This is a genomic window from Exiguobacterium sp. s166 (assembly GCF_018618855.1).
Taxonomy (GTDB): domain Bacteria; phylum Bacillota; class Bacilli; order Exiguobacteriales; family Exiguobacteriaceae; genus Exiguobacterium_A.
Genome location: NZ_JACSMU010000001.1, coordinates 346,029 through 807,401, shown reverse-complemented (window position 1 = coordinate 807,401; position 461,373 = coordinate 346,029). Strand labels below are relative to the sequence as shown.

The 461,373-nt window shown below is 47.4% G+C and carries 438 protein-coding genes, 2 tRNA genes, 1 other RNA gene, 3 pseudogenes, 4 riboswitches and 4 other annotated features (2 of these 452 running past the window's edge); of the genes and pseudogenes, 336 read left to right on the top strand and 108 right to left on the bottom strand.

The genetic code is table 11. The features are described from left to right. The 4 genes in view from kdpA to KNP93_RS03970 are tightly spaced (at most 17 nt apart) and all read left to right on the top strand, a layout consistent with a single transcriptional unit that may run on beyond the window. On the top strand, window positions 1-1,174 hold the 3' portion of the coding sequence (kdpA, locus tag KNP93_RS03985; protein WP_214853287.1) for a potassium-transporting ATPase subunit KdpA. 467 nt of this gene lie to the left of the window's left edge; 1,174 of the gene's 1,641 nt are visible here — the last part of the coding sequence; the start codon falls outside the window, past its left edge; its stop codon occupies window positions 1,172-1,174. A gap of 17 nt (window positions 1,175-1,191) precedes the next feature. Further along, window positions 1,192-3,255, top strand: coding sequence for a potassium-transporting ATPase subunit KdpB (kdpB, locus tag KNP93_RS03980; RefSeq protein WP_214853285.1), 2,064 nt, complete (start codon window positions 1,192-1,194; stop codon window positions 3,253-3,255). Window positions 3,256-3,268: 13 nt separating this feature from the next. Continuing rightward, window positions 3,269-3,790 (top strand): potassium-transporting ATPase subunit C, encoded by a 522-nt coding sequence (locus KNP93_RS03975; protein WP_214853283.1) that lies wholly within the window; start codon window positions 3,269-3,271, stop codon window positions 3,788-3,790. Then, complete coding sequence (locus KNP93_RS03970; protein WP_214853281.1) at window positions 3,787-4,872, top strand: universal stress protein; 1,086 nt, start codon at window positions 3,787-3,789, stop codon at window positions 4,870-4,872. Before KNP93_RS03975 ends, KNP93_RS03970 begins: the two co-directional genes overlap by 4 nt. 121 nt (window positions 4,873-4,993) lie before the next feature. Here the strand turns inward: KNP93_RS03970 and KNP93_RS03965 are convergent, their stop codons facing one another. Together KNP93_RS03965 and KNP93_RS03960 are read right to left on the bottom strand one after the other, a co-directional pair. Beyond that, window positions 4,994-8,578, bottom strand: coding sequence for an SH3 domain-containing protein (locus tag KNP93_RS03965; protein WP_214853279.1), 3,585 nt, complete (start codon window positions 8,576-8,578; stop codon window positions 4,994-4,996). Window positions 8,579-8,776: 198 nt separating this feature from the next. After that, window positions 8,777-10,810, bottom strand: coding sequence for a thioredoxin domain-containing protein (locus tag KNP93_RS03960; RefSeq protein ID WP_214853277.1), 2,034 nt, complete (start codon window positions 10,808-10,810; stop codon window positions 8,777-8,779). Between the two features lie 761 nt (window positions 10,811-11,571). Between KNP93_RS03960 and KNP93_RS03955 the strand changes: the two genes are divergently transcribed. Next, window positions 11,572-14,319, top strand: coding sequence for a chitobiase/beta-hexosaminidase C-terminal domain-containing protein (locus tag KNP93_RS03955; protein ID WP_214849678.1), 2,748 nt, complete (start codon window positions 11,572-11,574; stop codon window positions 14,317-14,319). Window positions 14,320-14,343: 24 nt separating this feature from the next. Here the strand turns inward: KNP93_RS03955 and KNP93_RS03950 are convergent, their stop codons facing one another. Further along, window positions 14,344-14,700, bottom strand: coding sequence for a hypothetical protein (locus KNP93_RS03950; protein ID WP_131502300.1), 357 nt, complete (start codon window positions 14,698-14,700; stop codon window positions 14,344-14,346). A gap of 358 nt (window positions 14,701-15,058) precedes the next feature. Between KNP93_RS03950 and KNP93_RS03945 the strand changes: the two genes are divergently transcribed. Beyond that, window positions 15,059-15,937 (top strand): CAP domain-containing protein, encoded by an 879-nt coding sequence (locus tag KNP93_RS03945; RefSeq protein WP_214853274.1) that lies wholly within the window; start codon window positions 15,059-15,061, stop codon window positions 15,935-15,937. A gap of 285 nt (window positions 15,938-16,222) precedes the next feature. On the opposite strand, the gene KNP93_RS03940 is transcribed toward KNP93_RS03945, so the two are convergent. From KNP93_RS03940 to KNP93_RS03925, 4 genes are all read right to left on the bottom strand, one after another. After that, window positions 16,223-17,038, bottom strand: coding sequence for a MetQ/NlpA family ABC transporter substrate-binding protein (locus KNP93_RS03940; RefSeq protein WP_214853272.1), 816 nt, complete (start codon window positions 17,036-17,038; stop codon window positions 16,223-16,225). Between the two features lie 34 nt (window positions 17,039-17,072). Next, window positions 17,073-17,738, bottom strand: coding sequence for a methionine ABC transporter permease (locus KNP93_RS03935; protein ID WP_214853269.1), 666 nt, complete (start codon window positions 17,736-17,738; stop codon window positions 17,073-17,075). Continuing rightward, on the bottom strand, window positions 17,728-18,741 hold the full coding sequence (locus KNP93_RS03930; RefSeq protein ID WP_131972256.1) for a methionine ABC transporter ATP-binding protein: 1,014 nt from the start codon (window positions 18,739-18,741) through the stop codon (window positions 17,728-17,730). Before KNP93_RS03930 ends, KNP93_RS03935 begins: the two co-directional genes overlap by 11 nt. Window positions 18,742-18,824: 83 nt before the next feature. Further along, a riboswitch (SAM riboswitch) is annotated at window positions 18,825-18,928 on the bottom strand. A 62-nt stretch (window positions 18,929-18,990) separates the two neighbouring features. After that, the gene (locus tag KNP93_RS03925; protein ID WP_131972257.1) at window positions 18,991-20,178 is read right to left on the bottom strand and encodes an aminotransferase class I/II-fold pyridoxal phosphate-dependent enzyme; all 1,188 of its coding nucleotides are present in this window, start codon (window positions 20,176-20,178) and stop codon (window positions 18,991-18,993) included. Window positions 20,179-20,341: 163 nt separating this feature from the next. Here KNP93_RS03925 and KNP93_RS03920 point away from each other — a divergent pair, with 163 nt between their 5' ends. Further along, a complete protein-coding gene (locus KNP93_RS03920; RefSeq protein WP_214767466.1) occupies window positions 20,342-21,952 on the top strand; it encodes an alpha-glucosidase in 1,611 nt (536 codons plus the stop codon). A 101-nt stretch (window positions 21,953-22,053) separates the two neighbouring features. Here KNP93_RS03920 and KNP93_RS03915 read toward each other — a convergent pair whose 3' ends face one another. From KNP93_RS03915 to KNP93_RS03900, 4 genes are all read right to left on the bottom strand, one after another. Next, entirely contained in the window at window positions 22,054-22,782 is a 729-nt protein-coding gene (locus tag KNP93_RS03915; protein WP_188004712.1) for an MBL fold metallo-hydrolase, read from the bottom strand. Window positions 22,783-22,884: 102 nt separating this feature from the next. Continuing rightward, window positions 22,885-23,688, bottom strand: a complete 804-nt coding sequence (locus tag KNP93_RS03910; RefSeq protein ID WP_214767472.1) for an SMP-30/gluconolactonase/LRE family protein — start codon at window positions 23,686-23,688, stop codon at window positions 22,885-22,887. A 36-nt stretch (window positions 23,689-23,724) separates the two neighbouring features. Further along, a complete protein-coding gene (locus KNP93_RS03905) occupies window positions 23,725-24,249 on the bottom strand; it encodes a YceI family protein (protein WP_131502291.1) in 525 nt (174 codons plus the stop codon). A 148-nt stretch (window positions 24,250-24,397) separates the two neighbouring features. Further along, window positions 24,398-24,661 carry a metal-sensitive transcriptional regulator gene (locus KNP93_RS03900; RefSeq protein ID WP_012371399.1) on the bottom strand — a complete coding sequence of 88 codons (264 nt, stop codon included), beginning with the start codon at window positions 24,659-24,661 and terminating at the stop codon, window positions 24,398-24,400. Window positions 24,662-24,890: 229 nt separating this feature from the next. On the opposite strand from KNP93_RS03900, the gene KNP93_RS03895 reads away from it, so the two are divergent. The 3 genes from KNP93_RS03895 (at window position 24,891) to KNP93_RS03885 (ending at window position 28,433) form a co-directional block, all read left to right on the top strand. Further along, entirely contained in the window at window positions 24,891-25,436 is a 546-nt protein-coding gene (locus KNP93_RS03895; protein WP_012371398.1) for an RNA polymerase sigma factor, read from the top strand. Beyond that, window positions 25,436-26,194, top strand: a complete 759-nt coding sequence (locus tag KNP93_RS03890) for an anti-sigma factor (protein WP_214853266.1) — start codon at window positions 25,436-25,438, stop codon at window positions 26,192-26,194. The genes KNP93_RS03895 and KNP93_RS03890 overlap by 1 nt, the downstream gene beginning before the upstream one ends. A gap of 196 nt (window positions 26,195-26,390) precedes the next feature. After that, window positions 26,391-28,433 carry a putative bifunctional diguanylate cyclase/phosphodiesterase gene (locus KNP93_RS03885; protein WP_214853264.1) on the top strand — a complete coding sequence of 681 codons (2,043 nt, stop codon included), beginning with the start codon at window positions 26,391-26,393 and terminating at the stop codon, window positions 28,431-28,433. Window positions 28,434-28,690: 257 nt separating this feature from the next. Here KNP93_RS03885 and KNP93_RS03880 read toward each other — a convergent pair whose 3' ends face one another. From KNP93_RS03880 to KNP93_RS03870, 3 genes are read right to left on the bottom strand one after another with little or no spacing between them, the layout of a single operon-like run. Next, a complete protein-coding gene (locus KNP93_RS03880; RefSeq protein ID WP_214853261.1) occupies window positions 28,691-29,038 on the bottom strand; it encodes an iron-sulfur cluster biosynthesis family protein in 348 nt (115 codons plus the stop codon). 51 nt (window positions 29,039-29,089) lie between these two features. Beyond that, window positions 29,090-29,818 carry a TspO/MBR family protein gene (locus KNP93_RS03875; RefSeq protein WP_012371394.1) on the bottom strand — a complete coding sequence of 243 codons (729 nt, stop codon included), beginning with the start codon at window positions 29,816-29,818 and terminating at the stop codon, window positions 29,090-29,092. Between the two features lie 59 nt (window positions 29,819-29,877). After that, on the bottom strand, window positions 29,878-30,723 hold the full coding sequence (locus KNP93_RS03870) for a DegV family protein (protein WP_214853258.1): 846 nt from the start codon (window positions 30,721-30,723) through the stop codon (window positions 29,878-29,880). Window positions 30,724-30,909: 186 nt separating this feature from the next. On the opposite strand from KNP93_RS03870, the gene KNP93_RS03865 reads away from it, so the two are divergent. From KNP93_RS03865 to KNP93_RS03840, 6 genes are all read left to right on the top strand, one after another. Beyond that, window positions 30,910-31,455: a helix-turn-helix domain-containing protein gene (locus tag KNP93_RS03865; protein ID WP_131502285.1), complete on the top strand. Its 546-nt coding sequence runs from the start codon at window positions 30,910-30,912 to the stop codon at window positions 31,453-31,455. Window positions 31,456-31,468: 13 nt separating this feature from the next. Continuing rightward, window positions 31,469-32,566 carry an ABC transporter ATP-binding protein gene (locus tag KNP93_RS03860; RefSeq protein WP_131502284.1) on the top strand — a complete coding sequence of 366 codons (1,098 nt, stop codon included), beginning with the start codon at window positions 31,469-31,471 and terminating at the stop codon, window positions 32,564-32,566. Next, the gene (locus KNP93_RS03855) at window positions 32,566-33,372 is read left to right on the top strand and encodes an ABC transporter permease (RefSeq protein WP_131502283.1); all 807 of its coding nucleotides are present in this window, start codon (window positions 32,566-32,568) and stop codon (window positions 33,370-33,372) included. Before KNP93_RS03860 ends, KNP93_RS03855 begins: the two co-directional genes overlap by 1 nt. Beyond that, window positions 33,369-34,172, top strand: a complete 804-nt coding sequence (locus KNP93_RS03850; protein ID WP_131502282.1) for an ABC transporter permease — start codon at window positions 33,369-33,371, stop codon at window positions 34,170-34,172. Before KNP93_RS03855 ends, KNP93_RS03850 begins: the two co-directional genes overlap by 4 nt. Window positions 34,173-34,175: 3 nt before the next feature. Then, window positions 34,176-35,249 carry an ABC transporter substrate-binding protein gene (locus tag KNP93_RS03845; protein WP_214853255.1) on the top strand — a complete coding sequence of 358 codons (1,074 nt, stop codon included), beginning with the start codon at window positions 34,176-34,178 and terminating at the stop codon, window positions 35,247-35,249. 134 nt (window positions 35,250-35,383) lie between these two features. After that, complete coding sequence (locus KNP93_RS03840; protein WP_214853252.1) at window positions 35,384-35,893, top strand: hypothetical protein; 510 nt, start codon at window positions 35,384-35,386, stop codon at window positions 35,891-35,893. Between the two features lie 32 nt (window positions 35,894-35,925). Here KNP93_RS03840 and KNP93_RS03835 read toward each other — a convergent pair whose 3' ends face one another. Next, complete coding sequence (locus tag KNP93_RS03835) at window positions 35,926-36,534, bottom strand: YktB family protein (RefSeq protein WP_214853250.1); 609 nt, start codon at window positions 36,532-36,534, stop codon at window positions 35,926-35,928. A 128-nt stretch (window positions 36,535-36,662) separates the two neighbouring features. On the opposite strand from KNP93_RS03835, the gene KNP93_RS03830 reads away from it, so the two are divergent. Beyond that, window positions 36,663-38,360 carry a GGDEF domain-containing protein gene (locus KNP93_RS03830; protein ID WP_214853248.1) on the top strand — a complete coding sequence of 566 codons (1,698 nt, stop codon included), beginning with the start codon at window positions 36,663-36,665 and terminating at the stop codon, window positions 38,358-38,360. Window positions 38,361-38,580: 220 nt separating this feature from the next. Here KNP93_RS03830 and KNP93_RS03825 read toward each other — a convergent pair whose 3' ends face one another. The 4 genes from KNP93_RS03825 to KNP93_RS03810 form a co-directional block, all read right to left on the bottom strand. Continuing rightward, window positions 38,581-39,231 (bottom strand): homing endonuclease associated repeat-containing protein, encoded by a 651-nt coding sequence (locus KNP93_RS03825; protein WP_114595023.1) that lies wholly within the window; start codon window positions 39,229-39,231, stop codon window positions 38,581-38,583. 269 nt (window positions 39,232-39,500) lie between these two features. After that, window positions 39,501-41,150: a peptide ABC transporter substrate-binding protein gene (locus tag KNP93_RS03820; RefSeq protein WP_214767499.1), complete on the bottom strand. Its 1,650-nt coding sequence runs from the start codon at window positions 41,148-41,150 to the stop codon at window positions 39,501-39,503. A gap of 326 nt (window positions 41,151-41,476) precedes the next feature. Then, entirely contained in the window at window positions 41,477-41,926 is a 450-nt protein-coding gene (gene bcp, locus KNP93_RS03815; RefSeq protein ID WP_012371382.1) for a thioredoxin-dependent thiol peroxidase, read from the bottom strand. A 12-nt stretch (window positions 41,927-41,938) separates the two neighbouring features. Continuing rightward, entirely contained in the window at window positions 41,939-42,781 is an 843-nt protein-coding gene (locus tag KNP93_RS03810; protein WP_214853246.1) for a hypothetical protein, read from the bottom strand. 128 nt (window positions 42,782-42,909) lie between these two features. Between KNP93_RS03810 and KNP93_RS03805 the strand changes: the two genes are divergently transcribed. From KNP93_RS03805 to rlmD, 9 genes are all read left to right on the top strand, one after another. Next, window positions 42,910-43,197, top strand: coding sequence for a HesB/YadR/YfhF family protein (locus KNP93_RS03805; RefSeq protein WP_012371380.1), 288 nt, complete (start codon window positions 42,910-42,912; stop codon window positions 43,195-43,197). A gap of 127 nt (window positions 43,198-43,324) precedes the next feature. Then, a complete protein-coding gene (pruA, locus tag KNP93_RS03800; protein WP_012371379.1) occupies window positions 43,325-44,869 on the top strand; it encodes an L-glutamate gamma-semialdehyde dehydrogenase in 1,545 nt (514 codons plus the stop codon). Between the two features lie 73 nt (window positions 44,870-44,942). Next, complete coding sequence (gene putP / locus KNP93_RS03795) at window positions 44,943-46,454, top strand: sodium/proline symporter PutP (protein ID WP_305798030.1); 1,512 nt, start codon at window positions 44,943-44,945, stop codon at window positions 46,452-46,454. 151 nt (window positions 46,455-46,605) lie between these two features. Next, the gene (locus KNP93_RS03790) at window positions 46,606-47,826 is read left to right on the top strand and encodes an Nramp family divalent metal transporter (RefSeq protein WP_131972272.1); all 1,221 of its coding nucleotides are present in this window, start codon (window positions 46,606-46,608) and stop codon (window positions 47,824-47,826) included. 201 nt (window positions 47,827-48,027) lie between these two features. Next, a complete protein-coding gene (gene gatC / locus KNP93_RS03785; protein ID WP_026827487.1) occupies window positions 48,028-48,318 on the top strand; it encodes an Asp-tRNA(Asn)/Glu-tRNA(Gln) amidotransferase subunit GatC in 291 nt (96 codons plus the stop codon). A gap of 16 nt (window positions 48,319-48,334) precedes the next feature. After that, complete coding sequence (gatA, locus tag KNP93_RS03780; RefSeq protein ID WP_214853244.1) at window positions 48,335-49,777, top strand: Asp-tRNA(Asn)/Glu-tRNA(Gln) amidotransferase subunit GatA; 1,443 nt, start codon at window positions 48,335-48,337, stop codon at window positions 49,775-49,777. A 13-nt stretch (window positions 49,778-49,790) separates the two neighbouring features. Continuing rightward, the gene (gene gatB / locus KNP93_RS03775; protein WP_012371374.1) at window positions 49,791-51,224 is read left to right on the top strand and encodes an Asp-tRNA(Asn)/Glu-tRNA(Gln) amidotransferase subunit GatB; all 1,434 of its coding nucleotides are present in this window, start codon (window positions 49,791-49,793) and stop codon (window positions 51,222-51,224) included. 146 nt (window positions 51,225-51,370) lie between these two features. Further along, entirely contained in the window at window positions 51,371-52,339 is a 969-nt protein-coding gene (locus tag KNP93_RS03770) for a diacylglycerol kinase (protein WP_012371373.1), read from the top strand. A 29-nt stretch (window positions 52,340-52,368) separates the two neighbouring features. Further along, window positions 52,369-53,733, top strand: coding sequence for a 23S rRNA (uracil(1939)-C(5))-methyltransferase RlmD (gene rlmD / locus KNP93_RS03765; RefSeq protein ID WP_114595032.1), 1,365 nt, complete (start codon window positions 52,369-52,371; stop codon window positions 53,731-53,733). A gap of 81 nt (window positions 53,734-53,814) precedes the next feature. Here the strand turns inward: rlmD and KNP93_RS03760 are convergent, their stop codons facing one another. The 3 genes from KNP93_RS03760 to KNP93_RS03750 all read right to left on the bottom strand — a co-directional run bounded on the left by KNP93_RS03760 (window position 53,815) and on the right by KNP93_RS03750 (window position 58,585). Further along, window positions 53,815-55,008, bottom strand: a complete 1,194-nt coding sequence (locus KNP93_RS03760) for a CDP-glycerol glycerophosphotransferase family protein (protein ID WP_214853227.1) — start codon at window positions 55,006-55,008, stop codon at window positions 53,815-53,817. An 11-nt stretch (window positions 55,009-55,019) separates the two neighbouring features. Next, window positions 55,020-56,174, bottom strand: a complete 1,155-nt coding sequence (locus tag KNP93_RS15840) for a helix-turn-helix domain-containing protein (protein ID WP_131502266.1) — start codon at window positions 56,172-56,174, stop codon at window positions 55,020-55,022. A 164-nt stretch (window positions 56,175-56,338) separates the two neighbouring features. Continuing rightward, window positions 56,339-58,585: a methyl-accepting chemotaxis protein gene (locus KNP93_RS03750; RefSeq protein WP_214853224.1), complete on the bottom strand. Its 2,247-nt coding sequence runs from the start codon at window positions 58,583-58,585 to the stop codon at window positions 56,339-56,341. Window positions 58,586-58,761: 176 nt separating this feature from the next. On the opposite strand from KNP93_RS03750, the gene KNP93_RS03745 reads away from it, so the two are divergent. Together KNP93_RS03745 and KNP93_RS03740 are read left to right on the top strand one after the other, a co-directional pair. Beyond that, complete coding sequence (locus KNP93_RS03745) at window positions 58,762-59,184, top strand: CBS domain-containing protein (RefSeq protein WP_012371366.1); 423 nt, start codon at window positions 58,762-58,764, stop codon at window positions 59,182-59,184. A gap of 128 nt (window positions 59,185-59,312) precedes the next feature. Beyond that, the gene (locus tag KNP93_RS03740; protein ID WP_214853222.1) at window positions 59,313-62,114 is read left to right on the top strand and encodes a putative bifunctional diguanylate cyclase/phosphodiesterase; all 2,802 of its coding nucleotides are present in this window, start codon (window positions 59,313-59,315) and stop codon (window positions 62,112-62,114) included. 106 nt (window positions 62,115-62,220) lie between these two features. Here KNP93_RS03740 and KNP93_RS03735 read toward each other — a convergent pair whose 3' ends face one another. Then, the gene (locus KNP93_RS03735; protein WP_131502263.1) at window positions 62,221-63,927 is read right to left on the bottom strand and encodes a M3 family oligoendopeptidase; all 1,707 of its coding nucleotides are present in this window, start codon (window positions 63,925-63,927) and stop codon (window positions 62,221-62,223) included. Between the two features lie 174 nt (window positions 63,928-64,101). On the opposite strand from KNP93_RS03735, the gene KNP93_RS03730 reads away from it, so the two are divergent. The 8 genes from KNP93_RS03730 (at window position 64,102) to KNP93_RS03695 (ending at window position 72,505) form a co-directional block, all read left to right on the top strand. Continuing rightward, entirely contained in the window at window positions 64,102-64,605 is a 504-nt protein-coding gene (locus tag KNP93_RS03730) for a PTS sugar transporter subunit IIA (protein ID WP_026827496.1), read from the top strand. Between the two features lie 165 nt (window positions 64,606-64,770). Continuing rightward, a complete protein-coding gene (locus tag KNP93_RS03725; RefSeq protein ID WP_131502262.1) occupies window positions 64,771-65,532 on the top strand; it encodes an ABC transporter ATP-binding protein in 762 nt (253 codons plus the stop codon). Continuing rightward, on the top strand, window positions 65,519-67,435 hold the full coding sequence (locus KNP93_RS03720) for an FtsX-like permease family protein (protein WP_131502261.1): 1,917 nt from the start codon (window positions 65,519-65,521) through the stop codon (window positions 67,433-67,435). The genes KNP93_RS03725 and KNP93_RS03720 overlap by 14 nt, the downstream gene beginning before the upstream one ends. An 82-nt stretch (window positions 67,436-67,517) precedes the next feature. After that, the gene (locus KNP93_RS03715) at window positions 67,518-68,204 is read left to right on the top strand and encodes a response regulator transcription factor (RefSeq protein ID WP_131502260.1); all 687 of its coding nucleotides are present in this window, start codon (window positions 67,518-67,520) and stop codon (window positions 68,202-68,204) included. After that, window positions 68,201-69,193, top strand: a complete 993-nt coding sequence (locus KNP93_RS03710) for a sensor histidine kinase (RefSeq protein ID WP_131502259.1) — start codon at window positions 68,201-68,203, stop codon at window positions 69,191-69,193. Before KNP93_RS03715 ends, KNP93_RS03710 begins: the two co-directional genes overlap by 4 nt. Continuing rightward, on the top strand, window positions 69,186-69,950 hold the full coding sequence (locus KNP93_RS03705; protein ID WP_131502258.1) for an ABC transporter ATP-binding protein: 765 nt from the start codon (window positions 69,186-69,188) through the stop codon (window positions 69,948-69,950). The genes KNP93_RS03710 and KNP93_RS03705 overlap by 8 nt, the downstream gene beginning before the upstream one ends. After that, on the top strand, window positions 69,916-71,850 hold the full coding sequence (locus KNP93_RS03700; RefSeq protein ID WP_131972278.1) for an ABC transporter permease: 1,935 nt from the start codon (window positions 69,916-69,918) through the stop codon (window positions 71,848-71,850). The genes KNP93_RS03705 and KNP93_RS03700 overlap by 35 nt, the downstream gene beginning before the upstream one ends. A 25-nt stretch (window positions 71,851-71,875) precedes the next feature. Next, a complete protein-coding gene (locus tag KNP93_RS03695) occupies window positions 71,876-72,505 on the top strand; it encodes a helix-turn-helix domain-containing protein (protein ID WP_131502256.1) in 630 nt (209 codons plus the stop codon). 103 nt (window positions 72,506-72,608) lie between these two features. Here KNP93_RS03695 and KNP93_RS03690 read toward each other — a convergent pair whose 3' ends face one another. The 3 genes from KNP93_RS03690 to KNP93_RS03680 all read right to left on the bottom strand — a co-directional run bounded on the left by KNP93_RS03690 (window position 72,609) and on the right by KNP93_RS03680 (window position 75,192). Further along, on the bottom strand, window positions 72,609-73,040 hold the full coding sequence (locus KNP93_RS03690; protein WP_131972279.1) for a hypothetical protein: 432 nt from the start codon (window positions 73,038-73,040) through the stop codon (window positions 72,609-72,611). Between the two features lie 66 nt (window positions 73,041-73,106). Further along, window positions 73,107-74,309: an ABC transporter permease gene (locus tag KNP93_RS03685; RefSeq protein WP_214853220.1), complete on the bottom strand. Its 1,203-nt coding sequence runs from the start codon at window positions 74,307-74,309 to the stop codon at window positions 73,107-73,109. Next, window positions 74,299-75,192 carry an ABC transporter ATP-binding protein gene (locus KNP93_RS03680; protein ID WP_012371353.1) on the bottom strand — a complete coding sequence of 298 codons (894 nt, stop codon included), beginning with the start codon at window positions 75,190-75,192 and terminating at the stop codon, window positions 74,299-74,301. The genes KNP93_RS03685 and KNP93_RS03680 overlap by 11 nt, the downstream gene beginning before the upstream one ends. Before the next feature lie 178 nt (window positions 75,193-75,370). Between KNP93_RS03680 and KNP93_RS03675 the strand changes: the two genes are divergently transcribed. Further along, window positions 75,371-76,309 carry a VOC family protein gene (locus tag KNP93_RS03675; protein ID WP_214853216.1) on the top strand — a complete coding sequence of 313 codons (939 nt, stop codon included), beginning with the start codon at window positions 75,371-75,373 and terminating at the stop codon, window positions 76,307-76,309. Next, the gene (locus KNP93_RS03670; RefSeq protein WP_131502252.1) at window positions 76,306-76,905 is read left to right on the top strand and encodes an alpha/beta hydrolase; all 600 of its coding nucleotides are present in this window, start codon (window positions 76,306-76,308) and stop codon (window positions 76,903-76,905) included. Before KNP93_RS03675 ends, KNP93_RS03670 begins: the two co-directional genes overlap by 4 nt. A 63-nt stretch (window positions 76,906-76,968) precedes the next feature. On the opposite strand, the gene KNP93_RS03665 is transcribed toward KNP93_RS03670, so the two are convergent. Continuing rightward, complete coding sequence (locus KNP93_RS03665) at window positions 76,969-77,442, bottom strand: hypothetical protein (RefSeq protein ID WP_131502251.1); 474 nt, start codon at window positions 77,440-77,442, stop codon at window positions 76,969-76,971. Between the two features lie 363 nt (window positions 77,443-77,805). Next, on the bottom strand, window positions 77,806-78,546 hold the full coding sequence (locus KNP93_RS03660) for an SGNH/GDSL hydrolase family protein (protein WP_131502250.1): 741 nt from the start codon (window positions 78,544-78,546) through the stop codon (window positions 77,806-77,808). A 43-nt stretch (window positions 78,547-78,589) separates the two neighbouring features. Between KNP93_RS03660 and KNP93_RS03655 the strand changes: the two genes are divergently transcribed. Both KNP93_RS03655 and KNP93_RS03650 read left to right on the top strand, forming a co-directional pair. After that, the gene (locus tag KNP93_RS03655) at window positions 78,590-79,657 is read left to right on the top strand and encodes an acyltransferase family protein (protein WP_131502249.1); all 1,068 of its coding nucleotides are present in this window, start codon (window positions 78,590-78,592) and stop codon (window positions 79,655-79,657) included. 51 nt (window positions 79,658-79,708) lie between these two features. Then, the gene (locus KNP93_RS03650; protein ID WP_233494498.1) at window positions 79,709-80,041 is read left to right on the top strand and encodes an Asp23/Gls24 family envelope stress response protein; all 333 of its coding nucleotides are present in this window, start codon (window positions 79,709-79,711) and stop codon (window positions 80,039-80,041) included. 50 nt (window positions 80,042-80,091) lie between these two features. On the opposite strand, the gene KNP93_RS03645 is transcribed toward KNP93_RS03650, so the two are convergent. Both KNP93_RS03645 and secA (KNP93_RS03640) read right to left on the bottom strand, forming a co-directional pair. Continuing rightward, on the bottom strand, window positions 80,092-80,850 hold the full coding sequence (locus tag KNP93_RS03645; RefSeq protein ID WP_214853203.1) for an SLAP domain-containing protein: 759 nt from the start codon (window positions 80,848-80,850) through the stop codon (window positions 80,092-80,094). Then, on the bottom strand, window positions 80,834-83,194 hold the full coding sequence (gene secA, locus KNP93_RS03640) for a preprotein translocase subunit SecA (protein WP_214853192.1): 2,361 nt from the start codon (window positions 83,192-83,194) through the stop codon (window positions 80,834-80,836). Before secA (KNP93_RS03640) ends, KNP93_RS03645 begins: the two co-directional genes overlap by 17 nt. A 276-nt stretch (window positions 83,195-83,470) precedes the next feature. On the opposite strand from secA (KNP93_RS03640), the gene pgmB reads away from it, so the two are divergent. After that, complete coding sequence (pgmB, locus tag KNP93_RS03635) at window positions 83,471-84,133, top strand: beta-phosphoglucomutase (protein WP_114595055.1); 663 nt, start codon at window positions 83,471-83,473, stop codon at window positions 84,131-84,133. A 147-nt stretch (window positions 84,134-84,280) separates the two neighbouring features. On the opposite strand, the gene KNP93_RS03630 is transcribed toward pgmB, so the two are convergent. After that, window positions 84,281-85,762, bottom strand: a complete 1,482-nt coding sequence (locus KNP93_RS03630) for an N-acetylmuramoyl-L-alanine amidase family protein (RefSeq protein WP_131972284.1) — start codon at window positions 85,760-85,762, stop codon at window positions 84,281-84,283. Between the two features lie 292 nt (window positions 85,763-86,054). Here KNP93_RS03630 and KNP93_RS03625 point away from each other — a divergent pair, with 292 nt between their 5' ends. The 4 genes from KNP93_RS03625 to chrA are packed head-to-tail and all read left to right on the top strand — an operon-like array spanning window position 86,055 to window position 89,946. Next, on the top strand, window positions 86,055-86,456 hold the full coding sequence (locus KNP93_RS03625; RefSeq protein WP_131502245.1) for a Rok-like winged helix domain-containing protein: 402 nt from the start codon (window positions 86,055-86,057) through the stop codon (window positions 86,454-86,456). Window positions 86,457-86,513: 57 nt separating this feature from the next. Beyond that, entirely contained in the window at window positions 86,514-87,557 is a 1,044-nt protein-coding gene (locus KNP93_RS03620) for a glycosyltransferase family 4 protein (protein ID WP_214853190.1), read from the top strand. 55 nt (window positions 87,558-87,612) lie between these two features. Then, window positions 87,613-88,734 carry a DUF418 domain-containing protein gene (locus KNP93_RS03615; protein WP_131502243.1) on the top strand — a complete coding sequence of 374 codons (1,122 nt, stop codon included), beginning with the start codon at window positions 87,613-87,615 and terminating at the stop codon, window positions 88,732-88,734. A gap of 54 nt (window positions 88,735-88,788) precedes the next feature. After that, the gene (gene chrA / locus KNP93_RS03610) at window positions 88,789-89,946 is read left to right on the top strand and encodes a chromate efflux transporter (RefSeq protein ID WP_214853188.1); all 1,158 of its coding nucleotides are present in this window, start codon (window positions 88,789-88,791) and stop codon (window positions 89,944-89,946) included. Between the two features lie 89 nt (window positions 89,947-90,035). Here chrA and KNP93_RS03605 read toward each other — a convergent pair whose 3' ends face one another. The 3 genes from KNP93_RS03605 to KNP93_RS03595 form a co-directional block, all read right to left on the bottom strand. After that, window positions 90,036-90,467 (bottom strand): GNAT family N-acetyltransferase, encoded by a 432-nt coding sequence (locus KNP93_RS03605; RefSeq protein ID WP_131502241.1) that lies wholly within the window; start codon window positions 90,465-90,467, stop codon window positions 90,036-90,038. Continuing rightward, entirely contained in the window at window positions 90,442-91,473 is a 1,032-nt protein-coding gene (locus KNP93_RS03600; RefSeq protein ID WP_131502240.1) for an LCP family protein, read from the bottom strand. Before KNP93_RS03600 ends, KNP93_RS03605 begins: the two co-directional genes overlap by 26 nt. Window positions 91,474-91,541: 68 nt before the next feature. Then, window positions 91,542-92,183 (bottom strand): YigZ family protein, encoded by a 642-nt coding sequence (locus KNP93_RS03595; protein WP_188005462.1) that lies wholly within the window; start codon window positions 92,181-92,183, stop codon window positions 91,542-91,544. Window positions 92,184-92,281: 98 nt separating this feature from the next. On the opposite strand from KNP93_RS03595, the gene KNP93_RS03590 reads away from it, so the two are divergent. From KNP93_RS03590 to KNP93_RS03530, 14 genes are all read left to right on the top strand, one after another. Continuing rightward, the gene (locus KNP93_RS03590; protein WP_131502238.1) at window positions 92,282-93,454 is read left to right on the top strand and encodes a sensor histidine kinase; all 1,173 of its coding nucleotides are present in this window, start codon (window positions 92,282-92,284) and stop codon (window positions 93,452-93,454) included. Next, window positions 93,451-94,146 (top strand): response regulator, encoded by a 696-nt coding sequence (locus KNP93_RS03585; protein ID WP_012371334.1) that lies wholly within the window; start codon window positions 93,451-93,453, stop codon window positions 94,144-94,146. The genes KNP93_RS03590 and KNP93_RS03585 overlap by 4 nt, the downstream gene beginning before the upstream one ends. Before the next feature lie 134 nt (window positions 94,147-94,280). Then, window positions 94,281-95,126: a DegV family protein gene (locus tag KNP93_RS03580; RefSeq protein WP_114595065.1), complete on the top strand. Its 846-nt coding sequence runs from the start codon at window positions 94,281-94,283 to the stop codon at window positions 95,124-95,126. Between the two features lie 159 nt (window positions 95,127-95,285). Beyond that, window positions 95,286-96,500 carry a helicase-related protein gene (locus KNP93_RS03575; RefSeq protein ID WP_131972289.1) on the top strand — a complete coding sequence of 405 codons (1,215 nt, stop codon included), beginning with the start codon at window positions 95,286-95,288 and terminating at the stop codon, window positions 96,498-96,500. Window positions 96,501-96,627: 127 nt separating this feature from the next. Next, complete coding sequence (locus tag KNP93_RS15765; RefSeq protein WP_255508362.1) at window positions 96,628-96,753, top strand: hypothetical protein; 126 nt, start codon at window positions 96,628-96,630, stop codon at window positions 96,751-96,753. After that, window positions 96,740-97,144 (top strand): ComF family protein, encoded by a 405-nt coding sequence (locus KNP93_RS15610; protein ID WP_251138602.1) that lies wholly within the window; start codon window positions 96,740-96,742, stop codon window positions 97,142-97,144. The genes KNP93_RS15765 and KNP93_RS15610 overlap by 14 nt, the downstream gene beginning before the upstream one ends. 459 nt (window positions 97,145-97,603) lie before the next feature. Then, entirely contained in the window at window positions 97,604-97,852 is a 249-nt protein-coding gene (gene flgM, locus KNP93_RS03565; protein WP_012371329.1) for a flagellar biosynthesis anti-sigma factor FlgM, read from the top strand. 95 nt (window positions 97,853-97,947) lie between these two features. Next, window positions 97,948-98,355 (top strand): flagellar protein FlgN, encoded by a 408-nt coding sequence (locus KNP93_RS03560; protein ID WP_131502235.1) that lies wholly within the window; start codon window positions 97,948-97,950, stop codon window positions 98,353-98,355. Window positions 98,356-98,367: 12 nt separating this feature from the next. Then, window positions 98,368-99,897: a flagellar hook-associated protein FlgK gene (gene flgK, locus KNP93_RS03555; RefSeq protein ID WP_131502234.1), complete on the top strand. Its 1,530-nt coding sequence runs from the start codon at window positions 98,368-98,370 to the stop codon at window positions 99,895-99,897. 7 nt (window positions 99,898-99,904) lie between these two features. Continuing rightward, the gene (gene flgL / locus KNP93_RS03550) at window positions 99,905-100,864 is read left to right on the top strand and encodes a flagellar hook-associated protein FlgL (protein WP_131502233.1); all 960 of its coding nucleotides are present in this window, start codon (window positions 99,905-99,907) and stop codon (window positions 100,862-100,864) included. Between the two features lie 17 nt (window positions 100,865-100,881). Then, on the top strand, window positions 100,882-101,460 hold the full coding sequence (locus tag KNP93_RS03545; protein ID WP_214853175.1) for a DUF6470 family protein: 579 nt from the start codon (window positions 100,882-100,884) through the stop codon (window positions 101,458-101,460). A gap of 4 nt (window positions 101,461-101,464) precedes the next feature. Continuing rightward, window positions 101,465-101,905 (top strand): flagellar assembly protein FliW, encoded by a 441-nt coding sequence (fliW, locus tag KNP93_RS03540; RefSeq protein WP_251138601.1) that lies wholly within the window; start codon window positions 101,465-101,467, stop codon window positions 101,903-101,905. Continuing rightward, window positions 101,905-102,132, top strand: a complete 228-nt coding sequence (gene csrA, locus KNP93_RS03535; RefSeq protein WP_026827533.1) for a carbon storage regulator CsrA — start codon at window positions 101,905-101,907, stop codon at window positions 102,130-102,132. Before fliW ends, csrA begins: the two co-directional genes overlap by 1 nt. A 127-nt stretch (window positions 102,133-102,259) precedes the next feature. Continuing rightward, entirely contained in the window at window positions 102,260-103,084 is an 825-nt protein-coding gene (locus KNP93_RS03530) for a squalene/phytoene synthase family protein (protein ID WP_131502230.1), read from the top strand. A 47-nt stretch (window positions 103,085-103,131) separates the two neighbouring features. Here KNP93_RS03530 and KNP93_RS03525 read toward each other — a convergent pair whose 3' ends face one another. The 4 genes from KNP93_RS03525 to KNP93_RS03510 all read right to left on the bottom strand — a co-directional run bounded on the left by KNP93_RS03525 (window position 103,132) and on the right by KNP93_RS03510 (window position 109,462). Further along, window positions 103,132-104,034, bottom strand: a complete 903-nt coding sequence (locus tag KNP93_RS03525; protein ID WP_131972292.1) for an alpha/beta hydrolase — start codon at window positions 104,032-104,034, stop codon at window positions 103,132-103,134. A 30-nt stretch (window positions 104,035-104,064) separates the two neighbouring features. Then, window positions 104,065-104,946 carry a YitT family protein gene (locus KNP93_RS03520; RefSeq protein WP_214853172.1) on the bottom strand — a complete coding sequence of 294 codons (882 nt, stop codon included), beginning with the start codon at window positions 104,944-104,946 and terminating at the stop codon, window positions 104,065-104,067. A gap of 81 nt (window positions 104,947-105,027) precedes the next feature. Continuing rightward, the gene (locus KNP93_RS03515) at window positions 105,028-107,853 is read right to left on the bottom strand and encodes a sensor domain-containing protein (protein ID WP_214853167.1); all 2,826 of its coding nucleotides are present in this window, start codon (window positions 107,851-107,853) and stop codon (window positions 105,028-105,030) included. Between the two features lie 478 nt (window positions 107,854-108,331). Further along, window positions 108,332-109,462 (bottom strand): hypothetical protein, encoded by a 1,131-nt coding sequence (locus KNP93_RS03510; RefSeq protein WP_214853165.1) that lies wholly within the window; start codon window positions 109,460-109,462, stop codon window positions 108,332-108,334. Between the two features lie 129 nt (window positions 109,463-109,591). Here KNP93_RS03510 and KNP93_RS03505 point away from each other — a divergent pair, with 129 nt between their 5' ends. Beyond that, window positions 109,592-110,251: a response regulator transcription factor gene (locus tag KNP93_RS03505; RefSeq protein WP_214853163.1), complete on the top strand. Its 660-nt coding sequence runs from the start codon at window positions 109,592-109,594 to the stop codon at window positions 110,249-110,251. Beyond that, complete coding sequence (locus tag KNP93_RS03500) at window positions 110,248-111,513, top strand: HAMP domain-containing sensor histidine kinase (protein WP_214853152.1); 1,266 nt, start codon at window positions 110,248-110,250, stop codon at window positions 111,511-111,513. Before KNP93_RS03505 ends, KNP93_RS03500 begins: the two co-directional genes overlap by 4 nt. Before the next feature lie 54 nt (window positions 111,514-111,567). On the opposite strand, the gene KNP93_RS03495 is transcribed toward KNP93_RS03500, so the two are convergent. Next, window positions 111,568-112,071, bottom strand: a complete 504-nt coding sequence (locus KNP93_RS03495) for a hypothetical protein (RefSeq protein WP_114595083.1) — start codon at window positions 112,069-112,071, stop codon at window positions 111,568-111,570. 137 nt (window positions 112,072-112,208) lie between these two features. On the opposite strand from KNP93_RS03495, the gene KNP93_RS03490 reads away from it, so the two are divergent. The 4 genes from KNP93_RS03490 (at window position 112,209) to KNP93_RS03475 (ending at window position 116,257) form a co-directional block, all read left to right on the top strand. Beyond that, window positions 112,209-112,691, top strand: coding sequence for a hypothetical protein (locus KNP93_RS03490; protein ID WP_214853150.1), 483 nt, complete (start codon window positions 112,209-112,211; stop codon window positions 112,689-112,691). Between the two features lie 77 nt (window positions 112,692-112,768). Next, window positions 112,769-113,599 (top strand): GNAT family N-acetyltransferase, encoded by an 831-nt coding sequence (locus KNP93_RS03485; RefSeq protein WP_131502222.1) that lies wholly within the window; start codon window positions 112,769-112,771, stop codon window positions 113,597-113,599. Between the two features lie 353 nt (window positions 113,600-113,952). Further along, window positions 113,953-114,348, top strand: coding sequence for a hypothetical protein (locus tag KNP93_RS03480; protein WP_131502221.1), 396 nt, complete (start codon window positions 113,953-113,955; stop codon window positions 114,346-114,348). A gap of 62 nt (window positions 114,349-114,410) precedes the next feature. Then, window positions 114,411-114,646, top strand: a binding site (T-box leader). A gap of 96 nt (window positions 114,647-114,742) precedes the next feature. Beyond that, window positions 114,743-116,257, top strand: a complete 1,515-nt coding sequence (locus tag KNP93_RS03475; RefSeq protein WP_214853148.1) for a peptide ABC transporter substrate-binding protein — start codon at window positions 114,743-114,745, stop codon at window positions 116,255-116,257. A gap of 71 nt (window positions 116,258-116,328) precedes the next feature. On the opposite strand, the gene tnpB is transcribed toward KNP93_RS03475, so the two are convergent. After that, window positions 116,329-117,501 (bottom strand): IS200/IS605 family element RNA-guided endonuclease TnpB, encoded by a 1,173-nt coding sequence (tnpB, locus tag KNP93_RS03470; RefSeq protein WP_214853469.1) that lies wholly within the window; start codon window positions 117,499-117,501, stop codon window positions 116,329-116,331. A gap of 321 nt (window positions 117,502-117,822) precedes the next feature. Here tnpB and KNP93_RS03465 point away from each other — a divergent pair, with 321 nt between their 5' ends. The 7 genes from KNP93_RS03465 (at window position 117,823) to KNP93_RS03435 (ending at window position 123,439) form a co-directional block, all read left to right on the top strand. Then, window positions 117,823-119,106: a methyl-accepting chemotaxis protein gene (locus tag KNP93_RS03465; protein WP_214853146.1), complete on the top strand. Its 1,284-nt coding sequence runs from the start codon at window positions 117,823-117,825 to the stop codon at window positions 119,104-119,106. Between the two features lie 222 nt (window positions 119,107-119,328). Continuing rightward, complete coding sequence (locus KNP93_RS03460; protein WP_214853144.1) at window positions 119,329-120,423, top strand: flagellin N-terminal helical domain-containing protein; 1,095 nt, start codon at window positions 119,329-119,331, stop codon at window positions 120,421-120,423. 137 nt (window positions 120,424-120,560) lie between these two features. Continuing rightward, window positions 120,561-120,917, top strand: coding sequence for a flagellar protein FlaG (locus tag KNP93_RS03455; RefSeq protein ID WP_214853142.1), 357 nt, complete (start codon window positions 120,561-120,563; stop codon window positions 120,915-120,917). 18 nt (window positions 120,918-120,935) lie between these two features. Beyond that, window positions 120,936-122,498, top strand: coding sequence for a flagellar filament capping protein FliD (fliD, locus tag KNP93_RS03450; protein WP_214853138.1), 1,563 nt, complete (start codon window positions 120,936-120,938; stop codon window positions 122,496-122,498). A 12-nt stretch (window positions 122,499-122,510) separates the two neighbouring features. After that, window positions 122,511-122,882, top strand: a complete 372-nt coding sequence (fliS, locus tag KNP93_RS03445) for a flagellar export chaperone FliS (protein ID WP_214853135.1) — start codon at window positions 122,511-122,513, stop codon at window positions 122,880-122,882. After that, complete coding sequence (locus tag KNP93_RS03440; RefSeq protein ID WP_233494501.1) at window positions 122,846-123,232, top strand: hypothetical protein; 387 nt, start codon at window positions 122,846-122,848, stop codon at window positions 123,230-123,232. Before fliS ends, KNP93_RS03440 begins: the two co-directional genes overlap by 37 nt. 27 nt (window positions 123,233-123,259) lie before the next feature. Continuing rightward, window positions 123,260-123,439: a hypothetical protein gene (locus KNP93_RS03435; protein ID WP_026827549.1), complete on the top strand. Its 180-nt coding sequence runs from the start codon at window positions 123,260-123,262 to the stop codon at window positions 123,437-123,439. Window positions 123,440-123,472: 33 nt separating this feature from the next. Here the strand turns inward: KNP93_RS03435 and KNP93_RS03430 are convergent, their stop codons facing one another. The 8 genes from KNP93_RS03430 to KNP93_RS03395 all read right to left on the bottom strand — a co-directional run bounded on the left by KNP93_RS03430 (window position 123,473) and on the right by KNP93_RS03395 (window position 130,522). After that, complete coding sequence (locus tag KNP93_RS03430; RefSeq protein WP_214853131.1) at window positions 123,473-125,176, bottom strand: diguanylate cyclase domain-containing protein; 1,704 nt, start codon at window positions 125,174-125,176, stop codon at window positions 123,473-123,475. Between the two features lie 101 nt (window positions 125,177-125,277). Next, complete coding sequence (locus KNP93_RS03425) at window positions 125,278-125,946, bottom strand: DUF2225 domain-containing protein (protein WP_131502212.1); 669 nt, start codon at window positions 125,944-125,946, stop codon at window positions 125,278-125,280. Between the two features lie 23 nt (window positions 125,947-125,969). Next, window positions 125,970-126,410, bottom strand: coding sequence for a YaaR family protein (locus KNP93_RS03420; RefSeq protein WP_131502211.1), 441 nt, complete (start codon window positions 126,408-126,410; stop codon window positions 125,970-125,972). Between the two features lie 18 nt (window positions 126,411-126,428). Next, window positions 126,429-127,322 carry a flagellin N-terminal helical domain-containing protein gene (locus KNP93_RS03415; RefSeq protein WP_131972305.1) on the bottom strand — a complete coding sequence of 298 codons (894 nt, stop codon included), beginning with the start codon at window positions 127,320-127,322 and terminating at the stop codon, window positions 126,429-126,431. Beyond that, a complete protein-coding gene (locus KNP93_RS03410; protein ID WP_131972306.1) occupies window positions 127,322-127,714 on the bottom strand; it encodes a flagellar protein FliS in 393 nt (130 codons plus the stop codon). Before KNP93_RS03410 ends, KNP93_RS03415 begins: the two co-directional genes overlap by 1 nt. Next, a complete protein-coding gene (locus KNP93_RS03405) occupies window positions 127,711-128,001 on the bottom strand; it encodes an EscU/YscU/HrcU family type III secretion system export apparatus switch protein (protein WP_012371297.1) in 291 nt (96 codons plus the stop codon). Before KNP93_RS03405 ends, KNP93_RS03410 begins: the two co-directional genes overlap by 4 nt. 9 nt (window positions 128,002-128,010) lie before the next feature. Further along, the gene (locus KNP93_RS03400; RefSeq protein WP_214853121.1) at window positions 128,011-129,921 is read right to left on the bottom strand and encodes a hypothetical protein; all 1,911 of its coding nucleotides are present in this window, start codon (window positions 129,919-129,921) and stop codon (window positions 128,011-128,013) included. 94 nt (window positions 129,922-130,015) lie between these two features. Next, the gene (locus KNP93_RS03395) at window positions 130,016-130,522 is read right to left on the bottom strand and encodes a competence protein ComK (RefSeq protein WP_026827557.1); all 507 of its coding nucleotides are present in this window, start codon (window positions 130,520-130,522) and stop codon (window positions 130,016-130,018) included. Window positions 130,523-130,772: 250 nt separating this feature from the next. Here KNP93_RS03395 and KNP93_RS03390 point away from each other — a divergent pair, with 250 nt between their 5' ends. The 15 genes from KNP93_RS03390 (at window position 130,773) to KNP93_RS03320 (ending at window position 149,824) form a co-directional block, all read left to right on the top strand. Further along, a complete protein-coding gene (locus KNP93_RS03390) occupies window positions 130,773-130,973 on the top strand; it encodes a cold shock domain-containing protein (protein WP_026827558.1) in 201 nt (66 codons plus the stop codon). A 282-nt stretch (window positions 130,974-131,255) separates the two neighbouring features. Further along, complete coding sequence (hpf, locus tag KNP93_RS03385) at window positions 131,256-131,819, top strand: ribosome hibernation-promoting factor, HPF/YfiA family (protein WP_026827559.1); 564 nt, start codon at window positions 131,256-131,258, stop codon at window positions 131,817-131,819. Window positions 131,820-132,036: 217 nt separating this feature from the next. Further along, a complete protein-coding gene (gene secA / locus KNP93_RS03380; RefSeq protein ID WP_214853120.1) occupies window positions 132,037-134,556 on the top strand; it encodes a preprotein translocase subunit SecA in 2,520 nt (839 codons plus the stop codon). 67 nt (window positions 134,557-134,623) lie between these two features. Continuing rightward, on the top strand, window positions 134,624-135,724 hold the full coding sequence (prfB, locus tag KNP93_RS03375) for a peptide chain release factor 2 (protein WP_131502206.1): 1,101 nt from the start codon (window positions 134,624-134,626) through the stop codon (window positions 135,722-135,724). 66 nt (window positions 135,725-135,790) lie between these two features. Continuing rightward, the gene (locus tag KNP93_RS03370) at window positions 135,791-136,294 is read left to right on the top strand and encodes a GNAT family N-acetyltransferase (RefSeq protein ID WP_114595101.1); all 504 of its coding nucleotides are present in this window, start codon (window positions 135,791-135,793) and stop codon (window positions 136,292-136,294) included. Between the two features lie 101 nt (window positions 136,295-136,395). Further along, a complete protein-coding gene (locus KNP93_RS03365) occupies window positions 136,396-137,265 on the top strand; it encodes a YitT family protein (RefSeq protein ID WP_131502204.1) in 870 nt (289 codons plus the stop codon). 110 nt (window positions 137,266-137,375) lie between these two features. After that, window positions 137,376-137,738 carry a cytochrome c551 gene (gene cccB, locus KNP93_RS03360; RefSeq protein WP_188004677.1) on the top strand — a complete coding sequence of 121 codons (363 nt, stop codon included), beginning with the start codon at window positions 137,376-137,378 and terminating at the stop codon, window positions 137,736-137,738. Window positions 137,739-137,932: 194 nt separating this feature from the next. Further along, entirely contained in the window at window positions 137,933-138,619 is a 687-nt protein-coding gene (ftsE, locus tag KNP93_RS03355; protein ID WP_014971187.1) for a cell division ATP-binding protein FtsE, read from the top strand. Then, window positions 138,609-139,508 (top strand): permease-like cell division protein FtsX, encoded by a 900-nt coding sequence (ftsX, locus tag KNP93_RS03350; RefSeq protein ID WP_012371286.1) that lies wholly within the window; start codon window positions 138,609-138,611, stop codon window positions 139,506-139,508. Before ftsE ends, ftsX begins: the two co-directional genes overlap by 11 nt. Window positions 139,509-139,549: 41 nt before the next feature. Next, on the top strand, window positions 139,550-140,920 hold the full coding sequence (locus KNP93_RS03345) for a murein hydrolase activator EnvC family protein (RefSeq protein ID WP_214853118.1): 1,371 nt from the start codon (window positions 139,550-139,552) through the stop codon (window positions 140,918-140,920). 95 nt (window positions 140,921-141,015) lie between these two features. Continuing rightward, window positions 141,016-142,437: a S41 family peptidase gene (locus tag KNP93_RS03340; protein ID WP_131502201.1), complete on the top strand. Its 1,422-nt coding sequence runs from the start codon at window positions 141,016-141,018 to the stop codon at window positions 142,435-142,437. A gap of 19 nt (window positions 142,438-142,456) precedes the next feature. Next, complete coding sequence (locus KNP93_RS03335) at window positions 142,457-143,620, top strand: PDZ domain-containing protein (RefSeq protein ID WP_214853115.1); 1,164 nt, start codon at window positions 142,457-142,459, stop codon at window positions 143,618-143,620. Between the two features lie 167 nt (window positions 143,621-143,787). Then, window positions 143,788-145,755: an excinuclease ABC subunit UvrB gene (uvrB, locus tag KNP93_RS03330; protein ID WP_370528945.1), complete on the top strand. Its 1,968-nt coding sequence runs from the start codon at window positions 143,788-143,790 to the stop codon at window positions 145,753-145,755. Window position 145,756: 1 nt separating this feature from the next. Further along, complete coding sequence (gene uvrA, locus KNP93_RS03325) at window positions 145,757-148,612, top strand: excinuclease ABC subunit UvrA (RefSeq protein ID WP_131502199.1); 2,856 nt, start codon at window positions 145,757-145,759, stop codon at window positions 148,610-148,612. 108 nt (window positions 148,613-148,720) lie between these two features. Further along, a complete protein-coding gene (locus KNP93_RS03320; RefSeq protein ID WP_131972311.1) occupies window positions 148,721-149,824 on the top strand; it encodes a DUF4097 family beta strand repeat-containing protein in 1,104 nt (367 codons plus the stop codon). A 106-nt stretch (window positions 149,825-149,930) separates the two neighbouring features. Here the strand turns inward: KNP93_RS03320 and KNP93_RS03315 are convergent, their stop codons facing one another. Further along, the gene (locus tag KNP93_RS03315) at window positions 149,931-150,323 is read right to left on the bottom strand and encodes a hypothetical protein (RefSeq protein ID WP_131502197.1); all 393 of its coding nucleotides are present in this window, start codon (window positions 150,321-150,323) and stop codon (window positions 149,931-149,933) included. A gap of 119 nt (window positions 150,324-150,442) precedes the next feature. Here KNP93_RS03315 and hprK point away from each other — a divergent pair, with 119 nt between their 5' ends. The 11 genes from hprK (at window position 150,443) to KNP93_RS03260 (ending at window position 159,603) form a co-directional block, all read left to right on the top strand. Beyond that, on the top strand, window positions 150,443-151,378 hold the full coding sequence (gene hprK / locus KNP93_RS03310; protein ID WP_012371278.1) for an HPr(Ser) kinase/phosphatase: 936 nt from the start codon (window positions 150,443-150,445) through the stop codon (window positions 151,376-151,378). Continuing rightward, window positions 151,378-152,211 carry a prolipoprotein diacylglyceryl transferase gene (gene lgt / locus KNP93_RS03305; protein ID WP_131502196.1) on the top strand — a complete coding sequence of 278 codons (834 nt, stop codon included), beginning with the start codon at window positions 151,378-151,380 and terminating at the stop codon, window positions 152,209-152,211. The genes hprK and lgt overlap by 1 nt, the downstream gene beginning before the upstream one ends. A 4-nt stretch (window positions 152,212-152,215) precedes the next feature. Further along, on the top strand, window positions 152,216-152,872 hold the full coding sequence (gene ppaX, locus KNP93_RS03300) for a pyrophosphatase PpaX (RefSeq protein ID WP_214853113.1): 657 nt from the start codon (window positions 152,216-152,218) through the stop codon (window positions 152,870-152,872). Beyond that, window positions 152,856-153,338, top strand: a complete 483-nt coding sequence (locus KNP93_RS03295; RefSeq protein ID WP_131972312.1) for an acyltransferase — start codon at window positions 152,856-152,858, stop codon at window positions 153,336-153,338. The genes ppaX and KNP93_RS03295 overlap by 17 nt, the downstream gene beginning before the upstream one ends. A gap of 29 nt (window positions 153,339-153,367) precedes the next feature. Then, window positions 153,368-153,748, top strand: coding sequence for a sporulation phosphorelay system protein KapB (gene kapB, locus KNP93_RS03290; RefSeq protein WP_131972313.1), 381 nt, complete (start codon window positions 153,368-153,370; stop codon window positions 153,746-153,748). A 96-nt stretch (window positions 153,749-153,844) separates the two neighbouring features. After that, on the top strand, window positions 153,845-155,329 hold the full coding sequence (locus tag KNP93_RS03285; protein WP_131502192.1) for a tetratricopeptide repeat protein: 1,485 nt from the start codon (window positions 153,845-153,847) through the stop codon (window positions 155,327-155,329). 60 nt (window positions 155,330-155,389) lie between these two features. Further along, on the top strand, window positions 155,390-156,352 hold the full coding sequence (trxB, locus tag KNP93_RS03280) for a thioredoxin-disulfide reductase (RefSeq protein WP_214853110.1): 963 nt from the start codon (window positions 155,390-155,392) through the stop codon (window positions 156,350-156,352). A 112-nt stretch (window positions 156,353-156,464) separates the two neighbouring features. Next, window positions 156,465-157,334, top strand: coding sequence for an RNase adapter RapZ (rapZ, locus tag KNP93_RS03275; protein ID WP_131502190.1), 870 nt, complete (start codon window positions 156,465-156,467; stop codon window positions 157,332-157,334). Next, window positions 157,334-158,332 carry a gluconeogenesis factor YvcK family protein gene (locus KNP93_RS03270; protein ID WP_114595117.1) on the top strand — a complete coding sequence of 333 codons (999 nt, stop codon included), beginning with the start codon at window positions 157,334-157,336 and terminating at the stop codon, window positions 158,330-158,332. The genes rapZ and KNP93_RS03270 overlap by 1 nt, the downstream gene beginning before the upstream one ends. Further along, on the top strand, window positions 158,329-159,285 hold the full coding sequence (gene whiA / locus KNP93_RS03265; RefSeq protein ID WP_131502189.1) for a DNA-binding protein WhiA: 957 nt from the start codon (window positions 158,329-158,331) through the stop codon (window positions 159,283-159,285). The genes KNP93_RS03270 and whiA overlap by 4 nt, the downstream gene beginning before the upstream one ends. An 81-nt stretch (window positions 159,286-159,366) precedes the next feature. Next, the gene (locus KNP93_RS03260) at window positions 159,367-159,603 is read left to right on the top strand and encodes a hypothetical protein (RefSeq protein WP_012371268.1); all 237 of its coding nucleotides are present in this window, start codon (window positions 159,367-159,369) and stop codon (window positions 159,601-159,603) included. Window positions 159,604-159,718: 115 nt separating this feature from the next. On the opposite strand, the gene clpP is transcribed toward KNP93_RS03260, so the two are convergent. After that, window positions 159,719-160,330 carry an ATP-dependent Clp endopeptidase proteolytic subunit ClpP gene (gene clpP, locus KNP93_RS03255; protein ID WP_255412930.1) on the bottom strand — a complete coding sequence of 204 codons (612 nt, stop codon included), beginning with the start codon at window positions 160,328-160,330 and terminating at the stop codon, window positions 159,719-159,721. A 153-nt stretch (window positions 160,331-160,483) separates the two neighbouring features. Then, window positions 160,484-160,559, bottom strand: a tRNA-Arg gene (locus KNP93_RS03250). A gap of 165 nt (window positions 160,560-160,724) precedes the next feature. Here KNP93_RS03250 and KNP93_RS03245 point away from each other — a divergent pair. The 11 genes from KNP93_RS03245 (at window position 160,725) to KNP93_RS03195 (ending at window position 171,842) form a co-directional block, all read left to right on the top strand. Then, window positions 160,725-161,876 (top strand): RNA polymerase factor sigma-54, encoded by a 1,152-nt coding sequence (locus KNP93_RS03245; RefSeq protein ID WP_214853107.1) that lies wholly within the window; start codon window positions 160,725-160,727, stop codon window positions 161,874-161,876. Further along, window positions 161,873-162,136 carry a glutaredoxin family protein gene (locus KNP93_RS03240; RefSeq protein ID WP_114595120.1) on the top strand — a complete coding sequence of 88 codons (264 nt, stop codon included), beginning with the start codon at window positions 161,873-161,875 and terminating at the stop codon, window positions 162,134-162,136. Before KNP93_RS03245 ends, KNP93_RS03240 begins: the two co-directional genes overlap by 4 nt. A gap of 114 nt (window positions 162,137-162,250) precedes the next feature. After that, entirely contained in the window at window positions 162,251-163,279 is a 1,029-nt protein-coding gene (locus tag KNP93_RS03235; RefSeq protein WP_131972316.1) for a sugar-binding transcriptional regulator, read from the top strand. Window positions 163,280-163,332: 53 nt separating this feature from the next. Then, window positions 163,333-164,340, top strand: coding sequence for a type I glyceraldehyde-3-phosphate dehydrogenase (gene gap, locus KNP93_RS03230; RefSeq protein WP_114595122.1), 1,008 nt, complete (start codon window positions 163,333-163,335; stop codon window positions 164,338-164,340). A 124-nt stretch (window positions 164,341-164,464) separates the two neighbouring features. Continuing rightward, the gene (locus tag KNP93_RS03225; RefSeq protein WP_214853104.1) at window positions 164,465-165,649 is read left to right on the top strand and encodes a phosphoglycerate kinase; all 1,185 of its coding nucleotides are present in this window, start codon (window positions 164,465-164,467) and stop codon (window positions 165,647-165,649) included. Window positions 165,650-165,676: 27 nt separating this feature from the next. Then, the gene (gene tpiA, locus KNP93_RS03220; RefSeq protein ID WP_026827585.1) at window positions 165,677-166,429 is read left to right on the top strand and encodes a triose-phosphate isomerase; all 753 of its coding nucleotides are present in this window, start codon (window positions 165,677-165,679) and stop codon (window positions 166,427-166,429) included. Further along, on the top strand, window positions 166,430-167,977 hold the full coding sequence (gpmI, locus tag KNP93_RS03215) for a 2,3-bisphosphoglycerate-independent phosphoglycerate mutase (protein ID WP_114595124.1): 1,548 nt from the start codon (window positions 166,430-166,432) through the stop codon (window positions 167,975-167,977). Between the two features lie 73 nt (window positions 167,978-168,050). Then, a complete protein-coding gene (eno, locus tag KNP93_RS03210; RefSeq protein WP_114595125.1) occupies window positions 168,051-169,343 on the top strand; it encodes a phosphopyruvate hydratase in 1,293 nt (430 codons plus the stop codon). 352 nt (window positions 169,344-169,695) lie between these two features. Then, window positions 169,696-170,598: an acyl-ACP desaturase gene (locus tag KNP93_RS03205; RefSeq protein WP_012371258.1), complete on the top strand. Its 903-nt coding sequence runs from the start codon at window positions 169,696-169,698 to the stop codon at window positions 170,596-170,598. Between the two features lie 19 nt (window positions 170,599-170,617). Then, a complete protein-coding gene (locus KNP93_RS03200) occupies window positions 170,618-170,866 on the top strand; it encodes a hypothetical protein (protein ID WP_028105779.1) in 249 nt (82 codons plus the stop codon). A gap of 454 nt (window positions 170,867-171,320) precedes the next feature. After that, window positions 171,321-171,842, top strand: a complete 522-nt coding sequence (locus KNP93_RS03195; protein ID WP_214853101.1) for a DUF1643 domain-containing protein — start codon at window positions 171,321-171,323, stop codon at window positions 171,840-171,842. 393 nt (window positions 171,843-172,235) lie between these two features. On the opposite strand, the gene KNP93_RS03190 is transcribed toward KNP93_RS03195, so the two are convergent. Further along, the gene (locus KNP93_RS03190; protein WP_131972318.1) at window positions 172,236-172,556 is read right to left on the bottom strand and encodes a hypothetical protein; all 321 of its coding nucleotides are present in this window, start codon (window positions 172,554-172,556) and stop codon (window positions 172,236-172,238) included. 151 nt (window positions 172,557-172,707) lie between these two features. On the opposite strand from KNP93_RS03190, the gene KNP93_RS03185 reads away from it, so the two are divergent. From KNP93_RS03185 to KNP93_RS03125, 13 genes are all read left to right on the top strand, one after another. Next, window positions 172,708-173,052 (top strand): hypothetical protein, encoded by a 345-nt coding sequence (locus KNP93_RS03185; protein ID WP_214853100.1) that lies wholly within the window; start codon window positions 172,708-172,710, stop codon window positions 173,050-173,052. Window positions 173,053-173,199: 147 nt separating this feature from the next. After that, window positions 173,200-174,180 (top strand): LacI family DNA-binding transcriptional regulator, encoded by a 981-nt coding sequence (locus KNP93_RS03180; protein WP_114595129.1) that lies wholly within the window; start codon window positions 173,200-173,202, stop codon window positions 174,178-174,180. Continuing rightward, a complete protein-coding gene (rbsK, locus tag KNP93_RS03175) occupies window positions 174,177-175,055 on the top strand; it encodes a ribokinase (protein WP_214853097.1) in 879 nt (292 codons plus the stop codon). Before KNP93_RS03180 ends, rbsK begins: the two co-directional genes overlap by 4 nt. Continuing rightward, window positions 175,052-175,441, top strand: a complete 390-nt coding sequence (gene rbsD / locus KNP93_RS03170; RefSeq protein ID WP_214853094.1) for a D-ribose pyranase — start codon at window positions 175,052-175,054, stop codon at window positions 175,439-175,441. The genes rbsK and rbsD overlap by 4 nt, the downstream gene beginning before the upstream one ends. Window positions 175,442-175,455: 14 nt before the next feature. Then, window positions 175,456-176,934 (top strand): sugar ABC transporter ATP-binding protein, encoded by a 1,479-nt coding sequence (locus KNP93_RS03165; protein ID WP_214853091.1) that lies wholly within the window; start codon window positions 175,456-175,458, stop codon window positions 176,932-176,934. Window position 176,935: 1 nt separating this feature from the next. Next, window positions 176,936-177,904, top strand: coding sequence for an ABC transporter permease subunit (locus KNP93_RS03160; protein ID WP_051525117.1), 969 nt, complete (start codon window positions 176,936-176,938; stop codon window positions 177,902-177,904). A gap of 27 nt (window positions 177,905-177,931) precedes the next feature. After that, window positions 177,932-178,846: a ribose ABC transporter substrate-binding protein RbsB gene (rbsB, locus tag KNP93_RS03155; protein WP_214853088.1), complete on the top strand. Its 915-nt coding sequence runs from the start codon at window positions 177,932-177,934 to the stop codon at window positions 178,844-178,846. A gap of 142 nt (window positions 178,847-178,988) precedes the next feature. Continuing rightward, window positions 178,989-179,222 (top strand): preprotein translocase subunit SecG, encoded by a 234-nt coding sequence (secG, locus tag KNP93_RS03150; RefSeq protein WP_012371248.1) that lies wholly within the window; start codon window positions 178,989-178,991, stop codon window positions 179,220-179,222. 100 nt (window positions 179,223-179,322) lie between these two features. Continuing rightward, window positions 179,323-180,063, top strand: coding sequence for an alpha/beta hydrolase (locus KNP93_RS03145; RefSeq protein WP_214853081.1), 741 nt, complete (start codon window positions 179,323-179,325; stop codon window positions 180,061-180,063). 14 nt (window positions 180,064-180,077) lie between these two features. After that, the gene (gene rnr / locus KNP93_RS03140; protein WP_214853078.1) at window positions 180,078-182,435 is read left to right on the top strand and encodes a ribonuclease R; all 2,358 of its coding nucleotides are present in this window, start codon (window positions 180,078-180,080) and stop codon (window positions 182,433-182,435) included. 32 nt (window positions 182,436-182,467) lie between these two features. Continuing rightward, window positions 182,468-182,938, top strand: a complete 471-nt coding sequence (smpB, locus tag KNP93_RS03135) for an SsrA-binding protein SmpB (protein WP_014971147.1) — start codon at window positions 182,468-182,470, stop codon at window positions 182,936-182,938. A gap of 58 nt (window positions 182,939-182,996) precedes the next feature. Further along, window positions 182,997-183,355, top strand: a transfer-messenger RNA (tmRNA) gene (gene ssrA / locus KNP93_RS03130). A 234-nt stretch (window positions 183,356-183,589) separates the two neighbouring features. Next, window positions 183,590-184,597, top strand: a complete 1,008-nt coding sequence (locus KNP93_RS03125; RefSeq protein WP_251138599.1) for a YcjF family protein — start codon at window positions 183,590-183,592, stop codon at window positions 184,595-184,597. Between the two features lie 124 nt (window positions 184,598-184,721). Here KNP93_RS03125 and KNP93_RS15920 read toward each other — a convergent pair. Next, window positions 184,722-185,362 (bottom strand): annotated as a pseudogene (locus KNP93_RS15920) (transposase). A gap of 288 nt (window positions 185,363-185,650) precedes the next feature. Between KNP93_RS15920 and KNP93_RS03115 the strand changes: the two are divergent. The 3 genes from KNP93_RS03115 (at window position 185,651) to KNP93_RS03105 (ending at window position 191,283) form a co-directional block, all read left to right on the top strand. After that, the gene (locus tag KNP93_RS03115; RefSeq protein WP_214853070.1) at window positions 185,651-188,197 is read left to right on the top strand and encodes a P-loop NTPase family protein; all 2,547 of its coding nucleotides are present in this window, start codon (window positions 185,651-185,653) and stop codon (window positions 188,195-188,197) included. 17 nt (window positions 188,198-188,214) lie between these two features. Beyond that, a complete protein-coding gene (locus KNP93_RS03110) occupies window positions 188,215-190,677 on the top strand; it encodes an amidohydrolase family protein (RefSeq protein WP_214853068.1) in 2,463 nt (820 codons plus the stop codon). Window positions 190,678-190,773: 96 nt separating this feature from the next. After that, on the top strand, window positions 190,774-191,283 hold the full coding sequence (locus KNP93_RS03105; RefSeq protein ID WP_214853067.1) for a GNAT family N-acetyltransferase: 510 nt from the start codon (window positions 190,774-190,776) through the stop codon (window positions 191,281-191,283). A gap of 56 nt (window positions 191,284-191,339) precedes the next feature. On the opposite strand, the gene KNP93_RS03100 is transcribed toward KNP93_RS03105, so the two are convergent. Next, window positions 191,340-191,705, bottom strand: a complete 366-nt coding sequence (locus KNP93_RS03100; protein ID WP_147510502.1) for a winged helix-turn-helix transcriptional regulator — start codon at window positions 191,703-191,705, stop codon at window positions 191,340-191,342. A gap of 204 nt (window positions 191,706-191,909) precedes the next feature. Between KNP93_RS03100 and hxlA the strand changes: the two genes are divergently transcribed. From hxlA to KNP93_RS03085, 3 genes are all read left to right on the top strand, one after another. Beyond that, the gene (gene hxlA, locus KNP93_RS03095) at window positions 191,910-192,545 is read left to right on the top strand and encodes a 3-hexulose-6-phosphate synthase (protein WP_026827605.1); all 636 of its coding nucleotides are present in this window, start codon (window positions 191,910-191,912) and stop codon (window positions 192,543-192,545) included. Then, a complete protein-coding gene (gene hxlB / locus KNP93_RS03090) occupies window positions 192,546-193,094 on the top strand; it encodes a 6-phospho-3-hexuloisomerase (protein ID WP_214853064.1) in 549 nt (182 codons plus the stop codon). 158 nt (window positions 193,095-193,252) lie between these two features. Continuing rightward, window positions 193,253-194,020 (top strand): hypothetical protein, encoded by a 768-nt coding sequence (locus tag KNP93_RS03085; protein WP_214853051.1) that lies wholly within the window; start codon window positions 193,253-193,255, stop codon window positions 194,018-194,020. A 74-nt stretch (window positions 194,021-194,094) separates the two neighbouring features. Here KNP93_RS03085 and hisJ read toward each other — a convergent pair whose 3' ends face one another. After that, window positions 194,095-194,889, bottom strand: a complete 795-nt coding sequence (gene hisJ / locus KNP93_RS03080; protein ID WP_214853049.1) for a histidinol-phosphatase HisJ — start codon at window positions 194,887-194,889, stop codon at window positions 194,095-194,097. Between the two features lie 131 nt (window positions 194,890-195,020). On the opposite strand from hisJ, the gene KNP93_RS03075 reads away from it, so the two are divergent. The 13 genes and pseudogenes from KNP93_RS03075 (at window position 195,021) to KNP93_RS03015 (ending at window position 205,422) form a co-directional block, all read left to right on the top strand. Then, complete coding sequence (locus tag KNP93_RS03075; protein ID WP_026827608.1) at window positions 195,021-195,842, top strand: ATP phosphoribosyltransferase regulatory subunit; 822 nt, start codon at window positions 195,021-195,023, stop codon at window positions 195,840-195,842. Then, entirely contained in the window at window positions 195,843-196,451 is a 609-nt protein-coding gene (gene hisG, locus KNP93_RS03070) for an ATP phosphoribosyltransferase (protein ID WP_012371233.1), read from the top strand. Continuing rightward, window positions 196,451-197,668, top strand: coding sequence for a histidinol dehydrogenase (gene hisD / locus KNP93_RS03065; RefSeq protein WP_214853047.1), 1,218 nt, complete (start codon window positions 196,451-196,453; stop codon window positions 197,666-197,668). Before hisG ends, hisD begins: the two co-directional genes overlap by 1 nt. Continuing rightward, on the top strand, window positions 197,668-198,639 hold the full coding sequence (locus KNP93_RS03060) for a pyridoxal phosphate-dependent aminotransferase (protein ID WP_214853044.1): 972 nt from the start codon (window positions 197,668-197,670) through the stop codon (window positions 198,637-198,639). Before hisD ends, KNP93_RS03060 begins: the two co-directional genes overlap by 1 nt. Continuing rightward, entirely contained in the window at window positions 198,612-199,193 is a 582-nt protein-coding gene (gene hisB, locus KNP93_RS03055; RefSeq protein ID WP_214853042.1) for an imidazoleglycerol-phosphate dehydratase HisB, read from the top strand. The genes KNP93_RS03060 and hisB overlap by 28 nt, the downstream gene beginning before the upstream one ends. Further along, window positions 199,190-199,777 (top strand): imidazole glycerol phosphate synthase subunit HisH, encoded by a 588-nt coding sequence (gene hisH, locus KNP93_RS03050; protein WP_028105794.1) that lies wholly within the window; start codon window positions 199,190-199,192, stop codon window positions 199,775-199,777. Before hisB ends, hisH begins: the two co-directional genes overlap by 4 nt. Continuing rightward, window positions 199,750-200,454, top strand: a complete 705-nt coding sequence (gene hisA / locus KNP93_RS03045) for a 1-(5-phosphoribosyl)-5-[(5-phosphoribosylamino)methylideneamino]imidazole-4-carboxamide isomerase (protein ID WP_214853038.1) — start codon at window positions 199,750-199,752, stop codon at window positions 200,452-200,454. The genes hisH and hisA overlap by 28 nt, the downstream gene beginning before the upstream one ends. After that, the gene (gene hisF / locus KNP93_RS03040) at window positions 200,448-201,197 is read left to right on the top strand and encodes an imidazole glycerol phosphate synthase subunit HisF (RefSeq protein ID WP_026827613.1); all 750 of its coding nucleotides are present in this window, start codon (window positions 200,448-200,450) and stop codon (window positions 201,195-201,197) included. Before hisA ends, hisF begins: the two co-directional genes overlap by 7 nt. Next, a pseudogene (gene hisIE, locus KNP93_RS15835) lies at window positions 201,194-201,809 on the top strand (bifunctional phosphoribosyl-AMP cyclohydrolase/phosphoribosyl-ATP diphosphatase HisIE). Before hisF ends, hisIE begins: the two are co-directional and overlap by 4 nt. A gap of 223 nt (window positions 201,810-202,032) precedes the next feature. Beyond that, window positions 202,033-202,698 carry a PAQR family membrane homeostasis protein TrhA gene (gene trhA, locus KNP93_RS03030; protein ID WP_214853464.1) on the top strand — a complete coding sequence of 222 codons (666 nt, stop codon included), beginning with the start codon at window positions 202,033-202,035 and terminating at the stop codon, window positions 202,696-202,698. Next, window positions 202,695-203,369, top strand: a complete 675-nt coding sequence (locus KNP93_RS03025) for a TVP38/TMEM64 family protein (RefSeq protein WP_214853035.1) — start codon at window positions 202,695-202,697, stop codon at window positions 203,367-203,369. The genes trhA and KNP93_RS03025 overlap by 4 nt, the downstream gene beginning before the upstream one ends. A gap of 84 nt (window positions 203,370-203,453) precedes the next feature. Then, window positions 203,454-204,371: a proline dehydrogenase family protein gene (locus tag KNP93_RS03020; RefSeq protein ID WP_026827616.1), complete on the top strand. Its 918-nt coding sequence runs from the start codon at window positions 203,454-203,456 to the stop codon at window positions 204,369-204,371. A gap of 229 nt (window positions 204,372-204,600) precedes the next feature. Then, the gene (locus KNP93_RS03015; protein ID WP_214853033.1) at window positions 204,601-205,422 is read left to right on the top strand and encodes a DUF2785 domain-containing protein; all 822 of its coding nucleotides are present in this window, start codon (window positions 204,601-204,603) and stop codon (window positions 205,420-205,422) included. Between the two features lie 177 nt (window positions 205,423-205,599). Here the strand turns inward: KNP93_RS03015 and KNP93_RS03010 are convergent, their stop codons facing one another. Next, the gene (locus KNP93_RS03010) at window positions 205,600-206,232 is read right to left on the bottom strand and encodes a class I SAM-dependent methyltransferase (protein ID WP_214853029.1); all 633 of its coding nucleotides are present in this window, start codon (window positions 206,230-206,232) and stop codon (window positions 205,600-205,602) included. A 185-nt stretch (window positions 206,233-206,417) separates the two neighbouring features. Here KNP93_RS03010 and KNP93_RS03005 point away from each other — a divergent pair, with 185 nt between their 5' ends. The 26 genes from KNP93_RS03005 to KNP93_RS02880 all read left to right on the top strand — a co-directional run bounded on the left by KNP93_RS03005 (window position 206,418) and on the right by KNP93_RS02880 (window position 231,710). Then, a complete protein-coding gene (locus tag KNP93_RS03005; protein WP_214853016.1) occupies window positions 206,418-208,835 on the top strand; it encodes a 3-hydroxyacyl-CoA dehydrogenase/enoyl-CoA hydratase family protein in 2,418 nt (805 codons plus the stop codon). Between the two features lie 17 nt (window positions 208,836-208,852). Beyond that, window positions 208,853-210,043 carry an acetyl-CoA C-acetyltransferase gene (locus KNP93_RS03000; protein WP_214853013.1) on the top strand — a complete coding sequence of 397 codons (1,191 nt, stop codon included), beginning with the start codon at window positions 208,853-208,855 and terminating at the stop codon, window positions 210,041-210,043. Continuing rightward, complete coding sequence (locus tag KNP93_RS02995) at window positions 210,040-211,824, top strand: acyl-CoA dehydrogenase family protein (protein ID WP_214853010.1); 1,785 nt, start codon at window positions 210,040-210,042, stop codon at window positions 211,822-211,824. The genes KNP93_RS03000 and KNP93_RS02995 overlap by 4 nt, the downstream gene beginning before the upstream one ends. 77 nt (window positions 211,825-211,901) lie before the next feature. After that, window positions 211,902-212,357, top strand: a complete 456-nt coding sequence (locus KNP93_RS02990) for a DinB family protein (protein WP_214853007.1) — start codon at window positions 211,902-211,904, stop codon at window positions 212,355-212,357. Between the two features lie 36 nt (window positions 212,358-212,393). Further along, complete coding sequence (locus KNP93_RS02985; RefSeq protein ID WP_214853004.1) at window positions 212,394-212,747, top strand: arsenate reductase family protein; 354 nt, start codon at window positions 212,394-212,396, stop codon at window positions 212,745-212,747. A gap of 64 nt (window positions 212,748-212,811) precedes the next feature. Continuing rightward, the gene (gene gcvH / locus KNP93_RS02980) at window positions 212,812-213,195 is read left to right on the top strand and encodes a glycine cleavage system protein GcvH (RefSeq protein WP_114595154.1); all 384 of its coding nucleotides are present in this window, start codon (window positions 212,812-212,814) and stop codon (window positions 213,193-213,195) included. Between the two features lie 101 nt (window positions 213,196-213,296). Further along, window positions 213,297-213,575, top strand: coding sequence for a thioredoxin family protein (locus KNP93_RS02975; protein ID WP_131972339.1), 279 nt, complete (start codon window positions 213,297-213,299; stop codon window positions 213,573-213,575). Between the two features lie 549 nt (window positions 213,576-214,124). Next, window positions 214,125-214,763: a class I SAM-dependent methyltransferase gene (locus KNP93_RS02970; protein WP_131972340.1), complete on the top strand. Its 639-nt coding sequence runs from the start codon at window positions 214,125-214,127 to the stop codon at window positions 214,761-214,763. Between the two features lie 3 nt (window positions 214,764-214,766). Beyond that, on the top strand, window positions 214,767-215,231 hold the full coding sequence (locus tag KNP93_RS02965; RefSeq protein WP_114595157.1) for an S-ribosylhomocysteine lyase: 465 nt from the start codon (window positions 214,767-214,769) through the stop codon (window positions 215,229-215,231). Continuing rightward, window positions 215,228-216,151 carry a PLP-dependent cysteine synthase family protein gene (locus KNP93_RS02960; protein WP_131972341.1) on the top strand — a complete coding sequence of 308 codons (924 nt, stop codon included), beginning with the start codon at window positions 215,228-215,230 and terminating at the stop codon, window positions 216,149-216,151. Before KNP93_RS02965 ends, KNP93_RS02960 begins: the two co-directional genes overlap by 4 nt. Next, a complete protein-coding gene (locus KNP93_RS02955; RefSeq protein ID WP_026827628.1) occupies window positions 216,144-217,310 on the top strand; it encodes a bifunctional cystathionine gamma-lyase/homocysteine desulfhydrase in 1,167 nt (388 codons plus the stop codon). The genes KNP93_RS02960 and KNP93_RS02955 overlap by 8 nt, the downstream gene beginning before the upstream one ends. Before the next feature lie 59 nt (window positions 217,311-217,369). Beyond that, window positions 217,370-217,475: riboswitch (SAM riboswitch) on the top strand. Window positions 217,476-217,555: 80 nt separating this feature from the next. Beyond that, a complete protein-coding gene (locus KNP93_RS02950) occupies window positions 217,556-218,578 on the top strand; it encodes a methionine ABC transporter ATP-binding protein (protein ID WP_131972343.1) in 1,023 nt (340 codons plus the stop codon). Continuing rightward, window positions 218,575-219,240, top strand: coding sequence for a methionine ABC transporter permease (locus KNP93_RS02945; RefSeq protein WP_214853001.1), 666 nt, complete (start codon window positions 218,575-218,577; stop codon window positions 219,238-219,240). Before KNP93_RS02950 ends, KNP93_RS02945 begins: the two co-directional genes overlap by 4 nt. Before the next feature lie 33 nt (window positions 219,241-219,273). Beyond that, the gene (locus KNP93_RS02940) at window positions 219,274-220,110 is read left to right on the top strand and encodes a MetQ/NlpA family ABC transporter substrate-binding protein (protein WP_214852998.1); all 837 of its coding nucleotides are present in this window, start codon (window positions 219,274-219,276) and stop codon (window positions 220,108-220,110) included. 73 nt (window positions 220,111-220,183) lie between these two features. After that, window positions 220,184-221,410 carry an MDR family MFS transporter gene (locus tag KNP93_RS02935; RefSeq protein WP_214852996.1) on the top strand — a complete coding sequence of 409 codons (1,227 nt, stop codon included), beginning with the start codon at window positions 220,184-220,186 and terminating at the stop codon, window positions 221,408-221,410. A gap of 156 nt (window positions 221,411-221,566) precedes the next feature. Next, the gene (gene sufC, locus KNP93_RS02930) at window positions 221,567-222,352 is read left to right on the top strand and encodes a Fe-S cluster assembly ATPase SufC (protein ID WP_012371204.1); all 786 of its coding nucleotides are present in this window, start codon (window positions 221,567-221,569) and stop codon (window positions 222,350-222,352) included. Between the two features lie 18 nt (window positions 222,353-222,370). Then, complete coding sequence (sufD, locus tag KNP93_RS02925) at window positions 222,371-223,648, top strand: Fe-S cluster assembly protein SufD (protein WP_214852994.1); 1,278 nt, start codon at window positions 222,371-222,373, stop codon at window positions 223,646-223,648. Window position 223,649: 1 nt separating this feature from the next. Further along, complete coding sequence (locus KNP93_RS02920) at window positions 223,650-224,873, top strand: cysteine desulfurase (RefSeq protein WP_214852991.1); 1,224 nt, start codon at window positions 223,650-223,652, stop codon at window positions 224,871-224,873. Next, the gene (gene sufU / locus KNP93_RS02915) at window positions 224,863-225,297 is read left to right on the top strand and encodes a Fe-S cluster assembly sulfur transfer protein SufU (RefSeq protein ID WP_188004633.1); all 435 of its coding nucleotides are present in this window, start codon (window positions 224,863-224,865) and stop codon (window positions 225,295-225,297) included. Before KNP93_RS02920 ends, sufU begins: the two co-directional genes overlap by 11 nt. A 33-nt stretch (window positions 225,298-225,330) precedes the next feature. After that, on the top strand, window positions 225,331-226,728 hold the full coding sequence (gene sufB / locus KNP93_RS02910; RefSeq protein ID WP_026832227.1) for a Fe-S cluster assembly protein SufB: 1,398 nt from the start codon (window positions 225,331-225,333) through the stop codon (window positions 226,726-226,728). Between the two features lie 88 nt (window positions 226,729-226,816). After that, on the top strand, window positions 226,817-227,377 hold the full coding sequence (locus KNP93_RS02905; protein WP_214852988.1) for a dihydrofolate reductase family protein: 561 nt from the start codon (window positions 226,817-226,819) through the stop codon (window positions 227,375-227,377). A 189-nt stretch (window positions 227,378-227,566) separates the two neighbouring features. Continuing rightward, on the top strand, window positions 227,567-228,412 hold the full coding sequence (locus KNP93_RS02900) for a DUF72 domain-containing protein (RefSeq protein WP_131502154.1): 846 nt from the start codon (window positions 227,567-227,569) through the stop codon (window positions 228,410-228,412). 20 nt (window positions 228,413-228,432) lie between these two features. Next, entirely contained in the window at window positions 228,433-229,728 is a 1,296-nt protein-coding gene (locus tag KNP93_RS15830) for a bifunctional metallophosphatase/5'-nucleotidase (RefSeq protein WP_214852986.1), read from the top strand. Between the two features lie 63 nt (window positions 229,729-229,791). Beyond that, on the top strand, window positions 229,792-230,691 hold the full coding sequence (lipA, locus tag KNP93_RS02890; protein ID WP_131502152.1) for a lipoyl synthase: 900 nt from the start codon (window positions 229,792-229,794) through the stop codon (window positions 230,689-230,691). Window positions 230,692-230,795: 104 nt separating this feature from the next. After that, window positions 230,796-231,176, top strand: a complete 381-nt coding sequence (locus tag KNP93_RS02885; RefSeq protein WP_131502151.1) for a YutD family protein — start codon at window positions 230,796-230,798, stop codon at window positions 231,174-231,176. 84 nt (window positions 231,177-231,260) lie between these two features. Further along, complete coding sequence (locus tag KNP93_RS02880; protein WP_214852984.1) at window positions 231,261-231,710, top strand: general stress protein; 450 nt, start codon at window positions 231,261-231,263, stop codon at window positions 231,708-231,710. Window positions 231,711-231,755: 45 nt separating this feature from the next. Here the strand turns inward: KNP93_RS02880 and KNP93_RS02875 are convergent, their stop codons facing one another. Together KNP93_RS02875 and glpX are read right to left on the bottom strand one after the other, a co-directional pair. Beyond that, entirely contained in the window at window positions 231,756-232,031 is a 276-nt protein-coding gene (locus KNP93_RS02875) for a DUF3055 domain-containing protein (protein WP_131502149.1), read from the bottom strand. A gap of 36 nt (window positions 232,032-232,067) precedes the next feature. Continuing rightward, a complete protein-coding gene (gene glpX, locus KNP93_RS02870) occupies window positions 232,068-233,048 on the bottom strand; it encodes a class II fructose-bisphosphatase (RefSeq protein ID WP_188004629.1) in 981 nt (326 codons plus the stop codon). A gap of 154 nt (window positions 233,049-233,202) precedes the next feature. On the opposite strand from glpX, the gene KNP93_RS02865 reads away from it, so the two are divergent. Both KNP93_RS02865 and KNP93_RS02860 read left to right on the top strand, forming a co-directional pair. Continuing rightward, on the top strand, window positions 233,203-233,646 hold the full coding sequence (locus tag KNP93_RS02865; protein WP_214852981.1) for a DUF86 domain-containing protein: 444 nt from the start codon (window positions 233,203-233,205) through the stop codon (window positions 233,644-233,646). 6 nt (window positions 233,647-233,652) lie between these two features. Next, window positions 233,653-234,417, top strand: coding sequence for a TIGR01457 family HAD-type hydrolase (locus KNP93_RS02860; RefSeq protein ID WP_131502146.1), 765 nt, complete (start codon window positions 233,653-233,655; stop codon window positions 234,415-234,417). Between the two features lie 44 nt (window positions 234,418-234,461). Here KNP93_RS02860 and KNP93_RS02855 read toward each other — a convergent pair whose 3' ends face one another. Continuing rightward, window positions 234,462-234,689: a NifU family protein gene (locus tag KNP93_RS02855; RefSeq protein WP_012371190.1), complete on the bottom strand. Its 228-nt coding sequence runs from the start codon at window positions 234,687-234,689 to the stop codon at window positions 234,462-234,464. A 111-nt stretch (window positions 234,690-234,800) separates the two neighbouring features. Between KNP93_RS02855 and KNP93_RS02850 the strand changes: the two genes are divergently transcribed. After that, window positions 234,801-235,106: a DUF1462 family protein gene (locus KNP93_RS02850; protein WP_131502145.1), complete on the top strand. Its 306-nt coding sequence runs from the start codon at window positions 234,801-234,803 to the stop codon at window positions 235,104-235,106. Between the two features lie 15 nt (window positions 235,107-235,121). Here the strand turns inward: KNP93_RS02850 and KNP93_RS02845 are convergent, their stop codons facing one another. Beyond that, the gene (locus tag KNP93_RS02845; protein WP_131502144.1) at window positions 235,122-236,174 is read right to left on the bottom strand and encodes an NAD(P)/FAD-dependent oxidoreductase; all 1,053 of its coding nucleotides are present in this window, start codon (window positions 236,172-236,174) and stop codon (window positions 235,122-235,124) included. A 92-nt stretch (window positions 236,175-236,266) separates the two neighbouring features. Here KNP93_RS02845 and KNP93_RS02840 point away from each other — a divergent pair, with 92 nt between their 5' ends. Then, window positions 236,267-236,500, top strand: coding sequence for a YuzB family protein (locus KNP93_RS02840; protein ID WP_012371187.1), 234 nt, complete (start codon window positions 236,267-236,269; stop codon window positions 236,498-236,500). 63 nt (window positions 236,501-236,563) lie between these two features. On the opposite strand, the gene KNP93_RS02835 is transcribed toward KNP93_RS02840, so the two are convergent. Beyond that, window positions 236,564-237,130 (bottom strand): ECF transporter S component, encoded by a 567-nt coding sequence (locus KNP93_RS02835; protein WP_131502143.1) that lies wholly within the window; start codon window positions 237,128-237,130, stop codon window positions 236,564-236,566. A gap of 155 nt (window positions 237,131-237,285) precedes the next feature. After that, window positions 237,286-237,426, bottom strand: a riboswitch (FMN riboswitch). Between the two features lie 117 nt (window positions 237,427-237,543). Here KNP93_RS02835 and KNP93_RS02830 point away from each other — a divergent pair. From KNP93_RS02830 to KNP93_RS02815, 4 genes are all read left to right on the top strand, one after another. Further along, window positions 237,544-237,894 (top strand): HesB/IscA family protein, encoded by a 351-nt coding sequence (locus KNP93_RS02830; RefSeq protein ID WP_012371185.1) that lies wholly within the window; start codon window positions 237,544-237,546, stop codon window positions 237,892-237,894. A 132-nt stretch (window positions 237,895-238,026) separates the two neighbouring features. Further along, window positions 238,027-238,893, top strand: a complete 867-nt coding sequence (locus KNP93_RS02825; RefSeq protein ID WP_188004628.1) for an NAD-dependent epimerase/dehydratase family protein — start codon at window positions 238,027-238,029, stop codon at window positions 238,891-238,893. After that, window positions 238,890-239,396: a GNAT family N-acetyltransferase gene (locus KNP93_RS02820; RefSeq protein ID WP_214852978.1), complete on the top strand. Its 507-nt coding sequence runs from the start codon at window positions 238,890-238,892 to the stop codon at window positions 239,394-239,396. Before KNP93_RS02825 ends, KNP93_RS02820 begins: the two co-directional genes overlap by 4 nt. Then, window positions 239,393-239,914, top strand: coding sequence for a GNAT family N-acetyltransferase (locus KNP93_RS02815; RefSeq protein ID WP_214852974.1), 522 nt, complete (start codon window positions 239,393-239,395; stop codon window positions 239,912-239,914). The genes KNP93_RS02820 and KNP93_RS02815 overlap by 4 nt, the downstream gene beginning before the upstream one ends. A 61-nt stretch (window positions 239,915-239,975) precedes the next feature. Here the strand turns inward: KNP93_RS02815 and KNP93_RS02810 are convergent, their stop codons facing one another. After that, window positions 239,976-240,971 carry an NAD(P)/FAD-dependent oxidoreductase gene (locus KNP93_RS02810; RefSeq protein ID WP_131972356.1) on the bottom strand — a complete coding sequence of 332 codons (996 nt, stop codon included), beginning with the start codon at window positions 240,969-240,971 and terminating at the stop codon, window positions 239,976-239,978. Between the two features lie 241 nt (window positions 240,972-241,212). Here KNP93_RS02810 and KNP93_RS02805 point away from each other — a divergent pair, with 241 nt between their 5' ends. The 6 genes and pseudogenes from KNP93_RS02805 to KNP93_RS02780 all read left to right on the top strand — a co-directional run bounded on the left by KNP93_RS02805 (window position 241,213) and on the right by KNP93_RS02780 (window position 249,414). Further along, entirely contained in the window at window positions 241,213-242,424 is a 1,212-nt protein-coding gene (locus KNP93_RS02805) for an NAD(P)/FAD-dependent oxidoreductase (protein WP_214852971.1), read from the top strand. Window positions 242,425-242,505: 81 nt separating this feature from the next. Then, window positions 242,506-242,823, top strand: coding sequence for a YuiB family protein (locus KNP93_RS02800; RefSeq protein ID WP_012371179.1), 318 nt, complete (start codon window positions 242,506-242,508; stop codon window positions 242,821-242,823). A gap of 101 nt (window positions 242,824-242,924) precedes the next feature. Beyond that, window positions 242,925-243,782, top strand: a complete 858-nt coding sequence (gene glcT, locus KNP93_RS02795; RefSeq protein ID WP_214852968.1) for a glucose PTS transporter transcription antiterminator GlcT — start codon at window positions 242,925-242,927, stop codon at window positions 243,780-243,782. A gap of 220 nt (window positions 243,783-244,002) precedes the next feature. Then, a pseudogene (gene ptsG / locus KNP93_RS02790) lies at window positions 244,003-245,505 on the top strand (glucose-specific PTS transporter subunit IIBC); the annotation flags it as partial. A 153-nt stretch (window positions 245,506-245,658) separates the two neighbouring features. After that, window positions 245,659-247,752, top strand: a complete 2,094-nt coding sequence (gene ptsG, locus KNP93_RS02785) for a glucose-specific PTS transporter subunit IIBC (RefSeq protein WP_131502135.1) — start codon at window positions 245,659-245,661, stop codon at window positions 247,750-247,752. 150 nt (window positions 247,753-247,902) lie between these two features. After that, window positions 247,903-249,414 carry an MDR family MFS transporter gene (locus KNP93_RS02780; protein WP_188004625.1) on the top strand — a complete coding sequence of 504 codons (1,512 nt, stop codon included), beginning with the start codon at window positions 247,903-247,905 and terminating at the stop codon, window positions 249,412-249,414. A gap of 336 nt (window positions 249,415-249,750) precedes the next feature. On the opposite strand, the gene ptsP is transcribed toward KNP93_RS02780, so the two are convergent. After that, window positions 249,751-251,475, bottom strand: coding sequence for a phosphoenolpyruvate--protein phosphotransferase (gene ptsP / locus KNP93_RS02775; RefSeq protein ID WP_188004624.1), 1,725 nt, complete (start codon window positions 251,473-251,475; stop codon window positions 249,751-249,753). 354 nt (window positions 251,476-251,829) lie between these two features. On the opposite strand from ptsP, the gene KNP93_RS02770 reads away from it, so the two are divergent. Genes KNP93_RS02770 through KNP93_RS02760 form a run of 3 tightly spaced genes read left to right on the top strand, consistent with a single transcriptional unit; the run spans window position 251,830 to window position 254,079 of the window. Continuing rightward, a complete protein-coding gene (locus tag KNP93_RS02770) occupies window positions 251,830-253,263 on the top strand; it encodes a leucyl aminopeptidase (RefSeq protein WP_214852965.1) in 1,434 nt (477 codons plus the stop codon). After that, window positions 253,263-253,430: a hypothetical protein gene (locus KNP93_RS02765; protein ID WP_214852962.1), complete on the top strand. Its 168-nt coding sequence runs from the start codon at window positions 253,263-253,265 to the stop codon at window positions 253,428-253,430. The genes KNP93_RS02770 and KNP93_RS02765 overlap by 1 nt, the downstream gene beginning before the upstream one ends. Further along, window positions 253,411-254,079, top strand: coding sequence for a DUF429 domain-containing protein (locus KNP93_RS02760; RefSeq protein ID WP_214852959.1), 669 nt, complete (start codon window positions 253,411-253,413; stop codon window positions 254,077-254,079). The genes KNP93_RS02765 and KNP93_RS02760 overlap by 20 nt, the downstream gene beginning before the upstream one ends. On the opposite strand, the gene ytvI is transcribed toward KNP93_RS02760, so the two are convergent. After that, the gene (ytvI, locus tag KNP93_RS02755; protein WP_214852956.1) at window positions 254,063-255,187 is read right to left on the bottom strand and encodes a sporulation integral membrane protein YtvI; all 1,125 of its coding nucleotides are present in this window, start codon (window positions 255,185-255,187) and stop codon (window positions 254,063-254,065) included. The genes KNP93_RS02760 and ytvI overlap by 17 nt on opposite strands. Before the next feature lie 86 nt (window positions 255,188-255,273). Between ytvI and KNP93_RS02750 the strand changes: the two genes are divergently transcribed. Both KNP93_RS02750 and KNP93_RS02745 read left to right on the top strand, forming a co-directional pair. Then, entirely contained in the window at window positions 255,274-255,459 is a 186-nt protein-coding gene (locus KNP93_RS02750; protein ID WP_131502129.1) for a hypothetical protein, read from the top strand. Then, entirely contained in the window at window positions 255,425-256,315 is an 891-nt protein-coding gene (locus tag KNP93_RS02745) for a MazG nucleotide pyrophosphohydrolase domain-containing protein (protein WP_251138598.1), read from the top strand. Before KNP93_RS02750 ends, KNP93_RS02745 begins: the two co-directional genes overlap by 35 nt. Window positions 256,316-256,581: 266 nt before the next feature. On the opposite strand, the gene KNP93_RS02740 is transcribed toward KNP93_RS02745, so the two are convergent. Genes KNP93_RS02740 through KNP93_RS02720 form a run of 5 tightly spaced genes read right to left on the bottom strand, consistent with a single transcriptional unit; the run spans window position 256,582 to window position 259,611 of the window. Next, entirely contained in the window at window positions 256,582-257,772 is a 1,191-nt protein-coding gene (locus tag KNP93_RS02740) for an aminotransferase (RefSeq protein WP_131502128.1), read from the bottom strand. Continuing rightward, window positions 257,769-258,272 (bottom strand): Lrp/AsnC family transcriptional regulator, encoded by a 504-nt coding sequence (locus KNP93_RS02735; protein WP_131502127.1) that lies wholly within the window; start codon window positions 258,270-258,272, stop codon window positions 257,769-257,771. The genes KNP93_RS02740 and KNP93_RS02735 overlap by 4 nt, the downstream gene beginning before the upstream one ends. Beyond that, on the bottom strand, window positions 258,272-259,066 hold the full coding sequence (locus KNP93_RS02730) for a glycosyltransferase family 2 protein (RefSeq protein WP_131502126.1): 795 nt from the start codon (window positions 259,064-259,066) through the stop codon (window positions 258,272-258,274). Before KNP93_RS02730 ends, KNP93_RS02735 begins: the two co-directional genes overlap by 1 nt. Before the next feature lie 58 nt (window positions 259,067-259,124). Beyond that, window positions 259,125-259,364, bottom strand: a complete 240-nt coding sequence (locus KNP93_RS02725; RefSeq protein WP_026827667.1) for a NifU N-terminal domain-containing protein — start codon at window positions 259,362-259,364, stop codon at window positions 259,125-259,127. A 13-nt stretch (window positions 259,365-259,377) separates the two neighbouring features. Continuing rightward, entirely contained in the window at window positions 259,378-259,611 is a 234-nt protein-coding gene (locus KNP93_RS02720) for a DUF1871 family protein (protein ID WP_114595187.1), read from the bottom strand. A 317-nt stretch (window positions 259,612-259,928) separates the two neighbouring features. On the opposite strand from KNP93_RS02720, the gene KNP93_RS02715 reads away from it, so the two are divergent. From KNP93_RS02715 to KNP93_RS02675, 9 genes are all read left to right on the top strand, one after another. Next, window positions 259,929-262,154: a ribonucleoside-diphosphate reductase subunit alpha gene (locus tag KNP93_RS02715; RefSeq protein WP_251138642.1), complete on the top strand. Its 2,226-nt coding sequence runs from the start codon at window positions 259,929-259,931 to the stop codon at window positions 262,152-262,154. Between the two features lie 18 nt (window positions 262,155-262,172). Beyond that, window positions 262,173-262,661, top strand: a complete 489-nt coding sequence (locus KNP93_RS02710) for a flavodoxin domain-containing protein (protein ID WP_114595189.1) — start codon at window positions 262,173-262,175, stop codon at window positions 262,659-262,661. Then, entirely contained in the window at window positions 262,630-263,673 is a 1,044-nt protein-coding gene (locus tag KNP93_RS02705; RefSeq protein WP_214852952.1) for a ribonucleotide-diphosphate reductase subunit beta, read from the top strand. Before KNP93_RS02710 ends, KNP93_RS02705 begins: the two co-directional genes overlap by 32 nt. A 378-nt stretch (window positions 263,674-264,051) precedes the next feature. Then, window positions 264,052-264,444, top strand: coding sequence for a S1 domain-containing post-transcriptional regulator GSP13 (yugI, locus tag KNP93_RS02700; protein ID WP_014971071.1), 393 nt, complete (start codon window positions 264,052-264,054; stop codon window positions 264,442-264,444). 125 nt (window positions 264,445-264,569) lie between these two features. Beyond that, entirely contained in the window at window positions 264,570-265,736 is a 1,167-nt protein-coding gene (locus KNP93_RS02695; protein WP_131972364.1) for an iron-containing alcohol dehydrogenase, read from the top strand. Between the two features lie 112 nt (window positions 265,737-265,848). Then, on the top strand, window positions 265,849-267,198 hold the full coding sequence (locus KNP93_RS02690) for a glucose-6-phosphate isomerase (protein WP_188004621.1): 1,350 nt from the start codon (window positions 265,849-265,851) through the stop codon (window positions 267,196-267,198). A gap of 131 nt (window positions 267,199-267,329) precedes the next feature. Continuing rightward, a complete protein-coding gene (ytkD, locus tag KNP93_RS02685) occupies window positions 267,330-267,803 on the top strand; it encodes an RNA deprotection pyrophosphohydrolase (RefSeq protein ID WP_114595193.1) in 474 nt (157 codons plus the stop codon). Continuing rightward, window positions 267,775-268,518: an alpha/beta hydrolase family protein gene (locus KNP93_RS02680; RefSeq protein ID WP_131502120.1), complete on the top strand. Its 744-nt coding sequence runs from the start codon at window positions 267,775-267,777 to the stop codon at window positions 268,516-268,518. Before ytkD ends, KNP93_RS02680 begins: the two co-directional genes overlap by 29 nt. Window positions 268,519-268,685: 167 nt before the next feature. Then, complete coding sequence (locus KNP93_RS02675; RefSeq protein ID WP_214852949.1) at window positions 268,686-269,939, top strand: EAL and HDOD domain-containing protein; 1,254 nt, start codon at window positions 268,686-268,688, stop codon at window positions 269,937-269,939. 57 nt (window positions 269,940-269,996) lie between these two features. Here KNP93_RS02675 and pckA read toward each other — a convergent pair whose 3' ends face one another. Next, window positions 269,997-271,565 (bottom strand): phosphoenolpyruvate carboxykinase (ATP), encoded by a 1,569-nt coding sequence (gene pckA / locus KNP93_RS02670; protein WP_188004618.1) that lies wholly within the window; start codon window positions 271,563-271,565, stop codon window positions 269,997-269,999. 232 nt (window positions 271,566-271,797) lie between these two features. Then, window positions 271,798-271,924: riboswitch (SAM riboswitch) on the top strand. 127 nt (window positions 271,925-272,051) lie between these two features. Here pckA and metK point away from each other — a divergent pair. The 3 genes from metK (at window position 272,052) to KNP93_RS02655 (ending at window position 274,671) form a co-directional block, all read left to right on the top strand. Further along, the gene (gene metK, locus KNP93_RS02665; protein WP_114595196.1) at window positions 272,052-273,260 is read left to right on the top strand and encodes a methionine adenosyltransferase; all 1,209 of its coding nucleotides are present in this window, start codon (window positions 272,052-272,054) and stop codon (window positions 273,258-273,260) included. 137 nt (window positions 273,261-273,397) lie between these two features. Continuing rightward, complete coding sequence (locus KNP93_RS02660) at window positions 273,398-273,883, top strand: GNAT family N-acetyltransferase (RefSeq protein ID WP_114595197.1); 486 nt, start codon at window positions 273,398-273,400, stop codon at window positions 273,881-273,883. 83 nt (window positions 273,884-273,966) lie between these two features. Beyond that, complete coding sequence (locus tag KNP93_RS02655) at window positions 273,967-274,671, top strand: alpha/beta fold hydrolase (protein WP_131972368.1); 705 nt, start codon at window positions 273,967-273,969, stop codon at window positions 274,669-274,671. A 51-nt stretch (window positions 274,672-274,722) separates the two neighbouring features. On the opposite strand, the gene mnmM is transcribed toward KNP93_RS02655, so the two are convergent. Beyond that, window positions 274,723-275,313 carry a tRNA 5-(aminomethyl)-2-thiouridylate-methyltransferase MnmM gene (gene mnmM, locus KNP93_RS02650; RefSeq protein WP_131502117.1) on the bottom strand — a complete coding sequence of 197 codons (591 nt, stop codon included), beginning with the start codon at window positions 275,311-275,313 and terminating at the stop codon, window positions 274,723-274,725. A gap of 178 nt (window positions 275,314-275,491) precedes the next feature. Between mnmM and KNP93_RS02645 the strand changes: the two genes are divergently transcribed. From KNP93_RS02645 to KNP93_RS02625, 5 genes are all read left to right on the top strand, one after another. Then, window positions 275,492-276,673: an MDR family MFS transporter gene (locus KNP93_RS02645; protein WP_214852947.1), complete on the top strand. Its 1,182-nt coding sequence runs from the start codon at window positions 275,492-275,494 to the stop codon at window positions 276,671-276,673. 162 nt (window positions 276,674-276,835) lie between these two features. Then, the gene (locus tag KNP93_RS02640; protein ID WP_131502115.1) at window positions 276,836-277,867 is read left to right on the top strand and encodes a peptidoglycan bridge formation glycyltransferase FemA/FemB family protein; all 1,032 of its coding nucleotides are present in this window, start codon (window positions 276,836-276,838) and stop codon (window positions 277,865-277,867) included. Window positions 277,868-277,929: 62 nt separating this feature from the next. Continuing rightward, window positions 277,930-278,574 (top strand): HAD family hydrolase, encoded by a 645-nt coding sequence (locus KNP93_RS02635; protein WP_131502114.1) that lies wholly within the window; start codon window positions 277,930-277,932, stop codon window positions 278,572-278,574. A gap of 39 nt (window positions 278,575-278,613) precedes the next feature. After that, window positions 278,614-278,835: a binding site (T-box leader), on the top strand. A 47-nt stretch (window positions 278,836-278,882) separates the two neighbouring features. Continuing rightward, window positions 278,883-281,288: a leucine--tRNA ligase gene (gene leuS, locus KNP93_RS02630; protein WP_131502113.1), complete on the top strand. Its 2,406-nt coding sequence runs from the start codon at window positions 278,883-278,885 to the stop codon at window positions 281,286-281,288. A 130-nt stretch (window positions 281,289-281,418) separates the two neighbouring features. Further along, window positions 281,419-282,399, top strand: coding sequence for a hypothetical protein (locus KNP93_RS02625; protein ID WP_131502112.1), 981 nt, complete (start codon window positions 281,419-281,421; stop codon window positions 282,397-282,399). Between the two features lie 33 nt (window positions 282,400-282,432). On the opposite strand, the gene KNP93_RS02620 is transcribed toward KNP93_RS02625, so the two are convergent. Beyond that, window positions 282,433-283,692 (bottom strand): BaiN/RdsA family NAD(P)/FAD-dependent oxidoreductase, encoded by a 1,260-nt coding sequence (locus KNP93_RS02620; RefSeq protein ID WP_188004614.1) that lies wholly within the window; start codon window positions 283,690-283,692, stop codon window positions 282,433-282,435. 184 nt (window positions 283,693-283,876) lie between these two features. Between KNP93_RS02620 and KNP93_RS02615 the strand changes: the two genes are divergently transcribed. Together KNP93_RS02615 and KNP93_RS02610 are read left to right on the top strand one after the other, a co-directional pair. Beyond that, window positions 283,877-285,541, top strand: coding sequence for a putative polysaccharide biosynthesis protein (locus KNP93_RS02615; RefSeq protein WP_131972371.1), 1,665 nt, complete (start codon window positions 283,877-283,879; stop codon window positions 285,539-285,541). After that, window positions 285,528-286,247, top strand: a complete 720-nt coding sequence (locus tag KNP93_RS02610; protein ID WP_131502109.1) for a pseudouridine synthase — start codon at window positions 285,528-285,530, stop codon at window positions 286,245-286,247. Before KNP93_RS02615 ends, KNP93_RS02610 begins: the two co-directional genes overlap by 14 nt. 79 nt (window positions 286,248-286,326) lie before the next feature. Here the strand turns inward: KNP93_RS02610 and KNP93_RS02605 are convergent, their stop codons facing one another. Continuing rightward, window positions 286,327-286,959: an SDR family oxidoreductase gene (locus KNP93_RS02605; protein ID WP_131502108.1), complete on the bottom strand. Its 633-nt coding sequence runs from the start codon at window positions 286,957-286,959 to the stop codon at window positions 286,327-286,329. Window positions 286,960-287,069: 110 nt separating this feature from the next. Next, window positions 287,070-287,288 (bottom strand): DeoR family transcriptional regulator, encoded by a 219-nt coding sequence (locus tag KNP93_RS02600; RefSeq protein WP_012371138.1) that lies wholly within the window; start codon window positions 287,286-287,288, stop codon window positions 287,070-287,072. Between the two features lie 306 nt (window positions 287,289-287,594). Between KNP93_RS02600 and pepV the strand changes: the two genes are divergently transcribed. From pepV to KNP93_RS02570, 6 genes are all read left to right on the top strand, one after another. Then, on the top strand, window positions 287,595-288,992 hold the full coding sequence (pepV, locus tag KNP93_RS02595) for a dipeptidase PepV (protein WP_214852943.1): 1,398 nt from the start codon (window positions 287,595-287,597) through the stop codon (window positions 288,990-288,992). A gap of 90 nt (window positions 288,993-289,082) precedes the next feature. Beyond that, window positions 289,083-290,228 carry an MFS transporter gene (locus KNP93_RS02590; protein ID WP_188004609.1) on the top strand — a complete coding sequence of 382 codons (1,146 nt, stop codon included), beginning with the start codon at window positions 289,083-289,085 and terminating at the stop codon, window positions 290,226-290,228. 5 nt (window positions 290,229-290,233) lie between these two features. Beyond that, window positions 290,234-290,746: an RNA 2',3'-cyclic phosphodiesterase gene (gene thpR, locus KNP93_RS02585; RefSeq protein ID WP_131502105.1), complete on the top strand. Its 513-nt coding sequence runs from the start codon at window positions 290,234-290,236 to the stop codon at window positions 290,744-290,746. Window positions 290,747-290,759: 13 nt separating this feature from the next. Next, the gene (locus tag KNP93_RS02580) at window positions 290,760-291,626 is read left to right on the top strand and encodes a hypothetical protein (RefSeq protein ID WP_131502104.1); all 867 of its coding nucleotides are present in this window, start codon (window positions 290,760-290,762) and stop codon (window positions 291,624-291,626) included. Between the two features lie 24 nt (window positions 291,627-291,650). Then, window positions 291,651-293,825: a type I pullulanase gene (gene pulA / locus KNP93_RS02575; protein ID WP_251138596.1), complete on the top strand. Its 2,175-nt coding sequence runs from the start codon at window positions 291,651-291,653 to the stop codon at window positions 293,823-293,825. A gap of 51 nt (window positions 293,826-293,876) precedes the next feature. After that, window positions 293,877-294,680 (top strand): phosphotransferase family protein, encoded by an 804-nt coding sequence (locus KNP93_RS02570; protein WP_131502102.1) that lies wholly within the window; start codon window positions 293,877-293,879, stop codon window positions 294,678-294,680. 86 nt (window positions 294,681-294,766) lie between these two features. On the opposite strand, the gene budA is transcribed toward KNP93_RS02570, so the two are convergent. The 3 genes from budA to KNP93_RS15915 all read right to left on the bottom strand — a co-directional run bounded on the left by budA (window position 294,767) and on the right by KNP93_RS15915 (window position 297,456). Beyond that, window positions 294,767-295,480 carry an acetolactate decarboxylase gene (gene budA / locus KNP93_RS02565; RefSeq protein ID WP_214852940.1) on the bottom strand — a complete coding sequence of 238 codons (714 nt, stop codon included), beginning with the start codon at window positions 295,478-295,480 and terminating at the stop codon, window positions 294,767-294,769. 16 nt (window positions 295,481-295,496) lie between these two features. Further along, window positions 295,497-297,191: an acetolactate synthase AlsS gene (alsS, locus tag KNP93_RS02560; protein ID WP_214852936.1), complete on the bottom strand. Its 1,695-nt coding sequence runs from the start codon at window positions 297,189-297,191 to the stop codon at window positions 295,497-295,499. 163 nt (window positions 297,192-297,354) lie between these two features. Further along, window positions 297,355-297,456 (bottom strand): cytochrome bd oxidase small subunit CydS family protein, encoded by a 102-nt coding sequence (locus KNP93_RS15915; protein ID WP_426353925.1) that lies wholly within the window; start codon window positions 297,454-297,456, stop codon window positions 297,355-297,357. Between the two features lie 175 nt (window positions 297,457-297,631). Here KNP93_RS15915 and trmB point away from each other — a divergent pair, with 175 nt between their 5' ends. Both trmB and KNP93_RS02550 read left to right on the top strand, forming a co-directional pair. Next, a complete protein-coding gene (gene trmB, locus KNP93_RS02555; RefSeq protein ID WP_114595216.1) occupies window positions 297,632-298,273 on the top strand; it encodes a tRNA (guanosine(46)-N7)-methyltransferase TrmB in 642 nt (213 codons plus the stop codon). A gap of 115 nt (window positions 298,274-298,388) precedes the next feature. Then, on the top strand, window positions 298,389-298,904 hold the full coding sequence (locus KNP93_RS02550) for a hypothetical protein (protein WP_131502099.1): 516 nt from the start codon (window positions 298,389-298,391) through the stop codon (window positions 298,902-298,904). Window positions 298,905-298,969: 65 nt separating this feature from the next. Here the strand turns inward: KNP93_RS02550 and KNP93_RS02545 are convergent, their stop codons facing one another. Both KNP93_RS02545 and KNP93_RS02540 read right to left on the bottom strand, forming a co-directional pair. Beyond that, window positions 298,970-299,326 (bottom strand): DUF1304 domain-containing protein, encoded by a 357-nt coding sequence (locus KNP93_RS02545; protein ID WP_188004604.1) that lies wholly within the window; start codon window positions 299,324-299,326, stop codon window positions 298,970-298,972. Window positions 299,327-299,384: 58 nt separating this feature from the next. Then, window positions 299,385-299,687: a PepSY domain-containing protein gene (locus KNP93_RS02540; protein WP_012371126.1), complete on the bottom strand. Its 303-nt coding sequence runs from the start codon at window positions 299,685-299,687 to the stop codon at window positions 299,385-299,387. A 120-nt stretch (window positions 299,688-299,807) separates the two neighbouring features. Between KNP93_RS02540 and KNP93_RS02535 the strand changes: the two genes are divergently transcribed. Then, on the top strand, window positions 299,808-300,878 hold the full coding sequence (locus KNP93_RS02535; RefSeq protein WP_131502097.1) for a M42 family metallopeptidase: 1,071 nt from the start codon (window positions 299,808-299,810) through the stop codon (window positions 300,876-300,878). A gap of 131 nt (window positions 300,879-301,009) precedes the next feature. Next, entirely contained in the window at window positions 301,010-302,023 is a 1,014-nt protein-coding gene (locus KNP93_RS02530; protein WP_214852932.1) for a PTS sugar transporter subunit IIC, read from the top strand. A 99-nt stretch (window positions 302,024-302,122) separates the two neighbouring features. On the opposite strand, the gene KNP93_RS02525 is transcribed toward KNP93_RS02530, so the two are convergent. After that, the gene (locus KNP93_RS02525; protein ID WP_026827701.1) at window positions 302,123-302,413 is read right to left on the bottom strand and encodes a hypothetical protein; all 291 of its coding nucleotides are present in this window, start codon (window positions 302,411-302,413) and stop codon (window positions 302,123-302,125) included. Window positions 302,414-302,537: 124 nt separating this feature from the next. Here KNP93_RS02525 and KNP93_RS02520 point away from each other — a divergent pair, with 124 nt between their 5' ends. The 7 genes from KNP93_RS02520 to KNP93_RS02490 all read left to right on the top strand — a co-directional run bounded on the left by KNP93_RS02520 (window position 302,538) and on the right by KNP93_RS02490 (window position 307,917). Further along, complete coding sequence (locus KNP93_RS02520; RefSeq protein WP_131972375.1) at window positions 302,538-302,846, top strand: thioredoxin family protein; 309 nt, start codon at window positions 302,538-302,540, stop codon at window positions 302,844-302,846. 54 nt (window positions 302,847-302,900) lie between these two features. After that, a complete protein-coding gene (locus tag KNP93_RS02515) occupies window positions 302,901-303,698 on the top strand; it encodes a DUF1444 domain-containing protein (protein ID WP_214852929.1) in 798 nt (265 codons plus the stop codon). A gap of 53 nt (window positions 303,699-303,751) precedes the next feature. Next, the gene (gene ytpR, locus KNP93_RS02510; protein WP_214852926.1) at window positions 303,752-304,360 is read left to right on the top strand and encodes a YtpR family tRNA-binding protein; all 609 of its coding nucleotides are present in this window, start codon (window positions 303,752-303,754) and stop codon (window positions 304,358-304,360) included. Window positions 304,361-304,397: 37 nt separating this feature from the next. Then, window positions 304,398-305,297: a hypothetical protein gene (locus tag KNP93_RS02505; RefSeq protein ID WP_131502092.1), complete on the top strand. Its 900-nt coding sequence runs from the start codon at window positions 304,398-304,400 to the stop codon at window positions 305,295-305,297. An 81-nt stretch (window positions 305,298-305,378) separates the two neighbouring features. Then, a complete protein-coding gene (gene murC, locus KNP93_RS02500) occupies window positions 305,379-306,674 on the top strand; it encodes a UDP-N-acetylmuramate--L-alanine ligase (protein ID WP_131502091.1) in 1,296 nt (431 codons plus the stop codon). 171 nt (window positions 306,675-306,845) lie between these two features. Further along, window positions 306,846-307,361: a DUF2179 domain-containing protein gene (locus KNP93_RS02495; RefSeq protein WP_026827707.1), complete on the top strand. Its 516-nt coding sequence runs from the start codon at window positions 306,846-306,848 to the stop codon at window positions 307,359-307,361. Window positions 307,362-307,476: 115 nt separating this feature from the next. Beyond that, entirely contained in the window at window positions 307,477-307,917 is a 441-nt protein-coding gene (locus KNP93_RS02490) for a Dps family protein (protein ID WP_026827708.1), read from the top strand. A 53-nt stretch (window positions 307,918-307,970) separates the two neighbouring features. Here the strand turns inward: KNP93_RS02490 and KNP93_RS02485 are convergent, their stop codons facing one another. Further along, window positions 307,971-309,083: an aminopeptidase gene (locus tag KNP93_RS02485; protein ID WP_131502090.1), complete on the bottom strand. Its 1,113-nt coding sequence runs from the start codon at window positions 309,081-309,083 to the stop codon at window positions 307,971-307,973. Window positions 309,084-309,223: 140 nt separating this feature from the next. Here KNP93_RS02485 and KNP93_RS02480 point away from each other — a divergent pair, with 140 nt between their 5' ends. From KNP93_RS02480 to ccpA, 4 genes are all read left to right on the top strand, one after another. Next, on the top strand, window positions 309,224-309,793 hold the full coding sequence (locus KNP93_RS02480) for a DUF948 domain-containing protein (RefSeq protein ID WP_114595229.1): 570 nt from the start codon (window positions 309,224-309,226) through the stop codon (window positions 309,791-309,793). Continuing rightward, on the top strand, window positions 309,793-310,359 hold the full coding sequence (locus tag KNP93_RS02475; RefSeq protein ID WP_214852923.1) for a YtxH domain-containing protein: 567 nt from the start codon (window positions 309,793-309,795) through the stop codon (window positions 310,357-310,359). Before KNP93_RS02480 ends, KNP93_RS02475 begins: the two co-directional genes overlap by 1 nt. 125 nt (window positions 310,360-310,484) lie before the next feature. Then, window positions 310,485-311,570 (top strand): bifunctional 3-deoxy-7-phosphoheptulonate synthase/chorismate mutase, encoded by a 1,086-nt coding sequence (locus tag KNP93_RS02470; protein WP_131502087.1) that lies wholly within the window; start codon window positions 310,485-310,487, stop codon window positions 311,568-311,570. 157 nt (window positions 311,571-311,727) lie between these two features. After that, entirely contained in the window at window positions 311,728-312,738 is a 1,011-nt protein-coding gene (gene ccpA / locus KNP93_RS02465; RefSeq protein ID WP_131502086.1) for a catabolite control protein A, read from the top strand. Window positions 312,739-312,788: 50 nt separating this feature from the next. Here the strand turns inward: ccpA and KNP93_RS02460 are convergent, their stop codons facing one another. From KNP93_RS02460 to KNP93_RS02445, 4 genes are all read right to left on the bottom strand, one after another. Then, window positions 312,789-313,553 carry a FixH family protein gene (locus KNP93_RS02460; RefSeq protein ID WP_214852920.1) on the bottom strand — a complete coding sequence of 255 codons (765 nt, stop codon included), beginning with the start codon at window positions 313,551-313,553 and terminating at the stop codon, window positions 312,789-312,791. A 106-nt stretch (window positions 313,554-313,659) separates the two neighbouring features. After that, window positions 313,660-314,853, bottom strand: coding sequence for an acetoin utilization protein AcuC (locus KNP93_RS02455; RefSeq protein ID WP_131502084.1), 1,194 nt, complete (start codon window positions 314,851-314,853; stop codon window positions 313,660-313,662). Beyond that, a complete protein-coding gene (locus KNP93_RS02450) occupies window positions 314,850-315,482 on the bottom strand; it encodes an acetoin utilization AcuB family protein (protein ID WP_214852917.1) in 633 nt (210 codons plus the stop codon). Before KNP93_RS02450 ends, KNP93_RS02455 begins: the two co-directional genes overlap by 4 nt. A gap of 11 nt (window positions 315,483-315,493) precedes the next feature. Then, a complete protein-coding gene (locus KNP93_RS02445; protein ID WP_131502082.1) occupies window positions 315,494-316,126 on the bottom strand; it encodes a GNAT family N-acetyltransferase in 633 nt (210 codons plus the stop codon). A gap of 146 nt (window positions 316,127-316,272) precedes the next feature. Here KNP93_RS02445 and acsA point away from each other — a divergent pair, with 146 nt between their 5' ends. Further along, window positions 316,273-317,976 carry an acetate--CoA ligase gene (gene acsA, locus KNP93_RS02440; protein ID WP_188004601.1) on the top strand — a complete coding sequence of 568 codons (1,704 nt, stop codon included), beginning with the start codon at window positions 316,273-316,275 and terminating at the stop codon, window positions 317,974-317,976. Window positions 317,977-318,107: 131 nt separating this feature from the next. Here acsA and KNP93_RS02435 read toward each other — a convergent pair whose 3' ends face one another. Then, entirely contained in the window at window positions 318,108-320,684 is a 2,577-nt protein-coding gene (locus KNP93_RS02435; protein ID WP_214852914.1) for a transglycosylase domain-containing protein, read from the bottom strand. 150 nt (window positions 320,685-320,834) lie between these two features. Continuing rightward, window positions 320,835-321,036 (top strand) — a binding site (T-box leader). A gap of 48 nt (window positions 321,037-321,084) precedes the next feature. Between KNP93_RS02435 and tyrS the strand changes: the two genes are divergently transcribed. Then, entirely contained in the window at window positions 321,085-322,332 is a 1,248-nt protein-coding gene (tyrS, locus tag KNP93_RS02430; RefSeq protein WP_131502806.1) for a tyrosine--tRNA ligase, read from the top strand. A gap of 49 nt (window positions 322,333-322,381) precedes the next feature. On the opposite strand, the gene KNP93_RS02425 is transcribed toward tyrS, so the two are convergent. From KNP93_RS02425 to KNP93_RS02415, 3 genes are all read right to left on the bottom strand, one after another. Further along, window positions 322,382-322,909: a biotin transporter BioY gene (locus KNP93_RS02425; protein ID WP_131502805.1), complete on the bottom strand. Its 528-nt coding sequence runs from the start codon at window positions 322,907-322,909 to the stop codon at window positions 322,382-322,384. Window positions 322,910-323,024: 115 nt separating this feature from the next. Further along, window positions 323,025-323,624, bottom strand: coding sequence for a 30S ribosomal protein S4 (rpsD, locus tag KNP93_RS02420; protein ID WP_012371102.1), 600 nt, complete (start codon window positions 323,622-323,624; stop codon window positions 323,025-323,027). 225 nt (window positions 323,625-323,849) lie between these two features. Beyond that, complete coding sequence (locus KNP93_RS02415; RefSeq protein ID WP_114595241.1) at window positions 323,850-324,335, bottom strand: GAF domain-containing protein; 486 nt, start codon at window positions 324,333-324,335, stop codon at window positions 323,850-323,852. A gap of 219 nt (window positions 324,336-324,554) precedes the next feature. Between KNP93_RS02415 and ezrA the strand changes: the two genes are divergently transcribed. Continuing rightward, the gene (ezrA, locus tag KNP93_RS02410; protein ID WP_214852911.1) at window positions 324,555-326,261 is read left to right on the top strand and encodes a septation ring formation regulator EzrA; all 1,707 of its coding nucleotides are present in this window, start codon (window positions 324,555-324,557) and stop codon (window positions 326,259-326,261) included. 67 nt (window positions 326,262-326,328) lie between these two features. Then, window positions 326,329-327,888: an amidohydrolase gene (locus KNP93_RS02405; RefSeq protein ID WP_131972387.1), complete on the top strand. Its 1,560-nt coding sequence runs from the start codon at window positions 326,329-326,331 to the stop codon at window positions 327,886-327,888. A gap of 34 nt (window positions 327,889-327,922) precedes the next feature. On the opposite strand, the gene KNP93_RS02400 is transcribed toward KNP93_RS02405, so the two are convergent. Beyond that, the gene (locus KNP93_RS02400; protein ID WP_026827725.1) at window positions 327,923-328,738 is read right to left on the bottom strand and encodes an NAD kinase; all 816 of its coding nucleotides are present in this window, start codon (window positions 328,736-328,738) and stop codon (window positions 327,923-327,925) included. A gap of 164 nt (window positions 328,739-328,902) precedes the next feature. On the opposite strand from KNP93_RS02400, the gene tpx reads away from it, so the two are divergent. The 4 genes from tpx to KNP93_RS02380 all read left to right on the top strand — a co-directional run bounded on the left by tpx (window position 328,903) and on the right by KNP93_RS02380 (window position 332,699). Then, window positions 328,903-329,409, top strand: a complete 507-nt coding sequence (tpx, locus tag KNP93_RS02395; RefSeq protein ID WP_131502814.1) for a thiol peroxidase — start codon at window positions 328,903-328,905, stop codon at window positions 329,407-329,409. Window positions 329,410-329,512: 103 nt separating this feature from the next. Continuing rightward, on the top strand, window positions 329,513-330,421 hold the full coding sequence (locus KNP93_RS02390) for a class I SAM-dependent methyltransferase (RefSeq protein WP_114595244.1): 909 nt from the start codon (window positions 329,513-329,515) through the stop codon (window positions 330,419-330,421). Window positions 330,422-330,541: 120 nt separating this feature from the next. Further along, window positions 330,542-331,753 carry an acetate kinase gene (locus KNP93_RS02385; protein WP_114595245.1) on the top strand — a complete coding sequence of 404 codons (1,212 nt, stop codon included), beginning with the start codon at window positions 330,542-330,544 and terminating at the stop codon, window positions 331,751-331,753. Between the two features lie 340 nt (window positions 331,754-332,093). Next, window positions 332,094-332,699, top strand: a complete 606-nt coding sequence (locus KNP93_RS02380; RefSeq protein WP_251138593.1) for a 3D domain-containing protein — start codon at window positions 332,094-332,096, stop codon at window positions 332,697-332,699. Window positions 332,700-332,792: 93 nt separating this feature from the next. Here KNP93_RS02380 and KNP93_RS02375 read toward each other — a convergent pair whose 3' ends face one another. After that, window positions 332,793-333,230, bottom strand: a complete 438-nt coding sequence (locus KNP93_RS02375; protein ID WP_026827730.1) for a universal stress protein — start codon at window positions 333,228-333,230, stop codon at window positions 332,793-332,795. Window positions 333,231-333,382: 152 nt separating this feature from the next. Between KNP93_RS02375 and KNP93_RS02370 the strand changes: the two genes are divergently transcribed. After that, window positions 333,383-334,108 carry an SDR family oxidoreductase gene (locus KNP93_RS02370; protein ID WP_131502801.1) on the top strand — a complete coding sequence of 242 codons (726 nt, stop codon included), beginning with the start codon at window positions 333,383-333,385 and terminating at the stop codon, window positions 334,106-334,108. A gap of 109 nt (window positions 334,109-334,217) precedes the next feature. Here KNP93_RS02370 and KNP93_RS02365 read toward each other — a convergent pair whose 3' ends face one another. Then, window positions 334,218-335,330: a M24 family metallopeptidase gene (locus tag KNP93_RS02365; protein ID WP_131972390.1), complete on the bottom strand. Its 1,113-nt coding sequence runs from the start codon at window positions 335,328-335,330 to the stop codon at window positions 334,218-334,220. A 156-nt stretch (window positions 335,331-335,486) separates the two neighbouring features. Between KNP93_RS02365 and KNP93_RS02360 the strand changes: the two genes are divergently transcribed. Beyond that, entirely contained in the window at window positions 335,487-336,797 is a 1,311-nt protein-coding gene (locus tag KNP93_RS02360) for a DRTGG domain-containing protein (RefSeq protein WP_026827733.1), read from the top strand. A 41-nt stretch (window positions 336,798-336,838) separates the two neighbouring features. On the opposite strand, the gene KNP93_RS02355 is transcribed toward KNP93_RS02360, so the two are convergent. Then, window positions 336,839-337,156 (bottom strand): YtpI family protein, encoded by a 318-nt coding sequence (locus KNP93_RS02355; protein ID WP_131502799.1) that lies wholly within the window; start codon window positions 337,154-337,156, stop codon window positions 336,839-336,841. A gap of 66 nt (window positions 337,157-337,222) precedes the next feature. On the opposite strand from KNP93_RS02355, the gene KNP93_RS02350 reads away from it, so the two are divergent. Next, window positions 337,223-338,158, top strand: a complete 936-nt coding sequence (locus tag KNP93_RS02350) for a DHH family phosphoesterase (RefSeq protein ID WP_131972391.1) — start codon at window positions 337,223-337,225, stop codon at window positions 338,156-338,158. Window positions 338,159-338,219: 61 nt separating this feature from the next. Here the strand turns inward: KNP93_RS02350 and KNP93_RS02345 are convergent, their stop codons facing one another. Continuing rightward, a complete protein-coding gene (locus KNP93_RS02345) occupies window positions 338,220-338,414 on the bottom strand; it encodes a YtzJ family protein (protein ID WP_114595250.1) in 195 nt (64 codons plus the stop codon). Window positions 338,415-338,568: 154 nt separating this feature from the next. On the opposite strand from KNP93_RS02345, the gene dnaE reads away from it, so the two are divergent. The 11 genes from dnaE to KNP93_RS02290 all read left to right on the top strand — a co-directional run bounded on the left by dnaE (window position 338,569) and on the right by KNP93_RS02290 (window position 352,569). Then, window positions 338,569-341,736: a DNA polymerase III subunit alpha gene (dnaE, locus tag KNP93_RS02340; RefSeq protein WP_214852908.1), complete on the top strand. Its 3,168-nt coding sequence runs from the start codon at window positions 338,569-338,571 to the stop codon at window positions 341,734-341,736. A 74-nt stretch (window positions 341,737-341,810) separates the two neighbouring features. Continuing rightward, on the top strand, window positions 341,811-342,356 hold the full coding sequence (locus tag KNP93_RS02335) for a FadR/GntR family transcriptional regulator (RefSeq protein ID WP_233494506.1): 546 nt from the start codon (window positions 341,811-341,813) through the stop codon (window positions 342,354-342,356). Between the two features lie 21 nt (window positions 342,357-342,377). Beyond that, the gene (accD, locus tag KNP93_RS02330) at window positions 342,378-343,238 is read left to right on the top strand and encodes an acetyl-CoA carboxylase, carboxyltransferase subunit beta (RefSeq protein ID WP_131972393.1); all 861 of its coding nucleotides are present in this window, start codon (window positions 342,378-342,380) and stop codon (window positions 343,236-343,238) included. Continuing rightward, window positions 343,225-344,160, top strand: coding sequence for an acetyl-CoA carboxylase carboxyltransferase subunit alpha (locus KNP93_RS02325; protein ID WP_131502795.1), 936 nt, complete (start codon window positions 343,225-343,227; stop codon window positions 344,158-344,160). The genes accD and KNP93_RS02325 overlap by 14 nt, the downstream gene beginning before the upstream one ends. 153 nt (window positions 344,161-344,313) lie before the next feature. Then, window positions 344,314-345,276 carry a 6-phosphofructokinase gene (pfkA, locus tag KNP93_RS02320; RefSeq protein WP_256442161.1) on the top strand — a complete coding sequence of 321 codons (963 nt, stop codon included), beginning with the start codon at window positions 344,314-344,316 and terminating at the stop codon, window positions 345,274-345,276. 83 nt (window positions 345,277-345,359) lie between these two features. Then, window positions 345,360-347,108, top strand: coding sequence for a pyruvate kinase (gene pyk / locus KNP93_RS02315; RefSeq protein WP_131502794.1), 1,749 nt, complete (start codon window positions 345,360-345,362; stop codon window positions 347,106-347,108). A gap of 51 nt (window positions 347,109-347,159) precedes the next feature. Further along, on the top strand, window positions 347,160-347,636 hold the full coding sequence (locus tag KNP93_RS02310) for a DUF441 domain-containing protein (RefSeq protein WP_165871641.1): 477 nt from the start codon (window positions 347,160-347,162) through the stop codon (window positions 347,634-347,636). 217 nt (window positions 347,637-347,853) lie between these two features. After that, window positions 347,854-348,966 carry a citrate synthase gene (citZ, locus tag KNP93_RS02305; RefSeq protein ID WP_131972395.1) on the top strand — a complete coding sequence of 371 codons (1,113 nt, stop codon included), beginning with the start codon at window positions 347,854-347,856 and terminating at the stop codon, window positions 348,964-348,966. A gap of 70 nt (window positions 348,967-349,036) precedes the next feature. After that, complete coding sequence (gene icd, locus KNP93_RS02300) at window positions 349,037-350,311, top strand: NADP-dependent isocitrate dehydrogenase (protein ID WP_026827743.1); 1,275 nt, start codon at window positions 349,037-349,039, stop codon at window positions 350,309-350,311. Window positions 350,312-350,333: 22 nt separating this feature from the next. After that, window positions 350,334-351,266 (top strand): malate dehydrogenase, encoded by a 933-nt coding sequence (mdh, locus tag KNP93_RS02295; RefSeq protein WP_214852905.1) that lies wholly within the window; start codon window positions 350,334-350,336, stop codon window positions 351,264-351,266. A 163-nt stretch (window positions 351,267-351,429) separates the two neighbouring features. Then, window positions 351,430-352,569, top strand: a complete 1,140-nt coding sequence (locus KNP93_RS02290; protein WP_131502790.1) for a zinc-dependent alcohol dehydrogenase — start codon at window positions 351,430-351,432, stop codon at window positions 352,567-352,569. Between the two features lie 86 nt (window positions 352,570-352,655). Here KNP93_RS02290 and KNP93_RS02285 read toward each other — a convergent pair whose 3' ends face one another. Beyond that, the gene (locus KNP93_RS02285; protein WP_369835016.1) at window positions 352,656-353,087 is read right to left on the bottom strand and encodes a divergent PAP2 family protein; all 432 of its coding nucleotides are present in this window, start codon (window positions 353,085-353,087) and stop codon (window positions 352,656-352,658) included. 215 nt (window positions 353,088-353,302) lie between these two features. Between KNP93_RS02285 and KNP93_RS02280 the strand changes: the two genes are divergently transcribed. The 13 genes from KNP93_RS02280 (at window position 353,303) to KNP93_RS02220 (ending at window position 368,736) form a co-directional block, all read left to right on the top strand. Continuing rightward, window positions 353,303-354,010: a response regulator transcription factor gene (locus KNP93_RS02280; protein WP_131502789.1), complete on the top strand. Its 708-nt coding sequence runs from the start codon at window positions 353,303-353,305 to the stop codon at window positions 354,008-354,010. Beyond that, window positions 354,007-355,740 carry a two-component system histidine kinase PnpS gene (gene pnpS, locus KNP93_RS02275; RefSeq protein ID WP_131502788.1) on the top strand — a complete coding sequence of 578 codons (1,734 nt, stop codon included), beginning with the start codon at window positions 354,007-354,009 and terminating at the stop codon, window positions 355,738-355,740. The genes KNP93_RS02280 and pnpS overlap by 4 nt, the downstream gene beginning before the upstream one ends. Window positions 355,741-355,942: 202 nt before the next feature. Beyond that, window positions 355,943-358,540, top strand: a complete 2,598-nt coding sequence (gene polA / locus KNP93_RS02270) for a DNA polymerase I (RefSeq protein WP_188004591.1) — start codon at window positions 355,943-355,945, stop codon at window positions 358,538-358,540. A 24-nt stretch (window positions 358,541-358,564) separates the two neighbouring features. After that, window positions 358,565-359,395, top strand: coding sequence for a DNA-formamidopyrimidine glycosylase (mutM, locus tag KNP93_RS02265; protein WP_131502786.1), 831 nt, complete (start codon window positions 358,565-358,567; stop codon window positions 359,393-359,395). Next, a complete protein-coding gene (gene coaE / locus KNP93_RS02260) occupies window positions 359,392-359,979 on the top strand; it encodes a dephospho-CoA kinase (protein WP_131972398.1) in 588 nt (195 codons plus the stop codon). The genes mutM and coaE overlap by 4 nt, the downstream gene beginning before the upstream one ends. Before the next feature lie 176 nt (window positions 359,980-360,155). After that, on the top strand, window positions 360,156-361,199 hold the full coding sequence (locus KNP93_RS02255; RefSeq protein WP_114595263.1) for a glyceraldehyde-3-phosphate dehydrogenase: 1,044 nt from the start codon (window positions 360,156-360,158) through the stop codon (window positions 361,197-361,199). Window positions 361,200-361,457: 258 nt separating this feature from the next. Continuing rightward, complete coding sequence (gene speD, locus KNP93_RS02250; protein ID WP_214852902.1) at window positions 361,458-361,844, top strand: adenosylmethionine decarboxylase; 387 nt, start codon at window positions 361,458-361,460, stop codon at window positions 361,842-361,844. A gap of 107 nt (window positions 361,845-361,951) precedes the next feature. Then, the gene (locus KNP93_RS02245; protein ID WP_131502784.1) at window positions 361,952-362,320 is read left to right on the top strand and encodes a hypothetical protein; all 369 of its coding nucleotides are present in this window, start codon (window positions 361,952-361,954) and stop codon (window positions 362,318-362,320) included. A gap of 13 nt (window positions 362,321-362,333) precedes the next feature. Then, entirely contained in the window at window positions 362,334-362,816 is a 483-nt protein-coding gene (gene nrdR / locus KNP93_RS02240; protein ID WP_114595266.1) for a transcriptional regulator NrdR, read from the top strand. Between the two features lie 67 nt (window positions 362,817-362,883). Further along, a complete protein-coding gene (locus tag KNP93_RS02235) occupies window positions 362,884-364,239 on the top strand; it encodes a replication initiation and membrane attachment family protein (protein ID WP_026827756.1) in 1,356 nt (451 codons plus the stop codon). A 12-nt stretch (window positions 364,240-364,251) separates the two neighbouring features. After that, the gene (dnaI, locus tag KNP93_RS02230) at window positions 364,252-365,169 is read left to right on the top strand and encodes a primosomal protein DnaI (protein ID WP_131502783.1); all 918 of its coding nucleotides are present in this window, start codon (window positions 364,252-364,254) and stop codon (window positions 365,167-365,169) included. Between the two features lie 321 nt (window positions 365,170-365,490). Continuing rightward, complete coding sequence (thrS, locus tag KNP93_RS02225) at window positions 365,491-367,431, top strand: threonine--tRNA ligase (protein WP_131502782.1); 1,941 nt, start codon at window positions 365,491-365,493, stop codon at window positions 367,429-367,431. A gap of 108 nt (window positions 367,432-367,539) precedes the next feature. Continuing rightward, window positions 367,540-368,736: a glycoside hydrolase family protein gene (locus KNP93_RS02220; protein WP_214852894.1), complete on the top strand. Its 1,197-nt coding sequence runs from the start codon at window positions 367,540-367,542 to the stop codon at window positions 368,734-368,736. Window positions 368,737-368,781: 45 nt separating this feature from the next. Here KNP93_RS02220 and KNP93_RS02215 read toward each other — a convergent pair whose 3' ends face one another. After that, complete coding sequence (locus KNP93_RS02215; RefSeq protein WP_214852891.1) at window positions 368,782-370,251, bottom strand: catalase; 1,470 nt, start codon at window positions 370,249-370,251, stop codon at window positions 368,782-368,784. Window positions 370,252-370,684: 433 nt separating this feature from the next. On the opposite strand from KNP93_RS02215, the gene infC reads away from it, so the two are divergent. The 8 genes from infC (at window position 370,685) to pheT (ending at window position 378,028) form a co-directional block, all read left to right on the top strand. After that, window positions 370,685-371,215 (top strand): translation initiation factor IF-3, encoded by a 531-nt coding sequence (infC, locus tag KNP93_RS02210; RefSeq protein WP_012371059.1) that lies wholly within the window; start codon window positions 370,685-370,687, stop codon window positions 371,213-371,215. 27 nt (window positions 371,216-371,242) lie between these two features. Then, window positions 371,243-371,437, top strand: coding sequence for a 50S ribosomal protein L35 (rpmI, locus tag KNP93_RS02205; RefSeq protein ID WP_012371058.1), 195 nt, complete (start codon window positions 371,243-371,245; stop codon window positions 371,435-371,437). Window positions 371,438-371,474: 37 nt separating this feature from the next. Further along, window positions 371,475-371,834, top strand: a complete 360-nt coding sequence (gene rplT, locus KNP93_RS02200) for a 50S ribosomal protein L20 (RefSeq protein ID WP_012371057.1) — start codon at window positions 371,475-371,477, stop codon at window positions 371,832-371,834. 116 nt (window positions 371,835-371,950) lie between these two features. Beyond that, complete coding sequence (locus KNP93_RS02195) at window positions 371,951-372,433, top strand: dUTP diphosphatase (protein WP_071500229.1); 483 nt, start codon at window positions 371,951-371,953, stop codon at window positions 372,431-372,433. Window positions 372,434-372,445: 12 nt separating this feature from the next. Next, window positions 372,446-373,528 carry a M42 family metallopeptidase gene (locus tag KNP93_RS02190; RefSeq protein ID WP_012371055.1) on the top strand — a complete coding sequence of 361 codons (1,083 nt, stop codon included), beginning with the start codon at window positions 372,446-372,448 and terminating at the stop codon, window positions 373,526-373,528. A 3-nt stretch (window positions 373,529-373,531) separates the two neighbouring features. Next, window positions 373,532-374,287, top strand: a complete 756-nt coding sequence (locus tag KNP93_RS02185; RefSeq protein WP_026827761.1) for a TrmH family RNA methyltransferase — start codon at window positions 373,532-373,534, stop codon at window positions 374,285-374,287. A gap of 309 nt (window positions 374,288-374,596) precedes the next feature. Then, window positions 374,597-375,619 carry a phenylalanine--tRNA ligase subunit alpha gene (gene pheS, locus KNP93_RS02180; protein ID WP_026827762.1) on the top strand — a complete coding sequence of 341 codons (1,023 nt, stop codon included), beginning with the start codon at window positions 374,597-374,599 and terminating at the stop codon, window positions 375,617-375,619. A 12-nt stretch (window positions 375,620-375,631) separates the two neighbouring features. Then, complete coding sequence (pheT, locus tag KNP93_RS02175) at window positions 375,632-378,028, top strand: phenylalanine--tRNA ligase subunit beta (RefSeq protein WP_214852889.1); 2,397 nt, start codon at window positions 375,632-375,634, stop codon at window positions 378,026-378,028. Between the two features lie 102 nt (window positions 378,029-378,130). Here the strand turns inward: pheT and KNP93_RS02170 are convergent, their stop codons facing one another. Further along, window positions 378,131-379,315, bottom strand: coding sequence for an MFS transporter (locus KNP93_RS02170; protein WP_214852887.1), 1,185 nt, complete (start codon window positions 379,313-379,315; stop codon window positions 378,131-378,133). Next, window positions 379,312-379,749: a MarR family winged helix-turn-helix transcriptional regulator gene (locus tag KNP93_RS02165; RefSeq protein ID WP_214852885.1), complete on the bottom strand. Its 438-nt coding sequence runs from the start codon at window positions 379,747-379,749 to the stop codon at window positions 379,312-379,314. Before KNP93_RS02165 ends, KNP93_RS02170 begins: the two co-directional genes overlap by 4 nt. A gap of 544 nt (window positions 379,750-380,293) precedes the next feature. Here KNP93_RS02165 and KNP93_RS02160 point away from each other — a divergent pair. After that, the gene (locus KNP93_RS02160; RefSeq protein ID WP_214852883.1) at window positions 380,294-381,763 is read left to right on the top strand and encodes a UDP-N-acetylmuramoyl-L-alanyl-D-glutamate--2,6-diaminopimelate ligase; all 1,470 of its coding nucleotides are present in this window, start codon (window positions 380,294-380,296) and stop codon (window positions 381,761-381,763) included. A gap of 18 nt (window positions 381,764-381,781) precedes the next feature. On the opposite strand, the gene rnhC is transcribed toward KNP93_RS02160, so the two are convergent. Beyond that, window positions 381,782-382,702 (bottom strand): ribonuclease HIII, encoded by a 921-nt coding sequence (gene rnhC, locus KNP93_RS02155; RefSeq protein WP_131502775.1) that lies wholly within the window; start codon window positions 382,700-382,702, stop codon window positions 381,782-381,784. Window positions 382,703-382,821: 119 nt separating this feature from the next. Between rnhC and zapA the strand changes: the two genes are divergently transcribed. The 11 genes from zapA to trxA all read left to right on the top strand — a co-directional run bounded on the left by zapA (window position 382,822) and on the right by trxA (window position 394,042). Beyond that, entirely contained in the window at window positions 382,822-383,058 is a 237-nt protein-coding gene (zapA, locus tag KNP93_RS02150; RefSeq protein WP_012371043.1) for a cell division protein ZapA, read from the top strand. A gap of 2 nt (window positions 383,059-383,060) precedes the next feature. Continuing rightward, on the top strand, window positions 383,061-383,609 hold the full coding sequence (locus KNP93_RS02145) for a CvpA family protein (RefSeq protein ID WP_114595277.1): 549 nt from the start codon (window positions 383,061-383,063) through the stop codon (window positions 383,607-383,609). A gap of 45 nt (window positions 383,610-383,654) precedes the next feature. Next, on the top strand, window positions 383,655-385,370 hold the full coding sequence (gene polX / locus KNP93_RS02140; protein WP_214852881.1) for a DNA polymerase/3'-5' exonuclease PolX: 1,716 nt from the start codon (window positions 383,655-383,657) through the stop codon (window positions 385,368-385,370). After that, window positions 385,371-387,737, top strand: a complete 2,367-nt coding sequence (locus KNP93_RS02135; protein ID WP_188004584.1) for an endonuclease MutS2 — start codon at window positions 385,371-385,373, stop codon at window positions 387,735-387,737. 11 nt (window positions 387,738-387,748) lie between these two features. After that, window positions 387,749-388,156, top strand: coding sequence for a DUF350 domain-containing protein (locus KNP93_RS02130; RefSeq protein WP_188004583.1), 408 nt, complete (start codon window positions 387,749-387,751; stop codon window positions 388,154-388,156). Between the two features lie 184 nt (window positions 388,157-388,340). Continuing rightward, window positions 388,341-389,234, top strand: a complete 894-nt coding sequence (locus KNP93_RS02125; RefSeq protein ID WP_114595280.1) for a YitT family protein — start codon at window positions 388,341-388,343, stop codon at window positions 389,232-389,234. Window positions 389,235-389,406: 172 nt separating this feature from the next. After that, complete coding sequence (locus KNP93_RS02120; RefSeq protein WP_214852879.1) at window positions 389,407-391,080, top strand: AMP-binding protein; 1,674 nt, start codon at window positions 389,407-389,409, stop codon at window positions 391,078-391,080. Window positions 391,081-391,151: 71 nt separating this feature from the next. Then, window positions 391,152-391,730: a fatty acid metabolism transcriptional regulator FadR gene (locus tag KNP93_RS02115; protein WP_012371036.1), complete on the top strand. Its 579-nt coding sequence runs from the start codon at window positions 391,152-391,154 to the stop codon at window positions 391,728-391,730. Window positions 391,731-391,811: 81 nt separating this feature from the next. Then, window positions 391,812-392,585, top strand: coding sequence for an electron transfer flavoprotein subunit beta/FixA family protein (locus KNP93_RS02110; protein ID WP_114595283.1), 774 nt, complete (start codon window positions 391,812-391,814; stop codon window positions 392,583-392,585). Between the two features lie 15 nt (window positions 392,586-392,600). Continuing rightward, a complete protein-coding gene (locus tag KNP93_RS02105; RefSeq protein ID WP_214852877.1) occupies window positions 392,601-393,563 on the top strand; it encodes an electron transfer flavoprotein subunit alpha/FixB family protein in 963 nt (320 codons plus the stop codon). 116 nt (window positions 393,564-393,679) lie between these two features. Beyond that, the gene (trxA, locus tag KNP93_RS02100) at window positions 393,680-394,042 is read left to right on the top strand and encodes a thioredoxin (RefSeq protein ID WP_081776614.1); all 363 of its coding nucleotides are present in this window, start codon (window positions 393,680-393,682) and stop codon (window positions 394,040-394,042) included. A 60-nt stretch (window positions 394,043-394,102) separates the two neighbouring features. Here trxA and KNP93_RS02095 read toward each other — a convergent pair whose 3' ends face one another. Beyond that, window positions 394,103-394,480 (bottom strand): VOC family protein, encoded by a 378-nt coding sequence (locus KNP93_RS02095; RefSeq protein ID WP_114595285.1) that lies wholly within the window; start codon window positions 394,478-394,480, stop codon window positions 394,103-394,105. A gap of 22 nt (window positions 394,481-394,502) precedes the next feature. Beyond that, window positions 394,503-395,825 carry a dihydrolipoyl dehydrogenase family protein gene (locus KNP93_RS02090; protein WP_131502766.1) on the bottom strand — a complete coding sequence of 441 codons (1,323 nt, stop codon included), beginning with the start codon at window positions 395,823-395,825 and terminating at the stop codon, window positions 394,503-394,505. A gap of 82 nt (window positions 395,826-395,907) precedes the next feature. Here KNP93_RS02090 and uvrC point away from each other — a divergent pair, with 82 nt between their 5' ends. Next, window positions 395,908-397,692 carry an excinuclease ABC subunit UvrC gene (uvrC, locus tag KNP93_RS02085; protein ID WP_131972411.1) on the top strand — a complete coding sequence of 595 codons (1,785 nt, stop codon included), beginning with the start codon at window positions 395,908-395,910 and terminating at the stop codon, window positions 397,690-397,692. A 101-nt stretch (window positions 397,693-397,793) separates the two neighbouring features. Here uvrC and KNP93_RS02080 read toward each other — a convergent pair whose 3' ends face one another. Together KNP93_RS02080 and KNP93_RS02075 are read right to left on the bottom strand one after the other, a co-directional pair. Then, window positions 397,794-398,408, bottom strand: a complete 615-nt coding sequence (locus tag KNP93_RS02080) for a PH domain-containing protein (protein WP_012371029.1) — start codon at window positions 398,406-398,408, stop codon at window positions 397,794-397,796. A gap of 109 nt (window positions 398,409-398,517) precedes the next feature. Then, window positions 398,518-398,937 carry a DUF2507 domain-containing protein gene (locus tag KNP93_RS02075; protein ID WP_131502764.1) on the bottom strand — a complete coding sequence of 140 codons (420 nt, stop codon included), beginning with the start codon at window positions 398,935-398,937 and terminating at the stop codon, window positions 398,518-398,520. Between the two features lie 224 nt (window positions 398,938-399,161). Between KNP93_RS02075 and KNP93_RS02070 the strand changes: the two genes are divergently transcribed. From KNP93_RS02070 to KNP93_RS01925, 30 genes are all read left to right on the top strand, one after another. Further along, window positions 399,162-399,779: a succinate dehydrogenase cytochrome b558 subunit gene (locus tag KNP93_RS02070; protein ID WP_114595289.1), complete on the top strand. Its 618-nt coding sequence runs from the start codon at window positions 399,162-399,164 to the stop codon at window positions 399,777-399,779. Between the two features lie 19 nt (window positions 399,780-399,798). Next, entirely contained in the window at window positions 399,799-401,562 is a 1,764-nt protein-coding gene (gene sdhA / locus KNP93_RS02065) for a succinate dehydrogenase flavoprotein subunit (RefSeq protein ID WP_214852873.1), read from the top strand. Then, window positions 401,562-402,368 carry a succinate dehydrogenase iron-sulfur subunit gene (gene sdhB / locus KNP93_RS02060; RefSeq protein ID WP_114595290.1) on the top strand — a complete coding sequence of 269 codons (807 nt, stop codon included), beginning with the start codon at window positions 401,562-401,564 and terminating at the stop codon, window positions 402,366-402,368. Before sdhA ends, sdhB begins: the two co-directional genes overlap by 1 nt. Before the next feature lie 66 nt (window positions 402,369-402,434). After that, entirely contained in the window at window positions 402,435-402,890 is a 456-nt protein-coding gene (locus KNP93_RS02055; RefSeq protein ID WP_131502762.1) for an acyl-CoA thioesterase, read from the top strand. Window positions 402,891-402,955: 65 nt separating this feature from the next. Next, window positions 402,956-403,219, top strand: a complete 264-nt coding sequence (locus KNP93_RS02050) for a phosphocarrier protein HPr (RefSeq protein ID WP_012371023.1) — start codon at window positions 402,956-402,958, stop codon at window positions 403,217-403,219. Window positions 403,220-403,306: 87 nt separating this feature from the next. Beyond that, entirely contained in the window at window positions 403,307-404,122 is an 816-nt protein-coding gene (gene racE / locus KNP93_RS02045) for a glutamate racemase (protein ID WP_188004578.1), read from the top strand. Then, window positions 404,113-404,865: a ribonuclease PH gene (gene rph, locus KNP93_RS02040; protein WP_188004577.1), complete on the top strand. Its 753-nt coding sequence runs from the start codon at window positions 404,113-404,115 to the stop codon at window positions 404,863-404,865. Before racE ends, rph begins: the two co-directional genes overlap by 10 nt. Next, window positions 404,862-405,458: an XTP/dITP diphosphatase gene (locus KNP93_RS02035; protein ID WP_214852870.1), complete on the top strand. Its 597-nt coding sequence runs from the start codon at window positions 404,862-404,864 to the stop codon at window positions 405,456-405,458. The genes rph and KNP93_RS02035 overlap by 4 nt, the downstream gene beginning before the upstream one ends. A 6-nt stretch (window positions 405,459-405,464) precedes the next feature. Then, the gene (locus KNP93_RS02030) at window positions 405,465-405,971 is read left to right on the top strand and encodes a metallophosphoesterase family protein (protein ID WP_131502758.1); all 507 of its coding nucleotides are present in this window, start codon (window positions 405,465-405,467) and stop codon (window positions 405,969-405,971) included. Between the two features lie 66 nt (window positions 405,972-406,037). Then, window positions 406,038-406,111 (top strand) — tRNA-Arg (locus KNP93_RS02025). A 114-nt stretch (window positions 406,112-406,225) separates the two neighbouring features. After that, window positions 406,226-406,738 (top strand): hypothetical protein, encoded by a 513-nt coding sequence (locus tag KNP93_RS02020; protein ID WP_251138592.1) that lies wholly within the window; start codon window positions 406,226-406,228, stop codon window positions 406,736-406,738. A gap of 21 nt (window positions 406,739-406,759) precedes the next feature. Beyond that, window positions 406,760-407,782: a hypothetical protein gene (locus KNP93_RS02015; protein ID WP_214852867.1), complete on the top strand. Its 1,023-nt coding sequence runs from the start codon at window positions 406,760-406,762 to the stop codon at window positions 407,780-407,782. Between the two features lie 108 nt (window positions 407,783-407,890). Next, window positions 407,891-409,183, top strand: a complete 1,293-nt coding sequence (gene tig / locus KNP93_RS02010) for a trigger factor (RefSeq protein WP_012371016.1) — start codon at window positions 407,891-407,893, stop codon at window positions 409,181-409,183. 233 nt (window positions 409,184-409,416) lie between these two features. Continuing rightward, window positions 409,417-410,682: an ATP-dependent protease ATP-binding subunit ClpX gene (clpX, locus tag KNP93_RS02005; protein WP_026827787.1), complete on the top strand. Its 1,266-nt coding sequence runs from the start codon at window positions 409,417-409,419 to the stop codon at window positions 410,680-410,682. A gap of 71 nt (window positions 410,683-410,753) precedes the next feature. Continuing rightward, window positions 410,754-413,063: an endopeptidase La gene (lon, locus tag KNP93_RS02000; protein WP_214852864.1), complete on the top strand. Its 2,310-nt coding sequence runs from the start codon at window positions 410,754-410,756 to the stop codon at window positions 413,061-413,063. A 1-nt stretch (window position 413,064) separates the two neighbouring features. Next, window positions 413,065-413,646 carry a ribosome biogenesis GTP-binding protein YihA/YsxC gene (gene yihA / locus KNP93_RS01995; RefSeq protein ID WP_131502754.1) on the top strand — a complete coding sequence of 194 codons (582 nt, stop codon included), beginning with the start codon at window positions 413,065-413,067 and terminating at the stop codon, window positions 413,644-413,646. Between the two features lie 152 nt (window positions 413,647-413,798). Then, window positions 413,799-416,846 carry a hypothetical protein gene (locus KNP93_RS01990; RefSeq protein ID WP_214852861.1) on the top strand — a complete coding sequence of 1,016 codons (3,048 nt, stop codon included), beginning with the start codon at window positions 413,799-413,801 and terminating at the stop codon, window positions 416,844-416,846. Continuing rightward, window positions 416,847-417,599, top strand: coding sequence for a response regulator (locus tag KNP93_RS01985; RefSeq protein ID WP_131502752.1), 753 nt, complete (start codon window positions 416,847-416,849; stop codon window positions 417,597-417,599). It begins immediately after the preceding gene. Further along, window positions 417,596-418,618, top strand: coding sequence for a HEAT repeat domain-containing protein (locus KNP93_RS01980; RefSeq protein WP_131502751.1), 1,023 nt, complete (start codon window positions 417,596-417,598; stop codon window positions 418,616-418,618). The genes KNP93_RS01985 and KNP93_RS01980 overlap by 4 nt, the downstream gene beginning before the upstream one ends. Then, window positions 418,605-420,053 (top strand): glycosyltransferase family 2 protein, encoded by a 1,449-nt coding sequence (locus KNP93_RS01975; protein WP_214852858.1) that lies wholly within the window; start codon window positions 418,605-418,607, stop codon window positions 420,051-420,053. Before KNP93_RS01980 ends, KNP93_RS01975 begins: the two co-directional genes overlap by 14 nt. 25 nt (window positions 420,054-420,078) lie before the next feature. After that, window positions 420,079-421,227, top strand: a complete 1,149-nt coding sequence (locus KNP93_RS01970; RefSeq protein ID WP_131972418.1) for an AI-2E family transporter — start codon at window positions 420,079-420,081, stop codon at window positions 421,225-421,227. 203 nt (window positions 421,228-421,430) lie between these two features. Beyond that, window positions 421,431-422,771, top strand: coding sequence for a glutamyl-tRNA reductase (hemA, locus tag KNP93_RS01965; protein WP_026827794.1), 1,341 nt, complete (start codon window positions 421,431-421,433; stop codon window positions 422,769-422,771). A gap of 82 nt (window positions 422,772-422,853) precedes the next feature. After that, on the top strand, window positions 422,854-423,780 hold the full coding sequence (gene hemC / locus KNP93_RS01960) for a hydroxymethylbilane synthase (protein ID WP_131972419.1): 927 nt from the start codon (window positions 422,854-422,856) through the stop codon (window positions 423,778-423,780). After that, window positions 423,746-424,456, top strand: coding sequence for a uroporphyrinogen-III synthase (locus KNP93_RS01955; protein WP_371819857.1), 711 nt, complete (start codon window positions 423,746-423,748; stop codon window positions 424,454-424,456). The genes hemC and KNP93_RS01955 overlap by 35 nt, the downstream gene beginning before the upstream one ends. Then, on the top strand, window positions 424,453-425,442 hold the full coding sequence (hemB, locus tag KNP93_RS01950; protein ID WP_131972420.1) for a porphobilinogen synthase: 990 nt from the start codon (window positions 424,453-424,455) through the stop codon (window positions 425,440-425,442). The genes KNP93_RS01955 and hemB overlap by 4 nt, the downstream gene beginning before the upstream one ends. Next, on the top strand, window positions 425,439-426,749 hold the full coding sequence (gene hemL, locus KNP93_RS01945; protein ID WP_214852855.1) for a glutamate-1-semialdehyde 2,1-aminomutase: 1,311 nt from the start codon (window positions 425,439-425,441) through the stop codon (window positions 426,747-426,749). The genes hemB and hemL overlap by 4 nt, the downstream gene beginning before the upstream one ends. Before the next feature lie 327 nt (window positions 426,750-427,076). Then, window positions 427,077-429,719: a valine--tRNA ligase gene (locus KNP93_RS01940; RefSeq protein ID WP_214853457.1), complete on the top strand. Its 2,643-nt coding sequence runs from the start codon at window positions 427,077-427,079 to the stop codon at window positions 429,717-429,719. Window positions 429,720-429,775: 56 nt separating this feature from the next. Next, the gene (locus KNP93_RS01935; RefSeq protein WP_214852852.1) at window positions 429,776-431,026 is read left to right on the top strand and encodes a bifunctional folylpolyglutamate synthase/dihydrofolate synthase; all 1,251 of its coding nucleotides are present in this window, start codon (window positions 429,776-429,778) and stop codon (window positions 431,024-431,026) included. Window positions 431,027-431,098: 72 nt separating this feature from the next. Beyond that, window positions 431,099-434,680 (top strand): GEVED domain-containing protein, encoded by a 3,582-nt coding sequence (locus KNP93_RS01930; RefSeq protein ID WP_214852838.1) that lies wholly within the window; start codon window positions 431,099-431,101, stop codon window positions 434,678-434,680. Between the two features lie 15 nt (window positions 434,681-434,695). Next, window positions 434,696-435,385, top strand: a complete 690-nt coding sequence (locus tag KNP93_RS01925; protein ID WP_131502742.1) for an ankyrin repeat domain-containing protein — start codon at window positions 434,696-434,698, stop codon at window positions 435,383-435,385. A gap of 46 nt (window positions 435,386-435,431) precedes the next feature. Here the strand turns inward: KNP93_RS01925 and KNP93_RS01920 are convergent, their stop codons facing one another. From KNP93_RS01920 to KNP93_RS01910, 3 genes are read right to left on the bottom strand one after another with little or no spacing between them, the layout of a single operon-like run. Then, window positions 435,432-437,000: a type II secretion system protein gene (locus tag KNP93_RS01920; RefSeq protein ID WP_214852835.1), complete on the bottom strand. Its 1,569-nt coding sequence runs from the start codon at window positions 436,998-437,000 to the stop codon at window positions 435,432-435,434. A gap of 17 nt (window positions 437,001-437,017) precedes the next feature. Further along, window positions 437,018-437,623 carry a PulJ/GspJ family protein gene (locus KNP93_RS01915; RefSeq protein ID WP_131502740.1) on the bottom strand — a complete coding sequence of 202 codons (606 nt, stop codon included), beginning with the start codon at window positions 437,621-437,623 and terminating at the stop codon, window positions 437,018-437,020. Then, window positions 437,586-438,110, bottom strand: coding sequence for a type IV pilus modification PilV family protein (locus tag KNP93_RS01910; protein WP_131502739.1), 525 nt, complete (start codon window positions 438,108-438,110; stop codon window positions 437,586-437,588). The genes KNP93_RS01915 and KNP93_RS01910 overlap by 38 nt, the downstream gene beginning before the upstream one ends. Window positions 438,111-438,285: 175 nt before the next feature. Between KNP93_RS01910 and KNP93_RS01905 the strand changes: the two genes are divergently transcribed. From KNP93_RS01905 to KNP93_RS01795, 23 genes are all read left to right on the top strand, one after another. Further along, window positions 438,286-439,647, top strand: coding sequence for a G5 domain-containing protein (locus KNP93_RS01905; protein ID WP_251138590.1), 1,362 nt, complete (start codon window positions 438,286-438,288; stop codon window positions 439,645-439,647). 27 nt (window positions 439,648-439,674) lie between these two features. Continuing rightward, window positions 439,675-439,989: a hypothetical protein gene (locus KNP93_RS01900; protein WP_131502737.1), complete on the top strand. Its 315-nt coding sequence runs from the start codon at window positions 439,675-439,677 to the stop codon at window positions 439,987-439,989. Window positions 439,990-439,997: 8 nt separating this feature from the next. Continuing rightward, entirely contained in the window at window positions 439,998-441,662 is a 1,665-nt protein-coding gene (locus KNP93_RS01895; RefSeq protein WP_131502736.1) for a GspE/PulE family protein, read from the top strand. Further along, on the top strand, window positions 441,659-442,702 hold the full coding sequence (locus tag KNP93_RS01890) for a type IV pilus twitching motility protein PilT (protein ID WP_131502735.1): 1,044 nt from the start codon (window positions 441,659-441,661) through the stop codon (window positions 442,700-442,702). The genes KNP93_RS01895 and KNP93_RS01890 overlap by 4 nt, the downstream gene beginning before the upstream one ends. 4 nt (window positions 442,703-442,706) lie before the next feature. After that, window positions 442,707-443,924 carry a type II secretion system F family protein gene (locus KNP93_RS01885; protein WP_131502734.1) on the top strand — a complete coding sequence of 406 codons (1,218 nt, stop codon included), beginning with the start codon at window positions 442,707-442,709 and terminating at the stop codon, window positions 443,922-443,924. A gap of 138 nt (window positions 443,925-444,062) precedes the next feature. Further along, on the top strand, window positions 444,063-444,587 hold the full coding sequence (locus KNP93_RS01880; RefSeq protein ID WP_214852832.1) for a type II secretion system protein: 525 nt from the start codon (window positions 444,063-444,065) through the stop codon (window positions 444,585-444,587). Between the two features lie 56 nt (window positions 444,588-444,643). Next, window positions 444,644-445,402 (top strand): prepilin peptidase, encoded by a 759-nt coding sequence (locus tag KNP93_RS01875; RefSeq protein WP_214852829.1) that lies wholly within the window; start codon window positions 444,644-444,646, stop codon window positions 445,400-445,402. An 18-nt stretch (window positions 445,403-445,420) separates the two neighbouring features. Next, complete coding sequence (locus tag KNP93_RS01870) at window positions 445,421-447,166, top strand: type IV pilus biogenesis protein PilM (protein ID WP_214852826.1); 1,746 nt, start codon at window positions 445,421-445,423, stop codon at window positions 447,164-447,166. Then, window positions 447,163-447,894: a hypothetical protein gene (locus KNP93_RS01865; protein WP_131502730.1), complete on the top strand. Its 732-nt coding sequence runs from the start codon at window positions 447,163-447,165 to the stop codon at window positions 447,892-447,894. The genes KNP93_RS01870 and KNP93_RS01865 overlap by 4 nt, the downstream gene beginning before the upstream one ends. Window positions 447,895-448,001: 107 nt before the next feature. Then, complete coding sequence (locus KNP93_RS01860; protein ID WP_131972924.1) at window positions 448,002-448,580, top strand: Maf family protein; 579 nt, start codon at window positions 448,002-448,004, stop codon at window positions 448,578-448,580. 47 nt (window positions 448,581-448,627) lie between these two features. After that, the gene (gene radC / locus KNP93_RS01855) at window positions 448,628-449,260 is read left to right on the top strand and encodes a RadC family protein (RefSeq protein WP_214853450.1); all 633 of its coding nucleotides are present in this window, start codon (window positions 448,628-448,630) and stop codon (window positions 449,258-449,260) included. Window positions 449,261-449,421: 161 nt separating this feature from the next. Beyond that, window positions 449,422-450,456 (top strand): rod shape-determining protein, encoded by a 1,035-nt coding sequence (locus tag KNP93_RS01850; RefSeq protein WP_012370984.1) that lies wholly within the window; start codon window positions 449,422-449,424, stop codon window positions 450,454-450,456. Window positions 450,457-450,470: 14 nt separating this feature from the next. Next, window positions 450,471-451,355, top strand: coding sequence for a rod shape-determining protein MreC (gene mreC, locus KNP93_RS01845; RefSeq protein ID WP_131502729.1), 885 nt, complete (start codon window positions 450,471-450,473; stop codon window positions 451,353-451,355). After that, on the top strand, window positions 451,348-451,851 hold the full coding sequence (gene mreD, locus KNP93_RS01840; RefSeq protein ID WP_131502728.1) for a rod shape-determining protein MreD: 504 nt from the start codon (window positions 451,348-451,350) through the stop codon (window positions 451,849-451,851). The genes mreC and mreD overlap by 8 nt, the downstream gene beginning before the upstream one ends. A gap of 3 nt (window positions 451,852-451,854) precedes the next feature. Then, window positions 451,855-452,529: a septum site-determining protein MinC gene (locus KNP93_RS01835; RefSeq protein WP_131502727.1), complete on the top strand. Its 675-nt coding sequence runs from the start codon at window positions 451,855-451,857 to the stop codon at window positions 452,527-452,529. 50 nt (window positions 452,530-452,579) lie between these two features. After that, a complete protein-coding gene (minD, locus tag KNP93_RS01830) occupies window positions 452,580-453,383 on the top strand; it encodes a septum site-determining protein MinD (protein ID WP_188005451.1) in 804 nt (267 codons plus the stop codon). Window positions 453,384-453,446: 63 nt separating this feature from the next. Then, window positions 453,447-454,784, top strand: coding sequence for a ribonuclease E/G (locus KNP93_RS01825; RefSeq protein ID WP_214852824.1), 1,338 nt, complete (start codon window positions 453,447-453,449; stop codon window positions 454,782-454,784). A 77-nt stretch (window positions 454,785-454,861) separates the two neighbouring features. Further along, window positions 454,862-454,932: a sequence feature (ribosomal protein L21 leader region), on the top strand. Window positions 454,933-454,947: 15 nt separating this feature from the next. After that, complete coding sequence (gene rplU, locus KNP93_RS01820; RefSeq protein WP_012370978.1) at window positions 454,948-455,256, top strand: 50S ribosomal protein L21; 309 nt, start codon at window positions 454,948-454,950, stop codon at window positions 455,254-455,256. 3 nt (window positions 455,257-455,259) lie between these two features. After that, the gene (locus tag KNP93_RS01815) at window positions 455,260-455,598 is read left to right on the top strand and encodes a ribosomal-processing cysteine protease Prp (protein WP_026827819.1); all 339 of its coding nucleotides are present in this window, start codon (window positions 455,260-455,262) and stop codon (window positions 455,596-455,598) included. Window positions 455,599-455,612: 14 nt separating this feature from the next. Next, entirely contained in the window at window positions 455,613-455,891 is a 279-nt protein-coding gene (gene rpmA / locus KNP93_RS01810) for a 50S ribosomal protein L27 (RefSeq protein WP_012370976.1), read from the top strand. A 70-nt stretch (window positions 455,892-455,961) separates the two neighbouring features. Then, complete coding sequence (locus KNP93_RS01805) at window positions 455,962-456,447, top strand: Spo0B domain-containing protein (RefSeq protein ID WP_131502725.1); 486 nt, start codon at window positions 455,962-455,964, stop codon at window positions 456,445-456,447. Window positions 456,448-456,462: 15 nt separating this feature from the next. Continuing rightward, window positions 456,463-457,758 carry a GTPase ObgE gene (obgE, locus tag KNP93_RS01800; RefSeq protein WP_026827820.1) on the top strand — a complete coding sequence of 432 codons (1,296 nt, stop codon included), beginning with the start codon at window positions 456,463-456,465 and terminating at the stop codon, window positions 457,756-457,758. A 41-nt stretch (window positions 457,759-457,799) separates the two neighbouring features. Further along, entirely contained in the window at window positions 457,800-459,083 is a 1,284-nt protein-coding gene (locus tag KNP93_RS01795; RefSeq protein ID WP_131502724.1) for a hemolysin family protein, read from the top strand. An 86-nt stretch (window positions 459,084-459,169) separates the two neighbouring features. Here KNP93_RS01795 and KNP93_RS01790 read toward each other — a convergent pair whose 3' ends face one another. Beyond that, on the bottom strand, window positions 459,170-459,712 hold the full coding sequence (locus KNP93_RS01790; RefSeq protein WP_131972432.1) for a transcription repressor NadR: 543 nt from the start codon (window positions 459,710-459,712) through the stop codon (window positions 459,170-459,172). An 8-nt stretch (window positions 459,713-459,720) separates the two neighbouring features. Further along, on the bottom strand, window positions 459,721-460,824 hold the full coding sequence (locus KNP93_RS01785) for a cysteine desulfurase family protein (protein WP_131972433.1): 1,104 nt from the start codon (window positions 460,822-460,824) through the stop codon (window positions 459,721-459,723). Window positions 460,825-460,921: 97 nt separating this feature from the next. Here KNP93_RS01785 and KNP93_RS01780 point away from each other — a divergent pair, with 97 nt between their 5' ends. Further along, window positions 460,922-461,373, top strand: partial view of an L-aspartate oxidase gene (locus KNP93_RS01780; RefSeq protein WP_214852821.1) — the start only. Its footprint extends 979 nt past the window's final position; the window shows 452 of its 1,431 coding nt (coding positions 1-452); it begins with the start codon at window positions 460,922-460,924; its stop codon lies off the right edge, out of view.

Genomic DNA, 461,373 nt, shown 5'->3' with positions numbered 1-461,373 from the left:
TCGCGGATTGGCGAATCAGCCGCTCGGAAATTTTTATGCGGATTTCGTTCGTTTTATTCTCCGGATCTTAATTCCGGTGTCCTTCCTGTTTGGATTGTTGCTGATTTTACTCGGCGTTCCGCAGACGTTTGGCGGAGCGGTGACCGTGACGACACTCGAAGGCGCCAAACAGTTGATTTACCGCGGACCGGTCGCTGCGTTTGAAGTCATCAAACAGCTTGGGAACAACGGCGCCGGATTCTTCGGAGCAAACGGAGCGCATCCGTTTGAGAACCCGAACCAGTACGTTAACTTCATTCAGATGTTTTTGATGTTGCTGATTCCGATGTCACTTCCGGTCGCTTACGGAAAAATGATCGGTTCAGCGAAGCAGGGCCGTCTGTTCCTCGGCGTGATGACGCTCCTGTTTATCATGATGACGTTCGGCATGGCCGGCAGTCTCCTCGCAAATCCGACCGCACATGGTCAAGAGCTTCGCTTCGGACAGATTGGGACAGCATTATACAGCTCGATTACGACAGCGGCCGAAACCGGTGCGGTCAATGCGATGCATGATTCGCTTCATCCGCTTGCCGGACTGATTCAGCTGGGCAACATGATGCTGAACGTCGTTTACGGCGGAACAGGAGCCGGTTTCCTGAACGTGTTGTTGTATGCATTTGTCGCCGTCTTCCTGACCGGATTGCTGATCGGCCGGACACCGACCTTCCTCGGCAAGAAACTCGAGACGTTTGAAGTCAAGCTGATGGCGATTACCTTACTCGTTCCGCCGTTTCTGATTCTGGTCGGAACAGCAGTTTCAATGTACGTGGCACCGGGTGTCGGAGCGATTTCAAATCCCGGCTACCATGGTCTGTCACAAGTCTTGTATGAGTTCACTTCAGCTACCGCCAACAATGGTTCCGGTTTTGAAGGGCTCGGTGACGCGAATGTCTACTGGAATGTCGCGACGTCATTTACCTTATTCTTTGGTCGTTACATTCCGTTGATTCTGATGCTTGCGATTGCAGGATCACTGAAAGCAAAACCAGCCGTTCCGCAAGATGAATTTTCGTTTAAAACAGATACCCCACTATTCGGTACAGTTTTCCTCGGTACGGTCGTACTCGTCGGTGCATTGACATTCCTGCCAGTGCTTGTACTTGGACCTATCGCGGATTGGCTGACGATGTGAACAGGAGATAATGAAAGATGATGGAACCAATCAAAGATCAACCTACTGGGCAGGAACCGAACGTTCCGGAAAAAGCGTCAACATCAGCCGTTAATCCGTCAATTGCAAAACAAGCGACACTGGATGCCTTTAAAAAATTAAATCCGGCGCATATGGTCAAACAACCGATTATGTTCGTCGTCTGGATCGGTTGTCTGTTGGCAATCGGTTATACGATTTTCATCGACGAGATGCGTGGTTTTAACTTAGCCGTCAGCATCATCCTGTTCCTGACCGTTCTGTTCGCGAATTTCGCTGAATCAATCGCCGAAGGACGTGGGAAAGCCCAGGCAGATTCTTTAAAAGCCTCAAAAGCGGATGTCATGGCGCGCAAACGGGTCGGGCAGATGATCGAGAGTGTCTCCTCGGCGACACTGCGGAAGGGTGACATCGTTTTCGTCCGGACCGGTGAATATGTACCGGGGGACGGCGAAATCATTAAAGGTCTCGCTTCGATCGATGAGTCGGCGATCACCGGAGAATCAGCACCGGTCATCAAGGAAGCCGGGGGTGACTTCTCATCTGTCATCGGCGGCACGTTAGTCGTCAGTGACGAAATTGAAGTCCGGATTACGAGTAACCCGGGCGAATCGTTCCTCGACCAGATGATTGCGCTCGTCGAAGGAGCAAGCCGGCAAAAAACACCAAATGAGTTGGCACTTTCGACGTTACTAACAAGCTTGACACTGATCTTTTTACTCGTCGTCATGACACTGCCTGTCTTTACGAATTATTTAGGCTTTGATTTGTCCGGTCCGATTCTGATCGCCTTGCTGGTCTGTCTGATTCCGACGACGATCGGCGGATTGTTATCGGCGATCGGGATTGCCGGGATGGACCGCGTGACCCGCTTTAACGTCATTGCGATGAGCGGGAAAGCGGTCGAAGCAGCGGGAGACATTCAAACGATCATTCTTGATAAGACGGGTACGATTACGTTCGGGAACCGGATGGCGTCCGACATTTTGCCGGTCGGTGCTGCGACGACGGAAACTGTCTTTTCCGGTGCGACACTCTCGTCACTCGCAGATGAGACACCGGAAGGCCGTTCGGTTCTGGAACTGGCTGAACTGCGAAACATGCCGATTGAACAAAAACAGTTGGACGGGGCGGAAATCATTCCGTTTCGGGCGGAAACGCGGATGTCGGGTCTTGATTTAGCCGACGGCCGCCGGGTCCGAAAAGGAGCCGGACAAGCGATTCAACAGTGGGTCGCGGACCAAGGGGGAGAGATTCCTAGCAATCTGCAGGAAACAGTCGATCAGATTTCACGGCTCGGCGGGACACCACTCGTCGTCGCCATCGATACGGAAATCTTAGGTGTCATTTATCTGAAGGATACGGTTAAGCCCGGCATGCGAGAACGATTTGACCGCCTGCGGGAGATGGGGATCAAAACGGTCATGTGTACCGGCGACAATCCATTGACGGCAGCAACGATTGCCCACGAAGCCGGAGTCGACGATTTCGTCGCCGAATGTACGCCGGAAGATAAAATCCGTGTCATCAAACGTGAGCAGGACGCCGGACACCTGGTTGCGATGACAGGCGACGGAACAAACGATGCACCGGCGCTTGCCCAGGCCGATGTCGGTCTTGCGATGAACAGCGGAACGCAGGCGGCAAAAGAAGCAGCCAACATGATTGATCTCGACTCCAATCCGACGAAAATCATCGAAGTCGTTGAAATCGGGAAACAGTTGCTGATGACACGCGGCGCATTAACGACGTTCTCGATTGCCAATGATGTCGCAAAATACTTTGCGATCATTCCGGCAATCTTCATGGTCGCGATTCCGCAAATGGAACTGCTGAACATCATGCGTCTCGATTCCCCGACGACGGCCATCCTGTCGGCACTGATCTTTAACGCGATCATCATTCCGATGCTGATTCCACTGGCGATGAAAGGTGTCTCGTATAAACCGATGACAGCGGATCAACTGCTCGGCCGGAATTTACTCATCTACGGTGTTGGCGGCGTCATCGTCCCGTTCATCGGCATTAAAATCATTGATGTCTTGCTCGCAAGCATCCTATAAGGAGAACAGAATCATGAAACAGGCCATTCGTGTGACGGTCTTCGTCACTGCGTTGTGCGGGATTGTTTTTCCCGCTTTGCTGACCTTGTTCGGTCAATTACTTGTTCCGGACAAAGCAGCCGGTTCACTGGTGCAGGAAAACGGAAAATTCATCGGATCGGAATTGATTGCGCAACCTTTCACGTCAAAACAATATTTCCACGGACGTCCGTCAGCAGTCGATCAATTAGCGGGATCATCTGCTGGGGATAACCTGGCCGCTTCGAACCCGGAGCTTGGCAAGAAGATGGCGGAATTCGTGAAACAGAATCAAGTGGACGGCGCTTCGCTTCCGGACGATGCCCGCGTGACGTCCGGTTCTGGCTTCGATCCGCACATCTCGCTCGACTATGCGCGGGCACAGGTCAAACGGATTGCAACCGAACGAAATCTCTCGCGTGATGCGGTTCGGCGATTAATCGATCAGGAAGCAGGGAATAATCAATATGTGAACGTTTTGATGTTGAATCTGAAACTTGATCGGAGTCCATCATGACACGCGGAAAGCTGAAGCTGTATATCGGCTCGGCTCCCGGTGTCGGGAAGACGTATAAGATGCTGGCGGATGCCCATGCGTTGGTCCGGGAAGGCAAGGATGTCGTCATCGGTTTGATCGAGACGCACGACCGTCGGGATACGGCAGAGATGATTGGGCGGCTCGAACAGGTGCCATTACTTGAAGTCCACTATAAAGAGAAAGTGTTTCTTGAAGTGAACGTCGAAGCGATCATTGCCCGCAAACCGGACATCGTGTTAATAGACGAACTGGCACATACGAATGCGCCGGGATCGGTTCGAAAAAAACGGTATCAGGATGTCTCTGTCCTGCTTGAAGCGGGAATCAATGTCTATTCGGCTGTCAACATCCAGCATTTCGAAAGCCTGCTGTTTAAGGTGAAAGAAATGACAGGGGTCGAAGTCCGGGAGCGGATTCCGGATCCCTTCCTCGGGGAGGCGGATGAGATTCTACTCGTGGACGTGACGCCGCAAACCTTGCGTGAGCGACTGGAACACGGAAAAATCTATAAAAAAGAGAAGATTGAACAGAGCTTAAATTCTTTTTTCTCCTTGCAAAACTTAGCGAGCTTACGGGAGTTATCGCTCCGGCAGGTCGCAGATGAAGTCGACGATCAAGTGTACCAAGCACGTCTCTTGATCGAAAAAGATCCGACCTTATTACAGGAACGAATTTTAGTCTGTGTCCAGTTGAATGAAAATGCGCGAAAGTTGATCTATCGTGGATTTCGGATGGCGAGCCGGATGAAAGCCGATCTTTACATTTTGACGATTCTACCCAAACCGGAAAACCAGTTGACGGCATCGCAAAAAGAAGTACTGGCGATGTTACGCGAAAGTGGAGCCCTGTTTGACGCAGAAGTCTTAATTCGGATTCAAGGGGAACGTTCGATTGCGGAAACCATCACGGCAGCCGCAAAACATCATCGCATCACACAAATCGTGCTCGGTCAATCCGCACGGACCCGGTGGCAGGAAATCCGGCGCGGTTCGATCGTCAATCAAATCATGCGCCAAAACCGGGGCATTGATTTGCAAATCGTCGCTGATGATCAAGTCTGACAGGGTGTCTCTTCCGCGTAAATGCAGGAGACGTCTTCCGTCAGATGGTGGCGGTCAAAGCACACAAAAAAAATCCAGACCACGAATCGATGGATTCAAGGTCTGGATTTTTTTGTAGTTCTTAACGCGTAAAGACTGGAATATCAAAGACAGCCGTATAGCTATCCATCTGTTCATAGAGCTTGTAGATTTGGGTGGTTTGTTTGACCGCCCAGCCCATATCCGTCGCGTACTGGTGAACACCCGGACGCATCGGACTCCAACGCATTTTGTAGAGCGTGTTTTGATCGTAAGCATTGTGGATGTATGTCGTACTGATGAATTCCGCACCACCGACGATGGCGGCTTCCGGTGTGAACCATCCTTTGCTGTACGCATACGCAGCACCTGTATTGATGGCATCGTAGTCATACGCACCGATTCCGTACATGTTGTAGACTGTTCGTCCGTTCCAGATGACACCTGTCGCAAGTTTCGACGTCCCGTTCCCTGTCTCGAGTAAAGCATGTGAGATCAGGTACGCTTCGTTGACCGAATACTTCGCGCCGGCATCGATGAAAGCTTGACCGCAACTGCCTGTCGTACATTTACCGAAGATACCTTTTGTCGCGAGGATGTTGTTCAACGTCGCCGCTGAAGCACCTGTTGATTTGGATAAATCAAGGAACTGGTAATAGGCAGACGATTGACGATCAACTTTGAGCGGATCCGCCGCATTCCGGACATCGGCTTCGAGTGCGTTCAACCAGTAAATCGTTGAATACTTTGTCGTCGTTGTGTAGACGCGCGGATACGTCGTGTAGAAGCCGCTGACGTTTTGATAGACCTTGATCATCGTTTGCGGTTTGAACTGACCATAGACGTGACTGGCCGTCGTCGCACCGGAGCGGATGTTCAGTGGTGTCGTTGCCGTGACCGTGGCAATCGTTCCATTGACCGGATCGAGGGCACCGCCGAGGCGAACGTAGTCCGCACTGACGTACATCAGTTTTGAAGCATACAAATCGGTTTGTGGGGGAGGATTCAGTTTCATTTGGGCACTGATGAAGCTGTCAAACGTATACGGTGTTGCGACCGAATTATAGACGTTCAGCTTGGCTGATGTCATGACCATTGTCCCGTTATACGCATAAAGCGTCTTCCCTTCATAAGAAACTTCATACCAGCTGCCGATTTTTCCGGTGACCGGTAAAACCGTATTCACAGGAACGGAAGCGACGAGTTGATACGCATCCCCGACATAAGACCGGAGCGAAGTCGTGCCGGTTGCCCGGACAAACGATTTTTCGATCGGCTCATAAGCGATGGGTGAAGTCGGTTGACCAAGCTTGATATAACCTGTTTTTCCGTTGACCGTGACTTGATGCCACTGACCATTGGCAGATGTCGCCACAAGCGTTTTCGTCGTGTAGACATTACCTTTGTTTAAGTTGGCGATGGTTGTTGCCGTATCTTTCGCATCACTTTTGACAGCAACCGGGGCGTCGAGCAGGAAGCGGGCTTCCGCAATCGTCGTCGTCTCCGAAAACTCCGTCAAAGTAGACGCTGCTGCATAACCGCTCTTACCGGCATAGGTGATCTTCACCCAGTTGCCGATTCGTCCTGTCACCGTGATGACCGTTTTGTTTGGAATCGTCGTGACGGGAGCGTAAGATGGTCCGGCATAAGACCGGAGCGGTGTTGCCGCTGACGTTTTGTATTTTGTTGCCGGTAGGGCCTCGTAGGCAATCGATGTTCCTTGGTTGACGCGGACGTAACCGGTTTTTCCATCGATCGTCATCCGGTGCCACTGTTCCGCACGACCGTTCGTGATGACTTGTGTCGTATAGTAGACGTCATTTACCGAGAGTGTCGTCAACGTATCGGCTGTCGAGTGGTGCGATTTCTTTACGTCGACTGACTTCGATAAGACGAATCGTGAAGCCGGCAGTGTTTTTTTCGTAATCAATTCAGTCATCGTATCCGCAACAACATAACCGGTTTTCCCGTTAGCCGATACTTTATACCAATCTTGAATTTTTCCGATGACCTGAACGTTCGTACCTGTCGCGATGGTTGCGACAGTCGCATATGAATTTCCTGCATATGTACGCAGTACAGTCGTTTCTGTCGCTTTCATTGCCATGTTCTCTGAACTGTAATCGACAGGTGTCCCTTGATCGACCGGGATGTATCCTGTCTGACCGTCTTTTATGACACGATGCCATTTAGACGAACCATTCGTGACGAGTTGATTCGTTTGATAGATATCTTTTGCCTTGAACATCGTGACGGTCGCAGCGTTGGCTTTCGGTGCTGCTTTCATCGCGACATCCGTTTCAAGTTGGATATCGGTCGCCGGAATCGGTTGTGTCGTCACATAATCCGTAAAGGTCGTACCGGCTGCGTAACCTGATTTTCCGTCATAAGAGACTTTATACCAGTTGCCGATCTGTCCTTGGATTTTGACGACGGTCCCGTTTGGAATCGTTTTAATGACACCGTACGAAGGACCGGCATACGAGTGCAAGGCCGTTGCTGTCGTTGTCTTTAGAGAAAGATCATGGACCGTATAATACTTGATCGTTTTTCCCTGATTGACTTTGACATAACCGGTTTTGCCGTCTTTTGAGACTTTATGCCATTGCTCGCCAAGCGGATTTGTCACAAGTTGCGTCGTGTAGTAGACGTTTCCTGTTTGCAGGCTGGCAAGTGTCGCAGCGGAAGAAACCGGTGTAGCTTTGATTTCAACCGAATTCGACAACAGGAAGCGTGACGAGGCTAACTTGACCTTCGTCGTGTACTCTTTCAAAGCAGCAGTCAAAACGTAACCCGTTTTCCCGTCATACGTGACACGATGGTAGAGACCCGAAACTGCAGTCGATTTAACGATTGCTCCTTTTGGAAGCGTGACGAGCGGTCGTTTTGTTCCGTCCGTCGTGTCGTACAGGACAAGAGCCGATTTCGTTTGGAACGCCGTTTCCGGAATCGTCGTCACTTCTTGTTTAGAAGAGCCGGCGAACGCACCTTTATGCATATAACCTGACTTACCTGCATAAGTGACGTTGTACCAGTCACCGATTCGTCCGGTCGTTTGCAGGGAAGTCCCTGTTGGAACGACAATCTGCCGCGGATAGGCTGTACCGGCATATTGACGGAGGATGTAACCGTCTGTCGTTTTTAAAGCAGTCTTCGACATTTTCATGTAGGCAATCGGTGTCGCGTTTAAGGCACGGGCATAAACCGTCTTGCCGTCATATTTGACACGATAAAAGATTTCGCCAACCGAATTCGTGATTTTTTGTGAACTGTAGTACGCATCCTGTTCATTTAAAGTAGCGATGACAGGAGCTGTCGCCGACGCTGATGTATAAAGGGGCGTCTTTTTCGAAACGAGGAACCGTTGTCCTTTAATCGTTTCTTTCTGATCAAATGCTGTTAGATATTTTGACGCGACATATCCCGTTTTTCCGCCGTATGCTACTCTTCTGAAATAGCCAGAAGACGACTCATACGTGGATGAAACGATAGTTCCGGTCTTGATCGTCAACAAGCGTTTCCGTGAAGATGTCGTCTTGTCATACAGATAAGTATCGGCAGACAGACGGTAGGTCGTTGCTTTGGTCGTCGCAGCTTCGAGTGAAGGGCTGTAAGAAACAAATATGCCGAGGACCAGGATAAAGCTGACCAGCATCTTCAAGGGTTTCGTGAATAGTGTCGTGTTCAAAGATCGTATCCTCCTAGTTAGAATTCGTCCGAAGACGTTTCGGGCTCTAGGATGTCAATTCTAAGATGTGAAATTAATTTGCCTATACTTACTATCGACAATAAAACATTTATCTACAGTATATTTAGAATTTTTTTGAAAAAAGGGGTTTAGTTTTTTAAAAAACCCTTCTGTTTTAGGAAACAGAAGGGAATTAAGTCATATCATGATTTTTTGAAAAAGTTCCGACAGATTAGTCGTCGGTCGGTCGCATTGAAAATCATGACAAAGATAGGCTGTCGCCTGTCGAGTCGGAGCATCGTACGTGGCAAGGAATGGAGCGATTTCGAGCAAGTCCGTTTTTGAACCGACGAGCAGTGAAAGTTCAGGCAGGCGGCGCTGATGGAGCTGCCTAAGAAACGAGGCGACGTCCGTGTAAGATTCCGTCAACACGATTAATTCCTTTGGTTCCATCAACGTCCGCGTGTAGACACTCAGAAGACTGGCGAAACCTGTCGGTTGAGATTTAATTTCGGAAGCAAGCGTCGAGAAGTTCCGCTGGGCCTGATCCCGGTAGTCGGTCCGGCCTGTCAGCTGTGATAAACGAAGCAGATTCGAGACAGCGGTGCTGTTACCGGCCGGTTTGACGCCGTCATAAACATCTTTCGGCCGCATGAGTAACGTGTCGTCCTCAAATGAAGTAAATAAAAAGCTGCCGTCTTCGTCAGAGAAGTCCCCGATCATCCGTTCCGTCAGCCTGATTGCCTGCTTGAGATAGGGGATGTGCTGTGTCGTTTGATGCAGCTCGAGATAAGCTTCCGTCAAGAAACTGTAGTCATCGAGATAACCGTTTCCTTGAATATGACCTTGACGGTACCGGACGTGTAACCGGTCGTTATCCATCAAATGGGTCTCAAGGAACTTCAAAGCCTGTCGGGCACGCTCTGTATACCGCTCATCGTTAAAAACACGTCCTGCTTTCGCATAGGCAGAAATCATCAAGGCGTTCCAAGACGTCAAGACCTTATCGTCACGGAACGGACGGGTCCTTTGACTACGGAAGAGCAACAAGGTCCGGCGCTCCTGCTCGAGTTGGATCAGGATATCTTGGACAGCGGTATTTCGATCAGCCGAGAGTTGCTGAATCGATTGACCGGTCCGCCGAAAAACAATCCGCCCTTCGAAGTTTCCTTGAGGCGTGGCTTGATAGAGGAGCGGGAAAACGGCGTCTTGTCCGAGTAAATCCGTCAGTTCATCGAATGTGAACGTATAAAAAAGACCTTCGCGACCTTCGCTGTCCGCATCTTCTGCCGAATAAAACGCACCGTCCGGAGAGGACAAATCGCGTTCGATGTACGCAAAAATTTCTTCCGCATATTGTTTAAACCGTTCTCTGCCCGATACTTGATACGTTTCGATACATAATGTCGCAAATAAGGCATTGTCATACAACATTTTTTCAAAATGCGGGATTTCCCAGCGTTCATCGACCGTATACCGGTAAAGACCGAATCCAACGTGATCGGTGATTCCGCCATCCCGCATCGCGGTTAAGGTCCGCATGACCATTTGCAAGGCGGTCTCATCTTCTGCGAACCGGTAATAATCGAGCAGGAAAGTCAGCAACGAAGGCGATGGGAACTTAGGAGCTGTGCCAAACCCGCCGTTCTCCACATCAAACTGACGCATCGCCTGATCAAATGTCTCGTGGACCAATGCCTCATCCAGTGGATCCTCTGAGTCGAAGGTCGTGACCGCCGTTAACGCCTGAATGATTTCTTGTCCGACCCGTTTGATTTTGCCCGGATCGGTCCGGTAGTGTTCACTGAGTTGCAAAAGAACTTGCCGGAAGCTCGGGCGGTTGAACTGCGGTGTCTTCGGAAAATAGGTACCGATGTAAAAAGGTGTCTGATCCGGGGACATGAAGACGCTGAGCGGCCAGCCGCCCTGTCCGTTCATCAGTTGGGCCGCCGTCATATAAATCTGATCGATATCCGGTCGTTCTTCCCGGTCGACTTTGATCGAGATGAACCGGTCATTCAGCATCCGAGCCGTTTCTTCGTCTTCGAAGCTTTCGTGTGCCAAAACATGGCACCAATGACAGGTCGAATAGCCAATCGACAGGAAAATCGGTTTGTTCGCCGAACGGGCAGCGGCAAACGCTTCTTCCCCCCATGGATACCAATCAACCGGATTGGTGGCGTGTTGGAGTAAATAAGGACTTTTTTCATTGATCAGTCGATTCGTCGCCATCTCTAAAACCTCGTTTCTTCTATAGTAATAGTCAGTCGTCTTTTGATAACCTTAACGATACCGGTGTTCGGGAGATGAATCAACAAAAGGACCCGTATCCAAAATAGAAGTTTCTTTAAAAAGATTGACTTTATAAAATAAAACGTGGTATATTAAATTTTGTCATGAATCGGGGATGATCACTCATGTGAGAATCCATCACAAAAATACACAATTTAATAATCAGGTCAGGATTTTTAGACCTTACTGACAAATGAGTCAGACATAAGTCATCGCTTTTATTTTGTCCTTCTTCTGTTGAACGAGAAGAAGTTGACCCAGCAAGATAAACCTTCCATTCGATACTTTTCAGCTCATTTCCGAGCGAAATTCTAAAAATCCCAGTAAATACGCAACCCAACGCGTAACTTGATTCTTGCTAAAACGCTTGATTCAGCTGGCGCGGCCAAGGAGCCGTAACAACGAAAGAGAGGTAGGGCTTTCGTCGTTTCAGGTGTTTTGATCACCTGTATCCTCGATTCCCATGACACCTAAAAAAAACAGACACGCTGAAAAGGCGTTTTTTTTATGCCTTTTTTTAAAATTAATATACAAATGAATCTTAACATTCTTTACGTAAAGACGAATGATTATTTTTTGTAAGCGTTAACAATTAATTCTTTTACGAATATTAGTGTCTTTTTTTACATAAAATATACACTATTCATGAATTAATCTGATAATATAAAGAAGTGTCAGAAAATTCATAGGGGGTCAACATCATGAAGAACGTCAGTACGTTTGGGAAGTGGGCATTGGTCGGAGCATTAACAGCAGGAATTCTTCCACAAGCAGGCATTACGGTCGGGGCAGAAGGCGAAGGCGTCATCTTGTCCGAGTACATAGAGGGGTCAAGCAACAACAAAGCGATTGAAATTTATAATGGTTCGGGTCAAATCATCAATCTTTCAGATTACACGCTTGTTCAATATACGAATGGTGGACCGACAGAGTCAAAAATTACCCTGTCCGGAACGCTTGAGCCGGGGAAAACATTTGTCATCGCCAATTCAAGTGCAAACGCAGACATTAAAGGAAAAGCCCAACAAACAACAGGTTCACTCAACTTTAACGGAAACGATCCGGTTGCCTTGAAAAAGGGTGATGTCGTCCTTGATATCATCGGTCCGGTCGGCTCCAGTGCTGATTTCGCGAAAGATACGACACTTGTCCGGAACTCAAACGTAACAGCCGGTTCGAAAACATACGAACCGTCACAATGGACAAGCTTCCCGGTCGACACGTTAACAAATCTCGGGACGCACGCTGCTGAAGCCGGAGACATTTTAGTCGCACCGACGGCATCACCGGTCGGAGAAGTCGATCGCGGCGATCAAGTGACGTTAAACGGAGAAGGTACGATCCATTATACCGTTGACGGATCAACACCGACTGCTGAAAGTCCGGTTTATTCTGGTCCGATTACAATTAATGAAGAAATGACGATTCAGGCAGTAGCTGTCAAAGACGGAAAAACGTCTGCTGTTTCGACATTCAAATACTACATCGCACCTCCAATCACGAAAATCAGCAGCATTCAAGGAATCGCGCATACATCACCATACGCGGATCAACTTGTCCGGACGACGGGTGTCGTCACCTATGTCGTCGATGCGAATAACTTCTACATGCAGGATCCAAATCCGGATAACAACAGTAAAACGTCTGAAGGAATTTTAGTGTATGCGAAGAACCACGGCGCAGCCGTCGGACAGACCGTTGCAACGACAGGATACGTCAAGGAATGGTTGCTTGGCGGATACAGCGACAAGTTTGATACGGATCTCGCGGTGACGGAAATCAGTACCGTCAATCTTGTGAAGGGCGCATTGAACTCAGGATTGCCGGCAAGTATCGTTCTCGGGGAAAACGGTGTCTTGATTCCGACGAAAGTCATCGACAACGATTCATTTGCTGAATTTGATCCGGCTGAAGATGCGATTGATCTATACGAAAGTGTGGAGGGGATGCGTGTCGCACTTCCGAATGCCATCGTTACGGGACCACAGGCCAACCGGACGATTCCAGTTCGTACGCAAACAGCAGATAAAATCTATACGAAACGCGGTACACCAATCCTGACAGAAGATAATGCCAATCCGGAGCGACTGTTCGTTGAAATGGGCAGCAGCTCGTACCGTGCGAAATCAGGGGACCGTTTCGAAGGAACAATCGAAGGGGTCATGAGCTATAACTATTCGGCGTATAAAGTACTCGCGAAAGCAGCGGATCTGCCGAAGCTGATTACGAGTGAAGTCGATCGTCAACCGACGAACATTGAAACGGGCGATTCGCGTCTGACAGTTGCTTCATACAACGTGGAAAACTTTGCTTCGACGGCAGATGCCGGAAAAGTCGATCGTGTATCGGAAGGTATCGCGACATTCCTGAAAACACCAGATATCGTCGGTTTGACAGAAATGCAGGATAACGATGGTGCGACAGACAGCGGTACGGTCGATGCATCGAAATCGTTTGAGACATTGATTGCCGCAATCGAAGCGAAAACAGGTGTCCGCTATGCGTATACGGATATCGCACCGGAAGATAAAAAAGACGGTGGACAACCGGGCGGAAACATCCGTGTCGGCTTCCTCTACAATCCGGCGCGCGTCTCACTTGCACCAGGCGTAAAAGGAACAGCGACACAAGCCGTTGCCGTCGAAAACGGTAAGCTGACGAACAACCCGGGTCGGATTCAGCCGAACGATCCAAACTTCGACAGCTCACGTAAACCACTCGTCGGAGAATTCATCTTCAAAGGCGAATCGTATCATGTCATCGTCAACCACTTTAACTCTAAAGGCGGCGATGGAGCAGACTTTGGTAAAAATCAGCCGGTCGTTCGTAAGAGTGAAGTACAGCGTCATGCGATTGCCGGAATCGTCCAAAACTTCGTTAATGAACTGGAAACAGAAGTCAAAGATTCAAATGTCGTCGTACTCGGTGACTTGAATGACTTCCAGTTCTCGAAAACACTGGATATCTTAAAAGGCGACAACCTTTGGAATACAGTGGATGATCTTCCGAAATCGGAACGTTATTCTTACGTCTATAACGGAAACGCACAGGTTCTCGACCATGTTCTGATTTCAAAAAACCTGAAGCCGTATACGTCTTCTGATATCGTCAACATCAACTCGGATTATATGGAAGCAGACGGCAGCGCGAGTGACCACGATCCAGCCATCATTTCGATTCAAGGGATGGAAAGTGCTGTCGCCGTTAACGGAAAAGCGGAAATCGGAAAATGGCGTGCCGTTCAAAAAGGGAACCATATCTTCATCGAACGTAAACTAGCCGGGAAATGGGACAAAGCGAGCGAAACACATGCCGATCAACAAGGTGATTTACTTGAACTCCGTGTTTCTCAAGGACGTCCGTATATCCAGGTAAAAACGAAAAAAGGCAAAACGATTTGGCTTGAACTGTCGAATGGTTATAAATTAAAAGAAACAACGAAATACTAAGCGATTGTATTAAAAAAAGCGGACTTAATTGTCCGCTTTTTTGTGTATTCGGATAAAGAGTGAGAAAAAGGACAGCAGACTGATCGAGAAGGTAAGTAATAACGCGAGGTGTAACGGGACGACCCGGAACATGTACGTAAAATGAATGATGATCAATAACAGGATGATGGCAAGACCGGGAAGAAACTGTTTGCGTAACAGATGACCGACACCCGGAACAAGGAGTTCGAAACCGAATCGTTGACTGATATGGACTTCTTCATGGGCATTAGCGAGACTGAATGAGACAGTCAACAACACTAAAATGAGCCATCCGGAAAACAGATACTGTTGAATCGGTAAAAACGTAATCGATTCATAGATAAAATAAAGTAGAATCATGGCATACTCCTTTGGAAGTAGAGGTTATATAGAATTTCCTTATTTTTTCCTTACGAGTTCTAATGATAGCGAGGGTTTTCAGGAACGGCAACAACATTTAAAGGGAATAAAAATAAAAGAATGTTCACACATTTTAACAACAGGGAAAGAATAGTTTATTTTATGTATGATAATGGTGTGAGAATGTGATGAATAAAGACGTCAGACCTCTTTTACACAAAAAGTCTGAGATGTGTCAAAACTGTGAAGCAGAACAGGGAATCGTGTGATTTCACTTGAAACGACAGCTTAGACTGTTCGAACGGACGCATTTCTTTTAAAATTAGGGTAATGGAACACATGAGGAGGCGAAAGGTACATGAAAAAGTGGTTAGTACTCGGAGTAGCAGCGGTCGCTTTCTTCAGTTATGAAAATACCCCGATGGAACAAGCAGAAGCGGATTACCCGAAAAGCGGCGGAACGCTGATTGATCGATATACAAGTGAATACCCGGGTTATGACTGGGAAGTCAGGCGGACAGCAACAGAGGAGTTCGTGGCGTTGACGAAAGACGGAAAGGATTACGGAAAGTACCGTTCGAAAAACGGTGTGACGACGCAAGGGGCCGTCTTAAATAAAGACACGGAAACTACCCTTGCGAAAAAAGGCTGGAAAGCCGTCAAGTCGTACCGGAAAGGCAATACGAATTATTTGTTGAACCTCGATCATGCCGCCGTCTATGAAAAAAAGGACCGGTATGTGACCTACTTCTTTGATCAGCACGATGGCAACAAAGTCAAAGCGACACTCGCGATACCGAAAGAGGTCGAAGCGAAGAAGAGTGGATTTTACGGCAAGGCGTCCAGTGCATTGCGGACAACGGACGAGAAGTTGATGTTGCGTCTGATGAACTGGGACCGGGCTGATTATAAACTCGGAGCGCTGACACCATATAATGCCTTGAAACCCGTCACGCGGGCACACAGCGAGAATATGGCAAAAAATAATTTCTTTTCCCATACTGATCCGGAAGGACGAGATCCGTTTGATCGGATGAAAGAAAACGGGATCCGCTTCTCGGCAGCCGGAGAAAACTTATCGATGGGTTATCCGAATGTCTTTGCGGCACACTGGGGTTTGATGAACTCGAAAGGGCACCGGGATAACATCATGAACAAGACCTTCAAACAGGCGGATACCGGTGTTGCGTTCCGTGACAATTCACCGTACTTTACGATTAATTTTCGGACACCCTGAAGCAACATTTAAAACGAAAGTGTACGTATCACCCCGATTTTGCGAAAGCAGAATTGGGGTTCTTTTGTGTGGATCAATTTGTAGATGGATGACGCACCATCTAGATTTGAATCCTATCTTGAAAAATGAGAGCAGGCTTTTGATTGACGAAGCCTTGTCTTCTCCAAGAGTTATCATTCAATGGAAAACCCCTGAAACCGTTCCACCTCCTTTTTGTAAGGGGAGGCAGCTGTTTCAGGGGTTTTATATCATCTTTAGATGAACTAAGAGACAAAAAGAGTTATGTCAGTTTGTCCACTCGGGTTTACTGAAGCCTTTAAAGGACTTTTCGATGACAGCGTTAAAGTCATCTGATTTGACGACAGCCGTCAAGTCTTTCGCAAGTTGTTTATCTTCATTAGAAGTTTTGATAGCGACCAGATTCCGGTACTGCTCGTCCATTTTTTCGAGTGCCAGTGCATCCAGCAAATCAAATTTTGCGGCTAACGCAAAGTTTCCCGGAACGGCAGAAATATCGACACTGTCAATGGCACGGGGTAATTGGGCAGCCTCGAGTGGCTTGATGACCAGTTTCTTCGGATTCTTGACGATATCTTTTTCAGAGACCGTCAGTGGATCGGTGTCGGCTTTCAGTTCAATCCAGCCTTGGTCAGCAAGCAGGTTCAGTGCCCGGGCCTGATTCGTCGGATCGTTTGGTGTCGCGACTTCCGCTCCCGTCTTGACGTCATCCAGCGATTTATAGGATTTGCTGTATAAACCCATCGGCGCCGTTGGGACAGTAATCAGTCCTTTAAGGTCGAGGTTCTTTTCCTTCGCAAATGTCTTCAGGTAGATCGAGTGTTGGAACAGGTTGGCGTCGATGTCGCCACTGCCGAGCGCGATGTTCGGTTGAATATAATCCCCGAACTCGACGATTTCGACGTCGTAGCCTTTCTTTTCAAGCCCGGGTTGGATCGCTTCTTTGACCATGTCGCTGTAAGGCCCGCTCGTTGCACCGATCTTAATCGACTTGTTGTCTTCTTTGGCGCTGCTGTCACCGCAACCGGCAAGAATTCCGGCTCCGAGTAGTCCTGTTGCTAAAAAGGCATAACGTTTTTTCATATTCATTCTCTCCCTTACGATTCTCTATTTTTGGTTAACGTTTATCAGCACGACGGGCCAGAACATTGCCAAGCCCTTGAATACTTTGAACAATGATGACGAGGACGACAATTGTCACGATCATGACGACATTATCGTACCGGTAATAGCCAAAGCGGATGGCCAGGTCACCGACGCCGCCACCACCGACGATACCGGCCATGGCGGAAAACCCGATCAGGCTGATGGTCGTCAAAGTGACGGCTTGAATGATGCCGGGAAGGGCTTCCGGTAAGAGTGCACTGATGATGATCCGAAACGGTGTCGCACCACAGGCTTCTGCTGCTTCGATTAATCCCGGTGGAATCTCACGGAGCGATGTCTCGACCAGTCGGGCGAGAAACGGAATGGCGGCGACACTCAGGCTGACGGAAGCAGCAGTCGGTCCAATTGTATTATCGAGTAACAGTTGTGTCAGCGGAATCAACGCGACGAGCAGGATGATGAACGGTAACGAACGGACGATATTAACGAAAAAGTCCAAGATGCTGCGGACGGCGACGTTCTGGAAAAACAATCCCCGGTCCGTGATGAACAGTAAGATCCCGAGTGGAATCCCGATGATGAGGGCGAAGCCGAGTGAGATTCCGACCATCAAAGCCGTTTCCGCTAACGCTTTCGCAAGATCCGGTAACATGGTTTCAATCCGTTCAAGCCACATCCTGGATCACCTCAAGCGTGTGAAGTTGTTCTTCGAGCCACGTCAAGGAGCGGTTCACGTGAAGGGTCGGACCGGTCAAACTGACAATCAGCACTCCGAAAGCGACGTTCTGGATATAGTCGACCTTACCGTGGAGGATGCTGACGGAAATATCAAACTGTTTAATTGCTTCCGATAACGTACTTTCACCGGTCTTTTCACCTGTGAATTGCAGGCGGATAATTTTTCCCGGTGTCGTTCGCAAGATCCGTTCCGGTAACTCGATCTGGAGTGCCGTATCGACATAATGTTTCGTGACATCATGTGCCGGCTGACTGAACAGGTCGTATGTACGGGCGACTTCAACGACTTCACCTTGCGCCATGACGGCAACCCGGTGACAAATCTGTTTGACGACATCGATTTCATGGGTAATGAGAATGATCGTCAGGCCAAGCCGTTCATTCAAGTCTTTCAGCAGTTCGAGAATTTGCAGCGTCGTGACCGGATCAAGAGCGGACGTCGCTTCGTCACATAACAGGACACTCGGATTATTCGCAAGGGCGCGGGCAATCCCGACCCGTTGCTTTTGACCGCCGCTGAGCTGACTCGGGAAATTCGTCTCGAAGCCTTCGAGTCCGACCAGGGAGACGAGCTCTTTGATCCGTTGGGGGAAGTCAGTCCGTTTGACGCCGGCAGCCTTTAAGGCGAAGGCGATATTATCGGCGACGTTCCGGGATTGAATCAATTGGAAGTGTTGAAAGATCATCCCGATGTTCAAACGCAGTTCGCGTAAGCTGCCTTTGGAGAGGCCGGACAGATTAGTGCCCGATACTTTAACCGTTCCTTGTGTCGGTGTCTCCAGTCCGTTGATCAGACGGAGCAGGGTGCTTTTTCCGGCACCGGATTCACCGATGATGCCAAAGATTTCACCTTGCTGAATCGTTAAATTGACGTCACGTAAGGCAAAAATGGGTGTCCGGTCACGAACGAACCGTTTAGTGATCCCTTTAAATTCAATCATCTGTCGTTTCCTCCCTATACAAAAAAATCGCCTTTTTCCAGTTAAGAGCAACCAGAAAAAAGCGACGAAGTGTAAGATTTCGTAACTTATCTCTCAGAATGAAACATTCTGTAGGATGTGGCACCGTTCCTTAAAGGTGGTTGCCGGACGTCGTTGGGCCTAATCCCTCGGTCGCTCTCGATAAGTAGATATGCTGTTGGGACTTACTGTAACGGAAATCATTCCCATTTGTCAAACATTTTTTCAGAATTATTCCGCAACGGTCTGGCGAAACAGATTCAATTGACCAATCCGTTCAGCTGCTTCGACGAGTCGTTCGGCGTCAGCAATCAGGCTGATCCGGACGTAACCTTCCCCGTATTCGCCGAAGAAATGTCCCGGTGTAACGGCGACATGCGCTTCGTCGAGCAGGTGATCGGTAAAGCTTTGGGACGTGTAGCCGGACGGGACCGGCAACCAGACGAAGAACGAACCGCCCGGGATCGGTCCGTCCCAACTGATTTCCTGTAACTTGCCGAACAAGGCATCACGCCGCGCTTCATACAGAGCGCTCAGTTCGCGGACACACGTCTGATCGCTTGAAAGAGCGACGGTTGCTGCCTGTTGAATCGGTGTGAAAGCACTGACGTATAAGTGTTCCTGGTACGTCTCGATACTTGCGATGACGGACGGATTCCCGATGGCGAAGGCGATTCGGAAACCGGACATGTTAAAACGTTTCGATAATGAAAACAGTTCGATTCCGACGTCTTTTGCGCCTTCCGTCTGGAGGAAACTGCGGGTCGGACCGTCGAAGCTGATTCCGCCGTAGGCGAGGTCGTGGACGACGCAAATGTCGTTCGCATCAGCGAAGGAAACCGTTTGCTCGAAGGCTTCCGCTGTTGCCGTCGCCCCGGTCGGATTGCTCGGGTAGTTGAGGAACAACATCCGGGCCCGTTCGACATCTGTCGTATCAAGTAACGTGTAGTCAGGTAAAAAGGCATTTTCCGCAAGGAGCGGCAATGTGATCGGGTAAGCTCCGGCAAGGGCGGCGCCGGATAAGTAATCCGGGTATCCGGGATCAGGAACAATGACACCTTCACCGGGATTGACGATCGTTTGCGGTAAAGCGACGATACCGGCTTTGCTGCCGAGCAAAATGGCGACTTCAGAGGCCGGATCGATGTTTACGCCAAACTCTGACTGATAAAAATCCGCGACAGCCTGTTTGAGGAAATCGTGTCCGCGAAATGGCGGGTACTGGAGGTTTGAAGCGTCATTGATTGCTTCTTTCAAGGCATCCAGAATATGTACGGGTGTCGTCTGATCCGGTGTTCCCTGACCAAGCGTGATGACGTCATGACCGGCAGCCTTGACGGCACCGATCCGCTGGGCGAGCTCGGCGAAGACCGGAGCGGGTAACCGATCAATCGCAATCGATGGGGCGAAATGTTTCATCTGTCTTCCTCCTTGTTGGGTATTGTCGTCAAGGATAACGAATTTTCAGAAAAAAGAAAAGAGTTTTTTAATAATTGCTGATAATTGGGAAAAAGAACCGATGGCTTTCGTGTTTTTGATACACTGAACTAGAATACGATTGAATCACAAAGGAGATGATGGGATGAATCGGGCCTGGTGGAAAGAAGCCGTTGTCTATCAAGTGTATTGGCGCAGTTTTAAAGATTCGAACGGAGACGGGATGGGCGATTTACGCGGAGTAATTGAAAAACTCGATTACATCGCTTCCCTTGGTGTCGATGTCATCTGGTTAAATCCCTGTTATACATCACCGGATGTCGATAACGGATACGACATTTCGGATTATTACTCGATTATGCCGAAGGCGGGAACGATGTCGGATCTGGAAGAACTGATTGCGTCCGCCCATGAACGGGGACTGAAACTGATTCTTGATTTGGTCGTCAATCATACGAGTGATCAACACACGTGGTTTAAAGAATCCCGCAGCAGTCGGACAAACGAGAAAGCCGATTGGTACATTTGGCGGGACGGGGTCAAAGGAACACCGCCGAACAATTGGCGGTCGTATTTTGCGCCGAGCCCTTGGACGTGGGATGAGACACGCCAGCAGTATTACTTCCATTCCTTTGCATCGGAGCAACCGGACTTGAACTGGGAACATCCTGCAGTCCGGCAGGCTGTGTATACGATGATGCGGTGGTGGGCCGAGAAAGGAATCGACGGCTTTAGGATGGATGTCATCAACCTGATCAAGAAACGGGCGACGTATGATGATGTCGCAGATCCTCTGAATTTATCCTACTTAGGGAACCAGCCGGGCATTCATGAATTCTTGCAGGAGATGCACCAGGAAGTACTGGCGGGAACCGATCTCTTTACCGTCGGTGAGATTCCGTTCGTCGGCCCGGAAGACGGGTTACTGTATGTCGGTGAGGAACGGAATGAGTTGCGGACGCTGTTTCACTTCGAAGTCGCGGATGACATGGAGACGATGGATTTACCGCGCTTCAAACAAATCCAGAAGCGTTGGTACGAAGCGCTTTATCCGAGCGGAGTCGCGTCACAGTTTTTGAATAACCATGACCACACCCGTCAGGTGACCCGGTTCGGAAGCGAACGGTATCGTGTCGAAAGTGCCAAGCTACTGGGCTTGATGCTGCACACGTTACCGGGCATCCCGTACATTTATCAGGGTGAAGAAATCGGCATGACCGGCATTCGTTTTTCTGATCCCGAGTCTTATCAGGACGTCGCATTTCGGAATCAATACGCCGAACGGATTGCCGCCGGCGAATCACCCGGAACCGTCCTGTCCTCGATGCAGTTGCGGGCGCGAGATAATTCACGGACACCGATGCAGTGGAATACCGGCAAAGCAGCCGGATTCACCGCAGCGACGCCATGGATGACGGTCAATCCGAACTACCGTGACATCAACGTCGAAACAGCGGAACAGGATCCGCATTCCGTGCTGGTGTTTTACCGGCAACTGATTGATTTACGGAAGACTCATCCGGTCATGGTTTACGGAGGTTATCGTGATCTGGCGATTCAGGATCCGTACCTGTATGTCTATGAACGGGTCCTGGGCGGAGTGGTTTGGCGGATCGTCTTGAACGTCCATGATGAACCGGTGACGACGACGTTTGGTTTACCGGAAGAACAGTTGATTCTGACGAATTATGAGACCGCGGACATCAATCGATTGGCACCGTACGAAGCCCGATTGTACCAATATGAGATGCCTTAACTGGCGGCGACGGTCAACAGAAAAAATCCGGACATCTTCTACTCTTCATTTCTAAATGAGGAGCAGGAAATGTCCGGATTTTTTTGAACCAGCTGATTTTTTTACGTATAGCCGTTGCGCTTTTTCGAGGATAAGAGCTGTTCGAACCGGTCGACTGCCTGGCGCATATCGAAGCTTGGTGCGACGACGAGCGGTCCGTGACCGACTGCCAGGACGTCCGGTGTCAATTCCGTCAACTGATGTGCCGATTGGAGGGCGACTTCCTTATCCCAGGTCGCAAGTGACGGGAAGGGGAACTGCCAACGCGTGTCCCCCGAAACCGCCAGACCACCCTGAGTTTGGAAAGCGTCACCGGCAATCAACGTCCGACTGCCTTCATGCCACAGGGAGATGGAACCCGGTGTGTGTCCCGGAGAAGCAATGACACTTAAACTGCCGATCTGTTGACCGCTTTCGAGCAACCGGTCCGGACGGGTTTTGATGTTTTTTGGAATGCCGCCTTTCAGCGGTGTCGTCTCGCCTTCGCGCAACGACTCATCCCCGCTGAGGAGAGCCGCATCCCGGTAACTGATCGAGACTTCGGCAAGCGGGAAAGCACTTGCTAAAAAATCAAGGGATCCGACGTGATCGGCATGTGCATGAGTCAGGATGATGGACTGTAACGGTTTGTCAAACGACTTGATGACGGAATAAATCGCTTTGGCATTCAGTGAAATCCCCGTATCAATCAGGGTGAGGCTGTCCGCTTCTTCAAATAAGTAACAGTTGACCGGGAAGAAGGACGGCGTTGTTTGCAGTTGATGAAGTCGTTCGATCGTCGAAATATGCATCCGATTACACTCCCTCGTCATAATATACACTTCTGTTTTAGTATCGCCTGTTTTAGTACAGACGTCTACAAAAAAACTCCCTCTCGTGAGGGAGCAAATGTGTTAATACGTCACTTCGAAAACGGCTCCGGCATGTTCGGAATCGTCCCCGTCTGCTGCTGTCGTGACCAGTAGACGGTCTTCGTACAGAATCGGACAAGTCGGGTTCGAAACCGGGAAATCAATCTGGGCGAGTTTTTCACCGGTTTCAAGATTCCAGCGTGTTAAGCATGATCCGGCATAATGGGCGATGAAGACATGACCTTCCGTGTCTTTGGTCATACCATCCGGGAAACCGTCTTCGTCCTCTAAGTCGATGGCCACCCGGCGGTTTGTCAACGGTTGATCCGCAGCATAGTCGAAGGCATAGACTTTTTTCGTCGGCGTATCGATGTGATAGAGTGTCTTACCGTCCTCGGACCAAACGAGTCCGTTCGAGTTCGTTAAGTTTTCGAGGAGGACATCGACGGAACCGTCATGACGCAGACGATAGAGGGAAGCGGTCTCGCCGTCCTCTTCATTGATACTTCCGGCCACATACTGACCCGATGGATCAAGTTTCCCGTCATTCATCCGGTCGGAGTCAGGAAGCGTCAATTGGGTTTCCAGTGAGAGGTGTCCTTCCTTTAAATCAAACGTTCCGAAACCATGTGCCGACGTGACACGAAGGAAATCCGGCGCATCCGTCAAAGCGATCGAGGTGATGGCACTTGGTACTTGGTACGGTTTTAAAGCCTCTGTCGTTAAATCATATGAAAAAAGAAGCTTGCCCGGAATATCGACGAAATAAAATCGTTTTGTTTTAGCGTCATAGACGGGCGACTCCCCGGTCTTACATGCAACATCAATAAAAAGTGAAACTGTCATCTGATTTCCCCCTACATCTACTATGATCTCTAATAATTACCCGTGAATGAACTCGAGGTGCAATTGGAACTTCACATCACTGCCGACCAGAACACCTCCGGCTTCGAGCGCGACGTTCCAGGTGAGATTGTAGTCTTCCCGTTTGATCTTCCCGTCGACTTCAAAACCGGAACGTGTATTACCCCAAGGATCAACACCGCTGCCTTCATACTCGACCTTAAACGTTTCTGTCCGCGTAACATCCTTAATCGTCAAATCACCGGTCACTTCATATTCGTCACCGGAGTGTTTTTTAAACGAAGTCACACGGTAAGTAATGTTCGGATACTGCTCGACATCGAAGAAATCAGCTGATTTCAAATGTGTATCGCGGTCCGCACTGCGTGTGTCTATCGTAGCGACCGGAATCGTTACGACAGCAGAAGCGTTTTCCAAATCATGTGCTTCTCCACTGACATCGAAGGTAAAGTCACGAAACTCTCCTTTAACCTTTGAAATCATCATGTGTTTGACTGAGAATGTGATGGAGCTGTGGTCCTGATCGAGTTGATACGTAGCCATATTCGGTTCCTCCTCATGTTCAAGTCACTTTTCGTCATGCCTTTTATTGTTCCTTTTTATCTCGATTCCAAAACATACAGCGGAAACAAAAATAAGTCTTGCACCGCATCCAAGCAGAGCAAGACTATCAACGATTCCAAGGAATCGATTAGCGGCTTTTTACCAGCAAGTTAACGGCTTCCTTAACCAATTCCTCCGTCTGTCCTTCGCCGGATTGTTCGGCTTCTTTGACACACTCGATCAGATTGGAGCTGACGACGACACCAATCGTCCGGTCAATGGCGGAGCGGGCAGCCGACAGTTGCGTGATGACATCACGGCAATCCTGTCCTTCTTCCATCATTCGCAAGATACCGCGAAGTTGTCCTTCGATCCGGCTGACCCGGTTCTTCATTTTACGATCGTAATCCATTCATTTTCCTCCATTCTAAGATGCAATCCGTCTGTTCGATACCTTTATGCTATGCCCATCACGGTATTGCTGTCAATCTAACCGCTTTTTTCAGCTATATTTTTTAGCGGAATAGGGAATATGGATGTGGTGGACAAAAAAATGAAATAAAGTGAAAAAACTAAAACGATTTTGCGTCAGCTTGCGTATACTATATGATAAGGCTGACTGATCACCAAGGAGGAGAAGGATGCATACTCAATCCGATGAATCGCTTTATCATCAGATGCGCAGTGGAGATGAACAAGCTCTCGAAGTACTGTATGACAAGTATGAAAGACTGTTGTTCTCATTCGCTCATCGCTTTACGAACAATGATCGTTTATCAGAAGAAGTCATCCAGGAAGTCTGGATGAAGATTTGGAACGGACGGGTCGATTTTAATACCGATAAAGGAAAGTTCTCCTCTTGGATATTAACGATTACCCGCAATGCAGCGCTCGACTGTCTGAGACGCGAGAAACGCCAACCGACGATTGAAGTCGAGGAGCGGGACGGCGGATATGATGAACCGGTCGAACGGACGGTCATGCAGCGGGAAACGGCGACGGAAGTCCGCGATGCCGTCAATGAACTGAAACCCGATCAACAAGAGTTAATTGAACTCGTTTATTTTAAAGGCCTGACACAACAACAAATTTCAGATCAGCTTAATTTACCGCTTGGAACGGTGAAAACCAGAATAAGGAGTGCTATCCAGGCACTCCGAAAATTACTAGACGGGAGGGAACGTTGATGGAAGAACGTTGTCATGATTTAATCGATTACTTCAACGGAACATTATCAGCTGCCGATCGCGACGCGTTCGAGGCACACTTGGCGACTTGTGATGACTGCAAACAGGCGCTCCAAGAGATGCAAGACTTGATGCTGCCCATCGCGGAATCACTTCCGGAACGACCGATACCAAACGGCATGAAGTCAAGAATTCTCGGTGAAGTCCTTGGATCGACGAAACAAGGACAAAAACCGGTGCAAGCAGCAGTTGAAAAACCGGCTGTAGAGGAGACGCACTTGTCTGACCTCGACGCAGTACGATCGAAGAAAGAGAAAAAACGGTCTGTGCCGCTCGGATGGTTGATGAGTATCGCAGCCGCCTTGATCCTGTCACTTGGTGCCAACGCCTACTTCTTGTCGCAAGACGAGTCTTCTCCGGCGGAAGAGTTTGCGATGGACGAAGTCAAAGGAATGGGCAACTTTGAAAGTACGGCCTCAATTAAGGGGTCAAGCATGATTTTTACAAAAGATGATCAGGAATTCATGCTTGTCCAACTGAAAGATTTACCGCCGCTGAAGAAGGGTGAGTTGTATCAACTTTGGACGATTCAAGGTGATACGCCTCGTGCGAACGGGGTCATCGAACAGGACGGGGAAGCGGCAGCTGTCTTCCCGATCAAAGGAGACGGAACAATTGATGCGGTCGCCATCACAGTCGAACCTGAACCGGATTTAGAAAAACCGACCGGCGAAGTCGTGGCTTCCGTCGCGTTATAACAATCAGTGAATGAGAGATAACAGTAAGGGGATGCGATATCAACAGCATCCCTTTTTTTGTTCGTTTTTCGAGTATATCCGCCTCTTTTAGAAAAAAGTACACGCATTCTAATGAAATTTCTTCAGAAGACTGAAAAAATACCGGTAAGCAGACGATACTAATAGGAATGTCAGTCAAAAAAGAGAGGCACTTATCATGAATGAATGGATCACCTTAACGAAACATTACGAAGAGACATTGGTCATCCTATCGGTCATCGTGGCCATTGTCGGATCCTATGCCTCACTTGAATTAAATCGCCGGTTGGCAAAAGCCGTATCTTTAAAGAAAAGAGCATTGTTCGTCTCTTCCTTGACGATGGGATTATCCATTTGGGGTATGCACTTCGTTGGCATGGGGGCATTTGAGTTGGCGGTACCGGTCAAATACGACTGGGTGCTGATGTTCCTGTCAATCGTCCCCGCCGTGACGGCTGCCTGGATTGCCTTTTATCTCTTATATTATTCGGAGCTGACACGGAAAAAAGTCATCATTGCCGGAACGTTAATGGGGATGGGAATCGCCATGATGCATTATCTTGGTATGGTTGCGATGCAGTTCGATGGGGATGTCCGCTATGATGCGGCGTTATTCACGTTATCGATTGTGATTGCCATCACGGTCGCTTATGTCGCCCTCCTGTTGCTGTATATGACACGGCATGTCGATAAAAAACGAATTTTGATTCCCGTTGCCATCTTAATGGGGTTTGGTATTTCAACGATGCACTATGTCGGAATGCTCGGGACGACGTTTTGTGTTCCCGGTGCTTCGGGAGTGGACGTCTCAGCCAGCCCCGTCACATCAAATATCTTAAGCGACGTGGCAGTTCCGGTCTTTTTAATCGTTCTGTTGATCGTCGGACTGTATATTCATCTTGAACGGCGGGCCTTACAGATGATGGCGTATACGGATCATTTGACAGGATTGCATAACCGTCGTTGGCTGGATCATCATATGGCAAAAGTCGACGGACAATACAGCCGGACGAAAAAGCGGATGACGATGGCGTTGCTCGATCTGGACGGGTACAAATGGATCAATGATACATTCGGCTTTGATCAGGGAGACATCGTCATTCGGCAATTCTCGGACCGGATCAAAGCGTTACTTCAAGAAGATGAAGCTTGTATCCGTTACAATGGAACCCAATTTTTCCTGATTCAAAACATCCATCCCGATCTGCTCGAAGAGGCCTTCACGGATGTCCTGGAAGCAATCCGGCAACCGATTTTTCTCGACGGGCAGGAGATTCATTTGACTGCGACCATCGGCATCATCGTTCCGAATATTACGGATACACTGGAAATGCGGATTGGTCAGATGGAAAGCGCCCTGCGTGCAGGGAAAAATGAAGGACGGGACCGTTTTGTCATCTACGATGAACTGCTCCATTCGGATCGCCGGGAACAACAAATCGTCGGTTCCCTCCGTCGGGCCATGACGGACTTTAAAGAGTTTAATCTCGTCTATCAACCGAAAATTGCGCTGGCAACAGGCAAGGTCGAGCAGGCAGAAGTCCTGATTCGCTGGAATCATCCGAAATTCGGTTTCATTTCACCGGCGGAATTCATTCCACTCGCTGAAAAGTACAGTCTGATCCATCGGCTGACCCAGTGGGTACTGCAGGAAACTGTCAAGCAAATGGAAGTCTGGCGGGAAGAGGATCACTTCATCCGTCAAGTCTCCGTCAACCTGTCAGCGATGCATTTCCGGTCGGAATCGCATAATCTGATGATCAAGGAAATCGTTCATCATTCGTTGAAGAACGGCGGAGAATTGCAACTTCAACTGGAAATTACGGAGACATCCGTCATGGAAAATCTCGAACGGGCCTTGTTGATGCTCGGAGAGTTGAAGCAATTGAGTTTGACGATTGCACTCGATGACTTCGGAACGGGTCTGTCTTCTTTGACTCACTTAAAGCATCTGCCAATCGATATCTTAAAGATTGATAAATCATTCATTGATGAAGTACCGCATGACGAGCGGGGAACAGCGATTACCGAAATGATTATCCAGCTGGCGAAAAGTCTTGGGATTGAAGTGGTGGCGGAAGGCGTCGAGACGCTGGAACAGCATGAATTCCTGAAACGGCTCGGATGTGACTACGGGCAGGGTTATTATTACAGCCGTCCGGTCAAGGTCAAGGATCTCGACCAGCAGACGATTGAACGAACTGTCCTGGATGTGGGCTGACAGCACATCCGTTCAATCCAATCCGTGTCTTTTTACGTATACTGGATAAGCACACGAGGACTATGTGTGCGATCATGGGGGACGCAATGGCTTCTTGAACGGATTCCGGGCAGGAATTTGTTCGACTTGTGCAAGATGCAGACAGAATCGCCGTACATTTCGATGGTTGCTCAGCTCTCTACTCAATCCAGTACCTGTCTGTCCATCACATTACAAAGGCAGCTTTCCACGAGGGAAGCTGCCTTTTTTTTGTCGTCTTACCGGTTGGCTGTCAGCTGGCAGCCGGTCTGATCGGTAACGAGGACGTTCGTATTGAAGTATTGACCATCACTTTTTAAGATCAACGATTTTTTCTCGGAATTATAATCAAGCGTCATTTCCTGATCGAGGAAATGACTTGACCACCGTTTGACAAGGACAGGTCCGACATTCGAATCAATTGTCATATCTTCATCCGTTGCGGCGGAGACAAGACGAATACTGAAGATACCTGAGTTCCCGCAACCGCATCCTTCTGTATCGTAATAAAGATGCAATTGACCTTCCGTATCACCGCGTAATTGATCGATCCGATTAAGAGCGGCTTCTGTAAATGTGATATGCATGACATTCACTCCTTTGACTTCATTATACGCCGAACCGGGCAGAAAATAACGTTAGTTGCTCACGCGCATTTGCCGGCGCATCCGGACGAGCAGGAAGACATATCCGGCAAGCAGGACGACGACACTTCCGAGAACAACTGTATCAACAAGCCCGTTATCCGACTGGAAGTTGATTGCAATGTAAGCCCAGACGAAGACGAGCGGATAAATCGGATCGCGGTTAAAGAACATGAACAACAAGGCGAGAACTACACCAACACCAAGCATGATCATCGTCCAACCGGCATCGCCGATTCCAAGCCATGAGTTGATGTTTTCGGTATCGATGGTCAAGAAGATATTGGCAATCGTCGCAACCGATACCCAACCGAGGTAAAGCGAGAACGGCAATTTAAAGCGTAAGGCTTTTGTCTCGCGGTCGATTTTTGAGTAAATCACGATCAGTGAAACGAGAAGACCGACGATGACGACGACCGACAGCGGGAATAACTTGTATGAGAACGTAACAATCCAACCGGCATTGAACAGACAACTGATCAAGAACCACGGTCCGATTTTTTTTGCGATATCATGTTCCTTGAATTTCGGAATCGTCTGCATGATCAACCAGACGAGCAAAACAAGATAGATAAGTCCCCAAATTGAGAAAGCATAACCTGCGGGTTTGAAATAGGTCATGATCGTGTCCGAAATCCGTCCTGTCTTTCCACCGTCAAGCGCATTGACAGCGATCGTAAAAACAAAACCAAGCCAGTTGAGCCAAATCCATTTGTTTTTCAATACAAAAACCTCCTTTAATCTCTAAAGGAGGTTTACCCGGATATTTGACTCTTTAGACATCAGCGTCGGCTCGTCGGATTTAAGAACGACATGCCGATGGCCGGATTACCGGTATGTGAACCGAGAACAGGCGTTAAGTTATCGATGCGAACTGTGACATCGAACCGCTTTTCGAGATTCGTTTTCCACTCGAACGCCAAATCGTAGGCAGTTGCATGGAATAATGAAACATCAGTGACCGTTCCGCTCTCAAGCATTTCAACGAGATGGTCATAAATCTTCCTATGCGCTTTCTTGAACGTTCGAACCGTCTGATACGGTACGATTTTCCCTTCTTCGAAATGAAACAGAGGCCGCAATTGAAGTAAGTTACCGACAAACGCCTTCGTCGAGGAAATGCGTCCGCCTGCCTGCAACTGATCAAGGTTCGCGACCGTGAACTCGATATGATGGTCGAAGCGGCGCTCGAGAATATACTGCTCGATCTCTTCGACTGACATCCCGTCTGCTGCCAGTTGCATCGCTTCCGCCAGCAATTGACCTGCCGGATAGATGCCGCAACGGGAATCGATCGCAATCAACCGGAATCCGGCAATTTCAGCACCTTGAACAGAAGCGTTATACGTCCCGCTCAATTCACTTGAAAGATGGATGGCAAAGCCGACATCATACTGCTCTTTTAACCGTTCATAGTGTTCCGTGAACGTACCGATCGACGGTTGGCTGGTCGTGACCTTGTGCTTCGCACCAATCCATTCATAGACGGTCTCGGCCTGGACATCGACGCCGTCCGTAAAACTTTCACCGTCTTTCATGACGAGAAGAGGGACGACGGTCAAGTCTTCGTGCCGAGAAATCGAATCGGGCAAAATCGTCGTGCTATCTGTAATCCATGCAATCTTCATGCGGTTACCTCCTTATTTTAGTACCTGGTATTAATTGTAGTTGTAAGCGTTATCGCTGTCAAATCAACCTTTAAAAATTTTAAAGATTTTAGTTGATTAACTGGCACAATACGCTATAATCGGTACGTGATTAGTAAACTTGAAGTCGTCTTATACTAAACTGTTATTTGGAAAGGAGGGCGTGGATTGCGGACGATCGGAAACAAAATCAAAAATCTGCGTCTTCAAAAAGGCTTGACGCAAGAGGAGCTTGGCGAACGGACGGATTTAAGTAAAGGATACATTTCGCAAATCGAACGTGAAATCAGTTCACCGTCGATTGAGACGCTGTTCAGTCTTCTGGAAGTACTCGGCATCTCGGCGAAGGATTTCTTTGATGAGGATACATTAAACCAAAAGGTCGTTTATTCGCAAAAAGATGTCACGCGTTATGAGGACCCGGAACAAGGGTACCATGTGACATGGTTGATTCCGGAATCGAACGAAAAGGAAATGGAGCCGGTCTTGTTACACCTGGCACCAGGCGGACATTTCAAAGCATACGAACCGTCCGGATCAGAAACGTTCGTGTATGTGCTCGAAGGATCGGTCACATTACAGCTTGGTCGGGAATCATTCGTCGCAACGCAAGGCGAGACACTTTATTATAAAGCTTCAGAAATTCATCAATTACGAAATGATTCAGAGGCGGAAACGAAAGTACTCGTGACGGCCACGGATTCGTACTTATAAGGAGGAGTAAGATTTGGCAGACAACAATACGATCATTCAATTTACAGACGTGACAAAACGTTTTGACGATCAGACGGTTCTCGAACGCGTCAGTTTTGAAATCGAACGCGGGAAATTTTATACGTTGCTCGGACCATCCGGTTGCGGGAAGACGACAGTCTTACGGCTGATTGCCGGATTCACCGAGGCGACAGAAGGCGATATTCTGTTTAACGGAAAACGGATCAACGATGTCCCGGCTAACAAACGGCAAGTCAATACCGTTTTTCAAGATTATGCCTTGTTTCCGCACCTCAACGTTTTTGAAAACATCGCCTTCGGATTGCGAATCAAAAAGATGAAGGAAGCGGAAATCAAGACGCGTGTGCTTGATGCGTTGAAGTTCGTCAACTTATCAGGATACGAGAATCGGGAAATTACGGAGATGTCAGGCGGACAACGCCAACGGGTCGCGATTGCCCGTGCCATCGTTAACGAACCGGAAGTCATCCTGCTGGATGAACCGTTATCGGCACTTGATTTAAAGCTGCGGACAGAAATGCAGTATGAGCTCCGTGATTTACAACGGCGTCTCGGCATCACGTTCATCTTCGTCACTCATGATCAAGAGGAAGCGCTCGCGATGTCAGATGAAATCTTCGTCCTCAATCATGGTCTGATCCAACAATCCGGGACACCGACGGATATTTATGACGAACCGATCAACCGCTTCGTCGCTGATTTCATCGGTGAGTCAAATATCATTCCGGGACGAATGGTGATGGATTACCGCGTCTCATTCGCCGAACAGGAATTTGATTGTGTCGACCGTGGTCTCGAATTAAATGAACCGGTCGAAATCGTCATCCGTCCGGAAGACTTGGAAATCACGAGTGTCGCGCAAGGTAAGTTACGTGTGACGGTCGATTCGCAGTTGTTCCGCGGCGTCCATTATGAGATTGCCTGCATGGATGAAGTCGGAAACGAATGGCTTGTCCACAGTACGAAAAAAGCAACGGTCGGTGAACAGATCGGCTTGACGTTTGATCCGGAAGCGATTCATGTCATGCGTCTGAATGAGACGGAAGAGGAATTCGATAAACGACTTGAATCATATGACGGGGTGTTGTGATGCAGAAGACACGCAACTGGTATCTGATTCCGTATAGTTTTTGGATTGCGTTGTTCGTCATCGCACCGATTATCCTCGTCGTCTATTATTCGTTCCTCGACCTGGAAGGACATTTTTCACTCGTCAACTATCAGAAATTCTTTACATCAACCTATCTGACGATGACGCTCAGCTCATTTTGGTATGCCTTTTTGATCACACTGTTTTCACTTGCCATCGGTTATCCGACCGCCTACCTGTTGACGAAAACGAAGCATAAACAATTGTGGTTACTATTAATCATCCTGCCGACCTGGATCAACTTGTTATTAAAAGCGTATGCGTTCATCGGTTTATTCAGCACTTATGGATGGGCAAACCAGACGCTTGAAGCAATCGGCATCGGCCGGAAACAGATTTTGTTCACGGACTTCAGTTTCGTGTTCGTTTCCGTCTATATCTTTATTCCGTTCATGATCTTACCGATCTTTAATGCGATTGAAAAACTGAACCCGTCGCTTGTCTTTGCGGCCCGCGATCTCGGGGCTTCAAACTTCATGACGTTCCGCCGTGTCGTCTTTCCGTTGACGCTTGACGGCGTAAAATCGGGCTGTCAACTGGTCTTCATTCCAGCGCTGTCGTTATTCATGATCACGCGTCTGATTGCCGGTAACCGGGTCATCACACTCGGAACAGCGATTGAACAACAATTTCTGGTCACGCAGAACTGGGGCATGGGCGCGACGATTGCCGTCTTCCTGATTATTGCGATGGCAATCATTTTAGCGTTGACGAGTACGAAACGGAAGAAAGGGGCGACGACATGATGAAACGATTAAAATTAGCAAATCTGTACTTGATCGGGGTCTTCATCATCTTGTACGCACCGATTCTTTATCTGGCTTTCTACTCGTTCAACAGTGCCGATAACATGACGAATTTTGATTCCTTCACGTGGGATTGGTATAAGGAAGTCTTTCAGGATTCCCGTCTCTTGATCATCGTCTTAAATACGCTGGTCATCGCGCTCCTGTCCGCTGCAATCTCGACGATCATCGGTGTCCTCGGGGCCATCGGGATTCAAGCGGTCCGCAAAAAACGGGTCGAGACCTCTCTGTTGACGCTGAACAGCATCCTGATCGTCAGTCCCGACGTCATCATCGGTGCGTCGTTCCTGATCTTTTTCACGATGCTCGGCATTCAACTCGGCTTCACCTCGGTCCTGTTGTCACATATCGCGTTTTCCGTCCCGATTGTCGTCATTTTAGTCCTGCCGAAACTGCAGGAAATGAGTCCGACACTCGTCGATGCGGCACGTGACTTGGGAGCGAGCCGACTCGATGTTCTGACGAAAGTCATCTTGCCGTACATCACACCCGGCATCTTCGCCGGCTTCTTCACAGCATTGACGTATTCACTGGATGATTTTGCGGTGACGTTTTTCGTCACGGGGAATGGATTTACGACGTTGTCCGTTGAAATCTATTCGCTTGCCCGCCAAGGAATTTCGATGAAAATCAATGCCTTGTCGACCGTGATTTTCCTGTTTACGTTCTTACTCGTCATCGGCTACTACTTCCTGAACCAACGTTCTGCCATGAAGCTGTCCCGACCGGAGGTGAAATAATCGATGAAAAAACTCATTCAATTGTTTGTCGCGATTTTCTTGATTTCCGGTATCATCCTGTTTGCGTTGAACCGGTTGAACGCGACGCAAGGTTATTCGGGCAAAAATGTCCTGAACATCTATAACTGGGGCGATTATATCGATCCGGAACTGATTGATCAGTTCGAAAAGGAATCCGGTATCAAAGTCGTCTATCAGACGTTTGATTCAAACGAAGCGATGCTGACGAAAATCGAACAAGGCGGAACGACTTACGATATCGCTGTGCCGTCCGATTATGCGATCGCAAAGATGATCGAAGAGGATTTAGTGTTACCGATCGATCAACAAAAGATTCCCAATCTGAAGAACATCGATCCACGGTTCCTCGATTTATCGTTTGATCCAGGCAACAAGTATTCGATTCCTTATTTTTGGGGAACGGTTGGGATCGTCTACAATCAAAAACTGATTGACGGAAAAAAACCGACCAGCTGGAAAGATCTCTGGGATCCGGCATTGAAAAATCAAATCCTTCTCGCAGACGGAGCACGTGAAGTGATGGGGATGAGTCTGAACAGTCTTGGCTATTCCTTGAACGAGACCGATGAAACGAAACTGCAGGAAGCCAAAGCCAACTTGATGGATTTGACACCGAACGTCAAAGCGATCGTCGGGGATGAAATTAAGCTTTTGCTTGCCAATGAAGAAGCAGGAATCGGTGTCGTCTGGTCCGGTGATGCCAATGAGATCATGAGTGAAAATGAGAATTTGAACTATGTGATTCCAAAGGAAGGATCAAATGTCTGGTTCGATAACGTCGTCATTCCGAAAACGGCTAAAAACGTCAAAGGTGCCCATGAATTCATCAATTTCATGCTGGACCCGAAAAATGCCGCTAAAAATGCGGACTATGTCGGATACTCGACGCCAAACAAAGCAGCGTTGAAATTGCTCGATCGGGACGTACGGGAAGACAAACGTTTTTATCCCGATAAAGAGGTCACGGATACACTTGAAGTATATGAAAACTTAGGGAAAGAAATGCTCGCTCATTATAATGAACTATTTTTAGAGTTCAAAATGCATAAGAAATAACAGGAAAAGTTGTTGCCCAATCCGGGTAACAACTTTTTTAAAAATATTTTTTAAAGAAATGTATGTAAAGTGAATATTATTTCGAAAATGGGGGAATGAGATATTTATCAAAGCATTTCAAGGGGGAGCACATCATGAAACAAATTTTTGGTCTTATCTTAACTGCCGCACTTACCATGAGCCTCGTCTCAGGTCCTTCATATAACCAGTCTGCCGAAGCTGCGAAGCCGACGGATATCGATTGGTTGAAACAAGTTAAAACGACAGCGTCAAAAGCCAAATCCGTCGATGGAAAAGTGACATTGGAAAAAACGACGTTAGCCCAGGTACATAGCGCGTACAAAGGGGAAAAAAACTCGACGTGGTGCCAAAGCGGTAAAGGATTGGTCGCTCCGAACAAAGCAGTTCACTACTGCTCGACATTCGGTGTGCCTGACCGCAAAGCGAAAGTCTCAGCCATCGTCTACAATCCAAAAGTGATCGGCCGGACAATTACCGTCAAAGAAGTCAAAAAAGCGTACTCAACGGCAAAACTCGACAAAACATTCAACCTGATGACCGTTTCAACAAAAGAGGTCAACATTTATCTAAATTTAAATTCTGACCGTACACAAGTCATGTCAATTCTAGTAAAATATAACTAACGAACAAAGGATGACCTTTTGGGCCATCCTTTTTATTGAATTTTTTTATAGATTGGCACGAGTTGTTCATAGGTATTTCGAATCAATTTTACTAGATCTTCGTGCGACATCGCACTGACTTCTTCGGCAGAGACATGACGGCCGACCAAAAATTCCGCTTTCTTGACATCACGGAATCGTACCAGTCCTTGTTCCAGACCGGTCTCGTCAATCTGTTGTGCCTCTTTCTTCATATGATCGTAAGAAACAACGAAATCAGACGGAAGAGCGTGCAACAGTTCCTGATGATTCAGGAGTTTTGTCGCGTACTGTGATTTATTCGGAAGTTCGTAAATGTAAGCGAGCCAGATGAACAGATGATCATCAAATAAGCCGACTTGGAAATGCGGATGCTTTTTGTAGCCGCGTTTGTTTGGGGAAAAAGCCATCCATGTGTCCTTCGGGGGATTTACTTTCCGGCGGGCATGCTGTGCAATATGCACATACATATCTTCTGCCAGGTTGACCGTTAAATCGGGTGAGACTTCCTGTCCGATTTGTTTGAAAACGGGTTGAATCCGTTCCCGAATCGCGTGCATCCGTTGTTCCAGTCCTTCAATCTCAAATGTATCAAATGCTTCTTTGGTAAATTGTGTAGTCACTGATTTATCACCTCTATTGCTAGTGTAACAAATCAAAGCGTGAAGAATAGACCTCAATGCTCAAATGAGTGATAATCAGATTGTTTTTTTCATATATACACAAAATGTGTTAGGAAGGGGAAGTCAACATGCGTCGCTTTCAACAATATCTCCTTCGAAGCTGGATTGTATTTTTTCTTGTCGTCATCGGAATCGATTTACTGGCGAAATCAAGAGATTACAACCTGAGCATCGACTTTTTTACTTTTACGCTTGTTGTTGCACTCTCCACCATCTTTGTTATTGATCCGGTGCGCAGAAGACATATGAGCTTTACGTTTCATTTCGGATTCGTCCTGTTTACGTTTTTAACGTATGGACTCCTGTCTGCCATCTGTGTTGGACAATTGACGATGTTGATTTACCAATTGCGGACGTTCCATACCGCAATCGGCCGCCGGCGTATGCTACATAATTACCCGTTTAATGTCACGCTCGAGCTGTTATTGATTTTACCTGCCGGACTGGCTTACAATGCGCTCGGCGGGACGCACGGAAAAGATTTTTTATTAATTGAAAACGTCGGACCGTTGCTCGTCATGGTCTTGATTTTATGGATCGTCTTACTGTTCCAGTATAAATTGTCGAACTTTTTACTTGGTGAAAACATCCCGAACAGTGTCATGCTACCGTTGCTTCGGTTTGAGGCAGTTGTCATTGCCGCCGAATTGCTGTTTGGAATTTTCAGTACATTGATGGTTCAAAACAACGGCAACAGCGGTCTTGTCATGACAGCTTTTGCGCTGTTCATCATCAAACGGTCGCTTGGCAGTTCCGTCCATGCCAGTGACCGGATCGAGCACTGGGAACAGATTGAACGATTGAAGGAAGCAGCCTGGAAAGACGGCGATGCCCAGTTCATCATCGAACGGTATTTACGCCAATTGAACCATTTCGTTCGTCCGGATATCGCCTGGATTAAGTTTGATTTCGGTGAAGGCGAGTCGATTTATTATTCGTTAAAGGACGGTCGGAAATTAAAAGCGGATCATGTCCACGGCATCATCATTGAAGATATCATTGACGAAAAAGAAGAAGTGTTGCTGTACGGTATGCAACAGGAATGGGATATCCGCCTGTATGATTGTGTCCCGGAAGAAACGCAATCGATTCTGTTTATTCAGCCGGAAGCAACCGAAAAAATCAATTGCTCTTTATTTTTAGCATCTGAAGCGAGCGGCGAGTTCACAAAAGACTTTGGTTATGAATTGTACCGCGCGTTACGTGTCCTCTCCTGGGCAGTTGAACGGGCACAGGAGCGGGAACGTCTGTTGACGGACAGCCGGACGGACGCGATGACGAAATTACCGAACTACCGGGCGTTGCAGGAGTGGGGCGATCGCCGGATTCGGCAACGTGATCTATATCCATTCTCTGCCTTGATGATCGATTTGGATCATTTTAAACAAATCAATGATACGTATGGACATGAGGTCGGGGATGTCGTCCTGTTTGAAGTCGCTAAACTGTTGATGCAGGCGACACGGATCACCGATCTCGTGGCCCGGTATGGTGGTGAGGAATTCGTCGTCTTGTTACCGAACACGGATCTGGAATCAGCCCAAATCGTAGCAGAGCGGATTCGCGAGACGTTACATGCGAATCCTATTCAAGTGGGAGCGGATTCATTAACGATTACGGCAAGTATCGGTGTCGATACGTTAAACGAGTTGGGCGATTTAGCAAGTCTGATCCGCAACGCCGACCGCGCGATGTATATCGGTGCGAAGTTCCAAGGACGTGACCGTGTCGCATCCTACCAAGAATGGAAAGAACGTGTTGTCTAACTTTCACTGCAAGAACCGTTGACGTTGTCAGCGGTTTTTTTTGACGCCTTAGCGACTGATAGAGCGTGTCGAGAGTATTTTGAATACAGTGGAGGAGGGCGCTGGCGAAAAGCTGTCTGAGGCGTCAAATCGTACGAAAAAAAAGCCTCGTTCTGCAAGAGAAGGAGGCTCGGCTATAACGTATAAGGGATGGAATATAAGAAAAAAGATGAAGGCTGGATTACTGGGCCTGTTGGTTGCTGATGCGGATTTCACTTTCGATGGCATGAATGGCAGCAGACCAGGAACCGTAACGGTGTAACAAGGCTTTCGTCGATGGTTTATTGTTTCGTTTCGCCCACTCGCGGTACGCTTCAAATGAAAGCGAGAAACCGACTTCCTCGATGGCTTGACGGAGTGAAGCGGCAAGTTCTGCTTTGGAATACGTGACACTGGCTTCTAATCCGGCGGCTGTACAGGCATCATGCCAAGATCCGAACATCTTTACGATATGATAATGACTCGGAGCATGATGAACCGATTTTCGCCAGATTTGATATTTTTTTAAGGTGATGGTTGATCCAACATCCTGGGCATACCGGTGAAACGACTTCAGGATTTCATCTTTGGTATATTTCGGAGCGCGCTCGAGTTCTTCCGGCTGCTGATCGATATGCCACTCGTAACCGGCTGCTGATAAAGCTTCCGGCCAAGATCCGAACTGACGAATGATGGTTTCCGGTTGCGGCCAACCATGTTCGATGGCATAACGACGATAAATCGTCCGGCGGGGACGATCCTGGATGAGTTCGCCTAAAGCTTGGATGGCTTGAATCATTTCAAGTTGTTCTTCCGTCCATGTTTGCTGACTCGTAAGTACACGTTGTTTCAAGGGTGAGTCCTCCTTCCTAGTAAATCGTAATAGTTGAGGCAAAAGTCCTCTGTATAGAATATATCGGCACTTTTCCATTAATTATGAATAATTACCGTGAAATATTGTAAATAAAGTGAAAATCATTCTTCTGCTAAGTATAAATGGAAGTAATCCAAATGAAAACAGAATGTTACCAATTTTTAATGAACCGGATAAAAACAGTACATTTGTCTCATATGGAAAAAAAGACCAGACCCGCATGGAGCGAGACTGGTCTTAGGTCATACTTATTTTCCTTCGATATACGTCCATTTGAACGAAGTATCCGCACCGACTTTATGGTTGACGATTCCTTTAACGTACGGTTTACGTAAGAGGGAAGCACCGCGTTGGTACATGACTGAGATCGCTTGATCGTCTTCAAGTAAGACTTTCTCCGCATCTTTCAGTGACTGCCAACGTTTTGCTGCATCTGTTTCTTTCATCGCCGACTTGATGAGTGAATCGTACTTGTCGCTTGTGTACTTACCGCGGTTGTACGGTCCATCTGTCATCCACATGTCGAGGAATGTCATTGGATCCTGGTAGTCAGGGCCCCATCCTGCGAATGAAAGTTCGAACTGACCTTTAGACTCGAGGTCCAATTTGTTTTTGAACGGTTGCTGTTTGATTGTAACTTCAAGACCTGGAAGGTTTTTCTCCCACTCGCCTTTGAGGTATTCGGAGATTTTCTTCGAGTTGTCGTCATCGTATGAAAGAAGCTCAAGCTTGACGGATTTCTTACCGATATCCTTCAGACCTTTTTCGAACGAAGCTTTAGCCGATGAAGCATCGAATGATCCGAAACCTTCGTTGCCGTCACGGAAGTCTTTTCCGTCCGGACCTTTAGCGAATTCTTTTGGTACATAGTAGTAAGCAGGGATCGATCCGTTGTTTAAGAGGACTTTCGCCATCTGCTCTTTATCGTAACCAGAGTCGATTGCTTTACGGATGTCTTTGTTTTTGAGCAATTCGTTTTTGAAGTTCATTTGGATGTAGTACATCGACGCGTCAAGACGTGTATCGAAGTCTTCGCTATCTTTGTACTGATCAACGAACTCACTTGTCAGACCAACTGTATCGATATCACCTTTTTCGTACAGGTTGACGGCTGTTGATACTTCTTTAACGACTTTATAGTTGACTTCTTCGAGTTTGACCGTATCTGCATCCCAATACTGATCGTTTTTCTTGTAGCTCCAGCCGACTTCTGTTTTCCAGTCCGTCAGTTGGAACGGTCCGTTGTAAAGGAAGTTCTCCGGGTTCGTCGCGAAGTCTTTGCCTTTTTCTTCAACAAATTCCTGTTTGAGTGGCATGAATGAACCGAAGCCAGTCAATGCTTTGAAGTATTCAGCCGGTTGTGTCAGTTTGACTTCGAGTGTCTTGTCGTCAACCGCTTTAACACCAACGTCAGCCGGTTTTCCTTTTCCTGTGTTGTAGGCTTCAGCGCCATCGATGATATACATGATGTACGCATATTGCGATCCGCTTTTCGGATCAAGAACACGTTTCCACGCATATTCGAAGTCTTTTGCCGTGACGTCACTGCCGTCCGACCATTTAGAATCACGTAATTTAAATGTGTATGTAAGACCATCTTCAGAGACGTCTACACTTTCCGCAACACCAGGTGTCGGCTCTTGTTTTTCGTCGAGACGGAAGAGACCTTCCTGGACGTTGTTTAAGACTGTGAATGAAACTGAGTCTGTCGCAACGGTCGGGCTGAGTGCCGGGATGTCTGAACCGCTTGTCAGGTTAAGAACCTGTTTGTCCGACGCCTTTTTCGTATCAGTCGAACCTGAAGTATCTTTTGAATCATCTGTCGATGTACAAGCAGCGAGGCTTGATCCGGCGATGGCTAAAGCACCAACAAGTGCAAGTGTTTTTTTCGTTTTCATAATAATAAGTTCCCTCCCAAGAATGAATATATATGATTGAAAAATGAGTACCGATTAGAATAGCGATCCGGTGTCCTATTAAAAAAATAAGAGGGGTCATCGCCTTTTATTTTGTTGAAGGAAAGCACCGGATCAACTTGTTACCAATAATAAATACAATATTCAGAAAAATCAATAGTTTATTTTCAGATTATTTCAAATTGATTAAAATTTCGTGTAATATCAACGGTATTTTTGTAAAAATAATTTTTCATAAGGATAATATTGGGAGGTAAAAATGATTCCAAAATTAAAACACGCACATCAAATGGCGTGTTTTAATCCGGTCAGTTCAGTTGTTCGAGGAAGGAAAGTGCTTCTGTGACGTGGTCTTTGACTTTAACGGAACGCCATTCCTGAATCAATTCGCCGGATTCATTGATTAAAAAAGTAGAACGAACGATTCCATAATATTCCTTCCCGTAATTTTTCTTCAGTTGCCAGACTCCATACTGCTCACAAACAGTATGGTCGACATCGGACAATAATTCGAATGGAAGTTCGTATTTTGAAATAAAATTCTGGTGACGTTTTTGACTGTCTGCCGAAATGCCGAGAATGACCGTGTTCTTTGCGGCAAAGGCTTCCGAAGCATCACGGAAGTCACACGCCTCCGTCGTACACCCAGGTGTCGAATCTTTCGGATAAAAGTAGACGATGACTTTTTTTCCGCGGAAATCACTTAGTGAAATCATCTCTCCCTGCGCATTCGGCAATGTAAAATCGACTGTATTCATGAATGGTCCTCCTCAACCCAGTTCCATATTCAACTGGTCAGCGTATTTTTCGAGTTTCTTTTGCAGACTTTCCTTTAACGGATCGAGCGCAATCAAATACTTTTCAAAGTCAGTGCCGGCTTTTGCCGTCTTCAGTAACAAGGCTTGTTCCTCCCGGTACCAGTCGGCATAATCCTCATAGTAATGGACAAGGGTCTCCGGGTTTCCCTTGTTCCCAAGAGCCGGACCGTAAATCATCAGGATGTTACTGTTCATTTCAAGCGCCATGTAGTCCGTCTGGGCATTGACCCGGGTAAAGACTTCATCCTGCTCGTCTTCCTTCGTATTCCCGACCGCTTCCGCCGCTTTCGCGTTGACCCCATATTCATCGGCGTTAAAGGACTCGAACAGGGAGGCGAGCGTCGTAAAGACTTCGGGACTGAATTTCGTCGGGACGATGACGACTTTCCATTCGCCGTCCTGTTTTAAAAACAGTTTCGAAGCGCGGTTCGGTAAAGGCGATCCATCCTCATCGTTGAACTCGTGAATGATGTAGGCGACATTACCTTCCTGAAAACTTTTAACGACTTTACCCGGTTTGATCTTTAAATTCTTGGCGCCGAGTGTCGCGGCCCGCAACAACTTTTGATCCCCCGTATACTCAATCGCGGCAAGTGCTTCAGCATCAGCTGTACCGGACTGACCAACAGTTTGTTGATACGTCTTGTAGACATCAAGAACGTCTTGACTTGCCTGTTTCGTTTGTTTCGTTTCCGTCGACTTCGGGGATTCAGTATCAGTAGACGGAGCGGAATCGTTTCCGCATCCGGCGAGGATGATTCCCGTTGATACGAGTACCGTCAATAATCGTTTCATATTTCAGTTCCTCCTATATGAACAACATCTTTTATGAACAACATCTTTCATTATGTCTTCACCATACAGGAAATTCGCTTTTTTGAGTAGGGAATAGGTACACTAGCATAAAGGAGAGTGGGTTCACCATGAAAATTCACGTAACAGACGAAGCACTACAATATTTCAAAGAAGAGATGGAAGCAAAGGAAGGCGATACGATCCGCTTTTTCGCCAAGTACGGCGGCTCTACCGATTTAACGCAAGGGTTCTCAGTCGGAGTCCACATGGAGACCGTTGACCGGGCAGCGGTTGAAGAAACCGTCGACGGGATTCATTTCGTCGTTTCCGATCAGGATGACTGGTTGTTCCAGGGACAGGATGTCGAAGTATCTGTTCAAAATGAAGAGATCGTCTTTTCACAGGCTAAGCAATGAATATGAAATGAAGAGGACCTCCACGGTCTTCTTCATTTTTTTGTCTAGAATAATTGTAAGCGGCGACATGCTTCTGTACAATGGAGAATGTAAGCGATTAAAAGCAAGTATAAAAGGGGGAATAGAGATGATTCCGTACAAACACGAACCATTCACGGACTTCTCACAGGAAGCAAACAAGAAAGCGTTCGAAGAGGCGCTTGAACTTGTATCGAAAGAGCTTGGGAAAGATTATCCACTCGTCATCGGGGGAGAACGTGTGACGACAGAGGACAAAATCGTTTCTGTCAATCCGGCAAACAAAGAAGAAATCGTCGGACGCGTTTCGAAAGCGACACAAGCACACGCTGAAGATGCCATGCAAGCTGCAGTCAAAGCATTTGAAACGTGGAAATTCGTCAATCCGAGTGTTCGTGCGGACGTCTTATTCAAAGCCGCAAACATCATCCGGAAACGCAAACATGAATTCTCGGCTTACCTCGTCAAAGAAGCAGGTAAACCATGGAACGAAGCAGATGCGGATACAGCGGAAGCAATCGACTTCCTCGAATACTATGCGCGTCAGATGCTCGTACTAAAAGAAGGCAAGAAAGTCGAGAGCCGTCCGGGCGAATATAACCGGTACGACTACATTCCACTCGGTGTCGGTGTCATCATCTCACCATGGAACTTCCCGCTTGCCATCATGGCAGGAACAGCGGTTGCTGCGATCGTGGCAGGTAACCCGATCCTCTTGAAACCAGCATCGACGACACCGGTTGTCGCTGCTAAATTCGTTGAAGTCATGGAACAGGCGGGTCTTCCGGCCGGTGTCTTGAACTTCATTCCGGGACCAGGTGCGGAAGTCGGCGATTACCTCGTCGATCACCCGAAAACACGTTTCATCAGCTTCACGGGTTCACGTGATGTCGGACTCCGCATTAACGAACGCGCTTCGAAATTAAACGACGGTCAAATCTGGCTCAAACGCGTCATCGCGGAAATGGGCGGAAAAGACACGATGGTCATCGATGAGTCGGCTGATCTCGATTACGCGGCAGACATGATCACAAAAGCGGCATTCGGTTTCTCGGGACAAAAATGTTCAGCTTGTTCACGTGTCGTCGCACTGGATTCGGTTTATGACGAATTGCTCGCGAAAGTCGTCGAAAACACAAACAAACTCAGTATCGGTAACCCGGTCGACGTAACAAACAACGTCGGACCTGTCATCGATGCAGCAGCGTTCAAGAAAATCACATCGTACTTCGATGTCGCAAAACAAGAAGGCCGGATTGCAGCAGGTGGTACAGCGGATGATTCGACAGGATACTTCGTCGCACCAACAATCGTCGCTGACGTCCAACCGACGGACCGTCTGATGCAGGAAGAAATCTTCGGACCGGTCGTTGCGTTCACAAAAGCAAAAGACTTCAAAGAAGCAATCGACATCGCCAACAACACGGAGTATGGTTTGACAGGTGCCGTCATCACTCAAGATCGTACGAACCAGGAATACGCACGTGCGAACTTCCATGTCGGTAACTTGTACTTCAACCGCGGTTGCACAGGTGCAATCGTTGGGTACCAACCGTTTGGCGGATTCAACATGTCAGGAACGGATTCAAAAGCAGGCGGACCGGATTACTTGACTTTACATCTTCAAGCAAAAACTACTTCTGAAATGTTCTAAAATGATGTTTAATAGATGAAACGGGTATGCAACCTGCATACCCGTTTTTTTTTTAGAAAAGGGGGAGCACGAGATGAACGGAATGTGGTTCGCGATTTTGTTGTATCTGGGTTTGATGGTCACACTGGGTGTCGTGGCGTATTATCGGACAAAAAACATGAACGATTATATGCTGGGAGGACGAACAATCGGACCTGTCGTCACAGCGCTCTCAGCAGGAGCCAGTGATATGAGTGGGTGGCTGTTGATGGGATTACCGGGTGCCATGTTTGCAACTGGTCTGTCCAGTGGTTGGATCGTCATCGGGTTATTGCTCGGTGCCTATGCCAACTGGCTGCTCGTCGCACCACGTTTACGTGCGTATACAGCGCATGCCGGGGATGCCATCACGATTCCCGACTACTTTGAAAAGCGGTTCCACGATAAAAGTGGTGTCCTGCGTACAGTTTCGGCCGGAGTTATCTTAATATTCTTTATAATGTACGCTTCAAGTGGTTTTGTTGCCGGTGGTCGTTTGTTTGAATCGGTCTTCGGACTCGAATATACAACCGGCTTATGGATTTTGGCGGGGGTCGTCATTGCGTATGTCTTCCTCGGCGGATTCCTTGCCGTCAGTTGGACGGACGTCGTACAGGGCATGATCATGGTCATCGCCTTGCTGATTGTTCCGGCTGTCACGCTGGCACTCAGCGGCGGAATCAATGAAACGCTTGAGACGATCCGTTCAACGGACGGTTCGAAACTCGAGCTGTTCAAAGGGCAGACCGTGATCGGCATCGTTTCCCTGCTTGCTTGGGGACTTGGATACTTTGGTCAGCCGCACATCATCGTCCGTTTTATGGCGATTCGTAACCTGCACGAAATGAAATCGGCGCGTCGGGTCGGAATGATCTGGATGACGTTTTCGATTGTCGGGGCAATGGTGACGGGATTATTCGGATACGCCTACTTCACACAACAAGGCGGAACACTCGATAATCCGGAGAACGTCTTCATTCAACTGTCACGTGATTTGTTCCCAGGTTTCATCACGGGATTATTACTCGCAGCATTGCTCGCGGCGATCATGTCGACGATTTCGACGCAACTGCTCGTCTCGTCGAGTGCTGCAACCAATGATTTCTATCAGCGTTTCCTGAAACGGAATGCGTCAGATAAAGAGTTGATGGTTATGGGACGGATCATGGTTCTCGTCGTTGCACTGCTTGCGATCGCCTTATCATTCGGTGCGCAAAAGTCCATCCTGACGTTGGTCGGTTATGCGTGGGCCGGATTCGGTGCTGCCTTTGGACCGGTCGTCCTGTTCAGCCTACTCTGGCGCCGGATGAACAAACATGGTGCCCTTGCTTCGATGATTACGGGATCGGTCGTCGTCATCGCCTGGATTTTAGTGAAGATGTACGTCAAAGATCTTCCGTTTTACATCTCGGAGATGTATGAAATGATTCCTGCATTCATTGCGTCCACCGTCGCACTTGTTGTCGGCAGTCTCTTGACGAAGGCACCAAGCCAAGCGATGTATGATGAATTCGATGAAGTACAGGCTCAACTTAAAGGAGCGGAGCAACAACGGAAAGTAGTTTGATGTTAGCAGAGAGAATGTCCGGTGCTTTGTGCGCCGGACATTCTTTTTCTATAGAAGAAACTAACTTGGTGAACATATCTTTACATAAAACATATATGTTGCCTATACGCAAAAAAAGCGTATACTAACAACTAAAGAGAGGTGAGGCAAAGTGGTAAGTCAACCGATCGTTCCAGTGGAGCGTTTGAAAAAAAGACACTATATCGGACCGGCTTTTGTCGCCGCCGTCGCTTACCTCGATCCGGGGAATTTTGCGACGAACATGACGGCAGGAGCCCAGTACGGATTTTTACTGCTCTGGGTAATTGTTGCCGCCAACCTGATGGCCGTGATGATTCAGACACTATCGGCCAAACTGGGGCTGGTCAGCAATACGAGCCTTGCGGAAGTCATTCGGGATGAACTGTCGCCGGTCATGCGAATTCTTTATTGGGCGCAGGCCGAACTCGTCGCGATGGCAACGGATTTAGCGGAGTTCGTCGGGGCGGCACTCGGTTTTAACCTGCTGTTCGGCATCGATTTGAAAATCGCCGCCTTGCTGACAGCGGTTGCTTCGTTCGTCATCCTTGGATTTGAACGGAAAGGGTTACGTCATTTTGAAGCTGTCATCGGAGCGTTAGTCCTCGTCATCGCTCTCGCGTTTGCGATTCAGGTCATTGAAGTTAAACCGGTCCTGCGCGATGTCGCCGGCGGATTGATTCCCGGATTTTCCGGAACGTCGAGCATTGTCCTCGCAGCAGGGATGCTCGGGGCAACGGTCATGCCGCATGCGATTTATCTCCATTCCGATTTAACGAAACGCCGGATGGGAACAATCGCGGATAAAAAAGGGTTGTTACGGATTCAAAAGATGGATATTTGGGCTGCGATGCTGATTGCGGGGGCAGTCAACGGCGCAATGCTTGTCATTGCCGCGACGGTCTTCTTCGGAACGAGCCAACAGGCAGAGACACTGGAAAGTATTTTTCACGGACTCGGGACGTCGCTCGGCGGCGCGGCACCTTATCTGTTTGGCGGAGCGTTACTGATTTCCGGACTTGCCTCGTCGAGTGTCGGGACGATGTCCGGGGATGCCATCATGCGCGGATTCCTGAAGATGGAGATTCCGATTTTCCTCCGGCGCAGTGTGACGATGTTACCGGCGATCATCTTACTGTTATCCGGCTTTGACCCGACCCGTGCGTTGATTTGGAGTCAGGTCGCCTTATCGTTCGGAATTCCGTTTGCGTTAATCCCGTTGATCCGTGCCACATCCAGTGAACGGATCATGGGTAAATATAAAAATCAGCCGTTGACGAAAGGGATTGCCTGGACGATCGTCAGTATCGTCATCGTCTTCAATGTCTATTTACTGGGTGATCTTTTATTTTGAATAATCAGATTTTTTGTTTTGCTTACCGACAGCACGGGTAATTCATTACTAGAAGCTTTCTGCCCGGAAGCTTTGCTACCCCTATAAGGACGATGGTGCGGACCTCCCCCCGATGCACCATCGTCTTTTTTGTCTGGACAAAAAGTGCTATGATTAAAAATAGTGTAAAATATATTGAAAAAGTTCCGGAGGTGGAATCAGATGGCAAAGATTAATGAAGAACAAGTCCGCCATGTGGCGCATTTAGCACGTCTCGCCGTAACAGATGAAGAAGTCCAACAATTTACCGTTCAACTTGAGAAGATTCTCGGGTTCGCTGAACAATTAAATGAGCTTGATACGACAGGCGTCGAACCGACGACACACGTCCTCGATCTCAAAAACGTCTTGCGTAAAGACGAAGTCCGCCCGTCGCTACCGCGCACGGAAGTAGAACGACTCTCACCTGATTGGGAAGACGGACAAGTCCGTGTCCCGGCAGTATTTGAATAAGGAGGAGACCACCGATATGTCACTTTTTGAACATGGTGTAAAGAACTTACACACACTCGTCAAAGACGGAGAAGTCAAAGTATCCGAACTTGTCCAGGAATCCTTTGACCGGATTGACCGTGTCGACGGAAAGATCGGCGCATTTTTATCATTAAACGAAGATGCTTTCGAACAGGCAAAACGGATGGACGAGATTGCGAAACACGAAGCAAACCCGTTATTCGGTTTACCGATTGGTGTCAAAGACAATATCGTCACGAAAGGGATGACGACGACGTGCGGTTCGAAGTTCCTCGAAAACTTCGTCCCGGCACACGATGCGACAGTCGTCGAGCGTCTGCATGAAGCAGGAGCCGTCACAATCGGGAAATTGAACATGGACGAGTTCGCGATGGGCTCATCAAATGAAAACTCGGCCTACAAGCCGGTCCGTAATCCGTGGAATACGAAACACGTCCCGGGCGGTTCGTCAGGCGGATCAGCAGCTGCTGTCGCGGCTGGAGAAGTCCTGTTCAGCCTCGGTTCGGATACGGGTGGTTCCATCCGTCAACCGGCCGCTTACTGTGGTGTCGTCGGATTGAAACCGACTTACGGTCTCGTCTCGCGTTACGGTCTCGTCGCCTTTGCGTCGTCACTTGACCAAATCGGTCCCTTGACACGGACAGTCGAAGACAATGCGTACTTATTAAGTGCGATTGCCGGACACTGTGACATGGATTCGACGTCAGCGAACGTCAACCCGACCGATTACACGCAAGCATTGACAGGTGATATCAAAGGTCTCAAGATTGCCGTCCCGAAAGAGTACTTCGGCGAAGGAATCAGTGAAGGCGTTAAAGAAAATATCCGTGCCGCGATCAAGAAACTTGAATCGCTTGGCGCGACAGTCGACGAAGTCTCGCTTCCGAACTCAAAATATGCGCTCGCAACGTATTACCTGCTTGCTTCTTCAGAAGCTTCCTCGAACCTCGCACGGTTCGACGGAATCCGTTATGGTGTCCGTGCCGAAGCCGATGCACTCGAAGATGTCTTCAAGTATTCACGCGCTCAAGGTTTCGGTGACGAGGTCAAACGCCGGATCATGCTCGGCACATATGCCCTCAGCTCAGGTTACTACGATGCCTATTATAAAAAAGCACAACAAGCGCGGACGTTGATCAAACAGGACTTCGACCAAGTCCTTGCCAACTACGACGTCATCATCGGACCAACTGCTCCGACACCTGCGTTCGAACTCGGTGCCCAAAACGACGATCCGGTCACGATGTATGCCAACGATATCCTGACGATTCCAATCAACCTGGCAGGTGTTCCGGCAATTTCGGTCCCAGCCGGTCTTGTCGACGGATTACCGGTCGGTCTGCAAATCATCGGAAAACACTTTGACGAGGCGACGATTTATCGTGCGGCGCATGCATTTGAGCTTGCGACCGGCGGATTCGCGCTTCCGAAGTTATAAAGGAGAATGCCTTATGAACTTTGAAACGGTCATCGGTATTGAGGTCCATGCCGAATTAAATACAAATACAAAGATGTTTTGCGGCTGTGCCCGGGAATACGGCGCAGAAACGAACACGAAGACGTGCCCAATCTGTCTCGGTCATCCCGGCGTGCTGCCGAAAATCAACGAAAAAGCGGTTGAACTCGCGGTTCGTGCTGCGATGGCGTTAAACTGTCATGTCGCCGATCAAACGAAATTCGACCGGAAAAACTATTTTTACCCGGATACACCGAAAGCCTATCAAATTTCGCAGTTTGATCAGCCGATCGGTTTTGACGGCTACATCGATGCTGAGGTCGACGGCGAAACAAAACGTTTCCGAATTGAACGCGTCCACCTCGAAGAAGATGCCGGGAAGATGAACCATACCGGTGCCAACCATTCGGTCGTCGACTTCAACCGGACCGGTGCCCCGTTGATCGAGATCGTCAGTGAAGCGGACATGCGCTCACCAAAAGAAGCAGTCGCTTACCTCGAACGACTCAAGGAAGTCCTGCAATACGCCGGTGTCTCGGACGTCAAAATGGAAGAAGGTTCGTTACGTTGCGACTGTAACATCTCCGTCCGTCCATACGGTCAAGAGAAGTTCGGAACGAAAACCGAGTTGAAGAACTTGAACTCGTTCGGAAACGTCTTAAAAGGGCTTGAGTTTGAAGAAGACCGTCACCGTAAGCTGTTGTTATCCGGCGGCGTCATGCGCCAGGAAACACTCCGCTTTGACGAAACGAAAAAACAAACCGTCCTGATGCGGGTCAAAGAAGGTGCGTCCGATTACCGTTACTTCCCGGAACCGGATCTCGTCAAGCTGGTCCTCGACCACGACTGGAAAGAAGCAATCCGCGCCGGTATTCCGGAATTACCGGATGCCCGTCGTGTCCGCTACCAGGAAGCGCTTGGTCTGTCGGCGTATGATGCGAAACAATTGACGGTCACACGTGAGATGGCCGAGTATTTCGAAGCGACGATTGCAGCCGGTGCGGAACCGAAAGCCGCTGCCAACTGGACGGTTGGGGAAGTCCAAGGTCACTTGAACAAATCGACGGAAACGTTCGACACGATCAAGCTCACACCGGCCCGTCTTGCTGAAATGATCGAACTGATTGCCGGTGGAACGATTTCATCGAAAATCGCGAAACAAGTCTTTACGGCAGTCATCGAACAAGGCGTCGAACCACGCGCTTACGTCGAAGAACAAGGACTCGCGCAAATCTCGGACGAAGGACTGCTTCGCGGACTGGTCGTCGAGATGTTCGAAGCCAACCCGGCAGTCGTTGAAGAACTGGTCAACGGCCGCGATCGGAAAAAAGGGTTTGTCATCGGTCAAATCATGAAAAAAACAAAAGGAATGGCGAATCCGGCACTGCTCGATCAGCTGTTCTACGAAGAACTCGAAAAATTAAAATAAGCCCTGCTGAAGCACTGCTCTCCTTTCTTAAACCAAGGGAAGGAAGCGGTGCTTCTTTTTTTGCCTTTGTAATGTGCCGGTACTTCATGTAAAATAAAACAGTTATGTATCAAATGGATCGGTTGAGTAAAAAAGGAGAAAATCTTATGAGACCTAGAGCGCGAGTGATTTATAACCCGACTTCCGGGAAAGAGATGGTAAAGCGAAATCTGCCGTATATCTTAGACCGGCTGGAAGCAGCGGGTTATGAGACTTCCGTCTATTCGACGAAAGCGGTCGGTGACGCGACATATGAAGCAGCACGGGCCTGTGAAGCCGAATTTGACCTTGTCGTTGCTGCAGGTGGAGATGGCACGTTAAACGAAGTGATCAGTGGCATGGCATCGTATCCGGTGCGTCCGAAACTCGGTGTCTTACCGGTCGGAACGACGAATGACTTTGGCCGGGCGATGCGGATTCCTTTGACGATTGAAGGGGCGATGGATGTCATCTGTACCGGGTACACGATGCCCGTCGACATCGGAAAGATCGAAGGGACGACAGGCACCCACTACTTCATCAACATCGCAGGTGGTGGCATCATGACGGAACTCTCGTATGAAGTTCCATCAAAACTGAAGACGGCACTCGGACAGTTGGCGTATTACGTCAAAGGGATGGAAAAACTCCCGCAAATCCGTCCGACCTATGTCGAGCTCGAACACGAACGCGGGATTTTTAAAGGCGAAGTCATGTTGTTTTTGACTTCGAACACCAATTCTGTAGGCGGTTTTGAAAAACTTTCACCGAATGCTTCCCTCAATGATGGACGCTTTGATTTATTCATTTTGAAAAAATGTAATCTCGTTGAGTTAATCCGCGTCATGCGGTTGGCGTTAAAGGGAGACCACTTCTCTGATCCATGTATTGAACATGTGACGACGTCATTCGTCCGGATGCGAAACACATCCGAGATGAGCTTGAACATCGATGGCGAGTTTGGCGGAATTTGTGAAGGGGAGATGACGAATCTTCAATCGCATTTCGACGTCATGACGCCGAAGTTCCGGATCGACGAGATGGAAACGATCAATTTACAGCTACAGGCACAAGAACAGGAAACGAATCTCGCGTAAGACGCGGGATTTTCTAGGAGGAAAACAATATGATTCCAGTACAAAAAAACGATGAGCACGTCGTCGATATCGTCGACTTGACGCACGACGGTTCAGGAGTTGCCCGGATTGACGGCTACACGGTCTTCATTCCCGGTGCTTTGCCGACGGAACAAGTCAAAATCAGAATTACGAAAACGACGAAATCATACGGTTTCGGACGGATCATCCGTCAAAAAACGAAGAGTGTCGATCGTGTCGAGCCACCTTGCCCGGTCTATAACCAGTGCGGCGGTTGCCAGTTGCAGCACCTCTCGTATGAGGCGGAACTGAAATTCAAACACAACCGTGTCCGTGATGCGTTCGCGCGTCTTGCCGGTCTTGAGATTCCGGTCCACGAAACGATGGGCATGGAAGATCCATGGGGTTACCGCAACAAGGCACAAGTCCCGGTCGCGTTCCAATCCAACAAGTTAATGGCTGGTTTTTATCAAAAACGCAGTCACCGGATCATCGATATGGATTACTGTCTGATCCAAAATAAAGAGAACGACGATGCCATCCAAGCTGTCCGCAAAGTACTGGCTGACCTGAAGGTTCCAGCTTACGATGAAAAGAAAAACAGCGGTGTCATCCGTCACATCATGGCACGCCACGGGTACCACACAAACGAATTGATGATCGTCCTCGTGACGAAGGTCAAACAATTGCGCGGTGCTGATAAAATCGTCGAAGGCATCTTAAAAGCTGTCCCGAACGTTACATCGATCCAGCAAAATATCAATCCGGATGAGACGAACGTCATCTTAGGAAAACGTAACATCGTCTTACACGGACCATCTGTCATCCGCGATCAAATTGCCGGATTGACGTATGAAATTTCACCGCATTCGTTCTTCCAGGTCAACCCGTTACAAACGGAAAAACTGTACGGAAAAGCGCTTGAATACGCTCAGTTAACTGGCGATGAAATCGTTGTCGATGCGTATTGCGGTATCGGTTCGATTTCATTGTCGCTTGCGCAACAGGCGAAACACGTCTACGGCATCGAGATGGTACCACAAGCGATTGACGATGCACGCCGGAATGCAAAAGCAAACGGCATCGATAACGTATCGTTCGAATACGGAACTGCAGAAACGGTCATGCCGGCACTCGTGAAAGGCGGCATCAAGCCTGACGTCATCGTCGTTGACCCGCCGCGTAAAGGCTGTGACGAAGAATTCCTCCGTGCTGCTGCTGAAGTCGCGCCAAAGCGGATTGTCTACGTCTCTTGTAACGCTTCAACACAAGCACGGGACGCCAAGCTTTTGGCTGAACTCGGCTACAAGCTGATGGAAGTGACACCTGTTGATATGTTCCCGCATACGACACACGTCGAGAGCGTTGCTTTGTTCGTACGTGAAGAAAACTAAAAATCTCTATACTAACAAAAAAACGAGAATCACTTACCGCAAGAACGGTGAAGTGATTCTCGTTTTTTTTATGCGTAATGTTTACTGGCTATTAGAAGCGAATAGCGCATCCACCGCGCGTTGACTGGCTTTCCCGTCGTCCAAACTGCAAAAGCGTTCCTGGAATGCCGTGTATTTATCTGCGTATTTTCTGGAGTGTGCCTCGATGTCTGCGATATAGTCGATTACCTGGTCACTTTCTTTTAACAAGGGACCGGGAACGACTGCTTCAAAATCAAAATAGAATCCTCGGAGAACAGAAGCATATTTCTCTAAATCATACGTAAAGAACAACATCGGACGGTTCAGGTGGGCATAGTCAAAGAAAACGGACGAATAATCGGTAATCAGCAGATCGCTGATCAGATACAGTTCTGCGATGTCGCCGTAAGAGGAAACGTCGTAAGCGAAGTCCGCCTGTGCGCTGAGATCGAGATGTTCCGCAATCAAGTAGTGCATTCGTAACAGAACGATATAGTCATCACCTAACCGGGCTTGCATCTGTTCCAGATCCAGCTTGAGATTGAAACGGTATTGTCCCTTCGTCACGAACTCGTCGTCACGCCAAGTCGGTGCATATAAGATGACTTTTTTGTCAGGCGGTAATTGTAATGACTGTTTGATCTGTTCGGCTTGTTGCTGACGATTCGGGGCATACAACAGATCATTTCGCGGATAACCGGTTTCGAGAAGTTGTCCCCGGAAATCAAACGCCCGTTTAAAAATCTCACTGGAATAGACATTGGGTGAAAGCAGGTAATTCCATTCCTGTGCCTGTGACGAAAAGTTTTTTTTATATTGTTCGGTATTCGTACCCGGCATATGAACTTCGTCCATATCGAGTCCCAACCGTTTTAAGGGTGTCCCGTGCCAGGTCTGTAAATACAGCGTCTCCCGCCGTTTCTTTAAGCTGAGCGGCTGACGCGTGTTGAAAATCCAGTACTTGGCCCGGGCCATCTGATAATAGTATTTCGGGCTATTCCGCAATACCCAGTTCGGACAAGCTGCCTTGACTGTAGCGGTCGGTTCTTTGGCAAAAATCCAGACGAGTTGCAGTTCCGGATTCTGTTTTTGAAGCGTCAGGTAGAGCGCCTTCGGATTGTCCGAATAACCGCGTCCTAAAAAACTTTCAAACAGGACAAGATTCTGTTGAACCGGAAGCTTTTGAAACAGTCGATAGAGAAGTAATCCTTTATGGATTTTCTTGCGACGGATTTTCGTAAATAGCTGTGTCATGTCATGCTCCTTTAAAAATGATGTTGTCTGTAATGAGTCGGCGTCTCGCCCGTCGTCTGTTTGAACGCTTGACTGAAATGACTTTGACTCGAAAAATGTAACTTGTTCGAGATGGTCAGTAAGGAATCATCCGTCGAACGCAATAACCTTTTCGCTTCACGGATCCGTTCACGAATGACATAGCGTGCGAGTGGAAGACCCGTTTCTTCCTTGAACAGGACGGATAAATAATTCGCCGAGACATGAATGGCCTGGCTGATTGACGAGACCGATAGAGGATCATACAGATGCTGCTGGATATAACGGATCGCGGCAAGTACGTGCGGCGAATGGCGTAACTCCTGGATCTGTTTGACGGCTTCTGCAAAACTGACCGTAATCCGGACATGACGGTTTCGCAGTTCGGAAATACTGGTTGCCGCCTCAATCGATTCAATCATCCGGTCACTGAGCATAAAGGCTTCATCCGGTTCCAACCCGCCATTGATGGCAGCCCGGGCGCTCAATAAAACGGTACCGAGCAGAAGATTTTTTTCTGCCCGTAATGGTTGATGACGTGCCAATGATCCGAACTCACCGTAAGCGGGGAGAGAGTAGGTCGTCGCTAAGCGTTCGCTTTGTCCGGAAGAAATCCATTCAATGATCTGTTGTTCCCGCTCCCATGCTTTGATGTAGGCGGTTGTGGCCGTATGGGGAGAAACGTCGGCAATCAACGGGATTTCCTGCTCCTCGCTTTCCGATACAGTCCGGATGTCCCGTTTGGCGAGTTGCTGGCCGGTCAATAAGCGGTGGACCAGATGAGCACAGTCAATCAGCCGGTTTTCCGTCGTTCGGGTCAAGGATTTATAAAATTGATGGAACGCTTCATCCTGGATATGCGCACGGAACAAGGCGGACTGCAGTAAGACAGGACCGATCCGGTACTGCCCTTGTTCATGGACAGGAATGAACAGATAGGCCGTCCCGTCTTTTAATGTATACAGGAGCGGTGTCTGATCCGGTGCAGGCCACTCCTGTTCGATCGATAAACGGCTTGGATGGGAGGGAGCAACAGGACTGATGTCCAGTTCTTCACCGGTCAGGGACTGGTACGAAACAAAAAAACCAGTCGTCCCGTAAAGACTTTCCGCGATCTGAATTAAATCTTCTGTTGATAAGGGTGACACTGGAAATCCTCCTTTCTTCTAAACGTGTTGTTTTCAGTTTACGTCGTGTCCAGGCGATTGTATAGCAAGAATCGCCTGGACACGGGGGACGCCGAAAAATCAAAAGACATCAACGGCCTGCGTGCTCAGGCTGTTGATGTCTGTTTGGTCTTAAGTGAAATCGATTAACGATGCGCGTCGTCAAAGGAGTCTGAGTCGACCGGATCAATTGATTCGATATCAGTTGATACGTCCTCGGTTTCAGGCAGCGCATCGAGTGAGGTCGCTGCTACTTGATCGTAAGATGTGTCATTAACAACCGGTTCAGATACTTCGGCAGGCGGCAAAAGGTCGTCCCCGCCAATCGGTTCATCCACTTGGAAATCGACGGTCAGGGCATGAAGTTCCGTTGCGATTTGCGCGAGATGGGCCGCTGCTGTCGTAACCGCTTCGATTGTCGCATTCGTTTCCTGGATGCTTGCGGCACTCGTCTCGATCCCGGCAGCATTTTCTTCCGTCAAGGCAAGAATCGTTCCCATCGCGTCAGAGACTTCTTCGGTAGCCGTCGTCAGCGCACTGATGTCACCCGTTAAGGATTCTGTCCGTTTCGAGACATGCTGGACGGATCCGGCGATCTGTTCGAAATCGACACCGGTCGTCTTGACCGATTCGAGCGATTGCTTTAAGTCATCCATGACGCCGTTCATCGCGCCCATCGCCGTCTGTGTTTCATGTTGGATGTTATCGAGCAGCTGTTTGATTTGTTTCGCGGACTGATCACTTTCCTCGGCAAGTTTCCGTACTTCGCTTGCGACGACGGCGAACCCGCGTCCCTGTTCTCCGACCCGCGCCGCTTCGATGGCCGCGTTTAAGGCCAACAGGTTGGTTTGACTCGAGATGGCCTGTAACGTTCCGAGGATTTTACCGATCTCTTCCGAACGATTGCTGAGGAAATCGGATGTATTCTGGATTTCCTGCTCCAGCGAGTCGGAATGCTGTAATAAATCGGTGATGGTTTGTTTCGTTAAGCTGCTGCCGCGTGCCGCTGCAGTTGCAACGGAAGCGACTTCATTCAGTGTTTGGGTAGCCGATGCCTGCATTGCGACAGACCGTTCCTTGACGCCATATACCGCCTGGGAAGATCGTTCCGCTTGCTTGGTTTGGGTCTCACCGGCGGAAGCGATTTCTTCCATCGTCTGTCCGATTTGAACCGATGCATTTTGAACGTGGGTCGCATTTGATGACAAATCTTGCGAAGCATCCCGGACGGTTCCGGCTGACTGAGTCATCGCGGTAATCGTTTGACGAAGCTTTTGGCGCATCGCGTCAAAGTTTTCGCCAAGATCAGACAGTTCATCGCGGATCCATCGTTTCGGACGGGTCGTTGATCGCAAATCGCCGCTCGCAATCGCTAACGCTTCATTACGCAGTCCGGCTAACGGGCGATTGATGGACCGGCCGATGAGCCAGGCGATCAATGTCGCTAAGGCAATCGCAATGACGAAATTGATTAACGATTGTTTCAGCATCGCATCCTTCGGCGCATACAACGAGGCGTAGTCGAGAACGACGGCTAATTTAAAGCCGGTCTTCGAGGACAACTGCCAGATGACGACCGATTTTTTTCCGCCGACATCCATGATCGTCGAACCGGATTCCTGGTTGATCATTTGTTTCGGTGCTTCAAAGTATGCTTTTCCACCTTCACGTAACTGATCGACTTTTTTGAAGAAATAATTTTTATTCGGGTGCGTGACGACTTTACCGTCTTTCGTATAACTGAAGACGAATCCTTGTTGACCGATTTCAATCCGTTTCATGTCTTCCGATAACCGGTCGACACTCTTGTAGACGGATAAGACTCCTTTGATGTTCGCCTGATCATCGAGCGCTGCTTTTGAAAAACCGATGACGGAAAGCTTGGTCGCCTGATCATAGTAGGGTTCGCTCATTGCGACCGTACTTGAATTTTCTAATGCCTGTTTGTACCAAACGTCCTGACGGGGATCATAACCCGACGTTGCTTCCTGTTTCGGCCAGTTTAAATAACCGCCTTTGACATCGGCATACTGAACAAAGGAATTTTCGATTTTAGATGAACCATATTTCTCAAGGACACTGTAGATATCTTTTGCTTTTTGAGAAGGCAGTTCCGCACCAATCTCCGGAGTATTGCGTATGTAATTCGGTAGTTGTCCGTTCGTCCGGTTGAACGGAAGACCGGCTAACAGGGTGGTATCTTTTTTAGTATCATCGATGATGCGGGAAAAGGATTGTTCGAGTTGTTTTAAGGCCGTTTGAGAAGTCGAATCGACCAGTCGCTCGACGGTCTGACTCGTCTGATCGTAGGAAAACCAGGTCGAGACCCCTAACGTGAGGGCAGGTAATAGAATCAACCCGATGAAAAGACGGCGTGTTATCGGAAGACGCATATGTAATTCTCCTATCTTTTGAAATAGTCTATAAAATCTGTCTATTCTGATTATCGGAAGGGTAGTACTAAATATGAAGGAATTGTGGGGAGATTTTCATGATTTGGGAACTGAACGTAACCGGAGTTCATGATAAAATAGAAGGGGTGTCACAGAGTGGCTAGGGAGGAACAGAAATGAATATTGCTTTTTTCTTATTACCAAAAGACGAAGTCAAATACTTAGATCCGGAATCAACGGTCAGACAAGCACTCGAAAAGATGAAACATCATCGATTCACGTCGGTCCCACTCGTTGATGACAAGGGAAAATATGCAGGAACCCTGACGGAAGGGGATGTCTTGTGGGCACTTGAAAAAAATCTTGAACATGCGGATTATGATCATGTCCTGCAAACCCGTTTAACGGATATTAAGCAACGTGTCCGGTACAAACCGGTTTCCATCACAGCGCAGATGGAAGAGATGATTGAAGTCATCACCGATCAAAATTTCGTACCGGTCATCGATGATGGAAAACACTTCATCGGGATCATTCGTCGACGCGATATCATTGACTACTTTGCTAAAAAAGTAGCGCGGGAAAACGTTCAATACTGAAATCCAGTAAAAAAAGCACTGATTTTCACGAAAAGTGAAGAGAAGTGCTTTTTATTGACCCGTTTTCACTTCAAGAACCGGTTGTGTTGGACGATATAGAAACATAATGACAAGTTAGGGAGGACGATGTGTTGCGACGTTTATCACCAGTCTCCATCGTAGAAGCATTCCGAAAACGCTCCTACTACAAAACGTTCTCATGGATGATTTCAGTTATTGGTCTGTTAGCGTTACTAATCGCGATGCAACAACTGGCTAAAAATCTTGAAGACGGGTATCAGTTCAAACGATCAAGTGATAGGATGGATATTTTTGAACAACTCAATCAGGTCGAACGGGATTTGACGAATGAGTATTACCTCACCTTAAGTGAAACAACGAGAGATGCCGTTCCGGCACGGACCGATACGTGGCAACAAACGAAAACTGAACTGACAGCATTGAGTCAACAGATTAAAAAAATACAGATGGAAGGACCTGCTCAAAAGGATCTCCTAGCTGAAATTAACCGTCTGCAGACCGGAGGATATCAGTCGGATCATCAATTCTTTCGGGTAGCGACTGCGTATAAAAGTGAAGTCTTGTTTAACCAACTGTACTTAAGCGGAGAGACCGGCACCTATTATTCGTTCTTCTCAAATCTTTTTTTAATGCAGGAAGAGTTCGGAAGGGCGGGACAGTTCTTAGTCAGTGTCACTAAAGAGGACCAATTGAATTCGATTGATTTGTTGCGCCTTCGGCAGATACGCCAGGAGCTGAATTCGCGGAACAATGCATTAATCCAGTCCCTCTATGCGACGATGCGACCGGAATATGAAGATCGTCGCCGTGATATTTCCGTCATGAGCAACCAGATGTACGCTTACTTACGAATGATTGATGCGACAATCAATCAACCGGAACTCCAGCAATATGGAACGATTGATGACGTGGCAGGGCGGTATCAGGCAAGTATGTACCGTTCGTTCGATCAAGGGATTGCTAATGTTCAGACTGAAATGACTGAACACGGGACAACACTTATCCAAAATGCCTGGTTAATGTTCGTCGCGACGTGTTGTGTCATTCTATTGCTGCTTTTGTTGACGTTATCCTTATTACGGGCATTCCGAAAAGACTTACATATTCTGCAGGCAGAAGCAGACTTTTTTGCGGAAGGTCCGAAGCAGTCGCATCATCAGGTGCCGGAATCAAATGACTTCCATCCGGTCGTCGAAGCCTTCCGGACGATGACGACAATCATTTCCGGATTGTTGGATTATAACGATAAAAAAACAAGGGAAATCAAACAGAAGAAGGCGGAAATCGAGTCCTTATTTTCTCAAAATACGAATCCAATCGTCGCGCTGTCGTCTGATTTTCAATTGCTTAGCAGTAACGACCGTTTCAAGCATCTGGCCCAATCCTCTGAATTGATGACGATTGAAGAACTGATTCACCCGGCGGATTTAAATCGGTTTCGCCGGGCACTCAATCGGGCAATCGAGGGATACAGTCAGACAATCCGTTGCCAAATGATTTTCAAACAAGACATCCGGAACATGTTCGTCAATATCATTCATGTCCCGTCGAAAAATGACAATGGGACAGCACTTTATTTAACCTGTCATGACGAGACGGATCAATTCAAACGGGAAGAACGAATCACACAATTGGCATTGTATGATGTGCTGACCTCCTTGTTGAACCGGAACGGGTTTGAACAAAAAATGGCAGAAGCCATCGCTGCACCGCAACCGGGAGAATTGGTCACGATCGGTGTACGTCAGTTCAGACGGATCAACGATATTTACGGACACAGTGCCGGTGACCAAATCTTAAAGGAAATGGCGAATCGTTTACGGCATCATTTCATCGGGACAGGTTCGGCAGCCCGGATCGGCGGCGATGAGTTTGCCGTCCTGATTTTCCAACAGGACATTGTCGATTACCGCGATCTGAAAACGATTTTGGAACGTCCTTACCGAATCGATGGTGAAAAAATTGATGTCAACATCAGTATGAGTATGGTCCGTTATCCGGATGACGCGGTCGCGGTGACCTCGTTGTTGTCTTCAGTCGATATCGCGATGCAACATGCGAAACGGGAACAAACGGGTGGACCCATCTGGTTTGAGTCCTGGATGAGTGAAGAATACCGCGAATCGGTCGTCTTAGAAGCAGAGTTACGGGAAGCGATTGCCCGAAACGAACTGCAACTGTTTTATCAGCCTCAAATCAATCTGAAGACAAAAACGGTCGATGGATGCGAAGCCCTGCTCCGCTGGTTCCATCCAGAGCGTGGCATGATCAGTCCGGCCGTCTTTATTCCGATTGCCGAACGATCGATGTTGATCGAAGAAATCGGGATGTGGGTCGTCCAGGAATCCGTCAATCAGGTCAGACGATGGGAAGGGACACCGCTTGCGTCGCTTCGTGTGTCTGCCAATCTATCCGTCAAAGAGTTGGTCTCGGGACGAATCGTCGAGTTGTTAACGGATGTCAGGGACCGTTATCCCGGGATTGAACAACGGATGGAACTTGAAATTACAGAATCATTTGGTGTCTTTTCCGATACACGCGTATTCGATGCGTTGCAGACGTTGCATCAGCTCGGTTACCGACTGGCGATCGACGACTTTGGGACCGGCTATTCCTCGCTGTCGTATTTAAGCCGTCTTCCGATTCAGCGTCTGAAGATTGACCGGTCGTTTATCAGCGGGACCGATGCCTGTTCAAACGCACCGTTGATCGAGACGATCATCCGACTCGCCCACACGTTAAAATATGATGTCGTGGCGGAAGGAATCGAACAAGCCGAACAGGGAGAGAATTTACGAAAACTGGACTGTGAATATGGTCAAGGTTTCTATTACTCCCGTCCGGTTCCAGCCGATGAATTTGAAATCTGGTATGACCGGTATCAAGAGGATATTAAACTGTCGGGATGATGACCGGCTCGATGATACAAAATGACCGCTTCCCGTCTGATGGTGGGAAGCGGTCATTTTTCGTTTGAACGGAACTTTCTTTCGATTCTTCTCGTGAAACAACCAATCAAACACGGTCGAGTGCGAGATCATCCGTTTCTGATAAATAAGCTTTGATCGGTTCGACGGCTGCACCGACCGTACCAGGAGCGAATGGTGATTTCAGTCCGGCGCGTTCGACGAGTGTCAGGAAGCTTTCCGATCCACCGGCTTTACAGAGCTCGAGATACGATTTCCAAGCGGCTTCCCGGTCTTGTTCCATCCAGGCATAGAACTGGAAGGCACAGACTTGTGCGAGCGTATAATCGATATAATAGAACGGGCTGCCGAAGACGTGACCCTGCTGGTGCCACCAGGCACCTGAATCGAGATAATCATTTTCTTCATAGTTCCGGTGTGGCAGATATTTCTTCTCAATATCACGCCATGCCGTCCGGCGTTCTGCCGGTGTCAGTTCCGGTTGATTGTAGATGACATGCTGGAATTCATCGATTGCGACGCCGTATGGTAAGAATGTGACGCCACCGGCAAGGTGACTGAACTTATACTTCGCCGTCTGATCGCCGAAGAATTCTTCCATCCACGGGTAAGCGAAGTATTCCATCGACATGGAGTGGATTTCACACGCTTCGTACGTCGGGAATCCATATTCCGGCACCGTGAAATGACGGCTCTCATAGACTTGGAAGGCGTGTCCGACTTCGTGTGTCAGAACATCGATGTCGCCGGCCGTTCCGTTAAAGTTCGAGAAGATGAACGGCAGTTTTTCATCAGCGATATACGTACAATAACCGCCGCCGGCTTTCCCCGGTTTGGCCGTCAAGTCGAGTGCGCCGCGTTCGAGCATATACTCGAAGAACTCGTTTGTCTCCGGTGACATGTCGCGGTACATTTTCTTTCCGCCTTCGATGATGAACGCTTCTTCGCCTTGTGGTGTCGCATTTCCGGATTTGAAAGCAAATCCTTCATCGTAATAATAAAGAGAATCGACACCAATCCGGCGTTGCTGGCGTTCTTTGAGGGATGTTGCAATCGGAACGATCGTCTCGAGAATCTGTTCCCGGTAGTTTTCGACCATCGATTGATCGTAATCGACACGCAACATCCGGGCGTAACCGAGTTCAACGAATGACGGGAAACCAAGTGTCTTCGCGATATCGGTCCGGACATGAACAAGTTTGTCGTAAATCGTATCAATCGCGTCGCCGTGCTCTTTTAAGTAGCCGTAACGTGCTTCAGAAGCGGCTTTTCGGACAGTCCGGTCGGCCGACTGAAGATATGGACCAAACTGGGACAAGTTCAATGTCTTGCCGTCGAATTCAATTTGCGCCGCCGACATCAGCTTCGTATATTCACTTGCCAGACGATTTTCTTCCTGGAGTTTTGGAATGATGGCGTCAGAAAATGTTTTTAAGCTGGCTTCCGCCAGTAAGAAAAGTTGTTTCCCCCATGTGGATTCAAGTGAAGAGCGGAGGGGATGCGTCGTCAACGTTTGATAATAACTCGAGACATATCCTTGATAAACCGGACCGGCTTCGTCAAAGAAACCTTGCTCCGTTTCATAGAAACCATCGCGTGTATCGATCGTGTGACGAATCTCCACGAGTTGACTGGCTGTTTCAAATTGATTTCTAAGGGTATTAATCTCAGAGATGGCATTGTTTGCTGTGTCTACCTCAGTTGCTTCACGCAAACGAGCGATTGCAGCATGCATGGAAGTTTCAAGGACGTTCAGGTCAGGACGGACATATGTAAGTTCTGAAAATGTTAACATGTAAGCGCCTCCTTGTGATTTCTAACTATTATCACACAAAAATACTTGCAAAACCAGAGTTACAAACGTATGCTTTTTGTGAGAACGTGAGCGAGTTCGTATTTAACTGGCTCCTATAAAAAAATCGAATCTTCGTCAAGAAGAAAACGATCGAGAAAGTAGAGGGATAGTATCATGGGATTCTTTAAAAAATTGTTTGGTGGTAATGATGAAGGAAACACGAAAATTGCTTCTGCCCTTACAGGTAAAATCGTCAGCATCGAGAACGTACCCGATCAAGTTTTCTCGCAAAAAATGATGGGCGACGGTATCGCCATCGAACCAACGGAAGGTAAAGTCGTTTCACCGATCAACGCAACGGTCGAAACCATTTTCCCGACAAAACACGCGATTGGTCTTAAAGGCGAAGACGGTCTTGAGTTATTGATCCACGTTGGATTAGATACAGTTAACCTTAAAGGTGAAGGCTTCACAGCACACGTCCAATCTGGTGATAAAGTGAAAGCCGGTGACGTTCTTGTTGAATTCGACCTCGACTTCATCCGTGCGAACGCACCATCAACAATCACACCAATCATCGTGACGAACCACGATCAATTTACACTTTCTGCAGTACCGGCTGAAGGAACATCTGTTGTCGCAGGCGAAACAGAACTCTTCAAAGCAACACATAAATAATTACACACCGAATCAGTCCCCTTGTCCTAGATGAGGGGGCTTTTTTTGTCGTCTCATACCCGAGCTTACTGTTTTGTAAGATGAATGAAAGTCTAGCCGATTCTTTGAAAGGAATGGTGTTCCTTATACTAAAAGCAACATGAAGAATACGGGAGGAAACACATCATGAAAGCCATCTTACACGCAGAACAGATTACGAAAGTCTATCAGACGAAAAATGCCCGACACGAGGCTCTCCGGCCGACGACACTGACGATTCACGACGCAGAATTCGTCAGTATCATGGGTCCGTCTGGAGCCGGAAAATCAACATTGTTAAATCTATTGTCAACGATCGATCAACCGACGGACGGTACGATTCAGATTAACGGGGAAGATGTGACCGCAATGAAGGAAAAACAGCTGGCCCGTTTTCGGCGGGAACAGCTTGGTTTTATCTTTCAGGATTTTAACCTGCTCGATACGATGACCATCGAAGAAAACATTGCCTTACCGCTTGCGTTACAGCAGGTCCCGAAAGCCGATATTTTGGTTCGGGTCGCATCTGTCGCCCGAGAGCTTGGAATCGGGGAGTTACTCGCGAAACGGCCGTCCGAACTGTCTGGTGGTCAAAAACAACGAACGGCCGCCGCACGTGCAATCGTCCATCAGCCGTCACTGATTTTAGCGGATGAGCCAACCGGTGCACTCGATTCAAAATCAGCGACCGGTCTGCTTGAAGCAATGGCCGGTCTGAACGAACAGGGGGCGACGATTTTGATGGTGACGCATGATCCGGTAACCGCGTCGTATGCGGAACGGGTTCTGTTCGTCAAAGACGGCGAATTGTTCCGTGAAATTCATCAGTTCGGGACACGCAAAGAGTTTTTCGAGCAAATCATGGAAGTTCAACGTGAACTCGGAGGTGCGGTTCGTGAACTTGTTTAAGTTAGCTTTCCGGAATTTAAAGAACATCCGTCAGAATGTGATGTATCTCGGTGCTGTCACGTTTGCGATTTTAATTTACTATACGTTTTTAGCAATCCGCTCCAATGAAGCGATGTTACAAGCCAATGAATTGTACGGAAAACTCGGGACGGTCTTTACAGGTTCGAGTGTGATTCTGGCACTCTTTTCCGCCATCTTTATCTGGTATTCGAGTGATTTTTTCTTACGACGCCGGAAACAGGAAATCGGTCTGTATGCCTTACTTGGTCTCGAACGCCAACAGATTGCGAAGTTGCTGTTTCTTGAGACGATGGGGTATGGATTGATTGGGCTGTTGATTGGAGTTCTGCTTGGTACGGTCGCCTCGAAGTATTTTGTCCAACTGTTGGCGTACGTGATGGGAATGACGATTGAAGCAGATTTTTCGATCAACGCCGGTGCAATCGGTCAGACGGTTGTTGTCTTCTTGACAATCTTCCTTGTGATTGCGCTCCGTTCAGCCCGGACGATTTACCGGTTTACCTTGATCGAATTGTTTAAGGCGAAACAGCAGGTTGAAACCATCCCGAAAGTGCATCCGGTTCTTGCCGTAGTGTCCGTCTTATTGATTGGTACCGGTTATTACTTGACGGGGAAACCGTTGCTCGCTCACTTTACAATCGTCGCACCGATTTTGATGGTCTGTATCATTGTCGGAACGTTCGGCACGATGAGCTACTTCACGATTTTTTTACTGCGTGTCGTCAGTAAACGCCTTCGGCATTACCGTGGCACGAACTTGATTTTACACGGGCAATTGATATCGCGGATTAAATCGAATGCTGTCATGTTGTCGACGATCACCGTCATCACTGCCGTCACGCTGACGACAGTCGGGACAGCGACATCGATCTACTATTACATCGATCGGACGGTCGAGGAACAAATGCCATACAGCTTGTCAGTTGCAAGCAAACAAGCAGAGGCAGAAAAATTAATCCGGTCATCGAATCAGACAATTGAGTCGCGGACGATGGTCAACGTCAAGAACGTCAATCATACGCTCGAGGAGCTGCCGAATCCGCTGTCGTTTACGACGTCGTACCAGACATACGCGTTTGACGGGGAACCCGGACAGTTCAGTTATATCAGTTATTCCGATTATCAGAAGCTCGCGAAGAGTAACGGAAAACGTGTGCTACCCGAACCGGCAACAGGCGAAGCGATTGTCCTTGAGACGTTCAAAGGCAATGATTTATTGGAGGAATCCGTTCGGTCCCCAATCGGAGTGACGTTTAAAGACACACATTCGTCCTTTCGGATTACCGGTGCGACGAATCTACCACTTACTCAACTGTATGCGAAAAAACGGTTGGCCTTTGCTGTTTCGGATGATGCCTTTGCGATAATGCCGGAAAAAGCTGCCATGCTGACGAACTATCAGTTCTCCGACGAACGGTCGGATGACGGGCTGATCAACCGACTGGAGCAGTTGTATGGTGAAAAAGCAGAGACAGAGATGGCAGCCTATTATCCGGTCTACGCCATGACGACGGCGACGACAGGATTGCTTGCCTTTGCCGCCGGATTCCTCGGACTCGTCTTTTTACTGGCGACTGGATCCATCATTTACTTTAAAATGCTTGCGGAAGCAGAAGAATCGAAACAACGGTTTGAAATCATTCAAAAGATTGGTGTCGATCAGCAAGAGCAGACCGGTATCATCCGACGCTCGGTCGGTTTCATGTTCGTCTTGCCGTATCTGCTTGGTCTGGTCCACAGTCTGTTTGCGATGCAAGTTCTGCAAAAATTGTTGAACTATGATTTGCGGTTACCGATGTCACTTGCAATCGGTTGTTATACCATCGTTTATCTGTTGTACTATCTCGTCACGGTGCGTGCTTATCGGCGGATCGTCATCTAATTCAAATGGGCGGGAAACGAATAATCGTTTCCAGTCCATTTTTTGTTCGGTATCATGGAGGAAGAAGGAGTTGAATCTGCAGATGGAAACCATTTTATTAGTAGAAGACGATCAACAGATTGCACTGTTATTAAAAGAACTGTTGGAACGGTACGATTTTCATGTCATTCACGAAGATGGATTAGGAGATGTCGTCGCTCGATTCGAAGAAACGCAACCGGACGTCATCCTGTTGGACGTCAACTTGCCAAAGTTTGACGGATTTTATTGGTGCCGTCAGCTCCGGATGAAGACGCGGGCACCCATCCTGTTCATCTCGGCCCGTGTCGGGGAGATGGATCAAGTCATGGCACTCGAATATGGAGCGGATGACTATATCGTCAAACCCTTCCAGGGAGCCGTCGTCATTGCGAAAATCAAAAGTCAGATTCGACGTGCGTACGGGACATTGTCCCAGGAGAGTGAGGAGCGGACGGTCAGTCGTGCCGGTCTGACATTGTATTTGGATCGTTATATCGTCGAACATGAGGAACGGTCTATTGAACTATCGAAAAAAGAAGGATTGATTTTAGAGATGTTATTGACGGTGAGTCCACGGATTGTCAGTCGGGGTGACTTGTTGGAACGGATTTGGGATGATGAAGCGTTCGTCGATGAAAACACGCTGAACGTCAACATCACCCGTGTACGGAAACGACTGGCGGAAATCGGAATCGGGGGCCTTGAAACGGTCCGGGGAGTCGGCTATAAACTGGTCCTCGACAAATGAGACTTTTTTTCAGACATACGATTCCGGGCATTCTTTTCTTCAGCGGACAGATGGTAGCCTTGTTCCTCATCTTATGGTTATATGACCTCTATCGCCCGGCTGCCTTTTTTTATATTGCTCTTTTAAATGCAATCGCCTTGCTGATTTATTTAAGTTACCGTTTCTTTAGTATGTTACCGTTGCTCAAACGATTGCAGACACCGATTCAATCGGTCGCAGAACCCATCCGGGCGGACAGCGACGAACCGCTTGCGGCAGCCGTCGAACACTTTTTAGAACGGCAACAGACCGTCTTTCGAAACAGTCTGTTTGCGGAGCGGCGGAAGGAAAAGGAACGGCACCGGTACGTCGATCAATGGATTCATCAAATGAAGACGCCGCTTTCGGTCATCGAATTGATTCTCGAGCATCCGGGGGAACAGTTCCAGGCGGACTTACGCCATGAAGTCGACCGGATGCGAATCGGACTGGATCAGATGCTGTATTCGTCGCGTCTCGAAGCGATTGAAACGGACTTGAAGGCGGAGCGTTTAAATCTTCGGACGCTGGTGACGAGTATCATCAATCAGGAAAAACGGCTGTTCGTCAAAAATAAAGTGTATCCGAAGCTGGAACTCTCACCGGATTTTTATATCTATACCGACTCGAAGTGGTTCCGCTTTTTAGTGTTGCAATTGATCACGAATGCCGTCAAATATACAGCCGGTCATGGTCACGAAGTCTGCATTCGGGCGGTCGAACAATCCGGGAAAATCGTGCTGACGATTGAAGATGACGGCGTCGGGATTCCGAAACGTGACGTCCCGCGTGTCTTCAATGCATTTTTCACGGGCGAAAATGGACGACGTTACGGAGAATCAACCGGGATGGGACTGTACTTCGTCAGTCAGATTTGTCTGAAGCTCGGGCATACGATTGAACTCGACAGCACGGAAGGTGTCGGAACGACCTGTCGTCTTACACTGGTAGGAGGGAAACAACATGATTGAAGTCAAACAGTTAGGAAAAGTCTATCCCGGAAAAGTGACGGAACAACCATTGACGGATATCAACTTTCGGGTGGAGGAAGGGGAGATGGTCGCCGTCATGGGACCGTCCGGCAGCGGAAAGTCGACCTTGATCAACCTGCTCGCGACACTCGATCAACCCAGTTGGGGATCGATTTTGATTGAAGATATCGATACGGCAACGTTCAAACGGAAAGAAACAACCCGCTTCCGGCGTGAGACGCTCGGAATCATCTTTCAGGAGTTCAACTTGCTGGATTCGTTGACGGTGGCTGAAAATATGCTCGTTCCTCTGATGCTCAGCGGAAAAAAGACGAAGGAAGCCCGGGAAGAAATGCAACATCTCGCAAAACGGTTGCAGATTGACGAATTGCTCGACAAACAGGTGGATGAAGTATCCGGCGGGCAACGGCAACGGACGGCGATCGGGCGTGCCCTGATTCACGCACCGCGGCTGATGCTCGCGGACGAACCGACGGGCGCTCTTGATTTTCAGGCGACGAAACACGTCATGGAATTGCTGGCAGAATTGAATGCGGCAGGCATGACGATGGTCATCGTCACCCATGATCCGACGGTCGCCTCGTATTGCAATCACGTCCTGTTCCTGAAAGATGGCAGCATTCAAACGGAATTGTTCCGGGATGAACCACGCCGGGTCTTCTTTCAGCGTGTCATTGAGTCGCTCTCGTTATTAGGAGGGGATGAACATCACTTATCTGCAATACGCCCTACGTAACATCAAGCGGTACCAGCGTCTCTACTATGGATACGCGTTGACGATCATCGTCGCGATGACGATTGCGACGAGTTACTGGAACCTCGTCGTCAGCGAATCGTTTCAGAACATCGCCAAAGTTTTAAGTCAACTCAATCAGGTCATCGAACTGACGATGCTGTTTGTATTCATTGCCGAAGTCATCATCCTGTTTTTTAGTATCTTGTTTATTTATTCGACAACGTATACGATGCTCGAGCACCGGAAAAACGATTTACGGGTGATGCGGACGCTCGGAAGCGGATTTTCGCATTTCCTGAAATATTTTATGATTGAAATCCTGATTGTCGGCGGGCTGGCGATCATCGGCGGTATCACGCTCGGTGTCGTCCTGACGAAACTGATGTTACTCTCGATTGAAAAAGTCATGTTCTTACCGCGACTGACGATCGAACTGTCCCTTACCTCGTTTTTAGTGTTGATTGCAGGTGCGCTCCTGACCCTCTTGATTGCGACCGTCCTCGCGATTTATAGATTCCGACCGGATCGTCCTGTCCGGTCCCGTTCGCGCTTCCGGATCCGGTTTGGTCTTACGATGCAGGGAGTGGCAGTGCTCATTCTGTTTTACGGATATTTCATGGCATTGACACAACAAGATACCTTTCTGTTCGTCTTTCCTTTCATCATCTTTGTCGGCTCGTTCTTTTTCTGCCGTCACGTCATCCCGATGGTGCTTAAACTGTATCGTCCGCGACGGTTGTCGTTACGGAAGTTAATCGTCTCGGAAATCGCGATTCAGTTAAAAACGAACAGTACGCTGGTCGCGCTCGGAACAATCTTGACCTCCTGTGCTTTGACGGCCGTCGGTCTCGTCTTTATCTTTCAACTGATCGGATTTGATCTGTCGTCGAACAATCAATTCGGACTGGTCTATTACGAAGAAGCTGCCGTCCCGTCCGAACGTCTGGAAAAACTGGAACGGACGATGACAAAAACGTTTCCGGACAAATACCGGCAGGATGTCCGGCTCAAAGGAGTCAAGACCCGGTACGTAATTCCGTTATCGGATTATAACGAACTGATGAAGCATCTGGGTCATGAGCAACGGACGCTGTTGACGGACAAACAAACTTTCATGATTCCGGCCCGTCCGGTTCAAGTCAAGGAAGTGACACCGACGATGCAAAAAGCAAAAGCCGGGATGAAGCAAGCCGGCTACCGGCTTGAGCCGATGGCGGAACATCGTCTGCTATTCGGGTACAATGACCGGATTGAAACATTATTCGTCGTCAGTGACCGTGCTTTTACCACGATGGATCGTCCGGTATTCCATATCCGTGTCTTTGATACACCATCGTATGCCGATTACGGGACGGACCGCTGGACGCGTTGGATGTCGATTGTCCGGGAAATTCAATCCAAAGCAGAGCTAGGTAAAAACACTCCGGTTCCGTACCAGCTGATCAATGAGACGGAAGATAAACTGGACGGGATTCGCATCATCCGGCTGGTCTCGTTTGTTGTCATTCTGTTGACGGTCTGGCTGTTTGTCATCAATGCGAGCTTCCTGCACGTCTGGATGCAGATGACGGCAGAACGTGAACAAAAGCGGTTAAAGACATTGTCTGCGCTCGGTTTCAGTAAACGGAGCATCCGTCGTTTCCTGTTCATCAAATACGGTACGGTCTTGATGGTTCCGTACTTCATTTCGATTTTTCATGCCTGGTTGCTCTTTCAGGTCATCTTATCGAATGGGGGACTGGAAATCGGTCCGTTTCTTCCCTTATCCTTCACCTGGATCGGAATCGTCACCGGCTGTTATTTCATCAGTATCTTGCCTTTATGGGTCCGCTATCCGCGGCATCTGATGAAAAAATCGTGCGAAAGTTCGATGTATCCGATACCCGATTCAAGGGTATGATAATAGCATAGCGAGGAGGGATAATATGCTGGACCATTCACCTTACCGGGGATACGGTGACCGCATCCGAATCTTACGGGAACGTGCCGGAATTTCAATCGACCAGTTGGCGGAAAATCTTGGGGTTGCCCCCTATTTCATTCGTCGTACGGAACTCAGCGAAGTGTATCCGACGAAAGCGTATATCGAATCTTTGGCGGAGGCCCTGCATATCGATTCCAGTTACTTGGCACGACACATCTGGACCGGGGAGTCCTTGAAGTTCGTCATGCAGGAAAGAACGCCGCTCGAAGAAATGCGATTGGCGTATGAACAGACGATGGGACAAGATGAAACAATGATTGAACAACAACTGGAAGAACGGATGCGCCTGTTCGATTTAATGTATGACGAAGACGTCAAACGGATTGAACAGACCATGAGTGCGACGGAACAGCGGATTTTTCACGAATTGGTGGAAGCAGTCATGGAGGCGGGGGAACTGCAACGGGAAGAGGCGAACGAGACGTTCGAATTGTTTGCGGACAAACTCCCGACGATGCTTCAACTCGATGAATACCTCAATCGTCTGACGGAAGAAACCGAGACGACAGTAACCGATTGTTATACGAAGTTCAGTCAATCAGTTGACCGGGCACGTTATCACCGTAAATAAACGATCCGAACGGAAGGATAAACAAACGAGGAAGGCGGATGTAATATCCGTCTTCCTCGTTTGTATGAACACTGACGTTCAAGTCAGTTCTGTTTTAAATGAATTAACGCTGTGGCGCAGGACGTGGTGCCCGGCGTCCTTTTTGTCGTGTCCGTCCAATCAAGAAACCGATGAAGGCATTTGCGATGACAAGCACCCAGCCGACATATCCGAAGTTTAAAGTCAGACTGCCAAGCATGGCCTGCCATTTTAAAATCATCATGAAGTCTCCCCGAATCAGGAAACGAGCGACACAAACGAGTAAGACTGTTGTTCCACCGATAAAGACGCCGATCCAGCTTCCATATAAACGGGAGGACTGGACGCGTACAGCGACGAAAGACCAATAAAATAAACTGACGATGAATGTCACTCCGCCATAAGCGAGGACCAGCTTCCATGTCTCACTTGCTTGTGGAAATTTCGTAAACATGACAAGGGACGAGACGATGGCGGCAGCTGTGAATAAAATCGCTGCCCAAAAACGAGACCGCATAACGTAATTCCTCCTCAAGGCTTTTTCTCACCTAACGATAGCGGAAACGGTTCGTCTTGTAAACTACTACTGGCGGCCACCTAAAATACGACGCAGTTGCTTCAACGGATTTGATCCGTAAAAGAGGACACCCCCGCGATAGAATCGTGTTCCGACGAACAGGGCGAGGGCGATGCTGATTCCCATCAGGAGGAGGGATAACGCGACTTGCCAGACCGGGACTTCCGTCAGCATGACACGTAAGAACATCAACATCGGGGTAAAGAACGGCACGAATGACAGGATGACGACTGCCTGGTTCGTCGGGGCGTTCAGGCTGAAAATCGACACCGTGAAAGCAGCGACGATCAACATGATGACCGGCAAGGTGACCTGTTGGGCATCTTCAACCCGACTGACGAGCGAACCGAGGGCGGCGAGCAGCGTCGCATACAGCAGATAACCGAGCAAGAAGAAGACGAACAGATACACAATCGTCTTGACGCTCAGTGAATCAAGCGACAGCTGATCAAACAGACTGCTGCTTTGGGCACTGTAATAGCCGACTCCGACGAGTAACGATAATTGAATCAGACTGACGGTGGCGATCGAGGTGATTTTCGCCAACATATGCTGAATCGGGCTGGCGGCAGAAATCAGCAATTCCATGACACGCGATGATTTTTCATTGGCAATTTCCGTCACGATCATGCCGCCGTAGATGGCAATCGTAAAGTACATCAGGAACAGCAACACATAGACGAGAGCCGACGCGGCGAATAATTCGTCCTCGCTCTTACCGCCGGTTGAGGTCAATTCCTGTTTCACGTCGATGGGAGCAGCAAGCGAAGAAAGCAATGCCGGATCGACGTCGGCGTCCGTAATGATCGTCTGGTCGCGGACTTGTTTTAAAGCAGTCGACAGTTGTGTCTGCAACTCCTGTTCCGGACTGGCACTGATTAACGTCACCCGGTACGGATCGTCGGACAACAAAGCGACTGCGTCATACGTCCCTTTGTTGACGACTTGTCGTGCCTGCTTCAGGGAATAATCTTTTTCGGTGATCTTTGTTTTGATGCCGACTTCTTTTAGAACCGGAACGATCGGAGCTTCAAGCGAGCTGACGACCGCGATTTTCGGATCGTCTCCCGAGAACCAGTCGATGATCCGCTCGATGTTGCTGAATCCGACAAGGAACACGACCATCAGGACGGTCGAAATCAGAAAACTTTTCGCCCGTAATTTTTGAAACAGACTGAAACGATACAATGTCAGGAATTTACGGTTCATAACGTTTTCCAACCTCCTCAATGAAGATGTCTTGCAGGGATAATTGATCCCATACGAATCGCTCGACATGGAATCCTTCTGTAATCAAATGACGGAGCAGCAAGTCGGCCGCCTCTTTTGACTCGACTTGTAAGCTGTGACCGGTTCCGTCCGATTCGACTTGAAGAATGCCCGGCAGTGCATCCCAAAGCAGGGCAGGCGCATCGGTCGTCAATAAGACACGTGTCTTGCCGTATCCTGCCTTGATCTCCGGAAGATACCCGGCGACAACCGGTTTCCCGTGATCGAGAATGGCGACATGTTCACACAGTTCCTCGACATGATCCATCCGGTGGCTTGAGAAGACGATTGTCGTGCCTTCTGCCGTCAGTTTCCGGACCGCTTTTTTCAACTGTTCGACGTTGACGGGATCAAGTCCGCTGAACGGTTCGTCGAGGATTAATAAGTCGGGTTTATGTAGGACGGCAGAAATCAGCTGGATTTTTTGCTGATTTCCTTTTGATAATTGTTCGACCCGCATCTTTTCGTACTGCGGAATCTGGAAGTAGTTGAGCCATTCGAGTAAAGAGGCTTTGGCATCTTTTCGTTTCATGTCGCGGAGTTCAGCTAAAAAAATCAATTGTTCATCGACCCGGATTTTCGGATACAAGCCACGTTCCTCAGGAAGGTAACCGATTTTTGATAAAGGAATCGGTTGTCCTTTCCACGTGATCGACCCTTCTGTCGGTTGCAATAAACCGAGCAACATCCGGAACGTCGTTGTTTTTCCGGCTCCGTTCGCTCCAAGTAATCCGAAAATCTGTCCTTCCGGCACTTCGAATGATAAATCGTCGACCGCTGTGAACGACCCGAATCGTTTCGTGATGGCTTTAATTTCAAGCATGGAATCAGTCCTCCTTCATTCAGATAAAGTGCATGGTCCAGTTGAAGTATCTCTTATTCTTACGGATAAATGGAAGAAAGGTTCCAAAAAAGAGATGTTTAAGCATAATGGTTTACTTTTAGTAAATAAGTTACTATTATTGTGTTAAAGGAAATGAAAGAAGGGAGTGCGAACGAATATGAAAACGAAAGGCATTCATCACATTTCAGCAATGGTCGGTAATCCACAGGAAAACCTTGATTTTTACGGTACGACGCTTGGTCTGCGTTTCGTCAAGAAAACGGTCAACTTTGACGATCCGGGAACCTATCACTTTTATTTCGGCAATGAATCGGGTAAACCTGGAACAATCATCACTTTTTTCCCGTTTGAAGGCATGCAGCAGGGGAAAGTCGGAGCGGGGCAGGTTGGAACGACGGCATATGCGATTCCGACTGGGAGCTATGACTTTTGGAAAAACCGTTTGACGGAAAAAGGAGTTGTCTTTGAAGAAGCCGAACGTTTCGGCGAAAAACAACTTGTCTTTCAGGATCCGCACGGATTACAGATTGAACTCGTCGAACGCAGCAAAGGCGCAAACAGCCGCTTTGAAATCGACGGCATCTCAACCGATGTCGCCATCAAAGGTTTTGCCGGTGCGACCTTGTTGTCGCATGATCCGGCAGATACAGGACGTCTCTTAACGGATGCATTCGGATTAACGGTTGCGAAACGTTCCGAGACGATGGATCGTTATGAAGCGGAAGGCGAATTCGGCAACACCGTCGATATCCTGCATACGAACGTACCGGTTGGGCGACCGGGTGCCGGGACCGTCCACCATATCGCGTGGCGGGCCGATGATCAGGCACAGCAAATGGACTGGATGAAACAAATCAATACGTTTGGCTTGATGACGACAGAAGTGAAAGACCGGAATTACTTTACATCGGTCTACTTCCACGACCGTGGACGGATTCTGCATGAAATCGCCACCGATAATCCGGGATTTGCGGTCGATGAAGCATTTGAAGTATTAGGAGAAGCGTTAAAATTACCGGAACAGTTCGAAGCACACCGGGCGACAATTGAAGGACATGTCGCACCCATCAGACTACCAAAGGGGAGACTCATATGATTCATTTATTTGAACCTGCTAAACGACCAGGCGCACCCATTTTTCTTTTATTGCACGGAACAGGCGGGACGGAACAGGATTTAGTCGGACTCGTCCGGCTCCTCGATCCGGAGGCCGGTTATCTGTCGGTCCGGGGTGAGGTGACGGAAAACGGAATGCCCCGATTCTTCAAACGATTGGCGGAAGGGGTTTTTGATGAAGAGGATCTCGCCCTCCGGACAGCCCGTTTGATGGAGTTCGTGAAAGACATGAGCCGCACGTCGGACTTTTCGCTTCAAGATGTCATCCCGGTCGGTTATTCGAATGGTGCCAACATCGCAGCGAATATGATGTTTGAAGAACGGTTATTTGAACAGGCGATTTTATTGCATCCGATGGTACCGCGTCGCGGTGTGACGTTACCGGATTCGTCGCGGGTTCGAATCTTTATCGGAGCCGGAACGAACGATCCAATCTGTCCGGCTTCGGAGACGGAAGATTTGAAAGCGATTTTTGAACAGGCAGGAGCTACGGTTGATGTGACCTGGTCAAACCACGGTCATCAGCTCGTCATGCCGACGATCGAAGCAGCAGCAGAATGGCTGACTCAAAAATAACGACAGCAAAAAAGCACGGGATGCAGGGAGCAGATGTCCTGACATTCCATGCTCTTTTTTTGTTCAAGCAGGATGGTCGCTCTTAGGACGGGAATAGACGATGAGGACACCACGTTCGACGAGCTCGTTCGCAAGCGTCTCGATGGCTTCTGATGATGTTTTCGTTTGGGTGATGTGTCGGTAGAGGTGACGGAGTTCACGGCGCATCGGTTTACGGATCAACCACATGCTATCGATGATGAGGCACCAGGTCACGACGGTTTCATGACCGATGTAAAACTGGGTTTGACGATTGAGATACCGGATCCACCATTCATCCCGGGCCATTTTTAACAGGACGCCGGTGGTTAAGAGGACAGCCAACACAAGCGGGATGCTTTCGTAGATTGGGAGACCCGCCAGCTGATTGCGAAGTCCGGTTACGAAACTGATCATCGTCCATCCAATGATACCGATGACAAGCCAATAACTAAAGTTGACTATACTTCGTTGTTGTTGCTTCATCTGAAATCGGGGTTTCAGGATTGGGGTTGACATCAGAATCACCTCCTTTTTTAAATAATCGAATTTTCTGACAATTTATACTTGTCCTTCTACTATAGTTACTTTTTCCCGAAACGTCTAGTCGTTAGACATAGAAAATGTGTTTCTTTCTTGACGAATTTCGTGTACGCTAAAAAAAGAAAGTGAACGGTTACATACAAGGGGGAAAAATGATGGATCAAGTGGTATGGATTGCAGTCGGTATCGTCGCAATTGCTGTATTTTCAGCATCAAGCGTTGCCGCATACATGGGTGTCAAAAACCAGGAAGACTAATGACATGGTGCCTGTCACCGTGTAGATGAGTGCTGAAAAAAGGAGATTCCGTAAAAATCGGAATCTCCTTTTTTAATGACTGTTATTTGTTTTCCGTAATCTGAATTTTTTCAGCAAACGGTTTGAGTGCGTCGCTCCATCGAAGATAGCCGCCACCGACCAAATGAAGCCCGTCGTACGTCATCCGGTTTTGAAGGTAACCTTGCTGATTGGTCAACTCAGGTCGTAAATCAACAAAGGGAATACCAGCAGATTTCGCAAGTTGTTCAAGATTCCGGTTCAGGGCTTCGACGTCACGATTGACGCGGACCGAATCGGAATACTTGGGTGCGACGGGTAGTGTTGACTGAATGACGACATCAATGTTATTTTTTCGCAGCGTCGTCACGATCGTCGTCATGTTTTCCGTAATGGTCGGAATCGGAGTGAAGTGACGGATGTCATTGATGCCGCCCATCAGGAAGACACGTTTCGGTTTCAACTCGACAATCAGGTCAAGCCGGGTCAAAAATCCTTCCGTCGTATCGCCGGGAATCCCGAAGTTAACGATTGTCGGATCATTGAGCAAAATCCGCCAATCACCAAAATTCGTCATGGAGTCACCGAGCATGACAGAATTCGGTGATTTTGGGTATTGATAAGTATGAAAGAGACTATTCAACCGGACGTAGTTCGGATTTTTCGTATATTGGAATGTCGTGATGGGTTGTGTAGTGGTGGCAGGAAAGGCCTGCTCGAATAACTCGATCGGTTTGCGTCCGAGCAATAGGGCGAGGAGGACGACGTTTGCGACGACCGAGAGAATGACTAGTGCTTTTTTCATAAAACAATCGTTCCTTTCGAGGGAGTATAAGGGGTAGTGTAACATGAATCGAAATCCGTGGTTTGATAATATCAAAGGATTCCTTGTCATTTTCGTAGTAATTGGTCATATGCTGACGGATTTACGGTTTGATTACGATGGAAAGTTACTCGAAACGGTGTACTTGATCATTTATTCGTTTCACATGCCATTATTTATTATTTTAAGCGGCTACTTCTTCCGTGAAAACAAGTACTTGCGTGTCATCCAACTGTTTGCCGTCTATTGTGTCTGGCAAATCCTGATTGGTTCATGGGCAACGTTTGGAGAAGGATTGCCGTTGTTGTCCGGACAAAATCTCGGCACGCATCTGTTGCGTCCCTACTGGGCACTCTGGTATTTGTTCGTCATGGTCGTCTGGTATATCGTTACACCGTATGTCGTCCATCTGCGTGGGTATGTCTGGTTCGGACTCGCCTTTGCTTTATTGTACGGCTTTGAGCTCGAAAACACAGGTTTTTTGGCCTTACGGAAATTGATCATGTTTTATCCCTACTTCCTGCTCGGTAACTACTTGTCGGAACATGAGTTCATCCGGATTTTTGAAATGCCAAAAAGCTTCAAACGGAGAATGAATGTCCGGTTAATTGGCGGACTGGCGTTCGCGAGTGTCATCGGTTTTCTCCTATATGAAGCGTGGCGCGATACGCCGCAAGAAATCGTCGCTCTGGCGAATGCATTCAAGCACCGCTTCCCGTATGTCGAACAATATGACAGTGATGCCTGGATCGGTGTGTTGAAGCACAGTGTGATCTACTTCCTGTCGATTACAGCATCGCTTGGATTCATGATGCTCGTTCCGATGCGTCGTCTGCCGCTTGTTACACGGGCGGGTGAGCTCAGCTTATATGTCTACTTGCTTCATGTTTTCTTCGTCATGGCATGGCGTCAGTACGCGACGACAGCCTTCGTGCCGCAAACTTGGCTCGCCTTGCTGGTCGTCATCGGTGTCGCCCTGTTGATCGTCGGAGTAATCATTCATCCGTTCGTTGTCCGCCTGATGCGTCCACTGATTGAAATCGACATTCGTCCAATCGTCGAAGAACGACAAGACCTTTCAAAAAAAGGCTAAATGCTATACACTTTAAAGTAGAGCGATTAATAGATGAAGGGCGTGGAAAGTATGTCATATAACTTAAACAATGCGGATGGTGTCGTAAACGTTTCCCAACAAGTCATTGAAGTGATTGCCGGGGTAGCAGTTCAGGAAACAGAAGGAATTGCCTTTACACAGGACGATTCGAAGTTACAGGAAAAACAGATGGTCAAACTCGTGAAGGTCGAAGATGTGGACGGTGCGATTACGGTCAGTCTCTCGGTCCATATCAAATACGGGATGTCGATCATCAAGACAGCAGGAAAAGTACAGGAACGGATTGCACAAGACATGGAAAACATGTTAGCATTCCAACCGCAAGCGATTAATGTACGTGTAATCGGTTTATTAAAAGGATAATCAAAAATGGACTTTTCGTCATTGACGAGAAGTCCATTTTTTTGAGGGGATTATTCCGGCAGATACCGTAAATCCAGTGAATCGGCCGGATGTGCTACGTAATCAAAGCTTAAACGGATTGCGTGTTCACTCTGCGAGGACACGGTCAGCGAAGTATGCCGGGTTGCAGCGACGGCCTGATCACCAAGCAGTAACTCAAACGACAGCGAATCCAGCTCGAGAGACTGTCCGCTCGGATTACGGACCAGCACGATGGCCTCGACCTTTTGTTCCTGTTTAAAAATCGAGACCGGTAACAGGGACCATCCATCTGTCGGCGGGGCAGGGTGCGAGAAAGCGATTTGGCGAATCAAACGCTGTTCCGGAGCAGAGAACGACTCATCGATTACGAGATCCGTCAGCTGTTCATTCGAGAAGACGAGTTCGAGCGGTGCATCAAGCGTCGATAAATCAACGAACTGTTCTTCATCGGAAAACTCGAGCCAAAGCGGTAAGGTCGCTGTCGGAAGAAGGACCGGTACTTCCTCAATCGTGAATATTTTCCGGGCGACGAGCTGGTCACCTGACAGGACGAGAACGACCAAATCATTCAGCTGGAAAGAACGCGGAAGCGTATTTTGGAACAACGCAATCACGTGTAACGGTTCGGTCTGTAACACTTGAAAGAGATGGATCGCCAACTGGTTGGGTCCGAGTTTCGGTAACTGATTGAGTGCATAGCGAAAGACATACTCGTCTTCTTTGACAATCGGCATATCCTCGGTAAAGTAAAGCGCGGGTTGAATGTCAGAATCAATCGACGGTTGCATGAAGCAGTCCTCCTTGCAAAGTAGTCTCGTCCAGACGACATAGTCCAGACACGACTTGTTTTTCAAAACTGAAGATGGCATAACGGAAATAATCCATGCCTTCCCGTTCGAAGATCCGAACCGGCTGTTCTTGACCGTAACTGCGTAAATGAATTCCTTCCTTGAGCGAGTTCATCGCCGTCAAGTGACTCGTCCACTGTTCGTCCAGGGCAAGTAACATGAAACGTCGTGCCGTCTCTTCATCTTCGGCAATCTGCAAGGCCATTTTTTGATCGACTGAAGTAATCAGCGGTTCCATTTGTTGTTGGATGGTCTCGATCGAGTCACCCAGGACCAATTCAACCGGTTGATGCAGCAGCTGCTCCAGTTCCGCCGTCAATAATTCGATTGGCCATTCTTCCGGAACGAGATCATCCGTCAAATATTGCTCGAGATAGGAATGGATGGTCCGAGCCGCAAACGGCTGAACAAATTGTTCCAGCGTCGCCGAATCAACGATTTGGTTGCGAAGACGATAAATGGCAAGGCGCTGTTCACTGATGACTTCCTCGAGTTGGACAAGGTCGTCACGGACACTGCGGTTGACAGATTCACACGTTTCCTGAGCATAGGCCATCAGTTGCTGAGCTTCTTTTGCATGAACCGGACCGGTGACAGGACCAAGTTTCTTTGTGACACGCTCTAACCGTTCGCGCGCAAACCGGCGGGGCAGATCATCCTCAAGCGACAGGTAGAACCGGGTCAGACCGGGATCGCCTTGGCGTCCTGCCCGACCACGCAACTGGTTATCGATCCGGACGGACTCGTGCCGTTCCGTGCCGATGACGAACAAACCGCCCTGCGCCTTCGCCGCATCATCAAGCAGGATATCCGTTCCGCGTCCTGCCATGTTTGTCGCAATCGTCACCCGACCGTGGCGGCCGGCGGACTCGATAATCCGAATTTCTTGATCGACGGTCTTGGCATTCAGTATTTCGTAAGGGATCTGACGTTGATCAAGGACATCGGCAACCTTTAAGGATTGTTCGATTGAAGTCGTTCCGATCAAGACGGGTTGTCCCGTCAAATGAGCCGTTTCGGTCGCTGCCGCAATCGCTGAATATTTCTCGGAACTCGTCAAGAACAGGACATCGGCTTCGTCAATCCGAATTTTAGGACGATTCGGTGGAATTGAGACAACATCCATCCGGTACGTCTTCAAAAATTCATCGCGAGACGTGGCAGCAGTACCTGTCATTCCGGACACATGATGATACATGCGGAAGTAATGCTGAATCGTAATTTGCGCCGTCGTCCGGTTTTCTTCGGTCACGCTGACGTGTTCCTTCGCCTCGAGCGCTTGATGGAGGCCATCCGATAAACTTCGTCCTTCCATCAACCGTCCGGTGAATAAGTCGACGAGCGCGATTTTATCATCCTTGACGATATAATCGACATCCCGTTTCAGAACGACGTGGGCCCGAAGTGCTTGGATGACATAGTGGAACAGGACGGCATGCTCGGCCGCGAACAGCTGATCGATACCGAAAATCCGTTCGATCGTCTCGATACTTTGATCGGTCAAGGCGACCGCTTTGATTTCTTCGTCGTATGAATAGTCAGCGTCTTCTTTAAAGTCTTTGACGACATGACGAACCAATTGCTGTAATCCTTCATGGACGGTATCGCGTTCCGCCATGATAAGCGGTGTTTTTGCTTCGTCAATCAAGACGCTGTCGACTTCGTCAATCAAGGCGAAGCGGAGGGGGCGTTGCAGACGATCCTCTTGTCGCATGACTAAATGGTCGCGCAGATAATCGAAACCAAATTCCGTTCCGACTCCGTATGTAATATCAGACGCATAGGCCTGTTGTTTTTCTTCGAATGACAGTTCTGCTGAATTGATGCCGACCGTTAAACCTAAAAACCGGTGAATCTGACCGATCTGTTCCGCATCACGCCGGGCGAGATATTCGTTGACCGTGATGACATGAACCCCTTGACCGTGTAAAGCCTGGGTGAAACTTGCAAGTGACGCGACCAGTGTCTTTCCTTCACCGGTCGCCATTTCGGCGATGTGTCCGGACAGAAGGGCCAATCCACCAAGTAACTGGACATCGTAGTGACGAAGACCGAGTGTCCGCTTGCTCGCTTCACGGACAAGCGCGAACGCTGTCCCGGTGAGGGCTTCGATTTTCTCACCAGCTTGAAGGCGGGTTTTTAAGGATTGTGTCAAAATCCTTAATTCTTCATCCGTTTTTTGTTCCATTTCTGCTTCCAGACTGTTAATTAATAAAACGGTTTTTTCATAACGGCGCATTCTGCGGCTCTGTTCATCTATTAATTGTTTAACACGCTGAAACATAGTTGGTCACTCCTTCGGTTCGACTGTCAAACTCGCTTTTATTATAACAGTTAAAAATTGTAAAACGAATAGTAAAGAGCGAAATAAGTAAAACATTCCCTTGAAATTGAAAACGGTTTCTTTGGGGAAAGACTAATGATTTGGATTTGTTTTTTGATAACGCTTGCAAACAATGTGGGGAACAGGTAAAATAATTCTTGAGGCAAGTGCAATCGTTTGCGCAAATCATTCGATTTCTTGTCTTTCATGTACGATGGATGAAAGGATGGATGTCGAATGGCACCAACGATTGAAGCGGTCATTTTTGACTTGGACGGCGTAATTACCGATACAGCCGAGTATCATTATCTGGCTTGGAAACAACTGGGTGAGGAGTTGGATATCCCGTTCGACCGGGAGTTCAATGAAACACTGAAAGGCGTCAGTCGGACTGATTCGCTGGAGCGGATTTTAACACTTGGCGGAAAGCAGGATGCTTTCACGGAACAAGAGAAAGTTGCGCTCGCAACGAAGAAGAACGACCATTACGTCACGTTGATCCAGCACATCTCAGAACAGGATCTTCTGCCGGGAATCATTGCGTTCCTTGACGAAATCCGTGCGACTGGGCTGAAGATCGGAATGGCGTCAGCTTCTAAAAATGCGTTGACTGTCGTTGAGGCACTTGGAGTTCGGCATTATTTTGACGACATCGTCGATGCGGCAACCGTCGCCCGGTCAAAACCACACCCTGAAGTGTTTTTACGGGCAGCAGAGGCGCTTGACGTCGCACCTGAACGTTGTATCGGTGTAGAAGATGCAGCAGCAGGAATCACGGCCATTCACGCAGCGGGTATGTATGCTGTCGGCGTCGGTCCGGAAACGACGTTACATGAGGCAGACTATCGTGTCGATTCGACGGATTTGCTTTCCCTTGAGCAGATCCTAGCTAGTCGCTAATGACCATCCGCCATTCCCTGATGGCAGATAGGTTTATCTGATTGATCTCTTTTCATGTGAGTACAAAAGGACCGCTTCCCTGAGCGGTCCTTTTGTCATATAAAAAAACGCTCGTTCCGACAAACGGAATGAGCGTTTTTGCAGTACTTAAAGTGTCGCGAGAATACCGTCGGCAATCGCCCGGGCATAACGCGCTTGATAAGCGGGATCCGCCAGTTTCGCACGGTCAGACGTATTGGATAGGAAACCGAGTTCCGCCAGGACGGCTGGTGCCTGCGTCCCCCGAATGACGGCATAGTTAGCGAAATGGACACCCCGGTCACGCATACCGGCATAACCTGTCATCCGTTGTTGGATCGCCTGGGCGAGTTGAACCGAAGTGGTTCCCTTATAGTAGTAACTTTCCGCACCGGACGCACTACCGGCATTTGAAGCATTGATATGGATACTGACGAACCGTGACGTTGACAAGGCATTCGCCATCGCACTCCGTTCGCCTAATGACGGATAATAATCGTTTGTGTAACGCGTCAGCGTCAAATCTACTTTTCCCTGTAGAAGACCGGCGACTTGACGCGCGACGGACAGGACGATGTCCCGTTCTGCGAGCCCTGCCCGGACAGCACCGGGATCATAAGCACCGTGTCCGGGATCGAGGACAATCAAGGGACGATTCGTTGGGCTTGGCTGGAAAATCGTCAAGTAAGTGGCTTCGACATATCCCCGTCGTCCGTCCGCTGTTTGGACAGCAACAAAACCACGTGTCTTATGAAGACTGTTTGTCACGACAACCGGCGTACCGCGGCCGAGACGAGTGAGTTGTCCGCTGAGGACGGAAGCGGATGACCGTAAGGCAACGGTGCTGCCGGCATCAATCAGGACATACATCTTGCTACCGCTGTAATCCGCATTTCCGGCAGACGGTGCAGTAGGGGAAGCTGTTCCCTTTTTCAAATACGTACCGATGACGTATCCGGTCTTGCCCCCGTAATTGATTTTATGCCAGTTCGAACTGACGGATAGGGACTGGACGACTTGATTGCTCGGAATCGTCATCAATAAGGCACCGGATGTCGTCGGGGCACTCCGGAAGTTCAGCCGTTCGGTCGTCGTATAAGCTGTCGATGATGCCGTCGCTTTCTTTAAATAGGCACCCGATACAAAACCGGTCTGTTTGTTATACGTCACTTTGTACCAATCGCCGTCCCGGAAGCTTGATGCGAGCGTCGTATTCGCGGGAATCGTCAACAGACGTGCCGAAGACGTCGAGGCTGCCTGTCGTAACGACAAAGCATCTGTCGTCTGGTAATTCGTTTTTGTAAAGTTCGTCCCGGTGACGACTTTCGTTAAGTATTGACCGAGTACATAACCCGTCTTGCCATTGTGTGTTACACGATACCATTCCCCGATCCGGTAGTTGGACGTCAGAGACGTTTTTTTCGGAATCGTTGTTAATTTTTTCGAAGAGATCGAGTTAGTCGAACGTAAATTCAATAAATCTGTTGTTTGATAGATTGTTTTCGTAAACGTTACGCCGGATGCAGCCGATACTAATGAGGACGGAAAAGCGATGGTAGTCAGAAGCAAAAGTACTAGTGCCATTGTTAAGATTTTAGTTAATTTGTCCATTAAATTTCCAGTCTCCTTTTAAGTAGAATGAATACGTATAAAACCTTATATAGTCAATTAAGTATTTTTAAAATAGTTTAATTTATAATTTATCTATTCCGTTCTAGCTCCTTTCTGTTAATATGAAGTGTAGTCAAGTGACAACCAATGAGAGAAAAATATTACAGAATAATTAAATATATAATAAAATTATATATTAAAGAGGCAAAATGCAGTTTGTTTTATTTCAAAAAACATACAATTGAAACATAATTGAAATATTTATGTTTAATTTAGGAAAGTAGGTTAACAAATGGGATCGAGTGAACATATCTACCGAGAACTGATGGAAATCGAAGAGGAATACCGTCGTTTGCAACGACGCGCTGAATATTTAATCGCAGAATTAAGCCGGGGAACAAGCGATTCAGCAAAAGAAATCGCGGTGACACAAGAACGTCCCCTTAAACAACGCCGAGTGAATCAACGTTACCCGCTGGAAGTGTATGTCCACCAAATCAGTGACTTGATGCGTGAGCGCGAGTCGATGTCGGCACGCGATATCCAAATGGAACTCGAACTCCGGTACCGTCACCAAATCAGCAACATCTATCAATTGATGGCCAAAGTGGAACAAGCGAATCCTGCGATTAAAAAAGTCGGACGCGGTATCTATACATATGATCCATCTGCAGAAGTCCCGATCTTCATGTGAGCCGCTCGTCGGCTCTTTTTTTTTATGATATAATTCGCGCAGGAGCGTGATGTTATTATGTTATGGACGGCGTCCATTGTCTGTTTTATCGCGGCCTTACTGATCACACCCGTTGTAAAACGCTTTGCGATTGCAGTCGGTGCCGTTGACAGTCCGGACGCGCGAAAGGTACACGTACGAATTATGCCGCGGTTAGGCGGACTTGCGATTTACATCGCATTCATGATCGGTTACTTTATTTTGCAACCTTCCAGTCCCTATGCGACACATATCCTGGTCGGAGGCTTTGTCGTGATTTTGACGGGAGCACTCGATGACCGTTTTCAATTAAATGCCCGGCTTAAATTAATGGGGCAGATCGTCGCGGCCGTGGTCGTCTTAAACGGCGGTATCCGGATTGAGTTCATCAATCTGCCGTTCGATCAACAATTATTTCTCGGCTGGTGGAGTGTCCCGCTGACGTTTCTATGGGTTATCGGTATCACGAATGCCGTCAACCTGATTGACGGGCTGGATGGCCTGGCGGCAGGGGTGTCGAGTATCGTTTTGCTGACGCTGATCAGTCTCGCCGTCATTCAGGGCAATGTCTACGTGACGATTGTCGCGATTCTCTTATTAATGAGTACATTTGGTTTTCTGTTCCACAACTTTTATCCTGCAAAGATTTTCATGGGGGACACCGGGGCGTTATTCCTCGGATATATGTTAGGTGTCTTGTCATTGCTCGGTTTCAAGAACGTCACCTTGTTTTCGCTCGCGGTTCCGGTCATCCTGCTCGGTATCCCGATTTCCGATACCTTGTTTGCGATCGTTCGACGGATGTTACAGGGAAAACCACCGTTTGCGCCGGATAAAGCCCATCTTCATCACCGGTTACTCGACCTTGGGTTTACGATGCGGCAGGCGGTACTCGTCATTTACGGACTATGTGCCGTTTTCGGGATGACAGCGATCCTCTTTTCACAAACGACGTCGCTTGGAGCACTGGTATCCTTGCTGATGTTATTGCTGGTACTCGATATTTTAGTCGAATCGCTGGGCTTACTGGGTGAGCGTTATCGACCGTTACTGGATTTGCTGGAACGCATGACATCAAAATGACCAATCAGCCGCTCAAATCCGTTTGAGCGGCTGATTTGGCGATGGGAGAGTCGAGATGAATCCGATTGAACGAGCAGATCGAATTGTCTATCTGGATGTTTTGCGGGGATTTGCTTTATGCGGAATCCTCTTTGTCAATATGCCGAGTTTCCTTGGGGAACGTTTCACGAATGAGATGGGAACTGCCGATCAGGTGTTGCGCCTGCTTTTTGACCTGTTCATCCAAACGAAATTTTACACGTTGTTCAGTGTTTTATTTGGAGCCGGCTTTATCTTATTCATCAATCGCTTGCGGGTGAAGAAAAAATCACTGTGGATTTTCGTCCGCCGCTTGCTGGCTTTATTTCTATTCGGTCTTATCCATCTGTTGTTCTGGAGAGGGGATATTCTGCAGACGTATGCCCTTTGCGGCTTGATGTTGCTTGCCTTCGTCCACACACGATCATCAACGAAACTATGGATTGGTCTTGCCTTACAGCTGTATGTCTTCTTTCGTTATCTCTCGATTTATCAATATGCCCAGTCTGTCGGGGACCGGTCGATTCCGAACCCGGATATGGCCCTGCAATCCATCGTGGCGGCACGTGACATTATGGAATTCGTCACCTATCATGCGACCGTTCAATTACCGCACGGTTTAAACAATTCACTGGCGATTTGGCCGGAAATTCTTTCCCTGTTTTTAATCGGGGCTTACTTCATGGAACGGTTCACGGCCCGACCGCCGGCGACCCGAACAATCGGTCTCGTGTTCGGCGTCAGTCTGTTGCTGTCGTTACCGTTACTCTATCCGATCGTTCAGATTCATCAGGGGCGCATCCCGGATGGACTGGCCAACTACTTTTTTGTCTGGCTGTCGGGGCGCACACTCGCTGTCGCCTATGCAGCGGGGATTGCTTTACTCGTCCGGTCAGGACGTCCGTTAATGGGATTTCAAGTGTTGGGACGGATGGCCTTGACGAATTACCTCACGCAGACGTTTGTCTTTACACTGGTGCTGTTCGTAACCGGGCGATACGGGACGATTCCGCTCTGGCAGGGAATGTTACTGGTTATCGTCGTACTAGTCATGCAAATCCTGTTCTCGAGCTGGTACCTGAAACGGTATCGTCAAGGTCCTGTGGAGACTTTTTGGAGAACTGTCACATATGGCGGGGAAAAATCACGAAACGTCTGAATGGTCACAGAAAATTTACAAATTTTTCGTATAATTCAGCGTGGAGGTGGTTATATGAACAGATGGATCGAAATTTTTATCGTGTCCTTGAAGCTTGGATTAACATCATTTGGCGGACCGGTTGCCCATTTAGGCTACTTTTACGAGGAATACGTCAAGCGAAGGAAATGGGTGGATGAGAAAGCCTATGCCGATCTCGTCGCCCTTTGCCAATTCTTGCCAGGACCGGCTTCGAGTCAGGTCGGGATGGGAATTGGTCTTGTCCGGGGTGGAGTCGTCGGGGCGATCGTCTCATTCATCGGCTTTACGTTACCATCAAGTATTCTGTTAATCATTTTTGCGTTGCTCGCAACCGAATTTGATTTAACGGAAGCCGGTTTCATCCATGGTCTGAAACTGGTTGCGGTCGCCATCGTTGCGGATGCGGTTCTCGGTATGGGAACAAAACTTGCAGTTGGTCCGAAACGGTTATTTTTAATGTTGCTGGCGTTGGCCGGTGTCTTGGTGCTTGCCCATCCATTGGCACAAGTCGGTGTCTTGCTTGTTGCGGCACTGATTGGTCTATTTTGGTTTGAAGATGAACCTGCGGGTGGTGGGAAACTAGGTATTCGTGTGCCACGTGTTCTCAGCATCGGTGCGTTGATTTTGTTCGTCGTCCTGCTCGTCGTGACACCTTTCCTAGCCGCTAACGCGACAGGAAATCTTCAACTGACGAGTATCATGTACAGTGCAGGTGCACTCGTGTTTGGTGGTGGACATGTCGTCCTGCCATTCTTACAGCAGTCGCTTGTGCCGGACTTTTTGACGGGTGATAGTTTTCTTGCCGGGTATGCGGCAGCGCAAGCCGTCCCGGGACCGCTCTTTACCTTCGCGACGTACCTCGGGACGGTCGTGAACGGACTGATGGGCGGAATCCTTGCGACTCTCGCCATCTTCCTGCCTGGCTTTTTACTTGTCCTCGGTGTCCTGCCGTTTTGGGACCGGGTCCGTGGCAACAAACAGGTCGGCCGGATGTTGATTGGTGTCAATGCGGCGGTCGTCGGAATTCTGCTTGCTGCGTTATATGATCCGATCTTCACGTCGAGCGTCAAAACAGGAGTCGATTTTTTCGTTGCATTCGGTTTGTTTTGTCTGCTCCGATTTTATAAACAATCACCGCTCCGGATTGTTATTTTGGGTGCATTGATTGGATCCGTCATGGGCTGGTTCTGATTTTGAACAAGACAAAGGGTGGCAGAATTGTTCTGCCACCCTTTTCTTTGTAGAGACTGACGTTTAAGTTAACCTCTCTCTATAACCAATCACGTATCGGAAACGTCATCGCATTCAAGTGTCACGAGTACGATTGAATCTTGTTTGACTTGACGGATGGATTGAAATCCGAATTTTTGATACAACGCAATCGCCGGCTCATTTAAGGCAGCTGTAGAGACGAAGCGGAGCGGTTGTTTTTCGCAGGCATACCGGAGCAGTTGCGTGGCGATACCTTGACGAAAATAATCCGGGGAAACGAGCAACCGGGTGATGGTCTCACCTTCGACTGTTACCGCTCCGACGAGTCGCCCGTCAAGACGCATGATATAACCGATCGGGTGCTCCTCGTGCAACGCGGCTTCTGTCTGAAGAAGCGGTGGAAAGAGAGCGGCACCGATCAATTCTGCCTCGACCCGGTAAGCCTGTTGTTGAAGCCGGTAAAGTTCGGGATAATCAGTTGATTCCAGTCGTTGAATCATCGGTAACCTCCGGTGTTGAAGTCGATTCATCCGCTGTATCAGGCAAGTTCAACTGTTCCTTTAACATCGTTTTCGCATCGGCGAGAGAACCTGGGTCGAGCTTATAATAGTAGGCACCGTTGATCTTGGTATCCGTCCCTTTTAAATCAATCCGGTTGACGGTATTCAAGGATTTGACGAACGGCTGTAATTGGAACGCTTCCGTCAGGGACATGTTTGTCGTGAAATTATCCCCGGTCGCATCCATCAACTTGTTCAGCTTTGTGATGGATCCAAAGGATGTCGATTGATCGATGATCGCTTGGACAACCTGTTGTTGGCGTTTCGTCCGTCCGATATCTCCTTCTGGATCTTCGTAACGCATCCGGGCATAGGCAAGAGCTTCCTCACCGTTTAAGCGTTGAAGACCGGGCTCGAGTTTGACGCCGCCCTTTTTGTCGGAAGAGTTTAACGTATCGATTGGTAATTTGACATCGACTTCAATGCCGCCGACAGCATCGACAATCGCAACGACACCATTGAAATTGATTGAACCGTAATAATCAATCGGGATATCGAGCAACTTTTCGACGGTTTCAATCGTTGAATCAATGCCGCCGAACGCATAGGAATGATTGATTTTATCTTCGTACCCGACAGATGGGATCATGACGAGGGAATCACGAGGAATACTCAGCAAACTGACTTGTTTATCCGTTTTGTTGAACGTTGCGACAATCATCGTATCGGCACGTGAGGACGTATCACCCGGACGTTCATCCGTTCCGACGAGCAGGACGGAAAAATGATCTTTCGTTAAGTCGACGGCAGCAGCCCGCTTATCTGATTTATCTCCACGTGACAGTTCGACTTCTGATTGTTTGGCGGTTTGGAACGTTTTATTAGCGACATAGGCAAATGCAGCACCTCCAGCGATAAATACGACTAGAAAAACGGTGACGAACACTTTAAACCACGACCGCTTTGGTTTTGGTTTGGTAGAACGGGATCGTTTGGAATCATCCACGATTCATTACTCCTTAATTTACTGAATTATTAGAAAACTTTTAAATTCTTTACAATCAGTATAGCAGGTCAAGGTTGAATGTCACGTTCGACATAGCGCGAATGCGTTTTCTCGAGCAGGGCTTGCCCGTTCGTCAAATTCGTCATCCACTCAAGGAAGGCGGGGACGGCTGTTTCCTCGACCCAGACATCGATTTTGACATGATCAAGATAATGAATCTGATCAATGATGTGTTCGGTTGCCCGTAATTCATTTTCCAGCTTTCCGAGCCAGGTGTAGTCGACCGTGATTTCCACTAAATCGTGGGCAATCCGTTCAACGATACCGACAGCGTTCAAGCCTTCCGAGACACTCGAGCCGTAAGCCCGGATCAATCCGCCGCCGCCGAGCTTGATGCCGCCGAAGTATCGGGTCACGACGACGACCGTATTGCGGAGATTCCGTTTTTTTAAGACTTCCAGCATCGGGACGCCTGCCGTTCCACTCGGTTCGCCGTCATCGTTGGCTTTTTGAATCTCATTGCGTTCGCCGATGATGTAGGCGGAGCAATTATGATTGGCATCCGAATGTTTTTTTTTGAGGTCCGCAATGAAGCGCTGAGCCTCTTCTTCCGAGGTGGTACGCGCCAAATATGTAATAAATCGTGACTTTTGGATAATGATTTCATGGAAACCGTTTTCTTTTACTGTATAATAATTAAATAATGTCATAATCAAAAATGTCCTCCTCGTTAACTAGTTCTTTCTAGCATAACGACGATTTGAGAGAGAGACAACCGTGGGGACTGGCAAGGAACGGAGGGAGTAGTATGACGAATGAGATGGGGGAGCGACTGTCCTTGAATGATATCGTACAGAACATCATTGGTGTCGTAGAAGAAAGCCGGGAAGAAATCGTCCGGATTACCGAAAGTTCACGTGAGCAGTATGCTGAAATTCAGCAGGAGCTACGGGAGTTGAAGACACGTGTTCACGACTACATTAAAGAAGCTGAACGGCTGGAACGACACATTAAGGATTCGAAAGCGCGACTCGTCATCGTGAGCAAAAACTTCGACAACTACTCGGAACAAGATATTCGTTCTGCTTATGAGACGGCGAACTCGCTTCAGCTCGAGTCATTCATCAATCAACGCGATGAGATGAACTGCCGCAAACGGCGGGACGAGCTCGAACGACGTTTGATTCAACTGGACGAAACGATAGAACGTGCCGACATGCTGATCAGCCGTGTTTCGGTCGTGTTGAATTTCCTGACGGACGACATGCAGGTCATGAACGAAAAGTACGAAAAAGCGATGCAAAAACAAGAGATGGGTTTAAAAGTATTCCAGTCGGCAGAGAATGAGCGCCGCCGCCTGTCGCGGGATATGCATGACGGTCCTGCGCAGACGCTTGCCCACGTGTTGATCCGGGCTGATTTGATTGAAAAGATTCACCAGCATAATGGCGCGGAAGCGGCCTTTGAAGAAATACATCGTCTGCGGAAATTGATTCGTGATGGATTAGCTGACATTCGACGTATCATCTATGATTTACGGCCGATGACGCTGGATGATCTCGGATTCGTCCCGACACTTGAACGCTATTTACGACATATGCAGGAAATTTCCAACATCCCGATTCACTTTAATTATCTCGGAGGCGGCGAACGGATTGAGTCCACATATGAAGTCGCCGTCTTCCGAATTGTGCAGGAAGCGGTCCAAAATGCAGTTAAGCATTCCAAAGCAGGGGACATTCGTATTATCATAGAACAGTATCAACATTCCGTTCGAATTCATGTTAAAGATAACGGGATCGGATTTGATTTTGATTCCATCGTCGAATCGTGTGATGAGTCATTCGGACTGATCGGGATGCGGGAACGGATTGAATTGATAGACGGGGAATTTGAGATTGAGACGCAGCCAGGTAAAGGGACAGTCATCAAGGTAAGGATTCCAGTTGAGGAATCCGGAGTGAGAGGAGAAACACTGTGAATAACGAGCAAGTAAAAGTAGTCATCATCGACGATCATCAGTTATTCCGGGAAGGCGTCAAACGGATTCTTGATTTCGAAGAAGAGTTCGTCGTCGTCGCGGAGGGCGAGAGTGGAGCAGACGTGATTCCACTCGTTGAAGCACATCAGCCGGATATCGTCTTAATGGATATAAATATGCCGAAAGTCAACGGGGTCGAAGCAACGAAACGTTTGATGGAAGTCCATCCGGAAGTCCGGGTCATCATCCTGTCAATCCATGACGATGAAACGTATGTCATGCATGCGCTTGGAGCAGGGGCGGTCGGTTATCTCTTAAAAGAGATGGCGACGGATGAACTGGTCAATGCGATCCGGTCTGTGTACCGGGAAGGCGGATATGTCCACCCGAAAGTCACACCGAACCTGTTACAGGAATACCGTCGTCTGATGAAGATGAAGCAGACGATGTCTTCACAACCGATTGAAAAACGTGTCGCCGAAGCACCGTTACATGTGTTGACACGCCGGGAATGTGAAGTCCTGCAGCTGCTCGCGGACGGTTTCTCGAACCGGGCGATCAGCGATACGTTGTTCATCAGTGAGAAAACCGTTAAAAACCACGTATCCTCTATTTTACGTAAGATGAATGTACCCGATCGGACCGGTGCTGTCGTCGAAGCGATTCGCCGCGGCTGGGTCGTCGTCGTTTAAGGTCAGGACGGAAGCCGATTCGGCTCCGTCTTTCTTTTTTTTAGACTTCAACCTGTGATATGATAAAAACCGATTGTGACCTGTCAGAATACCTTATGTCACGACGGAACTCTTAAAAGCGAGGAAATTCACGAATGAGCCAGATTGTGATTTTAACGGATAGTACTGCCTATCTGCCAACTACCTATTGTGAAGAAAACAATGTCCATGTTGCACCGCTCAGTGTCATCTTTGACGGAGATGCGTATCGTGAAGGACTCGATATTTCCGTACCTGATTTTTATCAACGGATTCAGACGGGAAGTTTACCGACGACCTCACAGCCGAACATCGGTGATCTTGTTGATTCGTTTGAACAACTTCCGCAAGGGACGGATATCATCGGTATCACGTTATCAAGCGGAATCAGTGGGACGTACCAGGCCTTACATACGATTAACATGATGGTCGAACACGTTCAGGTCCATCCGATTGATTCGCGGATTTCCTGTATGCCGCAAGCCTTTTTAGTCAAAGAAGCCGTTCGGATGCGTGATGCTGGTGCGACGGCGCTTGACATCGTCGCCCGTCTTGAAGCATTAAAAGAAGTCATCCGTGCCTATTTCGTGGTCGATGACTTGGAACACCTCCAACGCGGCGGACGTCTCAGCATGACACAAGCTGTCGTCGGTTCTTTCCTTAAAATCAAACCGGTGCTTCATTTCGTTGACGGGAAAATCGTGCCGTTCGAAAAAATCCGGACGTTCAAACGGGCCGTCAAACGGATTGAGGAAATGATGGATGAGACGATTCAAGGAACCGGTGCCGGTCATGTCATCGGTGTCATCCATGCGGAAGACTCTTCAAAAGCGGAAGCGGAAATTGCCGTCCTGCAAGAACGGTTCCCGGACGCCCGGATTGAGATGAGTGTGTTTGGTCCTGTCATCGGGACCCACTTAGGACCCGGTGCGATCGGCATCACCTGGTATCAAGAAGCGTAACCCTGTATTATCCATAGGACATACAATGAACAACGGCGTATCTGCGAAAGCAGGTACGCTTTTTTCGTCCCGTTATGCTAAATGGATGCTTCCAGGCGGCGGCAGGAAGTCCGTTCGACTTGCCGAAAAGGAGAGTCAGTCAACGAAAGGAAGTGACTTATGGATTTACGTGGACGATTGATTCCCGACTACCGGCTCGACATGTCGGTCGATGCTCCTCTTGAATACCGGCCAGCTGTCACGTGGCGTTGCGAGCGGTGCGGAAAATTACCGACCCGCGGACCGTGTACGTGCGGGAAACGCTGTTATTACTGCCGCCATTGTTTGATTTTCGGCAAACTGCGGACGTGTGACCGCCTTGTCACGGATCCGCGCCCGCTTGACCCCGTCCGTCCCGATTATCATACGGAACTGAATTTGACGAGTGATCAGCAACGGATTGCCGATGCGATTATCCGGACGATTGATCAACAAGAGAAGCTGCTTGTCCATGCCGTCTGCGGCGCCGGAAAAACGCCGATGTTGTTTCCGGGCATCGAACGGGCACTTTGTACGAATCGCCGTGTCCTGATTACGACGCCGCGCGCGGACGTCGTCCGGGAATTGACAGGGCATCTGAGACGGGCGTTTCAACAGGCAACCATCGTTTCGTTGTTTGGAGGGTCCGCTGACCGGTTGGGACTCGGCGACATCACAATCAGTACGACCCATCAATTGATTCATTACCGCGCGTGTTTTGACGTCGTCTTCATTGATGAGGTCGATGCCTTTCCGTACCGGACCGATCGGACGTTACACCGCTATGTCCGTCAGGCGACGGCTCCCGGTTCTTCTTTGATTTTACTCAGTGCGACACCTTCGTTGCGCGATCAACGCCTGCCAACGGTTCGTTTGATGCGCCGCTATCATGGTTTTCCGTTGCCGATTCCCCGCCTGCAGATTCCCTATACGAAACAGGATATCGTAGACTGGCTTCGGACGCATGCGACTAAACCACGTCTGTTGTTCGTGCCGCAAGTCGCGGCGCTTGAGACATGGCAGACCTTTTTGCATCAGCAGGGGATCGAGTGCGAAACCGTCCATGCTGCCGATCCGGAGCGGGTCACAAAGGTCGCCCGTTTCCGTCAGACGACCGGTATTTTGTTGACAACGACGATCCTCGAACGGGGCGTGACGTTAGTCGACGTTCAAGTGGCAGTTCTCGATGCCGATCAATCTTTCAGCAGTGCGGCCTTGATTCAAATCAGCGGACGGGTCGGACGAAATGCTGATTTTCCGGAAGGGGACGTCGTATTGTTTGCGAATGACCGGTCCGATGCGATGTACCAAGCGATTCATCACATTAAACGAGCGAACCGGGAGGGATTTCGATGAACTGTTACCTGTGCAGGCAGGACTTTTTACCCGGCTGGACGTTATCAAATGTCTGGACTAGTCAAACCCTGTGTCCGACCTGTAAAATAGAATTTGTAAAAAGAGGGGAATGCGGAGGGTGTGAGGATTGCGGAAAACCGGGACTGCCGCTCTGTTCGGATTGTCAGAACTGGCGCAACCAGGGACGACGATTGGTCACGCACCCGCTATTTCTTTATCAGACACAAGCAAAGGCGTTCATGAAACGGTATAAGTTTCTCGGGGACACGGCTTTGCTCGACGTGTTTAAAACAGAGCTCAAAAAGGTAAAAGTCAAACAGGATTGGATTGTCCCGATTCCGCTCAGTCCGGAACGTTTGCGCGAACGCCGATTCAATCAGGCGGAACTGATCGCCCGGATGATGCGGGGACGGGTCCGGCTTGTGCTCGAACGGGCGGATGGAGCCGCATTCAGCCATCAGACGAGGCACGAACGACTGGAACGGGACAATCCGTATCACGTCATTCAGCCGGTGACCGGAAAAACGATTTTGCTAGTCGATGATGTCTATACGACCGGAATCACCTTGCACCAAGCGGCTTCGCGGCTTTATGGAGCCGGCGCCAAAGAAATTTCTGCGGTAACTTTATTTCGAAGTGTTTAAAAAATCTTCATTTCTGCCGATACTCAATATGAGGTGAAGGAAATGGATGTATTAAACTGCAAAACTTGTGGGAAGTTATTTGTTCGTCAATCTTCTGATCTGTGTGTCGATTGTATCAGAAAAGATCATACTGATTTTGAGAAGGTGCGTGAGTTCCTGCGAGAACGGCGAAAAGTCCGAACCTCACCTAAGGATGTTGAGATGGTTATCGGAGTAAAGAGAGAAACGGTCTTCCGTTACATCAAAGAAGGGCGATTGTTGATCTCTGAGATTTCTCAGATGGACATCATGTGTGAGAGTTGCGGGAAGCCCTCCCGTGATGGCACGATTTGTGCCGGATGTCGTGAAAAACTGCGACGTGACCTCGCCCAAGCGATGCTAGATTCTTCTACCCCTTCGAAACCGCGAACGTATCGAACTTGAATTAAGAATCTTGTAGTCTAGAAAGCAGGTGTTCACATGCGAATTGATTCTACGAAATGGGTTAACATGCCTAAAACGTACGAAAGAAATCAAAAAGTAGAAGGAACAGAACCAACACGCACGAATCGGCCGGATGAAGTGACGATTTCAAGCGAAGCGCGTCTGCGTTTCAATGAAACGACGCCTTCACGGACCGAAAAAATCGAATCCCTTCGACAAGCCATTCAGGATGGAACCTACAAACCGGATGCGAAGAAAATCGCGGAACGTTTCTTGAACTTGTAAGAAGACTAACTTAGACAATAGAGGCGACTCGGGGCACGGATGCGCGGGTCGCTTTTTATATGAACGAACATAGACGGAAGAGGAGGACATGACGGATGGAACTCATCGATCAGCTGACGGCGGAACATGCCGCACTACTTGAATTGGCAAAAGAAAAAAAGCAGGTCTTGATTCAAAATGATATGCAACGTCTTTCGCAACTCGTCAAGGAAGAGCCGATTCATTTAAAACGAATCGAACAGTTGGAACAACAACGCCTGACGCAGATGGGCACGATGACGATGACGGAGTGGCTTCAAGCCCACCCGGAGGATGTCAATTCCATGCGTCGGTTACTTCAAACGATTGGTCAGTTAAAAGTACTCAACGAATTAAATGCTGATTTACTGACCCAATCGTTACACTACTTAAACTGGCATCTGGAATTGTTGATACCAGAAGCAGATGATTTTACATATGGTCAGTCCGCGCTTGATCGCGCACATTTCAATCGAAATGCTTAAGGAGGCAAATACATGGGATCAACATTCATGGGGCTTGAAACCGGTCGTCGTGCACTGACGACGAATCAGTGGGCGCTCCAGTCGACCGGAAACAATATCGCAAATGCAGGAACGGCCGGCTTTTCGCGGCAACGTCTTGTCATGGCGACGACGGAACAACTGTCGATGGCAATCGGTACGGGTAAAATGGGACAAATCGGTACGGGTGTAAAAGGTGAACTCCTCGAACGTGTCCGCGATGTCATGCTCGATAAACAATATCGAGACGAGGCAACGAAGACATCTTACTATGGTACAAAAGAAGCAGCATTCGGTCGTATGGAAGATGTCATCAATGAACCATCCGATACCGGCTTGTCCAAAGCATTTGACGGGTTTTGGGAATCCCTTCAGACCTTATCAACGAATCCCCAGGATTCAGGTGCCCGGAGTGTCGTCCGTCAAAAAGCGGAGACATTGACACAAACGTTTAATTACATGGCGAAGGCACTTAATCAAGTACAAGGTGACCTGAAAAGTGAAATTGAGGTCTCGACTAAAAAAGTAAATGATCTGTTCAAAAAGATTCATAATATCAATGCTGAAATTCATACAGTCGAACCGCTTGGTGTGTTACCAAATGCACTTTATGATGAACGAGACCGTTATTTCGATGAACTTGCAGAGTACGTCGATTTTGAAAAAGTATCAGTCGACGGTGATGCGATTCAGCAAGGAACACTTGGGAATACGGTTAAAACGGCAGAAGGCCGGATTGATGTTCGAATCAAATTACCGAATGGTGACAAGTTGCTTGCAGTGGATTCAGATTTACCAAAAGCAGGAACGTTGACCTTTACAACAGATGACAATGGTCTCTATACAGGATTCAAAACAGATTCACAAACGATCTCATTTGACGCAGCCGGCGGTTTTTCATCAGGTCGATTAATTGGTCTGATTGAGATGTACGGACACGTTGAGGATGGTCAAGCAACGGGTGAGTATGTCAATATGCAGGGACACCTGGATGAGATGGCAGCAACGTTTGCGACAGCATTCAACGAAGCGCATGCGACGAATGTAAAAAAAGACGAAACAGCGGGTACAAGTGAATTTTTTGTTTCTTCCAACGGAGGAGTAATCACAGCGAAGTCGATCACGCTTGGAGCAGACATTAAAAAGAGCCTGGATAACATTGCTACCTCGACAGACGGAAACATCGGTGATAGTGCCGGTGCCTTGAAACTGGCCAACATGAAGACGGCAAGCATTCGTTTTGAACGATCCGATACGACGACGACAATCGGTTCGTTTTACCAAAATGTCATTGGAGACATGGCAGTCGCAACGGATCAGGTCGCTCGGCTCGGTCAGAGTTCTGCCGTTTTGATGGAAAGTGCGGAACAGCGCCGTATGTCGGTTTCGGCTGTTTCAATCGATGAAGAGATGACGATGATGATTCAGTACCAACATGCATACAACGCGGCAGCGCGTAATATTACTACGGTTGATGAGATGCTTGATAAAATCATCAATGGTATGGGAATCGTAGGACGGTGATGACTAAATGCGCGTAACACAAACGATGCTGACGAAAACAAATATCGGACATCTCTCCGCCAGTTATCAAAAACTGAGTGCGATGCAGGAACAATTGATCAGTGGAAAAAAGATTCAGCGACCATCTGAAGATCCGGTCGTCGCAATGCAAGGGATTCGTTACCGGACAGAAGTGCGTGAAGTCGAACAGTTCAAAAAAAATGTCAATGAAGCGACAGGTTGGATGGACTTGACGGACTCGGCACTCAACGAAGTGACATCCGCCATGAGTCGGGTCCGCGAATTGACGACACAAGCTGCGACGGATACGTATGATGCTACGCAACGGAAAGCAATTCAGAGCGAAGTGGGTCAGTTGATTGAACATATCGGGACACTGGCGAACACGAAATATAATGAAAAAGCCATTTTTAATGGAACAAAGACGGATCAACCCTTCATTTCGATGGAAGGTCTGAAAGAATATTTAACGACACCAGGTAAGGCGGTTAATACCGTGTTTACAGACGGTGATCCAACTCTAAAAGAAGAAGAAGTCATCCGTTATGAAATCTCTTCCGGAATTGAAGTACAAGTCAACGTTTCACCGACAAATGTATTTAGTCCGGAGACGTTCACGACGCTCAAAAAATTATACGATGCTCTTGGTGGGGTTTCAGACGCAGGTGCCGTCGATAGTTCAAATAATGGAGCCGAATTATCAGGGATGTTAAAAGATCTTGATAGTATGCTCAATCAGACGGTCGAAACGCGTGCTGACCTTGGGGCGCGGGTCAACCGACTTGAACTGAACGCATCTCGTCTGGAAGATCAAGAAATTATCGCAAAATCGGTCATGTCGGATAACGAAGACATCGAAGCCGAAAAAGTCATCATGGAACTGAAGTCGTATGAAACGTTACATCGTGCGGCACTCAGCGCGGGGGCGCGGATCATTCAGCCAACCTTGCTTGATTTCTTACGTTAAGAAGGAGATGACGGACGGTGAATCTGCCACATCTTGAGATGCGTCAAACGTCAGCGAAAATTGGAATCAATACCACCCGTGCGACACTTGAGCAACATCAGGCGCCGGCGACATTATCGATTGAACAACCAAAAGGGAATCTGTCGATTGAAACCGTCGCAGCACGACTCGAAATTGATTCGACCCAAGCGATGATTGAAACGGGACGACTTCCGGCTTTTGAGTCAGTCCAGCGTTATGCAGAATATGGTCGTCAGATGGGGCAACAGGCAGTTGGCCGGGCAGCGTCTGAAGGCGATCAATTGATGCGAATCGAGCAAGGGGGAAATGCGGTATCCCGCGTCGCAAAATCGCGGGACACACCGCCTGCTGAAGTGACGACACTCGGCTTTTCGCCACGCAGTCTCGAACGCGTCAAAATCAATTATACACCGGCGGAAGTGCAACTCAATTACACGGCAGAACGACCGCGAATCGAGGTTCAGATCAATCGACCGGAGTTGAATGTGACGGAAGGTACGGTCGAAATTTATCTGCGGGAACAAAATCAAATGGATATGTGGCCGGTCGGCGGCATGTTCGATGGGGAAGGATAATCATATGCAAATCATTACTGATTTTTTTGGTCCGGTTCAAGTGGACGAAAGTGAAATCATTACTTTCGCTTCGGAAGTACCGGGTTTTCCGGAAGCACGACGCTTTATCCTCTTACCGTTCGGCGAAGGGATTCCTTTTTGGTCATTCCAATCGATTGACCAGCCGGAGTGTGCGTTTGTCGTGACGAATCCATTTTGGATTGATCCGGATTACGTGTTTGAATTACCGGAATCGGCGAAGGAGCAACTTGGGATTCAGGAAACGGCACAAGTCGCCGTCTATACGACGGTCACGTTACGTGAACCGTTCCAGGAATCGACGACGAACTTACGGGCACCATTCGTCATGGAGACGAAACGCCGTCAAGCGAAACAAATCATTCTCGATGAAACGTACGCGAATCGTCGGATGATCGGCAGTTTGACCGAAGTAGGTGGCCGCTGATGCTCGTCTTAAAACGAAAAACGGGAGAAGCGATTCAAATCGGGGATGATATTGAGTTGACGATTCTCGCGATCGAAGGGGATCAAGTCAAACTCGGTATCAATGCGCCCCGGCAAATCGATATCCACCGCAAAGAAATCTATCTGGCGATTCAGGATGAAAATGCGGAAGCTTCGCAAAGTACCGGTCTGATGAGCCAATTATTAAAACAACGAACAGATACATGACCAGGACGGGACGGACTTCAATGTCGGTCCTGTTTTTTCGTTCAACAAAAAAATGCTCAATTCTTTTGAATCGTGTATAGTAATGTAGAGAAAAGAAACCTTTTTGACTAAAGAGGGAGTGTAATGGATGAATGAGACGAAGCAGCTGAAGAAAGATGCGAATCGTGTATTAAAAGCGACGAGCCGGACCTTTTATATACCGATCAGCCGTCTGTCACAGGAACTACAGGAAGCCGTCGGAGCGGCTTACTTATGTATGCGGGCCATCGATGAAATCGAAGACCACGAAGAATTGCCGACCGGGGTCAAGACGACATTATTGCGCGAAACGGCGTTAATGATGCGGGGAACATTCGACGAGCAGACATACCGGACGATGATTGCCCCTTACGCGAATCAATTGCCGGAAGTGACACTGCGCCTGTCAGAGTGGATTGCGTATTGTCCGGCGGGTATTCGAACGAAAGTCCTGGAATCGACAGCCGAGATGGCAGAAGGCATGGCCACTTGGGCAGAACGGGACTGGACGGTCAAAACGGCAGCAGATCTTGACGAGTACACGTATTACGTTGCGGGACTGGTCGGTGTCATGTTATCCGACATCTGGTACTGGAAAGCCGGTATCGTGACGGACAAGCAGCAGGCGATCGGATTCGGACGGGGACTGCAGGCCGTCAACATCCTGCGCAATCAACAGGAGGACGCCGAACGCGGTGTCGGCTATTTCCCACCGGGTTGGACGACGGAGACGATGTTCGAGTATGCCCGGGAGAATCTGGCGGAAGCCGATGCATATCTCGCCTCGATTCCAAGAGAGACGACGATCTATGAGTTCTGCAAGATTCCGCTTGCACTCGCCCACGGAACACTGGATGCGCTCGCGCGGGGAAAAGAAAAACTCAGCCGGCCGGAAGTCCTGAAGATTGTCGGGAGTGCCGTTCTAAAACGATAATGGATAGACGAAAGGAGACATTGTTCCTCGGAACAATGTCTCTTTTTTTAGCGGATATCTTCGAGATACGATAAAATTTTTTCTTCATAGGCTTGCCGGTCATGTTTGTACGACTGGACGTGCCCGCCGTTTTTCGTCACATACAATTCAGACCGTGGAGCCGCTTTTTGCAGCCGCATACTTTCCGTGACCGGAATCGCATCATCGTCCTTCCCGTGAATCATCAAAATCGGATAATCAATCCGGCGGATGGCTTCGAGTGGTTGGACGCGTTCCGGGTTCAGTCCCGTTAAAGGCGGTGTCACCTGGAGGATGACCGGCGTGAACGGGAAGTTCGGCAGACCGCTCCAGACCGGCAGATTCGTCGCAAGATAGTTCTTGAGATCACTGAACGGACTGTCCGCGATGACACCCGCGACTTCGGCTTTCGGTGCCGTGACGAGAGACGTTGCGGCGCCCATCGAGATTCCGTAGAGGACGACGGGTTCTGATGCCCGGGACTTCGCATAGCGGACGGCGGTCAATAAATCATCCTGTTCCTTCGCTCCGACCGTGACGCGTTTGCCTTCCGATTGACCGGAGCCGCGGAAATCAAACGTCAGGACGTTATAACCGGCTTGATGGAACTTTTTGAACAGCGGCAACACCGGGACATCGTTTTGTTCCCGGTTTTTTCCGTACCCGTGGGCAAAGACGATCGTCAACTTGGCGTCTTCACTCGGAATCCACCAGCCGGACAGACGGGTCCGGTCTTTGTAAGAGCGGAACGAGATATTTTCGTACGCCAGATCCTCCGCCTTTTTCGGATTAGTCGTCAACGGTTCCCGGGGCGGCTCCGTTAAGGAAGAACCGACATAAGCAGAAATGCCGACGATGGCAATCAACACTAAGACGATGAGGACAATCAGTCCGGCAATCAATTTCTTGCGATGTTTTTTCAAAAACGACACGGCGATTCTTCCTCTCTGCAGTAGGATACGTTAATGAATATCTTTTTTCTTGAAACGACCGCCATGGACATCATGGATGTTGCCGATCGCGATAAAGGCTTCTTCGTCAAAATCGCGGACGATTTCCTTCAGCTTTGTTTCCTCCAACCGACTGATGACACAAAAAATGATTTTTTTGTCGTCGCCGGAAAAAGCACCTTCCCCGTTCAGGTACGTCATCGTCCGACCAAGCCGGTCCATGATGGCAAGACCGATTTCTTCATGGTTTTCAGAAATAATCCAGACACTCTTCGACTGATCGAGCCCGTCGATGACGACATCAATCGTCTTGAAGGCGATGAAGTAAGTAATCAAGGAATACATGGCCCGGTCCCAACCGAAGACGAAACCGGCAGCGCCTAAAATAAAGACGTTGAAGAACATGACGATTTCACCGACGGAAAACGGTGTCGAGCGACTGAACGAGACCGCTAAAATTTCGGTCCCGTCGAGTGAACCACTCGCCCGGATGACAATCCCGACACCGATTCCGAGAATCAACCCACCGAAGACGGTTGCGAGGAGATCGACCCGTGTCATCGGACCGATGTCTTCCAGTAACTTTGTCGCAATCGCCATGACGGAAATGGCGTAGAGCGTCGATAAGGCAAACGTCTTCCCGATTTGTTTATAACCGAAGAAGATGAACGGGATGTTGAGAAAGAATAACCACAACGCGAGTGTCGAATCGGTCAACTTCGATCCGATGATGGAAATGCCGACAATCCCACCATCGATGATACTGTTTGGGACAAGGAATCCTTTGAGTCCGATGGCGAAAATCACGGCACCGATCGTGAGCAACAACAAACGACGGAACAGTTGCCATTTCGTTGAACGGCGGTGTCGTTTGGCCTGTTCAGCAGCGGGCATCGAACCCCTCCTTTTGCATACACTTTTCATTACTATAACAAAAAAGCACTAAGGCACGCGAGAACGACCTTAGTGCTTATTTCACCCGTTGTAGCGTAATGTCTGGAAAAACCGTAAGACCAGTTCCGCTTCTTGCGTCGTCGTATAGCGTCCGACATATTGTCCGTCCTCAAAAGCAGTGACAGTCAGGGTGCAGGAGACCAGCTGAAGACCTTCCGACAACCGGACTTCAAACGTCGCGGTTTGCAGAGGTAAGGGAGTATCGGTCGTAAAGTAGAGATGACGTGTACTCGTCCGGTGGGCTTGAATCTCGGAAAAACTAAAGTCGAATGTCTGATTTTGATGTTGCAGCATCTTGATTTTGCCTTGGACCGTAAAGCTCGGTACGTTATCCGAGGCAAGCGAACAGGCTTCGATCGGATACAAGACTTCCCGGATCAGAAAACTTTCCATGACGGCCGCGGACACCGGTCGGCTGAATAAATACCCTTGGATGTTCGGACATTCAAGAGCCCGGAACATCTCCAACTGTTGAATCGTTTCAATGCCTTCCGCGATGACGGCAAGATTAAACTCCTTCGCCATGTAGAGAATACTTTTAACGATAGCTTGTGCTTTCTTATCCTCGGCGATATGTACCGCAAACTGGCGATCGATCTTGACGACATCAATCGGATAACGTTGCAGGTAGACCATTGATGAATATCCTTTTCCGAAATCATCGAGCGCAATCCGGACACCGAGCCGGCTGACATGTTCCAGCGTCCGGCTGATATTCGGATCATCCATGATCAATGCCGCTTCGGTGATTTCCAGTTCCAACAGCTCGGCCGGCAATTGATACGTAGCCAGTATCTGTTCAATCTGGTGTTCGAACCCGGGAATCAAAAACCGTTTCGGCGAGACGTTGACGGATACCGGGACAAGATCGGCACCGGCACTGGACCAGTCAAGCATCGCCTGGCACGCTGTCTCGACGACCCAGTCGCCGATTGCGATATGCAGGGCACTTTCCTCGGCGAGCGGGATGAAATCATTGGGCGGAATCCGTCCCCATTCCGGGTGTTGCCAGCGGATTAACGCTTCGAGACCGATGATTTTCCCCGTCCAGCTGTCGACTTTCGGTTGGTACTCAAGAAACAGTTGCTTCCGTTCAATCGCATAGTGTAAATCCTGTTCGAGCCGGTAACGGCGGTAATAATCGATATCGAGATTGGACGCATAATGATGGACGGTACTCTGATTTTCACGTCGTGACCGCCGGAGCGCCGTATACGAATGTTTCATCAATTCGACCGGATCGTTGCTGTCGTCCGGAAAACGGCTGATGCCGATTGAGACACGGGTGAACAAGGCATAAGGATCAATCAAAATCGGTTCGACGGATAAAGATAACAACGTTTCCGCATAGGACGTGATATCGTCCTTGAGGCTCGACGGAACGAGTATCGCGTATTCGTCGCCTCCGAGGTGCCCGAAAAAGATGCCCTCCGGTTTTGAGGTGTTGAGGAGTGCACTTGTCGCCTGAATCCACTGGTCACCGGAAGCATGACCAAACGCATTGTTGATATCCGAAATCCGGTTAAATGAAATCGACAAAATCGAAAATGCCGTGTTCGCCTGCATCCAGTCACGGATCGTCTCCGTCAACGACAGGCGGTTCGGCAGACCGGTGACCGAGTCATACATCGCCAGCTGTTGCAAGCGTTCCTCGTACTCTTTTTGGAGTGTAATGTCGTGCATGATGCTGTTCGTATAGGCAATCGAACCGTCCAGCTGGAAGACCGGGATTTGTTGGTCTTCAATCCATTTCATACGCCCATCCGGGAACGACAGACGGTACTGGATCGAACTTGCTTTACCAGACTGCAACTGTAAGATGAAGCGTTTCATTGCCGGTACGTCACGCGGGTCAAGTCGCTCGAACAGCCAGTCCTGACTGAGGATCAAATCGTGCGGCAACTCTTCGAAAATCTGGAAAAACCCTTTGGAATGAAACAACAGGCGTCCGGTTGATAAATCGATTTGCGAGATGGCGGCTTCGAGTGCTTCATAGATTTCACGCGTCTGTTCCCGTTCGAGTGCCAGTTCACGGCGCGCTTCACTGACTTCTGACAAATCATAGAGAATCAGAGAAATCAATCCGGTCGGACCGTCGCGTCGTAATGCCTTCAGACGTAACAGTTGGTATTCGTAGTCAGCATTCAGGACGGACACTTCCTGTTCGAACGTATCGATTTCTCCATCAAGCAGGCGAATCATCTGAAAACGGAGCGGATCAAAATCACGCGGATGGATCCGTTGATGTAACTGTTCATTCGAAAAGGGATTCACCGGACTGGACTCGATTCCCAAATATTTGATCAAAGAGGGTGAATACTCAATCGTCCGGTTCACTGGATCGTAATGAAAGACGACCAGTTCCGGAATCTGTTCCGTCAGTTCCAGTTGCGACCGGATGTGGACGACATCATCCTCCAACTGTTTTTCTCGTGTGATGTCACGTGCGATCCCGTACACCCCGACGACATGCCCATCCTGTTCAATCGGCATATTCGTGATTTTGAGCGTCAGCCGGTGTTGATCGGCATGCAGACCTTGTGCCGTATAGTGGACCGTCTCACCGGCCAGGGCCCGCTCGAAAAATGCCGTGACGGACGCATGCTGTTCCGGTGGATTGAAGACGGCGAAATGATTATATAAAGTTTCCTTCGAATAACCGAGCATCCGTGGAAGTTGTTCGTTGAAATAGATGATTTCACCAAGATGATTAAAGAAAAAGACAGCATCTGTACTTTGCTGAAAAAAAGGTTCCACACGTTCTGGTCGTGACAGTTCTAACCCGCCAATCAGCAGAGGGGATGTAGATGAACGACTCAGCCGTTGCATCGCGTCGAAAAAAGTCATAGACAAATCTCCTCACTCGAATTTTTTCTCTCACTCTTAGTATCGGAGTAAACGAAGATCAATTGCAATCAAAGTTCGAAGAATAGAATTTTTTTTCAAAAAAAGCGAATCATTTTTTGGAGAATGGGAGGAAGTGGAATGAAAAAGAAGAGGGTGGGACGGGAAATCTGCTTTCTTTTGCTCGCTTTTCTCGGGCGGAACGGAAGCCGCGGTCGTCGTGACCGTCGACCGGGTCTTCCTTGTTCCTGTCGGAAGCAAAGCTTCCTTTTCCCGTAGAAGTCGAGCTTCGAAAGTAGACGTACCCGAATCATTCGATCGGGTAAAAAATATAAAAAATCATCAACGAAGGAAACGTAGAAAAAGACAAAAAGACAAAAAGACAAAAAGACAAAAAGACAAAAAGACAAAAAGACAAAAAGGCAAACCCCGCCGATGCCTGTTGAATGGCATATGCTGGAGTTTGTCCGTGCTTTACATATTAGATGGCAAGATCAACAGAAGTCTCGCTGGCATTGGGATCAGCCTGATCCGGTCGGTCGGCATCGTTCATGCCATGATGGCGTCCCGGTCCATGTCCGCGCGGTCCTTGCTGTAAGTCGTCATAGCTTGAGACTTCATCGGCCCGTTCCTGCATCCGTTCCTTGATCGCCGTCGCTTGTTTTTTCGTGATGGCACCGCTTTTGACTTTCGCATCGATTGCTTTCGTTTGTTCGGCAAGGACAGCCTTCTCAAAAGCAGCGAAGGAGATGTTGTTCGCTTCCGCAAATTCCGGTAACGGTTGGTTCGCTGCCTTGAACTTCGTCGCATCGAGATTCAGCCGTTTCAAGATAGCGGACGTTGTATCACCGAAGACGTCATGACCGGGTCCACCGTGTTCGCCTGGTCCATGTTGACCGCGGTCCGGTAAGTCATCGTAACTGTTGGCATCCGAGAACTCTTCTGTCAGGCGGGCTTTGATCTCGGTCGCCTGTTTTTTCGTCATCTTCCCGTCTTTGACGAATTGATCGAGCTGTGTCGTCTGCGCTGCAAGCAATGCTTTTTTGTAATCCGCGAACTTGATTGACTGGGCTTTCGCATAAGCAGCGAGCGATTGGTTGGCTGCATCGAATTTATCTTGGCTCAGACCGAGTGCCTTCAAGACGTCGGCAATCAACGATTCGTTGAAGAAGCCGCCTTTGTCACCGCGATGTCCTTTTGGCATCTGTTCTTTTAAATCGGCATAACTCGAAACCCCGCTAAAGCGTTCCGTATGATGTTTTAACATATCCGCTGCCTGCGACTTCGTTAAGTCACCTGATTTGACGAGTGAAGCGAGCTGTTCTCTTGCGGCGGCGAGTTCCGCCTTTTTATAGTCACTGAACGAAATTCCTTTTTGTTTCGCAAGATCTGCGATTGATAAGCCTTTTTCTCGGGCGGCATCGACTTGTTTTTGGGTCAGATTGAGTTTTTTGAGCAGTAACGTAAAGTCGAGTCGTTTCATCCCTTCGAAATGCGGACGTTCTGATTTCGTTTCTGTCGAGCTGTCATTGGTTGCAGCATAAGCAGAAGCCCCTCCTACTGTTAAGGCGCTGATTGTCAGTGCGGTGATCCATTGTTTTTTGAAATGCATGGGTGATCACTCCTTTCACCTTTTATGTTAGCGGGATACGTCTGCGAAGTTGTGAGGAAGTTGCAAGGAAATCGCAAAGAAACGTCAACCGTTCAAAAAAGACGGTACACTACAAGTGGAGGGATGAAGATGAACATTTTAGTGATAGAAGATGAACTGAAGCTGGCACAGGTGACGGAACGTTTTTTGCGTCATCACGGCTATACGGTCACGCTCGCGGCGTCGCTTGCGGAGGCTAAAATAAAACTTGCGAGTACGTCGTTTGACGCTGCCCTCGTTGATGTCCGCCTGCCGGACGGGGACGGCTGGTCGCTTGTCCCGGGCATCAAAGCGACGGTTCCGGCTCCGGTCGTCTTCATGCTGACGTCACGCGGGGAAGCGGACGACCGGGTGTTCGGACTGGAGCTTGGAGCAGATGATTATCTCGTCAAGCCGATTGTCCTCAAGGAATTGATCATCCGGCTCGAGCGGGCGTTGAAGCAACGGTTGCCGGTCGGTCGGCAGTTAGGTGACGTGACGATTGATGAGAAGGCGCGCCGTGTCCAAAGTGGAACGGACACCGTCAGTCTCACGAAAATGGAATTCGAACTGTTGGTCTATTTCTTTGAGCACATGGGTGAAGCACTGACGCGCGATCAAATTCTCGATGAAGTCTGGGGCTATACGTTCGGAGGCGATACGCGGACGGTCGATACACATGTCAAACAGTTGCGGGATAAGATGCCGACGATTAAACAGCAGTTGAAGACGGTCCACCGGGTCGGCTACCGGTTGGAGGCAATCGAATGAGTAAGTTGATGCGAAAGTTTTTGCTGGCGGTCATTGCGCCGTTATTGATTATGGGCGTACTCAGTTTCAGTCTGACGGCGTTCCTCGTCAACCGGTTTGCGGAAGATGAACGTTACAGTCAGTTGATGCGGGAAGCAAATATCATCGAGGAAGCACTGGCAGAAAATCGTCCGGTACCGCGTGAAATTCAAGGGTTTATCACCCGTGACGAAGTGACGGAACGAATCGGAGGACGGGGACGGCAAGTCGTCGAACTGCCGATTCTTGACGATCTCAAACAAAAAGACATTATCGAAGTCCAGGGGAACCGGCTGTTGACGTATCAGTTGATGAGCGGCGATACCGTCATCACGACAATCCGCGAAGCACCGCTCGCAAGCAGTGCCCTCGACGGCGTCTATCTGGCGATTGGTGTTGCGTTACTTGCCGCCTTACTGCTCGCAACCGGACTGGCCTATTATATGGGACGGCAATTCATCCGGCCGATCATGGAACTGCGGACCGTTGCGAAAGAGATTGGCGACGGACGAAAAGACGTTCTGTTACCGGACCGACCGAATGATGAAGTCGGTGATCTGATTCACGCCGTCGATGAGATGCAGGAACAACTGATCCAGAAAGAAGCGTTGCAAAAATCGTTTATTGCCGGAATCACCCACGATTTGCGGACACCACTCGCCATCATCCGCAACGAGACGGAAGCTCTGGCGGCCGGAGTGATTCCAGTCGACGAACTGCCGGACGTCACAACCAGTATCATCGAAGAAACGGATCGGCTCGGGCTGTTGATTGATGAGACGCTGGTCTATTCGAAACTGGCCGGCGGGATGATGCCGCTTGACCGGACAGAGGTGGCAGTGAATCAATTAGTCGAAGAAACAGCGGAACGGTTACGGTCGACGTTCAAAAAAGGCGGTCTTCGTTTGACGGTCGAGACAGAACCGGTCCTGCTTTCGCTTGATCGGCGGATGTTCGAACGGGTTCTCGTCAATTTTCTGATGAACGCCCACGTCGCTGCCCCGAGCGGAAGTGAAGTGTTAGTCCGGCTGACAGCAACCGAGTTGACGGTGGAGGATGCCGGAAGCGGTGTCGCAGAACGCGACCGTTCGACAATTTGGGATTTGTATGTCAAACAGACCGGCGGCTCCGGGCATGGTCTCGGTCTTGCCATCAGCCGATTGATTCTCGACAGTCACGGCTTAGCGTACGGTGTCCGGGACAGCATGCTTGGTGGTGCCTGCTTTTATATCCGGTTCAAATAAGCAAAAGAAAAAAAGGTCCTGTCATTCACCTGAGTGAAGAGCGGGACCTGTTGGTTATTCAGAATCGTTGGCTTGAACGAGACTCGGTTTGACGAGCGTATAGAACTCATCGCTCATCCCGACGCGGCTGCCCATCTGACAAGCGAGTTCGAGTGTCTCCTGGTAGAATTTCGCCACCAGACTATGATTTTTGATGTGCATATCCTTCATCGCTTTTTCAACGCCGAGGACGACTTTTGCGATTTGATCATCGGCATCATTGCGAACTGGGACAACGTTTTCCGGAAGATCGACTTCCTTGTCGTGTCCGTTAAAGCGGAACGACGCCCCGAAACCAAGATGTTCGAGGAAGAAGTGCGGTAACAATTTACCGGCGAAGAACTGGTGCCACTCTGATTCTTTCATCGTATCCATGTCGCGTTTGAACGATGTCGTTGCAAGTGCATAGCGGTCATGTGTATCTTTCATGAACTTCTCGAGGATTGGTACCTGCATCGCAAACGAATTTTTCAGCAGATTATCGAGCTGTTCTTGCGTTAATAGTTCTTGTTCAGCCATCAGTTTAACCCCATTTCGTTTCGTTAGTTCTATCGTAAGAAATTTAGACAATTCCGTCAAATCTTTTTCAAGAATAGAGTTTACCTATTTCACAAAAGGGAATTCCTTTACTATCGAAGAGTTAAGGGGGAGTTAGCATGAAACGAGTAGCAATGACAGGGGTATTAATCGGAGCATGTCTAATTCCGGTGACAGCTTTCGGCGCAAGTAACGTGACGTACAAAACAGGCACGATTCAAAACAAGGACTTCGGCTATTCCGTCAAGGCGACGACAGCCTTGCAGACAGCGATCAAGCAGGATAAGATCGATGTCGTCAAAAACAAAACCGTCAAGACGAAATACGGTATCGTGACACGTAGCGGGACGTTTTCGCTCTACTATAAAGTAAAGGGAAAAGATCAAATGCTCGTCAACTTGAACTTTAAACCGAAAAAATTAACGAAAAAACAATTTGAGAAACAAGTCGGGTTCGGAACCTATCTCGGCACAAAAGGCAATAAAACATACTATTATGTGCAACCGACGGAAGCCGTCAAAGGCGCAGCCGGGAAACAAAAGATTGCCGACTTAATCACACACGATGTGCCGGCGATGATGAAGACATTCAAATTAAAATGAGGAAACTGCAAGGAGCACCAGCTTTTGCTAGTGCTTCTTTTGATGGTCCGATATAGTAAAGGTTGAGGTGAAGTGAAATGGAATGGACAGTAACAGAAGTTAAACAAACAACAGAAGTCTTACAACTTGAGAAATGTGTCAACGATCACGACGGCATTGAATTGAAAGTCGCCGCAGATTGGGTCGGACAAAATGATTTCGCGATTTATGACGATACGAAATTAATCGGTTATCTGCAAGCGTTCGCTTACTTACCGACAGAGTGGGAAATCAATGTCTTCGTCGATCCGGATTACCGGAAACAGGGTGTCTTCACGCAACTCGTCGAAGCGGCGAAAGAGGCGGCCCGTCCGCAAGGGGTCGAAGCGTTTACGTTCGTCATTGATGATGAAAGTAAATCGGGCCAGGCCGTCCTTGGTCAGCTCGGTGCCGGGTACCGGATGACGGAATACAACATGGTCCTGAAAAAAGCGCAATTGTTCCTAAAAGCGGACCCGGATTTTGAACTGCGGGAAGCGACAGCGGACGATCGTCCGTTCATCGTCGAGACACTTGGTTCGTCATTCGGCAATACAGCGGATGAAGCGGAATCCATCTATCAAGCAATTGAGTCGGATGATCGTGTCACCTATATCGGTGTCGCAAACGGCAAACCGGTTGGTGTCATTCGGGCTTACTTAGCGTCTGAGACGCAAGCGAGCATTCATGCGTTTGCCGTCCGTCCGGAAGCACAGGGAAACGGATACGGCAAGAAGATGCTGAAGCTGATGGTCCAGGCGATGTTCCGCACCGGTCGGACGCAGCTTGAACTGGATGTCGAGACGGATAACGCGCGGGCGCTTGATCTCTATAAAGAGGCCGGTTTTGTTGTCGGACGCGGCTATCAGTTCCACGTACTTGGCTTATAATAGATTTAGAAGAAAGTCCACGCGAGTGGGCTCTTTTTGTTGGATAGACCACAGGTCTTGAAATAGAAAAAATGTTTCCGTTTGTCCGTTGGCGCGCTTTCCTCGGGCGGAACGCAAGCCGCGATCGTCCTCTTCGGACGACCGGGTCTTGCCTGTTCCTGACGGAAGGGACAAGCCCTTCCTTTTCCCGTAGGAGTCGCGCCCGGACGACGGAAACTTTTTTGTTAGGAAACTTGTGACAAATGGCGAAGTAAACAACAGGGAAAAACAAGTTCATATTCTAAAATAAATCTGAAACCTTCTCGCGGTTTTGTCGTATACTACACATATGGAAAAAAAGAGGAGGCGACGTTATGGAATGTCGTAAAGATTCATTACGGACGTTGAAGTGGGTATCAGGTGGTTTAGAGGCAATGCTCGGGATACCGGTGCTTGGTGGATTATTTATTGTCTTTGGAACAGGTTACAATGCGCTTTGGGTCATGTTAGCGTTCCATATCGTGGTCGTCGTCTTGACGGCACGTGCCGGTCGGGTGTCAAAAGGGAACATCGTCGGGATCGTCGCATCGACAATCGGATTCATTCCTGTCGTCGGGATGCTGTTGCACATGGCGGCAGCAATTACGATTTTACTGGATGCGGCATTCGGGAATCGGGTTATCACGCGGACACATGTTGAACGCGTCGAACCGATCCGTCCCCGTCCGGTCCGGAAAGAACAGGAACGCAAAGAGGACCATCCGTTCTAAGCTTTTTTCGTTGACAGTTGAAAACAAGCCGTGTAAAGTAAACAACAAGTTAAGCCATATCAAACAAATCAACGACGCGGAGTAAGTACCGTCAACACTGCCGACAAAGCGAGTCAGGAAAGGTGAGAGCCTGACGCGGTAAGCTGATCAGGGAATGGACCGCTGAGAGCCTGTTGAACGATTCAGTAGACAGGACGGTTGCCCCCGTTACCGGGCTAGCTGGTTGTTGGACCAGCGACAAGAGGAGATTTTTAATCTCAACTAGAGGTGGCACCGCGCGGATACAGGCGTCCTCTATGCATCAGCTTTTGCTGTGGCATAGAGGGCGTCTTTTTTGTTTACGTCAAGGAACGCCGAATCATCCAACGCACATTATCTTTAGGAGGAATTATTTATGAAAAAGACATTGATCGCGGCGGCAAGTACGGCGTTCCTGCTCGCAGGATGCTCCACAACGGATACAGAACAAGCAGCACCAAATAAGAATGACAAGAAAGTCCTACACACGATGGAAAGTTATGACCTCCTGTCGGTCGACCCGGCAGACGCCATCACGTCAAATATCTTTAACCAAATCTACGAAGGATTGTACCGGTTTGATGCAAACAATGAACTGGTCCCGGCAGCAGCGAAGTCGCACAGCGTGTCGGAAGATGGAAAAGTCTATACGTTTAAGTTGGACAAAAACGCTAAATGGTCTGACGGCAAACCGGTCACAGCGGAAAACTTCCGTTATGCCTACGAGCGCGTCATCGAAACGAATTCACCGTTCGCGTACCTGCTTGAGCCGGTTAAAGAAACAAAGGTCATCGACGATCAGACGTTACAGATTGAACTGAAACGACCGACACCATACTTCCTCAGCATGACGACATTTGGTACGTATATGCCGGTCCGGGAAGACATCGTCAAAGCACAAGGTGAAAAGTTTGGAACGGATCCAAAAACAAACGTCTACAACGGACCGTTCACATTCAAGAAATATCAGGCCGAGCAAGGCTATACGCTCGCAAAAAACGCTGATTACGCCGACCGTAAAAATGTCAAAATTGATGAAGTGGATGTTAAAATCATCAAGGATCCGATGCTTGCGATCAACTTGTTTGAGACCGGGGAACTCGATGTTGCACCGTTGAACTCCGAAAACGTCGTCACGTACAAAAATAAAAAAGAGTACAACACGTTTAGCGACTCACGGATGTTCTTCATCCGGATGAATCAAAAAACGGAAGCTCTTAAAAATCAGAAGACACGTCAGGCGATTGATGCCGCCTACGATAAAAAAGCACTGACCAAAACGTTACTCGGAAACGGCTCACTGCCGGCCGATTACATCGTCCCGCAGGAACTCGATCCAAAATACGACAAGACACGTCAAATTGAATCATCGTTTGACGCAGCACAATCGAAACAAGTACTCGCGGATCAAAACCTCGAGTTGACGATGATCATTGAAGACGACGATGTCTCAAAGAAAATCGGCGAATACATCCAAGGTTCACTGAAACAACAAAATATCGATGTTAAGCTGTTGTCACTGCCGAAAAAAGAACGGTTGGCGCGTGAAGGACGAGGGGATTATGACCTGTCACTTGCGAGCTGGGCACCGGATTATCAGGATGCAACAACGTACCTGAACCTCTTTATGACAGGTAATCCGTTCAACATGATGGACTACTCGAACAAAAAGTATGATGGACTGTTAAAACAGGCTGAAAACGAACTCGATCAGGACAAACGTCTCGAACTGTTGAGCGAAGCGGAAACAATGTTGCTCGACGATCAAGCGATTTCACCGGTTTACCAACGGAAAAATGCCTTCCTTCAAAACACGGAGGTCAAAAATCTGGCCCGTCACAACGTTGGAACAGATATTTCGTATAAATACGTTGAGATTGACCGCAATTGAACTACCTCCACCTACGCTTTGCTTAGAGGTGGAAGATTCCTGAGTTATCCGACCTACCGGTCGAAAATTTATCAGGCTAACCCCGTCGTCCCGACGGTTGAAGAAGCTAAAATGCGTTCGGCTTCTTGTTTGAGATTCAGTCCTGCGTTCACATCACGGTCGTGATGGATGCCGCAACTCGGACATGTCCATTCACGCAAGTTGAGATGTTTCACGTCTTTGTGTTGATGCCCGCAACTGGAGCACAGTTGACTGGAAGCGAAGGTCTTGCCGACTTTCACGACGGTCTTCCCGTACCATTCTGCCTTGTACTCCAGCATGCGGAAGAACTCCGACCAACTGACGTCCGAGATGGCCTTGCTCAACTTGCGATTCCTCTGCATGTTCTTCACCTGCAAGGTCTCGATGCCGATGACGTCGTGGTTTTTGACGATCTCGGTCGATACCTTGTGCAGGAAGTTGGTTCGTTTGTTGGCGATCTTCTCGTGGATACGGGCAACCTTCCGCTTCTGCTTCTGATAGTTCCTCGCCTCGGAAAGCGTGACTTTCTTGTTCAAAGCGATGCGTTGACGGCGGGAGAGCTTGCGCTGTTCGCGCGCCAGTTTCTTCTCAAGCGAACGGAAGTAACGGTCGTTCTTGTATGCCGTGCCGTCCGACAGGATGGCGAAGTTCTTGAGTCCGACGTCGACGCCAACGGATGAACCGGTCTTCGGCAGTTCGTTGATCTCCTGCTCGACGAGCAGGGAAACGAAGTATTTTCTTGAAGCTGTGCGTCGGATCGTGGCGTTCAAGATACGGCCTGTGACCTGTTTCGAGTTGGCGAAACGGACCCATTTCAGCTTCGGAACTTTGAGCTTGTTCCCGATTATAGAGACTTCAGGAAGTTGAGATTTCCCTTGAATATTGGTCTTATACGATTGGACGGGGTTCCGCTTCGACTTGAATCGAGGGCGTTCGTTCTGTTTCTTGAAGAAGCGGTCATAGGCATCGGCAAGATGTTTGACGCTAGTTTGCACGGAAGTGCTATCGACTTCTTTCAGCCAGTCAAACTCCTGCTTCAGAATAGGAATTTCTTTCGAGCAAGAACCGTAAGAGAGTCCTTTTCCAGTCGCTTTGTAGGTTTCATCCCACTTCGCTAAGAAGTGGTTGAAGATGAAGCGCGAACACCCGATTGTCTTCGCGATCAGGATTTCCTGCTCTTTTGTGGGGTAGATTCTGAATTTGTAGGCCTTGTGCTTCAACACCATTTTTCACCTCCTTCAAAGGGAATATACCCGAAAAACAGGCTGGCGATTCATCTTCCACTTTCACTAGGGCTTCGCCCTTAATGTTTAGAAGTGGTAGTATTCTCGCCTAATTTTGATAAAGTAACACCAACAGATATCTAGTCAACTTCCTTCTTCTATAGAAGGTATTGACTGGATGTTTTTTTGTTATGCCTAATATCGATGTGACGAAAGTATGAAGGTGTGAACTGCAAAATCAGGTCAATTCTATTAAAGCGTTCTCAGAAGTGACCGATAAAGAAGGTGATGAGATTTGAAACAGGAAAGGGAGTTTCGAAGATGAGTATGCTACGGAAAAATTTAAAGATGCGATTGTTTATCTGGGTCTTGGCGATTTCAGTCATTACCGGTGGGATTTCAGCACAGTTGACGTTGTTCTTAAACCGAGGACTTGATGTCGGGGACGGACCGTCAATTTGGTTAGGTGCCGGAATTGGGTTAGTTTTATCCATTATTGGTTCAACATTGATCCAATTGATTCTCCGTCAACCAATCAAAGCGATTGAAAAGGCGACGGAAACAGCGCGTGAAGTCGCAAACGGTAATTTCAACGTCGATTTCGAAGAAGCAAAACGCGGCGACGAAGTTGATCAGTTGATGCATGAACTCGAAGTCATGGTCTTACATATCCGCAAACAGGCAACACAGATGGGCAATTCAAGTGATAAATTGACAGCATCAGCGCAGGAAATCGCAGCGGCTGTTCAGGAAGGAAATGCATCAGGCGAAAGCATCCGTTCGGCGATGGCAGAGCTCTCGACGAAGATGAATGAAAACGTCGATCAAGCTTATCTGTCGATGGATGCGCTCGGCGCCGTCAAACGGACGATGGACGAAGTCGCCAAAGAAATGAATGAAGCGTTGAAATCGGCGACCGTCATGCAGACAGAAGCTGAGAACGGGAAGACGCTGGCGACAGATTCTGTCGAAGCGATGCATATGATTTCAAGTAAGATGGAACAATCAGCGACATTGAACAGTCGACTGACCGGTATGACAGGTGAAATTTCGCGGATTACCGATGTCATCAGTGATATCTCGGCTCAGACGAACTTACTCAGTCTAAATGCCTCGATTGAAGCGGCTCGTGCCGGTGATGCCGGACGTGGATTTGCTGTCGTCGCAGCGGAAGTCAAAAAACTCGCCGAACAGACCGCAACGTCAGCTAAAGAAATCACCGATTTGATTTCTGGAGTCAAACGTCTCGTCAACGATACAGCGAATGCGATGACAGACGTTCAAAAAGAAGTTGCAACCGGTGTCGGTCTCGTCGAACAAGCCGGTTCGTCGTTTGAAGAGATTCATCAGTCGACAGAAAGTGTTTATTCGCGTGTTCAGTCGGTCGATCAACTCGTCATCAAGTCGGATAAAGAAATCGATCAGGTTGGTTTAACGACGGCGAATATCCTCGCGATGGTCGAAGAAGCGTCGAAACATGCGGAACAGGTCTTGCAGGCATCAAGCCATCAAGCGGCTTCACTTGGTGAGGTTAACGGCGCGATGGAAGAGTTGGTTGCAGTCGCGGAACAACTACAGGAAGAGACAGGTGCGACACGTCTGTAAATCAGAAATCGTAGACGGAAGTAGCGTCTGCGATTTTTGTTTGAACTTTTTTATTTTTTTTGAGCGAAACTGTTAAACATTTCGGTACTGCGACGATATATAGAGTGGAAGCAGTCATCGACTACAACCACCGCGCTACTCTTGGGCCGGCCAGGGGGCGCATCTCGGAGAAGAAGGATCTTCAAAGAGACAAAAAATTTATTCCTATGGAGGGAAATTACAATGATTATCAATCACAACATTACAGCACTTAACACACACAACAAACTTTCGAGCGCTTCTGCTGCTCAAGGGAAATCAATGGAAAAATTAGCTTCAGGTCTTCGCATCAACAAAGCGGGCGACGATGCTGCTGGTCTTGCAATCTCTGAAAAAATGCGTGCGCAGGTTCGTGGACTTGATCAAGCTTCACGTAACGCTCAAGACGGAATCTCAATGATTCAAACAGCTGAAGGTGCCTTAAACGAAACACACGATATTCTTCAACGTATGCGCGAATTAGCAGTTCAGGGTGCGAATGATACAAACGTTACTCAAGACCGCGACGCTATTCAAGAAGAATTGACAGCGTTAAAGAGCGAAATCGACCGTATCGGTGAAACAACAGAATTCAACAAACAGACACTTTTAAATGGTGGACTTGGTGGAACTGTTGATCAAGATGCTGCGACTACTACAGTTCTTGATGTTAAAGGTGTAGCAGGTGCTTCTACTAACGGTGCGGTTGCTGGAACATATGCAATCACTAGCGGAACTGCTGGCGAATTAACAATGACATTCGGAACTAAAACGCAAACAATCAGCAACGCAGACGGTGCTCAAGACTTGAACTTCTCTGAGTTCGGTATCTCGATCAAAACAAACGCTGGTTACACTGCAGATGACGCAGTTGGTAACGTTGTTGTAGATCCTGGAGCAGTTACATTCCAAATCGGTGCTAACGAAGACCAAAACTTGAGCTTGAACATCCGTAACATGAAAACAGACGGCGTATTAAACCTCGCAACTGCAGGACGTGTAGATGTTTCGACTCACGCAACAGCTAAAGCTTCAGTAACAAACATCGAAGGTGCTATCACTGAAGTATCTAAAGAACGTTCGAAACTCGGTGCTTACCAAAACCGTCTCGATCACACAATCAACAACCTTAAAACTTCTTCTGAAAACCTAACAGCGGCTGAATCACGCGTTCGTGACGTTGATATGGCTAAAGAAATGATGAACCAAACGAAAAACTCAATCCTTGCACAGGCTGCACAAGCAATGTTGGCGCAAGCAAACCAACAACCGCAAGGCGTTCTTCAATTACTTCGTTAATCATAACTGATTAGATTTATTACTTAAGGTCATGGACTTGTTCCATGGCCTTTTTCTATTGATTTTGATATCAGCTATTACAACTTAATAGAAGATGCCGATATACTACATAGAGAATAATTAAGGAGTGTTTGTTCATGAATTCCATCACTACGGAAATTCGGCTTCATTTGCCTGCAAACGTCTTACCCTACGAAGCGACACGAAATGTTTTTGTTGAAGCTAATCAAGAGGAATTGGCACAAGAGGGAATCGTCATCTTACCGACTCCACAACATGTAACAAAGCTTGAAGTGACTATTGAAAAAGCAAACCTACAGTTAGAAACTCAAAGAACTGGATTAAAGTTTGTCAAACATGAAAAGCTCAATGAATTTTATATTCAAATTGTTGATACGAATAATCATGTCGTACAAGAAATTCCAAGCAAAAAGGAATTGGATTTTTTTGCAGCTTTCATGGAATTTAATCAACTAATTGATAAGCGGATTTAACTTGAAAGGACTGATTGGATGGCAGGAATACGTCTTAGTGGTTTAGCAAGTGGAATTGATACAGAAACGATGATTAAACAATTAATGCAAGTTGAACGTGCACCGGTTGATCGTTTATCACAAAAAAAACAAACCTTAACATGGCAACGCGATGCTTACCGTGAAATGAATAGGGGATTACTTGATTTAAGAACTGCAGCTAGTGATATGTTGTTTTCAAAGAATTATACTGCTAAAACAGTCGTAAATTCAGATAATGCTAAAATTGCTGTTACAGCTAGTCCTTCAGCTCCAGCCGGAAGTGTGACCATTGAAAAAGTTGGACAACTAGCATCATCAGCATCTGTTGCGATGGCAACAACAGCTGGAAAATCAGCGAGTACAACACTTGCTGACAGTGGATTATTTGACACGACTGGTGGAAAAGTAAACGTTCAAATCAATACATTTTCTGCTGACGGTACAGCTGTTACTGAAACACTGTCACTCGATTCGACACAAACATTGGCTGATTTAACTTCTGCAATCAATAGCAAAACGAATCTTGGAATGAGTGCGGTTTATAATGATATTACAGGTAAACTGGTGTTAACGAAAACGAGTACTGGAAAACTTAATCCGAATGGTCCTGACATCACTATTACAGATGCTAATCTAGGAACACAAAAGGTAAATTCTCAAATCGATGGTGTTGGACAAGACGGAAAAAATGCGAAGTACACAATAGGTGGCCAAGAACTTGAACAACGAACTAACACCTTTACACAAAATGGTTTGACAATCACATTAAACGGTACTTCCAATACAGCAATCACTCTCAATACAAAACTCGATACCCAAGCAAACTTTGACTCGATCAAAAAGTTTGTTGATAAGTATAATGACTTGATTGACAAGATGAATAAAAAAGTTCGAGAAGAAAAATATCGTGATTTTCAGCCGTTGACGGATGCTCAGCGAAAAGAGTTAAGTGAAGATGAGGTCAAGAAGTGGGAAGAGAAGGCGATGAGTGGTGTCTTGAAAAACGATAGTTTCCTGCGTGATGGTATGACATCTTTCCGAAGTGCGATTTCAGCGAAGATTGATACCGGCTATTCGTATACATCAGGAACGGATACAATCCAGTTGAATTACATATCACAAATCGGAATCACGTCGACCAGCGATTTTCGTGATGGAGGGAAACTGAGAATCGATGAAACGAAACTCAAGAAGATGCTTGAAGAGCAACCAGAAGGCGTCTACAAACTCTTTACAGCTACGGCGCCAGAACCAGCAAAAGATGCCCAAGGAAACCCTATTCCAAGTACAAATGGAATCAACGGGTTTGTTCGTCAAATCCAAGGTTTCGCTACGACAATGCGTGATAAGGTCTCAAAAGTCGCAGGACTTGATGGTGCTGTTGCGACGACATACCGACTCGGGAAATCACTTGCAGATATCGACAAGAGCATGTTGACATGGGAAGATAAATTAAAAACAAAAGAAAATAGTTATTACCGTCGCTTTGCGGCGATGGAACAGGCGATGAACCAAGCGAACAGCCAATCGACGACGCTCGCTTCATACTTAGGACAATAAGGAGGACTTCAGATGGCTAATCCCTACGCAGCATATCAAACAAACTCTGTTACGACGGCCTTACCACAAGACTTGACATTGATGTTATATGAAGGACTGATCAAGTTTGCGATGCTTTCGAAACGATCGATTGAACAAGGTTTAATTGAACAAAAAAACATGAACATTCAAAAAGCCCAGGCAATTGTTCTCGAGCTTCAACTAACACTCAACCAGTCGATTCCTTTATCAAAAGATTTAAATAATCTCTATGACTACATGCAGGGACGTCTGATTGACGCCAATGTCAAAAATGATGTTGTTGCAATCGACGAAGTGATTGGCTTTGCGGAAGAGTTCCGCGAGACATGGAAAGAAGCGATGAAGCTCGCGCGTCAACGATGAGTCCGCTCGATCCGCTTCGGCTGAAAACGAAACACTTGATGGAACTGCTTGAGCAGACGCCGGACGAAGACGTTTATGACGAATGGTTACTGAAAATCCAGAACTTGTTGAACGAACGGGAAGCATTCATCGCCGCTCATTCGAACTTACTGGCCGGCGCCAATCAAGCCGTCATTCAAGAGCTGGTTGCAGAAAGCCAAAAAATCGACTTGAAATTATCGTCAGAAACCGCTAAATTAGGGGTACAAATCAATCAATTGCGTCAGACGAAAACAAGTCGAAAATCGTATATCGATCCGTACGAAGAAGTCGAAGGTAGTTTTTCACCATATTTTGATTCTCGTCAGTAACTTTCTAGAAGTAGGGAGGGATCTCGCGTGCCAAAACGTGAAGACAAGAAACGAAAGGTCGTCAAACCATTTTACCGTTCCGATGGATCGTACGATCAGTTCATCGAACCGGATGTCGAGTCGGAGTCCTGGGAAGAAGCCGAACGGCCAATTTCTGATTTACCGGATGCGTATGAAGAAGAAAAATATCGGCGCGAGTCGTTGTAACGAAAAGGACTTTCCATCGCGGAAAGTCCTTTTTCATTTAAAGCGATAAGCATTTTTCTCATGCTGTTTGACGCTGTACATCGCTCCGTCTTCCGGATAACGGGCAATCCCAATCGACGGTGTAACCGACATTGACGTCCCGTGGAACCAAAAAGGTCGGTTAAGTTGGTTGATCAAGTCCTCCGTGTAGCGAATCGTTTCTGCTTTGGAGCGGGATAAAAAGACGATGAACTCATCACCTCCGAGCCGGGCAGCAACTTCATCTTCCCGGAGCCGGTTCGAGGTCTCCTGCAGGACATAATCGCCGGCGTCATGTCCGTACCTGTCGTTGACTTGTTTGAACCCGTCGAGGTCAATGAACAGCAACGAACCGGATTCAATCTGCACCAATCGGTCCTGCAGAAAGTTTTCAAAATACCGACGGTTCGGTAACCGGGTTAAGGCGTCGTGATAGCCAAGTTCTTCGAGCCACTGTTGCTGTTCGAGCGTTTCAGTAATATCCGACAGCAGGACGTAGACATATTCGTGATCCGGAACGGGAATCAGCGTCGTATCGTATGTTCTGGTTCCTTCATGCAACAACAGCTTCCTGCTTGTCTCCAGGCGCACGACTTCTCGACGGAGTTGTGACGACAGGTATTCCGGGAGTTGCTGACCGAAATGCTGCAAGGCCGGCGGATTCATCGTTTGGAGGGTCCCCATCCGGTTGACTTGAAGAATCGGTTCCGGATGATCGAGAAACAATCGCCGGTACTCTTCTTTCCGCAGTTCGAGGAGGGATGTCTGTTCCTTGACCTGTTGCGCGAGATCAAGCTGGATGACTTCGTATTCTTCTAATAAACGCCGGTTTAGCCGTTCTGAAAAGTACTGACGAATTAAAAACAACGAAAACAATAAGGCGATTGACAAGACGTAAACGAGAAGCGGAACTTGGAAAAAGGAAATCCAGACGAGCAACAGCACCAGGCTAATGTACGGTAAATACGGACGCGACAACGTATATTTTCGTGTCGTCGATGCCGGGACGCGGCGGAAGTAACGGATGAGTTCAAACAAGCTGAGTGGATAAAGCGGTAAGAAAAAAACGGCAAGATCAAACTGGCCACGAATCAAAAACGTGTAGTAACCGAAGTTCGCCACACAAAACAGGGCAATGGCCTGGATGAGCGTCCGGTGACGTACTGTATCGCTTAGCCCCGTCGTGTAGAGGATCAGAGAAAACAAAATCAGTGCCATGAAACAGAGCGAATAGATGGTCATCGCAATCAGTTCGACGGTATTTCGGGAAAAATCAGGCACATTCTGTAAAATCATCACGTAACCGAAGACGAACGACATGCCGAATAAAATAAAGCCATCAAGATAAAGCAACCGATTTTGACGGAACGAGGACCAATCGATTAGTTGGGCCAAGGTCATCGCGGTCAAGAATAAGAAAAGTGTCAGTGTCACATTTGCCAAGGCGTCAGACCAAACAGGGTGGAACCGGTCGGGTAACGATGCTAAAACAGAGTTGATGACAATTCCGAGCCAAAATAACACAATCGCCTGACCGATTCTACGGTACGGATGATTCGGTCGTCTTAAAAAATGAACAAACGCTGACCAGGAACAGAAACTTAAGCCGATTAAGGTAATGCTGCCGGCGATGGCAGGGGTCCACGTCTGGTCAAACGTCAATGCTAGAATCAGATAGGTCACAAGTAAATAAAGACTGGTTGCGTAAGGTCTCGTCATGTGTTCGCCTCCTTCCTCGATGTCTTATATGTATGGATTTCGTCAACCAAAAAGAAAACCCCTGTTTCGTCCAACACATCGCAGACAAACAGGGGAGAAAATTAAATGGGATGTTGTTCGCGGTACAGTTCCCAGTGCTCGCGGGCTTCTTTTTTAATTCGATCGGAAACCGTTTTACTTTGGAAAATGAGACCGTACCATTGTTTGGCGTTATCTGTATCGCCTAACGTCGCATACAAATCACTGATCCGTAAAAGTAAGACATCGTGAGGAATACCCGTTCGGACCGCATCCGAATACTCTAAATAGATGGTTTCGTATTTTTGGACAGATCGCATCGTCCAAGAAAGTTCCTGTTCCAAATCTTCCAGCAACCGATACATCCATGAAATTCGAATACCAAGCATCGCTTGGATGCTGTCTTTTTGTAACGTGACTTGTGCCATATACAAACATAGTTTGTATAGATACAGTACCTGTTTCACAGAACGTTCTGTTGCAGAGAAAGGTAAGACCGGAAGCGTTGATAAGATGTCCGTTTTTAGTAGCGTTCGGACATCAGGCCGTAGTTTTTCAAACGCTTCATGGAAAATGAAACGACAGTGGCTACATTGGATGGGTTCGTAAAAATAGACGTTAGGTCCCTGATAATGAATGAAGCCATCCATATCGGTGTGTTTGACACGAATATGGCGGCTCAAGACACGTTTCGTCTCCGTTTCTTTGAGACAGTAGGGGCAACGGCATTTTTTAAGATAAAGATCAGGCATGATACGTGCTCCTCAAGATAAATTTAGACAAAAACGTTGACGAGCATTCCTTTGATTTCACCGATCTGGTCGAGAATCTCGAGTCGGCGGGATTCGCCGGAAATGACGTTGTCGGTCAGTTGCAGCAACTTCGCATCGACCTGTTCGACGACCTTGTAGATTTTCGTTCGGCCACGGCGGTTGAAGCCACGCTTTTCTTCGAGTTGTTGCGACTGATCGAGGGCATCTTTTAGGAAGTCCTTGATCTTTTCTTTATATTCTTCGAGGTTCTCGATTGTCTGGCTTTCCGCCAGCAACTGACCGTGCTCTTCGACGAGCATCAGTTTTTGTTGGAGACGTTCGTAGCCTTTATGTTCACGCTTATCCTGCATCAAGGCAGAAAACGTCGTCGACGCTTCAACCTCACGTGGTCCGGTCTTCGGTGTCTGCAGGCGGCTTGTTTCTTGGATGCGCCGGATGTCCATGGGTGATTCCTCCTTTGATTAGTTGAGTAGTTGTAAGACGCCTTGCGGTAAGGCGTTTGCCTGGGCGATCATCGCCATGCCTGATTGATTGAGGATATTGTACTTCGCGTACTCCATCATCTCACGCGCCATATCGGTATCACGAATGCGTGACTCGGACGCCGTCAGGTTTTCTTTACTGACACTGAGGACGGACGATGTTGCTTCGAACCGGTTTTGAATCGCTCCGAGTTTTGCCCGTTGCTGGGAAATCGTATCGATGGCCTGTGTATAACGGCTGATAGCTTCATCGGCGTCGCTGTTCGTCATGACGCTGAGCGCGTATTCCGGTGTTGTGTTGACGCTTGGATAATCGAGTGTCCGGGCGTCGGCGTTGGGTTTGACGGTCGTACTGATTCCGATGTTGAGTGCGCGCATATCATCAATCGTTAAAGAAATGCCTTCGTTCGCGCCGGCATTCGTCTGAATGAAGACCGCATTGTCTTCTGTACTGAAGCCACCTGTCAATAGTTTTTTACCGTTGAACTGGGTTGTCTCGGCAATCCGTGAGACTTCATTCGTCAACTGATTGACTTCTTCCTGGATCGCCGTCCGGTCTTCGGTTGCAAGTGTTCCGTTCCCTGCTTGAACGGCCAGTTCCCGCATCCGTTGCAACAGGTTGTGTGTTTCACTGAGTCCGCCTTCGACCGTTTGAACCATTGAAATTCCGTCGAGGACGTTCTGTTCCGCTTTATCAAGTGCTTTGAGACGGTTCCGCATCTTTTCAGAAATCGCGAGACCAGCCGCATCGTCAGCGCCGCGGTTAATTTTTTGACCACTCGACAGTTTATCCATCGTTGTCTTGACGTTCATCTGATTGGCACTTAAGTTTCGGTAGGCTTTCAAAGCCTGTACGTTGTTTGAAATCCGCATTAATAGTCCATCCCTTCGTAACGCTCATGGTGTGCCGCCCGGACGAGGGGACGGTCTTTCTTCAGACTGGCCGCTTGCCAGGTGATCAGCAGTTCTTCCGTCAGTTGCAACAATTCGTTTAAACGCGTTGGCTCGATGTAAGCCTGTAACGTCTGTTCTGCTAAGTAATAATAAAGTTGATCGAGCTGGGCGGTGATGATGCCGCCTTCGTCGTTCAGTCCGGACTGCAGTTTTTCAAGCAATTGGTAGGCTTTTTGCAGACGGACGTTGACGGCATCGAACCGTCGCTCGTCGCGACCGGTAATTGCCTGTTCATATTGAAAGACGAGACCTTTTAACATCGTTTCCGTCAATTGTTGGGGAGTCATTTGATACAGTTCCTGTTCGGTCATGAGTTCCGTCCTTTCGCGTGATCAAGTTCTTCAATCAATAATAACAATTCGGCCATTACATCATACAGTTGCGGCGGGATCGCCGTTCCAAGATCAAGGTCTAGCAGATGACCGAGCAGCGACGTATCCTGTTCAATCGCGACGCCGCTGGCACGCGCCTCTTGCAAAATGCGGTCCGCTGCGGCACCGGTTGCCCGAGCGACGACGATCGGCGCATTACCGGACGCTTCATCGTACCGGAGGACGGCCGCTGACTTCCGGTGTTTTAAATCAATTTTCTGATACATAGGGCCTCCTTAAATCCGGTAATCGTAACCGGTCGGTATTTCGTCCGGTTTGACGGTTTCCGGTGTCGTTTGATCTTTCGTAAAAGCATCGAAGCGGATACGGACGTCCTGATAACCGGTTGCTTGTAACGCTTCCGTCGTCCGTTCGAGGAACGGTGTTGCCAGACGCTCGAGGAGCGGGAAATCATTTTCGATCGTAATCTGCATCTTCCGGCTGACGGTCTCGACACGGACGCCGATGTCACCGAGACGTGGTGTCTCGAGCTGGACATACAACGTGTTGTTTTCCCAGTCGATCACTTCATCCGGTCGTTTGTTTTGTAAGTGGACGTGGAGTCCGGCGGTGCCTTCGACGAGCTGGACGGGCAGGGCGAGCAACAGTTGCTGCAACTGCTGGTTGCTGTCCGGTTTATTGACCTGCTGCTGTGTGTTCAGGAACGTTTGCAGTTTCGCCGCTTCCGGATTCGCTGCCGGTGTCGCGAGTTTCAATTCTGCCGTCTGCAACTGGAGCGTTTTCTGGACTGTCTCCTGTAAAACCCGTGGACTGTTTTGTCCCGGTTCGTAGGGAATCGGTCGTTGCGCGGTCGAAGCCGGCTGGCTTTGTTGCGGTACCGGCGTTTGTTGCGTGTTTGCAACAGCCGGCCGTAAGCTTGGATTCAGTTCCGGTAAGTAAGCTGTCCGGACATTCGCCGGGGAGTAGCGGAACGCTTCCAGTGTTTGGCGGACATCCTGGACGACGGCTTTGGCTTCCGCGCCGCGTCCGAGCAGGGCGAGTTCCGTTCCCCGTTCGAGTTTTGATAACAGTTGGATCAATTGTTTTTCATCACGCATGCTCGTATGTAACATTGCGTCCGTCTGCTGGAACGTTTGCCGCAGGCGATTTGCCGTACTTTCGATGACTTGGGCCATCTGGAGCGGACGCTCCTCGACAAGCGATTCAATTTGCCGCAGTTGCGAGACGATCGTCCGTTGCTCACGCCGGAAGTCATTTGTCACTTCGGCGAGTCGGGGTGTCACTTCGGCAATGACCGTCAGATTCGACCGGACGGGTGCGGCGGGCGGACTAATTTTTTCTGCCGGCGCTACTTGCGCCTGGGCGATGACGGCCGTCAGTTGTTCGAGCTTGCTTGCTACCGGCCGTTCCGTTAGTGTGGGGCGTTCACTCGGAAAATAGGACCGCAGCTGCTCCCGGACCTCTGTCAACTCACCACGGTCGATCCGGGCGAGGATGTCCGGTTGAGCGTCGTGCGGGACATGCGTTGCGATCTGCCGGAGGGCAACCGGTGTTGCTTGATCGATATCGTGATGCGTCGGAAGCGTCGTACGGGCGACGTCGAGCGCGATGACGTTGCTGAGTGTCGGTTTCTCGATGACGGCCTGTCGTTCTGGTAAAACGTCGACCAATGCATCGGTTGAGCCGAGCAACTGGGCAATCAAGACATCGGCATCGGGCGGCAACGCACTGTCGGACGGGCGTGTCACGAGCTGGAGAACCAAGTCCTTGTGGGTCCCCTGCAGGGCAGCGACGAGGCGGGCAACCGTTTCCGGCGTCTGCGGCAGTTGACCGGTCGCAAGCAGTCGGGCAATGGCTTGTTTTAATTCCGGTGGGAGATCGTCGAGTAAGGTGGCATCGACACCAGACGAATCGGGTTTGGCAGGTCCGGTCACCGGGACATCGGCCTGCTCCGTCACCTGTTCGATCAGGTAACCTTCCGTCGTTTGGCCTTTGACCTGGAATTGGAACGTGCCTTCCGGGACATCTCCCGTGAAGGTCATCTCGACCTTTTCGCGACCGACTTGGACGAGGGCTGTATTCGGTCCTGTCTTTTCAAGGACGGTTCCGCTGTATGTTTTAGTCTCCGATAAGGTAGCCGCAGGGGCGGAACGGGTCGGACTTGTTGGATTCATCTGGATATTCATCGATGAACCTCCTTTCTTGAAAAATTCTTCATCTTATTATATATCGGCACAAACAAAAAAGGATTGAGCGAAATCATCGCCCAACCCATTTTTTTTAAGATTTAATTGCATTAAAGCGGTCCTCTAATGTCATCGCGTTTAATTGTTGGTAACGAGCCATCAGCTCGCCGGTTGCTTTCATTTGGTTGCGGACGATGTAAGGAGAGGCGTTTACGGGAAGGATCATGCCATTACGAGTTTTGAGTTTAGTCTGTCCGTCTTCCTCGATGACTTCGGACATGTGGCTCCAGGCGTACCACTCGCAATCATCACGTTTCGGTGATTTGGTAGGGAAAAAGACGAGACCGAGTGTCGGTTCGATGACGACAGGGACTTTTCCTTTCACGGAAGCGACACGTTTGGCTGTGACGATCCGTTCCTCAATGGAACTGTTGTACTGTCTGCAGGATAACTGCAGGAGTTGATACGGACGAAGCGGCGTCATGATTGTTGACCCGTCCTCTAAGACGATGATGGATTGTTTCATCATGTCATAGCACGGTAAAATCGCAACGGTCCGCTTCGTGATTCGATACTTTTCGTCATTATGGAATGGTCGCATTCGACTGCATCCTCCTTAGATAGGACAATGGATAAAATAGGTAATTACTAACGATATAATACAATACTACACCTGTAATGACAATGTAATTTTTTGAAAAAAAGAGTAATAAGTGCCTTTGATAGGTTTTATATGATATTGAATTCAAATTAATCAGAATTTTTAATTGTCAATAATTGTTTCTTTTGCTAGTATAGATGGTAGAGAGCTTGCTCTCGCTATCCAGTTTGCGAAGGGAATGTGAATTCGAATGGAACAAGGTAAAGTAAAATGGTTTAATGCTGAAAAAGGTTACGGCTTCATCGAGACATCGGATGCAAAAGACGTCTTCGTCCACTTCTCGGCAATTCAAGCAGAGGGCTACAAATCACTTGAAGAAGGCGAAGAAGTAGAATTCGAAATCGTCGATGGCGATCGTGGTCCGCAAGCAGCAAACGTCTCGAAACTGTAATCCCGTTAGCAGCCGCCACCGTTTTTAGGAATCTCCTAAAAGCGGTTTTTTTGTTTCATCTCAATTTGTTAAGGGTATATACGCTAATATCAACATGCAAAACTATTATAGTACGCTAAGGTTCAAGGTGGATGTTCAACAGAATGTCATCGTTTTCATTTCCTTGCATGGCTTATCGTGGTATAATAATTACGAACCAAAAGAATTTTGAATCTTCAGAAGGAAACGACTGAAACGATGACGAATTCATAGGTTCAACCGGTTACTTAAGGAGGAGTTTACATGATCTACAACATTCGCGGTGAAAACTTGGACGTCACAGATGCTCTCAAGGATTACGTCGAGAAAAAGCTTGAAAAGTTAACTCGTTACTTCACAACTCCTACGGAAGCGCAGACGGCTTATGTTAATCTCAAAGTTAACAATGAGAAACAAAAAGTCGAAGTGACGATTCCAATGCCAAACCTCTTGTTACGGGCAGAGGATGTCAATGGCGACATGTACGCAGCCATCGACCTTGTCGTCGATAAGCTCGAACGTCAGATCCGGAAACATAAAACGAAGATCAACCGGAGAGGCCGTGCCAAAGAAGGCGGTATTGGGGAGTACTTCAAAACGCTCGAAGGACCGGAGGCAGAAGCACCTGTCTACGAAGAGGATGAAGCGGAACTCGAACTTGTTCGGACAAAACGTTTCACACTCAAACCGATGGATACGGAAGAAGCAATTCTTCAAATGGATATGCTCGGTCACACGTTCTTCGTCTTCTCGGACGCTGAAACGGGTAACACGAACGTTGTCTACCGTCGAAAAGATGGCCGTTACGGCTTGATTGAACCAGAATAATGAATCTACAGAGGACTTACTCCATGGAGTAAGTCCTCTTTTGGTATGATAAAAAACTATTCATGAATAGAAGTTGTCTCAGACTAAAGTTGGATTTCCCGTGACGCGGATGGTCCGCGTGTTGAAATTTGACGGCGTATTCGGTACACTGAATAAAGGAAAAATCTCGGAATTCTGTTCGTTTAAAGAATCGTTCGAAGTAAGGGGACTGTAAGGCATGGCTAATTTTCTAAAAGAGTTATTCGCACCGACGAAACGTGTTCTGAAAAAAGCAGAAAAAGCGGCGGATGCCGTGGAATCATTTGAGGCACAAGTCGCTGCCATATCGGATCAAGAATTAGAAGGAAAAGCGGTCGAATTCCGGACTCGTCTTGAGAACGGGGAAGACCTCGATGATATTTTACCGGAAGCTTTTGCGGTCTGTCGCGAAGTTTCAACGCGTGTCCTCGGGATGCGTCATTACCGTGTCCAGCTGATCGGCGGATACGTCCTGCACAACGGCGATATCGCTGAAATGAAGACCGGGGAAGGGAAAACGCTTGTTGCGACACTTCCTGTCTATTTGAATGCCCTCGCCGGAAACGGCGTCCACGTCATCACCGTCAATGAATATTTGGCGAAGCGTGACCGGGACATCATGGAACCACTTTACGCAGCACTCGGTTTATCAGTCGGTCTGAACTTGTCGAGCATGTCGCGCCAGGAAAAACAAGCGGCTTACAACTGTGACATCACATACGGAACGAACAATGAGTTCGGATTCGATTACCTGCGTGACAACATGGTCCTCTATAAAGAAGACCGCGTGCAGCGTCCGCTGTCCTTCGCTGTCGTCGATGAAGTCGACTCGATTCTTGTCGATGAAGCGCGGACACCGCTGATCATTTCCGGTTCTGCCGAAAAATCGACAGCGCTCTATTCGCAGGCGGATACGTTCGCGAAGATGATGAAAGCAGACGAAGACTATACCGTCGACATCAAAACGAAAAGTGTTTTACTGACGGAACAGGGAATCGACCGTGCTGAAAAATATTTCGGCATCGATAACCTGTTTGCGCTCGACCACATCGCGTTGAACCATCACTTGAGTCTTGCGCTACGTGCGAACTCCGTCATGCACCGGGACGTTGATTACATGGTTCGTGAAGACGAAGTCATGATCATTGACCAGTTCACGGGACGTGTCATGGAAGGCCGCCGTTATTCGGAAGGTCTGCACCAGGCGATTGAAGCGAAGGAAGGCGTCGAGATTCAACGTGAATCGATGACACTTGCGACGATCACGTACCAAAACTTCTTCCGGATGTACACGAAGCTTGCCGGAATGACCGGGACAGCAAAAACCGAGGAAGAAGAGTTCCGTAACATCTATAACATGCATGTCGTTCCGGTTCCGACGAACAAACCAATCGTCCGGGACGATCAGCCGGACTTGATCTTCAAGACGATGAACGGGAAATTTGCGGCAGTCGCGGACGAAATCGAACGTGCCCACCGCGAAGGACAACCGGTCCTTGTCGGTACGGTAGCGGTCGAGACGTCTGAACTCCTCAGCAGCATCCTCAAGAAACGCGGCATCCGCCACGAAGTCTTGAATGCGAAAAACCATGCACGGGAAGCGGAAATCGTTGAAAATGCGGGACAACCGAACTCGGTAACGATCGCAACGAACATGGCCGGTCGTGGTACCGACATCAAGCTTGGACAAGGGGTCATCGAAAAAGGCGGTCTTTATATCCTCGGGACAGAACGTCACGAATCACGCCGGATTGATAACCAGCTTCGTGGTCGTGCCGGACGTCAAGGAGATCCGGGGGCATCACAGTTCTATCTGTCACTCGAAGATGAATTGATGCGCCGTTTCGGATCAGATTCCCTGCAATCGATGATGGACCGTCTCGGAATGGACGATTCCCAACCCATCGAAAGCCGGATGGTCTCACGGGCCGTTGAATCGGCACAAAAACGGGTCGAAGGAAATAACTTTGATGCCCGGAAACAAGTTCTCGGATATGATAACGTCATGGCGGACCAACGGAAAGTCATGTACGCGGACCGGGCAGCCATTCTTGATGCCCAGTCGGTTTCAAACATCGTCCGTCCGATGATCGAACAGACGATTGAAGCGGGTGTCCATCAGTACACGCCAATCGAGTTCGTGCCGGAAGAGTGGAGCATCGGTGCGTTAGCAGAGTGGGCGAACCAGACACTTGCGCTCGAAGAAAAAGTGTCGGAACAGGATCTGTTCGGCAAGGAACGCGAAGAAATCATCGAACTGTTAAAAGAACGGACTTTCGCCCATTACGAGCACAAACGCTCGGAAGTACCGGCAGAAGCGTTTGACGAGTTCGAGAAAGTCATCGTTCTCCGCGCTGTCGATCAGCACTGGATGAACCATATCGATCAGATGGATCAATTGCGTGAAGGGATTCATTTACGTGCCTACGGTCAAAACGATCCACTTCGTGAGTATCAATCGGAAGGTTCGATGATGTTTGATACGATGAACGCAGCGATTGCGGAAGAAGTGACACAGTTCGTTCTCCGGGCGGATCTTGATCCGAACTTGAAACGCGAAAAAGTCGTCAAAGACGAAGTCGCCGTTTCCGGTAAAGAGGACAAGGTCGTCAAAAAAGCACCGGTCCGTAAAAATCCAAATGAACAAATCGGACGTAACGACCCATGTTGGTGCGGATCCGGTAAAAAATATAAGAACTGTCACGGCCGTCAGGCATAAGTGACGAAGCGGCTGAGAGAGGCGGGAGATTCCTGCCTCTTTTGACGGAAAGAGAAGGTGGAACACAATGGAATTAGCAGAAATACGCAATACCGCCGAGTGGATGGAAAAGAAACTCGATGAATACAAGGCATCACTCGATCTCGAGAACAAAATCTCACGCATCGAGGAGCTTGAAAATGAGATGACATACCCGGACTTTTGGAACAATCAGGAGTCGGCGCAAAAAGTCATCGACGAATCAAACGGTCTGAAGGCAATGGTCGATAAATACCAGCACCTCGCAGACGGTCATGAAAACATCGTCCTGACGTACGAATTGATTAAAGAAGAGCCGGACGTCGAATTGCAGGAAGAACTGGAGTCGGAACTCGGCGATATCAAACGGAAGTTTGACGAGTTCGAATTGCAAATCCTGTTGAACGGCGAATACGATGCCAACAACGCGATTCTCGAATTACACCCGGGAGCCGGCGGAACCGAGTCGCAGGACTGGGCATCGATGTTACTCCGGATGTACCAGCGTTTTTGCGACAAGCAGGGCTGGAAAGTCGAAACGATGGACTATCAGCCGGGTGACGAAGCCGGTGTCAAATCGGTCACGCTCCGTATTCAAGGGCACAATGCCTATGGGTATTTGAAAGCGGAAAAAGGGATTCACCGTCTTGTCCGGATTTCACCGTTTGATTCGTCAGGCCGTCGCCATACGTCGTTCGTGTCGTGTGACGTCATGCCGGAATTCAACGATGACATCGATATCGATATCCGCACGGAAGATTTACGTGTCGATACGTACCGGGCATCCGGTGCCGGTGGACAGCACATCAATACGACGGACTCTGCCGTTCGGATCACACACATCCCGACAGGCGTCGTCGTGTCATGTCAGCAGGAACGGTCGCAAATCAAGAACCGTGAAGCGGCAATGAAGATGTTGAAAGCAAAACTCTACCAACGTGAAATCGAAGAGAAGCAAAAGAAACTCGACGAAATCCGCGGTGAAAAATCAGACATCGCGTGGGGCAGCCAGATTCGTTCGTACGTCTTCCACCCATACAGCATGGTCAAGGATCACCGGACGAACTACGAAGTCGGGAATACGCAAGGGGCAATGGATGGAGACATCATGGGCTTCATCGATGCGTACCTGCGCTTAATGAATATGTAAGTTTATATCCCGCCGGCCTTTGTGTCGGCGGTTTTTTTCTAATAATCGATTCAGGAGGCGAAACAGATGCAGATTCGTACAGAAATATTCAAAGACGCGGCCGGAATCCGGCTTGTCCATCAAGCCGCGTTTGGTCAGCGGACGGAAGCCGATCTTGTCGAAGCGTTACGGGAAGACGAGGCGTCACTCCCGCACTACAGCCGCGTCGCCGTCACGGACAAGGGAGAGATTGTCGGACATGTCTTACTGAGCCGGATTTACATCGAAGACATCCCGTCGCTCGCACTCGCACCGGTCGGTGTCAAACCGCACTGGCAAAGGAAAGGCATCGGGTCGGAACTGATCCGTCAAGTGATTGAAGATGCCCGGGAAGCCGGTGAATCGCATATCGTCGTCCTCGGTCATGACAGTTATTATCCACAGTTCGGATTCGAGCGGGCCGTCGATTACGGTATCGAAGCGCCATTCCCGGTACCGACGGACGTCTTTCTCGTCATGCCGCTCGAGCGACAGGCGTTAAAAGGGATTCGTGGTGTCGTCCGGTACTCGAAACCCTTTAGTGCGGTATAAGAGAACCACTGCGAGTTGCTCAGCCCTTCTAGTCGCTCCTCTGTTTTTCCGCTAAAATGAAAAACGGGTTGTAGAACTTATATAAGGGGAAATGTAACGTTATGACATCAACACGTCAGGAAGTCGTTCGCGACTATATTTATTTATTACTCGGTTCTGTGTTCGTCGCCAGTGCCTTCAGTTTATTTTTGGCACCGAACCAGTTGGCCTCCGGAGGCGTCAGCGGTCTGTCGATCGTCTTAAACGATCTGTTCGGGATTTCACCGGGCTTGTTTCAATTGATTGCCAACATTGTCCTGCTCGCAATCGGCTGGATGATTCTCGGGATGGGATTTGGCGTCAAATCACTGGTCGGCTCGATCTTTTTACCGGTCGTCATCCTGGTTTATGAACGGTTTGACGTACCGGCAGCGACGATGAATCCGATGCTTGCTGCCATCTTCGGTGGAGCCGGTGTCGGAATCGGTCTCGGTCTGATTTTTAAAGCCCGCGCCTCGACCGGCGGGATGGACTTGATTGCCCAGATTCTGCACCGCTTCACGAAAATTCCGCTCCATTTCTGCATCGCCATGCTCGACGGAACGATCGTCATCAGTGCTGCGATCATTTTCTCGCTTGAAATCGGCTTGTATGCCCTCGTCGCCTTGTTCATTACGATCAAGATGATTGATGTCGTGCAACTCGGTATCACGAATGACAAACTGGCGTATATCATCTCGGATCAACGGGAAGCGCTTGTCAAAGAGATTTTCCAAACGCTTGACCGGGGAGCGACGGAAATCGAAGCCGCCGGTGCCTTCACACGGACACGCAAACCGATGTTGATGGTCGTCGTCCGGCAGGGGGAAATCACGACGTTAAAGGAAATCGTCAAGCACATCGATCCGACAGCCTTTTTGGTCGTCAGTGAAGCCCATGAAGTGCTGGGACTTGGTTTTTCAGATGATAAACGGTACCGGAATGTGCCGTAATCGTTTGTTATTCGTGAAGTTTTTGTGAAATCACGCTTAAAAAGTAGCGATAACGGTTATACTCTAATAACAAACGACGTTATTTGGTACTTACTAAGGGGGATATACGGATGAAACTGAAAAACCTTTTACTCGCAGCCGGACTCGGCGCGACGCTTGTACTCGGTGCATGCGGCAGTGACGATTCAAGTTCGTCTGATACATCAAAAGACGAATCGACGATGAGCGATGATTCGTCAAAAACAGAAACAGCGGTTGACGCTGAAAAAATCTTCGCCAACAACTGTGCTTCGTGTCACGGGAATAATCTCGAGGGAAATGTCGGACCGAACTTGACGAAAGTCGGAGCGAAATATTCTTCGGAAGAAATTCAGGAAATCATCAAAAACGGTAAAGGGCAAATGCCGGCCGGTATCCTGAAAGACGATAAAGAAATCGTCGCCGTTGCGGATTGGTTAGCTGACAAAAAATAATTATGTGATAGTATGGGGCTAGAGATGACGAACATGACAAATGTTCGCTGTCCGGCTCCCTTTTTTTATGTAAATCAGCCGGAAATGACATTTGATTGTAATGTGCTTAAAAATTGTTGCCTGTTATAATGGGGTTCGGTAGGCGTTAAGACCTATCTGATCACCATCAGTAATCAAGTAAGGATGTGAAGCAAGTGATCAAGATGCAACAAGTCAGCAAAATTTATCCGAACGGTGTCACGGCACTTCGTGAAGTCAACTTGACGATCAACCAAGGCGAATTCGTCTATATCGTTGGTCCATCTGGAGCCGGGAAATCGACATTCATGAAAATGATGTATCGCGAAGAACGGCCGACAAGCGGTTCGTTTTTATTTAAAGGAATTGAAGTAGGTAAGTTAAAAAACCGCCAGATCCCCGAACTTCGTCGCCAAATCGGCGTCATCTTCCAAGACTTTAAACTACTCCCGTCCTTGACGGTTTATGAAAACGTCGCGTTCGCCCTTGAAGTCGTCGGGGAAGACCGCTCGCAAATCCGTAAGAAAGTGCTTGAAGTACTCGATCTCGTGAAGCTGAAGCACAAGGAACGAAACTATCCAGATGAATTATCCGGTGGAGAACAACAACGGATCTCGATCGCGAGAGCCATTGTCAATCGTCCGTCACTCGTCATCGCCGATGAGCCGACAGGAAACCTCGACCCGGATACAGCATGGGAGATCATGGAAGTATTTGAAGAGATTTATCGCCGTGGGACAACGGTCGTAATGGCGACCCACAACCGAGATATCGTCAATAAGATGCGTCATCGCGTCCTCGCAATTGACGGTGGAAAAATCGTCCGAGACGAAGAGAAAGGAATGTACGGCTATGAAGTTTAATGGATTCCGTCATTTACGGGAAGGGGCAAAAGGTCTCGTCCGAAACGGCTGGATGACATTCGCTTCCGTCAGTGCCGTTACCGTGACCTTATTACTCGTCGGGATTTTTGCGATGGTCATGTTCAACGTCAACAAGATTTCCGATAACGTCGAAAAAGACGTCGAAATTCAAGTGTTCGTCGAACGAGAGTCCGATCAGGCAAAAATCGATGCAGTTGGAAAAAAACTAGAACAGATGCCGGGTGTTGAATCTGTTCGTTACAGCTCAAAAGAAGAAGAACTGGACCGCTTCAAGGAACAGCTTGGCGAAGGATCACAAGCCTACCAGTCGGTTGAGAAGGATAATCCGCTCCACGACCGGTATATCGTCAAGGCGACTTCACCAAATGAGACAGAAACTATTGCAAATACCGTCAAAAAAATGGAAAATATAGATAGTGTCGAATATGGCGAAGATTATGTTGAGAAGATGTTCAACTTCCTTGAAGGGGTTCGGATCGGCGGAATCATCCTGATTGTCGGTTTGACATTCATGGCGATGTTCCTCATTTCGAATACGATCAAGGTCACGATTTTCTCACGTCGCCGTGAGATTGAAATCATGCGACTCGTTGGTGCAAAAAACGGCTTCATTCGTGCACCGTTCTTCATTGAAGGACTGTTGATGGGTGTCCTCGGGGCCTTAATCCCGATTGCCGTCGTCTACTTCGGATACGAAGTGACGTACAATGCGTTGCAACCACAGCTCGTATCATTGAATGCCTCGATCTTCACCTTGATTCCACCGGGTGAACTGTCGATTCAGGTTTCCGTCATCCTGCTGGCGCTCGGTGCCTTCATCGGTGTATGGGGATCAACGACGTCACTTGGCCGTTTCTTGAAGATTTAAATTCTGAAAATCAAATAAAAGATAGAGGAGAGATGCTTCTCATGAAGGTCCGATTCTGTTCTACCGTCCTAAGCTTGGCATTAATTGGTTCAAGTGTATCCGTTCAGGCAACGTCCAAGGAAGATTTGTTGAAGGAACAACAGGAGGTCGAGTCCCGTCTGCAAGAGACGGAACAATCGCAGAATCAGACATCGGAGAAGTTAGTCTTGACGAAACAGGAGCGCAAGGAAGCGAAAGTGCGTCTTGATGAAGTCAACAGCCGTCTGGAAGATTTAGCGAGTAAGATTGCGGATCAACAGGCGGCTGTTTCTGTTGCCAAAGAGGAACTGGCGATCGTCACCCGTGCCGTCGGTCAAACGGAATCCAAACTCCGGACACAGGAAAAATTGATCGGGGACCGGTTGCGGTCCGTCCAACGGGATGGGGATGTCAAATACATCGAAGTATTGCTCGATGCCAAGGATTTCGGGGATTTGATTTCACGTTTCAGTACTGTCAGCGAAATCATCAAGCAGGACGACGGTGTCCTGCAGACATACCAGGCGAACGTCAAACAGTTAACCGAACAACGGTCCGAGCAGGAACTGGTACTCGGACAATTAAAAAAAGAGCAGCGGAAGCTGTTGATTTTGCAGACCCGGATCATCGCGGAATCAGAAGTCAAACGGACGTTGGTTGTCCGGTTGAACAGTCAGGTCGAACAGTTACAACAGGAACAGTTCACGAAAGCGGAAGAAGCTGCAATCCTTGAAGACCAGCAACGTCTGATCAGCCGTCAGTTGGAAGAATTGCGGGCGGCCGAACTACGGGCGCAAAGAGCGGCCGCTGCCCGGGAAGCAGAGGCAGCAGCAGAAGCCGAGCGGCAGGCAGAACAGGAAGCAAAAGCAGAAAAAGAACAGCAAGAACAAAATCAACCAACGTCCCGTCCGCCGACGGCTTCGGAACCGGTGACGGAAACACCTTCTGCCCAATCGGAGACATCGGAACCGGGCACGATCGTAAAGCCTTTCCTATTGCCTGTCACCGGCTACGTCTCGTCCCCGTTCGGTCCCCGCAACAATCCGTTGACCGGAAAATCGGAACGGCATACCGGACTGGATCTCGTTAATGCTAAAGGAACCTTGATTAAAGCAGCGGCAGGGGGGATTGTCCTCCGCGCCGGAAGTGCGACCGGCTATGGAAATGTCGTCATGATTACACACCTGATTGACGGAAAAGTCTGGACGACTGTTTACGGCCATCTCGATTCGGTTTCGGTCAAGGCGGGACAAACAGTCATGCCGGGGGATATCGTCGGCAAACTCGGTTCAACCGGCTGGTCGACAGGACCGCATCTCCACTTTGAGATCCATCGCGGCGAGTGGGCTGTCGGGCAACCAAATGCGGTTGATCCGGCACCGTACATCTTATAACTTCAACGAGCGACTGACGAAAAGATAGGGTAACCTATCTTTTTTTGCTATACTGAAAAAAATAGCAGGTTTACACCAGAAACGAGGAATTACGCGTGAAAAAATCGACAACGGCCGTCATAGCGGTCAGTACGTTTGGTTTGGGTCTTGGAGCAGGGGCTGTCGGGATGTTAGCGGCAGGTGGAACGGATTCAGTGGCGACGAGTTCTTCGTCTAACGCAACGGGAGATTGGAAAAAGATTGATCAGGTCAGACAGATGATTTCCCAAAATTATCTCGAGGACGTGACGGATCAGGAGTTGCTCGAAGGGGCACTGACGGGAATGACGGAAGTCCTCGAAGATCCCTATTCCGTCTATATGGACGAATCGGAAACGGCATCGTTCAACACGAATTTGTCGTCTTCATTCGAAGGCATCGGTGCGACGCTCGAACAAAAAGGCGAATCGATTGTCATCGTCTCACCGATCAAGGGATCGCCCGCTGAAAAAGCCGGTATCAAACCGGGGGATATTATTTTAGAAATCGACGGTAAATCAACAAAAGGACAGAAAACGGATCAAGCGGTCAAGAAAATCCGCGGCGAAAAAGGGACGAAAGTCGTCTTGACGATTCAACGCGGCGGACAGGATCCGATGAAGATTTCGATCGTCCGCGATACGATTCCGATTGAAACCGTCTATTCGAAGACGGAAAAAGTTAATGGCAAGACGATTGGTGTCCTGCAGGTGACACAATTCTCGGATCCGACGGCAAAAGAGTTCGAGGAACAACTCGCAGCGCTCGAGGAGAAAAACATTGATGGACTTGTCATCGATGTCAGGGGAAATCCGGGCGGCCTGCTGACGGCCGTCTCGCAAATGATTGCGCCGTTCATTCCGAAAGAGACACCGATTTTCCAGGTAGAGGACAACAAAGGGGAGCGGACGCAGGAATTCGGGAAAGCGGACGAGAAGAAACCTTATAAGCTTGTTGTCCTCGAAGACAGCGGATCGGCCTCAGCTTCGGAAATTCTGGCTGCCGGTCTCAAAGAAGGCGCCGGTGCGGAAGTGGTCGGAACGAAGTCATTCGGGAAAGGAATCGTCCAAAGTGCCTATGATTTAAAAGACGGCAGTGATTTGAAGCTGACGACGAACAAATGGCTGACTCCGGACGGAAACTGGATTCATAAAAAAGGGGTCAAGCCGACGGTCGAAGTCAAGCAGCCAGATTACTTTAATGTGACGAAGATTCTAACCGATGACAAGACACTTGCGACTGGGGATTACGGCAAAGCCGTCGAAAACGCGCACCTGGTCCTCGAAGCAATCGGCTTCGATCCAAAAGGGCAGGACGGTTACTATGGCGATACGATGAAGCAGGCCGTCGAGCGTCTTCAAAAAGAAGCGAAACTCGAAGTGACCGGTAAAATCGATCAAGTGACGGCGTCCGAAATGGAAACCCGTCTCCTGAAGAAACTGGAAGATGAAAAAAATGATGTTCAGCGCATCAAAGCGCTGGACGTCGCGGCACAATAACTCACAGAAAGAGGTCTGAATGAGCGTGGAATTACTCGATGGATTCGGTTGGACAGTGATTAGTCTCTTCGCTAGTCCAATCTTGTGGTTAGCAATTCTAGTCAGTTTTTTACTCAGTATGCGACGTATCAAACGCGAACGGAATCTGTTCCGGTCACGCACGCGTAGCAAGCGGACCGATGTCTTCGAAACGCTTATTCCAGGCTTCGTCGTTGGTCTTGTCTTATCCGTCATCAGTGTAAGTCTGACATTGACGGTCTCGTCAGAGTTTCTGATCGCCTTCATGGTGTTGACGTTTTTGATTTTGTTGACGGGTATCATCCGATTCAATTTACCGCTCGGACCGCTTGTCATCCTGGCAGGTCTCACCTGGTTCATGGCGAGTGACCGGATTGACGGTCTCCGTGATGTCAGCGTCAGCGATTGGATGCTGCTTGCGGCCCTGTCGTTAGGCGCCGAATTGCTGTTGCTGATCTGGCGGGGGAAAAAGAATTTATCGCCTTCGCTCGTCTTATCGAAACGGGGACGTTACATCGGCGGGCTGTCGTCCAACAAACTGTGGCTGATTCCGCTCATCGTCTTCGTGCCGGGAAGCAGTTTCGAAGCATTGATCCCGCAATGGTCGTTTCCGGAGTTCGTTCCGATTGTCTTGTTCCTGCCGATCGGCTTCAGTTTCCTCTTTACCGGCCAGTTGCCGGACCAGCTGATCCGTCCCCTGATCCAAGGGCGGCTGATTACGTTCTTGTTGTCCGTCGTGCTCGCAGTAGGCGCATTCCTGACCGGACAGGACATCTGGTTGTACGGGTTGCCGGTCCTGCTCATTATTCACCTGATTCTGCATCAGCGGACGAAACGACTTAACCGGTCCCAGACCCCGTTGTTCCTGAACGGTAAACGTGGCGTCGTCATTCTCGGCACATTACCGGAGAAACCGGCTTCCGAGATGGGGCTTGTTCCGGGTGAAGCAATCTATAAAGTCAACGGGGAGTTCGTCGAGTCGGAGAAATCATTTTATGAAGCGATTCAAAAACATAAACCGTACCTGCGTCTCGAAGTCATGAACCATAACGGAGACGTCCGGTTCGCACAGCGGGCCTTTTATGAACAGGATCATCACGATCTCGGGATTTTGTTCGTCAGTGAGCCCGGTAATAAACGGACGAAAATCCGGACGCTTCAGTGATTCAAAATCAAAATCCAGCTCAAAAAACAGTTCAGCCTACGGGCTGGACTTTTTCTTTTGGCGAAAAACGGGTAACTTCTAAGAGGAGCACTTCAAAGTCGAATGTTTGTTCGTAAAGTGGTACAATAAAAATAGATTTTGTGAACTGGATGAGGGGGAAGAATACGATGGATTTTGAGTTAGTATCACCATTTGAACCGGGTGGCGATCAGCCGGAAGCGATTAAAAAATTGATTGCAGGCGTCAAGAAAGGTGAACGCCATCAGACGTTGCTCGGCGCGACAGGGACAGGGAAAACCTTTACCGTCTCGAACGTCATCAAAGAGATTAAGAAGCCGACGCTGGTCTTGGCACACAATAAGACGCTTGCCGGTCAGCTGTATTCGGAGTTCAAAGAGTTCTTCCCAAATAACGCGGTCGAATATTTCGTCAGCTTTTATGATTACTACCAACCGGAAGCCTATGTGCCGTCGACGGATACGTTCATCGAAAAAGATTCATCGATCAACGATGAGATTGACAAGCTGCGTCACTCGGCGACATCTTCCTTGTTCGAACGGGAAGACGTCCTGATTGTCGCGTCGGTGTCGTGTATCTATGGTCTCGGTAATCCGGAAGAGTACAACAACCACGTGCTGTCGTTGCGTGTCGGAAACGAGATGGGACGAAACGAGATGTTGCGTCGTCTGATCGACATTCAATATGAACGAAATGATATCGACTTCCAGCGCGGGCGGTTCCGTGTTCGGGGTGATGTTGTTGAAATCTTCCCGGCGTCCCGCGATGAACAGTGTGTCCGGATCGAATTTTTCGGAGATGAGATTGAACGGATTCGTGATATGGATCCATTGACAGGGGAAATCATTGCCGACCGGGAACACATTTCGATTTTCCCGGCATCCCACTTCGTGACGGGGGATACCCGTCTGCAAAAAGCGATTACGAACATTGAGGCTGAGCTCGAAACGCAACTCGCGAAGATGCGTGAAGACGGCATGTTGCTTGAAGCCCAGCGTCTCGAACAACGGACGAACTACGATCTCGAGATGATGCGTGAAATGGGCTACTGTTCCGGGATTGAAAACTATTCCCGTCACTTGAACTTAATGCCACCGGGCTCGACACCGTATACGCTGATCGACTATTTCCCGAAAGACTTCTTACTCGTTGCCGATGAGTCGCACGTCACATTGCCGCAAATCCGCGGTATGTATAACGGGGACCAGGCGCGGAAACAAGTCCTCGTCGATCACGGTTTCCGTCTGCCGTCGGCGAAGGATAACCGACCGCTCCGGTTCGAGGAGTTCGAAGAGAAGGTCAGCCAGGCGATCTATATCTCGGCGACACCGGGTCCTTACGAAATCGAACATACAAAAGAGATGGTCGAACAGATCATCCGGCCAACCGGACTGGTCGACCCGACGATCGAGATTCATCCGATCACGGGACAAATCGACTACTTGATGGATAACATCCGTGAGCGTGTCGCGAAAAATGAACGGGTTCTCGTGACGACGCTGACGAAAAAAATGTCGGAAGACTTGACGGACTACCTGAAAGAACATGGCGTCAAGGTCAACTATATGCACTCGGAAATCAAGACCCTCGAACGGATTGAAATCATCCGCGATCTGCGGCTCGGCAAATACGATGTCCTTGTCGGGATTAACCTGTTGCGGGAAGGACTTGATATTCCGGAAGTCTCGCTCGTAACGATTCTCGATGCCGATAAAGAAGGATTCCTGCGGTCGGAACGGTCGCTGATTCAGACGATCGGCCGGGCCGCAAGGAACTCGGAGGGACACGTCATTCTCTTTGCCGATAAGATGACCGACTCGATGCAGCGGGCCATTGATGAAACGGAACGGCGGCGCAACATTCAGCTCGCCTTTAATAAAGAACACGGTATTACGCCGAAAACGATTCAAAAAGATGTCCGGGGTGTCATCAGTACGACGATTGAGAATGATGATACCGTCGAAAAACTCGAGAAGTTCAACAAATTGAAAAAACCGGAGCGCGAAACATTGCTCGAACAACTCGATCAAGAGATGCGTCAAGCGGCGAAAGATATGCAGTTTGAACGGGCAGCAGAATTGCGTGACCTTATCTTAGAATTGAAAGCAGGTGCCTAAGTTGGCAGAAAAAAAGAACAAGATCATCATCAAGGGCGCTCGCGTCAATAACTTACAAAACATCGATGTTGAAATCCCGCGCGATCAGCTCGTCGTTCTGACGGGCTTATCAGGATCGGGGAAATCATCGCTCGCTTTCGACACGATTTATGCGGAAGGACAACGGCGTTATGTCGAAAGTCTGTCCGCTTACGCCCGTCAGTTTTTAGGTCAGATGGACAAACCGGATGTCGATGCGATTGAAGGACTTAGTCCGGCCATTTCAATCGACCAAAAGACGACGAGTAAAAACCCGCGTTCGACTGTCGGGACGGTCACGGAAATCTATGACTATCTCCGCCTGCTCTATGCACGGATCGGGAAACCAATCTGTCCGAATCACGGCATTGAAATTTCGAGCCAGACGATCAGTCAGATGGTCGACCAAGTGATGGAACTGCCGGAACGCAGCCGTCTGCAAATTCTCGCGCCGATCATTTCCGGACGAAAAGGCGCTCATGTCAAAGTCTTCGAAGATTTGAAAAAAGAAGGTTTCGTCCGCGTCCGTGTCGATGGAGAAACGATTGATTTGACGGATGACATCGAACTCGAGAAAAATAAAAAACACTCGATTGAAGTCGTCGTCGACCGGGTCGTTGTCCGTCCGGACGTCGAAGCCCGCCTCGCCGATTCTCTTGAGACGGCACTCCGTCTTGCCGACGGCCGCGTCATCGTAGATACGATGGATGGGAACGAACTGTTGTTCAGCGAACACCATGCCTGCCCGATCTGCGGCTTCTCCATCGGTGAACTTGAACCACGGATGTTCTCGTTCAACTCACCGTTTGGTGCCTGTACGTCATGCGACGGTCTCGGAACGAAACTGGAAGTTGATGTCGATCTCGTCGTGCCGCATCCGGATAAATCGCTCAACGAAGGGGCAATCATTGCCTGGGAACCGACCAGTTCACAGTATTATCCGCAGCTGTTGGCAGCGGTCTGCAGTCACTTCAACATCGATATGGATACGCCGTTCGAACAGTTGTCGGAAGAACACCGCGATATTGTATTAAATGGTAGCAGTAAGGAAGAGATTCAGTTCCGCTATGAAAATGACTTCGGGATGGTTCGGAATACATCGTTATTTTTTGAAGGCGTCTTGAATAACCTGCAACGCCGCTTCAAAGAGACGTCATCGGACTACATCCGTGAACAGATGGAAGGATATATGGCGAAAAAAGCTTGTCCGACGTGTAAAGGACACCGCTTGAAACGCGAATCACTTGCGGTCAAAGTGTCAGGGATTCACATCGGTGACGTAACGAAGATGTCCGTCAAACAAGCAGTCGTCTGGTTTGAAGAGTTACCAAGTAAATTATCAGAAAAGGATCAGACAATTTCACGGATGATCGTCCGCGAAATTCATGAACGGTCGTCGTTCCTCGAAAACGTTGGTTTGGATTATCTGACAATCTCGCGTGCTGCCGGAACATTATCCGGTGGGGAAGCGCAACGGATTCGTCTTGCGACGCAAATCGGATCGCGTTTGACAGGCGTTCTCTACGTCCTCGATGAACCGTCAATCGGACTCCACCAACGCGATAACGACCGCCTGATCAATACATTGAAGACGATGCGCGATCTCGGGAATACGTTGATTGTCGTCGAACACGATGAAGATACGATGATGGCGGCGGATTACCTGATTGATATCGGACCGGGAGCCGGCGATCACGGCGGATTCGTCACGGCAGCGGGACGTCCGGAAGAATTGATGCAGGATCCGAACTCGTTGACGGGACAATACCTCTCCGGCAAGAAGTTCATTCCGGTGCCGTCTGAACGGAAACAACCGGACGGTCGGGCCTTACGGATTCATAAAGCATCGGAAAACAATTTGAAAAACGTCGATGTCGACATTCCACTTGGTTTGTTCGTTGCCGTGACCGGAGTATCCGGTTCCGGAAAATCGACATTGATCAATGAGATTCTCTACAAGACGATTGCCCATGAGATGAACCGGGCGAAAGAAAAACCGGGCGCGCACAAAGGCATTTCCGGACTCGATCAAATCGATAAAGTCATCGATATCGACCAGTCTCCGATCGGTCGGACACCGCGTTCGAATCCGGCAACCTACACCGGTGTCTTTGACGATATCCGTGATGTCTTTGCGTCGACGAATGAAGCAAAACTCCGCGGTTACAAAAAAGGCCGTTTCAGTTTCAATATCAAAGGCGGACGTTGTGAAGCCTGCCGCGGCGACGGAATCATCAAGATCGAGATGCACTTCCTGCCGGATGTTTACGTGCCGTGTGAAATCTGTCACGGGAAACGCTACAACCGTGAAACCCTGGAAGTGAAATATAAAGGCAAGACGATTGCTGATGTCCTTGAGATGACAGTCGAAGATGCGTTGGAATTCTTTGAAAAGATTCCGAAAATCAGCCGCAAACTGCAGACGATTGCCGACGTTGGTCTGACGTACATGCGTCTCGGACAACCGGCGACGGAACTGTCCGGCGGAGAAGCACAACGGGTCAAGCTGGCATCGGAACTGCATAAACGGTCGACCGGGAAAACGATTTATATTCTCGATGAACCGACGACAGGGCTGCACGTCCACGATATCGCCCGGTTGCTGAAAGTCTTGCAACGACTCGTCGACAACGGAGACACGGTGCTCGTCATCGAACACAACCTGGATGTCATCAAAACAGCCGACTATTTGATCGATCTCGGACCAGAGGGCGGAGACGGTGGCGGGAAGATTGTCGCGACCGGAACACCGGAAGAAATCGCAGCAGTCAAGGAATCCTATACAGGTCATTACCTCGCTCCTGTTCTTGAACGAGACGCTGCCCGAATCGAATCGTGAAACTTTTTTGATTCAGGAATCGTAAAAAGGGAAGTAAGGAAAGTAGAACGAAGTAAATAAGCAAGTCACATCGATTAACGTGTACCAGATCAGAGGAGGGAAATATTGATGAAGCAAGATATGCGCCAACTGATACTTGAACAGGTGAAAGAAGGAAAGCTGACGATTGACGAAGCGCTCGACAAACTCGAACGGCTTGAAGCAATCGATCAGAACCCGTCGTCGGCAAGTCAGCATAAATATGTGGATGAACCGGAACAATACGACCGGGTCGATCATTATACGGTCGATTCTTTGACAACAAAGGTCATGTCAGCTTTTGACGGCCTCGTCAACCGGATCAAAGAGAGTGACTTGTCACTCAACCAAACATCCGGACCGAACGTCACGTACGTCAAACAATTCCCGTTCAGTGGTGAGACGATTCATTTGGATTTATTTAATGCCAATGCCATCGTTGAGCCCGGTGACCTGGAAGAGTGTGAGTTGACCGTTACCGGTCGCCCGCTCCGTCAAGTTAACGAAGAACAGGCACTGGAGCAACTGCAAGCAGCACTTCAGCACTCTGTCTCTGCGAATACGTTATCGATTCGTTTAAAAGATAAACGTGTTCGGGCGACGGTTCATTTGAAGATTCCGCGCCGTCACTATGAATCATTGATCTTGCAGACGTTAAACGGGGAAGTGACGTTATCGTCACTCGATGCGACGTCGGTGCAACTGATGACAGCAAACGGACGGATCCATGTCCGCGACCTGTTCAGTGAAGAAGTGAAGACATCAACAGCCAACGGTTCGATTGAAATCGAAGAATCGGAAATCAAGTCGTTAAAAGCGAAGACAGCCAATGGTCAAATCATCGCAACCGGTGTATTTGAACGGTCTGAGCTGAAGACGGCGAACGGAAACGTCCGGTGTGAACTGAAGACGGTTCAGGATGCGAAGATTCAGGCCTCATCGCTTGCGGGAAGTATCGCCTTGATGTTACCGCATGGTGCGGAAGTCTACGGTGAACTGGAAACGAACTTTGGCGGATTGAACTGTAACCTGGATGAGATGGAATTGATTCGTGATCAAAAAGAAGTCGTCAACCGGAAACTCCACTTCCTGTCAGGTCGTGGACGGACGCCAAAGATTGAAGTCGCTGCCGATACGAAGACGGGTACGATTTCAGTCACACACGGTGTTCATTTGAGCCCTCAAACCCTATAAAGTGATCCCTGCCCCTGAATCAATCGGGAGGCAGGGATTTTTTTGCCGAAAAAAGACGACCCGCTATCAAAGGATAGGGAGTCGCCGAGTCAAAAAGTGATACTCATTAATAATCGTAATCCTGATCCATCATCGGATCGTCAAAATTCATGTTTTCGAAATTGTTCATGTCATAACCAAACGAGAGCAATGCGATGACACCGATGATGCCGAGGACGATCGAAAGAACGATCAATCCGATTCCCATCCAACTCTTCCGGCGTGAGCGGTTCCAATAGAAAATGATAGCCAAAATGTACGAGATAAATGAACCGCTGATAAAGATTCCGATAATCGAGATGATGAAGAACAGTAATGCTGTTTGATCCTGATTGCGCGAGTAAGCTTTCCACATGTCGATCAGTGCGATGATAAGGTAAACAAAGCCGACGATGGCAAGAATACCGAATAAAATCATGATGATGATGAAACCTATGCCACTGCCTGAAGCGTCCATCATAATATCCCTCCTTTTTATGTTATCTGTAATCCATTCCCAAGATCGTCCACTTCTAATCGAATTCCTTGATTTCCGTAAAAATATGGTACAATACTTCAAGTGAAAGGGGCTGATTGAGCGTGCAACCAAAAGTGCGAACAGCTGAAATCGTAAAGCAATTCAATTTAAAAATCGTCACCGGAGAAGAGGGCTTACACCGTCCGATTCTGACGGCTGATCTTTGTCGACCGGGTCTTGTCCTCGCCGGGTATTATGCCTATTATCCAGCAGAACGTCTCCAGATTCTCGGAAAAACGGAATTGACGTTTTTCAACAACTTGACGTATGAAGAACAGCTCGAACGGGCGAATGTTCTCTGTACGGATGAAACACCGGGAATATTGATTACACGTGGTTTTGATGTGCCTGAAGCGATCGTCAAAGCAGCGGACGAAACGAACGTCCCGCTTTTGACGACGAAGGGACATACGACATCGGTCGAATCGCAAATCACGAACTTCCTCGAAGCGGAACTGGCACCAACGACCGCGATGCACGGCGTGCTCGTCGACATATACGGCGTCGGTGTCTTCATCAAAGGGGCAAGCGGCGTCGGGAAATCCGAGACGGCACTTGAACTCGTCAAACGGGGACATCGTTTGGTCGCCGATGATTCGGTTGAGATTCGTCAAACCGGTGACGGAATCCTTGTCGGGACGGCTCCGAAATTGATTCAGCATCTGCTTGAAATCCGCGGAATCGGCATCATCGATGTCATGACGTTATTCGGTGCCGGTGCCGTTCGTTCGCACAAGAAAATCAGCCTCGTCTGTAATTTGGAAATTTGGGATCAGGCGAAAGTCTACGATCGGGTAGGACTGGACCAGGAAACACTGCAAATCATCGATACGGAAATCCCGTTCTTGACGATTCCGGTTCGTCCCGGACGAAACTTAGCCGTCATTATCGAGGTAGCCGCGATGAACTACCGTCTGAAAAATATGGGCATCAACACAGCAGAAGAGTTTGCGGGACGTCTCGCGCAAGCGATTGAAGATGGGAACGGTGGTCTTTGATGGGAACATTAGCGAGTGTCCAACCGACGTTTGATCGGGTAGCCATCGAACTGGGCCCGATTCCGATTTACTGGTACGGGATCGTCATCGCGCTTGGCGCTGTCGTCGGTCTGATGATTGCGATTTTTGAATCCAAACGGATTGGCTTTAACGAAGAGTATGCCGTCGACGTTGTCATCTGGTCGATTCCGATCAGTATCATCTGTGCCCGTATTTATTATGTCGCGTTTGAATGGGATTATTATGGTCAGAATCTTGATCAAATCATCAACATCCGCCAGGGCGGGATTGCGATTCATGGTGCGATCATCGGTGCGATTTTGACCGTTCTGATTTATACGCGCAAGAAAAACATCTCGTTTTGGCAAATTGCTGATATTTTGGCGCCGTCGCTGTTATTCGGACAAGCGGTCGGACGCTGGGGGAACTTCTTTAACCAGGAAGCCCACGGCGGAGAAACGACATGGACATTCCTGCAGGATACGTTGCACTTACCGGACTGGATCGTCAATCAGATGTACATCGACGGTGTCTATTACATTCCGACGTTCTTATATGAAAGTATCTGGAACATAATCGGTGTCATCTTATTGATCGTTTGGCGGATGAAGTTCAACCCGCGCCGCGGTTATGTGTTCCTCGGTTACCTGATTTGGTATTCGATTGGTCGTTTTTACATCGAAGGTTTACGTACGGACAGTTTGATGATGGGAGGCGGACTCCGGACCGCGCAAATCGTCTCGATTTGTTTGATTGTCTTTGGTCTGATCATGCTATTCGTTCGTAAAAATGCTGTCCGTTATTTGGACGGAACAAAACGGGAGGCGAAATGAACCGATGATTCAAACGATTCTATTTGATCTCGACGGGACGTTGATTGATACGAACCCGCTCATTCTAAAAAGTTTTGCCCACACGCTCGATTATTACTATCCGGACCGGACGTTTACGGAAGCGGAACTGCTTCCGTTCATCGGACCGACACTGGAAAAGTCGTTTTCGGAAATGGATGCGGACCAGTGGAAAGAGATGGTCGCTTTTTACCGGAGTTACAACATCGCGATGCATGATGCGCTTGTCCTCGAGTATCCGGGGGTGCTGGTCGGATTACGAAAATTGAAGGAACAGGGTTATAAATTAGCGATCGTCACGTCGAAGAGTCGCCGCGTCGCGTTAAAAGGAATCGAACTGTTTGGATTGACGCATCTGTTTGATGCCATCATTGCAGCAGATGATGTGACGGAAGAGAAACCGGCTGTCGAACCGTTTGAAAAGGCGATGGCGTTACTCGGTTCGACCCGGGAAGAAACGATCATGGTCGGCGACAATGATACGGACATCCACGGCGGGAAAAATGCCGGTCTGAAAACCGTTGCTGTCGGCTGGGCCATTAAAGGACGTGCGTATCTCGAAGCATTGCAGCCGGACTTAATCATTGATTCGATGGAACAGTTAAGTGACTGGATCGAGGCCGAAAATGCCACGGCGGACTGACCGGTATTACGTCGGGGCAACGAACCCGCTTTGGCATATGTACCGGACGGTGTCGTTCTTCAAAGTGATGTGGTGTTTTACGATTATCACAATCGGCCGGTTCTCACCATCGCTTCGTTTCAAGAACAGCCTCTACCGGACGTGTATACGGATGAAAATCGGTGACCGGACGGCACTCGCTTTGATGGTCATGCCGGATACGATGTTCCCGGAACGGATTACGATCGGCTCCAATACGATCATCGGATTTAATACGACGATTCTTTGTCACGAATACTTGACGACCGAATACCGGATCGGGAACGTGACGATCGGGAATGATGTGTTGATTGGCGCAAATGTGACGATTTTGCCCGGAGTGACAATCGGGGACGGCGCGATGGTCGGAGCAGGATCCGTCGTCCACCGGGATATTCTGCCCGGCGAACGGGTCTCGAGTCAGCCGCTCCGCCGGCATGAAATGTGACAAAAATGTGAGAAGGAGGAGAGGACGAGATGAATCAAATCCGCTTTACGTACAAAACAGGAAAGTATTTCGGAAGATTATTTGCCGAACGTCCGCAAGGGTTGGTCGTCGAGGTATTGGCCGTCGAGAAACACCCGATTCAAGGTGATCTGCACAATCCGAATCAGGTCGACGTGCCACTCTTCCATGTCCGTACCGCCTTACACCCGCACGAAAAAGTGACGGTCGCCCCCGGTGTCGTCTATGCCTATGAAGGTGAGATTCCGAGCTATGCCGAAAGCCTACGCCAGGCGTATGACAAGGAAGTCGAACGTTTGAATGGACAAAACCCGGAGACGGATGCTTTCGTACAAAAATGCTTGGAGAATTACAAGGAACTGGAATCGATTTATGCGAAACGCTGGGGATAAACCTCGGCGTTTTTTTCTGTTGCAACGGTTTCCGAGATAGGTTATTCTTGTCTCTGCAACTACGAAACTAGATTTAGATCTATGGGGGCTTGAATCATGATGGAATTAACTGAATACAAAGCAGACCCCTTTGCGATTACAACGCGCCAAGCGGAGCTTTTTTATTTCCGCGGACGGAAGGCGCACCGGGAAGGGCGACTGGAAGAGGCGGTCTATCACCTCGACGAAGCGACAACACTTCAGCCGAGTGACATCCGTTACCTTTTACGTTACGCCCGTGTTTTATTCGAGACAGGCGAAATCAATCATGCAAATGATGTCTTGAAACAAGTGCGGACGCTCGACCAGTCAAATACGGAATCCTTGTTTTATTTAGCGAATAACTACGCGCATGTCTCCTTATATGAAGAGGCGAAAAAGTACGCGCTTGAATATTTATCCAGTGCACCAAACGGGAAACACGCAGAGGCATCGGCCGCGCTCGTGGAATTAATCGATCTCGAACAAGAGATGGAAGATGACGATGAGGATGAATTGATTCGTTTACATGCTCAAGCACAACGTCAAATCGATAAAGGGATGCTCTTTGCGGCGCAGGACACATTGGAGTCGTTGATTGCCCAGTATCCGACATTTTGGCCGGCCTATAACAATCTTGCGATCGTCGAGTTTTACCTCGGTGAAAATGATCGTGCGTTTGCTTCACTCGAACAAGTCCTTGATGGAAATCCGGGAAACCTGCATGCTCTCTGTAACACGCTCGTGTTGTTGCATGAGATGGGACAAGATGAAGAAGCACACCGTTTGTCGAACAAACTCGAACACGTCCGCTCTGTGAATCTTGAGACGCGCTATAAGGTCGCTTCAACGCTTGCGATCATCGGTCGCCACGATTTGGCGTACGAAGAACTGAAGTTACTTGAACGTCGCGGCTACCGGGGAGACCCGTTGTTTGGCCACTGGTTGTCGATTTCAGCATTCAAGACGGGACACATCGAAGAAGCGGCTGCGTTCCTTCAATCAGAAGAAGCGCAAGGCATGCGGGAAGAACGGGAAGCTTACGACATCCGTCATAACCTCCAGTTCCGCTCCGCCTTGATCCAGGCCTTGAAGACGGAAGATGATGTCTCGCGGATTTTTACGGCCTTGTTACTCGGCAAGCTGAACGATGAAGAAGCGAAGCTCGCATTATCGATGATGCCGGAAGTGACGGATCATCCGGACGTTTTATTACTGACCGAACAAATCATTCATGAGATGAACGGGGAGCACGAAGTGATCAATGCTCGGATTCAACGTGCCTTGATGACGATCCGTTTGGCGGAACGTTTTGTTTCGGATGAAGAACGAATGAGCCTCGAAGGTGATTTTTACGAACGATTTGCCCGACTCTTCCTGAGCGGTGAGACGTTTGATTCGGTCGAACAGTCGGCTGCGGCCTTGATCTATCTGTTTCACGATGTCCGCGACGGCATGTTGATTGAAGACTGTGCGTCACTCGTTCATGTTTCATTTGATGATACCGCAGCGACGATCCGTTCCTATCAACGCGTTTTGAACCCGGCCCGTGCAAAGTGTTAGACGTTTGTACGATTCTCACCTATACTCAAATTACAACGAAAATACAGATGGGGTGGAATCATGACAGAAACTGAACAGAAAATTTATGACGTCATCATTATTGGTGCCGGTCCTGCCGGCATGACAGCGGCACTTTACGCATCACGTGCGAACCTTTCGACTTTGATGATTGAACGCGGTATTCCGGGCGGACAGATGGCCAACACGGAAGACATCGAAAACTATCCGGGCTATGACAGCATTCTTGGACCGGATCTTTCACAAAAAATGTTCGACCATTCCAAAGCATTTGGTGCAGAGTATGCGTACGGAGACGTTCGCAGCATCGAAGACGGTCCGGCATTCAAGACCGTTCACGCACACAACAAGGATTACCATACTCGGGCGATCATTATCGCTTCAGGAGCCCAGTACAAGAAAATCGGTGTGCCGGGCGAGGAAGAACTCGGCGGACGCGGTGTCTCCTACTGTGCGGTCTGTGACGGTGCGTTCTTTAAAGAAAAAGAACTGTTCGTCATCGGTGGCGGTGACTCGGCTGTCGAAGAAGGTGTCTACTTGACACGCTTCGCGAAAAAAGTCACGATTGTTCACCGTCGTGAAGAGTTACGCGCTCAAAAAATTCTTCAAAAACGGGCATTCGACAATCCGAAAATCGATTTCATCTGGAACCATACGGTCAAACAGATCAACGAAGATAACGGAAAAGTCGGCGGCGTGGAATTGATCAATACGAAAACAGCGGAAACGACGACGTATCCGATTGATGGTGTCTTCATCTACATCGGGATGAACCCGATCACAGGATATGTGCAGGATCTCGGCATCTTAAACGATCAAGGATATGTCGTGACGAACGAAGGCATGGAAACGAACATCAAAGGTATTTTTGCAGCCGGCGACGTCCGTGAAAAAACACTTCGTCAAGTCGTCACAGCAACAAACGATGGTTCGATTGCGGCGCAAAACGCGCAACACTACATCGAAGCGTTGCTTGAACAATTACAGGAATCATCACAAGTCTAATTCAAGATCCAGCTTGGTTGGGAAGCTCTCCCATCAAGCTGGCTCTTTTTTTATGTTATACTGAAACGAGAGTAAAAAATACACACGGAACTGTTGTCTGGAGGGCGAAGAGATGGAACAGAATCAACCGCAACTGGTCATCATTACAGGAATGAGTGGCGCCGGAAAAACGGTCGCCATGAACAGCTTTGAAGACTTGGGCTATTTTTGTGTCGACAATCTACCCCCGACGTTATTGCCACAATTGATTGAAGTGATTGGGCAGGTGCGTCCGAAAATCGCCGTTGCCATCGATACACGGGCTCGTGATTTCATTGACAGCTTCTTTGTCGTTTATGAAGATTTGAAAAAAACGAATCTGCAAATCCGGATGTTGTATCTTGATGCCCGCAATGATGTACTCGTCCGCCGGTATAAAGAATCCCGCCGGTCGCATCCGTTGGCGCCGACCGCGTCTCCGTTGATCGGCATCGAACGGGAACGGACATTGCTCGAAGGATTCCGCGATAAAGCCCAGTTGCTGATGGATACGAGTGATATTAAACCGCTCGCCTTAAAGGAACGGATCTTAAAAGAGTTTACCGAAGGGGAACGGATTCCGTTCACCGTCAATGTCATGTCGTTTGGTTTCAAGCACGGTCTGCCGCTCGACGCAGATCTCGTGTTTGACTTACGTTTCCTGCCGAACCCGTTTTACATTCCGGAACTCCGACCGAAGACCGGTCTCGATCTTGAAGTCTCGTCTTATGTCATGCAGTGGCCGGAAGCGAAGCTGTTTTATAAAAAGCTCGTCGACATGCTCGAATTCCTGATTCCCCAGTATGAGCGGGAAGGAAAATCGCAGCTCGTCGTGGCGCTCGGTTGTACCGGTGGAAAACACCGGTCGATTACGTTTGCTGAAGCGATCAGTAAAGAGTTTAAGAACCAATACCATATCGTGACGAATCACCGGGACTATGTCCACGCGAAGGAGGAGAGATAATGAAATGGGAACGAAAAGTCGTCGCTATCGGCGGAGGAACGGGCCTATCGACTCTCTTGCGCGGACTAAAACACTATCCGCTTGATATCACGGCCATCGTTACGGTCGCGGATGACGGCGGAAGCTCGGGCCGCCTGCGGACGGAGTTTAACATGTTACCGCCGGGCGATATCCGGAACGTCATCGTCTCGCTGTCTAAATCGGAAACGTTGATGGACCGGATCATGCAGTACCGTTTTGAGACGGGAGAAGGTCTGCACGGGCACTCACTCGGTAATTTGATGCTGACGGCAGCGACGCAGCTCTGTAACGGCTCCTTCGTCGAAGCGATCGGTGTCATGGGACAACTCTTGAATGCCGAAGGGAAAGTCTATCCGGCGACGGAACGGACGATTACGTTATGCGCCGAGTTTGAAGACGGAACGATCGTCAAAGGGGAATCCCTGATTCCGAAAGTCGGCAAAGTCATCGAGCGGATTTTCCTCGAGGAAGAGGATGTCCGTCCGGTTCCGGAAGCGATTCAGGCGATTCTTGATGCTGATGTCATCGTCCTCGGTCCCGGCAGTCTCTATACGAGTGTCATTCCGAACGTCCTGATTGAGGAAATCCGGGACGCCATCAGTCAATCGCTTGCGCCGGTCGTCTATATTTGTAACGTCATGACGCAACCGGGTGAGACGACAGCCTTTACGGCAAATGATCACTTGAATGTGTTGGAACGATTCCTCGGTAAAGGGGTGATTGATACAATCATCGTCAACAACGAATCGATTGATGTCAGTTATCTGCGGAAGTATCAAAAGGATCATGCCGACATCGTGACCTATGATGAATCAAGCTTTGAAGAAGCAGGAATTGAAGTACTCGCGGACGATATCGTGGATTATAACCATCACTTCATCCGTCATGACTCGGATGCTGTCGCAAGCCTCGTCATGCGGAAAGTTCTATCCATTCGACGCGTGCGTCAATTCGAAGGGAAGGAGGAACTGACGTGAGTTTTGCATCAGAAGTCAAAAAAGAGTTAACGCAAATCGCGATCACCGATCATGAAATGAAGGCGGAACTTGCTGCCTTGGCCCGGATGAATGGAGCAATCTCATTTGGACTGGGACGTGGACTGACACTGGATATCTCGACGGAAAACGCTTCGATTGCCCGCCGTATTTATTCCTTGCTCAAACGCGCCTATGCCGTCCATCTGGATTTACTCGTCCGGAAAAAAATGCGTCTGAAGAAAAATAATGTCTATATCGTCCGCGTCAAACAACAGGCGGATAAGATTTTACAAGACCTTGGTATTTTAGGGGAAGGGTTTACGATGATCCGTTCGATTAGTGATTCGATCGTCAACGACGAACGGCGTGCGCGGGCCTATCTGCGCGGTGCCTTTTTAGCCGGAGGCTCGTTGAACAATCCGGCGACGTCTTCGTACCATCTGGAAATCTTCAGTCTGTACGAAGAACATAATGCTGCTTTACGCAGCCTGACGAATCAGTTTGATTTGAATGCAAAAGCGATTGAACGGAAAAAAGGACATATTCTCTACATCAAGGAAAGTGAGAAGATTTCTGATTTTCTTAAGCTCGTCGGAGCAACGTATTCGATGTTACGGTTTGAGGATGTCCGGATTTTAAAAGATATGCGGAATTCGGTCAACCGGCTCGTCAACTGTGAGACGGCGAACCTCAACAAAACCGTCGGGGCGGCGTTACGCCAGGTCGAGAACATTAAGTTTCTCGAACGGACGGTCGGACTTGATGTCTTGCCGGACAAATTAAGAGAAATCGCCATCTTGCGGGTGACACATCAAGACGTAACCTTACAGGAACTCGGTGAGATGGTCGAGAGTGGTTCCATCTCGAAATCCGGGATCAATCATCGATTGCGCAAGATTGATCAAATTGCGGATAAAATCCGAAACGGGGAGTCGATGACCGGGGCTCTTTAGGGAGTAACTTGCGAGATGAACCATAGTCTACTATAATATATAGTCGATGCAACTAAATGTTCGAATTAAGGAGTTTTTGAAATGGCTAATGAGAAAAAACGTATTTCGCTGACAGTTGATGCGAAGTTTGATGAAGTGCTTACGAAAAAAGCGAAAACGATCGGTGTACCAAAAAGTACGCTCGTCGCCTTTGCGACATCGTTGTTCCTGAAACAATTGCAGGCGGAAGAAGAACTTTCACCTCATGCGAACGGAATCTACACATTGATTCGCGAAAACCACGATATCGTATCTGATATCACAGATTTGATCGACTAAAAAATAGGACCTCTGTCCGCGTCTGTTCTGAGAAGAGTGACGCAAAGGACAGTGGTCTTTTTTTGTATACATGAAAAAACCGTCCCCGCAAGTTGCGAAGACGGTCAGATGAAGATTAAGCACGTTCCATGACGCGGTCGATTAAACCATAGTCAGCGGCTGCTTGAGCAGACATGAAGTTATCGCGCTCTGTATCACGCTCGATGACTTCAAGTGGTTGTCCTGTGTTTTCAGCCATGATTTTGTTTAAGTGTTCACGCATTTTGATGATGCGTTCCGCATGGATTTTGATGTCCGATGCTTGACCTTGTGTTCCACCGAGTGGTTGGTGGATCATGATTTCGGCGTTTGGAAGTGCAAAACGTTTTCCTTTAGCGCCGGCTTGAAGCAAGAATGCACCCATTGAAGCAGCCATTCCGATACAGATGGTTGAAACTTGCGGTTTGATGAAGTTCATCGTATCGTAAATCGCCATACCTGCTGTGATTGAGCCACCTGGGCTGTTGATGTAAAGTGAGATTTCTTTATCTGGATCTTCTGCTGCTAGGAAAAGTAACTGGGCAACGACTGAGTTGGCGACGTTGTCGTCAATCGCGCTCCCGAGAAGGATGATTCGGTCTTTGAGCAAACGTGAATAGATATCGTAAGCACGTTCCCCGCGGTTGGTTTGTTCGATGACTGTTGGAATTAACATAGTCTTTGCCTCCTTATGGTTGGTATGTAGCACATATTCGACTTGTCCTTATCATAATCCTTTGGTCAACATTGGTCAAAAGATACGCTGTAGGTTTTATGTATTTTTCCGGAAACAGTGGCTGCTAAACATATCAGTATAGAAAAAAGGCAACACCGTAAACGGCATTGCCTGAAGATTCAAGTATGGTACACCCGGAGAGATTTGAACTCCCGACACCTGGTACCGGAAACCAGTGCTCTATCCCCTGAGCTACGGGTGCATGTAATTACTGAACAATTAATAGTATACCGACATTTTTTCAGAAAAGCAATACTAGATTTTCAAGTTTACTGATTTTTTGTCAAAACGTAAGAGACGATTGAATGAAGGTCCATCCTATATAATAGAAGCAGAATCTATTTTAACGGGAAAGGGAGGAGAACGGATGGAACAGAGACAGGAACAAGCACAACGTCTCGTGATGTCAGCCGCCCAGTTGTTTCAATTGGCAGTGCTGGAAGAGACGCGGGCAGAACTCGAGGAACGATTGTATCGAATCATCCGTCGTGCTACTCGTACTGAACATAATGGAAGAAAAATGATTCCGCCGGATTTAGAGCAGGTCGCAGTCCGGATTGACTCGTTTGAAGCGGAACTTCTTCAGCAAATACGTTTAGAATCGGTCAGACAGGAAATAGGATATATGGCGGAACAACTCATCATGTACTTAGACGCGGATGGATTACTCAGAACGACCGACGCACGATTAGCAGTTTTGCTTGACTGTGAGGAGTCGACAATCAAGCAAGCACGACAACTGCTTCAGCAATGTGAACCGACCGGAATTGCGGCACGCTCGGAAGCGGAGTGTCGCCTGTTGCATGCCATGGAGCTTGAGGAAGACCGTTTGATTGATTTGGTCGCTGATCTGTCAGACGGGCAATCTCTTACAAACGTCTTGGAAAAGATTAATGACGGGACAGAGCGGAAACAAATGAAGCTACGGATTGAACGGTTACCGAAAACCCCACTCTTACCGACATCGACCACGATGACGATCCCGGAAGCCGATGTCGAGTGGGTCGACGGTCAGGTGCAAGTCAACTGGTATGGCTTAACACTTGATACGTCCTGGACGGATCTTGAGGAAGCAACACCTTTTTTGAGTGCCTATGAACGACGACGCAAAACCTTGCATTCGATTCTGGACGTTATCATTGCGCGGCAAATCCGTTGGTTCAAAGGGGAACTTCATTTAGAACCGTTGACGAAAAAAGAAGTCGCCGAACAAACGGGATACCATCCGTCGACGATTGGTCGGGCGATTGCCAACAAAACGATCCGGACGGTTCAGGGAACCCTTGAGCTTGAGAATTTTTTTGTATCGAAGACGAAAAGCGGCATATCGAGCTTTTTAATCAAGGCCCGAATCGCACAATTGATTCAGGAAGCGACCTCGCCGCTGTCGGATCAACAGATTGTCAACCGTCTCGACCTGGAAGGCATCCGGGTCGCAAGACGGACAGTCGCGAAGTATCGGGCGGGTCTGTACTTGACCCGGTCCGACATGACGAAACGACGAGAGGCGAATGAATGATGCCATCAAAAGAACACACGACCTTAACACTGTATTCACGTCCCGGATGTACGCTATGTGAGGAAGCCGCCTTCTTACTTGATTTCGTGCTCGATGAATTTCCGGATTGGACATTCGAAGAAGTGAACATTGAAGAAGATGCTGCGCTCAGTCTCCGGTTTTTATATGAAATTCCTGTCGTCATGCATCAGTCCGAAATTTGGAGTTATGGCAAATTCGAGACAGAGGCGATAAGAAACCGCTTACTTGAAAAAAGTTAAAGGGCGAGGCTTGAATCCTTGTACGAGGGCTGTTATGATGAGGATGTACCAAGTGGGACAAGATATGACACGCGGGACGTAAAGTGTCCAGCAACTTGAGAGGAGCGGGAATACATGATTCGGCAGTTAGTACAGATCCAAAAACGAATCGTGCCTGATCTGATCGAAGAAATGCAGACACGTTACGACATACTTCATTATGTCCGGCTCATGCAGCCGATTGGCCGGCGGACCCTGGCAACAAGCCTCGGCTTGACGGAACGGGTATTACGCCGGGAAGTGGACTTCCTGAAAGAGCAGGGATTGCTCGAAGTGGCGACACAAGGAATGTCTTTGACGGATGAAGGGCGGATCGTCTTACGAAGTATGCACAGCGTGATGGCAGAACTGGCCGGTATTTCTGACATGGCGAAAGCCTTACAGGAAAAACTGGGTGTCCGGGATGTCGTCATCGTACCAGGAGATTCGGATCAAACCTTCTGGGTGCAACGCGATATGGGACGTGCGACGGTCGCACGTTTGAAACGAGAACTTTCTTCATCTGTACACAACACGATTGCAGTCACAGGAGGTACGACGATGGCTTCCGTCGCGGCGATGATGTCGCCCGATAAGGAAAACCGTCCGATGACATTCGTGCCGGCACGTGGCGGCTTAGGTGAAACCCTTGAATTACAAGCGAATACGGTCTGTTCACGGATGGCATCCCGTGCACAAAGTGATTATCACTTATTGCACATTCCAGACATGGTCAGCAAGGAAACGTTTGTGAAGATGGTGGAAGAGCCAAGCATTAAAAATGTGTTACAAATGATTAAAGATGCCTCAATCGTGGTACATGGAATTGGTGAGGCAAAAACGATGGCAAAACGTCGTCGCGCTTCGACCGAGTTACTGGAACAGCTTGAACAGGAACATGCGGTAGCGGAAGCATTTGGTTATTACTTCGATCGGGACGGAAAGATCGTGCACCGGGTGAAGACGGTTGGTCTTCAACTCGACGACTTAAAAAAAGTCGAACACGTCATCGTTGTCGCCGGAGGACATTCCAAAGCAGAAGCGATCAATGCGTATGTCAAACAGTCCCCGGACATCATCCTGATTACGGATGAAGGGGCAGCAACAACGATTTTGAAAGGGTAGCCCCCTTTTGAATAATAGATAACTCGCTTTACATTAAAAGGAGGAAAATTATCATGGCAGTAAAAGTTGGTATTAATGGATTTGGACGTATCGGACGTTTGGCACTTCGTCAAATTCTTCAGTTTGACGGAATCGAAGTAGTCGCAATCAATGACCTTACAGACACTAAAATGCTTGCACACCTCTTGAAATATGATACGACTCAAGGTCGTTTCGACGGAGAAGTTGAAGTACACGACGGTTACTTCCTCGTCAACGGTAAAGAAATCAAAACACTTGCTAACCGCAACCCAGAAGAACTCCCATGGGGCGAGCTCGGTGTTGACATCGTTCTCGAATGTACTGGTTTCTTCACAGACAAAGAAAAAGCTGAGCTTCACTTGAAAGCCGGCGCTAAAAAAGTCGTTATCTCAGCACCTGCTACTGGCGACATGAAAACAGTTGTCTTCAACACGAACCACGAAATTCTTGACGGAACTGAAACAGTTATCTCTGGTGCTTCATGTACTACGAACTGTCTCGCGCCTATGGCTAAAGTTCTTCAAGATCAGTACGGAATCGTTCAAGGTCTCATGACAACGATCCACGCTTACACTGGCGACCAAAACACACTCGACGCTCCACACCCTAAAGGTGACTTCCGTCGTGCACGTGCAGCGGCAGCTAACATCGTTCCTAACTCAACTGGTGCTGCTAAAGCAATCGGTCTTGTTCTTCCAGAACTTCAAGGTAAACTTGACGGTGCAGCACAACGTGTACCAGTTGCTACAGGTTCACTCACTGAGCTCACAACAGTTCTCGAGAAGAAAGTAACAGTTGAAGAAGTTAACGCAGCAATGAAAGCAGCTGCTAACGAATCTTACGGTTACACTGAAGACGAAATCGTTTCTTCTGACATCGTTGGTATCTCTTACGGATCACTCTTCGATGCAACACAAACGAAAGTCGTTACAGTCGGCGACAAACAACTCGTTAAAACAGTTGCTTGGTATGACAACGAAATGTCTTACACTAGCCAACTCGTTCGTACACTCAAACACTTCGCACAAATCGCTAAGTAATTCGAGCAATTAAATAGCAATTGAATAAGAGCGGAAACGATACCAGTCTCCGCTCTTATTGCGGAAAAAAGTCTGGAGGGGCGCATGAGCCCCTCACTATACGTATGAGACGGAGGACGAATGTATGAATAAGCAATCAATTCGCGATATCGATGTAAAAGGAAAACGCGTGTTTACACGTGTGGACTTCAACGTACCGCTAGAAGACGGCAAGATCACAGATGACACACGGATCCGTGCTGCCCTTCCGACAATCAAACACTTGGTTGACGGTGGAGCGAAAGTCATCCTCGCAAGCCATATGGGACGTCCAAAAGGCGAGAAAAACCCTGAGTTCTCACTTGCACCAGTCGTAGCACGCCTCAGCGAACTGCTTGGTAAAGACATCAAGCTAGTTGAAGAAGCATACGGTCCGGTCGCTGAAGAAGCGGTCAGCAAGCTTGAAGAAGGAGATGTCATCGTTCTTGAAAATGTTCGTTTCTACCCAGGCGAAACGAAAAACGATCCTGAACTCGCAGAAGGTTTTGCGAAACTTGCAGACGTTTTCGTCAACGACGCATTTGGTGCAGCGCACCGTGCGCACGCTTCTACAGAAGGAATCGCACACCATGTCGAGACAGCTGTAGCAGGATTGTTGATCGAAAAAGAACTTCAGGTTCTCGGTAAAGCTCTCTCAAACCCGGATCGTCCGTTTACAGCGATCATCGGTGGTTCGAAAGTCGCGGACAAAATCGGCGTCATCGATCACTTGCTTGATATCGTCGACACGTTGATCATCGGCGGAGGATTATCTTATACATTCCTCAAAGCTCAAGGTTATGAAGTCGGTACGTCACTTCTTGAAGTCGACAAAATCGAACAGGCGAAGGAATTCATGAAAAAAGCAGAAGACAAAGGCGTGAAGTTCTTGATGCCGGTCGACTGTGTCATCACGAAGGAATTCGGCGAAGAAACATATGTCGGACCACGCGACATCGACAGTATCCCAGCGGATCACATGTCACTCGATATCGGTCCGAAAACAATCGAACTGTATGCAGAAGCAATCAAGGCTTCGAAACTCGTTGTCTGGAACGGACCAATGGGTGTGTTCGAACTTGATAAATATGCAAACGGAACAAAAGGTGTCGCTCAAGCATTAGCGGACAGCGATGCATACTCGATCATCGGTGGTGGAGATTCTGCTGCAGCGGCTGAGAAATTTGGTCTTGCAGATAAAATGAGTCACATTTCTACAGGTGGCGGCGCAAGCCTCGAGTTCATGGAAGGTAAAGCTCTTCCAGGTGTCGAAGCGCTTAACGACAAGTAATCTAAAGTTCACAAGGGAGTGTTTTCAATGCGTAAACCAATTATCGCAGGTAACTGGAAAATGAATCTTACCCTCAAGGATGCTGTGGCATTCGCTGAGGAAGTCAAAGGAACTGTACCCGCTTCTTCGAAAGTCGACGCGGCTGTCTGTGCACCGTCTGTATTCCTTGCACACTTGACAGAAGCGACAGCTGGAACGGACCTGAAAATCGGCGCTCAAAACATGTATGACCAGGAGAGCGGCGCATTCACAGGTGAAATCAGCCCAGTGATGCTCAAAGAACTTGGCGTAACATACGTCGTCCTCGGTCACTCAGAACGTCGTGAGTACTTCGGAGAAACAGATGCGTTCATCAACAGCAAAACGAAAAAAGCATTTGAGCATGGTATCGTGCCAATCGTTTGTGTCGGTGAAACACTCGAAGAACGCGAAGGCGGGAAATTCGAATCAGTCATCCGTGAACAAACAACGAACAGCTTGAAAGGCTTAACAGTCGATCAGGTTAAAAACCTTGTTGTCGCATATGAGCCTGTCTGGGCAATCGGAACAGGAAAATCAGCAACAGAACAAGATGCACAAGATTCTTGTAAATTCGTTCGCGATGTCATCGCAGCTGAATTCGGTACGGAAGCTGCAGAAGCAGTCCGCATCCAGTACGGCGGCAGTGTCAAACCGGACAACATCAAAGAATATATGGCTCAGCCTGACATCGACGGTGCTTTAGTTGGTGGCGCAAGTCTTGAGACAGGATCGTTCCTCAAACTGTTGGAGGCGATTTAAATGAAAAAACGTCCAGTCGCACTGATCATCCTTGATGGTTTCGGTATGCGTGACGAGGAGTTCGGAAATGCTGTCACGGCAGCAAACAAACCGAACTTCGACCGGTACTGGGAACAGTACCCGCATACGTTGTTGAATGCGCAAGGAGAATACGTCGGTTTGCCTGAAGGTCAAATGGGGAACTCAGAAGTGGGTCATTTGAACATCGGTGCAGGTCGCGTCGTCTACCAATCGCTATCCCGAATCAACAATGCCATTAAGGATCGCTCGTTCTTCTCGCGTCAAGCGATGAACGATGCGGCAGGTCACGTGAAAAAATACGGTTCAGCCCTTCATATCTTCGGTCTGGTCTCTGACGGTGGAATCCACAGTCACATCAACCACTTGTATGCTGTGCTTGAATTCGCAAAACTTCACGAAATCGAAAAAGTCTATCTCCATGCCTTCACGGATGGCCGCGATTGTGATCCGCAATCAGGAGCCGGTTTCCTCCGTGATGCCCAAGCGAAGATGGACGAGTTAAACGTCGGTCAATTCGCAAGTGTCTCTGGTCGTTATTATGCGATGGACCGCGACAACCGCTGGGAACGCGTCAAGAAAGTCTATGACGTCATCACGTTCGCAGACGGTCCGACAACAAAAGACCCAATCGCGATGGTCGAAGCTTCGTACAAAACAGACGTTACAGATGAGTTCATTGAACCAACGGTAGTCGTGCAGGAAGACGGTACTCCAGTAGCACCGATCCACGATAACGATGCGATCATGTTCTTCAACTATCGTCCGGACCGTGCGATTCAGCTCGCCAAGACGTATAAAGAAAAAACAGGATTCAATGGTTTTGAATTGCCGGACAATGCGCCGAAGAACCTGCTGCTCGTCTCGATGACGAAGTACTCGGATGCGATTGATACGGACATCGTCTTCCCACCGGAAGACATCAAAAATACGCTCGGTGAAACGTTATCGAAACAAGGCCTTAAACAATTGCGGATTGCGGAAACTGAAAAGTACCCGCACGTCACGTTCTTCTTTAACGGTCAACGTGAAGAGCCGTACGAAGGAGAAGATCGGATTCTGATCCCGTCTCCAAAAGTCGCGACATACGACTTGAAACCGGAAATGAGTGTCTACGAAGTCACAGAAGCACTCGTTGACGCGATCAACTCGGACGAACATGACGCGATTATCCTCAACTTTGCAAATCCTGATATGGTCGGTCACTCGGGTATGCTCGAGCCGACGAAGAAGGCAATCGAAGCAGTGGATAAATGCTTAGGTCAAGTCGTTGATTTGATTCTCAGTAAGGGTGGCGCAGCCATCATCACAGCCGACCACGGGAACGCGGACAAAGTCCTCAATGCCGATGGCAGCAAGATGACGGCGCACACAACGGAGCCTGTTCCATGTATCGTCACGGTCGAGGACGTCGAACTCCTTGAGCCATTGACTGGCGTACTGGCAGACTTGGCACCAACTGTTCTCGATTTACTCGGAGCAGATCAACCGGCAGAAATGACTGGGAAATCGATTGTATTAAAGAAATAATCCCGTCAATCGATCGACTTGTCACTGTCTCACCACAAACTAATCTTTCTCAAACAAAAAGGAGCGAATTTAAATGTCAATGATTACAGAGATTTATGCACGCGAGATTCTTGACTCACGCGGTAACCCAACGGTAGAAGTAGAAGTTTATACAGAAGATGGCGGCTTTGGTCGCGCACTCGTCCCATCAGGCGCATCAACTGGTGAGCACGAAGCAGTTGAGCTTCGCGATGGCGACAAATCACGTTACCTCGGTAAAGGTGTCTTAAAAGCAGTTGACAACGTCAACGAAAAAATCGCACCTGAAATCATCGGTTACGATGTCTTCGACCAAGCAGGAATCGACAAAAAGATGATCGACCTCGACGGTACGAAAAACAAAGGGAACTTCGGCGCTAACGCAATTCTTGGTGTTTCTATGGCTGCTGCACGTGCTGCTGCAGATGAGCTTGGTCTTCCACTTTACACGTACCTCGGTGGATTCAACGCGAAAACATTGCCAACTCCAATGATGAATATCATCAACGGTGGATCACACGCTGACAACAACGTTGATTTCCAAGAGTTCATGATTATGCCTGTTGGAGCTCCAACATTCAAAGAAGCTCTTCGTATGGGTGCTGAAATCTTCCACGCGTTGAAATCAGTTCTTAGCGGAATGGGTCTTAACACAGCAGTCGGTGACGAGGGTGGATTCGCTCCAAACTTGAAATCAAACGAAGAAGCAATCACAGTTATTCTTGAAGCAATCGAAAAAGCTGGCTACAAAGCAGGCGAAGATGTTTATCTTGCAATGGACGTCGCTTCTTCTGAGTTCTACGACAAAGCAGCTGGAAAATACAACCTCGCTGGCGAAGGCAAAGTCCTTACAACAGAAGAGCTTGTTGAATTCTACGCACAACTCGTCGACAAATACCCAATCATCTCAATCGAAGATGGCTGTGACGAAAACGACTGGGATGGCCACAAACTCCTTACAGATCGTATCGGACACAAAGTCCAACTCGTTGGTGATGACTTGTTCGTAACAAACACAGAGAAACTCGCTGAAGGTATCGAAAAAGGCATCGCGAACTCGATCCTCATCAAAGTTAACCAAATCGGTACGTTGACTGAAACATTCGACGCAATCGAAATGGCGAAAAAAGCTGGTTACACAGCAGTCGTTTCTCACCGTTCTGGTGAAACAGAAGATTCAACAATCGCTGACATCGCTGTTGCGACAAACGCTGGTCAAATCAAAACTGGTTCACTTTCACGTACAGACCGTATCGCGAAATACAACCAACTTCTCCGCATCGAAGACATGCTTTCAGACGTTGCTGTCTACGACGGAATCAAATCATTCTACAACCTCAAGAAGTAATTTCAGGTTGATGATTTAACGTGTGTTGTACATTGACTGTACAGCCGACACCTCCTATTCATGTGTGCGATTCGCACACGAATAGGAGGTTTTTTGTGTTCATGATTCATTGAGTAAAAGAAGTTGAATTCGATCTGACATCAGAAATGATTCAAAACAAATGGTTTTGCCATTGAGTACATACTAACGCCATTCAATTTCAAGGGGTAAAAAATCAAATTTACGAGACCTTTCTTTTACTACCTGGTCATTAAAATGTTATAGTTATAAATAAGTTTAAGCACAATCATTATAAGGCTTAAATAGATTTGAACGGATGAAGGTTCAAAAAACATCTAAAGGAGAAATGATCATGTTAAATTCAGATTTAGATATACGCTTAGAACCACGCATCAAAGAATTGTATCGCTTACATAAGGAGCGTTCAGCCAATATTGATTGGAGTTATCACGAATTCATTCCATGGGACAAGGCGATGTCGTTTAAACGCGTTCCTTGGGAGGAGAGTCAAGTCACGCTTCCGGAAGGTGTCATCGTTGCCGTAGAAACGGCCTTACTGACAGAAGTGAACTTACCTTGGTATACGTCGCACTTGGATTACACGTTTAAAAACTCGATGGAAGTCATCAATGATTTCGTCCGTACGTGGACGGCGGAAGAAGACCAGCACTCGAGCTTACTGGAAACGTATTTACTCGTAACCCGTAACGTCAATCCGACACGATTGCATCAATTAAGAAGACGCGTTGTTGAAAGCGGCTGGTTCCCGGACTTTACGAATCCATTGGCGACGATGGCGTATACGTCGTTGCAAGAGCTTGCGACACTCGTTTTCTATAACAACGTAGCGCGAGTGGCAGGAGCGCACGACAAAGACTTGGCGACACTGCTCCGCCGTTTGGCGAAAGATGAAGCCCTTCACTATGCGTTCTACCGCGACACGGTGAAAGCGCACCTTGAACTCGATCCAAACTTCATCGTGTTCTTTGAAGATGTCATCATCAATTTTTCGATGCCGGGTGCGATCATGCCGGACTTTACAGAGCGTATGAAGACCATTGCGATTGATACGAATTACGGACCCCTCCAATACTTTGACCAGGTATTAGATGTTGTCGTGAAATACTGGGATATTGAGAACTTGCAACCTACGAGCGAAGAGGCCAAACAATCTCAAGCGAATATCATGAAATATCACGGGCGTTTGAAACGTATCAAGGACCGTCAATCAGCAAAAAATAAGATTGATGCATGACGAGGGGAGAATAATGAAAATGACGTGTGAAATATGCGGAAAAGAAACGAATAACCAAGTCAGTTATTTGGAACTGAACACGTGGGAATTCAATTCGTTGAAGACAGAAGAAAAAGACTTTTATCCGATTTGTTACAGCTGTTTTGACAAGCATACGAACGAGTTCATTGATCAGGAAATGGATCTTGAATTGAGAAAAAAACGTTCGCAGATGGTGAATAAAGAAGTCGAGGCAGAAATCGAAGCGATTCTTGAAGTTGAAAATTAAGTAAACAATCTTTTTCGTATCGAAGGCCTGATTTCAGATATTGTTGTCAACGATGGAATTAAATCATTTTACGGTTTAAAGAAGCAATTTGTAGATTAAGTCGATAAAAATGATAGTCTGAAGTTTTTGTACACCATAAGTTTAACAATGATGAGCTACGTAATATAGAACCTTGAACTTGGTCGTACAATGATGACAGCTAAAATCTCCTATGTATGTGTAATGAGTACACATTATATAGGAGATTTTTATGTTTTTAAATGAACTTGAGTCTAGTTTAAAACTAAGAACTACTCAATGCAGAAAATTCACTATACATTAATAACGCAACTTGATTCACAAATTACTTTATTGAACAGTATTTATTTTTAGATTTTGAAGATGTTTTTTCTTTATATACTAAAAAGCGTAAATAGAAAATAAGTGTAAAAGGTAGAAAGAGGGAGAGAACATAATGGTCAAGGAAATTAAAAGTACTATTGAGTCAAGGGCGTTGCTGTCGGATGATAAAAAATATAGATATCTATTAACTAGAGTATGGGATGAAAATAAACGAAAAGCCACTGTGGTAATGCTGAATCCAAGTACAGCAGATGAGTTGATAACTGATAGAACAATAATGAATGTGACAAACTACTTGATTAATAATAACTACGGTGCTGTTTCAATAGTTAACCTGTTTGCATATAGAGCTACGAAGCCTAAAGATCTTCGCAATAAAGACGATGAACAAGAGTCTCTTAATAATAAATATTTGGTAGCATCTTTTAAAGATGCAGATACTATAATCGTAGCTTGGATTAGAGATAAAAAAAAATATATAAAGAAAAAGAGAGAAGTAGAGAAAATTTTAGAAAATTATCCAAATAAGATTAAATGTTTTAAAGATAATAATGGAACAGAGTTGAGGCACCCTCGTGATATGAATCCTGGCTGGGAATTGATTGATTATAAATTTATGTATATACAAGTATGAAACTATTAATTTGAGTTAGCAATCTCTTGTCTAGATACGATTTTTTTGTAAAGAAGTTTTACTATGAAAACTCGTCATACTCGATTCGACTTACTTTCCTTAAAGCAGCAAGATACAAGACCAGACTCCGTGCCTCACTAAGGTAGAAATTCTGATCTCGTTTGTCTCTGACAGCACAAGTAGACTTGCGCTTTTTCATGTAGGAGTCGCGTGAAACGCGTGATCACAGTTTCGTAGGAAAGCAGAAAAATATTCATAGCTCGACTTCTAAGGGAAAAGGAAGCAACGCTTCCGCCCTAGAAAAGCGAGCGAATGAATATTTTTTGGTAGACCTAAAAAACGAGACCCGACGTCGTGTCGAATCCCGTGATCGGAAAATGAAATGTGTAAAAATTAGTCCTCGATAAACGTAACGAGGTAATGATGGGCAGAATAGAGCGGAGCCCGCGTGACGAAGAACTCTGGTAAGTCGGCATCGATATCGAGTTCACGTAACGTCTGTGGGTCCAGACATTCCTGAACCAGGCGTTTGATGTCACTGAGCAGTTCGTCATGAAGATTTTCTTCCGCTGTAAAAGACCGTTTGGCCTCATCTTTTAATAATAAGACGACCGGTGGAAGACCACGCAATAGATCGACCTGTAGTGGTTCTTCGTTCCGTTGAAAAAAATCGTTTAAACAACTAACGACTTTCATCGAATGATCTTCTTTCATACGAACCCCCAACTTTCTATAAGTACTGTTACTATAAGTACTGTTACTATCAAGCTATTCCCTAAAGTCAGATAGGATATGCAGGCAAACTGGAATCGAGGCATTAACGAAGCTGATAACCGGGTACAGAAAGAGGTAAGGGGGGAGAGAGATGCTGTTTCGTTATTTGTTCTTGGGTCTGGACCCCACAATCGATGATATTCAATTACGAATCGTTTATTTTACAGAACTGATTTTCTTTATCGGGCTGTATCAAATCACGAGCCGTTTTTCACGTCAAAGCATGATTCTCGGAACGGTCCTGGGTGTCACGGGGCTGATTGCGCTCCTGCCTGGAGCCATCTATATTTTGCGCTATAACCCGGAAGATGCCATCATCGACATTACGTTTTTGTTGATTTACTTACTGGAGCCGCTCGCGATTCTCGCGTTTCTCATCGCTTTGCTTCGCCGGTTATATGAAAAACGTCATCCGAATCACTCGAAAAAGTCCTGACAAACGTTGCAGCAGAACGTTTGATAGGACTCTTTTTGGTGTGTTTCAAAAAAAATAAAATATATTTTCTTAAAAAGGATTGATGTGTAACCGGTTACACAATATGATACATATTGTAAGCGTTATCAAAAGAAAGAGGTGGCGAACATGTCGACCATCCGGGAAGTAGCGAAAGTGGCTAATGTATCAGTCGCGACGGTATCTCGTGTCATGAACGAAAAAGGATACGTCAGCGAAAAAGCAAGAACAGCCGTCCTGCAGGCGATTAAGCAGCTCGATTATCGACCGAACCGGGTCGCCCGGTCGTTGTTCCAAAAACGATCTGGTCTGATTGGTTTGATCGTCCCAGACATCACAAACCCGTTTTTTCCGCAACTGGCTCGTGCTGTGGAAGATATGGCACATCAACATGGTTTTCAGGTGATTTTGTGTAACACAGACGAACAGTTTCAGAAAGAACAAGAATATATTCAATCGCTCGAAGCGATGCATGTCGACGGATTGATTATCACGACCAACTATTCAAACAATCCGAACTACGAAGAACTCGAAGTGCCGATCGTTGCCCTCGACCGCGTCCTGCAAGGAGCGATCCCGACAGTCACGTCAAATGGTCATGACGGCGGAAAAAAAGCAGCACAGTTCTTACTCGATCACGGGGCGACTGAACTCGTCGTCATCAGCGGTCCTTCAAAATTACCGACGATCCGCAAGCGGCGTGACGGATTTGAAGAAATCGCAGGTAAACATTTGGTCGCAAGCATTGAGTCGCCGTTTCATTTCCAAGGTGCCCTCGGAGCCGCGAACTACTTATTTGACCATTATGACTGCAACGGGATTTTCGCAGCGAATGATGTCATCGCCGCAGCGACGATTCAAGTCGCAGCCGAGCGGGGAATCGCGATTCCGGATCAATTACAGATCATCGGTTATGACGGAATTGAACTCGGGCAGATGATTTCTCCACCGCTCACGACGATTGCCCAGCCAATCTATCAGATGGGCGAACTGGCGGCGAAGTTATTGATTCAACGGATTGAAGGAAAAGAGATTGCGGCCGTCCATCATGAACTGATGGTCGAAGTCATTGAACGGGAAACAACGAAGCGGAAGGGTGAAGAGTCATGAAACAAATCAGTGTAGTCGGAAGTATCTCGATGGATTTGGTCGTTGAAAGCGATCGTCGTCCGTCAGCAGGGGAAACGGTCATCGGATCGGCCTTTCATACTATACCGGGAGGCAAAGGCGCAAACCAGGCAGTTGCGATTGCCCGGCTCGGCGGTCACGTTGAAATGGTCGGCTGTGTCGGTGACGATGCAAACGGTGTGGCGATCCTTCAGAACTTTGAAACGGAGCAGGTCGGAACGACGCATTTGCAGACGATTGCGAACGAGCGGACCGGAACGGCCCACATTACGCTTGCAGAAGGCGACAATTCGATTGTCGTCGTCCAGTCGGCGAACTTGGCGGTCGTCTATGATGAGAGCCAACTCGACAGCCTGCTCGGTCAGACGGACATGATTTTGTTACAGCTCGAGATTCCGCTTCAAACCGTCAAACAGGTGGCGCGTTACGGCAAGACACACGGGATTCCCGTCGTCTTGAATCCGGCGCCAGCCATCGTCCTTGACGACGAGTTACTCGAAGACGTGACGTACCTGACACCAAACGAACATGAATGTGGCTTGATTTTCGGACAACAGCAGTCACTTGAACATTGGTTAAGCCAGTATCCGAATAAATTGATTGTCACGGAAGGCAGCCGCGGTGCCCGTTTTTATGACGGAGAGGCGATCGTGACGGTCCCGGCGATCAAGACGGACGTCGTCGATACGACAGGCGCCGGTGATACCTTCAACGGGGCACTCGCTGTCAGCTTGACCGAAGGAAAGTCCCTGACGGAAGCGATTCGGTTTGCGAACAAGGCAGCCGGTATGTCCGTCCGGGCACTCGGAGCACAAGGCGGAATGCCGACGCGCGAACAGATGGAGGTCGAAGCATGAAACGACACGGCATTTTAAACAGTCATATCAGTAAAGTCTTAACGGATCTTGGTCATACGGACATGGTCGTCATCGCCGACTGTGGTCTGCCGATTCCGGCAAGCGTAGAACGGATTGATTTGGCACTTGAACTCGGGACACCATCGTTCGTTGATGTCGTCCGGATCGTTGCCGACGATATGGCCGTCGAACAGGTGACACTGGCGACAGAAATCAAAGAAGCTAATCCGGTTGCGCTCGAGGCTGTGACGAAGCTCGACGTACCGCAAGATTATGTGTCGCACGAAGCATTCAAGGAATTGACGAAGCAGGCGAAAGTCATCATCCGTACGGGTGAAGCGACACCGTATGCGAACGTCATCTTACACGCCGGCGTCATTTTTTAAGGGGAGGAAGTACGATGCAAATTGAGATGACAGGTATCACAAAAGCGTTTGGTCCCGTTCCCGTCTTGAAGGGAGTCGACTTCACTCTCGCGACCGGTGAGATTCATGCCTTGATGGGAGAGAACGGTGCCGGAAAATCGACACTGATGAAAATTCTGACCGGTGTTCATAAAGCCGATGAAGGAACGATTCTGGTCGACGGCGTCGAACAGCAGTATAAAAATCCGAAACTGGCGGAAGAAGCGGGAATTGCCTTCATCCACCAGGAACTGAACATCTTACCGGACTTAACGGTCACGGAAAATCTGTTTCTCGGACGGGAACTGAAATCCCGCTTCGGTGTTTTGAAGCAGGCGGAGATGAAACGGCTTGCCGAACGGGAACTGGCAGAATTGAACGTCTTCATGGACGTCAATCAGCTCGCCCGGACGTTATCGGTCGGACAACAGCAGATGATCGAAATCGCGAAAGCGTTGATGACGGACGCGAAGGTCATCATCATGGATGAACCGACGGCCGCTTTGACAGAGCGTGAAATCCGCGCCTTGTTCAGTGTCGCAACGGCATTGCGGGGTCAAGGAGTCTCGATCGTCTATATCTCACACCGAATGGAAGAAATCTTTGAACTGTGTGACCGGATCACGGTCTTACGGGACGGTGTCTCGGTCTCGACCCACCGGATTGCCGACACCTCATTTGAACAGATCGTCCGCGAAATGGTCGGACGCGAGATGGGTGAACGGTATCCGGAGCGGCAAGTGATACTTGGTCGGACGGTCCTTGAAGTCACCGGAGCGACCGGCAAACGATTTGAAGATGTCTCGTTCTCGGTCCGGGCCGGGGAAATCGTCGGCTTTTCCGGCTTGATGGGCGCCGGACGAACGGAAGTCATGCGCGGCTTGTTCGGGGTCGACCGGCTGAAAGCAGGGACAATCAGCTTAAACGGCAACGTCGTCAAAATCAAATCACCACACGATGCGATCAAACAGGGACTCGGTTTCTTGACGGAAGACCGAAAAGGCGAAGGATTGTTCCTCGATTTTTCACTCCGGGAAAACATCTCCCTGCCGACAATCCGGTCGTTATCGAAGTCCGGTGTCATCTCCGATCAATCGGAGCGGCAGTTCGCGGAAGGTTATCTGAAGTCGTTATCTGTCCGGCACAGCTCGATGGATCAACCGGCAAAATCCTTATCCGGCGGGAACCAGCAAAAGGTCGTCCTCGCGAAATGGCTCGGAACCAAACCGGATGTCCTGATTCTTGACGAACCGACACGCGGCGTCGACGTCGGGGCGAAAAAAGAGATTTATATGATTATGAACGAACTGGCCGCATCGGGCGTCGCAATCATCATGATCAGTTCTGATCTGCCGGAAATTCTCGGCATGAGCGATCGCGTCTATGTAATGCGTGAAGGACAAATGAGCGGCATGCTCAATCAAGAAGAGGCAACGCAAGAGAGTATCATGACGCTTGCGACAGGAGGACAATGACATGGAATTGATGCAAGGGAAACTGACAGAAAAGAAACCGAGACGACTCGGGATTGGTCAAAAGCTCGGTCCGCTCGCCGGACTGTTCGCGATCATTCTCGTCGTTTCGATCATGGAACCGGACTTTTTAACGCTTAATAACTTATTTAACATCTTACGCCAAGTTTCGATCAATGCCTTGATTGCTTTCGGGATGACATTCGTCATCTTAACGGGCGGGATCGACTTATCGGTCGGTTCGATTCTTGCTTTGTCGTCCGCGTTCGTCGCCGGTCTGATGACCGACGGAACGTCCGCGATTCTCGCTGTGCTTGCCGGCTTGATCGTCGGGGCAATCATGGGTGCTTTAAACGGAATGGTCATCTCACTCGGGAAAGTCGCACCATTCATCGCGACACTCGCGACGATGACGATCTTCCGTGGTCTGACACTCGTCTATACGGACGGGAAGCCGATTACGGGACTCAGCCAGGGTGGCTGGTTCGAATTATTCGGCCGCGGCTACTTCTGGATCTTCCCGGTTCCGGTCGTCACGATGTTGATTGCCTTTGGCGTGCTGTACTTCATCCTGAAGAAAACGACATTCGGGCGTTATACCTATGCCATCGGCGGTAACGAAGAAGCTGCCAAATTGATGGGGATTCAAGTCAACAAAGTGAAGATTTTGATCTACTCGCTGTCTGGTTTAATGGCAGCACTCGCTGGAATCATCCTGACGTCGCGTCTCAACTCGGCGCAACCGACAGCCGGAACATCGTACGAGCTCGATGCAATCGCAGCGGTCGTCCTTGGTGGAACAAGCTTATCTGGTGGACGCGGTTGGATCGTCGGGACGTTGATCGGTGCCTTGATCATCGGGACACTCAACAACGGACTGAACTTACTTGGTGTCTCGTCATTTTTCCAACTTGTCGTCAAAGGGCTCGTCATCCTGTTCGCGGTACTCGCGGACCGGAAACAAACTACGTGATTTACCATCCAAAAGGAGGATATTGATATGAAAAAACTACTCGCACTTGTCATGATGGTGTTAATGGTCTTCGCAGCGGCTTGTTCGACGGAACAACCGGGCAGTGACACGGAAAAAGAAAAGAAAACAAAAGACTTTAAGATTGGTCTGTCGATTTCGACGCTCAACAACCCGTTCTTTGTGTCACTTAAAGAAGGTGCAGAAAAAGAAGCAAAAGCACAGGGCGCAACATTGCAAGTCGCAGATGCACAAGACGATGCGGCAAAACAAGCAAGCGACATCGAAGACATGATTCAAAAGAAAGTCGATCTTATCCTGATCAACCCAACAGATTCAGCAGCAGTCGGGGCAGCGGTTCAGACAGCAAACGATGCCGACATCCCGGTCATCACGGTTGACCGTAACGCAGAAGCTGGTGACGTCATCGCGCACATCGCGTCGGATAACGTCGCAGGCGGAAAACAAGCCGGTGAATACATGATCGAACTCGTTGGTGACAAAGCGAAAGTCGTTGAACTGGAAGGAATTCCGGGTGCTTCTGCTACTCGTGACCGCGGCGAAGGATTCCACGCAGCAGTCGACGGTAAACTTGACGTCGTTGCGAAACAATCGGCAAACTTTGACCGGGCGAAAGGTCTTTCGGTCATGGAAAACATTCTTCAAAACAACAAAGACATCAAAGCCGTCTTCGCACACAACGATGAAATGGCACTCGGTGCGGTCGAAGCGTTGAAAGCAGCCGGCATGGAAGATGTCAAAGTCATCGGATTTGACGCAACAGACGATGCCGTCAAAGCAGTCAAAGACGGTAAAATGGCAGGAACCGTTGCTCAAAAACCGGCAGAAATCGGTAAAATGGGTATCGATACAGCGATCAAACACTTAAAAGGCGAGAAAGTCGACAAGAACATTCCGGTCGAACTTGACCTCATCAAACAATAAGCATCACTGCCAGCCGGTCTGATTTTGTCAGCCGGCTGGTGTTTTTTTGAAGGTAAGATGAACTTCATGAATCTATACCTTGTTCCCGTAGTTGTTTTTCTCTATAATGAAAGAAGCGTATATTACTGAAGGAGGATCATCGATGATCATTCATAACGTGGCTCTTGTCGGCCTCATCGTCGTTTCCGTTCTTCTCATCATCGTCGTTCTCTTGATGTCGGGCCGTACGGCTGGACTCGGAGCACTGACAGGTGGAGCAGAACAATTATTTGGTCGCCAAAAAGCCCGTGGCTTGGATGCGGTCCTAAACCGTGTAGCGTCTATCTTAGGGGCATTATTCTTTATTTTGGCGTTACTCGTCGCTTTTTATAAGTGAGTACTGAAACGACAGCCGTCCGATCGCGCTGTCGTTTTTTCGTATTTCTCGATTTCTAAATTTTCATTTTGGGGTATAGAGTTAGAGGGGGAATCATTTTATGAAAATCACATTACCAAAACCATTCTTTTTTGAAAGCGGCAACCGGGCTGTTCTGTTGTTACACGGCTTTACCGGATCAAGCGCCGATGTCCGGATGCTCGGACGTTACTTGCAAAAACACGGATATACTTCACTCGCACCACAATATAAGGGGCACGCTGCCCCACCCGAAGAGCTGACGAAGACCGGGCCAGCCGACTGGTGGCAAGATGTTCTCGACGGCTATGAAGAATTAAAAGCCAAAGGGTATGACGAGATTGCCGTCTGCGGACTGTCGCTCGGCGGAGTCATGTCACTTCGACTTTCAATGCACCGTCCAGTCAAAGCGGTCATTCCGATGTGCGCGCCGGCTTACATTAAAAGTGAAGAGGTCATGTATGCAGGAGTCACGGAGTATGCAAGAGAATTTAAGAAGCGAGAAGGAAAATCGGCGGAAGAAATCGAGCAGGAGATGGCAGTGTTCGAACCGATGCCGACCTTAAAGGATTTACAGGCCTTGCTGAAAGACACGCGCGATTCACTCGAAGATGTCTACGCACCGACGCTTGTCATCCAGGCCCGCAATGATCACATGATCAACACCGATTCAGCGAACATCATTCACGACGGTGTCAGTGCCTTACAAAAAGATTTGATCTGGTATGAGAACTCAGGTCATGTCATTACGCTCGACAAAGAAAAAGAAACGCTCCACCAAGATATCCATGAATTTCTGGACGGCTTGAACTGGAGCCACTAATTGGAGGTGTCACGTTGGAATTACGTGAACGAATACTAGAGGTCATCGCGGCGGACGAACGTCCGTTGTCGATTGATCAATTAACGAAAAAACTGGAATTAACAGATACGGCACAGTTCAAGGAACTGATCCGGACATTAAATGAGCTAGAAGATGAAGCACTCATCGCGCGGACCCGTTCGAACAAATACGGGACACTCGCGCAAATCGGGCAAGTCGCTGGGAAAATCTCGGTCCACCAACGCGGATTCGGATTCGTTTCACCGGAGGACGGTTCTGCAGGCGATATCTTCCTGCCGGCACCGGAACTCGGCAATGTCTATAACGGCGACCGTGTCCTCGTCAAAGTGTTTGCCGAATCAAACGGCGGCGACCGTCGTGAAGGCAAGCTGCTGAAGATTCTTTCACGCGGACCGGCTGATTTCGTCGGAACGTTCGTCAGTCCAAAAGGACGGATTGAGTCGATCGCTTACATCGAACCGGATGATTCGAAGCTGACGTTCTTACCAGTCGTCGCGGACGAAGATACGCTTGGTGCCGTCGACGGCCATAAAGTCCTCGCACGGATCACGAAGTATCCGGACGGCCGTTACGCCGGAACTGCCAAAGTCCTGCAAATCATCGGGCATAAAAACGATCCGGGTGTCGATATCCTGTCGATCGTCCACAAACACGGCATCAATGTCGACTTCTCGGACGCAGCGATTGCGGAAGCGAATAACATTCCCGATCAAATCGATGAGAAGGACCTTGTCGGCCGCGTCGACTTACGCAACGAAGTCACGGTCACGATTGACGGCGCGGACGCAAAAGACTTGGATGACGCCGTTCACGTCAAGAAACTTGCGAACGGTAACTACGAGCTCGGTGTTCACATCGCCGACGTCTCGCATTACGTTAAGGAAGATTCACCGCTCGACGAAGAAGCACGCGAACGCGGAACGAGTGTTTATCTCGTTGACCGCGTGATTCCGATGATTCCGCACCGTCTGTCAAACGGGATCTGTTCACTTAACCCGCACGTTGACCGGTTGACGCTGAGCTGTATCATGGAAATCAATCAAAACGGTGCTGTCGTTAACCATGAGATTTTACAGAGTGTCATTAAGACGGTGGAACGGATGACGTACACCGATGTCCGCAAAATCATCGAACGGGAAGACGAAGAAGTGGTTGCGAAATATCATGATCTCGTCGCGAACTTCGATCAGATGGCGGAACTGGCTGCGATTCTTCGCGAACGCCGCTCGCGCCGTGGCGCGATTAACTTCGACTTCCCGGAAGCGAAAGTCCTCGTCAACGAAGAGGGCAAGACAAGCGAAATCATCCTGCGCGAACGGTCCGTTGCCGAAAAGCTGATCGAAGAGTTCATGCTTGCTGCGAACGAAACGGTGGCGGAACACGTCCAGCACCAAAAACTGCCGTTCATGTACCGGATCCACGATGAGCCGAAAGCAGAACGTCTCGATACGTTCTTCAAGTTCATCGCGAACTTCGGGATCAACGTCGAACGCAAAGGTGAGTCGGTCACACCGAAGACGTTGCAATCGATCTTAAACGCGGTTGAAGGCGAACCGGAAGAAGCCGTCGTCAGTACGGTCATGTTACGGTCGCTCCAACAAGCGAAATATGACGTCGAACCGATTGGTCACTTTGGTCTGTCAACCGATTTCTACACGCACTTCACGTCACCGATCCGCCGCTATCCGGACTTGATGGTCCACCGTCTCCTGCGCGAGTACATCATCTTTAATGATAAATCGCAAAAGACACAAGACCGTTACGCTGCGATCCTGCCGGAAATCGCCGATCACGCCTCGAAACGGGAACGTCGTGCCGTTGACGCGGAACGCGAAACGAATGCGCTGAAGAAAGCCGAGTATATGGAACAGCACATTGGCGAAACGTTTGAAGGTGTCGTCAGTGGGGTGACCAACTTCGGTATGTTCGTCGAGTTGCCGAACACGATCGAAGGACTCGTTCACATCCAGGCGATGACGGATGACTTCTACCGTTACGACGAAGCGAACTATCAATTGATGGGTGAACGGACGAAACAACAGTTCCGGATCGGCGACGTCGTCGAAATCAAAGTCACCGGTGTCAACATCGATGAGAAGACGATTGACTTTGCTGTCGTCGGAATGCCGGAACGCCAACCGAAAAAACGCTTTGAGTCGAAGACGATCCGTTCAAGCGGCGGCCGTCCGGGACAAAAACGCGACGACAAGAAAGATGACCGTCGCGGGAAGTCGAAGCGTCCGAGTAAGCCGAACGAGCAATCAAAAGGTAAAGGCTTCGCCGGGAAAGACAAAAAGGATAAACCGCCGTTCCATAAAGCGGTCTCGAATAAAAAACGGAAGCGCAAATAAGCGCTTCTGTTTAGAAATGTGGTGGAAGAGAGATGCCAAAAGGTACAAGTTCAAAAGTATTAGCCAACAACAAACGGGCGTCGTTTGATTATGCGATTGAAGATACGATCGAAGCGGGTCTCGTCTTGACAGGAACCGAAATCAAATCGGTCCGTAAAGGAAAAATCAGTATCGGCGACGCGTTCGTCCGCTTTGACGGCGGGGAAGCAATTCTCTGGAACTCGAACATCGCCCACTTCGAACAAGGGAACCGGTACAACCACGAACAGCTCCGTCCGCGGAAACTGTTGCTGCACAAAAAACAGATTGCCAACTTGATGGGACTCGTCTCGCGCGACGGTTACACGATCGTGCCGCTGAAGGTCTACATCAAGAACGGCTACGCGAAATGTCTGATCGGACTCGGACGCGGGAAGAAGAAATTCGACAAACGCGACGATCTGAAGAAGAAGGATGCGAAGCGGGATATCGACCGTGCGTTACGCGACAAGCAAAAGTATTGAACCCGTAACACTTTTCTGCTATTATAATAGTATTCGGAAAGCCCCAATTTTATATCTTGGGGACGTTACGGATTCGACGGGGGTAGTTCGGTCTTCTGTGGCGTGTCGAGGGGTCGGCCTCGTTAAAACGCATCAGCCATAACTGGCAAAACTAACACACAACTCGCAGCAGCTTAATAGCTACTACGGATCCTAGCAGCCGTCGCCTGGTCGGCTGATTTCTAGGGTCTCACTTTAAACAGGCTACGCTTGGACCCTTCCGTCTGGAGGGAAAGAGAAGAGATGGAATCAGACTGGTCGGACGGACGCCTGTCAATTGGCAGCCTGACGACGAGATCCCAATAAATTGACTACACACGTAGAAGCTTAAGTATACGATGCCTTCGGACGTGGGTTCGACTCCCACCGTCTCCATACCCTGAAATCTTAGGATTTCAAAGAGTGAAAAACCCTTGTAAATCAAGGGTTTTTTTATTTAGTTTTTAGAGTTAAAATATTTATAAAACATTATTTGGTAATAATTATATATTTTGTGGAAACTTTATTCAGATTTAGTTATCGTTTATTTTTAAAGAATACTGCAGATAAATTATTATAATTATTTTTGATTTAAAATGTTATAATTACAATATCAACTAATAGAGGTGAATTATGACAAATCCAATTAATATGGAAGAATTTGATGGCGCGTTTGAAAAAGCATTTGAAAAAGAATCAGAAGAAATAAACGATCAGTTATCTCAAAAAATTTTATTAGCTTTAGTCGGAGATGTTAATTGTGGAAAATCTTCAACTATTAATAAACTTATGAATGAAGAAATAACTACAGTAGGAGCTAAGCCGGGTGAAACCGTTGAAATAAAAAAAATACCATACAAAGAAAATATTATTTTTGTTGATACACCTGGCTTAGATGATGTCCATAAAGATAATTCAGATATAACACTTGAATATTATAAAAATGCAGATATTATTTTATTTTTTTTAAATGCTGCCGGTACAGTACTATCAGATAATGAATTGAAAAATCTTACAGAAATATCTAAAAAAAATAAGGATATAGTAATCGTTCTAAATAAAATAGATGCAGCAGACGATGTTCCATCGTTAGTGCAATATATAAAAGACAAAACTTATAATCAGTATCCAATTGCAGCAATATCATCAAAAACAGGTGAAAATATTGAATTGCTACAAAAACACTTATTGGATATATTAAGAAAAAAATCAAAAGATATTCTACTGGGAAAGCATTTAAAAGATAAAAATTCTGTTGCTAATAAATGGATTGTTACAGCGGGAGTTTCAGCAGCAGCAGTAGGTGCTTCTCCTATTCCTGGATCTGATATTATACCTATTACAGGAATTCAAGTAGGCATGATGCTCAAACTAGCTACATTGTATGATAAGCCTTTATCAAAAGATAACGCAAAGGAGTTAATTTTAGCTACGATAGTTGGAAATGTTGGAAAGTCAGTATTTAGACAGGTTATTAAATTTGTTCCTGGGGCCGGTTCAGCGATAGGAGCAAGTGTCGCTGGTGCTACTACAATTGCTTTAGGTTACTCTATAAAGTATATGTATGAAAATGATATAGAAATTAATGCGGAACAATTAAAATCCATACACAGTATGTTTTTAGAAAAACAGAAAATCTAAAATAAATACGTGATTAAGGTCTAAGTCTATAAATATTTTTAAGGTAGTTATCTATTCAAAGTATACTAATAGTAATTTAAGATTTATAATTTCTTGCATGTGTATATCTTAAGGTACAAAAAAATTAAAACCCTTGTAAATCAAGGTTTTTTTCTGTAATAGTTTGTAAAAATAAGTGCAATACTTCTTCCGGGAAGACCTCGTATGAAGTTTTCCGGTTGGGACATTTTCTTTGTCTACCATTAATTTAGGCGAGCGCTTGAGCGAGTTCAGAGCGACTGACCTTACCAAAATACGTCCCCTTTAAGAAAAATTCAGGGAGAAGACCATTAGCGTTCTCGTTACTCCCACGTTTCCAAGAATAGTACGAATTAGCGAAGTACATCGGTAAACCTAACGCTTCGCGAATTCGTTCATGACTGCTAAACTCTTTTCTATGATTTGTCGTCGCGGTCTTGAACGATAGTCCTTCTTCTTGGAATAAACTTCCGACAATTTGTTCGGGGGACCACGTCTTATGTAACTTTTTGAGGATGAGAACTCCTTTTTCTAGCGTGAATTTCGTCCGCACGCCGCATTTATTTTTTCGTTCCACATAACTTTGGTCGGCATGGATAGCGCTGTAGTGTGGGTTCCGTCTCAATTTTCGTGAAACCGTAGAAGGTTGACGCCAAGGCATCCCGCAATCTTTCGGATGGAAAAGCCTAACTCGAGATACGTCTCTATTTTGACTCTTTCTGAAGTGGTAAGATGAACATAGCTCATAACAAATCCTCCGTTGAATGTGGTGTGGTAGCTTTATTCTACACGAGGTCGTTATGGGTTTTTTATGTTTTCTCCTAGGTGTTGCACTTAATATTATAATTCGTCAAATGTAAAAAATGACTATTTTTTCAAGTTGTTTATTTTAAAAAAATTAACGTATAATTTATTTTGTTAAAGTATGTAAATTAGACTGGAGTGGTAATCATAGAAACAAATACGATTAAAGATCAAATTAATTGGTCTAGATATAAACACGAATTTGTTGTATCCAAAATAGAGAATAATTACATGTTTAATGAACAAATTAATAAAATTAATAAATTAATTTTATTAAATAAATCGAATGAAGAAAGTTCATGTTTAGAAAATGACGATAAATTTAATCGTTTAATTGGAATTGCAGGTGAACGTGGAAGTGGAAAGAGTTCCCTTTTAAAAACATTAAAATTTCAATTAGAAAAAAAAACAGATTATGATAATTATCTTGTCTTACCAATTATTGATCCAAATAAAATCGATACCCAAATGGGGATTTTAGAAATAATTTTGTCGAATCTTTATTTAGCTGTAGAAAAAATGCGAGAAAAATCATACGAATCTATAAATGAATTTAATGAAATTTCAAGAAAGATAGTGAGTCAACTTGGTATTGTTTCTAAGTTATCATTTTCTAAGAGTGACTTTCGAAAAAATTTTTCAAATGAAGAAATATTAAATCAATATCATAAACGACTATTATTTGAAGATGATTTTCATAGTTTGTTTGCAGATGTATGGTCAATTTTAAAAGAGAAACCTAAAAAAAACTATAGAAGAGGATATCTAGTAATTTTAATTGATGATATAGATTTAGTAGATAATAGTCTTGTATATAAGATGCTTGAAGATGTTAAGAGTGTCTTAAGTAACAATGTAACAGTAATAGTGACATATAGACATACACAGCTTTTAAACTCAGTTTACGATAGTAAAATACAAGAAAATAATAATTTACTTGTATATAAGATTATCGATGATAGTGAAATCCGCTTGCAAACAGCCACATATATTGAAAAAATGTTTATGCAAAATAATATAATAAAAATGCCTATTAAAGAAGAAGTTATTTATTTACCCTTAAAAAAATTTTTTTCGGATGTGGAATTAAAACTTTTAGTTGAGAACGGCTTCGTATTACAAAATTCTATAATTAAAAATATATATGATGTGATTAAAAGGAAAACTTTGATTGATATATATAGTTTGGATATTAATGAACGAACCTTGTATGAGAGCAATCTTACATTAAGAGGAATTGTCCAAATACTCGAATTTTTATATGAAGATTTAGAGGACATAGTTAAACCATATGGAGAAAAAAAATTAAATAAAAAATACTTAGAGACGAATTTGAAAAAGTTGAAAAGTTATTTCTTAAGTGTTTCAGAGCAATTGCTAGATGTTACAGAAAAGAAAATATTAGAAAAATGGGATTTAGTTGATGAGCAATCTAAAAACTACATCGTGTACAAGGAGCTTTATATTCAACTTATGGCACAAAAAGATTTTAATAGCGATACAAATATTTCACAAGAAGAGTTTGGTAATCTCTTGGCCATAAATAGAATTGAGGCATACAATGTTTGCTTAGGTGATGTTATAGAAATTTTTAATGTATATAAAGATAACATTAGTTCGAATTTGTCTAAGTATCACTTTATATACACTTTAAAAATACTTTATTCTATTGAATTACTAACTTCTTTATTGATAGAAATTTTTTATGAAGATGATAATCAATATAATACTTTTTTTGAACTTAGTGATGAATCGAACTATTATTTTAAATCACGAGATAACAATTTAAGTAAAAAAAATATGTATTGGTACACAAAATATTATCATCTTACAAGATATAAAATAATTCCAGAAAACATCACCTGGTTATCAAAAAAATCAGATGTTCTAAAGATTAAATATATACAATTTATAAATAATAATGACTCAGAAGTAAAAATATATAAATTTTTAGATAAAATTTTATATACATCAGTTTCGACTTTTGGAGATGTGAAAGGTACGAGCAGAATAAGAGTTCGTGACTTAAATTCTAGTTCTTATTTATTAACTCAAGATCCACATAGATATAGATATAGATATAATTTTTTATTTAGATTCAATAGTGACAGTAAGCTACATGAGAGTGATGAAATTAGAAATAATGAATTGACATCATTCAGAAAAAGTGACTATTATTCCTTTGATCCATATTCGTACCTTGTAAAAGAGAATTATCTATCTAATGTTATTTATCATTACAATTATTTATTCTATTCGTTATTTGATATTGACATTATTTTAACTAAAAATCACGATAGCAAAAGTAAAAATAAAAGTGCTTACGTCAATCTTTTTAGTTCTGTTAATGAAATATATTCTGAGATTTTACAAAATGAAGAGTATAACCTTGGTAAATTTATAAGTTCAAATAAATCAAAAGAAGTAAGTATCTACTCTGAGTATGATTTAGAATATTTAGATGAATATACAATTGTGGAAGAAAAAGAAGCACAAGATAAAAATAACTTGAAATTAAGTCGATCTGAATTGAGATTACTTCAATATGACATAGAGAAAGAAGATTTAAGTAAAAGTTCAGTGCGAAGAAAAAAAGATTTTATAATGTATGCTAAGTCTATTCCAATTAGTAAAAATTCTCGCAGTGAATTTTATTATGATATTAAAGTCATACTTGAGACTGAAAATAAAGAAGATGCAATTCCAACTGAAAGGGAGCAACTAGCAATGAAAAGAATTATTCAAAGAATTAGAAAAAAATTGAATGGGACTAACTGAACTGGAATGAATTATTTATGAGACAAGCTGATCGGTTATTAAAAGCAATCTATCGTGAACCATTTATGAGAGTTACAAATGATCAATTCGAACGAGTAGACTTATTTAATTTTTCAGATGAGAATTTTCGAATGAAATGCAAAACAAATTATTTAAAATTGTATCCGCAAAATTATACTGGGGATGAACTTGACGAAATCTTAAATTATCAAAATGGAAGGTTAAAAAATTCGTATAAAAAAACTAATACTGCATATATGTTCCTTTATTATGCCCAAAAAATGTTTAAAATAAAAAACAAACAAATTATTGTTTCGTATGAGCATTTACTTGAGTGGGATGGATTTCAAAATAAAGTAGATGCTAATGTCTTTATCGGTGCGTATGCAGCAGCTAAATTAGACAAAAATTTAGTCTGTCAATCAAATATTGTGATTAATCATGATAATGATCGAGTTTATCAGATATTACGAAAGGGAGTTTGTGAAGGGCACATGCATTTAAAAGGCTCTGGATTAACAACTGAACTTTCATGGATTTCGTTTTTAGGCTCATCTTTTATTAGTACAGATGGTATATATAGCTTTGTTCAAAATAATAATAATTTTAGAGAGTATAAGAGTTATGGATACACAGAAAATGAAATAGTGCTATCGTTACAAAAAGTAAAGCTTGCAAGAATTATTCTTGATCAGGCGGAAGAGTTAGATAGTGAAATACTAAAAAAATTTAAAAAAATGATTTATATAAATGATTTAGAAATTTTTAAAGTTGAAGCATTATTAAATAAAGAAGATTTAGAAAAAAGTATAAATAGTTTTAATAAAAAATTACAAAAAGAAGAAAGATATTCTATTGTTTCTGAGCGTTTGTTTTATGAAAAAATGTTTCTTAATTTGACAAATAAAACAATGAGTACATTTTACTTGAACTTGTTTAACTTTTATATCTGGGGAGCCTCAGTTTTTAAATTTGAATTGAATCAAGATAACGTAGGAATGGGTTTTCAGAAATTTAAATATCAAGAAAATGTTAAAGATCAACTTATAAAAGATAATACACTGATATATAAAAGTGTGTTTGAAAAGTATTATGAGGAGGGTGTGATTCGAAAAATTGAGTTTCGAATTGCCCCTAAAAATATTAATGAAATTAAGAAATTGATTAAAAAATTAGATGAAATTAATAATGAAGTACACTGTATTTATTCTAAGAAAAAAAACACTAGAAATTATAATTTACCTTTAATTGAATATGGTTTAATCATTCACTACATCAAGAGAGATGATTTAGCGCAAAATCCGAATTCAGATAGAGCAGGTAGATATAAAAATTATATTGAAATAGTCAGAGAAGATGCTAGGAAAGTCGAAAAAGTACTAGAATGGGAAACTGAATTAGCTAGCAATCCATTATTGGCTGAGACGTTTAAAAGAAAAATTGTAGCTATAGATGCAGCTAATACAGAAATTGGATGTCCGCCAGAAATTTTTGGTGTCTCTTTTCGAAAACATCGCTACACCTGTGATCCTTTTGGTGGTATCAATTTTACTTTTCATGTAGGAGAAGAATTCAAAACACTTGAGAGTGGAATCCGAAATGTAGATGAAGCAATAGATTACTTAGAGTATCGGCGAGGTGATCGACTAGGACACGCATTGGCGCTTGGAATAGACGCGTCAGCTTATTTTAAAAGAAAAAGGTATAAGGTTGTTACGTCATTACAAGATTATATAGACAACATTGCTTGGTTGTACGGAATCTATTCGCAACCGTGCCACTTTAATGAGAAATATATTGCATTATTAACAGCTATGTATGATAAGCATAAGCATCATTTGTTTAAAGATTTCTTTGATTTTAGTTTTACTATTTCAGACTATATTCAAAGTATGAGATTAAGAAGTGACGACTCAGTTCAATACACAAATCGAGAAATAGTGAATTCAACAAGTAAAATGCTATATAGTAAACAAATGAGTAGAGAGACATTTCAATTTAATGACGGAAACCCTGATCACTCATCAGCATTTATGAATACAAAGGCACGCTTATTAAACTATCACTATATATATGATAGTAACTTTATATCTAATAGTCGAACTACAATTGAATACAAAATCGAAGATGAATGGATTAATCTTGTAAGTCATGTACAACTTATTTTAAGAGACAAATTAGTAGAAAGAGGAATTGTTGTTGAAGCAAATCCAAGTTCTAACCGTAAAATTTCATCAGTGCAGAACTTTAGTGAGTTACCATTTTTAGTTATGAACTCTTATCATCTTGAAGATAGTGATAAAAAGCATGTATCCATCACAATTAACACTGACGATAGTGCAATTTTTCAAACAAATTTATCTAATGAGTATAGTCTTATTGCACGTTCATTGGAACTCGAAGGATATCAACCAGAGCGAATTTATTCATATTTAGAATACTTACGTGAAGCATCATGTATTCATAACTTTGTAAATTAAATTTCATGGTAGTACTAGTTATTGTATTTTATTTATTTTTTATGTAGCTAATCTAAAATTAATGTTTGAAATTTTTAGGGGACGGAGCTGACAACTATGATACGACGTGCCACCTTGATGGACGGAAAAGCCTTATCGGACTTGATGCGACGAATTGATCGGGAAACGAAATATATGTTGTATGAGCCGGAAGAACGCAGCATGTCGACGGAGCAGGCGGAAGCGTTCATCGAATGGTTTGGTCAGGCGGCAAACTCGGATATCTTCGTTGTTGATGTCGATGAGCAACTTGTCGGCTATGTACTGGTCGTCGGTGGCAAACCAAGCCGAATCCGTCACCGGGCGAACCTTGTCATCGGCTTGCTGGATGCCTATACGGGGCGCGGGCTTGGTGCCGGATTACTCGAAGCAGTTGATGCCTTTGCCGTTGAAGCGGGACTTGTCCGGCTCGAACTGACAGTCCGGAAAGATAACCTGCGGGCAATCGAGCTTTATCATAAGTTCGGTTTCAACATCGAAGGAACACGGATTGCCTCGCTGTTCATTGACGGCGAGTACGTCGATGAACTGGCGATGTCGAAAATATTTACAGCAGAAGAAGTCTAAAAAAAGATGCTCGGTTGCCTCCTCTCAGATTGAGACGGGACAGACGAGCATCTTTTTTATTGCGATAATTTTGTTTGTTCGAACTCGACTTCGAGGACATTTTTGGCGTAATCCTTGCCCCAGTCGTACATCGCGTCCAAAATCGGCATCAGGCTGTAGCCGTGTGGCGTCAACGAATATTCGACCTTCGGCGGAACGACCGGATAGACTTCCCGGTGGATGATATGGTGATCTTCCAGCTCCCGTAACTGATTGACGAGCATCCGTTGGGTAATGCCGGGCATCAGGCTTTTCAGCTCTCCGAAGCGTTTAGTCCCTTCTTTCCCAAGGTGCCAAAGAATCAGCATCTTCCATTTCCCCCCGATGATCGAGAGGGTCAATTCTTTTTCACAGTTAAACTGCCGGTCTTCAAAATGTGGCATCGTCCCACCTCCTTTTTTAGTATAGCCCTCTTGTCATCGACAGTATACTTTTCCGCACTATGTATGAAAAACCGCACTATGTAAATTAAAAGTGCGTACTTCCCAAGTTCGTCTATGAGGATTATATTTAGTCATGTTCCTTCACGAACGTCAGAAGGAAGTGCCAGGATTCACAAATAGAGAGAAGAATGGGAGAGATAAATTATGAAATTACAATTAGCAATCGATTTAGTCGATACAGCAGGTGCCATCGCTTTAGTCAAAGAAATTGGCGAAGAAAACTTAGATATCGTTGAGATCGGGACACCGGTCGTCATCAACGAAGGGCTTCGTGCCGTTAAAGAAATGAAAGCGGCATTCCCGAACTTAACGGTTCTCGCCGACTTAAAAATCATGGATGCTGCCGGCTATGAAGTCAGCCAAGCTGTCGCACACGGTGCCGATATCGTGACGATTCTTGGAGCTGCCGAAGATATGTCGATCCAAGGTGCCGTTGAAGAAGCGAAAAAATCAGGCAAGAAGATTTTGGTGGATATGATCGCTGTCAAAGATATCGCGACACGTGCGAAAGAACTTGATGAACTCGGTGTTGACTACATCTGTGTCCACACAGGTTACGATCTTCAAGCCGTCGGTCAGAACTCGTTCGAGGATCTCGCAACAATCAAATCAGTTGTTAAAAATGCAAAAACAGCAGTTGCGGGCGGCATCAAGATGGAGACATTACCGGAAGTCATCGCAGCACGCCCAGACCTCATCATCGTCGGTGGCGGAATTACCGGACAAGACGACAAACAAGGAACAGCGTCAACGATGCGTCGGATGCTGCAAGAGGCGTAAATGACACATATTCAAACGATTTTACAAGAGCTGACGTCGACGGTCGAAGCGATTGATCAAGCCGAGACGACGCAACTCGCGGAAGCTGTTCTGAAGGCAGACCGGATCTTTCTCGCTGGAGCCGGTCGCTCCGGCTTGATGGGCAAAGCGTTTGTCATGCGCCTGATGCACATGAACTTCGATGCGTACGTCGTTGGTGAGACGGTCACCGCGAACTTGCGTGAAGGAGACTTGTTGATCATCGGATCAGGATCCGGTGAGACGAAAACACTCGTCCCGATCGTCGAGAAAGCGAAACACATCGGTGGAACCGTCGCGGTCGTCACGATTGAGCCGACATCGACACTAGCGAAGTTAGCAGACTTAACCGTCAAGCTACCGGGAGTGCCGAAAGAGCGGACAGCCATGGCAGACGAAACGGTTCAGCCGATGGGATCATTGTTTGAACAAACGATGTTGCTGTTTTACGACGCATTGATTCTTCACATCATGGCGGCGAAACAACTTGATTCAAAAACGATGTATGGCAAACATGCTAATCTAGAATAGAAGAAATCATAAGACCGGTAGACGTGTGTGACACGTTTGCCGGTCTTTTTGGTATAATTTTCAAAAAGGTATTCCCATTTGTGTGAGTTTATTCGGATAACAGAAAGAATCGACTTGTGATAATGAGAGAAACGAAGGGGTAGAAAGGAGGACGGGGAATGCGTTTTGTAAAGCCGATGACAACCATCGTATTGATCAGCAGCTGTCTGCTGTCGGGATGCATGACTGAGACGGAAGAACCTGCCGTGAAACCGTCTGCTGACGTTAAGTCAGTAAAACCAGTCAAAGAACAGAACGAGGTGGAGGAATTTTTAATCACAGATCCATCGAAAGATGCGGATACACCGGGAAAAGCGGCTGTTGAACAAATTCAGCTGACATTTAAAAATGGACAAACGGCTGTCCCGACGCAAGACGATATCTTATCGGAAGCGATTCTCGGTCAAAAAGCGGTTGTCAGTCTGCATGCACCGGAAGCACAGAATAATTATATCATCTTATTTTACGAACGGTCTAATCGCTGGACATTAACCGGGATTCTTCCAGTGGCAGGTCCAAGTAAGTCCGAACGTTCGAAATCACGTGGCTTGAATCTTCCGTTTCAAACGTTTAAGAAAAATGAAATGGTCTGGAATGAAGAAAAAGACGCTTCGACCACGTGGACGTTTACCGGGAAACAGTCTATTATCACAGTCTCGAAGCTGTCACAGCAGACGATCGACGATAAGCGGTCAGCAAGTGTGACATTATCAAATGGCATCACAGCATACACCCACGAGACGAGGCGGGAAGCCAGCTTGTCTTATCAGGATGGCGAACAGACGGTTCTCTTAGGTGGTAACGTCCCGCTTGCCAGTCTTAAAATACTTGCGGAATCATTGCCTTCCGTGAACTCAGGATTGTTTCCGTATCCTGAAGCAGAATAAAAAAATCGCCGTTTCCCGCAACTCCTGACAGAGTTGATGAAAACGAGCGATTCTTTTTTTACATATTTAATGTCTTACCACTTCATGTCAAAATCAGCCCCGACGTCTTTCGCCAAATGCGCATCTGATCCGTAAACGAGCGGAATCCCTAAAGACTGCGTGAGTTGCAGGAGTTCCGGGTAAGGATAGGAAAGACCGCATAACGGTTTGCGCAGGCCTGCCGTATTGAGATCGAGTGTAAAGTCGGCCTGGCGGATTTTCCGGACCGTCTCATCCAAGTTCGCCGGCGTCTGCTCGAGCGGATAGGCTTGGATGAATTTCGTCGGCAACGTCAGGTGACCGAGACGTTTTGGTTGATGTGTGCCGAGGTTCGTCATGACGAGCGCCTGGATGCCTTCGTAATAGCGTTCGTGAGCGGCTGTGACGCTGCCTGTCGCCGTAACGATCTCACCGAAACTTTCCTTGCTGAAGTCGACCATATAATACCGGTCCTCGATCCAGAGGTAATGCAGCGACAGGATGCCGTCCGTCAGCTCGGGACCATAACGGGCGATGATGTCCCGCGTGCCGTCGACGTCATGCTCCCAGTAATCAAACTCCATCCCGATCCGGATGTCGATATCGTTTTTGTATGTGTCGCGTAACGTCTTTAGTTCTTCAATGTAGCGTTCGGCGGTCGCAAACGACATCCCGGAATCGTTATCGGGTGCCGAATCGACGAGTCCTTCCGGCAGCGGGGCGTGCTCGGTGAAGCTGATCCGTTCGAGACCTTGTACCAGGGCGCGTTCGATATACGCTTCGAGTGGATCCTTTGTTCCGTGCGGACAATACGGGCTGTGGACGTGACCGTCCCATTTGATCAATTGCATGACAAAACCTCCAATATGTTTTTTTCAGTACGAAAACAGGCAAAAGGATTGACAATCGAACCACAAAAAAGGTATCTTATCGTTAAATAATTTAGCGTGGTACAGTGATAACAAGATAAAGGAGTGGCGACATGCAATCATTTTCTACGATTCGACTCAAAGACGGGGCAACGGACTACGTCGGGCAATCAGCTGAACGCCTGCAACGTGTCATCCGCCAACTCGAGGATGGGCTCGAACAATCTAACTATACCCGATTAATCACCCCTTTAATTGAAGAAGTCGGTGGTCGGGAACAAATTCGGATGGATTTTACGACAAGTGTCGCGCGGGCGCTCAGTGAGCGTGGCCGCGAACAATATAAACGCGTCTTTTACAGTGGTTCGGTCTTCCAGCCGGAAGAAAAGTTCCAAGTCGGTTTTGAAGAGCGGGGCGTCATTGCCGAGGTTGAAGCGATCCAACTCGGTGTCCGGTTGATCGAAGAATTGACCGGTAAAGAAGTGACGTTGTCGATCGGCGACGCCGGACTGATTGAACACTTGATTGAAACCCGGGTCGGTGATCACCATCTGCGGGATCAAGTGACACAGATGCTGCGGTTACGGAACGTCATCGAACTGAAACGGATTGCCCGGGAACTCGATGATGCCTTGCTCGCCAAACTCCCGCTCTTATTTGGTCGGGAAGGGGCGGAACAGATTTTGCCGTATGTCGACGAAACCCGCTTAAATGCCGTCATCGATTTAGCAGACGCCGTCAATGCCGATCTCGACTTTGGGCAGATGGGGCTGCAGACGTACTATGATGGCGTGACGATCCACGGTTTCATTGAAGGTGTGACCGAGCCGGTATTGGTCGGAGGACGATACGACCGGCTGTACGAACAATTTGGTCAGGAACAACAAGCGTTCGGGATCGGATTTTCCGTCGAACGACTCGCGGAGGTGCTCTAAATGCGGATTGGGATTACGAAAGGCCGGCTGTCGAAAACAACAGAACGGTATTTAAAAGAAGCAGGCGTCGAAACGTGGGGGGCGATCGAACGTGAATTGATCGTCAAGCGCGGCGAACATGAATTCGTCTTCATGAAAGGGTCGGATTTGATTCCGTACGTCGCCCAAGGCGTCCTCGACGTCGCGATCACCGGCAGCGACATCCTGCTCGAATCGGATCAGGAATTGTCGGAACTGGCAGAATTGCCATTCGGGATTTGCCGGATGTCGGTCTGTGCAAAAGAGCCGTTGCAGTTCGAAGGCGGACGCCGGGTCCGGATTGCGACCAAATATCCGGTCATCGCGAAACGTTACTTCAGTGAACTGGGTGTCGATGTCGATATCGTGCCGCTGAACGGTTCGGTTGAACTGGCACCATTGCTCGGTCTTGCCGATGCGATCGTCGATATCGTCGAAACGGGTGAAACACTCCGGGCGAACGGTCTTAATGAATATGAAAAAATCATCGATATCAACGCCCGATTCTTTACAAGCGAGTGGACGTTGAAACGCAAACGCGTCGAAGTGATTCAATTACTCGAACAGCTGACAGAAGGAGTGACTCGGTAATGGCAACGACAAAAAACTTCAGTGTCGACCGTGAGACGGAGCAAGCCGTCCGGTCGATTCTGGAACAAGTGGCAAACGACGGCGATGCAGCCGTCCGTCGCTATACAAGTGAATTTGACCGTGTTGATTTGACCGACTTCCGTTTGGATGAAGCGAAAATCCAAGAAGCGTTTGATCAAGCCGATCCGAATCTGGTCGACTCGTTAAAACTGATGGCGACTCGACTCGTCGAGTGGCACGAACAAGAATTGCCGTCCGACATCGAGCTCGTCGAAGCGGACGTCACCCGTCGCCAACGGTTTGTTCCGGTTGACTCGGTCGGGATTTATGTCCCGGGCGGAGCCGCAAGTTATCCGTCAACCGTCCTGATGAACGCGATTCCGGCTAAAGTCGCCGGTGTCGAGCGGGTCGTCATGGTGACACCGGTCACCGGACTCAGCACAGAAGTGTTGGTCGCTGCGAAAATCGCCGGTGTGACAGAAATCTATACAATCGGTGGCGCCCAAGCCGTCGCTGCCTTGACGTTCGGTACGGAATCGATTCAAGCAGTTGATTTGATCGTCGGACCGGGTAACCGGTTTGTTGCCGAAGCGAAACGTCAAGTCTACGGCATCGTCGGCATCGACTCAGTCGCCGGACCGTCAGAAGTCGTCGTCATCGCCGATGAGACGGCGCATCCGGACCGGATTGCCGCCGATCTCCTCGCACAAGCAGAACACGACCGTGACGCGGTCGCGATTGCCTTCGTCCCGACGGAAGCAATGAAAGCGGACGTCGATGCGAACATCGAACGCCGCTTGCAACAGTTACCGCGCCAGGAGATTGCACGCCGGGCGATGGAAAACGGCGGCGTCTTCGTTGCCTCACTCGATGAATCAATTGAAGAAGCAAACCGTTTGGCAGCCGAACACTTGGAGCTTGCCGTCGCGAACCCGCAAGAGGTCGTCAAGTTGATCCGTCACGCCGGGATGATTTTCCTCGGACACGAAACACCGGAAACACTCGGCGATTATGTCGCCGGGACGAACCACGTCTTACCGACATCCGGGACAGCCCGCTTTGCGTCCGGCTTATCGGCACGAACATTCTTACGTCACCAGACGATGCTCGAAGCGACACGGGAAGGTGTCGCTCGACTAGCGAATGCCGCGAAAACGGTCGCTCGGGTCGAAGGACTCGAAGCACACGCACAAGCGATAGAAGTGAGGGAAAACTGATGCGATTACACCAAAACGAACGATTCACGGCCCACAGCCGGACGGGAATCGAGACCATTAAACAACTGGTCGAGACGTTTCCGATCAATGAATATCCGGTCGAAGTCATCGATCAAGCCAAAGCATCTTACAGCGCCTATGCCGGTGTCCGTCCCACCCAACTTGTGGCCGGGAATGGCTCCGACGAACTGATTGGTTACCTCTGTGCCCGCTACGCTGGTCCAGAGTCACCGGTCATCGCCTCGCAACCGGATTTCGTCATGTATCAGTTTTATGCTGACCGCGCACGGGCCGACTTCAGTAAAGTCCCGTTGCTCGAAGGGATGGCGCTCGATGTCGATGGACTGCTCGCTGCACCGGGCAATATCATCTTCCTCAGTCACCCGCATAATCCGTCGGGGATCCTACGGAAGGAAGCGGATGTCCGCCGATTGCTCGATAGCGGAAAATATGTCGTGATTGACGAAGCCTACATCGACTTTGCCCTCGAACAATCGATGGTCGCTCTGCTCGACGAGTATCCGAACGCGATCATTCTCCGGACGTTGTCGAAAGCGTTTGGTCTCGCGTCCCTGCGGCTTGGATTCCTGATTGCCAGTGAACAGGTCGTTGCCGAAGTCGAATCAATCAAGTCGCCATATAACGTCTCCGGACTCTCGGCCGCCGTCGGAATCGCCATCATGGCCGAGCCGGAGCTGGATCTTGTGTTAGAAGAAACGTTTGCGAGCCGGGACACGATTGCCCGTCTGGTCGAACCGCTTGGCAGAACGTATCCGAGTGCTGCGAATTTTGTTTACGTTGAATACGACGAAGCTGAACGCTTCACTGAACGTTGTGCCAACGCCGGACTGCGGATCCGTTTGTTTGACGGAGCCTTCCGCGTCAGTTGCGGCTCGACGGAAGCGATGGAAATCTTAGAGAAATGTGTAGAGGAGGAACTGCAATGCGTCGTGGGACAAGTGAACGAGTAAGTTCAGAATCAGAAATCAAGGTGGCGGTCGACCTGAGTGGCGGACCGGTTGAGATCAAGACGGGCGTCGGCTTCTTTGATCACATGTTGACGTTGTTTGCCTTCCAGGCCCAGATTGGTCTAGTGATTGAAGCGAAGGGCGATCTCTGGATTGATGCCCACCATACGGTTGAAGATACGGCGATCGTTCTCGGAGCTGCCTTGACGGAAGCGTTAGGCGACAAAGCCGGTATCGAACGGTACGGCGAATCGCGTGTGCCGATGGACGAGACGCTTGCCTCGGTCGTTCTCGACTTCAGCGGTCGTCCGTATACGGTCTTCCTCGCCGAATTCAAAAATCCGAAGCTCGGTGATTTTGATACGGAACTGGCGGAAGAGTTTTTCCAAGGCTTGTCCCGCAGTGCCCGGATGACGATTCATGCCCAAGTCCTCTACGGTTCGAATACGCACCACATGATCGAAGGACTGTTCAAGGCGCTGGGTCGGGCTGTCCGTCAAGCGGTTGCCGTAACCGGTGACGGCGTCCCGTCGACGAAAGGACTGATTGACCAATGATCGCGATCGTAGATTATGGTGTCGGCAATATCGCCAATATCGAACGGGCGTTAAAAGAGCTCGGAGAAGCCGTCATCGTCACGAGTGATCTGGAATTGCTCGGACAGGCGGAAGCGCTCGTCTTACCGGGTGTCGGTGCCTATGCCCCGGCAATGGCCCGGTTAGAAGAGACGGGATTGATTGAGTTCTTACAGGAACAAGCGACGAAAAAACCTTTCCTCGGGATTTGTCTCGGGATGCAACTGTTGTTTGAATCAAGCGATGAAGACGGACAGACACAAGGGCTCGGTATTTTACCGGGAACGGTCGAAAAGTTACCGAGTGACGTCCGCTTGCCGCACATGGGCTGGCACCAGTTGACGAACCATGGAGAAGCCGTCTATTTCGTCCACTCGTACGGTGCTGTCTGTGAACCGGACTGGATCGTCGACTCGGTCGAATACGGACGACTCGTCCCGGCCATCGTCCAGAAGGACTTGGTGACAGGGATGCAATTCCACCCGGAGAAGAGTGGCGAAGTCGGATTGAAATTACTTAAGGAATGGAGAGAGACGACATGCAACTCTACCCAGCAATCGATTTAATGAGCGGACAGGCCGTCCGGCTCAAACAAGGTGATTTTCAACAGCAGACCTTTTTCGGGGATGCGTTGACGATCGCAAGACGGTTTAAAGAAGACGGTGCGACAGCGATTCACCTGATTGATCTCGATGGCGCAAAAGCCGGTGAACCCATTCACTTGAGCCTGATCGCGGACATCAAAAAAGAAACCGGTTTGTTCGTTGAAGCCGGCGGCGGCGTCCGCAACATCGAAACGGTCGAAGCGTACGTTGGCGCCGGGATTGATCGGATTTTGATTGGGACGGTTGCGCTCGAAGACGAAGCGTTGCTCGAACAGATGATTGAGCGGGCCGGTGATAAGCTGGCTGTGGCACTTGATGCCAAAGACGGCATCGTTCAGACACGCGGCTGGCTCGAAGCGAGTGACTGGACGCTCGAACGGGCAATCGAACACTTGATTCAAAAAGGCATCAAGACCTTTTTATATACGGACATCTCCCGCGACGGGATGATGCAGGGACCGGATGTTGACGGACTCGACCGCTTAAAACGGGACGGCGTTGAACTGATTGCGTCCGGTGGTGTGACGACGGTCGAAGACGTCGCCCGCTTAAAAGAAATCGGGATGGACGGTGCCGTCATCGGTCGTGCCTTGCTCGACGGTTCGTTGTCGTTGAAAGAGGTGCTTCGCGTATGTTGATGAAACGGATCATTCCTTGCCTCGATGTCAAGGAGGGGCGCGTCGTCAAAGGCGTGAAGTTTCAAAATCTGCGCGACCTCGGAGATCCCGTCGCCGTCGCGAAATACTATTACGAACAAGGTGCCGATGAGCTGGTGTTACTTGATATCTCAGCGACGCAGGAAGGACGCGACACGATGCTCGATATCGTCGAGCGGGTGGCGGAAGTCATCTACATGCCGTTTACGGTCGGCGGCGGCATCAAGACGCTGGAAGACGCGAAACGATTGATCCGTGCCGGTGCCGATAAAGTCTCCCTCAACTCATCGGCGTTACAGAACCCGCAACTGATTCAAGACATCAGCCGTCTGTTTGGTGTTCAGGCGACGGTCGTCGCGATCGATGCCAAGCGGACCGGTGATTCGTGGGGCGTCTTCTCGCACGGCGGCACACAAGCCGTCGGACGGGACGCAATCGAATGGGCGAAGGAAGCCGTCTCGCTTGGAGCCGGTGAACTGCTCGTCACGTCGATGGATGCCGACGGAACAAAGGATGGCTACGATTTGGAATTGATCCAACGCTTACGCGAAGTCGTCAATGTGCCGTTGATCGCCTCCGGTGGGGTCGGGACACTCGAACACTTGGCGGAAGGTCTCGAAGCGGGAGCCGATGCGGCACTGGCAGCATCGATTTTCCACGAAGCGACCTATACGATGCCGGAGACAAAAGACTACTTGAAGGCGAGAGGAGTCGACGTCCGATGATCGAATTGAATTTTTCAAAGGGACTCGTCGCGGCTGTCATCTTGGATGAAACGACAAACGATGTCCTGATGGTCGGTTTCATGGATCAGGCGGCTTACGACAAGACGCTTGCGACCGGACTCGTCACGTTTTTCTCGCGGACGAAAAACCGGCTTTGGACGAAGGGCGAGACGAGCGGGCATACGCTCGAACTACGCCGTATGTGGATTGACTGCGATCAGGACAGTCTGTTGATCACCGTTAAAGCGAACGGACCGACGTGCCATACCGGCAATCGGACATGTTTCTATACAGAAGTGGAGGTGCCGCATGCTACATGAACTTGAACGCACGGTAAAAGAAAAAATCGCGTCACAAGATGAGGCGTCTTATACGAACTACCTGGTTAAAGCCGGGCGGGAAAAAATCGCCAAGAAGTTTGGCGAAGAGGCGTTTGAAGTCGTCCTCGCGGGCGACGACACACTCGCGGAAGAGACAGCGGATCTGCTGTATCATCTGACGGTGTTGCTCGCTGATCGCGGAGTATCGTTTACGGACGTTGAAGCCGTTTTGAACGAACGTCACGGGACGAAGTCGACGTTCAAGGATCGACCGGATATCGAACAGTGGTAATCCACGGCTCTGCATTCCTCAAACGGGATGCAGAGTTTTTTTGCTGAAAAAAGTGGGAAAACAACAAAAGAAGTGTCATCAAATCGTCAGAACATTTTGATAGGCATTTAGTAGAAAGCGGGCGTATAATCAAGAGCATAGTCTGTTTGTCCAGAAAGTAGGTGTCATCTTGATCACGAAAAAAGAAATCACGAAAACGATCAAAGAACAGTCAAAAGAAACAATTGAAGAGTTGCTTGCGAAAGGCGACTCGCTTAAAGAAGAGGTGGCCAGTGCCATCACGCACGGACTCGGTGTCATCTTCAGCATCGTCGCTTTAGTATTGCTAATCCTGCAAGCCTCGAAGTCGGGCAGTGCCTGGAACATCACCGCCGTCAGTATCTTCGGCGCGACGATGATTTTACTCTATCTGTTCTCGACATTGATGCACTCACTCATGCATACGCGTGCCAATAAAGTGTTACAGATCCTTGATCACGCGGGAATCTACTTATTGATTGCCGGGAGCTATACACCGTTCGCCTTGATCACGTTGCGTGGACCACTCGGCTGGACGTTGCTTGGCATCGTCTGGGGTGTCGGGATACTCGGTATCATCTGGAAACTGTATTCGACCGGAAAACACGTCTGGATTTCGAACGCCTCGTATTTGATTCTCGGTTGGTGCTGTCTGTTTGCGATCAAACCGATGTATGAAGCGCTTGGCTTACAAGGATTTTTACTTCTGCTCGGTGGCGGTCTCGCCTATTCCCTTGGTGTCATCTTTTACGTCTGGGCCCGTTTGCCTTATAATCATGCGATTTGGCATCTGTTCGTCCTTGCCGGCAGTATCTTGATTTTCTTATCGATTTTCTATTACGTCGCTCCGGCACCGGCGCCGCTGTCTTGAAAAACTTAAAGTTACGGGACTGGCTCCCGTTTACCCTCTACATGCTGATTGGTGTTGGACTGCTCCTGTATTTCCGTTTATCGGGAATGATGGAGCAGTTTGATATTCAGGCCTTGTCTGACTGGATTCGTCAGCAGGGCGCCTTAGGCATGTTGCTGTACATATTGGCTTATACGATCCGTCCGCTCGTCTTTTTCCCGGCGAGCCTGTTGACGGTGTTTGGCGGTTATACCTACGGTCCGTGGATTGGGACGATTCTCGATGTCATCGGTGCGGGGACCGGCAGTTTATTAAGTTTTTGGATTGCCCGTCTGCTCGGTCGACGCGGCATCGAAAAGATCATCGGAACTGGTAAATTGACGGTTCTCGATGAACGGATCGCAACGAATGGATTCGTCGTCGTCTTGATTGTCCGGTTGATTCCACTGTTTCCGTTTGACGCGATCAGTTATGCATCCGGTCTGTCGAAAATTAAATTCCGGCAGTTTGCACTCGCCAGTTATCTCGGCATCATTCCGGGTGCCTTTGTTTACAACAATATCGGTGCGAGTCTCCGGGATCCGTTTTCCTGGCAGTTTTTCTTTGCGATCTTCTTATATCTCTTATTTTTTACCGTCGGTTTTTTTGCACAACGGATGTTACGGAAAAAACAAAACAATGAGCATATGTAAGCGCTTTATGTCATAATATGAATGCAGAGATGTGAACCGACATGGTAAAACAGCCTAGCATTTATTTAGGGGGAGTAATGAGTGATGGAACGAGTATTACGGGATGGTTTTATCTTTTTATCGCAAAATAAGACATTGAATGGTCTGGCGAAACGGTATGGTCTGAAATTCGGTGCGGGTCGCTTCGTCGCGGGGGATTCACTGGAAGCCTCAAAACGCGCGATTCAGGATTTGAACTCAAAAGGATTATGCGTCACGATGGATCACCTCGGTGAGTTCATCTCAACGGTCGGAGAAGCGGAAATGATGACGCAGGAATGTATTCGTGCAGTGGAAATGATTGCGGAAGAGAAACTAGACTCGCAACTTTCCCTGAAATTGACGTCACTTGGTCTTGATATCTCGGATGAATTGATCCGCTCGAACATGGAACGGATTTTGACACGGGCGAAGGAAGTAGGCGTCTTCGTCACGATCGACATGGAAGACGAGCCGCGTTGTGAAAAAACGATTCAACTGTTCGAAGAATTACGTCAATCATTTGATAACATCGGAACGGTCATCCAGTCGTACTTGTACCGGTCGGAAGACGATATCAAACGTGTCGGACGATTCGAGACGAACTTACGGATTGTCAAAGGCGCGTATAAAGAGCCGGCAACGGTCGCCTTCCCGGAAAAAGAAGATGTTGACCATAACTACATCAAGCTCGTCAAACTGCAACTCTCACTCGGTAACTATGCCGCAGTCGCGACGCATGACGATGCGATGATCGAACAGATTATCCGTTATGCGAAAGACAATGGTATCGGGAACGATAAGTTCGAATTCCAGATGCTGTACGGCATCCGTGTCGAGCGTCAGCTTGAACTCGTAAAGCTCGGCTATAAAGTCCGCGTCTACGTCCCGTACGGTCGTGACTGGTACGGTTACTTCATGCGCCGTTTGGCGGAACGTCCGGCGAACGTGGCATTTGTACTCAAAGGCATGGTCAAAGGTTAATAGGGAAATGCGAGATGGAGCTGTCATGGCTTCATCTTTTTGTTTTATCGTTTGAAAGATTTTTCTCTTCCCGTGCTTTCCTCGGGCGAGACCCGGCTCATTGACCCATCGGATCAATGAGCCGGGTCTCGCCTGTCTCTGACAGCGCAAAAACCGCGCTTTTTCCCGTAGGAGTCACGGGAAAAAATCTTTCTTCACTTACTACATATACTACATAGGAGGTATGGTCATGGATGTAACGGAACAGCAGTTGAAAATGCAGCTGCAACAAGAGGATACTATTATTTCGGAGGAACTGCTTGATCAGATGCTGCACCACATCGGCAGTTTGGATCCGGTCCTTCGCGATGACCTGATTTTTTCAAAACTAGCGGAATGGATCATGTCAGGAGAGTTCACGGTGACGTCTGCTAAACGAATTGTCTCGTTTGTACTCAGTCCGGACGGCTTGTTTTATAAAATGAAGACTTCCGATGATACAGCAGTCTTTACCCGTTCGTTTTCAGCGTTGCTTCTTGCAGTAGTACTTGAAAGAGACGTTGCGCATCCACAACTGAAGGAGAAGACATACGAACAGATATCTAATCAATTATTGGAATATCTGAGTAACGAAACCGACTTTACGGGGTTTGTTCCTGACTATGGTTGGACGCATAGTATTGCCCATATTGCCGATGCCTACGACGCTTGGTTCAAGCATCCCCGGTGTCAGGTCAAGAATGAGCAAGCGGCGATTGCCCGGTTCATCGAGATTTTGATGACACCAGACTATGTTTTTATCGATGAAGAACAGGAACGTGTCATCACAGCTTGGTTAGCGGAAAGAGAACGAGGAATGACAGACGAAATCTTTTTTACGACGATTGAGACATCAGTCCAAGCCTTGCTTGATCTACCGGTGAATTGGAGCGACGAACGATTTACTGTCCTCCGCAATACAAAACAATTACTACGGACACTGTACTTTCGGGTGAAATGGCAAGACAAGACATCTACGCTCCCGGAACTGATTGAACACTTGCTGTTTCAAATCCATCAACGCTATCAGTAAACAAAAACAGACGTGTCCACTCGACTTCTACGGGAAAAGGAAGCTTGCTTCCGTCAGGGACAGGCAAGACCCGATCATCGTTAGATGGGCGCGGCTTGCGTCCCGCCCGAGAAAAGCGGATGGACATACGTCTGTTTTAGAACTTATGATTTTGTGGTTCTTCAGCACTCAATCCATTTACTGCGTCCGAAAAGCAAACAAACAAGAAAACGCATGGGCCTGATCGAGTAACCGGTGTCCGGTCATGACGGCACCTTCTTTTTGAATGACAGCTTCGTCAAGCAACGTCCAGCCGAGTTCATCTGCCAGTTGGACGAGTTCCCACGGCATCATCGTATTGCCCATCGGTGCGTCTTCTCCGTGCAGGCGACGGTACGATAACGCTCGTGGTGCCGCCGTTGGTCCGAGCAGACTGATGACGACGAGTGGAGAAACGCGGCTGATCTCTTTAAGTACCGTGAGGGGACGCGTCGACCATTCGAGTGAATTGACGGCGAGGACGACGTCAAACGCATCATCCGCAAACGGTAATGTTTCGCCGGTTCCGACGACGAAGTCGAGTGCCGGTGATTTGTCACGGGCGATCCGGATCATCTCTTCCGACAAATCCAGTCCTGTGACCTGAAACGCGTCCGCGAGTAACCGGCAAGCCGCACCGTCACCGCATCCTAAGTCGAGTAAGTTGCCGGACGTAATGACGGACTTCAGAAACGGAATAATCGTTTTCCGGCTGCCCGACGTCCACATCATCTCCGAACGATCGGCCCAGTCGGTCGCTTTTTGATCCCATAATTGTTCTGTCGATTTCATGAGAACTCCCCCTTTTGATTTCAGTCTAACAGGAAAATTTGACCAATAGCTGATTTTTTATTGCTACTGAATGATAATTCATTTATGATGGAGATGTAGAAGGAAGCAGTGGAAAAACGGACGGCTTCTTTTTTTGTCAGAATAATGAATGGTTGTTCATTCAATTACGAATCAGGGGGTCTATCATGGCGAGTCAAATCGGTCAGCCGACCACAGTACACACGACGAAACATATTCAATTCGCCGTCATTATCGGTTCAGGGGTCATGGGTGCAGGGATTGCCGCACACCTCGCGAACGCGGGAATCCGGACATTGATGCTTGATATTGTACCAAAAGAATTAACGGCGCAGGAGACGAAACAAGGATTGACGCTTGATGATGCATCAGTTCGTTCACGGATTGCCCGCGACAACCGGCAAAAGTTGCTCAAACAAAATCCGGCACCACTGGCTTCGAAGCAGTTACTCGATTTAATTGAAGTCGGAAACCTCGAAGACGACTTGGAACGTCTCAAAGAAGCGGACTGGGTGATTGAAGTCATCGTCGAACGGCTTGACGTCAAACAACAGTTGTTTGCGACAATCGAACCGTTCTTACGCGAAGATGCGATCGTCAGTTCAAACACGTCAGGGATTTCAATCGAAGCGATGCGTCAAGGACGTTCGGATTCCTTTAACGCTCGGTTCCTCGGTACCCACTTCTTTAATCCGCCGCGTTACTTGAAGTTACTGGAACTGATTCCGACAAGTGACACGGATCCGGAAGTCGTCCGGTTCATGAAACAGTTTGCAGAAGAACGTCTCGGTAAAGGGGTCGTCATCGCAAAAGATACACCAAACTTCATCGGCAACCGGATCGGCACATACGGTCTGCTCGTCACACTGGATGAGATGAAGAAGGGCGGCTATTCGATCGGGGAGGTCGATTCCGTCACCGGACCATTACTTGGTCGTCCAAGCTCAGCGACGTTCCGGACGCTTGATGTCGTGGGGATCGACACATTCGTTCACGTTGCGAACAACGTCTACGACTTGTTACCGGACGGAGCGGAAAAAGACACGTTCGCCGTGCCGGCAGAAATGAAACGGTTGGTCGACGAAGGGTCACTCGGAGCGAAGTCGGGACAAGGATTCTACAAAAAAGTCGGTAAACAGATCCTGGAACTTGATCTTGCAACTTTTGAATACGTCGAAAAGAGAGCGCTTACTGAGCCGTCGATCGGCCAAGCAAAAGCTCTTCCGGGCGCCAAAAACAAACTGAAAGCCGTTGTCTTTGCGAAGGACCGTGTCGGTGCCTTATTGTGGCCGATCCATGCGAAGACGTTACTGTACTCGGCTCAACTGACACACGAAATCGCGGATGACATCAAAGCGATTGACGAAGCGATGAAATGGGGCTTCGGTTGGAAGATGGGACCGTTCGAGACATGGGATGCTCTCGGCGTCGAGAAGACGGTCGCGAAGATGAAGCAGGACGGCTATGACGTACCGGCTTGGGTCGACGAAATGCTCGCGTCAGGCGTAACCAGTTTCTACAACGAAGATGGTCAGTTCTATGATGCGCAGACACAAACGTATGTCGGCAGTGCCGTCAATCCGAAAGAAATCCGCTTACGCGACGTCCGCAAATCAAACGGCGTCTTACTTGAAAACAACGGTGCTCGCCTGCTTGATCTTGGTGACGATGTCGCAGTCCTTGAATTCACGTCGAAGAGTAACGCGATCGGCGTCGACATCATGCAGATGATCGAACAGTCGATTGATCTCGTTGAAAAAAATCACCGGGGTCTTGTCATCGCCAACGACGGCAAAAACTTCTGTGTCGGAGCGAACCTCGCGATGATGTTGATGGAAGCAGAGGATGAAAACTGGTTCGAACTCGACTGGATCATCAATAAGTTCCAGCAGTCGATTCAAAAAATCCGTTACGCGTCCCGTCCGATCGTCGTTGCACCGCAAGGGATGACGCTTGGCGGCGGAACGGAAATTTCGCTTCCGGCAGCCCGTCTGCAGGCAGGTCTTGAAACGTATATGGGACTGGTTGAAGTCGGTGTTGGTCTGATTCCAGGAGGCGGCGGAAACGTCAACACGTATCGTCGTCTGCTCGAAAATACACCGGACGGACTCGTCAACATCGAAAAAGCCGCGCAGAAGACGTTTGAGAACGTCGCGATGGCGAAGGTTTCGAAATCGGCCTTTGAAGCCCGGGAACTCGGGTATGTCCGGACCGTCGATCAAATTTCGATGAACCGTGATCACCTGACGCATGATGCGAAACAACTGATCCTTGAGCTCGACCGGACCGGTTACACGGCTCCAGCCCGTTCACGGATTCCAGTCGTTGGTCGTGCAGGGAAAGCGACGCTTGAACTTGCAACTCGCGAGATGTTCTACGGCGGCTATATCTCGGAACATGATTTAAAAATTGCAAGTAAACTCGCACACGTCATTGCCGGTGGGAACGTCTCGTTTGGCACACAAGTCGATGAGCAGTACATGCTCGATATCGAACGGGAAGCCTTCTTGAGCTTGATCGGTGAGATGAAAACACAACAACGGATGCAGCATATGCTTGTCAAAGGCAAGCCGCTCCGTAACTGATGACTGGGGGGATTCGAATGAAGGAAGCAGTAATCGTCGCTGGTGCACGGACACCAGTCGGCAAAGCCAAAAAAGGATCGTTTAAGTCGATGCGTTCTGATGAACTCGCAGGAATCGCCATCAAGGAAACATTGAAACGCGCGAACTACACCGGAGCAATCGATGACGTCATTCTCGGTTGTGCCTTACCGGAAGCTGAACAAGGGATGAACATCGCCCGGTATGCATCGGTCCTCGGAGGACTGTCGCATGAAGTGCCGGCGATCACGATCAACCGGTATTGCTCGTCCGGTCTCCAATCGATTGCCGATGCGTCGATGAAGATCATGACAGGACAAGCGACAGCTGTCATCGCCGGTGGACTCGAATCGATGAGCCAAATTCCGATGCCAGGACACGTCGTACGACCGAATCCATCAATCGTCGAGACGGCACCGGAATATTATATGAGCATGGGGCATACGGCAGAGCAAGTCGCTTCGACCTATCAAGTCTCACGCGAAGATCAAGATGCCTTTGCACTGAAAAGCCATCAAAAAGCAGCCGCTGCGATTGCGTCCGGCAAGTTCGTCGACGAAATCGTCCCGGTGACGGTCACGGAACAATACGTCAACGATGAGTTGAAGATTGAAGAAAAGACGTGGATCGTCGAACATGACGAAGGTGTCCGCGCCGATTCATCACCGGAAGGTCTCGCCAAGCTCCGTCCGGCATTCCGCCTCGGCGGAAGTGTCACAGCGGGCAACTCGTCTCAGACATCAGACGGTGCTGCTGCCGTCTTGATCATGGAACGCGAAGAAGCGGAACGCCAAGGACTGCCGATTCTCGGAAAGTTCAAATCGTTTGCCGTCGGTGGTGTCCGTCCGGAAGTCATGGGAATCGGACCGGTCGTCGCGATTCCAAAGGCACTTGAACTCGCTGGCATCACGCTCGAAGATGTCGGATTGATTGAATTAAACGAAGCCTTTGCATCCCAGTCACTCGGTGTCATCCGGGAACTCGGTCTGAACGAAGACATCGTCAACGTTAACGGCGGCGCGATTGCGCTTGGTCATCCGCTCGGTTGTACCGGAACGAAACTGACGTTAACACTTTTGCATGAAATGAAACGACGGAACGTCCAATACGGCGTCGTCTCGATGTGTATTGGCGGCGGCATGGGTGCTGCCGGTGTATTCGAACTAGTTGAAGGAGGAACAGGACAATGAGCCAAACAACAAACGAATTGATTAAAGGTGGAAGTTTTGTACTGGATGAGTTACAAGCGGATCGTCTCTTTACACCGGAAGATTTTTCGGAAGAACACAAAATGATTGGTGACATGACGGCGAAGTTCGTCGAAGACCGTGTCGTACCGGTTCTTGACCGGATTGAAAAACATGAGTTCGAATTGTCGGTCGGTCTCCTGCGCGAAGCAGGCGAGCTCGGCTTGCTCGGCGCTGATGTCCCGGAAGCATACGGCGGCTATCAGATGGATAAAATTTCGTCTTCGATCATCACGGAGAAGTTTGCCCGCGGTCGCTCGTTTGCCCTCAGTTATGGTGCTCACGTCGGGATTGGTTCATTGCCGATCGTCTTCTTCGGGAACGAAGAACAAAAACAAAAATATCTCCCGAAACTGTCTTCCGGTGAATGGATTGCGTCTTACGCGTTGACAGAACCGGGCTCAGGCTCGGATGCCCTCGGTGCGAAGACAACGGCAGTCTTGAATGAAGCCGGAACGCACTATATCTTGAACGGGGAAAAACAATGGATCACGAACGCCGGCTTCGCCAGTCTGTTCGTCGTCTACGCAAAAATCGACAGTGATAAATTCACAGCGTTCCTCGTCGAAGGTGAGTACCCGGGTGTCTCAACCGGACTCGAAGAACAAAAGATGGGGATCAAAGGATCGTCAACACGGACGCTGATTTTACAAGATGCGGAAGTGCCGGTCGAAAACGTCCTTGGTGAAATCGGGCGCGGACACGTCATCGCCTTCAACATCTTGAACGTCGGTCGTTATAAACTAGCAGTCGGTGCGGTCGGTTCATCAAAACGTGCGATTGATCTTGCGGTCCAGTATGCGAACGAACGCAAACAATTCAAAACACCAATCAGCTCGTTCCCGTTGATTCAGGAAAAGCTGGCGACGATGTCGGCGCAGACTTATGCGATGGAAAGTTCGGTCTATCGGACAGGCGGATTGTTCCAGGACAGTCTCGATCAGTTGTCGGAAGAAGAGAGCAAAGACGGCAAGAAAATCGCGGATGCGATTGCCGAATACGCGATTGAATGCTCAATGAACAAAGTCTTCGCTTCGGAAACGTTTGATTATGTCATCGACGAAGCGGTCCAGATTCACGGTGGTTACGGATTCATGGCCGAATACGAAGTCGAGAACATGTACCGTGATTCACGGATCAACCGGATCTTCGAAGGAACAAACGAAATCAACCGTCTGCTCGTACCGGGCACGTTGCTGAAAAAAGCAATGAAAGGCGACTTACCGCTCCTCGCAGAAGCGCAACGTCTGCAACAGGAAGTCATGAGCTTCATGCCGACGGAAGTCGGATCGGAACCTCTTGACCGTGAACGTCATTTGCTTGCGATGATGAAAAAGATCTTCCTGCTGACGGCTGGAACGGCCGTTCAGAAGTATCAGGACAAGCTCCAAGGCGAGCAGGAAATCCTCGCGAACACGGCTGACATCATGAGTGCAATCTATGCGCTGGAGTCGGCGATCGTCCGGACGGAAAAAGCGATTGCTGCAAAAGGCGTCGAGAAGAACGAACTGAAAATCCGTTATACGGAGGTCTTTGCACAACAAGCGTTTGAAGGCGTTGAGCGGGACGCGAAGGAAACATTGTACGCGGCAGCAAGCGGCGACGAGTTACGGATGCTTCTCTCGGCACTGAAGAAGTTCAGTCGGTACCAGCCGATCAACTCGATCGGAACAAAACGTTTGATTGCGAAACGTTTGATCGAAGCGAATAAATATACGGTCTAAGTCAGGTTTACCGATTCGCCTTTGCAGGGAAAATCTCTGTAAGGGCGAATTTTTTTACATTGAAGGAGGGAGCAGGCATGCGACAAGACGTAACAGAACTTCAATTTGCCGTCGATTACTATAAATCGTTGGAGCGACTTTCGGATGAAGAATGGCGGTTGCCGCTCGCAATCGATAAATGGACGGTCCAAGAATGTGTCAGTCATCTGTTTTTATGGGATCGGTATTACCTCGATCATGCGGTGTCGAAATTACCAGATGAACCGTTGACGCTGGTTGAAACCGACTACGATGAGTTCAATCGTCTGGCGGTCGAATATGCCCATCACATCGATGCACTCGTCTTGTTGAGAAAAGCGATTGCCGTGCGGCAGGAATTGATCGCGCAGCTCGATCGGTTGACGGACGAGCAATATGAGCGGACGTATGAAGGCACATTCCAGCCGAGATCGTTTGTTGCCTCCTTCATTGCACACGATCACCATCATCAAGATCAAATCGATGCAGCGCTTGCCCGCTTGAAACGGGGCTGACCAATCTGCTAGTCTGAAGACAGAGGTGAGGAAAAGATGGTAACTATGTATGGCTATCCAAAATGCAGTACGTGTGTCAAAGCAAAAAAGGCACTTGAGGCAAATGGCGTCGAGGTCGATTACAAACACATCGTCGAGGAGACACCAAGCGCCGAGACGATTCAGACACTTCATCAAAAGAGTGGCGAGACGTTGAAGAAGTTTTTTAACACGAGTGGTCAATCGTACCGTTCGCAAGGAATCAAGGACCGTTTGCCGGAACTTTCCGAACAGGAGCAATATGAACTGCTCGCAAGTGACGGCATGTTACTCAAACGACCGATCGTAACAGACGGGAAAGACGTGACGATTGGATTCAAAGAAGAACTCTATCACGGAAAATGGTATTAAGAAGGCTAGTTCATTTGGTATACTGAATGCGTTAGTCCACTATAGATCACAGGGGGAATCGCAAATGAGTCAAGTCAAAGACAATCTACGTTATTCGGAAGAGCATGAATGGGTCGAAGTAACAGGAAACAAGGCACGAATCGGGATTACGGATTTCGCGCAACACGAACTTGGCGATATCGTCTTCGTCGAATTACCAGAAGTCGGCGATACGATTTCTGCCAACGAGCCGTTTGGTTCAGTTGAATCGGTTAAAACGGTATCCGAATTGTACGCACCGATTTCAGGGAAAGTCGTTGCCATCAATGAGTCACTGTCTGATTCCCCGGAACTCGTCAACGAATCACCATTCGAAGGTGCTTGGATGGTTGATATCGAAATCGAAGATGATGCACAAGTAGAAGCGTTAATGGACGCAGCTGCTTACAAATCGATGATTAACGAGTAATACTTACGGAAAAGGCGGCAAGGAAACGATATCGTTTCCTCGTCGTCTTTTTTTCTGTATACTGGCACAAGATAAAACAAAACAGAGGGGGAGTGGAACGGATGAAAGAAGTCACACAAGTCCCGGAAAACGGTTTTTTGTATGTCTATGCACCGATGTGTGGGACATGCGCCATCGCCAGTCGGATGCTTGAGATCGTCGAAGCGACGAAAGAGGAAGAATGGATCGTGCAGGCAAACGGAAACTTCATTCCGGACTTTTTAGAGCAAGCTCAGGTCATGAGTGTGCCGGCATTGTTAAAAATTGAAGAGAATCAAGTCGTATCAAGGCTTTACGCTTTTCAATCGGTTCAAAATGTCTTCGCATTCTGTGCCGAGTAACAAGAGAAATCCGTCTGAGATTTCTCTTTACGCTAAATTGTCGGAATATTTACAATAATTCATTGACAATGCTAAATTACGAATGGTATATTCATATCAACTTCTAGAAATGCTTTTATAGGAAGTCTGGCAGAGATATGAGTTGGCTGTTGTTTTTCATTCCAGAACCGTTCAAAAAAATCCTGTGTTGTTTGCTTGTCTCCCCTTAAGTCGTCCCCCAAAGACGAAGCGGCGCAAGGAAACAATTCGGGATTCGAGCAGGAGATCTGTCATGGGAGTCCAGTTCAACTGATATGTCGAAAAGGCGCCGCCCTCTGATACGACGAACGAAGAAGTTCGTGTCAGAGCTGGGTTTTCCTTCGTGGCATTTCTAACCACATTATTCGTGTTGCCGGTTCTCCGGCAGCGCCTTTTTTTTGTTTTCAAAAGAATTTAAAGCAGTCGTCTTGCCATTCGTAAATGTCCCTGCTACAATGCGATTAAGGTAAATTACTTTAATTCATATCCGATTAGTCGGAATTAAAAGAGAGATACGGAGGACGAACAGGCATGACAGTACGTTTTATGGATGTTTTTACAGAGTGGGCGTCAACATACGACGACACGGTAACGGGGCATGATCCGGAGTACAAAGAAGTCTTTCGTCGTTATGAAGAAATATTAGATACGGTCGCAACGAAAGCTCTCTCACCGGTTGTTGAGTTTGGTGCAGGAACCGGTAACCTGACGCAACGGTTGCTGGAGCGACATGATCATGTCCTCGCCGTCGAACCGAGTCCGGAGATGCGGGATATTCTCATCAACAAGATTCCGGAACTTCCGGTGCAGGACGGACATTTCCTGTCGTTTACGGCAGATGATGCGAAAAGCTTTGTTTCGACGTATGCGTTTCATCATCTGACGGATGAGGAAAAGGGAGAAGCTGTTGATTTGATGGCGAAGATTTTGCCGCACGACGGAAAAATCGTTTATGCCGATACGATGTTTGTTTCAGAAGAAGCCCGCTTACAAACGATTGCTGAAGCGAAAGCACAAGGATTTAACGGACTGGCGGAAGATTTGGAACGTGAGTTTTATCCACTGATTCCGGTGATGGAACAGATTTTTGCGTCACGCGGGTTTGATGTTTCATTTACACAATACAATCACTTCGTCTGGCTCGTAGAAGCCGAGAAAATGGGGGAATAAATCATGACACTTAAAAAAATGAACGTAGAAAGCTTTAACCTGGATCATACGAAAGTCAAAGCACCATATATTCGCGTTGCCGGATACAAAGACGGTAAAGTCGATCAAGTCGTTAAATACGACATCCGCTTCACGCAACCAAACGTTGAGCAAATGCCGATGCGTGCAATGCATACACTCGAACATTTACTTGCGGAAAACATCCGCAACTACTCGGACGATGTCATCGATGTCTCGCCAATGGGATGCCAGACTGGTTTCTACATGGCGATGATGAACTTCGATTCGGTCGAAAAAATGAGCGAGCTTGTTGAGAAAACATTAAAAGACGTCTTAGCAGCAGAAGAAATTCCAGCGCAAAATGAAGTCCAATGCGGATTCGCAAGCGCCCACGACCTTAAAGGAGCGAAGCACTATGCCGAGAAAATGCTTGCCGGTCGTGATGAATGGGACATCGTCTTCGGATGATCGCGAAATCAGTCCGCGACCTCGTCGGAAATACGCCGCTCTACGAGATTACTTCATTCGATTTGCCTGCTGGTACGCGGATTTTGGCGAAGCTCGAATGGATGAACCCTGGGGGCAGCGTCAAAGACCGCCTTGGCATTCAACTCGTTGATGCCGCGATCGAACAGGGATATGTGACACCAGGTGGAACGATCATCGAACCGACTGCTGGGAATACCGGCATCGGTTTGGCGCTCGCCGCCAAAAAGTATGATTTACAGGTCATCTGTGTCGTTCCGGAAAAGTTCAGCCAGGAGAAACAGACGTTGATGCGGGCACTCGGCGCGACTGTCGTCAACACACCGACTGAGCTCGATATGCAGGGCGCGATCGATAAAGCCAAAGAACTCGGACAAACGATTCCGAACAGTTATGTTCCGCTTCAATTCGAAAACGAAGAAAATCCGGTCACGTATCAGCGGACACTTGGCCCTGAGCTGATGGCGGAACTGGATCAGATTGATTGGTTCGTTGCCGGATGCGGGTCAGGCGGAACGTTTGCCGGAACAGCGGCCTATTTAAAAGAACGTCTCGGGACGAAAGGTGCAATCGTCGAACCGGAAGGCTCGGTCCTCAACGGGGGACCAGCCGGACCGCATAAGACGGAAGGTATCGGAACGGCCAAATGGCCAAGCCTCGTCTCGCGTGACTTAGTAGATGAAATTCATACGATTTCAGATCATGATGCCTTCACGAAAGTCCATGAATTGGCGGCTCGTGAAGGATTGCTCGTCGGCAGTTCAGCCGGTGCAGCACTCGTAGCAGCACTTGATCTGGCACATCGTTTTCCCGGCAGTACCATCGTCACCGTCTTCGCCGACAGTGCCGAGCGGTATTTAAGCCAACAAATCTTTGAAAAGGTGGACGAGACACATGCGTAAAAAGACAGCATTGATTCATGGAGGAACAGGCGTCGATCGAGCAACTGGTGCCGTTACACCTCCGATTTATCAAACGAGTACGTACAAACAAGAGAAAATCGGTCAATTAAAAGAAGGCTACGAATACTCGCGGACAGCCAACCCGACACGGACAAGCATCGAACGATTGATCGCGGACCTTGAGGGCGGCGCACGTGGTTTTGCCTTCGGATCAGGAATGGCTGCGATTCATGCTGTTTTCAATCTGCTTGAGTCAGGAGACCATATCGTCATGACAGATGACGTCTACGGTGGTACATTCCGTCTGATGCAACGTGTCTTACCGAAATTCAACATCCAAGTGACATTCGTCGATACGACGGATCTTGCCGCAACGGAAGCTGCGGTTCAAGACAACACGAAGATGCTGTACGTCGAAACACCAACGAACCCGTTATTGAAAGTCACGGATATCGCGGCTGTCGCTGAAATCGCGAAGCGCAATAACCTGAAACTCGTCGTCGATAACACATTCGCGACACCATACTTGCAACAACCACTCGCACTCGGTGCAGATATCGTTCTGCACAGCGCGACAAAATACATCGGCGGTCACTCGGACGTCGTCGCAGGACTCGTCGTCGTCAACAGCGACGAGCTCGGAGAAGATCTTCACTTCATCCAAAACTCGACCGGCGGTATTCTTGGACCGCAGGACAGCTTCCTGCTCGTCCGTGGATTACGGACGCTTGGTATCCGGATGGATGCAATCGAAGAAACATCACATGATCTCGTTCAGTTCTTACAGGAACAAGACGTCGTCTCGAACATCTTTTATCCGGGACTTCCAACACATCCGGGACATGCGACACAACAGAAACAGGCGACTGGTTTTGGCGGCATGATCAGCTTTGATGTCGGTTCAGCAGAAAATGCGGAGAAACTCGTCGAAGCGACACATTTCTTCACGTTGGCTGAGAGTCTTGGAGCTGTTGAAAGCTTGATTTCTGTTCCGGCACGCATGACACATGCCTCGATTCCGGCAGAACGTCGTGCTGAGCTCGGCATCACGGATGGTCTTGTCCGGATTTCGGTTGGGCTTGAGGATGCAGAAGACTTGAAAGAAGATTTAGCACGTGCTTTCAGCCTGCTTCAGCCGGTTTCAGAAAAAACTGTTTGACAAGCAAAATAAGCCCTGCTAATATTCAGATTATATTAAAAATAACTAAATACCGATAACTCTTATCGAGAGTGGTGGAGGGACTGGCCCGATGAAACCCGGCAACCGCGGAATTTATTCCGAAGTGGTGCTAATTCCAGCAGACGAATGTCTGCAAGATGAGAGCAAATGGTTTTGTGTACTGAAAAAGTGCGCGCGTTTGCTCTAAAACGTGCGCACTTTTTTTATATTTAGGAGGGACCGTATTGATTCGCTTACAGGATGTAGGAAAGATTTATCGTTCGAAGCGCGGATCGGTTGAAGCCGTCGTCAATGTCGACTTATCAATCGAGCGCGGTGAAATTTTTGGAATAATCGGTTATTCGGGAGCAGGGAAATCAACCTTGATCCGATTGCTGAACATGCTCGAAGCACCGACGAGCGGATCGATTCAAATCGACGGTGTCGAAATGACGACGCTCAAACCGAAAGAATTACGCGGCGTCCGCAAAAACGTCTCAATGGTATTCCAGCACTTTAATCTGCTGTGGTCACGGACCGTTGAAGAAAACATCATGTTCCCGCTCGAACTCGGCGGTTATCCGAAAGCCCGTCGCAAAGAACGAGTTGCTGAACTGATTCAACTCGTCGGACTCGACGGACGCGAAGGTGCTTACCCGTCGCAACTGTCAGGTGGACAAAAACAACGGGTCGGGATTGCCCGGGCACTGGCATCCAACCCAGATGTCTTACTCTGTGACGAAGCGACCAGTGCGCTGGATCCGAAAACGACGGACTCGATCCTCGAGTTGCTTGTCGACATCAACAAAAAATTAAAATTGACAATCGTTTTGATTACACATGAGATGCACGTCATTCAGAAAATCTGTCACCGGGTTGCCGTCATGGAAGCCGGGAAAATCGTCGAACAGGGACCGGTCGCAGAAGTGTTTCGTCACCCGAAACAGGCGATGACAAAAGAGTTCGTCAAACAGTTGACGTCACCATCTGAAAACGAATTGACGTTTGCGAAATTACGCGAACGCTACCCGACCGGAAAAATCGTCCAGCTGACGTTCGTCGGTTCGACGGCGGAAAGTCCGATCCTGGCCGAAGTCATGAAAGACTCGAACTTATTATTCAATATCATCGGCGGAAACGTCGGACAGACGCAGGACGGGGCACTCGGAACGCTGTTCATTCAGCTGCTCGGGTCGGAACAGGAAGCACAAGCGGTCATCGCCAAACTTCAAGCGAGTGACGTTGAAGTGGAGGTGGATCACCGATGAGTACATTTTTTACAGATGTGGATTGGGATATGGTTTGGGAAGCAACCCGCAGTACCGTCTATATGACGGCTGTTGCAGGACTCGCGACGTTCGTCCTCGGACTGGCGATCGGTCTGTTGTTATATGCGACAAACGAAGATCTGTTGTTTAAGAACCGGGCACTGTATTCCGTGCTCAGCTTTTTAGTCAATATCTTCCGGTCGATCCCGTTTATTATCCTATTGATCCTGTTGATTCCGATTACGAAAATCATCGTCGGATCATTCTTAGGACCAACGGCTGCGCTACCTGCGTTAATTCTAGGTGCAGCACCGTTTTACGGCCGAATGGTCGAACTGGCTCTTCGTGAAGTCGATAAGGGTGTCATTGAAGCAGCTGAATCGATGGGTGCAACGAAGTTCCAAATCATCTATAAAGTCTTGATTCCGGAAGCTCTTCCGGCAATCGTATCCGGGATCACCGTCACACTCGTCGCACTCGTCGGTTACACGGCAATGGCCGGGTTAGCCGGTGGTGGTGGACTGGGCGATATGGCCTTCATTGAAGGATTCCAGCGCTCACAAAATAACATCACCGTCATCGCGACGTTGTTGATTCTCGTCATCGTCTTCATCATTCAAATTATTGGTGACCTGCTCGTCAAAGCCATCGATAAACGGTAAGACCTATTTTATTTAACTTGGGAGGAATCATTCATGAAACTTTGGAAAAAATTCGTCGGCACAGCAGCCGTATCGGTCTTAGCAATCAGCCTAGCGGCATGCGGAGAAGAATCTTCTTCGTCAGGCAGCGGTGACTCAAAAACACTCGTCATCGGGGCGTCAAACGTTCCCCACGCTGAAATTCTCGAGCACGTTCAAAAAGAATACGAAGCAAAAGGCTATAAACTCGAAATCAAGAAGTTCCAGGATTATGTTCTTCCGAACAAAGCATTGGCTGAAAAAGAAATCGATGCGAACTATTTCCAACACGTGCCGTACCTTGAGCAACAGGAAAAAGAAAACAAAGACTACAAATTTGCAAGTGCCGGCGGTGTTCACGTTGAACCACTCGGCGTTTATTCTAAAAAATACAAGTCGTTGGATGAATTGCCAAAAGGCGCAACAATCTTGACGAGCTCAAACGTCGCAGAACGAGGACGTGTCTTGACGTTCCTTCAAAACGAAGGACTGATCAAACTAAAAGACGGTAAAACAACCGATGCCCAGCTCAACGACATCGCAGAAAATCCGAAAAACATCAAGTTCAAAACAAACATCGAAGCATCACTCTTACCGCAAGCCTACAAAAACAACGAAGGCGATGCTGTCTTGATCAACACGAACTATGCGATCGATAACGGCTTAAACCCGTTGAAAGATACGATTGCACTTGAAGACGAGTCTTCACCGTACGTCAACATCATCGTCACACGTGACGGCGATGAAAAAGACAAACGTGTCACGACATTACTCGATATTCTCCACGAGAAAAAGAACCAAGATTGGATTACGAAAGAATACAAAGGGGCCGTCGTTCCGGTCAGTAAATAAGTTGCTTCATTCAATGCATTCTTCCTATATAATGGAAGGATGCATTGTTTTTTTGTGCGAAAGGGGGATTTCCATGCAACGTTTGAAACAGCTTCATCCATTGACGGTCGGGGTTTTGCTCGGGACATTTTTTGCCCGGCTCGGGACTTTCATCACGATGCCGTTTTTTGCGATTTACTTATCGGTCGTCCTGAAGTTCAGCCCGGTCGACGTCGGTTGGATTCTCAGTATTTCGGCCATCGCCAGTCTCGTCATGAGTTTCGTCGGCGGGACATTATCCGACCGCTATGGCCGGCGGACGATGATGCTCAGCGGAACGTTTGGTTTCGTGCTCGTCTTTATCGGACTGGCACAAGTCGAGACGTTTGGGGCGTTTTTCGTCTTAAGTGCTCTGAACGGAGTGTTCCGGTCCGTCTTCGAACCGTCGGCCCGGGCGTTGATCAGTGATACGACGGAGGAAGAGAACCGGTTGTTCGTCTTTAATATCCGTTATACGTGCATCAATATCGCAGCGGCGATTGGACCGGGGATTGCCTTGTTGCTCAGTGCGGGCAATACGTCGATTACCTTCTATATTACGGCGTTCGTTTACTTCGGCTACGGCGTCGCCATCTTCATCCTGTTTAAGCGGCATCCAATCACGGAAAGTCACGGCGGGAAAAAGGTGTCGTTCGGGGCAACGGTCCGTCTGCTGAAGACCGACGTCGCCTTTACGTTCGCGCTCGCCGGGATCATCTTCGGAGTCTTCGGATACAGTCAGTTCAACTCAACATTGCCGCAGTTTTTAACGACGACGACGCTATTGTCGGGCGGGACGAGTTTGTTTGCCTTGTTGATTACGATTAACGCGATCACGGTACTCGTCGTCCAGTACCCGATCATGAAGTTCGGTGTCAAGACGTCGCCGCTCGTATCGATCACGGTCGGCATTGCGACCGTCGCCGTCGGTTTATTCGTTATGGGAACAGCCGGTACGGTCTGGCTGATGATCGGCGCGATGTTCATCTTCACATGCGGGGAAGTGATGATGTTCACGATGACGGATATCTTGACCGACAGCTTTGCGAAGCCGGAATTACGGGGTAGTTATTTCGGGGCGATGGGCTTGACGTCAATCGGTCAATCAGTCGGACCGGTCGTCGGCGGTCAATTGTTACTTTATTTTGGTGTAAATCGACCACTGCCGATTTTTGGTGTCCTAGCCCTCTTGACATTGCTCGGTATCCCACTGCTCTTACTGTCACAGCGGGTTCACCGTCAGTCGAAACAAGAAGAAGAGAAGGAAGTCGTCTCACTTTAAAGTCATTCTCAGTAAAGACGCTTGTTTTGAGAAAAAACCATGAGCGATGACGCTTGAATAATGTGGTATGATTCATTAAGATTAGAATGATACTAAATTAGTAACTCTCGTGAACTGAATCGTCAGGCACGAAATGAATAGATGGAGGGATTCTACATGAAGGCTTCACACTTAAAGATTGAAGATTTACACGTTGCAATCGACGGCAAAGAAATCTTGAAAGGCGTCAACTTAGAAATCAAAGGCGGCGAAATCCACGCGGTCATGGGACCAAACGGGACTGGTAAATCAACACTCGCATCTGCATTGATGGGTCACCCGACTTACGAAGTGACATCAGGATCAGTCACACTCGACGGCGAAGACGTCCTCGAAATGGAAGTCAACGAACGTGCACAAGCAGGGATGTTCCTCGCGATGCAATACCCAAGCGAAATCAGTGGTGTGACGAACTCAGACTTCCTGCGTTCAGCGATCAACTCACGCCGCGAAGAAGGCGATGAAATCTCACTCATGAAATTCATCCGTCAACTCGACGCACAAATGGGTCTTCTCGAAATGCCGGGCGAAATGGCACACCGTTACCTCAACGAAGGTTTCTCGGGCGGAGAGAAGAAACGGAATGAAATTCTCCAAATGACGATGCTGAAACCAGCAATCGCGATCCTTGACGAAATCGATTCAGGTCTTGATATCGATGCACTTAAAGTCGTCGCAAAAGGGGTGAACGAAATGCGTTCACCTGAATTCGGCTGCTTAATCATCACGCACTATCAACGTCTCTTGAACTATATCGAGCCTGACTTCATCCACATCATGATGGGCGGAAAAATCGTCATGTCTGGTGGTAAAGAACTTGCTCACCGTCTCGAAGCAGAAGGTTATGACTGGGTTAAAAAAGAACTCGGCATTGAAGAAGTCGAAATCGAAACAAAAGCGTAAGACGAGGGAGGAAGCATGATGACTGTAGAACTGAATCTTGCCGTAAATCGCGAGGCAGTGGCAGAACGTGCGACTCGCTTAGGGGAACCGGCTTGGATGATTACCAAGCGTCAAGATGCACTTGATCTTGCCCCGACGCTCGCATTGCCAAAAGTAGAAAAAATCAAAATCGGTGGCTGGAACTTCACAGAAGGTACAGCGGATCTTGAGACAGTAACAGGTCTGACACCGGATATCGAAACATTGATCGGTGAAAACCGTGACCATATGCTGATCACGCGTAACGGACAACTCGTCCACGCGCAAAACAGTGAAGCGACGAACGGCGTCATCTTCACGACACTTGAAGACGCAATGAAGCACCATCCGGAGCTCGTCGAGAAGTACTTCATGACAGAAGGCGTCAACGTCAACGAAGATCGTCTCGCAGCACTCAACGCAGCACTCATGAATGGCGGTACGTTCCTTTATGTACCAAAAGGCTTGAAGTTGACGGTTCCGATGCAAGCGATCTATACGCTCGAACAAACAGGCGGTGCGCTCTATCACCATGCAATCATCATTGCCGATGCAGACAGTGAGTTGACGTATATCGAAAGCTTCGTCTCGTACGGAGAAGAAGCGCATAACGTCAATGTCGTGACGGAAGTTTTCGTTGAAAACAATGCGAAAGTTCTTTTCGGAGGCGTCGATACGCTTGCGAAAGGTGCTGTGACGTATATGAACCGTCGCGGTGTCGTCAAACAAGGCGCGAAGCTCGAATGGGCACTCGGTCACATGAATGACGGACACACGATCACGGAAACGAAAACACACCTTGTCGGTAACGATTCGTTCTCGGACACGAAAGCCGTAACGGTTGGTCGTGGCGAGCAAAAACAAAACTTCAACGTCCGGACAGACCATTTCGGTAAAGGTTCGGAAGGTTTCATCTTGATTCACGGTGTTCAGAAAGATTCAGCGACTTCGATCTTTAACGGAACATCAATGATTCATCATGGCGCTTCAAAATCAAACGGTGTTCAAACGGAACGTGTTCTCATGTTGTCTGAAAAGGCACGGGGAGACGCAAACCCGATCCTCTTGATTGACGAAGATGATGTCATGGCAGGACACGCGGCATCTGTCGGTCGTGTCGATGAACTTCAACTCTACTACTTGATGAGCCGTGGTCTTTCACGCAAAGAAGCAGAACGCCTTGTCGTTCACGGTTTCTTACAACCGGTTGTTTCGGAACTCGCGATTGACTCTGTTAAAGAACGCCTCGTGCAAGTGATCGAAGGGAAAGTAAACTAATATGGGAATCGATGCATCCATCCGCAATCAGTTTCCGATTCTTGACCAACAGGTTAATGACCGGAAACTCGTCTATTTAGATAGTGCGGCTTCGTCACAAAAGCCGCTCGTCGTCATTGAGGCGATTGAGAACTACTACAAGACGGTTCATTCGAATGTGCACCGTGGCGTCCATACGCTCGGAACACGAGCGACGGATGCGTACGAAGGTGCGCGTGAGAACGTACGTCGTTTCATCAAGGCGCAACACCATGAAGAGATTATCTTTACCCGCGGGACGACGACAGCGATCAATATCGTCGCCTCAAGTTACGGAATGGAGCATGTCGAAGAAGGGGACGAGATTGTCGTCACGTACCTCGAACATCATGCGAATCTCATTCCGTGGCAACAGGTCGCAAAAAAGAAAAAAGCGAAACTAAAATATGTTGATTTGACGGCAGACGGTCGTGTAACGATTGAAGCGGTCAAAGAACAAATTTCGGATCAGACGAAGATTGTGGCAATGGCCCACGTTTCGAACGTCCTTGGAACCATCAATCCGATTAAAGAAGTCACGCAACTTGCCCATGCTGCCGGCGCCGTCATGGTCGTCGATGCAGCGCAAAGCGCGCCGCATCAACAGATTGATGTTACGGATCTCGATTGTGATTTCCTGGCGTTTTCGGCACATAAGATGTGCGGACCAACCGGGATCGGCGTCCTTTACGGCAAAAAAGCATTACTCAATGCGATGGAGCCGGTTGAATTCGGCGGTGAGATGATTGATTACGTCGGGCTGGAAGAGTCGACGTTCAAACCTTCTCCGTACCGGTTCGAAGCAGGGACACCAATCATTGCCGGCGCAGTCGGCTTATCGGCAGCGATTGATTTCTTGGAACAAGTCGGACTCAGTAACATCGAAGCCCACGAACGTGAGCTCGCTCAGTATGCGATGGCACAAATGCGTGACATCAAAGGGCTGACGATTTACGGTCCGGAAGAACGTGTTGGTCTCGTCACCTTTAATCTCGGTGATGTCCACGCACACGATGTCGCGACGGTCCTCGATATGCAAGGTATCGCCGTCCGTGCCGGTCATCATTGCGCACAACCACTGATGCGCTGGCTTGGAGCCAGTTCTACGGCACGAGCGAGCTTCTACCTGTATAATACAAAGGAAGAAGTAGATGCATTAGTGACAGGACTTCGCCAAACGAAGGAGTATTTCAGTCATGGATTTTAACAATCTCGATCACTTGTACCGTCAAGTGATCATGGACCACTATAAAACGCCCCGCAATCGTGGTGCGATTGACGGTGGTGTGACAATCGATATGAACAATCCGACATGTGGTGACACAATCCGTCTGCAACTCGCGATCGAAGACGAAATCGTCAAAGATGCGAAGTTCGACGGCGAAGGATGTTCGATCAGTATGGCGTCTGCGTCGATGATGACACAGGCTGTCAAAGGAAAAACAGTCGAAGAAGCATTACAACTCGCCCAAGTCTTTTCCGAGATGGTTCAAGGAAAAGACTACGACGATGAGAAATTTGATCTCGGAGATGCCGAAGCACTGTCTGGTGTGACGAAATTCCCGGCACGAATCAAGTGTGCGACACTTGCCTGGAAGGCGCTCGAACGCGGCGTCGAAGAAGGGAAGTAAACTTCGGTCAGTAAGTAAGAGGAGGAAACGAACATGGCTAAGAACATGCCTGAAATTGGCGATTATAAATATGGTTTCCACGATCGCGATATCTCGATCTTCCGTTCTGGACGCGGCTTGACGACAGAAGTCGTCGAGACGATTTCTAAAATGAAGGAAGAACCGCAATGGATGCTTGATTTCCGTCTGAAATCACTTAAGATTTTCAACGAACAAGCGATGCCAGCATGGGGCGGTGATTTATCAGATCTTCGTTTTGATGACATCACGTATTACGTTAAACCATCAGAACGTGCTGAAAAATCGTGGGATGAAGTACCGGAAGAAATCAAACGTACGTTTGATAAACTCGGAATTCCGGAAGCGGAGCAAAAATACCTCGCAGGTGTTTCCGCGCAGTATGAATCAGAAGTCGTTTACCACAACATGAAGAGTGAACTGGAAGATCAAGGGATCGTCTTCAAAGATACAGATACAGCACTGAAAGAAAACGAAGATTTATTCCGTGAGTACTTCGGGAAATTGATTCCGCCGACAGATAACAAGTTCGCTGCCCTCAACACAGCGGTTTGGTCGGGTGGATCATTCATCTACGTACCAAAAGGTATCAAGATGGACACGCCGCTTCAAGCCTATTTCCGGATCAACTCGGAAAACATGGGTCAATTCGAGCGGACGTTGATCATCGTTGACGAAGAAGCATCGGTTCATTACGTCGAAGGATGTACAGCACCGGTCTACACGACGAACTCGCTTCACTCAGCAGTCGTTGAGATCTTCATCAACAAAAACGCGTACTGCCGTTACACGACGATCCAAAACTGGGCGAACAACGTCTACAACCTCGTTACGAAACGTGCGATTTGTGAAGCCGGCGCGACGATGGAATGGGTCGATGGCAACATCGGTTCGAAATTGACGATGAAATACCCTGCTGTCATCCTTAAAGGGGAAGGCTCACGCGGTATGACATTATCAATCGCCATCGCGGGTAAAGGACAACACCAGGACGCAGGTGCGAAAATGATTCACCTCGCACCAAACACGTCGTCTACAATCGTTTCGAAATCGATTTCGAAACATGGTGGTAAAGTAACGTACCGTGGGATTGTCCACTTTGGCCGTAAAGCAACCGGCGCACGTTCGAACATCGAATGTGACACGTTGATCATGGACAACCAGTCGACATCAGATACGATTCCGTACAACGAAATTCTCAACGATAACATTTCGCTTGAACACGAAGCGAAAGTATCGAAGGTCTCGGAAGAGCAATTGTTCTACCTGATGAGCCGCGGGATTTCACAAGAAGAAGCAACTGAAATGATCGTCATGGGCTTCATCGAGCCGTTCACAAAAGAATTGCCGATGGAATATGCGGTCGAAATGAACCGTCTCATCAAGTTCGAGATGGAAGGTTCAATCGGATAATTTGTTTCTCAATCTCTCATCTTCGGATGAGGGATTTTTTTGTACACAGGTAAAAGAGGGTAAAGGATTGAAAAAGGAGGGCGTCATCATGCGTAAACTCATCTATTCTTTTCAAGTCTCGCTCGACGGCTACATCGAGGATGCGTCGGGCAGCATCGCGTTTGCGTCACCGGACGCGGAACTGCATCAGTATTTCAATGACTATGAAAAAGCATTTGATACCCATGTCTACGGCCGTCTTCTGTATGAGATGATGCAATACTGGGAAACGGCCGATCAGGAAGATGAACCGATCATCGTCGAGTATGCGAGAACATGGCAGACACTTGAAAAAGTCGTCTTCTCGCAAACGTTGACGGCCGTTGAGGGGAATGCCCGTCTTGCGAACCGGTCGCTCGCTGAGGAACTCACGGCATTGAAGCAGGCGCCCGGCAAACAGATTGCAATCGGCGGAGCGACGCTCGCGGCAGAAGCCGTCCGTCTGGACTTGATCGACCGCTACCATATCGTCATCTATCCCGTCCTACTCGGAGGTGGCAAGCGGATGTTTCCGTTGTTTGAGCAACCGTTGTCCTTACGGCTCGTTGATCAGCAGACATTTGCTTCCGGCTGTATCGCCTTAACGTATGAACGGATCCGGAATGATTGATTCAAAAGGTGAGAAGGCTGATGAAATAGGCAGTCCATCCCCCTGATTTTTGCAGGAGTGGGAAGGATCTGCTTGTTTTTTATATGGAAAACCTGTGTCTTTTCCAAGACGAGCTTTGAAGAAGAAATTCCCGATTCCGCTATGCTATGATAAAAAATATGCAACGCACACAGATGAGGAGGGAGCAGGATGATTTATGTCGGCGTGACCGGTTGGGGCGATCACGACAGCCTCTATCCGACACCACAGGACCGGAAGGAAAAGCTTGCCGCCTATGCGGGCCACTTTCCAGCAGTCGAGGTCGATTCGACGTATTATGCGATTCAACCGGAACGGAATTATCAAAAATGGGTCGCGGAAACACCCGACGACTTTCGATTCATCGTCAAGGTCCACCGGGCGATGAGCGGTCATGACCGGGAGAACAAAGACCCGCTCGGTCCAATCTTTGAACAGTATCTCGCTTCGATTGAACCGATGCGGCAGAGTGGAAAGATTGCGGCGATTCTCGTCCAGCTTCCACCCTGGTTCGACGTCAGTAAAGTGCATCTTGAATATCTTCAGACAATCCGGAAATCGCTTGCCGGACTGCCTGTCGCGATTGAGTTTCGTAATCCGTCCTGGTATTCGGAGGCTTATCAGGAACGGACACTCCGGTTCTTAGCCGAGCATCAGTTCATCCATACGATTTGTGATGAGCCGCAGACGGAAGACGGATCGGTGCCGTTCGTCCCGGTCGTCACACAGGAGACGGCATTTGTCCGGCTGCACGGCCGGAATGTCGCCGGATGGCTGAAGAAGCCCGGACAAAGCAGCGAGGACTGGCGGAAGGTCCGGTGTCTATACCGCTATTCAGAAGAAGAATTACAAGAGTTGGCCCTACATATCCGTTCACTTGCCGAACAGGCAAAAGACGTGTATGTTTTCTTTAATAACAACTCAGCAGGAGATGCCGTACCCAATGCGAAACGTCTCATCGAGATTTTAGGTCTCGATTATGAATCGCTCGCGCCCCGGCAAATTTCACTGTTTTAATACCTGGAGGAGGCTTATGCGTGAAGTTACACGTCATTCATTATAACGATCTGCATTCACACTTTGATATGTGGCCTCGCTATATGTCGTTTATGAAAGAACACCGGACATATGACTCCCTCGTCTTTGACTTGGGGGACCATGCCGACCGGGTTGCCCCGGCAACGGAAGCGACGCAAGGAAAAATTAACACCCATCTCTTAAACGAATTATCGCCGACGGCTGTCACGATTGGAAACAATGAAGGCATCACATTTCCGCATGACTGGCTGGCGGAACTATACAGCGATGCGACGTTCCCGGTGCTTGTCTCGAACTTGTCGGCCCCATTCGCCAAAGCCGGGATGATTCAGGAATTACCGACTGGGAAAGTCGGTATTTTTGGACTGACGGCGCCGTATTATGAATTGTACGAGTTACTTGGTTGGTCGATTGAGAATCCGTTTGAAGCAGCGGCCCGCGAAATCGAAGCCTTGCGGGATCAGGTCGATGTGCTGATCTGTCTGAGTCATCTTGGTTTTTATCAGGATGAAGACTTGGCGGAACGGTTCCCGGAACTGGACTTGATCATTGGATCGCATACGCATCATGTTCTCGATGATGGTGTCGTCCGAAACGGTGTACTGATTGCCCAGGCAGGAAAACACGGACAATATGCGGGTGAGATTTATCTGAATACGGATACGGGCGAAAAAGAAGCGGTTCTTCATGCGCTCGAATCCTATCCGGAAGATGAAGCGACAGCCGTTCTGCTTGATAAGGAACAGTATTTGGCAGAACGTCAGATGAAACAACCGATTGGCCGGACATCAGGTCTAGCGAATGACTGGTTTAATCCATCGCCGTTCACACAACTGCTTGCTGATACGATGCGGGACTGGTGTCAGGCGGATCTTGCCTGTGTGCCGGCCGGTATGCTGCTTGGTTCGTTGTCCCCGGGACCGGTTTCGTCTTACGATTTACACCGGCTTTGTCCGCATCCGATCAATCCGTGTAAAGTGACGATGACCGGAAACGAATTAAAACAATTCATCGCCGAAGTCGATACGAACCGCTTTGAACAGTTAAAAGTCCGCGGACTCGGCTTCCGGGGAAAGCTGATGGGCAAGATGCATTATGCCGGAAACCGGCAACATCTGGACGATGCGAAACATTACACCGTGGTCCTTCCGGATATGTTTACATTTGGTCCTTTATTTCCGGAAATCAAAGAAATGCCGAAAGAATATTTCATGCCGGAATTGTTACGGGATCTGCTCTTTGATCGCCTATCGGAGCAGTCAGAATTTGGTGAATTACCCATCCGCAAACACTGAATATTTGTTATACTGTAACAGAAATCAGGTCAGTTTTTTACGGATAAAGGGGGAAACCGATTCATGGGACGCAGAGAGATACAACGTAAACCAGAATGGCTGAAAATCAAGCTGAACACGAATGAGACTTACACAGAACTCAAAAGTATGATGCGTGAAAAAAAGCTTCACACGGTATGTGAGGAAGCAAAATGTCCGAACATTCACGAGTGTTGGGCTGTGCGCCGGACGGCGACATTCATGATTCTTGGAAGCATCTGTACACGTGCCTGCCGTTTTTGTGCCGTGACGACAGGACGTCCAAATGAACTTGACTTAGAAGAACCGAAACGCGTTGCGGAATCCGTTCGTCTGATGAATCTGAAGCATGCTGTCATCACAGCAGTTGCGCGTGATGACTTAAATGATTTCGGGGCAGGGGTATATGCAGAGACGGTACGGGAAGTCCGTCGCATGAACCCGGAAACATCAATTGAAGTCTTACCGTCCGACATGGGTGGGAACTTCGAAGCGTTGCAGACGCTGATCGAAGCCAAGCCGGACATCATGAACCATAACATTGAGACAGTTCGTCGTCTGACACCGACCGTCCGGGCGAAAGCAACATACGATCGGACACTTGAATTCCTGCGCCGTTCAAAAGAACTGGCTCCTGAAATTCCGACGAAATCGAGTCTGATGTTAGGTCTTGGGGAGACATGGGAAGAAATCTTACAGACGATGGATGACTTACGGGCGAATGATGTCGACATCATGACGATTGGTCAATATCTCCAACCGACGAAAAAGCACTTGGATGTCATCAAGTACTACACGCCGCAAGAGTTTGCCGAACTCAAGCAGATTGCGCTCGGAAAAGGGTTCTCGCATTGTGAAGCCGGTCCGCTTGTCCGTTCGTCTTATCACGCCGACGAACAGGTCAATGCTGCGAAAAAAAATAAAGCTGCTCTACCGATTGATTGATACTGACAGACCGTCCGCGCCATCTGCGAGGACGGTTTTCTGCTGTCTGACGATTCGTTTTCAATCATGATTATGGTAAGATAAAAGAAGCAGGGGGTGGAAAAATGATACAAGTCAATCGTGAAAGATATGAAATCGTCGAAGAAAAACGGGAAGGATTCCACGAAGAAGCCTTCATCGGCCGCTTTAGCGATGTGCTCGAAAAATATGACTACATCGTCGGAGACTGGGGACACGGACAATTGCGGCTCCGTGGTTTCTATGAAGATAACCATGAAAAAGCAACGTTCGATACAAAAATCTCCCATGTGGCGGATTATTTGTACGAATACTGCAATTTCGGCTGTGCCTATTTTATCGTCAAACGGATGGAATTCGTAGAAGGAGAAGAAGCACCACCTCGCTTCGACGGATCTTCAGCGAATACGTTAAAACTGAAACGGAAGTTTTCGGCGGCGAAAGAAGAGACGGAAGAAGAGCAGTAATCAAAATGACATCTGAAAAGACGTTTCTGAATGGGTGATTTCGGCTAATAGTATAGTATCACGCACCTATAGGGGGAACTATCCATGAGAATCGTCGGAATCTACCATTCAGTACCAGAAGTCGTCAGTGCTGTTCATGATTTACGTGTCGCAGGTGTTGTATCAACGGATTTAAAAGTCATTGCCCATGATCGATATGATTTGGAACAAATCGAGGAATTGGCAGATTTGAATAATCATCAAACATCAACACGTCTGTCGCAAGAAGAACACATGAATCTGTGGCAGGAGATCAAAGGGATCTTTAAAAAAGACAGTGCCGGTTCTTTACACAGTGATGTTCTCGAAGCAAGCGGCTTGACGAAAGATGATGTCAACCGTGCCAACAAAGCAGCGGAAGAGGGACAATTCGTCTTACTCGTCGGCGACGAAGCGGATCAACATTCTGAACGTAAAGCCCACGATGAATCAGATAATACTAACGTCTTTAGCGGTCCTAACACACTCAATGAGCGGAACGACCGGTTACTGTAACAGTAAAAAACAGCCAACTCCCTCGGGAATTGGCTGTTCTTTTGCTTACAGACCGATATAGTCGCGTAAGTATCCTTCAAGTTCATCCGCCGCTTCATCCTCTAAATCAAAGGCATGAGCGATATAGCCGGGTTCATCAAAGTCATCCGTACCGATGATGGCAAACCGGTTCGATAAGAGATTCAACACTAAAATCTTTCCGAAAAAATGTTCGGAATGGGTGATCGCTAAATCAAACCGGCTCGTCTCTCCGATCCAGCAAACGAATCGGGTTTTCGTCTGTTCGACGTCATCATATAAAAAATCACGTTCTTGCATCATCTGTCAGTTCCCTCATTTCCTTCATCTCTGCTTAGATTAAAGGGTTTGGGGAACCTTTTGCAAGTACGGTTTACGTGAAAGGCTGTGTTCTGCGATGACTTTCCGGATTGTCCGTGTTTTTGAGCGCATGACGAGTGATGTCGTCTCAACGATATCATCGGTCAAGAAACGGACTCCGTCGAGCATTTCGCCGGTTGTGACGCCGGTTGCAGCAAAGATGCAGTCGTCACTTTTAATCAGGTCATCGAGTGTCAACAATTGCAGCGGATCGGCAAGACCCATCCGGATGACACGTGCCGTTTCTTCCTCATTCATCGGGTGCAGACGGGCCTGCATGTCGCCCCCCATCGCCTTGACGGCCGCTGCCGTGATGACGCCTTCCGGTGCCCCACCGGTTCCGATGAAGATATCGATTCCTGTCGATGGCGAAAGCGGAGCGATTCCTGCTGACACATCGCCGTCTTCAAACAGACGGACACGGGCACCGACACGCATCGCGGCTTCCCGGAAGTGGTCATGGCGTGGACGGTCCTGCATGATGACGGTGACGTCTTCAATCCGTTTATGATTCAATTCCGCTGCTTTTTGAATGATGAATTCAAGCGGATCGTCAAGTGAGACATGGCCTTTTAAGTTCGGTCCGACGGTCAGTTTATCCATATACATATCCGGTGCGTGTAACAAGGCACCTTGATCGGCGACCGCGATGACGACCATCGCATTACCGAGACCTTTGGCAACGATGTTCGTCCCTTCGAGTGGATCGACTGCGATATCGACGATTGGTCCGTTTGACGTCCCGACTTTTTCGCCGATGAATAACATCGGTGCTTCGTCGAGTTCTCCTTCACCGATGACGACCGTTCCTGCCATGTTGACGGTGTTTAAGACTTCGCGCATGGCCGTTGTTGCCGCATCATCGGCTTCGTTCTTTTTCCCCCGGCCAATCCATTTGGCGGATGCCAGTGCAGCTGCTTCTGTTGCTCGGACGATTTCTAGTGCTAATTCGCGTTCCATCTATGAATAACCTCCAAGTCACTTAATGTGACATACTATTTTCGTAAAAATCTAAATTGAGGATAACACATTGGACAATGTGATGCAAACAGCCTTTCTGCTTTTCATGTTTCGCCGATAGAGCTAAAATGAAGGATGTGAGGGGGAATGTAAGGTGTATTTTGTAAATCGTGAAAAGATTGAACAAACCGTTGTTTGTTTTGAAACGGCATTGCGTCAAAGCAAAGAGTTAACGGGGGATGCTTTGACAGTTTCACTTGCGTGGGAACGGATCGGGTTTTTAGTGATTGAAAGTATCATCGATATCGGGAACAGTATGATTGATGGTTTCATCATGCGTGATCCGGGAAGTTATGAAGATATCGTCATGATTTTAGAAGATGAACGGGTCATCGATGCGTCACTTGCGACGAGCTTAAAACGGATCGTTGCATTGCGGACACGAATCGTCCGTGAATTTACGACATTGAGTACGGCAGAGATCCGGACTGTTCTTTTTGAGGAAGAAACGCAATTGCGTCGTTTTCCGGACGCCGTCCGACATTATTTAGAGACAGAACTCGGACCCGTCTCTGCATTTTTACCAAATGAGGAGTGAGCCAGGATGAAAGCACAAGGATATTTATTTGATTTAGACGGTACGATGTATAACGGGACAGAACCGGTCAAAGAAGCAGTCGATTTCGTGAACCGGTTGCAGGAAGAAGGCGTACCGTATCTGTTCGTCACGAACAATGCTTCGATGACGGCAGAAGCGGTCGCGGAAAAATTACGCGGCATGGGTGTCCACTCGAACGCGGAACACGTCTTAACAAGTGCGATGGCGACAGGTCGCTACATCGCAGAACTCGATCCGGGTGCGAAGGTCTATGCAATCGGAGAAGGCGGGCTGATTGATGCTCTTGAGCGTCAAGGCTTACAGGTCGTCGCAGACCAGCATGCCGACTATGTCGTCATCGGTCTTGACCGTCAGATTACGTATGAGAAGTTAGCGGTCGGAGCCCTCGCGATTCGGAGCGGAGCTCGTTTTATCTCGACGAACGGAGATATCGCGATTCCGACAGAACGCGGATTCTTACCGGGGAACGGCGCATTAACATCCGTTTTACGCGTGACGACAGAAAAAGAACCGTTTTATATCGGGAAACCGGAACCGGTCATGGTCAATATCGCAGCAGAAATGATTGGACTTGCGAAAGAAGACCTCATCATGGTCGGGGACAACTACCATACGGACATCTTGTTCGGCATCAATGGTGGCATCCGGACGATGCATGTCAATTCCGGCGTCCATACACCGGTCTTCATTCAAGGACAAGACGCGCAACCGACCTATATGGTCGATACGCTGGCGGAATGGATTCTCTAAACAAAAAAATCCCCATTGACGGATGTCAGTGGGGATTTTACTGATTAGAAAACTTGTTCGACTTCAACGACGCCGGCTACTTCTTCAAGCAGGGCACGTTCGATACCAGCCTTCAGTGTGATTGTTGAACTTGGGCAGCTGCCGCAAGCACCCATCAAACGGAGTTTGACGATACCATCTTCTACATCTACGAGTTCAACGTCTCCTCCGTCACGAAGAAGGAACGGACGCAATTTTTCGAGTACTTCGTTTACTTGATCAAACATTTCCATGCGTAAACACATCCTTTCTTATAGAATCATTGTAACAGGGTTGAAAAATGTTCTCAATCTGGAAAACTTGTATACTGAAAAAGAAGTGTAGAAAGAAAAGGGGGATATGGGATGGAAATCAAGGTATACGGGGCTGCGAAGACTTGTCCGAGCTGTGTCGGAGCACCGAGTTCCGAAGAGACGTACAGCTGGCTGCAAGCCGTTCTCGGACGAAAATACGGGACGACATTAACATTTGAATACGTCGATTTTGAAGATGAACCGTTTGAAGATGAGTGGGTGACAGCCTTAAAGGACGATGTCTATTTTTATCCGCTCGTCCTGCTCGATGGTGAAATGGTTGATGAAGGATACGTTCAACTGAAGAAAATCACCCAAGCGATTGATCAAAGAATCGAAAAAACGGCGCCGAAATGACCGGCGCCGTTTTTCTTATTTAATCTTTTTGTGTTTCCAAAGGACACCGGACTTCAGAAGACGCGGAACTTTTCCTGTCAAGGCTTGTTTCCCCATGACGATTCCGAAACCATCTGATTTTCCGAGTGACCCGAGCATCCCACGTAACTTGATCTCCGGCAGTTTCGGTAACTTCTTTCCAGCCCATTTCGCCTGCAGGACATCGACGACTTGATCGGCTTGATGTTCGGCGAGCTGACCGCTTGGTGCGTACGGCAGGCTGGCGCAATCCCCGATGACAAACACATTTTCATGTTCCGGCACATGGTGGTGTTCCGTCAGCTTGATCCGTCCGCCGCTGTCGGCTTCAAAACCGAGATCACGGACGACTTTGACCGGTTGTGTCCCGGCCGTCCAAATCGTCAAATTCGATGGATAGGCATCATCACCGTTTTGAACATCATCTGCCGTGACGAATGTGACGTTGGAGTTATTGATGACCTCGACATCATGCTCCTCGAACCACTCCTGGACGTAGGTCGAGACCTTATCCGAAAGGAACGACAAGACAGACGGTCCGCGGTCAAATAAGCGGATTTTTAAATCTTTCCGGCTTTCGTGCAGTTCACTGGCAAGTTCGACTCCGGATAGACCGGCTCCGACGATTGAGACAACCGCACCGGGAGAAAGTCCGCAAATCGCTTGTTGTGTTTTGCGCGACTCTTCAAGTGTCTGGATGCTGTACGTAAACTCTTGTGCGCCCGGTATGTTATGGTATTTATCTTCACACCCTAACGCGATGACTAAATCATCATAAAAAAGTTCCGTACCGTCTTGCAGATGGACGGAGTTCGTCTCGGGTGAAATCTTGATGACATGTCCATACTTATATGAGAGATGTTCTCCTTCCGGAAACGCAATCCGGACATCCCGGTCCGATAATGTTCCGGCAGCAAGTGCATAGTATTCTGTTTTTAACGCGTGATATGGTAAACGATCGACGAGCGTCACAGCCACGTCCTCATCCTTGAATCGTTCACAGATCCGCATACCGCCATATCCGCCACCTAAAACAACTAGTTGCTTCATAACTTAAAATCCCCCTTAGTTCCCCTAAATCAGTCTGACCTTGTATAATACGACATGAGGAAAGATAATTCCTGCCTGAAGGAGGAAAAAAAGTGAATCCGATTATTGAATTTTGTATCAGTAACTTAGCGACAGGGACCCAGGTCGTCATGCAACAACTCGAACGGGACCCGAATGTCGATGTTGTCGAATATGGTTGTCTTGGTTATTGCGGCATCTGCTCCCTCGATCATTTCTGTCTGGTTGACGGGGAAACCGTTGTCGGCGAGACGCCGGAAGAACTGCTTGAAAAGATTTATCAGAAAATCGAAGAGAATGAACTTTAAAAAAATCCCCGTGTCTCAGATGAGACCGGGGATTCGTGTCTGTCAGCGGGCGCAGCTTCGGACTTAGACAGTTTGTTGACGGCGCGTCATCCATGGCTTCAGTTTCAGGAACAGCGGAATGAAGAGTGCTGAGATGAACATCGCCTTGATGATGTTAAACGGCAGAATACCAGCCGTGATCGTCGTCCACTTGACGGCAGGGTCAAGCATGTAGTCCATACCGAAGAACCAAGCGTACGCTGGAAGAATCAAGATATAGTTGAGGATTGCAAGACCGAGTGCCATCGTGATTGTACCAGCGACAAGACCGGTTGCAAGACCTTTTGTAGATTTCTTTTTATGGTAGAACCAACTGACCGGAAGAATGAAAGCAACGCCAGCTGCGAAGTTGGCAAGTTCACCGACCGGAACACCACTTCCGCGGAAGATGTAGTACAGGACGTTTTTGAGTGCTTCGACGATGACGCCGGCTACCGGTGAGAACATGATGGCAGCAATCAAAGCAGGAACGTCACTGAAGTCAATCTTCAAGTAGTTCGGTAAAAAAGGAAGCGGGAAATTCAGTAGCATAAGAACAAACGAAATTGAACCTAACATGGATAATGTGACCATTTTTTGTGTGCGTTTCATACGAGTATAATCTCCTTTTGCTCGTTCCTCTCGATGAAGTATTGGCATGTCTGCGTCCAAAATAAACCCCCATCGAAGTGTTCGATAGGGGAGAAGTCCGCAGTAAACTAAACCTGACCGATTTTTGCAAAAACCGGTTCAAGAAAGAAACATGCCGCCATCTTCTCCCATCCAGACTATACTGTCGGCTCCTGAGTCACACAGAATCAGCAAATAGCGCCCTATTCGCTCGCGGGCTTCAGACGAATCGCCTGTTTACCGCCGGTCGGGAATTTCACCCTGCCCTGAAGATGGAACGATTTAATTTTTTTTGATACAACTCCTTTATACAACGAATTCAAGATTGTTTCAAGCAACTAGGTTTCGATTCCCCTTAAAATTGCGTATACTAATAAAAAAGGGAAGGTGATGACATGATTCATTTAACAGAAGCGGCCGCACTCCAAGTCAAAGAGATGATGTTGCAGGCGCCGGACGATGAACAAAATCTGCGCATGCTCGTTCAAGGTGGCGGATGCAGTGGTCTCTCCTACGGCATGGGCTTTGACAGTGAAAAAGAAACGGACTTAACTTTTGAGCAACACGGGGTTAAAGTCATCGTTGATCAAAAAGATTATCCGGTCGTCAAGGGACTGGAAGTAGACTATAAACAATCGATGCTCGGCGGCGGATTCACGATTACGAATCCGAATGCGATCGCGACATGCGGTTGCGGGACGTCGTTCCGGACGGCTACAAATGCCGGGACACCCGGTGGTTGCTAATCAAAAAACTTTTATCGCAGACGATGCCGTCTGCGTTTTTTTTGTTTTCAGCGCAAAGCGACAGGACTTTTTAAGGCACGTGGAGAAGAATTAACAAGAACGTTAGCACGCTATGACGAGGGAGGACTATCGATGCGAAAGGTACTGATTTTCGGTGGAACACGCTACTTTGGTCGACGGTTGGCATTACGGCTCACGGAATCGGGGGATGATGTGACGATTGTCACGCGTGGGGAACATACGCCGCCTGTCGCGAAGGGCTTGACATTTTTTAAAGGGGACCGGACATCAAGCAGTACAATGAAGGATCTTGGAAGTCAAAACTGGGATATCATCTATGACAATATCTGCTTTAATCCGTATCAGGCGAAGCTTGCTGTTGATGCATTCGAGGGGAAAGTCGGTCGTTACATTCTGACGTCGACGATGTCGGTCTATGAGCAGGGCGGGACAAATGTTTCCGAACGGTCCTATAATCCGTTTCCCGGGAAATACGACCTCGAAAAAGAACATGATTACGGCGAAGGAAAGCGTCAGGCGGAAAGTTATTTCTTCCAACGGGCGACTTTCCCCGTCATTGCCGTCCGTTTCCCGGTTGTCCTCGGACCGGATGATTACACGGAACGGCTGGTCTTTCATGTCAAACGCGCTTTGGCCGATCAGCCGATCGTTGCTGAAAACTTGTATGCGAAGGTGGGGTACATCTCAAGTTATGAAGCTGCAGCCTTCCTTGAATGGTGCGGCCGTTCGACAATGACCGGACCGATAAATGCCGCGAGTGACGGCGTGTTGTCGATTCAAGATTTGATGGATAAAATTGATCACGTGGCAGGAACGACATCGCGTTTTGAGACGGCAGGCGAAGAGCCGTCACCGCTTGCACCGGCACATGATTTCTATATGGATACGACAGCAGCCAAGCAGGCCGGTTATATCTTCCAACATGTCGACGACTGGCTCGATCGACTGATTGAAGAGGAGGTCCGTAACCACAAATGATTACGTTGATCAAACCAACGATACGCTTAGAACCGGAGTACCTCGAGTATTTGTTAGAATGGCAAGAATCCGGTGAATCCATCGTTCCGAGCGTCGTCAGTAAAACCTTCTTACCATTGGAAATTTTTTTAGAAGAACAGGAACAGGAGGAACGGATCGCGCCCGCTAATTGGGTGACCCATTCGACGTATTGGTTATATGACGGGGGAACGATCCTCGGGGCAGTAAATTTCCGACATGATTTAAACGATCAATTGCAACAAGTCGGCGGTCATATCGGATACGGGATTCGACCGAGTGAGCGGAACAAGGGATACGCGACAGAAGGATTACGCCAAGCACTGGGCGTGGCAAAGGAGCGGGGACTTAGCTCGGTCTTGATCACCTGCAGTTCAGAGAATGCCGCATCCGGCCGTGTAATCCTGGCAAACGGCGGTCAAGAGATTGAATCCTTTATCAAAGAAGACGGGACAACGGTCCGGCGTTTCGTCATTCCGTTATGAAATCAGGACCTGTGACGATCCGGCGTGCCGTTATGGAAGATGCTGGCGCGATTGCGCGGATTCAGATTAAATCTTGGCAGGAAACGTACCGGAAAATCATTCCGGATGCGTATTTTGATCAATTGTCACAGGAGAAGCGGGAACCGGGTTGGCGGAAAAGCCTTGCCGAAGGTCCGGTTTTCGTCGCGCTTGATCAGACAAACGAAATCGTCGTTTTTGCGAACGGTGGACCAAACAGGGAAAATGATGCGACGGAAGGAGAACTGTACGCGCTCTATCTTTTGAAAAGCCATCAGGGGCAAGGAACCGGTAAACGGTTGTTTGATCACGTGTTGGAAGATCTCGGACGGAAAGGCTTCCCGTCCTGTATTGTAAGTGTGCTGGCAGATAACCCGTCCCGTCACTTTTACGAACGTTTCGGCGGACGACTCGTTTCCGAACAATCAATCGCGCGGGGCGGGAAACAACTGGTCGAGTATACGTATCGGATTCTATTTGAATCATCATCCGACAGTTGAGTCAAAAAAAACAGCGTCCCTTCGATCCTGAAATCGAGGTGGCGCTGTTGTTGGTTATACCTTAATGATTTTTAACTTTTTCAAACAGACTTGTCGAGTGCTGCGGATGACGTGCCGATGGATCGACAAGCAACTTCGCTTGGTTGACGGCAATCGGCGCTTCACCGAAACCGGTCGCGATCAATTTGACACGACCGTCATAGGTCGCGATATCGCCGCAGGCGAAAACACCGGGAATCGCTGTTTCCATCTTCGAGTTGACACGGATCGAGTTCCGTTCGAATTCGACTTCCCACTCCTTGAGCGGACCGAGTGATGAGACGAAACCGAAGTTGCAGACGACATCATCGGCACCGACGACGATGACTTCATCCGTCTCGGCGTGTTTGAATGTCAACGTTTCGATGCTGTCTTCACCGGTAACCGATTCGAGTGTATACGGTGTCATGACATTGACGGACGAGTTATGCAACAATTCGACCGTATGTTCATGGGCACGGAACTTATCACGTCGGTGGACGAGGGTAACTGATTTTGCAATCGGCTCAAGCATCAGTGACCAGTCGACGGCAGAATCGCCGCCGCCGAGCAAGACGACTTGACGGTCCTTAAAGCGGTCCATCTCGTTGACGAAATAGTGTAAGTTGCTTTCTTCGAACCGTTCGGCATCGGCGACACCGAGCGGGCGGGCAGCAAACGAACCGTTTCCGGCTGTCAGAATGACGGTTCTCGTATAGTGTTCACCTTTGTTCGTGACGAGACGGATCAGTCCGTCATCAAGTCGTTCATAAGCAAGGACGGTTTCGCCGAGCACATACGTCGGATCAAATTCATTTGCCTGTTCCAGCAGACGGTCGACCAGGTCCTGGGCTTTGACTTTCGGGAAGCCGGCAATATCGTATATATATTTTTCAGGGTAGAGCGTCGCCAGCTGTCCGCCGAGTTGCGGCAGACTTTCAATGACTTTCGTCTTCATTTGACGCATGCCTGAATAAAACGCGGTGAACAGCCCGACCGGACCGCCCCCGATAATCGTGACATCATATGGTTGGTGCATCTGAGTCCCTCCTAAAATTGGATACCTCTATTATATAGGAAGTAGGGTTCGATGTTGCAAGTACGGGACATCTCACATTTTTTTTGGTTTGCATAATTTCCCTTTGCAATCTATGATAGAAAATGGTTCAATAAACGTATAGACGTGTGAACATTATTTGAACAAAGTTTTTGAGCATTTATCTGCAATTGAATGTGAAGAAAATCACAACAAAACTATTATGCGTAAGGGGTATCAGAACATGAACACACCAAACATTGTTATTCTTGGAGCCGGCTACGGTGGATTGATCACAGCAGTCAACCTTCAAAAAAAACTTGGCGTCGACCAAGCCAACATCACATTAATCAATAAACACGATTATCACTATCAAACAACGTGGCTACATGAACCAGCAGCAGGTACGATGTCTGCTGAACAAGCACGTATCTATATCAACGATGTCATCAACCCTTCACGCGTCAAGCTTGTTAAAGGAATCGTCGAAAAAGTCGATACAGCAAGCAACACAGTGAAGCTCGTCGACGGTGGAACAGTTCCTTACGATTATGTCGTCGTGGCACTCGGTGGAGTTCCTGAAACATTCGGCATTAAAGGATTGAAAGAGAACGCTCTAACAATCAGTTCATTGAACAGTGTCCGTAAAATCAAAGAGCACATCGACTACTCATTCGCAGAGTATAAAACGACAGGTTCAACAAACCGTTCACTCTTGACAATCGTCGTCGGTGGTGCCGGGTTTACAGGTATCGAGTTCATGGGTGAGCTCGTCAACCGGATTCCTGAACTGTGCAAACAATATGACATCCCGCGCGAACTCGTTCGTGTCGTCAATATCGAAGCTGCACCGACTGTTCTTCCGGGATTCGATGCAGATCTCGTAAACTACGCACACAAATGGCTTGAGCGCCAAGGCATCGAGTTTAAACTCGGTAACGGCATCAAGGAATGTGGACCGGGCAGCGTTACATTCGGACCGCTCCAAGGGGATACGACAGAAACAATCGAAGCAAACACAATCATCTGGACTGGTGGCGTCAGCGGTAACCCTGTTGTTGCAGCGTCTGGTTTTGAAGCAATGCGTAACCGTGTTGTCGTCGAAGAAGACCTCCGCGTTCCTGGACATGAAAATGTCTTCATGATTGGTGACTGTTCAGCTGTTATGGATCCGGCTTCAAACCGTCCATACCCGCCGACAGCACAAATCGCAACACAACAGGCACATAAAGTGGCTGAAAACATTGCAGCACTCATCGGTGGACGTCAAACATCGACATTCACATACGAAAACAAAGGAACTGTCGCTTCACTTGGTCATAAAGATGGAATCGGAATGGTCTTCGGTAAGAAGATTTACGGCCGTAATGCATCGTTCATGAAAAAAGTCATCGACAACAAACATTTCCTTGAGCTTAAAAAGATTGGTCTTGCCATCAAAAAAGGTAAATTCTAAGTTCACGTTTTAGGCAAATGTACACTCGTGCATTTGCCTTTTTTGTCGGTTATACTAAAAGAGATTTAAAGGGGGAACATTATGCATATCATTCAAGCCGTGATCGGGAGTGTTCTGTATCTCGTCATGTTCTTTAGTATCGGTTTTATCTTAAACATGTTGTTACGCAGTACGTGGATCATGCTTGTCCTGTATCCGATCATCATCATCATGATGATTGATAATCAGTCGACACTGGATTATTTCACGAATGCGCGTGAAGCGATCCCGAAACTTGGGGAACGCATCATGGGTCTGCAGACGGCGGATATCACGATGTTCGTTGCCGGACTTGCCGGAATCATCATCGCCGGGATGTCGATTCGCTTCCTGCGTAAGAGCGGTTACCAAATGTTTTAAAGTCTACTTGAGTGAGTAGGCTTTTTTAGTATGTGAAAACACGTTATAATAAAATCAGTGTCTTTTAAAAAATGTGTAAGAGCAGATAGGGTTGAGAGCGAATGGATAAACAAATGTACCGCGTTATCAAAGTCTTAAATAATAATGTCGTCATTTGTTCGACTGGTGCCAACCAGGAAGTCATTATCCTCGCAAAAGGGATTGGCTTCGGTCGGAAGCCAGGCGATCAACTAACGGATCTTGAAAAGCTAGAAAAAGTATATACGTTAAAAGATAAAGATGAACAAGCGCAGTACAAGGCGCTTGTCGGACACGTTGATGAAAATTTCATCGCCTTGATGAATGAGATCGTTTCTATGATCGAAACGCGATTCGGAAAACGGGTCGACGAGCACATTCACATCGGACTGACGGACCATTTGACGTTTACGTTCAAGCGGCTCGAACAGGGAATGGAAGTCACGAATCCGTTTCTTGCGGAAACGGAAGCGTTATATCCGGAAGAGTATGCGCTCGCGGAAGAAATCGTCGAATTCATCAGTGCCGAGATGAACTTTTATTTACCGCCGGCCGAAACGGGATTTATCGCCCTTCATATTCATTCGGCGACGAACTTCAAAGATGTGCTCGAAGTCAACCGGCATCATCAATTGGTCGGATTGATCGCCAGTCATATTGAACAACGATTACAAATTAAAATCGACCGGAAATCACTGGATTACAAGCGTTTAATTCGGCACTTGCGTTCAGCGATTGAAAGGGTTTCCAATGGGGAGTACCTAGAGGCGCCAGAAAAAGTAGAAAAGCTATTGCGCGAAGAATATCCGCTGTGCTATGATACTGCTTGGGAGCTGATGTCCATCATGGAACGTCAGTTGAAGAAAGCGGTACCGCGCGGTGAAGCGACGTATCTTACGATGCATCTGCAACGCTTAGTGCAGTACGATTTAGGTAAATGACCGCACGGACTACGTGTTACTGATACGATCAGGCATGAGTGGGATGTCGGGCAAGATGATTTATTTCCGTTTCTATTTTTACGGGATAAGTGTATTTTGTCTACAATCCGCTCGTGCCTGATTTTTTTCTGTAAAAATCGGTCAGATGTCTGACTTTTTTCGACCTGTCATTGGTATTATTCCTTATTCTTAGCTCGTACATCAAAAGGAGGAAACACACATGTTCAAACAGATTTTTGCTGTTCTTCAACGTGTCGGTAAAGCGTTGATGCTTCCTGTTGCGATTTTGCCTGCTGCCGGGATCTTACTTGGATTCGGTAACGCGATGCAAAATCCGAACTTGACGTCAAAACTCGAGTTCTTAAAAAATGATGCAATCATCAAGGTTGCAAAATTGATGGAAGCAGCCGGGGATATCATCTTCGGTAACTTAGCACTCTTATTCGCGGTCGGTGTCGCGATCGGATTAGCAGGAGACGGCGCTGCCGGACTTGCTGCCATCGTCGGATTCCTGATCATGAACAAAACAATGAGCGTTTGGCTCGGCGTTACACCAGAAATGGTTGCTAACGGACAAGGATACGCAAACGTACTCGGTATCCCGACACTTCAAACAGGTGTTTTCGGTGGTATCATCATCGGTTTAATCGCAGCCTGGGCATACGGGAAGTATCATAATCTCGAATTGCCGCAATTCCTCGGATTCTTCGCAGGAAAACGTTTTGTTCCAATCGTTACAGCAGTTGTTTCATTATTTGCAGGTCTTGTACTTGTTTTCGTTTGGCCGTTCGCTCAAGACGGGTTGAACACATTCTCCCACTTCATGATGGAGAAAAACCCAACACTTGCAGCATTCGTCTTTGGTCTCATTGAACGTTCATTGATTCCATTTGGTCTTCACCACATCTTCTACGCACCATTCTGGTTCGAGTTCGGTTCATACACGAACAAAGCCGGTACAGTTGTTCACGGTGACCAAGCGATCTTCTTCGCTCAGTTAAAAGATAACGTTGCCTTGACAGCTGGTACATTCATGACTGGTAAATTCCCGTTCATGATGTTCGGTCTTCCGGCAGCAGCACTTGCTATGTACCATGAAGCACGCCCAGAGCGTCGCGCAATCGTTGGTGGTCTTCTTGGATCAGCAGCACTTACAGCATTCTTGACAGGTATCACAGAGCCAATCGAATTCGCATTCTTATTCGTTGCTCCAATCTTGTTCGCAGTTCACGCAGTCTTCGCAGGTCTTTCGTTCATGACAATGCAACTCTTGAACGTTAAAATCGGTATGACATTCTCAGGTGGATTGATTGACTTCCTTCTCTTCGGTGTCCTTCCAGGACGCACGCAGTGGTGGCTCGTCATCGTCGTCGGTCTTGTTCTTGCAGTTGTTTACTACGTCGGATTCCGTTTCGCAATCCGCAAGTTCAACTTGAAAACACCGGGTCGTGAAGACGAAGTTCAAGAGACATCAATGGCACAAGGTTCTGAACTCGCAGCAGGTATTCTTGATGCACTTGGTTCTGAATCAAACATTAAACACCTGGACGCATGTATCACACGTCTTCGTGTTGAAGTCCTTGATAAATCAAAAGTTGACAAAAATGAATTGAAAAAATTAGGTGCTGCAGGAGTTCTTGAAGTTGGTAACAACGTTCAAGCGATCTACGGACCGAAATCAGATAACATTAAATCTGAAATTCAAGCTGTCATCGCATCACGTAAACAAGAAAAATCAGTCTAATGAGTAAAAGAGCTTTCCCGATTTGGGAAGGCTCTTTTTTTGTGGAAAGAAACATGAAGGAAATAGTTTTGTGTAAGAAACATTAAGGGTATGAAGTAAGTAGTTTGGTCAAAAAAAGGAGGGAAATCACTGATGTGGAAAAACGTGTTCGGTGTATTGCAACGGATCGGTAAAGCGCTGATGTTACCGGTCGCAATCCTACCGGCAGCGGGGCTGCTCCTGGCGTTTGGTACGGCGTTTCAAAACCCGAACCTGACGCAGTATCTTCCGTTTCTCGAAAATGATGCACTAGTGGTCATTTGGCGGGTCATGCAAGATGCAGGGGACATCATCTTTGCCAATTTAGGATTACTGTTTGCCGTCGGGGTTGCGATTGGCCTTGCGAATGGTGAAGGGGTCGCCGGGTTAGCTGCGATTGTCGGATTTTTGATCATGAACAAAGTTATCAGCTCATTTTTACAGATTACACCTGAAAAGATTGCAGAAGCACAAAAGTCGAGTGATTTATCGTATGCCACCGTGTTAGGGATACCGACCCTGCAAATGGGGGTATTCGGAGGGATCATCGCCGGATTGATTGCGGCGTACAGCTATAATAAATTCTTTAAGATTAAACTTCCGGATTTCCTTGGATTCTTTGCCGGTAAACGATTTGTACCAATTGCTACAGCGCTATTCAGTTTAGTCGCTGGTTTTGCACTGTCTTATATTTGGCCACCAATCGGGACAGGAATCAACACGTTCTCGAAAACCATCATCGAATCAAACGAAACGTTATCTGCCTTCATTTTTGGATTAGTCGAACGTTCCCTCATTCCGTTTGGTCTCCACCATATTTGGTATTCAAGTTTCTGGTTCCAGTTCGGTGAATACACCGATAAAGCCGGTAATCTCGTCAACGGGGATCAGCGGATCTTCTTCGCCCAGTTAAAAGATGGTGTTCCATTTACAGCCGGAACGTATATGACGGGAAAATATCCGTTCATGATGTTTGGACTTCCTGCTGCCTGTCTTGCGATGTATCATACGGTTGCGAAAGATCGCCGAAAAGCAGTTGAAGGGTTATATTTCTCGGCTGCCCTGACTTCTTTCCTGACAGGGATCACTGAACCTGTTGAGTTTTCGTTCGTATTCGTTGCACCGTTATTGTTTGCAGTCCATGCTTTGTTTGCCGGATTGTCGTTCATGATCATGGACATCTTAAACGTCAAGATCGGGATGACCTTCTCCGGAGGATTGATTGACTATACGTTGTTCGGTATTTTACCAAACCGGACTTCCTGGTGGCTCGTCATTCCGGTAGGTCTCGTCTTCGCGGTCATTTATTACTTTGGTTTCCGTTTCGTCATCAAGAAATTTGATTTGAAGATTCCTGGACGCGAAGCGATTCAGGAAGGTGCAGCAACAGCCGGTGCGACAGCTGGTGAATTGCCGTATGAAATTCTCCAAGCGTTTGGTGGACCCGCGAATATCAAACACTTGGACGCTTGTATCACACGACTCCGGATTACCGTCAATGATAAATCAGGGGTCAACAAAGAGCGCTTGAAACAACTCGGTGCTGCCGGTGTCCTCGAAGTAGGGGATAACGTCCAGGCAATCTTTGGTCCGAAGTCGGATGGCATCAAGACCGAAATGGCAGAAATTATGAACGACCCGAACTATCAACCGCCGGCTAAGCCGGAAGCTGATCCGATTCCACAAGTGCCAACAGGAGCGGAAGCGCGGACGGATGACCGCTCTGACTTAGCCGGTAAAGATGGAGCCTATGTACCGGTTGAAGGATATGTTTCGCCACTGAGCGGTGTGATTCGTTCACTTGATGACGTACCGGATCAGGTTTTCTCTGGACGGATGATGGGTGACGGTTATGCGATTGAGCCGACAGAAGGATATGTCGTTTCTCCTGTATCCGGTGAAATCACGACGTTCTTCCCGACGAAACACGCGATTGGCATCCTTGCTGATAATGGAGACGAAATTTTAATTCATATCGGAATCGATACCGTCTCGCTTGAAGGAAAAGGATTCGAAGCACTCGCCAAAGCCGGCGATAGGGTCGAACCGGGATCACCATTATTAAATGTTGATCTAGAACAAATCCGGCCACTTGTTCCATCGTTACTCACGCCAATCATCGTCACGAACAGCGGCGACCGGAAAGTCTCGGTCGATGTTGGAAAAACAGTCGAAGCCGGTGAAAAGATTTCGTATGACATTAAATAATGAGCGGTACGATGAACACGATTCCGTTTTTGGAATCGTGTTTTTTTATATGCAGCGAACATTTAACAGTGAGATTTTGCACATACGATGATACAATGAATAAGCTATTATGAAGATTAGCTATTTTTTTGAAAAGAAAGAGGTGAGTCGATGGCTACGACTTCGACAAAAACACGCTATGTCGTGTTAGGGTTATTAATCGGGATTTTGGTAGCGGCAATGGATAATACCATCGTTGCAACAGCAATGCCGACAATCGTCAGTGAATTAAACGGCTTTGATCAATATGCATGGGTCACATCGGCCTACATGATTGCGACTGTGGCCGGGATGCCGATTTTTGGTAAATTGAGTGACATGTATGGTCGGAAACGATTCTTCTTATTTGGAATGTTACTGTTTATCGCAGGAAGTATTCTTTGCGGAATGGCCGACTCGATCGTGGAACTATCCGTATATCGTGCCGTTCAAGGTCTTGGCGGCGGTGCTTTAATGCCAATCGCCTTTACGATTATTTTTGATATTTTTCCACCGGAAAAACGGGGGAAAGTCAGCGGATTGTTTGGGGCCGTCTTCGGAATTTCAAGTATCTTTGGTCCGTTGCTTGGTGCCGTCTTAACGGATGCCATCAATTGGCGCTGGGTCTTCTATATCAATATTCCATTAGGGATTTTGGCGTTAACACTCGTTTCACTGTTTTACAAGGAGTCACCGGTTCACCGGACACAAAAAATCGATTATGCCGGAGCGGTGACGTTGGTTGCCGGACTTGTCCTATTCCTGCTGGCACTTGAAATGGGCGGAAAAGATTATGCGTGGAACTCACCGCAAATCCTCGGTTTGTTTGGAGCAGCACTTGTTGCCTTCATCGTCTTTGGCTTCATCGAACGCCGGGCAGCTGATCCGGTCATCACGTTCAGCTTATTTAGACGGCAATTGTTTGCGGCGACACAAGGCGTAGCCTTCTTCTATGGCTTTGTCTTTATCTCCGCCAGTGTCTTTATTCCGATTTTTGTCCAAGGTGTGTTTGGTGGCAGCGCGACCAATTCGGGTCTGATCTTGATGCCGATGTTGATTGCATCCGTCGTTTCGGCCCAACTCGGTGGACGTCTACCGAATAAATACGGATTCCGGAATGTCATGCTCGTTTCAGCTGTTTTCTTCTTATTAGGCGTTTATCTCTTGAGTACGATGTCGCTTGAAACATCAAGAACAGCCATCACGATCTATATGATCATTTTAGGGTTTGGTGTCGGATTCAGTTTCTCGTTACTCAACCTGGCGAGTATCAACGGAATTGAGATGCAACGGCGCGGTGCTGCCACATCGATGGGATCGACGTTCCGGACCATCGGAATGACGCTCGGGGTAACAGTTCTTGGTATTGTCCAGTCGCGGACATTCTCATCGACAATCAGTGAACAGTTGCCAAATGGCAATGCACCGGATGGCGGACAATTCCCGACGGCTTCGGCCCTTGCGAAGATGCCGCCGGAAGTAGCGAATGCCATCAAGTCATCACTTGCCGAATCGATTTCATCCGTCTACCTGTGGGCTTTGATTCCAGCAGTACTCGGTGTCATCTTTGTGTTCCTGATGGGGAATGAACGTCCGACGTTAAAAGAAGGACAAGGCGAACGACCAAAAGCAAAACAAGCATAATGTGTAGTTAAAGCGATTTAGATAAACATTAACAGACGAGAGGAAAGTGGATGTCAAAATCCGCTTTCTTTTTTGTTGTTCGAAATCATTCAATGCACGAGACTCCTGCAGGAAAAAGCGCAAGTGCAAACTGCGCTGTCAGAGACAAACAAGACCCGCTTTTCTGCCCACACGGGGCAGGAAAACTGGCTTGTGTCTCGCCTGAGAAAAGCGAGTACAAAGAGGAATGATTTCGACGTAGGATAATCCGATTTCCCGCACAAAGTAAAGGGAAAGGGGATACTTTGTTAACGAGACAAAAAAACACGCCCCGAGACGGGACGTGTCTGAAAAACCTTATTTTTTGATATCGAATGTTGTGCTGAGGAAGTTAACGACATCTTCCGCTGTATCCATATCGAGTACTTGTTCAACGACTGCTTCACATTCTGCTTTGTTCAAGCGCGTCATTAAGCTGCGTGCACGAAGGACGGAAGAAGCTGACATTGAGAATTCGTCGAGTCCGAGTCCGAGAAGGATTGGAAGCGCGAGTTCTTCTCCAGCCATCTCACCACACATGCCGACCCATTTGCCTGCTTTGTGTGCTTCTGTGATGACGTTGTTTAAGAGGTTCAAGATGGCCGGGTTGAACGGTTGGTAGAGATATGAAACTTTCTCATTCATCCGGTCAGCTGCCATCGTGTATTGAATCAAGTCGTTTGTTCCGACTGAGAAGAAGTCGACTTCTTTCGCGAATTGTTTCGCCATGACAGCTGTTGATGGAATCTCGACCATCATACCAACTTCGATGTCTTCAGAAACCGTCACGCCTTCTGCTTGAAGGTTTGCTTTTTCTTCCAAGAGAAGCGCTTTTGCTGCACGGAATTCTTCGAGTGTCGCGATCATCGGGAACATGACAGCAAGTTTTCCGTACGCGCTTGCCCGGAGAAGGGCACGGAGCTGTGTCCGGAAGAGATCTGTTTGGTCCAGGCAAAGACGGATTGCACGGTAGCCGAGGAACGGGTTCATCTCATGCGGGAGATCGAGGTAAGACAACTCTTTGTCGCCGCCGATATCGAGTGTCCGGATGACAACTTTTTTATCGCCCATCGATTCGAGAACCGTTTTGTAAGCCGTGAATTGCTCGTCTTCCGTCGGGAACGTTTCAGCGTCCATGTAAAGGAACTCTGTCCGGTATAATCCGACTGCTTCCGCACCATTCTCGAGAACGCCTTTTACATCGTTTGGTGTTCCGATGTTCGCTGCGAGCTCGACGTGATGACCGTCTGCTGTAACTGTTTTTTCGTTTTTTAGTTTTTTCCACTCTTCTTTTTGAGCGATATACGCTGAACGTTTTTCTTCATACTCTGCGATTTGTTCGCTTGAAGGGTTGACGATGACGTCACCCTCTGTACCGTCAAGAATCAAGAAATCACCGTGTTTGACTTCCGTCAAGACGACTTTTGTTCCGACGACAGCCGGAATTTCAAGAGAACGGGACATGATCGCCGAGTGCGAAGTCCGTCCACCGATGTTCGTAGCAAATCCTTTTGCATACTTCCGGTTGAGTTGTGCTGTATCTGAAGGTGTTAAATCTTCTGCAATGATGATGACTTCTTCATTGATCTGAGCCGGTGTGACGAACGTGATGCCGAGCAAGTGGGCCATCGTCCGTTTTGTAACGTCACGGACATCGGCTGCACGCTCACGCATGTATTCGTTATCCATGGATTCAAAAATCATGACCATCATCTGTGACACTTCATCGAGTGCTTGGGCTGCATTGGTCTTCTCATCGTCAATTTTTGCGTTGACTTGGCTGACGATTTCCGGGTCTTCCAAGATCAAGAGGTGAGCTGAGAAGATTTCCGCTTTGTCTGCACCGAGTTCTTTTAATGTGTTTTCACGGATGATTTCAAGTTCACCCTTCGACTTAACGATGGCGGCTTGGAAACGTTCCTTTTCTGCTGCCGAGTCCTCGATTTTATTCGTTGGAATGTCAAAGACAGGTGTTTCCATTACGAATGCCTTTGCAATCGCAATCCCTGCAGAAGCGCCAATTCCTTTGATGTGCTGTGCCATGTGCATTACCCTCTTTTCAGTAAGTTTTTTCGCCGCAGCGACGTCATTTCTTTGCTATCTATAGATACCCATAAACGCATCTCTCTTAACGGGTCGCTTGCGGACTCTCCCTTTGAATGAAAACGTAGACATTTCTGTCGTTGCCAAATGACCGTTAAAATAGAAGTGCCTGTCCTTTTCACCTGTTTAATCCTATCATATTGTGAAACAGGCAACAATTGTTTGAAACGCTTCAAATCGACAAATTAAAGAACGTCTTCTTTGAGAACGGTTTCATTTGCCTCGGAGGCTATCAGTTGGAAAATTGGATTAAACACTTCATACTAATATGTATCACTAAAGGGGGATTTGAATATGCGATGGAATCAAGTAGATCCACAAGCTCATGTCGAAGTACTCGTTGTCGGTATTTCAGGAAACCAGCCGGTCGAGGAACGGATCCGGTCACTTTATCCGGATCGTTTGGATGAATGGGTACGCCGAGGGGATATCTCAACGAAACAAGGAGAACTCCGCTTGTTGCCGACACTGACGGGAACCGTGGAACGTGTGTTGTTCGTCGGTCTTGGGAAAGCCGAAGGACTTACGACAGACAGCCTTCGCCGATTATTCGGAAAAGCAGCTCAGTTCTTGAAAGCACGCCAGTTATCCAAAGTGACGATTGATGCAACGACTTTCCCGGGTCAACCGGTCGAACTGATTGCTGAGACGTTTGGCTTATCTACATATGAAGTCAAACATTATAAAACAAACACGCGGGTCACATATGATCTGGATTTAACAATCTGGTCAGACGCGGGAGATCAGGATGTTGTACGTGGGGAAGCACTTGCGCAAGCGACGAATCTCGCGCGCCGTCTCGTCACGATGCCGGGTAACCTGTTGACTGCACCTGCTTTGGCGGATGAAGCCCGCTTTATTGCCGAGCGTCACGGGCATGATTTGAAGATTCTTGAAAAAACAGATATGGAAGCGCTCGGGATGGGTGCATTGCTTGCCGTCAATCAAGGGTCAACAATTCCACCGAAACTGATTGTCCTTGAATACAAAGGAGCAGGCGACGAGGCTCCGATTGCCGTCGTCGGAAAAGGTGTGACTTTCGATACAGGCGGTTACTCGATTAAACCAAAAGACGGAATCGTCGGGATGAAAGGGGATATGGGAGGAGCCGCAGCCGTCCTCGGATTGTTTGAAGTCCTCGGTCAGCTTAAACCGAATGTAAACGTCTTGGGAGTCATTCCGGCGACGGATAACATGATTTCCGGTGATGCTTTTAAACCGGATGATGTCATCACGTCAATGGCAGGAAAAACGATTGAAATCCTGAACACCGATGCGGAAGGACGCCTTGTCCTGGCAGATGCCGTCACCTACGCCAAAGAATACAAGCCGAAGATGATCATTGACCTTGCGACGCTGACAGGCGGAGTCTTAGTGGCACTTGGAACAGAAATCACAGGGGCATTGACGAATGATACTGATCTGTACGAACGATTTGAAGCCGTGACACAAGAGACAAACGAAATGGTCTGGCAGATGCCGTACGTTGATCAGTTCATCAAGCAGGTCCGACGCTCGGACGTCGCAGACTTAAATAACTCACCGGGACGGATGGGACATATGATTTTCGGTGGTGCGTTTGTCGGTGAATTTGTCGGTGAGACCCCGTGGCTCCACCTTGATATCGCCGGAACATCCGAACAAAAAGCCGCGACGGAACTTGGTCCAAAAGGGGCGACCGGTGTCATGGTCCGCAGTCTGTATCATTTCGTAGAACGCGAAAAATGATGCGCGTCAACAGCGTCCTCATTTTAATGACAATCGTTAGTATCGTCTGGTACCTGGATGCACGGGAACAGATTTCTTTAGCGGCAGCGACTTTTTTTGGTGTCTTTACGATTTTATCGCTCCTTAAGAGTCTGCGGGAGAAGTCCAATGGACGTCACCGGAATTGATGCGGCGAAAGCCGGATGGGTGGCTGTATCGATTCAAGACGGTCAGTTTTCCTGGACGGTCGCTCCGTCACTCGACGAAATCGAATGCGGAACCCGGACCTATATCGATATGCCGATTGGACTGGAAGAAGACAAACGCCGGGCAGTCGATCAGTTGTTACGGGAAGAATTGAAGCCTGGCCGAACGAGCAGTGTCTTTAATGCCCCGTTGCGTGCAGCACTGGAGCAAGCCGGTTATCCGGAAGCAAACGAGTATTCGAAGCAGCAGGCAGGTTTCGGTCTCTCCAAACAAGCGTGGTATCTGTTACCGAAAATCCAACAGGTACGGAACTGTTATCGACCGGGCATGGTGGAATCCCATCCGGAAGTCTGTTTTGCCCGCCTGACCGGTCATCCGGCACGTCACAGTAAACGGACGGTCGAGGGAATGGCAGAGCGGGCAGAACTGTTGCGACGGTACGGTTGTCCGGCTTACTGGGAACTAAATGTGCGCGGTGTCGCAACAGACGACTGGATCGATGCCTGTCTTCTGGCAGTCGCCGCCACGTTACCGGCAGTTTATGTGCCGGATGATCGCCCGGTTGATTCGATGGAATTTCCGTTATATGCCGCATTACCGAAAAAAATCACCTTCACCGAAATGGTGTAGGTGATCCTTTGATAAAGTCCCAAAGATAATGAAAAATCCTCGCGTTGTGTAACGCTTTGATGATGACCGCAATCAAGGGACCTAAAATCAATCCGAAGACGCCGAAAAATTGAATACCGACGAACAAGGCAATTAAGGCGGTGATCGGTTGAATACCGATGTTATCGCCGACGATTTTAGGTTCCATGATATTGCGTTGTAAGATGACGATTCCGTAAAGGATCGCAAGACCGATGGCAAGACCCGTATCTCCCGTAATGATGGAATAGGCAATCCAAGGCAAAAAGACGGAGCCGGTTCCAAGATAGGGTAAGATGTCAAAAAATGCCGCGATAAAGGCGATCGCAAACGGATGCTCGACTCCGATGATCAACAGTCCGATCAGGACGATGAAAAATGTAATCGTAATCAATGTCAGTTGCGCTTTGATGTAACCGAACAAAGCGGACCGGAGACTCGTGACGACCGATTCGGCACGGGCGAACCATGGTAACATTTCGTATTGCTTCAATCTGATTTCGTACTTGTGCCAGTCTTTTGAGATGAAGAACCAGGCGAGCAAGACGATGACTAAAATCAACGCGATGGAGGGTAATGTCGCTAAAATCGTCTGCAACATCCCGGCGACACTTTTGGAGCCTTCACCAATTGCACTGGCAAGGGAACTGCCGAGGGACTGGATACTGTTTTGGACCGTGTTTTGTTGTGACGGTTCAAGCGAGCGAAGGGCTTCCGACGCATCGTTCCAAATCGGTGCCAGCTTTTCGTTGTAGAGTTTTTGGAAATAAAGACTCAGCTCCTGGATTTGTGCCGGCAGCTGATTGGCGACAAACACAAGTCCACGAATCAACTGCATGATGATCAAGACGAGCGAGCCGATCAATAAACCGCTCATTAAAATGATGGACAGCAGAGCACCCCAACCGCGGTTGATCCGAAGTCGTTTTTGGAAAAAGTCGACGAGCGGCCGACTGAATAAAGCCAATAGAAAAGCAAAGACGAACGGGTACATGAAAGAAGACAAGCGAACGATCAGCCAACCGGTGAAAAAGATGGCAAGGATGACGCCAATGAAACGGGCTAATTGCCACAAACGTTCAGTCGACATAAGCAACACCTCTTACTATGTATGGAATGTCATCATCATATCATGTTTGTCAGACGAACGTATCGTTCAAAAGGGGAGGAATTCAGATGAAACGAAAAGAAATGGGATTACTCGTCTCGCTCGCCGTTGCGAGCGGACTGGCTGTTCGGGAATGGCGGAAGAACCAACAGTTCACGAAACGATTTAAGGAACAATCGGAAGACCGGCTTGTGAAGGGACTGGCGGAGGTGCAGGACGATGCAGGAGATGATTCTTCTTCAACAAAAGGTTGATGAAACGATTCGAGCGCTCGGAGGATATTTTCGCCCGTTATCTGGATTAGCCCGTTTGATTGAGGAGGTCGGTGAAGTCGGGGAGGCGCTCGAAACCGGAGACGAGTCGTCGTTTCAAGCGGAACTGGTCGATGTCCTGATGATTTCGACCTGTCTTGCGAATCAATACGTGACGGATTTGGCACAGCAACATCAACAGCTCGAGACGATCGAAGACGAGGTGCAAGGTTCGTTTTACCGCCTTGTTCATGAAACGGGGCAGGTCGCTCGTGTCATGAACGGATATGAAGGTGACAAGCCGCCGAAAAAGACGGAAGACGTCATTCCGATCGGGACATCGCTCGCCCGTCTCCAGCGTGAACTGTTCCGGTTGGCCCGTCCCCTCGGAATCAACCTCCTGAAAGAAATCGACCGGACAAACGAGAAGAATCTGAATCGTGACCGTAAACGGTTTGCTTTGACACGTGATCCGGTGACAGAAGCGACGATTGATCACTTCCGAAGCGCAACGGGCAATACGGAACGTCTCTGGGGTGCACCCGTCCATGAAAGCGGCCTCTCGCTCGAGGCGCATATTCGGGCGTCACTACCGTCGTTACGCCGGTTCCTGCGTTGTGCCCAGATTGAAGGCATTGATGGATTCGTCATCGAGGCTCCGATCGAGCGGACTGACAGTTTACGAAGTGTCAAAGATCAGGCTGATGAAATCGGACGAATCATTAAGGAACAGACACCGCTGTCGTTTAAAGAAGCACCGTACCGGATTGATGTCTATGCCCCTCAACTCGGTCCGGTGTCGCCGTATCATGCGGAAGATGACCACCGGATGTTTATCGTCCTGCATGTTGATGAGTAACTAAAAAAGAGGGGACTGACTCAAAAAAGAATCACTCGTCTTTCACGCCCTTTCCTCAGGCGAGACACAAGCCCGCTTTCCTGCCTCATTTAGGCAGGAAAGCGGGTCTTATTTGTCTCTGGCAGCGCAAAAATGCGCTTTTTCCTGTAGGAGTTGCGTGTAGCGAGTGATTCTTTTTTTACGAGATAAGGGTGGCAGATTATGATTCTGCCACCCTTATCTTTGTAGAGACTGACTGTTGAGTCAGCCCCTTCTTTTGGTGTAAATCATCTTGAGGGATTTGATAGTTCGACCTGTTTCTGATTCAAGTGTTGCATGAAACGGTTGATCCGGTGAATCGCCTGTTGGAGCTGTTCGACCGAACTGGCATAACTGGCCCGGACATAACCTTCTCCACTTGCACCGAATACAGAACCGGGGACGACCGCGACGCGTTCCGCAAGCAACAGTTGCTCTGCGAATTCCTCGCTCGTCAAACCGGTTCCGCCGATGTACGGGAAGGCATAGAACGCCCCACCCGGTGAATGGGTCGGCAGTCCGGCGTCATTTAACGCTTTGACGAAATAGTTCCGCCGTTGCCGGTAACTGCGGACCATATCCGGAACTGTCTTATGACGCGAACGTAAGGCTTCGATTCCGGCGAACTGAACGAGCGTCGGGGCACACATCATGCCATACTGATGAACTTTCAGCATCGCCTGGCTGATAGCGGGCGGGGCACAGGTAAAACCGAGCCGCCAACCGGTCATCGCAAAGGCTTTAGAAAACCCGTTGATGACAATCGTCCGTTCCCGCATATCGGGAAGGGTCGCAAAACAAGTCGGCTCGTCTTCATAAGAAAGTTCAGCATAAATTTCATCGCTGATGACATAAAGATCATGTTTCTTGGCAAGCAACGCGAGATCGGCCAATTGATCGCGTGTCATGACGGAACCGGTCGGATTGGACGGGAAACAAAAGATGATCGCTTTTGTCCGGTCTGTGATGACCGCTTCAATCGTTTCCGGCTGAATCGTAAATCCGTCTTCTGCACGACAGGCTGCCGCGACAGGAATACCGCCTGCCAGTTCAATCAATGGAGCATACGAGACGAAGGCCGGTTCAACGACGATGACTTCGTCTCCCGGATTGATCAACGTCCGAAAGGCTAAATCGAGTCCTTCCGAAGCACCGGTCGTGACGATGATTTCGTCCGCGACCTGATAGTCAATCGAAAATTTTTCTTGCATGTACAAACGGATCTCCTGGCGTAATTCGACTAATCCGGCATTGGCACTGTATGCCGTATAACCTTGTTCGAGCGCAGCGAAACTGGCTTCCCGGACATTCCAGGGGGTGACAAAATCGGGTTCGCCGACACCAAGCGAGATGACATCTTCCATCGAACCGGCTAAATCAAAAAACCGCCGGATACCGGAAGGGGCCAATCGTTCGACACGTTCAGATAAATGTTTCATGGAGACACCTTCAATCGTTTGTCCCCGTCATCCTGGCTGAATAAAACGCCGTCATGTTTATACGTTTTGAGACGGAAATGGGTTGTCGTCGAAATGACAGAATCGAGTGTCGATAATTTTTCTGAGACGAACTGTGATACTTCCTGCAGGGATTTTCCGTCAAGGACGACTTGTAAATCGTATGCTCCTGACATCAAATAGAGTGACGTCACTTCCGGGAAGCGGTGGATGCGTTCTGCGACCTCATCAAAGCCGCGTCCCCGTTTCGGTGTCACTTTGACATCGATGAAAGCGGTCACGCCATGGTGAGCATGGATTTTTTGCCAGTCGATAACGGCTGTATAACCGAGCAGGACCCCGTCTTGTTTAAACGTCTCTAGTGAAGATGACACCTCTTCCTCTGTCAAATTAAGCATTTGAGCAGCTAAGACAGGATCGACCGGTCCATTCTGCGTCAATAATTCCAGTAGTTCTAGTTGTTTGTCTGTGTACACAATCATCACTCGCTTTCTGTCAGGTTGCCATGGAACGTCCGGCGTGTCTCGCGTAGCCGGGAGCGACGTTCCTCTTGTACGATGTGGAAATTTTTCATATCAGTTGTCGGGAGATGATGCTTTTCGACGAGTCGGTCAAAATAGACGCGACGCGACGCATCCTGCTTAGCCGATTGGTGGTTGCCCGCAGGATTAAACGCATACAGGACGGTTGCCCGGGCCGGGTGCAGAACGAGATGATCCTGTCCGACACGCAAAATCCAGTCCCAATCCCAATAGTTGAAGACGTCTTCATCAAATAAACCAAGTTTTTCATGAAGTGACTTGCGATAGAGGGAACCGGACGGGATATAGGTCGAATCCTCTTTCATCGCTTCCCGGTCATACGGATAAGCAAAAGGTTCCGTCGTTTTTACGACACGCCGGTCCTGTTGCCACTCGTAAGTGAACAGTTCGGCATCGACGTACGTCAAGTCCGCACCGGCCTCAAGATCGCCGACAACTTCCTCGATATGTGAAGGCAACAATAAATCGTCGTCGTCGTGGAGAAGGATATACTTTCCTGTTGCTAACGAGACACCGTGATTTCGTGCCCGGACATGGTGGTTTTCCGGCAAATCGATTGACGTGATTGTCAGTTTATCCTGAAAGTCAGTCAGGACAGGAGTCAGCGGCTCGCCGTTATTGTTTAAGATGATGACTTCAAAATCCTGATAGATTTGTTTTGTCAGTGCGGTCAGTGCTTCGCGCAACTCACGCAATCTGTTATATGTGGGGATGATGACTGAGACCATCGGCATTTAAGTCGTCTCCTTAGAACAAAGACACCCTTGAAATTCAGGTGTCCTTGTGAGATATTTACATTTTTTCTTCGATTGTCGGAAGTAAGTCATTCCATTCAGCGTCAGCTTCTTTTGTGACGGTGACGAAATCACCGTATGCAAATAGATTATCGATGCCGTCAATCGTAATGAGTGATGCGAGCAAAGCATCTTCCGGTGTATCCCCTTTTTTGACGCTGGTGCTCTTGGCACCGAAACGGTCTCCGTCGAGGGTGATTTTTACTGAGTTCGGGTTAGGCGTGTAGTCAACTTGCATAATCAGTCTCCTTTCAAAGTTCACACGAAGCTTCACATAAAAGTAAGTTCGTTGCGAGTAAAATCAATTCCTGCTGATCCGGTCGTTCATCAAATGATTCTTCAAAAACGCTCCCGATTGCTTCCGCAAGCGGGCTTATTTGATCATGAACCGTCAGTAAGCTTAGTATAGCAGACATTTCCGTCGGATAATTTCCTTCTCCTAGGTGAAATGGATCATATTTTTTTAAAAGTTCTTCTGAACTCATAATCACTAAAACTCCTTATCTCAATATATCTCAAAAGGCGGTAGTCCGCCTTTTCAAATTTGTTTGACCTGAATTTCAATGCAAGGGCTTATTTTTCCGGCATTTAGTGATAACCTATATCTTGTAGATAAATAGGTTTAAAAATGCCTGAAACGTCTATATATAGAGTGAAGATTGAATAACACTTTCTATATGTAGGGCGTCTTTTTTTAGTTTAGCGCATTTTTTACGGCAACGGAACCTATTTTAAAGTTAGAGAATGGGAGTGGTTCATAGTGGCATCTCCACTGAATACAGCACGCATCTATCAAGGTGCAATGACAATAGAAGATGTATATACGGTCATCCGTCAGATTACAGCATCATACTCGGAGCTCGACGTCGAGCGTTACACAGAACGGGCGATTCGGGCACTCGAAGGGAAGACGTTACAGGCGGATCAAGTCTATGAACTCTTAACCATGCATGCACTTGATATGTTAAAAGCAGAAGAACCGAACTGGACGTTTGTTGCGACAGCAACGTACTTGAACCGGTTGTATCTGGAAGCGAGCGAAAACCGCGGTTATGCAGCGGACGAACGGTACGGCTCGCTGTATCACTTGATTGAAAAATTAACGGAGATCGGCATCTTTACACCGCATCTCTTAGACACGTATACAAAAGAAGAAGTCGAGGAACTTGCGGCATCAATCGATCCGTCACGTGATCATCTGTTCACGTATATCGGACTCCGGACATTATCCGACCGTTACTTAGCGCGCGACCACGTCAAGAAATTATACGAATTACCGCAGGAACGTTTTATGATCATCGCGATGACACTCATGCAGACAGAACCAAAAGACCGCCGGATCGAGCTCGTCAAAGAGTCTTACTGGGCACTTTCGAATCTCTACATGACTGTTGCGACACCGACTTTATCGAATGCCGGTAAATCATACGGACAACTGTCATCATGCTTCATCGATACAGTCGATGATTCGTTGCGGGGTATCTATGATTCGAATACCGATGTTGCGACACTGTCAAAAGGCGGCGGCGGAATCGGTGTCTACATGGGGAAAATCCGTTCACGCGGGTCAGACATTAAAGGATTTAAAGGAGTTTCAAGCGGTGTCATTCCGTGGATGAAACAGTTGAACAACACAGCGGTCAGCGTCGATCAGCTCGGTATGCGCCAAGGTTCAATCGCCGTTTATCTCGATATTTGGCATAAAGATATTCTTGAGTTCCTCGATGCGAAATTGAACAACGGGGACGAACGGTTGCGGACACATGACTTGTTCACAGGCGTCAGCTTACCGGACCATTTCATGCGGACGGTCGAAGCGCGCGGTGACTGGTACTTGTTCGATCCGCACGAAATTCGGACGGTGATGGGCTTCAGCCTGGAAGATTCGTTTGATGAAACGGAACAAGGCGGCAGCTTCACGGAGAAATACACAGCGTGTGTCAATGAACCGCGTCTGAGCCGGACGAAAGTACCGGCGATTGATCTCGTCAAACGCTATATGCGTTCGCAGCTCGAAACAGGCACACCGTACATGTTCTTCCGTGATGCAGTAAACCGTGCCAACCCGAACAAACATGCGGGAATGATTTATTCGTCTAACCTCTGTTCGGAAATCATGCAAAACATGAGCCCGACGACTGTCACAGAAGAGTACACGGAAGACGGCAAAATCATCATCACGAAAACACCGGGCGATTTCGTTGTCTGTAACTTATCTTCGATTGCGCTTGCGCGTGCTGTCCGTGAAAATGTATTGGAACGGTTGATTCCGATTCAAATGCGGATGCTTGATAACGTCATCGATTTAAATACGATTGACGTGCCGCAAGCACAGATTACGAATCAAAAATACCGCGCCGTCGGTCTCGGAACATTCGGCTGGCATCATCTGCTCGCTCTCGAAGGCATCCGCTGGGAGTCGGTCGAGGCTGTTCAGTATGCCGATCGTCTTTACGAAAAAATTGCGTACTTGACGATTGATGCGTCGATGCAACTGGCGAAAGAAAAAGGCGCTTACCGTCTCTTTGAAGGATCGGAATGGCAGACAGGGGAATACATCGCCCGCCGTCACTACAAAACAACGGCTGAACTGAACTGGGATCGTCTGCAAGCCGACATCACAGAACACGGTATGCGAAATGCCTATCTGATGGCAGTCGCCCCGAACTCGTCGACGGCAATCATCGCCGGAAGTACGGCTTCGATCGATCCGATTTACAAGAAGGTTTATGCGGAAGAGAAGAAAAACTACAAGATTCCAGTCACAGTGCCCGATTTGACACCGGAAACGAACTGGTTCTATAAATCAGCGTTTGAGATTGATCAGCTTTGGAGCATCCGTCAAAATGCCTCACGCCAACGTCATATTGACCAAGCAATCAGCTTTAATCTCTACGTCAAAAACAGTGTCAAAGCAAAAGAGTTACTCGAGATGCACATGGAGGCATGGCAGCTGGGGATGAAGACGATTTACTACACACGTTCGACGACCGTCGAAATCGATGAATGTGAGTCGTGTTCATCATAAGAGAAGGAGGACGATATCATGAAGGCAGCAATCGTATATGCGTCAATGAGCGGAAATACAGAGGAGGTTGCGGAACTGATTGCAAAAGCATGTTCCGAAATGCAGGTCGAACCGACGATGATCTTTGCCGATGATGTGACGACGTATCAGCTGGTCCCTTATGATATCGTCTATTTTGGTTCGTACACCTGGGGAGACGGACAATTGCCGGATGAGATGCGGGATTGTCTGAAGCTGGTCTTAAAGGAAAGTCCGCACGCGATTCCGCAGGCGGCTGTCTTCGGGACGGGCGATAAGATGTTCGTCAAATATTGCCGCGCCGTCGATGAGATGGCGTATCATCTCGCGAAGTTCGGGGTACCGCTCGCAGGTGAATTACTCAAAATCGAACAATCGCCGCGAAACCGGCCGCATGCGGTCAAAGAGTGGACACGCCGAACACTACTGCAATTACAGCAAGAGGGAGCCGAACAACATGGAACAACTACAAAAAATCAAACTGCTTGATGCCCGTCATCCGAATCGTGCGACAGCGATCATCGGTGGCGAGACAAGCTCGATCGTCAACTGGAACGACATCGCATATCCACAGTTTTATTCGATCTATAAACAACTGTTATCGAACTTCTGGATTCCGGACGAAATTTCGATGTCAAAAGACATGCAACAGTGGAATCAATTGAGCGAGCGGGAACAGGATGCGTTTAAGCGGATCATCGGTCTGTTATCGATTCTTGACTCTGTCCAGACCCGCTATATCCTGGAGTCGGCAATGTTTACGTCAGACGCCTCGATTCATGCGATCCTCGCGATTGTGGCCCAACAGGAAGTCGTGCATAACCAATCGTACAGTTACGTGCTGTCAAGCCTCGTACCGTTGTCAGAACAAAACCGGATCTTCGACATCGCCAAAGATGATGACATGGTCATGAAGCGGAATGCTTTTATTCTGGATCTGTATGAAGATTTCCAAAACGACCGGACACCGGAAAACTTCGCGAAATCACTCGTCGCCTCAATCGTTCTTGAAGGAATCAACTTCTACTCCGGATTTGCGTTCTTTTATAACCTGGCGCGTCACCAAAAAATGGTCGGAACTTCGACGATGATCAGTTATATCCAACGCGACGAGTTGCAACACTCGTACTTCATCAGTCAGCTGTTACGTGCCGTCTTGACAGAACATCCGCAAATCGATGCCGACAGTTCATTCACGAAGTTCGTCTATGCCACATTCGAGCGTGCTGTTGATCTCGAAATCGAGTGGAGTGAATACGTGTTACGTGACTTGGACGGACTTGATGTCAGCGAGATGCGTGACTATGTCAAATACCTCGCCAACAAACGTCTCCGTGTCATCGGGCTCGACGATCTGTATGAAGGACATGATGAAGACGTCATGCCATGGATCCGGGCGTATTCCGACGACTCGATGAATGCGACGAAATCCGATTTCTTCGAGCAAAAATCACGGTCATATGCGAAAGTGACGGATGCAAACGGATTTGACGATTTGTAAGCCATTCCCGAATCTTTATTTTTTGATTGCTTCACCGTGAAATTTCCATTACGCTAGGACAGGTGAGGTCATGCTCGACTCCTGCGGAAATACAAGTCAATCCTGACCCTGGAAGATGCATTGCATCTGAAGCGGCATGATGGCTTGTCCGCGGAAAGCGGGCAGACCGGACCTGTCCTTTTTGCGTGAAAAAGTAAGTTGAAACAAAAAAAGGGCCGGACTCGAAAAGTCCGGCAGAATCAGGGGGAATACTTGAAGTCTTGCTACTAATTTGTTCCCTGGTAAAATAAAAAATAAACAATTTGAAAAATATTTTTTACCATCCGTAAAAAGTATGTTATTATAAGTTGATGAATTTAGTTAGGGAGTGTATAAACTATGGCAAACTTTGAAAAAGACCAAGTCGTTACTGGTAAAGTAACTGGTATTCAAAACTTCGGTGCTTTCGTAGCACTTGACGAGCAAACACAAGGTCTCGTCCACATCTCAGAAATCTCACACGATTACGTAAAAGACATCAACGATTACGTAAAAGTTGGCGATGAAGTAACTGTTAAAGTTCTCGACATCGACGAAGCTAACAAAAAAATGAAGCTTTCGATTAAAGCAACACAGGAAGCTCCAAAACGCGAAGCACGCGCTAAAGGCCCACGCAAAAACACTGGCCGTCGCGATGCAGGTCCTGCTTTCAAACAAGAAGAAGCTCCTGGCTTCAACGTGTTAAAAGGCAAATTGGAAGAATGGATTGAAAAATCAAACTTCCAAAAATAAGATTTTGAAAGGGAATCGACATCGGTCGGTTCTCTTTTTTTGCGTTATAAGCATTAAAATAGATGCAAAAGGGGAATGTGTGGATAATGTAAGGTGTTCATTACTTATCAAGGGGGCAACACACAATGGAAAACTTCGAATATCGTAATCCAACGAAACTTATTTTTGGTGACGGTCAAGTCAACAAAATCAAAGACGAATTGAAAGCTTTAGATGCTAAAAAAGTCATGCTCGTATTTGGCGGCGGCAGTATCAAACGTAATGGTGTCTATGATGACGTCACGCGCGAACTCAATGCGGCAGGAATCGAATACGTCGAATGCGACGGCGTCGAACCAAATCCACGCATCGAGACAGCAGAACGCGGTATTAAAATCGCACGTGAAGCTGGCGTTGACGCATTGCTCGCTCTTGGTGGCGGTTCTGTCATCGACTGCACGAAATTGATCGCTGCAGGTATCCCTTACGAGGGTGAAGCATGGGATCTCGTCATCGGTAAAGCGACACCAGAAACAGTGATCCCGTTTGGAACAGTCTTGACGCTCGCTGCGACAGGTTCAGAAATGAACTCAGGTTCTGTTATCACGAACTGGAAGACACAAGAGAAATACGGTTGGGGCAGCCCGTTGACGTTCCCGACATTCTCAATCCTTGATCCAAAGTACACTGTCAGCGTTCCGAAAGATCAAACGATTTACGGAATCGTCGACATGATGAGCCATTGCCTCGAGCAATATTTCCACACGGCGCATGCACCGGTTCAAGAGCGGATGACGGAAGGTGTCATGAAAGCAGTCGTTGAAGCTGCACCGAAACTTGTCAACGATCTTGAAAACGTTGAACTCCGCGGTACGATTCTGTTTGCCGGTACGATGGCACTCAACGGTGTTCTTCAAATGGGCGCACGCGGCGACTGGGCGTCACACAACATTGAGCACGCGGTCTCAGCGGTTCACGACATCCCGCATGCAGGCGGTCTGGCGATTCTCTTCCCGAACTGGATGCGTCATGTTCTTGATGAGTCAAACGCACACCGTTTCGTTACGCTCGGTGAGAACGTCTTTGACGTCGATACGACAGGTAAATCAGAAATGGAAGCAGCACACGCTACAATCGATGCAATCAGTGCGTTCTGGACATCACTTGGTGCACCAAACCGCCTTGCGGATTATGACATCAAAGAAGAAACGGTCGATTCAATCGTGAAGTCAGCGATGACACGTGGAGACTTTGGTAACTTCAAATCACTTGGCAACGAAGATGTTCGTCAAATCGTAACAGCTGCTTTGTAAGCGTCATAACATTTGCTAATCTTTTCACAAAAGACTTGAACGACCTTCCTTCTTGCGTTTTAATGAAAAGGAAGGTCGCATTTGTTTGCGAATGAATAAGGAGGACGAGTGAATGACAACGGTACGTTTTGATTATTCGAAGGCCCTACAATTCGTAGGACAACATGAAGTGGACTATATGGCGGATACGGTAAAAACATTACACGGAGCAATCCACAACGGCACAGGTGCCGGCAGCGATTTCTTAGGATGGGTCGATTTACCGACAAACTATGACAAAGCGGAATTTGAAAAAATTCAGGCGGCGGCTGAAAAAATCAAGTCGGATTCAGATGTCTTGTTAGTCGTCGGGATCGGCGGATCGTATCTCGGAGCACGTGCTGCAATTGAGATGCTCGGTCATTCGTTCCACAACTTACTGTCAAAAGACGAGCGGAAAGCACCGCAAATCATTTATGCCGGACATAACATTTCTTCGACGTACTTACACGATTTGTTCCAAGTACTTGAAGGAAAAGATGTTTCGGTCAACATCATCTCAAAATCAGGGACAACGACGGAACCAGCGATTTCATTCCGTCTCCTGAAAACATTTATGGAAGACAAGTACGGTAAAGCCGGAGCGAAGGACCGGATTTATGCGACGACAGATAAAGCACGTGGTGCCCTGAAGACACTTGCTGACTCGGAAGGATACCAGACGTTTGTGATTCCGGATGACGTTGGCGGTCGTTTCTCTGTCTTGACACCGGTTGGTTTATTACCGATTGCAGCTGCCGGCATTTCGATTGAAGACTTGATGGCAGGTGCGCGTGATGCGCAAGTTCAGTTCTCAAATGAGAACTTGGCGGAAAACGAAGCGTACCAGTACGCGGTCGTTCGAAACGCATTATATGCGAAAGGAAAAACAATCGAGTTGCTCGTCAACTATGAACCTGCTTTACACTATGTGTCGGAGTGGTGGAAACAGTTGTACGGAGAGTCAGAAGGAAAAGACTTTAAAGGGATCTTCCCGGCAGCAGTCGACTTCTCAACGGATCTTCACTCGATGGGACAATACGTTCAAGAAGGACGTCGTGATTTGTTCGAAACGGTCATCAAAGTCGGACAAGCGCGTCATACCTTGACGATTGAAAAAGATGCACAGGATTTGGACGGCTTAAACTTCCTTGAAGGCAAGTCGATTCAATTCGTCAACGACAAGGCAGCAGAAGGAACGTTGCTTGCCCACACAGATGGACAAGTTCCGAACTTGACAGTTGAGTTGCCGGAGATGACACCGTATCATCTCGGATTCTTGTTCTACTTCTTTGAAAAGGCATGTGCAATGAGTGGATACCTGCTTGGTGTCAACCCATTCGATCAGCCGGGTGTTGAAGCGTACAAGAAAAACATGTTTGCCTTGCTTGGTAAACCTGGATTTGAAGCAGAAAAAGCAGAGCTTGAAGCTCGCTTGAAATAAGAAGCCGGACATCTCTCGATTCAGAGGGATGTCTTTTTTTGTCATTCTGGCAAATTCCTACGCACTTTCACTTTTAGAATGCTTTCGAAACAGGTAAAGTGAAGAGAGAAGAAGAAATGAGGTGCACGCACGTGATTACGTTTTTAGATTATTATCAAAATCGGGTTGAACTGAGTTTTGAGGACCATCCGTTTTCAGTCCATCCGCTTCATGTCTGGGTCATTGCCGTGTACGAAGGGAAATGGTTACTGACACATCATAAGCAACGGGGCTACGAATTTCCGGGTGGAAAGGTCGAACCGGGGGAAACGGCCGAGGAAGCAGCGCACCGGGAAGTCATGGAAGAGACAGGGGGACATATCGAACGTCTCCAGTACATCGGACAATACCGGGTTGAAGGTCGGGGGGATACGATCATCAAGAATATCTACTTCGCCGAAATCGCATCCTTGGTGCCGCATCTTGCTGTCGATGAGACGGACGGTGCCTATTTACTAGACGATATCCCGAAACGTTTAGATACGAACCGCCAATACAGCTTCATGATGAAGGACCGTGTCCTTCCGGAGACTCTTCGTGTACTCGCCGAACGCCGACTGGTTTGAACTCCCCCGCCAGGGACCGTTTCGTACCTTTCGGGTCTTTTATGAAACATCCGACGGAGAACGGGTCGGGGCGTACATCATCTTACCGGTTCGGGCGAACGGACAAGGTCTCTTGTATTTACGTGGTGGGACACGTAATATCGGCATGGTTCGGCCGACCCGCTTAATGCAGTTCGCGCAAGCCGGTTATTTGGTCATGGCTCCTTTTTACCGCGGTAACTTAGGGGGGACCGGAAAAGAAGATTTTGGACAACGGGATATCCTTGACGCCATCAGTGCTTTTGATTGGCTCGATCAATATGTCGAGCGGACATCGGTATTTGGCTTTTCCCGCGGCGGTCAGATGGCGCTTTTACTGGCGCATCATCGTGAAGTCGCCCGGACAGTTTCCTGGGCCGGCGTGACGAATTTGATTTGGACGTATGAAGAACAACGGACGATGCAAAAAATGCTCAGACGATTTACCGGTGGCGTTCCAGAGCAACGGCTGGAGGCATATCGCGTCCGGTCACCACTCTATTTTCCGCCGCAAGGAGACGTCTTGTTGATTCATGGATTGTACGATCAAAACGTTCGGTTGCGGCATGCGACGAACTATGCAGCCCGCTATCCGGAAAAGACCCGTTTATTGGTATATCAATATGCGCATCAATTTCCAATCCATCAAAAAATGCTTGTGACGAAACAAGTCATCGATTGGATGTTATCCAAGTAAAAGGATTCGTGAAAACATCTCAGTGCCTCGCATTGAGATGTTTTTTTCTCCAAATGATGGGAACATTGATATGTTTTAAAAAAGAGATTTTTTAAGGGGAAACGATATTTGATATACTAGAACATATAAAATAAGCCAGATTAACGGATTTAGAAGGGATATATGAGATGGAAATCTTACTTGCGCGACAACCGATTGTAGACCGGTTTGGTTCGATTGACGCTTTTGAACTGCTCTATCGTTCCGTTGAAACACCTGCAGTGTTTGATGGTGACTTGGCAACGATGGATGTATTGACGAATACACTGATTCATTTGGGAGTAGACCGTGTAGCAGAAGGGAAACGATTATTCATTAATTTCACAGGCGATCTGTTACAGTCTGAGCTGATCGATCACTTGGATCCGACCCGATTCGTGATTGAAGTGTTAGAGACGGTTCACATTGATGCTGCTATGCTCCTGACGTTGCAGAAGTGGAAAGAAGCAGGCTTCGTATTGGCACTGGATGATTTCGTAACCGATCTGTTGCGTCATCATGGGGCAGAGCTGTTTGATCTGATTGATTTGATTAAAATTGATATCGAAGCCATCAACCCACGCGAACAAAGTGCAATCTTACATATTTTAAAGCGGAATTATCCGCATATGCGCTTTTTGGCAGAACGGGTCGAAACACATGAAGATCATACGCGAAGCCTTGAGATGGGATATGACTGGTTTCAAGGATACTTTTATGCCAAACCGATGCTGATGAAAGGGAAGGCGGTTCCTCCGCAAGTACCTGTCCTGTTGAAGATGCTGAAGTGGTTGGATACAGACGATCATTATGAGGACGTCGTCGATGAAATCGAAGGAAATCCTTACATCAGTGTACAAGTACTGCAATTAATCAATTCTCCGGGAATCGGTCTTCGGAACACCGTCAGTTCCGTCCGACAAGCGATTTCCTTACTTGGATTTTCGCAATTAAAGAGCTGGATTTCGTTAATCGTTTTGCGTGAAATGAAACTCGCAAGTCCGTACAGGTGGTCGGATGAATTGTTACGTTCATCTTTGCATTGTGCAAAGCTGTGTGAACTGTTTGCGACGGAAACGAAGACCTTGAAAGCAGAGAGCGCTTATATGATTGGATTACTGTCTCATATTGATGCATTACTCTCAGTCGATATTGATGAAATCATTGATCAGCTTCCGATTGAACCGGCTTTGAAAAACGTCTTACAAGGTGATGATCATCCGTTTCGGGATTGCCTGCTCCTTGCGATCAGCGCAGACCGGGGAGAGTTCGAACGGTTCGAGATGCTGAGCAATCGATTCGGGATTGCGAAGCGCCGCGCTTATGAATTATTAAAAGAAAGCCAAGTTTGGCTTTCTCAAAAAGAGCTTCATTTACAAGATAAGACAGATTCAATCGTCTAACATAAAAGGTTGAGCATCCATTAAGGAGCTCAACCTTTTTAGTATCATCAATCATTTTTAAACGCGGGGACCGGCTGCTTTGATGGCATCCGTCGCACTTTCGAAACGTGCAAAGTTCTGCGTGAACTTTTGCGCGAGTGCAGTCGCTTGTTGTTCGTAAACAGATGAATCCGCCCATACCTTGACCGGATTGAGTAAATCAGTCGGAACACCGGGTACTTCAATCGGCATATGCAGACCGAAAATCGGATGTTCTTCTGTCGGGATGTCTGCGAGCAGGCCGTTGACGGCTGCATTGACCATCGTCCGTGTATACGAAAGTTTCATCCGGCTGCCGGTACCATAAGCCCCACCGGTCCAACCGGTGTTGACGAGATAAACGGTGACGCCGTGGCGATCAATCAGTTCCCCGAGCATCGTCGCATATTTTTCTGGAATCAACGGCAGGAACGGGGAACCGAAGCAGGTCGAAAACGTTGCTTCCGGTTCCGTGACACCACGCTCTGTGCCGGCAAGTTTAGATGTATAACCTGACAAGAAGTGATACATCGCTTGTTCTTTTGTCAGTTTACTGATCGGAGGCAGTACACCGTAAGCATCTGCTGTCAGGAAGACAATCGTTTTCGGATGACCGGCGCGTGACGGGATGGCGATATTCTCGATTGCTGTGATCGGGTAAGCCGCACGCGTATTTTCCGTCAGTGAGGTATCATCATAATCCGGAATCCGGGTGTCGTCGAGGACGACGTTTTCAAGAACGGTTCCGAAGCGGATGGCGTCAAAGATTTGTGGTTCTTTTTCGCGTGACAAGTTGACCGTTTTCGCATAGCAGCCACCTTCGATGTTGAAGACACCGTCATGGGACCAACCGTGTTCATCGTCGCCGATCAATTGACGGCTCTCATCTGCAGACAGTGTGGTCTTACCAGTCCCGGATAGTCCGAAGAATAACGCGACATCCCCTTCGTGTCCAACGTTGGCGGAACAGTGCATCGACAACACTTCTTGTTGTGGTAAGAGATAGTTCATGACCGAGAAAATTGATTTTTTAATTTCTCCGGCGTACTCTGTACCACCGATCAAGACAATACGGTGTTCGAAAGACATCGCGATGAATGTCTCCGAGTTTGTTCCGTCGACCGCCGGATCCGCTTTAAAATGTGGTGCGTAGACGACCGTAAATGGTTCAAAGGCCGCAACCGTAGGATATTCGCGTAAGAATAGCTGTTTCGCAAACAAATTATGCCAAGCATATTCGGTTACGACGCGCACTGGAAGGGTGAAATGCGTATCGGCACCAGCAGCAGCTTCTGTGTAGTAAAGTTGATCTGCTTCGTTCATATAACGAAGAACTTTTTGTAACAGTTGCTCGAATTTGTCCGATTCCATTGGTTGATTGACATGACCCCAATCGATATGCATCTCACACGATTGATCACGGACGATGAACTTGTCTTTCGGTGAACGACCTGTAAATTTCCCCGTTTCTACAGACAAAGCACCATTTTCTGCAAGAACTCCTTCTTTGTTGCGAATCGCATGTTCGACTAGTTCAGCAACGGACAGTTGTTTGAACACATGCTCCTTCTTGAGTAGCTCTTCGATATTCAGGACCGTCATCGGCATCCTGACCCCACCTTTCCCCTACGTTGGTTTTAGCTCTACTATTAGTATGACACATTTATTATATATGACATACTAATGATAGGGCAATCATTTTCCTGCGCTGATTTCTATTTATCTGGAAACGCTTTCAGCATTAACAGTTTAACATCTCTTCTGAAATTTTTCGACTAGAAATTAAAACGTTGCTTGACAGAGTGAGCACAAGTTTATATCATGTAATTCGTAACGGATACTCTTATTCTGAGCAGGTGGAGGGAACAAGGCCCGAAGAAACCCGGCAACCGTCTTATATTAATTTCATCATTAATGTAGGAAAAGGTGCTCTCCTGAAGCGAAGTAAACACTTCGAACGATAAGAGGGTAAAGGAAGAACGCACAACCTTTCCCTGACCATTTTTGGACATGGAAAGGTTTTTTTCATTTTACCGTCCCACTCAACTAGGGGAAATGAGTACACCGTCAAATTCTTTTTTGGGAGGGTCAAACATGACAAACCTTAATCGCCGACTATTTACGTCGGAATCAGTAACTGAAGGTCACCCGGATAAAATCTGTGACCAGATTTCGGATTCAATTTTGGATGCAATTCTTGCAGCCGATCCAAACGCACGTGTTGCGGCAGAAACTTCTGTCACGACAGGACTCGTATTAGTAGCTGGAGAAATCACGACATCAACTTACGTGGATATCCCGAAAGTCGTTCGTGAAACTATTCGTGAAATCGGCTATACACGCGCTAAATACGGTTTCGATGCAGACACTTGTGCTGTATTGACATCAATCGATGAGCAGTCAGCAGACATCGCTCTCGGTGTGGACCAAGCGCTTGAAGCACGCGAAGGAAACATGTCCGATGAAGAAATCGATGCGATCGGAGCAGGAGACCAAGGTCTGATGTTCGGTTATGCAACGAAAGAAACACCGGAACTCATGCCACTTCCAATCTCGCTTTCACACAAACTGGCTCGTCGTTTGGCAGAGGTCCGCAAAACGGGGCAACTCGATTACCTCCGTCCGGATGGTAAAACGCAAGTTACGGTTGAATACAACGAGAACAATGAACCTGTTCGCGTCGATACAATCGTCATCTCGACACAACATGCAGAAGAAGTGACGCTTGAGCAAATTCAAGCTGATCTGAAAGAACATGTCATCGCACCGGTCATCCCGGCAGAGTACATCGATGCAGACACAAAATTCTTCATCAACCCGACTGGTCGTTTCGTCATCGGCGGACCACAAGGAGATGCAGGGTTGACAGGTCGTAAAATCATCGTTGATACGTATGGCGGATATGCACGTCACGGCGGTGGAGCGTTCTCTGGTAAAGATCCAACGAAAGTCGACCGTTCAGCTGCTTACGCAGCACGTTATGTCGCGAAAAACCTGGTTGCATCTGGTCTTGCGGACAAAGCAGAAGTTCAACTTGCTTACGCAATCGGTGTGGCGCACCCGGTTTCAATCGCAGTCGATACGTTCGGTACAGGAAAACTTCCTGAAGCGCAACTCGTTGAATTAATCGCAGAAAACTTTGATCTCCGTCCTGCAGGGATCATCAAGATGCTTGATCTCCGCCGTCCGATTTATCGTCAGACAGCAGCTTATGGTCACTTCGGTCGTACAGACATCGAATTACCATGGGAGCAAACAGATAAAGCCGCTACTCTTGAAGAGCAGGCAAAACGTTTCGCATAATCCTGAGTTCAGAAACTCCCTTTTAAGGGTGTTTCTGAACTTTTTTTGTTTCTCCGGAACTTTGCAGGGAAACGACTGAAATTTCTAGAAAAGGGTAAAAGAACATGAGCCTGTAAAAGGAAAAGGGGGATTTCGGTATGGAGATACGCGAAGCAGTTCCGGCTGATGCAGCACGCATTCATGATATTGCGCTCACGTCCTGGATGGACACATATGAGGAAATCTATTCAGAGCGTTCGAAAGCCCATTTCGTACAAGAAGCGTACCCGCAGGAAGAAGTGGTCCGAGCAATCCGGACAGCGGAAGAAGCACGTGGAGAATACTTCAATGTCGGACTGATCGACGGGGAAATCGTCGGTTTTATCCACGCCATCGATGTGGATGGAACGTGGGAAATCGTCCGGCTGTATGTCTTGCCGAAATACCAGCAAAACGGAATCGGACGCCGGCTGATCCGCGAACTGGAATTGCAAGGGGCGTCTCCGATTGAAGTGTATGTTGAATCCCGAAACTATAAAGCCCGTCACTTTTTGACTTCATACGGATTTAAGGAAATCAGCGAGACGACAGAGGAAGTCTTCGGACAGGTGGAACCTGTGACGCGACTACAACGTATATATTAAAGAAACGGAATCCGACTTAAGGCGGTTTGGCTGAAGTCGGATTTGTTGCATACTAAACAGATATTGAATGAAGAGGTGAGTTTGTGGTAGAACAACCAACCGGAGTGATCGTTCTTGTATATCCACTCCAATTACGTGCCCGGCCAAGTGAAGCACTGATTCGTGTCTTAGAGCACGAATATGAGGTCCTCTTGGTCGACGCACCCCGTCGTGTATCGTTTGAAGAACATCAACAGTTATTAAAAGAAGCACTACGCGAAGCCGGTAAGCGGAAATTACCGATTCATATCATTGCCTGCAGTATGGGAGCGCTTGTCGTCAACCGACTGCTTCAAGAATATGAGTTGCCGATGGCGAGCCTGACGTTTATCTCGCCGTTATTTGATTGGCACAATTCCAAGCAATTGGGAGGCGTCAAACAAGTCTTCGCGAGTGCCTTCGACCGGTTCCGTCCGGATGCTCCGCTTGGGACATTACCGTTCGGACAAAATAATGAAGATGCTGCTCGTCTCGGTGAACTGACGTACGCTGAATATCGTGAGATTGAAGAAGAAATTGTCATCCATGATGAAGAACGTAAGAAACTGCCGCGGGTCCAACTCGCTTGTTTTTATGCGCCGGACGATCAGTTTGCTGACGTCAAGTTGACGCTTGAGGTATGCCGGAAAATGGGTGGGGACCAGATTTATCTGCAACGTCTGCACGGGTTCCCGCACTTCAGTTTCGAACGCTTGAACACACGGTTTGCTGAAAAGTTGTTGCTGTTCCTGAAATTAGTGGAAGATTAATATGTTTTAAAAAGAGGAGTGCCGTCGCATACGACGGCACTCCTCTGTTGTTTAATCGAGTATTTGTTTTTTTAATTTTTTTTCAATCGCAACGATGAACGGCGGATTATTTTGCTGATTCAAGAAACGGTACTGCAAGACGGCATAATCCTGCTGGGGGAGCGATGAAACATGCTCAAGCACTGCATCACGTTCGCGGCGTCCCTCCAAGTGACCGTGATAAATCACGAGGACAACCAGACCACCGGGGACGAGGACCGGAAGAAGGGCCCGGAGTGCCTCTAGCGTTTCTTCTCCTGTCGTCGTGACGGATTTATCGCTTCCCGGTAAGTAACCAAGATTAAAGACTCCGGCACGAATCGGACGTTGTTCAGCAAATAACCGAGCGCCGACATGGATATGACTTTCGTGATACAAATCGACCCAATCGAAGACGTGAGCCGCCTGCAACCGACGGGTCGTTTCTTCGATTGCCTGCTCCTGGACATCAAAAGCGATGACCCGTCCGCCCGGTCCGACCTGTTCAGCAAGGAAATGCGTATCATGACCGTTCCCCGCAGTCATATCGACGACGCAATCCCCTTCATGGATGACTGATTCCAACAATTCTTTGGCATAAGGTAACACACGTGCAAGTGACATGGCAAAAACTCCTCTTTTTGATTGATATGCTCTATTTTTTTCTAAGTACCCGCAAAATCGACCCTTTAGTTAATTGTATCATTTTTCCGATTGTTCGTTTAAATCGAAGTTCCTTGACAGACGACAGAATAATTTCGTAAAGTGGCAAGGTTGGAAACTACATTGGAGGATACTTACCATGCCGAAATTACCTCGCGCGGTCTGGATTCTGGTATTGGCGATGGCAATCAATACGACAGGGTCCTCTTTTTTATGGCCGTTTAATACATTATACATTCATGACTATTTAGGGGAGTCGATGACGAAGGCCGGAATGGCCTTATTCGTCAACTCGGCTCTCGCCATCATCGGGAACTACATTGGTGGAAAAGCATTTGATCGGTTAGGTGGGAAACGCACACTTGTCATCAGTGTCATCGGACTCGTCCTTGCCTCAATCGGACTTTGGATGTTCCATCAGACTTTCACCGGTTATGTTCTGATGCTGGGATTAATCGGATTCGTCGGCGGAATGGTTTTTCCGACCATCTATGCTATGACCGGTGTGATCTGGCCGGAAGGCGGGAGACGGGCGTTTAACGCAATCTATGTTGCTCAAAACGTCGGTGTGGCGCTCGGAACTGCTATCAGTGGGCAAATTGCGGCGATTGATATCCAATTCATCTTCATCGCAAATCTGATACTGTACTTGTTGTTTGCTGTGGTTCTGTTGGTAGGATTGAATTGGATTCAGGTCCATCCAATCAGACGTCAATCGATGTCGGCAAGCGAGGAAGTGCGGGAACCGCTCTCACGGAGTTCTGTCCGGACGATGTTGTATGTCTCGATTGGTTATGCACTGTTATGGTTTGTGTATGTTCAATGGCAGGGAACGTTTGCCGTGCATACAAAGTCACTTGGAGTAACAATTTCCGAGTATTCGATTTTATGGACGATCAACGGGGCGCTGATTGTGTTTGCACAACCGTTATTGACACCCGTCTTACGATGGTTTGGTGACGATTTGAAACGTCAGTTACTGACGGGGACAGGGATTTTTCTTTTATCCTATGCCATCGTTCCCTTTGCGGGAGGATTCAAAATGTTTTTAGTGGCGATGATCATCTTGACGATTGGTGAGATGTTCATTTGGCCGGCAGTTCCTGCAATGGCAGCGCGCTTAGCTCCGATTGGTAAAGAAGGTGAGTTTCAGGGATACGTCAATATCGCCGCTTCGGCAGGCCGGATGATCAGTCCGACCGTCGGGGGACTGATTTATGATTTATCCGGTATGAATGCCGTGTTCCTGACGTTGATCGGATTGATTCTGGTGGCAGGATTCACATTCATTCGTGCTATACCAAGTAAGGCGATAAAATAAGTTCGAAAGACAGACGCGGTCGTTTGATGCCGCCATCTGTCTTTTTTTGAGGACGCATAATAAACATGTAAAATGGGTATTCAATTAAAAGGAAAATATTAATTGATTAACCAAATTAAAGAAAAAATATGTTTGACGTGTCGTGTGCCGGAGGTGTAAAAGATGAGGCAATGTATTTTCGTTGAAGATCAGCTGACTTGGACATCACTTGTCGAAAATAAATCACTTGATATTTTTTATAGCTATGAATACGTCCGTTTAAATGCACGGGCCGATGAAACGGCGGGACTGGTTTATTTTCAAGGTGCGTCAGGCGAACTATTTTATCCTTTTTTGAAGAGGCGTATTTTCGACACCGAGTATTTTGATATGATTACACCTTATGGTTATGGAGGTCCGGAAGTTGTTGGTGAACTGACGTTGGAAGAACTGGCAGATGCCAAGCGTTCTTTTCGGCAATGGGCCATGCGTCACAAAATTGTCTCGGAGCTGATTCGGTTTAATCCATTGACGGAAAATCAAAAACGGATAGCGGATTGGACGAAAACGGAATTCATCCGCCACACGACGAGCATCGATCTTCGGCCAACCGTGGAAGAAATCATGCAAACGTTTCATAAGAAAAACCGGAGTATGATCCGGAAGTCATTGGCGTCAGAGCTGACAGTCCGTCGGGGATCAAAAGAAGATTTGCCAACTTTTATCCGTCTTTATTACCAAACGATGGACCGGAAAGATGCCTCTTCCCATTACTATTTTACACCTGAATACTTTGAACAACTGTTTCAGCCGACACAGCTGTGTGAACCGTTATTGTTGATTGCCGAGTGGAGAGGGGAAGCCGTCGGTGGTTATTTCGTATTGCTTGGACAAGAGTATGCACACGGACATTTGATTGGATGTCAACGGGATGAACATAAACTGTTTCCGAATCAGCGACTGGAATATGAGGCGATCTTACATTCCAAGACGGCAGGGATGGTCGAACAACATTTAGGCGGCGGATATAAGGAACGGGACAGTCTGTTTGAAAGCAAGTGCCGTTACACAGGATACCGGATGTTTGAATACCACCAAGGAAAAACGATTCTTCTGCCTCATGTCTATGAAAAATTGTGCCAACGCTATGGAAGTGATCAAGACGTAGACTATTTCCCGGAATACCGCTACCAAGAGACGGTTTTAGCGACATGAATCCACCTGATCGTCTGCGGATGATCAGGTTTTTTGGTAGGCTGATAGCAGGAGGGGAAAAAATGAAAAAAACAGGTCTGATTTTTGATATGGATGGTGTCATTCTCGACAGTGAAATTCAATATTTTAAAGTCCACCAACACATGTTTAAGACGTTATCTATCCCGCTCGATCATACGCAGTATGCGACATTCATGGGGAAAACAGGAGACGAGATGTGGGAAGAACTGATTACACAACATGAGTTACCTCACTCTACGGAAGCATTACTGGCACTCGAACATGAATTATTCCAGCAACACGCGAAGCCGGAAGCATGCGGCCTAAAAGACGGAGTCAAAGAATTGATGGAACTGGCCCGCATGGAAGGATACCGGATTGCGATTGCTTCTTCCAGTTCACTTGAAAAAATCACACGCGTCATCACGCATTATGGATTGACGGTCGATGCGTACACGAGCGGATTTGAAGTCCCGCGGTCGAAGCCGGATCCGGCGATTTTCCGCTTGGCGGCGCAACGGATTGATCAAGCACCGGAGGCTTGTATCGTGATTGAAGATGCAGCGAACGGGATGATCGGGGCGAAGGAAGCAGGAATGGAAGTCATCGCCTTGCTGGATGAACGGATGCCGGCACAAATCCTGCATCACGCGGACCACGTCGTCTCGTCGCATGCGGCAATCGGAGAAATTTTACGGAACCGTTGACGATAAGGGAAGATTCAGCTTACACTAACACATAGATAGTCCATTGCGACGAACTGAAGTAGTAAGGGAGTCATTCCGTTTAGAGAGCTGGTGATCGGTGCAAACCAGTCGGAATCGTCCGTGAACTCGTCAGGGAGCATGATTCGTGAAATCAAGTAGCGAACTCCGGTCCTTCACACCGTTATCCGTGAATCAAGTGGTCTGCTTCAGCAGACAACGTGGGTGGTACCGCGGGAGACAAACCGGTCTTTCGTCCCTATTCCTAGGGGCGGAGACCGGTTTTTTGTATATTCAGAGGAGGAATAGAGATGCCGTACAATCATCGTGAAATCGAACCGAAATGGCAAGCGCGCTGGGAACAGGACAATGCGTTCGTCACAACAGAAGATCCGGAAAAAGAAGGTTTTTATGCGTTAGACATGTTTCCTTATCCATCGGGAGCAGGACTCCATGTCGGACACCCAGAAGGATACACGGCAACGGATATCCTCGCACGGATGAAACGGATGCAGGGGTACAACGTCCTTCATCCGATGGGATGGGATGCGTTTGGACTTCCAGCGGAACAGTATGCCCTTGATACAGGGAATGATCCGCGGGAGTTTACAGCGCAAAACATCGAGACGTTCAAACGTCAGTTAAAAGATTTAGGATTCTCATATGATTGGGATCGTGAAATCAATACGACGGATCCAAATTATTACAAATGGACACAGTGGATCTTTACGAAATTGTATGAACAAGGACTTGCTTTCGTTGACGAAGTCGCGGTTAACTGGTGTCCGGCGCTTGGAACAGTCCTTGCGAACGAGGAAGTCATCGACGGACTGTCGGAGCGTGGCAATCATCCCGTCGTCCGTGTTCCGATGCGGCAGTGGGTCTTAAAAATCACAGAGTATGCGGACCGTTTACTCGAAGATTTAGATGAACTCGACTGGCCAGAATCGGTGAAAGAAATGCAACGGAACTGGATCGGAAAATCGGAAGGGGCAGAAATCGACTTTACGATTGACGGTCATAAAAAACAAGTGACGGTCTTTACGACACGTCCGGATACAGTTTTCGGGGCAACTTACCTTGTTCTTGCACCGGAGCATCCGTTCGTCGCGGACATCACGACAGCCGATCATGAAGAAGCTGTTAAAACGTATATCGCATCTGTTCAGACGAAATCAGACTTGGAGCGGACAGATCTTGCGAAAGAAAAAACAGGCGTCTTCACGGGAGCTTTTGCCGTCAATCCGATTTCCGGAGAACGTCTGCCGATCTGGATCGCCGATTATGTCCTCGCGACATATGGGACAGGCGCCATCATGGCCGTACCGGCACATGACGAGCGAGATCATGAATTTGCGAAACAGTTTGACCTGCCAATCATCGAAGTCGTAACAGGCGGTAACGTCGACGAAGCAGCGTACACGGGTGAAGGAGAGCACGTCAATTCACAGATGCTCGACGGACTATCAAAACAAGAAGCGATTGAGACAATCATCGCTGAACTTGAGACGAATCAAGTCGGACGCAAAAAAATCACTTTCCGGTTGCGTGACTGGTTATTCAGCCGTCAACGGTACTGGGGTGAGCCGATTCCGGTCGTCCACATGGAAGACGGAACGATGAAGACGCTCGATAAATCAGAACTTCCGCTTGAATTGCCGATGATTCCGGAAATCAAGCCGTCGGGAACGGGTGAATCTCCACTCGCTCTTGCTGAAGACTGGCTCGATTACACGGATCCGGTCACAGGACTTAAAGGGCGTCGTGAGACGAATACGATGCCACAATGGGGCGGCAGCTGCTGGTATTACCTTCGCTTCATCGATCCGCACAATGAAGAAGCGATTGCCGATCCGGAAAAATTAAAATACTGGCTCCCGGTTGATATTTACATCGGAGGGGCTGAACATGCCGTACTTCATTTACTCTACGCCCGCTTCTGGCACAAAGTCTTGTATGATATCGGTGTCGTACCGACGAAAGAACCATTCCAAAAGTTATATAACCAAGGGATGATTCTCGGAGAAAACAACGAAAAAATGTCGAAATCACGCGGAAACGTCATCAATCCGGATGAAATCGTCAAATCGCACGGTGCGGATACGCTCCGTTTATATGAGATGTTCATGGGACCACTGGATGCTTCAGTTTCCTGGTCGGAGAACGGTCTAGACGGAGCACGTCGTTTCCTTGACCGCGTCTGGCGTCTGTTTGAACGGACAGCGGACATTCAAGACGTGACGACAGTCGATGCGGACTTTGAACGTGTCTACCACCAGACGGTTAAGAAAGTAACGGAAGATTTCACGAATATTCAGTTCAACACCGGCATTTCGCAGTTGATGGTCTTCGTCAACGAAGCAAACAAACAACCGGTCTTGCCACGCCATTTCCTTCGTGGATTCATTCAATTATTGACTCCGGTTGCTCCGCACTTAGGGGAAGAGTTATGGGAACAACTTGGCTTTGACGACACCTTGACATATGCGGTATGGCCGACATTCGATGAAACGAAACTCGTCAGCGATACAATGGAATTCGTCATTCAAGTCAACGGCAAAGTCCGTTCGAAGCTCGTCATCAGCATCGACGCAACGAAAGAAGAAATTGAAGCTCTTGCGTTTGCAGATGAAAAAACACAAGAGTGGATTGGTGATAAAACGGTTCGAAAAGTCATCGTCGTCCCGAAAAAACTGATCAACATCGTAGCAAACTAAGCTGAAACCCCTCATCTGATTTAATCAGATCGAGGGGTTTTCGATTATCTCCGTCGCAAGTCCGCTTTTTTTTTAGGGCGCCTTCTGCTAAACTGAATCAGAAACCGAGACAGAAAGGCGATTTGTGTAAATGAAACGAACTTATATAGTCTATACAACGATTTTTGCCGTCGTCTCCGGTCTGATCCTTTGTGTGGCCCTCGTCTTTTCGAGACCTGAGACCGTAGCACAAATTCAAGAGACGTTTGCAAAAATTGAGACACAATCCAAACACCAAGCAGCTGTGAAACAAGTACCACCGAAAACGCCGTCCTCGATTCCAAATCCGGAAGAACCGTTGATCAAGAATGTCCAACAGATGTTGTATGATGATTCGATTGGTTCTTATCTTGTTGTAACGGAAGATTATCACTTTTTTGAAATCAGTGGGACAGGAGAACGTATCAATGCTTCATTCCAAATCGAGGATGAAGGCAAGTTGATGTTATCGGGACTTGACGGAATGACGCTCGTTGACGGCGAGACCGTCGCCTTATTGACATCCAATCAAATTCTCGTGACAGTCAAACGGGAAGAGGGCGTCTGGAAAGAAGACAAACGAGAGCGGGTAGCAGGTACGACAATCCGTGACAGCTTTCACGGACTCGGTTACGATGCCAAGAAAAAACAATTTTATACGATCAATCACATTCGCTCGTTAGCACGAAGTGAACTGACGTATTTTGCGATGAAACAAGATGAAATCAAGATTGATAAAGAGGCGACTGCGAAGGAAAAGCGTGCCTTGAAGAAAAAACAAAAACCACCGTATTTGACGATCGTGGCACGAAAACGGATCGACACGGCCAGTGGCATGCGCAGTGATGCGAAAAAAGCCTTCACGGAAAACTTCCGTCCGATCGGTCTGGCCGAGCGGCAAGGGCGGATTTATACATTGGATTCGGAAGCGTTATTCCTGTATTCGATTGATACGAAAGATGTGACAATCACGGGGGAATCAGCGAGTCCGAAAGTGTACGGGGCAGAAGGAATATTTGTTCAGGACAATGAGTTGTTTGCACTCATCCAAACGGATAAATTCTCGAGCCGTTCGTTTACGCCAATCGACTAAAAGGCTAGCTCCGTGTAGGAACTAGCCTTTTTGTCATAATGCGGTCAAGGCAGCATTCGTTCCGGCACAATGTCCGGTCACGAAAGCGGCTGTGATGTTGTAACCGCCTGTATAGCCGTGAATGTCGAGGATTTCGCCGGCGAAAAAGAGACCGTCTGCTTTTTTCGACATCATCGTTTTCGGCTGGATTTCCTTAATCGAAACGCCACCTCCGGTGACGAATGCCTTATCAAAGTCGAGTGTTCCTACTGCTTGAAGGGGGAACCGTTTGAGCGTTGCTAACAATTGGGTGAAGTCCTGCTTCTTAATTTGCGTACACACTTCATCACCGAAACCGATTTTAGCAAATAACAGGTCGAGTAACCGTTCCGGAACAAATCCTTTTAACGCATTACGGACTGTCTTTTTCGGATTAGCGGCAAGGGCGGCTTGGAATCGTTCCGTCAACGCACCGATTGATTCATCCGGGAACAAATCGATCGAGAGATGGACGACTCGCTCACCTGATCGTTTTCTTTCTTTGATCGTGTACTGACTGCACCGTAACGCAATCGGACCACTCAGACCGAAATGCGTGAACAGGAGGTCACCGGTATGCGTTTTAATCGGTTTGTCTTTTTTGCCATGGACGGTCAGAGCAACGTCACGTAAGGAAAGACCTTGTAATGTCTTTTCCTGAATGAACGTGTCGTTCAGTAAAATCGGGACTTCCGTCGGAAAGAGTTCCGTGATCGTATGGCCGGCTTTACGTGCCCAAGGATAGCCGTCACCGGTTGAACCAGTGTGGGGAACCGATTGTCCGCCGACAGCGACGACACAACTTTTGGCTTCAAGGCGGGTTCCGTCAGCGAGCAAGACGGCTGCAAACGAACCATCCGGATGAAAGTCGAGGGTTGCGACTTCGGCATTGATTTGGATTTCGGCGCCGTGTTGACGAATTTGATCAATCAACACACGAACGACATCGGCCGCTTTATCGGAAACAGGGAACATCCGTCCGTTGTCCTCTTCTTTTAGGGCGACACCAAACCCTTCGAACAGTTCAATGATCGATTCGTTATTGAACTGCGAAAAGGCGCTATAGAGAAAACGGCCGTTTCCCGGAATCGATTGAACCAACTCTTCCAGTGGTTTGCGATTTGTGACGTTACACCGACCGCCCCCTGAAATCGCCAGTTTTCGTCCAAGTTTACTTCCTTTATCGAGCAAAAGCGTCTTCGCGCCTGCTTGTAACGAGGCGAGCGTTGCCATTAAACCGCTTGGGCCGCCTCCGATTACGATTACATCATACATGTGGTCACCTCATTTGTTGGATTCTGCTTGTTTCACTTTAGCAGAAGTTTGTACTGTAAACAAACCGTCTCTTTCTTTTATGGAAGCTGAGCGGTATAATGATTTGCAATTGTGCAAGAGAGAACTTGTATATTGAGACGTTTATTGAGTTAAGAAAAAATAGAAAGTGCGAGGAAGGTTATCCATGTCGACTGTGAGCAAAAAGCAAGAAACTTCATCCAGTAATACCGGATTCGTTCGTGGAACGATGTTGTTATCCGGTGCATCACTCATTTCCCGTGCCCTTGGTCTGATTTATCTGTTTCCGTTTCAGTTCATGGTCGGAGCGACGGGAATCATGTTCTACACGTATGCCTATAATTATTATGCCATCATGATTGGTCTCGCAACAGCCGGTATTCCGGTCGCCGTTTCGAAGTTCGTCGCAAAGTATAATGCGATGGGGGAATACGACACAAGCGAACGATTATACCGATCCGGATTAAAAATCATGTCCATCACCGGTGTAGTTTCCTTTCTGGCCTTATTTTTACTGGCTCCGTATTTGGCTCACCGGGCAATACCCGGAGGAGATGTCGATTCGGCTTCATATGTCGATGCTGTCACGATGACGATCCGTGGTGTCAGCTTTGCCTTGATTCTGATTCCGGCGATGAGTATGACACGGGGTTATTTTCAAGGGTATCAATCGATGGGACCGACAGCGATTTCGCAGATCCTGGAGCAAATCGTGCGAATCATCTTTTTACTGGCCGGCGTCAGCATCGCGATTTATCTGTTTGACACGGATGCAGCGTGGGCAGCAACGATTGCGACGTTCAGTGCCTTCATCGGGGCAATCGGCAGTGTTGTCGTACTCGTTTATTATTTCCGAAAACGTGCACCCGGTTTAAAAGCCTTACGCGATGGTCAGACGACGATATCGCCGGATCGTCCGTTAGCAGGACTGTACAAAGAATTGTTGACGTATGCGATCCCAATCGTCATGGTCGGGTTATCAACACCGCTTTATCAGGTCATTGATCAAAACACGATGAATGCGGCTTTACAAAGTATTGGTTACACGCTGGAAGCAGCGGGGAATGCAACGGCCTATCTGATTGCAGATAGTCATAAGATTGTCCTGATTCCGGTTTCGGTCGCGACGGGGTTATCCTTATCCGCGACACCATTGTTGACGGCCTCGTTTACACAAGGGGATATGCGGAAAGTCCGGAAACAAATCTCGCAAATTTATCAACTGGCCTTTTTCGTAACAATTCCAGCGGTCGTCGGTATGATTTTGCTGAGTGAAGAGACGTTCCATGTCTTATTCCCGAAAGATCAGGCTGCCTGGGTCTATTTATTGAGTTATGCACCAAGTGCGCTGTTCCTTGCGCTGTATTCCGTCACGGCCGCTGTATTACAAGGCATCAACCGGCAGTATTTCACGATTGTTGCGACATTGGCAGGATTGCTGACGAAATATCTGTTGAATGCTCCCCTGATTCACTGGACAGGAGACGGAACGGGTGCCGGATATGCAACGATTCTCGGATACGTCGTCGCGACGGGATTGATGTTCTTCCGGATTACGCAAACGGTTCAGTTTCCGTTCAGTACGGTCTTACGCCGGACGTCACTGATCATGATCATCAGTGCCATCATGGGTGCGAGCGTCGCGCTGGTGAAATGGGGATTATCGGTCATGTTACCCGCTACGACGGTCGGTTCGCTCGTCATTTTAATCGTCGGAGCAGGAATTGGAATCGTCGTCTTTGCAGGTCTTGCCATTTGGAGCGGATTAGCGGAAGCTGTATTAGGAAGAAAATTTTCAATGAAACGAGGACGAGGAAATGCGTCTAGATAAATTACTCTCAAACATGGGAGCCGGATCGCGGAAAGAAGTAAAACAATTACTCAAATCCGGTGCGATTCAAGTTGACGGAGAAATCGTGTATGATCCGAAGCAACATGTTGATACCGAACAGCAACACGTACTTTTATACGGGGAACCGGTCACGTATCAAAAGTTCATCTACTTGATGATGAACAAACCGCCGGGCGTAATCAGTGCGACTGAAGATAAGCGGGATCAAACCGTCATTGATTTACTGTTTGAAGATGTGACGTACTTTAAACCCTTTCCGGTCGGACGACTCGACAAGGATACGGAAGGATTGTTGCTGTTGACAAATGACGGATCCTTTAATCATGCGTTGATGTCACCGAAGAAACACGTTGAAAAAGTCTACTATGCGGAAGTCATCGGTACGCTGACGGAAGAGGACGTGGAAGAAGTTGCAGAAGGGGTCACGCTTGAAGACGGGTATAAAACAAAACCGGGAAAGCTGGTCATCCTGGAAGCGACGGATGAAACGTCTACACTCGAGCTGACGATTACCGAAGGGAAGTTCCATCAAGTCAAACGGATGATGTTGGCTCTCGGAAAAGAAGTGACGTATTTGAAACGCTTGTCGATTGGACAACTGCCGCTCGATTCGACACTCGAAGCAGGCGAATACCGGGAACTCACACGTGGTGAATTAGCCCTGTTCGACTGGAAACCGGAATAAGTAAAGACCCTCGAAACGAAAAAAGTTTCGAGGGTCTTTACTTATTTAAAGCCGAGTTATGTCCCAGCCTCTTTGTCGATTACTGGTTACGAAGGGCTTCCGCAATCGGGAAGGGACCACTGAGTACTTCAAACTGACGTGTTTGAGTCGGATGATCAATCAATGTGACGAACAGAGCCGCAATATCATCTCGTGAGACTTCGCGTCCTTCATATGAATCAAAATGTTCTTGTGTCTCGATCGAGCCGCTCGGCTCATCGTAACTGAGTGGACCCGGCCGAACAATCGTATAATCGAGGCCACTGTCTTTTAAATGACGGTCCGCCGCACCCTTAGATTCCAGATAAACTTTCAAATCACCTTGCGGGTGATCAGCGCCAACTGAACTGAGCATCAAGAAACGCTCAATTCCGCTTGCTTTAGCCGCATCGATGACTTTGATTGCGCCATCCTGGTCAACGGCACGTGTCAATTCTTCGGAAGCGCCACCGGCACCAGCAGCGAAAATGACAACATCGGCATCTTTGACGACGTCCGTGACATCTTTCGTTAAATCACCAAGGCGGACTTCAGATGCTCCAAGTGCAATCAAGTCATTGATCTGGTTTTCTTCCCGGACTACAGCGATGGCTTGATGCTGACCTTGCTTGCCGATCAGCTCAACCATTTTCCGCCCGGTTGTTCCGTTTGCTCCAATAATTAAAATATTCATCTCATCATCTCCTTCTCAAACTAGATATACCCTGCCTGAAAAAAAAATAACAAAAAAAAGACGCGAAGGATTCGCGTCGTAACAGAAAATAGTCTGATGAAACATCTTAATCAGCCGGCTTGTCGTTGTTTTTTACTTGATGTCCAAGTACCGCGTCTTGGGCTTACAATGAGGTTGTTGTATTCAAGCACATTCAAGTCACGCTGGACGGTCCTTGAAGTAATGCCGAACTCTTCAACCAAGTCTGCTGTCGTAGTAGCTCCGTTCTCATTGATATAGAGATAAATCGATTTAATCCGGGTCAACATACGGTCTGTAGAATCTTTCATTGGTATAACCACTCCCCCAATGGATAGAATAGTGTTCTAAAGCTTCGGGTGACAAAAGACGATGATTAATTAAGTTGTTTCGCCTTTAGTATAACTCTTTTAGTATAGAATGCAAGTAATTTAACCGAACGTTTGCAAAAAAAACACAAACTTTCAACACCCAATAGCGAATGAAAGATGTTTTTTATCTTTCAATGTTCGTTAAAAACGTAATAACAAAAGATTTGGTATTTTGGATGTTCGTAATTGTCAAATTTTCGCTATACTTAAAGGTGAACGAATCAGCGGATAAGGGAGAGAAGTCATATGGTCAATTGGAAAGAAGAAGTCATGGCACGACGCGAAGATCTTTTAGTTGATTTAAAGGAATTGTTACGCATACCTAGTATTCTCGATGAAACAACGATTCAGGAAGGAGCTCCATTCGGAACCGAAGTCAAACGTGCGCTCGATTGGATGCTCGCGCTCGGGAACCGCGATGGATTCATCACGAAAAACGTTGATGGGTATGCCGGTCACCTTGAATATGGTCAAGGAGATGAATTGCTCGGTATTCTTTGCCACTTGGACGTCGTCCCAGCGGGCGGGGATAACTGGACGTACGGCCCATTTAATCCGACATTGGCTGACGGAAAATTGATTGCGCGGGGTGCGATTGATGACAAAGGACCGACGATGGCAGCATATTATGCCTTAAAAATCGTTAAAGAGTTGGGACTTCCGCTTTCAAAACGAATTCGTCTGATTGCCGGCGGGGACGAAGAAAGTGAATGGCGGTGTGTGAATCATTACTTCAAGCATGAAGAAATGCCGACGCTTGGATTTGCACCGGATGCTGATTTTCCAATCATCAATGCAGAAAAAGGATTGTACGATGGTCTGCTGACTCAAGGTAAACCGGTTAAAGCCGCAGATACAGGCTACCAACTGATTCGCTTCGAAGGCGGAGAACGTCCGAATATGGTACCGGGTCACGCGACAGCGACGGTACATGTCGCTGAGCGGGGAACGGTTGAAGAAGATTTCCACCAGTATTTAGAAAAGCAAGGTGTGACAGGGACAATCAAGGAGACGGCAGAAGGCCTCATTTTTGATGTGATTGGCGTCGCCGCCCATGCGATGGAACCGGACAACGGGAAAAATGCCGCCCTTCATCTGGCGCGTTTCTTGCATACGCTCCACTTGGATTACAGCGGCCGCCGTTATCTTGAAATGATCGTGCACATGTTCCGCGACTCACGCGGTGTTGCACTCGGAGTGGCGGCATCTGATGAAACAGGCGACCTGACGATCAACGGTGGAGTGTTCCGTTACGAAAACGGACAAGGGACAGCTTCAATCAATATCCGTTACCCTTACAGTGCCGATTTCACAGAACGGTTGCAATTGATTAAAGAAGCCGCGATTGCATACGGATTCGAACTTCAAACACGGACGCATATGCCACCGCATCACGTCGATCCGAACCATGAACTGATCCGGACGCTCAGTGCGGTTTACGAACGGCAAACGAATCAAAAGGCCGACTTAATTGCGATCGGCGGCGGAACCTATGCCCGTTCATTGACAGCAGGTGTCGCATTTGGACCTGTTTTCCCTGGTGGACCGGAAGTCGCGCACCAGGTGGATGAGTATGTTGATTTTGAAGAACTCTTATTAGCCGTTGCCATCTATGCAGAGGCGATTTACGAATTGGCGAAATAAGCATCAGTGCATCTTAAAAAAATAGTATAACGAAATGAATCCCCCAAATCCGTTGTGATAGGGGGATTGATTCTTGAAGGAGACTCAGTTGTGATCCATCGTCAAAAATATCATTTTCAAGCCCTTTATTTTTTCATCTTCTTTGGGCAAGGTGCACTTATTCCATACTTGGCACTCTATTTTTCCAATGATGCCTTTCAATTATCGGCATCCGAAATCGGAACGATTGTTGCAGTAGGTCCAGTGTTATCAATTGTTTTACAACCGGTTTGGGGCATGGCGGCAGACCGCTTCGGACGACCGAAACGTCTGTTGTTAGTGGCTTTACTCGCTGCGGGGCTCTTAACGCTCAGTTATTTATTGACGTCTGTCTACTTATTCCTGTTATTAATTTCTTCACTTTGGGCATTGTTCCAGTGTGCACATATTCCGCTTGTCGATACGTTGGCCATCGAATTTTCAAAAAGAAAATCAGTCGACTACGGAGCATTACGCTTATTTGGTTCCGCCGGTTTTGCACTGGCTGTCTTTATCCTTGGACAGGTAACGGAACAAGGATCACTCGGTGCGATTTTTTATGCTAGCGGAGCTGCGCTTGTTCTTGGATTTCTTGTGTTGATCGGAATTGAAGAAACGCCGGTTTCGACCGTCGAGCGTGAACATATTCCGCTGAAATCGTTATTTTCAAACAAACGTTTTTTACTATTTTTAGCAGGTGGAAGTTTAGTATTCGGACCAATTTTTGCGAATAACTATTACTTTGGAAGTTATGTGACGATTCGTGGGGAATCAACAGCACTCGTCGGAACACTTTTTTTTGTCGCTGTCTTATGCGAAATACCGTTCATGCGGGTTGCGACGCGTGTCATGATGCGGTTTGGACCGATTCCTGTCCTGGTGTTCATCTCTGTTTTATCCGCGGTACGGACAGGGATACTGGCGCTTGAGCCGCCGATTTTTACACTCTGGATATTGGCAGCATTACAAGGATTCATCATCGGTCTGTTGATTCCGGTCGCACTTGAATATGTTCGCTCGCTCGTTCCACCTTCGACAGTGGCGACGGCAGTCAGTACATATATGGCGACGACGACCGGTCTTGCGACGGCATTGTTTAATTTAATGAGTGGGATTGTTTTTGATCAATGGACCATCTATGCCGTATTTTGGGTATATACAGGTAGTAGCTTGTTAGGTGCTTGTTTGTATCTGGTCAGCTCAAAAATCAAGGAGTGATCCGTATGCAAAAACACTACTTCATCGCTATCCCGGTTGCTGACGAGATGTTGACGCGATTCGCGGCTCCTCTAGCGCTTGGCCGTTATTACAAAACGGTGTACGAATCAGGCGAGTATCATCTGACGCTACGTTTTTTAGGAACGTTAACAGAGGACGAGTTGAGAAATTGGCGACGTCAACTGACGGAAATTGCTCAGCTCACTTTTGCTTTTACCTTGAAATTAGATCACCTTGAACGGTTTGGATCAGCCGAGAGGCCTCGTGTCTTTGCCGTCGGACCGGCATATGAGGAAAAACTGTTTCAGCTTGCCCGACGGATTGATCCGGATCCGGCTAAACCGTTTGTTCCGCACATTACTCTTGCGAAGAAGTGGAATCAAGAAGTGGCGCTCCATCCACCCGAACAAACACCTGGCGGCAGCTTGAATGTCAATGAAATCGTTCTGTATCAGATTTGCCCCGACGATCAGCCGCGGTATCAGGCAGACACACGATTTCCATTTGGGAAGAAATAACGAGGTGATATGATTGGCATTATTGATGAAACTTTATGATTTAGAAAGCCGATATGAACGAAATCCGTTGGAAGCTTCGAAGCGTTTCAAAGAACAACAGCTGGTGGATTATGCGAATGTCCTTAAAAAATGGGAGTCGGGTGAACTGTTTCCGGGTGAGACGATCATTCGGCCGAAAAAATGGTGGCAGCCTTTTAAAAAACCAGAGAGGTTTCAGGTGCCGGGAAAACAAATCTCAAAGCCGGCGTTTGATAAATGGTATAAAAAGCGAGTAGAAGTCCAAAAATTAATTTACGTGGCAGGCGGAGCGACGGAAGAAGACATCTGGCGCTTGCCTTTAAGACGCCATCTTGACTTTTATCAAATGTTGCATCTCTTGAACGATCAATTCGGCATGTTTTATCGTGCCGTCATTCAATACCAGCAAGGAGAGGTTGAACTCAGTCCGTTTGTCGTAGGACCTTCTGCCATCTATATACTGGACTGGTTAGACGGGGAAGAAAGTATCTATCATATCAAGCGAAATAAACTGTGGCGGGAACAACCCTTTAAAGCCCCGCCAAAGAATATCGTCAATCCATTAATCAGCTTAAAGCGGACGGAGGATATTCTGCGATTGATTCTAGGTTCCGAATTCATATTACCAATCGAACGTGTTGTCATTGCATCGCAAGGTTACTTCGATCAAATTCCGAAAGAGACAACGACGACATATGTCAGTAAGGTGGACTTCACGGATTGGCTACGGAAAATGAATTTGTCGGCTGTGCATACAAAAGCTTCTCAAATGCGGGTATGCGAACAGATCTTAAAAGAAACGGTTTCGGTGACCTTTCAAATGGCGCTGAACAGTCAAGAAAACGGGCGGATTCAAAAATAGGGAGGGAAGCGGCAAGATGTTTGATTGTCGCGTAAACAGATGGTAAATAATGAATCGGAAACGCAGCAAGTCGGATTGTGTTCAGTTGAGTTCGTGACATTTCAAACCATTCTAATGGAGACGACGACACCGGTTGAACAAGGTGAGTTTTTGCTCGTCTGTGATGGTCAGCCGATGAACTATTTCATTGAACGTCGAGAAGATACGGACGGAACAATCAAATTGACACTGCTGCTCGACCGGGCGGTTGAAGTAGAACGGTGTTATGAAATCATCTTACCCGATCAGGAACGAGTCCGTGTATTGCCGAACCGGATTGTCCAAACGGCGGGATTCGACCACAAATACAGTTATGAAGGACCTTTAGGTGCCGTCTATGACACGGAAATGATTTCTTTATACGTCTGGTCACCGCTGGCAGAGAGGTTGGAGTGTATTCGCTACGATCAAGCCGGTGTCGAAATCGACAGCCGGGACTTCGAACGGCAAGAACGTGGGGCGTATCGTTTAGTAGTTCCCCGAACATGGGAAAACAGCCTTTACCGTTACCGGGTCACGACGTATCGGGGAACACATGAAGTCGTCGATCCTTATGCAAAGGCAGTCAGCGTAAATGGACAGTTTGCTGTTTTGCTTGATGTCGAGCAAGAAATTAACCGGCAGTTTCCGCATCGACAAAAACGGCCGCTGTTGATCAAACCGACAGATGCCATCATTTATGAAGCGCATATCCGGGATTTTACGATTGATTCGTCTTCCGGCTCGCATCATCCCGGACAATACATGGGGATGACGGAAACAGGAACCGTTTCACCGGAAGGACGTTCGACAGGCATTGATTATTTACTTGAGTTGGGGGTGACCCATCTTCAATTGTTACCGGTTCACCTGTTTACGACGACAGAGGAAGTCAGTCGTCTTCCTTATAACTGGGGATATGATCCTGTTCAATGGTTTTCACTGACCGGATGTTATGCCAGTAACCCGACTGATCCGAAAGTCCGGATTCTTGAATATGTCGAGATGATCGAACAGTTGCACGCGGCAGGAATTCGGGTGACGTTTGATGTTGTCATGAATCATGTCTATATTCGGGAGCAATCCGCACTCGAACATCTGGTACCGGGTTACTATTTCCGTTACGAAGTGGACGGGACACTTGCCAACGGAACAGGTGTCGGGAATGATACGGCATCGGAACGGTTTATGATGAGACGGATGATTGTTGATTGCCTGACGTATTTTGCGGACATTTTTCAGGTGGATGCTTTTCGCTTTGACCTGATGGGGATTCATGATGTTGAGACGATGAACCATGTCCGGGCAGCATTGGATCATATCGATCCGACCATTCTTGTTTATGGAGAAGGCTGGGACTTGGCGACACCTTTACCGCAACGTCAAAAGGCCATCAGTTCAGTTGCTTCGCAAATGCCTCGGATTGGTCATTTTAACGATGTTTTCCGGGATGCGTTAAAAGGCTCGACGTTCAATGAAACGGATTGTGGTTTTGTATCGGGTAATGGTTGGTGGGAAGGGGAAGTGCGAAACGGGATGGCCGGGAGTATCACATTGGACGGTCAAACGACCGGGCGTTTTCCTGAGCCGACGTATTCGATCAATTATGTCGAAGCACATGACAACCATACCTTGTATGATAAGTTAGCGCTCGCCCGACCGGATTTGGATGAAGTGACACGGTTACAAATGAGTCGACTGGCTCAGACGATTATTTTCTTAGCGGCCGGTATTCCGTTTATTCACGCCGGACAGGAGTTCGGACGGACAAAACAAGGGGTCGAGAACAGTTACAATGCACCTGATACGATCAATCGGATGGATTGGACGTTACGCGATCGCCATGCGCATATGGTCGATTATTTAAAAAATATCTTACAAATCCGTCGAATGCACGGAGGATTCCGATTACACCGAGCCAACCAGGTGCAAGAACTGATGCATTTTTTGCCGATGCATCCGGGTGTCATCGCCTACGAAGTAGGGGCCGTTCATTCATATGATGCCTGGCAACGGACGCTTGTCGTTCATAATGTGACGTTTGAAAAAATTGAAATTGTGCTCGATCATCCGAGATGGAATGTACATGTCCACGGCAACGAAGCATCCGTTACGCCACTTGAAAAGGGTGTTTCGCAGATCACGGTCCTTCCGTTGTCAACAACGATCGCCACATGTTAAGATAATCATTGTGCCTTAAGGCAAATCTACTAAAAAGTTGAGCGGATTATAATGGAATTAGATATTTTAGATGCGCTTGGCGAAGGCTGGACCCTTACGCCAGCAGGCGGAATCACGGGAGAAGCATATATTGCCTCGACAGGGCAGTCAAAACTCTTTTTAAAACGAAACTCCTCGCCATTTTTGGCGATTTTATCAGCGGATGGAATCGTACCGAAGCTGCTTTGGACGAAGCGGATTTATAGCGGAGATGTCATCAGTGCCCAACAATTCATTGAGGGGCAAGAACTGGAACCGGAAATGATGGAACGGCCGGAAGTCGCAAGGTTGCTCGGAAAAATTCATGACTCGAAGGAATTGCTGTTCATGTTACAACAACTGGATCAGCGTCCGATCGAACCGGATGAACTTTTACGGCAATGCCGGCTGTATTTTCAACCTGCTGAACTGGAACAACCGGAATTGATTGAACAGGCAATCGACTATCTGTCAGAACAATTACCTTTTGTTAGAACGGACGAGCAAGTCGTTTGTCACTCGGATTTGAATCATAATAACTGGTTGGTCGGAACAGATGGACATCTGTATCTTAATGATTGGGATGATGCCATCATTGCGGATCGTGCTTATGATCTTGGAATGATGTTATACAGTTATGTCGACGAAGAGTGTTGGCCGGAATGGTTTGCGAATTACGGACATCCGTTGACGGCAGATCTGAAGCAGCGGATGTATTGGTATGTCGTGGCTCAGGCGGTACTCTCAATTTATTGGTATGAAGATACCGTGCATCCGGATGCAGCAGAGAGTTATCTTTTCTTGGCCCAACTGCTTGAGATGGAGCAGGAAGATTAAATCAGCGCTGGGTACTTTCGATATAACGAGCTTTAAAGGCTAAAAAAATGTGCGGACACAGAATCATTCTGTGTCCGCACATTTTTTTAGCCTTCAGCAATTTGTATTTCTTTTTCGATATCGTGACTTTCGAGATCCGCTTGACGATAAGCTTCTGTCGTCGGCAAACGTAAATCCAGCCTTGGTTTTTCTTCAAACGTGACCGTCACGTCCTGTACCGTATAGTCGAAAACATGTCCTCCACCGCTTCGTTCCTGGTCGATGAAATGAAGATGATAACCTGCGACTGCGATTCCATGACCGAACCGGGGTGTGAAGTAACCGGCCAGCGTCCCGTCAATTTGTTCGAATGTCCGGGCACTTTGTGTCGCGACGGCTTCAGTAATCGGACGGAAGGGTTTTTCCTGTCGGACGACGGTCCGTGTCTTGACCTCGGAAAATCGTCCTTCAATCCGTACCGCGTAAAAGCTGTTGACTGTACTCAGCTGCTCACTTAACCAGTGTTCGAAATCAGCTTTCGTCATCGTTTGCTTCACGGACAACGACTGTTCCGGAACAAATCGTGTCAGAGAACAGAACGGCGTCGTCGTCTCCGGATCGAGTGGACGGGCACTGCCGTCCGACCGTAATTGATAAAAGAAACCATCAAAACCGATCATTTCCCCGTCGAGATGATCAAATGTTCCGATCCCGAAATCATGTCCGGGAAGAATAGACTCGTAGCGTGTCTCACTTTCGAACACGCCGTCGAGTAAAGCCATCATTGTCGAAATCTGAAGTAACGTATCCTCGTGTTGCATCGCTTCCATCTCCTTATCAGTTCAGTTGATCCAAGTGTACCTCTTTGCCGAGTGTAATGTTATCGCTGTAGTCAATCGGGACATCAACGATTACAGGACCGTCTGTTTGCCATGCTTCTTCCATGACCGAGATGAGCTCTGACGGATGATTGACACGAAGTCCTTTTGCACCAAAACTTTCAGCATATTTCACTAAATCGACTTCACCGAACGATGTACCGGATTTTCGGTTGTACTTCATTTCCTGCTGGAATGCTACCATATCAAAGCCGCTGTCACGCCAGACGAAATGGACGAGCGGGGCATTCAGACGGACTGCCGTCTCCAGTTCCATTGCAGAAAAGAGGAAGCCGCCATCTCCGGAAATCGAGACGGCTTTTTTACCGGGACGAACGAGTGTCGCCGCAATCGCCCATGGTAATGCAACACCAAGCGTCTGCATCCCGTTACTGAATAGAAGGTGACGTGGTTCATACGAACGGAAGTGACGCGCCATCCAAATATAATGTGAACCGACATCGACTGTGACCGTCACATCGTCAGCAATTTGTTCGCGTAACGTTTTCATAAAGTAAAGCGGATGAGTGAGTGGCGAGTCTTTGACGATTGGCGGGATGTCCCGTTCTTCCAACCGTTGTTGAAGACCACGTAAAAACTCAGTTGAACTTTCTGGAAGTGTCAATGCGTTTAACCGTTCTGATAAAGCATTGATGGTTGCTGCGACATCACCGACAAGCTCGCGGTCAGGACGATAGAAATGATCAATTTCAGCCCGCATTTGATCGAGGTGGATTAATATCCGCTCCTGAGACGGTTGATTCCAGAATTTCGGATCGTACCCAATTGGATCGTATCCGATCGACAAGACAAGATCGGCTTCAGCAAGCAAAGCATCTCCCGGTTGGTTACGGAAAAGACCGACTCGGCCATAAAAATTGGATTCAAGCTCGCGCGACAGTGTGCCGGCCGCTTGGAATGTCTGAACGACTGGAATCGAAACGCGTGTTAACAAAGCACGGATTGCTTCGACGACACGGGGTTGACTGGAACGCATACCAAGTAATAAGACCGGTAATTTCGCTTGTTCGATTAAGGTAGCTGTCTCATCGATCCATTCTTCCGGTGCAATTCCGAGTTTAGGGGTTTGGACGGCTTTAAACGAAGTGACGTTTGCTTCATTTAATCCGACATCTTGCGGAATGCTGACGAACGCAGCACCTGATGTCGTTTCGGCCGTCCGGAAAGCATTGGATAACACTTCGGGAATGTTGTCGGCATCTTGAACTTCAGCACTGAAGTTCGTGATCGGTTTGAACAGTGCTTGGTTATCCATCGATTGATGTGTTCGTTTCAAACGATCAGCTCTTGTGACGGCGCCGGCAATCGCGACGACAGGATCGCCTTCAGAGTTTGCCGTGACAAGACCGGTCGCAAGATTCGAAGCACCTGGTCCTGACGTGACAAGAACCACACCGGATTTATCCGTCAAGCGACCGATCGCCTGCGCCATGAAAGCAGCGTTCTGCTCATGACGTGCGACGATCAGTTCTGGTCCGCGGTCTTGCAAAACGTTAAAGACAGAATCAATTTTAGCTCCAGGAATTCCGAAAATGTAATCGACACCCTGTTCGATGAGAGTATCCACGACCAAATCGGCCCCTGTTTTCTTCTGTACTAATTCTTCTGATTCGCTGTTTTGTTTTTCAATCATTACAATTCTCCTTTTCTACCAGTAGTTTTGGTTGTTCGATAGCTGTAATATAAAAACTGTTTCGTGAAAAGTATACATCTGTTTTAGTGAGAAACCAAGGTGAATCGTTCAGAAACTAAAAAAGACACCTTGTGATCTACACAAGATGTCTGACACGTCAGCATTATTCCGCATTAACTTTCCCGAATGTCGCCCAAACAAAAAGGGCTGCTACACCCATGACAAGGACGATCGGAGAACCCCAGGCAATTAAGAAGTCATCCATCATTAAAACCTCCTTCAAGAAACTTTGTACTGTAAGTGTAGTAGATTGCTCAGTTATTCTCAAGTGACGATCTGCTGAACTTTCTTTTTGGCGTCAATCAAGAACATCTTATATATTTACCCGAATCATGATAAACTTATCTGCGGATAATTTAAGAATCGAAAGGATGAACAATATGCGTTTACGCCACAAACCATGGGCGCTGGATTATATGAAAGAGCAATCCTCCATCTATATAGCAGACCCGTCGACTTTAAAAGGAAACTGGTCGAATGAATTTAAAAATGAAAATCCGATTTACATCGAAGTCGGGTCAGGCAAAGGGGCCTTCATCACAGGGATGGCAAAACAGTATCCGGAGGTCAACTTTATCGCGATCGAGTTGTTTGAAAGCGTTGCGGTCGCAATCGTTCAAAAGATGGTGGAAGAACCACTTGAAAACGTTCGTGTCTTGACGGTTGATGCAAAAGATTTGCGTGACTTCTTTGAAAAAGGAGAGGTTGCCCGTGTTTATTTGAACTTCTCCGATCCTTGGCCGAAATCACGCCATGCCAAACGCCGCTTGACGTACAAAACGTTTTTAGCGACGTATGAAGATATTTTACCGGAAAAAGGGCAGATTCATTTTAAGACGGATAACCGGAAATTATTTGAATCCAGTCTGATGACGATGTCTGCTTACGGCATGACATTCGATTGGATGTCGCTTGATTTACATGCCAATGAGCCGGAAAATAACGTCAGAACGGAATACGAAGAACGTTTTTCAGCACTGGGTCAACCGATTTATCGGATGGAAGCAACATATACGAAATAATTTAGACAAAAAGTTTTCTTATTTTCCTAGCATTTCTTTCACACTTTTTTCTTATTAATTGGTACAATGTTGTTGACTGAAGAACTGTATTTACAGGTAAAGGGGGAAATTGGGGATGTGGCAAAAAAGCTTAGCCTTCGTAACGGCACTCTTTCTCGCATTGAGTATCGGACAATCGGTATTCGCTGCGATTGATACGTCATCTATGCAAAAAGCACTTGACGAGGATTTGAAGAGTACACATTACGACTATAAAAAAGGTTCTGTAGAAATTGAAGATCCAAAAACATTCACTGGTGAAAAAGGTGAACAGATTATCGGCGGAATCGCGGTAATCGAGACTGTTCGTGATGGAATCTTCATCACGATCAAACGTGAAATCCATTTCTTTAACGCAGACAGCGGTAAATTACTTACAAGCGCAGATGCGGCTAAAGTAGACGGCGTCAAAGAATACATTGACAGCAACTCGGATAACCTGCACCAAAAAGTAGTCTACTGGTTGCCGATGTTACTCATGATCTTATTAATTGCTGTACCAGCTATCATGCTATACGTTGTTGTACCGCGTCTGTACTCTACTACGGAATACATGAACCCGATCTACGAGCGTAATGATAACCCGCGTTAATCTTTTTTAAACAAATGAAAATCCCTTGTCTGACCCGATTCGTCGGGACGGACAAGGGATTTTTTTTAGATAAATAAAACGAGTAAAAAAGCGATGATGGCTGGAAGTCCTTGTTTGAAAAGAATCGAGACATTTGCAGTAGCTGCACCGTAAAGGGCAGCAACGATGACGCATCCGAGGAAATACAACTGAACAGCCGGGGAATCAAGAATCAGTCCGAAGATCAGACCGGCGGCAAGAAAACCGTTGTAAAGACCTTGATTGGCGAATAATGTCCGGATTTGCGGATTTGAGACCGCTTCTTCGGTCAGTCCGAATGTACGTTTGGCAGACTTAGATGATAGAAGAAACATTTCAAGTACCATGATATAAAAATGTTCCACAGCGACTAGCAGTACAAAGAAGATAGCGAGTAAAGACATGTCGAGACTCCTTTCTTTTAAAAGACCATACTTCGTCGATCGAAGTATGGTCCGTCTATTATGCGTATTCGAGTAAAGCACCTGTTTCCGCATCAACTGTGAATTGATACGTTTTTTCATCGTCACCTTCAAGGACCGAGATGCCACCTTTGTAGCTTTGGTAGTCACGTGACTCGTATGCGTACGCCTCTGGTGTTGCAGAGATCCATGCACCTTGGACACGTCCTTTTGCTGAAAATGTGCGTTTCGTGATTTCGAGCGCTTCCTCGGCAGAGAGTTGTTTGTTGTCGACAGCCTTCTTGACTGCGAAAGCGGCAACGACCGCTGCTGCGAGACCGATAATCCAATAGCGTTTTTTCATTAAAATTCCCCTCCTTACAGGTTCTATTCCTACTGTACCAAATAATTCGTCCAGTGAGAAACAAAAGGTTAAGTGATTGAAGCAAAATTTTGTATAATGAATGAACAGGGGGCGATACATATGAATGAAAAAACAAGAGACTTGTTTCGAACGTTGACAGAATTAAATGGTGCACCTGGATTTGAACACGATGTCAGACGCTTTGTCAAAGAACGCATTACACCGGTGACGGATGAAATCGTCATGGACGGTCTCGGTTCGATTTTTGGCAAACGGACGGGACAGGAAAATGGTCCGAAGGTTATGGTTGCCGGTCATATGGACGAAGTGGCCTTCATGGTAACGCAGATTACGAAAAACGGCATGCTCCGGATTCAACCGCTCGGCGGTTGGTGGAGTCAGGTACTGCTCGCACAACGGTTCTCGATTTGTGGGGATAACGGCATCATTCCCGGTGTCATTGCCTCGATACCACCACATTTATTGACGGATGAAGTCCGGAATAAGCCGATGGCAATCAAAGATATGTTCATCGATGTCGGGGCAGACTCAAAAGAAGAAGCGGAATCTTTCGGCATCCGTCCGGGTATTCCGGCTGTTCCGTTCTTCCCGTTCACACCGATGGCCAATCCTAAAAAAATCATGGCGAAAGCATGGGATAACCGGTACGGCGTCGGTATGGCGATCGAGTTGTTGGAAGAGACGACAGCGTCGGATCATCCAAACATCTTATTCTCAGGAGCGACGGTTCAAGAAGAGGTCGGCTTACGCGGCGCACAAACAGCAACGAATCTGATCGATCCGGATGTTGCCTTTGTCGTCGACGCCTCACCGGCCAACGATGCTTCAGGTGATAAAACAGAATTTGGTCAGCTCGGTCAAGGACCGTTGTTACGGATTAAGGACAGCGTCATGATTTTATCGAAAGAAATGACAGATTATGTTCTCGATACGGCAGAATCGAACAAGATTCCGTATCAATACTATGTTGGTGCAGGCGGAACGGACGGGGGAGTCATTCATCGTTCAAACAACGGTATTCCGACGACGGTTGTCGGTCTTCCGGCACGTTATATTCATACGCATGCCTCGATCATGCACACGGATGACTACGATGCGGCAAAAGAATTGCTCAAGAAACTTGTCACGCAACTCGATGCGACGACGCTCGCAACATTACAAATCAAATGAAGATAATGGAGGATGCCTTTGTGCATCCTCTTTTTACATCCCGACTGTCTTGTCACATGAAAAACAAATGTATGACCTTTTTTGGGGGTTTGTTATAATGAATCTGATTTCAAACAGAAGGAAGTGGCATCTTGTTAAAAAGAAAAGGGATTTTACTTAGTCCGAAAGTATATTTTATTACAGTGCTCAGCTATATGGCATTAGGGTTATTCAGTTCTTTGATTATGGGATTAATTTTAAAGACGATAGGTGAAGGATTGATTGAAAGAGGTATTGAAGCGGGAATGCTCGTTACGGTCGGAGAACAGGCAATCGCGCTGACGGGTCCGGCAATCGGAGTGGCTGTCGCGTTTGCACTTGAAGCGCCACCACTTGTTTTGTTTTCTGCCGTTGCTGTCGGTGCATTTGGTTATGAAGCAGGAGGCCCTGCCGGAAGTTATGTCGCAGCGGTCATTGCTACCGAAATCGGAAAATTGATTTCAAAGACGACGCGTCTTGATATCATCTTGACGCCATTGATCACGTTGCTCGTCGGTTTTGTGAGTGGTAAGTACGTCGGAGCTTGGATTGGAACATTGATGACCGATTTAGGAGAAGTCATCCGGTGGGGAACAGAAAGAGAACCCTTGATCATGGGGATTTTTGTCGCGACCGTCATGGGTCTCGCCTTAACAGCTCCGATTTCAAGTGCTGCCCTCGGTATCATGTTAGGTCTTGACGGACTGGCGGCCGGTGCTGCAACGATTGGCTGTGCGGCACAGATGATCGGATTTGGTGTCATCAGTTACAGGGATAACGGGATTGGTGGATTCATTGCCCAAGGAATCGGCACGTCGATGTTACAAGTGGGTAATATCATTCGAAATCCATGGACGATTGTCCCGCCGACACTGGCGGGAGCACTGCTCGCACCGTTCGCGACCGTCTTGTTGACACTCGAAAGTAATCCTGAAGGATCGGGTATGGGGACAAGCGGACTTGTCGGTCCGCTGATGATGTTAAAAACGATGGGATTTGAAGCGGAGTATTATTTAGCTGTCTTTGTTTTATGTTTTCTGGCACCAGCGCTGCTGAGTTATTTGATTTATCGGGCCCTTCATCGCATGGGACGGATTAAAGACGGAGATTTGAAAATCGAGTACTAATGAGAATATGCTTGTTCATTGGCTTTTTGAAAGAGGCAAAGAAAGAGAAACAGGCGGTGGATGCGCATCCACCGCCTGTTTCTCTTTACATACGTATACTTACAGGGAAAAACCAAACGAGCTGGAGTAAAAACTTGTGAAAAAGACATACAAGTACAATAGATAGAGCGGAATCAAGTAACGCATCCGAACGATTGGTAATTTTCTGGCGAGCCGTTTCCCGATGGCTTCGAGTAACATGATGATGGCGAATCCGACCACAAGAAAAATAAGAATTTGAGGCAGGCTACGCTCGGAATCGATGAACGAATATCCATATCGGAGACAACTTGTCATGCCGACAAAACCTACAAATCGTTCGAAAGGATGTTTAACAGGTTGATCAGTCATAATAATTTCCTTTCAGGACATTTTCTAGTTGCAGTATAGCAAACAGAGCGCCAAAACGCACAGAAACATTCGAATATGCTATGATGAACCCAATGAAAAAGCAAGTATTGAGGGAGTGTAACAGATGGAAAAATTAGAATCAAAAGAACAATTTGACCAAGCAAAAAAAGAAAAATCGATTTTCCTTTTCTCGGCGGATTGGTGCCCGGATTGCCGGTTTTTAGATCCGTTCATGCCGGAGATGGAACAGACGTTTAATGAATTCAATTTTTATTACGTCGATCGCGATCAGCACATTGAAATTGCCCAGGAAATGGACATCTTCGGAATCCCGAGTTTCGTCGCGTATCGTGAAAATGAAGAGACAGGTCGTTATGTCGGGAAAGAACGAAAAACACCTGAACAGGTTACAGCCTTTTTAGAAACAGTCTGAGACAAAAGCGAGTGCTGACTCGCTTTTTTTAATAGGAAAGGATGAAATGGATTCATGGAACTACAACAAATTCGTCGCCTTGTTACTGAGGCATTTGATACAACCCACTATACAACGTATTTCGATCGTGAAAAATCGGTGCTTCGCATCGAACGGAAAAAAGATCGTACAGGAGTCGATCTGGGATTAAATCCACTTGTAGCGAAAGCGAAGCGTCGCGGTGTCATCGCAGTCGAAGAGACAATCGAATACATCAAAGCCGTTTTGGAACAGACGGAACCGGTTTCTTTAATTGGTCATGAGCAACAAGTCTTTCCGGTCATTCGGGCAAAATCTTTTGCGGATGAAACGAAAGATGGTAAGAAAATCATCAGCACCCCCCATACCGGTGAAACGAAAATCATGTACGCGCTTGATTTAGGTGCCACGTACCGGTTGATTGACGAAGAATTGTTACATCAGGCAGGGTGGACGACCGAACATTTGTCAGAAGCAGCCCGCTTTAATTTAAAAACACTGGAAGCCCCCTTTAAAATGGACGAAGTAGCCGGGAACATCTTTTACTTCCTGAGTACGGGTGATGGATATGAAGCAAGTCGTGTCTTAAATAAACAATTATTGAGCGATTACGCTGAAAAAATGACAGGTGAGTTTGCTGTCGGGATTCCGCATCAGGATGTGCTGATTTTTGCCGATATCCGAAATGATTCAGGATACGATGTTTTACAACAATTGATGTTCGATTTCTTCACGAACGGACGGGTTCCGGTAACGGCGCTTCCGTTCATGTATGAAGAAGGTAAACTGGAACCTGTCTTCGTTCTTGCAAAAAACAAGCATCCGAAAAGTTGAATAATCTGCTACAATAGGCATTGTGAGAAAGTTTGAAGGGAGTCATGGATTGCATGAATGTTTTTTATAATAAAGAAGGTGTCGGGGACGTCCTGATGGTCATCTTGGCAGATGCACCACGCGCTGAAATCACTGCCGAAAGAAAAGGCGATGTAGCAACGATTTTCCATGGCGAAGACGTCATTGGCTATAACATCTTCGAAGCATCAAAGCAGTTTGCATTGAACGCTGTAGGACCGGTCGAATTGACACCGGAACTTGTTGAAACGGTTCAACGCGTACTAGGAGAAAACGGAGTCGATTTCGAAGCACGTGAAATTGATTATTCCCCTAAATTCGTAGTCGGATTCGTAGCATCTGCTGAAAAACATCCAGATGCGGACAAGTTGTCGGTCTGTCAAGTAGAGGTGGATGGTCAGACATTGCAAATCGTCTGTGGAGCACCAAACGTTGCTGCCGGACAAAAAGTAGTGGTCGCTAAACCTGGCGCAGTCATGCCGTCCGGATTAATCATTCGTCCGTCCGCGTTACGTGGAGTGGCTTCGAGCGGAATGCTTTGTTCTGCACGGGAACTCGCATTGCCGGATGCACCGCAGGAAAAAGGAATTCTTGTCCTTGAGGATACGGCGAAAACGGGAGAAGCATTTTTAATCGGTCGATAATTCGGCCGATTTTTTAACAAGATGGAGGGGTGAGGGAATGAGCAATCGTTATGAACAGTCGTTAAAGGAACAGGCAGCACGAATTCGACGTGAATTAGCAGGCGAAAAAGAAACAAAACCCGTTGAACGGCCTAAAAAAGAAGAGCGTGAAGATCGTTTCGTGTTGACGGATGTTCCATCGCCTATTTACGGATTCCAACGACCTAGAAAGCAACGGTCGATCCAAGAGGAAATCCATTCTGACGAATCTGAAGTCGATGTTTCAAGTGTACAGGAAGAGGAAAAATCAGAAGAGTCGCTTGAACATGAGACATCAGAATTGAACGAAGAGTCGCGGATCGAGACGATGGAACAGACGGATCTAACCGAAGCGGATGCTGGCTTAGTGCCGACGACAGATGCAGACATCCTCGTTCCAGAACCGACAATCGAAGAAAATTCTCCGTCAGATGTTTCGGAAGAACAAGTCGAAGCAGAAGTGACGACGGAAAGTTCTCTTCCTGCAGCAGACGATATTGTTGAAGTAAACGATACCGTTCAAGCGTTAGAAAATCCTGCTACAGAAGAAATGAGTAAAGAAGAGACGATGGAAGAATTAACCGAAGAGAGTCCTGTGGAAGAAAAGTCTGAAATGACTTTGAAAGAGCACGCTGTTCACGGAGAAGATGCGGAACCTGTCCAGTTATCAACAGGTACTTTACACGTTGATCACAAAACGGAGGAACCGGTCACACAGGTAGAAGAACTGCCCTCTGCTGAAAACGATTTAGTCGCTGAAATCAAAGTAGAAAATAGTGGGGCAGAAAAGGTACCTACAGACCAGTCGGTTCAAATTAAAAAACCGGTCGGACCACCGGTAAACGTCGTGATGACGACGAAAGACTTGATGGCCATGTATCGTGCACGTCGGGAACAAAATAATTTAAATGGTAAATAATAAGTCGGTTTGCTATAATGGTACAGGTTTTGTACCCAAGCCCGATGGTACGGACCGGAACGTGAATTGGAGGGCTCATATATGACAAATTATCATTTTGTAGGGATTAAAGGGACAGGGATGAGTGCACTCGCCCAAGTACTGCATGAAATGAATCATCAAGTACAAGGTTCTGATATTGACAAGCATATTTTTACAGAAGATGCCTTGCGGGCAAAAGGAATTCCGTTTTTCCCGTTCAGTGCGGACAACATTAAAGAAAATCAAGTCATCATCCAAGGAAATGCTTTTGGAGATGATCATCCAGAAATTGCTCGGGCAAAGGAACTGGATTTAACGATTTATCATTATTATGATTTCTTAGGCTATTTAGCAGATGAGTACCGGTCTGTCGCCATTACCGGTTCGCATGGTAAAACATCGACGACCGGGTTACTGTCACATGTCTTGAGTGGAATTACACCAACGGCATTTTTGATTGGTGATGGAACCGGTGCCGGTGTAGAAGATGCGAAAGCATTTGTTTTTGAAGCGTGTGAATACAAACGCCACTTCCTGTATTACAAACCGGACTATGCCATCATGACGAATATTGACTTTGATCATTCCGATTACTTTACAGGCATTGATGACGTCGTATCTGCATTCCAGGAGATGGCGATGCAGGTCAAACAAGCAATCGTAGCTTGTGGAGATGACGAACATCTTCAAAACCTTCAGGCGAATGTTCCGATTCTGTATTACGGTTTTGGCGAAAATAATGATTTCCGTGCAGAAAATGCAACGTCGACTCCAGATGGAACATCGTTTGACGTATATCTCCGGGATGACTTCTACGGGACATTCCTGATTCCTGGATTTGGTCGCCACCATGTCTTGAATGCACTGTCTGTCATCGCAATCTGCCAGTATGAAGGATTGAACAAAGAAGAGGTAGCGGCGCGTCTGTCTACATTCGGCGGAGTGAAACGCCGTTTTAGTGAATCTAACTTCGGTTCGCAGATTCTTGTTGACGATTATGCACACCATCCGAAAGAAATCAGTGCGACGATTGAGTCTGCACGCAAGAAATATCCGGATCGTGAAGTCGTAGCGATTTTTCAACCGCATACGTATACTCGCTTGAAGTCATTCATGGATGATTTTGCGACATCGTTACGCGAGGCAGATGCCACATATCTGTGTGAAATCTTTGGATCGGCACGTGAGCAGGAAGGCCAGGTCCGGGTAGAAGACTTACAAGAAAAAGTGCCGGGCTCGGATATTTTGACACGGGACAATGTATCACTCTTAAGTAAACACGAAAATGCCGTATTGCTCTTTATGGGAGCAGGAGACATTCAAACGTATCAACACCAGTACGAAAACACGAAATAACATCCTGAGTAAGAACGGGCACTGACATTCATTTGTCAGTGTCTTTTTTGTCGGTTTCATGAAACAAAAAAAACTGAAGTGATTTTGAGGTAGGTTGTTGTAAATTTTTGATTGCATCTTGAATTAATTTTTGGAATAGTGGGGGTATGTTATTTAGAAAGGAAAGACGTCATGGGACAAATCTTACTCATCTTACTGTTACAGCTGATTTACGTACCTGTTTTGACATTACGTACCATCATGCTCGTCAAAGGAAGAACAATCATTGCAGGTGTGTTAGGAACGGTTGAAACGTTGATTTATATCTTTGCGCTCGGTATCGTATTCCGTGACTTGACGACAGTCGGAATGATTGTCTATGCGCTTGGATTCGGTCTTGGTATTCTGATTGGAGGATTCGTCGAACGGAAGCTGGCGATTGGATACAATATGATTCAAGTTCACACACAAGAGTTTCCGGCAGAATTGATTCAAGTTATCCGGGATAACGGATTCGGAGTCACACATTATCAAGGTCAGGGTCGTGATGGAATTCGTTATCGACTGGATGTACTGGCAGCCCGGACAAGAATGAAAGTATTGCGTAACCTGGTCGAGGAGTATGAACCGAAAGCGTTTCTTGTCGCTTTTGATTCGGTGGATTTCAAAGGCGGTTATATGCTCAAAGGATTGAAACGGTCTCAGTAAGAAATTTTTTACTGCATGCTCGAAGAATCTCTCATGAAATCATGTTTAAGTTTTGTTATTTAAGGATAAAGATGAAATAGAACAAAACATAGTTTTATGAGAGGAGAAATCGATAATGATTAGTAATCATGCTAAGACGGCTTTAAATCAACAGGTGGCAAACTATGGTGTCCTGTTTGTAAAACTCCATAACTACCACTGGTACATTAAAGGTCCTGATTTCTTGACGTTACATGTAAAGCTTGAAGAATTATACACATGGGTTTCGGAACAGTACGATGTCGTGGCAGAACGTCTGTTGATGAACAACGGAATGCCTTCTGCAACACTGAAGGAATATTTGGAGCAAACGACGCTTGAAGAAGCTAAACCAGGCTTATCAGCAGATGAGATGGTCGAGTCGGTCATCAGTGACTTCCAACAGATTCGTAAGGAAATGCTGGATGCAATCGTCCATCTTGAATCGCAGGATGTGACGGTTGAAGACGATTTATTGGCACAAGCAAAAGAAATTGAAAAACAAATTTGGATGTTGCGTGCAACATTAAAAAAATAAGTCAAAAAAAACGGATGGCTGCATCCTCTATGGAATGAGCCGTCCGTTTTTCCTTACTTTAAGTTTTCAGGATTCAAGACATCGAGTTCAGGTAAGACGAATCGACCGTCTTTACGAATCAAGACATCATCAAACCAAATTTCTCCGCCACCGTAATCAGGACGTTGGATGTTCACGAGATCCCAATGGATGGATGAGTCATTTCCGTTGTACGCCTCGGCATATGCTTGACCGGGTGTAAAGTGGAAACTACCATCAATCTTTTCATCAAACAAGATATCCTTCATCGGATGTTGGATGAACGGATTAACACCGATTGCGAATTCGCCGACAAAACGTGCTCCGGCATCTGTATCAAATACTTGATTGATCCGTTCCGTATCGTTTGCTGTTGCTTCTACGATTTTACCGTCTTTAAATGTCAGTTTGACGTTCTCGAAGGTAAAGCCCTGGTAAGGGGAAGGCGTATTGTATGAAATCGTTCCGTTGATCGAATCTTTGACAGGCGCCGTAAAGACTTCTCCGTCCGGAATATTGGCATTGCCGGCACACTTGATGGCTGGAATGTCCTTGATTGAGAAAGTCAGGTCTGTTCCGGGACCGACGAGACGAACGCGATCAGTTTTATTCATCAAATCGACGAGGGGCGTCATGGCTTCACCCATCTTCGCGTAGTTAAGCGTACAGACATCGAAGTAAAAATCTTCGAAAGCTTCTGTCGACTGGTTCGCCAGTTGTGCCATTGAAGTCGTCGGGAAGCGTAACACGACCCATTTCGTGCCTTTGACACGATCTTCGGTATGCATTTTACCGAGCGTTTTACCGTACAGCTTCATTTTGTCAGACGGGACATCGGAAAGTTCATTGATATTGTCTCCGGCACGCAGACCGATATAAGCATCCATCGCCTGCATTTGTTTTTGTTCGATGTCTGCCATTAACTGAAGTTGTTCTTCCGACGCATTGCGGTACAATTTCCGTAACACACGGTTATCCTTTAAGAGGACGAATGGAAGACCACCGGCTTCATAAGCGGCATCAACGAGTGCTTCGACAAGTTCACGTTCGATTCCGAAATTCTCGATCAAGACTTTTTCACCAGGAGCAAGTGCTACTGAATAATTGATAAGATTCGTTGCGAGTTGTGTTAGGCGCGGGTCACGCATGAAAAGTTCCTCCTCAAAATGATGTATGTAGGTTTCATTTATCATTGTAACGGAAATAAACCATTTGGAGTAGCAGGAACAACTGCCCCGACGTCGAACTACCAACTAGACACTAGCAAAAGAAATTGGAGGCACGAACCATGGAAATTACATTAGGCGGAATTGCCGGACTGGTTGCTGCGATTGCATTCGTAGTACTCGTCATCTTCCTCGCACGCGTATTGAGCGCAGCAGGTAAGACACTTAACAACGTAGCGGATACGACAGCAGGGCTCGAGCGTCAATTAGACGGCATCATGATGGAGACGACAGCGTTGTTACACAAAACGAATCGTCTTGTCGATACGATTGAAGAAAAAACAGAATTGCTTGCACCGGTTGCGAACTCAATCGAAGAACTCGGAACATCGCTCAATAAAGTAACTGATTCAGTTCGGACTGTGTCTGACACGGTCGCAGGTGCTGCGGATACAAACAAAGAACAAATCGCACAAGCCGTCCGTTGGGGATCAGTCGCGGTGGAACTCTTTAAGAAAAATAAGCCTGAACCAGGCCAAGACGTGACTTCTTCGACAACAGCTACAACAACAGTCGAAAAGAAACCGCGTCGTCGCTTCCGTAAAAAAGCAGAAACACCGGTTACACCGGAAATCGTTTCTGTTCCGGATGTCGAAAGTATTCCAGATGAGTTGAAGGGAGATCGTTCATAATGACAAAACAACATCCATACCAAACACAAGATACTTCTAAAAGTGGCGGATTCCTTGCCGGCATCATCGTCGGTGGCCTAATCGGCGCAGCAGCCGCTTTATTATCAAGTCCGAAATCAGGCCGTGAAATGCGCGGAATGCTCGATGAGCGGACAGCGCCAGCACGCCAACGTTTAAACGAACAGACACAAGTCGTTCGCGAAAAAGCAGAACCACTCGTCGGCGAATGGATTCAATTAGCAAAAGATAAAGCAGCACCTGTCATTGAAAAAGCGAAAAAGAATCCGACGGTCCAGGAAGCGGCACAATATGCCGGTTTTGAAAAAGACCAATCGAGCATCGATGCTGCACTTGCAGAAGCGGAACAATTGGTCCGTGATATCGAACGAGAAATCGGTGACGAAGTGGACGGGGCTCCGGTAGCAGAACAACTTGATACTGAAACGGTTGCTGAGCTATCTGAATTACGTGAAGATCTCGAAGGAGAAGAGAACGAAGAAGATACAGAAGATGAGGACAATGATCCCCAGGCAAAGTTAAGTCATGAAAAACAACCTAAAAAATAAGCAACGTTTTAGCGTACTCACTGACTTTAAATAGTGAGTACGCTTTATTTATGTACAATTTCACAAGAGTTCGCTATAATTAGTTGCTATTACGAGCTATATGCTGATTAGGGAGTGGTAGAAGAATGGATCAACATGCAGAATTGAAACGTTTACGGGATGAACTTGATTTAGTAAACGCTGAGTTACTGGCGTTAATCAATAAACGAGGGGAAATAGCGGTTGAAATCGGTGAAGTCAAACGTGCCCAGGGAATCGATCGGTATGATCCGGTCCGTGAACGTCAGATGCTTGAATCGATTGCAGCGAGCAATCATGGTCCATTTGAAACAGGACGCCTACAGCACGTATTTAAAGAAATTTTCAAAGCTTCACTTGAACTTCAAGGGGAGGATCGGACACGGAAGTTGTTGGTCTCCCGAAAACAAAAACCGACGAATACGATCATTCGCATCGGGGATGATGTGATTGGTGACGGTTCCCAACAATTGATTGCAGGACCGTGTGCGGTCGAAAGTGAAGAACAGGTCTTTGAGGTGGCAGAACAACTGGCAAAGCATGGTGTACGCTTCATGCGTGGCGGTGCTTACAAACCGCGGACATCACCATATGATTTCCAAGGTCTTGGATTAGACGGATTAAAGATGTTGAAAAAAGCAGCTGATGCGCACGGTCTTCATGTCATTACTGAAATCATGACACCAAGCGCAGTTGAATCAGCTCTGCCTTACGTGGACATCATTCAAGTCGGTGCCCGCAACATGCAAAACTTCGACTTGTTGAAAGAAGTAGGGCGAACGAACAAGCCGGTTCTGTTGAAACGGGGTTTGTCTGCTACACTTGAAGAGTTCATGTACGCTGCGGAATACATCATGGCAAGCGGGAATGAACAGGTCATCTTATGCGAACGCGGAATTCGGACGTATGAACGGGCGACCCGCAATACACTCGATATCTCTGCCGTTCCGATTCTCAAACAAGAAACACATCTTCCGGTCATGGTCGATGTAACCCATTCGACGGGCCGTAAAGATTTACTTCTTCCGACTGCAAAAGCAGCGTATGCGATCGGAGCAGATGCTGTTATGGTAGAAGTACATCCGTTTCCGGCGCTTGCGTTATCGGATGCAAACCAACAATTAGATTTTAATGAGTTCGATTCGTTCATCGAGAATCTGACTTCTACTTTTCCGGCACTAAACGTTCAATGATTTTCTAAAAAGACTGTTCTTTAGCGAATGAAAACGTTTTACAATGAGGGAAGAATGGGAAAAGAAAGTTATCTTTTCCTGTCTTCCTTTCGTGTTGCCTAAAAATGAAAACAAGAATGAAAACAAAAAGGTTGTCTAAAATAAGGAGGAATTTGTTTTGAACAGTAATATAACGATTTATGATGTCGCACGGGAAGCCGCGGTCTCCATGGCGACCGTCTCGCGTGTAGTGAATGGAAATCCGAATGTCAAACCGTCGACGCGGAAAAAAGTACAGGATGCCATCGACCAACTCGGCTACCGTCCGAACGCCGTCGCACGAGGTCTTGCCAGTAAGAAAACGACGACTGTCGGCGTCATCGTACCGGATATTTCAAATATCTTTTTTGCAGATTTAGCACGGGGAATTGAAGACGTTGCAACGATGTATAAGTACAATATCATCCTATGTAACTCAGACCAAAATCCTGAAAAAGAAATTCATTTGTTGAATACGTTACTTGGTAAACAAGTCGATGGAATCATCTTCATGGGTGGGCGCCTTCATGAAGATCTTGTCCGTGAATTTAAAACATCACCTGTTCCAATCGTATTGGCGGCTACTTTAAACCAAGATTATGATCTTCCGGCCGTTAATATTGATTACGAAAGTGCTGCACATGATGCTGTAAAATCTCTGATTGACAATGGTCATAAGCGGATTGGATTCATTACTGGACCACTTGAACAACAGATTAATGGAGAAAAGAAATTTGCCGGCTACCGGAGTGCGTTGGAAGAAGCCAATTTACCGTTTGATGAGCAAAATGTTGTCCTTGGAAACTACACGTACGATTCAGGCATGAAAGCGATGAACCAATTACTTGAACTTGGCGATGCTTGTCCACGTGCGATTTTTGCAGGGACAGATGAAATGGCGCTTGGTGTCATTCATGCTCTTCAAGACGCTGGTCATCAAGTTCCGGCAGACTTCGAAGTCATCGGTCATGATAACACGCGTCTTGCAACGATGATTCGTCCAAAACTGACGACGGTCGTTCAACCGATGTATGATATCGGAGCCGTTTCAATGCGTTTGTTGACGAAAATCCTCAACAAAGAAGAAATCGAGACAAACGATGTGACCTTACCACACCGAATCGAACAACGGGATTCTACCCGTTCTTGATCAAAAAAAAGTCTGTTCTTTTTCCAACCGGAAAAGAAACAGACTTTTTTTCATCGTTTAACGACTATCGTTTGGTCTTGGTGATGGTGTAATTGATCGTTCTCGACATGAAGTCGGACGATGGTCTCTCCTGGATGTGTCAACGAGACTTCACCTACGTATTGATCCGATTTTTTAGTGAGCGGCAGATACGTATGTTTTTCGACACCGGGTTCGATGACTTCAATTTGAACATCTGCCTTGAGTGGTGTGCCGTTTAGAAAGACATGAAAGGAGACGGGGAATTTTGCCCCGGTCTTCACTGTTTTAGCGCCCATATAATGAACGGATAATCCTTCAACGGTAGCGTGTTTGTGTGTATGTTCAGTCGTGTTCTTTTTCGCGTCTTCGTGCGAGTGATCCATGACGACGAATGAGATTTTATCCATATGGTGAAGTCCGTTTTTATCATTGATATGATAAAGTCCTTCGTATTCGCCTTCAGCAAGCTTGGCTTCGGCTTGATAAGTACCTGTCTTTTTCAATGCCGCTTTAAACTTTTGATGAACCGCTTCTTTTTCATCCGCTTTCCAGACTTCGAAAGCTACGTTTTCCAGATTAACAGCCTTTTTATTTTCAAGTGCTGTCGCTTGGAAAACCACTTTTTGATTTTCCATCGTCTTCGCCGGTACATCAACCTTAACGTCGACTGTTTTTTTTCCGGATCCTTGCATTGTATCGTGATCCATTGCTTGTTTGTCATTCGCGCATCCGGCAAGCAAAAGTCCTGTCGCGAAAAACATCCCCATGAAGCCTATTGTTTTTTTCTTCAACACGGATTCCCCCAATTTTCGTTTACTAAATAAAGTAATGAAAGCTTATTCAGTATAACAAGAACTTGTGAAATGCCCACGAAGTAATTGTGAAAAGAACAAGACATTTTTAATCATTTGAATAAGGGGAGGAGAACGATAAGTGTTCTTTTTTAGAATCATCGACGAACGGCCACAGTAATCGTTTAACGGTCTCCCAGTTTTTTTCTTCGATTTCCGGACGACGAGGAATCATCGGATACAGCGGAACAGGATCGGCCCATGTCACCGGAACATTCGGACTCTCTTTCTGCCATCGCTTAATCCATTCTTCCGGAAGATTCCCATGGAAGGGAGATTGATTCGTTAAAGCAGCAAATACTTGACTCCAGGCGCGAGGGACGACGCGGTACCAGTCGTAACCGCCACCACCTAAAGCTACAATCCGGCCGCCTGTGTACCGGTCAGCAGCCTCAACAGCGATTTGAGGAATCTGTTCGTAGCTCTCCATCGTTAACGACAGATGGGTCAACGGGTCAAGGGCATGTGCGTCGGCGCCATTTTGAGTAATGATCAAATCCGGCTTAAAGAGTTCACATGCTTCAAACAGGACAGTCCGGTAGGCATGTAAAAAAGAAGCGTCTTCCGTAAAGGCGTCAAAGGGAACGTTCCAGCTCCAACCATAACCTTCTTCTGCTCCACGCTCCGTCACCATTCCGGTTCCGGGAAATAAGTAACGTCCGGTTTCGTGAAGTGACAACGTCATGACATCCGCCCGGTTGTAAAACGCCCATTGAACACCATCGCCGTGATGGGCATCGGTATCGACATATAAAATCCGGCAATCGTATTTTTGAATCATGGCTGCCATCGCGACGGCAGTGTCGTTGTAGATACAAAAACCGGAAGCCCGTCCGCGAAAGCCGTGATGCAGACCTCCTCCGATATGGAATGTCCGCCGGTATTGACCGGACAGGACAAGCTCGCATGCTTCAATCGTTCCGCCGACGAGCAAGGCTGCACTTTCATGCATCTGGTCAAAAAGAGGGGTGTCTTCGGTTCCTAATCCGTACATTTGCGCCTTCATCGGAGAAAGTTCGCCGTGTCCTGCGAGTTTCACCGCCTGTATGTAATCCGGATCGTGAATCAACGATAATTCCTCGTCTGTTGCCGGACGGGGGACGATGCAGTCGATATTCTCGAGGGCACCGGTTGCTTCCAATAAGGACAGGGTTAATTCGAGTCGAATCGGATTAAACGGATGGGAGTCGGAGAAGCGGTAGGCAGCCTCTTCTTTGCTGTATACATAAGCAAACTCTTTCATCGGCTCATATCAGGACCAACCACATCAAATCCTTCCTTTCGTAATTTTTCGATGACGCGAATCGGGTTCATCGTTTGGACACGAAAAGCAACGATCCGAACGTATGGATCATCTGTAGGATAGACTAAGACGTTTAAAATATTGACGTTTGTTTTCGCCAGGAGTCCAGCGATTTTAGCGAGTGTTCCTGCCGTGTTTTCGACACGGACTTCGATTTGTGAACTCGGTTCTAGTGCACCGGTTAATTGGACGAAGGTCCGGAGCAAATCCGTTTCTGTTATTAAACCGACTAAGCGACGTCCCCGAACAATCGGAAGACAGGAGAGGCGATGTTCATAAAATAAGACAGCCGCATCTTCGATGAAATCAAGAGGGTGAGCCATGATTGGTATTCGTTGCATGATGCTTGATACCGCATTTTGTTGATCCTTTAAAAAAGTTTCCGGGTGAAACACACTGCTGGCACTTTGTATCTCCTGCAGACCAATTAAGCCTAACAGTTCCTGTCGGGCATTTATCACAGGCAAATGCCGAATTTGGTGACGGCGCATCAACTCGGCGGCGTGAGCAATCGAGTTTGTAGGTTGAATCGTAATACAATGTGTCTTCATGATTTGTTCGATTAACATGCGAGCCCTCCTTAATCGTACATGAAGCGACGACGGAGCCGTAATGCATCAAAATGCGCGACGACTTCAGGTGCGACATGTTTACCGATTCGTGCCATCAAACAGTTGGCAGGGTGCGAGGCGATTTCTGGATCATCCGTCGGGAAAAAGACCAACCCACCGTGGTTCATCATTTTTTCCATGATTTTACGGTAATCCCAAACAGACAAACCACTTCCTTTTAAATCCCAGTGCCAATAATATTCTGTCGTTAAAATTAAATATTGTTCCATCGCTGGATCAAGCATCGAAACTTCTAAGAGTTTTTTTCCGATTTGTTGTCCCCGGAAGCGGGCCGCTACTTCGATGGCACCGAGTTCCAATATATACGGATTATTCCCCTCGCTCCATGTCTCATAAGGATCGGGATACAGAAACGTTACATAGCCAATGATGTCATTTCCTTGTCGGGCGATGATGATACGTCCTTCTTCCAAAGCGGCGATTTCAACGAGTGCTTCATGCTGTTCCGCAGGTTGTCGAAAAGCTGTTAGGCCTGGATCAAGTGTATAAGCAGCAAGTACCTGGCTTGTGACTGGTCCTTCGATTTCTACTGGACCAAGCGATGTTTCATGAGTACGATGATTGAATTGTTTTTCAAACATGTAAGCGTCACCACCTTCCTGTTCATTATAATCGAAAGCAGAGAAAGAAAGAGAGGGATTTTTTAACAAATTGACGGCAAATTGATTGAACTACAGGCTAACTAGCTTATAATGTAGGAGAGAACAGCGAAGGGGAGGAACGAGACATGAAAGTTTTGAAAGCGCTTCCGGGTAAGCATTGGTTATCCGAATATGATGGTTCAGATTCATACGATTGGCAAGAAGCGGAACAATATTTTTCGTGGTCGACGACGGGGAAAGTCAACATGGCCTACGAAGCAATCGATCGTCATGCAGAAGGTGAACGTGCCAATAAGACGGCGCTGATTTATTTTGACGGGACAACGGAACAAACGTTTACGTATGCTGATATGAAACGAATGACAAATAAAGCGGCCAACGTCTTAAAAGATGCGGGTATCGAAGCTGGAGATCGGATTTTCATTTTCATGCCACGTTCGCCGGAATTGTATTTTGCTTTACTCGGTGCGTTGAAAGTCGGTGCGATCGTCGGCCCGTTATTTGAAGCTTTCATGGAACAAGCAGTCCGGGATCGCTTGTTGGATTCGGAAGCAAAAATGTTGATTACGACAAAAGCATTATTACCACGCGTCCCTGTTGATGAACTGACATCACTCGAACAGATTCTCTTAGTTGATGAAGACGTAGAGGAAGATGATAAAATCAAGGATTTCCGACAAGCGTTCAATCAAGCATCTGAATCATTTGAACCGGTCTGGTTAGACCGGGAAGATGGTTTAATCCTTCATTATACATCGGGCTCGACCGGTAAACCGAAAGGCGTCTTACATGTTCAGAACGCAATGATTCAACATATGATGACAGGACGTTGGGTCCTCGACTTACAAGAAGAAGATGTTTATTGGTGTACAGCTGATCCAGGTTGGGTCACAGGAACAAGCTACGGTATCTTTGCACCTTTTTTGAACGGTGCGACGAATGTTGTCGTTGGCGGTCGATTTAATCCTGACTTCTGGTACAGTGTCATCGAGAAATATAAAGTGACTGTGTGGTACAGTGCACCAACAGCTTTCCGGATGTTGATGGGTGCTGGGGCGGAAATTGCAAATACACATGATCTGTCCAGTTTACGGCATGTCCTTTCGGTCGGAGAACCACTTAACCCGGAAGTCATCCGGTGGGGAAAAGAAGCTTTCGATCAACGCATTCACGATACATGGTGGATGACGGAGACGGGTGCTATGATGATCTGTAACTACAAATCAATGGATATCAAACCAGGATCGATGGGGAAACCGATTCCGGGAACGCAAGCAGCGATTGTAGATGATCAAGGAAACGAGTTGCCTCCTTTCCGGATGGGGAATTTAGCGTTAAAAACACCATGGCCTTCGATGATGCGTCAAATTTGGAACAATCCACAAAAATACGAGTCGTATTTCTTCAAAGGATGGTATGTATCAGGTGATTCGGCCTATATGGACGATGAAGGCTACTTCTGGTTCCAAGGTCGTGTCGATGATGTGATCATGACTGCCGGAGAACGTGTTGGACCATTCGAAGTAGAAAGTCGCTTGGTTGAGCATCCGGCTGTTGCAGAAGCGGGTGTCATCGGGAAACCGGATCCGGTTCGTGGTGAAATCATCAAAGCTTTCATTTCGCTAAGAGATGGATATGAGCCGACAGAAGAACTTAAACAAGAAATCCAAAAATTCGTTAAAGAGGGGCTGGCAGCCCACGCGGCTCCTCGCGAAATCGACTTCCGCGATAAACTGCCTAAAACACGCAGCGGTAAAATCATGCGCCGTGTCTTAAAGGCTTGGGAATTGAATCTTGAAACAGGAGATCTTTCGACGATGGAAGACTAAGTTTATCTTATAAAAACAGACCACTTATTTCCGGAGAAAGCGGAAGTAGGTGGTCTTGTTTTTTTGTTTTGAACGGAAACTAAAAAAACACCGACTCTTTTAGAGTCGATGCTTTAGTGACGGAACTTAGATTACTCAGCGTTTTTCTGCTTTTCATCCGCTTTGCGTTTGGCATCCGCGTCGGCTTTCGCTTTTGCTTCATCTGCTTTGCGTTTGGCATCCGCGTCGGCTTTCGCTTTTGCTTCGTCTGCTTTGCGTTTGGCATCCGCGTCGGCTTTCGCTTTTGCTTCGTCTGCTTTGCGTTTGGCATCCGCATCAGCTTTCGCTTTTGCTTCGTCTGCTTTCTGTTTAGCATCCGCGTCGGCATTGGCTTTTGTATCGTCCGCTTTCTGTTTGGCATCCGCTTCCGCTTTGGCTTTTGCTTCATCCGCTTTCTTTTTATCTTGTTCGGCTTGTTTTTTCTTTTCTGCTTCTGCTTCTGCTTTTTTCTTTGCTTCCGCTTCTTTTTTCTTTTGGTCTTCCTCTTTGAAACGACCGGTGTTTTTGAAGTCATCTGCACTGACAGAGGCCGGCTGATTGAATCGGGCACCTGACTTAAAGTAACTGCTGTTTGCGTTATACGTCAGATTCGCCATTTGAGCCCAAAGATTTTGTGTCCGTTGATAGTACGTGGTTGCACCCATCAATGAGTTGTTTTGGTCATGTCCGGTCCAAACGGCAAGGGTGACACCAGGTGTTGAACCGACCAGGTACGAGTCTTTGATTTCATTGGTCGTCCCGGTTTTACCTGCCCAATCACCAGGTACCTTGAGTAATGAATTGGCATATTGCGCCGTTCCTTTATCAAAGACACCCCGCATCATATCAAGCGTCAAATAAGCGGTACGATCTTGGTAGATACGCTTTTTCTTTGATTTTGCTTTATAGATGTTTTTACCGTCTTTCGTAATCTTCGAAATGACATACGGTTTGACGTATTCACCGTAGTTGGCAAGCGTTGCATAAGCTCCGGCAAGTTCAACTGGTGTAATTTCCATCGTTCCTAAAGCGGCAGATGGGGCATAGCGGATATTATCCGGAATTTCAATTCCCATATCGACTAATTTTTGAATCGAATTCGACATATTCATCTTCTCGTACGTTTTAACGGCAGGAACGTTTAGAGACAGTTCCAATGCTTCGCGTACGGTGACGTTTCCACGGTAACGTCCGCCTTCATTGTTGATTGGATTATCACCGGGTTGACGCGGAACGGTCTGGTAATAATACTCTTCGTCATTAATGGTCGATGCCGGTGTGATTAATCCATTTTCAATTCCGTTCGAATAAACAAGAATTGGTTTAGCAGTCGAACCGATTTGACGTTTCGCCTGGAAAGCACGGTTGAAGTCATCGGCTGTTCCATCCGTATAACGTCCACCAACAAATCCTAAAATCCGACCTGTTTCATTTTGAACCATGACAGCAGCGGTTTCTTCCGGATCTTTTTTCGTGACTGTCTTTTTCGTGTTTGGATTGACGACTTGTTTGTATTGCGGCGCACTCGGGAAGTTCGACGCATTTTTAGCCGGTGTTTGCATCGCTTCGTGAATCTTTTTATCCAGTGTCAAATGAATTTTATATCCACCTTGTCGCATCGCAATCAATGCCTGATCCCGATAATTGGCTTTGACTTCGGCAAGTTCAGAAGGTTTAACCTCATCTTCTTTGATCCCGTCCTGTTTCATGAAATAGCTTGTCATGATTTTAAGTGCTTCTTTTTCAGCTAAATCATAGACATACGGATACGTATCACGTGAACGTTTTGATGTTTTAGAAAAATCTTTTGTAATATCGTATTTTACAGCTTTCTCATATTGTGCTTTTGTAATGCTTTTCGCGACATACATTCGCTTTAAGACCGTTTTCATCCGGTTGGTACTCGGCGTCAAATCTTTTTTGACCACTCCACCTTGAAGGTAAGGTGTGTAGTAGTAAGGATTTTTTGGAATACCTGCGAGGAAAGCAGCTTGTGGTAACGTCAGTTTTTTGGCCGGTTTGTTAAACACACCACGTGACGCAGCTTCGATTCCGGCGATATTTCGTCCCAGTGAATTTCGACCAAACGAAACGACATTCAGATAAGCTTGCAGGATCTCATCTTTTGTCATCGCATTTTCGAGACGCAGAGCCAAAATGATTTCTTTGGCTTTCCGTTCAAACGAGACTTCATTCGTGAGGATTTGGTTTTTGATCAACTGTTGTGTCAACGTACTTCCGCCTGTCCGGGAAGACGAGTTCGTCACCTCTTGTAAGACGGCACGTAATGTAGCTTTTGGTACGACTCCATCATGCTCGTAAAAATCAACATCTTCTGTCGATAGGACAGCATCGAGCAGATAAGGAGAAATTTCCTTAATATTGACAGGTTGACGTTCTTCGTCCGTGGCAATGTTCGTCAGCTTTTCGCCACTTCCCCAATAAATCTCACTCGTAATGGCATAACTGTTTACTTGTTGTTTCATTTCTGTCAGTTTCGGTGCTTTTGTATCTTTGACAAGCGAAGCGAAATAACCGCCCGCTGCTCCGACAGAAAAACTTCCGACTAACAAGACCCCTATGATGAGGAATAAAATGATATTCCAAGATACGTCGTATGTGATATTCGACCAGTGCCGAACGGCTTTCGTCCGGGGATGATTCCAAAACTTGAACCAGTTCTCGCGCATAAATGATCTCCTTTACATCTTAAACTTGGGTGTAAATTAACATTAAATCACAGATAGACGTATTATACCATAACTGAAGTATTAGAAAATGGCTTGACAGTGGATTCTGCTTCAACGTATCATGGAAACATCTTAATCAAACGTATAGTAGAATCAGCTGTGATTGGAAAAAAGTAATGAACCGCTCCCTGTATCAGAGACCTAGTGGTGCTGCGAACTAGGACATAGCGCTTCATGAATTACGCTTCCAGGAGCTTCTTGAGAAATCAGGCGGTCTGCCCCGTTATCGGCAATCTAAGTGGCATGAGGTTCATGCAATTAGGGTGGTACCACGGAATATTCCGTCCCTTCGTTCAGACGAGGGGACGGTTTTTTTTAGACTATTTTAGGGGGAAGACAGATGACGTTACTGGAAGATTTAGAGTTTCGCGGATTGATCAGTCAAATGACGGACGAAGAAGGAATTAAAGAATTACTTGAAAGTCCGACGACACTATACACTGGATTTGATCCAACAGCAGATTCACTCCACATCGGACACTTATTGCCGATTCTTGTGTTAAAACGTTTCCAACAAGCGGGACACCATGCGATTGGATTAGTCGGAGGGGCAACGGGAATGATTGGTGATCCGAGTGGCCGCTCGACAGAACGTTCATTGAATACATCGGATATCGTCGAAGAATTCGCCAACCGGATTAAAGGACAATTGTCACGCTTTTTGCCGCTTGATGGCGAAAATCCCGTAACGATTGCAAACAATCTTGACTGGACAAAGGATTTGACAATCATTGATTTCTTGCGCGACATCGGGAAACATTTCCCGATCAGCTACATGTTGGCGAAAGACTCCGTTGACTCACGTCTGCAAAACGGAATCTCGTTCACGGAGTTCTCCTACATGTTGCTTCAATCGTTCGATTTCTTGAAGCTGTACGAAAATGAAGGATGTCGCCTGCAGGTCGGTGGAAGTGATCAGTGGGGAAACATCACGGCAGGAATGGAATTGATTCGCCGCGTCGGTCATGACCAAAAGGCTTTCGGAATCACAGTGCCGCTCGTTACGAAATCGGATGGTCAAAAATTCGGGAAAACGGCCGGTGGAGCAGTTTGGCTCGATGCTGATAAAACGACACCGTACGAGTTTTACCAGTTTTGGTTCAACGTCGATGACCTTGATGTCATCAAGTTCTTAAAATATTTTACGTTCCTGACACCTGACGAAATCAACGCCCTTCAACAGGAAGTCGAGACGGCACCTGAAAAACGAGTTGCACAACGCCGGTTGGCAGAAGAAATGACAGTTCTCGTTCATGGCGCAGAGGCACTCGAACAAGCGGAACGGATTACAAAAGCATTGTTCAGCGGTGAAATCAAATCGTTGAAAGCAGAAGATATTGCCGATGCCTTCAAAGGAATGCCACGTTTCGCACTGGGAGAGGCAACAAACCTGGTCGACATCCTTGTCGAAGCCCAAATCAGTCCGTCGAAGCGTCAAGCACGCGAAGATGTGACAAACGGTGCGATTTACATCAATGGGGACCGAGAACAGGAATTGACAAAAGAGATTACGAAACAAGATGCGATTGGTGATTTCACGATCATCCGTCGTGGGAAAAAGAAATACTTCGTGCTCGAGCACGCTTGAAGCGAATAAAAAACAACGCTGGCGATTTCGTCAGCGTTGTTTTTTTTGTTTAAGCGACACGGAACAGGCGAAGGGGAAGCAAACGGACGGCGATCGTTGTTGCGAGCAACGCTTTTAGGACATCACCGAGAATAAACGGAATGTTGATTGTCAGGGCATCGAGGAACGACAGATGCAAGACGGCCATCAAACCGAACGTGCCGAGCAGATAAACGAGTCCGAGTCCAAACACGAGCATCCCGATGAATAGCGGAATGAAACGGCGTGTCCTTTCAGCGACGAGACCGATGAAGAAACCGGCAATCGGGAACGCAATCAGATAACCGACGGTCGGACCGACGAATGGGGCAAGTCCTCCTTTTCCACCAAGTAAGGGAAGACCGGCAGCGGCAAGCAATAAGAAGATCAGGACAGCCAGTCCACCGCGTTTGGCACCGAGAATGGCACTGACCGTCATGATGGCGAGCATTTGAAGCGTGATTGGTACCGGACCGACGAGTTGAAGTTGCGGCAGTAAACTGACCGCAGAAATGATGGCAGCACCTAAAGCGATAAATGTAAGATCTTTTGTTTTCATAAGATGACACGTCCTCTATGTTTTGTGTTAACCAATATAAAATAAAGGTTAACACAAAACGTGAAAAAGGGAAACAAAAAAAGCACCCACCGGAGTGGATGCTTGAAACAACTGATTAACGTGAGTAGTACTCAACGACGAGTTGTTCTTGGATTTGATCGTTCAATTCAGAACGCTCTGGAAGACGGACGAACGTTCCTTCGAGCTTCTCAGCATCGAAAGTAACGAAGTCTTTAGTTGCTGGTGCAACTTCGAGTGCTTCTTTGATAACGACAAAGTTCTTTGATTTTTCGCGAACTGAGATCGTTTGACCTGGTTTCACGCGGAACGACGGGATGTCGACGCGAGCGCCATCAACTTGGATGTGACCGTGGTTGACGAGCTGACGAGCAGCACGACGTGTACGAGCCATACCCATACGGTAAACAACGTTGTCAAGACGTGCTTCAAGTAAGAACATGAAGTTCTCACCGTGGATACCAGGCATTTTGCCAGCATCGTTGAAGATACGGTTGAATTGGCGTTCGTTTACTCCGTACATGTGACGAAGCGTTTGCTTCGCTTGAAGTTGGAGACCGTACTCAGACATTTTGCGACGGCTGTTACCGTGTTGTCCTGGAGCGTACGGACGTTTTGCGATTTCTTTTCCTGTTTCAGTAAGTGAGATACCGAGACGACGTGAAAGTTTCCAAGCTGGACCTGTATAGCGAGCCATAATAAGACTCCTCCTTAGTGTTCGTTATTATTTGCATAAAAATAATAACGCCATCAAACCCACGTTACGCCCATTTCATGATGTGGCACCCTCGCTTGATAGCAAAGTTACACGATGCCCCTCCGGCAAAGCCGAGTCATGAAATGTGATACGTAAGCGATTTGACCGCTATCGTTATCATTTCTGCACTTTTACAAGTATACGTCTGCTGATTCCTGCTGTCAATCAAATATGGCGAAGAAGAATTTCGCTGAATGCTTCAAGACCGGCTTGATCCGTTTCGTCGAAGCGGTTGAGTTCAGGACTGTCGATGTCGAGGACGCCGATCGTTTTTCCGTCTTTGATCAACGGCACGACGATTTCCGAATTAGTTGCTGCGTCACAGGCGATATGTCCCGGGAACGCATGGACATCCATGACGAGTTGTGTTGTTTGATCCTGAGCGGCTGTTCCGCAAACTCCCCGTCCGAGCGGAATCCGGACACACGCCGGCAGTCCCTGGAATGGACCAAGGACCAACTCGTTTTGTTCCGGGTCCATTAAATAGAACCCGACCCAGTTCGTCCGGTCGAGAAATTGACCGAGTAAGGCACTTGCATTTGAAAGGTTGGCAATCTGATTCGTTTCCCCAGTCAGTAACGCATCAAGCTGTTTATTCAGCATTTCGTATTGTTTTGTCCGGTCACCATCATAAGTCGTTGTCTCAAACATATAGAATTCCTCCTGAAAAATCATATTTTAATCATCTTATCGGGTTTTCACACGACTGACAAACAATTGATTTCAAGAAACCCGGCTAAAAATTCGGAAGAAATTAGTAAAAGCCCGAGTAAATCTATGCAAATCGGTTGCGCTATACTATTATAAGGATAAGATTAAAGCGAATTTCTCAAAATATAAAGTCGCTTGATAGGGTGGAGGTCGTAGCAAATGTGGGCATGGGTGATTGGTGTCATCGTCATCGTATTACTCGTCATGCTGTTTAGCATGATCAGTCGGAAAAAATATTATACGAAAATCGATGAACTTGATCTTCGGAAACAAGGAATCATCAGCGCGTCGATTCCGAAGGAGTTGCAAGAACTGAAGGAACTCCCGATGGCGGGTGAGACGGAGACGAAATTCACTTCCTGGCATCAGGCATGGGAGGAGTTAGTGACAGTCCACGTCGCACAAATCGATGAGACATTATATCGAGCGGAAGAAGGGCTGGATCGTTACCGGTTTGTTGCGGTTAAAAATGATCTGGAGGTAACAGAACAATTAATTGCCGAACTCGAGGGATTAATTGATGGGATGCTGGTAGACATGTCGACGTTCAAGACAAATCAATCGGTCTTGGCGGAGCTTAAGGCACAAGGCGAAACAAACTCCAGTCAAATTCGTAAATCGTTATTGTTGCAGGCGACGTCATTCGGACCTGCGTTACCTAAATTGGAAGAACAGGCGGAACAGATTGACCAGTTACGGATTGAGATGGTTGCCTTTGAAGAAGCGGGTGAAGTGACGAAAGCCTATGAGACAAGTTTGTTACTTGAAACAAAAGTAGAAGAAACACGTCAACTCGTCGAAGTGATTCCACAGCAGTGGAAGACACTCGCTCACGAATTGAGACAGCGCATTGATCAGCTCGGAGCCGGCTATAAAGAGATGACATTAGATGGGTATCCGCTTGAACCACTCGGTATGCAATCTGATATCAAACGATTTGAAGAACAACGTTTGAGTCTCGTCAAGAAGCTCGAATTCCTTGAAATTAACGGACTTGAAGAGCAGGTGCAGCAACTTGCTTCAGATATCGACCAAATGTACGATACGTTCCGTCGTGAAGTCGATGCCCGGCACCATGTGAAAAAAGAAAATCAATCATTGAAGCAAAAAGCATTACGGATGCGTGAAAAGGTTCATCAATTGGCACAAGAATTCAGCATGTTGCGGGAAAACTATGAGATTTCGGCAGATTTAGGAGAACATTACGAATCGATTCAACGGGATGAAGAAATATTATTTGGAGCAGCGAAAGATTTGGATGAATCGATTGCAAGCCGGATCATCCCCTTCAGTATGCTGGAAGATCAAATGCGGGATGCTGTCCGATTGGAAGAACAATTGATGCTTCAATACGAACGATTCGCGGTTGAATTGCAGGCGTTACGGAAAGAAGAAACAGAAGTCCGTCAACGTGTTGCCGAATGGCGACAATTGTTATCGACCATCCGCTTGCGCTTAAAACGACTCGGTCTTCCGAAAATCCCTGCAGACGTCGAAGAAGCTTTACAAGCATCAAGTCGTTCGCTGCAGACGCTTGAAACACGGCTCGAAGAGTTACCGTTTAACGTCCATTACATCGTTTCCCAAAGCGAAGATGTCAACGGAACGTTTAAAACATTGCAAGAACGGATAGATAAAGTAGTATTCGAAGTCACTTATGCAGAACGGCTCGTTCAATACGCCAATCGATTCCGCCGACAAGATAACGAGATACATATGTCGTTGACGATTGCTGAGACGAAGTTCCTTGCAGGAGACTATGAACGGACGATTGCGTTAGGAGAACAAGTACTGCAACAATTTGATCCTAATTCGATTGAACGTATTCGAAAAGCATGTGGTCAACCGGAAACGATGCATGCATAATCATCACTGACAATTCAGGGTGGCCGTCCAGGTCACCCTGTTTTTGTAAAAAAAGGGAGCGATTGAGATGGGGAAACTGTACGTAAACGGAATCATTCGAACGATGACGCACGAAACAGATATTCACTCGGCGATGTTCATTGAAGGAGAACGGATCATTGCCATGGGTGAAGAAAGCAAGTTACGACGGCGGTTTGGAAGACGGATTCTGTCGATCGTTGATTTGAACGGGAAAGCGGTTTATCCGGCTTTCACCGATGCACATATTCATTTGATCGGATACGGTGAAGCCATCGGACGTGTGGATGCGTCGCGTTATGCCACGTTAGCGGAATTGGGAAAAGCATTCGTCGAGGCAGAAGCCGTTAACGGATTACATGTGGCAGAAGGATACGATGAAACGAAGCTTGACCGGGCACCGACGAAAGCATGGTTAAATCAGCTCTTTCCGACAGAACCGGCCTTGTTGAAGCGGACGGATCGGCATACCGTACTCGTCAACGATGTTTTGTTCAAACAGTTGGGATACAAATCGTCAACCGTCATTGAAGGTGGGAAAATCGGGTTACTCGAATCGGGAGAAGCGGACGGATTTCTTTATGATGCGGCGATCGAACCGTTGTATGCCCTGCAATCGGGCTCAGTCGAGCGGAATAAATCCTCGTTGCGGTCAGCCATTAAAGATTTGTACCGTCATGGTATTGTTGCTGCGCATACGGAAGATTTGGCGTATCATGGCGATTTAGAAGAAGTCTTGCAAGCATACCGGGAAGTGACGGAAGAAACGGGATTCCATGCTCATCTGCTCGTTCATCATTTAGTCATTGATCAACTTATTCAACTGAATCCCGTCCTGCCGCCGACGTTGTCGACCGGTGCGATGAAACTGTTCGTCGACGGGGCGCTCGGAGGACGGACGGCACTGCTTGGCAGAGGATATTCGGATGATGCGACGACACGCGGCATCGAAGTCCATTCTCCGGAACAGTTGGAACAACTCGTCAAACGGGCCCGGAGTTACGGCTTTACGGTAGCGGCACACGTCATCGGGGACTTGGCGATCGAACGTTTCGTAGCCGTCCTTGAAAAATACCCGGCTCCAAAAGGGACACGGGACCGAATCATTCATGCAACGGTCGTACGTCCGGAGTTGTTGGCACGAATTCGAAAATTGCCGGTCTTGATCGATGTCCAACCGGTCTTCCTGCTCGATGATGCTGATTTTGCGCAAGACCGACTCGGGTTGAATCGCTTGGACTGGGCCTATCGGCTGAAATCTCTTGCGGATACGGGAGCGCTTCTGTGCGGTGGATCCGATGCGCCGATTTCAAGTCCGGATGTCCGGCGTGCCTTGTATGCTGCGACGACGGGGACAGCAGGTAACATCAATAAGACGGACGAAGTATTATCAATGTATGAAGCCCTGCTGTTGTTCACGAAAAATCCACATATCGCAACCGATACACATGGACGAAAAGGAATGTTGCTTCCGGGATACGATGCAGACTTCGTCATCTTTGAACAGGATTTCTACATGTTAAGCGGGGAAGCTGTCTTAACCAACCGGTTGCTGGAGACTGTTCAAGCAGGAAGAACTGTTTTTGAGGCGACGCCAGTCATGAATTAAAATAAAAAAACTGCCAATCGGCAGTTTTTTTGTTTTACAGGAAAGAACGTTGGATTTTATGCCAAAATGTATTATTCGTTAATTTAACGGTCTTGAGTTCTTTTTCCGATAATTGAATATCGACGGAATCTGTCCGTTTTAAACTGAGCGCTTCATTGTCCATTCCGATGATCGGATAGTCGTTGCCATCTTCGATGATGCGTAAAGACAACTTACGACCGCGATTCAAGAGGAATGCCGATCCGAGTGTCCGGTACCGGTTGTTGTTGACGGAAGCAATCTCACTGACTTGAAGACAATGGATTAATGGATCAACGATTGCCCCTGATAATGATTTGTTGTAAGCCGTTGAACCGGTTGGTGTCGAGATGACCATACCGTCCCCGCGGAATGTCTCAAACAGGAACCCGTCGATATAGACCTCAATTGCCAGCGACTTGATGATGCTCGACTTAACGGAACATTCATTTAGACACAACATACCCGGTCCACCGTTAATTGAAGCTTCGAGGAGCGGATAGCGACGGACTTCAATTTCACCTTCAGAAGCACGGCTTCCGGTTTCCTTGAATATGGCTTCAACCGAAGAGAGATCGTTGATATCGAAGTCACAATAAAATGAGTTCGGTCCTTCGGCAAACCCGACATAAATCGCATCTTCCCGGAATCCTGTAAAGCGTGCCGCTTGAAGGAAGGCACCGTCTCCGCCGATCGAGACAATGATGTTGGCTTGTTTGTGGTCCTGAACGACATTCAGTCCATACCGATTTCCTACTTCAATCAGTTTACGTACCTGCGTCTCGTGTCTTTGTTTGTTACGGTAATACAGGTAGACATTGTTTCGAGCCATGGTCAATTCCCCCTTGAAAGCGTTTCATGAACTCCTTTATTATACCCGTCTTTGACAAAAATCGGTACTGCCAGCTCGAAGTGCGGGCAGAAATCTTGTGTTACCGTGGTGGCATTTCTATAGTAGAATGGAAAACGACATATGAATCTATCGGGAAATGGGGAATTTACATGGCAACATTTAAAGGGAACGCAATCACATTAATCGGAACACCTGTTGAAATCGGACAAGAGGCACCGGATTTCGAAGTGTTAGCAAACGATCTTTCACCGGTGACACGCGATACGTATGAAGGAGTTCGAATCATCAGTGTCGTACCATCAATCGATACAGGTGTCTGTGATGCCCAAACACGTAAATTCAACGAAGAAGCAGCGGCTATTGAAGGTGTAACAGTCTTGACGATTTCAAACGACTTACCGTTTGCACAACGTCGTTGGTGTGCGGCGAGTGGACTCGACAACGTCGTGACGCTGTCAGATCACCGTGATCTTTCGTTCGGTACACAGTACGGAGTCGCAATCGAAGAACTTCGTTTACTGGCTCGTTCGGTCTTCGTCATCGACGCAGCAAATGAAGTCGTTTATGCAGAATATCTAGAAGAGTCAACGAATGAAGTTGATTTTGAATCAGCACTTGCGGCTGCCAAAGGAGCCAAAACAACGAAGTAAGAATGGTTTACAAACGGCGTAAAACCGCTACAATGAAAGTAATGAGAAAGAACGGCTCCCAAGAAGTGCGGGGGCCGTTTCGTTTTGAAAGGATGGAACACACATGGAATCACTAGAAAAATTATATAAAGAATTGACACAGCAAACGCGTAAATTAGAACGTGATTTAGACATGCCGTACCTTGAAGGTCTGACGGAAGTCATCGACCGTTTGAATGAACGGCATACGGAAAACGTAGAACCGGAAACCGTCCGAAAAGCCGTATCACTTGCCATTCTCGAAGGAATGAAACAGGCACAACCGAATCACTTGCCGACACCGGACAGCGTCGCATTGTTTGCGGGTTATTTAATCGGGAAACTAATCAAGAAGGAGGATGTCCGTCTGCTGGATCTTGGCAGCGGGACAGGCGGTATGTTGCATGCTGTCCTCAGTCAACTTCCGAAAGATACGGTTGCCGAAGCCGTTGAGGTGGATGAAACATTAATTCGACTGTCGGCATCTGTTTCTGAACTCATGGATTATCCGGTCAACTATACGCATCAGGATGCTTTGCGTCCGCTTTTGCTTGATCCGGTCGATTTAGCGATGGCAGATTTGCCGATCGGCTATTATCCGGATGAAGAAGTCTCGAAAACATACGTTTTAAAACGGGATGAAGGTATGAGTTACAGCCATTTCCTGTTGATCGAACAAGCAATGAATTATGTGAAACCGGGCGGGTTTGGAGTGTTTGTCATTCCGAACGGACTCTTTCAACATGATACAGAAGGTAAGCTGAAGCAATATTTCGAAACAAAAGCCCATGTCGTCGGAATCCTCCAGTTACCGTTGACGATGTTCAAGCAGGAACAAGCAGCTAAAAGTTATTTGATTGTCCGGAACCACTTGGCGGGTATGACGATGCCAAAACAGGCATTGTTGGCCGAGTTGCCATCGTTTACCGACGCCCGTGCCTTCGGCGGGATGGTGAAACAGATTGATGAATGGATTAACACAGAATTAAAATGAAATGCGCAAAGTGATTGAAATCTGTCGTTAATTTGACTATTCTAGTGTAGAACAGAAAAAGAGCAAGACTCATACAGATGTGAATGTCGATCGATTTGAATGGAAAAGGGGAAATAAATCATGGCAAAGATTATGGCAGTAAACGCCGGTAGTTCGTCACTGAAGTTCCAATTACTTGAGATGCCGAATGAAACGATGATTGCAGTTGGTTTAGTAGAGCGCGTCGGAAAAGACGATGCCATCTTTACGATTAAATATGGCGAAGGACAGAAATACACGGATGTTCTTCCGCTTGCGACACATAAAGAAGCAGTTGAATTATCACTTGAGAAACTCATGGAATTCGGCATCATCTCATCGTATGATGAGATCAAAGGTGTCGGACACCGTGTGTTACACGGTAAAGAAAAATATGCGGACTCTGTTGTCATTACAGAAGAAGTCATGCAAGACATCGAATCTTACACGGAGCTCGGTCCGTTACACATTCCGCCAAACTTGATCGGAATTCGTGCGTTCCAAGCGATTTTACCGGAAGTACCGCAAGTCGCTGTTTTTGATACAGCTTTCCACCAAACAATGCCGGAAGAAAACTTCCTGTACAGTCTTCCGTACGAATACTACACAGAGTACGGCATCCGGAAGTACGGTTTCCACGGAACAAGCCATAAATATGTCACGGAACGTGCTTCTGAATTGTTGGGCCGTCCATTACAAGACTTGCGTCTGATTTCATGTCACCTCGGTAGCGGAGCATCGATCGCAGCTGTCGCAGGCGGAGAATCACTTGATACAACAATGGGCTTCACACCACTCGAAGGAATCACGATGGGAACGCGCTCTGGTTCGCTTGACCCAGCCTTGATCCCATTCTTGATGGAGAAAACCGGCAAGACAGCAGAAGACGTTCTAAATGTCATGAACAAAGAGTCAGGCATCTACGGTCTTTCTGGTCTTTCAAGTGACCTGCGTGATGTTGAATCTGCAGCGACAGAAGGAAATCACCGTTCGGAAATGGCGTTACGAATCTTCGCTAACCGGATTCATGGCTATATCGGTCAGTATGCAGCAGAGATGAATGGCGTCGATGCCATCATCTTTACAGCAGGTGTCGGTGAAAACTCGGATTCGATCCGTGAGCGTGTCTTACGTGGCCTTGAATTCATGGGCGTTTATTGGGATCCTTCACTCAACAACGGTGCACGCGGAGAAGAATTGTTCATCAACTATCCGCATTCACCGGTCAAAGTCATCATCATTCCGACGAATGAAGAATTGATGATTGCCCGTGACACGGTTCGTATCGGTGGATTGGTCGAGCAAAACGCATAATTAAATCTTTTTGAGCAAACGTCTGGATCACAACGAAAGTTGTATTCAGGCGTTTTTTTGTTTGAAGAAAATCATCTCAACGGAGTGAAAACAGGTGAGATGATTTCTCGTAATAAAAACGTTTGTTACAAGGTTTGTCATATAAAAAACGTGAAAACGAAAGTTAAACCGATTATTGTCGAAAAAACGGTTTGAAACCGATAAAAATGAGACTTTTGTAATATAAAAGTAACAATGACGTCATCTTTTTGTGGTCTATATGTAACGGCACAGCTTCATTTTGTCATGTATATTAATGTAAGTTACAAAACAGGGACAATTATGGAGGAGAGATTACATGATGATGAAACGAATAATCGCTAGTGTTTTAGCAGTCTTGTTAGCACTCAGTTCGTTTGCAGGTCTTCAAGCGGAAGCTGCAACTAAAAAAAATGTCAAGTCGTCGGTCGATAGTCTGATTGTTCGCCAGAAAGCTACCACAGCGTCCAAGAAACTCGGTCTTCTATATAAGAATCAAACGTTACCGTACAAAGCTAAAACAGGAAACTGGTATAAAGTAAGTTATAAAGGAAAAACGGCGTACCTCAGTGCCCGTTATTCGAAAGTCGTCACATCAAGCGGATCGAAAAAACAATCAACAGGTGGTTGGAAAACAATCACAAACGTAAGTGCAACAGCTTATACACCATACGATCCAGGTAGCGGTAATTTAACGGCAATCGGCTGGAACATCAAGAGCTCGAAAAAGAAAGTCGTAGCAGTTGATCCACGTGTGATTCCGCTTCGTTCAACAGTCAAAGTGTATTACAAAGGGAAATTAAAAGGGACATATACAGCAGCAGATACAGGTGGTGCCATCAAAGGCAAGAAGATGGACATTTTGTACTACTCACGTACCGAAGCATTTAACTGGGGTCGTCGTAACGTCACTGTTAAATACAAATAAGTCATTTCAATCAATCGTACATTGGTGCGATTGATTTTTTTTGTCCAAAAAAGCACTTCCTCTTGAAAGAGAAAGTGCTCAAAATGAGTTCAATTAAAGACGGACAATCAAGACATCACACTTCGCGTAACGTGTGATACTTTCTGAAACGCTACCGATAAAGAAACGTTCAACAGCGTTTAAGCCGGTTGCTCCACAGATAATCAAATCGACATTATGGTTGGGTGCAAGTTTTTTGGCGATGGTTACTTTCGGGGAACCGTATTCAATAGCGACTTCAACATCTTTTACACCACGCTCCTGAGCTGTCTTGACGTAATCATCGAGCAGTTCTTTTGCATAGGATTCGGCACGTTCAGTAATCGTCCGATCGTAGGCCTCGACAGTTGCGAAAGTCCGTGTATCGATGACGTGAGCAATGACGAGTTTGGCATTGTTTCGAAGTGAGACGTCAATCGCCGTTTCAAAAGCACGTTCTGCCTCTTTTGATCCGTCGACTGCTACTAAAATGTTATGATATACGATTGCCATCTTGTATCCATCCCTTCGTCTTCCTCTGATTTTACACCCTTATTATACCATTCCCTCAAGTAGAAGGTGAGGAACATTTAAGGAGATTTTAAAATTGTTCTTCGCCAGCGGAACCCGTAAGATGGAAAGAGATGAAAGGAGGCGATGCCAAGATGAGGCACGCGTTAATTACAGCAGGAACAAAAGGACTCGGTGAAATGGTGACCCGTCGTTTACTCGAGGAGGGGTGGCACGTCACTGCGCTTCACCGCTCGGAGCCGACGTTTGTTCACGAACGACTTCATTTGATTAAAGCGGACGTCACGCAGCAAAATCAATTGATGGATGCGGTTGAACAAACGATGACTGCCCACGGTCGGATTGACGCGTTAATTTTAAACGCGGGACCGTATATCTTCGAACGGAAATCGCTTGTCGACTATTCGGATGAAGAGTGGAATGAAGTAGTGACCGGTAACCTGACAGCCAGTTTTTGGTTATTGCGAAAAATCCTTCCGATTATGCGCGAACAACAATACGGACGTATCATTACATACGGTTTTCCGGAGAGTGCATCTGCACCCGGGTGGGTGGAGCGAGCTGCATTCGCCGCTGCGAAAAGCGGTATGGTCAGTTTGACGAAAAGTGTAGCGCTTGAAGAGGCGGAATACGGAATTACGGTAAACATGGTCAATCCCGGTAATATTGTGGGCGACAATAAGTCAAAACGGATTGAAGAGGCGACGGCGGATGAACAGACGCCGGTCGGACGGACAGGTGTCGGAGAAGATATCGCGCGGACGATTTCGTTTTTAGTAGCGGAAGAATCCAGTCTGATTACAGGGGCGATTCTTGATGTGACCGGTGGTGTCAATGTTGTGCATCAATCACGACCGTGATTTTTCGGAAGAAGGATTAACAGCTGGATTTGGCTGTGTATACAAATCAGGTGGGCGGAATTCGAATTCCGTCCACCTGATTTTTGTTTTTATTAGATTCTGATTTCGTTTACTGTACGGCTGTTACCGGTAAGGATTGGAGGTGCTTCGGATAGCGGGTCAGTGCTTCCGGTCCGCTCTCGGTTAAATGAATGTCATCTTCAATACGGACACCGCCGACGTTCGGGACATAGATCCCTGGCTCCAGTGTATATACGATTCCAGACTCCGCTGTCAGCAAGTTGTTCGATGCGAGTGACGGGAATTCATGGACATCGATGCCGAGACCGTGTCCAACACGATGGGTGAAATAGTCACCGTAACCGGCTTGTTCAATCACCTTCCGGGCAGCTTGATCTAATGTACCAAGAGTCACGCCGACCCGGCTGGCTTCCGTTGCTGCTTCAAGTGCTTGAAGAACTGTTTGATAAATAGTTTGTTGTTCTTCACTGGCTTCCCCGTAAACGAACGTCCGAGTAATGTCTGAGCAATATCCTTTCCAAACGACACCAAGGTCGAACAGAACGAAATCGCCTTCTTGAATGACTCGGTCACCGGGCACACCATGCGGATCGGCACTGTTTGCTCCGAATAAAACCAATGTATCGAACGACATCTCACGGACGCCCTTCTTTTTCATTTCGAACTCGATTGTTGAAATGACTTCCATTTCCGTGACGCCGGGACGAATCGCCTGTTTGCCGATTTCGATCGCTTCGTCAGCTAATGCTGCTGCTTCGCGGAGAATTGCAATTTCTTGAGCGTCTTTTTTTAGGCGAAGTGCTTGCAAGGGTTGACCGATATCAAGAATTGCCGCATTTTCCTGACGGGCTTCCAACTCTTTAAACCGGCTGAAAGTCATGTGTTCGCCTTCAATTCCAATTCGGTTATTGGAAATCGAAAATGTCTTCAGGGTTTCGCTAATTTTGTCAAATGGATGCTCGTGGTCCGCATACGTAATGACTTCGCCGTCCCATGGACTTGCAGCGACGATGTTGGCTTCGAGGGCTGGGCAGAAGAGGGCACGTTTTCCGTTAGCATCTACGATGACAGCCATCACACGTTCATGAGGTTCCGCATAGACACCTGAAAAATAAAACACACTCGCTTTTGACGTAATCAATGCAACGTCGATTCCTGATTCCTGTAATACACGACTAATCTGATTTGTCCGTTCTAACATATCGCTTCCACCTCTCTGTTCGTTTCAGGATTCAGTATACCATCGTTAGAAACGGAAAACATTTCTCGCAAATCGGGACTAGTACACTTTTCATTCGTTGGAGTGGTACAGTATAATGACAGAAGAGTAGAATATAGGAAAAAGAAGGGATACAGCATGCCTACAAAACATGAACAGATCATCCGGCACATTGAGGATCTCGATGTGGGCGCCAAAATATCCGTCCGGCAAATCGCAAAGGACTTAACGGTATCCGAAGGTACGGCATATCGTGCCATCAAAGAAGCGGAAAATTTAGGGTTCGTCTCAACGATTGAACGTGTCGGGACGATTCGCATTAAAAAGAAACAAAAAGAAAATATTGAAAAACTGACGTTTGCGGAAGTCGTCAATATCGTCGATGGACAGGTTCTCGGAGGACGTGACGGACTTCATAAGACATTGACGAAGTTTGTCATCGGCGCGATGAAGTTAGAAGCGATGATGCGTTATATCGATGTCGACAGTCTCGTCATCATCGGAAACCGGGAAAAAGCACATGAGCTGGTCTTGGATGCAGGAGCAGCAGTTTTAATTACCGGTGGTTTTGACACGACGGAAGACGCAAAACGATTGGCAGACGAAATGGAGTTGCCGATCATTTCCACGTCTTACGATACGTTCACTGTCGCGACGATGATCAACCGGGCCATCTATGACCGACTGATCAAAAAAGAAATTTTACTGGTCTCCGATATCTTAATTCCTTTACACGATACGTTTTATTTGCAAACGAACGACCCGATTGCCAGATGGCATGAACTTAATGAGCAGACAAAACATAACCGTTATCCGGTCATTGATGAACAGATGAAGGTTGTCGGTGTCGTGACGGCGAAGGATATCATTGACCGTCCACATGACTGGCCGGTCGAAAAAGTCATGACCCGTCACCCGATCACGGTCGGAATCCGGACAAGCGTGACGAACTCCGCGCACCAGATGGTATGGGAAGGGATTGAGATGTTACCGGTCATCGATCAGTACGGACGTCTGCTTGGCATCATCAGCCGGCAAGATGTCTTGAAAGCCCTGCAACTGGCGAACCGTCAACCGCAAGTCGGCGAAACGTTTGATGACTTGATCACAGGACAGATCAAAGCGGCAGAAGATGCGAGAGGACCTTACCTTTCACTCGAAGTCTCACCGCAGATGACGAACTTCATGGGGACGGCTTCGAGTGGTGTCTTGACGACCTTGCTCGTCGAAGGAGCGACACGGATGTTGCGTCATATGAAAAAGGGTGACCTCGTCATCGAAAATGTCAGCATTTATTTCATCAAACCTGTTCAAATCGAGAGTACGATTACGATTCGAGCCAATGTGTTTGATGTCGGACGGAAGTTCGGAAAAGTGGATGTCGAGATGTATCAAGGTACACAAATCGTGGCGAAAGCACTCGTGACGTCACAACTAATCGATCGATGACAGGGACTGGACACAAAAAAAGACGGTAGCTACCGTCTTTTTTACGATTGTTCCGACTGTTCCATTTCACGGACGACATACGGATAGATTTTCTTATAGCGGATGAAACCTGCGATAAATGAAGCGACACCGATGACAATTAGAATCGAACAGACGACTTTTCCGATCGTCGTCGTCAATCCGTCACCAGACACAAATTGGTTAACGGCAAAAAGAATGACGAACAAGCTGAGCCAGATGCTCGCTTGCGTATTGAATAAAAATTTCCGGTTCGTGCTTTTCGTATGAAACGCACGTCGTTTTGCAAGTAAATATCCACCAAGAGACAAGACGATTAACAGAATGAGAACAAACTGCATATGGATGACCTCCTTTTCTTTCTATATCTGTTTGTATCATATCAATATTTAGAGGAGCTGTGCACTGTGAAAGAACAAATCAGACAATTGATTGAACAAGCATCGACAATCATCATTCATCGGCATGAACGTCCGGACCCTGATGCGCTAGGCAGTCAGTTTGGATTACAGCTGGTTTTACAAAAGCGATTTCCCGATAAAACAATAAAGGCAGTGGGCGAGATGGCGACCTCCCTTTCATTCATGGGAGAGCTCGATGCTGTAGAAGCAGCAGAGTACGCGCATGCACTCGTCATCGTCCTGGATACCGCCAATCAAGGACGGATCGATGGAGCGGAAGCCTTAAACGGTCAACACACGATTAAAATCGACCACCATCCGGACGAAGATCCATACGCCGACGTTCAACTTGTAGATACAACCGTCAGTTCGACGTCAGAATTATTGGTTCACCTCTTAAATGAATGGGAGTACGAGATTCCGGCAACGGCGGCGATTCAATTTTATGCAGGAATTGTCGGTGATACAGGCCGCTTCCAATTCAGAGGCACGACAAGCCGGACATTTTCCGTCGCAGCGCAACTGCTGGATACAGGAATCGATACGGATTGGCTCTACCGCAACATGTATCAGACGGAACTGGTTGCTTTACAGTTACAAGGCTATGTCTTGCAACATATCCAGTTGACGAAAGCCGGCGTCGGGTATGTCGTGTTGACACAGGATACATTGGCGACATTCGATGCGACCGTTGAACAAGCGTCCCTCCTCGTCAATAGCTTCGCAGGTCTGAAAGGCTTAAAAGCATGGGCATTATTCCTCGAAACTGATAAGGAAGTTCGTGTCCGCCTGCGTTCGAAAGGGCCGGTCATCAATGAGGTAGCCAAAGAATTTAATGGTGGCGGACATCCGATGGCATCAGGTGCGACGATCAAAGATTTGACGGAAGTGGATACGGTCGTCTCCCGTTTGAATGAAGTGGCAGAAGCCTTTACGTTCTAATAAAAAAAGGCTGCTCGCCATCATCCTGTTTCGGATACATGGCGAACAGCTTTTTTTAGCATCAATGAGTGGAAGCCTCTTCTTGAGGGATGAACCAAGTTCCCCGTTCTGTGTGATCTTCAATGACGTTTAATTCAAGTTCTTTAACGGACTTCCGGATTTTTTCAGCGATTTCTTCAGTCTCGGTAAATGCGGTTACCCCTAATTTCAGTTGTTCTACTTTTTCGCGGGCAATTTGGCTACGGTTTAAAATCATGGCAAACTCTCCTTCCTTGCAAGTCATGATGTTCTCTTTTTATTGTAGCGAAAAATGATGGGGATGGCGAGACTCAGAAACGCATAGATATGAAACTTCTGAAAACGTTTCATTTATGGAAGGAATAAAAGCAGATGAGAATGGAGGAAAAAGAATGATCCAACTAAATGTCCGTACAGCATACAGTCCTTTGCAAAGTACGATTCGGATGGATCGTTATCTGGATGAGGTCAAACGACGCGGCTTTTCAGCTGCAGCCATCTGTGAAACGTCCTTGACCGGCGTGCCGGCGTTCATGGCAGGTTGTGCGCAACGGGAACTGACTCCGATCATCGGACTAGAACAAGTCATAGAACCGGATGAACTCACGATTTTGTGGTATGCGAAGACGAGTCATGGACTAAAAGCACTCTACCGGCTTGCCAGTGAGATGCCTGTTGAAGACTATTCACAATTGATCGCTGTCCTGGAACCAAAACGCCAAGCACCGGAAGATGACTCGCGCTTACGGCGTCTCATCGCCCACTGGATGGGATCAGCGCACAAAGCGAAGATTTTTCTCGGCGTCAAGGCGGTCCGGTCGACCGTTGAGCGCGACAGCAGGGAACAGTACCGTCAAGCGGCAAATGAGCTCGGAATCGAAACGATTCCCATCGATCCTGTTCGTTATCTGTTTCGGGAAGAGGCGGAAGCGTTTCAAGCTTTGCGTGCGATTGACGAAGGGTCGACGTTCGCTGATCAAAAAGTCAGTCGGACGGCTCACTTTAAACTAATGGAGGAGTTGCACGAGCAGTATACTGATCGGGAACTGCGGTTGCTGAAACAATGGGGAGAGTCGCAGGAAACATTGACGTTGCCGTTTCAATCACGTCCTCTCCCGCAAGTATCGGATGATTCGAATCATGCATTGAACCGTTTGGCGCATGATGGCTTGCTCGCACATGGACATGTCGAGGAAGAAGCGACAAAACGGTTGCAGTATGAACTGAAAGTCATTGAAAAAACGGGATTTGCTGATTACTTTCTGATCGTCGAAGATTTAGTGCGCCATGCGAAGGTAAAAGGCATCCGTGTAGGACCGGGACGGGGCTCGGCCGCAGGGTCGCTCGTCAGTTATGCTCTCGGGATTACGACGGTAGACCCACTGAAATACGGGTTGTTATTTGAACGGTTCTTAAATCCGGAGCGGATCTCGATGCCCGATATCGATATTGATATCGAAGATGAGCGGCGGGAAGAAGTGCTTGAGTACCTGGTCGAACGGTACGGGAAGCAACATGTCGGTCAGATCGGAACGTTATCGACTCTTGGAGCGAAAGCAGCATTACGCGATGTTGCACGGGTGTTGGAGTTTTCTAAAGATGAAACAGATGCGGCAGCGAAACAGTTGGGAAAAGTGACGACATTACAAGGCCTTGAACAACAGGCTTCCATTTACCGCTGGTTCTCGGGCAGTGAAAAACGACGCCAATTACTGCAGCTTGCTCAAGCAATTGAAGGATTACCACGCCAACGTTCCATTCATGCTGCCGGTGTCATCATCGGATCAGATGAGTTGATCGAGACGACACCGGTTGATTTGAATGCCAGCGGACGGTTCGTTACACAATATCTAATGAAGGCCATCGAACAACAAGGATTGCTGAAGATTGACTTATTGGGGTTACGGAATTTAACACGACTGCGGCAGATGGAACAATTGATTCAACATACGTACCCCGATTTCTTGGTGGAACGGATACCGGACGAGGACAAAGCGACGTTACGATTGTTCGCCAAAGGGGAGACGGATCACATCTTCCAATTTGAGTCGGCCGGAATGAAACAGACGTTACGGGAGGTCAAGCCCAATCAGTTCGAGGATCTGGTCGCGACGATGTCACTGTTCCGTCCGGGACCGATGAAATTCATCGATCTCTATGCGAAACGAAAAGCCGGTCAACCCTATCAAATGGTCCATCCGATTTTAGAAGAGATTTTAACCGCGACGTACGGCGTCATCGTCTACCAAGAACAAATCATGGAGATTACACGCCGGGTCGCCGGATTCACCTTGGCGCAAGCTGATTTATTACGGCGGGCAATCTCGAAAAAAAGCAGTCAGTCTGTAGAGGCGGAAAAACAACGATTTATTGAAGGGGCGCTGCAAAACGGTTTTGATTTAACGGTCGCCGAAACGTTGTACGATCAAATTGAACGGTTTGCCGGATACGGATTTAACCGTAGTCATGCCGTGGCGTATACGAAAATCAGTTATGCCCTCGGATACATGAAGGCCCATTATCCACAAATCTTTTCATTGGTATCGATCGATCAACCGGAACGTCTCGTGCGTGTCATGCGGGAAAAACGTCTTCCGGTACTGCCGCCTGATATTTGGATGTCGGATTACCGTTCGACATTAGAAGGTAAAGGAATCCGGCTCGGCGTTCAAACACTTCGGGGAATCACGGAAAAAGATTTTCAGACGTTACGGGAAGCGGCCAAAACCTCGCAAACGATTACACAATTATTGTCAGCAGTTGGTTGGGGGAAAAAAGAACGGGCTAAGATTGAACTTTTGTTATACAGCGGAGCGCTCGATCGGGCAACTCATGGAGACCGTGGGCTAGCGGAACAGGAAGTCCTTGACTACTTTACGATGGCTTCGAATACACTTCTTCCGGATGAACTCGCAAGTCTCGGGCGAAGAAAGACAACGGCACAAACGAACCGGACAGCAACGGACTGGGCACGCCTTGAGCGTGAATCACTCGGATTTTGGTTGACCTATTCCCCATTGATGACCGCGATGAAGCCGCCGGTTGAAACGACGCATTTTCAAACGGTTTCCCTTGAAGGCAATCAAACCAATTACCTGGTCTGTTATATTGAGCAAATCCGTGAATTTAAGACAAAACGCGCCCAAACGATGGCGGTCATGCATGCCGTTGATGGGTATTCGACGGAAGAAGTTGTCGTTTTTCCGCAACAGTATGCAGCGTTTAAACGTTCGTTGTATATCGGAAACGTCTTGTTGATTGAAGTGAAGGTGCAGGAACGCGAAGGGAACCGGCAATTCGTCCTGGAGCGGTTACGTCCTTTAGGGCAAGATGTGTTATTCGTCAAACTACCGTCCAAAAATGATCTCGCGGTTCTTGAGCGGATGCTCGAGACCGTCCCCGGGGATATTCCGGTCGTCGTTCGTTATGCCGATACGAATGAGACCAAATCACTGCCGGGAATGTATGCCATCCAACAGGAAGAAGAATTGATGGCGCAACTCCGGATTCGATTCGGGGAAACGAATATCATCTTGAAAAATGTCCCTCGTTCGAACTAGTAGTAGGTAATAAGATTTGTTATAATAAGGGGTAATTGGTCTGACCAATGACCGCCGGAATAAGGAAATGACGCATGCGTCAGGAAGGTGGTGCTGTACAAATGGAGAAAAAGCGGAATGCTTTTGAAATGAATATTTCAGCAATCAAAACGATGATCGAACAGGATGGTTTTGTGCCGGGAGATCGAATTCCATCAGAACGTGAATTGGCAGAACGACTGTCAATTAGTCGTCCGTCCGTCCGGGAAGCACTTCGGACGTTAGCTTATCTCGGAATCATCGAGACGAGGCACGGCGGAGGTAGTTTTCTTTTAAACCGTGATGACCATACCTATATTCAAATCATCGCACAATTTTTAGTGACCGGCGATTCAAAGTTTGAAGATCTGGCAGGAACACTTCGTTTGCTTGAACAAGCAGCATTTGTTCAACTCGCAGACGCGTCCATTCTAGAAGTGCACGTCGATTCCGATGCGGCTTTTCGGGAAACGCTGATCGCTACAATCGATAACGATTTGTTTGAGCGGATTTGGCGGCAAGTGAATGCCTTCTATCAAAGTTTTGGTCAAGGGGAGCTCTATACGCGAGCGGAACGGGAAGCTTTTCTAAAACGCTCGTAGGAACCACAAGGGGGAACTAACGTGCAAGCATTTTTTCGAAAACCTAAAAAATTTGTCACTTTGACATCAAAAGAACAACGGGTCGATGTACCGGTTGGTTTAATGACGAAATGTCCGAAGTGCAAACTGATTCAATATACGAAACAACTCGAAGCCAATTTAAAAGTCTGTGTCTGTGGCTACCATCATCCGTTAACTGCTACCGAACGATTTGAACAATTGTTTGATGCGGGAACGATTACGTATTTCGATTTACCGGCAGTGAAGGCAGATCCACTCGATTTTCAGGATTATCCGGAAAAGCTGAAAGGAGATCAAGTACGGACAGGACTTGAAGAAGCGATTGTCTGCGGTGTTGGTCAAGTGAATGGATATCCGCTTGTAGCCTGTGTCATGGATGCACGTTTTCGGATGGGCTCAATGGGAGCGGCAGTCGGAGCTGCGATTGCAGAAGCCATCCGTTATGCAACGAAAGAACGGTTGCCTGTAACGATCTTTTCGGCTTCCGGTGGAGCACGGATGCAAGAGGGAATGGTCAGCCTGATGCAGATGGCGAAATCGAGCTTATTCCTGAAACAACATTCGGATGCCGGATTATTGTACGTTTCATGTATGACACACCCGACGACAGGTGGCGTGTCAGCCAGTTTTGCCATGTTAGGTGATTTTAATATTGCAGAACCCGGTGCCTTGATCGGCTTTGCCGGTCGCCGGATCATTGAACAGACGATTCGTGAAAAATTACCGGAAGACTTCCAAACGTCAGAGTTTTTATTGCAGGCGGGACAACTCGACGATGTCGTATCGCGACACGACTTGAAAACCTACTACACACGTATTCTGATGATGCACTCGGAGGGAACCAATCATGCAACCATTTGATCAACCAGTAATCGCATTGCGCGAAAAAATATTAGAACTGCACGATATGGCAGAGACACAAGGGCTCGATTTTAAAGAAGAGCTGAATTTATTGGAAGAACGGCTACGTCGATTAGAACTCGATATTTACGGGAATATGAAAGCGTGGAACCGTGTCCAACTGGCACGGCATCCGGAGCGTCCGACGACACTTGATTATGTTCGTCTGATCTGTGACGATTTCATTGAATTACATGGTGACCGGCACGGTTACGATGATGCAGCAATCGTCGGAGGAATTGCGATGCTGAATGGTCAAGCCGTGACAATCATTGGTCATCAGCGAGGAAAAGATACGAAAGAAAATATCCGCCGGAATTTCGGTATGCCGCATCCTGAAGGCTATCGAAAAGCTTTACGATTGATGCAACAAGCGGTGAAGTTCAATCGTCCGATCATCACGTTCATTGATACGAAAGGCGCGTATCCCGGCCGGGCAGCGGAAGAACGGGGACAAAGCGAAGCAATCGCGAAGAATCTCTTTGAAATGGCCGGAATGCCGGTCCCGATTATTTCGATCGTCATCGGTGAAGGCGGATCAGGTGGAGCACTTGGAATCGGTGTCTGTGATCAGTTGTTGATGTTGGAGAACTCCACGTATTCCGTCATTTCACCTGAAGGTGCAGCTGCCCTTCTTTGGAAAGATGCGAGTCTTGCTGAAAAAGCGGCAGAGTCAATGCAAATTACGGCGCCGGACTTACTTCGACTTGGAATCGCGGATGGAATCATCCCGGAAGTCATCGGTGGAGCGCATTTAGATGTTTCATTACAGGCCGACAAAGTAAAATCTGTTCTAGAACAAAGACTTGCCCAACTGACCCGTTTGACACCAGAGCAGTTAATCGAGAAGCGCACAGAAAAATATCACCAAATTGGCACATAACCTGCATGTAATCGCTATCATGATTGGCATTCCTTATTTCGTGATAGGATGAACAAACTGCTGTAGAAAGTTTATGCAGTCTGCCCTGTTGTAAAACAACAAAACTACGTGCTATTTTAGACTAAGATTAATGGAGAGGTGATTAACGTGAGTTTGAAACGGATTGCTGTTTTAACAAGTGGAGGCGACGCACCCGGCATGAACGCTGCAGTGCGTGCTGTAACACGTAAGGCGATTTTTCATGGACTGGAAGTATTTGGCGTCTATAACGGATATCAAGGTCTGATTAACGGAGATCTCGTCCAATTGAACCTTGGTTCAGTCGGTGACATCATTCAACGAGGCGGAACATTCCTTCGTTCTGCACGTTGCCCAGAGTTCCGGACAGAAGAAGGACGTGCGAAAGCTGTCGTCAATCTGAAGAAATTCGAAATTGATGCACTCGTTGTCGTTGGTGGTGACGGGTCTTATCGTGGTGCCCAAAAATTGACGGGACTTGGTTTCCCGACAATCGGTCTCCCTGGAACGATCGATAACGATATTCCAGGTACGGATTACACGATTGGTTTCGATACAGCACTCAACACGGCACTGGAAGCGATCGATAAGATTCGTGATACAGCGTCGTCGCATGAGCGGACGTATGTCATCGAAGTCATGGGACGCGACGCAGGGGATATCGCTCTTTATGCTGGATTAGCCGGCGGAGCGGAATCAATCCTGGTCCCAGAGCGACCAGAAGATTTAAAAGAAGTCCTAAACCGGATTCAAAGCGGTGTCAATCGTGGTAAAAAACACTCGATCGTCATCGTGGCAGAAGGTGCCGGACGCGCGCAGGATGTGGGAGACGAGATCGCCAAAGAAACAGGACTTGATACACGTGTCACAGTATTAGGTCATGTTCAACGCGGTGGTGCGCCGACAGCTGCTGACCGTGTATTGGCAAGCCGGATGGGTGCTTATGCAATCGACATCTTGCTTGAAGGTAAGCAAGGACGTGTCGTTGGGGTACGCGGTGGCAAGATGATTGATCTTGATATCGATGAGGCATTGGACGAAAACAAACACGAACTGGATCTTGGAATCTTAGAGTTGTCAAAACAACTATCAATTTAAGATCGACCGATATCAGTCGGAGTAGAATAGGTTTTATTGGCATTGTGATTGAACAGCCAAACATTGTAGGAGGTTTATGGAATATGCGCAGAACTAAAATTGTATGTACGATTGGACCGGCGTCAGAAAAACGTCTTCCAGAAATGATTGAAGCGGGTATGAACGTCGCTCGTTTGAACTTCTCACACGGTGACTATGAAGAACATGGTGCCCGTATTACGGACATCCGCCGTGCAGCAGAAGAAGCAAATAAATTAGTTACGATTCTTTTAGATACAAAAGGTCCTGAAATCCGTACGCATACATTTGAAGAAGGCAAAGCTCTTCTCGTACGCGGCAAACAAGTCATCGTCGTCAGTGGTGACGCGAACGAAATCGTCGGAACAGCAGACAAGTTCTCTGTCACGTACGATGGTTTATATGATGATGTCGAGGTCGGTTCGATGATCATGTTAGATGACGGATTAATCGGACTTCGTGTCGCAGAAAAACTCGAAAACCGTGAACTCCTTTGTGACATCGAAAACGAAGGAATCATCAAAACGAAAAAAGGCGTTAACTTACCAAACGTAAAAGTTAACTTACCTGCTTTGACAGACAAAGATATCGCAGACATCGAGTTCGGAATCAAAAGCGACATCGATTTGATTGCTGCTTCATTCGTTCGTCGCGCATCTGATGTCGTTGCGATTCGTCAATTGCTCGAAAAACACAATGCAAGTCATATCAAAATCTTCCCGAAAATTGAAAACCAAGAAGGTGTCGACAACATCGAAGAAATCATCGCGATTTCAGACGGTTTGATGGTCGCACGTGGTGATCTTGGAATCGAGATTCCGACGGAAGAAGTTACACCAACACAAAAAGATCTCATCAAAATTTGTAATGACTACGGTAAACCGGTCATCACAGCAACGCAAATGCTTGACTCGATGCAACGTTTCCCACGTCCGACACGTGCCGAAGCATCAGACGTCGCAAACGCGATTCTTGATGGAACAGATGCGATCATGCTTTCAGGTGAAACAGCAGCCGGGGACTACCCAATTGAGTCTGTTCAAATGATGCATACGATTGCGAAGCGCACAGAAAAAATGCTTGACTACAAAATGCTCTTGAAAGATCGTCAAACACGCAGTGAGCACACTGTGACGGATGCAATCGCTCAAGCAGTTACGCATACAGCGATCAACCTGGACGCTAAAGCAATCTTGACACCGACTCAGTCTGGTTACACAGCTGCCCGGATTTCAAAATACCGTCCAGAGCCAAACATCGTTGCCGTTACACCGAGCGCGCGTGTTGCACGTCAACTCAATATCGTTTGGGGTGTTTACCCGATCGTTGTCGATCATTTGTCAGACAACACGGATGACATGTTGACACTTGCTGCTGATACAGCAAAAGAAGCAGGATTCGTTACAGACGGTGACCTCGTCGTCATCTCTGCAGGTATCCCGGCTCTTACGGCAGGTACGACAAACATGTTGAAAATCCATATCGTCGGTAAAGAGATCACAAACGGTCGCGGAATCGGTGAGCGTGGTGTCGTTGGCGAAGTCGTCATCGCTCATACAGCTGAAGAAGCAAACGCAAAAGCAAAACCAGGTATGATTCTGATCACGAACTCAACGGATCGCGATATGATGCCTGCAATCGAGATGGCTGCAGCAATGGTCACAGTAGACGGCGGATTGACAAGCCATGCTGGAATCGTTGGTCCTTCACTCGGTAAACCGGTTATCGTCGGTGTTGAAAATGCCATGACAATCTTCACGGATGGTCAACGTATTTCAATCGATCCTTTAACAGGTAAATTGTACAACGCATAATCAATGAAACGGATGTGGCGAAAGCCATGTCCGTTTTTTCAAATCGGGGGTTTGAACATGGAAGCCTATCTTTTTTTGATTGGTCTCGTGTTGATTGGTGTCATCGCTCAAAATAAATCGTTGATCATTGCGGCCGCATTTTTACTCATCATCAAAGCAATCGGGCTCGACGGTCGCCTGTTCCCGTCGTTACAGGCGAAAGGCATCACATGGGGGGTCACGTTGATCACGGCGGCGATTTTAGTACCGATTGCAACGGGAGACATCGGATTTAGAGAATTACTGAACAGTATCCGGGGACATATCGGGATCATTTCATTTTTAGCAGGGATTTTTGTAGCCATCATTGCAGCCCACGGCGTTGGTCTGATGAAGGAAGATCCACTCGTCACGACAGCACTGCTTGCCGGAACGATTCTTGCAGTTGGACTGTTCCGCGGTGTACCGGTTGGTCCTTTGATCGGAGCAGGAATTGCAGCTCTTGTCATCGGAATGTGGGATATCATCGTTAAAACAATCAGTGGTTAAATTATGTAACAATAGTGAACTGAATTAATTTTTTGATAATAGTATGCAAGTTCGTTCACTTTTTGGTTAATTTTGTTTATACTAAGAACAGAAACAAGATGGTCTATTCAAGAGCAAACGGTTCAGAGTGGGGAACGACTCTTGCGTAGACGTCTTTTTTTCAATACGGAAATGAAAGCGTTTTAAATTTCTGGGGGAAAAAAAGGGGGATTTTTGTATGACACAAACAAAAGGTTTAGAAGGAATCGTCGCGACAGCATCGAAGATCAGTTCGATCATTGATGGTCAGTTGACGTATGGTGGGTATACAATTGATGATTTGGCGGAGCACGCCTCATTTGAAGAAGTGGTCTTTTTACTTTGGAATGACCGCTTACCAAAAGAAGACGAACTGAAGCAACTGTCAGAAGCTTTGATTGCTGAAGCAACGGTCGCACCAGCAGTTCTCGAGACATTAAAAGTGGCGCCGAAAACCGCCAACGCGATGTCAGCCATTCGCACGGCTTTATCACAACTCGCATTATATGATGAATCGGCTGAAGATATGTCGACAGAGGCGAATTACGCTAAAGCCATCAAACTCCAGGCGCAGATTGCGACACTCGTAACAGCGTATGCACGAATCAAAAAAGACCAAGAGCCGGTTGCACCGAAAGCAGGTCTTTCTTATGCGGCAAACTTCCTCTACATGCTGACAGGCGAAGAACCGACAGAAGTAGCAGAAAAAGCCTTTAACCAAGCACTCGTCTTGCATGCCGATCACGAACTGAACGCTTCAACATTTACAGCACGTGTCTGTGTTGCAACCCTGTCAGATGTCTATTCAGGCGTCACAGCTGCCATGGGTGCTTTGAAAGGTCCGCTTCACGGTGGAGCGAACGAAGCGGTCATGAACATGTTGCTTGAAATTGATTCAGTTGAAAAGGTTGACGAGTATGTTCATAATAAACTTAAGAACAAGGAAAAAATCATGGGCTTCGGTCACCGTGTCTACAAAGACGGCGACCCGCGTGCGAAGCACCTCCAGGAGATGAGCCGTCAATTGACAGCTCAAATCGGAGAACCGAAATGGTACGAGATGTCAGTCAAGATTGACCAAATCGTCCAATCGGAAAAAGGATTGAAACCCAACGTCGATTTCTATTCCGCTTCCACATACCATGCACTTGGACTTGATACGGAATTGTTTACGCCAATCTTTGCCGTCAGTCGTATGTCAGGTTGGTTAGCGCACATTTTAGAGCAGTATAGTGACAACCGCCTCATTCGTCCACGCGCCGATTATATTGGTGAAACACACCGGACATACGTGTCCATGAACGAACGTTAAAAAAGACGGAGAGGAGAAATCCTCTCCTGCTTTTTGATGACATCAATCATATTCAAGGGGGATTTTACAAATGGCTACAATTCAAGGCGAAAACATCACGGTAACAAACGGCACACTTAACGTACCAAACGCTCCAATCATTCCGTTCATCATCGGTGATGGCACTGGACCTGATATCTGGAATGCTGCAGTTCGTGTCTTTGATGCTGCTGTCGAAAAAGCATACAACGGTGAAAAAAAGATTGAATGGAAAGAAGTGTACGCTGGAGAAAAAGCATTCAACAAAACAGGAAACTGGCTTCCAGAAGAAACACTTGACCTGATCCGCGAACACATCATCGCGATCAAAGGACCACTCACGACACCAGTCGGCGGCGGAATCCGTTCGTTAAACGTTGCGCTTCGTCAAGAACTTGATTTATATACATGTCTTCGCCCGGTCCGTTACTTCACAGGTGTTCCTTCACCGGTTAAACGCCCAGAAGATACAGACATGGTCATCTTCCGCGAAAACACAGAAGATATCTACGCTGGGATCGAATATGCTTCAGGCAGCGAAGAAGCACAAAAATTACTTAACTTCCTGCAAACAGAGATGGGTGTCAACAAAATCCGTTTCCCTGAAACGTCTGGTCTCGGGATCAAACCGATCTCAAAAGAAGGAACAGAACGTCTTGTCCGTGCAGCGATTGAATATGCACTCGAAAACAAACGTGCTTCATTGACGCTCGTTCACAAAGGGAACATCATGAAGTTCACAGAAGGTGCATTCAAAAACTGGGGTTATGAACTCGCAGAACGTGAATATGCAGAACACGTCTTCACATGGAACCAGTATGACCGCATCAAGGATGAAGAAGGCGCTGATGCAGCGAACAAAGCACAATCTGAAGCAGAAGCAGCTGGCAAGTTGATCGTCAAAGATTCGATTGCTGATATCTTCTTACAACAAATCTTGACGCGTCCAAAAGAATTCGATGTCGTTGCAACGATGAACTTGAATGGTGATTACATTTCTGATGCGCTTGCAGCACAAGTCGGCGGAATCGGGATTGCACCTGGTGCTAACATCAACTACATGACAGGTCACGCGATCTTCGAGGCGACTCACGGTACAGCACCGAAATATGCGGGACTTGATAAGGTAAATCCATCTTCTGTCATTCTTTCAGGAGAAATGATGTTCCGTCACCTTGGATGGAATGAAGTTGCAGACTTGATCATTCAATCAATGGAAAAATCAATTGAAAATAAAGTCGTCACATATGACTTCGCACGTCTCATGGATGGTGCGACAGAAGTGAAATGTTCTGAATTCGCAGATGAACTCATCAAGAATATGTAATCTTGAATAGGGGGACGGGGCAATGAATCGACGAAAAAAGATTTCGGTCATCGGGAGCGGATTCACAGGGGCAACAACAGCACTGTACCTCGCTCAAAAAGAGTTAGGGGATATCGTGCTCGTTGATATGCCGCAACAGGAAAACGCGACCAAAGGAAAAGCACTTGATATGCAGGAAACAGCACCGATTCAAGGTTTTGATGCCTGGATCAACGGGACATCTGATTATCAAGACATTCAAGATTCTGACATCGTCGTCATTACGGCGGGGATTGCCAGAAAACCGGGGATGAGTCGTGAAGATCTTGTCAGCACGAATGCAAACGTCATGAAAGCCGTCACGAAAGAAATCGTGACCCATGCACCGGAATCGATCATCATCGTGTTGACGAACCCTGTCGATGCGATGACGTATACCGTCTTTCAAGCATCCGGTTTTCCGAAAGAACGCGTCATCGGTCAGTCCGGTGTGCTCGATACGGCGCGTTTCCGGACGTTCGTCGCAATGGAACTCAATGTCTCCGTTAAGGATATCTCCGGATTCGTGCTCGGTGGGCATGGCGACGATATGGTACCGTTGTTACGTTATTCCTACGCGGGCGGAATTCCGCTGGAGAAACTGCTGACACCGGAACGATTAGCTGCCATCGTCGAACGGACACGCAAAGGCGGCGGTGAAATCGTTCAGTTACTCGGGAACGGTTCGGCCTATTACGCACCGGCAGCTGCCATCGTCGAGATGGTGGAAGCAATTCTAAAAGATCAGCGGCGAATTTTGCCGGCGATTGCCTATCTCGAAGGAGAATACGGGTATGAGGACTTGTATCTCGGTGTTCCGACCATTCTTGGTGGGAACGGCGTGGAACGGGTACTGGAGTTGGACTTGACGTCAGAAGAAAAGCAAGGGCTGGATCAATCCGTTTCAACGGTCCGTTCTGTGTTGGAAATGCTCTGACTTCAATTTTAGTAAACAAGGCATCCAATCAAAAGATTGGGTGTCTTTTTGTATTGGATTAAAAAATCCTCTTTTTGTAAGAAACATGTAACATGAATGCTTGTTTTTTAGGGTAAACCTTTACAGTATACCTGTTTTTTAAAACTTTAAAGGGGGAAATTTCATGCGCGCCGTTACGTATCAAGGTACAAAAAATGTCGAAGTGAAAGATGTTCAGGATCCGTCGATTGAGAAAAACGATGATATCATCGTCAAAATTACGTCAACTGCCATCTGTGGGTCAGATTTGCACATCTATCAAGGAAATATGCCGGCAAAAAAAGATTATGTCATTGGACATGAGCCGATGGGAATCGTTGAAGAAGTTGGTCCGGATGTAACGAAGGTCAAGCGCGGAGACCGAGTTGTCCTGCCGTTCAACGTCGCGTGTGGACATTGTTTCTTTTGTGAACATGATATGGAGAGTCAATGCGACAATTCGAACGGGAATCCGCACGTCGATACAGGCGGATACTTCGGATTTACGGAAGAATTTGGAGGACATCCGGGCGGTCAGGCAGAGTACTTAAAAGTCCCGTTTGGAAACTTCATGCCACTCGTTGTTCCGGAGTCTTGTGAACTGGAAGATGAAGCCTTACTGTTCCTGTCCGATGTCATTCCGACAGCTTACTGGAGTGTTTTGAATGCCGGCGTTAAAAAAGGGGATACGGTCGTCATTCTCGGATCGGGGCCGGTCGGATTGATGACACAGAAATTTGCCTGGATGCAAGGAGCAAAACGGGTCATTGCCGTTGATCAGCAAGTATACCGGTTAAATCATGCCAAGATGACGAACCGCGTCGAAACGGTCAATTTGCAGGATCACAAAGAGACCGGTCAATATCTGAAGGAACTGACTCAGGGCGGCGCAGATGTCGTCATTGATTGTGTCGGACTGGACGGTAAGATGTCGGCTGTTGAAAAAGTGGAACAAAAAATCGGTTTGCAAGGTGGAACGTTGAGTGCCATCAATATCGCGAAAGATGCTGTTCGGAAATTTGGAACGGTCCAATTGACAGGTGTCTATGCCAAAAAATACAATCAATTCCCGCTCGGAGATTTCTTTACGCGGAACATCACGCTAAAGATGGGACAGGCTCCGGTCGTTCATCTGATGCCCGAATTGTTCCAAAAAATCATCAATCAGGAGTTTGATCCAACCGATATCATTACGCACAAAATTGATTTGGAACAGGCAGCCCATGCCTACCAAACGTTTAACGATCATGAGGACGGGTGCATTAAAGTCATCTTAAAACCATAACGCAACCAGCATAAAGACCGCTTCTGACATCCGAAGCGGTCTTTTGTGTGAAAAATTATATCTGATGTACCGTGTGGGCGTCATGATTAAAAGAACAAGACGGGCCAAAGGAAACCTACGGCAAGACCAAGCAGAAGACCCACGAAGACCTGAAACTCGGTGTGTCCGACCAGTTCATTGAGCAGAGGTGTCTTGTGCCGGATTCCTTTGAAATAATCATTTAACAGCTTAGCCTGTAACCCGACGGCTTGGCGAACGCCGGTCGCATCGTACATGATGATGACAGCGAAAATGGCGGCAAGTGCGAACAGGGAAGAACTAAAGCCTTCTTGAAAACCAATCACGACAGCCAGTGCGACGACAGTCGAACTATGTGAACTCGGCATGCCGCCTGAAGCAAACATGATTTCAAGGTCAAATTTTTTTGTTTTGATTAAACCGGTGACGAGTTTGGCGGCTTGTGCGATAAACCAGGCCGTAATTGCTGCAAACAACGGGTGATTCCATTCCATATTCATTCCTCCACATAATCACGATATGTAACTGTTTCCCCAATTCCGTCATTTCAACACGGGAAACTACTGGAAGAAAGTGTCCGACCTTAAAGATTATGTAAAGAAAGACCAGAAAGATTTGTGGTTTAGTAGCGAAAGTCGTTAAGATGAAGACAGAAGAAGCGGATTCCACGGAATTCCTCATTCAAAGATGAAATGTGCTGAGGAGGCTAACTGTCTTGAAAGATAAAATAATCGTTGTTGATGATGAACTCTCGATTGCCACACTTTTAAAATTTAATTTAGAGCAAGCCGGTTTTGTTGTTGAAACGGCCCATGATGGAATGACAGGGTTGAAGTTAGCGGAGAAACAAGATGCAGCGTTAATTGTCCTGGATCTCATGTTACCGGAACTGGATGGACTGGAAGTCTGCAAGCGACTACGCCAACAAAAAATCAATACCCCGATTTTAATGCTGACGGCAAAAGATGATGAGTTTGACAAAGTGCTCGGACTGGAACTCGGAGCAGATGATTATTTGACGAAGCCGTTCAGTCCGCGTGAAGTCGTCGCCCGTGTTAAAGCCATCCTGCGCCGAATGAACCAGCAGAATGTCGCGGAAGAAGTGACGGATGGAACGATCCTGATTGGAGACGTCAAAATCGTACCGGATAACTACGAAGCATTCAAGGCGGAAGAGCGACTCGAATTGACACCAAAGGAATTTGAGCTGTTAGTATATCTCGCAAAAAACAAAGGACGTGTTTTGACGCGGGACCAATTGTTGTCCGCCATCTGGAATTATGACTTCGTTGGGGATACGCGAATCGTTGATGTGCACATCAGTCATGTTCGAGAAAAAATTGAACCGAATACGAAAAAGCCGATCTACATTAAAACGATTCGCGGATTAGGTTACAAAATGGAGGAGCCGAAAGCGGAATGAGTAAATACCGCAAACGATTCATTCTGAAAATGTTGTCTTTCATCAGCCTGGTCTTAATCGCACTGGGCTTTTTGCTTGGACAATCATTTAAAGATTTTTATATCAATAATGAAAAAGAAAAATTAGTGGATGAAACTTCACTTGTGGAGTCCATTTTACGGGAGCGGACAGTGCCGGATATGGCAGCCTACGTCGATAAGATGTATGCTGAATCGAATTTCGACATGATTTTATTTAACGGTCGCGGGGAAATCATTGCCGGAACCCCGGTCGATGTCACGAAGCTAAACGTTAGGGCCATTAATTTTTCTGCCATCCCAAACGATGGCACATTCGAATCGAAAGTCGATGAAACGAGTCTTCAATATACGAAACCCGTCCTGACGGCTGACGGTGGGGAAGTCTACATCAGTTTCATCCGCTATACAAAAGATTTGAACATGATTTATTCGCGAATTTGGACCGTCATCATCTTATCTCTTCTGACTTCGCTTTGTATTATTTTCTTCGCTGTCTACAGTTCGACAAAACGTTTTTTACGACCGATTGCGGAAGCGACAGAAGTCTTATACGAGTTGTCACACGGGAACTATAAATCACGTGTCTACGAATTGACGGCACCGGATGAATCGAGAGATCTCGGGAAATCCATTAATCTGTTGGCCCGGAACCTAGAGAATGCGTCTTCCGGCGAAGCGATGCAACGGGCGCGACTTGAGTCACTGATTGAATACATGGGTGCCGGCTTGATGTTGATTGATGAAAAAGGCTATGTCTTGCTTGTCAATCGAACGTACCGGGAAATGTTCAATATCTATGGTCAATCAAATGGACAATTGTACTACCGGGTCTTACCAAATGAAAAGATGAGTCAAGTGATTGAAGATGTCTACTTGACGGAAAAACCAAACCGGAAACAATCAAGTGTCCGATTTGGTTTAAACAGTCGGACCTTTATGGTCAGTGCAGCACCGATTTTCGGGAAAAATGGACGTGTCCAAGGGACGACGGTCGTTTTTAACGATATTACAGAAATCAAAAAGCTCGAACAGATGCGTAAAGACTTCGTTGCAAACGTCAGTCATGAGCTGAAGACACCGTTGACTTCCATCAAAGGATTTGCGGAGACACTGCTCGATGGAGCACAAGACGTACCGGAAATCAGGGAGCAGTTCCTGAACATCATCCACGATGAATCAGAGCGGATGCAGACGCTGGTCGAAGATTTACTTGAACTGTCGCGTCTCGAACAGGACAATTATCAGCTGGAGACGACGATTGTCGACGTTACGAGTTTACTCCGTGAAACTGAAACACTGTTACAACGAAAAGCAACGGAAAAGCAGATGACGATTCATCTCGAGACAGAAGAAGAAGTATTTATCCGGGCGGATTTAAATCGCTTAAAGCAAGTCGTCGTCAATCTTGTCGCGAATGCCTTGAACTATACGCCGAACGGCGGTAATGTCTGGGTCAGTCTAGAGGACGGGGAAGAAGCCGTCATGCTCCGAATCAAGGATGATGGAATCGGGATTCATCCAAAAGAGATGCAACGGATTTTTGAACGGTTTTACCGCGTGGATAAGGCGCGGAGTCGAAATTCAGGCGGGACCGGTCTTGGTCTGGCAATTGTGAAACATATCATTGATCTTCATCATGGGACAATCGAGGTTGAATCCGAGGAAAATGTCGGGACGACCTTTACGATACGTTTACCAAAAAAGGGATGAGGGTTCATATTTCCTTTACAGAATAATCGTATGCTTAAAGTACCTTCTTCATCATCTGTGCCTCGACTGGTTCAGCTCCCATGTCGGGACACGCAGTGGCGACTGGCTATTTAGCCGGTCGTCTTTTTTTGTCTGCTTTTTTAGCGAACAAATGTGTGTAGAGTGATACAATAAGAACAGAAAATCTTCCAAAGGGGCGTAGATGATGGAAAACAAACTTTTATTGATTGATGGAAATTCACTGACGTATCGAGCTTTTTTTGCGTTACCACCGATGACGGATGCGCAAGGACGCAATACGAATGCAGCTTACGGTTTTACGATGATGTTGTTGAAATTACTTGAAGAGGAACAACCGACACACATGCTCGTCGCATTTGATGCATCAAGCGAAACGTTCCGGCATGACGTGTACCAAGAATATAAAGGCAGTCGTGAAAAGACGCCTTCAGAGCTCCGGGAACAGTTTCCGATTGTCCGGGACATCTGTGAAGCGTTAGGCATTCAAATGATGGAACTTCACCGCTACGAAGCGGATGACTTGATTGGGACATTGGCACAAACGATGCCGGCTGATCGCATCCGAATCGTGACGGGAGATAAGGATTTACTTCAACTCGTGACGGATCAGGTCGAAGTGTTGATTACGAAGCGTGGTATCACAGACGTTCTGTGTATGACAGAAGAATTATTTGCTGAAACTTACGGCGGATTAAAGCCGATTCAGATGATTGATCTGAAAGGTTTGATGGGCGATAAATCCGATAATATTCCAGGAGTTCCGGGAATCGGTGAAAAAACAGCCGTCAAATTGATTTCTGCTTATGGATCAGTCGAAGGTCTGTACGAACATGTCGAAGACTTAAAAGGGAAACAAAAAGAAAAAGTCATCGCGAATGAAGAATTGGCACGGTTGTCAAAAGAACTCGCGACAATCAAGCTGGACGTTCCGCTTGATGTCACACTCGATGACTTACAGATCAGTGACGTCGATACACAAGTACCGTATTCATTGTTCCAATCACTTGGCTTTAAATCCTTAACGAACCGGTTTGCTCCCGTCGTTGAAGAAGCGGATAAAGAACAGTTAAACGTCCAAACGATTACTTCTTTCCCGACAGATGTTACAGATGCTGTGTTGGTCGTTGAACAACTGCGTGAAGATTACATGGAAGAAGAGATCATTGGATTTGGTATCGCGACACCGAATCAAATTTATGTCGCGTCCTTGGAACTTGTCCATGATCCGGCCTTCCGTGATTGGATTGAATCAGAACATCAAAAAATTTGCCTCGATGCGAAGCAGGTCGCGTTCGCTTTACGTAAACACGGGCTGAAATTAACGGCATTCGATGACTTGTTGCTCGCCGGTTATTTATTAAACTTGAGCGGAGGAACGACCCTGGCGTCGATTGCCGGACATTATATGCTGATGGCACCGAATGAAGAGTCTGTCTTAGGAAAAGGCGCAAAACGTCTTACTCCGGCAGACGAGGTGTTGCATCCTTACTTGGCGGAAAAAGCCCGCATGATTGAACTGTTATTCCCGAAAGTCAAAGAAGAACTGAAGGCAAACCAACAGTTTGAGTTATATGAGACACTGGAACGTCCATTATCCGGCGTATTGGCTGAAATGGAATGGACCGGAATTCGCGTCGACGTGGCAACACTTCAGGAGATGCAAACCGATTTGGGAGGACGTCTACACGATTTGGAACAATTGATTTACGGGGAAGTCGGGGAAGAGTTCAATATCAATTCGCCGAAACAGCTCGGCGTCATCCTGTTCGAAAAACTTGAATTACCTGCCTTCAAGAAAACGAAGACCGGTTATTCAACAGCGGCCGACGTACTAGAAAAACTTCGTCCGCTACATCCGGTCATCGACCACATCATGTTGTACCGCGAATTGCAAAAACTGCAATCGACGTATGTCGAAGGCTTACAGAAGGTCATCAAGGAAGACGGAAAAATTCATACCCGATTTGCTCAAACGATTGCTCAGACAGGACGTCTCAGCTCCGTTAATCCGAACTTACAAAACATTCCGGTCCGGATCGAAGAAGGACGAAAAATCCGAAAAGCGTTTGTGCCGAGTGAATCAGGCTGGTCCTTGTACGCCGCCGACTATTCCCAAATCGAATTGCGGGTCATGGCTCATATGTCGGAAGACAAAACACTTGTCCAAGCGTTCTTGGATGATGCCGATATTCACACGCAGACAGCGAGCAGTGTCTTTGGTGTCGCACCGAATGACGTCACAGGCAATATGCGTCGTCAGGCGAAAGCCGTCAACTTTGGAATCATTTACGGAATCAGTGATTACGGTTTGTCGCAGAACTTGAATATTTCACGTAAAGAGGCGCAAGACTTCATCGACCGTTATTTCGAATTGTTCCCGCAAATCAAGTTGTTCATGGATGCAGCGATTGAGAAAGCACGGATGAACGGTTTTGTCGAAACGCTGATGAATCGCCGCCGGAATATTCCTGACATCAATTCGAAAAACTTTAATTTGCGCGGTTTTGCGGAACGGACGGCGATTAACACGCCGATCCAAGGTTCAGCAGCCGATATCATCAAAAAAGCCATGCTCGATGTCCATGCCGCCCTGGAAGCATCTCCGTTGCAGGCTCGTCTGTTACTGCAAGTGCACGATGAATTGATTTTTGAAGCGCCGGATGAAGAGCTGGATGCGCTCAAGACGCTAGTCAAACAAGCGATGGAACAGACGGTTCACTTGTCTGTACCATTACGTGTTGATGGTGATGCCGGTCATTCATGGTACGAAACCAAATAAGAAGTGGTCAGAGGAGGAAGTAAGTTGCCTGAATTACCTGAAGTCGAGACCGTCAGACGAAGCTTGGAACGGACGGTCTCCGGAAAAACGATTTCTTCCGTCAAAGTATTTCATCCGAAGATGATTCGGGGAATGGAAGTCGCACCGTTCGTTGATGCATTGAAGCAAGAGCGAATCGAACGGGTCGAGCGTCGGGGGAAATTTTTACTGTTTACGTTTGAAAGATTTTATCTCGTCAGTCATTTGCGGATGGAAGGGAAGTATTTCCCTTATCCGCAGGCGATTGAGAAGGATAAGCATACACATGTCATCTTCCGCTTTACAGACGGTTCGGAACTGCATTACAACGATGTCCGGAAATTCGGCACGATGGAGCTGCGCGAGAAAGAGACCGCGATGTCGGTCCCGCCACTGGCCCAACTCGAACGGGAACCGTTTGATCCGACGTTTACGGCAGAAGTCCTGGCTGAAAACCTGATCCGGAAAAAGCGGAGCCCGATTAAAACCGCGCTACTCGATCAATCGATTTTTTTAGGACTGGGGAACATTTATGTCGATGAGACGTTGTTTGCTGCCCGGGTCCATCCGTTAACGAAATCAGGGGCTTTGACGTTAGATGACATCTCACGGATTCATGTTGCCGGTGTGGATGTGTTAGGGAAAGCCGTTGAAGGCGGCGGGAGCACGATTCGGAGTTATGTGTCTCCGACCGGAAAAGGTGAATTCCAATTACAGCTTGCTGTGTACGGACAAACCGGTTCACCTTGTCCGAGGTGTGGGACAGCAATCGAGAAAATCAAAGTAGGTGGACGAGGGACGCACTTCTGTCCGACATGCCAACAGGTGGCTTTATGAGAATCGGACTGACCGGAGGAATTGCAACCGGAAAAAGTACGGTCTCTGCCTATCTACAACAACAGGGTGTCGTCGTCATCGATGCGGATCTTGTCGCCCGTCAAGTCATCGAACCGGGCGGGTTGGCTTATGAGGAAGTCAAAGCCGCTTTTCCGACAGCCTTTTCAGAAGGGGAACTCGTTCGTTCAAAACTCGGGGATATCATTTTTCACGATAATGAAAAGCGGATCATCCTGAATGAACTGATGCATCCGAAAATTCGGCAACAGATGTTAGAAATGGCGTCTCAAAACGAACAGGCCGGACAATCCATCATCGTTTTTGATATTCCATTACTGCTAGAAGGAGACTGGAAACAACTTGTCGATCAAGTCGTAGTGGTCTATTGCCCTGCTAAATTACAAAAGCAACGTTTGATGGAGCGGAATCATCTAACAGCAGAAGAGGCGCAAGCCAGAATGGATGCGCAACTCGATATCGAGCAGAAAAAGCGTTTGGCAGACTACGTTCTGACTAATGAAAGTACACGAGAAGCATTATACCGGCAAATCGATGACTGGCTAAAAACGATTCGTTCCGCATAAAGGAAAACCGTTTAGATCGGTTTTCTGCCTGGAAAAGTGTTTTCGTAATCAAAGTGGGAGAAAGTTACCAACTTCTCTCACTTTTTTTAGATTACGTAATGAAATCGCTTACATTTCATGATATAGTTCTATCTGTAAACGGAGCATCATCCGTCACATTGAAGGGGGATCCGAAAATGGGAGTCAAGGTGGCAGTTAACGGTTTTGGTCGAATTGGTCGAATGGTATTCCGGCGTCTAATCGCTGAGGGGAAAAGTGAGGTTGTCGCCATTAATGCAAGTTATCCGGTGGAAACATTGGCACATCTCATCAAATATGACACGGTTCACGGGAAATTTGCTTATCCAGTCGACATCATTGATGGGGCATTGATGGTGAATGGACGACAAATTCAAATCGTCAGCGAGCGCGACCCGGAACAGTTGCCGTGGGGGCAACTGGGCATCGATATCGTCGTTGAGGCAACCGGGAAGTTTAATTCAAAAACAGGTGCTGAAAAACATTTGACGGCCGGAGCTAAAAAAGTCGTCATCACGGCGCCAGCCAAAGGGGATTTACGTACGATCGTCATGGGGGTCAATGACGAGATGTATGATCACGAGACGGATGCGATCGTCTCGAACGCTTCGTGCACGACGAACTGTCTCGCACCTGTCGTTCAAGTCATCGACCGGGCGTTCGGGATTGAATCGGGTCTTGTGACGACGATTCATGCCTTTACGAATGATCAAAATAATATCGATAATCCGCATAAGGATTTACGACGGGCACGGGCTTGCGGATCATCGATCATTCCGACTTCGACCGGAGCAGCCAAAGCGATTTCACTCGTTTTACCGCACCTCGAAGGAAAACTCAACGGACTGGCACTCCGTGTTCCGACACCAAACGTCTCACTGGTCGATCTGGTTGTGGAAGTCAGCCGCGATACGACAGTCGCTGAAGTCAATGAGGCATTCGTGAAGGCAGCGGACGGAGCGCTCGACGGAATACTCGGTCTGACGATGGAACCACTCGTTTCGATCGACTTCAACGGAGAAGAGAAGTCAACAGTCGTCGACGGTCTGTCGACGATGGTCATGGGGGGACGACAGGTCAAAGTCCTCGCTTGGTATGACAATGAGTGGGGATACTCATGTCGTGTCGTCGATCTCGTTCATCTGGTTGGTGCACATATCGAGGCAAGCGGAAACGAACAAAAACAACTGGAGTTAAAATAAAATAATAATGAAGAATCGCTCTACAGCAACCTGTAGAGCGTTTTCTTCGAGAAAATATATTAAAATTCGAAATTTATCCTTGTGTATCTTTTTGATACTCGCTATAATTCAAATCGTGAACTTCAATCGGTCTGGCAATCGCAGCTTAAAGGGTTAGGACCTCTCTGGACTAACTTTCCCCCGTGGGTGCGAACGACTCAGGCGCAAAGTAAGTGATCAACTACTTTGAAGACCATTGAATGTAGGGGGGATCCACAAATGGATACTATGGGAAGACACATTATTGCAGAACTTTGGGATTGTAATCCTGAAAAATTGAACGACATGGAATTTGTAGAACGACTTTTTGTTGATGCAGCACTTCAAGCAGGTGCGGAAGTACGCGAAGTCGCATTCCATAAGTTTGCTCCACACGGCGTCAGCGGCGTCGTTATTATTTCTGAATCGCATTTAACGATTCACAGTTTCCCAGAGCATGGTTATGCATCTGTTGATGTATTTACATGTGGCGATCGAATCGATCCGACCATCGCAGCGCATTATATCGCTGACGGACTCGATGCGAAAATCCGTGAAAATGTCGAAATTCCACGTGGTATGGGACCTGTTGAAGTTCCGGCTGCTAAGGTTCAGCACGTTAACTGACAAAAACACGAATCAACAAGCCCTCGTCTTATGGCGAGGGCTTTTTAATATGTCTGACGTCTGTTATTCTTAATAGTAGAAGAAAACAGAAAAAGGGTGATGAGGGAATGGGACTGAAAGAACGGTTACAAAAACAAATGGAAACGTCAGATACACATAAAAACGAAAAGTTACGGACCCATTACTATGCAGCGACCGTAGAGATGTTATTTACGGGGGTGGAAGCGACAGTAACAAAACAACAGGGAAAAGTTAAGCGGATCGATCAAGGGCGCGGAGAACTTGCGTTTAGTGCACCTGGCTTAGATGGTCTGGCGACTGTCATCATGGTGGGATCCGGCCGTACGGCTGTTGATTTGTTCCTGCACCGCGACGGTTTGCTTGGTCCCGATCTTGAAAAATGGATTGAATCCATTTATCAGGAGCTTGATTCGACGTATCGTTTAAAAATGATCGGTACGAAAGAAATTACGTGAATGGAGGTACGACATGCGTTGTCCAGCCTGCAACTATAACGGGACAAAAGTATTAGATTCGAGACCCGTGCAAGATTTTGGTTCGATTCGCAGACGGCGGGAATGTGAATCATGTGGCTATCGCTTTACGACATTTGAGATGGTAGAACAAACGCCTCTCATCATCGTCAAAAAAGATGGAACACGTGACGAATTCAATCGGGACAAAATCTTGCGTGGATTAGTCCGAGCATGTGAAAAACGGCCGATTTCCATTGAACAACTGGAAACAGTCGTCAGCCGGGTTGAAAAAACACTACGAGCAACGGCACAACATGAAATTCCGAGCGAACAGGTCGGACGACTCGTGCTGAATGAACTCGCTTCTGTCGATGAAGTAGCGTATGTCCGGTTTGCCAGTGTCTATAAGCAATTTAAAGACATCAATGTCTTTTTCCAGGAATTATCCGAATTGATGGAACGTCATCAAGACACTGAACGGGAAAATCAAACCTAATGAAGGAGAGGTCGTCTGACTGTTCAGAACGCCCTCTCTTTTTCTCACGAAAGAAGGGATGAAGCAAATGATGGAACGTGAATTGTCAGGGACCGATCTCTGCTTGATCATGAGTAATGGTGTCGTCGACCGGGAAGCATATCAGTCCCTCTACTATCTGTATCAACCAATTATCGGTGTGAAAGCGCTTGGTCTGTACCAAACGTTTTGGAGCGAGATGATTCCCGGTAAGACGAAATCGCAATACATCTCGCATGCAGAACTCGGCACGCTGCTCGGATTTTCAGTCGATGAATTCAAAGAAGAACTGTTTAAGCTCGAGGGGATTGGTTTGATCCGGACCTTTGAAGCGAAACAGGCCGCTTACCGTTATGTCTATCAAATCCGTGTCCCGTTAGCACCAAACACATTTTTAAACGATGGGGTGCTGTCGAGCTTACTGTTCTACCGCGTCGGCGAAATTCGTTTCCGTGCTTTACAAAATCGTTTCCGGACTGATCCGCTACCGAAAAACGTCGTCGACCGGACTGTCCGGTTTGATCAAGTATTTGACGTCAAGGCAGGACTCGCCTCTGCGCATCAGCCGAAATCCTATGCGAAACAGGAACGGGCAGCTTACGAATTTGATTATTCGTTTGACCTTGAAGAAATGAAACGCCAAACCGATCGCTTCTTGCCACGCAGTTTTTATACGAAATCGATTGACCATCTGTTGTTGAAACTGGCGTACGTCACACAATCGAACGAAGCCCTCATGGCAGAACTCCTGAACGCCCGTTTCCGTCATGAAGCGTACTTGCCGATGACGGACAGTGAAAAGCAAGAACGGTGTAAACAGATGATGCTGTCGGCGAAGCAGAAACTCAGCCGGGAAAAGAAAGCCAAGGTTGCCGTTCTCGAAGAAGTAGAGGTCGGGGAGCTGAGCGAAACGGAGACGATGGAAGGAACGCATCCGAAGCATTACGTTGCGAAACTAAGAAAAGTCAAAGCACTGTCGGAGCGTGATGAAGAGTTGATTCAGCAATTGATCATCGACTATGAGATGTCGTCCGGAATCGTCAACGCAGCCTATTATTATGCGTTAGTCATTAAAAAGGATAACCGTTTCAGTAAGAACTTCCTTCTCTCGATCGTGGATGACTGGAAACAAAAAGGATACGTCACGGCAGCCGAAGCATTGGCGAAAACGAAAGAACAGGACGAATTGATTTCGAAAAAGCAGGATCAGAAACAAGAGCGTTCACGGCAAACGGTCGGTGGACGAAGAGGTCGTTCCAATGCGACCGGGCCGAATCCGAAATGGTTGCAGGAAGAAAAAGAAAAACAACAGCAATATGAAGCGACGAAAAAAGCCAGTTTTGAAGCTGAGGTGCCAGATGATGAAGAAATGGAACGGATTCTGCGGGAACTCAAAGGCAAATAAAGGAGTAGTGAGATGGAACATATCCAATCATCGATTGAAAAGATTTTAAACCGGCCGGACGTGGCAGAATCGGTTCGAGCCATTCATCAGCGTGTCTTGTCACATCCGGGAGTTATCATGTTTTTACGGACGCACCCGGAAATTGATCAACGGACGATTGAACGGGGCATGCTGAAACTAAACGAGTATGCTGAACAGATGCACGGGAATCAAATCATTGAAAAGAAGGCCGTCATCGAAGGGTATCAACCTGTCCTGCATTTAGAAAAAGGTCAGATCATGGTTGCTTATGAAAAAACCCAGGCGTTACGCGACCGTGAAAACGAGCGGGCTCTCGAAAAGAAATTTAAAAGTCTGTTCTTACCGGATGAAGTCCGGGATGCGAACTTCAGTGACTTTGATTTGACGACGACGGACCGGAAGCTCGCTTTGCGTGCAGCTTCACAGTTTTTAAATACAGTCCGTTCAAAACAACAAGTCAAAGGATTGTACCTGCACGGCAGTTTTGGTGTCGGGAAAACGTATTTGCTTGCTGCAATCGGGAATGCATTAAAAAAGGAACGGGTTGCGACAATTTTGGTTCATGCACCCGGTTTCGTCTCGGAAGCGAAGCGGCGGATCCGGTCGGACAGTTTCGATACGTTTTTGGAAAGTTTTCAGACTGTGCCGGTTTTGTTGATTGACGACATCGGAGCGGAGTCAATCAGTCCGTGGGTCCGCGATGAATTATTCGGAATCATCCTGCAATACCGCATGATGCACCGTCTGCCGACCCTGTTCAGTTCCAACCTGTCGTATGACGAACTGGAGTTGCATTTCGGGATTACGAATGACCAGGGAGATAAACTAAAAGCGATGCGTCTGATGGAACGGATCCGGACGACGACGAATCCGGTCGAGTTTTTAGGTGAAAACCGACGGCGCTATTAATTTCTCTTGTCAAAGAAGTTCGACTTTCGCTATACTAAGGACACGATCTGTATAGATGTCAGCTACGATTGAGGACATGAAAAATGAACAGGGACCAAACAAGCGAGAGAAGGATGGTGAAAGCTTCTCATGGAATCCGTCATTTCTTTACTCCCTCATAGCTCAAGCGGGGCTAATCCGCTTGCGTGTCACGCCCGTTATCGCGTGTTCGAGCCGGTACATGGAAACATGTTCGGGAACGAGGGTGGTACCACGAGATTGAGACTCGTCCCTTTTTGAGGGATGGGTCTTTTTTATTTTAATTTATAGGGGGAAGCAGTCATGTCAAACATTGCTCTTACATTTCCAGATGGTGCAGTAAAAGAATTTACAGCCGGAACGACAGCTGAAGAAGTCGCCGCTTCAATCAGCCCGGGATTACGGAAAAAAGCGTTTGCCGCAAAATTAAACGGACAAGTCATCGATTACCGTCGTCCGATTGAGCAAGATGGTTCGATTGAACTCGTCATGCCGGATTCGGAAGAAGGACTGGATTTAATCCGTCACTCATCTGCTCACTTAATGGCACAAGCAATTAAACGCCTGTACCCGGACGAAACGATCCATCTCGGAATCGGACCGACGATCGAAAACGGGTTTTACTACGACATCGATATGGAGCGCCGCCTGACAGAGGAAGACCTGCCGGAAATCGAAAAGATGATGAATAAGATTGCCGGTGAAAACTTACCGATTGAGCGGGAAGTCGTTTCACGAGATGAAGCATTAGCTGTTTATCAGGAATTAAATGATCCGCTTAAAATCGAATTGATTGAATCGATTCCTGCCGATCAGGATTTAACGTTCTATCGTCAAGGCGAGTTCTTCGACTTATGCCGCGGACCACATGTGCCGGCGACGGCTAAGTTACAAGTCTTCAAATTGATGAGCATCGCTGGTGCTTACTGGCGTGGGGATTCGAAAAATAAGATGTTGCAACGGATTTACGGAACAGCATGGGCAAACAAAGACCAACTGAAACAACACCTTCATTTCTTGGCGGAAGCGAAAGAACGCGATCACCGAAAACTCGGCAAAGAACTCGACTTGTTCTTCACATCTCAAGATGTCGGACAAGGATTACCGATGTGGTTACCAAAAGGGGCGGCCATCCGCCGGACGGTCGAGCGTTATATCGTCGATAAAGAACTTGAACTAGGATACGAGCACGTCTATACGCCGGTTCTTGGTTCGGTTGAATTGTACAAAACATCAGGACACTGGGATCACTATCAAGATGATATGTTTCCGAAAATGGAGATGGACAATGAAGAGTTGGTTCTCCGTCCGATGAACTGTCCGCACCATATGATGATTTATAAAAATGAACCGCGGTCGTACCGTGACTTACCGCTCCGCGTTGCAGAACTCGGTGGCATGCACCGGTATGAGATGTCGGGTGCGTTAACAGGTCTTCAGCGTGTCCGTTACATGGTTCTCAATGATGGACATACGTTTGTTCGTCCGGATCAAATGAAGGAAGAGTTCAAAGCAATCGTCCACTTGATTCAGGAAGTATATGCCGACTTCGGCATCACAGACTACAAGTTCCGTCTGTCGTACCGTGATCCGGCCGATAAAGAAAAATACTTCGACAACGATGCGATTTGGGAAATGGCGCAGCGTGAGTTAAAAGAAACGATGGATGAGCTCGAACTGCCGTACTTCGAAGCAGAGGGCGAAGCCGCATTCTACGGACCGAAGCTTGACGTGCAGGTCCGCACAGCGCTCGGTAAAGATGAAACGCTGTCGACCGTCCAACTCGACTTCCTCTTGCCTGAACGCTTTGAGCTGACGTATAAAGGAAACGACGGACAAGATCATCGTCCTGTCGTCTTACACCGTGGTGTTGTCTCGACGATGGAACGATTCGTAGCGTACTTGATTGAAGAGTACAAAGGAGCGTTCCCGACGTGGCTCGCACCAGTTCAAGTCAAATTGATCCCGGTCTCAAGCGTACATGAAGACTACGCACGTGAAATCAAAACGATGCTCTTGAAAAAAGGGATTCGTGTCGAGACAGATTTCCGGGATGAAAAACTCGGTTACCGGATTCGGGAAGCGCAAGTCAACAAAGTACCGGTCATGCTCGTTTTGGGTGATAAAGAAATCGAAGCGCGTGAAGTCAATATCCGCCGTTACGGTTCAAAAGATTCAAGCAACGCATCACTGGAACAGTTCGTCAGTGATTTGGAACAAGAAATCGCAAACCGTTCAAAATAAGGATTTAGTAATAGCAATAAGAGGGTGGCTCACAGCTGCCCTCTTTTTTTGTCCTACAGATTCTATGTCTGAATACCGATAATAGGGACAGAGAAGGGAGATGAAAAAATGAAAAGAAGAATGATGCTCGGAGTATGTCTGGTCTTGGTATTTCTGCTTTTACCTGATACAGAACATGCGATCAGTATGAAAAGTTACCGGATTACGCCACAGACAGAGCCAATTGATCCTGCACTTCGCGCTTATTCGACATATAATAGCCAAACCAAAAATCATTATACTCTCCGGTCGTACCTTGAAAAAATCGAGGCAGAAGGCGGAGGGACGTTAGTCTTGTCAAAAGGCGTGTATCTTTCCCCGTTACGCGTTGGGATTCCTTCCAATACGACCATCATTTTAGAGGATGGTGTCATCATCAAGAAGACGAAGGAGACCGGGACGCCAAAGCTTCAAGCAACAACAAGTATCTTTGATTTAGTACCGCCCTCTGTTTTACGGTTAAATACAACGGTCGGAACATACAGTGGATCCAAAAATATCAAAATCATCGGACGGGGAAGTGCTCAAATCGATTTGAATTATTTTCCACGCGGCTCGGCTTTTGCCATCGCACATAATGAAAATCTGTATCTCGGGGGAATCACGATCCGTCATCAACAAGGATCGCATGCGATTGAACTGGATGCGACAAAAACGGCACTCATTGAAAACATGCACTTTGTCGATGCGAAGATGATTGCCGGGACAGGTCCGAATGAATCCATTAATCTGGATACGCCGGATCCGGTCACGAAAGGATTTCAATGGAAATGGTCGGCGCAAGACCGGACACCGAATCATGACATCACGATTCGAAATAACGGCTTCACCAATGTTAATGTCGCAATCGGCACACACCAATACTCTCAAAATCGTCCGCATACGGCGGTCCGTATTTTAAATAACGTGATTGACGGGACGAAAGATCATGCGATTTCAATGATGAACTGGAACCAACCGGTCATTCAATACAATACGATTCGAAACGTTCACCGTCCAGATGGGAAAGCCATCGCTATCTTGGGACGAGGAGTAGTCGGTGGCAGCATCAAACAGAATCGTCTGGAAAAGATCGACCGGGCCATTCAATTTCAGCCACACGTCAATTATGGATTCAAGCCGCTGTACAATCGGTTTACGGATAAAGAAAAACTGAGCTTTCGTCAGAACGAAGTAAATCAAGCAACAGTAAATCAAGTCGTTTTGTTTTCCAAGTTAGGTGTTTTTTCGGCGGAAACATCGGAACGCTTTAATTTTGTTCCATAAAAAAAGTCTATTCCTTTACGGAATAGACTTTTTTTTATGGAAACATTATTTTTGCATTTGTTGTAAGAACGGTTGGATATCGACTTTTAGCGCTTCTGATAATTTTTTACCAAGCGACTCATCCGCGCGGTAGAAGTTACAGATGGCAAGCAAGACGGTATTCTCATGGCGGACTTGTTTTAAGTCATCCACTAAATTGTTCAGGAGTGCCATTTGTTCTTCTTCTGTCATGCGACGGTATACTTCACCGGCTTGACCGAAGTTGTTAGTTTTTTCGATTTCGAGACGGCCATGGATGTCATCATACAACGGTTGGTTTTCTTCCGTGTATTCCGGTGTCTGTTTCGGCTCATCCTGATAACGGTTCGGTTCATAGTTGACCGGGCTTGATTGCTGTCCGACCGGCATTGCACCATCACGTTGGTAGTTGTTGACTTGAGCGAACGGACAGTTGATCGGCAACTGTTGGTAGTTTGTTCCGATCCGGTAACGTTGCGTATCTGAATAAGAGAAGAGACGTCCTTGAAGCAACTTATCTTCAGAAGGCAACATGCCTGGAATTAAGACACCCGGGTTAAAACCGACTGATTCAGTTTCAGCAAAGTAGTTATCGACGTTTTTGTTTAAGACCATTGTGCCGACATGTTGGAACGGGATGACATCTTCGAACCAGTCTTTTGTTGCATCGAGCGGATCAAAGTCAAAATTGTCGACATCTGACGGGTCAAGAACTTGGACGAACAGATCCCACTCCGGGAAGTCTCCGTCTTCGATTGCTTGGAACGTATCGTTTGAAGCATGGTTGAAATCTTTTCCTTGAATTTCTGTCGCTTCGTCCGCTGTCAGGTTATGGACACCGACTTTCGGCACCCAACGCAATTTGACATAAACCGTATTTCCGTGTGCATTCACCCATTTAAAAGCATGGACGGATGAACCGCGCATTTTACGGTAGCTTGCCGGAATACCTTCATCTGTAAACAGGTGCATCAACATGTTTGTCGATTCCGGACGCAATGTCATGAAGTCCCAGTAGCGGTCCGGATCTTGAATATTCGTACGTGGATCCGGTTTTAGCGAGTGGACCATATCCGGAAATTTCATCGCATCACGAATGAAGAAGACCGGTAAGTTATTACCGACGAAATCCCAGTTTCCTTCTTCTGTATAGAACTTAACCGAGAAGCCGCGTGGATCGCGTAATGTTTCAGGAGAATGTGTACCGTGAATAACGGTTGAGAAACGAGCGAATACAGGAACCTCTGTACCTTCGTTTTGAAGGAACGCAGCTTTTGTATATTTCTTCATCGAGTTTTTCACTGTGAAGACCCCGTGTGCACCAAAACCGCGGGCGTGAACGACACGTTCCGGAACACGTTCCCGGTCGAAGTGGGCCATTTTCTCAATCAATTGATAGTCTTCGAGTAATGTAGGACCTCTACGACCTGCCGTGCGCGAATTCTGATTGTCGCCAATCGGAACACCTTGATTAGTGGTTAATCGTTTTTCATTCATTAATAACTCCCCCTTATGTAAAAGATTACATTGATTATAAAACAATAATTATTCTAAATAAAGAATAATGCTCTGCAAATTCTGAAAACTTTTTCTGCCCTTTTTTATTTACCCAGGGTAACAACCTTAGAAACTTCTTGCTAAAACGAGACAGGATTGCTATTATAATCAAGTATCTGAGCAACGTTCTAACCGAACAGATATAGCGGCTTGACATCGAGGGAAAACAAGTGCTATGATAGCAAAGTGAAATGACAACAAAGCAGAAGCATCCCGCTTCTCACCACGTATAGCAATCTATGCTGGTCCATCATGATGATATGTGATAGTAGAGTGTTCTCTGACTATTGTATACTTTATGAGTGTGGGCGGGAAAAACTGCCGACGCTTTTTTTATAGCGTTTTATATCATTCATTTTTCGTGCTCTGCACGATGGAGGTGCTAACCATTAGCAAAGATCTGTTAATCAATGAAGGCATTCGCGCTCGAGAAGTTCGTCTTATCGGAGCGGATGGTGCTCAACTTGGAGTCCAGTCGCGTACAGAAGCGTTACGTTTAGCTGAGGAAGCTGACCTTGACCTCGTCATGGTCGCACCACAAGCTACGCCGCCAGTATGTAAAATCATGGACTACGGTAAATACCGTTTTGAGTTACAAAAAAAGGACAAAGAAACTCGGAAGAATCAGAAAGTGATTCAGATGAAAGAAGTCCGTCTCAGCCCGACAATCGAGGAGAATGACTTCCAAACGAAGTTCCGTAATGCGAAGAAATTCTTGGAGAATGGTAACAAAGTGAAAGCGAGCATTCGTTTCCGCGGACGTGCCATCACTCACTCAGAAATCGGTAGACGTGTCCTCGAACGTCTCGCTACAGAATTAAGCGAGTTCGGTGTCATTGAACAGAGACCGAAGATGGAAGGACGCAGCATGTTCCTAGTGCTTGCTCCAAAGAAAGAAGACTAATCGAATCGAAGTAGGAGGGAATCTCTCATGCCTAAAATGAAATCGCACCGCGGTGCTTCTAAGCGTTTCAAACGTACTGCTTCTGGTAAATTGAAACGTGGTCGTGCTTACACAAGCCACTTATTCGGTAACAAATCAACTAAAGCGAAACGTAAATTACGTAAAGCTAGCATGGTATCATCGGGTGACTTTAAACGTATCCGTCACATGATCGCTAAGTAATTTACCCAATCGTACACAGATTTAGGAGGGAATTTATATGCCACGCGTAAAAGGCGGATATACGACTCGTCAACGTCGTAAAAAACAACTCAAATTAGCTAAGGGCTATTACGGCTCGAAACATACACTCTTCAAGGTTGCAAAACAGCAGGTCATGAAATCTCTCATGTATGCTTACCGTGACCGTCGTCAAAAGAAACGTGACTTCCGTCGCCTCTGGATCACTCGGATCAATGCGGCTGCACGTATCAACGGTCTTTCTTACAGCCGCATGATGCATGGTCTTAAATTAGCAGGTATCGACGTTAACCGTAAGATGCTCGCTGACCTCGCAGTTACAGATGCAACTGCATTTGCTTCACTTGCTGACACAGCAAAAGCAAAATTGAACGCTTAAGTTCTACAATTCGTCGGGGAATTTAATTCTCCGGCGTTTTTTTTGGATTCATGGTAAAATAAAAAAGCGCATTTTATGGGCTGAGGCAATTTTTTTAGATTAAAAGGAGAATTAAGATGGACTGGTTGACACTTTTTGAAATGCAGGAACAATTGGATAAACGGATTCAGTCAGAACATAATTTGACGGGAAATCAATTTGATGAACGTTTGCTGGCGCTATTAGTGGAGCTTGGTGAGCTTGCGAACGAAACGCGTTGTTTTAAATTCTGGTCGACAAAAGGACCATCGGCTCAAGTCACGATTCTCGAAGAGTATGTGGATGGTGTCCATTTTCTACTTTCGTTAGGACTTTCTTTAGAGTATCGTAAAAACGAATTTGTCGAAGGTGATTACTACCTGACGGCGACAGATGCGTTTTTAGATGTCTATAATAAGACAAACGTGTTTGCGATTTCGCGGACAGAACAAAGTTACGATGTTCTGATTGGTGCTTATCTCGCATTAGGTGCTACACTTGGATTTACACAAGAAATGATTTTCAAAGCTTATGTCGCGAAAAACGAGGCGAATCACGTTCGCCAAGACAACGGTTACTGAGGAGGAAATCAGATGAATGAACAATTACATATGCTGAAACGTCTTACGGACGCAACGGGTGTTCCCGGAAATGAGAAAGAAGTACGTCAATTAATGCGCGAATATCTCGAACCGCATGCAGAAAACTTCCATCAAGATGGATTAGGCAGTTTGTTTGCCGAACGTCAAGGGGCGGGAGAAGATGCACCACGGATTTTGATTGCCGGGCATATGGACGAGGTCGGATTCATGGTCACGAAGATTGATGAGAAGGGATTCCTTCGCTTCCAACCACTCGGTGGATGGTGGGGACAGGTTCTTCTTGCGCAGCGTATGAATATTGTCACGTCATCTGGCGAAGTCATTCCAGGTGTGATTGGTGCGAAACCACCTCATGTTTTACCACCGGAAGCGCGCAATAAACCAGTCGATATCAAAGAGATGTTCATCGATATCGGCGCTACTTCGAAAGAAGAAGTCGAGGGGTGGGGGATCCGACCGGGAGATACGGTTGTTCCGCATTGCGAATTTACTGTGATGAAAAATGATAATTTCTTGATGGCAAAAGCGTGGGATAACCGTGTCGGGTGCGCCATTGCAATCGAAGCGATCAAACGCTTAAAAGAAGAGGGGCACCCGAATACGATTTTTGCCGGTGCTACCGTGCAGGAAGAAGTCGGCTTACGCGGTGCTCAAACGATTGCAAATCTGCTTCGCCCGACGATTGCGTTTGCAGTCGATACAGGAATTCCAGGAGACACACCAGGTATGACGGACCGTGAAGCTTTGTCGAAACTCGGAGAAGGCGTTCAAGTCATCCTGTTTGATGCCACAATGATTGCACACCGTGGATTGATTGATTTTGTCACAACTGTTGCTAAAGAAGAAAACATTAAATATCAATTGGATCTGACACCGGGTGGTGGAACAGATGCAGCGAAATTCCATCTGTCTCATACAGGTGTGCCTTCTCTTGCACTGACTGTTCCGATTCGCTACCTGCATACAAATGTTTCAATCATGCATAAAGCAGATTTCGAAGCAGCCGTGGACTTGATCGTCGCGGTAACAAAACGTTTAGATGCAGAGACGGTCCAAGCGATTTACGAGGGGTAAACTATGAAACACATTTCATCTGCAAAAAACGAAATCGTTAAACAATGGAAAAAATTACTGACTAAAAAAGGACGTCTGCAAACAAAACGTTTCCTGATTGAAGGGGAACATTTAGTCGAAGAAGCCGTTCGTGCCGGAATCATTAAAGAGTTAATCGTGCGCGAAGATGTTCAAGTACCGGGTTCGTGGAAAAAGAATGCCGCTGATTTGATCACGATTGATGAATCAGTCGCAAAAGTACTCTCTGAAACAGAAACGACACAAGGGATTTTTGCTGTCTGTGAGATGAAACAGCAAACTGAACGCTTGGAACGCGGACGTTACCTCTTACTCGACCGTCTTCAGGATCCAGGTAATGTCGGTACAATGATTCGGACGGCAGATGCTGCCGGATTCGACGGAGTGATCATCGGACATGGAACGGTTGATGTCTACAACAGTAAAGTCCTCCGGGCGACACAAGGATCCATCTTCCATTTACCGGTCATCATGATGTCACTTGAAGAAGCCGTTCAAGACTTACATGAACTGGGTGTCTTCATTTTAGGGACTGACTTACGTGGAGCTCAACCGTACACAGATGTTGAGAACCTGGGTGCCATCGGATTGATTATCGGAAACGAAGCGCAAGGTGTTGCTCCCGAGTTGCTTGATCAGTGTGATGGTCGGGCATACATCCCGATTCGCGGAAAAGCAGAGTCCTTAAATGCGGCAGTTGCCGCTGGTATTTTACTGTATCATTTTGCTCCGGCTGATTGAATCCAAGGAACGTTCATGCTAAAGTGAATTACAGCATCATATTTACCTAGACAACGATGGAACAGAGTAGGTTAGAAAACGATTCGATCAGGGAGAGGAAGCCTTAGACTGGGAGCTTCTTTACGAGTCTGCTAGCTGAATTCACTCCGGAGTCGCACGAGAGATCGTGACGGGAGGCGCCCGTTACCGCGCCACTTGAGGACTTGAGGAATTCAGGTCGAACAAGGGTGGTACCACGATTAAATTGAATCGTCCCTTCGGCATTTTGCCGGAGGGACGATTTTTTTATTTGGAAAAGGAGTGAGGAATATGCGTGAACAATTAGAAGCATTGCGTGATGAAGCGCTACAACTGGTCAAGCAGGCAAGTACACAAAAAGAATTAAACGATGTCCGGGTGAAATATCTTGGTAAAAAGGGACCGATTACAGAAGTTCTCCGGGGAATGGGAAAACTTTCAGCAGAAGAACGACCGGTCGTTGGAGAAATCGCGAATGCCGTCCGCGGTGTGATTCAAACAGAACTCGAACAACGCCTTGTCGATGTAAAACAACAGGAAATGGATGCGAAATTAGCGCTCGAAGCGATTGATGTAACACTTCCGGGTCGTCCGAAACAGGTCGGACAAGCGCATTTACTGCAACAAGTAACGGATGAAATCGAAGATATCTTTGTCGGACTTGGCTATACGATTGCTGAAGGTCCGGAAGTCGAACAGGACTTGTTCAACTTCGAAATGTTGAATTTGCCGAAAGATCATCCGGCCCGTGATATGCAGGATTCGTTTTACATCACGGATGAGATTTTAATGCGTACCCATACATCACCGGTACAAGCGCGGACGATGCTCGCTTCAAAAGGTGAACCCATCCGGATTCTTTGTCCCGGAAAAGTCTATCGCCGGGATGAAGATGATGCGACGCACTCGCACCAATTCATGCAAGTCGAAGGTCTGGTCGTCGGCGAAGAGATTTCAATGGCAGACTTAAAAGGAACACTTGAAGCATTCGTTAAACAAATGTTCGGTGAAGCACGTGAAATTCGTTTACGTCCAAGCTTCTTCCCGTTCACTGAACCATCGGTCGAAGTCGATGTGTCCTGTTTTAAATGTGGCGGTAAAGGCTGCAACATCTGTAAACAGACAGGCTGGATTGAAATTTTAGGAGCAGGTATGGTTCATCCGCACGTGCTTGAAATGGCGGAATATGACAGTACGAAAATGTCTGGCTTCGCCTTCGGAATGGGGATTGAACGAATCGCCATGTTGAAATATGGTGTTGATGATATTCGCCACTTCTATACGAATGACGTTCGCTTCAGCGAACAGTTTTAAGGGGGAAAACAGATGTTAGTCTCAAAACAATGGTTACAGGAATTTGTTGATGTTCGTCAGAAGACAGGTCAGGAATTAGCTGACTTGATTACGAAAAGTGGGATTGAAGTCGAATCTGTCGAGGTGCGGGATGCTGACTTAAGTAATATCGTCGTCGGTCGCGTTCTGACGAAAGAAAAACACCCGGAAGCCGATAAATTAAACGTCACGACGGTCGATATCGGGCAAGAAGAGCCGGTTCAAATCGTTTGTGGTGCACCGAATGTCGATGCCGGACAAGATGTCATCGTCGCTCGTGTCGGAGCCCGTCTGCCTGGCATTAAAATCAAACGCGCTAAACTGCGTGGTGTTGTTTCAGAAGGCATGATCTGTTCGCTTGAAGAACTCGGATTGGAGAAAAAATACATCCGTGAAGATGAACAGGATGGCATTCATACGTTCCGTGAACCGGTCACACCGGGTCAGGACGTCCTTGAATTGCTTGGTCTGCATGATGAGGTATTGGAACTCGGATTGACGCCGAACCGTTCGGATTGTTTGAGTATGTACGGCGTGGCACACGAAGTTGCTGGAATCTTGAATTCAACACCTGTCTTCCCGGACGTCGAAGTACCTGAGGGAACGGCATCGACTCAAGTCACCGTTCAACTGGACTCGGAAGCCTGTACGTTTTATGCGGCCCGGGAAATTCGTGATATTACAATCGGTGAATCCCCATTATGGCTAAAAAATCGTCTGATCGCGAACGGAATCCGCCCCATTAACAATGTCGTCGACATCACGAACTTCGTCTTACTGGAGACGGGACAACCGTTGCATGCTTTTGATGCAAAAAAATTAGGACAACAAATCGTCGTGCGCCAAGCAAAAGCCGGTGAAACGTTCCAGACATTAGATGAAGTTGAACGGACACTTGATCCGTCAATGCTCGTCATTACAGACGGCGAACGTCCGGTGGCACTTGCCGGTGTCATGGGGGGAGCGAACACGGAAGTTGATACAACGACGACTTCGATTGTCCTCGAATCTGCTTACTTTGCACCGGCATCCGTTCGGAAAACAAGCCGCGTGTTAGGTCTTCGTTCGGATTCGAGCTCGCGTTTTGAGAAAGGTGTCGATCCGCGTCGTGTCGTGTTGGCACTTGATCGGGCCGCAATGCTGATTGCTGAACTTGCAGGAGGTACGGTATTATCCGGAACAGCCCAAGCCGGTACACTTCAACTGGAGGATCATCTGATTGAAGGTAGTGTCTCGTATATTAACCACCGTCTTGGTATGGAAATTGAAGGAACTGTCATGAAAGATTTGCTCGAACGTCTTGGTCTTGAAGTCGAGCTGTCAGCAGATGCATTGACAGTAAGTGTACCGACACGTCGTCAAGATTTAATGATTCCGGCTGATTTAGCGGAAGAGGTCGCCCGTCTTTACGGATATGATGCGTTGACGTCAAGCCTACCGCGGGAAGCGAGTCGCGGTTTCTTACCAAAACGTAACCAGCATCGCCGTAAGATTCGTCACCTTCTTCAAGGTGCAGGTCTCTCACAAGCGATTACGTACTCCTTGACGAGTGAGCAACGCGCAATGCAATTCAACGAACAGCAGGATTTACATCCTGTTAAACTAGCGATGCCGATCAGTGAAGCCCGTTCAACACTCCGGACCTCGTTGATTCCGGGATTGCTTGAAGTCGCACAACACAATGCGGCGCGGCAACATGCAGACCTTGCCTACTATGAACTCGGAAGTGTTTATCTGCAACGTGATGCTTCACTTGAGACCTTGCCTCTTGAACAAGAAATGGTAGCAGGAATCATGGTAGGGCTGGCAGAGCAACACCGTGTTCACGGGACGCATGTCAAAGCAGACTTCTTCGTCATGAAAGGAATCGTCGAGACGCTCGCCGAAGCACTTGATGTCTCCTTAACGTATGAAGCTGTAGCCATGCAATCGATGCACCCGGGCCGGACGGCACGGATTTTCCTTGACGGTGAAGCAATTGGCTTTGTCGGACAAGTTCATCCTGGATTATCTAAAGAAGAATACGGTCTGAAGGAAGTATATGTCTTCGAACTCGATGCGATGACATTGCACTCAAAAGAAGCTCGCGTCTACCAAGAGATTTCACGTTTCCCATCGATGACACGTGACGTCGCGGTTGTGCTGAAGCGTGAAGTATCTGCGAGTGAAGTCGAAGCCGTCATCGTGCAAGCGGCAGGTCCTCTGTTGAAACAAGTGGAACTGTTTGATGTGTATACCGGTGATAATGTCGGAGCCGGTCAAAAGTCGTTTGCATTCTCGTTACGGTATCAGAATAAAGAACGGACACTCGTCGATGAAGAAGTCGCGACAGCCCATCAACAAGTAATCGAAGCTCTTCAATCATCGTTTGAAGCCGAGTTACGTTCTTAATCGTGTCATACAGCGTTCAAGATGTACTCAAAAGTAAATGATTGCCCGAAAAAGGGAGCTGGATGAATGTACATCCAGCTCTCTTTTGATGCATACAGAAAATCATGAAGCAAGTTCTTGCTCATGCGGTGGTTCATTTCGGCGGTTGAAAATAAAGTAGATGAAACCACTTGTGAGGACGATGGCACTGCAAAACAAAAACATATTCGAGTAGCCGATTTTGGCTGCAAGACCCGACAGTAGTAATGCGCCGAGACCAAACCCGCTGTCGTAAGCCAAGAAAAAGGTGGAAATGGCTTTCCCTTTTTGGTGTGGTGCGGCATAGGTCAGCATCACCGTCTGGAGTCCGGGGAAAATCGAAGCCGACCCGATTCCGATGATGAGTGCAGCCAAAAGTAACCCGGGTAACGAAGGGAAAACTCCTAAAAGAATAAAACCGAGACCATAGAGCAGGTAAGAAGGAAATAAAACGAAGCCTGGTCCTTTTTGGTCAAACCATCTGCCGGCAAGCGGACGGATTGCCACCATGCCAAGAGCGACGAGGGCATAAAAGTAAGAGGCGTAGGAAATATGGCCAATCGAATCCGTATACAGCGAAATAAAAGCCGCTGTACTGGAGATTGCGACACCGGCCAGAGCAGTTGCAAGTAATAATAACGGACGGGACAGGAAAAGTGATTGATGAAGCCGGAATACCCGCGTATTCGGTACATGTTGACTCGTCAACGGCAAACGGATCATCAGAACGAGTGAAACGAATGCAAGCAGTGCGACCGTGATGAAATAAAGGAAAAAGGCATCGTGTTGAATCAAACTGAGTCCAATGACCGGTCCGAGAACGGATGCGAGATTCATGGATAAAACAAAGTACCCCATGCCTTCACCTTGGCGGGTTTTCGGAATGAGTGTCGTTACGGCCAAGCTGATGGATGAAGACAACATCCCGAAACTAAAACCGTGAAAAATACGGACGATGATGAGATATAAAAAAGAATTCAAGGGAAGAACCAACAGATACAAAACACTCATCGTTGTGAACAATACTGCTGAAATTAACAGCATCCGTTTGACATCGTGGCGGTCAAGCCAATGACCAATTAATGGTCGGGAACAGACAGTTGCTAAAATGAAGCTGGTGACGACCCAGCCCAGTGCAGCTTGTGAAACATCAAATTGTTTAGCGGCAAGTAACGGAAGCGAAGCATTGAGTAGATAAAATGTAATGAACAACAACAGGTTAATCAATAAAGTCAGTACGTAATGACGATGAAATAAACGGTTTTTCAAAGGGAATCCTCCTGTTCATTTGGACGGTGTGTTGCCAGTAATTGTGTCATGACTGCTGCAATGATGGTTTGGTCGTCGACTGAAACAGGTTGCAGAAATGCACGATGAGCCGACTGGACTGCTTGATCGATTTCACGATAAGACTGACGGGCGGAAGGGGTTAAAGTAATCAGGCGTTTACGCCCAGAACCCGTTCGCGTGATGTAGCCCAACTCTTCGAGACGCGCAACGGTCTTGGTGACAGCGGGTTTTTCAATGACTAAGTATTTAGATAAGGCAACTTGCGAAACGGGTTCGAGAATGGCGACCGCTTTGATTAAACCCCATTGTCCGGTGTGTAATGAAAAAGGCAGAAGCGCCGCATCGATATCACGTTTGGCGAGGCGTGCTACTTTGGATAATTGTCCTAACAAATCTTCTTGAAATGTGTTCATATAAAAAACTCCTTTAAGTTAACTAGTTAACTTAAAGGAGTATACCGGATCGATGACACGATGACAAGTGATTTTTCTGAAGGAAGCGGAAAGGATGGTCAACATGAAGGTAATTGATGCAGCTAGCAGTCGATTCGAGTAGTCGTCGTGCATCAATCAGATGATGGAGTCACCACATTAGTTAAGCATATTAGTTAAGCACATAGCGGATTAGTTAAGCGCATTAAATGAAGAGTTTGAAATTTCTAGAAGCCAAAATGATCGGCTATTAAAAATAAAACGTTACAGCTTGCCGGAAATAGGGTAATTTTACGAAAAGAGAGCTGTTGTTCGATACTGGGCTGAATTCGTCGAATGATACCTTTGATTCTGAATAACAATACATGTTAAAAAAGTCGGAGATGTACTCTTTCATTACTTAACTTAATTTTACCATCATCACCTGAAGTTTAACTGGAGATGAGATGACCTGTATTTTTTAGCGGCAAAACCGGTCTGAACAATGTCACCGTTCGTTTAAACTTAGGAGGAGAGAACCTACATCATGAATCGTCCATATAAACATCTGTCAGAATTAATTGCTCCATTCCAACTTACATGCGAAGAAAATCCCTCCATCACGAGTATCGCGACAGACTCGCGCGAAGTGACAAACGGGAGTCTGTTTATTTGTGTACGCGGATATACCGTTGATGGTCATCAGTATGCCGAAGAGGCCGTTGCAAACGGAGCCGTTGCAATTTTAGCGGAAGAGCCATTACATGGATTAGCCGTTCCGGTCGTCATGTTACAGGATACAAAACATGCTGCAGGACAAGTGGCGGATTTGTTTTACGGCCATCCGAGTCAAAAAATGCGGGTTTATGGAATAACAGGTACGAACGGAAAAACGACGACAACAAAATTGACCTATGATTTATTCCGTGCTGCCGGACATAAGGTAGGAATGATCAGTACGATTGGTGCGATGATTGACGGAGAGATGATTGATACACCGAATACGACACCGGAAGCCATCATTTTACATCGTCTGTTACATCAAATGGTCGAGCAGGGCGTCACGGATTGTATAATCGAAGTTTCTTCCCATGCTTTAATGGAAGGGCGCGTCGAAGGAGTACAGTTTTATGCAGCGGCGTTTACGAACCTGACCCATGATCATCTCGACTATCATGCCTCGATGGAAGAATATGCGGAGGCAAAAGCCTTGTTGTTTAAACAAGTCGCAACGAGCGGTGGTCAAGCGGTCATTCTTAATGAAGCTGATCCGGCGAGCCACGTCATGGCGAGAGCAGCGGAAGGGGTACCTGTCACTTGGTATGCGACAAATGCGTTGTCGGAAGCACCCATCACGGTGGAATGGAAAGAAGAAACAGTCAGTGTCCGGATTGACGGGACAGTGACTGAGGTTCCGGTCTTTCTTCTTGGAGACTTCAATGCGGCGAATCTTGCGGCGGCAATCGGACTGATGCAGGCAGGTGAAGTCAATATGTACCAATTGATTCGACATATACCGGAACTTCGTTTGCCAAAAGGACGCTTGGAACAGATTCCGTTCGAGGGGTGTGAAGTGTATATTGATTATGCACATACACCGGACGGACTGGAGAAATGTCTGAAAGCATTGTCTCTTCCGGGTGAACCCTTATATCTGGTATTGAGTGCAGCCGGTGAACGGGATCGTTCCAAACGGGCAGTGATGGGACGTATTGCCAGTCAGTATTGTGATGGAATCATCGTGACGGTTCATGACCCGAGGCACGAAAACCCGCAGCAGATCATTAAAGAGCTTCTGAGTGACATCGCTCCCCGGAAAATCATTACGTGTCATGAGTCACGAAAAGAAGCACTTCAGATTGCGGCAAAGATTGCATTGGCCGGAAAGCGGATGGTCATCGTCGGTAAAGGACATGAACGGTTTGAACAGATTGGGACGGAGCATGTTCCGTTCGATGAAATCAAGATTTTAACGGATGAACTGATTCGATTATCCGGTCAAGAGTCTGCCATGTGAAAAACCGACCATTTTTGATTATGGTCGGTTTCTTTTCTCAGCTAAAGCTTCTGCTTTTTTCGTATTGGCAAAATGATATTTTGTCCATTCTTGTAAGCGTTCAGGTCCGTATTTTAACAAGAGGGAAGCAGCGACCTGGTCGACTTTAGCACCGGCTCCTTTAGGAATTTCCATGCCGGTCTGTCGGCTCAATTTGTCCATCTCCTTTAAGAAGATGGCCCGTGCTAGGATAGAAGCTGCCGCGACAGCGACATGTAATCCTTCTGCTTTCGTTGAAAAATAGACATTGTCTTTGACTTGTTTTGTTTCTCCGGAAAGATGTTTATAATAGGTGGCCTTTTCGGCGAATTGATCAATTAAGATGGCTTGCGGCGGTTCTTCCAGTTGAGTGAGTAATCCATTAAGCGCCGCATTATGAAGCAGGGCGGTCATTTTGCCTTGTGTCATCGTCCGTTGCATTTGATTGTAATCCGGATTATGAAGGATACGATATTCATAAGGAATGACAGCATGCAGATCACGCGCAATCGTTCGGATTTCCGGATCAGAGACATTTTTAGAGTCACGGACCCCGAGCTCACGGACCAGTTTGATTTTCGTGCTGTCGACATAAGCAGCAACGACGACTAAGGGACCAAAAAAGTCACCTTTTCCGACTTCATCACTGCCGACAACCGACCAATTGGCAAATCCTTCAGGTAAGGAGCCGCTTGCCGTCGAAGCTGCTTTTTTTGCAACAGGCGAGCCATACCGGGAAGCGACTGTTTCTGCTTCTTGTCCTTGAAACATGACTTTACCTGAATTATAGACGGTCAAGATACATCCGGTTGTTCGGGCGGCGAAACGTGCATACGGAGGAGGAGAGACTTGGTGACGTCCAAAATCCGAAATGACGGTTTCTTGTTTTTCTTTTGTTAACTTTAAAACGACTGTTCCCATGGCTTAATCACCCTTTCGGAAATAAGCATACCATCCTTAAGTCGGATGGTGGACTTCTTTTCCTATTTCAAAAATGATGGTACTATATGAATGAAGCAAAGTATGAGGAGGACAGGAAAATGGCTGATTCAGAAGGGTTGAACCGGACGACGATTCATATTGCAGGAAACGATTATACGATTGTCGGAACGGAGTCACCTGAACATGTACGCGAAGTGGGTCTCCTCGTGGATACAAAAATTCGTGAAATCAGAGACCAGGCACCACAACTCGACGTTCGACAAATTGCTGTCTTGGCAGCTCTCAATATCGGTAGTGATTATGTCAAAATCAAAAAGAATTTGGGTGAACTTTAAACATGATTTCTCTTGTTATCTTATTGTTTTTAGCTTTAGGTACGATGACGGGCGTCCGTCGGGGTGCAGTGTTACAGATAGGTCATTTATTAAGCTTGATTATCTCGTTTATCGTCGCTTTATCGTTTTACGATGAACTGGCCGAGAAGTTCAAGTTATGGATTCCCTATCCATCGACGCTGGATGATGCCGGAATTGATTTGACGATGTTTTCCATCCCGAGTTCAGTCGGTTTGGATGAAGTGTTTTACAAAGCCTTTTGGTTCATCGTCTTGTTTTTTGTGACGAAAATCGTGTTATCCATCATCATTGCGATGTTTGATTCGCTGACGAATATTCCGGTTCTCAAGCAGGTAAAAGGTCTATTGGGTGGAGTATTCGGATTCATCGAGATGTATATTTTCATCTTCCTGATTTTATTCTTGGCCGCCTTCGCGCCGGTTCAGTCGATTCAGGATGCCATTGCAAATTCGAGTTTAGCCTCGTTCATGATTCAACATACACCAGTGCTTGCAGATTGGTTGATGCAAAAAGTCGGTTTGATAAAATAACGTGCTCCCGTTGAATGGGAGCTTTTTTTGAGGGGAGAATTGAACATGCGGACGATACAAGATGCGATTCGACATTTGGAAAGAATCTCAGTTTATCTCGAAGTAAAAGGGGAAAATCCGTTTAAAATCAATGCGTTTCGAAAGGCAGCGAGTCTGCTTGAAGCGGCAGAACTGGATTTCATGGCAATTGAAGACTTTACAGCGATGAAAGGAATCGGTAAAGGTACGGCCACGGTTCTTGAAGAATTTCGTGAAACCGGAACGAGTACAGCTTTGACAGAACTGGAGCAACAGGTGCCGGAAGGATTGATCGCCTTATTGAAGATTCCGGGACTTGGTGGGAAGAAATTAGCAAAATTGCATGAAGTCGGGGTCATTGATGCAGATTCCTTCGCTGAGAAACTGGCGGATGGTACAGTGGAAGCAATGCCAGGCTTCGGAAAAAAGACCGTCGAAAAATACAGTAAGGCACTGGAAACGTTCGAGACGCGACCAGAACGATTACCGTATGGTGTGATGCGCAAAAGTGTCAGTGAACTGGAGCGGACATTAGCCGGGATTGATCAGATCATTCGTTTTGAAGTCGGAGGAAGTTTTCGGCGTGCGGAAGAAACCTGTAAGGATCTCGATTTCATCATCTCGACAGATCAACCAAAAGAAGTGAAAGCACAATTGCTTGAAATTGAACAAATCGATGAAATCATTGCTGCCGGGGAAACGAAGGTCTCGATTGTCCTCAAACGGGACGATGCGTATATTGCAGTTGATTTCCGATTAGTGGATGATTTGGCATTTGCTTCGACGTTACATCACTTTACTGGCTCAAAAGATCATAATGTCCGGATGCGGCAACTGGCGAAAGAGCGCGGCGAAAGCATTTCGGAGTATGGTGTCGAAACCAAGGACGGTCTGTTCCAGCCAAAAACGGAACAGGAGCTGTTTACCCGTTATGATTTGCCGTTCATCCCACCGGAGTTGCGAGCAGGTCGTCTGGAGTTCGAAGCAGATTTAGACAAGTTGATTCAAGAGGCGGATATCAAAGCGGATGTCCATATGCACACGACATGGTCGGACGGTACGTTGTCTGTCGATGAACTCGTCGATGCTTGTGCGGCGCGGGGATATTCCTGGATGGCGATTACCGATCACAGTAAATATATGAAATTCGTCAATGGATTGACGGAAGAACGATTGCGGAAGCAGCGTGTCGAAATTGAAGCAGCACGCAAAAAACATCCGGCAATGACGATTTTATGCGGGGTCGAGATGGATATTTTACCGGATGGTTCACTGGATTACGAGAATGAATTTTTACAAGAGATGGACTATGTCATCGCCTCGATTCATTCCAAGTTTGATCAGACGGAAGAGGAAATCATGCAACGGCTTGAAAATGCCTGTCGGAATCCCTATGTCTCCTTAATTGCCCATCCGACCGGACGGATCATCGGACGGCGGGACGGATATGCAGTCAACATCGATCGACTCGTCGAGTTGGCGGCTGAAACCGGGACGGCACTGGAGATGAATGCAAATCCCGGACGGTTTGATTTAACCGCCTCGTCCCTTGCAAAAGCGAAGGCGGCAGGGGTTAAAATCATGATCAATACCGATACCCATCGTCCGGAAATGTTAGAAGATATGAAACTTGGTGTCCTGCATGCACGTAAAGCATATTTGGAGCCATCCGATGTCATTAATACGTGGACTGCAAAAGAAGCACGTGCTTTTTTTGATCGAAAACGTTTAGGAGTGAAGTAAATGAATACCAATGCACTACGTGTATTAGAATACGATAAATTAAAAGAACTACTCGCAAAACAAACAGCCAGTTCACTGGGGGCTCAATTTGTGCGGAAGATGGAGCCGGCGGAAGATTTCGAGCAGGTGAAATCGTTGCTTGCTTTGACGACAGAAGCGACGACAGTCTACCGGCTGCGCGACCGTTACCCGTTTGGTGGACTGACGGATGTCCGCAGTGAGGTAAAACGGGCGGAAATCGGCTCTGTCCTCTCGACCAGTGAATTGTTGGCAGTTGCCGACGTCGTCTATTCCGGACGTCAAGTCAAAGCCTTCCAGGAACGGTTGCATGAAGATCACCCGGATCTCCGATTACCGGCGCTTGATAGCCGGATCGAGCAGATTACGAAACTGGTGGAAATCGAACAAGGAATTCGTCACGCCATCGATGATCAAGGAACCGTTCAAGACTCGGCAAGCGATAAACTTCGCTCTTTACGGAGTCAATTACGCTCCCTCGAAGGGCAGGTCCGCTCGAAAATCGACGGTGTATTACGCAGTAAGTCGAAGATGTTATCCGACGCCATCGTCACGATGCGGAATGATCGTTATTGTGTACCTGTCAAACAAGAGTACCGTCAAGCTTTTGGCGGAATTGTCCATGACCAATCGGCGTCCGGTGCGACTTTGTTCATTGAGCCGCAAGCAGTCGTTGCCGCCAACAATGAAATTCAGGAAGCCCGCCTTAAAGAACGAGCGGAAATCGAACGGATTTTAGCCCAACTTTCGGCGCTGGTCGGCTCGGTTGGTGATTCACTTCGAATCAACGTCGACGTCTTGGCAGAACTTGATTTCATCATGGCAAAAGCCTTATACGGTCACACGATTCGTGCCGTTGAACCAAAATTAAATGAAAATCGTCATATCGTCCTGAAAGAAGCACGGCACCCGTTCATTCCGGATGATGAAGTCGTACCGATCACGGTCTCGCTCGGCGGTGAGTTTACGTCACTTGTCATCACGGGACCGAATACTGGCGGGAAAACCGTCACGCTGAAAACAATCGGTTTACTGCAATTGATGGTCCAATCCGGGTTATACGTGCCGGCAGCGGATGAGACAGAGTTGAGTGTTTTTGACGCGATTTATGCGGATATCGGGGACGAGCAGTCCATCGAACAAAATCTCTCGACATTCAGTTCCCACATGACGAACATTGTTTCGATGATGGGGAAAATTGATTTCATGAGTCTTGTCCTGTTTGACGAGCTCGGAGCCGGAACAGATCCGACGGAAGGGGCGGCACTTGCGATTGCCATCTTGGATGAAGTGAAACGACGCGGGGCACGTGTCGCTGCGACGACTCACTATTCGGAGCTGAAAGCGTACGGTTACAACCGGGAAGGCGTTGTTAATGCCTCGATGGAGTTTGATGTCGAGTCGCTCAGTCCGACGTATCGCTTGCTGATTGGTGTACCGGGACGTTCGAATGCCTTTGAAATTTCGAAACGACTTGGGTTAGATGACCGTGTCATTGATGCGGCCCGCGATCAAGTCGGAACGGACGCCCAGTCTGTTGAAACGATGATCGGACGACTCGAGGAAGCAAAACAACGTGCTGAATCCTTAGAGCGGGAATTGTTGCAGGAGCAACAACGATTAGTGGAAGAACGGGAAGAATTCGAGCGGGAACAAGCAGAGATTCATCAAGAAAAAAATGAAATCCTGGCCAAAGCAGAAGAAAAGGCAACGCGTGCAGTCGAACGGGCACAAAAAGAAGCGGAAGCTGTCATCAAACGTCTGAAAGAATTACGTGACGCGGGAGCTGTCAAAGAGCACGAACTGATTGAAGCCCGTAAACAGCTCGAGCAAGCGAAACCTTCGTTACAAGATCAACGGATTGCCAAGGTCAAAGCAAAAACGAACCAGGCTCCGGTATTTGCAAAAGGTGAAGAAGTAAAAGTGACGACGTTCAACCAAAAAGGATATATCATCAATCAAAATTCGAATGGTGAATATACGGTTCAAGTCGGCATCATGAAAGTAAACGTCAAGCCGGGGGATCTCGCCAAAGTCGGGGAAGTGAAAACGGCTTCGAAAACTAAAAAACGCTCCGGTGGAACAAGCATTACGAAACAATCCGCTGCTTCAGCCGAACTGGACTTACGTGGTGTCCGCGTCGAGGAAGGGCTGGCCAAGCTCGACCGGTTCATGGATCAGGCATTGTTATCCAACTACGAACAGATTCGTGTCATCCATGGTCTCGGGACAGGAGCGATGCGTCAAGGAGTACAAGAATATCTACGTGGCAACCGTCATGTCAAAACGCATCGTTTAGGCGGTCAAGGTGAAGGTGGACATGGCGTGACGATCATCGAATTGAAATGAGGCGCGGTTAGGTGAATATTTTTGAAAACGTCTATGTCTATACGACAGCTTTATATTCGGTTGCGGGACTATTGATCATCATGGGTCTGGCACTTTTTGAGTTGACAACCCGGTACCGAAACTGGGAACATATCAAGAGTGGAAACATCGCTGTGGCGCTGGCGACCAGTGGTAAAATCATTGGTCTGGCAAATATCGTGCATTTTGCTGTTCAAAGTGAACAGCGTGTCGGAGCAATCTTTTTAGAGAGTGCCTTCGGATTTTTACTATTGATTTCGACCTATTGGATTTTTGAATTCTTAACTCCGAATCTTCCGGTCGACCGGGAGATCGAAAAAGGAAATATCGCTGTCGGCATCATCTCCTGTTCGTTATCGATCGGGATGTCTTATGTGATTGGTTCAGCGTTAGTGGGGTGAACAGGTGTTAGAACGATTAGCAAAAATCATGTTCGGTGTATCGATTGCCTTTTTGGTCGTCGGTCTGTTATGGATTTTTATGAATTAAAAGAACTGGCTCTGCCGAGTGATTATTCCGTACTGAGATCGATTCAGTACGGAATTTTTATTGGCAGGACACAAAAAAATGAAGGAGGAAACGACTATGAACGTCAAAAAAACTAATACGAATGAAATACGGCGGCGCGCCTTTGAAGCGATGCAACTGATTTCCTGGAAAGATATCTTTTGGGTCATCATCGGTTCAGCTATCCTGGCGTTCGGCATCAACTACTTCACGATTCCGAATGACTTGTCTGAAGGAGGATTGATCGGGATTACCGTCATCTTCTACTACCTGTATGGGTGGGATACCGGTTTAGTCTCGTTAATTGCGAATGCATTACTGTTTGTCGTCGGCTATCGCTTCTTAAGTCGGAAAACGATGATCTATTCTGTCATTTCCGTTGCAACGACCTCATTTGTCCTGTCGTCAACGGCGTCACTCGCGACGAGTTCCGACAGCCGGCTGATCGGGACAGTCTATGCCGGAATCTTGATCGGTCTCGGAATCGGTCTTGTCATCCGGGCAGGTGGAACGACCGGCGGTGGTGTCATCATCGCCCGGTTGATGAATAAATATCTGAATTTAGGAATTGCCGTATCCATGTTCATCATCGATGTGACGGTTGTCGGGGCGTCCGGATTTTTGTTCGGCGAAGAAACGATGCTGTATACGTTAATTGCCATCATCATCGGTTCGTATTTAATTGATTTGGTCAGTGAAGGATTGAACGTCCGGGAAGCCGTCACGATCATTAGTCACCGTCAGGAAGAAATCGCGACGATCTTGACTGAAACACTGGGACGCAGTGCGACCGTCATCCACAGTCACGGTCATTTTACGAAACAGAAAAACGACATGTTATACATGATTGTCGACAAACGTCAGCTGGCGCCATTGAAACAAATCGTCGAAGCGGCCGATCCGCGTGCCTTTGTCGTCATTCATAAAGTACGGGAAGTCATCGGGGAAGGATTTACGTATCCATCCCGTTAAATGTCTTAAAGCGTCAACCACTCGTGAAATCTCACGGGTGTTTTTTTGGTATGTTTTAAAATACCTGTTATTTGGAAAAAATGAAATTTATTTTAACAGAAGACTAGCCGCTATGGCTGAATTAAACGTATAATAAAAATGAATAGTAATTCAGTTACAGGGAGGGAATGGAATGGATTCAGCATGGTTAAAGGATTATCCGGCACAAGTACCTGCATCAATCGACTATCGTGAAGTACCGCTTTATCAGGCACTTGAAGAGGCGGCAGATGAGTTTCCGGAGCGGAGAGCCCTTAGTTTTCTCGGGAAACGTATGACGTTTCAGGAAGTACGGCAGGAAGCCCGGAGTTTTGCACAAGTGTTGCAAGATGCCGGGCTTGAGAAGGGGGATCGCGTCGGTTTGATGTTGCCGAACTGTCCGCAGTATATAATCAGTTACTATGCAGTGCTGTACGCCGGTGGAATCGTTGTTCAAGTCAATCCGTTATATACGGACCGTGAACTGGAACAAATTCTCGTCGACTCAGGCGCGAAGATGCTCGTCACACTCGATTTGCTGTATCCGAAAGCTTCACGTGTCAAAGCGAATACACGTTTAAAAACCGTTGTCACGACAAGCATTGCTGATTATCTGCCATTTCCTAAAAATAAACTGTATCCGATCAAGTCCCGGAAAGACAATAATATCATCATTGATACGACAGGATCGATTCCTTTTCTGTCCCATCGCGGGAGTGGGATGATTGAACCGGTGAGTGTCGACCCAAAAGAAGATATCGCAGTGTTACAATATACAGGCGGAACGACCGGTGCGCCTAAAGGAGTCATGTTGACGCACTTTAATCTAAGTGCCAATGTCGAACAGATCAGTCATTGGTTCTATAAATATTCACGGGGAGACGGGAGAAAGCTGTTGGCAGTCGTCCCTTATTTCCATGTCTACGGTATGACATGTAACTTGAACTTCGGTATGTTCAATGCATATGAACAGATCATTTTACCGAAATTTGACTTAGAACAAGTCTTGAAGACGATCGATAAAGAAAAACCAAGCCTGTTTCCAGGTGCACCGACGATGTATGTCGGATTGTTGAATCATCCAAAATTGAAAAAATATGATTTATCCTCAATCGAAGCGTGTATTTCAGGATCGGCACCGTTACCGGTTGAAGTACAAGAAAAATTTGAACAGGTAACGGGCGGGCGGATCGTCGAAGGATACGGGTTGTCGGAAACAAGTCCGGTGACGCATACGAACTGTATTTGGGATAAACGGGTTCCCGGAACAGTCGGAATTCCTGTTTCGGATACGATGGCGAAAATCGTTCAACCGGACGGAGAAACGCCGGCTGCACCAGGAGAAATCGGGGAGATTCTTGTCCGCGGTCCGCAAGTCATGAAAGGATACTGGAAACGTCCGGAAGATACGCAGGCTGTTCTGCGTGACGGATGGTTGCACACAGGTGATCTTGGATATATCGGAGAGGACCATTATTTCCGGATTGTTGATCGGAAAAAAGATTTGATTATCGCCTCGGGATTCAATATTTATCCCCGGGAAGTCGAAGAGATTTTGTACGAACATCCGGCGGTCAAAGAAGCAGTCGTCATCGGTGTGCCGGACGCCTACCGTGGAGAAACAGTCAAAGCCTTCATCGTTTTGAAAGATGACATGAAGACGACAGAAGAGGAACTGGATCACTTCTGCCGGAAAAGTTTGGCGTCATTCAAAGTGCCGAAGCAATATGAGTTCAGACAAGAGTTACCAAAAACGTTTGTCGGGAAAATCCTGCGCCGTGTCTTAGTCGAGGAAGAACGGGCAAAACAACTGGAAGAAAGCAGTTGACAGCTCGAAATGACATGATAGAATAAATATGAATGAACCATCATTCATTTTATGTGTTAGGAGATAGCCTTATGAAAAGAACGATGTCTAAGAGTGATCGCATCATTGATGCGGCAGTGAAGGTGATTGCGAAAAATGGCTACCACGGTGCCAAAGTAACAGCTATCGCGAAAGAAGCAGGCGTAGCGGATGGAACGATTTATCTTTACTTCAAGAACAAGGAGCACTTATTAATTTCTTTGTTCCAAGCCAAGATGGGTAGTTTCATCGAATATTCGGAGGCGCAAATCGCACATCATCAATCAGCGACACAACAACTGGCAGCGCTCATTGAAGCGCATCTTGAACAGTTGTCGGTTGATTATGATTTGGCCGTCGTCACGCAAATCGAGTTACGCCAATCGAATCAAGAGATGCGCCATAATATCGCAACGGTTTTAAAACCGTATCTCCATCTGATTGATCGTGTGATTCGAAACGGGATGGAATCGGGAGAGTTCTCAAACGAGCTGGATTATCGTTTGGCACGGCAAATGGTGTTCGGCACGATTGACGAGGTCGTGACGAGCTGGATGGCGAGCGGGTTTAAATACGAGTTGCTCGAAACGCGTCACGGTATTCATCGCATGTTAATTAAAGGGCTGAGTTAAGCCCTTTTCATGAAAAACTTTTTGTAAGCGGATACAAAAATGATGGTGGTCAATAGAAGTTGATACGAGGGGGAACGAAGAATGGAAATCTACGTCTTGTTAAAACGAACATTTGATACGGAAGAAGCAATTCAGCTCGAAAATGGTCAAATCGAAGAGGATGGTGCAGAATTCATCATCAATCCTTATGACGAATATGCAGTCGAAGAAGCTATCCGTGTACGGGATGCACAATCCGGAACGGTGACGGTCGTAACAGTCGGACCGGAAGATGCGGATAAAGAACTTCGGACAGCCCTTGCAATGGGTGCTGATCAAGCAGTCCGGATTTCGATTGAAGACGATATTGAAGAAGCGGATCACTATTCGATTTCAGAAGTTTTGGCCGGATATCTCAAGGAACAGACGGTCGATCTGATCATCGCCGGGAATGTAGCGGTTGACGGAGGAAGCGGGCAAGTCGCTCCGCGCGTCGCAGAACTACTTGACATCCCGTATGTCACGACGATTACGAAACTGGAGTTAAACGGAACGGATGCTGTCGTAACACGTGACTCGGAAGGGGATACGGAGGTCATTAAAACATCGTTACCATTGCTCGTTACGGCACAACAAGGATTAAACGAGCCCCGTTATCCAAGTCTTCCGGGCATCATGAAAGCGAAAAAGAAACCACTCGAAGAACTCGAATTATCTGATCTTGAATTAGATGAGGATGAACTTGCACCCCGTCTTGAAACGGTCGAACGCTTTTTGCCGCCAAATAAAGCAGCCGGTAAAATTCTAGAAGGTGATTTGTCGACACAGGTCCAGGAACTCGCTTCATTATTACGCAACGAAGCAAAAGTTGTTTAAGGGGGAAGAAACGATATGTCAAAAGCACTTGTACTTGCGGAATCACGGCACGGGAATTTACGAAATGTATCATTTGAAGCAATTGCAGCAGCAAATCTAGTGGCAGATGAAGTCGTAGTTGCCTTAATCGGACAAAACGTGGCGGCAGATGCAGCACAACTTGCGACACGAGGCGCCCATCAAGTCCTCGTCGTTGAAGACGAGCGATTGCAGCATTACACACCGGACGGATACGGACAAGTCTTCATGCAACTGCTGGATCGTGTTGCGCCAGATGTCATCGTATTTGGTCATACATCACTCGGTAAAGATCTATCACCGAAAATTGCAGCGAAACTGCAAGCGGGATTGATCAGTGATGTCACGTCAATCGAAGGAACGGGAGAAGATGCTTTTTTCATCCGACCGATCTATTCAGGAAAAGCTTTTGAAAAAGTAAAGGTATCAGAAGGGAAAACGCTCTTTACAGTCCGTCCGAACAACATCGAACCACTGGCTGAAGGCTCTTCCAAAGGGACTGTCGAAGCGGTAACCGTTGAATTGAAGGATTTACGGACAATCGTTTCGGAAGTCGTTCGAAAAGCAACGGGCGGAGTCGATCTATCGGAAGCAAAAGTCATCGTTGCCGGTGGACGGGGGGTCAAAAGTTCGGATGGGTTTGCACCGCTTCAAGAACTGGCTGATTTACTCGGCGGCGCAGTCGGTGCATCACGTGGTGCGTGTGATGCAGACTATTGTGACTATGCCCTGCAAATCGGTCAGACGGGTAAAGTCGTCACACCCGATTTGTATATCGCTTGCGGGATTTCCGGTGCGATTCAACATTTAGCCGGCATGTCGAACGCGAAAGTCATCGTCGCCATCAACAAAGACCCGGAAGCGAATATCTTCTCGGTGGCAGATTACGGAATCGTCGGCGACTTATTTGATGTCGTCCCGTTGTTAACAGCAGAATTCAAAAAAATGCTTGTCCATTAAGACAGAGGAAGGGAAGCGAAGAGTAACTTCTTTGCTTCTTTTTTCGTGCTATGACTTGTCTGAGCAGTTTCGTTTGTTGTAAGGTAGGGCTGTGCTATACTCAAGTCAGTAAAAAGATGGGTTCGATAAATAAATCAAACCGATCTAAAAATAGGAGGTTTTTCTCAATGGCAATCGTACACGCAACTAGCCAATCGTTTAAAGAAGATACACAAGAAGGTCTCGTTCTCGTTGATTTCTGGGCAACATGGTGCGGACCTTGTCGCATGCTTGCTCCTGTTCTTGAAGAACTCGATGCAGACATGGAAAACGTGAAAATCGTTAAGGTCGATGTTGACGCTAACCCGGAAGTCGCTGGAGCTTTCCAAGTCCAAAGTATTCCGACACTCGTCTTGTTCAAAGACGGTCAACCGGTTAACAAAACAATGGGCTTCATGCCTAAAGATGCATTAAAAGAATTCGTCGAAACATCAAACTGATTCTAAGCACACATTTAAAAGGCATTCCGTCAATCGACGGAATGCCTTTTTTGAGTGAAATCAATTTAGCGGCGAACAAAGTTCAATCAGATGACCGTCCGGATCGAGCACGTAGGCAACAGTTTGCCCCCACGGTTTTTCAGTCGGAGGCAAGATGGTTTTGTGACCGGCCTTTTTAATCTGTTCATACAAATGAGCCACATCCTCCGTCACAAAACCGAGTTCCATCGATTGTTGAACGGTTTCGTCCGGAATTTCATAGGGAATGATGGAACGAACGTCTTCTTTTGTATTGAAGGCAAGAATCGTTGATCCGGTGTCAAATTCCGTATAACTTCCATGCTCAGCTTTAATCGGAAGCCCAAGCAGACCATGATAGAACAGGCGGGTCTTTACGGGATCAGTAATGTATAGAATCGTATATCCGTAACGAACCATGTTAACCCCTCGCTTTCATCAATCAGTCTTCAAGTAACGAAGCAATGTCAGATGCCGGTGTCGGATAAGCAAAACTTGTTTTTTGCAAGGCGGAGCTTGGAATCCGGTGTTGCATCGCGAACGAAAAATAATTGGCCAGTTCTGCAGCATGGACGCCGATGAAATGTGCCCCGAGAATCTGATCGTCTTCCCCGATCAATACTTTTGCCCGAGCGAACGGATCTTTGATTCGGACATTTGTTTGCCAACTCGAGGTATCAATTAATTTCCCGCGGTATCTTGTATTGTTTTGTTTTAGACTGGCCTCCGTCTGCCCGACTTTTGCAAGGTTCGGCGTGGTAAAGACGATACTCGGCACAGGAAGTAACTCCAGTCGGCGTCTATTACCTTCAAGCATGTTACAGGCCGCAAGACGTCCTTCCGTCCCAGCGAAAGGAGTCAAGGCAGGGTTTCCGCTGACTGCGACATCACCCGCTGCATAAATGTTCGGAGCGGAAGACTGTAAATAGTCGTTCACATGGATTCCTTTTTCTTCGTAAACAACACCCGCTTTTTCCAATTGCAAATGTTCGATGCTTGCGATACGACCTGTTGCATTCAAGACAACGTCAGCTTCTAAGCGTGTTCCGTCGGAAAGCGTCAACGTCGTGTCCGAGTATGATACGGCTTCCGTTTCATGAAGAATCTGAATACCGAGCGCTTGTGTCGCTTCGAGCAAGACGGAAACTAATTCGTGTTCAAATTGTTTAAGTGCACTTGAACGAAGAAGAATCGTCACTTCGGCACCGGCGATTCGTGCCAGGTGAGCAAATTCAAACGAAATGTATCCTCCACCGATGCAAACCAGGCGACGGGGGACATCCCGTAATTCCAGAAATTCATTACTGTTGAGGAAACGTTCACTTCCGGGAACGGACAGCTCGCGTGGTCGAAGGCCGGTCGCGATCAAAAATTGTTCGGCCTCCAACTCGATATCATCAACCAGAAGCTTTTTATTGGATAGAAAACGCGGTTCACCGTGATAGTAGTCAATACCCAAGTCATCATACCGATTTCGGGTTTGTTCCGGGATGGCGCGTGTGTATTCATTTTTCCGTTCCATCAGTTGGCGCCAGTCAATGGATACAAGGCCTTTTAGTCCATATCCCAGCAGACGTTCGACGGCATCCTTTGCTTCACTGCCGGTGAGTAGAATCTTTTTAGCATCACAACCGCGTTGGGCACAAGTACCGCCCGGTGTAAAATTTTCGATGATGGCGACGTTAAGTCCTTTTTCAGCAAATTTATAAGCTGCTTGATTCCCGGCTGAGCCTGTACCTATTACAATGCAATCGTATGTACGCATTTTTTATCCCCCATGTGTCATAATCAATGTATGATATTTACCCTATAACGTAAAACTAGAAACGGTGGAAGGAGACATTTTTGTGAGTCATCAAGAACATATTAAGGCGAAATTATCCCTTTTACCTGACGAACCAGGCTGCTATCTGCATAAAAATCAATTCGATGAGGTCATTTATGTCGGAAAAGCCAAAAATTTAAAGAACCGTGTCCGGTCTTATTTCACCGGAGCGCATGATTTAAAGACAGAACGGCTTGTCGCAGACATTCGTGATTTTGAATACATCATCACCGGAAGCGAGCTCGAAGCCTTGCTTCTTGAGATGACGCTGATCAAGAAACACGATCCGAAATACAACATCATGCTGAAGGATGATAAATCCTATCCGTATCTTAAAATTACGAATGAGACGTATCCGCGTCTGATTACGACCCGTAAATTAAAAAAAGACGGCGGACATTACTTTGGTCCTTATCCGAACGCCTATGCTGCGAACGAAACGAAACGTCTGCTCGACCGATTGTATCCATTGCGAAAATGTCAGCCGATGCCGAAGAAATTGTGTTTGTATTATCATATTGGTCAATGTCTCGGTCCTTGCGAAATTCCGAACCTGGAAGGCGTTCAAAAAGACATCGTTTCGGAAATCCGCCGTTTCTTGTCGGGAGAAACAAAAGACCTGGTCCAGTCGTTGCAACAAAAGATGAGTGTTGCAGCGGAGGAGATGGAATTCGAGCGGGCAGGGGAGTTGCGTGACCAAATTCGGGCGATTGAATCCATCATGAATAAGCAAAATATGATTACAGCAGATTTGACTGCCCGGGATGTCTTCGGGATTTATGTCGATAAAGGATGGATGTGTGTCCAGGTCTTCTTCCTGCGTGGCGGAAAAATGATCGAGCGCGATGTATCACTGTTTCCGATTTACGGAACACCGGCAGAAGAGCTCGAGAGTTTTATCGTTCAGTTCTACGAAAAAAATATCAAGCCCAGCGAAATTTATGTGCCCCCCCTCGTTAATCAGATGTTGCTCAAAGAAGCGCTTGATTTGCGTGTCCATGTCCCGGTGCGAGGGTCAAAACGTAAGTTGCTTGATCTTGCGACGAAAAATGCGGAGAATGCAATCGGCGAACGGTTCGAACTGATTGCCCGTGATGAAAAGAAAACCGTTCAGGCCGTCCAGGAACTTGCCGATGCGATTGGGATCCATCCGTTATCGCGGATTGAAATCATTGATAATGCCAATATCCAAGGTGCTGATGCCGTTTCGGCACTCGTCGTTTTCGAAGACGGGAAGCCGCTCAAAAAAGAGTATCGTAAATTTAAAATCAAGACGGTCAAAGGACCGGATGATTATGAATCGATGCGGGAAATCGTCAGACGGCGTTACCGACGCCTTCTGCTCGAAGGAGCTCGATTACCGGATCTCGTTTTGATTGATGGTGGACTCGGCCAATTAAATGCGGCACTTGAAGTCATTCAAGATGAACTGGGGTTATCCCTGCCGGTCGGCTCACTGAAAAAAGATGATAAGCACCGGACGAGTCAATTATTGTTCGGGGAAGGCGGGCAGTTGATTGAACTACATCCACGTTCGAGTGCGTTTTATCTGCTGCAACGTATGCAAGACGAGGTCCATCGATTTGCCATCACATTCCACCGGTCATTGCGCTCAAAAGGAATGACCCGGTCGTTGCTTGACGATATTCCCGGAGTGGGGCCAAAACGCCGTCAGCAGTTGATCCGTCATTTTGGATCGATGCGGAGTTTGAAGAAAGCGAACATCGAACAGCTGACGGAAGCGGGCTTACCCGTTAAGTTAGCGGAGACGGTTGCGGAATATCTCAGTCAGACGAATGAAGAATAAAATAAAAAAAGAAACGCGCCATTCCCTCGGATTTCTGATAGAAAGCGAGAGGCTGGCGCGTTTTTTATAGTGGTCCTTCAGATTAAGTTAAAGCATTGGTTTTAATTGTTGATATATTTTTCGTAGAACGAACCAAAGTCTTTTTGATTCCATTTGTAATAATGACCCTGTAACCAGTCGAACGACTCTTGCGATAAGTCTTTGAACGTTTGCGGGACATTCATGTCGCCTTGGCGAAGACCGCCGAGAATCGTCACGGAATGATTCAGTGAACTGTTGGCGAACTCAAGCATTTTTTGTCCTTCGTATTGCTTCTCGGCAATCGCAAGAAGTGCTTTGTAGAGATCCTTCACGTGTTCAAGCTGTTTTTTATCGACATCAATCGAGTAATGTTTTCCACCGATTTCGAACTTGATTTCGACATCAAGGTCGACTGTACCGGCTGTTTCAAACATGACATGACGAATCGGGTAATGCGCATATGGATAACGATAGAGAACACGTTTTGAGCTGACGGCACTTTCGCCATCAAGGTGAACAAGCGCTAGGTTCGTAAAACAATACTCATCTGTTTTCGATTTGATTAAAAAATAAATTTTTTCGCCGTCTTCATGTAACACATAGTCATCCGCGGCGGCCTTGTCAAAATCGTCCGGGTGAATCACTTGCCCAATATCACTGAATCCTGTTAAATCGGCTGCTAGTTTCTTGAACATAAAAAATTCCTCCTTTGGTAGATGCGACTGAGTATTGATACGGCAATCAGACTAAAAAGGTTTCATGTTTCAAGAATTCGAGATTTGCCTTCAAACTCCTGTCCGGATTTCAAAGTGAACGTTCAATCGGATCTTTTGGATCCATCTCAATTAAAATCTGCACGTGGGTTTTATTTAATTCAGCGTATCCTTCAGCCACACAACCATGCAGTCGGGAAAATTGTTCCGCTAAAAAGCCGGCTTCCAGTTGAAAATAACCTGCAGGACGGTCGAGGCGTGTCGATTCGGGCGGTGTTAATAAAAAACTCAGGGAGTTTCCTTTTTGTTTCTTTAGTTCGAGATGTCCCCAACCTGCTTCGTAAAAAAAGGGAGTCGCTTCTTCGGCACTTAAGATCGGGAATTCACGTGCCAGTCGCTTGCCTGCCCAATAGATGACATGGCGATAATCTGTTCCTAGTAAATCCATCAGCACATAGTCGCGAATCAGTTCGATTCCGAATGCGGAAGAGGGCGTTGGTACTGAATCCATCAACAATCACTCCTATCTCTGAAACTATTATAGCGGGGTAATTCTCCTCGGTCATTGTTTTCCTGAAAAAATTTGCAGTTATTTGCAGTTAAATGCAACGGCTCGGGTTGTCTTATAAAAAGGACAGGAGTAGAATAAGTGATGAAAAGACGAATTTCCTTATGAAAGCGCTTTTCTACCAAAATGCGCCAACGTTTGATTGGCAAACAAAAGGGGGGATTTGGATGGCGAATCATCGTGATTTCGTGGGGCGTAAAATACACTCACTGCTCGGCGTCATTCCAATCGGGTTATTTTTACTTTCTCATTTTACGACGAACTATTTCATCGTTCGTGGGGAGGAAGACTTTAATAAGGCTGCGGAAGTCGTGGGGAGCGTTCCGTATCGGTTGTTCTTGGAAGTGTTTGTCATCTTCATTCCAATCATCCTGCACGGTATCTACGGTGTTTACATCGCATTTACAGGTTCCGCGAACACAGGTCGTTATACATACTTCCGGAACTGGATGTATGTGCTACAACGCTTTTCAGGTATTTTCCTCGTCGTGTTCATCACATGGCACGTTTGGGAAACACGGATTGCAGCAGCAATGGGTACGGCAGTTGATGCGAGTATGATGCAAAATATCGTCGATAACGGATTCATGCTTGCCTTCTACATCGTCGGAATTTTAGCGACGACGTTCCACTTGGCGAATGGTCTCTGGACGTTCTGCATCACATGGGGAATCACACAATCACCCGCTTCTCAAAAAGCGATGTCTTATGTGGCAGCCCTCGTATTCATCGGATTATCGTTTGTAGGCGTACGCTCGATCTTGACGTTTGCAGGCGTGTTGTAAGGAAAGGGGAACTAACAACATGGCGAATAAGAATCTTGTCATCATCGGTGGAGGACTCGCCGGTTTGATGGCTACGATAAAAGCAGCAGAACAAGGTGTACCCGTTAAATTATTTTCACTTGTGCCCGTCAAACGTTCACACTCCGTTTGTGCGCAGGGGGGGATCAACGGGGCCGTCAACACGAAAGGGGAAGGTGACTCACCTTACCAACATTTGGACGATACGGTATATGGCGGCGATTTCTTAGCCAACCAACCACCCGTTCAAAAGATGACGGAAGCAGCACCGAAAATCATCCACATGTTCGACCGGATGGGTGTCATGTTCAACCGGACACCGGAGGGATTGCTTGATTTCCGTCGTTTCGGAGGAACATTACATCACCGGACGGCTTATGCCGGTGCGACGACAGGTCAACAATTGTTGTATGCACTCGACGAACAGGTCCGTAAGTTCGAAGCGCAAGGTTTGGTAGAAAAATATGAAGGATGGGAATTCCTTCGTGCAATCATCGATGAAGAAGGTATTTGTCGCGGTGCGGTATGTCAAAACTTACGTTCGATGGAAATCGAAGCGTTCGCAGCTGACTCAGTCATTTTAGCAACAGGCGGTCCGGGGGTTATCTTCGGAAAATCAACAAACTCGGTGATCAACACAGGGCAGGCGGCGGCAGCTGTCTACCGTCAAGGTGCCATTTATGCGAACGGCGAGTTTATTCAGATTCACCCGACAGCGATTCCGGGGGATGACAAACTGCGTCTCATGAGCGAATCAGCACGTGGTGAAGGCGGACGCGTCTGGACGTATAAAGACGGCAAGCCATGGTACTTCCTGGAAGAAAAATATCCGGCTTACGGAAATCTTGTGCCACGTGATATCGCGACGCGCGAAATCTTTGATGTTTGTGTCAATCAGAAGCTTGGTGTCAACGGGGAAAACATGGTCTACCTTGACCTTTCCCACAAAGATGCAAAAGAACTGGACGTCAAACTGGGTGGGATTCTTGAAATCTACGAAAAATTCGTCGGAGATGATCCACGAAAAGTACCGATGAAAATCTTCCCGGCAGTCCATTACTCAATGGGTGGATTATGGGTCGATTATGATCAAATGACGAACATCCCGGGCTTATTTGCATCCGGTGAGTGTGATTACTCGATGCATGGCGGTAACCGTCTAGGGGCGAACTCATTATTGTCTGCCGTATACGGCGGAATGGTCGCTGGACCGGCAGCCATCGCTTACATGAACGATCTCGATCAGTCTGTCCATGAAATGCCGGAAGAAGTCGTCGAAGCACATAAGATTGCAGAAATCAACCGTTTCAACGACATCCTCGCGATGGAAGGTACGGAAAATGCGTATCAAATTCACCGTGAACTCGGTGAAGTCATGACAGATAATGTCACGGTTGTCCGTTACAATGACAAACTCGAGCAAACGCTTGAGAAAATCAAGGAACTCCGTGACCGCTTCACATGTATTTCGGCAACGGATACAGCACGTTGGAGCAACCAGGGCGCATCATTCATCCGTCAACTCGATCATATGCTTGATCTTGCGGAAGCGATTACGCTTGGAGCCCTGAAACGGGACGAGAGCCGTGGTGCCCATTACAAACCGGACTTCCCGGAACGTGATGACGAACGGTTCTTGAAAACAACGATGGCCCGTTATACGAACGGTCATCCGGAAATCTATTACGAAGAAGTCGATACATCATTGATTCCACCACGTAAGCGCGACTATAGCAAGAAGTCGAAGAAAGAGGTGAAGGCATAATGGCGACACCACTCGAACAGAAAACGAATCAAAAGCCGGTTCAATTCATCGTCCAACGTCAAGATGGACCAGATGGTAAAGCATATGATGAAGCATTTGAAGTCCCTTACCGCCCGAACATGAACGTCATTTCGGCCTTGATGGAGATTCGTCGTAATCCGGTCAATGCAGCCGGAGAAAAAACGACACCGATCAACTGGGATATGGGCTGTCTCGAAGAAGTATGTGGCGCGTGTTCAATGGTTATCAACGGAACGCCCCGTCAATCATGTACAGCACTTGTCGACAAGCTCGAGCAACCGATTCGTCTTCAACCGATGCAGACGTTCCCGATTGTCCGTGACCTTCAGGTCGACCGTCAACGGATGTTTGATGCTTTGAAGAAAGTCAAAGCTTGGGTACCGATCGACGGTACGTATGATTTAGGTCCGGGACCACGGATGCCGGAAAACAAACGTCAGTGGGCATATGAACTTTCGAAATGTATGACATGCGGTGTCTGTCTGGAAGCGTGTCCGAACGTCAATGACCGGTCGAACTTCATCGGACCGGCAGCGCTCTCGCAAGTCCGTCTCTTCAACTCGCATCCAACCGGTGCGTTCCACAAAGAAGAGCGTCTTGAAGCTTTGATGGAAGACGGCGGAATCATGCAGTGTGGAAACGCACAAAACTGTGTTGAAGTGTGTCCGAAAGGGATTCCACTGACAACATCAATCGCGGCAATGAACCGTCAGACGACATTGCACTCATTCAAGAAATTCTTCGGAAGTGACGAAGGACGTACGGGTGAAGCAGTTAGTCATTAATACAAAAACGTAAAATTAAAGAAGGGGCGATGCTCCTTCTTTTTATAGTTTAAGGAGGAAATGATTGTGCGTGTACCTAGTTATATCAATGATTTAGATCCATGGTTGGAACAGATGAAACACGGGACGCGACTTGATGTCGCGGTCCGATTCGCTGAAACCGACGCTTACGGTCATATGAATAATCGGGTTCCCTTCGTTTATTTCGAAGATGTCCGGACTCTGATGCTAGAAGAAACGGGCTACTCGCTTGCTGACGACGGCATCGTCGTCGTCGCGGATGCACAGTGTAACTACATCCGACAAGTCTATCCGCGGGCCCGTCTTGCCGTCTACGCCTATCCTGTACAGGTCGGAACGGCTTCGTGTGATGTGCATTACGCAGCGTTCAGCGAACAAGAGGAATTGATGTTTACAGGACGGACCTCGATGGTTCAGATTGATCGTTCCGGGAATGCCTTTCCATGGAATGAAGCATATAAAAATTCCTTGCAGAATCGATTCGAATCCGTTATCATTTGATAATGAGTTCACATATTCGAAAACGACTCACTAGTACGTTATTAGTGGAGGGAGATTTCTTAATCATGGAAAAAACATTCAAAGTCATCGCGGATTCAGGCATTCATGCTCGTCCGGCAACACAACTCGTCAACACAGCTTCTAAATTCCAATCAGACATCAACTTGGAATACAACGGAAAGACTGTAAACCTCAAGTCGATTATGGGTGTTCTTTCACTCGGAATCGCAAAAGACTCAGACATCAAAATCGTTGCAAACGGTGACGATGCTTCTGAAGCTATCACGACTCTTTCAGATATGCTGACAAGCGAAGGTCTTGCTCAGTAATCCTTTATCGTACATTCTTGGACGCCGGTCTTGCACCGTCGTCCTTTTTTGTTACCATATGAGATGAGAGGAAAGTGAGGGGAAATCGTGAATAGATCAATTGGAGTATTAGATTCTGGGGTTGGTGGATTGACGGTCGCACGTGAATTGATGCGTCAGCTGCCCCATGAACAAATCATATATGTCGGAGATACGTTACGGTGTCCGTATGGTCCTCGGCCGGAAGAAGAAATTCGTCAATTTACGTGGGAGATGATTGATTTTCTTGTCGCCCAAGATGTGAAATTGATTGTCATCGCCTGCAATACGGCGACAGCCGTCGTCCTGAAGGAAGCCCGGCAAAAGTTGTCGATTCCAATCATCGGTGTCATCGATCCGGGTGCACGGGCTGCGGTTAAAGTCACACGTTCGAAACGAATCGGTGTCATCGGTACGAAAATGACGATTGAAAGTAACTCGTATGAAAAAGCATTACGTCATGTCGAGGGACAAGTCGTCGTCGAGTCGTTGGCCTGCCCACCGTTCGTCCCGCTTGTTGAATCATCCCAGACAAGTGGACCGTATGTGGAACGTGTCGTTGCGAACACTTTAAAACCCTTGCTTTCGTACGATATGGATACACTGATTTTAGGGTGTACACATTATCCGTTGCTTGCAGAAGTCATTGGACGAGTCATCGGACCAGACGTCCAGCTGATTTCTTCGGGAGACGAAACCGCACTTGAAGTAAGTGCTTTGCTTGATTATAACGGCATCACATCAGCACACGATACCGTTCCGGAGCATGTCTATCATGCGACCGGTGATACACGCTCTTTTGAACGAATCGCCAGTGACTGGTTAAATCAACCGGTCCAGGCAAAACGGTTAGTGTTAGGAACGGAGGAAGAAAAATGCGTTTAGATCAAAGAGCACAAGCAGACATGCGAACGATTCAGTTCGAGACGGGTGTCAATAAACACGCAGAAGGATCGGTGCTGATATCGGTTGGTGATACACGGGTCTTATGTACAGCGACGGTCGAAGAAAAAGTACCGCCCTTCCTGCGTGGGAAACGACACGGATGGATCAATGCCGAGTATGCGATGTTACCGCGGGCGACAGCACAACGGACAGGCCGGGAATCCGTTCGAGGCAAGCAGACAGGACGGACGATGGAAATTCAGCGATTGATCAGCCGGGCATTGCGGTCTGTCGTCAATCTTGAGAAATTAGGCGAACGGACGGTTTGGATTGATTGTGATGTTCTTCAAGCAGATGGTGGAACCCGGACAGCGGCCATTACAGGTGGTTTCCTGGCGCTCGTCTTAGCGGTTGACGGATTGATTCAAAGCGGTAAGCTGACGGATACACCAATCAAAGAAGGAATAGCAGCAGTATCGGTCGGGAAAGTCGGGACGGAGTTATTGCTTGATCTTTGTTATGAAGAAGACGCAGCGGCAGATGTCGACTTGAATCTCGTCATGACATCGTCCGGGAAAATCGTCGAACTGCAAGCGACAGGAGAAGAAGCAACCTTTTCTCGCAAAGAAATGCTCGATATGCTCGAACTTGGGGAAAAGGGTATTGAAGAACTCCTCCATGCGGCGGAACAATCGTTAGGCGCCTCGTGGTGGTATGTCGGGGAAGAGGTGGAACACGGATGAAAATTATCGTAGCAACGAGAAATCCCGGAAAAGTCGGTGAGTTTCAGGCGATGCTTGGAAGACTCGGATACGACGTTGAATCCTTACTGGATTATGAGACGGCGCCTGAGACCGAAGAGACCGGATCGACATTTGAAGAAAATGCGGAATTGAAATCCAAAGAGGCAGCGGCCTATTTTGGTCATGCCGTACTGTCGGACGACTCCGGGCTTGAAGTGGATGCGTTAGACGGAGCACCGGGTGTCTACTCGGCCCGTTTTGCAGGAGAGGACAAGTCAGATGCTGCTAATAACGCGTTGCTGTTAGAAAAGTTAGCGGACACACTGGCAGAACAGCGAACAGCTCGATTTGTCTGTGCTTTGTCACTGGCAAAACCGTCGGGTGAAACATTGACTGTCCGTGGGACGATGGAAGGGCGGATTGGATTTGAATTAAAAGGAACAAACGGTTTTGGTTATGATCCATTGTTTATTATTCCGCCCTTAAATCAGACGGCGGCCGAATTAACGAAAAGTGAAAAGGCGGCCATCAGTCATCGTGGACAAGCGTTGCGAAAACTTGAAGCGACATTAACTACTTTTTTGGGAGAGTGATTTTAAATGAAAGCGTTAATCGTAAGTGACAGCCATGGTCTCGATCAGGAACTATTGACGATATTCAACCGCCACCAAGAAGCAGATGTTGCCTTTCATTGCGGTGATTCCCAACTGACAAGAGATGCCGAATCGTTATACCCCTATCGTGTTGTGAAAGGGAACTGTGATTATGGGAATGATTTTCCGGACGACGTCGTTGAAGAGCTAGGACCGTTTCGTGTCTTATGTGTCCACGGTCATCGGCAGGACGTCAAGTACAGTCTTGATCAATTGGTTCACCATGCCGATCAGAAAGCGGCAGCAATCGTTTTATACGGTCATTCGCATGTCGCGAAAGCCGAACAGCGGGACGGGAAATTATTTATCAATCCGGGCTCGATTCGGATGCCACGTCATCGCCCGGAAAAGACATATGCCTTGTTGACGGTAGAAAATAATCAATTTACGGTTGATTTTTATGATTTGACAGGCGAAAGAATCAATGCCCTGTATCTCGAGGGAATGCTTTAAAAAGAGTTTTTGCGAATGTGATTGACACGAAAGAATTGTTTTAGTATAGTTTATTCGTGTTGACACGTCTCAATAGCTCAGCTGGATAGAGCAACGCCCTTCTAAGGCGTCGGTCGGGGGTTCGAATCCCTCTTGGGACACTATAATTAAAATAGAGGCTTCCCTTATGAGGGAGGTCTCTTTTTTTTATCCCTTTTTTCGGGTATACTTAAGGTATCATGAACTTGAAAGGGATGATAAGGATGTTAAAGAGAATGAGTGGAATCCTCGTATTGACAGTGGCTTTAGCCGGCTGTAGCGAGGTTACGGATACAGTGGATAATGCAAAACAGCAAGTGACAGACGTAAAGAATAGTGTCGATTATGCAGGACAATTGCAAGACATTGCCAAGGATACGTCGCAAGTGACATCTGAGTTATCGACAAAGCTCGATCAAGCAGCGACGGAAGCACGTGATGCGGCGAATCCGGAACAAGCCCTGGATCAGCAAATCGAACAATTAAAAAATGATGGAACGGTCCAACAGTTGAACGAAGAATTGAACCAGATTGATGAACGGCTTGCAAACTTAGACAGTCCGCCAGCAGAACTGAAGAACTTAAGTGAAAAACTTGAGCAGTACGTGAATCAATCGGAAGACATCACACGGTTATTGGAAACGGATGTTTCCTTGGATACACTTAACAAAATGGGAATCGAACAGGCGGGGCAATTACAAGAGGCTATCTCGAACTGGACGTCTTTGCTTGATCCGTTCACAAAGTAAGACAGATATGAAAAAGGTGGGATGACTGTGAATCAGTCGCAATCACGTTGGATGGAACAACCCTTGGAAGACGAACGCAAGCGGCTTGCCAGATTGAGCCAAGACGAGTTGGCAGCTGAGCTCGTGCAATTGGAGGACTGGAAAACAGAAGAAGACGTTCTCTATGTACTCTACACGATTCAGGAAGCTTTTTTGACAACTGAACATGGTGTGGAAGCTTATTTACAAGTGGCAGATCCTTTTCTGGATGTAGACGGTGTCGAACAACTCATCGCGCTGTTCATGTATGAAAAGGGAGAGCGGTATTCGTTTAACGTGGCCTTACGAACTGCCTCTCCCTATCTTCCTTATGGTCTTGCATTAAAATTAGACGAAATGGCCCAATCGCTTTCGCGTAAGAAGGGGAATGCGCGACAAACGGATGATTCCTCCTATGTGAAGATCCGTGAAACATCACCTATGCACGCAGATGAAGGTGAGTGGGTCGAGCTTTACCGGCTCGGGACGATGGAGGAACAGTTTCGTTCGATCGGACAAATCGATTTAAGAACGAATCCTTCTTTCGTCCACTATATCGTTCATGACTACCTCACGGGAGAAGATGTCAAAGAACAGAGTGTTCTCGTCATTCAGGCGTTACTTCCACAACTGCCTCAGAATGTGGATCTATTTCCGGTGCGGATATACATTCCGTCCATCCGGGTAGAGCATGTCTTTGAAGATCCGGATCAACTCAACAGACATGTGGCGAGACAGGCGATGGAACTACAGGCTTTTAGTGATGAGACGTTTAAGTTAAAACGAATGGATCCGTTCAAGGCACTGTTGTTCATGAATTGGTATCAAATCGTCTTTCCAAATGAAACACTGAAGGGGGACGACGGCTGGCGGAAGTGGTTGGATGCGGTCGATGAATTGACTGAACTCGACTTCATTTCGGAAACACCACCATCCGACTTGAGTGAACAAGCTGAAAAGATTTATCAGGCTGTTCATTTCGTGTTACCGGAAGGGAAACAGTATGAGCAGGCATTACTTCTCTAATTCAAGAGAATGCCTTGTTCAACAGTGGTAATCCTCAGAACGATTGTGCTATAATGTGACTTGTTGTACACACACGTACGCTAATTGACATTTTTGGAGGGACTCAGCATGACTGCAAAATGGGAAAAACAATCAGGTAGCCTCGGCGTTCTCACGTATGAAGCGCCTGCTGAAGCATTTGATAAAGCGGTAGACCAAGCGTTCAAAAAAGTCGTTAAGACATTGAACACACCAGGTTTCCGTAAAGGAAAAATGCCACGCGCAATGTTTAACAAAATGTACGGCGAAGAAGCACTTTACCAAGATGCACTTGATATCTTATATCAAGACACAATCGAAGGTGCTGTCGTCGAATCTGGAATCGAGCCAATCGCGCTTGATAACATCGACGTTGAAACACTCGAAAAAGGAAAACCAGTTGAGTTCAAAATCACATTCGTGATTGAGCCGGACGCAACACTCGGTGAGTACAAAGGTCTTGAGTACACAGCAGTCGAAACAGACGTTACAGACGAAGATGTCGATGCTGAACTCAAAACAATGCAAGAACGCGGTGCAGAGCTCGTCGTTAAAGAAGACGGCGCGATCGAAAATGGCGATACAGTCGTATTCGACTTCGCAGGTTTCGATGGTGAAAACCAATTCGACGGCGGTACTGCAGAAAACTACTCACTCGTCATCGGGTCTGGAAACTTCATCCCAGGATTTGAAGAGCAGATGGTTGGTCTTAAATCAGGCGAGCAAAAAGATATCGACGTCACGTTCCCAGAAGAGTACCATGAAGCATCACTCGCTGGAAAACCAGTCGTATTCAAAGTAACAATCCACGAAATCAAAGCACAAGAACTTCCTGAATTGACAGATGAGTTCGCTAAAGAAATGGACGAAGAAGTTTCTTCTCTTGATGAGTTGAAAACAAAAATTCGTACACGTCTTGAAAACACACGCAAACAAGAAGCTGATGCTTCAATGCGTGATGAGTTGGTTGAAGCTGCGACTAAAAACGCAACAGTTGATCTTCCAGAAGTCATGGTTGAAAACGAAGTTGAACGTATGGTCCAAGAATTCACACAACGCATTCAGTCACAAGGAATTGACCTTAACATGTACTTCCAGTTAACTGGAACGACTGAAGAGGCGATGCGCACTGAAATGAAAGAACAAGCAGAAGAGCGCGTTAAAGCTCGTCTCGTTCTTAAACAGATCGTTGCAGATGAAAAAATCGAAGTCACTGAAGAAGAAGCGCAAGCTGAACTTCAATCGATGTCTGAACTCTACAACATTCCTGCAGATCAACTCGAAACGATGCTTGCACCACAAGGCGGATTGGATACACTTAAAGGTGATCTTCAGTTCCGTAAAGCAATCGACGTTCTCGTTGACAACGCAAAAGCAAAATAAGCAAACAACCGAACAGGATCGACTTCAAGACCAATTTCTGGTCTTGAAGTCGATTTTTTTGTACGATAGGTCAAACAAGGACAAACAAAATTATATTTTTCAAATCAAACTGTAAAACGCTCATCCAAGATTTGAAAGAGTTTCCTTGTTCATGCTACAATCATAAATAGTAAAACGTGAGAATAGATGCGAAACGGATCTATCCAAATTCCACGTTAAAGGGGTGGACCTTTATGTTTAAATTTAACGAAGAAAAAGGTCAGCTAAAATGTTCTTTCTGCGGAAAGACACAAGAACAAGTGCGCAAACTTGTTGCTGGACCTGGCGTATACATTTGCGATGAATGTATCGAACTCTGTAATGAGATCGTCGAAGAAGAGCTTGGTACAGAAGAAGAAGTCGAACTGAAGAACGTACCAAAACCGCATGAAATCCGTGCGACTTTAAATGACTATGTCATCGGACAGGAAAAAGCGAAAAAATCTTTATCTGTCGCGATGTACAATCATTATAAACGGATCAATGCTGGTGGACGTGCTGACGACGTGGAATTGTCTAAATCGAACATCGTCATGATTGGACCGACTGGTAGTGGTAAGACACTCCTCGCACAAACGATGGCCCGTATTCTGAATGTTCCGTTCGCAATCGCGGATGCAACAAGTCTGACGGAAGCCGGATATGTTGGGGAAGATGTTGAGAACATTCTCTTAAAACTCATTCAAGCTGCTGACTATGATGTCGAAAAAGCAGAAAAAGGTATCATCTACATCGATGAAATCGATAAAATTGCCCGTAAATCTGAGAATCCGTCGATTACACGTGATGTCTCAGGTGAAGGTGTACAACAAGCGCTTCTGAAAATCTTAGAAGGTACAGTTGCGAGCGTTCCGCCACAAGGTGGCCGGAAACATCCGCATCAAGAATTCATTCAAATCGATACGACGAACATCTTGTTCATCGTCGGTGGTGCCTTTGACGGAATCGATCAATCGATTAAACGTCGTCTTGGTAAAAAGGTCATCGGATTCGGAAACGATTCTGAGAACCGTAACCTGACACAAAAAGAAATCCTTGCGGCTGCTTTACCGGAAGATTTGCAGAAATTCGGATTGATTCCGGAATTCATCGGACGTTTACCTGTCATGGCGACACTTGAGCCACTTGACGAAGAAGCGCTCGTTCAAATCTTAACAAAACCGAAAAATGCACTCGTCAAACAATACAAAAAAATGCTTCAACTGGATGATGTCGAACTCGACTTCACAGATGATGCACTCGTTGAGATTGCGAAACTTGCAATTGAACGGAAAACAGGAGCACGTGGTCTTCGTTCAATCATTGAAGAAACGATGCTTGATATCATGTTTGAGATTCCATCGCGTGAAGATATTGCGAAAGTCATCATCACAGCGGAAACGTTGACTGGAAAACGCGGTCCAACGCTCGAGTTGAAAGATGGCACAATTGAACATGGTAAAGAAAAAGAAACGGCGTAACACCGTGACAAATCGGCTCGGAGGCTACTTGTACGCCTTTCCGAGTCTTTTTGTTTAGGAGGAGATTTTTGATGAAGACAAAACAATATCCATTATTGCCACTACGTGGTGTCGTCGCATACCCATTAATCGGCCTGACGATTGATGTCGGGCGTCCTGTCTCGCTAAAAGCATTACTGGCGTCGAAAGAACATGAAATTGATCTGGTCGTCGTTACGCAACGTGATCCGGAAGCAGAACCGTCTGTTGACGGCCTGCATACGATCGGTACACTTGTTCAGATTGCAAAAATGAGTGAGCTTGGAAACGATACGGTCCGCGTGCGGGTCATCGGTAAAGAACGTGTCCGGATTGATCAAGTAACGGAAACGGACGAAGGGTACCAAGCAAACATTGAACCGATTGAAAAAGCAGACATCAAAGGGGCGAAGCAGGAAGCGCTCGTCCGTCTGATCAAGGAACAGTTCGGGCAATTGGTATCACGCATCAAAGGAATCGGGACGGACGAACGACGTCGTTTTGAAACATATGAACGACTCGACTCGTTGACGGATTACATCGCTTCGAAGTTACCGATCGACATTGCCAAAAAACAAGAATTCCTGGAAGAAAATGATCCGGTTGAACGCGGGGTCATGCTTCTTGATGTCATGAAACATGAATATGAAGTCGTCGAACTGGAACGCGAAATGCGGGAACGGACGAAAAAGACGATTGAACAGTCGCAACGTGAATATTATTTACGGGAACAACTGAAGACGATTCAACAGGAACTCGGTGGAGAAGCAATCTCGGCGGAAAGTGACGCTGTGAAGTATAAAGAAAAATTAGCAATGCTTGATTTGTCGGCAACCGCTGTCGCCAACATTGAAAAAGAAATCAATCGCCTGTCGGTCGTACCGGCAACGAGTCCGGAACATGGTGTAATCCGGAACTACTTGGAGTGGTTCTTCTCCCTTCCTTGGAACGAAGCGACCGACGACTTTTTAAACGTCGAAGCCGCATCGGAACAGTTGGATGAAGATCATTATGGCTTGGAAAAAGTGAAGGAACGGATTCTTGAATACTTGGCGGTCCGACAATTGACCGATTCGTTACGCGGCCCGATTTTATGCCTGGCCGGTCCTCCGGGAGTAGGGAAGACCTCACTCGCCCGTTCAATTGCTACAGCGCTCGAGCGCAAATTCGTACGTGTCTCGCTTGGTGGAGTCCGTGATGAAGCCGAGATCCGAGGACACCGCCGGACCTATATCGGAGCCATGCCCGGCCGCATCATTCGCGGCTTGAAACAAGCCGGAACAAACAACCCGGTCTTCCTGCTCGATGAAATCGATAAGATGGCAAACGATTTCCGGGGCGATCCGTCTTCAGCGATGCTTGAAGTGCTGGATCCGGAACAAAACAACAGTTTTTCCGATCACTATATCGAAGAACCGTTTGATTTATCAAACGTCCTGTTCATTGCGACCGCAAATGATGTTTCAAATATTCCGGGGCCACTGCTTGACCGGATGGAACTGATTCAAATCGGCGGCTATACGGAACAGGAAAAAACAGAGATTGCCATCCGGCATTTATTGTCAAAACAATTAAAAGAGCACGGCCTGAAAAAAAGTCAACTGACGGTTAAACCGGATGCCTTACAAGAGGTCGTGCGGCGGTATACACGAGAAGCTGGTGTGCGGAGTTTAGAGCGTGTCATCGGTGCGTTATGCCGAAAAGCGGCGAAACAAATCGCGATGGGCGAAAAGAAACGGGTCACGGTCACAAAACGTAATTTACCTGACTTTTTAGGTAAACCGATTTACCGTTACGGTCAAAGTGAACTCGAAGATACGATTGGCGCGGTGACCGGTTTAGCGTATACTGCATTTGGGGGCGATACACTGACGATTGAAGTGAGTCTCGCTCCAGGTAAAGGAAAATTGCAGTTAACAGGGAAATTGGGAGACGTCATGCAGGAGTCGGCTCAAACGGCGTACAGCTTTGTTCGGGCGAATGCGGAAGCGTTTAAGATTGATCCGAATTTTTATGAGACACAAGACATCCACATTCACGTTCCGGAAGGCGCAGTCCCGAAAGACGGTCCTTCGGCAGGAATTACGATCGCGACAGCATTGATTTCCGCCTTGACGAAACGTCCGGTGCGGCGAGATGTCGGGATGACCGGAGAGATTACATTACGGGGACGGGTCTTGCCGATTGGTGGTCTGAAAGAGAAGTCACTCGCCGCTCATCGTGCGGGTCTGACGACGATTTTGATGCCGCAAGACAATACACGTGATATCGATGACATTCCTGAAACGGTCCGGGACGGCATTCGCTTCATACCGGTCGCGACAATGGATCAAGTGCTCGAACATGCATTAAAAGGAGAGTAACATGAAAATTTATAAAGCAGATTTTATTACGAGTGGTGTCAATCCGGAACATTATCCGGAACCACTCCTTCCAGAGGTGGCACTCGCCGGACGTTCGAACGTCGGAAAGTCGTCGTTCATCAACAAACTTGTTCAGCGAAAAGCACTCGCCCGCACATCATCAAAACCGGGTAAAACACAGACGTTAAACTTCTTCAATATTAATGATGAAGTCATGTTTGTCGATGTACCCGGTTATGGATATGCGAAAGTTTCAAAAACCGAGCGTGAGGCATGGGGCAAGATGATGGAAAAGTATTTCACGACACGTGAAATCTTAAAAGGGGTAGTCCTCCTCGTCGATATCCGCCATGAACCTTCAGCAGATGATGTCATCATGTATGATTTCTTGAAATACTACGATTTATCGGTCATCGTCGTAGCGACGAAACTCGATAAAATCAAGCGTGGTCAACGGGATAAACAGATTGCGGCGATTAAACGGAAATTACAGTTTGACGGGCAAGACACATTTATTCCCTTTTCTTCGGAAACCGGTGAAGGTGTCGACGCAGCATGGGAAGCCATCTACCATCACTTATAATTCAAATGAGTCGAAGCGACTGCCTAACGGTAGTCGTTTCTTTTTTTTTATCCAAAATATACCTTTCAGAAATAAGCAGTTCCCATATATGCGATAGATTGTTTTCACGTTACAATAGAAAAAACAAAGGGGACGGAAAGGGACGTGTAAAGATGAAGCGATATAAATGGATCGCAGCAGTAATTCTCCTTTTGATTTTGACACCATTATTGATTTGGTTCATTCAAAAGGAACGGACATTAAACGTAATCCTGTTTGATTACACGGTAGGAAAACAACAACGGGAGCATGCAGGAACGACCTGGTTATTGAATCATTTGAAAATCACGAAGAATGAGGGAAAGAACTATACATACACGGATTACGTAAACCGTTATGACGGGACGCAAGGCGAAACGATGCTCAAACAAGCATCAAAGGCGGATGTCCTGTTGTTTACGGACACGTACGGGAAATCCTATACCGTCGATGGTAAGGAACAACATCGTGGCGGACTGACGGCTGAGGATGTGGCATTGGCAACAGATGCGATTTCAAAAGGAAAGACAGTCGTCGCAGAGTTTAATACAGCAGCAAGCCCGACACCATCCGATCGCTCCAATGCGTTTCGGCAATTGTTTGGTACGGCATGGACAGGATGGATCGGACGCTTTTTCCCGGACTTAACAAAATTACAGGGACTCGATCAGACCGTCATTGATAAATTGAAGCTTCAGGCAAAAGATAAAGCATTTAAATTATCGGGACCTGGTTATGTCTTCATCAACGACTCAACGGAAGAAGTCTTTTTCGTCAATGATGAGACGCCACTTTTATACACATGGGATAAAAACCAGGGACAGGCGAAGGATGAAGTCCGCTACAACTACTGGTTTGAAGTGTTGGAGCTTGACGGAGGCGAACAACAGGCGCATTTCTCTTGGAATCCGTCAAAGAAAACACAAGCCATGTTGCGTGAACGGCAATTGCCACTTGAATTCCCCGCATATGTCAAACAGGGAAGCGGTCATTATTTTGCAGGTGACTTCACAGATGTGGCCGATATTCCGCGCTACTATCGTTATGCCGGTCTCGAGTGGTTCCGTAAGCAATTCATTTTGGATAGTGCAGACAGCGAGACTGCATTCTTTTGGAAAGTCTATGCACCGACGATCAGTCGTATATTGAAAGAAACGAAAGTCGTAAAACAGCAGTCGGCGCAAGTTAAACCGTTGGCACAAACGAAAGTTAACAATCAGACGGTCCGTACACGGGCACGTTTTGGTCAAGATACACTTGAAATGTATCAAGACGGAAAATGGAAACCATACTTTGTTAAAGGTGTGAATGTTGGGCTAGGACGTCCCGGCGCTTTCCCGGGAGAACACGCCATCAGCCGCAATGAATACGACCGGTGGCTGAAGCAGATGGGCGAGATGGGCGTCAATACCATCCGGATTTATACCCTCCATCCTCCCGCTTTTTATGATGCGTTAAAAGCTTACAATGAAACGGCGAAAACACCGATTTATTTAATGCAAGGCATGTGGGTCGAAGAAAAACCGTTCGAGGAATTAAAAAATGCCTTCGAACCGAAATTTTTGAAGATGACGGATACGGAAGCGAAGCGGATGGTCGACGTGGTTCACGGCAATGCTGTCGTCAAAGAAGTTGTCGGTCATGCTTCCGGAACCTATACGTCAGATGTTTCGCAATACGTCTCGGCATTTGTGTTCGGGATTGAATGGTTACCGGATGCCGTAATCGGAACAAACAAAAAGAATAAAGGACTTCGATACGAAGGGAAATATGTGACGACGACAAAAGAGGCATCTCCGTTCGAGTCGTGGTTAGCCGGTCGGATGGATGGTGCGACACAACATGAGCTCGACGCGTACAAAACGACCCGGCCCATCGCAGCGACGAACTGGCCGACGACGGATCCGCTTGCACACCCAAATGAAGTGGAAGAAGAACAGGATTTAGTATCGATTGATTTCAATCATATCCAGGCCACAAAAGAGTTTGCAGGCGGCGTCTTTGCCTCGTACCATATTTACCCGTACTATCCATCGTTCATCAAGGAAGAATTTGGACGGAAAGGGGATACCGACTCAGAGTCATACAGCCGGTATCTTAAACGGATGAAAGACTATCATGATATGCCGTTACTTGTTTCCGAATTTGGTATTCCGAGTTCGCGCGGTAAAACTCACCTTGGACCGAATGGATTTGATCAAGGGCATGTCAGTGAAGAAAACCAGGGGAAACTTGTGGCGAAGTTGTATCAGGACATCGTTGAAACGAAAATGGCCGGCGGACTGGTCTTCATCTGGCAGGATGAATGGTTTAAACGGACGTGGAACACGATGGACTACGATGATGCCAACACGCGTCCGCGTTGGTCAAATGTTCAAACGAGCGAACAACATTTCGGAATGCTCGGTTTCTTAAGATCCGATATTACGATTGACGGAAAAATGGATGATTGGAAAGGTTATGCGCCAGTAGCGGAAACGGACGGTCAAGCCATTTACATGACATCAGATGAAGCCTATCTGTATGTCCGGATTGACCGGAAAAAAGCGGAACCGACGACACTCGCCTTTTCGACGAAACCGAACGATGGCAACTTACAAGTGGGATCGTTGAAACTGGAAGAAGGAGCAGAATATCGTTTAACGATTGCCGATCAAGCACGGCTCGATGTCGATGAACGGTATGACATCTTCCGTTACCATTACGGATTGAAAAAACCGTTTGAGATGGTCAAACCACCATCCGATCAACAAAACAGCGGAAACTTTAATCCGATTTACCAAATGCTCGACTATGCAAGACGGGATCCGGTCACTAAAAAAATTATCAAGCCGGCAGTGAAGTGGGACACCGGTATCTTACATGAAGGACCACCGGAAAGTATCTTGACCGATATCTCCGACATGAAGCGGAAACAAATCGAACTCCGGATTCCATGGATGTTATTGAACATGCGCGACCCAAGCAAACATGAAATCATCGGAGATTTTTGGAAAGACGGGCTCGAAGCGAAGATGATCACGGAAGGGATTGAAGTGACCGGTCAAATCGGGACGACACGAATTCCGGAAAAAGACCGTGGTTTTTACAATTGGTCGGAATGGACGAATCCGCAACAGCGTGAAGCGTTGAAACCGGTTTATCAAACGATGCAAAAAGCGTTTAAAGAAGGAGTGAGATAAATGCGCCGGGAAGAGATGTGGAAACTGATCAATGCATCCATTGCACCGCTAGACGAGGAAACGAGTTCTGCGCATATGGCGTCAGATGAAGAAATTAAGCAATCGACCTCTGGTGTTATGTTCATCCATACTATTGGTTTAATGCCGGAAACGGTTAATGATTTAATTGAGCAAGGACGTTGTGTCCGGACAGATATCTCATATGCAGATATCGTCCTCGCGAGCAGTGCTGTTGAAGAAGAACGAATACCAGTTCTCTATCTCAATCCGAATGAATCGGACAGTTCTCTGTATCTGCTTGATAATGCACGTGAAGTAATACCGGCTGATGTCACGGTAGATGTGTTGCTTGACCGGATCAGTCGCTACAAGCGGGTTCAACGAATTGTTGATGCCGTCATCGTGACCGAGGATCCGCATTTAAAACGTCTCTTGGAGCGTGAACTGGCGAACCGGTTTGAGACACTGTCTTTATATGAACGGACGGAGTCATTTTTAGAAGAACATGTAGCCACGCGTCCGTATCTTCTTGTCTTTTCATCTGCTCTTCCACGCGCCGATGGTCTTGAGCTACTCTTGCGTGCCAAAACTGAGAGTGTGATGCCGTTTCACGCTATCATGATTTCGATGTACAACCGGGAACGTGATCATGTACTCGCTATCGAACGTGGTGTTGACGGAATCATGACACTCCCGCTTAAAGTGGAGGAATTTCGGGCATGGCTCAGAAAACTGGAGGGGATGAACGAATGAGATGGATTCTTAGTTTTATTCTTATCCTAGTTATTCTTCAGGTAGCCGCTTTAGTTTATCTCGTTTTTCAAAAACGGAAGCGTGCCAAACAAGAGGATAGACGGTTAACTTGGCAACTGCATTTTCGTGATGAGATTTATGATTATGCGACAAGTAAACAAACAAAGATGCCGGATATATTGCCAGGAAATGAAGATTTGGTTGAATTGGAATTGTTTGCCTTGACCAATTTGACAGCGACCGAGTCGCATCAGGAAAAACTGTACCAGTATGTCGAAACGAATCTGTTAACCTATTATCAAAAACAAATCCGACACCGTCGGATTGACCGACGTCTGAATGCTTATGAAGCAATCGCGCAGTTCCGGTTGAGTCCGGTCGCAGAAGACCTTCAGCAAAAATTGCATAAACACTTATCTAAAGAAGAAGAAGACGTCATCGTCCGTACCCTCGTATCGATTGCACCGGGGCTTGCAATTGAAGAAGCTAAACAGCAAAACGATATCAGTTTTTTCGGTGCTGTACTGGCTGTCGGTCGCAGTCGCGATCTGTCGCCTTGGGTGACAGCATTTGATCAGCTGACGGAATCTTTTCAGATGGCAATTCTTCAACTGATTTATGACCGTGACGATACGCAGTATGCAGAACTCGTTCGGATGAAGACGAACGATGCCAATCCCGAAATCCGGAAGCGGGCTCTGCGCGCGTTGACTCGCATTGGTCTTGAAGACGACTGGCAGCTCTATACGCCGTATCTCGAGGATGAGACGAGTTGGGTCGAACAGATGTTAGCCTTGCGTTTTTTAGAAAACGTAACACCAAAAGATTCAATTGATTACATTTTACCGTTTGTCGGCAGTCGTTCCTGGTGGGTACGAACGGCGGCATTTGATGCCCTGCTTGCCTGTGGTGGTCTCGAACAGTTGGCGCTTGTCGCAAAAGATCATCCTGACCGCTATGCGAAACAAAAAGCGACGGAACGGCTAGCAAAGGAGATGAAACAACATGTTGTCATCTGAAACCATTCAAAAAATCATTGATGTTTTATCATGGACTGTCCTGATTTATATGATTCTCGTCATCATTTTCTATTCTTCGTTGTATCTGATTTCGGCACAAATGGTCCGAAAACAACGATTCCGACGAAAGGAAAGTTCTTATGTTCCGTTGATGCGTTCTCTTTATACACGACCGGTCAGTATCCTTGTTCCGGCTTACAATGAAGAGTATACGATTGTCACGAGTGTTCAGGCGTTGCTTGCACTCGATTATCCGGAACATGAAGTCATTGTCATCAATGACGGATCAAGTGACGGGACAATGAGTGAACTGTTTAAGATGTACGAACTGGAAAAGGAATTGCGGTTTCCACGGATCCTGATTGGATCGCAACCGGTTAAACAGGTCTACCGTTCCCGAATCGATGCCCGTTTGATTGTCATCGATAAAGAAAACGGCGGAAAGGCGGATGCTTTGAATGCCGGAATCGACTATTCCAGTTATCCGTATTTCTGTTCACTGGACGCGGATTCAATTCTTGAGCGGGATGCGCTCTTGAAAGTCATGAAACCGATTGTTGAGTCCGATGAAGATGTCATTGCGACGTGCGGATCGATTTTCCTCGTCAACGGCTGTACAATCGAGGGCGGTGAAATTGTTGAGATTCGGACACCAAAACAACGGATCGTGTTGATGCAAATGATTGAGTACTTCCGGGCATTCCTGTTCGGTCGTCTTGGGCTAAGCCGTTTTAACATGCTCCTTATCGTTTCCGGGGCTTTTGGATTATTTCAAAAGGCAATCGTTGTTCAGGCTGGCGGGTACAAAGAAGGACTTGTCGGCGAGGACATGGAACTGGTTGTCCGGCTGCACCGGTACATGAAAGAAAATGATATCGACAAACGAATTGAGTACGTCCCGTCACCGGTCTGCTGGACTCAGGCACCGGATACGATGGAAGTCTTACGCTCACAACGGAGCCGTTGGCATCGTGGACTGGCGGAAACGTTATGGACGCATAAGCGGATGATTGGAAATCCGCGCTACGGCTTTGTCGGAAGTGTCTCGATGCTGTACTTCTTTTTGATTGAATTATTAGGTCCGATCGTCGAACTGATCGGTTATTTCATCATTCCATTAAATCTACTTGTCGGAACGCTAAATTTTGAGTTTGGCATCGTTCTGTTGACGGTGGCTCTATTGTATGGCTCATTATTATCGGCAGGGGCTGTCTTGCTTGAAGAATGGACGATGCACCGCTTTAAAAACGTCAAGGAATTGATTCGATTGTTCCTGTGGTCACTGACAGAATCGTTTTGGTACCGGCCGATCCTCGTGTTCTTTAAACTGGGCGGATTAATTCAGTTCATGACGGGACGCGGTCAATGGGGTAAAATGGAACGACAACGACTGGATGATGTCGTAACAGAAGAAGCGAAAGAAAAAACAAGTTGATTGTAAACTCGTAGGAGGACTGTTCGTGGATTTACTTCGAAACAAATGGTTTAAAGCCTTACTTTGGATTTTGACGATCTTCTTAGTCATCTGGGTCGGAACGAAAATCTCATTTTTATTCCAACCGATTAAAGTGATGTTAGCCCTGATTTTCCCACCGTTGATTATCGCCGGTATTTTTTATTACTTCACACTTGGAATTGTTGATGCACTGCAAAAGCGAGTCAAGAAGCGGGGTCTTGCTGTTTTAATCGTCCTGCTCGGATTTCTCGGTGTCATCACGATTGCCGTGGCATCCATCGGACCGATTCTGGTCGAGCAAGTCTCGGACTTCGTAACGAGCATTCCGAATCTGGTCGTCGAACTGCGGGACCAGACGCTGAACCTCCGGGATCAGCTGATGAACAATCGACTCATTTCCAACTGGGTACATGAAAATACCGATTTGTTTGATAAATGGACGAATGAAGCGACATCTTACATCGGGACGTTGTTCAAGTCGGTGTCGACCTCTGTCGGGACGATTTTCAGTGTCATTTCTTCGACCGTGCTGATCATCGTGCTTGTACCATTCATTTTGGTCTACATGTTACTCGACGGTTATAAGTTTCCGAATTCAGTCGTCAAACTTTTACCGAAAAGCTATGAAACGGAAACACGTAAAATTCTTCATGACATGCATGTGACGGTTAAACATTATGTGAATGGTCAAGTCATCGTTTCGTTATGTGTCGGTCTCATGTCGTTGATCGGATTCTTCCTCTCGGACATTCAATATGCGTTGCTGCTGGCGCTGTTCTGTACGGTCACGAATATCATTCCTTATCTCGGACCTTATATCGGTGCTGTTCCTGCAGTCATCGTCGGATTCATCGATGATCCAATCAAAGCGCTCTACGCCATCATTACGATTGTCGTTGCCCAACAGATTGAATCGAATCTGATTTCACCTTACGTCCAAGGGAAGACGTTGAAGGTCCACCCGTTGACCATCATCATCGTCTTACTCGTTGCCGGTAAAATTGGGGGCATCATCGGTGTCATCTTAGCGGTCCCGACGTATGCCGTGACCAAAGTCGTCGTTCAAAACATTGCCCGGATTTATCGTCTGCGTCAACAAAAGTTGGATGTCCAGATCGAGGAGTCACGGATCATTACCGATTCGACGAAATAAGAAATCCACAACCCTCTGCTGATGATGAAAGCAGAGGGTTTGTACTTTGTTGCTGAGAGGGATATGGTAAGAAGATAAGTTTCACAACTTCGACTCATTTTAGTTTATAAATTGATTGGAATCTTTTTTATAATGGTTATAATGTAGAGTAGAGAACGAAAGATAGATGAGAATGAAATCTTTGGACGTAAGGGGTAGAGCGCATGCATATCGTAGTTGTCGGTTTAAATAATAAGACGGCGCCTGTATCAATCCGCGAACAAGTCTCATTTGGGGAACATGAGATGAAGGGAGCGGTCGTTGCGCTACGTGACGAAAAAAGTATTTTCGAGAGCGTCATCGTTTCGACATGCAACCGGACGGAATTATATGTTGTTACGGATCAGCCGCATACAGGGCGTTATTATACAAAACGTTTTCTGGCGAACTGGTTTGGGTTGACGATGGAAGAATTAGAGCCGTATTTGTTCATTCACGAGGGATTTGACGCGATGAAGCATCTTTTCCGGGTGACGAGCGGGCTCGATTCGATGATTGTCGGCGAAACACAGATTCTCGGGCAAGTGAAGACCAGTTTCTTCACGGCACAAAAACTCGAAACGACAGGAACGGTTTTCAATAAATTGTTTAAAGAAGCGGTCACGCTTGCGAAACGCGCGCATGCTGAAACGGGAATCGGTGAAAATGCGGTGTCGGTCAGTGCAGCTGCCGTCACGCTCGCAGAACAGTTACTTGGATCGCTTGAAGATAAATCCATCGTGGTAATCGGTGCCGGAGAAACAGGCGAATTGACGACACTTAACCTGTATGAAGCGGGTGCCCGTGATATCACCGTCTTTAACCGGACGCTGGCCAAAGCCGAAGAAGTGGCGAATCGTTTCGAAGGATCCGCACATTCGATCAATGAAATGCAATGCGGTCTGCTTCGGGCTGACATCGTTATTTCTTCAACCGGAGCAAAACGGGCAATCATCAAACGTGAAGACATTGCTGCAGCACAATTGTTCCGAAGTGATCGTCCCTTCCTGTTGATTGATATCGCGGTTCCGCGTGATATCGAACCGACGGCAGGTGACTTGCCGGGTGTTCATTTATATGATGTCGATGATTTGACGTCGATCGTCCAGCAAAACATGGCAGAACGAATGAAAGAAGCAGCAAAAATCGAACGCCGGATTGAAGCTGCGATTGCCGAGTTCGAAGGGTGGATGACGACACTTGGTGTCGTTCCGATCATTACGGAACTCCGTGACCAGTCGCTTAAAATCCAGCAAGAGACGATGCAAAGCCTGGAGCGGAAGTTGCCGAACATGACAAATCGGGAAAAAACCGTGATCGGAAAACACATGAAATCCATCATCAATCAACTGTTACGCGAGCCATTATCCTATATCAAAGATGCAGCCGCAAAACCAGATGCCGATCAACGGATTGCGCAGTTCATGGATACGTTTGCATTAGACGAAGAACTGTTTGACAGTGCCGCTGAGGAAATGGTGTTACAGGAAGAAACAACAGCTGAACGGAAAGCTGTGAATCGGTGAACATAGACCGAATTGTGTTACAATAGAAAAGCATGGGGCGGACTTGTGCCGCCCCTTTATTATTGTACAGGGGGATTTCAGCATGCGAAAAATCATAGTAGGTTCACGTAGTTCAAAACTTGCGATGACACAAACGAAGTGGGTCATCGAACAATTGAAACAAGCAGGTGCACCATACGAATTCGAAATCAAGAATATCATCACGAAGGGTGACCGCATCCTTGACGTGACACTATCTAAAGTCGGCGGTAAAGGATTGTTCGTCAAAGAAATCGAACAACAGATGATTGACGAAGACATTGATTTTGCAGTGCATAGCATGAAAGATCTCCCGTCTGAGTTGCCGACAGGGCTCATCATCGGCGCGACACCTGCACGAGTCGATGCGCGTGATGCCTTGATTACGACGACAGGCGGCGGACTGGACTCGCTTCCGGAAGGCGCAATCGTTGGAACAAGCAGCTTACGCCGTGGTTCCCAATTACTCAAATTACGTCCGGATTTAAAAATCGAATCGATTCGTGGGAACATCGATACACGTCTTGAAAAGCTGAAAACAGGTCCGTTTGACGGCATTCTGCTTGCTGCTGCCGGTCTTCAGCGGATGGGCTGGTCGGATGAAATCGTTTCGGAATACATTTCAACGGATGATATGATTCCCGCAGTCGGACAAGGGATTTTGGCAATCGAATGCCGAGCGAACGATCAAGAAGTGCGCGACTTGTTGAATTTGATCCACGATCAGATGACAGAAAAAGTAGCCTTCGCCGAACGTTCTTTCCTAGCGGCAATCGAAGGAAGCTGTCATGTACCTGTCGGTGGATTTGCGACAATCAACGAAGATTTGTCGACGACACTCGTCGGATTCCTCGGTTCAGTAGACGGACAACAAATCTTGCTTGAACGGGAAACATCACTTGATCCGATGCAACTCGGTCAAACGGTTGCGACGCGTCTTCTCGATGCGGGTGGCCGTGAAATTCTCGCATCTTTACCGGATGATTTATAAACAACTGGTCTTGACGGGGAGTCGGCAGCCGACTGCAGAGCAAGTGGCGCGTTTAGCGGCACAACAGATTGAAGTCGTCCATCACCCGGTCATCGAAACGATTCCTGTCGCCTTTCAATTGCCGACAGCATTAGATTGGCTGATTGTCACGAGTCCGACCGGCGTCGAACGTATCCAGTCACAGCTTCCGTCTTTGCAGGACACAAAGATTGCCGTCGTCGGGTCGAAAACGGCGGCGGCGTTAATCCGGCAGGGACGGACACCTGATTTCATGCCATCCGCTTTTACTGGGGATGTGCTCGTCGAAGAATTACGACCGCTTCTCGAGACCGGTCAACGGATTTGTTTTGCCCGCGGGAACCGGTCACGTCAAGAACCGCTTGAACGATTAAGAAACGCCGTTGCGGCTGAAGTGTTGGAAGTCATCACGTACGAAACGAAGTTACGGGGGCTTCCGCCTGATGTGCTGCAACGTGCTACGTATATTGGATTACAAAGTCCTTCAGCTGTCGAAGCGATTGCTCCATTTTGCAAGGGAACGACCGCGACTTATGTGACGATCGGACCAATCACCGAGCAAGCCGCCCGACGATCTGGTTTGGCACCGCTTCTGGTCGCTGCTGTCTATACGCTCGACGGGCTGATTGACTGTATTTTAGAGGAGGAACTGTTATGAATACATTAGAATTCGCACGCCACCGCCGTTTACGCAATACAGCGTCATTACGCTCACTCGTCCGGGAAAATCATTTGCACAAAACCGATTTGATTTATCCGCTATTTATCGCGGAAGGAGACGACATCAAACGGGAAGTCAGCTCGATGCCGGGTGTGTTCAACTTATCACTAGATCATCTCGAAGCAGAAATCCAAGAAGTCGTTTCACTTGGTATTGAATCAGTCATCCTGTTCGGCGTACCGCACGATCATTTAAAAGATGAGCAGGGAACAGGGGCATTTCATGATCACGGGATCGTTCAAGAAGCGACACGACTCGTTAAAAAAGTTGCACCGCAACTGACGGTCATCGCAGATACGTGTTTATGTGAATACACGTCTACAGGACACTGCGGCATCGTTGCTGACGGAACCGTCGATAATGATGCATCACTTCCGTTACATGTCCAAACAGCGGTCTCACAAGCGCGTGCCGGTGCCGATATCATTGCACCGTCTTCGATGATGGACGGGTTCGTGGCAGCGATCCGCCAAGGACTGGATGAGAACGGCTTCAGCCATATCCCGGTCATGAGTTACGGCGTCAAGTATGCTTCCGCGTATTACGGACCGTTCCGTGATGCGGCAAACTCGGCTCCTGGTGAAGGTGACCGCAAAGGGTATCAAATGGATCCTGCAAACCGTCGGGAAGCGTTCCGTGAAGCAACAGCGGATGTTGATCAAGGTGCAGACTTCATGATCGTCAAACCGGCCCTTGCCTTTATGGATATCATTCGTGACGTCCGCGAACGCGTGGATCTGCCAATCGTTGCATACAACGTATCGGGTGAATATGCGATGGTCAAAGCCGCTGCATTAAACGGCTGGATTGATGAAGAACGAATCGTCATGGAGACAATGCTTGGATTTAAACGGGCCGGTGCCGATTTAATCATCACCTATTTCGCGAAAGACATTTGTCGTTACTTGGAGGGGTCAAAATGAGCTTAACGAATCAGAACTCAAAATCAAAAGCGGCGTTTGAACGCGCCTTGCCGCTCATGCCGGGTGGCGTCAACAGCCCGGTTCGTGCCTATAAATCAGTCGGAATGACACCGATTTTTGCAGAACGGGCACAAGGGTCACGGTTATATGACATCGATGGCAAAGAATACATCGACTATGTCTTGTCTTGGGGACCGATGATTCTTGGTCATGCGGATCCGATCGTGACAGCAGCGATTCAGGAACAAGCGACACGCGGTTGGAGCTACGGAACACCGACCGAAATCGAATCGGCGATGGCAGAAGTCGTCATCAGCCGTGTCCCGTCGGTTGAAGTCGTCCGGATGGTCAACTCGGGAACGGAAGCAACGATGGCTGCGCTTCGCCTCGCACGCGGCTATACCGGAAAAACAAAAATCCTGAAATTCGAAGGCTGTTACCATGGTCACGGCGATTCGCTGTTGATTAAAGCCGGATCAGGCGTGGCGACTCTCGGACTCCCGGATTCACCGGGCGTACCGGCACAAATTGCCAGCATGACATTGACGGTTCCATACAATGATATGGATGCGGTCCGGATTGCATTTGAAAAACACGGAGATGATATCGCAGGAGTCATCGTTGAACCGGCAGCCGGAAACATGGGCTTCGTTCCACCGCAACCGGGATTCCTCGAAGGACTTCGCGAAATCACGGAACAGTATGGCACACTCTTGATTTTTGATGAAGTCATGACCGGTTTCCGTGTCGGCTTCAACTGTGCGCAGGGATACTTCGGTGTCACGCCGGATATCACGTGTCTCGGTAAGGTCATCGGCGGCGGTATGCCGGTCGGTGCTTACGGTGGACGTCGCGATATCATGGAACAAATTGCGCCGCAAGGTCCGATTTACCAAGCGGGGACGTTATCAGGTAATCCGCTTGCGATGACAGCCGGTCTTGCGACATTGACGCAGCTGAAACCGGAACATTACGAAGAGTTTGACCGGAAAGCCGGTCGACTGGCGGAAGGGTATCTCGCAGCAGCAGCGAAATACAATATTCCGTTAACAACGAACCGGGCGGGCGCCATGTTCGGTGTCTTCTTCACGGATCAGCCGGTGACCAATTTCGAGCAGGCAAAATCGTCGAATCTCGACATGTTCCGTTCGTATTATCAAAAGATGGCAGCACGCGGCATCTTGTTACCACCGTCACAATTTGAAGGACTCTTCCTATCGACCGTTCATACGGACGAAGACATCGAGCAGACGATTGCAGCAGTCGAACTGACATTCAAGGAATTGCAACTCGAATTTAATCGTTAAGCAGTTCTTGACGCGCTACGGACGTCTCGGATAAAATGAAGAAAGATTAATTTGGAAAACAGCGATGACGGGAAGAGTAGTCAATCAACGGACTGTTATGAGAGAACACATCCATGGCTGAGAGATGTGACAGGACGTCCTGATGAAGGTCACCCCACGAGCTGGTCTCGTAAGCAACAGCAAGCGAGATCCGGATTGCCGCACGTTACGCGGGCTAGAGGGCACTCTGTAAAGAGTGAACTAAGGTGGTACCGCGGAAGAGCAACGGCTTCTTTCGTCCTTAGATGAGGACGAGAGAAGCCGTTTTTATTATGGATTAAAGGAGCGATTCAGATGCAGGAATTATCAATGCCAACCAAATATGATCCGCAGGCAACAGAAGAAAAATGGTACGACTTTTGGATGAAAGGGGAATACTTCAAAGCCGATCAGGATCCGGAAAAAGCGCCGTATACGATCGTCATCCCGCCCCCGAACGTCACCGGGAAATTACACCTCGGTCACGCCTGGGATACGACACTTCAGGACATGCTGACACGGATGAAACGGATGCAGGGCTTCGACGTCTTGTACCTGCCGGGAATGGACCATGCCGGAATCGCGACGCAGGCAAAAGTCGAACAGAAACTTCGGGCGGAAGGTAAATCGCGTCTTGAAATGGGACGTGAGAAATTCCTCGAACAATCATGGGCATGGAAAGAAGAATATGCTTCAACGATCCGCGAACAATGGTCAAAACTCGGACTCGGACTCGATTATTCAAGGGAACGGTTTACACTCGATGAAGGTTTGTCGGAAGCGGTTCAGGAAGTGTTCGTTAAATTGTATGAAAAAGGCTTGATCTACCGTGGTGAATACATCGTTAACTGGGATCCAGCGACGAAAACAGCCATCTCGGACATCGAAGTCATCTATAAAGACATCGAAGGTGCTTTCTATCACTTCAGTTATCCGTTGACGGACGGAAGCGGTCACGTCGAACTCGCGACGACACGTCCGGAAACGATGCTCGGCGATACGGCGATTGCCGTCAATCCGAAAGATGAGCGTTATGCGCACCTCGTCGGAAAAACGATCACGTTGCCAATCGTCGGCCGGGAAATCCCGATTGTTGCCGATGAGTACGTCGACATGGAATTTGGAACAGGTGTCGTTAAAATCACGCCGGCCCACGATCCGAACGACTTTGAAGTCGGAAACCGTCATGATTTACCACGTGTCCTTGTCATGAACGAAGACGGCACGATGAATGAAAATGCCGGGAAATACGAAGGCATGGATCGTTTTGAATGCCGCAAGCAAATCGTTGAAGATCTAAAAGAATCAGGTGTCCTGATCAAGGTTGAACCGCATCTGCATTCCGTCGGTCACTCGGAACGGTCGGACGCGATCGTCGAGCCGTACTTGTCGCTCCAATGGTTCGTTAAAATGGAGCCGCTCGCTGAAAAAGCATTGCAAGAGCAGCAAGGCGAAGACAAAATCAACTTCATTCCGCAACGTTTCGAAAACACATACGTCCGCTGGATGGAAAACATCCGCGACTGGTGTGTCAGCCGTCAGCTCTGGTGGGGTCACCGGATTCCGGCCTGGTACCATAAAGAAACGGGTGAAGTCTACGTCGGCAAAGAAGCACCGTCTGACATCGAAAACTGGGAACAGGACAATGATGTGCTTGACACCTGGTTCTCTTCAGCGCTCTGGCCGTTCTCGACGATGGGTTGGCCAAATGAAGGGGCAGCTGATTATCAGAAGTACTTCCCGACGTCAACACTCGTGACGGGTTACGATATCATCGCCTTCTGGGTCTCACGGATGATCTTCCAGTCGTATGAATTCACAGGCGAACGTCCGTTCAACGATGTACTGATTCACGGTTTGATCCGCGACTCGGAAGGACGGAAAATGTCGAAGTCACTCGGTAACGGAATTGATCCGATGGATGTCATCGAGAAATACGGTGCCGATTCGCTGCGTTGGTTCTTAACGACCGGTTCAACACCAGGAAACGATTTACGTTTCTACTGGGAGAAAATCGAAGCGACGTGGAACTTCTCGAATAAATTATGGAACGCAAGCCGTTTTGCGTTGATGAACATGGACGGACTGAAACATGAACAGATTGACCTGTCAGGTGAGAAATCACTGGCCGACCAATGGATCCTGACGCGTCTGAACACGACGATTGATGATGTAACACGTCTTTCGGACAAGTATGAGTTCGGTGAAGCCGGTCGTGTTCTCTATCACTTCATCTGGGAAGATTTCTGTAACTGGTACATCGAGATGGCGAAATTGCCGTTAAACGGTGAAGATGAAGCCGCTAAATTGACGACACGTTCGATTCTTGCGTATACGCTGGATCAAATCATGCGTCTGATGCATCCGTTCATGCCGTTCATCACGGAAGAGATTTGGCAACACTTGCCGCACGAAGGCGAAACGGTCACACGTGCTGCCTGGCCGACACGCAACGATTCACTGGACTTCCCAAAAGCTGTTCCGGCGTTCGAGGCGGTTCAGAACGTCATCCGTTCAGTCCGAAACATCCGTGCTGAAGTCAACGCACCGATGTCGAAACAAATCCAGTTGATGATTGCAACAAGTGACGATCAAGTCCAGCACGATTTAGAGACAAACGTCTCGTACTTGAAAAAGTTCACGAATGCCTCGGAATTGCTCGTCGAACGGAATATGCCAGCACCGGAAAAAGCGATGAGTGCCATCGTGACGGGAGCCGAATTGTTCATTCCACTAGCTGATTTGATCAACATCGAAGAAGAAATCGCACGTCTGAATAAAGAACTGGTGAAATATACAAAAGAAGTCGAACGGGTCGAGAAGAAACTCAACAACCCGGGCTTCGTCGGGAAAGCTCCGGCACACGTCATTGAAGAAGAACAGGCAAAAGCACAAGACTATAAAGAGAAACGGGCGGCAGTCGAAGTCCGGATCAGCGAACTCGCAAAATAATCTTAACAGTGGCTCAAGTTTTCTTGAGTCACTTTTTTTAAAGGAGTGAACCAAGCGTGAGAACACGAGAAGATGTGCTCGAATGGTTATCGGCGTTACTGGCATTTGGCATCAAACCAGGGTTGAGCCGGATGAACGCGATACTGGCGGAACTTGCAATTGATCCGGATACGATTCCGACGATTCATGTTGCGGGAACAAACGGCAAAGGATCAACGGTCGCTTTTTTGCGGGAGATGGGTGTAGCGGAAGGATTGCAAATCGGAACCTTTACGTCACCGTATATCATTCAGTTTGAGGAACGAATCATGTTGAACGGTGTACCGATCAGTGAAGCGGATCTGGTTGAGGCGGCTAATATGGTTCAAGCTGCAATCCTGAAATTAGAACCGGTAATCGGGGCAGTGACGGAATTTGAAGCTCTGACAGCACTCGCCTTTTATCATTTTCATCAGATTCGTCCTGATTTCGTTATTTATGAAGTCGGACTGGGCGGTCTGTATGATTCGACGAATGTCCTGAAGCAACCAAAAGCCGCAATTATTACTTCGATCGGTCACGATCATCAGGCGATTCTCGGAGATACGCTCCAAGAGATTGCTTTACAGAAGTTCGGGATCATTAAACAAGGTACACGAGTCATTGCGGGAAAACTGCAGGAAGAATTAACGGTTCCGTTGATGGCCTATTGTGGCGATCGGCAGGCGAGCCTGTCCTGGAGTCAGGAAGTCATCCGGCATTACCGGCTGAGTGAGACCGGCACATGGGCGACCTATGAAGGGATTCCCGAGACACGTCTAGGGCTGGAAGGGATTCATCAAGTCCACAATGCGGCGAACGCTGTCGTCTGTGCGAAACAACTCGGCTGGTCGAAGACCTCTATCCGGCGCGGACTGCGGAATGCGACGCATCCGGGACGGTTTGAGATCATCTCCCGCAAGCCGCGGATTATTTTGGACGGTGCCCATAATCCGGAAGGGGTGACGGCACTGGTTGAACGACTGAAGGAAGAGTCAAAACCGGTTCTCGTCCTGTGTTCGATTTTACGGGACAAGGACCGCGAAGCAATGCTCAGGCAGTTGCAGGAAGTGACGCCGAATATCTACGAAACGACGTTTGATTTTCCACGGGCGCGGTCGCTTGAAGAATTGAAGATGGACGGAGCGAATGCGATGGAACTCAACCGTTTTTTCAAGGAAGTGGATACGACGGAAAAGACGCTCATCGTCACGGGATCGCTCTATTTCATCAGCACGGTTCGCACATTACTAAAGGCGCAGTCTTTTACAAAAAAGGGGAAACGCTGAAAGTCCTTGTATACTAATGGTGGGGTAATATAGTCCTAGATTGCATGATCTTAAGACGAGGAGACGATGGAGATGAAACGTTGGGTACGTCTGTTTTTAGTCAGCTTATTGATATTTACTAGTATTACGTATATACAACCACCATATACAAAGGCAGCAACCGGAGAAAAGTTCAGAATTCTGGAAGTGCGGGATGACTGGTCGACGACGAACCGGATTGATCCTAGTACAGTTGTGAATTCGATGTTGACGGGTCTTGATAAAAATCAGTTCGAGATCAAGATGATGACAGTCAAAGAATTAAATGCATCGCGTTTTCCACTCGACGGGGCATTTGATGCGATTGTTTTTGATCCGTCTGTGTTTACAGGACTAGACCGTTATTCGGTCAAGATTTCCGATACATCAAAACAGCATAATACAAGTAAAATTGAAAATGATATTACGAAATTAAAGGCAAATGAAATCAACACTGCATACATTAAAAAGGGATTACCGGTCTTCTTACATCAAGATGTTCTGACGCACTCATCAAGTAACTTTACATCGGTTTTTAAAGGTGTTCCAACGTATACAGATCTTTCAAGCGTTATCACGAGATTAAAGGCATCTAAAATCATTCGCCCTCGATTAGAAGGCGTTTCCGTTCGACAACAAGGAACGGCTTTGACGGTAGTCGATAAAGGAACAACAGCTGTTCCGAACGTTCCGATCGATTTTACGTATACGACAAGTATCGAAAATACAAATCAACTTGTTCAACTGTACATTGATTTTGACAGCAACGATCAATTTGAAGAGTCGGAAAAAGTCGATGAGAAGCCGGCCGGTAAGACAGGCACGCTAAGCTATAACTTCGATGCACCAAGTTATACCGGTCCACGGAACTGGATGATTCGCGTTTCTAGTAGTGACGGTTTGACGGATTATAAAACCGGCAGTTTTTTAATGAAGGATCAGGTCGCGGAAGCGAAAATTCTTCAAGTGACACGGACAGGAACGACCGGATCCATCAATGGATTTATGAATACTGGAACGTTACTGAAGCAGGATGGATTTTATGACTTTAATGTCGAAGTCATTACTGCAGACACATTTAATCAAACGTATTCGACTAAGAATTTAAATACGGCTTACGATATGTTGATTTTTGGTTTTCAAGATTCTTATGGTGCCGCATCTTTGAGTGACGCTGCATCGAACGCGATCCTTGGGTTTACGAACACGGGCCAAGGATTGATGTTGTCTCACGACACGATTTTCCGTCCGAATCAATCAGCGATTCCCGAGCTGTTCTGGGAAAAGAAGTTTGCTGATTTAGCAGGACAAAAGAATTTTACGAATATGGGCTATGCGGCGCCGCGTACATCGGGACAAGCAGTTAAGCAAAACGATGGCGTCATGACAACTTACCCCTTCACCTTAGGAAGTAATGTCTTAATTGCAACGACCCACAACCAATACTTTGGACTGGACTTGGAACAACCTGATTTAATTCCATGGTATAACATTCGCGAAAATAGTGTTGCCGCCTCGAACCAAGATACCGGTCGAACAGTTGGCGACGCAAGAAATCATTATTATATGTATACAAAAGGAAATATCACCTATTCGGGTGCTGGACATACTTCGACATTCAGTCAACAGCAAGAAAAAGAACTGTTTTCAAATACAATGTACCGCGCTTTTATTGGAGCAAACCATAAGCCGCTCATTAAAAATATCTTGCCGGATAATCAAGCCGGTTATTTAAGTAATGAGCCACTTACAATTTCGTATAAAGTGAATGATTATGATTTACGGGATCGCCAATTAAAAACACGTATTTATATCGATAACGAAAAGGTATTTGAGAACGATAAATTGAAAAATAATTCCTTTGTCAGTCAGACGTTTAACGGTAAATTGGCGGGGAAAACGTCAGCCGTGATTCGGATTGAAGCCGAGGACCAGCGTGGAGCGAAGACGGTTGAAACACGAACGATTCAAATCGTTCAGCCCTCTGCTTCATCGCCGTTCATCTTATCACGTTCCATCGATCCGGCTACAATCCCGCAAGGTGAAACAGCTGACATCACCTACACTGTCAAAACAAGTCCAATGCTCCAAAAAGATGCGATTGGAAATAATGGGTATATCATGGGGCAATTCTCTGTCACGATGGAGAACATCCTTTTTAGTGAAAATTTCCCGACAAATGTTGATGTCATTTCAGCGACCGGACTCGGTAACGTTAAAATTGTGGATCAAAAATTGACTGGAGATATTCCGGATATTGAATATGATGAAGCAATCGAAGGTGTCCATAAAGGCTTATGGATTGCACAGCCGTCTGAACTCACCTTTACAGTGAAAGTTCGGGCGAAAGACAGCGCTGGTACTCATTTATTTGATAAAAAAGACAATACAGTCAGTTCGACCAAAACGATTTATCGCGATAAAAAGAATGGAAAAGACAAATCGTCATCGGTGTCCAATGATACACAAGCTTTCCCGACGATAGGGTATGCTTTATCAAAACCTTTTGCAACAGAAGTGAAGATTCCGTCAGTCCGAATCGATCTCAATACACCGTCTTATAAAGTTTTGCCGGAAATCAGTCCGGTAGGCAGTCAATACGGAACGTTGAAGTGGTCGATTGCAGACACGGACATTGCAACCATCAACCAAGAGGGAATCATTGTGCCGAAAAAAATCGGCACGACGGATATTAAATTGATTGTCCCTGTTGCAAATGGCAAAGAATTGGTCGCAACCTCTAAATTGACCATCAATGATGTATTTGGCGGACTGATTGTCCGTGACGTTCCGAATGTGTTGTACGTGGGACAAACGAAGGCAATGACCGGGGATGCCATCATGTTATCTGGAACGGATGCACCGATTAAATGGATAGTGACGAATCCTGGATCGGTTGAATCGAAAGGAAAAGAAACGGATACGTTGACTTTAACGGGTGTCAAACCCGGTATGCTGACTGTGCAGGCGGTCGTACCAGCTACAGCAGGCGCAACGACCTACTTGGCGCAATCACAAGTTTATACGATTGAAGTCAAGGTTCCGGAACTAACTGTGAATCCAAGCAACTTGGAACTATGGGCGGGAACGACTCAAAATATGATCGCAACGTTTTCGCCGGATATCCGCTTACCGTTTGTTCTTTCTAAAATCAGTGATGCCATTGAATTGACTGCAACCGGTACCGGATATACCGTCAAAGGATTGACCGGGACTCCAAACGGTCCAGTCGATGCGGTATTACAACTAAGTGACTTCCCGGATACCCGTGCTGTAACAAAAATCAATGTGCGTGAAAATCCATTGACGTTGACGGCAAATGATTTGACGATGACGTTACAAGATGATCAAAAACGCCCGCTTCTCAATTGGTTGCCCGTTACGACGACAGAACGTTTCTATCGTCTCGAAGTCATGCAAGGAAAAGAATACGTCAAGACGGATGCGACTGCTCAGACGCTAAAGGCTCTTCGTCCGGGTGTTGCCCGAATCAAAGTGACTGCCTTAAAAAAAGACAAGAGTGTTTTTGAAGTATTGAAAGACGGGGAAAAAGAGAAGCAACCGTTGACGACAACCTTTAAAGTCACGATTTCATCTGACGGATCAACAGGAGAAAGTGATACGGATGTGTATTAAAGAGGAGCAAGCGACGTGACACGAAAAAAAATCATGCTCGTCGTTCTCCTGTTCTTAGTTGGAATTGGAGGAACGACCTATCTGTTAATTGATTATCGAAATCAACAAACGTTTGAAGAGAGCCTAAAGGCGAGTGATGCCACTAAGTTGCAACAGGCTGTAGCGACGGTTGATTTATCAACAAAAGAACGAAACCGATACATTCGGAAATTTCAAGAAACGCTTGAGTATGAAAAAGCACTTGTTTTGTTAGACCGGACAAGTGCCAAAAATCAACAAAATTGGTTTTATGTCGCTCAGTTTGCCCCGACCGATATCGTCAAACAATGGTTAGCGGCGGGCGCTTCGATGAAACAAGTAAATAAGAACAAACAAAATGTTTTGCATGTCGCAACAAGTATCAATCGTTCTGTTGATGCTTATGATTTACTCGTCAAACAAGCTTCAAAAAGTCAGCTGAATCAATTGGATCGATTTGGTCATACACCGCTTTATTATGCGACAGTCGATCAAAATCAAGAAGCGATGGAGTTGCTACTCGCAGCAGGCGCTGTTCCAGACAAAGGAACAGATCCACCGATTTATGAGACCGTTAAACAAAATCGGACCGACTTATACCAATTGTTAAAAACGAGTGGGGCCTCAGCAAACACGAAACAAGTTAAAAAAATAGCAAACAACTACGGGGCAGAATCATTTAAGTAACAAAAAACACGACATCCTCATAAAAAGGATGCCGTGTTTTTGTATGTCATGGAAGGCGTTTAGGTGTTTCAACATATAATTGAACGGCTCGGCTGAGCGGAAGCATTGCCGTCGGGTTTTGAAGAACACTGGCGTCATAGGTCAGACGAAGGCGGGATTTTTCAGCGTCCGCGGATTGCTTGGCTTTCATCAAGGTCTCGAGTGCTGTTACATCTTGCGGGAAGCTGTTTTCCGGTAAATCCAGCGTTCCACGGTAGGCATTGACTTCGAGAATACCTTTCGTAAAGATTCCGCCTTGCAGGTTCATCGTAGAACCGACCGAATAAATTCGATTCAAGGCAGGATCATCACTGTATAAAAAAGCACTCATATCAGGTTTGGTTGTTTGTGGTGTTGAAAACTTATTCACACGATTAATCGTCAGGCTTCCTTTACTGAGAAGAATCAACGTATTTTGATTCGACGAACTGGCGATTCCTTGGATATTTGCATCATCGAGTCGACTCGAGCCCGTCGAAAATATCGTCGTCGCAAAGCTGACATTTCCTCGAATCAATAGATTACCGAGAACAATCATCGGGCGTTTGATTTCAAGTGGTTGATTCACCGGATTTAAAGAGGAAATGGTTAAGTTTCCATCAATGATGAGGGGTTCCATGGAGGCTTTAACGATATCATCAGTGATTGTCACTGTATTGTTTTCTGTTGGTGCCGGACGAATCAACTGTTTGTCTGTACTGAGTTCATTCAAAAAAGGTCCCGTTAAGACAGCTTGTTTGATAGGTTGAGCCCGCAAATATCCGGGCAATGTCGCAAGTGGTGTTGTACTTGGAATATTTAAAAAATCATTCAAGGCAAATTCAAAATCGAAAGGCACCAGTGCTTCTTTCGTTGCGATCAGGTCTGTCTTGACGGTCGGATCGAATACACTCGTATCACAAGATAAGAAGTCACGACAGCTCAATAAAGGCTGATCCTTTGGCTGGAAGACTTTGACTTGACCATCAATATAGGCACGGGCTGTTTTATCCGTGTAGGAGCCGGTTGCGCCATTGTAGATGAAGTTTGGTGACGCGGATACTTGTAACGGTTGCCGGGAGAAGACATTTCCTTGAATCCGCGGGGCACCGTTTAAAATGACTTGATTATCAGAGCCTAGAATGTAATATAAGAAACTTGGAATAGCGGACAAATAGACACGTTGCGCATACTTTTTCCGGACCGTCGGCTGATCGCCTTTTGCTTCTTCAACCTGTGCCGTCAAATCGAAGGCTTTGACGCGGACATTTGATGCGGCTTCATTTAATGTCACTTTGACGTTCGGTGCTGCAGTCGCAAGCTTTAAAATGATTTGATTGGTCGGGTCATTAAATAACTCCTTCGACGAACTCGTCGGACTGGTTCCGGCTGTCGTCGCGACGATTTGCTGTAAAGCAGCAATCGCTTGTTTCAATTCATTTTGTGTCGCTGATTCTACTTCGATATTCGTCCCACGAATTTCTGTCAGTCGTGTGGATTGGAGACTGATGCCAATCGTCGCGACAGCCAAAACAGATAGCACCGTTAATGTTACTAATACAAATAATAAAGTATAACCTTCTTCGGATTTTCGCATGGGTCATCCTTTCTCTCTTAAAAGCCAATCGTGCTTGTGAGGGTTTGTGTTTCTTCTTGATCGACGGACTGAATCGTTAAGGTGATCGTTAAGATACCGTGGACCACATAGACACCGGGGTAATCACCTGTCGTAATCGTGACCGTTTCCGGACGGGACAGGGTAAACGTTTTTTGCATGCTCGTCTGCTCATTGATGTTTTCGAGCGGACTCTTATAAATCAAGGTCGTTTGTTCTGTCTGTTTATCGTCGAATCTATACGTAACGGGCTCGACCACATCTTCTTGATTCGCGTTATACGGGACGAAACCAGCCGACCGTTCAAGTAAGCCGGTTGCTTGACTGAGACTGGGTAACGTTTTTTTGTAGAATGCGAGTTCGTTTGCTTGGTCGATTCGAATGGCATCAAACCCTGTGATTTCATTTAATATCAAACCAACCGAACTGTCTGCTTCGCTCCGCAATTCACTGATGATACCGGTCGCTTGAAAACTTTTTGTACCGGAGATGAATACTGTCAAAATGACGGCACTGAAAATAGCAGCGATGACGATGGCGACAAGCAACTCGACAAGCGAAAAGCCATCATTTCGTTGAGGGAAAACTTTGATTAAGCGTCGCATTGGTGATCGATCCTTTCAAAGACGTAATCGGCTCCGGTTGTCCATCCGGATAGACATAAATATACAAATCAAGCAGATTTGGATCGTTTTCACCGTTAATCTTACGGGGCGTGACACTGAACTTTACATCAAACGGTAGATTATTTATTTCAGCATCGTTGAAGATTGAGTCACAAATAGCCGATACACCACATGACGGCGTGTTCGGCGTCGGTATTTCAAAAGAACCATTCTGATAAATCGTTTGTTGTGCTTGTTCCTTCAAATCTTCAAAAACAAAGGGACCGGATTCTGTCTCGATAGCTTCCCGCTCGATATAGGAGGCGGCATTCTTTGCTAAATAATTGGCAAACGTCAATTCGGTACTGTCCCTTGACGCTGCGAGGGACTGGGAAAAGATACTGATTAACGATACAGAAATAATCGATAAAATCGTAATACTGACTAATACTTCAATTAATGAAAAACCAGCTTGCTTGTTTGGCACGGATTCACCTCATGTCTAAATCAATAGGATTTCTGGACTGAAAATTAAAAAAAGGTATGTATTCACACGTAGAGAAAGTATTTGTCAGGTAGGACTTATGTTTCATCATAATATTCATTATAATGGAAATACTAGACACCTGAAATGGTTATTTCATACGGAAAGGAAACAGATGATGATAAATTTCAAACGTTTTGCTGTCCATACGTTGCTGTTAGTCGCGTTAATTGCTCTAATCTATGTTCCTTCATTTGCCTTGATTTCTTTTACAGGCAAAGCAACAGTCATCGAAAACTTTTCTGATACCGCTCGAATCGGTTCCGTTCCAGTCAGCGGACTGACACGAAAAGAAGCAAAACCGAAAGTGCAGGAAGCCGTCACGTCCTGGTCTAAAAAAACACCATTGACCGTTGGAACAGGAGAAGAGACATTACCGATTCCGACCGAACTGGTGACATTTAAGGTCGAAGAATCCATCAAACAAGCTTCTTTGAAAAAAGGCGGATCTTTAAAGGTAACTGTCAATCAAACTGCAATGGAAGCCTATCTTGCCTCACAACCGATTACATATACAGAAGAACAGGTGAAGACGTTTAACACCTGGTTGATTAAAACAAGTAAAAAGCTGGAAGAAGGAAACTTTGACCCGGCTGAAACAGCAGCAGCGATTGATCCGGCAGGAGAAGTCGTCTCGAGTGTCACGTTTACGACACGTTCTGCAGCAGAAGAACAGATGATTGACGGAATGGCTCAAGTCGACATCAAAGCCGGCCAATTGATGAATGTTAAGACGTACGGCATGGATCCAGTGGCTGCCTCCTTTATTGGCAGTAAATTGTATGAACTATTCGCGAAAACACCATTTGAGATTGTCGAACGGATGCCGCATAAGGAATTACCGGACGACATCACACTTGGTTATGATGTCAAGATTGATGAGAAAACTGATTTTGCCGTTCGAAACACTCAAGCGGTTAATTACCAAGTCGTCGCGACGAAGAACGGGAGTGATGTCACGCTGGAATTACGCGGGACACCGTTCAAAGAAACGGTCACGGCCGTACTCGAAGCGGAAAAAACAATTCCGTACCGGACGATTACACGGTATTCTGCGACGCTGTCTGCAGGAACAAGCAGTGATACGCAGTCGGGGATTGAAGGAAAGTCGATTGAATTGTATCGTGTCACGAAATCCAATCAAGGAGAAGTCAAACGACTACTGGCCCTTGATTTTTATGCGGCGACACCAGCCATTGTGACGAAGAGCAGTCAAGAAGAGTTACCGCCTGTCGTCACACCACCGGCAGAAGAACCGTCAACCGACTCGACGGACGAGACGACGAATGATGAAACAACCAATGACTCGACAGATAACTCAACAACTGACTCAACGGATGGAACAACAGACGGAACGACGACACCAGAAGAACCTGTAACACCGGATCAACCGACGGTACCGGACACTCCGGATACGCCAACGACAGGAGACCCGGCATCTCCGGTCGAAGATGATTCGACGGAAGGCGCTGTTGGCTGATCTTGCCAAAAAGAAAAGAGGATGAATATGAACTGGACGGACTTAGCAATTGAACTTGGTATCATCATCGGTCTAGCGACCATCATTTGTGGTTTGATGTTTGCGATTCAAATCCCTTTTGTCACGACTACGGCAGCAAAAGTGATTCTGTCCTTGACGGCGCTCGTCCTGGTCACTTCCCTCTATTTAATCGTCAAGTTTGACTGGATTTCGAATCCTTTCGTAATTGCCGGTTACGTTGTATCGATTCTCGTTGTGACGGCAATCACGAGTGTCGTGGATGAAAGAAAGCAGAAACTGACACCACTGGACGAGGAAGAAACATGGCACGCGGAAGGATGACAACGTAAATGGCAATGAAACGAAAACGACTAGGTGAAATGCTGTTAGAAGAGAGTGTGGTGACGGAAGCGCAAATTGAAGAGGCGCTATCCGTCAAACGGACATCTGAAAAACTGGGGGATACGTTATTACGACTTGGTCACTTGACGGAACAACAGTTGATTGAAGCATTACATCATCAATTAAAAATTCCTGTCATTCAACTGTATAATTATCCGGTCGATGTGGCGGTAACGAAATTGATTTCAAAGGAACTGGCACAACGACATACGCTTGTGCCGGTTTACCGCGAGGGGAATCGGCTGTTCATCGCGATGGCAGACCCGATGGACCTAATTGCGATTGATGACTTGCGACTTCAAACAGGATTAATGATTGAGGTAGGCCTTGCGACACGCGATGAAATCCGACGGACAATTTTAAAGTATTACGATATCGATTCGTCACTGCGAGAACTACTCGAGTCAGACGAGATGACGATTTCGGATACATCACGTGATACGGTTACACGTGAAGATGCTCCAATCATCCGTCTGGTCAATCAAATACTCGAGAACGGAATTTCCCAGCGGGCATCCGATATTCATATGGATCCACAAGAAACGTCACTTTCGATCCGGATCCGGATTGATGGTGAATTACGTACAGAAAACAATTATCCGAAACAGATTCAAAATATTTTAACGACCCGTATCAAAGTCATGAGTGAACTGGATATTACGGAAACTCGCTTACCACAGGATGGACGCATTAAATTCCTACATAATGGGGTTGCCTATGATTTCCGGGTCTCGACATTACCAACCGTCTACGGCGAAAAAGTCGTCATTCGGATTCTCGACAGTTCGAACTCGAACATCTCGATCGCAAAAATCGGATTCAGTGAACGGAACGAACAACAATTTCGTGAGATGCTCAAACGGCCAAACGGAATTATCTTAATCACGGGACCAACCGGATCAGGAAAGTCATCGACCTTGTATGCGGCTTTAAATGAATTAAATGATGAAACACGTAATATCATTACGGTTGAAGACCCGGTCGAATACCAAGTGGACGGCATCAATCAGGTCCAGGTCAACTCGAAAATCGGTCTAACGTTTGCCAGCGGACTCCGCTCGATTCTCAGGCAGGATCCAAACGTCGTCATGGTCGGGGAAATTCGTGACATCGAGACAGCCGAGATTTCGATCCGGGCTTCATTAACCGGTCACCTCGTCCTGTCGACGTTACACACGAATTCAGCCGTCAGCTCGATTACCCGATTGATTGATATGGGAGTTGAGCCGTTCCTTGTGGCCGCTTCGGTCACCGGACTGATCGCCCAGCGGCTTGTCCGGCGGGTTTGCCGTGACTGCGGGGAAGTTCAGCCGTTATCGAAGCGCGAAGAAGAGTTGTTTGCTCAAGAAGGTATCACGGCGACGACCGTCATGCGTGGACGAGGCTGTTCCTCTTGTAATATGACAGGTTATCGTGGACGTCTGGCGATTCAGGAAGTCGTCGTGGTGGATGAGAGCTTACGACGGATGATTATGAATCAATCAACGGAGAGTGAAATCACGATGTATGTCAGATCACAAGGACAACGGTTATTGTTGGCGGACGGTTTAGCCAAAGTCGCGCAAGGTATCACGACGACGGAAGAAATTCTACGGACGGTGATTTCCGAATGAGTACGATGGAGCGCGCCCAAATTGAAGATATCTTACGATCGTCGAAAGAAAAAGAAGCATCCGATGTCCATCTGACGGCCGGTTCACCGCCGGTCTTTCGCATCAACGGCACCTTGACACCGTTCGGTACAGAAAAGATGAAACCGGTCATAATCGAAGGGTTCGTCCGCTCCCTTATTACCGAGGAAATGTTTTTACAGTTAAAACAGGACCGGGATATCGATTTTTCATTTGGTGTGACAGGAGTGGCACGCTACCGCGTCAATTGTTTTTATCAACGCGGGGCGTTGTCGATGGCCTTTCGGACGATTCCGACTGAAGTACCGACACTCGATCAATTGTCATTGCCGCCGGTCTTAAAACGTTTCCTGACGAAGCCGCACGGCTTGATTCTCGTGACCGGTCCGACGGGTTCCGGGAAATCGACGACACTGGCAGCGATGATCAATGAAATCAACCAAACGATGTATAAGCGGATCATCACGCTCGAAGATCCGATCGAATATTTACATAGTCATCAGAAAAGTCTGATTGACCAGCGGGAAATCGGTATCGATGCCCCGCGTTTTGCGACCGGCTTACGGTCCGCCCTTCGCCAGGATCCAGATGTCATCCTGCTAGGTGAGATGCGAGATCTTGAAACAATTTCAACAGCGGTGACGGCAGCAGAGACTGGTCATTTAGTTTTTGCGACGGTCCATACGTCGACGGCGGCATCGACGGTCAGTCGGATCATCGACGTCTTTCCATCCGAGCAACAAGACCAGATTCGGGCTCAACTCGCGAACGTTCTAGCCGGTGTCGTCTCACAACGGCTGATGCCACGAACGGATGGAACCGGTCGTGTCGCAGCACTTGAAATCATGGTTGATACACCCGCCGTCTCAAACTTAATCCGGACCGGGAAAGAATATCAGATCCAATCGGTCTTACAGACAGGGAAGCAATACGGCATGCAGACGATGCAGATGGCATTACAAGACTTAGTGAGTCGAGGTTTGATTCCAGCATCAGCCGCGACACCTTACATATCGGGGTGAACCAATGACAGTCTTCAAATATGAAGGTCGTACGATGACCGGTAAACGTAAAAAAGGAAAAATTACGGCACTTACGAAACGGGAAGCGGCGGAACGCTTACGGACGGATCAAATTGCCGTGACGTTACTTGAGAAGCAAGAGTCCAAAGGCTTAAATACGGAAATCACATTTTTGACTGCCAAACCGAAAATCGAGCATCTTGTCATGTATGCCCGGCAGTTCGCGACACTCGTCCGGTCCGGTGTCTCAATTGTCAAAGCGACGGAAATCTTACGGAAACAGACGGAATCAAAGCCGCTGGAACGGGCGCTGGTCGAAGTCGAAGATGATTTGCGGAGCGGGATTCAATTTTCACAAGCGATTGAAAAACATCCGCGTGTTTTTGATACGTTTTTTGTCAGTATGGCAATGGCAGGGGAGGCAAGCGGAAACCTAGAAGAAGCGCTCGATAACATCGTGACCCAGCTCCAAAAACAGTATGAAATCAAACGGAAAGTCATCTCGGCATTGATTTATCCGGCGGTCGTCTCGATTGTCGCCGTCGGGGTCGTCGTCTTCTTAATGCTGAACGTCGTTCCGACGTTCGCCTCGATTTTTGATCAGCTCGGCAGTGAGTTGCCGTTGATCACGAAGATCGTTGTCGCCGTCTCTGACTTTTTTGTTGCCTACTGGTGGGTCTTACTCTTGATTGTGTTTGGTTTACTCGGATTACTGTACTTTAACTTAAAAAATGAGCGGCAACGGGTTGTCTTCGACCGTTTACTGTTGATGATTCCTGTGTTCGGTCCGTTGATTCAAAAGTCACAAATTGCGTTAATGACCCGTGGACTGGCTGTCTTATTGAATGCATCGGTTCCGATTCTTACATCGCTTGACATTACGGAACGCATCGTCACGAACCGGGTCATCCGTAAAGGAATTGCCGCTGCCAACGAAGCGATGTCGCGGGGGATTCCGATGCACGAACCGTTAGCGAAAAACAAATATTTTCCACCTCTTGTCACACAGATGATTGCGATTGGGGAAGAATCGGGACGACTCGACTCAATGTTGACGGAAGTCGCCGATTTTTACGAAACGGAAGTTGAGACGACGACCGACCGCTTGAAGTCAATCATCGAGCCGTTATTGATTGTCGTACTCGCGGTTATCGTCGGTGTGATTGTCATCGCTGTCGTTGTTCCGATGTTCAAAATCTATTCCGATATTCAGGCAAGTTGACAACTGCGAAAACATTTACCTGATGTAGAAAAAATCCATTTTCTACAAAAAATATGGTGCTACTATAATAGTATCGATTTGGATAGTATGACCTATACGTCAGGAACAGTAAAAAAGTACTAGGGAGGAATAATAAACATGTTAGAACGTCTGAAAGAGATTTGGCTCGATGCCAAACAAATGCGTGACGAGCGCGGCTTGACATTGATCGAGTTACTCGTTGTTGTCGTTATTTTAGGAATCATTGCAGCAATCGCTGTCGTCGCAATCGGCGGATTGATTGAAAACTCACGTAAGGATGCCGTTGTATCCGATGCGAAACAATTGGTAGCAGCAGCGAAACTTTATACGTCTTCGAACCCAGTTCAGCCTGGGGAAACGGTTAAAGTTGGAGTGAACGAAAATAAAAAGCCGATTTCAGCTAATGCAGTTGCTAAAGGTACAAAAGAGGCACCAAGAACAGACTCATTGAAAAAATACATCGATGATATGAAGGATGCTTTAAATTCAGATGCAGATTATGCAGATTCATTTGTGACGGTTACTGAGAAAAATGGTTCATATGAGTATGCAGTTACTTTAACAAGTGCATCAACAGATTACACATACTTTACAGCAGCAGCACCAAAAGACTTAAAACGTGCTGGAGTAGTTGAAAAATAAGTTGAGAGCCCCCATCTCGGGGGTTTTTTTCTGAACTTTTTTAAGGAGGGAACTGTATGATGACAGTCGTCTTTACCATTTACTTTTTCCTGATTGGGATGCTCGTGACATCCTTTACGAACGTCGTCGGCTTACGGGTCCCGGTCGGGGAATCAATAGTCCGTCCGCGCTCGCATTGTCCGAACTGTGGGCATGTCCTTGGTCCGCTTGAGCTGACTCCAGTCATCGGGTATTTGGTATTGCGTGGGAAATGCCGGACGTGTCAGTTGCCGATTTCGATCAAGTATCCGGCACTTGAACTGCTTGGTGGTATTATGTACGCCTATGCCTTTTATCAATTCGGTTGGTCGATGCAATTCGTCCTGTCGATTTTGTTGACGATCCTGCTCAGTATTCTCGTCATGTCGGACCTTGCCTACATGTTGATTCCGAACAAAATCTTATTATTCTTTTTACCGATTAGTCTGATTGTTCGCTACCTTTCTCCCCTCGAGAACTGGTATAATCCAATTATTGGCGGATTCGTCGGATTCTTTCTATTGTTCGTGATCTTTCTTGCGTCACGACAAGGGATGGGAGCAGGGGACGTCAAGTTGTTTGGTGTGCTCGGGATTTTTTTAGGTCCGTTACACGTCGTCATCGCCTTGTTCGTTTCCGCCTTCGTCGGATCGATTGTCGGACTGGGTTTACTCGGCTTAAAACGCGTTGAACGAAAACAACCGATTCCGTTTGTCCCCTCGATTGCCGTAGGCACGTTACTGACATATTATTTCGCGGACGATTGGGTGAAGCTTTATCTCGATCTGTTCCTCTAGGAAAGGAAGAATATACATATGGCGCAAGCTCGGCGCAGAGGTACATATATCTACTTTAATTTCACAGATGTCGGGATTTTTGGAGCGGTCGTCAAAAAGGGGGTCATTAAGCGGCGGGGTGTCGTTTCCTTACCTCCGGGAACCCTTCAGGGGGGATGGCTCCAACCGGAAGCATCGCTCGATATGATTTTTGACAGCTTACTTGCGAAGTTGAAGGTTCCCCGCGGTTCGCAAGCGGTCCTCGCGATTGACGGATCACTCGTCCTGGCACGGAAACTTGAAATTCCGGAGACCGTCGAAACCAATCAGATTCGCGGTTATTTGTTCATGGAACTGGGACACAGTATCGTCTTACCGTTTGAAGAACCTTATTTTGATTACACGTTGCTCGAAGAAGACGGTAAACGGGAAATCATGTTGTATGCAGCACCAAACGAAGCGTTAAAACAATACATGGAACTGTTCCGGAAAAAACATATCCGCCTCGTGGCAGCGGAACCGCAACCACTGGCGACATTTTTTGGTCTCGATTCGCTGTATGAAGTCGAAGCCGACAGCAATCTATTGATTTGGAATGTCAATGCGACGAATCATCAGTTGATCATCATCGAAGACAAAGTCCCGCGTCTGATTCGTTCGGTCGATATGTTTGTCGCGAATGCCTGGGAAGTCGATGTCATCGAGGACCGGTTGCATTACCGCTATCAATCAGATGATGCCAACGTCGAATTCATCCTGGAAGAGATGTTACTGGAATTTTCACGTGTGCTTGATTTCTATCGTTTTTCGTTAGCGCGTGACGGGCGGGAAATCAGCCGTGTCATGCTGACGGGAGATTTTCCGTTTCAAGAGGAACTGGTGCGCCGGTTCGAAACGAACTTTGACGTCCGGTTGGAACAAGTTCCGGATGTACTCGATGTAGCGGGGCAGCCGATTCCAAAAGCGTACTTACCTCTCGTCGGTTTAGCGACAGTCCATAAAGACCGGATTAATTTATTGCCGGACAGTGATGTCGCGCCAAAGTTTCCGTTGATTGCCTCGCTGATCCTGCTGCTACTCGGCGGGATGGTAGGCGGATATCTGTACTGGCAGACCGATCAATTTGCTGACCGGCTCGAGACGGCAAACAATCAGATCCAAATCGTCCGGACGTTGCAATCGGAATCGGCTCAGTCGGCCAAACAAGAAGTTGCGCAGCTCAAGCAAACCGTCGACGGACTGGAAGCGACACCACGTCCGGCTGTGCCGGCTTTGGAACGGATTACGCGGTATCTGCCGGAACGCGGCTATATTCTCCAGTTTGCCTATGGAGCCGACCATCTTGTGACGATGAATGCCCAGTTTGAGACGTTAGATGAGTTAAACGGTTTTTACCGTCAATTGTTGACGGATACGGCCTTTACCGGAGTGACGTTAACGAATGTCACGACGAAAACGATGAATGAAGAAGCGGAAGTCGTCACATCGACGACGATTGATCCGACGACCGGCGAAGAGATTCCGACGACGACCATTACGCCGACGGACGAGACGGAGACGGAAGAACCCCGCTATATCGGGCAATTTGGTCTGACGGTTGTCCCGGCAGAAGTCATCAAAGGGGAAACGAACCAGGCGGATCCCGATGCGCCGAAGGAAGATGCAACGACGGATGCCGTGGTCGACCCGGGAGCGGATGCGACGGAAACGGTGGAACCACCGACGACCGGCACAGAAGCGGACGAACCGGTTTCGACTGAAGTAGAGGAGGTGGAAGAAAATTGAAACGATACAGCGGTCTCATTCTTCTTGCCTTGACGATTGTCTTGATTGTCGGGGGGCTCGGCTACTTCGGTTATACGACGTACACGACGTATCAGGAATTACAGCAAACCGAAGCAACGCTTGAACGGGAACAGATGGCGCTTGAAGCGGCAAAAGCGAATGAACAGAAAGTCGATGTTGCTGAATCCAGCTTCCTCCAAAAACAGGTGCCGGTCGTACCGGCGAATGATGATGTGATTGATGCGATCAATGCGGCCAGTCAAATTGCCGGTGTGAAAGTCCAAGCCATCACGTTTGGCGCAACCGGAACGGAAGCAGCTCCTGCATCGCCGGTCCAGTCAACGCCTGCCGTGGACGGTGCAATGGCGACGGAATCCGAGACGGAAGCTGCGGCAACGGCAGAGACACCGGTTGCGACCACAACGGCGACGGCACTGCCTGCTTCTTTGACGGTCGAAGCCCCGTCCTATCTCGAACTGATGGCTTTTCTTAAACAAATCGAACGGACGGACCGGATTACGATTTTACGCCAAATCCAGTTGACCGGTCCGGATGAACCGGGTCCAGGGAGCCAGACGATTGTCCTTGAAGACGAAATGATGTCCTTTACAGTGGAAATCGAAAGTTACTACCGTCCGGATTTAACCAAGTTGATTCCGGATAAACAGACGCCGCTTCAGGAGACGACCCCGAAATCGGATCCGTTTGTCGATGTTACAGGTAATTAACCCCAAAGCAAGTGTTGCTCTGACTCGGAGCGGCACTTGTTTTTCGTTATACTGAAAGTTGATTCCAGTAAGACTGGTCGAAAAAGAAGGAAAAGAGCGTGATACTGATGATAACGCAACACTCATTGATTCTGGCTTCGGCCTCTCCGAGACGGACCGAACTGTTACGGCAGATCGGTGTGCCCCATATGATACGACCGGCCGATGTGTTGGAGGAAGCCCCGTATCCGATGTCAGCTGACGAGTACGTGATGTATTTATCACGGAAAAAAGCCCGGACCGTGGCGAAGTCCGGTGAAATCGTCCTGGCAGCAGATACGGTTGTCGCCCTGGATCGGCACATTCTTGAAAAACCGGTCGATCAAGCGGCTGCTCTCGAGATGTTACGACGGTTATCCGGACGGACACATGAGGTCGTGACCGGTGTAACGCTTTTACAGGATGAACGGGAGGAGACGTTTACGATTACGACGACGGTCCGATTCTGCGATATCCCGGAAAGCTGGATGCTGGCTTATGTTGCGACAGAGGAACCGTATGACAAGGCAGGCGGATACGGGATTCAGGGAAAAGGTGGTCTATTCGTCGAAGCGATTGACGGCGACTATTATAATGTCGTCGGTTTACCGATCAATCCAATCAGCCGTCGTCTCGAAACATTTGGAATCAAGCCGATGTTCGCGTAATTTCATGAACAGAAAGGTCGGATGAAGTGATTGAATGGCCAAAGGATATGATTCAGTTAAAGGGTTTGGCACAGGCGACGACGGTGGAGTTATTGGCATGTCTCGTCCGCAGCGGGACACGGAACCGGAGCCCGCTTGAAATTGCTGAAGATTTACTCGACATTTATCCGTCGCTAATTGAACTGGAAGCGGCAGGTGTCGGGGGACTGGAAAAGGCACCGGGCGTCGGCAAAGCAAAGGCGCTTCAAATCATGGCGGGACTTGAACTCGGGCGGCGGCTTGTCACGGAACCGAAATGGGTCCGTCCGGTCGTCCACTCACCCGATGATGCCGCCGAATTATTGATGGAAGAGATGCGGCTCTATCAGCAGGAACACTTCATCTGCCTGTACTTGAATACAAAAAATGAGGTCATCTCGAAGAAGACGCTGTTTATCGGAGGGCTCAATACATCGATTGTTCACCCGCGCGACATATTTCGGGAGGCCATCCGTTGTTCGGCGGCAAGCTTCATTGCTGTCCATAATCATCCGTCCGGCGATCCGACGCCGAGCCGGGAAGATATCGAAGTCTCGGAACGAATGGTCGAAGCGGGCAGATTGATCGGAATCAGTTGCATCGATCACCTCGTCATCGGGCATGGACAATTTATTAGTATGAAACAGCGGGGATTTATGTAAGAATAACGTCTGAGGGGGAACTGTGCTTCCTGACCTCAGGCGTTTTTAGTTTTGTAACAACCATTGAACTGTAAACAAGCTGTAACGTTTTAACGCTTTCCAAGGAAGGCTTTTCCGTTATAATTAGTGAAGTGTATTCTCAGAGAGGGGTTTTTTGAATAATGTTTGGATCATTTAGCCGTGAAATCGGCATTGACTTAGGTACGGCAAATACGCTCGTTTATGTGAAGGGGCAAGGAATCGTCGTGCGCGAACCTTCTGTCGTCGCATTCCGTACCGATACAGGCAAGATTGAAGCAGTAGGTAACGCAGCAAAAAACATGATTGGACGGACACCGGGAAACGTGACGGCACGACGCCCGATGAAAGATGGGGTTATCGCCGATTATGAAACAACGGCTACGATGATCAAATACTTCATGGATCAAGCAACAAAGAAAAAAGGATTATTTTCTTCTAAAACAAACGTCATGATTTGTGTACCGAGCGGGATTACGTCCGTTGAAAAACGTGCGGTCGAAGACGCGGCGAAACTTGCTGGTGCACGTGAAGCCTATACGATTGAAGAACCGTTTGCAGCAGCAATCGGAGCAGGTCTCCCGGTTTCTGAACCAACAGGATCAATGGTCGTCGATATCGGTGGCGGAACGACGGAAGTCGCGGTCATTTCACTTGGCGGTATCGTGACAAGCCAATCGATTCGTGTCGGTGGAGACGAGATGGACGAGTCAATCATTCGTTACATCAAATCGAAATACAACCTGATGATCGGTGAACGGACGGCTGAAACGTTGAAAATGACGATCGGTTATGCCCGGATTGATGAAGAGTCGGAAAACGAGACGATGGAAATTCGTGGACGTGATCTCGTGACGGGACTTCCGAAACAAATCGAAGTCACAAGCGCAGAAATTTGTGATGCGTTATCAGATACGGTCGATGCAATTTTAGCCGGTGTCAAACACACGCTTGAACAAACACCGCCGGAATTATCAGCAGACGTCATGGACCGCGGAATTGTCTTGACAGGCGGCGGCGCCCTTCTGAAAAACTTGGATGCCGTGATTGAAGATGAAACACGCATCTTGACACTCGTTGCGGAAAACGCGCTTGATTGTGTCGCAATCGGTACAGGTAAATCATTGGAGATGATGAATGTGTTACGTTCGAAATCAGGCATCTCACAAAAAAGATAAGGACGGGATGAGCGATGAAGCGATTTTTAAATAATCGAAAACTGCTCATCACACTCCTTAGTTTTCTCCTTTTGGTGATTTTAATCGGAATTTCGCTCCAAGGACGTAACCAGACCCACTGGTATCAAAGTTTTGTCCGCGATACCGTCGGGGTTGGCCAACGTCTTTTTGCGACACCGATTGGCTGGATTGATGATACGGTCACTTCGGTTAAAGAAGTGCGCGATGTGTATAAGGAAAATGAGTATTTAAAATCACGACTGGGCGACTATGCCGGAAATTCCGTCAAAGTCCGCGATTTGGAACGTGAGAACAATGAATTAAAAGACATGTTGAAGCTAAAAGGATCGATTCGGGATTATACGTTATTGCCGGCAGAAATGATCGGTCGAACGTCATCCGAATGGCAACGCTTCGTCACGGTCAATATCGGAAAAGAACAAGGTGTCAAAGCCAATATGGCCGTCGTGACAGCAGATGGTTTAATTGGCCGTGTCATTCAGACAAGTGCCTACACATCACTCGTTCAATTGTTATCAGATACGAGCCGGACGAACAATGTCTCAGCAGTTGCGGACGATACGAAAGGAAAAAGTGTCTTCGGTACGATCGAAGGATTTGATGAAGAGACGAATCTCTTGAAATTCACGAAGATTCCGAACGACGCCAAACTGAAAAAAGGTCAGACTGTTACGACATCCGGACTCGGTGGTAAGTATCCGAGTGGTATCGTGGTCGGAAAGATCGAACAAGTGAAATCGGATCAATACGGTGCTTCGAAAATCGCATACGTCAAACCGGCAGCAGACTTCGAACAGTTTGGTCACGTTTTTGTGATTCAACGCGAAGCGAAGGAACCTTTCGCTGAGACCGACAAGGGAGGGGACACTAGTGAATAACATCAAGTTGTTTTTCGCCGTGTTCCTTCTTTTTATCTTGGAAGGAACGTTGTTCGCAGGTCCGCTTGGAGACGGCTCTCCTTACGTCATTCATGTTACGTTGATCGCGTTGATGTTTTTAGGGCGTTATGGAAAAATTGAGCAAGCGCTTGGTTTTGGACTGCTGTTCGGTCTGTTATATGATTTCGTCTATTCGGATATCATCGGAATTTATTTATTTGCGCTATCTGCCATTCCGCTTTTTAGTAGCTTCGTGCTAAAATATGTAAAGGAGAACGTATTAACGATTATCGTCACCTTTACGTTCAGCGCTATTTTGTTTGAACTGGATATTTATTTCTTCACGGCTTCGGTCGTAGGAGTCGGTGTTCCCTTCAAGGAACTCGCGACACAAATCATTCCAAGGAGTCTCATTGCTCAGTTGATTGGGATCATCATGCTGTATTATCCGATGACGCGACTGGTGCAATCCACATTTGATGAGAAAAGAGGATGAGTCATGATTGAGCGTAAGCGTTATGTAACGATGAAGGGCCATCGTGGTGGCCTCGCCGTCTATGTAAATGAAAGGTGCAGTGTGGATGAATTTCTTGACGATTTAGAATTGACGCTTGCCGACAAATCCGTCGAGAACGGACGCGCCGTTCCGATTACTTTCTTCTTCGGTCGCCGTTACGTCGACGAAGGCGTTGTGACGGCTGTCGAATCCATCGTTGCGCGTCATGATTCATTTTCGTTTAATGGGTACGACAGCGAGTGTCTGACGAAGGATGAAGCAAAAGCTCTTTACGGGGACCGAACGTTTCATTACTTTGGCGGCACGGCCCGCAGTGGGCATGTCGTAGATGTTGAAGGATCGATCGTCGTCATTGGCGACATCAATCCGGGAGCCGTCGTTCACGCAACCGGCAGTATTTATTGTCTGGGGGCGTTACGGGGAACGGTTCATGCAGGAAAAGGCGGGAACGAGCAGGCTGTCATTGCGGCAAGTATCCTGCAACCGAAATGGATTTCGATTTCCGACTTCGTACATGAAGATCCGGATGATGCGCCGATCAAGGCGTTAGAAATGGGTTGTGCTTTTGTAGGGGAAACAGGAGTCGAATTTTCTCGTCTTCAAACCGTTCCGCTTGCGCGGATGGATCAATTTGCGATTGATAGTGAAAGAGGGTGACAGATATGGAACAAGTGAAAGAACAGGTACATAAAGATGCGAAAACGCATGTGGGACGTGCCATCGTCGTCACATCTGGTAAAGGTGGAGTCGGTAAGACGACGACAACTGCAAACATCGGGACAGCACTTGCGCTGATGGGGAATTCGGTTTGTCTCGTCGATACAGATATCGGTCTTCGGAATCTGGATATCGTACTTGGCCTCGACAACCGGAGTATCTATAATATCGTTGACGTCGTGACCGGACAATGTAAACTGCATCAAGCCCTCGTCCGTGATAAACGTTTTGAAGAGATGTATCTGTTACCTGCTGCTCAGTCTAAGGATAAATCATCCGTCACACCGGAACAGGTAAAAGGCATCATTGACTCATTAAAATTAGAGTATGACTTTGTTTTGATTGACTGCCCGGCAGGAATCGAGCAAGGATTCATGAATGCGATTGCCGGTGCAGACGAAGCCATTATTGTCACGACACCGGAAAAAGCTGCGGTTCAGGATGCAGACCGGATCATCGGGATGCTGGAGCGTTCGGAGCGTCAAATCGTGCCGAAGCTCGTCGTTAACCGTGTCCGCTCGCATATGATGGCGGCTGGAGATATGCTCGATATCGACGAAATCATGCGTATCTTGTCGATCGATCTGCTTGGTTTGATCGTCGATGACGAAGAAGTCATCGCGGCGTCTCACCGGGGCGTACCGGTAACGATGAATCCGGATAACCGGGCTGGTCTCGGCTACCGGAACATCACACGACGGATTCTCGGCGAATCGGTTCCGTTACTCGACATCATGGAACAGCCGCAAAAAGGATTTTTCGTGAAACTGAAAAAAATGCTTGGCATGAAATAAGATGGGGAAAAATAGACTAGAAGGGTTTTATGCTTCTAGTCTATTTTTCATGGAGGAATGAAGATGAAATGGATTAGTGAACAGACTCCGTCCCTGGAACGGGTAGCGTTGGTCGAAGGGGGGCGGGTCGTTGAATACCACGAACGGATGCGGGATGAACTTCGGGTCGGTACCTTGTTGCATGCGAAAGTTGACCGCCTGCACCCGACGCTTGAAGCGGCATTTTTGATTGCGACGGACGGGACGCCGCTTTATTTACCGATCAATGAAACGCTGGAGACGTTACGCCGTTATCCGGAAGTTCCGACGATCGGGCAAGCTGTTCAAGTCGGTCAGACCGTACTCGTACAGGTCGTAAAAGAAGGGGCAGCCCCGAAACAGCATAAAGTGACACAAAACATCACGTATGGCGGACGATTCCTCGTCTATTTCCCGTACGGACGCCGTGTGCGTTTCAGCCGGAAGCTGGATTTGGTCGTCCAACAGCAACTGGCTAAAGTGATTCCGGTGGCGGAAGAGGAAGGGATTTTATACCGGACAGAAGCGGCGCAAGCCGAAGTCGAGGTATTGATGGCGGAATTGAAGCAACTTCGTGCACGTCATCAACATATGTTACAGCAGACGACACTTGAACAGGATGAGCCGTTGATCATTCAAGAGGCGAAGCGGTTGAGTCATGTCACAGAGGCACTCGTCACGAACAGAATGGAGAAAGAGCGCCTGGAGCAGATGGGGTTTCAGGTCGAACGTCCCGTCATCAAAGGCCGCCTGCCGATTATGGAACAGGTGGACCGGACGATTGAGAAGGCGCTGGACCGGGTCGTGTGGCTCGACGGCGGGGCTTACCTGCTGATTGAAGAAGTCGAAACGATGACCGTGATTGATGTCAACAGCGGCAAGACGGTTTCCGTCAAGGAACAAAAACGGACGTTTGATCAAATCAATGAAGCAGCAGCGGTTGAAATCATGCGTCAGCTCCGTCTGCGAAATATCAGCGGGATGATTGCCGTCGATTTTTTGAGGGGATCCAGTAAAGGACAGACACGGGTGACACAACTGTTGAAGGAACGGGCAGCGCACGAATCGAAACAGATCGAAGTATACGGTTTTACGAAAATGGGTTTATGTGAACTGACACGTCAGCGACATGGGAAGTCCTTGTTCGAGCGGTCACGGGATCATGGTCAGTTGTCCCGGGTCGCCATCCACCGTCAACTCGAGCCACGGTTGATGGAACTCGCGATACACGCGGAAGCAGCGGTCGTTCGCGCTCCGCTCGCTCTGCTCAGTCCGTTGCTTCTCGCCGAAATTCCTCTTGAATTACTTCTGATAGAAGGTGAACCGGGCATTCTGTTTACCGGTACGAAAGCCGACTGTGACGATTTTGTCAAAAGACATTGAGAATCCGGCAGAACGTTATTGACAATAGTCAACTTCATTTGGTATTCTGAATAACGTTAGTTCGTTTGGAAGCACCCAAATGACTACAACCGCACAGACCGGGTCTTTAAAGCATCCGCTGCCCGTGATGGCGAGTCTGAGTTCCTAAGAGGAGGTGCACGTAATGTACGCAATTATTAAAACTGGTGGTAAACAAGTTAAAGTCGAAGCTGGCCAAGAGATCTACGTTGAGAAATTAAACGCAGACGTCGACAGCACAGTAGAATTCGGCGAAGTCTTGATCCTTGGTGGTGACGATGTTAAAGTCGGCGCTCCACTCGTAGAAGGTGCGAAGGTCGTAGCAACGGTCATCAAACACGCTCGCGCGAAAAAGATCACAGTCTTCAAAATGAAAGCTAAAAAGAACTACCGTCGTAAGCAAGGTCACCGTCAACCTTACACGAAGGTCCGCATCGAGAAAATCGAAGCGTAAGCCATGATACGTGTCAAGATTCGACGAGATGAAGCGGAGTTAATCCGTTCCATCGAAGTGACAGGACATGCCGAGTTCGCTGAGCCTGGTTTGGATTTAGTCTGTGCCGGCACATCAAGTGTGATCTTCGGGGCATACAATGCCATCGAATCACTGCTCGGGCAGGTCCTGCTCCTTGAAATGGCAGAACAACAAGAAGGTGGCTACTTTTATGTAGAACCGTATGCTGACTTAGCACCGGATGTCAGTGAACGCACCCAATTGTTACTGGAAGCGATGTTGGTCCAGCTTGGAACTATCGCTGAAAGTTACGGTGAGTTTATCCAACTTGAACAAATATAGGAGGTGGATTCCACATGTTGAAACTTAATCTTCAGTTCTTCGCATCGAAAAAAGGGGTAGGTTCGACAAAGAACGGTCGTGACTCGCAATCGAAACGCCTTGGGGCGAAACGTGCAGACGGTCAAACTGTTTCTGCTGGTTCAATCCTCTACCGCCAACGCGGTACGAAGATTCACCCAGGTATGAACGTCGGACGTGGTGGCGATGATACACTTTTCGCAACTGCAACTGGTGTCGTTCGTTTCGAACGTCTCGGACGCGACAAAAAACAAGTCAGCGTTTACCCAGCATAAGTGATCGATGAAGCAGACTCTAGCCACTCTCAGGGGTTAGGGTCTGTTTTTTTTAGGAGGGAACGGACTGATGAAGGATGAGCAGGTACTGGATCTTTTGAAGTCACTTCGTCACGAATGGTTGAATCGATTACAACTTGTTCGTTCATATAGCGCGATGGGTGACGAGGCGGCTGTTGAATCGATTTGTTCCATGTATCGGGAACAAGCGTCACGAGAAGGACGACTTTCCCTGATCGGACTACCGAAAACGGCACTCGCACTGCAACGAGCAGATTGGACAGGCCTAACTGTCGAATATGATGTAATCGAAACACCAAAGCAGATCGAGGATGCACGTGTAGCGTCTATTCTTGAAGCTGCGCTTGACATGATAGAAGTGGGGAATGGAGAAGTATCCGTGACCTTCCATGAGGGCGTGACCATCGAGATCTATCGGGATCTACTAGATATGTCGCGCCTTAAAGATCTAGTGACGCCGATGGAGATCGAGTCACAGACGGAGTATGAGTGTGTGATTGAAATCGAAAGTCTTCCTGCAGAGGAAGAAAAGTAATAGGAGGAATCTGACATGTTTGTCGATCAGGTAAATATTTATGTAAAAGCAGGAGATGGAGGACGCGGGCAAGTGGCGTTCCGTCGCGAGAAATATGTTCCAGACGGCGGTCCAGCCGGAGGAGATGGTGGACATGGTGCTCACGTCGTTCTCGAAGTGGATGAAGGACTCCGGACGTTGATGGACTTCCGTTACAAACGTCACTTTAAAGCCGTTCAAGGTGAAAACGGAATGTCGAAAGGGATGCACGGACGTAAAGCCGAGCACCTCGTCGTCAAAGTTCCACCCGGCACTGTCGTCTATGATGATGACACGGATGCAGTCATCGCTGACCTTGTCCATCACGGACAACAGGCAATCGTTGCTAAAGGTGGACGCGGCGGACGCGGGAACTCACGTTTCGCAACACCGGCAAACCCAGCTCCGGAACACGCGGAGAATGGTGAACCGGGTGAAGAGAAGTACTTGAAACTCGAATTGAAAATGCTCGCAGATGTCGGACTCGTCGGCTTCCCGAGTGTCGGGAAATCAACGATGCTGTCAATCGTCTCAGCAGCGCGTCCGAAAATTGGGGCGTATCACTTCACGACGATTACACCGAACATCGGTGTCGTCGAAACGGAAGACAGCCGCAGCTTCGTCATGGCCGATTTACCGGGTCTGATTGAAGGCGCAAGCGAAGGTGTGGGTCTTGGTCACCAGTTCCTCCGTCACGTCGAGCGGACAAAAGTCATTGTTCATGTCATCGATATGAGTGGTATGGAAGGACGCGATCCGATTGAAGATTACAATATCATCAATAAAGAGCTTGCGGACTACAACCTTCGTCTGACAGAACGACCACAAGTCGTTGTCGCAAACAAAATGGATATGCCGGATGCGGAAGCGAATCTCGAAGCGTTCAAAGAAGCGTTCCCGGGTCTTGAAGTGTTTGCCATCTCGGCAGCAACACGTCAAGGATTACGTGACCTCTTATTCCGTATTGCTGATCTTGTTGACGCGACGCCTGAATTCGGTCTCGAAGAACTGGAAGAAAAAACAGCGACACCACGTGTCGTTTACGGATATGAAGCACCGGAAGCCGGATTTACGGTTTCGAAAGATGAAGATGATTGCTTCGTCATCAAAGGGCCACGGATCGAGAAGCTGTTCACGATGACAAACTTCATGCGTGAAGAGTCAATCAAACGCTTTGCCCGGACGTTGCGTCAAATGGGTGTCGACGAAGAACTTCGTAAGATGGGTGCGATTGACGGCGACGTCGTTCGAATCCGCGACTTCGAATTCGAATTCATCGAGTCTTCGTTCTAAGAAAAAACAAGTTCATTTGAGAAATGGAGTGTGAGAGCATCGTGGACCCACTTCCCGCGATTCAGATCATCTGGTTTTTCGTCTTGCTTGTCGTCTCGGCATTTTTCTCATCGTCCGAAACCGCGTTGTCGAGCGCGAATCGGTTACGGATTTTGCATCAGTCGGAAGAAGGAAGCCGCCGTGCGACCCAGGCACTCCGTCTGTTGCAACGGTATGAGGAAACGCTGACAGCCATCTTAATCGGGAACACCCTGTCCAATTTGGGTGTAGCGATGATTGGTGGATGGTTGACGATGACGGTATCAACGGATCTATTGGTTCGAATCAGTATTGTCTTCCTGACGTTTCTGCTCATTTTGTTATTTGGGGAGCTTATTCCTAAATCCTATGCGCGGGAACATGCGGAAACCTATGTGTTTTGGATTAGTGGTCCGCTGCATGTCTGTCTACTTCTGTTTAAGCCGGCCATCTTCTTGTTTCTGAAATTGCGACAGGTTGCGTTACTGCTGATCGGGGCTGATCCGAAAGGACCGCTCGTCACCGAACAGGAATTACGGGCTCTGGTCGATATCAGTGAAGAAGAGGGTGTCATGGACGAAGCAGGGGCGGAAATCGTGCACCGGGCGGTTGACTTCAAGAATGTCACGGTCGAAGAGGCACTGACACCGCGAACGAATATTCAAGCGATTGACATTGATGCCGGTTTTGATGAAATTTTACGTGAAGTGCAAAAAGGCGGATTCTCGCGATTGCCGGTCTATAAAGATTCGATTGATCATATCATCGGCGTTTTATCAGAACGTGACTTTTTACGGGAATTCGTCAAGCACGGACGTGTCGAGATTCGTGAATTGATTCGTCCGGTCTCATTTGTTGTTCCGCAAACCCATATCATCGATTTGTTGCCGGAACTAAAAGTCAAACAGTCACATATGGCTGTTGTACTGGATGAGTTTGGCGGTACAGCCGGTTTGATTACACTCGAGGACATTCTCGAGGAACTGGTCGGAGAGATTTGGGATGAACATGATGAGTCACTCGAATATACGAAACAAGTCAGTCCTAACCGCTATGAATGTCTGGCGGAGTACGACATTGAAGATTTCTGTCATCAATTTGACTTGGCGATGCCGGAAACAGAAGCCCAGTCACTTGGAGGATGGATCATGGAAGATGTCGGTCATATTCCGGAAGTGGGGACTCAGATGGTGTATGGACCGGTGACCTTAACCGTCCTGCATGTCGAAAACCGGCGTGTTCAAACCGTCTCAGCTGTTTTCTCGCAAAATGAATCATCAGAAGGGACGGATGATCCAACCGTCTGATCCCAATCACAAAAAAGGTCCATTCCGTTTAACGGGATGGACCTTTTTTGTGATGACAAGATCTACAGATCAAGAAGTATACAAAATTAGACATCGAGCTCTGAAACAAGAATCCCTAACCGGTCAAGGGCGTCGATTGCGGCTTGTAAAGCTTCTTCGTTATCGGCTTCGAGCGTATGAATATGAACGCCGTCCGTCAAAGTAGATAAAGGCGTTGCCTGCGTTTCTTCAAGTTGTTCAATCAATGCTCGGACATCCCGGCGGCTTTTCAGCATCAATTCCCCGGTCAAAAATCCATAGACGGGATGCTCAACGATGACATCGCGGATGATGACACCTTCGTCAACGACGGCATCACACTCCGCCTTCAATTGATCAAGACCATGCCGACAGACGACTTTTTTGATATGGCGGGATCCGTCAAGCTCGGGGTGATTTAATAAATATCCCCGGGCCGTCGCGACGACAGGATGTCCCTTTGCTTTTAGTAATGATAAGTCCTGTACGATGACTTGGCGGCTGACACCTGCCTGTTTCGCTAACTTCGTACCTGTAACGGGCCGATCGCTTTGCTGAATCATCTCTAGTAACTCTTGCCGGCGTTCTTCTCCGGACTGTCTTCTTCCCATGACCATTCCTACCTTTCTAGTTCATCTGATTCCTCCAAAGAACAAAGGACATCGATACATCGCTCTACTTCCTCGGCTGTCGTCATCCGACCGAAACTGAGTCGAATCAATCCGTGAGCCGCTGCTTCATCAAAACCAATCGCACGTAAAGTCGAGTTGGGTCCATTCTCACCTGCACGACAAGCACTTCCCGCCGAGACGGCAATTCCGGCACGATTTAGGGCGAGGAGGACGAATTGACCATCCCGTTGTTTCGTATGAATGGCACAAATCGAATTGAGTTGTTGAGGTGATTCAATGATTTGGTAATAAGCAGCTGGAAGTCTTTTTTTTAGCATACCACGAAATCTTTTGCTCGATGCCTGGATCTGCTGATTTTCCTCAAGATAACGATGACACGCCATCAGGAAAGCAGCGATGCCGGGGACGTCGACAGTTCCGGGACGAATTCCGAACTCATGGTGCGCCTCATAATAGGGGCTGAACAGGGGACGTCGCAAATAGACGGCTCCGAGTCCTTTCGGTCCATAGACCTTGTGGCTGCTGATGGTATAGGCCTCGACGTCCGTTAAATCAACCGGATCTTTCAAAAAACCTTGAATCCCGTCGCAGTGAAACAAAATGCCTTTTTTTCGGCAAAAGGCAGCGATGTCAGAAACCGGAAAGATAAAACCTGTTTCTGAATTGACGTGTTGGATTGAAACGACGCCGATTTCTTCCGTACACGCTTTTTCGAACAACGCCCAATCGAATTCGCCAGTCGTTTGTAAATCGATTGCCTGCCAGTCATGCTGCCACCGTTTCAAGGGTAACAAGACAGAATCGTGTTCCGATTTAAGTGTCAAGACAGTTGTCTTATTGGTTTGACGGAGGAGATGACTTAAAGCGATGTAGTTGGCTTCAGATCCGCTCCCCGTAAAGACAATTGTTCCTTCGGTCACACCAAGCCATTCCATTAATTTATTCCGTGCCTGCTCTAACAATCGGAGGGCGGTATCTCCCGTGTCATGAAGCGACGAACTGTTGCCATATGCATGTTCTGCCGTGTATCGATACTGTTCAAGGGCGTCCGGGTGCATGGGGGTCGTTGCCGCGTGATCTAAATAAATCATTCATTATCGTATCCTTTCGTCTTGTCACTCAGCTAAAAATATGCCAAACTTATTGTCTAGTCAATAGTAAATATTTAAGTATAGAGGTGTTTATCATATGTCTTTACATAATGTAGAGGAAGTTGATGTCTTAATCATCGGCACAGGATTAGCAGCCGTTTCAGCTGCCCTGCATCTCCCGTCTCACTTGAAGGTTATCCTTGTCTCAAAAGGGACGAAGGCGGAAACGAATTCGATGCGGGCACAAGGCGGGATTGCGTCGGCATATCTGGAGGAGAACCATTTCAGTCATCAAGTTGACACGGAGCAGGCCGCGAAGGGACGGACAGATGAAACGATGATTTCATTTATCACCGCGACCGGCAGGCAGGTCATTCAAGAACTTGAAGCATTTGGTGTCGTGTTTGACCGTGAAGTGACGGGCGAATATGCCTTAGGTCAGGAAGGGGCGCACTCAAGACCCCGTATTTTTCACATTGGAGGAGACCGGACAGGTGAACGAATGATGACACAACTGCTTCAGCAATTGGATCATCCTGTCATCGAGGA

What these genes read in the sequence shown, in the direction of transcription:
- ytvI (WP_214852956.1), bottom strand. Translation starts at nt 255,187, where the DNA reads ATGTCGACTGAACGTTTGTGGCAATTAGCCCGTTTCATTGGCGTCATC.
- KNP93_RS03465 (WP_214853146.1), top strand. Translation starts at nt 117,823, where the DNA reads ATGAGTATGCTACGGAAAAATTTAAAGATGCGATTGTTTATCTGGGTC.
- KNP93_RS02035 (WP_214852870.1), top strand. Translation starts at nt 404,862, where the DNA reads ATGAAAATTATCGTAGCAACGAGAAATCCCGGAAAAGTCGGTGAGTTT.
- KNP93_RS02070 (WP_114595289.1), top strand. Translation starts at nt 399,162, where the DNA reads ATGGCGAATCATCGTGATTTCGTGGGGCGTAAAATACACTCACTGCTC.
- KNP93_RS02845 (WP_131502144.1), bottom strand. Translation starts at nt 236,174, where the DNA reads ATGAAGCAACTAGTTGTTTTAGGTGGCGGATATGGCGGTATGCGGATC.
- zapA (WP_012371043.1), top strand. Translation starts at nt 382,822, where the DNA reads ATGGCTGATTCAGAAGGGTTGAACCGGACGACGATTCATATTGCAGGA.
- rplT (WP_012371057.1), top strand. Translation starts at nt 371,475, where the DNA reads ATGCCACGCGTAAAAGGCGGATATACGACTCGTCAACGTCGTAAAAAA.
- KNP93_RS02935 (WP_214852996.1), top strand. Translation starts at nt 220,184, where the DNA reads ATGCAACGTTTGAAACAGCTTCATCCATTGACGGTCGGGGTTTTGCTC.
- hemC (WP_131972419.1), top strand. Translation starts at nt 422,854, where the DNA reads ATGCGAAAAATCATAGTAGGTTCACGTAGTTCAAAACTTGCGATGACA.
- KNP93_RS01870 (WP_214852826.1), top strand. Translation starts at nt 445,421, where the DNA reads ATGGCGCAAGCTCGGCGCAGAGGTACATATATCTACTTTAATTTCACA.
- KNP93_RS01890 (WP_131502735.1), top strand. Translation starts at nt 441,659, where the DNA reads ATGAGTACGATGGAGCGCGCCCAAATTGAAGATATCTTACGATCGTCG.
- secA (WP_214853192.1), bottom strand. Translation starts at nt 83,194, where the DNA reads ATGTTTCAGCGTGTTAAACAATTAATAGATGAACAGAGCCGCAGAATG.
- KNP93_RS01920 (WP_214852835.1), bottom strand. Translation starts at nt 437,000, where the DNA reads ATGCGAAAATCCGAAGAAGGTTATACTTTATTATTTGTATTAGTAACA.
- KNP93_RS03020 (WP_026827616.1), top strand. Translation starts at nt 203,454, where the DNA reads ATGGAACGAGTATTACGGGATGGTTTTATCTTTTTATCGCAAAATAAG.
- KNP93_RS02720 (WP_114595187.1), bottom strand. Translation starts at nt 259,611, where the DNA reads ATGAGTTCAGAAGAACTTTTAAAAAAATATGATCCATTTCACCTAGGA.
- KNP93_RS02220 (WP_214852894.1), top strand. Translation starts at nt 367,540, where the DNA reads ATGAAAAGAAGAATGATGCTCGGAGTATGTCTGGTCTTGGTATTTCTG.
- hisD (WP_214853047.1), top strand. Translation starts at nt 196,451, where the DNA reads ATGGCAACGACAAAAAACTTCAGTGTCGACCGTGAGACGGAGCAAGCC.
- KNP93_RS03495 (WP_114595083.1), bottom strand. Translation starts at nt 112,071, where the DNA reads ATGGCTGAACAAGAACTATTAACGCAAGAACAGCTCGATAATCTGCTG.
- KNP93_RS02615 (WP_131972371.1), top strand. Translation starts at nt 283,877, where the DNA reads ATGTCGACTGTGAGCAAAAAGCAAGAAACTTCATCCAGTAATACCGGA.
- chrA (WP_214853188.1), top strand. Translation starts at nt 88,789, where the DNA reads ATGAACAGATGGATCGAAATTTTTATCGTGTCCTTGAAGCTTGGATTA.
- KNP93_RS03460 (WP_214853144.1), top strand. Translation starts at nt 119,329, where the DNA reads ATGATTATCAATCACAACATTACAGCACTTAACACACACAACAAACTT.
- mdh (WP_214852905.1), top strand. Translation starts at nt 350,334, where the DNA reads ATGAATCGACGAAAAAAGATTTCGGTCATCGGGAGCGGATTCACAGGG.
- KNP93_RS03960 (WP_214853277.1), bottom strand. Translation starts at nt 10,810, where the DNA reads ATGGCGACGAATCGACTGATCAATGAAAAAAGTCCTTATTTACTCCAA.
- fliS (WP_214853135.1), top strand. Translation starts at nt 122,511, where the DNA reads ATGGCTAATCCCTACGCAGCATATCAAACAAACTCTGTTACGACGGCC.
- KNP93_RS03225 (WP_214853104.1), top strand. Translation starts at nt 164,465, where the DNA reads ATGAATAAGCAATCAATTCGCGATATCGATGTAAAAGGAAAACGCGTG.
- rbsB (WP_214853088.1), top strand. Translation starts at nt 177,932, where the DNA reads ATGAAAAAACTACTCGCACTTGTCATGATGGTGTTAATGGTCTTCGCA.
- flgL (WP_131502233.1), top strand. Translation starts at nt 99,905, where the DNA reads ATGCGCGTAACACAAACGATGCTGACGAAAACAAATATCGGACATCTC.
- pyk (WP_131502794.1), top strand. Translation starts at nt 345,360, where the DNA reads ATGCGCAGAACTAAAATTGTATGTACGATTGGACCGGCGTCAGAAAAA.
- KNP93_RS03700 (WP_131972278.1), top strand. Translation starts at nt 69,916, where the DNA reads ATGAACATCACTTATCTGCAATACGCCCTACGTAACATCAAGCGGTAC.
- KNP93_RS03770 (WP_012371373.1), top strand. Translation starts at nt 51,371, where the DNA reads ATGAGACCTAGAGCGCGAGTGATTTATAACCCGACTTCCGGGAAAGAG.
- KNP93_RS02360 (WP_026827733.1), top strand. Translation starts at nt 335,487, where the DNA reads ATGCCTACAAAACATGAACAGATCATCCGGCACATTGAGGATCTCGAT.
- tig (WP_012371016.1), top strand. Translation starts at nt 407,891, where the DNA reads ATGACTGCAAAATGGGAAAAACAATCAGGTAGCCTCGGCGTTCTCACG.
- KNP93_RS01805 (WP_131502725.1), top strand. Translation starts at nt 455,962, where the DNA reads ATGAAGGATGAGCAGGTACTGGATCTTTTGAAGTCACTTCGTCACGAA.
- KNP93_RS01875 (WP_214852829.1), top strand. Translation starts at nt 444,644, where the DNA reads ATGATGACAGTCGTCTTTACCATTTACTTTTTCCTGATTGGGATGCTC.
- citZ (WP_131972395.1), top strand. Translation starts at nt 347,854, where the DNA reads ATGACACAAACAAAAGGTTTAGAAGGAATCGTCGCGACAGCATCGAAG.
- KNP93_RS02115 (WP_012371036.1), top strand. Translation starts at nt 391,152, where the DNA reads ATGAAAAGAACGATGTCTAAGAGTGATCGCATCATTGATGCGGCAGTG.
- KNP93_RS03370 (WP_114595101.1), top strand. Translation starts at nt 135,791, where the DNA reads ATGCAGATTCGTACAGAAATATTCAAAGACGCGGCCGGAATCCGGCTT.
- KNP93_RS03975 (WP_214853283.1), top strand. Translation starts at nt 3,269, where the DNA reads ATGAAACAGGCCATTCGTGTGACGGTCTTCGTCACTGCGTTGTGCGGG.
- KNP93_RS02400 (WP_026827725.1), bottom strand. Translation starts at nt 328,738, where the DNA reads ATGGCTCGAAACAATGTCTACCTGTATTACCGTAACAAACAAAGACAC.
- KNP93_RS02800 (WP_012371179.1), top strand. Translation starts at nt 242,506, where the DNA reads ATGCATATCATTCAAGCCGTGATCGGGAGTGTTCTGTATCTCGTCATG.
- KNP93_RS02520 (WP_131972375.1), top strand. Translation starts at nt 302,538, where the DNA reads ATGGAAAAATTAGAATCAAAAGAACAATTTGACCAAGCAAAAAAAGAA.
- gap (WP_114595122.1), top strand. Translation starts at nt 163,333, where the DNA reads ATGGCAGTAAAAGTTGGTATTAATGGATTTGGACGTATCGGACGTTTG.
- csrA (WP_026827533.1), top strand. Translation starts at nt 101,905, where the DNA reads ATGCTCGTCTTAAAACGAAAAACGGGAGAAGCGATTCAAATCGGGGAT.
- KNP93_RS02380 (WP_251138593.1), top strand. Translation starts at nt 332,094, where the DNA reads ATGATGAAACGAATAATCGCTAGTGTTTTAGCAGTCTTGTTAGCACTC.
- pheS (WP_026827762.1), top strand. Translation starts at nt 374,597, where the DNA reads ATGCGTGAACAATTAGAAGCATTGCGTGATGAAGCGCTACAACTGGTC.
- KNP93_RS03915 (WP_188004712.1), bottom strand. Translation starts at nt 22,782, where the DNA reads ATGCATATTTCGACGATCGAACGACTTCATCAACTGCAAACAACGCCG.
- KNP93_RS02245 (WP_131502784.1), top strand. Translation starts at nt 361,952, where the DNA reads ATGGGACTGAAAGAACGGTTACAAAAACAAATGGAAACGTCAGATACA.
- KNP93_RS03365 (WP_131502204.1), top strand. Translation starts at nt 136,396, where the DNA reads ATGACATCAACACGTCAGGAAGTCGTTCGCGACTATATTTATTTATTA.
- KNP93_RS03605 (WP_131502241.1), bottom strand. Translation starts at nt 90,467, where the DNA reads ATGATTCAACGACTGGAATCAACTGATTATCCCGAACTTTACCGGCTT.
- KNP93_RS02640 (WP_131502115.1), top strand. Translation starts at nt 276,836, where the DNA reads ATGAGGCAATGTATTTTCGTTGAAGATCAGCTGACTTGGACATCACTT.
- KNP93_RS02820 (WP_214852978.1), top strand. Translation starts at nt 238,890, where the DNA reads ATGATTACGTTGATCAAACCAACGATACGCTTAGAACCGGAGTACCTC.
- putP (WP_305798030.1), top strand. Translation starts at nt 44,943, where the DNA reads ATGAACGGAATGTGGTTCGCGATTTTGTTGTATCTGGGTTTGATGGTC.
- KNP93_RS02495 (WP_026827707.1), top strand. Translation starts at nt 306,846, where the DNA reads ATGGGACAAATCTTACTCATCTTACTGTTACAGCTGATTTACGTACCT.
- KNP93_RS03410 (WP_131972306.1), bottom strand. Translation starts at nt 127,714, where the DNA reads ATGACCGAACAGGAACTGTATCAAATGACTCCCCAACAATTGACGGAA.
- lgt (WP_131502196.1), top strand. Translation starts at nt 151,378, where the DNA reads ATGGGAACATTAGCGAGTGTCCAACCGACGTTTGATCGGGTAGCCATC.
- hemB (WP_131972420.1), top strand. Translation starts at nt 424,453, where the DNA reads ATGAATACATTAGAATTCGCACGCCACCGCCGTTTACGCAATACAGCG.
- KNP93_RS02215 (WP_214852891.1), bottom strand. Translation starts at nt 370,251, where the DNA reads ATGAATGAAAAACGATTAACCACTAATCAAGGTGTTCCGATTGGCGAC.
- KNP93_RS03695 (WP_131502256.1), top strand. Translation starts at nt 71,876, where the DNA reads ATGCTGGACCATTCACCTTACCGGGGATACGGTGACCGCATCCGAATC.
- KNP93_RS03430 (WP_214853131.1), bottom strand. Translation starts at nt 125,176, where the DNA reads ATGACGAGACCTTACGCAACCAGTCTTTATTTACTTGTGACCTATCTG.
- KNP93_RS03735 (WP_131502263.1), bottom strand. Translation starts at nt 63,927, where the DNA reads ATGTTAACATTTTCAGAACTTACATATGTCCGTCCTGACCTGAACGTC.
- KNP93_RS03345 (WP_214853118.1), top strand. Translation starts at nt 139,550, where the DNA reads ATGAAGGTCCGATTCTGTTCTACCGTCCTAAGCTTGGCATTAATTGGT.
- KNP93_RS03850 (WP_131502282.1), top strand. Translation starts at nt 33,369, where the DNA reads ATGATGAAACGATTAAAATTAGCAAATCTGTACTTGATCGGGGTCTTC.
- KNP93_RS03110 (WP_214853068.1), top strand. Translation starts at nt 188,215, where the DNA reads ATGAGACAAGCTGATCGGTTATTAAAAGCAATCTATCGTGAACCATTT.
- KNP93_RS02030 (WP_131502758.1), top strand. Translation starts at nt 405,465, where the DNA reads ATGAAAGCGTTAATCGTAAGTGACAGCCATGGTCTCGATCAGGAACTA.
- clpX (WP_026827787.1), top strand. Translation starts at nt 409,417, where the DNA reads ATGTTTAAATTTAACGAAGAAAAAGGTCAGCTAAAATGTTCTTTCTGC.
- KNP93_RS02705 (WP_214852952.1), top strand. Translation starts at nt 262,630, where the DNA reads ATGGAACAACTACAAAAAATCAAACTGCTTGATGCCCGTCATCCGAAT.
- KNP93_RS02955 (WP_026827628.1), top strand. Translation starts at nt 216,144, where the DNA reads ATGCGTAAAAAGACAGCATTGATTCATGGAGGAACAGGCGTCGATCGA.
- gatB (WP_012371374.1), top strand. Translation starts at nt 49,791, where the DNA reads ATGAACTTTGAAACGGTCATCGGTATTGAGGTCCATGCCGAATTAAAT.
- KNP93_RS02445 (WP_131502082.1), bottom strand. Translation starts at nt 316,126, where the DNA reads ATGTTTGAAAAACAATTCAATCATCGTACTCATGAAACATCGCTTGGT.
- KNP93_RS01930 (WP_214852838.1), top strand. Translation starts at nt 431,099, where the DNA reads ATGAAACGTTGGGTACGTCTGTTTTTAGTCAGCTTATTGATATTTACT.
- flgK (WP_131502234.1), top strand. Translation starts at nt 98,368, where the DNA reads ATGGGATCAACATTCATGGGGCTTGAAACCGGTCGTCGTGCACTGACG.
- ytpR (WP_214852926.1), top strand. Translation starts at nt 303,752, where the DNA reads ATGAATGTTTTTTATAATAAAGAAGGTGTCGGGGACGTCCTGATGGTC.
- kapB (WP_131972313.1), top strand. Translation starts at nt 153,368, where the DNA reads ATGAATCAAATCCGCTTTACGTACAAAACAGGAAAGTATTTCGGAAGA.
- hemL (WP_214852855.1), top strand. Translation starts at nt 425,439, where the DNA reads ATGAGCTTAACGAATCAGAACTCAAAATCAAAAGCGGCGTTTGAACGC.
- leuS (WP_131502113.1), top strand. Translation starts at nt 278,883, where the DNA reads ATGCCGTACAATCATCGTGAAATCGAACCGAAATGGCAAGCGCGCTGG.
- KNP93_RS02450 (WP_214852917.1), bottom strand. Translation starts at nt 315,482, where the DNA reads ATGTTAATCGAACAAATCATGAAGACACATTGTATTACGATTCAACCT.
- KNP93_RS03240 (WP_114595120.1), top strand. Translation starts at nt 161,873, where the DNA reads ATGATGCCATCAAAAGAACACACGACCTTAACACTGTATTCACGTCCC.
- KNP93_RS02710 (WP_114595189.1), top strand. Translation starts at nt 262,173, where the DNA reads ATGAAGGCAGCAATCGTATATGCGTCAATGAGCGGAAATACAGAGGAG.
- KNP93_RS03855 (WP_131502283.1), top strand. Translation starts at nt 32,566, where the DNA reads ATGCAGAAGACACGCAACTGGTATCTGATTCCGTATAGTTTTTGGATT.
- KNP93_RS02660 (WP_114595197.1), top strand. Translation starts at nt 273,398, where the DNA reads ATGGAGATACGCGAAGCAGTTCCGGCTGATGCAGCACGCATTCATGAT.
- KNP93_RS01815 (WP_026827819.1), top strand. Translation starts at nt 455,260, where the DNA reads ATGATACGTGTCAAGATTCGACGAGATGAAGCGGAGTTAATCCGTTCC.
- KNP93_RS03940 (WP_214853272.1), bottom strand. Translation starts at nt 17,038, where the DNA reads ATGAAAAAACGTTATGCCTTTTTAGCAACAGGACTACTCGGAGCCGGA.
- ppaX (WP_214853113.1), top strand. Translation starts at nt 152,216, where the DNA reads ATGATTCAAACGATTCTATTTGATCTCGACGGGACGTTGATTGATACG.
- polA (WP_188004591.1), top strand. Translation starts at nt 355,943, where the DNA reads ATGATGGAAAACAAACTTTTATTGATTGATGGAAATTCACTGACGTAT.
- kdpB (WP_214853285.1), top strand. Translation starts at nt 1,192, where the DNA reads ATGATGGAACCAATCAAAGATCAACCTACTGGGCAGGAACCGAACGTT.
- KNP93_RS03665 (WP_131502251.1), bottom strand. Translation starts at nt 77,442, where the DNA reads ATGTCAACCCCAATCCTGAAACCCCGATTTCAGATGAAGCAACAACAA.
- KNP93_RS03145 (WP_214853081.1), top strand. Translation starts at nt 179,323, where the DNA reads ATGAAAATCACATTACCAAAACCATTCTTTTTTGAAAGCGGCAACCGG.
- KNP93_RS01900 (WP_131502737.1), top strand. Translation starts at nt 439,675, where the DNA reads ATGAACTGGACGGACTTAGCAATTGAACTTGGTATCATCATCGGTCTA.
- KNP93_RS02145 (WP_114595277.1), top strand. Translation starts at nt 383,061, where the DNA reads ATGATTTCTCTTGTTATCTTATTGTTTTTAGCTTTAGGTACGATGACG.
- KNP93_RS03485 (WP_131502222.1), top strand. Translation starts at nt 112,769, where the DNA reads ATGGAATGGACAGTAACAGAAGTTAAACAAACAACAGAAGTCTTACAA.
- KNP93_RS03005 (WP_214853016.1), top strand. Translation starts at nt 206,418, where the DNA reads ATGGCGAGTCAAATCGGTCAGCCGACCACAGTACACACGACGAAACAT.
- KNP93_RS02825 (WP_188004628.1), top strand. Translation starts at nt 238,027, where the DNA reads ATGCGAAAGGTACTGATTTTCGGTGGAACACGCTACTTTGGTCGACGG.
- glcT (WP_214852968.1), top strand. Translation starts at nt 242,925, where the DNA reads ATGGATAAACAAATGTACCGCGTTATCAAAGTCTTAAATAATAATGTC.
- KNP93_RS02355 (WP_131502799.1), bottom strand. Translation starts at nt 337,156, where the DNA reads ATGCAGTTTGTTCTCATTCTGTTAATCGTCTTGTCTCTTGGTGGATAT.
- KNP93_RS03730 (WP_026827496.1), top strand. Translation starts at nt 64,102, where the DNA reads ATGGGATTCTTTAAAAAATTGTTTGGTGGTAATGATGAAGGAAACACG.
- alsS (WP_214852936.1), bottom strand. Translation starts at nt 297,191, where the DNA reads ATGATTGAAAAACAAAACAGCGAATCAGAAGAATTAGTACAGAAGAAA.
- trmB (WP_114595216.1), top strand. Translation starts at nt 297,632, where the DNA reads ATGCGTTTACGCCACAAACCATGGGCGCTGGATTATATGAAAGAGCAA.
- hpf (WP_026827559.1), top strand. Translation starts at nt 131,256, where the DNA reads ATGATCTACAACATTCGCGGTGAAAACTTGGACGTCACAGATGCTCTC.
- KNP93_RS03060 (WP_214853044.1), top strand. Translation starts at nt 197,668, where the DNA reads ATGCGATTACACCAAAACGAACGATTCACGGCCCACAGCCGGACGGGA.
- KNP93_RS02850 (WP_131502145.1), top strand. Translation starts at nt 234,801, where the DNA reads ATGGAAATCAAGGTATACGGGGCTGCGAAGACTTGTCCGAGCTGTGTC.
- KNP93_RS03480 (WP_131502221.1), top strand. Translation starts at nt 113,953, where the DNA reads ATGGAATGTCGTAAAGATTCATTACGGACGTTGAAGTGGGTATCAGGT.
- KNP93_RS02050 (WP_012371023.1), top strand. Translation starts at nt 402,956, where the DNA reads ATGGAAAAAACATTCAAAGTCATCGCGGATTCAGGCATTCATGCTCGT.
- sdhB (WP_114595290.1), top strand. Translation starts at nt 401,562, where the DNA reads ATGGCGACACCACTCGAACAGAAAACGAATCAAAAGCCGGTTCAATTC.
- hemA (WP_026827794.1), top strand. Translation starts at nt 421,431, where the DNA reads ATGCATATCGTAGTTGTCGGTTTAAATAATAAGACGGCGCCTGTATCA.
- KNP93_RS02635 (WP_131502114.1), top strand. Translation starts at nt 277,930, where the DNA reads ATGAAAAAAACAGGTCTGATTTTTGATATGGATGGTGTCATTCTCGAC.
- KNP93_RS02470 (WP_131502087.1), top strand. Translation starts at nt 310,485, where the DNA reads ATGGATCAACATGCAGAATTGAAACGTTTACGGGATGAACTTGATTTA.
- KNP93_RS02365 (WP_131972390.1), bottom strand. Translation starts at nt 335,330, where the DNA reads ATGTTAGAACGGACAAATCAGATTAGTCGTGTATTACAGGAATCAGGA.
- dnaE (WP_214852908.1), top strand. Translation starts at nt 338,569, where the DNA reads ATGATCCAACTAAATGTCCGTACAGCATACAGTCCTTTGCAAAGTACG.
- KNP93_RS02770 (WP_214852965.1), top strand. Translation starts at nt 251,830, where the DNA reads ATGCGATGGAATCAAGTAGATCCACAAGCTCATGTCGAAGTACTCGTT.
- KNP93_RS02020 (WP_251138592.1), top strand. Translation starts at nt 406,226, where the DNA reads ATGAGTGGAATCCTCGTATTGACAGTGGCTTTAGCCGGCTGTAGCGAG.
- KNP93_RS02545 (WP_188004604.1), bottom strand. Translation starts at nt 299,326, where the DNA reads ATGTCTTTACTCGCTATCTTCTTTGTACTGCTAGTCGCTGTGGAACAT.
- KNP93_RS02985 (WP_214853004.1), top strand. Translation starts at nt 212,394, where the DNA reads ATGGTAACTATGTATGGCTATCCAAAATGCAGTACGTGTGTCAAAGCA.
- KNP93_RS02715 (WP_251138642.1), top strand. Translation starts at nt 259,929, where the DNA reads ATGACAATAGAAGATGTATATACGGTCATCCGTCAGATTACAGCATCA.
- KNP93_RS02195 (WP_071500229.1), top strand. Translation starts at nt 371,951, where the DNA reads ATGGACTGGTTGACACTTTTTGAAATGCAGGAACAATTGGATAAACGG.
- KNP93_RS02135 (WP_188004584.1), top strand. Translation starts at nt 385,371, where the DNA reads ATGAATACCAATGCACTACGTGTATTAGAATACGATAAATTAAAAGAA.
- KNP93_RS03125 (WP_251138599.1), top strand. Translation starts at nt 183,590, where the DNA reads ATGACAAATCCAATTAATATGGAAGAATTTGATGGCGCGTTTGAAAAA.
- KNP93_RS02285 (WP_369835016.1), bottom strand. Translation starts at nt 353,087, where the DNA reads ATGAATATGGAATGGAATCACCCGTTGTTTGCAGCAATTACGGCCTGG.
- KNP93_RS03235 (WP_131972316.1), top strand. Translation starts at nt 162,251, where the DNA reads ATGATTCGGCAGTTAGTACAGATCCAAAAACGAATCGTGCCTGATCTG.
- KNP93_RS02900 (WP_131502154.1), top strand. Translation starts at nt 227,567, where the DNA reads ATGATTTATGTCGGCGTGACCGGTTGGGGCGATCACGACAGCCTCTAT.
- secG (WP_012371248.1), top strand. Translation starts at nt 178,989, where the DNA reads ATGATCATTCATAACGTGGCTCTTGTCGGCCTCATCGTCGTTTCCGTT.
- KNP93_RS03185 (WP_214853100.1), top strand. Translation starts at nt 172,708, where the DNA reads ATGCTGTTTCGTTATTTGTTCTTGGGTCTGGACCCCACAATCGATGAT.
- KNP93_RS02725 (WP_026827667.1), bottom strand. Translation starts at nt 259,364, where the DNA reads ATGCAAGTTGACTACACGCCTAACCCGAACTCAGTAAAAATCACCCTC.
- KNP93_RS02535 (WP_131502097.1), top strand. Translation starts at nt 299,808, where the DNA reads ATGAATGAAAAAACAAGAGACTTGTTTCGAACGTTGACAGAATTAAAT.
- KNP93_RS02390 (WP_114595244.1), top strand. Translation starts at nt 329,513, where the DNA reads ATGGAATCACTAGAAAAATTATATAAAGAATTGACACAGCAAACGCGT.
- uvrB (WP_370528945.1), top strand. Translation starts at nt 143,788, where the DNA reads ATGGATTTTGAGTTAGTATCACCATTTGAACCGGGTGGCGATCAGCCG.
- rpmI (WP_012371058.1), top strand. Translation starts at nt 371,243, where the DNA reads ATGCCTAAAATGAAATCGCACCGCGGTGCTTCTAAGCGTTTCAAACGT.
- mnmM (WP_131502117.1), bottom strand. Translation starts at nt 275,313, where the DNA reads ATGTCACTTGCACGTGTGTTACCTTATGCCAAAGAATTGTTGGAATCA.
- prfB (WP_131502206.1), top strand. Translation starts at nt 134,624, where the DNA reads ATGGAATTAGCAGAAATACGCAATACCGCCGAGTGGATGGAAAAGAAA.
- KNP93_RS03575 (WP_131972289.1), top strand. Translation starts at nt 95,286, where the DNA reads ATGGATTTACGTGGACGATTGATTCCCGACTACCGGCTCGACATGTCG.
- KNP93_RS02185 (WP_026827761.1), top strand. Translation starts at nt 373,532, where the DNA reads ATGAAACACATTTCATCTGCAAAAAACGAAATCGTTAAACAATGGAAA.
- KNP93_RS01980 (WP_131502751.1), top strand. Translation starts at nt 417,596, where the DNA reads ATGAGATGGATTCTTAGTTTTATTCTTATCCTAGTTATTCTTCAGGTA.
- KNP93_RS03245 (WP_214853107.1), top strand. Translation starts at nt 160,725, where the DNA reads ATGGAACAGAGACAGGAACAAGCACAACGTCTCGTGATGTCAGCCGCC.
- hisF (WP_026827613.1), top strand. Translation starts at nt 200,448, where the DNA reads ATGTTGATGAAACGGATCATTCCTTGCCTCGATGTCAAGGAGGGGCGC.
- KNP93_RS02975 (WP_131972339.1), top strand. Translation starts at nt 213,297, where the DNA reads ATGAAAGAAGTCACACAAGTCCCGGAAAACGGTTTTTTGTATGTCTAT.
- KNP93_RS03650 (WP_233494498.1), top strand. Translation starts at nt 79,709, where the DNA reads ATGTCATATAACTTAAACAATGCGGATGGTGTCGTAAACGTTTCCCAA.
- acsA (WP_188004601.1), top strand. Translation starts at nt 316,273, where the DNA reads ATGAAAGTTTTGAAAGCGCTTCCGGGTAAGCATTGGTTATCCGAATAT.
- KNP93_RS03500 (WP_214853152.1), top strand. Translation starts at nt 110,248, where the DNA reads ATGAGTAAGTTGATGCGAAAGTTTTTGCTGGCGGTCATTGCGCCGTTA.
- pruA (WP_012371379.1), top strand. Translation starts at nt 43,325, where the DNA reads ATGATTCCGTACAAACACGAACCATTCACGGACTTCTCACAGGAAGCA.
- KNP93_RS01895 (WP_131502736.1), top strand. Translation starts at nt 439,998, where the DNA reads ATGGCAATGAAACGAAAACGACTAGGTGAAATGCTGTTAGAAGAGAGT.
- KNP93_RS02435 (WP_214852914.1), bottom strand. Translation starts at nt 320,684, where the DNA reads ATGCGCGAGAACTGGTTCAAGTTTTGGAATCATCCCCGGACGAAAGCC.
- KNP93_RS03490 (WP_214853150.1), top strand. Translation starts at nt 112,209, where the DNA reads ATGAAACGAGTAGCAATGACAGGGGTATTAATCGGAGCATGTCTAATT.
- lon (WP_214852864.1), top strand. Translation starts at nt 410,754, where the DNA reads ATGAAGACAAAACAATATCCATTATTGCCACTACGTGGTGTCGTCGCA.
- KNP93_RS03885 (WP_214853264.1), top strand. Translation starts at nt 26,391, where the DNA reads ATGAATGAATGGATCACCTTAACGAAACATTACGAAGAGACATTGGTC.
- KNP93_RS03890 (WP_214853266.1), top strand. Translation starts at nt 25,436, where the DNA reads ATGGAAGAACGTTGTCATGATTTAATCGATTACTTCAACGGAACATTA.
- trxB (WP_214853110.1), top strand. Translation starts at nt 155,390, where the DNA reads ATGACAGAAACTGAACAGAAAATTTATGACGTCATCATTATTGGTGCC.
- KNP93_RS02290 (WP_131502790.1), top strand. Translation starts at nt 351,430, where the DNA reads ATGCGCGCCGTTACGTATCAAGGTACAAAAAATGTCGAAGTGAAAGAT.
- KNP93_RS03655 (WP_131502249.1), top strand. Translation starts at nt 78,590, where the DNA reads ATGAATCGAAATCCGTGGTTTGATAATATCAAAGGATTCCTTGTCATT.
- thrS (WP_131502782.1), top strand. Translation starts at nt 365,491, where the DNA reads ATGTCAAACATTGCTCTTACATTTCCAGATGGTGCAGTAAAAGAATTT.
- KNP93_RS15915 (WP_426353925.1), bottom strand. Translation starts at nt 297,456, where the DNA reads ATGGATGACTTCTTAATTGCCTGGGGTTCTCCGATCGTCCTTGTCATG.
- gcvH (WP_114595154.1), top strand. Translation starts at nt 212,812, where the DNA reads ATGAGTCAAGTCAAAGACAATCTACGTTATTCGGAAGAGCATGAATGG.
- KNP93_RS02485 (WP_131502090.1), bottom strand. Translation starts at nt 309,083, where the DNA reads ATGCGTGACCCGCGCCTAACACAACTCGCAACGAATCTTATCAATTAT.
- KNP93_RS03390 (WP_026827558.1), top strand. Translation starts at nt 130,773, where the DNA reads ATGGAACAAGGTAAAGTAAAATGGTTTAATGCTGAAAAAGGTTACGGC.
- KNP93_RS02505 (WP_131502092.1), top strand. Translation starts at nt 304,398, where the DNA reads ATGAGCAATCGTTATGAACAGTCGTTAAAGGAACAGGCAGCACGAATT.
- rbsK (WP_214853097.1), top strand. Translation starts at nt 174,177, where the DNA reads ATGAAACAAATCAGTGTAGTCGGAAGTATCTCGATGGATTTGGTCGTT.
- KNP93_RS03760 (WP_214853227.1), bottom strand. Translation starts at nt 55,008, where the DNA reads ATGACACAGCTATTTACGAAAATCCGTCGCAAGAAAATCCATAAAGGA.
- rph (WP_188004577.1), top strand. Translation starts at nt 404,113, where the DNA reads ATGCGTTTAGATCAAAGAGCACAAGCAGACATGCGAACGATTCAGTTC.
- KNP93_RS03970 (WP_214853281.1), top strand. Translation starts at nt 3,787, where the DNA reads ATGACACGCGGAAAGCTGAAGCTGTATATCGGCTCGGCTCCCGGTGTC.
- KNP93_RS02570 (WP_131502102.1), top strand. Translation starts at nt 293,877, where the DNA reads ATGGAATTAGATATTTTAGATGCGCTTGGCGAAGGCTGGACCCTTACG.
- KNP93_RS02690 (WP_188004621.1), top strand. Translation starts at nt 265,849, where the DNA reads ATGACAACGGTACGTTTTGATTATTCGAAGGCCCTACAATTCGTAGGA.
- ftsX (WP_012371286.1), top strand. Translation starts at nt 138,609, where the DNA reads ATGAAGTTTAATGGATTCCGTCATTTACGGGAAGGGGCAAAAGGTCTC.
- gpmI (WP_114595124.1), top strand. Translation starts at nt 166,430, where the DNA reads ATGAAAAAACGTCCAGTCGCACTGATCATCCTTGATGGTTTCGGTATG.
- KNP93_RS03510 (WP_214853165.1), bottom strand. Translation starts at nt 109,462, where the DNA reads ATGCATTTCAAAAAACAATGGATCACCGCACTGACAATCAGCGCCTTA.
- KNP93_RS02370 (WP_131502801.1), top strand. Translation starts at nt 333,383, where the DNA reads ATGAGGCACGCGTTAATTACAGCAGGAACAAAAGGACTCGGTGAAATG.
- secA (WP_214853120.1), top strand. Translation starts at nt 132,037, where the DNA reads ATGGCTAATTTTCTAAAAGAGTTATTCGCACCGACGAAACGTGTTCTG.
- KNP93_RS03105 (WP_214853067.1), top strand. Translation starts at nt 190,774, where the DNA reads ATGATACGACGTGCCACCTTGATGGACGGAAAAGCCTTATCGGACTTG.
- KNP93_RS03925 (WP_131972257.1), bottom strand. Translation starts at nt 20,178, where the DNA reads ATGAAACATTTCGCCCCATCGATTGCGATTGATCGGTTACCCGCTCCG.
- obgE (WP_026827820.1), top strand. Translation starts at nt 456,463, where the DNA reads ATGTTTGTCGATCAGGTAAATATTTATGTAAAAGCAGGAGATGGAGGA.
- KNP93_RS02105 (WP_214852877.1), top strand. Translation starts at nt 392,601, where the DNA reads ATGTCAAAAGCACTTGTACTTGCGGAATCACGGCACGGGAATTTACGA.
- KNP93_RS03955 (WP_214849678.1), top strand. Translation starts at nt 11,572, where the DNA reads ATGAAGAACGTCAGTACGTTTGGGAAGTGGGCATTGGTCGGAGCATTA.
- KNP93_RS03075 (WP_026827608.1), top strand. Translation starts at nt 195,021, where the DNA reads ATGCAATCATTTTCTACGATTCGACTCAAAGACGGGGCAACGGACTAC.
- KNP93_RS02235 (WP_026827756.1), top strand. Translation starts at nt 362,884, where the DNA reads ATGATGGAACGTGAATTGTCAGGGACCGATCTCTGCTTGATCATGAGT.
- gatA (WP_214853244.1), top strand. Translation starts at nt 48,335, where the DNA reads ATGTCACTTTTTGAACATGGTGTAAAGAACTTACACACACTCGTCAAA.
- pnpS (WP_131502788.1), top strand. Translation starts at nt 354,007, where the DNA reads ATGAGTAAATACCGCAAACGATTCATTCTGAAAATGTTGTCTTTCATC.
- hisB (WP_214853042.1), top strand. Translation starts at nt 198,612, where the DNA reads ATGCGTCGTGGGACAAGTGAACGAGTAAGTTCAGAATCAGAAATCAAG.
- KNP93_RS02190 (WP_012371055.1), top strand. Translation starts at nt 372,446, where the DNA reads ATGAATGAACAATTACATATGCTGAAACGTCTTACGGACGCAACGGGT.
- KNP93_RS03630 (WP_131972284.1), bottom strand. Translation starts at nt 85,762, where the DNA reads ATGGACAAATTAACTAAAATCTTAACAATGGCACTAGTACTTTTGCTT.
- KNP93_RS03400 (WP_214853121.1), bottom strand. Translation starts at nt 129,921, where the DNA reads ATGAATATCCAGATGAATCCAACAAGTCCGACCCGTTCCGCCCCTGCG.
- KNP93_RS03015 (WP_214853033.1), top strand. Translation starts at nt 204,601, where the DNA reads ATGGATGTAACGGAACAGCAGTTGAAAATGCAGCTGCAACAAGAGGAT.
- KNP93_RS03920 (WP_214767466.1), top strand. Translation starts at nt 20,342, where the DNA reads ATGAATCGGGCCTGGTGGAAAGAAGCCGTTGTCTATCAAGTGTATTGG.
- hxlB (WP_214853064.1), top strand. Translation starts at nt 192,546, where the DNA reads ATGACACATATTCAAACGATTTTACAAGAGCTGACGTCGACGGTCGAA.
- KNP93_RS03905 (WP_131502291.1), bottom strand. Translation starts at nt 24,249, where the DNA reads ATGGCTACGTATCAACTCGATCAGGACCACAGCTCCATCACATTCTCA.
- KNP93_RS03750 (WP_214853224.1), bottom strand. Translation starts at nt 58,585, where the DNA reads ATGCGTCTTCCGATAACACGCCGTCTTTTCATCGGGTTGATTCTATTA.
- KNP93_RS02810 (WP_131972356.1), bottom strand. Translation starts at nt 240,971, where the DNA reads ATGCACCAACCATATGATGTCACGATTATCGGGGGCGGTCCGGTCGGG.
- KNP93_RS03690 (WP_131972279.1), bottom strand. Translation starts at nt 73,040, where the DNA reads ATGCGGTCTCGTTTTTGGGCAGCGATTTTATTCACAGCTGCCGCCATC.
- KNP93_RS02095 (WP_114595285.1), bottom strand. Translation starts at nt 394,480, where the DNA reads ATGGTTCGTTACGGATATACGATTCTATACATTACTGATCCCGTAAAG.
- radC (WP_214853450.1), top strand. Translation starts at nt 448,628, where the DNA reads ATGATTCAGTTAAAGGGTTTGGCACAGGCGACGACGGTGGAGTTATTG.
- rplU (WP_012370978.1), top strand. Translation starts at nt 454,948, where the DNA reads ATGTACGCAATTATTAAAACTGGTGGTAAACAAGTTAAAGTCGAAGCT.
- KNP93_RS03900 (WP_012371399.1), bottom strand. Translation starts at nt 24,661, where the DNA reads ATGGATTACGATCGTAAAATGAAGAACCGGGTCAGCCGGATCGAAGGA.
- KNP93_RS02945 (WP_214853001.1), top strand. Translation starts at nt 218,575, where the DNA reads ATGAGTACATTTTTTACAGATGTGGATTGGGATATGGTTTGGGAAGCA.
- KNP93_RS01990 (WP_214852861.1), top strand. Translation starts at nt 413,799, where the DNA reads ATGAAGCGATATAAATGGATCGCAGCAGTAATTCTCCTTTTGATTTTG.
- KNP93_RS02165 (WP_214852885.1), bottom strand. Translation starts at nt 379,749, where the DNA reads ATGAACACATTTCAAGAAGATTTGTTAGGACAATTATCCAAAGTAGCA.
- KNP93_RS03315 (WP_131502197.1), bottom strand. Translation starts at nt 150,323, where the DNA reads ATGATGGACGCTTCAGGCAGTGGCATAGGTTTCATCATCATCATGATT.
- KNP93_RS03270 (WP_114595117.1), top strand. Translation starts at nt 157,334, where the DNA reads ATGAAATGGGAACGAAAAGTCGTCGCTATCGGCGGAGGAACGGGCCTA.
- KNP93_RS02015 (WP_214852867.1), top strand. Translation starts at nt 406,760, where the DNA reads ATGACTGTGAATCAGTCGCAATCACGTTGGATGGAACAACCCTTGGAA.
- KNP93_RS01905 (WP_251138590.1), top strand. Translation starts at nt 438,286, where the DNA reads ATGATAAATTTCAAACGTTTTGCTGTCCATACGTTGCTGTTAGTCGCG.
- KNP93_RS03165 (WP_214853091.1), top strand. Translation starts at nt 175,456, where the DNA reads ATGCAAATTGAGATGACAGGTATCACAAAAGCGTTTGGTCCCGTTCCC.
- gatC (WP_026827487.1), top strand. Translation starts at nt 48,028, where the DNA reads ATGGCAAAGATTAATGAAGAACAAGTCCGCCATGTGGCGCATTTAGCA.
- flgM (WP_012371329.1), top strand. Translation starts at nt 97,604, where the DNA reads ATGCGAATTGATTCTACGAAATGGGTTAACATGCCTAAAACGTACGAA.
- KNP93_RS03615 (WP_131502243.1), top strand. Translation starts at nt 87,613, where the DNA reads ATGAATCCGATTGAACGAGCAGATCGAATTGTCTATCTGGATGTTTTG.
- KNP93_RS02455 (WP_131502084.1), bottom strand. Translation starts at nt 314,853, where the DNA reads ATGAAAGAGTTTGCTTATGTATACAGCAAAGAAGAGGCTGCCTACCGC.
- KNP93_RS03820 (WP_214767499.1), bottom strand. Translation starts at nt 41,150, where the DNA reads ATGAAAACGAAAAAAACACTTGCACTTGTTGGTGCTTTAGCCATCGCC.
- lipA (WP_131502152.1), top strand. Translation starts at nt 229,792, where the DNA reads ATGGGACGCAGAGAGATACAACGTAAACCAGAATGGCTGAAAATCAAG.
- KNP93_RS02835 (WP_131502143.1), bottom strand. Translation starts at nt 237,130, where the DNA reads ATGAAACGCACACAAAAAATGGTCACATTATCCATGTTAGGTTCAATT.
- KNP93_RS03670 (WP_131502252.1), top strand. Translation starts at nt 76,306, where the DNA reads ATGATTCATTTATTTGAACCTGCTAAACGACCAGGCGCACCCATTTTT.
- coaE (WP_131972398.1), top strand. Translation starts at nt 359,392, where the DNA reads ATGAGAATCGGACTGACCGGAGGAATTGCAACCGGAAAAAGTACGGTC.
- KNP93_RS03425 (WP_131502212.1), bottom strand. Translation starts at nt 125,946, where the DNA reads ATGCCTGATCTTTATCTTAAAAAATGCCGTTGCCCCTACTGTCTCAAA.
- KNP93_RS02475 (WP_214852923.1), top strand. Translation starts at nt 309,793, where the DNA reads ATGACAAAACAACATCCATACCAAACACAAGATACTTCTAAAAGTGGC.
- KNP93_RS02425 (WP_131502805.1), bottom strand. Translation starts at nt 322,909, where the DNA reads ATGAAAACAAAAGATCTTACATTTATCGCTTTAGGTGCTGCCATCATT.
- tyrS (WP_131502806.1), top strand. Translation starts at nt 321,085, where the DNA reads ATGACGTTACTGGAAGATTTAGAGTTTCGCGGATTGATCAGTCAAATG.
- KNP93_RS02860 (WP_131502146.1), top strand. Translation starts at nt 233,653, where the DNA reads ATGAAAGCACAAGGATATTTATTTGATTTAGACGGTACGATGTATAAC.
- sufC (WP_012371204.1), top strand. Translation starts at nt 221,567, where the DNA reads ATGAAGGCTTCACACTTAAAGATTGAAGATTTACACGTTGCAATCGAC.
- KNP93_RS03455 (WP_214853142.1), top strand. Translation starts at nt 120,561, where the DNA reads ATGAATTCCATCACTACGGAAATTCGGCTTCATTTGCCTGCAAACGTC.
- sufU (WP_188004633.1), top strand. Translation starts at nt 224,863, where the DNA reads ATGGATTTTAACAATCTCGATCACTTGTACCGTCAAGTGATCATGGAC.
- KNP93_RS03590 (WP_131502238.1), top strand. Translation starts at nt 92,282, where the DNA reads ATGACGAATGAGATGGGGGAGCGACTGTCCTTGAATGATATCGTACAG.
- KNP93_RS03415 (WP_131972305.1), bottom strand. Translation starts at nt 127,322, where the DNA reads ATGCGGATTTCAAACAACGTACAGGCTTTGAAAGCCTACCGAAACTTA.
- KNP93_RS01885 (WP_131502734.1), top strand. Translation starts at nt 442,707, where the DNA reads ATGACAGTCTTCAAATATGAAGGTCGTACGATGACCGGTAAACGTAAA.
- KNP93_RS03715 (WP_131502260.1), top strand. Translation starts at nt 67,518, where the DNA reads ATGGAAACCATTTTATTAGTAGAAGACGATCAACAGATTGCACTGTTA.
- ezrA (WP_214852911.1), top strand. Translation starts at nt 324,555, where the DNA reads ATGTGGGCATGGGTGATTGGTGTCATCGTCATCGTATTACTCGTCATG.
- pgmB (WP_114595055.1), top strand. Translation starts at nt 83,471, where the DNA reads ATGGCACCAACGATTGAAGCGGTCATTTTTGACTTGGACGGCGTAATT.
- rlmD (WP_114595032.1), top strand. Translation starts at nt 52,369, where the DNA reads ATGATTCCAGTACAAAAAAACGATGAGCACGTCGTCGATATCGTCGAC.
- KNP93_RS01985 (WP_131502752.1), top strand. Translation starts at nt 416,847, where the DNA reads ATGCGCCGGGAAGAGATGTGGAAACTGATCAATGCATCCATTGCACCG.
- KNP93_RS01835 (WP_131502727.1), top strand. Translation starts at nt 451,855, where the DNA reads ATGATTGAGCGTAAGCGTTATGTAACGATGAAGGGCCATCGTGGTGGC.
- KNP93_RS03830 (WP_214853248.1), top strand. Translation starts at nt 36,663, where the DNA reads ATGCGTCGCTTTCAACAATATCTCCTTCGAAGCTGGATTGTATTTTTT.
- KNP93_RS02515 (WP_214852929.1), top strand. Translation starts at nt 302,901, where the DNA reads ATGGAACTACAACAAATTCGTCGCCTTGTTACTGAGGCATTTGATACA.
- KNP93_RS01975 (WP_214852858.1), top strand. Translation starts at nt 418,605, where the DNA reads ATGTTGTCATCTGAAACCATTCAAAAAATCATTGATGTTTTATCATGG.
- bcp (WP_012371382.1), bottom strand. Translation starts at nt 41,926, where the DNA reads ATGAATACAGTCGATTTTACATTGCCGAATGCGCAGGGAGAGATGATT.
- KNP93_RS02765 (WP_214852962.1), top strand. Translation starts at nt 253,263, where the DNA reads ATGCGCGTCAACAGCGTCCTCATTTTAATGACAATCGTTAGTATCGTC.
- hisA (WP_214853038.1), top strand. Translation starts at nt 199,750, where the DNA reads ATGCAACTCTACCCAGCAATCGATTTAATGAGCGGACAGGCCGTCCGG.
- pepV (WP_214852943.1), top strand. Translation starts at nt 287,595, where the DNA reads ATGGTCAATTGGAAAGAAGAAGTCATGGCACGACGCGAAGATCTTTTA.
- glpX (WP_188004629.1), bottom strand. Translation starts at nt 233,048, where the DNA reads ATGGAACGCGAATTAGCACTAGAAATCGTCCGAGCAACAGAAGCAGCT.
- KNP93_RS02905 (WP_214852988.1), top strand. Translation starts at nt 226,817, where the DNA reads ATGCGTAAACTCATCTATTCTTTTCAAGTCTCGCTCGACGGCTACATC.
- ptsG (WP_131502135.1), top strand. Translation starts at nt 245,659, where the DNA reads ATGTGGAAAAACGTGTTCGGTGTATTGCAACGGATCGGTAAAGCGCTG.
- KNP93_RS02405 (WP_131972387.1), top strand. Translation starts at nt 326,329, where the DNA reads ATGGGGAAACTGTACGTAAACGGAATCATTCGAACGATGACGCACGAA.
- sdhA (WP_214852873.1), top strand. Translation starts at nt 399,799, where the DNA reads ATGGCGAATAAGAATCTTGTCATCATCGGTGGAGGACTCGCCGGTTTG.
- budA (WP_214852940.1), bottom strand. Translation starts at nt 295,480, where the DNA reads ATGCAACACGAGGATACGTTACTTCAGATTTCGACAATGATGGCTTTA.
- speD (WP_214852902.1), top strand. Translation starts at nt 361,458, where the DNA reads ATGGATACTATGGGAAGACACATTATTGCAGAACTTTGGGATTGTAAT.
- hisG (WP_012371233.1), top strand. Translation starts at nt 195,843, where the DNA reads ATGCGGATTGGGATTACGAAAGGCCGGCTGTCGAAAACAACAGAACGG.
- smpB (WP_014971147.1), top strand. Translation starts at nt 182,468, where the DNA reads ATGCCAAAAGGTACAAGTTCAAAAGTATTAGCCAACAACAAACGGGCG.
- eno (WP_114595125.1), top strand. Translation starts at nt 168,051, where the DNA reads ATGTCAATGATTACAGAGATTTATGCACGCGAGATTCTTGACTCACGC.
- infC (WP_012371059.1), top strand. Translation starts at nt 370,685, where the DNA reads ATGGAGGTGCTAACCATTAGCAAAGATCTGTTAATCAATGAAGGCATT.
- pckA (WP_188004618.1), bottom strand. Translation starts at nt 271,565, where the DNA reads ATGCCGATGACGGTCCTGAATATCGAAGAGCTACTCAAGAAGGAGCAT.
- KNP93_RS02750 (WP_131502129.1), top strand. Translation starts at nt 255,274, where the DNA reads ATGAAACGAAAAGAAATGGGATTACTCGTCTCGCTCGCCGTTGCGAGC.
- rapZ (WP_131502190.1), top strand. Translation starts at nt 156,465, where the DNA reads ATGGAACAGAATCAACCGCAACTGGTCATCATTACAGGAATGAGTGGC.
- fliW (WP_251138601.1), top strand. Translation starts at nt 101,465, where the DNA reads ATGCAAATCATTACTGATTTTTTTGGTCCGGTTCAAGTGGACGAAAGT.
- KNP93_RS03190 (WP_131972318.1), bottom strand. Translation starts at nt 172,556, where the DNA reads ATGAAAGAAGATCATTCGATGAAAGTCGTTAGTTGTTTAAACGATTTT.
- ptsP (WP_188004624.1), bottom strand. Translation starts at nt 251,475, where the DNA reads ATGGCACAGCACATCAAAGGAATTGGCGCTTCTGCAGGGATTGCGATT.
- hisJ (WP_214853049.1), bottom strand. Translation starts at nt 194,889, where the DNA reads ATGCAATTGATCAAATGGGACGGTCACGTCCACAGCCCGTATTGTCCG.
- KNP93_RS03100 (WP_147510502.1), bottom strand. Translation starts at nt 191,705, where the DNA reads ATGCCACATTTTGAAGACCGGCAGTTTAACTGTGAAAAAGAATTGACC.
- KNP93_RS02735 (WP_131502127.1), bottom strand. Translation starts at nt 258,272, where the DNA reads ATGATTGTGTACACAGACAAACAACTAGAACTACTGGAATTATTGACG.
- KNP93_RS03840 (WP_214853252.1), top strand. Translation starts at nt 35,384, where the DNA reads ATGAAACAAATTTTTGGTCTTATCTTAACTGCCGCACTTACCATGAGC.
- metK (WP_114595196.1), top strand. Translation starts at nt 272,052, where the DNA reads ATGACAAACCTTAATCGCCGACTATTTACGTCGGAATCAGTAACTGAA.
- tpiA (WP_026827585.1), top strand. Translation starts at nt 165,677, where the DNA reads ATGCGTAAACCAATTATCGCAGGTAACTGGAAAATGAATCTTACCCTC.
- KNP93_RS03910 (WP_214767472.1), bottom strand. Translation starts at nt 23,688, where the DNA reads ATGACAGTTTCACTTTTTATTGATGTTGCATGTAAGACCGGGGAGTCG.
- KNP93_RS02525 (WP_026827701.1), bottom strand. Translation starts at nt 302,413, where the DNA reads ATGACTGATCAACCTGTTAAACATCCTTTCGAACGATTTGTAGGTTTT.
- pheT (WP_214852889.1), top strand. Translation starts at nt 375,632, where the DNA reads ATGTTAGTCTCAAAACAATGGTTACAGGAATTTGTTGATGTTCGTCAG.
- KNP93_RS02255 (WP_114595263.1), top strand. Translation starts at nt 360,156, where the DNA reads ATGGGAGTCAAGGTGGCAGTTAACGGTTTTGGTCGAATTGGTCGAATG.
- KNP93_RS01825 (WP_214852824.1), top strand. Translation starts at nt 453,447, where the DNA reads ATGAAATGGATTAGTGAACAGACTCCGTCCCTGGAACGGGTAGCGTTG.
- KNP93_RS02855 (WP_012371190.1), bottom strand. Translation starts at nt 234,689, where the DNA reads ATGGAAATGTTTGATCAAGTAAACGAAGTACTCGAAAAATTGCGTCCG.
- KNP93_RS03295 (WP_131972312.1), top strand. Translation starts at nt 152,856, where the DNA reads ATGCCACGGCGGACTGACCGGTATTACGTCGGGGCAACGAACCCGCTT.
- KNP93_RS02625 (WP_131502112.1), top strand. Translation starts at nt 281,419, where the DNA reads ATGAAACGAACTTATATAGTCTATACAACGATTTTTGCCGTCGTCTCC.
- sufD (WP_214852994.1), top strand. Translation starts at nt 222,371, where the DNA reads ATGACTGTAGAACTGAATCTTGCCGTAAATCGCGAGGCAGTGGCAGAA.
- KNP93_RS02780 (WP_188004625.1), top strand. Translation starts at nt 247,903, where the DNA reads ATGGCTACGACTTCGACAAAAACACGCTATGTCGTGTTAGGGTTATTA.
- KNP93_RS03675 (WP_214853216.1), top strand. Translation starts at nt 75,371, where the DNA reads ATGAAAACGAAAGGCATTCATCACATTTCAGCAATGGTCGGTAATCCA.
- KNP93_RS02415 (WP_114595241.1), bottom strand. Translation starts at nt 324,335, where the DNA reads ATGTTTGAGACAACGACTTATGATGGTGACCGGACAAAACAATACGAA.
- KNP93_RS03950 (WP_131502300.1), bottom strand. Translation starts at nt 14,700, where the DNA reads ATGATTCTACTTTATTTTATCTATGAATCGATTACGTTTTTACCGATT.
- KNP93_RS02645 (WP_214852947.1), top strand. Translation starts at nt 275,492, where the DNA reads ATGCCGAAATTACCTCGCGCGGTCTGGATTCTGGTATTGGCGATGGCA.
- KNP93_RS03930 (WP_131972256.1), bottom strand. Translation starts at nt 18,741, where the DNA reads ATGATTGAATTTAAAGGGATCACTAAACGGTTCGTTCGTGACCGGACA.
- KNP93_RS01860 (WP_131972924.1), top strand. Translation starts at nt 448,002, where the DNA reads ATGATAACGCAACACTCATTGATTCTGGCTTCGGCCTCTCCGAGACGG.
- KNP93_RS02880 (WP_214852984.1), top strand. Translation starts at nt 231,261, where the DNA reads ATGAGAATCGTCGGAATCTACCATTCAGTACCAGAAGTCGTCAGTGCT.
- KNP93_RS03000 (WP_214853013.1), top strand. Translation starts at nt 208,853, where the DNA reads ATGAAGGAAGCAGTAATCGTCGCTGGTGCACGGACACCAGTCGGCAAA.
- hxlA (WP_026827605.1), top strand. Translation starts at nt 191,910, where the DNA reads ATGAAATTACAATTAGCAATCGATTTAGTCGATACAGCAGGTGCCATC.
- KNP93_RS03580 (WP_114595065.1), top strand. Translation starts at nt 94,281, where the DNA reads ATGAGCCAGATTGTGATTTTAACGGATAGTACTGCCTATCTGCCAACT.
- rpmA (WP_012370976.1), top strand. Translation starts at nt 455,613, where the DNA reads ATGTTGAAACTTAATCTTCAGTTCTTCGCATCGAAAAAAGGGGTAGGT.
- KNP93_RS02830 (WP_012371185.1), top strand. Translation starts at nt 237,544, where the DNA reads ATGATTCATTTAACAGAAGCGGCCGCACTCCAAGTCAAAGAGATGATG.
- KNP93_RS02730 (WP_131502126.1), bottom strand. Translation starts at nt 259,066, where the DNA reads ATGCCGATGGTCTCAGTCATCATCCCCACATATAACAGATTGCGTGAG.
- KNP93_RS02805 (WP_214852971.1), top strand. Translation starts at nt 241,213, where the DNA reads ATGAACACACCAAACATTGTTATTCTTGGAGCCGGCTACGGTGGATTG.
- KNP93_RS02815 (WP_214852974.1), top strand. Translation starts at nt 239,393, where the DNA reads ATGAAATCAGGACCTGTGACGATCCGGCGTGCCGTTATGGAAGATGCT.
- murC (WP_131502091.1), top strand. Translation starts at nt 305,379, where the DNA reads ATGACAAATTATCATTTTGTAGGGATTAAAGGGACAGGGATGAGTGCA.
- KNP93_RS02875 (WP_131502149.1), bottom strand. Translation starts at nt 232,031, where the DNA reads ATGATGCAAGAACGTGATTTTTTATATGATGACGTCGAACAGACGAAA.
- KNP93_RS01880 (WP_214852832.1), top strand. Translation starts at nt 444,063, where the DNA reads ATGTTAGAACGTCTGAAAGAGATTTGGCTCGATGCCAAACAAATGCGT.
- thpR (WP_131502105.1), top strand. Translation starts at nt 290,234, where the DNA reads ATGCAAAAACACTACTTCATCGCTATCCCGGTTGCTGACGAGATGTTG.
- KNP93_RS02675 (WP_214852949.1), top strand. Translation starts at nt 268,686, where the DNA reads ATGGAAATCTTACTTGCGCGACAACCGATTGTAGACCGGTTTGGTTCG.
- KNP93_RS03595 (WP_188005462.1), bottom strand. Translation starts at nt 92,183, where the DNA reads ATGACATTATTTAATTATTATACAGTAAAAGAAAACGGTTTCCATGAA.
- KNP93_RS03845 (WP_214853255.1), top strand. Translation starts at nt 34,176, where the DNA reads ATGAAAAAACTCATTCAATTGTTTGTCGCGATTTTCTTGATTTCCGGT.
- sufB (WP_026832227.1), top strand. Translation starts at nt 225,331, where the DNA reads ATGGCTAAGAACATGCCTGAAATTGGCGATTATAAATATGGTTTCCAC.
- icd (WP_026827743.1), top strand. Translation starts at nt 349,037, where the DNA reads ATGGCTACAATTCAAGGCGAAAACATCACGGTAACAAACGGCACACTT.
- KNP93_RS03475 (WP_214853148.1), top strand. Translation starts at nt 114,743, where the DNA reads ATGAAAAAGACATTGATCGCGGCGGCAAGTACGGCGTTCCTGCTCGCA.
- KNP93_RS03195 (WP_214853101.1), top strand. Translation starts at nt 171,321, where the DNA reads ATGGTCAAGGAAATTAAAAGTACTATTGAGTCAAGGGCGTTGCTGTCG.
- KNP93_RS03625 (WP_131502245.1), top strand. Translation starts at nt 86,055, where the DNA reads ATGGGATCGAGTGAACATATCTACCGAGAACTGATGGAAATCGAAGAG.
- nrdR (WP_114595266.1), top strand. Translation starts at nt 362,334, where the DNA reads ATGCGTTGTCCAGCCTGCAACTATAACGGGACAAAAGTATTAGATTCG.
- KNP93_RS03335 (WP_214853115.1), top strand. Translation starts at nt 142,457, where the DNA reads ATGAGCGTGGAATTACTCGATGGATTCGGTTGGACAGTGATTAGTCTC.
- rbsD (WP_214853094.1), top strand. Translation starts at nt 175,052, where the DNA reads ATGAAACGACACGGCATTTTAAACAGTCATATCAGTAAAGTCTTAACG.
- polX (WP_214852881.1), top strand. Translation starts at nt 383,655, where the DNA reads ATGCGGACGATACAAGATGCGATTCGACATTTGGAAAGAATCTCAGTT.
- KNP93_RS03805 (WP_012371380.1), top strand. Translation starts at nt 42,910, where the DNA reads ATGAAAATTCACGTAACAGACGAAGCACTACAATATTTCAAAGAAGAG.
- KNP93_RS03880 (WP_214853261.1), bottom strand. Translation starts at nt 29,038, where the DNA reads ATGCATATCACATTTACAGAAGCCGCTCTTAATCGGATCGATCAATTA.
- KNP93_RS02995 (WP_214853010.1), top strand. Translation starts at nt 210,040, where the DNA reads ATGAGCCAAACAACAAACGAATTGATTAAAGGTGGAAGTTTTGTACTG.
- KNP93_RS03405 (WP_012371297.1), bottom strand. Translation starts at nt 128,001, where the DNA reads ATGTATCAGAAAATTGATTTAAAACACCGGAAGTCAGCGGCCGTCCTC.
- KNP93_RS03895 (WP_012371398.1), top strand. Translation starts at nt 24,891, where the DNA reads ATGCATACTCAATCCGATGAATCGCTTTATCATCAGATGCGCAGTGGA.
- KNP93_RS03115 (WP_214853070.1), top strand. Translation starts at nt 185,651, where the DNA reads ATGTTTAATGAACAAATTAATAAAATTAATAAATTAATTTTATTAAAT.
- KNP93_RS02970 (WP_131972340.1), top strand. Translation starts at nt 214,125, where the DNA reads ATGACAGTACGTTTTATGGATGTTTTTACAGAGTGGGCGTCAACATAC.
- KNP93_RS02610 (WP_131502109.1), top strand. Translation starts at nt 285,528, where the DNA reads ATGCGTCTAGATAAATTACTCTCAAACATGGGAGCCGGATCGCGGAAA.
- KNP93_RS03660 (WP_131502250.1), bottom strand. Translation starts at nt 78,546, where the DNA reads ATGAAAAAAGCACTAGTCATTCTCTCGGTCGTCGCAAACGTCGTCCTC.
- KNP93_RS03160 (WP_051525117.1), top strand. Translation starts at nt 176,936, where the DNA reads ATGGAATTGATGCAAGGGAAACTGACAGAAAAGAAACCGAGACGACTC.
- KNP93_RS03505 (WP_214853163.1), top strand. Translation starts at nt 109,592, where the DNA reads ATGAACATTTTAGTGATAGAAGATGAACTGAAGCTGGCACAGGTGACG.
- KNP93_RS03205 (WP_012371258.1), top strand. Translation starts at nt 169,696, where the DNA reads ATGTTAAATTCAGATTTAGATATACGCTTAGAACCACGCATCAAAGAA.
- KNP93_RS02075 (WP_131502764.1), bottom strand. Translation starts at nt 398,937, where the DNA reads ATGGATTCAGTACCAACGCCCTCTTCCGCATTCGGAATCGAACTGATT.
- KNP93_RS02940 (WP_214852998.1), top strand. Translation starts at nt 219,274, where the DNA reads ATGAAACTTTGGAAAAAATTCGTCGGCACAGCAGCCGTATCGGTCTTA.
- KNP93_RS02090 (WP_131502766.1), bottom strand. Translation starts at nt 395,825, where the DNA reads ATGCGTACATACGATTGCATTGTAATAGGTACAGGCTCAGCCGGGAAT.
- yihA (WP_131502754.1), top strand. Translation starts at nt 413,065, where the DNA reads ATGAAAATTTATAAAGCAGATTTTATTACGAGTGGTGTCAATCCGGAA.
- KNP93_RS02745 (WP_251138598.1), top strand. Translation starts at nt 255,425, where the DNA reads ATGCAGGAGATGATTCTTCTTCAACAAAAGGTTGATGAAACGATTCGA.
- KNP93_RS02335 (WP_233494506.1), top strand. Translation starts at nt 341,811, where the DNA reads ATGCGTCAGGAAGGTGGTGCTGTACAAATGGAGAAAAAGCGGAATGCT.
- KNP93_RS02605 (WP_131502108.1), bottom strand. Translation starts at nt 286,959, where the DNA reads ATGAATATTTTAATTATTGGAGCAAACGGAACAACCGGGCGGAAAATG.
- KNP93_RS03085 (WP_214853051.1), top strand. Translation starts at nt 193,253, where the DNA reads ATGCGTTTTGTAAAGCCGATGACAACCATCGTATTGATCAGCAGCTGT.
- KNP93_RS03725 (WP_131502262.1), top strand. Translation starts at nt 64,771, where the DNA reads ATGAAAGCCATCTTACACGCAGAACAGATTACGAAAGTCTATCAGACG.
- rpsD (WP_012371102.1), bottom strand. Translation starts at nt 323,624, where the DNA reads ATGGCTCGCTATACAGGTCCAGCTTGGAAACTTTCACGTCGTCTCGGT.
- KNP93_RS03935 (WP_214853269.1), bottom strand. Translation starts at nt 17,738, where the DNA reads ATGTGGCTTGAACGGATTGAAACCATGTTACCGGATCTTGCGAAAGCG.
- KNP93_RS02480 (WP_114595229.1), top strand. Translation starts at nt 309,224, where the DNA reads ATGGAAATTACATTAGGCGGAATTGCCGGACTGGTTGCTGCGATTGCA.
- KNP93_RS03945 (WP_214853274.1), top strand. Translation starts at nt 15,059, where the DNA reads ATGAAAAAGTGGTTAGTACTCGGAGTAGCAGCGGTCGCTTTCTTCAGT.
- trxA (WP_081776614.1), top strand. Translation starts at nt 393,680, where the DNA reads ATGGGTTCGATAAATAAATCAAACCGATCTAAAAATAGGAGGTTTTTC.
- KNP93_RS02920 (WP_214852991.1), top strand. Translation starts at nt 223,650, where the DNA reads ATGGGAATCGATGCATCCATCCGCAATCAGTTTCCGATTCTTGACCAA.
- KNP93_RS02885 (WP_131502151.1), top strand. Translation starts at nt 230,796, where the DNA reads ATGATACAAGTCAATCGTGAAAGATATGAAATCGTCGAAGAAAAACGG.
- KNP93_RS02550 (WP_131502099.1), top strand. Translation starts at nt 298,389, where the DNA reads ATGTGGCAAAAAAGCTTAGCCTTCGTAACGGCACTCTTTCTCGCATTG.
- KNP93_RS02345 (WP_114595250.1), bottom strand. Translation starts at nt 338,414, where the DNA reads ATGATTTTAAACCGTAGCCAAATTGCCCGCGAAAAAGTAGAACAACTG.
- KNP93_RS02490 (WP_026827708.1), top strand. Translation starts at nt 307,477, where the DNA reads ATGATTAGTAATCATGCTAAGACGGCTTTAAATCAACAGGTGGCAAAC.
- KNP93_RS03260 (WP_012371268.1), top strand. Translation starts at nt 159,367, where the DNA reads ATGGCTAATGAGAAAAAACGTATTTCGCTGACAGTTGATGCGAAGTTT.
- KNP93_RS01790 (WP_131972432.1), bottom strand. Translation starts at nt 459,712, where the DNA reads ATGGGAAGAAGACAGTCCGGAGAAGAACGCCGGCAAGAGTTACTAGAG.
- KNP93_RS02110 (WP_114595283.1), top strand. Translation starts at nt 391,812, where the DNA reads ATGGAAATCTACGTCTTGTTAAAACGAACATTTGATACGGAAGAAGCA.
- KNP93_RS03685 (WP_214853220.1), bottom strand. Translation starts at nt 74,309, where the DNA reads ATGAACCGTAAATTCCTGACATTGTATCGTTTCAGTCTGTTTCAAAAA.
- KNP93_RS03710 (WP_131502259.1), top strand. Translation starts at nt 68,201, where the DNA reads ATGAGACTTTTTTTCAGACATACGATTCCGGGCATTCTTTTCTTCAGC.
- KNP93_RS02600 (WP_012371138.1), bottom strand. Translation starts at nt 287,288, where the DNA reads ATGAAAGATTCTACAGACCGTATGTTGACCCGGATTAAATCGATTTAT.
- KNP93_RS03395 (WP_026827557.1), bottom strand. Translation starts at nt 130,522, where the DNA reads ATGCGACCATTCCATAATGACGAAAAGTATCGAATCACGAAGCGGACC.
- KNP93_RS01850 (WP_012370984.1), top strand. Translation starts at nt 449,422, where the DNA reads ATGTTTGGATCATTTAGCCGTGAAATCGGCATTGACTTAGGTACGGCA.
- KNP93_RS02325 (WP_131502795.1), top strand. Translation starts at nt 343,225, where the DNA reads ATGCAACCATTTGATCAACCAGTAATCGCATTGCGCGAAAAAATATTA.
- KNP93_RS02125 (WP_114595280.1), top strand. Translation starts at nt 388,341, where the DNA reads ATGAACGTCAAAAAAACTAATACGAATGAAATACGGCGGCGCGCCTTT.
- KNP93_RS03520 (WP_214853172.1), bottom strand. Translation starts at nt 104,946, where the DNA reads ATGCCCGCTGCTGAACAGGCCAAACGACACCGCCGTTCAACGAAATGG.
- KNP93_RS03180 (WP_114595129.1), top strand. Translation starts at nt 173,200, where the DNA reads ATGTCGACCATCCGGGAAGTAGCGAAAGTGGCTAATGTATCAGTCGCG.
- fliD (WP_214853138.1), top strand. Translation starts at nt 120,936, where the DNA reads ATGGCAGGAATACGTCTTAGTGGTTTAGCAAGTGGAATTGATACAGAA.
- KNP93_RS02740 (WP_131502128.1), bottom strand. Translation starts at nt 257,772, where the DNA reads ATGAAACATTTATCTGAACGTGTCGAACGATTGGCCCCTTCCGGTATC.
- KNP93_RS03530 (WP_131502230.1), top strand. Translation starts at nt 102,260, where the DNA reads ATGAATGAGACGAAGCAGCTGAAGAAAGATGCGAATCGTGTATTAAAA.
- KNP93_RS15610 (WP_251138602.1), top strand. Translation starts at nt 96,740, where the DNA reads ATGAAACGGTATAAGTTTCTCGGGGACACGGCTTTGCTCGACGTGTTT.
- KNP93_RS02120 (WP_214852879.1), top strand. Translation starts at nt 389,407, where the DNA reads ATGGATTCAGCATGGTTAAAGGATTATCCGGCACAAGTACCTGCATCA.
- KNP93_RS02990 (WP_214853007.1), top strand. Translation starts at nt 211,902, where the DNA reads ATGCGACAAGACGTAACAGAACTTCAATTTGCCGTCGATTACTATAAA.
- rnhC (WP_131502775.1), bottom strand. Translation starts at nt 382,702, where the DNA reads ATGGGAACAGTCGTTTTAAAGTTAACAAAAGAAAAACAAGAAACCGTC.
- KNP93_RS02620 (WP_188004614.1), bottom strand. Translation starts at nt 283,692, where the DNA reads ATGTATGATGTAATCGTAATCGGAGGCGGCCCAAGCGGTTTAATGGCA.
- hisH (WP_028105794.1), top strand. Translation starts at nt 199,190, where the DNA reads ATGATCGCGATCGTAGATTATGGTGTCGGCAATATCGCCAATATCGAA.
- KNP93_RS02080 (WP_012371029.1), bottom strand. Translation starts at nt 398,408, where the DNA reads ATGTTCAAGAAACTAGCAGCCGATTTAACAGGATTCAGTGATATTGGG.
- KNP93_RS02540 (WP_012371126.1), bottom strand. Translation starts at nt 299,687, where the DNA reads ATGAAAAAACGCTATTGGATTATCGGTCTCGCAGCAGCGGTCGTTGCC.
- KNP93_RS03645 (WP_214853203.1), bottom strand. Translation starts at nt 80,850, where the DNA reads ATGCAACCGTCGATTGATTCTGACATTCAACCCGCGCTTTACTTTACC.
- dnaI (WP_131502783.1), top strand. Translation starts at nt 364,252, where the DNA reads ATGGAACATATCCAATCATCGATTGAAAAGATTTTAAACCGGCCGGAC.
- KNP93_RS03745 (WP_012371366.1), top strand. Translation starts at nt 58,762, where the DNA reads ATGAATATTGCTTTTTTCTTATTACCAAAAGACGAAGTCAAATACTTA.
- KNP93_RS02965 (WP_114595157.1), top strand. Translation starts at nt 214,767, where the DNA reads ATGACACTTAAAAAAATGAACGTAGAAAGCTTTAACCTGGATCATACG.
- KNP93_RS02960 (WP_131972341.1), top strand. Translation starts at nt 215,228, where the DNA reads ATGATCGCGAAATCAGTCCGCGACCTCGTCGGAAATACGCCGCTCTAC.
- mreC (WP_131502729.1), top strand. Translation starts at nt 450,471, where the DNA reads ATGAAGCGATTTTTAAATAATCGAAAACTGCTCATCACACTCCTTAGT.
- yugI (WP_014971071.1), top strand. Translation starts at nt 264,052, where the DNA reads ATGGCAAACTTTGAAAAAGACCAAGTCGTTACTGGTAAAGTAACTGGT.
- KNP93_RS03515 (WP_214853167.1), bottom strand. Translation starts at nt 107,853, where the DNA reads ATGACTTTTTTCGACGCGATGCAACGGCTGAGTCGTTCATCTACATCC.
- KNP93_RS01915 (WP_131502740.1), bottom strand. Translation starts at nt 437,623, where the DNA reads ATGCGACGCTTAATCAAAGTTTTCCCTCAACGAAATGATGGCTTTTCG.
- KNP93_RS03420 (WP_131502211.1), bottom strand. Translation starts at nt 126,410, where the DNA reads ATGGACATCCGGCGCATCCAAGAAACAAGCCGCCTGCAGACACCGAAG.
- KNP93_RS03870 (WP_214853258.1), bottom strand. Translation starts at nt 30,723, where the DNA reads ATGAAGATTGCATGGATTACAGATAGCACGACGATTTTGCCCGATTCG.
- cccB (WP_188004677.1), top strand. Translation starts at nt 137,376, where the DNA reads ATGAAACTGAAAAACCTTTTACTCGCAGCCGGACTCGGCGCGACGCTT.
- KNP93_RS02695 (WP_131972364.1), top strand. Translation starts at nt 264,570, where the DNA reads ATGGAAAACTTCGAATATCGTAATCCAACGAAACTTATTTTTGGTGAC.
- KNP93_RS02160 (WP_214852883.1), top strand. Translation starts at nt 380,294, where the DNA reads ATGAATCGTCCATATAAACATCTGTCAGAATTAATTGCTCCATTCCAA.
- KNP93_RS03620 (WP_214853190.1), top strand. Translation starts at nt 86,514, where the DNA reads ATGTTATGGACGGCGTCCATTGTCTGTTTTATCGCGGCCTTACTGATC.
- KNP93_RS02385 (WP_114595245.1), top strand. Translation starts at nt 330,542, where the DNA reads ATGGCAAAGATTATGGCAGTAAACGCCGGTAGTTCGTCACTGAAGTTC.
- KNP93_RS03440 (WP_233494501.1), top strand. Translation starts at nt 122,846, where the DNA reads ATGGAAAGAAGCGATGAAGCTCGCGCGTCAACGATGAGTCCGCTCGAT.
- KNP93_RS02760 (WP_214852959.1), top strand. Translation starts at nt 253,411, where the DNA reads ATGGACGTCACCGGAATTGATGCGGCGAAAGCCGGATGGGTGGCTGTA.
- KNP93_RS03810 (WP_214853246.1), bottom strand. Translation starts at nt 42,781, where the DNA reads ATGAAACGATTATTGACGGTACTCGTATCAACGGGAATCATCCTCGCC.
- KNP93_RS01785 (WP_131972433.1), bottom strand. Translation starts at nt 460,824, where the DNA reads ATGATTTATTTAGATCACGCGGCAACGACCCCCATGCACCCGGACGCC.
- KNP93_RS03705 (WP_131502258.1), top strand. Translation starts at nt 69,186, where the DNA reads ATGATTGAAGTCAAACAGTTAGGAAAAGTCTATCCCGGAAAAGTGACG.
- KNP93_RS03560 (WP_131502235.1), top strand. Translation starts at nt 97,948, where the DNA reads ATGGAACTCATCGATCAGCTGACGGCGGAACATGCCGCACTACTTGAA.
- KNP93_RS02375 (WP_026827730.1), bottom strand. Translation starts at nt 333,230, where the DNA reads ATGGCAATCGTATATCATAACATTTTAGTAGCAGTCGACGGATCAAAA.
- KNP93_RS03285 (WP_131502192.1), top strand. Translation starts at nt 153,845, where the DNA reads ATGATGGAATTAACTGAATACAAAGCAGACCCCTTTGCGATTACAACG.
- KNP93_RS03200 (WP_028105779.1), top strand. Translation starts at nt 170,618, where the DNA reads ATGACGTGTGAAATATGCGGAAAAGAAACGAATAACCAAGTCAGTTAT.
- KNP93_RS03320 (WP_131972311.1), top strand. Translation starts at nt 148,721, where the DNA reads ATGAAGCAAGATATGCGCCAACTGATACTTGAACAGGTGAAAGAAGGA.
- KNP93_RS03010 (WP_214853029.1), bottom strand. Translation starts at nt 206,232, where the DNA reads ATGAAATCGACAGAACAATTATGGGATCAAAAAGCGACCGACTGGGCC.
- KNP93_RS03680 (WP_012371353.1), bottom strand. Translation starts at nt 75,192, where the DNA reads ATGCTTGAAATTAAAGCCATCACGAAACGATTCGGGTCGTTCACAGCG.